The 456,396-nt window shown below is 50.0% G+C and carries 445 protein-coding genes, 10 tRNA genes and 4 riboswitches (1 of these 459 only partly in view); of the genes, 152 read left to right on the top strand and 303 right to left on the bottom strand.

The window, feature by feature from the left end:
* The 3 genes in view from rdgB to murI are tightly spaced (at most 47 nt apart) and all read right to left on the bottom strand, a layout consistent with a single transcriptional unit that may run on beyond the window.
* Positions 1 to 312: the 5' portion of an RdgB/HAM1 family non-canonical purine NTP pyrophosphatase gene (gene rdgB / locus AC8GDC_RS02275; protein WP_506558271.1), read on the bottom strand. 219 nt of this gene lie to the left of the window's left edge; the window shows 312 of its 531 coding nt (coding positions 1–312); the start codon lies at positions 310 to 312; its stop codon lies beyond the left edge, outside the window.
* A gap of 47 nt (positions 313 to 359) precedes the next feature.
* Positions 360 to 1,094 carry a ribonuclease PH gene (gene rph, locus AC8GDC_RS02270; RefSeq protein ID WP_506558270.1) on the bottom strand — a complete coding sequence of 245 codons (735 nt, stop codon included), beginning with the start codon at positions 1,092 to 1,094 and terminating at the stop codon, positions 360 to 362.
* 19 nt (positions 1,095 to 1,113) lie between these two features.
* Entirely contained in the window at positions 1,114 to 1,926 is an 813-nt protein-coding gene (gene murI / locus AC8GDC_RS02265) for a glutamate racemase (RefSeq protein ID WP_506558269.1), read from the bottom strand.
* A gap of 41 nt (positions 1,927 to 1,967) precedes the next feature.
* Here murI and AC8GDC_RS02260 point away from each other — a divergent pair, with 41 nt between their 5' ends.
* Complete coding sequence (locus AC8GDC_RS02260; RefSeq protein WP_506558268.1) at positions 1,968 to 3,263, top strand: nicotinate phosphoribosyltransferase; 1,296 nt, start codon at positions 1,968 to 1,970, stop codon at positions 3,261 to 3,263.
* Here AC8GDC_RS02260 and AC8GDC_RS02255 read toward each other — a convergent pair.
* The 3 genes from AC8GDC_RS02255 to AC8GDC_RS02245 all read right to left on the bottom strand — a co-directional run bounded on the left by AC8GDC_RS02255 (position 3,260) and on the right by AC8GDC_RS02245 (position 5,511).
* The gene (locus AC8GDC_RS02255; protein WP_506558452.1) at positions 3,260 to 3,526 is read right to left on the bottom strand and encodes a DUF3039 domain-containing protein; all 267 of its coding nucleotides are present in this window, start codon (positions 3,524 to 3,526) and stop codon (positions 3,260 to 3,262) included. The genes AC8GDC_RS02260 and AC8GDC_RS02255 overlap by 4 nt on opposite strands.
* Before the next feature lie 18 nt (positions 3,527 to 3,544).
* A complete protein-coding gene (locus AC8GDC_RS02250; RefSeq protein WP_506558267.1) occupies positions 3,545 to 4,783 on the bottom strand; it encodes a S1C family serine protease in 1,239 nt (412 codons plus the stop codon).
* 95 nt (positions 4,784 to 4,878) lie between these two features.
* The gene (locus AC8GDC_RS02245; protein ID WP_506558266.1) at positions 4,879 to 5,511 is read right to left on the bottom strand and encodes a hypothetical protein; all 633 of its coding nucleotides are present in this window, start codon (positions 5,509 to 5,511) and stop codon (positions 4,879 to 4,881) included.
* A gap of 40 nt (positions 5,512 to 5,551) precedes the next feature.
* On the opposite strand from AC8GDC_RS02245, the gene AC8GDC_RS02240 reads away from it, so the two are divergent.
* A complete protein-coding gene (locus tag AC8GDC_RS02240; RefSeq protein ID WP_506558265.1) occupies positions 5,552 to 5,848 on the top strand; it encodes a hypothetical protein in 297 nt (98 codons plus the stop codon).
* A gap of 99 nt (positions 5,849 to 5,947) precedes the next feature.
* Here the strand turns inward: AC8GDC_RS02240 and AC8GDC_RS02235 are convergent.
* The 3 genes from AC8GDC_RS02235 to AC8GDC_RS02225 form a co-directional block, all read right to left on the bottom strand.
* Positions 5,948 to 6,024: transfer RNA gene (locus tag AC8GDC_RS02235), tRNA-Met, on the bottom strand.
* Between the two features lie 45 nt (positions 6,025 to 6,069).
* A complete protein-coding gene (locus tag AC8GDC_RS02230; RefSeq protein ID WP_506558264.1) occupies positions 6,070 to 8,946 on the bottom strand; it encodes a UPF0182 family membrane protein in 2,877 nt (958 codons plus the stop codon).
* A gap of 14 nt (positions 8,947 to 8,960) precedes the next feature.
* Positions 8,961 to 10,082 carry a YlbL family protein gene (locus tag AC8GDC_RS02225; RefSeq protein WP_506558263.1) on the bottom strand — a complete coding sequence of 374 codons (1,122 nt, stop codon included), beginning with the start codon at positions 10,080 to 10,082 and terminating at the stop codon, positions 8,961 to 8,963.
* 137 nt (positions 10,083 to 10,219) lie between these two features.
* Between AC8GDC_RS02225 and AC8GDC_RS02220 the strand changes: the two genes are divergently transcribed.
* A complete protein-coding gene (locus tag AC8GDC_RS02220; RefSeq protein WP_506558262.1) occupies positions 10,220 to 11,512 on the top strand; it encodes a zinc-dependent metalloprotease in 1,293 nt (430 codons plus the stop codon).
* On the opposite strand, the gene AC8GDC_RS02215 is transcribed toward AC8GDC_RS02220, so the two are convergent.
* Both AC8GDC_RS02215 and nudC read right to left on the bottom strand, forming a co-directional pair.
* Positions 11,501 to 13,189, bottom strand: coding sequence for an ATP-dependent helicase (locus AC8GDC_RS02215; protein ID WP_506558261.1), 1,689 nt, complete (start codon positions 13,187 to 13,189; stop codon positions 11,501 to 11,503). The genes AC8GDC_RS02220 and AC8GDC_RS02215 overlap by 12 nt on opposite strands.
* A complete protein-coding gene (nudC, locus tag AC8GDC_RS02210; RefSeq protein ID WP_506558260.1) occupies positions 13,176 to 14,126 on the bottom strand; it encodes an NAD(+) diphosphatase in 951 nt (316 codons plus the stop codon). Before nudC ends, AC8GDC_RS02215 begins: the two co-directional genes overlap by 14 nt.
* A gap of 58 nt (positions 14,127 to 14,184) precedes the next feature.
* On the opposite strand from nudC, the gene AC8GDC_RS02205 reads away from it, so the two are divergent.
* Positions 14,185 to 15,201: a phosphotransferase gene (locus tag AC8GDC_RS02205; RefSeq protein WP_506558259.1), complete on the top strand. Its 1,017-nt coding sequence runs from the start codon at positions 14,185 to 14,187 to the stop codon at positions 15,199 to 15,201.
* Here AC8GDC_RS02205 and AC8GDC_RS02200 read toward each other — a convergent pair.
* Both AC8GDC_RS02200 and AC8GDC_RS02195 read right to left on the bottom strand, forming a co-directional pair.
* The gene (locus AC8GDC_RS02200; protein WP_506558258.1) at positions 15,198 to 18,320 is read right to left on the bottom strand and encodes an ATP-dependent helicase; all 3,123 of its coding nucleotides are present in this window, start codon (positions 18,318 to 18,320) and stop codon (positions 15,198 to 15,200) included. The genes AC8GDC_RS02205 and AC8GDC_RS02200 overlap by 4 nt on opposite strands.
* Entirely contained in the window at positions 18,310 to 21,429 is a 3,120-nt protein-coding gene (locus AC8GDC_RS02195) for a UvrD-helicase domain-containing protein (RefSeq protein WP_506558257.1), read from the bottom strand. The genes AC8GDC_RS02200 and AC8GDC_RS02195 overlap by 11 nt, the downstream gene beginning before the upstream one ends.
* Before the next feature lie 81 nt (positions 21,430 to 21,510).
* Here AC8GDC_RS02195 and AC8GDC_RS02190 point away from each other — a divergent pair, with 81 nt between their 5' ends.
* On the top strand, positions 21,511 to 21,735 hold the full coding sequence (locus AC8GDC_RS02190; RefSeq protein ID WP_506558256.1) for a DUF3107 domain-containing protein: 225 nt from the start codon (positions 21,511 to 21,513) through the stop codon (positions 21,733 to 21,735).
* Positions 21,735 to 22,019 (top strand): hypothetical protein, encoded by a 285-nt coding sequence (locus AC8GDC_RS02185; RefSeq protein WP_506558255.1) that lies wholly within the window; start codon positions 21,735 to 21,737, stop codon positions 22,017 to 22,019. The genes AC8GDC_RS02190 and AC8GDC_RS02185 overlap by 1 nt, the downstream gene beginning before the upstream one ends.
* On the opposite strand, the gene AC8GDC_RS02180 is transcribed toward AC8GDC_RS02185, so the two are convergent.
* Positions 22,009 to 22,782 (bottom strand): ferritin-like fold-containing protein, encoded by a 774-nt coding sequence (locus AC8GDC_RS02180; RefSeq protein WP_506558254.1) that lies wholly within the window; start codon positions 22,780 to 22,782, stop codon positions 22,009 to 22,011. The genes AC8GDC_RS02185 and AC8GDC_RS02180 overlap by 11 nt on opposite strands.
* Positions 22,783 to 22,846: 64 nt before the next feature.
* On the opposite strand from AC8GDC_RS02180, the gene AC8GDC_RS02175 reads away from it, so the two are divergent.
* Positions 22,847 to 24,235 carry a DEAD/DEAH box helicase gene (locus tag AC8GDC_RS02175; RefSeq protein WP_506558253.1) on the top strand — a complete coding sequence of 463 codons (1,389 nt, stop codon included), beginning with the start codon at positions 22,847 to 22,849 and terminating at the stop codon, positions 24,233 to 24,235.
* On the opposite strand, the gene AC8GDC_RS02170 is transcribed toward AC8GDC_RS02175, so the two are convergent.
* Positions 24,232 to 25,116, bottom strand: a complete 885-nt coding sequence (locus AC8GDC_RS02170) for a PHP domain-containing protein (RefSeq protein ID WP_506558252.1) — start codon at positions 25,114 to 25,116, stop codon at positions 24,232 to 24,234. The genes AC8GDC_RS02175 and AC8GDC_RS02170 overlap by 4 nt on opposite strands.
* 75 nt (positions 25,117 to 25,191) lie before the next feature.
* Between AC8GDC_RS02170 and AC8GDC_RS02165 the strand changes: the two genes are divergently transcribed.
* Entirely contained in the window at positions 25,192 to 26,574 is a 1,383-nt protein-coding gene (locus AC8GDC_RS02165; RefSeq protein WP_506558251.1) for an aminopeptidase P family protein, read from the top strand.
* On the opposite strand, the gene AC8GDC_RS02160 is transcribed toward AC8GDC_RS02165, so the two are convergent.
* Positions 26,567 to 27,067: a YflT domain-containing protein gene (locus AC8GDC_RS02160; protein WP_506558250.1), complete on the bottom strand. Its 501-nt coding sequence runs from the start codon at positions 27,065 to 27,067 to the stop codon at positions 26,567 to 26,569. The two genes, AC8GDC_RS02165 and AC8GDC_RS02160, sit on opposite strands and share 8 nt — an antisense overlap.
* Positions 27,068 to 27,111: 44 nt before the next feature.
* Here AC8GDC_RS02160 and AC8GDC_RS02155 point away from each other — a divergent pair, with 44 nt between their 5' ends.
* Together AC8GDC_RS02155 and AC8GDC_RS02150 are read left to right on the top strand one after the other, a co-directional pair.
* Complete coding sequence (locus tag AC8GDC_RS02155; protein ID WP_506558249.1) at positions 27,112 to 28,221, top strand: Mrp/NBP35 family ATP-binding protein; 1,110 nt, start codon at positions 27,112 to 27,114, stop codon at positions 28,219 to 28,221.
* A gap of 24 nt (positions 28,222 to 28,245) precedes the next feature.
* Complete coding sequence (locus AC8GDC_RS02150; RefSeq protein WP_506558248.1) at positions 28,246 to 29,766, top strand: succinic semialdehyde dehydrogenase; 1,521 nt, start codon at positions 28,246 to 28,248, stop codon at positions 29,764 to 29,766.
* On the opposite strand, the gene AC8GDC_RS02145 is transcribed toward AC8GDC_RS02150, so the two are convergent.
* The gene (locus tag AC8GDC_RS02145; RefSeq protein ID WP_506558247.1) at positions 29,763 to 30,107 is read right to left on the bottom strand and encodes a twin-arginine translocase TatA/TatE family subunit; all 345 of its coding nucleotides are present in this window, start codon (positions 30,105 to 30,107) and stop codon (positions 29,763 to 29,765) included. The two genes, AC8GDC_RS02150 and AC8GDC_RS02145, sit on opposite strands and share 4 nt — an antisense overlap.
* 79 nt (positions 30,108 to 30,186) lie before the next feature.
* Between AC8GDC_RS02145 and AC8GDC_RS02140 the strand changes: the two genes are divergently transcribed.
* Positions 30,187 to 30,828: an O-methyltransferase gene (locus tag AC8GDC_RS02140; RefSeq protein WP_506558246.1), complete on the top strand. Its 642-nt coding sequence runs from the start codon at positions 30,187 to 30,189 to the stop codon at positions 30,826 to 30,828.
* On the opposite strand, the gene AC8GDC_RS02135 is transcribed toward AC8GDC_RS02140, so the two are convergent.
* Positions 30,812 to 30,991 (bottom strand): DUF3117 domain-containing protein, encoded by a 180-nt coding sequence (locus AC8GDC_RS02135; protein WP_506558245.1) that lies wholly within the window; start codon positions 30,989 to 30,991, stop codon positions 30,812 to 30,814. The genes AC8GDC_RS02140 and AC8GDC_RS02135 overlap by 17 nt on opposite strands.
* Before the next feature lie 51 nt (positions 30,992 to 31,042).
* The gene (gene dapE / locus AC8GDC_RS02130; protein ID WP_506558244.1) at positions 31,043 to 32,119 is read right to left on the bottom strand and encodes a succinyl-diaminopimelate desuccinylase; all 1,077 of its coding nucleotides are present in this window, start codon (positions 32,117 to 32,119) and stop codon (positions 31,043 to 31,045) included.
* Positions 32,120 to 32,158: 39 nt separating this feature from the next.
* Here dapE and dapD point away from each other — a divergent pair, with 39 nt between their 5' ends.
* A complete protein-coding gene (gene dapD / locus AC8GDC_RS02125; RefSeq protein ID WP_506558243.1) occupies positions 32,159 to 33,100 on the top strand; it encodes a 2,3,4,5-tetrahydropyridine-2,6-dicarboxylate N-succinyltransferase in 942 nt (313 codons plus the stop codon).
* Here the strand turns inward: dapD and AC8GDC_RS02120 are convergent.
* Both AC8GDC_RS02120 and AC8GDC_RS02115 read right to left on the bottom strand, forming a co-directional pair.
* Positions 33,097 to 33,585, bottom strand: a complete 489-nt coding sequence (locus tag AC8GDC_RS02120) for a hypothetical protein (RefSeq protein ID WP_506558242.1) — start codon at positions 33,583 to 33,585, stop codon at positions 33,097 to 33,099. The two genes, dapD and AC8GDC_RS02120, sit on opposite strands and share 4 nt — an antisense overlap.
* Positions 33,582 to 34,571 (bottom strand): thiamine-phosphate kinase, encoded by a 990-nt coding sequence (locus AC8GDC_RS02115; RefSeq protein ID WP_506558241.1) that lies wholly within the window; start codon positions 34,569 to 34,571, stop codon positions 33,582 to 33,584. Before AC8GDC_RS02115 ends, AC8GDC_RS02120 begins: the two co-directional genes overlap by 4 nt.
* A 24-nt stretch (positions 34,572 to 34,595) precedes the next feature.
* Between AC8GDC_RS02115 and AC8GDC_RS02110 the strand changes: the two genes are divergently transcribed.
* Positions 34,596 to 35,054: a DUF3515 domain-containing protein gene (locus AC8GDC_RS02110; protein WP_506558240.1), complete on the top strand. Its 459-nt coding sequence runs from the start codon at positions 34,596 to 34,598 to the stop codon at positions 35,052 to 35,054.
* On the opposite strand, the gene AC8GDC_RS02105 is transcribed toward AC8GDC_RS02110, so the two are convergent.
* The 5 genes from AC8GDC_RS02105 to leuC are packed head-to-tail and all read right to left on the bottom strand — an operon-like array spanning position 35,051 to position 40,278.
* Positions 35,051 to 36,133: a D-alanine--D-alanine ligase family protein gene (locus AC8GDC_RS02105; RefSeq protein WP_506558239.1), complete on the bottom strand. Its 1,083-nt coding sequence runs from the start codon at positions 36,131 to 36,133 to the stop codon at positions 35,051 to 35,053. The genes AC8GDC_RS02110 and AC8GDC_RS02105 overlap by 4 nt on opposite strands.
* Positions 36,126 to 36,905, bottom strand: a complete 780-nt coding sequence (locus tag AC8GDC_RS02100) for a lysophospholipid acyltransferase family protein (protein WP_506558238.1) — start codon at positions 36,903 to 36,905, stop codon at positions 36,126 to 36,128. The genes AC8GDC_RS02105 and AC8GDC_RS02100 overlap by 8 nt, the downstream gene beginning before the upstream one ends.
* A 29-nt stretch (positions 36,906 to 36,934) precedes the next feature.
* Positions 36,935 to 38,248: a UDP-N-acetylglucosamine 1-carboxyvinyltransferase gene (gene murA, locus AC8GDC_RS02095; protein WP_506558237.1), complete on the bottom strand. Its 1,314-nt coding sequence runs from the start codon at positions 38,246 to 38,248 to the stop codon at positions 36,935 to 36,937.
* On the bottom strand, positions 38,248 to 38,850 hold the full coding sequence (leuD, locus tag AC8GDC_RS02090; protein WP_506558236.1) for a 3-isopropylmalate dehydratase small subunit: 603 nt from the start codon (positions 38,848 to 38,850) through the stop codon (positions 38,248 to 38,250). Before leuD ends, murA begins: the two co-directional genes overlap by 1 nt.
* Positions 38,851 to 40,278 carry a 3-isopropylmalate dehydratase large subunit gene (gene leuC, locus AC8GDC_RS02085; RefSeq protein ID WP_506558235.1) on the bottom strand — a complete coding sequence of 476 codons (1,428 nt, stop codon included), beginning with the start codon at positions 40,276 to 40,278 and terminating at the stop codon, positions 38,851 to 38,853. It lies immediately after the preceding gene.
* Positions 40,279 to 40,343: 65 nt separating this feature from the next.
* On the opposite strand from leuC, the gene AC8GDC_RS02080 reads away from it, so the two are divergent.
* Positions 40,344 to 41,618 carry an MFS transporter gene (locus tag AC8GDC_RS02080; RefSeq protein WP_506558234.1) on the top strand — a complete coding sequence of 425 codons (1,275 nt, stop codon included), beginning with the start codon at positions 40,344 to 40,346 and terminating at the stop codon, positions 41,616 to 41,618.
* Here the strand turns inward: AC8GDC_RS02080 and AC8GDC_RS02075 are convergent.
* From AC8GDC_RS02075 to AC8GDC_RS02065, 3 genes are all read right to left on the bottom strand, one after another.
* Positions 41,608 to 42,330 (bottom strand): DNA alkylation repair protein, encoded by a 723-nt coding sequence (locus AC8GDC_RS02075; RefSeq protein WP_506558233.1) that lies wholly within the window; start codon positions 42,328 to 42,330, stop codon positions 41,608 to 41,610. The two genes, AC8GDC_RS02080 and AC8GDC_RS02075, sit on opposite strands and share 11 nt — an antisense overlap.
* A 73-nt stretch (positions 42,331 to 42,403) precedes the next feature.
* Positions 42,404 to 42,476, bottom strand: a tRNA-Glu gene (locus AC8GDC_RS02070).
* A 48-nt stretch (positions 42,477 to 42,524) separates the two neighbouring features.
* Positions 42,525 to 43,421, bottom strand: coding sequence for a diacylglycerol/lipid kinase family protein (locus tag AC8GDC_RS02065; protein ID WP_506558232.1), 897 nt, complete (start codon positions 43,419 to 43,421; stop codon positions 42,525 to 42,527).
* Between the two features lie 53 nt (positions 43,422 to 43,474).
* Here AC8GDC_RS02065 and AC8GDC_RS02060 point away from each other — a divergent pair, with 53 nt between their 5' ends.
* Positions 43,475 to 44,110 carry an MBL fold metallo-hydrolase gene (locus AC8GDC_RS02060; RefSeq protein ID WP_506558231.1) on the top strand — a complete coding sequence of 212 codons (636 nt, stop codon included), beginning with the start codon at positions 43,475 to 43,477 and terminating at the stop codon, positions 44,108 to 44,110.
* Here the strand turns inward: AC8GDC_RS02060 and AC8GDC_RS02055 are convergent.
* The 9 genes from AC8GDC_RS02055 to AC8GDC_RS02015 form a co-directional block, all read right to left on the bottom strand.
* Positions 44,099 to 44,488, bottom strand: a complete 390-nt coding sequence (locus AC8GDC_RS02055; RefSeq protein WP_506558230.1) for a hypothetical protein — start codon at positions 44,486 to 44,488, stop codon at positions 44,099 to 44,101. The two genes, AC8GDC_RS02060 and AC8GDC_RS02055, sit on opposite strands and share 12 nt — an antisense overlap.
* A gap of 13 nt (positions 44,489 to 44,501) precedes the next feature.
* Positions 44,502 to 44,573: transfer RNA gene (locus AC8GDC_RS02050), tRNA-Gln, on the bottom strand.
* Positions 44,574 to 44,621: 48 nt separating this feature from the next.
* Positions 44,622 to 46,127 carry a glutamate--tRNA ligase gene (gltX, locus tag AC8GDC_RS02045; protein ID WP_506558229.1) on the bottom strand — a complete coding sequence of 502 codons (1,506 nt, stop codon included), beginning with the start codon at positions 46,125 to 46,127 and terminating at the stop codon, positions 44,622 to 44,624.
* Positions 46,128 to 46,151: 24 nt separating this feature from the next.
* A complete protein-coding gene (locus AC8GDC_RS02040) occupies positions 46,152 to 46,907 on the bottom strand; it encodes a fumarylacetoacetate hydrolase family protein (protein ID WP_506558228.1) in 756 nt (251 codons plus the stop codon).
* On the bottom strand, positions 46,904 to 47,995 hold the full coding sequence (locus AC8GDC_RS02035; RefSeq protein ID WP_506558227.1) for a branched-chain amino acid aminotransferase: 1,092 nt from the start codon (positions 47,993 to 47,995) through the stop codon (positions 46,904 to 46,906). The genes AC8GDC_RS02040 and AC8GDC_RS02035 overlap by 4 nt, the downstream gene beginning before the upstream one ends.
* Positions 47,996 to 48,010: 15 nt before the next feature.
* On the bottom strand, positions 48,011 to 49,039 hold the full coding sequence (locus AC8GDC_RS02030; protein ID WP_506558226.1) for a 3-isopropylmalate dehydrogenase: 1,029 nt from the start codon (positions 49,037 to 49,039) through the stop codon (positions 48,011 to 48,013).
* Between the two features lie 87 nt (positions 49,040 to 49,126).
* Entirely contained in the window at positions 49,127 to 49,390 is a 264-nt protein-coding gene (locus AC8GDC_RS02025) for a helix-hairpin-helix domain-containing protein (RefSeq protein ID WP_506558225.1), read from the bottom strand.
* Positions 49,391 to 49,408: 18 nt separating this feature from the next.
* Positions 49,409 to 50,017 carry a class I SAM-dependent methyltransferase gene (locus tag AC8GDC_RS02020; RefSeq protein ID WP_506558224.1) on the bottom strand — a complete coding sequence of 203 codons (609 nt, stop codon included), beginning with the start codon at positions 50,015 to 50,017 and terminating at the stop codon, positions 49,409 to 49,411.
* Positions 50,018 to 50,027: 10 nt separating this feature from the next.
* Positions 50,028 to 50,399 (bottom strand): rhodanese-like domain-containing protein, encoded by a 372-nt coding sequence (locus AC8GDC_RS02015; RefSeq protein WP_506558223.1) that lies wholly within the window; start codon positions 50,397 to 50,399, stop codon positions 50,028 to 50,030.
* Positions 50,400 to 50,474: 75 nt separating this feature from the next.
* Between AC8GDC_RS02015 and AC8GDC_RS02010 the strand changes: the two genes are divergently transcribed.
* Together AC8GDC_RS02010 and glpK are read left to right on the top strand one after the other, a co-directional pair.
* On the top strand, positions 50,475 to 50,732 hold the full coding sequence (locus AC8GDC_RS02010) for a metal-sensitive transcriptional regulator (RefSeq protein WP_506558222.1): 258 nt from the start codon (positions 50,475 to 50,477) through the stop codon (positions 50,730 to 50,732).
* 155 nt (positions 50,733 to 50,887) lie between these two features.
* Positions 50,888 to 52,390, top strand: coding sequence for a glycerol kinase GlpK (gene glpK, locus AC8GDC_RS02005; RefSeq protein WP_506558221.1), 1,503 nt, complete (start codon positions 50,888 to 50,890; stop codon positions 52,388 to 52,390).
* Positions 52,391 to 52,394: 4 nt separating this feature from the next.
* Here glpK and AC8GDC_RS02000 read toward each other — a convergent pair whose 3' ends face one another.
* From AC8GDC_RS02000 to AC8GDC_RS01965, 8 genes are all read right to left on the bottom strand, one after another.
* Positions 52,395 to 53,222, bottom strand: a complete 828-nt coding sequence (locus AC8GDC_RS02000; protein WP_506558220.1) for an aldo/keto reductase — start codon at positions 53,220 to 53,222, stop codon at positions 52,395 to 52,397.
* 84 nt (positions 53,223 to 53,306) lie between these two features.
* On the bottom strand, positions 53,307 to 55,064 hold the full coding sequence (locus AC8GDC_RS01995) for an ABC transporter substrate-binding protein (protein ID WP_506558219.1): 1,758 nt from the start codon (positions 55,062 to 55,064) through the stop codon (positions 53,307 to 53,309).
* Positions 55,065 to 55,177: 113 nt separating this feature from the next.
* The gene (locus AC8GDC_RS01990; protein WP_506558218.1) at positions 55,178 to 55,453 is read right to left on the bottom strand and encodes a DUF2160 family membrane protein; all 276 of its coding nucleotides are present in this window, start codon (positions 55,451 to 55,453) and stop codon (positions 55,178 to 55,180) included.
* Positions 55,454 to 56,305: a carbohydrate ABC transporter permease gene (locus tag AC8GDC_RS01985; RefSeq protein WP_506558217.1), complete on the bottom strand. Its 852-nt coding sequence runs from the start codon at positions 56,303 to 56,305 to the stop codon at positions 55,454 to 55,456.
* Positions 56,302 to 57,258, bottom strand: coding sequence for a carbohydrate ABC transporter permease (locus AC8GDC_RS01980; RefSeq protein WP_506558216.1), 957 nt, complete (start codon positions 57,256 to 57,258; stop codon positions 56,302 to 56,304). Before AC8GDC_RS01980 ends, AC8GDC_RS01985 begins: the two co-directional genes overlap by 4 nt.
* A gap of 2 nt (positions 57,259 to 57,260) precedes the next feature.
* Positions 57,261 to 58,343 carry an ABC transporter ATP-binding protein gene (locus tag AC8GDC_RS01975; RefSeq protein WP_506558215.1) on the bottom strand — a complete coding sequence of 361 codons (1,083 nt, stop codon included), beginning with the start codon at positions 58,341 to 58,343 and terminating at the stop codon, positions 57,261 to 57,263.
* Positions 58,344 to 59,438, bottom strand: a complete 1,095-nt coding sequence (locus AC8GDC_RS01970; RefSeq protein WP_506558214.1) for an ABC transporter ATP-binding protein — start codon at positions 59,436 to 59,438, stop codon at positions 58,344 to 58,346.
* Positions 59,435 to 61,114, bottom strand: a complete 1,680-nt coding sequence (locus AC8GDC_RS01965; RefSeq protein ID WP_506558213.1) for a glycerol-3-phosphate dehydrogenase/oxidase — start codon at positions 61,112 to 61,114, stop codon at positions 59,435 to 59,437. The genes AC8GDC_RS01970 and AC8GDC_RS01965 overlap by 4 nt, the downstream gene beginning before the upstream one ends.
* A gap of 112 nt (positions 61,115 to 61,226) precedes the next feature.
* Between AC8GDC_RS01965 and AC8GDC_RS01960 the strand changes: the two genes are divergently transcribed.
* Both AC8GDC_RS01960 and rbsK read left to right on the top strand, forming a co-directional pair.
* Positions 61,227 to 62,195, top strand: coding sequence for a sugar-binding transcriptional regulator (locus tag AC8GDC_RS01960; protein ID WP_506558212.1), 969 nt, complete (start codon positions 61,227 to 61,229; stop codon positions 62,193 to 62,195).
* A complete protein-coding gene (gene rbsK / locus AC8GDC_RS01955) occupies positions 62,196 to 63,128 on the top strand; it encodes a ribokinase (protein WP_506558211.1) in 933 nt (310 codons plus the stop codon). It begins immediately after the preceding gene.
* Here the strand turns inward: rbsK and AC8GDC_RS01950 are convergent.
* The 4 genes from AC8GDC_RS01950 to AC8GDC_RS01935 all read right to left on the bottom strand — a co-directional run bounded on the left by AC8GDC_RS01950 (position 63,125) and on the right by AC8GDC_RS01935 (position 67,809).
* Positions 63,125 to 63,508 (bottom strand): type II toxin-antitoxin system VapC family toxin, encoded by a 384-nt coding sequence (locus AC8GDC_RS01950; protein WP_506558210.1) that lies wholly within the window; start codon positions 63,506 to 63,508, stop codon positions 63,125 to 63,127. The two genes, rbsK and AC8GDC_RS01950, sit on opposite strands and share 4 nt — an antisense overlap.
* Entirely contained in the window at positions 63,508 to 63,786 is a 279-nt protein-coding gene (locus AC8GDC_RS01945; protein WP_506558209.1) for a type II toxin-antitoxin system Phd/YefM family antitoxin, read from the bottom strand. Before AC8GDC_RS01945 ends, AC8GDC_RS01950 begins: the two co-directional genes overlap by 1 nt.
* A 157-nt stretch (positions 63,787 to 63,943) precedes the next feature.
* Positions 63,944 to 65,536 carry a phosphoglycerate dehydrogenase gene (gene serA / locus AC8GDC_RS01940; RefSeq protein WP_506558208.1) on the bottom strand — a complete coding sequence of 531 codons (1,593 nt, stop codon included), beginning with the start codon at positions 65,534 to 65,536 and terminating at the stop codon, positions 63,944 to 63,946.
* Between the two features lie 80 nt (positions 65,537 to 65,616).
* The gene (locus tag AC8GDC_RS01935) at positions 65,617 to 67,809 is read right to left on the bottom strand and encodes a leucine-rich repeat protein (RefSeq protein ID WP_506558207.1); all 2,193 of its coding nucleotides are present in this window, start codon (positions 67,807 to 67,809) and stop codon (positions 65,617 to 65,619) included.
* A gap of 130 nt (positions 67,810 to 67,939) precedes the next feature.
* On the opposite strand from AC8GDC_RS01935, the gene AC8GDC_RS01930 reads away from it, so the two are divergent.
* Positions 67,940 to 68,572 (top strand): TetR/AcrR family transcriptional regulator, encoded by a 633-nt coding sequence (locus AC8GDC_RS01930; RefSeq protein ID WP_506558206.1) that lies wholly within the window; start codon positions 67,940 to 67,942, stop codon positions 68,570 to 68,572.
* An 80-nt stretch (positions 68,573 to 68,652) separates the two neighbouring features.
* Here AC8GDC_RS01930 and AC8GDC_RS01925 read toward each other — a convergent pair whose 3' ends face one another.
* Complete coding sequence (locus AC8GDC_RS01925; RefSeq protein ID WP_506558205.1) at positions 68,653 to 68,907, bottom strand: hypothetical protein; 255 nt, start codon at positions 68,905 to 68,907, stop codon at positions 68,653 to 68,655.
* A gap of 360 nt (positions 68,908 to 69,267) precedes the next feature.
* Here AC8GDC_RS01925 and AC8GDC_RS01920 point away from each other — a divergent pair, with 360 nt between their 5' ends.
* Complete coding sequence (locus AC8GDC_RS01920; RefSeq protein ID WP_506558204.1) at positions 69,268 to 70,668, top strand: cytochrome P450; 1,401 nt, start codon at positions 69,268 to 69,270, stop codon at positions 70,666 to 70,668.
* A gap of 32 nt (positions 70,669 to 70,700) precedes the next feature.
* Here the strand turns inward: AC8GDC_RS01920 and AC8GDC_RS01915 are convergent, their stop codons facing one another.
* The 3 genes from AC8GDC_RS01915 to AC8GDC_RS01905 all read right to left on the bottom strand — a co-directional run bounded on the left by AC8GDC_RS01915 (position 70,701) and on the right by AC8GDC_RS01905 (position 73,284).
* On the bottom strand, positions 70,701 to 70,820 hold the full coding sequence (locus AC8GDC_RS01915) for a DUF8730 family Cys-rich protein (protein WP_506558203.1): 120 nt from the start codon (positions 70,818 to 70,820) through the stop codon (positions 70,701 to 70,703).
* Between the two features lie 147 nt (positions 70,821 to 70,967).
* Positions 70,968 to 72,575, bottom strand: coding sequence for an Eco57I restriction-modification methylase domain-containing protein (locus AC8GDC_RS01910; RefSeq protein ID WP_506558202.1), 1,608 nt, complete (start codon positions 72,573 to 72,575; stop codon positions 70,968 to 70,970).
* Positions 72,568 to 73,284, bottom strand: coding sequence for a hypothetical protein (locus tag AC8GDC_RS01905; protein ID WP_506558201.1), 717 nt, complete (start codon positions 73,282 to 73,284; stop codon positions 72,568 to 72,570). The genes AC8GDC_RS01910 and AC8GDC_RS01905 overlap by 8 nt, the downstream gene beginning before the upstream one ends.
* A gap of 329 nt (positions 73,285 to 73,613) precedes the next feature.
* On the opposite strand from AC8GDC_RS01905, the gene AC8GDC_RS01900 reads away from it, so the two are divergent.
* Together AC8GDC_RS01900 and AC8GDC_RS01895 are read left to right on the top strand one after the other, a co-directional pair.
* Positions 73,614 to 74,402, top strand: coding sequence for a GIY-YIG nuclease family protein (locus AC8GDC_RS01900; protein WP_506558200.1), 789 nt, complete (start codon positions 73,614 to 73,616; stop codon positions 74,400 to 74,402).
* A 6-nt stretch (positions 74,403 to 74,408) separates the two neighbouring features.
* Complete coding sequence (locus tag AC8GDC_RS01895) at positions 74,409 to 75,338, top strand: endonuclease NucS domain-containing protein (RefSeq protein ID WP_506558199.1); 930 nt, start codon at positions 74,409 to 74,411, stop codon at positions 75,336 to 75,338.
* Between the two features lie 93 nt (positions 75,339 to 75,431).
* Positions 75,432 to 75,544: riboswitch (SAM riboswitch) on the top strand.
* 732 nt (positions 75,545 to 76,276) lie between these two features.
* Here AC8GDC_RS01895 and AC8GDC_RS01890 read toward each other — a convergent pair.
* Positions 76,277 to 77,074: a TspO-related membrane protein gene (locus AC8GDC_RS01890; protein ID WP_506558198.1), complete on the bottom strand. Its 798-nt coding sequence runs from the start codon at positions 77,072 to 77,074 to the stop codon at positions 76,277 to 76,279.
* A gap of 19 nt (positions 77,075 to 77,093) precedes the next feature.
* Here AC8GDC_RS01890 and AC8GDC_RS01885 point away from each other — a divergent pair, with 19 nt between their 5' ends.
* The 4 genes from AC8GDC_RS01885 (at position 77,094) to AC8GDC_RS01870 (ending at position 79,749) form a co-directional block, all read left to right on the top strand.
* A complete protein-coding gene (locus AC8GDC_RS01885; RefSeq protein ID WP_506558197.1) occupies positions 77,094 to 77,690 on the top strand; it encodes a hypothetical protein in 597 nt (198 codons plus the stop codon).
* Positions 77,691 to 77,720: 30 nt separating this feature from the next.
* The gene (locus AC8GDC_RS01880; RefSeq protein WP_506558196.1) at positions 77,721 to 78,773 is read left to right on the top strand and encodes a hypothetical protein; all 1,053 of its coding nucleotides are present in this window, start codon (positions 77,721 to 77,723) and stop codon (positions 78,771 to 78,773) included.
* A 180-nt stretch (positions 78,774 to 78,953) separates the two neighbouring features.
* Positions 78,954 to 79,421 (top strand): prevent-host-death protein, encoded by a 468-nt coding sequence (locus AC8GDC_RS01875; RefSeq protein ID WP_506558195.1) that lies wholly within the window; start codon positions 78,954 to 78,956, stop codon positions 79,419 to 79,421.
* The gene (locus tag AC8GDC_RS01870) at positions 79,408 to 79,749 is read left to right on the top strand and encodes a hypothetical protein (RefSeq protein ID WP_506558194.1); all 342 of its coding nucleotides are present in this window, start codon (positions 79,408 to 79,410) and stop codon (positions 79,747 to 79,749) included. The genes AC8GDC_RS01875 and AC8GDC_RS01870 overlap by 14 nt, the downstream gene beginning before the upstream one ends.
* A gap of 35 nt (positions 79,750 to 79,784) precedes the next feature.
* Here AC8GDC_RS01870 and iolD read toward each other — a convergent pair whose 3' ends face one another.
* From iolD to AC8GDC_RS01845, 5 genes are read right to left on the bottom strand one after another with little or no spacing between them, the layout of a single operon-like run.
* Entirely contained in the window at positions 79,785 to 81,635 is a 1,851-nt protein-coding gene (iolD, locus tag AC8GDC_RS01865; protein WP_506558193.1) for a 3D-(3,5/4)-trihydroxycyclohexane-1,2-dione acylhydrolase (decyclizing), read from the bottom strand.
* On the bottom strand, positions 81,635 to 82,810 hold the full coding sequence (locus tag AC8GDC_RS01860; protein WP_506558192.1) for a Gfo/Idh/MocA family protein: 1,176 nt from the start codon (positions 82,808 to 82,810) through the stop codon (positions 81,635 to 81,637). The genes iolD and AC8GDC_RS01860 overlap by 1 nt, the downstream gene beginning before the upstream one ends.
* Before the next feature lie 19 nt (positions 82,811 to 82,829).
* Complete coding sequence (locus tag AC8GDC_RS01855) at positions 82,830 to 83,744, bottom strand: Cgl0159 family (beta/alpha)8-fold protein (protein WP_506558191.1); 915 nt, start codon at positions 83,742 to 83,744, stop codon at positions 82,830 to 82,832.
* Entirely contained in the window at positions 83,741 to 84,676 is a 936-nt protein-coding gene (gene iolC / locus AC8GDC_RS01850; protein ID WP_506558190.1) for a 5-dehydro-2-deoxygluconokinase, read from the bottom strand. The genes AC8GDC_RS01855 and iolC (AC8GDC_RS01850) overlap by 4 nt, the downstream gene beginning before the upstream one ends.
* Before the next feature lie 12 nt (positions 84,677 to 84,688).
* Positions 84,689 to 85,591: a TIM barrel protein gene (locus AC8GDC_RS01845; protein ID WP_506558189.1), complete on the bottom strand. Its 903-nt coding sequence runs from the start codon at positions 85,589 to 85,591 to the stop codon at positions 84,689 to 84,691.
* 94 nt (positions 85,592 to 85,685) lie between these two features.
* On the opposite strand from AC8GDC_RS01845, the gene AC8GDC_RS01840 reads away from it, so the two are divergent.
* The gene (locus AC8GDC_RS01840) at positions 85,686 to 86,678 is read left to right on the top strand and encodes a Gfo/Idh/MocA family protein (RefSeq protein WP_506558188.1); all 993 of its coding nucleotides are present in this window, start codon (positions 85,686 to 85,688) and stop codon (positions 86,676 to 86,678) included.
* Between the two features lie 6 nt (positions 86,679 to 86,684).
* Positions 86,685 to 87,683, top strand: coding sequence for a LacI family DNA-binding transcriptional regulator (locus AC8GDC_RS01835; protein ID WP_506558187.1), 999 nt, complete (start codon positions 86,685 to 86,687; stop codon positions 87,681 to 87,683).
* On the opposite strand, the gene AC8GDC_RS01830 is transcribed toward AC8GDC_RS01835, so the two are convergent.
* From AC8GDC_RS01830 to ilvD, 5 genes are all read right to left on the bottom strand, one after another.
* Positions 87,676 to 89,541, bottom strand: coding sequence for an acetoacetate--CoA ligase (locus AC8GDC_RS01830; RefSeq protein WP_506558186.1), 1,866 nt, complete (start codon positions 89,539 to 89,541; stop codon positions 87,676 to 87,678). The two genes, AC8GDC_RS01835 and AC8GDC_RS01830, sit on opposite strands and share 8 nt — an antisense overlap.
* A 136-nt stretch (positions 89,542 to 89,677) precedes the next feature.
* Positions 89,678 to 90,703: a ketol-acid reductoisomerase gene (gene ilvC / locus AC8GDC_RS01825; protein ID WP_506558185.1), complete on the bottom strand. Its 1,026-nt coding sequence runs from the start codon at positions 90,701 to 90,703 to the stop codon at positions 89,678 to 89,680.
* A gap of 68 nt (positions 90,704 to 90,771) precedes the next feature.
* Entirely contained in the window at positions 90,772 to 91,278 is a 507-nt protein-coding gene (gene ilvN, locus AC8GDC_RS01820) for an acetolactate synthase small subunit (protein WP_506558184.1), read from the bottom strand.
* Between the two features lie 2 nt (positions 91,279 to 91,280).
* The gene (locus AC8GDC_RS01815) at positions 91,281 to 93,035 is read right to left on the bottom strand and encodes an acetolactate synthase large subunit (protein WP_506558183.1); all 1,755 of its coding nucleotides are present in this window, start codon (positions 93,033 to 93,035) and stop codon (positions 91,281 to 91,283) included.
* Between the two features lie 53 nt (positions 93,036 to 93,088).
* Positions 93,089 to 94,780 carry a dihydroxy-acid dehydratase gene (gene ilvD, locus AC8GDC_RS01810; RefSeq protein ID WP_506558182.1) on the bottom strand — a complete coding sequence of 564 codons (1,692 nt, stop codon included), beginning with the start codon at positions 94,778 to 94,780 and terminating at the stop codon, positions 93,089 to 93,091.
* 87 nt (positions 94,781 to 94,867) lie between these two features.
* On the opposite strand from ilvD, the gene AC8GDC_RS01805 reads away from it, so the two are divergent.
* Together AC8GDC_RS01805 and crtI are read left to right on the top strand one after the other, a co-directional pair.
* Positions 94,868 to 95,755, top strand: a complete 888-nt coding sequence (locus AC8GDC_RS01805; RefSeq protein WP_506558181.1) for a phytoene/squalene synthase family protein — start codon at positions 94,868 to 94,870, stop codon at positions 95,753 to 95,755.
* A complete protein-coding gene (gene crtI, locus AC8GDC_RS01800; protein WP_506558180.1) occupies positions 95,752 to 97,323 on the top strand; it encodes a phytoene desaturase family protein in 1,572 nt (523 codons plus the stop codon). The genes AC8GDC_RS01805 and crtI overlap by 4 nt, the downstream gene beginning before the upstream one ends.
* A gap of 10 nt (positions 97,324 to 97,333) precedes the next feature.
* Here the strand turns inward: crtI and AC8GDC_RS01795 are convergent, their stop codons facing one another.
* Positions 97,334 to 97,672 carry a TipAS antibiotic-recognition domain-containing protein gene (locus AC8GDC_RS01795; protein ID WP_506558179.1) on the bottom strand — a complete coding sequence of 113 codons (339 nt, stop codon included), beginning with the start codon at positions 97,670 to 97,672 and terminating at the stop codon, positions 97,334 to 97,336.
* 47 nt (positions 97,673 to 97,719) lie between these two features.
* Here AC8GDC_RS01795 and AC8GDC_RS01790 point away from each other — a divergent pair, with 47 nt between their 5' ends.
* Genes AC8GDC_RS01790 through AC8GDC_RS01780 form a run of 3 tightly spaced genes read left to right on the top strand, consistent with a single transcriptional unit; the run spans position 97,720 to position 99,206 of the window.
* Positions 97,720 to 98,034 (top strand): lycopene cyclase domain-containing protein, encoded by a 315-nt coding sequence (locus tag AC8GDC_RS01790; protein WP_506558178.1) that lies wholly within the window; start codon positions 97,720 to 97,722, stop codon positions 98,032 to 98,034.
* On the top strand, positions 98,031 to 98,339 hold the full coding sequence (locus AC8GDC_RS01785; RefSeq protein ID WP_506558177.1) for a lycopene cyclase domain-containing protein: 309 nt from the start codon (positions 98,031 to 98,033) through the stop codon (positions 98,337 to 98,339). The genes AC8GDC_RS01790 and AC8GDC_RS01785 overlap by 4 nt, the downstream gene beginning before the upstream one ends.
* On the top strand, positions 98,340 to 99,206 hold the full coding sequence (locus AC8GDC_RS01780; protein ID WP_506558176.1) for a prenyltransferase: 867 nt from the start codon (positions 98,340 to 98,342) through the stop codon (positions 99,204 to 99,206).
* Here AC8GDC_RS01780 and AC8GDC_RS01775 read toward each other — a convergent pair.
* A complete protein-coding gene (locus tag AC8GDC_RS01775; protein ID WP_506558175.1) occupies positions 99,203 to 99,868 on the bottom strand; it encodes a SprT-like domain-containing protein in 666 nt (221 codons plus the stop codon). The two genes, AC8GDC_RS01780 and AC8GDC_RS01775, sit on opposite strands and share 4 nt — an antisense overlap.
* Before the next feature lie 90 nt (positions 99,869 to 99,958).
* Here AC8GDC_RS01775 and AC8GDC_RS01770 point away from each other — a divergent pair, with 90 nt between their 5' ends.
* Positions 99,959 to 101,293: a cystathionine beta-synthase gene (locus tag AC8GDC_RS01770; RefSeq protein WP_506558174.1), complete on the top strand. Its 1,335-nt coding sequence runs from the start codon at positions 99,959 to 99,961 to the stop codon at positions 101,291 to 101,293.
* A 27-nt stretch (positions 101,294 to 101,320) separates the two neighbouring features.
* On the top strand, positions 101,321 to 102,457 hold the full coding sequence (locus AC8GDC_RS01765) for a cystathionine gamma-synthase (RefSeq protein ID WP_506558173.1): 1,137 nt from the start codon (positions 101,321 to 101,323) through the stop codon (positions 102,455 to 102,457).
* Here AC8GDC_RS01765 and AC8GDC_RS01760 read toward each other — a convergent pair.
* The 6 genes from AC8GDC_RS01760 to AC8GDC_RS01735 form a co-directional block, all read right to left on the bottom strand.
* A complete protein-coding gene (locus tag AC8GDC_RS01760) occupies positions 102,454 to 103,323 on the bottom strand; it encodes a sulfite exporter TauE/SafE family protein (protein WP_506558172.1) in 870 nt (289 codons plus the stop codon). The two genes, AC8GDC_RS01765 and AC8GDC_RS01760, sit on opposite strands and share 4 nt — an antisense overlap.
* A gap of 58 nt (positions 103,324 to 103,381) precedes the next feature.
* Complete coding sequence (locus tag AC8GDC_RS01755) at positions 103,382 to 104,857, bottom strand: cryptochrome/photolyase family protein (RefSeq protein WP_506558171.1); 1,476 nt, start codon at positions 104,855 to 104,857, stop codon at positions 103,382 to 103,384.
* Positions 104,857 to 104,991 (bottom strand): DUF2256 domain-containing protein, encoded by a 135-nt coding sequence (locus AC8GDC_RS01750; RefSeq protein WP_506558170.1) that lies wholly within the window; start codon positions 104,989 to 104,991, stop codon positions 104,857 to 104,859. Before AC8GDC_RS01750 ends, AC8GDC_RS01755 begins: the two co-directional genes overlap by 1 nt.
* A 31-nt stretch (positions 104,992 to 105,022) precedes the next feature.
* Positions 105,023 to 105,883 carry a sulfotransferase gene (locus AC8GDC_RS01745; protein WP_506558169.1) on the bottom strand — a complete coding sequence of 287 codons (861 nt, stop codon included), beginning with the start codon at positions 105,881 to 105,883 and terminating at the stop codon, positions 105,023 to 105,025.
* A 133-nt stretch (positions 105,884 to 106,016) separates the two neighbouring features.
* Positions 106,017 to 107,183 carry a cytidylyltransferase domain-containing protein gene (locus AC8GDC_RS01740; protein ID WP_506558168.1) on the bottom strand — a complete coding sequence of 389 codons (1,167 nt, stop codon included), beginning with the start codon at positions 107,181 to 107,183 and terminating at the stop codon, positions 106,017 to 106,019.
* A complete protein-coding gene (locus AC8GDC_RS01735) occupies positions 107,180 to 108,394 on the bottom strand; it encodes a polysialyltransferase family glycosyltransferase (protein ID WP_506558167.1) in 1,215 nt (404 codons plus the stop codon). Before AC8GDC_RS01735 ends, AC8GDC_RS01740 begins: the two co-directional genes overlap by 4 nt.
* A gap of 135 nt (positions 108,395 to 108,529) precedes the next feature.
* Here AC8GDC_RS01735 and AC8GDC_RS01730 point away from each other — a divergent pair, with 135 nt between their 5' ends.
* A complete protein-coding gene (locus AC8GDC_RS01730; RefSeq protein ID WP_506558166.1) occupies positions 108,530 to 109,735 on the top strand; it encodes a DUF6716 putative glycosyltransferase in 1,206 nt (401 codons plus the stop codon).
* Here AC8GDC_RS01730 and AC8GDC_RS01725 read toward each other — a convergent pair.
* Complete coding sequence (locus tag AC8GDC_RS01725; protein WP_506558165.1) at positions 109,709 to 110,782, bottom strand: hypothetical protein; 1,074 nt, start codon at positions 110,780 to 110,782, stop codon at positions 109,709 to 109,711. The two genes, AC8GDC_RS01730 and AC8GDC_RS01725, sit on opposite strands and share 27 nt — an antisense overlap.
* Positions 110,782 to 111,672: an N-acetylneuraminate synthase family protein gene (locus AC8GDC_RS01720; protein WP_506558164.1), complete on the bottom strand. Its 891-nt coding sequence runs from the start codon at positions 111,670 to 111,672 to the stop codon at positions 110,782 to 110,784. Before AC8GDC_RS01720 ends, AC8GDC_RS01725 begins: the two co-directional genes overlap by 1 nt.
* A gap of 192 nt (positions 111,673 to 111,864) precedes the next feature.
* On the opposite strand from AC8GDC_RS01720, the gene AC8GDC_RS01715 reads away from it, so the two are divergent.
* The 4 genes from AC8GDC_RS01715 (at position 111,865) to AC8GDC_RS01700 (ending at position 116,469) form a co-directional block, all read left to right on the top strand.
* Positions 111,865 to 112,143, top strand: a complete 279-nt coding sequence (locus AC8GDC_RS01715) for a hypothetical protein (RefSeq protein ID WP_506558163.1) — start codon at positions 111,865 to 111,867, stop codon at positions 112,141 to 112,143.
* Between the two features lie 105 nt (positions 112,144 to 112,248).
* A complete protein-coding gene (locus AC8GDC_RS01710) occupies positions 112,249 to 114,210 on the top strand; it encodes a CASTOR/POLLUX-related putative ion channel (protein ID WP_506558162.1) in 1,962 nt (653 codons plus the stop codon).
* 68 nt (positions 114,211 to 114,278) lie between these two features.
* Positions 114,279 to 115,208 carry an alpha/beta hydrolase gene (locus AC8GDC_RS01705; protein ID WP_506558161.1) on the top strand — a complete coding sequence of 310 codons (930 nt, stop codon included), beginning with the start codon at positions 114,279 to 114,281 and terminating at the stop codon, positions 115,206 to 115,208.
* A gap of 49 nt (positions 115,209 to 115,257) precedes the next feature.
* The gene (locus tag AC8GDC_RS01700; protein ID WP_506558160.1) at positions 115,258 to 116,469 is read left to right on the top strand and encodes a metallopeptidase domain-containing protein; all 1,212 of its coding nucleotides are present in this window, start codon (positions 115,258 to 115,260) and stop codon (positions 116,467 to 116,469) included.
* A gap of 98 nt (positions 116,470 to 116,567) precedes the next feature.
* Here AC8GDC_RS01700 and AC8GDC_RS01695 read toward each other — a convergent pair whose 3' ends face one another.
* The 5 genes from AC8GDC_RS01695 to AC8GDC_RS01675 form a co-directional block, all read right to left on the bottom strand.
* Positions 116,568 to 117,098 carry a phosphate-starvation-inducible PsiE family protein gene (locus AC8GDC_RS01695; RefSeq protein WP_506558159.1) on the bottom strand — a complete coding sequence of 177 codons (531 nt, stop codon included), beginning with the start codon at positions 117,096 to 117,098 and terminating at the stop codon, positions 116,568 to 116,570.
* 77 nt (positions 117,099 to 117,175) lie between these two features.
* Complete coding sequence (locus AC8GDC_RS01690) at positions 117,176 to 118,027, bottom strand: aldehyde dehydrogenase family protein (protein WP_506558158.1); 852 nt, start codon at positions 118,025 to 118,027, stop codon at positions 117,176 to 117,178.
* Complete coding sequence (locus AC8GDC_RS01685; protein ID WP_506558451.1) at positions 118,027 to 119,463, bottom strand: aldehyde dehydrogenase family protein; 1,437 nt, start codon at positions 119,461 to 119,463, stop codon at positions 118,027 to 118,029. Before AC8GDC_RS01685 ends, AC8GDC_RS01690 begins: the two co-directional genes overlap by 1 nt.
* 5 nt (positions 119,464 to 119,468) lie before the next feature.
* Entirely contained in the window at positions 119,469 to 120,434 is a 966-nt protein-coding gene (gene deoC / locus AC8GDC_RS01680) for a deoxyribose-phosphate aldolase (protein WP_506558157.1), read from the bottom strand.
* 59 nt (positions 120,435 to 120,493) lie between these two features.
* Positions 120,494 to 120,754, bottom strand: a complete 261-nt coding sequence (locus AC8GDC_RS01675; RefSeq protein WP_506558156.1) for a hypothetical protein — start codon at positions 120,752 to 120,754, stop codon at positions 120,494 to 120,496.
* A 176-nt stretch (positions 120,755 to 120,930) separates the two neighbouring features.
* Here AC8GDC_RS01675 and AC8GDC_RS01670 point away from each other — a divergent pair, with 176 nt between their 5' ends.
* Together AC8GDC_RS01670 and AC8GDC_RS01665 are read left to right on the top strand one after the other, a co-directional pair.
* Complete coding sequence (locus AC8GDC_RS01670; RefSeq protein WP_506558155.1) at positions 120,931 to 121,575, top strand: TetR/AcrR family transcriptional regulator; 645 nt, start codon at positions 120,931 to 120,933, stop codon at positions 121,573 to 121,575.
* Between the two features lie 42 nt (positions 121,576 to 121,617).
* Positions 121,618 to 122,349: a type 1 glutamine amidotransferase gene (locus AC8GDC_RS01665; protein WP_506558154.1), complete on the top strand. Its 732-nt coding sequence runs from the start codon at positions 121,618 to 121,620 to the stop codon at positions 122,347 to 122,349.
* 485 nt (positions 122,350 to 122,834) lie between these two features.
* On the opposite strand, the gene AC8GDC_RS01660 is transcribed toward AC8GDC_RS01665, so the two are convergent.
* Positions 122,835 to 124,184: a UDP-glucose dehydrogenase family protein gene (locus tag AC8GDC_RS01660; RefSeq protein ID WP_506558153.1), complete on the bottom strand. Its 1,350-nt coding sequence runs from the start codon at positions 124,182 to 124,184 to the stop codon at positions 122,835 to 122,837.
* 263 nt (positions 124,185 to 124,447) lie between these two features.
* Here AC8GDC_RS01660 and AC8GDC_RS01655 point away from each other — a divergent pair, with 263 nt between their 5' ends.
* Complete coding sequence (locus AC8GDC_RS01655; protein WP_506558152.1) at positions 124,448 to 125,539, top strand: glycosyltransferase family 4 protein; 1,092 nt, start codon at positions 124,448 to 124,450, stop codon at positions 125,537 to 125,539.
* Positions 125,526 to 126,158, top strand: coding sequence for a VTT domain-containing protein (locus AC8GDC_RS01650; protein ID WP_506558151.1), 633 nt, complete (start codon positions 125,526 to 125,528; stop codon positions 126,156 to 126,158). The genes AC8GDC_RS01655 and AC8GDC_RS01650 overlap by 14 nt, the downstream gene beginning before the upstream one ends.
* Here the strand turns inward: AC8GDC_RS01650 and AC8GDC_RS01645 are convergent.
* Complete coding sequence (locus tag AC8GDC_RS01645; RefSeq protein ID WP_506558150.1) at positions 126,144 to 126,962, bottom strand: SGNH/GDSL hydrolase family protein; 819 nt, start codon at positions 126,960 to 126,962, stop codon at positions 126,144 to 126,146. The two genes, AC8GDC_RS01650 and AC8GDC_RS01645, sit on opposite strands and share 15 nt — an antisense overlap.
* Before the next feature lie 319 nt (positions 126,963 to 127,281).
* On the opposite strand from AC8GDC_RS01645, the gene AC8GDC_RS01640 reads away from it, so the two are divergent.
* From AC8GDC_RS01640 to AC8GDC_RS01620, 5 genes are all read left to right on the top strand, one after another.
* The gene (locus AC8GDC_RS01640; protein ID WP_506558149.1) at positions 127,282 to 128,250 is read left to right on the top strand and encodes a phosphate/phosphite/phosphonate ABC transporter substrate-binding protein; all 969 of its coding nucleotides are present in this window, start codon (positions 127,282 to 127,284) and stop codon (positions 128,248 to 128,250) included.
* 75 nt (positions 128,251 to 128,325) lie between these two features.
* Positions 128,326 to 129,138: a phosphonate ABC transporter ATP-binding protein gene (phnC, locus tag AC8GDC_RS01635; RefSeq protein WP_506558148.1), complete on the top strand. Its 813-nt coding sequence runs from the start codon at positions 128,326 to 128,328 to the stop codon at positions 129,136 to 129,138.
* A 131-nt stretch (positions 129,139 to 129,269) separates the two neighbouring features.
* The gene (phnE, locus tag AC8GDC_RS01630; RefSeq protein ID WP_506558450.1) at positions 129,270 to 130,820 is read left to right on the top strand and encodes a phosphonate ABC transporter, permease protein PhnE; all 1,551 of its coding nucleotides are present in this window, start codon (positions 129,270 to 129,272) and stop codon (positions 130,818 to 130,820) included.
* Positions 130,820 to 131,941, top strand: a complete 1,122-nt coding sequence (locus AC8GDC_RS01625; RefSeq protein WP_506558147.1) for an FAD-dependent oxidoreductase — start codon at positions 130,820 to 130,822, stop codon at positions 131,939 to 131,941. The genes phnE and AC8GDC_RS01625 overlap by 1 nt, the downstream gene beginning before the upstream one ends.
* Entirely contained in the window at positions 131,934 to 132,593 is a 660-nt protein-coding gene (locus AC8GDC_RS01620) for an HAD-IA family hydrolase (RefSeq protein WP_506558146.1), read from the top strand. Before AC8GDC_RS01625 ends, AC8GDC_RS01620 begins: the two co-directional genes overlap by 8 nt.
* On the opposite strand, the gene AC8GDC_RS01615 is transcribed toward AC8GDC_RS01620, so the two are convergent.
* A complete protein-coding gene (locus tag AC8GDC_RS01615) occupies positions 132,590 to 133,336 on the bottom strand; it encodes a tyrosine-protein phosphatase (protein ID WP_506558145.1) in 747 nt (248 codons plus the stop codon). The genes AC8GDC_RS01620 and AC8GDC_RS01615 overlap by 4 nt on opposite strands.
* Before the next feature lie 99 nt (positions 133,337 to 133,435).
* Between AC8GDC_RS01615 and AC8GDC_RS01610 the strand changes: the two genes are divergently transcribed.
* Positions 133,436 to 134,650: an MFS transporter gene (locus AC8GDC_RS01610; RefSeq protein ID WP_506558144.1), complete on the top strand. Its 1,215-nt coding sequence runs from the start codon at positions 133,436 to 133,438 to the stop codon at positions 134,648 to 134,650.
* A 200-nt stretch (positions 134,651 to 134,850) separates the two neighbouring features.
* Here AC8GDC_RS01610 and AC8GDC_RS01605 read toward each other — a convergent pair.
* The 3 genes from AC8GDC_RS01605 to AC8GDC_RS01595 form a co-directional block, all read right to left on the bottom strand.
* Positions 134,851 to 134,923: transfer RNA gene (locus tag AC8GDC_RS01605), tRNA-Lys, on the bottom strand.
* Positions 134,924 to 134,984: 61 nt separating this feature from the next.
* Entirely contained in the window at positions 134,985 to 136,406 is a 1,422-nt protein-coding gene (locus AC8GDC_RS01600) for a phytoene desaturase family protein (RefSeq protein ID WP_506558143.1), read from the bottom strand.
* Positions 136,403 to 137,245: a UbiA family prenyltransferase gene (locus AC8GDC_RS01595; protein ID WP_506558142.1), complete on the bottom strand. Its 843-nt coding sequence runs from the start codon at positions 137,243 to 137,245 to the stop codon at positions 136,403 to 136,405. The genes AC8GDC_RS01600 and AC8GDC_RS01595 overlap by 4 nt, the downstream gene beginning before the upstream one ends.
* A gap of 99 nt (positions 137,246 to 137,344) precedes the next feature.
* Between AC8GDC_RS01595 and bcp the strand changes: the two genes are divergently transcribed.
* On the top strand, positions 137,345 to 137,818 hold the full coding sequence (gene bcp / locus AC8GDC_RS01590; protein ID WP_506558141.1) for a thioredoxin-dependent thiol peroxidase: 474 nt from the start codon (positions 137,345 to 137,347) through the stop codon (positions 137,816 to 137,818).
* 11 nt (positions 137,819 to 137,829) lie between these two features.
* Here the strand turns inward: bcp and AC8GDC_RS01585 are convergent, their stop codons facing one another.
* Positions 137,830 to 138,210, bottom strand: coding sequence for a hypothetical protein (locus AC8GDC_RS01585; protein WP_506558140.1), 381 nt, complete (start codon positions 138,208 to 138,210; stop codon positions 137,830 to 137,832).
* 211 nt (positions 138,211 to 138,421) lie between these two features.
* Between AC8GDC_RS01585 and AC8GDC_RS01580 the strand changes: the two genes are divergently transcribed.
* Positions 138,422 to 138,670, top strand: a complete 249-nt coding sequence (locus tag AC8GDC_RS01580) for a WhiB family transcriptional regulator (protein WP_506558139.1) — start codon at positions 138,422 to 138,424, stop codon at positions 138,668 to 138,670.
* Between the two features lie 15 nt (positions 138,671 to 138,685).
* Here the strand turns inward: AC8GDC_RS01580 and AC8GDC_RS01575 are convergent, their stop codons facing one another.
* The 4 genes from AC8GDC_RS01575 to AC8GDC_RS01560 all read right to left on the bottom strand — a co-directional run bounded on the left by AC8GDC_RS01575 (position 138,686) and on the right by AC8GDC_RS01560 (position 142,137).
* Entirely contained in the window at positions 138,686 to 140,152 is a 1,467-nt protein-coding gene (locus AC8GDC_RS01575; protein ID WP_506558138.1) for a sensor histidine kinase, read from the bottom strand.
* The gene (locus AC8GDC_RS01570; protein ID WP_506558137.1) at positions 140,153 to 141,010 is read right to left on the bottom strand and encodes a CpaE/TadZ family protein; all 858 of its coding nucleotides are present in this window, start codon (positions 141,008 to 141,010) and stop codon (positions 140,153 to 140,155) included.
* Positions 141,011 to 141,625 (bottom strand): SAF domain-containing protein, encoded by a 615-nt coding sequence (locus AC8GDC_RS01565; protein WP_506558136.1) that lies wholly within the window; start codon positions 141,623 to 141,625, stop codon positions 141,011 to 141,013.
* A 62-nt stretch (positions 141,626 to 141,687) separates the two neighbouring features.
* On the bottom strand, positions 141,688 to 142,137 hold the full coding sequence (locus tag AC8GDC_RS01560) for a hypothetical protein (RefSeq protein WP_506558135.1): 450 nt from the start codon (positions 142,135 to 142,137) through the stop codon (positions 141,688 to 141,690).
* Positions 142,138 to 142,353: 216 nt separating this feature from the next.
* On the opposite strand from AC8GDC_RS01560, the gene AC8GDC_RS01555 reads away from it, so the two are divergent.
* Positions 142,354 to 142,710, top strand: coding sequence for an Rv3235 family protein (locus tag AC8GDC_RS01555; RefSeq protein ID WP_506558134.1), 357 nt, complete (start codon positions 142,354 to 142,356; stop codon positions 142,708 to 142,710).
* Here the strand turns inward: AC8GDC_RS01555 and secA are convergent.
* The 7 genes from secA to AC8GDC_RS01520 form a co-directional block, all read right to left on the bottom strand.
* Complete coding sequence (gene secA, locus AC8GDC_RS01550; RefSeq protein ID WP_506558133.1) at positions 142,707 to 145,394, bottom strand: preprotein translocase subunit SecA; 2,688 nt, start codon at positions 145,392 to 145,394, stop codon at positions 142,707 to 142,709. The genes AC8GDC_RS01555 and secA overlap by 4 nt on opposite strands.
* An 88-nt stretch (positions 145,395 to 145,482) precedes the next feature.
* Positions 145,483 to 146,121, bottom strand: coding sequence for a ComF family protein (locus tag AC8GDC_RS01545; protein WP_506558132.1), 639 nt, complete (start codon positions 146,119 to 146,121; stop codon positions 145,483 to 145,485).
* A 72-nt stretch (positions 146,122 to 146,193) separates the two neighbouring features.
* The gene (locus AC8GDC_RS01540; protein WP_506558131.1) at positions 146,194 to 147,852 is read right to left on the bottom strand and encodes an LpqB family beta-propeller domain-containing protein; all 1,659 of its coding nucleotides are present in this window, start codon (positions 147,850 to 147,852) and stop codon (positions 146,194 to 146,196) included.
* Complete coding sequence (gene mtrB, locus AC8GDC_RS01535; protein WP_506558130.1) at positions 147,849 to 149,411, bottom strand: MtrAB system histidine kinase MtrB; 1,563 nt, start codon at positions 149,409 to 149,411, stop codon at positions 147,849 to 147,851. Before mtrB ends, AC8GDC_RS01540 begins: the two co-directional genes overlap by 4 nt.
* A gap of 6 nt (positions 149,412 to 149,417) precedes the next feature.
* A complete protein-coding gene (gene mtrA / locus AC8GDC_RS01530) occupies positions 149,418 to 150,086 on the bottom strand; it encodes an MtrAB system response regulator MtrA (RefSeq protein WP_506558129.1) in 669 nt (222 codons plus the stop codon).
* Between the two features lie 8 nt (positions 150,087 to 150,094).
* Positions 150,095 to 151,570, bottom strand: coding sequence for an adenosylhomocysteinase (gene ahcY, locus AC8GDC_RS01525; protein WP_506558128.1), 1,476 nt, complete (start codon positions 151,568 to 151,570; stop codon positions 150,095 to 150,097).
* A gap of 22 nt (positions 151,571 to 151,592) precedes the next feature.
* Positions 151,593 to 152,993 (bottom strand): phosphomannomutase/phosphoglucomutase, encoded by a 1,401-nt coding sequence (locus tag AC8GDC_RS01520; protein WP_506558127.1) that lies wholly within the window; start codon positions 152,991 to 152,993, stop codon positions 151,593 to 151,595.
* Positions 152,994 to 153,016: 23 nt separating this feature from the next.
* Here AC8GDC_RS01520 and AC8GDC_RS01515 point away from each other — a divergent pair, with 23 nt between their 5' ends.
* A complete protein-coding gene (locus tag AC8GDC_RS01515) occupies positions 153,017 to 153,439 on the top strand; it encodes a hypothetical protein (RefSeq protein WP_506558126.1) in 423 nt (140 codons plus the stop codon).
* Here AC8GDC_RS01515 and AC8GDC_RS01510 read toward each other — a convergent pair.
* The 3 genes from AC8GDC_RS01510 to AC8GDC_RS01500 are packed head-to-tail and all read right to left on the bottom strand — an operon-like array spanning position 153,436 to position 157,974.
* Positions 153,436 to 154,884 carry a DUF5719 family protein gene (locus tag AC8GDC_RS01510; protein ID WP_506558125.1) on the bottom strand — a complete coding sequence of 483 codons (1,449 nt, stop codon included), beginning with the start codon at positions 154,882 to 154,884 and terminating at the stop codon, positions 153,436 to 153,438. The genes AC8GDC_RS01515 and AC8GDC_RS01510 overlap by 4 nt on opposite strands.
* A complete protein-coding gene (locus AC8GDC_RS01505; RefSeq protein ID WP_506558124.1) occupies positions 154,884 to 157,640 on the bottom strand; it encodes a glycosyltransferase in 2,757 nt (918 codons plus the stop codon). Before AC8GDC_RS01505 ends, AC8GDC_RS01510 begins: the two co-directional genes overlap by 1 nt.
* Positions 157,641 to 157,668: 28 nt before the next feature.
* Positions 157,669 to 157,974, bottom strand: a complete 306-nt coding sequence (locus tag AC8GDC_RS01500; RefSeq protein ID WP_506558123.1) for a WhiB family transcriptional regulator — start codon at positions 157,972 to 157,974, stop codon at positions 157,669 to 157,671.
* 159 nt (positions 157,975 to 158,133) lie between these two features.
* Here AC8GDC_RS01500 and galE point away from each other — a divergent pair, with 159 nt between their 5' ends.
* Positions 158,134 to 159,093 carry a UDP-glucose 4-epimerase GalE gene (gene galE, locus AC8GDC_RS01495; RefSeq protein WP_506558122.1) on the top strand — a complete coding sequence of 320 codons (960 nt, stop codon included), beginning with the start codon at positions 158,134 to 158,136 and terminating at the stop codon, positions 159,091 to 159,093.
* Positions 159,094 to 159,100: 7 nt separating this feature from the next.
* Here the strand turns inward: galE and manA are convergent, their stop codons facing one another.
* From manA to AC8GDC_RS01435, 12 genes are read right to left on the bottom strand one after another with little or no spacing between them, the layout of a single operon-like run.
* Positions 159,101 to 160,225, bottom strand: a complete 1,125-nt coding sequence (manA, locus tag AC8GDC_RS01490) for a mannose-6-phosphate isomerase, class I (RefSeq protein WP_506558121.1) — start codon at positions 160,223 to 160,225, stop codon at positions 159,101 to 159,103.
* 12 nt (positions 160,226 to 160,237) lie between these two features.
* The gene (locus AC8GDC_RS01485; RefSeq protein WP_506558120.1) at positions 160,238 to 160,936 is read right to left on the bottom strand and encodes a phosphocholine cytidylyltransferase family protein; all 699 of its coding nucleotides are present in this window, start codon (positions 160,934 to 160,936) and stop codon (positions 160,238 to 160,240) included.
* 10 nt (positions 160,937 to 160,946) lie between these two features.
* Positions 160,947 to 163,577, bottom strand: a complete 2,631-nt coding sequence (locus AC8GDC_RS01480; RefSeq protein WP_506558119.1) for a LysM peptidoglycan-binding domain-containing protein — start codon at positions 163,575 to 163,577, stop codon at positions 160,947 to 160,949.
* A 41-nt stretch (positions 163,578 to 163,618) separates the two neighbouring features.
* The gene (locus tag AC8GDC_RS01475; protein ID WP_506558118.1) at positions 163,619 to 164,098 is read right to left on the bottom strand and encodes a hypothetical protein; all 480 of its coding nucleotides are present in this window, start codon (positions 164,096 to 164,098) and stop codon (positions 163,619 to 163,621) included.
* Positions 164,099 to 164,130: 32 nt separating this feature from the next.
* The gene (locus tag AC8GDC_RS01470; protein WP_506558117.1) at positions 164,131 to 165,306 is read right to left on the bottom strand and encodes a CDP-glycerol glycerophosphotransferase family protein; all 1,176 of its coding nucleotides are present in this window, start codon (positions 165,304 to 165,306) and stop codon (positions 164,131 to 164,133) included.
* Entirely contained in the window at positions 165,303 to 166,310 is a 1,008-nt protein-coding gene (locus AC8GDC_RS01465) for a glycosyltransferase family 2 protein (RefSeq protein ID WP_506558116.1), read from the bottom strand. The genes AC8GDC_RS01470 and AC8GDC_RS01465 overlap by 4 nt, the downstream gene beginning before the upstream one ends.
* Positions 166,311 to 167,072, bottom strand: a complete 762-nt coding sequence (locus AC8GDC_RS01460) for an ABC transporter ATP-binding protein (protein ID WP_506558115.1) — start codon at positions 167,070 to 167,072, stop codon at positions 166,311 to 166,313.
* Positions 167,059 to 167,904, bottom strand: coding sequence for an ABC transporter permease (locus AC8GDC_RS01455; RefSeq protein WP_506558114.1), 846 nt, complete (start codon positions 167,902 to 167,904; stop codon positions 167,059 to 167,061). Before AC8GDC_RS01455 ends, AC8GDC_RS01460 begins: the two co-directional genes overlap by 14 nt.
* Complete coding sequence (gene purE / locus AC8GDC_RS01450) at positions 167,901 to 168,410, bottom strand: 5-(carboxyamino)imidazole ribonucleotide mutase (RefSeq protein WP_506558113.1); 510 nt, start codon at positions 168,408 to 168,410, stop codon at positions 167,901 to 167,903. The genes AC8GDC_RS01455 and purE overlap by 4 nt, the downstream gene beginning before the upstream one ends.
* 59 nt (positions 168,411 to 168,469) lie before the next feature.
* The gene (locus AC8GDC_RS01445) at positions 168,470 to 169,609 is read right to left on the bottom strand and encodes a 5-(carboxyamino)imidazole ribonucleotide synthase (RefSeq protein WP_506558112.1); all 1,140 of its coding nucleotides are present in this window, start codon (positions 169,607 to 169,609) and stop codon (positions 168,470 to 168,472) included.
* A 19-nt stretch (positions 169,610 to 169,628) separates the two neighbouring features.
* Entirely contained in the window at positions 169,629 to 170,072 is a 444-nt protein-coding gene (locus tag AC8GDC_RS01440) for a PH domain-containing protein (RefSeq protein WP_506558111.1), read from the bottom strand.
* Positions 170,073 to 170,087: 15 nt separating this feature from the next.
* Positions 170,088 to 170,849, bottom strand: a complete 762-nt coding sequence (locus tag AC8GDC_RS01435; protein ID WP_506558110.1) for a biotin--[acetyl-CoA-carboxylase] ligase — start codon at positions 170,847 to 170,849, stop codon at positions 170,088 to 170,090.
* Between the two features lie 138 nt (positions 170,850 to 170,987).
* On the opposite strand from AC8GDC_RS01435, the gene AC8GDC_RS01430 reads away from it, so the two are divergent.
* The 3 genes from AC8GDC_RS01430 to AC8GDC_RS01420 are packed head-to-tail and all read left to right on the top strand — an operon-like array spanning position 170,988 to position 173,145.
* Positions 170,988 to 172,583, top strand: coding sequence for an acyl-CoA carboxylase subunit beta (locus AC8GDC_RS01430; RefSeq protein WP_506558109.1), 1,596 nt, complete (start codon positions 170,988 to 170,990; stop codon positions 172,581 to 172,583).
* Entirely contained in the window at positions 172,583 to 172,813 is a 231-nt protein-coding gene (locus AC8GDC_RS01425) for an acyl-CoA carboxylase subunit epsilon (RefSeq protein ID WP_506558108.1), read from the top strand. Before AC8GDC_RS01430 ends, AC8GDC_RS01425 begins: the two co-directional genes overlap by 1 nt.
* Entirely contained in the window at positions 172,783 to 173,145 is a 363-nt protein-coding gene (locus tag AC8GDC_RS01420; protein WP_506558107.1) for a hypothetical protein, read from the top strand. The genes AC8GDC_RS01425 and AC8GDC_RS01420 overlap by 31 nt, the downstream gene beginning before the upstream one ends.
* On the opposite strand, the gene AC8GDC_RS01415 is transcribed toward AC8GDC_RS01420, so the two are convergent.
* Positions 173,112 to 174,320, bottom strand: a complete 1,209-nt coding sequence (locus AC8GDC_RS01415; protein ID WP_506558106.1) for a class I SAM-dependent RNA methyltransferase — start codon at positions 174,318 to 174,320, stop codon at positions 173,112 to 173,114. The two genes, AC8GDC_RS01420 and AC8GDC_RS01415, sit on opposite strands and share 34 nt — an antisense overlap.
* 38 nt (positions 174,321 to 174,358) lie before the next feature.
* Here AC8GDC_RS01415 and AC8GDC_RS01410 point away from each other — a divergent pair, with 38 nt between their 5' ends.
* The 4 genes from AC8GDC_RS01410 (at position 174,359) to AC8GDC_RS01395 (ending at position 179,313) form a co-directional block, all read left to right on the top strand.
* Entirely contained in the window at positions 174,359 to 174,985 is a 627-nt protein-coding gene (locus tag AC8GDC_RS01410) for a Maf family protein (protein ID WP_506558105.1), read from the top strand.
* 74 nt (positions 174,986 to 175,059) lie between these two features.
* A complete protein-coding gene (locus AC8GDC_RS01405) occupies positions 175,060 to 176,832 on the top strand; it encodes an acetyl/propionyl/methylcrotonyl-CoA carboxylase subunit alpha (RefSeq protein ID WP_506558104.1) in 1,773 nt (590 codons plus the stop codon).
* Positions 176,833 to 176,866: 34 nt separating this feature from the next.
* Positions 176,867 to 177,688: a purine-nucleoside phosphorylase gene (locus AC8GDC_RS01400; protein WP_506558103.1), complete on the top strand. Its 822-nt coding sequence runs from the start codon at positions 176,867 to 176,869 to the stop codon at positions 177,686 to 177,688.
* Positions 177,685 to 179,313, top strand: a complete 1,629-nt coding sequence (locus AC8GDC_RS01395) for a phospho-sugar mutase (protein ID WP_506558102.1) — start codon at positions 177,685 to 177,687, stop codon at positions 179,311 to 179,313. Before AC8GDC_RS01400 ends, AC8GDC_RS01395 begins: the two co-directional genes overlap by 4 nt.
* On the opposite strand, the gene AC8GDC_RS01390 is transcribed toward AC8GDC_RS01395, so the two are convergent.
* The 11 genes from AC8GDC_RS01390 to AC8GDC_RS01340 all read right to left on the bottom strand — a co-directional run bounded on the left by AC8GDC_RS01390 (position 179,310) and on the right by AC8GDC_RS01340 (position 189,935).
* A complete protein-coding gene (locus AC8GDC_RS01390; protein ID WP_506558101.1) occupies positions 179,310 to 179,972 on the bottom strand; it encodes a pyridoxamine 5'-phosphate oxidase family protein in 663 nt (220 codons plus the stop codon). The two genes, AC8GDC_RS01395 and AC8GDC_RS01390, sit on opposite strands and share 4 nt — an antisense overlap.
* Positions 179,973 to 179,989: 17 nt before the next feature.
* The gene (locus tag AC8GDC_RS01385) at positions 179,990 to 180,262 is read right to left on the bottom strand and encodes a PTS sugar transporter subunit IIB (protein ID WP_506558100.1); all 273 of its coding nucleotides are present in this window, start codon (positions 180,260 to 180,262) and stop codon (positions 179,990 to 179,992) included.
* A 20-nt stretch (positions 180,263 to 180,282) separates the two neighbouring features.
* A complete protein-coding gene (locus AC8GDC_RS01380) occupies positions 180,283 to 180,726 on the bottom strand; it encodes a PTS sugar transporter subunit IIA (protein ID WP_506558099.1) in 444 nt (147 codons plus the stop codon).
* Positions 180,726 to 181,811 (bottom strand): adenosine deaminase, encoded by a 1,086-nt coding sequence (locus tag AC8GDC_RS01375; RefSeq protein ID WP_506558098.1) that lies wholly within the window; start codon positions 181,809 to 181,811, stop codon positions 180,726 to 180,728. Before AC8GDC_RS01375 ends, AC8GDC_RS01380 begins: the two co-directional genes overlap by 1 nt.
* A 25-nt stretch (positions 181,812 to 181,836) precedes the next feature.
* Positions 181,837 to 183,117, bottom strand: a complete 1,281-nt coding sequence (locus AC8GDC_RS01370) for a thymidine phosphorylase (RefSeq protein WP_506558097.1) — start codon at positions 183,115 to 183,117, stop codon at positions 181,837 to 181,839.
* Complete coding sequence (locus tag AC8GDC_RS01365; RefSeq protein WP_506558096.1) at positions 183,114 to 183,509, bottom strand: cytidine deaminase; 396 nt, start codon at positions 183,507 to 183,509, stop codon at positions 183,114 to 183,116. The genes AC8GDC_RS01370 and AC8GDC_RS01365 overlap by 4 nt, the downstream gene beginning before the upstream one ends.
* A 2-nt stretch (positions 183,510 to 183,511) precedes the next feature.
* Entirely contained in the window at positions 183,512 to 184,765 is a 1,254-nt protein-coding gene (locus AC8GDC_RS01360; protein ID WP_506558095.1) for an ABC transporter permease, read from the bottom strand.
* Positions 184,762 to 185,997 (bottom strand): ABC transporter permease, encoded by a 1,236-nt coding sequence (locus AC8GDC_RS01355; protein ID WP_506558094.1) that lies wholly within the window; start codon positions 185,995 to 185,997, stop codon positions 184,762 to 184,764. The genes AC8GDC_RS01360 and AC8GDC_RS01355 overlap by 4 nt, the downstream gene beginning before the upstream one ends.
* Positions 185,994 to 187,499 (bottom strand): ABC transporter ATP-binding protein, encoded by a 1,506-nt coding sequence (locus tag AC8GDC_RS01350; protein WP_506558093.1) that lies wholly within the window; start codon positions 187,497 to 187,499, stop codon positions 185,994 to 185,996. Before AC8GDC_RS01350 ends, AC8GDC_RS01355 begins: the two co-directional genes overlap by 4 nt.
* Before the next feature lie 108 nt (positions 187,500 to 187,607).
* Positions 187,608 to 188,672, bottom strand: coding sequence for a BMP family lipoprotein (locus AC8GDC_RS01345; protein ID WP_506558092.1), 1,065 nt, complete (start codon positions 188,670 to 188,672; stop codon positions 187,608 to 187,610).
* 144 nt (positions 188,673 to 188,816) lie between these two features.
* Positions 188,817 to 189,935, bottom strand: coding sequence for a mannose-1-phosphate guanylyltransferase (locus AC8GDC_RS01340; protein ID WP_506558091.1), 1,119 nt, complete (start codon positions 189,933 to 189,935; stop codon positions 188,817 to 188,819).
* A 100-nt stretch (positions 189,936 to 190,035) separates the two neighbouring features.
* Here AC8GDC_RS01340 and sdhC point away from each other — a divergent pair, with 100 nt between their 5' ends.
* The 16 genes from sdhC to AC8GDC_RS01260 all read left to right on the top strand — a co-directional run bounded on the left by sdhC (position 190,036) and on the right by AC8GDC_RS01260 (position 204,530).
* The gene (gene sdhC, locus AC8GDC_RS01335; protein ID WP_506558090.1) at positions 190,036 to 190,410 is read left to right on the top strand and encodes a succinate dehydrogenase, cytochrome b556 subunit; all 375 of its coding nucleotides are present in this window, start codon (positions 190,036 to 190,038) and stop codon (positions 190,408 to 190,410) included.
* A gap of 12 nt (positions 190,411 to 190,422) precedes the next feature.
* Positions 190,423 to 190,872 (top strand): succinate dehydrogenase hydrophobic membrane anchor subunit, encoded by a 450-nt coding sequence (locus tag AC8GDC_RS01330; RefSeq protein ID WP_506558089.1) that lies wholly within the window; start codon positions 190,423 to 190,425, stop codon positions 190,870 to 190,872.
* A gap of 11 nt (positions 190,873 to 190,883) precedes the next feature.
* On the top strand, positions 190,884 to 192,671 hold the full coding sequence (gene sdhA / locus AC8GDC_RS01325; RefSeq protein WP_506558088.1) for a succinate dehydrogenase flavoprotein subunit: 1,788 nt from the start codon (positions 190,884 to 190,886) through the stop codon (positions 192,669 to 192,671).
* Complete coding sequence (locus AC8GDC_RS01320) at positions 192,671 to 193,411, top strand: succinate dehydrogenase iron-sulfur subunit (RefSeq protein ID WP_506558087.1); 741 nt, start codon at positions 192,671 to 192,673, stop codon at positions 193,409 to 193,411. Before sdhA ends, AC8GDC_RS01320 begins: the two co-directional genes overlap by 1 nt.
* Positions 193,411 to 193,836, top strand: coding sequence for a Rieske (2Fe-2S) protein (locus AC8GDC_RS01315; RefSeq protein WP_506558086.1), 426 nt, complete (start codon positions 193,411 to 193,413; stop codon positions 193,834 to 193,836). Before AC8GDC_RS01320 ends, AC8GDC_RS01315 begins: the two co-directional genes overlap by 1 nt.
* Positions 193,836 to 194,669 (top strand): exodeoxyribonuclease III, encoded by an 834-nt coding sequence (locus tag AC8GDC_RS01310; RefSeq protein WP_506558085.1) that lies wholly within the window; start codon positions 193,836 to 193,838, stop codon positions 194,667 to 194,669. Before AC8GDC_RS01315 ends, AC8GDC_RS01310 begins: the two co-directional genes overlap by 1 nt.
* 34 nt (positions 194,670 to 194,703) lie before the next feature.
* Positions 194,704 to 195,678: a tryptophan--tRNA ligase gene (trpS, locus tag AC8GDC_RS01305; RefSeq protein WP_506558449.1), complete on the top strand. Its 975-nt coding sequence runs from the start codon at positions 194,704 to 194,706 to the stop codon at positions 195,676 to 195,678.
* Between the two features lie 61 nt (positions 195,679 to 195,739).
* Positions 195,740 to 195,876, top strand: a riboswitch (FMN riboswitch).
* A gap of 126 nt (positions 195,877 to 196,002) precedes the next feature.
* On the top strand, positions 196,003 to 197,007 hold the full coding sequence (ribD, locus tag AC8GDC_RS01300) for a bifunctional diaminohydroxyphosphoribosylaminopyrimidine deaminase/5-amino-6-(5-phosphoribosylamino)uracil reductase RibD (protein WP_506558448.1): 1,005 nt from the start codon (positions 196,003 to 196,005) through the stop codon (positions 197,005 to 197,007).
* Entirely contained in the window at positions 197,008 to 197,604 is a 597-nt protein-coding gene (locus tag AC8GDC_RS01295; protein WP_506558084.1) for a riboflavin synthase, read from the top strand.
* Complete coding sequence (gene ribA / locus AC8GDC_RS01290) at positions 197,604 to 198,848, top strand: GTP cyclohydrolase II (protein WP_506558083.1); 1,245 nt, start codon at positions 197,604 to 197,606, stop codon at positions 198,846 to 198,848. Before AC8GDC_RS01295 ends, ribA begins: the two co-directional genes overlap by 1 nt.
* The gene (gene ribH / locus AC8GDC_RS01285; protein WP_506558082.1) at positions 198,838 to 199,299 is read left to right on the top strand and encodes a 6,7-dimethyl-8-ribityllumazine synthase; all 462 of its coding nucleotides are present in this window, start codon (positions 198,838 to 198,840) and stop codon (positions 199,297 to 199,299) included. The genes ribA and ribH overlap by 11 nt, the downstream gene beginning before the upstream one ends.
* Before the next feature lie 19 nt (positions 199,300 to 199,318).
* Complete coding sequence (locus AC8GDC_RS01280) at positions 199,319 to 199,696, top strand: hypothetical protein (RefSeq protein WP_506558081.1); 378 nt, start codon at positions 199,319 to 199,321, stop codon at positions 199,694 to 199,696.
* A gap of 10 nt (positions 199,697 to 199,706) precedes the next feature.
* Entirely contained in the window at positions 199,707 to 200,555 is an 849-nt protein-coding gene (locus AC8GDC_RS01275) for a hypothetical protein (RefSeq protein WP_506558080.1), read from the top strand.
* Positions 200,552 to 202,339, top strand: coding sequence for an ABC transporter ATP-binding protein (locus AC8GDC_RS01270; protein ID WP_506558079.1), 1,788 nt, complete (start codon positions 200,552 to 200,554; stop codon positions 202,337 to 202,339). Before AC8GDC_RS01275 ends, AC8GDC_RS01270 begins: the two co-directional genes overlap by 4 nt.
* Positions 202,340 to 202,373: 34 nt before the next feature.
* Positions 202,374 to 203,696: a kynureninase gene (locus tag AC8GDC_RS01265; RefSeq protein WP_506558078.1), complete on the top strand. Its 1,323-nt coding sequence runs from the start codon at positions 202,374 to 202,376 to the stop codon at positions 203,694 to 203,696.
* Positions 203,697 to 204,530 carry a tryptophan 2,3-dioxygenase gene (locus tag AC8GDC_RS01260; protein ID WP_506558077.1) on the top strand — a complete coding sequence of 278 codons (834 nt, stop codon included), beginning with the start codon at positions 203,697 to 203,699 and terminating at the stop codon, positions 204,528 to 204,530. It abuts the gene before it with no gap.
* Here AC8GDC_RS01260 and AC8GDC_RS01255 read toward each other — a convergent pair.
* Complete coding sequence (locus AC8GDC_RS01255; protein WP_506558076.1) at positions 204,520 to 205,392, bottom strand: bifunctional methylenetetrahydrofolate dehydrogenase/methenyltetrahydrofolate cyclohydrolase; 873 nt, start codon at positions 205,390 to 205,392, stop codon at positions 204,520 to 204,522. The genes AC8GDC_RS01260 and AC8GDC_RS01255 overlap by 11 nt on opposite strands.
* Before the next feature lie 3 nt (positions 205,393 to 205,395).
* Positions 205,396 to 206,682 (bottom strand): serine hydroxymethyltransferase, encoded by a 1,287-nt coding sequence (gene glyA / locus AC8GDC_RS01250; RefSeq protein WP_506558075.1) that lies wholly within the window; start codon positions 206,680 to 206,682, stop codon positions 205,396 to 205,398.
* Positions 206,683 to 206,709: 27 nt separating this feature from the next.
* A riboswitch (ZMP/ZTP riboswitch) is annotated at positions 206,710 to 206,791 on the bottom strand.
* A 259-nt stretch (positions 206,792 to 207,050) separates the two neighbouring features.
* Between glyA and purU the strand changes: the two genes are divergently transcribed.
* A complete protein-coding gene (gene purU / locus AC8GDC_RS01245) occupies positions 207,051 to 207,911 on the top strand; it encodes a formyltetrahydrofolate deformylase (protein ID WP_506558074.1) in 861 nt (286 codons plus the stop codon).
* Here purU and AC8GDC_RS01240 read toward each other — a convergent pair.
* The 21 genes from AC8GDC_RS01240 to guaB all read right to left on the bottom strand — a co-directional run bounded on the left by AC8GDC_RS01240 (position 207,904) and on the right by guaB (position 232,573).
* Positions 207,904 to 209,349, bottom strand: coding sequence for a glycine-rich protein (locus AC8GDC_RS01240; protein ID WP_506558073.1), 1,446 nt, complete (start codon positions 209,347 to 209,349; stop codon positions 207,904 to 207,906). The two genes, purU and AC8GDC_RS01240, sit on opposite strands and share 8 nt — an antisense overlap.
* A gap of 55 nt (positions 209,350 to 209,404) precedes the next feature.
* The gene (locus tag AC8GDC_RS01235; RefSeq protein WP_506558072.1) at positions 209,405 to 210,619 is read right to left on the bottom strand and encodes an NADP-dependent isocitrate dehydrogenase; all 1,215 of its coding nucleotides are present in this window, start codon (positions 210,617 to 210,619) and stop codon (positions 209,405 to 209,407) included.
* Between the two features lie 88 nt (positions 210,620 to 210,707).
* Positions 210,708 to 212,507: an ABC transporter ATP-binding protein gene (locus AC8GDC_RS01230; RefSeq protein ID WP_506558447.1), complete on the bottom strand. Its 1,800-nt coding sequence runs from the start codon at positions 212,505 to 212,507 to the stop codon at positions 210,708 to 210,710.
* Positions 212,508 to 212,509: 2 nt separating this feature from the next.
* Positions 212,510 to 214,279 (bottom strand): ABC transporter ATP-binding protein, encoded by a 1,770-nt coding sequence (locus AC8GDC_RS01225; protein WP_506558071.1) that lies wholly within the window; start codon positions 214,277 to 214,279, stop codon positions 212,510 to 212,512.
* 80 nt (positions 214,280 to 214,359) lie between these two features.
* The gene (gene purH / locus AC8GDC_RS01220) at positions 214,360 to 216,006 is read right to left on the bottom strand and encodes a bifunctional phosphoribosylaminoimidazolecarboxamide formyltransferase/IMP cyclohydrolase (RefSeq protein WP_506558070.1); all 1,647 of its coding nucleotides are present in this window, start codon (positions 216,004 to 216,006) and stop codon (positions 214,360 to 214,362) included.
* A gap of 9 nt (positions 216,007 to 216,015) precedes the next feature.
* Complete coding sequence (gene purN / locus AC8GDC_RS01215) at positions 216,016 to 216,600, bottom strand: phosphoribosylglycinamide formyltransferase (protein WP_506558069.1); 585 nt, start codon at positions 216,598 to 216,600, stop codon at positions 216,016 to 216,018.
* A 4-nt stretch (positions 216,601 to 216,604) separates the two neighbouring features.
* On the bottom strand, positions 216,605 to 217,864 hold the full coding sequence (locus AC8GDC_RS01210) for a cell division protein PerM (RefSeq protein ID WP_506558068.1): 1,260 nt from the start codon (positions 217,862 to 217,864) through the stop codon (positions 216,605 to 216,607).
* 13 nt (positions 217,865 to 217,877) lie between these two features.
* The gene (sucD, locus tag AC8GDC_RS01205) at positions 217,878 to 218,765 is read right to left on the bottom strand and encodes a succinate--CoA ligase subunit alpha (protein ID WP_506558067.1); all 888 of its coding nucleotides are present in this window, start codon (positions 218,763 to 218,765) and stop codon (positions 217,878 to 217,880) included.
* A gap of 11 nt (positions 218,766 to 218,776) precedes the next feature.
* Positions 218,777 to 219,934 (bottom strand): ADP-forming succinate--CoA ligase subunit beta, encoded by a 1,158-nt coding sequence (gene sucC, locus AC8GDC_RS01200; RefSeq protein WP_506558066.1) that lies wholly within the window; start codon positions 219,932 to 219,934, stop codon positions 218,777 to 218,779.
* A gap of 54 nt (positions 219,935 to 219,988) precedes the next feature.
* Complete coding sequence (locus AC8GDC_RS01195; RefSeq protein WP_506558065.1) at positions 219,989 to 222,259, bottom strand: ATP-dependent helicase; 2,271 nt, start codon at positions 222,257 to 222,259, stop codon at positions 219,989 to 219,991.
* Positions 222,260 to 222,271: 12 nt separating this feature from the next.
* Positions 222,272 to 223,186 (bottom strand): glycerophosphodiester phosphodiesterase family protein, encoded by a 915-nt coding sequence (locus AC8GDC_RS01190; RefSeq protein ID WP_506558064.1) that lies wholly within the window; start codon positions 223,184 to 223,186, stop codon positions 222,272 to 222,274.
* Positions 223,187 to 223,190: 4 nt separating this feature from the next.
* Complete coding sequence (gene guaA / locus AC8GDC_RS01185; protein ID WP_506558446.1) at positions 223,191 to 224,747, bottom strand: glutamine-hydrolyzing GMP synthase; 1,557 nt, start codon at positions 224,745 to 224,747, stop codon at positions 223,191 to 223,193.
* On the bottom strand, positions 224,743 to 225,207 hold the full coding sequence (locus AC8GDC_RS01180) for a DUF3817 domain-containing protein (RefSeq protein ID WP_506558063.1): 465 nt from the start codon (positions 225,205 to 225,207) through the stop codon (positions 224,743 to 224,745). Before AC8GDC_RS01180 ends, guaA begins: the two co-directional genes overlap by 5 nt.
* A 9-nt stretch (positions 225,208 to 225,216) precedes the next feature.
* A complete protein-coding gene (locus AC8GDC_RS01175; RefSeq protein ID WP_506558062.1) occupies positions 225,217 to 226,263 on the bottom strand; it encodes a zinc-dependent dehydrogenase in 1,047 nt (348 codons plus the stop codon).
* 16 nt (positions 226,264 to 226,279) lie between these two features.
* A complete protein-coding gene (locus AC8GDC_RS01170; protein WP_506558061.1) occupies positions 226,280 to 226,723 on the bottom strand; it encodes a PTS mannitol transporter subunit IIA in 444 nt (147 codons plus the stop codon).
* Positions 226,698 to 227,012 carry a PTS lactose transporter subunit IIB gene (locus tag AC8GDC_RS01165; RefSeq protein WP_506558060.1) on the bottom strand — a complete coding sequence of 105 codons (315 nt, stop codon included), beginning with the start codon at positions 227,010 to 227,012 and terminating at the stop codon, positions 226,698 to 226,700. Before AC8GDC_RS01165 ends, AC8GDC_RS01170 begins: the two co-directional genes overlap by 26 nt.
* Positions 227,013 to 227,019: 7 nt before the next feature.
* Positions 227,020 to 228,126 carry a PTS transporter subunit EIIC gene (locus AC8GDC_RS01160; RefSeq protein ID WP_506558059.1) on the bottom strand — a complete coding sequence of 369 codons (1,107 nt, stop codon included), beginning with the start codon at positions 228,124 to 228,126 and terminating at the stop codon, positions 227,020 to 227,022.
* Positions 228,127 to 228,264: 138 nt separating this feature from the next.
* Positions 228,265 to 229,023, bottom strand: coding sequence for a DeoR/GlpR family DNA-binding transcription regulator (locus AC8GDC_RS01155; RefSeq protein ID WP_506558058.1), 759 nt, complete (start codon positions 229,021 to 229,023; stop codon positions 228,265 to 228,267).
* A 119-nt stretch (positions 229,024 to 229,142) separates the two neighbouring features.
* Entirely contained in the window at positions 229,143 to 229,937 is a 795-nt protein-coding gene (locus AC8GDC_RS01150) for an SURF1 family cytochrome oxidase biogenesis protein (protein ID WP_506558057.1), read from the bottom strand.
* Positions 229,937 to 231,058 (bottom strand): GuaB3 family IMP dehydrogenase-related protein, encoded by a 1,122-nt coding sequence (locus tag AC8GDC_RS01145; protein ID WP_506558056.1) that lies wholly within the window; start codon positions 231,056 to 231,058, stop codon positions 229,937 to 229,939. The genes AC8GDC_RS01150 and AC8GDC_RS01145 overlap by 1 nt, the downstream gene beginning before the upstream one ends.
* Before the next feature lie 9 nt (positions 231,059 to 231,067).
* Positions 231,068 to 232,573, bottom strand: coding sequence for an IMP dehydrogenase (gene guaB, locus AC8GDC_RS01140; protein WP_506558055.1), 1,506 nt, complete (start codon positions 232,571 to 232,573; stop codon positions 231,068 to 231,070).
* Between the two features lie 150 nt (positions 232,574 to 232,723).
* Here guaB and AC8GDC_RS01135 point away from each other — a divergent pair, with 150 nt between their 5' ends.
* Genes AC8GDC_RS01135 through AC8GDC_RS01120 form a run of 4 tightly spaced genes read left to right on the top strand, consistent with a single transcriptional unit; the run spans position 232,724 to position 236,642 of the window.
* Positions 232,724 to 234,031: a branched-chain amino acid ABC transporter permease gene (locus AC8GDC_RS01135; protein ID WP_506558054.1), complete on the top strand. Its 1,308-nt coding sequence runs from the start codon at positions 232,724 to 232,726 to the stop codon at positions 234,029 to 234,031.
* Between the two features lie 9 nt (positions 234,032 to 234,040).
* A complete protein-coding gene (locus AC8GDC_RS01130) occupies positions 234,041 to 235,021 on the top strand; it encodes a branched-chain amino acid ABC transporter permease (protein WP_506558053.1) in 981 nt (326 codons plus the stop codon).
* Positions 235,011 to 235,913, top strand: a complete 903-nt coding sequence (locus AC8GDC_RS01125) for an ABC transporter ATP-binding protein (protein ID WP_506558052.1) — start codon at positions 235,011 to 235,013, stop codon at positions 235,911 to 235,913. Before AC8GDC_RS01130 ends, AC8GDC_RS01125 begins: the two co-directional genes overlap by 11 nt.
* Before the next feature lie 3 nt (positions 235,914 to 235,916).
* Positions 235,917 to 236,642, top strand: coding sequence for an ABC transporter ATP-binding protein (locus AC8GDC_RS01120; RefSeq protein ID WP_506558051.1), 726 nt, complete (start codon positions 235,917 to 235,919; stop codon positions 236,640 to 236,642).
* A 61-nt stretch (positions 236,643 to 236,703) separates the two neighbouring features.
* Here the strand turns inward: AC8GDC_RS01120 and AC8GDC_RS01115 are convergent, their stop codons facing one another.
* From AC8GDC_RS01115 to groES, 3 genes are all read right to left on the bottom strand, one after another.
* On the bottom strand, positions 236,704 to 237,954 hold the full coding sequence (locus AC8GDC_RS01115) for an ABC transporter substrate-binding protein (RefSeq protein WP_506558050.1): 1,251 nt from the start codon (positions 237,952 to 237,954) through the stop codon (positions 236,704 to 236,706).
* Positions 237,955 to 238,221: 267 nt separating this feature from the next.
* On the bottom strand, positions 238,222 to 239,130 hold the full coding sequence (gene rarD, locus AC8GDC_RS01110; RefSeq protein WP_506558049.1) for an EamA family transporter RarD: 909 nt from the start codon (positions 239,128 to 239,130) through the stop codon (positions 238,222 to 238,224).
* A 67-nt stretch (positions 239,131 to 239,197) separates the two neighbouring features.
* Positions 239,198 to 239,497, bottom strand: coding sequence for a co-chaperone GroES (groES, locus tag AC8GDC_RS01105; RefSeq protein ID WP_506558048.1), 300 nt, complete (start codon positions 239,495 to 239,497; stop codon positions 239,198 to 239,200).
* Between the two features lie 120 nt (positions 239,498 to 239,617).
* Between groES and AC8GDC_RS01100 the strand changes: the two genes are divergently transcribed.
* Complete coding sequence (locus tag AC8GDC_RS01100) at positions 239,618 to 240,820, top strand: class I SAM-dependent methyltransferase (RefSeq protein ID WP_506558047.1); 1,203 nt, start codon at positions 239,618 to 239,620, stop codon at positions 240,818 to 240,820.
* A gap of 6 nt (positions 240,821 to 240,826) precedes the next feature.
* Here AC8GDC_RS01100 and AC8GDC_RS01095 read toward each other — a convergent pair whose 3' ends face one another.
* Positions 240,827 to 241,135, bottom strand: a complete 309-nt coding sequence (locus AC8GDC_RS01095) for a DUF4190 domain-containing protein (RefSeq protein ID WP_506558046.1) — start codon at positions 241,133 to 241,135, stop codon at positions 240,827 to 240,829.
* A gap of 178 nt (positions 241,136 to 241,313) precedes the next feature.
* Between AC8GDC_RS01095 and AC8GDC_RS01090 the strand changes: the two genes are divergently transcribed.
* The 3 genes from AC8GDC_RS01090 to AC8GDC_RS01080 are packed head-to-tail and all read left to right on the top strand — an operon-like array spanning position 241,314 to position 243,828.
* Complete coding sequence (locus AC8GDC_RS01090) at positions 241,314 to 241,586, top strand: HPr family phosphocarrier protein (protein ID WP_506558045.1); 273 nt, start codon at positions 241,314 to 241,316, stop codon at positions 241,584 to 241,586.
* A gap of 1 nt (position 241,587) precedes the next feature.
* A complete protein-coding gene (gene ptsP, locus AC8GDC_RS01085; RefSeq protein ID WP_506558044.1) occupies positions 241,588 to 243,213 on the top strand; it encodes a phosphoenolpyruvate--protein phosphotransferase in 1,626 nt (541 codons plus the stop codon).
* Between the two features lie 3 nt (positions 243,214 to 243,216).
* Positions 243,217 to 243,828, top strand: coding sequence for a LysE family translocator (locus AC8GDC_RS01080; protein ID WP_506558043.1), 612 nt, complete (start codon positions 243,217 to 243,219; stop codon positions 243,826 to 243,828).
* Here the strand turns inward: AC8GDC_RS01080 and tsaD are convergent.
* From tsaD to glmS, 6 genes are read right to left on the bottom strand one after another with little or no spacing between them, the layout of a single operon-like run.
* Positions 243,825 to 245,312: a tRNA (adenosine(37)-N6)-threonylcarbamoyltransferase complex transferase subunit TsaD gene (gene tsaD, locus AC8GDC_RS01075; protein WP_506558042.1), complete on the bottom strand. Its 1,488-nt coding sequence runs from the start codon at positions 245,310 to 245,312 to the stop codon at positions 243,825 to 243,827. The two genes, AC8GDC_RS01080 and tsaD, sit on opposite strands and share 4 nt — an antisense overlap.
* Entirely contained in the window at positions 245,309 to 245,938 is a 630-nt protein-coding gene (gene tsaB / locus AC8GDC_RS01070; RefSeq protein WP_506558041.1) for a tRNA (adenosine(37)-N6)-threonylcarbamoyltransferase complex dimerization subunit type 1 TsaB, read from the bottom strand. The genes tsaD and tsaB overlap by 4 nt, the downstream gene beginning before the upstream one ends.
* A complete protein-coding gene (gene tsaE / locus AC8GDC_RS01065) occupies positions 245,935 to 246,411 on the bottom strand; it encodes a tRNA (adenosine(37)-N6)-threonylcarbamoyltransferase complex ATPase subunit type 1 TsaE (protein WP_506558040.1) in 477 nt (158 codons plus the stop codon). The genes tsaB and tsaE overlap by 4 nt, the downstream gene beginning before the upstream one ends.
* A complete protein-coding gene (gene alr / locus AC8GDC_RS01060) occupies positions 246,408 to 247,505 on the bottom strand; it encodes an alanine racemase (protein WP_506558039.1) in 1,098 nt (365 codons plus the stop codon). Before alr ends, tsaE begins: the two co-directional genes overlap by 4 nt.
* The gene (locus AC8GDC_RS01055) at positions 247,505 to 247,858 is read right to left on the bottom strand and encodes a holo-ACP synthase (RefSeq protein ID WP_506558038.1); all 354 of its coding nucleotides are present in this window, start codon (positions 247,856 to 247,858) and stop codon (positions 247,505 to 247,507) included. The genes alr and AC8GDC_RS01055 overlap by 1 nt, the downstream gene beginning before the upstream one ends.
* Positions 247,858 to 249,705, bottom strand: coding sequence for a glutamine--fructose-6-phosphate transaminase (isomerizing) (glmS, locus tag AC8GDC_RS01050; RefSeq protein ID WP_506558037.1), 1,848 nt, complete (start codon positions 249,703 to 249,705; stop codon positions 247,858 to 247,860). Before glmS ends, AC8GDC_RS01055 begins: the two co-directional genes overlap by 1 nt.
* A 29-nt stretch (positions 249,706 to 249,734) precedes the next feature.
* Here glmS and coaA point away from each other — a divergent pair, with 29 nt between their 5' ends.
* Positions 249,735 to 250,694, top strand: coding sequence for a type I pantothenate kinase (gene coaA / locus AC8GDC_RS01045; RefSeq protein ID WP_506558036.1), 960 nt, complete (start codon positions 249,735 to 249,737; stop codon positions 250,692 to 250,694).
* On the opposite strand, the gene glmM is transcribed toward coaA, so the two are convergent.
* The 52 genes from glmM to AC8GDC_RS00785 all read right to left on the bottom strand — a co-directional run bounded on the left by glmM (position 250,680) and on the right by AC8GDC_RS00785 (position 293,167).
* On the bottom strand, positions 250,680 to 252,029 hold the full coding sequence (gene glmM / locus AC8GDC_RS01040; RefSeq protein WP_506558035.1) for a phosphoglucosamine mutase: 1,350 nt from the start codon (positions 252,027 to 252,029) through the stop codon (positions 250,680 to 250,682). The two genes, coaA and glmM, sit on opposite strands and share 15 nt — an antisense overlap.
* A 30-nt stretch (positions 252,030 to 252,059) precedes the next feature.
* Positions 252,060 to 252,548 (bottom strand): 30S ribosomal protein S9, encoded by a 489-nt coding sequence (gene rpsI, locus AC8GDC_RS01035; protein WP_506558034.1) that lies wholly within the window; start codon positions 252,546 to 252,548, stop codon positions 252,060 to 252,062.
* A gap of 34 nt (positions 252,549 to 252,582) precedes the next feature.
* The gene (rplM, locus tag AC8GDC_RS01030) at positions 252,583 to 253,026 is read right to left on the bottom strand and encodes a 50S ribosomal protein L13 (RefSeq protein ID WP_506558033.1); all 444 of its coding nucleotides are present in this window, start codon (positions 253,024 to 253,026) and stop codon (positions 252,583 to 252,585) included.
* A gap of 125 nt (positions 253,027 to 253,151) precedes the next feature.
* The gene (gene truA, locus AC8GDC_RS01025; protein WP_506558032.1) at positions 253,152 to 254,018 is read right to left on the bottom strand and encodes a tRNA pseudouridine(38-40) synthase TruA; all 867 of its coding nucleotides are present in this window, start codon (positions 254,016 to 254,018) and stop codon (positions 253,152 to 253,154) included.
* A gap of 9 nt (positions 254,019 to 254,027) precedes the next feature.
* Positions 254,028 to 254,666, bottom strand: a complete 639-nt coding sequence (gene rplQ, locus AC8GDC_RS01020) for a 50S ribosomal protein L17 (protein WP_506558031.1) — start codon at positions 254,664 to 254,666, stop codon at positions 254,028 to 254,030.
* Between the two features lie 36 nt (positions 254,667 to 254,702).
* Positions 254,703 to 255,698: a DNA-directed RNA polymerase subunit alpha gene (locus tag AC8GDC_RS01015; RefSeq protein ID WP_506558030.1), complete on the bottom strand. Its 996-nt coding sequence runs from the start codon at positions 255,696 to 255,698 to the stop codon at positions 254,703 to 254,705.
* Positions 255,699 to 255,806: 108 nt separating this feature from the next.
* Entirely contained in the window at positions 255,807 to 256,241 is a 435-nt protein-coding gene (gene rpsK / locus AC8GDC_RS01010; protein WP_506558029.1) for a 30S ribosomal protein S11, read from the bottom strand.
* Positions 256,242 to 256,271: 30 nt separating this feature from the next.
* Positions 256,272 to 256,649 (bottom strand): 30S ribosomal protein S13, encoded by a 378-nt coding sequence (rpsM, locus tag AC8GDC_RS01005; protein WP_506558028.1) that lies wholly within the window; start codon positions 256,647 to 256,649, stop codon positions 256,272 to 256,274.
* A gap of 143 nt (positions 256,650 to 256,792) precedes the next feature.
* Complete coding sequence (rpmJ, locus tag AC8GDC_RS01000) at positions 256,793 to 256,906, bottom strand: 50S ribosomal protein L36 (protein WP_506558027.1); 114 nt, start codon at positions 256,904 to 256,906, stop codon at positions 256,793 to 256,795.
* Positions 256,907 to 256,944: 38 nt separating this feature from the next.
* Positions 256,945 to 257,166 carry a translation initiation factor IF-1 gene (infA, locus tag AC8GDC_RS00995; protein WP_506558026.1) on the bottom strand — a complete coding sequence of 74 codons (222 nt, stop codon included), beginning with the start codon at positions 257,164 to 257,166 and terminating at the stop codon, positions 256,945 to 256,947.
* A gap of 128 nt (positions 257,167 to 257,294) precedes the next feature.
* A complete protein-coding gene (locus tag AC8GDC_RS00990; protein WP_506558025.1) occupies positions 257,295 to 258,050 on the bottom strand; it encodes a sulfite exporter TauE/SafE family protein in 756 nt (251 codons plus the stop codon).
* Positions 258,050 to 259,618, bottom strand: a complete 1,569-nt coding sequence (locus AC8GDC_RS00985) for a sulfatase-like hydrolase/transferase (protein WP_506558024.1) — start codon at positions 259,616 to 259,618, stop codon at positions 258,050 to 258,052. The genes AC8GDC_RS00990 and AC8GDC_RS00985 overlap by 1 nt, the downstream gene beginning before the upstream one ends.
* Positions 259,619 to 259,622: 4 nt before the next feature.
* Complete coding sequence (locus tag AC8GDC_RS00980; RefSeq protein ID WP_506558023.1) at positions 259,623 to 261,287, bottom strand: amidohydrolase; 1,665 nt, start codon at positions 261,285 to 261,287, stop codon at positions 259,623 to 259,625.
* Between the two features lies 1 nt (position 261,288).
* Positions 261,289 to 262,068, bottom strand: coding sequence for an ABC transporter ATP-binding protein (locus AC8GDC_RS00975; protein ID WP_506558022.1), 780 nt, complete (start codon positions 262,066 to 262,068; stop codon positions 261,289 to 261,291).
* A 10-nt stretch (positions 262,069 to 262,078) separates the two neighbouring features.
* On the bottom strand, positions 262,079 to 262,849 hold the full coding sequence (locus tag AC8GDC_RS00970; RefSeq protein ID WP_506558021.1) for an ABC transporter permease: 771 nt from the start codon (positions 262,847 to 262,849) through the stop codon (positions 262,079 to 262,081).
* The gene (locus tag AC8GDC_RS00965; protein WP_506558020.1) at positions 262,849 to 263,616 is read right to left on the bottom strand and encodes an ABC transporter permease; all 768 of its coding nucleotides are present in this window, start codon (positions 263,614 to 263,616) and stop codon (positions 262,849 to 262,851) included. The genes AC8GDC_RS00970 and AC8GDC_RS00965 overlap by 1 nt, the downstream gene beginning before the upstream one ends.
* A 13-nt stretch (positions 263,617 to 263,629) precedes the next feature.
* A complete protein-coding gene (locus AC8GDC_RS00960; protein ID WP_506558019.1) occupies positions 263,630 to 264,634 on the bottom strand; it encodes an ABC transporter substrate-binding protein in 1,005 nt (334 codons plus the stop codon).
* A 165-nt stretch (positions 264,635 to 264,799) separates the two neighbouring features.
* Positions 264,800 to 265,645, bottom strand: coding sequence for a type I methionyl aminopeptidase (map, locus tag AC8GDC_RS00955; protein ID WP_506558018.1), 846 nt, complete (start codon positions 265,643 to 265,645; stop codon positions 264,800 to 264,802).
* Between the two features lie 5 nt (positions 265,646 to 265,650).
* On the bottom strand, positions 265,651 to 266,229 hold the full coding sequence (locus AC8GDC_RS00950; RefSeq protein WP_506558017.1) for an adenylate kinase: 579 nt from the start codon (positions 266,227 to 266,229) through the stop codon (positions 265,651 to 265,653).
* Positions 266,226 to 267,539 (bottom strand): preprotein translocase subunit SecY, encoded by a 1,314-nt coding sequence (gene secY / locus AC8GDC_RS00945; RefSeq protein WP_506558016.1) that lies wholly within the window; start codon positions 267,537 to 267,539, stop codon positions 266,226 to 266,228. Before secY ends, AC8GDC_RS00950 begins: the two co-directional genes overlap by 4 nt.
* A 21-nt stretch (positions 267,540 to 267,560) precedes the next feature.
* Entirely contained in the window at positions 267,561 to 268,280 is a 720-nt protein-coding gene (gene rplO / locus AC8GDC_RS00940; protein ID WP_506558015.1) for a 50S ribosomal protein L15, read from the bottom strand.
* Entirely contained in the window at positions 268,280 to 268,465 is a 186-nt protein-coding gene (rpmD, locus tag AC8GDC_RS00935; RefSeq protein ID WP_506558014.1) for a 50S ribosomal protein L30, read from the bottom strand. The genes rplO and rpmD overlap by 1 nt, the downstream gene beginning before the upstream one ends.
* 5 nt (positions 268,466 to 268,470) lie before the next feature.
* A complete protein-coding gene (gene rpsE, locus AC8GDC_RS00930; RefSeq protein WP_506558013.1) occupies positions 268,471 to 269,136 on the bottom strand; it encodes a 30S ribosomal protein S5 in 666 nt (221 codons plus the stop codon).
* Entirely contained in the window at positions 269,133 to 269,510 is a 378-nt protein-coding gene (gene rplR / locus AC8GDC_RS00925) for a 50S ribosomal protein L18 (RefSeq protein WP_506558012.1), read from the bottom strand. The genes rpsE and rplR overlap by 4 nt, the downstream gene beginning before the upstream one ends.
* A gap of 2 nt (positions 269,511 to 269,512) precedes the next feature.
* Positions 269,513 to 270,049, bottom strand: coding sequence for a 50S ribosomal protein L6 (rplF, locus tag AC8GDC_RS00920; protein WP_506558011.1), 537 nt, complete (start codon positions 270,047 to 270,049; stop codon positions 269,513 to 269,515).
* Positions 270,050 to 270,448 carry a 30S ribosomal protein S8 gene (gene rpsH, locus AC8GDC_RS00915; RefSeq protein WP_506558010.1) on the bottom strand — a complete coding sequence of 133 codons (399 nt, stop codon included), beginning with the start codon at positions 270,446 to 270,448 and terminating at the stop codon, positions 270,050 to 270,052.
* A 47-nt stretch (positions 270,449 to 270,495) separates the two neighbouring features.
* Positions 270,496 to 271,182, bottom strand: a complete 687-nt coding sequence (gene rplE, locus AC8GDC_RS00910; RefSeq protein ID WP_506558009.1) for a 50S ribosomal protein L5 — start codon at positions 271,180 to 271,182, stop codon at positions 270,496 to 270,498.
* Positions 271,182 to 271,541, bottom strand: a complete 360-nt coding sequence (rplX, locus tag AC8GDC_RS00905) for a 50S ribosomal protein L24 (protein ID WP_506558008.1) — start codon at positions 271,539 to 271,541, stop codon at positions 271,182 to 271,184. The genes rplE and rplX overlap by 1 nt, the downstream gene beginning before the upstream one ends.
* Positions 271,542 to 271,543: 2 nt before the next feature.
* Positions 271,544 to 271,912 carry a 50S ribosomal protein L14 gene (gene rplN, locus AC8GDC_RS00900; protein ID WP_506558007.1) on the bottom strand — a complete coding sequence of 123 codons (369 nt, stop codon included), beginning with the start codon at positions 271,910 to 271,912 and terminating at the stop codon, positions 271,544 to 271,546.
* Positions 271,913 to 271,970: 58 nt separating this feature from the next.
* Positions 271,971 to 272,255: a 30S ribosomal protein S17 gene (gene rpsQ / locus AC8GDC_RS00895; RefSeq protein ID WP_506558006.1), complete on the bottom strand. Its 285-nt coding sequence runs from the start codon at positions 272,253 to 272,255 to the stop codon at positions 271,971 to 271,973.
* The gene (gene rpmC / locus AC8GDC_RS00890; protein ID WP_506558005.1) at positions 272,255 to 272,584 is read right to left on the bottom strand and encodes a 50S ribosomal protein L29; all 330 of its coding nucleotides are present in this window, start codon (positions 272,582 to 272,584) and stop codon (positions 272,255 to 272,257) included. Before rpmC ends, rpsQ begins: the two co-directional genes overlap by 1 nt.
* Positions 272,584 to 273,003 (bottom strand): 50S ribosomal protein L16, encoded by a 420-nt coding sequence (rplP, locus tag AC8GDC_RS00885; RefSeq protein ID WP_506558004.1) that lies wholly within the window; start codon positions 273,001 to 273,003, stop codon positions 272,584 to 272,586. The genes rpmC and rplP overlap by 1 nt, the downstream gene beginning before the upstream one ends.
* Positions 273,004 to 273,005: 2 nt before the next feature.
* Positions 273,006 to 273,800 carry a 30S ribosomal protein S3 gene (rpsC, locus tag AC8GDC_RS00880; RefSeq protein ID WP_506558003.1) on the bottom strand — a complete coding sequence of 265 codons (795 nt, stop codon included), beginning with the start codon at positions 273,798 to 273,800 and terminating at the stop codon, positions 273,006 to 273,008.
* On the bottom strand, positions 273,800 to 274,192 hold the full coding sequence (rplV, locus tag AC8GDC_RS00875; protein ID WP_506558002.1) for a 50S ribosomal protein L22: 393 nt from the start codon (positions 274,190 to 274,192) through the stop codon (positions 273,800 to 273,802). The genes rpsC and rplV overlap by 1 nt, the downstream gene beginning before the upstream one ends.
* Positions 274,193 to 274,225: 33 nt before the next feature.
* On the bottom strand, positions 274,226 to 274,507 hold the full coding sequence (gene rpsS / locus AC8GDC_RS00870) for a 30S ribosomal protein S19 (protein WP_506558001.1): 282 nt from the start codon (positions 274,505 to 274,507) through the stop codon (positions 274,226 to 274,228).
* 17 nt (positions 274,508 to 274,524) lie between these two features.
* Complete coding sequence (gene rplB, locus AC8GDC_RS00865) at positions 274,525 to 275,361, bottom strand: 50S ribosomal protein L2 (RefSeq protein ID WP_506558000.1); 837 nt, start codon at positions 275,359 to 275,361, stop codon at positions 274,525 to 274,527.
* Positions 275,362 to 275,375: 14 nt separating this feature from the next.
* Complete coding sequence (rplW, locus tag AC8GDC_RS00860; RefSeq protein ID WP_506557999.1) at positions 275,376 to 275,675, bottom strand: 50S ribosomal protein L23; 300 nt, start codon at positions 275,673 to 275,675, stop codon at positions 275,376 to 275,378.
* A 4-nt stretch (positions 275,676 to 275,679) separates the two neighbouring features.
* Positions 275,680 to 276,339, bottom strand: a complete 660-nt coding sequence (gene rplD, locus AC8GDC_RS00855) for a 50S ribosomal protein L4 (RefSeq protein ID WP_506557998.1) — start codon at positions 276,337 to 276,339, stop codon at positions 275,680 to 275,682.
* A gap of 5 nt (positions 276,340 to 276,344) precedes the next feature.
* Positions 276,345 to 276,998, bottom strand: coding sequence for a 50S ribosomal protein L3 (gene rplC / locus AC8GDC_RS00850; RefSeq protein ID WP_506557997.1), 654 nt, complete (start codon positions 276,996 to 276,998; stop codon positions 276,345 to 276,347).
* A gap of 10 nt (positions 276,999 to 277,008) precedes the next feature.
* On the bottom strand, positions 277,009 to 277,317 hold the full coding sequence (gene rpsJ, locus AC8GDC_RS00845; RefSeq protein ID WP_506557996.1) for a 30S ribosomal protein S10: 309 nt from the start codon (positions 277,315 to 277,317) through the stop codon (positions 277,009 to 277,011).
* 313 nt (positions 277,318 to 277,630) lie between these two features.
* The gene (locus AC8GDC_RS00840; RefSeq protein WP_506557995.1) at positions 277,631 to 278,023 is read right to left on the bottom strand and encodes a hypothetical protein; all 393 of its coding nucleotides are present in this window, start codon (positions 278,021 to 278,023) and stop codon (positions 277,631 to 277,633) included.
* A 42-nt stretch (positions 278,024 to 278,065) separates the two neighbouring features.
* Positions 278,066 to 279,049 carry an asparaginase gene (locus AC8GDC_RS00835; protein ID WP_506557994.1) on the bottom strand — a complete coding sequence of 328 codons (984 nt, stop codon included), beginning with the start codon at positions 279,047 to 279,049 and terminating at the stop codon, positions 278,066 to 278,068.
* 68 nt (positions 279,050 to 279,117) lie between these two features.
* A complete protein-coding gene (locus tag AC8GDC_RS00830) occupies positions 279,118 to 279,522 on the bottom strand; it encodes a hypothetical protein (RefSeq protein ID WP_506557993.1) in 405 nt (134 codons plus the stop codon).
* Positions 279,523 to 279,674: 152 nt separating this feature from the next.
* A complete protein-coding gene (gene tuf, locus AC8GDC_RS00825) occupies positions 279,675 to 280,865 on the bottom strand; it encodes an elongation factor Tu (RefSeq protein ID WP_506557992.1) in 1,191 nt (396 codons plus the stop codon).
* A 109-nt stretch (positions 280,866 to 280,974) separates the two neighbouring features.
* The gene (fusA, locus tag AC8GDC_RS00820) at positions 280,975 to 283,077 is read right to left on the bottom strand and encodes an elongation factor G (RefSeq protein WP_506557991.1); all 2,103 of its coding nucleotides are present in this window, start codon (positions 283,075 to 283,077) and stop codon (positions 280,975 to 280,977) included.
* Between the two features lie 67 nt (positions 283,078 to 283,144).
* Complete coding sequence (gene rpsG, locus AC8GDC_RS00815) at positions 283,145 to 283,615, bottom strand: 30S ribosomal protein S7 (RefSeq protein WP_506557990.1); 471 nt, start codon at positions 283,613 to 283,615, stop codon at positions 283,145 to 283,147.
* 2 nt (positions 283,616 to 283,617) lie between these two features.
* Positions 283,618 to 283,989 carry a 30S ribosomal protein S12 gene (gene rpsL / locus AC8GDC_RS00810; protein WP_506557989.1) on the bottom strand — a complete coding sequence of 124 codons (372 nt, stop codon included), beginning with the start codon at positions 283,987 to 283,989 and terminating at the stop codon, positions 283,618 to 283,620.
* Positions 283,990 to 284,149: 160 nt separating this feature from the next.
* Positions 284,150 to 288,385, bottom strand: a complete 4,236-nt coding sequence (rpoC, locus tag AC8GDC_RS00805) for a DNA-directed RNA polymerase subunit beta' (protein WP_506557988.1) — start codon at positions 288,383 to 288,385, stop codon at positions 284,150 to 284,152.
* 19 nt (positions 288,386 to 288,404) lie between these two features.
* Positions 288,405 to 292,007, bottom strand: coding sequence for a DNA-directed RNA polymerase subunit beta (gene rpoB, locus AC8GDC_RS00800; protein ID WP_506557987.1), 3,603 nt, complete (start codon positions 292,005 to 292,007; stop codon positions 288,405 to 288,407).
* Positions 292,008 to 292,211: 204 nt separating this feature from the next.
* Complete coding sequence (locus tag AC8GDC_RS00795; RefSeq protein WP_506557986.1) at positions 292,212 to 292,580, bottom strand: hypothetical protein; 369 nt, start codon at positions 292,578 to 292,580, stop codon at positions 292,212 to 292,214.
* A gap of 29 nt (positions 292,581 to 292,609) precedes the next feature.
* Positions 292,610 to 292,699 (bottom strand) — tRNA-Ser (locus tag AC8GDC_RS00790).
* An 18-nt stretch (positions 292,700 to 292,717) separates the two neighbouring features.
* Positions 292,718 to 293,167, bottom strand: coding sequence for a nucleoside deaminase (locus tag AC8GDC_RS00785; RefSeq protein ID WP_506557985.1), 450 nt, complete (start codon positions 293,165 to 293,167; stop codon positions 292,718 to 292,720).
* A 97-nt stretch (positions 293,168 to 293,264) separates the two neighbouring features.
* Between AC8GDC_RS00785 and upp the strand changes: the two genes are divergently transcribed.
* Positions 293,265 to 293,900: a uracil phosphoribosyltransferase gene (gene upp / locus AC8GDC_RS00780; RefSeq protein ID WP_506557984.1), complete on the top strand. Its 636-nt coding sequence runs from the start codon at positions 293,265 to 293,267 to the stop codon at positions 293,898 to 293,900.
* Positions 293,901 to 294,488 carry an AAA family ATPase gene (locus AC8GDC_RS00775; protein ID WP_506557983.1) on the top strand — a complete coding sequence of 196 codons (588 nt, stop codon included), beginning with the start codon at positions 293,901 to 293,903 and terminating at the stop codon, positions 294,486 to 294,488.
* A gap of 7 nt (positions 294,489 to 294,495) precedes the next feature.
* On the opposite strand, the gene AC8GDC_RS00770 is transcribed toward AC8GDC_RS00775, so the two are convergent.
* From AC8GDC_RS00770 to AC8GDC_RS00755, 4 genes are read right to left on the bottom strand one after another with little or no spacing between them, the layout of a single operon-like run.
* Complete coding sequence (locus AC8GDC_RS00770; RefSeq protein WP_506557982.1) at positions 294,496 to 295,143, bottom strand: DedA family protein; 648 nt, start codon at positions 295,141 to 295,143, stop codon at positions 294,496 to 294,498.
* 9 nt (positions 295,144 to 295,152) lie between these two features.
* On the bottom strand, positions 295,153 to 295,725 hold the full coding sequence (locus AC8GDC_RS00765; RefSeq protein WP_506557981.1) for a nitroreductase family protein: 573 nt from the start codon (positions 295,723 to 295,725) through the stop codon (positions 295,153 to 295,155).
* A gap of 43 nt (positions 295,726 to 295,768) precedes the next feature.
* Entirely contained in the window at positions 295,769 to 296,842 is a 1,074-nt protein-coding gene (locus AC8GDC_RS00760) for a threonine aldolase family protein (RefSeq protein ID WP_506557980.1), read from the bottom strand.
* A gap of 36 nt (positions 296,843 to 296,878) precedes the next feature.
* Positions 296,879 to 297,832, bottom strand: a complete 954-nt coding sequence (locus AC8GDC_RS00755) for a DMT family transporter (protein ID WP_506557979.1) — start codon at positions 297,830 to 297,832, stop codon at positions 296,879 to 296,881.
* A gap of 99 nt (positions 297,833 to 297,931) precedes the next feature.
* Between AC8GDC_RS00755 and AC8GDC_RS00750 the strand changes: the two genes are divergently transcribed.
* The gene (locus AC8GDC_RS00750; protein ID WP_506557978.1) at positions 297,932 to 298,585 is read left to right on the top strand and encodes a response regulator; all 654 of its coding nucleotides are present in this window, start codon (positions 297,932 to 297,934) and stop codon (positions 298,583 to 298,585) included.
* A 63-nt stretch (positions 298,586 to 298,648) separates the two neighbouring features.
* On the opposite strand, the gene AC8GDC_RS00745 is transcribed toward AC8GDC_RS00750, so the two are convergent.
* From AC8GDC_RS00745 to AC8GDC_RS00730, 4 genes are all read right to left on the bottom strand, one after another.
* Positions 298,649 to 299,608 (bottom strand): hypothetical protein, encoded by a 960-nt coding sequence (locus AC8GDC_RS00745; protein WP_506557977.1) that lies wholly within the window; start codon positions 299,606 to 299,608, stop codon positions 298,649 to 298,651.
* Positions 299,609 to 299,974: 366 nt separating this feature from the next.
* The gene (locus tag AC8GDC_RS00740; protein ID WP_506557976.1) at positions 299,975 to 301,486 is read right to left on the bottom strand and encodes a sigma-70 family RNA polymerase sigma factor; all 1,512 of its coding nucleotides are present in this window, start codon (positions 301,484 to 301,486) and stop codon (positions 299,975 to 299,977) included.
* Positions 301,487 to 301,604: 118 nt separating this feature from the next.
* Positions 301,605 to 302,048: a hypothetical protein gene (locus AC8GDC_RS00735; protein WP_506557975.1), complete on the bottom strand. Its 444-nt coding sequence runs from the start codon at positions 302,046 to 302,048 to the stop codon at positions 301,605 to 301,607.
* 35 nt (positions 302,049 to 302,083) lie between these two features.
* Positions 302,084 to 303,247, bottom strand: a complete 1,164-nt coding sequence (locus AC8GDC_RS00730; RefSeq protein ID WP_506557974.1) for a cytochrome b5-like heme/steroid binding domain-containing protein — start codon at positions 303,245 to 303,247, stop codon at positions 302,084 to 302,086.
* A 359-nt stretch (positions 303,248 to 303,606) separates the two neighbouring features.
* Here AC8GDC_RS00730 and nrdH point away from each other — a divergent pair, with 359 nt between their 5' ends.
* The 5 genes from nrdH (at position 303,607) to zupT (ending at position 308,368) form a co-directional block, all read left to right on the top strand.
* Positions 303,607 to 303,831: a glutaredoxin-like protein NrdH gene (gene nrdH / locus AC8GDC_RS00725; protein WP_506557973.1), complete on the top strand. Its 225-nt coding sequence runs from the start codon at positions 303,607 to 303,609 to the stop codon at positions 303,829 to 303,831.
* A gap of 23 nt (positions 303,832 to 303,854) precedes the next feature.
* Complete coding sequence (nrdI, locus tag AC8GDC_RS00720) at positions 303,855 to 304,262, top strand: class Ib ribonucleoside-diphosphate reductase assembly flavoprotein NrdI (protein WP_506557972.1); 408 nt, start codon at positions 303,855 to 303,857, stop codon at positions 304,260 to 304,262.
* Positions 304,263 to 304,339: 77 nt separating this feature from the next.
* On the top strand, positions 304,340 to 306,421 hold the full coding sequence (nrdE, locus tag AC8GDC_RS00715) for a class 1b ribonucleoside-diphosphate reductase subunit alpha (protein WP_506558445.1): 2,082 nt from the start codon (positions 304,340 to 304,342) through the stop codon (positions 306,419 to 306,421).
* 18 nt (positions 306,422 to 306,439) lie between these two features.
* Positions 306,440 to 307,408, top strand: a complete 969-nt coding sequence (gene nrdF / locus AC8GDC_RS00710) for a class 1b ribonucleoside-diphosphate reductase subunit beta (protein ID WP_506557971.1) — start codon at positions 306,440 to 306,442, stop codon at positions 307,406 to 307,408.
* Between the two features lie 132 nt (positions 307,409 to 307,540).
* Positions 307,541 to 308,368: a zinc transporter ZupT gene (gene zupT / locus AC8GDC_RS00705; RefSeq protein ID WP_506557970.1), complete on the top strand. Its 828-nt coding sequence runs from the start codon at positions 307,541 to 307,543 to the stop codon at positions 308,366 to 308,368.
* 70 nt (positions 308,369 to 308,438) lie between these two features.
* On the opposite strand, the gene heR is transcribed toward zupT, so the two are convergent.
* Positions 308,439 to 309,242 (bottom strand): heliorhodopsin HeR, encoded by an 804-nt coding sequence (gene heR / locus AC8GDC_RS00700; protein WP_506557969.1) that lies wholly within the window; start codon positions 309,240 to 309,242, stop codon positions 308,439 to 308,441.
* A 115-nt stretch (positions 309,243 to 309,357) separates the two neighbouring features.
* Between heR and AC8GDC_RS00695 the strand changes: the two genes are divergently transcribed.
* The 7 genes from AC8GDC_RS00695 (at position 309,358) to AC8GDC_RS00665 (ending at position 315,859) form a co-directional block, all read left to right on the top strand.
* Complete coding sequence (locus AC8GDC_RS00695; RefSeq protein WP_506557968.1) at positions 309,358 to 309,828, top strand: hypothetical protein; 471 nt, start codon at positions 309,358 to 309,360, stop codon at positions 309,826 to 309,828.
* Positions 309,829 to 309,942: 114 nt separating this feature from the next.
* Entirely contained in the window at positions 309,943 to 311,133 is a 1,191-nt protein-coding gene (locus tag AC8GDC_RS00690; RefSeq protein ID WP_506557967.1) for an MFS transporter, read from the top strand.
* Between the two features lie 8 nt (positions 311,134 to 311,141).
* Positions 311,142 to 311,927 carry a TIM barrel protein gene (locus AC8GDC_RS00685; RefSeq protein ID WP_506557966.1) on the top strand — a complete coding sequence of 262 codons (786 nt, stop codon included), beginning with the start codon at positions 311,142 to 311,144 and terminating at the stop codon, positions 311,925 to 311,927.
* 63 nt (positions 311,928 to 311,990) lie between these two features.
* Entirely contained in the window at positions 311,991 to 312,758 is a 768-nt protein-coding gene (locus AC8GDC_RS00680; RefSeq protein WP_506557965.1) for a GntR family transcriptional regulator, read from the top strand.
* Positions 312,759 to 312,971: 213 nt separating this feature from the next.
* Positions 312,972 to 313,943 carry a substrate-binding domain-containing protein gene (locus AC8GDC_RS00675; protein WP_506557964.1) on the top strand — a complete coding sequence of 324 codons (972 nt, stop codon included), beginning with the start codon at positions 312,972 to 312,974 and terminating at the stop codon, positions 313,941 to 313,943.
* Positions 313,944 to 314,036: 93 nt separating this feature from the next.
* Positions 314,037 to 315,080 carry an ABC transporter permease gene (locus tag AC8GDC_RS00670; protein ID WP_506557963.1) on the top strand — a complete coding sequence of 348 codons (1,044 nt, stop codon included), beginning with the start codon at positions 314,037 to 314,039 and terminating at the stop codon, positions 315,078 to 315,080.
* Positions 315,077 to 315,859, top strand: coding sequence for an ATP-binding cassette domain-containing protein (locus AC8GDC_RS00665; protein ID WP_506557962.1), 783 nt, complete (start codon positions 315,077 to 315,079; stop codon positions 315,857 to 315,859). Before AC8GDC_RS00670 ends, AC8GDC_RS00665 begins: the two co-directional genes overlap by 4 nt.
* Positions 315,860 to 315,926: 67 nt before the next feature.
* Here the strand turns inward: AC8GDC_RS00665 and AC8GDC_RS00660 are convergent, their stop codons facing one another.
* The 7 genes from AC8GDC_RS00660 to AC8GDC_RS00630 all read right to left on the bottom strand — a co-directional run bounded on the left by AC8GDC_RS00660 (position 315,927) and on the right by AC8GDC_RS00630 (position 323,713).
* Positions 315,927 to 316,814: a 5-deoxy-glucuronate isomerase gene (locus AC8GDC_RS00660; RefSeq protein WP_506557961.1), complete on the bottom strand. Its 888-nt coding sequence runs from the start codon at positions 316,812 to 316,814 to the stop codon at positions 315,927 to 315,929.
* A gap of 76 nt (positions 316,815 to 316,890) precedes the next feature.
* Complete coding sequence (locus AC8GDC_RS00655; RefSeq protein ID WP_506557960.1) at positions 316,891 to 317,841, bottom strand: SDR family oxidoreductase; 951 nt, start codon at positions 317,839 to 317,841, stop codon at positions 316,891 to 316,893.
* The gene (locus tag AC8GDC_RS00650; RefSeq protein WP_506557959.1) at positions 317,841 to 319,328 is read right to left on the bottom strand and encodes a CoA-acylating methylmalonate-semialdehyde dehydrogenase; all 1,488 of its coding nucleotides are present in this window, start codon (positions 319,326 to 319,328) and stop codon (positions 317,841 to 317,843) included. Before AC8GDC_RS00650 ends, AC8GDC_RS00655 begins: the two co-directional genes overlap by 1 nt.
* A gap of 30 nt (positions 319,329 to 319,358) precedes the next feature.
* A complete protein-coding gene (locus AC8GDC_RS00645; RefSeq protein ID WP_506557958.1) occupies positions 319,359 to 320,234 on the bottom strand; it encodes a Cgl0159 family (beta/alpha)8-fold protein in 876 nt (291 codons plus the stop codon).
* Positions 320,225 to 321,172, bottom strand: coding sequence for a 5-dehydro-2-deoxygluconokinase (gene iolC, locus AC8GDC_RS00640; RefSeq protein WP_506557957.1), 948 nt, complete (start codon positions 321,170 to 321,172; stop codon positions 320,225 to 320,227). The genes AC8GDC_RS00645 and iolC (AC8GDC_RS00640) overlap by 10 nt, the downstream gene beginning before the upstream one ends.
* Positions 321,173 to 321,227: 55 nt before the next feature.
* Positions 321,228 to 322,232 carry an inositol 2-dehydrogenase gene (gene iolG / locus AC8GDC_RS00635; RefSeq protein ID WP_506557956.1) on the bottom strand — a complete coding sequence of 335 codons (1,005 nt, stop codon included), beginning with the start codon at positions 322,230 to 322,232 and terminating at the stop codon, positions 321,228 to 321,230.
* Positions 322,233 to 322,354: 122 nt separating this feature from the next.
* Positions 322,355 to 323,713: an aspartate aminotransferase family protein gene (locus AC8GDC_RS00630; protein ID WP_506557955.1), complete on the bottom strand. Its 1,359-nt coding sequence runs from the start codon at positions 323,711 to 323,713 to the stop codon at positions 322,355 to 322,357.
* Between the two features lie 272 nt (positions 323,714 to 323,985).
* Here AC8GDC_RS00630 and AC8GDC_RS00625 point away from each other — a divergent pair, with 272 nt between their 5' ends.
* From AC8GDC_RS00625 to AC8GDC_RS00610, 4 genes are read left to right on the top strand one after another with little or no spacing between them, the layout of a single operon-like run.
* Positions 323,986 to 324,840, top strand: a complete 855-nt coding sequence (locus tag AC8GDC_RS00625) for a DMT family transporter (protein WP_506557954.1) — start codon at positions 323,986 to 323,988, stop codon at positions 324,838 to 324,840.
* 28 nt (positions 324,841 to 324,868) lie between these two features.
* Positions 324,869 to 325,795 carry a DUF368 domain-containing protein gene (locus tag AC8GDC_RS00620; RefSeq protein ID WP_506557953.1) on the top strand — a complete coding sequence of 309 codons (927 nt, stop codon included), beginning with the start codon at positions 324,869 to 324,871 and terminating at the stop codon, positions 325,793 to 325,795.
* A 36-nt stretch (positions 325,796 to 325,831) separates the two neighbouring features.
* Complete coding sequence (locus AC8GDC_RS00615; protein WP_506557952.1) at positions 325,832 to 326,746, top strand: DMT family transporter; 915 nt, start codon at positions 325,832 to 325,834, stop codon at positions 326,744 to 326,746.
* Positions 326,739 to 327,647: a DMT family transporter gene (locus tag AC8GDC_RS00610; RefSeq protein WP_506557951.1), complete on the top strand. Its 909-nt coding sequence runs from the start codon at positions 326,739 to 326,741 to the stop codon at positions 327,645 to 327,647. The genes AC8GDC_RS00615 and AC8GDC_RS00610 overlap by 8 nt, the downstream gene beginning before the upstream one ends.
* On the opposite strand, the gene AC8GDC_RS00605 is transcribed toward AC8GDC_RS00610, so the two are convergent.
* The 9 genes from AC8GDC_RS00605 to AC8GDC_RS00565 form a co-directional block, all read right to left on the bottom strand.
* A complete protein-coding gene (locus tag AC8GDC_RS00605) occupies positions 327,644 to 329,308 on the bottom strand; it encodes a GMC family oxidoreductase N-terminal domain-containing protein (RefSeq protein WP_506557950.1) in 1,665 nt (554 codons plus the stop codon). The genes AC8GDC_RS00610 and AC8GDC_RS00605 overlap by 4 nt on opposite strands.
* Positions 329,309 to 329,325: 17 nt before the next feature.
* Entirely contained in the window at positions 329,326 to 330,612 is a 1,287-nt protein-coding gene (locus tag AC8GDC_RS00600) for a saccharopine dehydrogenase family protein (protein ID WP_506557949.1), read from the bottom strand.
* 80 nt (positions 330,613 to 330,692) lie between these two features.
* Positions 330,693 to 331,931, bottom strand: coding sequence for an MFS transporter (locus AC8GDC_RS00595; RefSeq protein ID WP_506557948.1), 1,239 nt, complete (start codon positions 331,929 to 331,931; stop codon positions 330,693 to 330,695).
* Between the two features lie 113 nt (positions 331,932 to 332,044).
* Positions 332,045 to 332,428, bottom strand: a complete 384-nt coding sequence (gene rplL / locus AC8GDC_RS00590; RefSeq protein ID WP_506557947.1) for a 50S ribosomal protein L7/L12 — start codon at positions 332,426 to 332,428, stop codon at positions 332,045 to 332,047.
* A 21-nt stretch (positions 332,429 to 332,449) separates the two neighbouring features.
* The gene (rplJ, locus tag AC8GDC_RS00585; RefSeq protein ID WP_506557946.1) at positions 332,450 to 332,965 is read right to left on the bottom strand and encodes a 50S ribosomal protein L10; all 516 of its coding nucleotides are present in this window, start codon (positions 332,963 to 332,965) and stop codon (positions 332,450 to 332,452) included.
* 336 nt (positions 332,966 to 333,301) lie between these two features.
* On the bottom strand, positions 333,302 to 335,605 hold the full coding sequence (locus tag AC8GDC_RS00580) for a DEAD/DEAH box helicase (protein ID WP_506557945.1): 2,304 nt from the start codon (positions 335,603 to 335,605) through the stop codon (positions 333,302 to 333,304).
* 287 nt (positions 335,606 to 335,892) lie between these two features.
* A complete protein-coding gene (locus tag AC8GDC_RS00575; RefSeq protein WP_506557944.1) occupies positions 335,893 to 336,144 on the bottom strand; it encodes a glutaredoxin family protein in 252 nt (83 codons plus the stop codon).
* Between the two features lie 2 nt (positions 336,145 to 336,146).
* On the bottom strand, positions 336,147 to 336,791 hold the full coding sequence (locus AC8GDC_RS00570) for an HAD-IA family hydrolase (RefSeq protein ID WP_506557943.1): 645 nt from the start codon (positions 336,789 to 336,791) through the stop codon (positions 336,147 to 336,149).
* On the bottom strand, positions 336,792 to 337,934 hold the full coding sequence (locus AC8GDC_RS00565; protein WP_506557942.1) for a hypothetical protein: 1,143 nt from the start codon (positions 337,932 to 337,934) through the stop codon (positions 336,792 to 336,794).
* Between the two features lie 35 nt (positions 337,935 to 337,969).
* On the opposite strand from AC8GDC_RS00565, the gene AC8GDC_RS00560 reads away from it, so the two are divergent.
* Positions 337,970 to 338,950, top strand: coding sequence for a carbohydrate kinase family protein (locus AC8GDC_RS00560; RefSeq protein ID WP_506557941.1), 981 nt, complete (start codon positions 337,970 to 337,972; stop codon positions 338,948 to 338,950).
* Here the strand turns inward: AC8GDC_RS00560 and AC8GDC_RS00555 are convergent.
* Positions 338,933 to 340,678 (bottom strand): sensor histidine kinase, encoded by a 1,746-nt coding sequence (locus AC8GDC_RS00555; RefSeq protein WP_506557940.1) that lies wholly within the window; start codon positions 340,676 to 340,678, stop codon positions 338,933 to 338,935. The genes AC8GDC_RS00560 and AC8GDC_RS00555 overlap by 18 nt on opposite strands.
* On the bottom strand, positions 340,675 to 341,328 hold the full coding sequence (locus AC8GDC_RS00550; protein WP_506557939.1) for a response regulator: 654 nt from the start codon (positions 341,326 to 341,328) through the stop codon (positions 340,675 to 340,677). The genes AC8GDC_RS00555 and AC8GDC_RS00550 overlap by 4 nt, the downstream gene beginning before the upstream one ends.
* A gap of 132 nt (positions 341,329 to 341,460) precedes the next feature.
* On the opposite strand from AC8GDC_RS00550, the gene AC8GDC_RS00545 reads away from it, so the two are divergent.
* The 3 genes from AC8GDC_RS00545 to AC8GDC_RS00535 are packed head-to-tail and all read left to right on the top strand — an operon-like array spanning position 341,461 to position 347,019.
* Positions 341,461 to 344,994, top strand: coding sequence for a TM0106 family RecB-like putative nuclease (locus AC8GDC_RS00545; protein WP_506557938.1), 3,534 nt, complete (start codon positions 341,461 to 341,463; stop codon positions 344,992 to 344,994).
* 58 nt (positions 344,995 to 345,052) lie between these two features.
* Positions 345,053 to 345,589, top strand: coding sequence for a hypothetical protein (locus tag AC8GDC_RS00540; RefSeq protein ID WP_506557937.1), 537 nt, complete (start codon positions 345,053 to 345,055; stop codon positions 345,587 to 345,589).
* Positions 345,590 to 345,633: 44 nt separating this feature from the next.
* Complete coding sequence (locus AC8GDC_RS00535) at positions 345,634 to 347,019, top strand: GH1 family beta-glucosidase (RefSeq protein WP_506557936.1); 1,386 nt, start codon at positions 345,634 to 345,636, stop codon at positions 347,017 to 347,019.
* A 12-nt stretch (positions 347,020 to 347,031) separates the two neighbouring features.
* Here the strand turns inward: AC8GDC_RS00535 and AC8GDC_RS00530 are convergent, their stop codons facing one another.
* The 8 genes from AC8GDC_RS00530 to AC8GDC_RS00495 form a co-directional block, all read right to left on the bottom strand.
* Complete coding sequence (locus tag AC8GDC_RS00530) at positions 347,032 to 348,207, bottom strand: MFS transporter (RefSeq protein WP_506557935.1); 1,176 nt, start codon at positions 348,205 to 348,207, stop codon at positions 347,032 to 347,034.
* A 6-nt stretch (positions 348,208 to 348,213) separates the two neighbouring features.
* Entirely contained in the window at positions 348,214 to 349,656 is a 1,443-nt protein-coding gene (locus tag AC8GDC_RS00525) for a tripartite tricarboxylate transporter permease (RefSeq protein WP_506557934.1), read from the bottom strand.
* 47 nt (positions 349,657 to 349,703) lie between these two features.
* A complete protein-coding gene (locus AC8GDC_RS00520; RefSeq protein ID WP_506557933.1) occupies positions 349,704 to 350,228 on the bottom strand; it encodes a tripartite tricarboxylate transporter TctB family protein in 525 nt (174 codons plus the stop codon).
* A complete protein-coding gene (locus tag AC8GDC_RS00515) occupies positions 350,225 to 351,337 on the bottom strand; it encodes a Bug family tripartite tricarboxylate transporter substrate binding protein (protein WP_506557932.1) in 1,113 nt (370 codons plus the stop codon). Before AC8GDC_RS00515 ends, AC8GDC_RS00520 begins: the two co-directional genes overlap by 4 nt.
* A 317-nt stretch (positions 351,338 to 351,654) precedes the next feature.
* Positions 351,655 to 354,279 (bottom strand): aconitate hydratase AcnA, encoded by a 2,625-nt coding sequence (gene acnA, locus AC8GDC_RS00510; RefSeq protein ID WP_506557931.1) that lies wholly within the window; start codon positions 354,277 to 354,279, stop codon positions 351,655 to 351,657.
* Between the two features lie 34 nt (positions 354,280 to 354,313).
* On the bottom strand, positions 354,314 to 355,279 hold the full coding sequence (locus AC8GDC_RS00505; RefSeq protein ID WP_506557930.1) for a carbohydrate ABC transporter permease: 966 nt from the start codon (positions 355,277 to 355,279) through the stop codon (positions 354,314 to 354,316).
* A complete protein-coding gene (locus AC8GDC_RS00500) occupies positions 355,279 to 356,286 on the bottom strand; it encodes a carbohydrate ABC transporter permease (RefSeq protein WP_506557929.1) in 1,008 nt (335 codons plus the stop codon). Before AC8GDC_RS00500 ends, AC8GDC_RS00505 begins: the two co-directional genes overlap by 1 nt.
* Positions 356,287 to 356,442: 156 nt before the next feature.
* A complete protein-coding gene (locus AC8GDC_RS00495; RefSeq protein WP_506557928.1) occupies positions 356,443 to 357,792 on the bottom strand; it encodes an ABC transporter substrate-binding protein in 1,350 nt (449 codons plus the stop codon).
* Between the two features lie 228 nt (positions 357,793 to 358,020).
* Here AC8GDC_RS00495 and AC8GDC_RS00490 point away from each other — a divergent pair, with 228 nt between their 5' ends.
* On the top strand, positions 358,021 to 359,625 hold the full coding sequence (locus AC8GDC_RS00490) for a phytoene desaturase family protein (RefSeq protein WP_506557927.1): 1,605 nt from the start codon (positions 358,021 to 358,023) through the stop codon (positions 359,623 to 359,625).
* On the opposite strand, the gene AC8GDC_RS00485 is transcribed toward AC8GDC_RS00490, so the two are convergent.
* The 3 genes from AC8GDC_RS00485 to AC8GDC_RS00475 form a co-directional block, all read right to left on the bottom strand.
* The gene (locus AC8GDC_RS00485) at positions 359,622 to 360,761 is read right to left on the bottom strand and encodes an InlB B-repeat-containing protein (protein WP_506557926.1); all 1,140 of its coding nucleotides are present in this window, start codon (positions 360,759 to 360,761) and stop codon (positions 359,622 to 359,624) included. The genes AC8GDC_RS00490 and AC8GDC_RS00485 overlap by 4 nt on opposite strands.
* A 93-nt stretch (positions 360,762 to 360,854) precedes the next feature.
* Positions 360,855 to 362,528 carry a CDP-alcohol phosphatidyltransferase family protein gene (locus AC8GDC_RS00480; protein WP_506557925.1) on the bottom strand — a complete coding sequence of 558 codons (1,674 nt, stop codon included), beginning with the start codon at positions 362,526 to 362,528 and terminating at the stop codon, positions 360,855 to 360,857.
* Between the two features lie 96 nt (positions 362,529 to 362,624).
* A complete protein-coding gene (locus AC8GDC_RS00475) occupies positions 362,625 to 363,728 on the bottom strand; it encodes a sulfotransferase domain-containing protein (RefSeq protein ID WP_506557924.1) in 1,104 nt (367 codons plus the stop codon).
* Between the two features lie 91 nt (positions 363,729 to 363,819).
* On the opposite strand from AC8GDC_RS00475, the gene AC8GDC_RS00470 reads away from it, so the two are divergent.
* Complete coding sequence (locus AC8GDC_RS00470) at positions 363,820 to 364,584, top strand: glycosyltransferase family 2 protein (protein WP_506557923.1); 765 nt, start codon at positions 363,820 to 363,822, stop codon at positions 364,582 to 364,584.
* A 52-nt stretch (positions 364,585 to 364,636) separates the two neighbouring features.
* Here the strand turns inward: AC8GDC_RS00470 and rfbB are convergent, their stop codons facing one another.
* Positions 364,637 to 365,626 (bottom strand): dTDP-glucose 4,6-dehydratase, encoded by a 990-nt coding sequence (gene rfbB, locus AC8GDC_RS00465; RefSeq protein WP_506557922.1) that lies wholly within the window; start codon positions 365,624 to 365,626, stop codon positions 364,637 to 364,639.
* Positions 365,627 to 365,664: 38 nt separating this feature from the next.
* Between rfbB and rfbA the strand changes: the two genes are divergently transcribed.
* Complete coding sequence (rfbA, locus tag AC8GDC_RS00460) at positions 365,665 to 366,531, top strand: glucose-1-phosphate thymidylyltransferase RfbA (protein WP_506557921.1); 867 nt, start codon at positions 365,665 to 365,667, stop codon at positions 366,529 to 366,531.
* Here the strand turns inward: rfbA and rfbD are convergent.
* Entirely contained in the window at positions 366,508 to 367,365 is an 858-nt protein-coding gene (gene rfbD / locus AC8GDC_RS00455) for a dTDP-4-dehydrorhamnose reductase (protein ID WP_506557920.1), read from the bottom strand. The two genes, rfbA and rfbD, sit on opposite strands and share 24 nt — an antisense overlap.
* A 54-nt stretch (positions 367,366 to 367,419) precedes the next feature.
* Between rfbD and AC8GDC_RS00450 the strand changes: the two genes are divergently transcribed.
* Positions 367,420 to 367,974 (top strand): dTDP-4-dehydrorhamnose 3,5-epimerase family protein, encoded by a 555-nt coding sequence (locus AC8GDC_RS00450; RefSeq protein ID WP_506557919.1) that lies wholly within the window; start codon positions 367,420 to 367,422, stop codon positions 367,972 to 367,974.
* On the opposite strand, the gene AC8GDC_RS00445 is transcribed toward AC8GDC_RS00450, so the two are convergent.
* The gene (locus AC8GDC_RS00445; RefSeq protein ID WP_506557918.1) at positions 367,956 to 368,702 is read right to left on the bottom strand and encodes an ABC transporter ATP-binding protein; all 747 of its coding nucleotides are present in this window, start codon (positions 368,700 to 368,702) and stop codon (positions 367,956 to 367,958) included. The two genes, AC8GDC_RS00450 and AC8GDC_RS00445, sit on opposite strands and share 19 nt — an antisense overlap.
* Positions 368,703 to 368,709: 7 nt before the next feature.
* Positions 368,710 to 369,465: an ABC transporter permease gene (locus AC8GDC_RS00440; protein WP_506557917.1), complete on the bottom strand. Its 756-nt coding sequence runs from the start codon at positions 369,463 to 369,465 to the stop codon at positions 368,710 to 368,712.
* Between the two features lie 32 nt (positions 369,466 to 369,497).
* Between AC8GDC_RS00440 and AC8GDC_RS00435 the strand changes: the two genes are divergently transcribed.
* A complete protein-coding gene (locus tag AC8GDC_RS00435; RefSeq protein ID WP_506557916.1) occupies positions 369,498 to 370,400 on the top strand; it encodes a glycosyltransferase family 2 protein in 903 nt (300 codons plus the stop codon).
* Here the strand turns inward: AC8GDC_RS00435 and AC8GDC_RS00430 are convergent.
* The 5 genes from AC8GDC_RS00430 to AC8GDC_RS00410 all read right to left on the bottom strand — a co-directional run bounded on the left by AC8GDC_RS00430 (position 370,397) and on the right by AC8GDC_RS00410 (position 375,633).
* Positions 370,397 to 371,350 carry an NAD-dependent epimerase/dehydratase family protein gene (locus AC8GDC_RS00430; protein ID WP_506557915.1) on the bottom strand — a complete coding sequence of 318 codons (954 nt, stop codon included), beginning with the start codon at positions 371,348 to 371,350 and terminating at the stop codon, positions 370,397 to 370,399. The two genes, AC8GDC_RS00435 and AC8GDC_RS00430, sit on opposite strands and share 4 nt — an antisense overlap.
* Entirely contained in the window at positions 371,340 to 372,764 is a 1,425-nt protein-coding gene (locus AC8GDC_RS00425) for a glycosyltransferase (RefSeq protein WP_506557914.1), read from the bottom strand. The genes AC8GDC_RS00430 and AC8GDC_RS00425 overlap by 11 nt, the downstream gene beginning before the upstream one ends.
* A 28-nt stretch (positions 372,765 to 372,792) precedes the next feature.
* On the bottom strand, positions 372,793 to 373,866 hold the full coding sequence (locus AC8GDC_RS00420; protein WP_506557913.1) for a rhamnan synthesis F family protein: 1,074 nt from the start codon (positions 373,864 to 373,866) through the stop codon (positions 372,793 to 372,795).
* Positions 373,867 to 374,183: 317 nt separating this feature from the next.
* Positions 374,184 to 375,362, bottom strand: a complete 1,179-nt coding sequence (locus AC8GDC_RS00415; protein ID WP_506557912.1) for a hypothetical protein — start codon at positions 375,360 to 375,362, stop codon at positions 374,184 to 374,186.
* A gap of 198 nt (positions 375,363 to 375,560) precedes the next feature.
* A tRNA-Arg gene (locus tag AC8GDC_RS00410) sits at positions 375,561 to 375,633 on the bottom strand.
* 288 nt (positions 375,634 to 375,921) lie between these two features.
* On the opposite strand from AC8GDC_RS00410, the gene AC8GDC_RS00405 reads away from it, so the two are divergent.
* The 3 genes from AC8GDC_RS00405 (at position 375,922) to cysC (ending at position 380,894) form a co-directional block, all read left to right on the top strand.
* Positions 375,922 to 378,048 (top strand): FkbM family methyltransferase, encoded by a 2,127-nt coding sequence (locus AC8GDC_RS00405; protein WP_506557911.1) that lies wholly within the window; start codon positions 375,922 to 375,924, stop codon positions 378,046 to 378,048.
* Between the two features lie 117 nt (positions 378,049 to 378,165).
* Positions 378,166 to 379,071: a sulfate adenylyltransferase subunit CysD gene (gene cysD / locus AC8GDC_RS00400; protein ID WP_506557910.1), complete on the top strand. Its 906-nt coding sequence runs from the start codon at positions 378,166 to 378,168 to the stop codon at positions 379,069 to 379,071.
* The gene (cysC, locus tag AC8GDC_RS00395) at positions 379,071 to 380,894 is read left to right on the top strand and encodes an adenylyl-sulfate kinase (protein WP_506557909.1); all 1,824 of its coding nucleotides are present in this window, start codon (positions 379,071 to 379,073) and stop codon (positions 380,892 to 380,894) included. Before cysD ends, cysC begins: the two co-directional genes overlap by 1 nt.
* A 15-nt stretch (positions 380,895 to 380,909) precedes the next feature.
* Here the strand turns inward: cysC and AC8GDC_RS00390 are convergent.
* The 5 genes from AC8GDC_RS00390 to AC8GDC_RS00370 form a co-directional block, all read right to left on the bottom strand.
* Positions 380,910 to 381,001 (bottom strand) — tRNA-Ser (locus tag AC8GDC_RS00390).
* Between the two features lie 57 nt (positions 381,002 to 381,058).
* A complete protein-coding gene (locus AC8GDC_RS00385; protein WP_506557908.1) occupies positions 381,059 to 382,306 on the bottom strand; it encodes an LCP family protein in 1,248 nt (415 codons plus the stop codon).
* 90 nt (positions 382,307 to 382,396) lie between these two features.
* Positions 382,397 to 382,484, bottom strand: a tRNA-Ser gene (locus AC8GDC_RS00380).
* Positions 382,485 to 382,638: 154 nt separating this feature from the next.
* Positions 382,639 to 384,423: a hypothetical protein gene (locus AC8GDC_RS00375; protein WP_506557907.1), complete on the bottom strand. Its 1,785-nt coding sequence runs from the start codon at positions 384,421 to 384,423 to the stop codon at positions 382,639 to 382,641.
* A gap of 233 nt (positions 384,424 to 384,656) precedes the next feature.
* Entirely contained in the window at positions 384,657 to 385,400 is a 744-nt protein-coding gene (locus tag AC8GDC_RS00370) for a glycosyltransferase family 2 protein (RefSeq protein WP_506557906.1), read from the bottom strand.
* A 322-nt stretch (positions 385,401 to 385,722) separates the two neighbouring features.
* Here AC8GDC_RS00370 and AC8GDC_RS00365 point away from each other — a divergent pair, with 322 nt between their 5' ends.
* The 5 genes from AC8GDC_RS00365 to AC8GDC_RS00345 are packed head-to-tail and all read left to right on the top strand — an operon-like array spanning position 385,723 to position 388,803.
* Complete coding sequence (locus AC8GDC_RS00365) at positions 385,723 to 386,328, top strand: PI-PLC domain-containing protein (RefSeq protein WP_506557905.1); 606 nt, start codon at positions 385,723 to 385,725, stop codon at positions 386,326 to 386,328.
* On the top strand, positions 386,318 to 386,947 hold the full coding sequence (locus tag AC8GDC_RS00360; RefSeq protein WP_506557904.1) for an HAD family hydrolase: 630 nt from the start codon (positions 386,318 to 386,320) through the stop codon (positions 386,945 to 386,947). The genes AC8GDC_RS00365 and AC8GDC_RS00360 overlap by 11 nt, the downstream gene beginning before the upstream one ends.
* The gene (locus tag AC8GDC_RS00355; RefSeq protein ID WP_506557903.1) at positions 386,944 to 387,666 is read left to right on the top strand and encodes a sugar phosphate nucleotidyltransferase; all 723 of its coding nucleotides are present in this window, start codon (positions 386,944 to 386,946) and stop codon (positions 387,664 to 387,666) included. The genes AC8GDC_RS00360 and AC8GDC_RS00355 overlap by 4 nt, the downstream gene beginning before the upstream one ends.
* On the top strand, positions 387,663 to 388,016 hold the full coding sequence (locus AC8GDC_RS00350) for a hypothetical protein (protein WP_506557902.1): 354 nt from the start codon (positions 387,663 to 387,665) through the stop codon (positions 388,014 to 388,016). The genes AC8GDC_RS00355 and AC8GDC_RS00350 overlap by 4 nt, the downstream gene beginning before the upstream one ends.
* Complete coding sequence (locus AC8GDC_RS00345) at positions 388,009 to 388,803, top strand: sugar phosphate nucleotidyltransferase (protein WP_506557901.1); 795 nt, start codon at positions 388,009 to 388,011, stop codon at positions 388,801 to 388,803. The genes AC8GDC_RS00350 and AC8GDC_RS00345 overlap by 8 nt, the downstream gene beginning before the upstream one ends.
* A 145-nt stretch (positions 388,804 to 388,948) precedes the next feature.
* On the opposite strand, the gene AC8GDC_RS00340 is transcribed toward AC8GDC_RS00345, so the two are convergent.
* From AC8GDC_RS00340 to pheA, 7 genes are all read right to left on the bottom strand, one after another.
* Complete coding sequence (locus AC8GDC_RS00340) at positions 388,949 to 389,794, bottom strand: HAD family hydrolase (protein WP_506557900.1); 846 nt, start codon at positions 389,792 to 389,794, stop codon at positions 388,949 to 388,951.
* A gap of 26 nt (positions 389,795 to 389,820) precedes the next feature.
* On the bottom strand, positions 389,821 to 391,089 hold the full coding sequence (gene serS / locus AC8GDC_RS00335; RefSeq protein WP_506557899.1) for a serine--tRNA ligase: 1,269 nt from the start codon (positions 391,087 to 391,089) through the stop codon (positions 389,821 to 389,823).
* Positions 391,090 to 391,118: 29 nt separating this feature from the next.
* Positions 391,119 to 392,372, bottom strand: a complete 1,254-nt coding sequence (locus tag AC8GDC_RS00330; protein WP_506557898.1) for a glycosyltransferase family 39 protein — start codon at positions 392,370 to 392,372, stop codon at positions 391,119 to 391,121.
* 273 nt (positions 392,373 to 392,645) lie between these two features.
* A complete protein-coding gene (locus tag AC8GDC_RS00325) occupies positions 392,646 to 393,668 on the bottom strand; it encodes an NAD-dependent epimerase/dehydratase family protein (protein ID WP_506557897.1) in 1,023 nt (340 codons plus the stop codon).
* Positions 393,665 to 394,417, bottom strand: a complete 753-nt coding sequence (locus AC8GDC_RS00320; protein ID WP_506557896.1) for a glycosyltransferase family 2 protein — start codon at positions 394,415 to 394,417, stop codon at positions 393,665 to 393,667. The genes AC8GDC_RS00325 and AC8GDC_RS00320 overlap by 4 nt, the downstream gene beginning before the upstream one ends.
* Positions 394,414 to 395,610, bottom strand: coding sequence for a nucleotide sugar dehydrogenase (locus tag AC8GDC_RS00315; RefSeq protein ID WP_506557895.1), 1,197 nt, complete (start codon positions 395,608 to 395,610; stop codon positions 394,414 to 394,416). Before AC8GDC_RS00315 ends, AC8GDC_RS00320 begins: the two co-directional genes overlap by 4 nt.
* Positions 395,611 to 395,763: 153 nt before the next feature.
* Positions 395,764 to 396,711, bottom strand: coding sequence for a prephenate dehydratase (gene pheA, locus AC8GDC_RS00310; RefSeq protein WP_506557894.1), 948 nt, complete (start codon positions 396,709 to 396,711; stop codon positions 395,764 to 395,766).
* Positions 396,712 to 396,914: 203 nt separating this feature from the next.
* Between pheA and AC8GDC_RS00305 the strand changes: the two genes are divergently transcribed.
* Positions 396,915 to 397,598 carry a class I SAM-dependent methyltransferase gene (locus AC8GDC_RS00305; RefSeq protein WP_506557893.1) on the top strand — a complete coding sequence of 228 codons (684 nt, stop codon included), beginning with the start codon at positions 396,915 to 396,917 and terminating at the stop codon, positions 397,596 to 397,598.
* A 2-nt stretch (positions 397,599 to 397,600) separates the two neighbouring features.
* On the opposite strand, the gene AC8GDC_RS00300 is transcribed toward AC8GDC_RS00305, so the two are convergent.
* A complete protein-coding gene (locus tag AC8GDC_RS00300) occupies positions 397,601 to 398,410 on the bottom strand; it encodes a M15 family metallopeptidase (protein WP_506557892.1) in 810 nt (269 codons plus the stop codon).
* Positions 398,411 to 398,457: 47 nt separating this feature from the next.
* Positions 398,458 to 398,568: riboswitch (TPP riboswitch) on the top strand.
* A gap of 30 nt (positions 398,569 to 398,598) precedes the next feature.
* Here AC8GDC_RS00300 and AC8GDC_RS00295 point away from each other — a divergent pair.
* The 3 genes from AC8GDC_RS00295 to AC8GDC_RS00285 are packed head-to-tail and all read left to right on the top strand — an operon-like array spanning position 398,599 to position 401,952.
* Positions 398,599 to 399,561, top strand: coding sequence for a thiamine ABC transporter substrate-binding protein (locus AC8GDC_RS00295; RefSeq protein WP_506557891.1), 963 nt, complete (start codon positions 398,599 to 398,601; stop codon positions 399,559 to 399,561).
* The gene (locus AC8GDC_RS00290; RefSeq protein WP_506557890.1) at positions 399,521 to 401,140 is read left to right on the top strand and encodes an ABC transporter permease; all 1,620 of its coding nucleotides are present in this window, start codon (positions 399,521 to 399,523) and stop codon (positions 401,138 to 401,140) included. The genes AC8GDC_RS00295 and AC8GDC_RS00290 overlap by 41 nt, the downstream gene beginning before the upstream one ends.
* A 32-nt stretch (positions 401,141 to 401,172) precedes the next feature.
* Entirely contained in the window at positions 401,173 to 401,952 is a 780-nt protein-coding gene (locus AC8GDC_RS00285) for an FkbM family methyltransferase (RefSeq protein ID WP_506557889.1), read from the top strand.
* Here the strand turns inward: AC8GDC_RS00285 and AC8GDC_RS00280 are convergent.
* Complete coding sequence (locus tag AC8GDC_RS00280; protein WP_506557888.1) at positions 401,949 to 402,806, bottom strand: DNA-methyltransferase; 858 nt, start codon at positions 402,804 to 402,806, stop codon at positions 401,949 to 401,951. The two genes, AC8GDC_RS00285 and AC8GDC_RS00280, sit on opposite strands and share 4 nt — an antisense overlap.
* Positions 402,807 to 402,824: 18 nt before the next feature.
* Between AC8GDC_RS00280 and AC8GDC_RS00275 the strand changes: the two genes are divergently transcribed.
* Positions 402,825 to 403,157 carry a GNAT family N-acetyltransferase gene (locus AC8GDC_RS00275; protein WP_506557887.1) on the top strand — a complete coding sequence of 111 codons (333 nt, stop codon included), beginning with the start codon at positions 402,825 to 402,827 and terminating at the stop codon, positions 403,155 to 403,157.
* 3 nt (positions 403,158 to 403,160) lie between these two features.
* Here AC8GDC_RS00275 and AC8GDC_RS00270 read toward each other — a convergent pair whose 3' ends face one another.
* The 3 genes from AC8GDC_RS00270 to AC8GDC_RS00260 all read right to left on the bottom strand — a co-directional run bounded on the left by AC8GDC_RS00270 (position 403,161) and on the right by AC8GDC_RS00260 (position 406,626).
* The gene (locus AC8GDC_RS00270) at positions 403,161 to 404,024 is read right to left on the bottom strand and encodes an alpha/beta fold hydrolase (protein ID WP_506557886.1); all 864 of its coding nucleotides are present in this window, start codon (positions 404,022 to 404,024) and stop codon (positions 403,161 to 403,163) included.
* Between the two features lie 79 nt (positions 404,025 to 404,103).
* Complete coding sequence (locus tag AC8GDC_RS00265; protein WP_506557885.1) at positions 404,104 to 404,652, bottom strand: thioesterase family protein; 549 nt, start codon at positions 404,650 to 404,652, stop codon at positions 404,104 to 404,106.
* A complete protein-coding gene (locus AC8GDC_RS00260; protein WP_506557884.1) occupies positions 404,653 to 406,626 on the bottom strand; it encodes a M13 family metallopeptidase in 1,974 nt (657 codons plus the stop codon).
* 39 nt (positions 406,627 to 406,665) lie between these two features.
* Between AC8GDC_RS00260 and trhO the strand changes: the two genes are divergently transcribed.
* Complete coding sequence (gene trhO / locus AC8GDC_RS00255) at positions 406,666 to 407,577, top strand: oxygen-dependent tRNA uridine(34) hydroxylase TrhO (protein WP_506557883.1); 912 nt, start codon at positions 406,666 to 406,668, stop codon at positions 407,575 to 407,577.
* 43 nt (positions 407,578 to 407,620) lie between these two features.
* Positions 407,621 to 408,274 carry a pyridoxamine 5'-phosphate oxidase gene (gene pdxH / locus AC8GDC_RS00250; RefSeq protein ID WP_506557882.1) on the top strand — a complete coding sequence of 218 codons (654 nt, stop codon included), beginning with the start codon at positions 407,621 to 407,623 and terminating at the stop codon, positions 408,272 to 408,274.
* On the opposite strand, the gene AC8GDC_RS00245 is transcribed toward pdxH, so the two are convergent.
* A complete protein-coding gene (locus tag AC8GDC_RS00245; protein ID WP_506557881.1) occupies positions 408,271 to 408,765 on the bottom strand; it encodes a PIN domain-containing protein in 495 nt (164 codons plus the stop codon). The genes pdxH and AC8GDC_RS00245 overlap by 4 nt on opposite strands.
* Positions 408,762 to 409,007 carry a ribbon-helix-helix domain-containing protein gene (locus AC8GDC_RS00240; RefSeq protein WP_506557880.1) on the bottom strand — a complete coding sequence of 82 codons (246 nt, stop codon included), beginning with the start codon at positions 409,005 to 409,007 and terminating at the stop codon, positions 408,762 to 408,764. Before AC8GDC_RS00240 ends, AC8GDC_RS00245 begins: the two co-directional genes overlap by 4 nt.
* 120 nt (positions 409,008 to 409,127) lie before the next feature.
* Between AC8GDC_RS00240 and AC8GDC_RS00235 the strand changes: the two genes are divergently transcribed.
* From AC8GDC_RS00235 to pknB, 7 genes are read left to right on the top strand one after another with little or no spacing between them, the layout of a single operon-like run.
* Positions 409,128 to 409,796: an FHA domain-containing protein gene (locus AC8GDC_RS00235; RefSeq protein ID WP_506557879.1), complete on the top strand. Its 669-nt coding sequence runs from the start codon at positions 409,128 to 409,130 to the stop codon at positions 409,794 to 409,796.
* A complete protein-coding gene (locus tag AC8GDC_RS00230) occupies positions 409,793 to 410,281 on the top strand; it encodes an FHA domain-containing protein FhaB/FipA (protein ID WP_506557878.1) in 489 nt (162 codons plus the stop codon). The genes AC8GDC_RS00235 and AC8GDC_RS00230 overlap by 4 nt, the downstream gene beginning before the upstream one ends.
* A 5-nt stretch (positions 410,282 to 410,286) precedes the next feature.
* On the top strand, positions 410,287 to 411,531 hold the full coding sequence (locus tag AC8GDC_RS00225) for a PP2C family protein-serine/threonine phosphatase (protein ID WP_506557877.1): 1,245 nt from the start codon (positions 410,287 to 410,289) through the stop codon (positions 411,529 to 411,531).
* A gap of 2 nt (positions 411,532 to 411,533) precedes the next feature.
* Positions 411,534 to 412,910, top strand: coding sequence for an FtsW/RodA/SpoVE family cell cycle protein (locus AC8GDC_RS00220; RefSeq protein WP_506557876.1), 1,377 nt, complete (start codon positions 411,534 to 411,536; stop codon positions 412,908 to 412,910).
* Entirely contained in the window at positions 412,907 to 414,358 is a 1,452-nt protein-coding gene (locus tag AC8GDC_RS00215) for a peptidoglycan D,D-transpeptidase FtsI family protein (RefSeq protein ID WP_506557875.1), read from the top strand. Before AC8GDC_RS00220 ends, AC8GDC_RS00215 begins: the two co-directional genes overlap by 4 nt.
* Positions 414,355 to 415,779, top strand: coding sequence for a Stk1 family PASTA domain-containing Ser/Thr kinase (locus AC8GDC_RS00210; protein ID WP_506557874.1), 1,425 nt, complete (start codon positions 414,355 to 414,357; stop codon positions 415,777 to 415,779). The genes AC8GDC_RS00215 and AC8GDC_RS00210 overlap by 4 nt, the downstream gene beginning before the upstream one ends.
* 42 nt (positions 415,780 to 415,821) lie before the next feature.
* Complete coding sequence (gene pknB / locus AC8GDC_RS00205; RefSeq protein ID WP_506557873.1) at positions 415,822 to 417,603, top strand: Stk1 family PASTA domain-containing Ser/Thr kinase; 1,782 nt, start codon at positions 415,822 to 415,824, stop codon at positions 417,601 to 417,603.
* Here the strand turns inward: pknB and AC8GDC_RS00200 are convergent.
* Positions 417,600 to 418,235 (bottom strand): anthranilate synthase component II, encoded by a 636-nt coding sequence (locus AC8GDC_RS00200; RefSeq protein ID WP_506557872.1) that lies wholly within the window; start codon positions 418,233 to 418,235, stop codon positions 417,600 to 417,602. The two genes, pknB and AC8GDC_RS00200, sit on opposite strands and share 4 nt — an antisense overlap.
* 31 nt (positions 418,236 to 418,266) lie before the next feature.
* On the opposite strand from AC8GDC_RS00200, the gene AC8GDC_RS00195 reads away from it, so the two are divergent.
* Positions 418,267 to 418,530, top strand: a complete 264-nt coding sequence (locus tag AC8GDC_RS00195; protein WP_506557871.1) for a cell division protein CrgA — start codon at positions 418,267 to 418,269, stop codon at positions 418,528 to 418,530.
* Between the two features lie 5 nt (positions 418,531 to 418,535).
* Here AC8GDC_RS00195 and AC8GDC_RS00190 read toward each other — a convergent pair whose 3' ends face one another.
* Positions 418,536 to 419,186 (bottom strand): rhomboid family intramembrane serine protease, encoded by a 651-nt coding sequence (locus tag AC8GDC_RS00190; RefSeq protein WP_506557870.1) that lies wholly within the window; start codon positions 419,184 to 419,186, stop codon positions 418,536 to 418,538.
* Between the two features lie 13 nt (positions 419,187 to 419,199).
* Positions 419,200 to 419,730 (bottom strand): peptidylprolyl isomerase, encoded by a 531-nt coding sequence (locus AC8GDC_RS00185; RefSeq protein WP_506557869.1) that lies wholly within the window; start codon positions 419,728 to 419,730, stop codon positions 419,200 to 419,202.
* 15 nt (positions 419,731 to 419,745) lie between these two features.
* On the opposite strand from AC8GDC_RS00185, the gene AC8GDC_RS00180 reads away from it, so the two are divergent.
* Positions 419,746 to 420,792 carry an Eco57I restriction-modification methylase domain-containing protein gene (locus AC8GDC_RS00180; RefSeq protein WP_506557868.1) on the top strand — a complete coding sequence of 349 codons (1,047 nt, stop codon included), beginning with the start codon at positions 419,746 to 419,748 and terminating at the stop codon, positions 420,790 to 420,792.
* On the opposite strand, the gene AC8GDC_RS00175 is transcribed toward AC8GDC_RS00180, so the two are convergent.
* The 4 genes from AC8GDC_RS00175 to hutU form a co-directional block, all read right to left on the bottom strand.
* The gene (locus AC8GDC_RS00175) at positions 420,789 to 422,468 is read right to left on the bottom strand and encodes a sensor histidine kinase (RefSeq protein WP_506557867.1); all 1,680 of its coding nucleotides are present in this window, start codon (positions 422,466 to 422,468) and stop codon (positions 420,789 to 420,791) included. The two genes, AC8GDC_RS00180 and AC8GDC_RS00175, sit on opposite strands and share 4 nt — an antisense overlap.
* An 89-nt stretch (positions 422,469 to 422,557) precedes the next feature.
* Positions 422,558 to 424,048: a histidine ammonia-lyase gene (hutH, locus tag AC8GDC_RS00170; RefSeq protein ID WP_506557866.1), complete on the bottom strand. Its 1,491-nt coding sequence runs from the start codon at positions 424,046 to 424,048 to the stop codon at positions 422,558 to 422,560.
* Entirely contained in the window at positions 424,049 to 425,233 is a 1,185-nt protein-coding gene (hutI, locus tag AC8GDC_RS00165) for an imidazolonepropionase (protein ID WP_506557865.1), read from the bottom strand.
* A 4-nt stretch (positions 425,234 to 425,237) separates the two neighbouring features.
* A complete protein-coding gene (gene hutU / locus AC8GDC_RS00160; protein ID WP_506557864.1) occupies positions 425,238 to 426,902 on the bottom strand; it encodes a urocanate hydratase in 1,665 nt (554 codons plus the stop codon).
* A gap of 94 nt (positions 426,903 to 426,996) precedes the next feature.
* Between hutU and AC8GDC_RS00155 the strand changes: the two genes are divergently transcribed.
* Positions 426,997 to 427,881, top strand: a complete 885-nt coding sequence (locus AC8GDC_RS00155; RefSeq protein ID WP_506557863.1) for an arginase family protein — start codon at positions 426,997 to 426,999, stop codon at positions 427,879 to 427,881.
* 12 nt (positions 427,882 to 427,893) lie between these two features.
* Here the strand turns inward: AC8GDC_RS00155 and AC8GDC_RS00150 are convergent, their stop codons facing one another.
* From AC8GDC_RS00150 to AC8GDC_RS00140, 3 genes are all read right to left on the bottom strand, one after another.
* Positions 427,894 to 429,213: an aldehyde dehydrogenase family protein gene (locus AC8GDC_RS00150; RefSeq protein ID WP_506558476.1), complete on the bottom strand. Its 1,320-nt coding sequence runs from the start codon at positions 429,211 to 429,213 to the stop codon at positions 427,894 to 427,896.
* Positions 429,214 to 429,353: 140 nt separating this feature from the next.
* Complete coding sequence (locus AC8GDC_RS00145) at positions 429,354 to 429,605, bottom strand: hypothetical protein (protein WP_506557862.1); 252 nt, start codon at positions 429,603 to 429,605, stop codon at positions 429,354 to 429,356.
* 70 nt (positions 429,606 to 429,675) lie between these two features.
* The gene (locus AC8GDC_RS00140; protein ID WP_506557861.1) at positions 429,676 to 431,160 is read right to left on the bottom strand and encodes an APC family permease; all 1,485 of its coding nucleotides are present in this window, start codon (positions 431,158 to 431,160) and stop codon (positions 429,676 to 429,678) included.
* Between the two features lie 166 nt (positions 431,161 to 431,326).
* On the opposite strand from AC8GDC_RS00140, the gene AC8GDC_RS00135 reads away from it, so the two are divergent.
* Entirely contained in the window at positions 431,327 to 432,139 is an 813-nt protein-coding gene (locus AC8GDC_RS00135) for an acetoacetate decarboxylase family protein (RefSeq protein ID WP_506557860.1), read from the top strand.
* A gap of 12 nt (positions 432,140 to 432,151) precedes the next feature.
* On the opposite strand, the gene AC8GDC_RS00130 is transcribed toward AC8GDC_RS00135, so the two are convergent.
* The gene (locus AC8GDC_RS00130; protein WP_506557859.1) at positions 432,152 to 433,504 is read right to left on the bottom strand and encodes a glutamine synthetase family protein; all 1,353 of its coding nucleotides are present in this window, start codon (positions 433,502 to 433,504) and stop codon (positions 432,152 to 432,154) included.
* A gap of 123 nt (positions 433,505 to 433,627) precedes the next feature.
* Here AC8GDC_RS00130 and AC8GDC_RS00125 point away from each other — a divergent pair, with 123 nt between their 5' ends.
* Positions 433,628 to 434,335, top strand: a complete 708-nt coding sequence (locus AC8GDC_RS00125) for a type 1 glutamine amidotransferase (protein ID WP_506557858.1) — start codon at positions 433,628 to 433,630, stop codon at positions 434,333 to 434,335.
* Here the strand turns inward: AC8GDC_RS00125 and AC8GDC_RS00120 are convergent.
* On the bottom strand, positions 434,328 to 435,563 hold the full coding sequence (locus AC8GDC_RS00120; protein WP_506557857.1) for a cytochrome P450: 1,236 nt from the start codon (positions 435,561 to 435,563) through the stop codon (positions 434,328 to 434,330). The two genes, AC8GDC_RS00125 and AC8GDC_RS00120, sit on opposite strands and share 8 nt — an antisense overlap.
* A gap of 157 nt (positions 435,564 to 435,720) precedes the next feature.
* On the opposite strand from AC8GDC_RS00120, the gene AC8GDC_RS00115 reads away from it, so the two are divergent.
* The 6 genes from AC8GDC_RS00115 to AC8GDC_RS00090 all read left to right on the top strand — a co-directional run bounded on the left by AC8GDC_RS00115 (position 435,721) and on the right by AC8GDC_RS00090 (position 440,965).
* Entirely contained in the window at positions 435,721 to 436,221 is a 501-nt protein-coding gene (locus AC8GDC_RS00115; RefSeq protein WP_506557856.1) for a MarR family winged helix-turn-helix transcriptional regulator, read from the top strand.
* A 94-nt stretch (positions 436,222 to 436,315) separates the two neighbouring features.
* Positions 436,316 to 437,782, top strand: coding sequence for an aldehyde dehydrogenase (locus AC8GDC_RS00110; RefSeq protein ID WP_506557855.1), 1,467 nt, complete (start codon positions 436,316 to 436,318; stop codon positions 437,780 to 437,782).
* A 2-nt stretch (positions 437,783 to 437,784) separates the two neighbouring features.
* Positions 437,785 to 438,693 carry a DODA-type extradiol aromatic ring-opening family dioxygenase gene (locus tag AC8GDC_RS00105; RefSeq protein WP_506557854.1) on the top strand — a complete coding sequence of 303 codons (909 nt, stop codon included), beginning with the start codon at positions 437,785 to 437,787 and terminating at the stop codon, positions 438,691 to 438,693.
* Positions 438,686 to 439,561: a fumarylacetoacetate hydrolase family protein gene (locus AC8GDC_RS00100; protein ID WP_506557853.1), complete on the top strand. Its 876-nt coding sequence runs from the start codon at positions 438,686 to 438,688 to the stop codon at positions 439,559 to 439,561. Before AC8GDC_RS00105 ends, AC8GDC_RS00100 begins: the two co-directional genes overlap by 8 nt.
* Entirely contained in the window at positions 439,562 to 439,753 is a 192-nt protein-coding gene (locus tag AC8GDC_RS00095; protein ID WP_506557852.1) for a ferredoxin, read from the top strand. It abuts the gene before it with no gap.
* Between the two features lie 9 nt (positions 439,754 to 439,762).
* Positions 439,763 to 440,965, top strand: coding sequence for an NAD(P)/FAD-dependent oxidoreductase (locus tag AC8GDC_RS00090; RefSeq protein ID WP_506557851.1), 1,203 nt, complete (start codon positions 439,763 to 439,765; stop codon positions 440,963 to 440,965).
* 30 nt (positions 440,966 to 440,995) lie between these two features.
* On the opposite strand, the gene AC8GDC_RS00085 is transcribed toward AC8GDC_RS00090, so the two are convergent.
* Complete coding sequence (locus AC8GDC_RS00085) at positions 440,996 to 442,186, bottom strand: thiolase family protein (protein WP_506557850.1); 1,191 nt, start codon at positions 442,184 to 442,186, stop codon at positions 440,996 to 440,998.
* A gap of 71 nt (positions 442,187 to 442,257) precedes the next feature.
* Entirely contained in the window at positions 442,258 to 442,740 is a 483-nt protein-coding gene (locus AC8GDC_RS00080) for a glutathione peroxidase (protein WP_506557849.1), read from the bottom strand.
* Between the two features lie 74 nt (positions 442,741 to 442,814).
* Between AC8GDC_RS00080 and AC8GDC_RS00075 the strand changes: the two genes are divergently transcribed.
* Entirely contained in the window at positions 442,815 to 444,023 is a 1,209-nt protein-coding gene (locus AC8GDC_RS00075; RefSeq protein ID WP_506557848.1) for a glycosyltransferase, read from the top strand.
* Here the strand turns inward: AC8GDC_RS00075 and AC8GDC_RS00070 are convergent.
* From AC8GDC_RS00070 to AC8GDC_RS00055, 4 genes are all read right to left on the bottom strand, one after another.
* Positions 443,998 to 444,606, bottom strand: coding sequence for a hypothetical protein (locus tag AC8GDC_RS00070; RefSeq protein ID WP_506557847.1), 609 nt, complete (start codon positions 444,604 to 444,606; stop codon positions 443,998 to 444,000). The two genes, AC8GDC_RS00075 and AC8GDC_RS00070, sit on opposite strands and share 26 nt — an antisense overlap.
* 95 nt (positions 444,607 to 444,701) lie before the next feature.
* Positions 444,702 to 444,911, bottom strand: a complete 210-nt coding sequence (locus tag AC8GDC_RS00065; RefSeq protein ID WP_506557846.1) for a DUF4287 domain-containing protein — start codon at positions 444,909 to 444,911, stop codon at positions 444,702 to 444,704.
* Entirely contained in the window at positions 444,911 to 445,081 is a 171-nt protein-coding gene (locus tag AC8GDC_RS00060; protein WP_506557845.1) for a hypothetical protein, read from the bottom strand. The genes AC8GDC_RS00065 and AC8GDC_RS00060 overlap by 1 nt, the downstream gene beginning before the upstream one ends.
* Before the next feature lie 23 nt (positions 445,082 to 445,104).
* Positions 445,105 to 445,809, bottom strand: a complete 705-nt coding sequence (locus AC8GDC_RS00055) for an SOS response-associated peptidase (RefSeq protein WP_506557844.1) — start codon at positions 445,807 to 445,809, stop codon at positions 445,105 to 445,107.
* Positions 445,810 to 445,894: 85 nt separating this feature from the next.
* Between AC8GDC_RS00055 and AC8GDC_RS00050 the strand changes: the two genes are divergently transcribed.
* A complete protein-coding gene (locus tag AC8GDC_RS00050) occupies positions 445,895 to 446,419 on the top strand; it encodes a hypothetical protein (RefSeq protein ID WP_506557843.1) in 525 nt (174 codons plus the stop codon).
* Between the two features lie 53 nt (positions 446,420 to 446,472).
* Here the strand turns inward: AC8GDC_RS00050 and AC8GDC_RS00045 are convergent.
* The 9 genes from AC8GDC_RS00045 to dnaA all read right to left on the bottom strand — a co-directional run bounded on the left by AC8GDC_RS00045 (position 446,473) and on the right by dnaA (position 456,396).
* Positions 446,473 to 446,545: transfer RNA gene (locus tag AC8GDC_RS00045), tRNA-Ala, on the bottom strand.
* 32 nt (positions 446,546 to 446,577) lie between these two features.
* Positions 446,578 to 446,654: transfer RNA gene (locus AC8GDC_RS00040), tRNA-Ile, on the bottom strand.
* Positions 446,655 to 446,729: 75 nt separating this feature from the next.
* Entirely contained in the window at positions 446,730 to 447,140 is a 411-nt protein-coding gene (locus AC8GDC_RS00035; protein WP_506557842.1) for a DUF3566 domain-containing protein, read from the bottom strand.
* Positions 447,137 to 449,632 (bottom strand): DNA gyrase subunit A, encoded by a 2,496-nt coding sequence (gyrA, locus tag AC8GDC_RS00030; protein WP_506557841.1) that lies wholly within the window; start codon positions 449,630 to 449,632, stop codon positions 447,137 to 447,139. Before gyrA ends, AC8GDC_RS00035 begins: the two co-directional genes overlap by 4 nt.
* 16 nt (positions 449,633 to 449,648) lie before the next feature.
* Positions 449,649 to 451,727 carry a DNA topoisomerase (ATP-hydrolyzing) subunit B gene (gene gyrB / locus AC8GDC_RS00025; RefSeq protein WP_506557840.1) on the bottom strand — a complete coding sequence of 693 codons (2,079 nt, stop codon included), beginning with the start codon at positions 451,725 to 451,727 and terminating at the stop codon, positions 449,649 to 449,651.
* Positions 451,728 to 451,856: 129 nt separating this feature from the next.
* Positions 451,857 to 452,342, bottom strand: coding sequence for a DciA family protein (locus AC8GDC_RS00020; protein WP_506557839.1), 486 nt, complete (start codon positions 452,340 to 452,342; stop codon positions 451,857 to 451,859).
* The gene (gene recF / locus AC8GDC_RS00015) at positions 452,335 to 453,495 is read right to left on the bottom strand and encodes a DNA replication/repair protein RecF (RefSeq protein WP_506557838.1); all 1,161 of its coding nucleotides are present in this window, start codon (positions 453,493 to 453,495) and stop codon (positions 452,335 to 452,337) included. Before recF ends, AC8GDC_RS00020 begins: the two co-directional genes overlap by 8 nt.
* A 47-nt stretch (positions 453,496 to 453,542) precedes the next feature.
* Positions 453,543 to 454,679: a DNA polymerase III subunit beta gene (gene dnaN / locus AC8GDC_RS00010; RefSeq protein ID WP_506557837.1), complete on the bottom strand. Its 1,137-nt coding sequence runs from the start codon at positions 454,677 to 454,679 to the stop codon at positions 453,543 to 453,545.
* Between the two features lie 298 nt (positions 454,680 to 454,977).
* Positions 454,978 to 456,396, bottom strand: coding sequence for a chromosomal replication initiator protein DnaA (gene dnaA, locus AC8GDC_RS00005; RefSeq protein WP_506557836.1), 1,419 nt, complete (start codon positions 456,394 to 456,396; stop codon positions 454,978 to 454,980).

Below are 456,396 nucleotides of genomic sequence, written 5' to 3'. Positions count from 1 at the left end.
AATGGTGCAGATAAAACTTGCCTGACGATTACCTTCTGGAACATCAGCTAACTGCGCAAGCAGCAGCTGACGATTCTGCGCGTCGTTTTTTGAACCAGACCAACGCGCTGAAAAGATTCCAGGAGATCCGCCGAGAATCTCTACGGCAATGCCCGAGTCATCTGCAATTGACGCTTTGCCAGTGTGAGCAAAGGCAGCTCTTGCCTTAATCAAAGAGTTTTCGAGAAATGATGAACCGTCTTCAATTGGTTCTGGCCCGTCGTAGCCAAGCAAAGACAAACCCGGAACAATGGGCTCTAAAATTGCAGCCACTTCTTTTACTTTGTGGGCGTTATGGGTTGCTAGGACCAGCTCCAACTTCAAGGCCTCGGGCTAGCTAAAATCTGAGCCTGCAAAGCGGTTAGCTCTGCGGTTCCCTTTAGGGCGAGATCCAAAAGAGCGTTCAATTCAGCACGATCGAATGGAGCGGCTTCAGCGGTTCCCTGAACCTCAACGAATTTGCCAGACCCAGTGACAACAACGTTCATGTCAGTTTCTGCTCTAACGTCTTCGGTGTATGCCAAATCCAGCATCGGGACCTGATCTATGATTCCAACTGAGATAGCAGCGATGCTGTCTGAAAGTGGCTGCTTCTTGTCCGAGATGAACTTCTGAGTCTTACCCCACTCGATTGCATCAACTAGTGCGATGTATGAACCTGTTATGGCAGCGGTACGAGTTCCACCGTCGGCCTGCAAAACATCGCAGTCGATAACGATTGTGTTTTCACCTAAAGCTTTGAAATCAACTACCGAGCGAAGTGCTCGGCCAATCAGCCTTGAGATTTCGTGGGTGCGGCCGCCAATTTTTCCCTTTACGGCTTCGCGGTCTGATCTGTCGTGGGTTGCACGCGGAAGCATTGAATACTCAGCGGTGACCCAACCTTCACCCTTGCCAACTTTCCAGCGCGGGACACCATTGGTGAAAGATGCGGTGCAAAGCACCCGGGTCTCACCAAAGCTAATCAGAGCCGAGCCTTCAGCGTGTGTGGACCAGCCTCGCTCCACGGTGACTTTTCGAAGCTGATCGGGAGATCGTCCATCTACTCTTTGCAAGATGTTTTCCTTTTCTTTTCTAAAGCTTTTCGACTTTGGATACTTCAGGTCCTAAGAATCTCTTGGCCAGCTTCTCAAAGCTTGCAGCATCGCCGGTTGCTCTAAAGCTAAGACTTGGCGACGAGGCATCAATGCGAAGCAAATCATTATCAACTAAAACTTTGTAAAGATCCTTGGCTGTTTCTTCTGCGGATGAAACAAGGCTTACGCCATCTCCCATGACTAGAGATAGTGCACCTGTTAGCAGTGGGTAGTGAGTACAGCCCAAAACCAGAGTGTCCACGCCAGCTTGTTGTAGCGGAGCCAGATACTCCCTGGCAGCGGTGATGATCTCTGGTCCGCTCGTGATTCCCTTTTCAACAAATTCAACAAAACTTGGGCAGGCCGCGCTAAATAGCTCAACGTCGACAGCTGCGGCAAAAGCATCGTCGTAGGCCTTGGATGCGATAGTTGCCTGGGTTCCAATCACTCCAACTTTTCCGTTGGAAGTCGAGGCAACTGCTCTACGAACTGCAGGTTGAATAACTTCCACCACAGGAATCCCGCGGCCCTCGGTGTATCGCTCTCTAGCATCTCTAAGCACCGCAGCTGAAGCCGAGTTACATGCGATAACCAAAACTTTGACACCCTCGTCGACGAGCTTGTCCATGACGGCAAGGGCTAACTCTCTAACTTCAGAAAGCGCCTTTGGTCCGTAAGGGGTGTTGGCGGTATCGCCAACGTAGATGATGGATTCATTTGGAAGCTGGTCAATGATTGCCCGAGCTACCGTTAGCCCTCCAACGCCAGAGTCGAAGACTCCTATTGGTGCGCTGGCTTGAGGATCATTCACGCCCCAATTCTATTGCGGGCCCCTCGGGCTAGGCTTATCTTGTGCTTTCCACAACAGCCCTACTTACCGATCGCTACGAGCTAACCATGCTCCAGGCTGCACTAAAGTCTGGAAAAGCTCACCGCAAGGGTGTCTTCGAGGTTTTCTCAAGAACTCTTGCTGGCGGAAGGCGCTACGGCGTCTTTGCCGGAACAGGCAGGCTTTTAGAACTTATAAATCAGTTCCGATTCTCAAACGAAGAAATCAACTGGTTGTTGTCTGAAAAAATCATTGACCAACCAACCGCAGATTGGCTTTCAAACTACAAATTCTCGGGAGATATCCACGGCTACGCCGAAGGCGAGATTTACTTCCCTTACTCGCCAGTGCTAATCGTGGAAGCCACTTTCGCGGAAGCTGTAATCCTGGAAACCTTAATTCTCTCCACTTTGAACTACGACAGCGCAGTTGCCAGCGCTGCCGCCAGGATGGTCACGGCCGCTGGGTCTAGAAGCGTATCTGAAATGGGCTCCCGCAGAACCGGTGAATCTTCCGCTGTGGCAGCAGCTCGCGCTGCCTACATCGCAGGCTTTAGTTCGACTTCAAATCTTGAAGCAGGACGAAGCTTCGGGATACCGACGATGGGAACTGCATCCCACGCCTTTACCTTGCTTCATGACAGTGAGAAACAAGCTTTCAGTGCTCAACTGGATTCTTTTGGAGCAAACACTACTTTCCTAGTTGACACCTACAACATCGAAGCGGGAATCGAAAATGCCATCAGCGTGGCAGGGACAAATCTCGGCGGTGTTCGCATTGACTCCGGAGATTTACCAATCGAGGTAGCCAAGGCCAGACGCTTGCTAGACAAGCTTGGAGCTAGCCAGACCAAGATCACCGTCACTAATGATCTGGATGAATTTGCCATCGCTTCGCTAGCTGCGGCACCGGTTGACACCTACGGTGTTGGCACTTCCGTCGTGACAGGTTCTGGAGTTCCGGCTGCCGGGTTCGTTTACAAAATGGTAGCTTTCCAAAATGAATCTGGTGAATGGCATGCAGTTTCAAAACAATCGGCCAAAAAGACCAACCTCGGTGGAAAAAAGCATGCGGCTCGCTCTTTCGAGAACCAGATCGCAACTGCTGAAGTTATTTCCACAACCCATGAAGATTTGGCTGCAGGACAAAGGCAGCTTTTAGTAGATCTTGTTATTCAAGGTGAGATCCAAACAGGTCTGGTTGGAAAATCTGGTGTTGATGCAGCCAGGGCTCATCATGCAAAGGTAAAGGCAGAACTTCCAGCAAGTGCCCATCGCCTAACTAAAGGTGAGCCTGCGATTCCAACGAAATTCGTTTAGTTCTTATCCTCATCGCCAGGCTTTAGCTTGGAGTGTATTTCCTTGCAGGCTGGACAAATTGGAAAGTTCTTTGGATCTCTTCCCGGCACCCAAACTTTTCCGCAAAGCGCAATAACCGGTGTACCCATGACGGCCGACTCAACGATTTTTTCCTTTTTCACGTAGTGCGAAAATCTCTCATGATCGCCCGGTTCAATTAGCCTTGGGGCCGCAGTTGTGTCAGTACCAAACTCGCTGGTTTCGGTTGGTGCGATTTGATTCAAAGTGGTCACTTCCGGTGCTTATTCGTTGGCTTCTTGCAAAACAACATCAAATGTCAGTTTGATGTCGTTTCGAATAACTTCAATCTTAACCTTGGCACCGGCTGGCTCCTGCCTAACCGAAGCTGTTAGCTCGCTGGCGGTTGTTAGGGGTTTTCCGTTGATGCTGGTTATTACATCCCCGGCCAAAATTCCTGCCTTTTCTGCTGCTCCATCTGGCGTTAACTCAACAACCGTTACTCCGATGGCAAAGCCAGCGCCATCCTCAGATGAGAGTGCATCAGTAACCAATGCTCCAAGAAGGCCGTGGCTTACTTCTCCGGTAGTCATGATTTCATTGGCGATACGCTGTGCGACGTTAGCGGGAATTGCAAACCCCACTCCAATGTTTCCTGCCTGGCCAAAAGAGCCAGCGTTGCCGATTGCGACGTTCACGCCAATTAGTTCTCCTCTGTCATTTACCAAAGCACCGCCGGAGTTTCCAGGGTTGATGGCGGCATCGGTCTGAATAACACTTAGGTTGATAGGTCTTCCAGCATCTCCCGACCAGAACTCAAGACTGCTCTGATCTGGGGATTCAGATGATGCAACCTGAATGGTTCGGTTCAATGCAGAAACGATTCCGCGAGTCACTGTTGCCTCAAGTCCAAGGGGAGCACCAATGGCAACTACTTGGTCGCCAACATTCACAAGTGCTGAGTCAGCAAAGACAATTGGTGTAAGGGGCTTGGTGGGTTCAATCTTCACAACTGCTAAATCGTTAGTTGGATCAGCACCAACAAGCTTTGCCGAAAAGACTCCGCCATCGCTAGTTCTCACCGAAAGCCGAACATTCTCGGTGCTGCCGTTGATGCTAACCACGTGGGCATTTGTCAGGATATATCCATCGGCTGAAAGCACAATTCCAGAACCGTTTCCACCTTGAGAGTCACCGGCGACGCGAATTGTGACAACAGCTGGAGCTGCGGTTGCGGATGCGGCCGTGGCCCAATTGACGTTTTCTAGATCGTTGACAACAATCGCTGCTGGTCGAGATAGGTAATTGAAAGCAACCACACCTGCACCGGAACCAACCGCGGCACCAATGATTGCTCCCAAAACAGCAACAGAGGTGGCGGTAAAGAAGGTCAGGCGCTTTTCGCGGACTCGCTTCTTCTTTGCCTTAGCAGGCGTAAGTGCAACCGGAGGGTCAAACAAGAACTGATTGTTGTAGCTGTTCTTGCGACTGAGTGAGCTTTGCTCGGGTTCTAGCTTGGTCAATGAAGTGGCCTTTCGTCTGTTCCAATAATGACAAATTTGTCTGAACAGATACTGAGAGAAACCCTAGACCAAGCAGATAGATTCCCCAGAATTGCCTATATGTCGCAACCGAATGCCCCAGCTCGGCCCAAGCAATCGGCACCAACCAGCAAGACTCCCTGGGTGCTCTGATCGGCTTTGAAACCAAAGGCCCCAACCACTACTTCCAGCAAGTTACTTTCAATCAATAAGGTTCCATCAACTGCCTCCCAGGCACTTTCTCCCACGAGTCGATAACTAACCGAGTACTCCACAAAGGCTCGGATTTGATACTTACCCGAAGTTTTGAATTCCCGCTGGGTATCAGCGCCGGTCGCAAGCAATCCATCACTAAATGTCCATCTCGAACGAATCGGAACAAAGTGCACTTCAGCTTGCCTTCCTAAAACAATCCCAGAACCGTAGTGCGAACTTGGATTCGAGGAGAATTTTGCTAACTGTCCGCGGCCAATTACCTTGCCTGGATAAACCGATGCAATCAAAGGATTCGGTTCAAACTCGACAGCATCCGCTGCTGAATAGAACTCCCCTGGGATATCAATAGTTATGGTTTCGGTGATTGTCATGGTCTTTGTTTTTAGAACCGGCTTCGGTGTTGGCTTTGGGGCAGCGACCACTTTTGGTGCTGGTGAACACATCGACTCAACCCAACGCTGCGCAGCATCGGCAGATCTAGGCATTGATGCCATTTGAGCTGCGCTTGGGCAACTAACTACTTCAACTACAGGTTTGGGTGCGGTCGCGCTTGCAGGTTTGGCGACCGGTTTCGGTGCGGGTTTTGGTGCGGGCTTGGGCTTCGGTGGAACTGGAACCGTCACGGTCTTGGTGATGGTTTGCGTGGTGGATGACCCAGGTGAAGAAGACGATGAGCCAGCACAAACTGTGACTGACCCCGAACCTAATTTCGAACCATGGCTTAGGCCGGAACCAGAAGATCCAGAACTGCAAGCCATCGCCAAGGAATTATCAAAGTTCACTAAAGCTGCTGCGATAAGGACGCTTGTCAAAGCAAAACCTGCCCGCTGAATTTTTCTCATGTCGGAGAAGCTAAAACAGATTTTTGTTATTCGCAGAAGTTGTCCACAAAGCGAAAAACCCCATCTAAGAAGATGGGGTTTTTACAAGTGGTTGCGGGGGCAGGATTTGAACCTACGACCTCCGGGTTATGAGCCCGGCGAGCTACCGAACTGCTCCACCCCGCGGCGAAGTTCTAATCTACCACTTTTGAAGCTTGTGCTGCCAACTTCCTATTTGCCTGCATCCAGTGCTGCTTGGATTGCACGCTTTAGTTTCTCTTCAGCTTTACCAAATGCGGTCCAGTCTCCGATAGCCATGGCGGCTTCCTTTTCCTGGATTGCCTCTAGGGCCTGCTGCAAGGCAAGCTCTAGGTTTGGCGACACCGGAGCATCCGTTCCAGGTTCTGTTGGTTCGGCATCTGGATCGGTTGGAGTTGGAGTTGGAGTTGGGTTCATGCCGGAAGAACCAAACAGTGAAGTCAACGCTTGATCCAAAGTGTCTTCGAAGGCAATCTGGTCACCGAAGGCAACCAAGATCTTCTGAAGCAACGGGAAGCTAGTTTCACCAGTGGACTGGATGTAAACCGGTTGCACGTAGAGCAATCCACCTCCAACAGGTAAAGTCAACAAGTTTCCATTTAGAACCCTGGTTGATCCCTGTCGCAGAATGTTTAGAAGTTTTGAAACTTCGGAGTCAGCATTGAAGTTGTTTTGAACCTGACCAGGTCCTGGAACAATCGTGCTTTTTGGAAGGGTCAGCAGTGTGAGCCTTCCGTACTCTCCCGACTTCTTGCCATCTTCAGAACCTGCGTTAGCGTTTGCCACCAAGTATCCGGTTAGAACGTTTCTGGAGGATTCGCCAGTGGATCTTGGAATAAAGGTCGAGTAAATCGAGAACTCAGGAGACTCAGTGCCTGGAACCTGCATCGTCAAGTAGTAAGGAGGCTGCAGGGTACCGACGCCTTGACCGCCAACAGGATCGTTCGGAGTCATCCAAGCATCTTGCTGAGAGTAGAAGGCTCCGGCTTCGTCAACGTGGTAGCTACCAAGTAGTGCGCGCTGAACCTTGAATAGATCAGCTGGGTATCTAACGTGTGAAAGTAACTCTCCGGACATCGAAGAAAGCGGCTGAATGGTGTCTGGGAAAACCTTCATCCAGGTTTTTAGAATTGGATCTTTTTCGTCCCATTCATACAAAGTCACCTTGCCGTCATAGGCATTTACTGTTGCCTTGACGGAGTTGCGAATGTAGTTGACCTGGCCTCTAAGGAATACGCCTGGTGAGTTGCTGTCAGAAACAATCTGAGCCAGCTCCTCGGAGCGAGAATATGGGTAGTTGTTGGATGTTGTGTAGCCATCAACAATCCAAAGGAGTTTTCCATCAACAACTGCTGGATAAACATCTGAGTCCAGCTCCAAAAATGGTGCTACCGCTGCAACGCGCTGACGCGGGTCGCGGTCATAAAGAATCTGTGACTCGGAAGTGATTGCATCCGATAGCAAGATCTGTTCGCTCTGGAACTTCAACGCGTATGCCAGTCGTGGAATGATTCCAGAAATCATCGGGCCTCCATCACCAGTGAAGGTGTTGTAGGTCTGGTCGTTCTCGCCCTCGCCGGCTGGGAAGTCAAGCTCTAGAGGCTCTCCTCCTTCAGGCGCTCCAACAATTGAGTAAGCAGGTGAGTTCTCACCAAAGTAAACGCGTGGCTCATAGGTGCCAAGCTTTCCAGTGGTTGGAATACCTGATTGCATAAACACCGGCTGACCATCGACGGTTCTCTGGTTTCCGTAGGCTGCAACTACTCCATAGCCGTGGGTGTAAACGATGGTGTTGTTATACCAAGACTGTGAGTCTCCAAGACCTGCTTGGTTTAGTTCACGTACAGCCAACACAGTGTCCTGAACCACTCCATCGATGTTGTAGCGACCAACGTCAAGTAGGTTCGGGAAGTTGTAATACTGACGGAACTGCTCGAGCTGCCTAAATGAGGAGCTAACTAGAGCCGGGTCAATAATTCGAATCGAAGCAGTAGTCTCGGCATCTTCGCGCAAAGCGCCAGCAGTAGCATCTGTTGTTGCGTTGTACTCAACCTTCAAAACATCATCGATGCCGTAAGCCGCGCGGGTAGCTGATAGGTTGCGGTCGATGTATGGCGCTTCTAGTGTTCGCTCGTTTGGTACTACCTGGAAAGTCTGAATCGCCCAAGGAAACAATCCGCCCAAGATAAGCGAGCTAACAACCATCAAACCGGTTGCAATAACTGGAAGGCGCCACTTGCCAACAAAGGCTGCAACCAGGAACAACAGTGCAACCACACCAGAAATTAGTGCCAGAATCTGTAGCCCTGGAATTGCAGCGTAAACATCTGAGTAGGTAGCTCCGGTGAATAGTCCGCTTGAGCTAGTCATCGTTAGGTACTGATCTAACCAAAGCGATGCGCCTTGAATCAGTAGGTACAAAAACGCCAACAGGCCAATCTGGATGCGAGCAGCCTTAGACACAAAAGTCTCACGGCCATTGAACTTGATGCTGCCGTAAATGATGTGAACACCTGCAGTTAGAAGCAAGCTAATTAGGAATGCTCCGGACAGGAATCCAACCAGTCCAACCAGGAATGGAAGCTCGAAGATGTAGAAGGAGATATCCAAGCCAAACTGCGGGTCAGTTTCGCCAAACGGTGTTCTGTTCAGATAGCTAAGAACAATTCCCCACGACGGGGCAACAGCTAGTCCAGCCAACACACCAAGACCTAGAGGAACACCAATCATGACTACGCGACGAAGCTGCTCTAGTAGCTGGCGGTACTGCTCGAATGGAGAGCTCTCATCCGGGAAGCGGATGTAGACGGGCCTAAATCGGTAAGCAAGCCACAAGCTCACTCCCGTGATCAGTGCAAACGAAACAGCACCTGCTGCAAACAGTGCCGACTGAGCAAAAATCTGTGAAGTTAGAACACTTAAGAAACCAAGCTGGTCAAACCAAAGAACGTTGGTGTAAAGATCAGCCACGCTAAATAGAATCGCTCCGATTCCAACGAGAATTATTAGAGCGATAGTTGCCGGCGAGATTCTCGGTCGGCCCAAAGGTGCAGCGGTAGCTTGAGTCATGATTCTCCCGTTTTCTATTTGGTACAGCTAGGCAGGCTTGCCAAGTCTTGGTTCTTTGAAAGTTTTTCTAGTGCCGAAACGGCATCTGACAGTTTCTCTATTTTAACAACCCTTAGGCCATCTGGTTCATTTCCTGCAATTTCAGGACAATTGCCAGCCGGTGCCAAAAACACTGTAGCTCCAGCTGCTTTGGCCCCGTGAAGTTTCAACACCACTCCACCGATTGGCCCAACTACGCCAGATTGCTGAATTGTTCCGGTACCAGCAACGTGGAGTCCTCCAGTGATATCTCCCGGCGTTAGCCGGTCAATGATTCCCAGTGCAAACATCATCCCACCGGAAGGTCCGCCGACTTCCCCAAGCTGAAGTTCAATATCAACCGGGAAGTCATATTTATAGCCAACCAAAATGCCTAGTCGGTAGTTGCCTTCGGCATCCTTCACGGGAATGACTTCTTCGGTGATTTCAACTCCATTGCGGTTGACTGTGACTTCTACAGAAGCTTTCTCATCCCACGCTCCAACAATGGATCTAAGCTGCTCGATGCTAGTTAGCCTCTGGCCATCAACCGAAATCACAAAATCCGCAGCAACTAACTTCCCGCTGGATGGCGAATCAGCTGTTACCTGAGCGATGTAGATCTCTCTCGGGGTTTCATACTCTAGATACCCAAGCGCTGCGGCAACAGCATCCTGTTGCGAAACTTCCATCATGGCGCTGGATTCAGCTCGAATCTCTTCGCTGGTTCGATCTGGCGGGTATAAAGCCTCGACCGGAACAACCTTTTGCTTGGCATCCAACCACGCAAAACCAATTTCGATCCAGCTCGGAGTGCGCTCTGGTCGACCCACGATGCTCACGGTCAGAACATCCAGTTGACCTTCGGATTCGTAGCTTTGCTGATTGTTGATCTGGATTACCGGTTGACCATCAACTTCTCCCAGCACATCAAATGTTGGTCCTGGTCGCTCAATTAAATAAGGCGTTGGCAAAACCACCAGTGTCACAAGCCCTAAAAAGAAAGTCAACGCTACGAAGAATCCGAGGCCACGCTTGGCTGAAACCATAGCTTTCGATCCGCCCCGTTGTCTTTGGAAAAAGGTCATTACCGCCCTAAAAACTTTGATTGTCTTCAAGCCTAGGTCAGCCCATCTTTCAAATGAGCGTATTAGCTCACGCTCTCGGCGAACACCCAGAAAGCAACACCAAAGCACCCAGCCGATTCCCATTTTGAGCAAGTAACCTAATGCTGTAGCCAGCTAAGGAGCTTTTCGTGGACGAGCAAAAACCAGAGGATTTCGAAGCATTGCTTCGTCGCTTCCTCGCGGGCGAGCCACTAGATCCAGAACAGATCGCAAAAGCTGCAGGTCTTCCAGTTGATCCGGCTGCCCTGCAGCAACTTTTATCCAAGCTCACTTCGGCAATCGTTCCTGGAGAAACAACCGAAGGGTTGAACTGGTCACTGGTTGAAACCCAGGCCAAGCAAATTGCTAGCGCCAACTCTAGACCAGTTCCTGAATCAGTGGGCAAAGCTATCGATGCGGCAATGGCAACCGGAAGCCTTTGGTTAGATGAGGTCACCGAAGTTGCCTCCATCACCTCAGAGCCGAAACTACTCTCTCGAGAGTTATGGGTTGCAGACTCACTGGGTCTATTCAAAGATCTAGCAACACCGGTTGCCAACAGAATGTCAGAAGCGTTGACCGAAAACTTCAAAGAGAACCTGCCTGAGGAATTCTCAGGATTTATGTCTCAAGCTAGCGGTCTGATGAAATCAGCCGGTTCTGTGATGTTTGCGATGCAAATGGGTCAAGCCCTCGGTCGTATGGCAGAAGAGGTCCTAAGTGCGGGAGACATCGGACTTCCAATCTTTAAAGAACCTCGTCCGGCTTTTGTCGCCCAGAACTTAGCGCAACTCGTTGACTCACTCGAAGAAGATTCCGATCAGGTCTATTTCTACTTTGTCATTCGTGAACTTGCCCACGCCAGGCTTTTCAAGCAGAGCAAGTGGCTGCGCGATTACACAGTGAACCTCATAACTGCCTATGCCAGAGAGATCTCAATTGATAACACCCGCATCATTGAGATGTCAGAAAACTTTGACCCGGCAGATATCGGAAACATTCAAAAAGCCTTCGAATCAGGATCCCTAATTGCACCTAGAACCCCTTCGCAAACAATCGCACTAGAGCGTATCGAAACCGTTCTAGCCCTAATCGAAGGATGGGTTGATTGCGTGACTCAAGCAGCAACTACTCGTCTTCCACGTTCGGCAGCTATTGCCGAGGTGGTTAGAAGAAAGCGCTCCGCTGGTGGGCCGGCTGAAAAGACCTTCTTGACTCTCATCGGTCTTGAACTAAGACCTAGAAAACTTCGCGAAGCTTCGGCGATGTGGAATGAAATTACCGACAAAGTCGGAATCCAAAAGCGCGATGCAATCTGGTCTCATCCCGACCTTTTGCCTACCGATGCCGACATCCAAGATCCGACTGCTTTGATTGCAAAACTTTCCAATAGTGCGCCCGAAGACGATATGGACCAGGCCCTAAGAGATTTACTTAGCTGAGCCTGATTGCAACAGTGCTAAAAATCTCGATGGGGTTCGCTCCCTAGAGGCATCAAAGGTTGCAAACGAAAGCCTGAGCTCCCGCATAGCCCTAGTTATCCCTACATAAAGAAGTCGCTTTTCTTCTTGGATTGCAGCCGGGGTCTTGGCATAGGTAATAGGTAGGTAGCCCTCGTTGAGCCCCACGATGAACACAAGTGGCCACTCCAAACCTTTGGCCGCGTGAATGGTAGAAAGTGTTACTGCCTCAGTGGTTGGCTCGTGCTGTGAGTGAGCGCGATCTGCCAGCTCAAGTGCGAAATCATTAATGCCCGCACCTTCTGGTAATTCATCAAGCATCAATAGCAGTGAATTGAGCGCTTCCCACTTGCTTGCAACCACACCAACTTCGGTTGGCTTGTTTGCCTGCCAGCCCAGGGAACGCACAATGTCACTTACCGCCTGATGCAACGGCTTACCGGAAGGACTGAGCGACTCTGCTCGAATAAGCTGCACAGCGCTTTTTATCTCAGGACGTGCGAAGAAGCGCTCTCCCCCGCGAAGTTGATAGCTGATATCCAGCGCATCGAGTGCACGCTCCAAAACTTCCGACTGGTTGTTGATGCGATACAAAACCGCGATGTCGCTTCTTGGCACACCGGATTGGATAGCTTCAGCGATTGCTGAGGCAACCGCCTTGGCTTCAGCTTGGGATGATTCAAAGCTGGCAACTTGCGGTGCGGTGCCGGCAGGTCCTGCAGCCTCTAGTTCTCCGCCAAGAGCTGAATCGCTAGTTAGGCGATTAGCAAAAGCAACTATCTGCTTAGTGGAGCGGTAATTGGTTGTGAGATCAACAACACTCGCACCAGGGAACCGATCGGCAAAGTTTCTTAGAAACTCACTGCTTGCACCAGTAAAGGAGTAAATGGTCTGATTCGGATCTCCAACTACACAAAGCTCAGCGTGCTCCCCAAGCCATTGATCCAAAAGCGCATGCTGCAGCGGGGAAATGTCCTGGTACTCATCAACCGTGAAGAATCGGTACTGGCTCTGAACGTGCGCTAGAGCACGTGGTTCGGTTTTCAAAAGCCCAAGGGTTAGAACCAGAACGTCTTCCCAATCCAGTTTCTGAGCGCGAATCTTTTCTTGCTCATAAAGTTTCTGGACTTCGAGATTCTTCTGAAATGAAAGCCCAGCAACCTTTGGTCGTGTATCGGCAAGCTCCGAATACTCATCCATCGAAAGCATCGAGTACTTGCGCCACTCAATCTCACTTGCCATGTCCCGCAAAGCCGCGTTGTCCAAATTGATCGATAAAGACTTGGCTGCAATGCCAATCAGTTTTGCCTTGGACTCCAAAATCGATGGGGCTGGAACGCCGACTAACTGAGGCCAAAAGTATTCAAGCTGAGCAAGCGCTGCCGCGTGGAAGGTCCTAACCGAGACTGCTCCAACGCCGAGAGATCGAAGTCTTGAGCGAAGCTCTCCGGCTGCGCGGTTGGTATAGGTAAGCGCGAGAACGCGATTGGCCGCGAAGTGCCCGGTGGCAATTCCGTATGCAATGCGATGGGTGACTGTTCTGGTTTTTCCAGTTCCTGCTCCAGCAAGAATGCAAGTTGGCCCAACCAGCGCTTGGGCAGCGACCTGTTGCTTTTGGTCTAACCCGGCAAGGATGCTCTCGGCGTTAGCGTTTGCCATGGGCCGAATTTTCAGTTGCAGACACTAGTTCTTTACCAAACCAAAGTTCAATCATCGCGCGCGAGATGGATGCTCGACCGGGAAGCAATAGGTCCTTTGCCTCGGCGGCAAGTTCGTCACGACTGAACCACCGTAGTTTTGTGATCTCTTCACCGTCGGGACGAAGTGGCTGAGAAGAATTTGCTCTCGCGCTAAAGCCAAGCATCAATGAAGCAGGGTATGGCCAGCCCTGCGAGTAGGTGTAGGTCGCATCAAATACATCCAGACCTGACTCTTCTTTCATTTCTCTGACTACCGCTGCTTCCAGCGACTCTCCAGGTTCAACAAACCCAGCGAGAATTGACCACTTGTTCGATTCCCAGATTCCTTGAGAGCCAAGCAGGATTCGATCGTTTTCATCGAGGATAGAAACAATCACCGCAGGGTCAGTCCTTGGAAAAATCTCAAGTTCGTCCACCTGGCATTTTCTCACCCAACCGCCCTGCTCGATTGTTGTTGAGTTTCCGCAGCGCGGGCAATGAGTGTTGTTCTGGTGCCAGTTGGCTAGAGCAAGTGCTTGGGCGAAGATTCCAACATCAAGAGCCGATAGAGCGGCACCGCTTGCCCTAAGTGAAATCCACTTGCTCGAATCAGCCTCAATTGCATCGGCTTGTGCTTTATCTAGAACCACCAGACAGATTCCAGATCCTGCAGGACAGAAACTACTCGCCTCCAGAGTTTTTCCAAGGTAAACCACAACGCCTGATTTAGGAGCTGAAGAAAAAGGAACTAATGAAAGCGCGGAATCCTGGTTTAGTAACACCTTGCCCTGGTGCATCAATAGCGCCATCGAGGTTGACTGGCTTCCAAGAACAGTAAAAATCTCTGGATTGGCACGCAATAAGTAGTCTCTATCCAGCGCCGAGCGAGCCAGTGGTGGCAGCGGCTTCTGGATCACTTTATCCCTCGCGTGGCGAAACTGAATAGATCGGGCAAGATTGTCTAACCTTAAAAACATGGCTAGATCTCCCTTGATTTTAGCGGCCCTAGCGAAGGACGCCGTTCCCCAGTTTGACTTCGCCCAGGTGAAGAACCTTGATGGCGGATCTTCGGGTGCTTTCGACGCTGCCCTGCTAACAGCCAAAAGCGGAGAGCACTTCGTAGTTCGTATGGCTAACAGTGCCAGCGCCGGAACCGAACTAGAATCCGAGATTCGAGCTATCAAAACTTTCACTCCAGTTATTCGCCTAAACCTGCCTTTTGAACTAAGTGAACTAGTTGGTGACACTCAGGACTCCGAGGGTGCTCGCGCCATGGTGTTTAACTTCGTATACGGAAACCCAATTGAAATTAGTCGCGTGGAGCCACTTGCTGAACTAACCCTCAGCATCGCAACTTCAATCGCCGCAATTCACAAACTTCCTGTTGAGCTTGTCCAGAATGCTGGCTTCCCAGAACTTGACCCAGCATCAAACCTGAAGTACCGAGTTTCTGAACTAGACCGTGCAGCTCAAACCGGAAAAGTTCCACCGATTCTGCTCAACCGCTGGGAACAGGCCCTGGAAGACACCAGCTTGTTCCGCTACCAGCCAACTGTTATTCACGGCAGCCTAAATGGCCAGAGCGTTTTGGAGCTCGACGGAAAAGTATCTGGAGTACTTCACTGGTCTGGTCTTCGTATCGCCGACCCGGCAGAAGATCTGTCATGGATTCTCGGAGGGGCAGTCCCTGAGCTTTCTCGAAACCTAATCGCTCGCTACTTCGAAGCAAGACCTGGATCCGACAGCAACATTTGGCCTCGCGCACTTCTATACAGCGAACTAGAGCTAGCTAGATGGCTACTGCACGGTTACTCAACCGGAAACCAAGAAGTCATCGAAGATGCCGTGGGCATGCTTTTGGTTCTTACTGAAGAAGTCGAAACCGGCAAAGCAGAGCGTCTTCACGCAGCGCCGCTAGCAACTTCAATTGCCCTAGCCAAATTATCTTCTGAGCCTGCCGCACCGGCGGTCAAGAACGACGAGCTTTTCTAAACAAACAGCTCCTCCCACATCTTCAATAGCTGTTCAGGCCCAGGAACTTTCTCTGGCCGAAGTTCGATGTTGTCCCCGACGAAGTAGAAGCAGACATCAATTTGCTCGATGGGGATTTGCTTGAGTTCTGAATAGGCGAATCGGTACAGCGCCAGCTGAAGAATCATCTGCTGCTCGGTTTGCTTATCCTTTGGTGCAGAACCAGTTTTCCAATCAACAATTTCGAACCGGTCCCCGATTTGGAAAACCGCATCTAACTTGCAGACAAATGTGTTTTGACCACGCGTGAGATTAATCTCAATCTCAACATCTACTGGGCTCTGTCCGTGAAACCTTGAGTTCTTGAAGATTTCGGTGAGCTGACTGATTTCAGCAGGAGCGTCGTCAACCTCAGAGATTATGAAATCCTCAACCCACGAGTGGAATGCGGTTCCCATCTTGGTGGCGCGATAAGGCTCGGTTGGAACCGGCCTTTGATGCTTAGCCGCCTGGCTAGGCAGATCGCTAATGAATTCCTTGAACTTAGACGCTGGAATTCGAACTGGAAGATCAACTTTGCTTAGTCTTTGCAACCGGTCATCCTGCTCTTTGAGCAGCAAGTCAATTTCTTGGTGAATCGTTGAAGTGCTTAGATCTTCGGCGTTGATACGTGAAAGCCTTTCGGTGGCTTGCTCAACTTGCGAAGCAGAGTCGGCAACCACTTTCGCGTGGGTCTCACCAATTGGTTCTAGCGGCCAGATCTTTTCTCGAGGTGATAGATCAAGTGGATTTTCCGCAGATACAAGATCTGGGAACTGGTAAACACCTTGGGCTAACTCAGTCATGAAGCGAGATGGTTTTCTTGATCCTGCGTTTGCTGGCTTCCAATAAGAGCCAGATAGAAGCAGTGCTTCTCTCGTTCTAGTTATCGCCACATAGATCAACCGGAATTCTTCTCGCAGCTGGTGTTCTTTGTTATCGGCCTTGAACTGATCGGTGGCGGCTTTGATTTCAGTCTGGATAGTTGCACTCTCAAATTTGAATGCTGGAAGCGAAGCAGCATCCCCGCGCAGTGGATAAGGTAGCTCAGCACCTGATAGCCATGCCGCAGTTGATCTTGGCTTGGATGGAAAATCGTCCTCGACCAGGTTTGGAATGGCAACAAAATCCCACTCGAGCCCCTTGGCTGCATGAACCGTAAGTACCTGAACTACTCCAGCCCCTGGGGTCACCCTTGGAATTTCAAAACGTTCCTTCTTGGTTGCATACTCCAACCAATTCAAGAACTGACCCAGCAGAGCACTCGCCGAACCAGAACCGAATCCAGCGACAATTTCATAGAAAGACTGCAGCTGAGCCAACGGGTTGGCAAGCTTAGGGTTTGCTCGAAGCTCAATATCCAACCAATGCTCCTCGGCACAAAGCCTCACAAAATCAGTCAAAGGTAAGGCTGTTGCCGAACGCAGGTTCTGAAACAGCGTTGCTGCTTCTTGTAAACGGCTAAGTGATTCGTCTGAGAACTCTTTGAGCAATTCAAGTTTTGGATTGAGAACCAAATCAAGTGCTTCAACTATCGTGATTTCTTCGCGGAAGACGCCTTCTTGCCTAGGTCCAGAGAGTTTTCTAGCCATAACAAAGAGCCGGTCGATATCCTTGATTCCGATGCGCCACCTGGCTCCAGTAAGTAGTCGTATTAGCTCACTGCCCGAATCAGCTCGCTGAACCACCTTGAGAGCACAAATCAGATCAACGATCTCAGGTAATTCGAGTAGTCCCCCAAGACCTACAACCTCTACTTCGATTCCCTGAGATTGCAGCTTTTCAACAAACAGCGCCATTGAAGATCTCTTGCGCATCAATACTGCACACTTCTTCCCCGCGACAACCGCAGGCTTCAACCAACTGGCAACAGTAGTTGCCTCGTCCTCGATGGTTTGTTCAAAGGCAAAATCTGTAATTCCTTGAATGGCATCAGGCTTGGCAACGAGCTTCACGGGAAGCACGTGTTCAGCAGTTGCGGACCTACCTTCAAAACTTGCAGGTTCTTGCAACGGAAGGGAAATGCGGTTTGCCATCTCTAGAACCTTGATTGGGTTCCGCCAACTGGTTTGTAGCGAGAAGTGCCTAACGCTTCCAAAATCAAGACCGAAGTGATCCAGGTTTGATGCGCTTGCTCCACGCCAGCCATAGATTGACTGATTTGGATCTCCCACTGCAAAAACGGAACTGTTACCAAACAGCGTCGACAGTAGTTTGGTTTGCAGTACGGAAGTGTCCTGATACTCATCAAGCAAGACGGCCGTGTAGCTTTCCCTGATCAGCATCGCTGCATCAGCATTTTCAGAAACGGCCTTGTATGCCAGGGCAACTTGATCGGAGTAGTCAACTAAGGACCGGCGCTTTTTCTCCTGCTGGAATCTTTCCGCAAGTTCAGCAATCAACGGTGTTGGCTTTAGGCCCTCAACTAGTTCTTCGATGTATGCAAAGCGCGAGTCGACGTCCTGGCCAGCTTTTTTCGGCAGCTGGCCGATTTGATTGGCGGTTGTTTCAATGACATCTCTTACCTGTTCTGCGTCAGAGCCGTTGTCGCTCAGGGCTTGGGAAAGCTCCAGCACTTTTTGAACTATGGTGTCCAGATTTAGCTCAAGATCACTAAGGCTTCCCGAAACATCGGAGCCGTACCTAACGCACACCTCTCGAGCCAGCTGAAAAGCTGCAGCTTCACTCAATAGCGTTGATTCGCTCTCGTAGCCCAGCGATAAACAGTTATCCCTAAAGATCTGGTTCGAAAACGCGTTGTAGGTGGAAATGTTTGGAGCAACGAATTCATACTCCAGTTCTTCAGGCCAGTAGCTAGTCTCACGAAGTTTAAGCAGCGCTTCGAAGATTCTCTTGGATAACTCAGTGGCCGCTTTTCTAGTGAAGGTAAGTCCAAGAATTTGCTCGGGACGTGCAAATCCATTGGCCACTAACCAAAGCACCCTCACGGCCAATAGTTCCGTCTTTCCGCTTCCTGCACCGGCAACTACTAGAGCAGGTGAATCAAGTGGAGCATTTTCAATAGCGTCGATTTTCTCTGCAGCTAATTCAAAATCCTTGATTACCTTGAAAATTTCTGCCGCTGAGTATTTAGCCGACATAGCTCACCGCCGGAGTTAGGTGCAGCGAGCACGAGCCGTAAGAGCGCTCAGATTCGCAGTGGTTGGAAAGCTGAGCAACGAAGACCGACCGAGACATTCCCTCTGAGGAGTCAAGCAATAGCTTTTTGAATCTGGCCGATTCTTGATTGTCCATGACCGGTTGGTTGCGCTCCTGGAACTTAGCACCACCAACAATTAGTAGCTTCGCTCCCGCTAGCTGCTCCGGGCTAATTGATTCAAGTTCTTGGAATCCACCTTCCAGAACCGCCATCTGATACAAGGCAAGTTGTGGGTTTACTAATGTCTCGGCAGCGGTTGCAGCAACCTTGCCAGTTTTTAGATCAACAATCACAACGTTGCCGTCGGCAAGCTGCTCTATGCGGTCAACTTGTCCCCTGACCTGGATGTTGCCAAGCTCGAAGTTGAAGTTCTGCTCCTTCGCTAAGACACTTCCGCCATCAGATTCGAACTGCTTTAGGTAATCGGCAAGATTAGAAAGCATGCGCGCAGCTTGACGCTTACCTAACTGCTCTAGCCAGTCCGCTTCGAATTCAAGAGAGTTCCACCGGGAAACCTTTAGCTTTTCAAGCTCGGCAAGATCAGATGACTCGGAAACTTCTAACACCTCGTGAATCAATGAACCGAGCGAGGCTTGGAACGAACCGGCAGATCCCCCGTGGGTTTCGATGAACCAGTGCAGTGGACAGGTCAAGAAATTATCCAGCTGCGATGGTCGAATCTGTAGCTTTTCGTTGTCTAGATCGGTCAGTGGCTCGATTGTTGAAACCGGAAGTAGTCCATACCAACTTCTAGGCGATGCACCTGGAACTCCAGCTGCTGCTAATCGCGCAAGACCAAGAGCGGCTTGTTCTGGATTGGCGCTCTTGGTTGAGGCAAGATCTCTACGCAGCTCGCCAACAATTGATCGAAGTGTGTAGGTCTTTGAGGACTTAGATTCGGTTGGCGGGTAGCTGCCGTGAACTAGTGGAAGAAACTGCGAAAGCTGTTCTTCTTCCTTTTCGGTCGCGCTCATTATTAGTCGCTGACCACAAGCTCCGACAGCTTTGTTTAGCATCCGAAGTTCTCCTGGAAGCTCCGAACGTTTTAGCTCACGTGCCTGGGTTATCTCCCCTGCAACCAAGGCGTCCAGTACATTTGCTCCAAGCAAAGACGAGCGGGGTTTCAGGTTTGGCCAAACGCCTTCACTAAGACCTGGAATCACCACAGTGTCAAAGCGCTTTCCGATAAGTGCCGATGGAGTAAGAAGTAGCACCTGCTCACCGGATCGATTGTTTAGTGCCAGCGAATCTTCGGGAATTTCCCTTTCTAACTGATCTTCAATAAATTCGATTGCGCTAGCAGTGGGGTTTCGCTCTGCGAATCTGGCTGCTGCACCAAACAGCGAAAGAATGGAGTCCAGATTCTTTCCCGCCTGAATTGCTACCTCGGATACCCCGCGAGATAAGACAACCCAACGATTTAGCACTCCGGTTTCAGAAACCAAATTCCAAAGCACTGCCTCAGCTGTGGTTCCCGCAATTGCAGCCAAGTCTTTAGTGGACTGCAGAAGGCGAACAATCTTTTCCGCTTTTCGTGCCTCTGGGCTTCGAACTAAAGACAGAGTATTTGGATTATCAAAGGCTTCAACTAACAGCTGATCGGATGAGCCCTCAAACTCTTCCACTTGCTTTCTAAGCGAACGCTTGAGGCGCAAAATTCCAAGCTGGTCCAAACCTCCAAGCTCAGAGGTAAGAATCTCAACTGCTTGATCAAGTACTACTGGTACATCGCTCAAACTAACCCGAGCAAGTCTGAGCAGCTGTCCTGAAGAGTGATCATCGCGAAGCGAGTTCGAAGAGCCAATAACCTGCACGGGTACTGACTCCGCGCTTAGTGCAAGAGCGAGTTTTTCAAGTGCCGGTCGACTTCTTGCAACAACCGCCATCTTTGACCAGGGCACTTCATCAAATAGGTGTCTTCGACGAAGCTCTCCGGCAACAAAGGAAAGCTCCTCGCTTTCGGAGCGGAATACTCGAACCTGCAGACCTTCCCCGGAAGTGTCAACATCAGAAGGCGGATTAAGTCCTTTTCTCTGACGCCCAGCGCGGGCAACATCAATGAAGGAGCTGATCTTCGATAGCGCAGCAGAAATCTCGGGACGACGAATGGCGTGGGTGGGCTCAAGAAATATCGGCTCTACTTTTTGATTCACTCGCGCCGCAATCCGCTCAGCCAACTGCATCATGGCCTTCGGGTTCGCAACTCTAAATCCAAGAGTTGCAACATCCGGGTCACCAATCAGAGTTATTCCAGCTCCTAAACGTGTGAGCTGAAACAAAAGCTCAGAAGCAGCCGGGGTTAGCTCCTGAGCGTCGTCAACCAAGATTGCTTTCAGGTTTGTTATTTCCAAAGGAAATTCATCTTCAGATTCGAGCTGGTTCGCTGCTGTTCGAAGCAAAGACGCCGCGTCGTAGCGAGCTCGATCACTTTTGTTTAGTTTGTCCAAATAGCCTTCGTAGCACTTAGCCGAAGCAATCCACTGGTTTAAGCCCTGGGCTTTTCCGAGCTCTGCTAGTTGATTGGGTGAAATACCGTGCTCCAAGCAAGCCGCGAATAGATCTCTAAGCTCAGTTCGAAATCCAGTCAGGGATCGAACGGTGGAATCGAGATTCTTGGGCCAGGCGCTGGAATCGATTTCTGCCAGAACTTCTTTGAGCAGTTGGTCCTGTTCGCTACCGCTAACTAGCACTGGGGCTTTCTTGCCTTCGCGTTTGGCTTTGGCAGCAAGGATCGAGAAGGCAAGGCTGGTAAGAGTTTTGGCAAGCGGGCCAGCGCTAGCGCCTTGATACTCCAGCGCTAATTGATCGCGAAGAGTGTTTGCCGATTCACGGGTTGCAGCAATAACTGCAAGGTCGTCAGGCGAGCAACCGGCTGCAACAAGTTGCAGGAAGCGAGCCACTAACGCTGTGGTCTTGCCAGATCCTGGAGAGCCAAAGACTGGGACAATTGCCGAGGCTGAAAGATCCCGCACCTTTTGCTGAAGTGGGGCCAGCTCAAGAGTGTTGACCGAGTCAAAGCGTGTCTTGAGCACAAATTGCAGGTCGGTCATTTACCCAAGATACTAAAGCCCTCTGACAGCTGGTTCGAAGGCTTCTGAAATGGCCGTAATCTAGTAGCAGAAAGGTTGGTCATGGACATCAGAATCGGTATCAAGCACTCAGCTCGCGAGCTAAGTTTCGACACATCGGAGTCAGCAGCGGCAGTTGAGAAAAAGGTTGCTGAGGCAATCGAGTCCAACTCAAAGCTGATCAACCTAACCGACTCAAAAGGTAACGTCTTTTTGGTTCCAACCGAAGCACTTGCCTACCTAGAGATCGGCGCAGAGGAAGCAAGAAGGGTTGGGTTCATCGCCTAATGGAATTTCTATTTATTGTTTTTTACGCTTCAATTCTTGGCCTAGTTGCCCCTTACGTTCAGATCGGATCTGATCGCTATGGCTCTTTGGTCCCGCCTGTAATTGGTCTAGCAACCGGATCGGTTCTTTGGATTTTGCTGACCTGGCTTGGCTTTAGTTATACCGACGGCTGGATCTGGTCGATCGTGATGTTGGGTATGCCGGTAGCTATGTTCTTTGGAGCAAAGGCGCTAGATAACCAGCGCAAGAAGACAGACGAGCAAGCTCTAGCTGCTACGCGGTAAGTCCGACCGCATCCATTCGAAGCGAGTGGGCTGCAATCATTTCGGTCACTAGCGGCTCAATCTTTGAGTAAGACTCTAGATTTACCTTTCGCTCCTGATCAAGGGTCAACTTAGAAGTTTTATCAATTCCAGCAAGCTTGCGGTTATCAAACGCCGCTCTAACCTCTAAAAGAACATCGCCCATCAGGCGTCTTCCCCAAAGCGCTAGGCGGGATTCAAGTTGTGGGTTTCCGGCCATGCCTTCAACCAGGACTTTCTTGGCGAATTTCTCAAAGGTCTTATCGGATAGAGCCTTCTCGACCGCTTCGCGCAATTCTTTGTTTAGGCCAGCCGCAAGGCGTCCATAGAAATCATCCAGCAATCCTGAAACCAGGTAGATCTTGATTACCGACTCGTACCAGTCAATGCCGGCAGTTCTGGAATGGAAAGTGTCAACGCGCTCGGTGAAAGGATCCATCGAATCGGTCACATCAAAGCCCAGACCAACTAGCTTTTTGGAAATCGTGCGGTATTTTTCAAAACTCTTGGCCGCTGCTTCTGATAGCTCCGCTTTGTATTGAGTGGTTGGCGAATACTTGAGCTCATTGGTGAGAATTTCAAAGTTTGAAAGCAACAGATAAGCCAATTGACCTAGGTAAACCTTAGGTTCTGGAGTGTATGGCTTGAGATTTACCTTGCCCTGGTTGCGACTTGTTCGCTCTTCTCGATCAGGTAAAACGAGCTTTCCAACCTTTTTGCGAAATGCCTTCAGCCACTCGAACATCCTTCAAGCATATAGGGCTTTAGCAGGGGGCAAGTAGAGTAGGAAGAGCATATATAGGAGCATTTTGACTTTCAAAGATCTAGGTATCGACAGCGATATAACCGAGGCCCTAGAGGCCCGAGGAATTACCAGCCCATTTCCAATCCAGGAGCAGGCCATCCCGCTTGCCCTAACCGGACAAGACATCATCGGTCAGGCAAAAACTGGAACCGGAAAAACTCTCGGCTTTGGTCTACCTCTTATTCAGAGCTTGGGTAAAGATCCATCACACGGTGCAAAAGCACTGGTAGTTGTTCCAACTCGAGAACTAGCCATCCAAGTAGCAGAAGATCTAAAGCTTGCATGCAGTAATCGCTCAACAACAGTTGCTGCCATCTATGGTGGTAAAGCGTACGAAGGACAAGTTGCCGAGATTGACGCCGGAGCGCAAATCATTGTTGGTACCCCAGGACGACTTATTGATCTTTCCAAGCAGAAAAAGCTAGATCTAACAAACATTCAGTTCATGGTGCTCGACGAAGCCGATGAAATGCTAGATCTTGGATTCTTACCTGATGTTGAAAGACTCTTTGCCTACACACCGGAAAATCGCCAGACCATGCTGTTCTCGGCAACTATGCCAGGGGCCATTGTTTCTTTGGCTAGGAAGTACCAAAACAAGCCCGTACACATCCGAGTCAACGATCCGGACGAAGGACTGACCAAAGCCGACATCAAGCAGTTTGTTTACCGCGCACATTCACTAGACAAAGACGAAGTTGTCGGCCGCATCCTGCAGGCCGAAGGCCGCGGCAAGACCGTAATTTTCTGCCGGACCAAGCGCCAAGCTGCCAAGTTAGCCGATGAGCTAATTGACCGCGGCTTTAACGCAAGTGCCCTGCACGGAGACATGTCTCAAGAAGCCCGCGAAAAATCCATGATTGCTTTTAGAACTGGCAAAAAAGACATCTTGGTGGCAACCGAAGTTGCAGCTCGAGGCATCGACGTTGATGATGTGACCCACGTAATCAACTACTCAGTTCCAGAAGACGAGAAGGCTTACCTTCACCGCGTTGGTAGAACTGGCCGCGCCGGAAGATTGGGTACCGCCGTCACATTCGTGGACTGGGAAGATTTAGCTCGCTGGACACACATCGACAAAGAGCTTTCCTTCGGTCAGCCCGATCCGATGGAAACTTACTCAAGCTCTGAACATCTCTTTGCTGACCTGAGCATTCCAGCTGGAACCAAGGGAAGAATTAAGGCTTCAACAAGAGTCGAAGGAGCTAAGCCATCAGGTGACCGCGGAGGTCAGAGACCTGGTCAAAAGCGCTCTGCTCCACGAAGTGGATCAGCAAGGCCAAAAACTGATTCCAAGGACAGCAAGCAAGCTTCCAGGTCAGAAACTAAATCAGAACCGCGTCCGCCTAGAAGCTCAACAACTAGAAACCGCACTCGCGGAGGACAAAGCTAAAGCGAAGCTTTAGTTCCGGTTCCAAGCGAAACAATTCGATCCAGCATCTCCTGAGAAGTTGTGTTCTCGCCGAGCTGGTTCGGCTTTCCTGACACACCGTGGTAATCGCTAGAGCCAGTAATTATCAGATCGTGCTTAGCGGCTAGTTCGTGCAGCCACTTTCTGGCTGTTTCTGGAACGTCGCGGTGGTAAACCTCAACGCCTTGCAAACCGGTGGCAATCATTTCCTCGAAGTGATCAACCGGCAAATCTTCTGGATCGGTGTCAGGACCAACACCTTTCAATGGGTGTGCAATGACTGGAACTCCCCCGGCCTGCCTGATTAGACCAATTGCCTCAAGGGTTGAAACGGTGGAGTGTGAAACGTAGAAGGGCCCGTCGGTAGAAAGGTAATAGTCAAAGGCCGAACTTCTATCTGCCACTAACCCCATGGTCACCAGAGTGTCCGCGATGGCGGGGCGACCAATAGTCGCACCTTTATCCAAGTGATCTAAAACCATGTCCCAAGTAATTGGAATCTGCTCGGCTAGTTTTTCAACTATCGCTCGACCTCTTGCTTCACGGGTTGCAACTGTGTCGCCAAGGACAATTTCTAAAGCCTTGTGATCTGGATCCGGCAGGTATGCCAGAAGGTGAACCGAGATGCGAATAGTTCTTCCAAATCGCTCAATGTCGGATACAGAGGTGACTTCAATTCCAGGAACAAATCCAAGCCCTAACTCAAATGCCTTGCCTCGGGCTTCATCCCATCCCGAAACAGTGTCGTGATCGGTTAGGGCAATTACATCCAGGCCAGCTTTTTTGGCATTGATCATCAAGTCGGTTGGGCTATCAAGCCCGTCGGAGCGGGTTGAGTGGGTGTGTAGGTCGATCTTGACCATAAGTTATTGCCCTTATCTTGTTATTCCTAGACTACGCAAAACAAAATTCCCTGCGGGCAATGACACAATGGAGGGATGAATCAGGACGAAAATCCAGACAAGGGTGCAACTAGATCTCGCACTCCCCACAGCAAAGAGTTCCTTGACTACATCTCTAGTGGCTGGGCCGACAAAGCTGCGACTAACATCGCAACCGATAAAGTTGCCCCCTTTGCCAAGAAAAGAAGGCAAGCGGTAGCCAAAGCCTTCCCTGGCGAGCTTGTGGTTATTCAAGCAGGGGCTCCAAAGACCAGATCTAACGACACTGAGTATCGCTACCGCCCACACGCAGCCTTTGCGCATCTCACCGGTTGGGGCTCCAGGACAGTTGCCGACTCGGTTCTTGTCATCGACACAAAGCAAAACAAAGACATCCTTTTTCTTCGGCCCACCGCTGGCAAAGACTCCGATGAGTTTTTTGCTAACTCCGCTATTGGTGAATTCTGGGTTGGAGCTAGACCAACCCTTGAAGAGATTGCAAGCCTGCTGGATATCGAAACGAAAGATTTAGCGGAACTCGACAAATACCTTGAAGGCACAGACAAATTAGATCTTGAAAACCAAGAGCTAGCGCAGTTTGTCTCTGAGCTTCGTCTTGTAAAAGACTCTTACGAGATTGAACAAATGCGTATTGCCGTAGCTGCAAGCGTTTCAGGTTTTGAAGATATTGTGCGGGTGCTAACGAAATCTGTAGGAATTCCTAAAGGCGAGCGAGTAATCGAAACTGCCTTTTTTGCTAGGGCTAGACAAGAAGGTAACGATTTGGGCTACGACACCATTGCTGCCGCTGGTAAAAATGCCTGCGTGCTGCATTGGATTTCTAACGACGGAGAAGTAAAGCCAAATGAGCTAGTGCTAGTTGATGCAGGTGTGGAAGTTGATTCGCTATACACGGCGGACATTACAAGAACTTTGCCAGTGTCTGGCAAATTCACCTCAGCACAAAGAGAGATTTACCTGGCTGTTCTAGAGGCGGCCGATGCAGCGTTTGCTATTGCCAAGCCTGGTATCAAGTTCCGCGAGATCCACGCTGCAGCCATGAAGGTTATTGCTCAGAAAACATCTGCTTGGGGAATTCTTCCTGTAAGCGCTGAAGAATCGCTAGATGAGAACAAGCAGTTTCACCGCAGGTGGATGGTGCACGGCACCAGCCACCACCTAGGTATCGATGTGCACGACTGCGCTCAGGCCAGAAAAGAAATGTACCTAGACGCGGAGCTAAAAGAAGGCATGGTTTTCACAATTGAACCTGGGCTTTATTTCCACGAAGACGATCTGCTCGCGCCAAAGGAATTTCGAGGCATCGGAATCCGCATTGAAGACGATGTACTTGTCACCGCTAGCGGAGTTGAGAACTTATCGCGCGCTTTGCCTAGAGATCCGGACGAGATCGAAGCCTGGATGGCAAAATTCAGCTAGATTTTTTAGCTGGCTTGGCAGGCTTTGCTGCCGCAACTGCCTTTTTGGCAAGCTGAAGTTGCTCTCTGGGAACGACAACCTCATATTTTTTGGCAACCACCATTTGACCTGAGATAAAGCCACGACGGTTTTTCGTCACGCTAAATCGAATGACATTCAGAAGCATCCCAATTCCAGCTCCAATAACAACACCGGCTGCAACGTTATTCAGTAGCAAGGCTTCTGCTCCGGTGCCGGTTGCGCCAAACACTAGTCCAAAGAACATTCCTAGCCACGACCCAGTTAGTGCTCCGGAAAGTGCGACGCGACCGTAGCCGAGTTTTCCCTTGATGGATTCAACGCTCTTTAGATCGGTTCCGATGATTGAAACGAGCCTTGCTGGAAAATCATGTTCGATCATGGACTCAACGTATGAAACGGCAAGCTTGTAATCGGCGAAGGTTGCTAAGGTTTGACCCTCTGGGATGCTGGCACCGTTTTGCTTTGGACTCATATCTCTCATTCTCTCACGAAAGCGCCAACCCTTAGAGTTAAGGGGTGCAAGAAGCCATCCTCGAAGCCCTGTCAAAGGTAATCGACCCTGAGCTACGCATTCCCCTCACCGAATTGGATATGGTCGGGGCAATCTCGATCAGCCCAGATGGCATCGCAGATGTTGAGATCAAACTAACCATCACTGGCTGCCCAGCGGCACGAAGAATCGAATCAGAGTCTAAGCAGGCAATCGAAAAAGTCGCTGGAATTGCTTCAGTAAATATCACCCTAAGCGTCATGACCGCCGCTGAGCGCGATGCCCTCAAAGCCAAGCTTCGCGGAGGAAAGCCCCTCAAGCACAATCCATTCGATAAAGACACACTCACAAACATCTTTCTAATTGGCTCCGGCAAAGGCGGTGTTGGAAAATCCACCATCACCGCTAACCTCGCAGTTTCTTTGGCAGCTCAAGGTCTTCGCGTTGGACTAATTGACGCCGACATCTATGGCTTCTCAATTCCCAGTCAGCTCGGCATCACCGACAAACCCACCAGAGTAGACGAGCTGATCTTGCCTCCTGTTGCCCACGGTGTGAAGGTGATTTCGATTGGGATGTTTATAGAAGGTAATACTCCAGTTGCTTGGCGTGGACCCATGCTGCACCGTGCCATCGAGCAATTCTTATCCGATGTCTTCTGGGCGGATCTAGATATCCTGCTGGTGGACCTTCCTCCCGGAACAGGGGATATCGCAATCACACTCGGCCAGCTCCTTCCAACCGCAAAAACGATTGTTGTGACCACCCCACAGATTTCAGCCAGCGAGGTTGCCGAACGAAGTGGTGCAGTGGGTCTTCAAACCGGGCAAGCCATTTTCGGTGTAATTGAAAACATGAGCTATCTGGAAACCGGTGGCAACCGCATGGAACTCTTTGGTTCCGGTGGTGGGGAACTTGTTGCGAAGCACCTATCCGAACTATCGGGCACCACAGTTCCCCTCTTGGGTCAGATTCCAATTTCGGTTCCGCTTCGAGAAGGCTCGGATTCTGGTAATCCCCTACTTGGCCAAACGAGCAACGACTTAGCTGCCAAAGCCATTGAGCAAATCGCCCAAATCATCGCTGGTTCCGGGCGAAACCTAGCTGGCAGAAGGCTTCCACTTTCAACAAGCTAGCAATTGCTTCGTAGACTTATCTGCATGAGCGAATACAGCATCCCGACCCTTTTGGCCCACCTACCGGAATCTTTAGATCAGATGACGATTGTGAATCCGTCCACGGGCAAAAAAATCTATGACTTACCGCAGCTAAGTGTTGCCCAGGTAGCAAAGGCTGTTGCCGACGCGAGATTAGCTCAGCCGGCTTGGGCCAAAACTTCCGTCAAGGAAAGATCTCAGGCGCTGTTTCGCCTGCACGATCTGATCTTGAAAAATCAAGACAACCTTATGGATTTGCTTCAGCTCGAAACCGGCAAGGCACGCTCGCACGCCTTTGAAGAAATTGCTGGTTCTTTGGGCTCGGCTAGGTATTTCGCCAAGATTGCGCCTAAGACTCTAAAGACCCAAAAGACCATCTCGGGTGTCCCGCTTTTGACTCAGTCCTACGTTATGTATGCACCGGTTGGAGTAGTTGGAGTTATCACTCCTTGGAACTACCCACTTGCTCTACAGATGCTTGATGTGTTGCCAGCCATTGTTGCCGGAAACACAGTTATTCAAAAGGCTGACAACCAAACAGCACTAGTTTCTCTCTACGCTCGCAAACTTGCCGTAGAAGCAGGCATTCCTGAATCGGTTTGGACCATTCTGGTTGGCGATGGCGCAACAGTTGGAAATGCCATCACCGACTCAGTTGACTTTGTTGCCTTTACGGGTTCAACCAACACCGGTCGCCTAGTTGCCGAGCGTGCTTCCAAGAGATTGATTGGATACTCCCTCGAACTTGGAGGAAAGAACCCGATGATTGTTTTGCCAGGAGCAAAAGTTGGCGATGCAGCCGAAAAGGCAATGGGGGCAGCTTTTGGAAACTCCGGGCAGCTTTGCGTTGCAGTTGAGCGCGTCTATGTTCCAAACATCATGAAGGCCGCCTTCGAGAAGGAACTCGCGGAGCGAGTGACCTCAATGGCAATTGGCAAAAGTGGCGATTTCTCGATGGACATGGGAACCCTAACCGGAATCAACCAGCTAAATCGTGTTCAGGATTTTGTCTCTGACGCCGTAGGTAAAGGTGCCAAAGTTCTAGCCGGCGCGAAAGCACTTCCTGAATTTGGACCTTACTACTACGCACCAACGGTATTGACTGACATCACCGACGAAATGAGACTTGCTCGCCAAGAAGTATTTGGTCCGCTAATTGCGGTGATTGGCTATGACAACATCGATCAGGCAGTTGAGCTTGCTAACGACACCGAATACGGACTAAACGCCTCGGTGGTTGGGCCGACAAAGTTGGCCAAGGAAGTTGCTGGCAGAATCATGGCCGGATCTGTGAATGTGAACGAAGGCTTTAGGGCCTCGATGGCTTCTCTTGATTCCCCAATGGGTGGAATGAAGCAGTCAGGTGTTGGAAGACGAAACGGCAAGTTCGGAATCTTGCGCTTTACCGAGGCTAGAACCGTTGGAGTTTCAACTGGATTTTTGAAGTTCCCATCTCGGGCTAAGCAATACAACGCCATGGCGCCGATGATGAACGCCCTAGCAAAGGTTATGAAAAAGCTCTAGGTCGCTTCCGAATCAAATGGCGCTACTTCTCCCTTGGCAAGTCTTGGCTGAACCTGAGTCACCGGTCTAGTTAGAGCTGCAACCGGGTTTACTGGTTCAGTTTCAGCTAGTGCCTCACGGATGATTCTTCTCGGGTCATACTGACGAGGATCAAGTTGTTTCCAATTCACTTCTTCGCCGATTTCAGTTTGCAACTGACCTTTGGCACCTTCGGCCATGCGCTTTAGAGACTTCACGAATTTTGCCAATTGCGCGGCGTAGTGCGGGAGCTTGTCTGGGCCCAGCACAAATACCGCTATCAACCCGAGGATTAATAGCTTTTCGCCTGAGATTCCGAACACCTCAACAGGTTACCTCTAAAGCTGCGGGGATTTTAGCCCGCTGGACAATAGGCTTTGTGCTTGAGGAGAGAACTAACCAATGGTTGACAAGATATCGAGCTGGAAATACACCGAAGACTTTGTTTCGGAGTCGCCAGCCATTATCGAGGCAAGAGCCCGTGCCGAAGAACTCGGCATTGAATGCATTACTCCAAGTGCCGGCGCTCACCTAGCCGTTTTAGCCTCCGCCCTGGGAGCCAAAGCCATCGTCGAAGCTGGAACCGGAGCTGGAGTCTCGGCTTTGTGGATGCTCTCGGCTTCGGAAGATTCAGTTATTGCCACTATCGACTCCCAGCCGGAATTTCAGGTCGCTGCCAAGCTTGCCTTCAAAGACGCCAAGATCGCTCCGGGAAGAACCAGAGTGATTTCAGGAATGGCTACCGAGGTTATGTCCAACATGGCCGATGCCGCCTACGACTTAGCTTTGCTAGATGCTGACCGCTCCGACTTGGAAGCGCAACTGAGCCAAGCATCGAGACTGCTTAGACCAGGCGGGGTGGTTGTTATCGCCCACGCTCTGTGGAGAGATCGGGTACCAGATCCAGCTATGCGCGACGATGCCACGGTAATCTACCGCGATGTTTTGAGGTTCTTTTCTACCCAGCAGGATTTTGTCTCTGCTTTGTCTCCAGTTGGAGATGGCTTGCTGATTGCCAGCAAGCGAGTTACTTCTTCTTCTTGACGACGCCTTCTAGAACTGAATGCAAGTTCTTTGCTTCTTCTTCGTTGACTGAAACCACAAGACGGCCTCCGCCTTCCAATGGAACGCGCAAGATAATCAAGCCGCGTGGCTCTCGTTCTGCTTCCATTGGGCCATCACCAGTGCGTGGCTTCATCGCTGCCATAAAAAGTACTCCTTGGATTGCTGGGACTATTTCTCCCGAACCCCAAGTTTATCAAAGATTTGGAGCTAGAAAATTTCGTAATCCCGCTTCACAGGCGTAGATCTGGCTAGCTGGCACGTTTTCGTCATCCGCGTGGGCCTTGTTAGGGTCTCCAGGGCCATAATTCACAGCTGGAATGCCCATTTCACTAAATCTGGCAACATCGGTCCAGCCGTACTTTGGATTGACATTTGCTTTGACTGCCGCGACAAATGCCTCGGCTTCAGGTGAATTCATGCCCGGTCTTGCCCCAGAGGCACTATCAACAACAGTGAATTGGTTATCTGGAAACAAAGTTCGCAAATACTCAGTGGCAGCTTCAACACTTCTGGAAGGAGCAAATCGGTAGTTCAAGGTCACGGTGGCCGAATCTGGAATTACATTGCTGGCGATTCCACCGGATACCAAAACCGCGTTCAGGCTCTCTCTAAACACCATTCCGTCCACTTCGATTTCTTCTGGGGTGTAGGCATTCACCACGTTTAACACTCCGCCTAATTTGTGGATGGCGTTAGATCCCATCCAGGGCCTTGCCGAGTGGGCCTTGATGCCCGAAAGCTCAAGCTCAATCCGCATGGTGCCATTGCAGCCACCCTCGATGGTGGCAGCAGTTGGTTCGCACAAAATAGCAAAATTGCCCTTGATTAGCTCAGGATGGTTTCGAACCAGCCGGCCAAGACCGTTTTTGGAAGCTTCGATTTCTTCCTGGTCGTAGAACACCCAAACCACGTCAAAGACAGGTTCGGTAATCTCGGCCGCAAGCTTTAGCATTACGGCTACTCCGGCTTTCATATCCACGCTGCCGCGACCCCAGATGACCTGCTCGCGCTCAAAGCTCATTAGCTTTGATGGCAAGTTATCAGCTACCGGTACGGTGTCGATGTGACCGGCGATGACAACTTGTTTAGATCGACCAAGGCTAGTTTTGGCAACGATTGCATTGCCATCGCGGGTCAAGCTCAAGTGAGCTAGGGGCTTGAGTGCCTGCTCGATTGCATCGGCAATCTCGGCTTCATTTCCTGAAACACTCTGAATATCGACCAGCTGACGCGTCAGTTCCGCCACATCACCCAAGAGATTTAGTTTCATACTCGCCACAGCCAAGAGCCTAGCTTGTAATCTTGAGAGATGACTCAAACAACACTTGCCTGGGGCCACGGGCTAGCAACTTCCGACACTAGAGGCAATGTTCTAGATGTCTGGTTCCGCGAGCCAAAGCTTGGCCCTGCTCCGGTCACCGACGAGCTCTGGGTTGTGCCAAGAGAACTCGATGCTCTTGTTGGGGAAGATAAGCGAAGGCTTGTAAACACTCATGTGGTTCGAACCGAATCAGATCTGACCCAGCCGGTATCGTCCGTCGAGGATGCTTATCTTCGGCTGCACCTTTTATCTCACCTGCTGGTTGCCCCAAACAGCATCAACCTCGAAGGTCTGATTGGCCAGTTGCCAATTGTTGCCTTTAGCTCAATTGGCGCTATCGCCCTAGAAGATCTCGATCAACTAAGACCTCAGCTAATAAAAGCCGGTGTAGTTATCCACGCAGTGGATAAGTTCCCAAGAATGCTCGACTACGTAACCCCAGCCAAAGTTCGAATCGCCGATGCCTCAAGGGTTCGACTAGGTGCTCACCTCTCCCCTGGAACCACAATCATGCACGAGGGCTTTGTGAACTTCAATGCTGGAACCTTAGGTGCATCAATGGTTGAAGGAAGAATTTCTCAGGGAGTAGTTGTCGGCGATGGCGCAGACATCGGCGGCGGAGCTTCGATTATGGGAACACTTTCTGGTGGCGGAAAAGAAAAGATCACCATCGGTAAGCGTGCACTACTTGGTGCAAACTCTGGAATCGGCATCTCCATCGGAGATGACAGCGTTGTTGAGGCTGGGCTCTATGTCACCGCAGGAACCAAGTTGACCCTTATTAGCGATGAAGGCGAGAAGTCTTTGAAGGCAATCGAACTTTCAGGGGTTCCGAACTTGCTGTTTAGAAGAAACTCTCTAACTGGACGAGTTGAGGCACTTTCTCGCTCGGGTGCTGGAGTAATCCTGAATAAGGATCTGCACCCCTAGTAGTTGCCGAATTCTTTCCTAGCGAATTCGATGAAGTGTGGGTTGTGAAGCGGGGAACCCTTTTTGCGCTCTGATCGAATCAAATCAACTGCCTCATCGGTTTGGATTCCGTGCTTCTGCAAAATCAACAAGGTGATCAAACCAGAGCGATTCTCCCCCGCTGCGCAGCGAACCAACAACTTGGACCCCGACTGCCACTTTTGGTATCCCCAAATCGCTAGATCCAAAATCCGCTGACGATAATCTTCGCGCACACCTTCCGCTAAATCATCCGGAAAACCAAAGCGCAGCTCCTCAACTCCGTAGCCAGCTGGAAACGCCTTGGGAAACAAAGTGATGATGGCATCAAAAGGACGCGGGTCGTGATCGAACCCGCGCATCTTGTATTGCCTAGCTTCATCATCAACCCGAGTATCAAAGGGGGATCCACCCATGAACAAACCAGGCAGTATCTCGTGAGAGTCGTCGTAAGGAGTTGGCGTCATCGCCTTGCTCCGCCTGTTCCAGTGATTGAGTCCCAGCCGGTATCTGCTACCGGCTTTCCATCAAGTAAGACATCATGGTCGGATTTAGCAACCACCTTTCCAATCACCTTGAAGGAAATGGGCAAAGTGGCAGAAGCAGGGAAGGTTGCAAGCAAGCTGTGATCTTCGCCGCCCTGCAGCACCCAACCCAGGGTCTGCACTCCAAGGCTCTGGGCTGGAAGATCAAGCATGGCTTCATAGCCTGACAGTAGCGAGCGATCAATTTCTATGCTCACATTCGAAGCCTTTGAGATCCGACCAAGATCTTTTATCAGTCCATCGGAAACATCTAGCATCGCGGTTGCTCCAGCAAGATTTGCTGCAACTCCCTGGCTAATTGGTGGTTCAGGTCTTAACTGTGCGCCAACCCAGTCATCGTAGGAGCGAATCAAATCTTGCTGGCCTGATTCCAAAAGTGTCAATCCGCAGGCAGCTTTTCCAAGCGGGCCACAAACTGCCACCACATCGCCCACCGTGGCACCGGATCGAAGCACTGGCTTTTGTCCATCTAGCTTTCCGTGAACTGTGACCGAAATCACAATTTGTTCACCGGAGGCTAAGTCTCCGCCAACAACTGCAGACCCTGGGCTTAGCTGATCGCAGGCAGCCTGCAGGCCATCGGCAAAAGATTCAAGCCAAGAAATCTTGGTGGTTTTTGGAACCACCATTGCCACAACCAGCACCGTAGGGGTTGCTCCCATGGCGGCGATGTCAGCGAGATTAGATGCAACGGATTTGAAACCTAGATCAAATCCAGTTGACCACTCGAGCTTGAAGTCGTGGTTTTCAACCAGAGTGTCTGTCGAAACAAGAAAATTGTCGGTAGCGGTAACTACCGCTGCATCATCGCCTGAACCTACGATGGCGTGCTCGCCTGGCTTTAGCCTTGCGACGGTGCGCCTAAGGCTCTCTATTTCGCCTAGCTCGGCAAGACTTAGATCATCCACAAATCAAAGGTAGCCTTATTTCAGATGAGAAAAAGACACCTTCAACTTGGCGCTATGGCTTTTGCCCTGGTTTTTCTAACCGGCTGCGCCCCCATGGTCACACTAGAACCTGCCGAAGATGCCAATAACGCGGAATGTGCGGAAGTTATTGTTCGCCTGCCCGATGAGCTGGCAGGAGAGCAAAAGCGTCGCGTAAACGCCCAGTCCACGGCAGCCTGGGGTGAGCCAGTCTCCGTGATCTTGCGCTGCGGCCTAGAGCCGGTTGAAGTCTCTGCCCTTCCTTGCGTTAGCGCGGGAGATATTGACTGGCTGGTGGATGATGCCAACGCTCCAAGTTTTCGCTTTATTAGCTACGCGAGATTCCCAGCCACCGAGGTAATCATTGACTCCACTAAGTTAGCTGGAGTGACGGTACTTGAGCAGCTGAGCTCAACAATTGGCATACTGCCGGCAACTAAGCGCTGCACGGAAATAACGAACTAGTTCTCTAGCGCCAGTTCAATAAGTTCTGAAACCAGCTCAGTAAAACTGACGCCTGATTCGCCAAAGCAACGCGGGAACATCGAAATCGAAGTAAAGCCAGGCATGGTGTTGATTTCGTTCAACATAAAGCCATCCTTGGTCAAAAAGAAGTCAACGCGGGCAAGACCCTCGCAGCCGAGTGCGCGGAAGGCTTTTTTAGCCAGCTGCTGCATTTGCTTTAGCTCTTGATCTGAAATTTCTGCAGGGCAGGTGAGCTTGGCGGCATCCGAATCGACATACTTAGCCTCGAAGTCGTAGAACTCTCGTCCAGTGACAACAATTTCGCCAGCTACTGAAACCCGTTCTGGTTCGTCGCCCTTTCCTTCAAGCACAGCACATTCAATTTCGCGTCCAACCACTCCAACTTCAACAATTACTTTGTCGTCGTGGGTCAGCGCTTCGGCCACAGCATCAGCCAACTTATCTGCGCTTTTTACTTTTGTAATTCCAACTGATGAACCAGCCCGGGCAGGCTTTACAAAAACCGGAAGCTTTAGCTCGGAGAGCTTCTCCAGTGCGGACTCTGGATCATTGACCATTTGCTTTGCAGTGACAACCTTGAAATCAGGGGTAGGAATGCCGGCAGCTTTGAAAAGGGTCTTGCTGAACTCTTTGTCCATCGCGACGCTGGAAGCTAGTACGCCATTTCCAACATAAGGAATTCCAGCTAGTTCTAGATAGCCCTGGATGGTGCCATCTTCACCGAACCGACCGTGCAGCACCGGAAACACAACGTCAATTACTCCAAGGCTGGATTGTTTGCCCGCTTTATCGACTCCAAAGATTTCCCTTGAGCCATCCAGGGCAAATCGAATTGTTTCGCCCTTTGAAGCTACGGTCTTGAGGCCCTCAGATAGGGCAAGTTTTTTAGGATCAACTTCGTAAGGAACGAATTCGCCCTCTTTGGTTATGCCAACCGGAATTACCTCGTACTTTGAAGAATCAATTGCCCCAATAACTCCCCCGGCGGATGCAACCGAGATTGAGTGCTCGTTTGATTTGCCACCGAACAAAACTGCAACGCGAATCTTCTTAGGCATCGCCGCCCCCACTTACCTGAGCCTTCTTTATGAAGTTTCCTGTGGTGGCTTGACCGGCAGCAACTGGATCCCAGCGGCGATCAGGTGCCTTCTCGCCTCTTAGCTGCTCAACCAACTTGGTGATAGCCGACATGACAACTTCGGTTGCTTCGAGAACTTCAGCAGGAGTTGGATTCGGCTTCCTGAATCTTGCAAGATCAATTTCATCGCCCACCAGCACAGTGACTTTTTTCCAGAAACCTGGACGGAACTTGCTCGAATAGCGTGCCAGGATCTTTTCGCTGCCCCACTGACCGACCGGATAAACCGGAACTCCGCTATCCAGGGCAAGCCTGATAGCGCCAGTTTTTCCACGCATCGGCCAAGAATCTGGATCGCGAGTTAGGGTTCCTTCCGGAAACACGCAGACAGAGTGACCGGCTTTTAGGTAAGCGTGTGCGGCTCTTAGGGAATCGTCGTTTCGCTGTCCGCCGGTTCTAAAAACCGGAATCTGACCAGCGGCCAACAAGATCTTGCCAACCAGTGGAATGCTAAAGAGTCTTTCCTTAGTCAAAAAGTGTGGGGCACGCTTGGTCTTGATGTAGATAAAGTACGCAACCGCTAGAGCGTCGATGTTGGTGGCGTGATTCGGGGCCAATATGTAAGTGCCGGATTTTGGAAGCTTGTCGAGGTTTATAACTTCAACCTTGAACATCATGCGAGCTATTGGGGCCAAAATCCCAGCAACAATTCGAACCGCCAGTGTCATCTCGTTAGAGGTGATCTTCGGCATTGGTACCACTTTAGGTTGTTTCGCCATTGCTACTCAGAATAACTAAAGTCGGCCCCAAGATTACCTAGCTTGTCCAAGAAGTGCTCATAGCCTCTGGAAATCAGCTGAACATTGCTCACGTTTGAAGTTCCTTTGGCAGCAAGGGCAGCAACCATGTGGCTGAAGCCACCGCGAAGATCTGGAACTTCGATGTCGGCTCCAGTCAAAGGTGTCGGTCCTGAGATAACCGCAGAGTGATAGAAGTTTCGCTGTCCAAAGCGGCAAGGGTTTCCACCCAAGCACTCACGGTAAATCTGGATTTGTGCACCCATCTTGACCAGTGCATCAGTGAAACCAAAACGGTTTTCGTAAACAGTCTCGTGAACAATCGATAGACCCTTGGCCTGGGTAAGGGCAACAACCAGTGGCTGCTGCCAGTCGGTCATAAATCCTGGGTGAACATCGGTTTCAATTACCACCGGGTGCAGATCAGCACCTGCTTGATAGAACCGAATGCCATCATCTTCGATGTCAAAGGCACCGCCAACTTTTCTAAACACGTTTAGGAAAGTTGTCATTTCAAGCTGCTTGGCTCCCCCAACAAAAATGTTTCCGCCGGTTGTTAGAGCAGCTGCTGCCCAAGAGGCAGCTTCGTTGCGATCAAAGAGTGCGCGGTGGGTGTAGCCATTTAGTGTTTCAACGCCTTCGATGCGAATCACTCGGTCAGTGTCAACGGAGATGATGGCACCCATCTTCTGCAAGATGGCAATTAGGTCCATGATCTCTGGCTCAATGGCGGCACCGGATAGCTCGGTGATTCCCTTGGCTCGAACTGAGGTTAGAAGTACCTGCTCTGTTGCTCCAACGCTCGGATAAGGAAGTGTGACTTTGGCTCCGTGCAGACCGTTAGGTGCACTCATCCTGGTTCCGTTTGGGCTCTTTTCAATAACGGCACCGAAGTTGCGAAGAACATCTAGGTGGAAATCAACTGGTCGATCTCCAATGTGGCAGCCGCCCAAATCAGGGATAAAGGCTTCGCCGAGCTGGTGAAGCAGCGGTCCGCAGAAAAGAATTGGAATTCTGGAAGATCCGGCATGGGCATCGATATCGACCATGCGAGCTTGCTTGACCCCACGAGGGTCAAGCTTCATTTCTCCGTTGTCGGCAAAATCAATGGTGACACCATGTAGCTCTAGAAGCCTTGAAACAACTTCTACGTCGCTGATCTTTGGAACATCCTTTAGTACCGAAGGAGTGTCTGCAAGTAGGGCAGCAACCATGGCTTTAGTAACTAGGTTTTTTGCACCCTTTAGATCAACGCGACCAGTTAGCGGCTTTCCGCCGTTGACTTTGATTTGACTCATTAGATTCCCTTAGCTGGAAGCGTCTGGGGTCTCCAAGACTCGCGGTTTGATTCGAAAGAGGTAATTGCAGGCTCATCTCTTAGGGTTAGTCCGATATCGTCCAACCCCTCCATCAAGCGCCACTTGGTATAGGCATCGATTTCAAAGCTGACAGTCATCTCACCCAAAGATAGTGTCTGGTTCGGCAAATCTACGGTTGCTTTGGTACCTGGGTTGGCATCAATCAATTCCCAAAGCGCCTTGGTCTCATCTTCGGTGATAACACCGGTGATAAAACCCTGCTTGCCGGAGTTGCCTCGGAAGATGTCAGCAAACTTCGCCGAGAACACAGCCTTGAATCCCCAATCGCGAAGTGCCCAAACGGCGTGCTCGCGAGAAGAGCCAGTTCCAAAATCAGGCCCGGCAATTAGTACTTCACCGTTAGCAAACACGGGCTGATTCAAGACAAAGTCAGGCTCTGCTTTCCAGGAAGCAAAAAGTGCATCTTCAAAACCAGTTTTTGTAATTCGCTTTAGATAAACCGCAGGAATGATCTGATCGGTGTCAACATTCGAGCGCTTTAGTGGAACGGCAACACCTGAAAACTTTTCAATCTTTTCCATCTAGCTCACCGACTCAAGATCAGATGGTGCCGATAGGGTTCCGCGAATTGCGGTGGCTGCGGCTACCAGTGGCGAAACAAGGTGAGTTCTGGCTCCCTTGCCCTGACGACCTTCAAAGTTTCGGTTCGAAGTCGATGCGGCTCGCTCGCCTGATGCAAGTTGGTCTGGGTTCATACCCAAACACATCGAACAGCCGGCAAAGCGCCACTCAGCACCGAACTCCTTGAAGATCTTGTCTAGACCTTCTTCTTCGGCTTGGATGCGAACTTTCTGAGAACCAGGAACAACCATCATGCGAACTCCGTCCGCTTTCTTTTGGCCCTTCACAATCGCAGCTGCTGCTCGAAGATCCTCAATTCTTGAATTGGTGCAGGATCCAAGAAATACCGTGTTGACGGCAATTTCCTTCATAGGAGTTCCGGCTTTTAGATCCATGTATTCCAGTGCGCGCTCGGCAGCAGCGCGCTCGTTTGGATCTTTCATATCCGCTGGGTTTGGAACAGAGTCAAAAAGCGAAACACCCTGGCCTGGGTTGGTTCCCCAAGTCACAAAAGGATCAAGTTTGTCTGCGTCGATGAACACTTCAGCATCAAACACTGCACCTTCATCGGTTGGAAGTGTTTTCCAGTAAGCAAGGGCTGCATCCCAGTCGGCACCCTCTGGTGCGTGTGGGCGACCCTTTAGGTACGCGTAGGTAATCTCATCGGGAGCAACCATTCCGGCACGAGCTCCCGCTTCGATGGACATGTTGCAGATGGTCATGCGACCTTCCATCGACAAAGACCTAATTGCACTGCCGCGGTATTCCAGAGCGTAACCCTGGCCGCCTCCGGTAGAGATCTTGGCGATAACGGCCAAGATGATGTCTTTAGCGGTGACTCCTGGACGCAGGGTTCCCTCAACGTTGATGGCCATGGTCTTGAAGGGCTTCAAAGGAAGAGTCTGGGTGGCAAGTACGTGCTCAACCTCGCTGGTTCCAATTCCCATAGCTAGAGCTCCGAAGGCTCCATGGGTAGAAGTATGTGAGTCGCCACACACCACAGTGATACCCGGCATGGTCAGTCCAAGCTGTGGACCAACCACGTGAACGATTCCTTGGTTTTTATCGCCCAGGGAGTGAAGGCGAATGCCAAATTCAGCGGCGTTTTTGCGAAGTGCTTCAATCTGGGTTCTTGAGGTCAGGTCAGCAATTGGCTTATCGATATCAACAGTAGGAGTGTTGTGATCTTCGGTAGCAATAGTTAGGTCGGGACGACGGACCTTGCGGCCAGCAAGGCGCAGACCATCAAAGGCCTGAGGGCTGGTGACTTCATGAACTAGATGAAGGTCGATATACAAAAGGTCGGGTGCGCCATCTTTACCCTCGGCAACCAAGTGGCTGGCCCAGAGCTTTTCCGCCAGAGTTAGTGGCTTTGATGGATTAGACATTAGCTTTTTTGACACCTCAAATTTGCTGAAATCCCAGTTTACCAATCGAGGGGTAGATTGGGCAGGTGAGTGAAAACGGCCTTGAATTCCTGCAGAAAAGAACCGTAAGGACCCTAGCCCTAGGCCAAATCCTCGGAGGCTTTGGCCTCGGATCTACTCTTTCCATCGGTGCCCTACTAGCCGCTGAGCTTTCTGGAACAGTTGCCTGGTCAGGAGCTGCCGCAACCTTCTCAACTCTTGGAACTGCCGTTTGGGCAATCCCGCTTGCCAGACTTGCCTTCGCAAAAGGAAGACGAGTTGCACTGGCTCTTGGTGCCGCTCTTGCAATTTCTGGAGCAACACTGGTTATAACTGCAGCATCAGTTAGATTCTTCCCACTTCTACTTCTTGCGCTTTTCATGCTCGGTGCCGGTTCGGCAGCTAGCTTGCAAGCTCGCTTTGCAGCAACCGATATTCCAACAAACAGAAAAGTCGGTAAGGATTTATCCCTTGTAGTTTGGGCAACCACCATCGGAGCGGTCACAGGACCTAACCTTTTTGGCCCCGGTGAAGTAGTTGGAAACTGGCTGGGACTTCCCGAGCTAACAGGACCATTTGTTTTCACTATCGCAGCTCAGCTTTTGGCAACAGCTGTTTTTTGGTTTGGGCTTCGCCCAGACCCATTATTGGTTGCCCAACAAATTGCAGCTGACAAGCTTCAAACCAAACCAAAGGTTTCCCTGCGGTCAGCTTTTAGCACCCTGAGGCAGTACCCGGTTGCCGCTTACGCCATAGTGTCAATTGCGCTATCTCACATGGTTATGGTTGCCGTGATGAGCATGACCCCGGTCCATGTCACAAGCCATGGAGGCTCGCTAGTTGTAGTCGGATTTGTAATCAGCCTTCACATCCTTGGAATGTATGCCTTTGCGCCGTTGTTTGGAATACTCAGCGACAAAATCGGCCCAGTCAAGACCATCTTGACTGGCCAGCTGATATTCGTAGCCGCACTTTTGATTGCAGGTCTGGGATCAGAAACCCACGAGACTGTGACACTAGGTCTATTCCTACTTGGCCTTGGCTGGTCGGCAGCCACGGTCTCAGGCTCGGCACTTCTAACAGTTAGCGTTCCAGCTGATCAAAAGACCAACGTTCAAGGTCTTAGCGACTCACTTATGAATCTCTCTGGTGCTTTTGGTGGAGCCATCGCAGGATCTTTGGTAGCGCTATTCATGTTCACCGGATTGAACCTAATCACCCTGGTTCCAGTGACAGCAATTATTGTGCTCTCGGTGCTGGTGAGAAACTACCGAAAGAGTCACCCTCCGGTTGGAATCCAAGACCTGCCACTTAGCTCTTAGCTTTTCCTAGCCACTTGGCTCGCTCGGTTTCGGTCATCTTCTCAATGGCGTAGCGAAGCATCACCCTCGGCATGATTGCCGCATGAGAATCTAAAAAGCTTCGAAGTAGCTTTAGATCTCTTTTCCCAACCTCTCGAAGCATCCAACCTGCTGCTTTGTGGATCAGATCGTGTGGGTGATCTAGAAACAGTTCTACCTGCTTGGTTGAGACTTTGAGCTGGCCTGCTCGGATGTGTGCCCAGGTGAACATGATGGAAGCTCGCTGCTCCCAAAGGTTCTTTGACTTAGCAAGCTTGGCAAGTAGCGCTGAAGCTCCCGCGTAGTCCAACAGGTATACACCAAGGTATGGAGCACTTACATCTACCAGATCCCAGTTGTTTACCCGGTTGGCTTTGAGTAGCTCTAGGTAGGTATCGAAAAGCTGTTTTTTAGTATCAGCTACCTTGGCTTTTTTGAACTGCAAGACAATGATCGCCAAGGCAATGAATCTCTCCTCGTGATACTTGGATGCAGCTAACTTCTTGATTTGATCAAGGGCCAGCCCTTGGTGCCTTTTTGCTACCTCGCGGATTGCTGGGACTTCAATTCCAAGGAATACATCACCGTAGCCGTATTCGCCTTTACCGGTTTTGAAAAACCAGGATCGTGACTGAGCAATTTCTTTGTTCGCAAGAGCCCGAAGTTCTGCCGAAACAATTGAAGCGGTGCTCATTCGAACCTCCTTGGCAGTTTCTCCAGTAAAGAGGAATTCGCTCCCGAGATTTATGGTCATCGAGAGCGAATAGTGACCCCAGCGGGATTCGAACCCGCGCCGCTGCCGTGAGAGGGCAGTGTCCTAGGCCGCTAAACGATGGGGCCGTATAGCAACCTTGCCATTATGCCACACCAACCAAAGACTAACTAGCCCTAGATTGCAGGGGCAATAATCGTTAGCGCTCCTGGAACAACTTCTGCCTCAAATGGTGCCTGGCCAACGTATTCACCGTCTGAGTAGATCGGCATACCGCTAGCTGTTATCGAAATCTTCGACGCTTTGAATATCTCAACATCTTTATCGGTGATGTGAGTTCCTTTGTAAACCCTCGGGAAAATCGTCACAAACTTCAATCTGCTCATCTTTTTCACGAGCAAAACATCAAGCTTTGCGTCGGTAACTGATGCACCAGGAACAACCAGCATTCCCCCACCGTAAATACCGGTGTTGCTAACCACACAAAGCATCGCTTCAAAATCTCGTGGAGTGCCATCAACCACGCTCTGGTACTTGATCGGCTTGAACTTAGCAAGCTCCAGCAGCATCGCCACGTAGTAGCGCATCGGACCCTTAGGCCAGCTAATGGCGTTAGCCCTGGCAGCAGCCAGGGCATCGAATCCAGCAGAAGCTGAACCAAGTGCCCAAGTCACTTTGCCACCATGGGAAACCTTGATGGCGTCGACTTTCTTTGGTGAGCTAAGACCTGCAAGAACTACGCGCACTGATTCGGCGGTATTGGTAAGTGGCATGCCAAACATCGCCGCTGCATCGTTGCCGGTGCCGGCAGGAATAATCGCCATCACGATGTTTTTTCCGGCGCAAAGGTTGGTTCCAAGATGGGCAATGCCATCTCCACCGACAACCACCAGAGCATCTATTGAGTTGGCTCCAATTGCCGCTTCAGCATTGGCTCTAGCTTCAAGTAGGTTGCCTCCGCTGAGGTTTACAACTGAGTGCTCACTTTGCGAAAACAAGGAAAGTACTTCCACACCAACTTGGGCACCACGATTGCCCCCGGCAACCGGGTTCACAACAAGTCCAATGCGCATTGCTAGACAATAGCATCGCAGCGGTGCTTTGGCCCAAAGCTAGACTCAAGAACATGAAGATCACTAAGCGCGGCCATGCCTGCCTCGAGCTAGAACACGATGGCAAAAAAGCCCTGATTGATCCTGGCTTTTATACCGAGGATGTTTCGGGGCTGAAGGGTGTAGTGGCGCTGGTTATCACGCACTCCCACGATGATCACTGCTCCGAAACCCAAGTGTCTGAGATTGTAAAGTCCAACCCCGGCATCAAAATCTTTGGAACCAGCGAGGTAGCTGCCAAGCTTTCAGGCTTTGATGTCACAACCGTTTATCACGGGGATTTCTATCTGGAGCAAGGCTTTAGCTTTGAGTTTTTTGGGGACATGCACCAGATCATTCACGAAAGCATCCCGCTGATTCAAAACACCGCCGTGTTGGTAAACAACCAGTTGTATTACCCGGGCGATAGCTACACCACACCCGAAGCGCCAGTTGAAATACTTGCCTGCCCGACCAGTGCTCCGTGGCTCAAAATCGGCGACGTTATGGATTTTGTTGCAGCTGTAAAGCCGAAGCAAAGCTTTGCAACGCATAACGCTCTGCTAAGTGATTTAGGCCATGATCTAAACAACGGAAGAGTAAAACTAGTGACCGAGCAATTCGGTGGGGAATTTACGTATCTAAAAGTCGGCGATTCCCTAGAGGCTTAAGGCCACTAGCAACGCAGCAATAAACATCAAAATCGTGGGAATTGCCCACACAGCCCGTTCCTTTTTAGAGCGAGTGATGTTGTTTGCAATGGCTGCGAGCCCGGTGAAGCCAACCAGAACCCAGTTCACGACATTGTTCCCGGCGGGATCAAGTAATGGTTCAAAAACTCCGAGCTGCGCTAGGTAGTGCCCTGTCTGGGCAAGCATGACGAAGGTCGAGACCACGGAATTGATCCGGAAGCCAACAGGAAGTTTTCCGACTCTTGCTCCCCCGTAGGCATACTCGCCCCAAGGCGCGCCTAAGGCAAGTGCGATTTGAAAGAGCGCAACTAGAGCAGTAGTTGCCACAAGAAAACCAGCAGCGATTGTGGTTAGCATTTTTCCTTTATTGCTGGGGTACCTGGACTCGAACCAAGAACAAATGAACCAGAATCATCCGTGTTGCCAATTACACCATACCCCAAGGGATTTTTACTGGGCCCTGGCCCAGCTTCCAATCCTAGCTTGCGAGCTAGCTGCGGGCAAACAGCTCTAATCGAGCTAGAGTTTCGGCCTTACCAAGAATTTCCATCGACTCAAACAGTGGCGGAGAAACTCTGCGACCGGAGATCGCTGTGCGCAGTGGTCCGAAGGCATTCTTTGGCTTTTCACCCATTTGCTCAACAAGCACCTTGTTTAGTAAATCGCGCAAAGCGTCGGTTGTGAAATCATTCAGATCAGAAATTGCAGCAGTAGCTGCAGCAACTATCTGCTTGGCATTTTCCGGCAATCCCTTTCGGGCATCCTCTTCGATTGTGATCTTGGAAGAATCAGTAAACAAAAAGCCCAGCATGTCTTTGGCTTCACCCAGCACAGTAATACGCTCTTGAATCAGCGGTGCGCCTTTGCCTAGTATCTCCAGCTGCGCAGGCGTTGGCGGGGTTGAGAGCACTTCACCTCTTTGTAGGTAAGGGATCAGACGATTAGCAAAGTCCTCGGCGGCAAGGGATCTGATGTGGGTGGCGTTGATAGCATCGGCTTTTTTCAGATCGAATCTGGCAGGATTTGGATTCACATCGTGAACATCAAAGGCCTTTGCCATTTCCTGCAAAGTAAAGATGTCCTGGTCGGCACTTAGTCCCCAGCCAAGTAGAGCTAGGTAGTTCAAGAGGCCTTCTGGAATAAAGCCGCGGTCGCGGTGGTGAAATAAGTTGCTTTCCGGGTCTCGCTTGGAAAGCTTCTTGTTGCCCTCACCCATTACGTATGGCAGATGACCAAACTGCGGGATGAAAGTTGTAATTCCTGCTTGAACCATCGAGTTATACAAAGCGATCTGTCTAGGAGTAGAAGAAAGCAGGTCTTCTCCACGAAGCACATGGGTCACACCCATCAGGGCATCATCGACTGGGTTTACCAGCGTGTACAAAGGGTGACCGTTAGGACGAACCACAACAAAATCCGGGAAAGAACCAGCCGGGAATGTAATTTCTCCGCGCACGAGGTCAGTAAAGGAAATGTCCGAATCTGGAACCCGAAGCCTAAGAGCTGGAGTTCTTCCTTCAGCCAAGTACTTATCTTTTGTGGCCTGATCCAAGTCTCTTTCTGAGTTGTCGTAGCCAAGCTGCTTAGCTCTTCCCGCTGCTTCGTTTCTGGCATCGATTTCTTCGCCGGTTAGAAAGCTTTCGTACAGGTGCCCTGCGGCCTTTAGCTTCTCGACTACTTCTTTGTATATGTCCATGCGCTGTGATTGGCGGTAAGGCTCATTGGGTCCACCAACGTTGATTCCCTCGTCCCAATCAAGTCCAAGCCAAGAAAGGGCTTCGATTATCTGCTCGTAAGATTCTTCGCTGTCGCGCTCTTGGTCGGTGTCTTCAATGCGGAAGATAAAAGTTCCTCCGGTGTGACGAGCGTAGGCCCAGTTGAACAAAGCGGTGCGCACCAATCCAACGTGAGGGGTTCCGGTCGGGCTAGGGCAAAAGCGCACCCGGATATCTTTTCCGGTGGCAGTTGAGAATTCAGCGGTGATCTGGTTTGTCATTATGGGATAAGTCTAGAAGACCAATCAGATAACAGGGTTTGCCAGAATGCCAATTCCCTCAATCTCACACTCAATCAAATCTCCTGATTTGATTTGGCTGATTCCAGCAGGAGAGCCAGTCAAAATGATGTCCCCAGGAACCAGTGTCATGTTCTTTGAAACGTAGGACACAATTGAGCGGATGTTGTGGGTCATCTTTGAAATCGCCGCGTTTTGCTTTATGTCGCCATTTATGCGGGATTCGATTACTTGTTCCTCTGGCAAGAACTCTGTCTCAACCCAAGGGCCCAGTGGGCAGAAAGTATCAAAGCCTTTGGATCTGGCCCACTGGCCATCGCCAAACTGCAAATCCCTTGCGGTGACATCGTTTGCGATGGTGTATCCCCAGACATAATCCAAAGCATCAGCTTCAGAAACGTTCTTGGCCAGTTTCCCAATAACTAAAGTCAGTTCTGCCTCAAGCTCGACCTGTTTGGACTGCGGCGGAATAACAATTGCTTCGCCGTGGCCGATGATGGCACTCGAAGGCTTGAAGAAAATCAATGGTTCAACAGTGACTTCTTCGCCGATCTCGGCTGCGTGATCGGCGAAGTTCTTGCCGATACAAATCACCTTGGAGGGAATGGTTGGGGCTAGTAGCTTCACGTCTTTAAGTGGGATGCGCTCACCGGTTGTGTCGTAGCCAACAGCTAGCGGGTGACCTTTTAGAACGACAAGTTCTGGGCCATCGACAATTCCGAATCTCGGGTCAGCGCCATTGCTGAATCTAGCTATCTTCATACTGAGAGTCTATGCATCCATCCGTGCTTATCTTCCAGGCGACCGTACTGAATGGAAGTTAGCTCTTCGCGAAGTGAAACAGTTAGCTTGCCAGGGGCAGCATCAGGGGAACCGATTTGTTCCACCTTTGATTTGAGCATGCCAACCGGAGTGATAACGGCTGCTGTGCCACAGGCAAAGATCTCGGTGATTTCGCCCGAGTTGAATCCTTTTCGAACCTCATCGAGCGTGATCTTGCGCTCTGATACTTCGTGTCCACGATCTTTCAAAAGTGTGATGATCGAATCCCTGGTGATTCCGCGCAGGATTGTTCCATCAAATGATGGAGTTGAAACTTTGCCATCGGCGTGAACAAAGAATAGGTTCATGCCACCGAGTTCTTCGATGTAGGTAGCAGTTTCGGCATCCAAGAACATCACTTGCGAGCAACCCTGCTCGTAGCCTTCGTTTTGGGCCAACAAAGACGCTGCGTAGTTTCCACCGGTTTTTGCTTCCCCTGTTCCATGCTTTCCAGCACGCGATGAATCAAGGGCAATCCAGATCGATACTGGCTTTACTCCCCCAGTGAAATACGGTCCAACAGGGGATGCAATAACGCGATACTCAGCTCGGTGAGCAGCCCGCACGCCAAGGAAGTTCTCAGCTGCAATTTCAAAAGGTCTGAAGTACAAAGTCTTTTCGTTCTCAGGCTTTGGAACCCACGCTCCATCAACGGCAATTAGCTGCTTTAGGGACTCAAGGAAGATCTCTTCTGGAAGCTCTGGAAGCGCCATGCGCTTCGCACTCTTCTGAATTCGTGCAGCGTTCATCTTGGGCCTAAAGGTCCAAATCGATCCATCGTCGTGGCGGTAAGCCTTGATGCCCTCAAAGATTTCTTGGCCGTAGTGAAGCACAGCACTGGATGGATACATCAGCATTGGGCCGTAGGGAATAACTTGTGCTGAGTGCCAGCCCTTGTCCTTTTCCCACACCACAACCACCTGGTGGTCAGTGAAGTGAGTTCCAAAGGTTGGGTTGGCGATGATCGCTTCGCGATCAGCGTCTGAAACCGGGTTTGGGTTTCTGGTCACCTCAAAAGATACGCTCATGATTTTCCTAAAGTCTTATAGCCCCGCAAAGATTGCATCAGCAATCTCTGATGTTGATTTACCCGACTGGCCATTAGCCAGTGCAGTTGCAATTGCGGCTTCTAGCCGATTTGCAGCATCTACTTCTCCGATGTGACGTAAAAGCATTGCAGCCGATTGAATGGCTGCGGTTGGGTTGGCCTTGTTTTGGCCTGCAATATCTGGAGCGGAGCCGTGTACTGGCTCAAACATCGATGGGAACTTACCCGTTGGGTTTAGATTTCCACTTGCCGCAAGCCCTATGCCTCCGCTTATGGCAGCTGCTAGGTCAGTAATGATGTCTCCGAATAGATTATCGGTCACAATCACATCAAAGCGAGCCGGGTTTGTGACCATAAAGATAGTCGCTGCATCGATGTGCAAATAGTCGTGCGAAACACCCGGAAACTCCTTGGCAATCCGGTTCACGGTGTCCTGATACAAGCTTCCGGCACGAACTAGCACGTTGTGCTTATGAACCAAGGTCAGCTTCTTGCGAGCGCGGGTGGAGGCTAATTCAAAGGCATATCGAACAATACGTTCGACCCCGGAGGCGGTATTGATCGAGTACTCGGTGGCTATTTCTTTAGGGGTTCCCTTATCGGTTGTTTCCCCTTGGCCCAAGTACAACCCTTCGGTACCCTCTCGCACAACAACAAAGTCAATCACGCCAGGATTTGCCAAAGGAGAAACTACCCCTGGAAGAAGCTTGGTTGGACGCAGATTCACAAAGTGATCAAAGCCAAAGCGAAGCTTTAGTAAGAACCCTCGCTCCAAGATTCCAGAGGGAACACTTGGGTCTCCAATGGCACCAAGAAGAAGTACATCTTCCTTAGCTAGATTTTCTAGGTCTGCCTCGGTAAGTGCCTCGCCGGTTGCGTTATAGCGCTTTGCTCCAAAGTCATACTCGGTAGTTATAAAGGTAACGTTTGGAGCTGCAAGCTCAAGGGCACGAACGGCGTGCTTGGTCACCTCAGGACCGATGCCATCACCTGGAATTACCCCAAGCTTTATCGTTGTTGCCACTTACTTACTCCCAAAACCAGTCAATGACTCAACTTTACTGGCTTTGGTCAAGACCCCAGCTGGCCTGGCTACAGCGGTAATAAGGCTTTAGAGGCGAAACTGAATCTTCTTGCCGTGCATGATGACCTTGATGCGAGCTATCGAGGATTTACCCATTCCGTGCAGCTGATCTAGTTCAGCTGAAGTTATCTTCCGCAAATCCGAGACCTTATAGAGCTTGGCATTTACCAGAGCCCTTCTTGCAGGTCCCGATAAGCCAATCGCTCGCCACTCACCATCAAAGGCGTCATAGCTTGATGGATCGTCAGGGTTTGGCGCTAGTGGCTTGGGGTTCTTAGAAGGTTTGGCCATACCCCTAAGTGTATTTAGCTATTGCTTGGTTGCCATGGCGGTCAGAGTAATCGAGGGCTTTAGCCCTTCCTTGGTCTGAACCTGTCCATCGCGGTTAGTCACAAACTTTATCTCCATCGGCAATGTAGACAGCAATGCAGTCATGGATTCTTCTGAAGGAAGAAAGTCGGGGTTCTGTGGTCCCCCGAAGCCATCTTTCAGATTCTCGAGTGCATGCCACACTCCAAAGAACACTCCTCCTGGTTTAAGGTTTTCAACCAGGCGAGTAATTGCAATCGTTAGCTCCGCTTGCGGAATCTGAAGATAGGCAACAACGCCTAGATCAACCGGTGCCAGTTTGGAGTCAAAATCCAGTGCTGAGGCGTTGGTTGTAAAGACTCGGTCTGAGACGTTTTTCTCGGCAGCAAGTTTCTGACACTTTTCTAACCCGACCGAGGATAGATCGACGTTCTCTGCCTGCCAACCTCTTTCGGCGAAAAAGACAGTGTTACGACCTTCGCCTCCGGCAAGATCAATCATCTTGCCAGAGGCGAGGTCAGAACAACTTTCTTTGACAAAGCGGTTTACATCTTTGGTATAGACGTACTCATCAACCGAGTACTTGCTATCCCAAAACGCTTTGTCCATAAAACTAAAACTACTTCACTACGGTCAAGCCAGTTTGGTTAGCCGCGTTCTCCAAAGAACCACCATTAACCAATTCACCGGTGAAGCCAGACTGTTGCATTATTTCTATAGCTTGTCCTGCGCGGTTACCGGAGCGGCAGTAGATGTAGTAATCAGCTGCTCGATCCAAAGTTGAAAGCATGTCCATGAAGGTTGGGTTCTGGATATCGAACAGCTGTGCACCTTCTAGGTAGCCCAAAGAAGTTTCTTCAGGTGTTCTAACGTCAAGGACAGCTGCGTACTGACTCATGTCCATTGGCTCCTGGTTCGTGCAGCCGGTTAGGCCTGCAACTGCGAATACTGCAATAAAACTAGCTGCAAGAACTTTGAAAACCTTGGTCAATTGGTTATTCCTTTCTTATACCCCCTAGGGTATACTAGTTGTTACACCGCAGCAACCAAGCAAAGGACAACCTCGATGCAGATCGCTTCTCAAGAACTCAAAAGTGCCCGCGACCGCCTAGTACGTGCCAACGGTCAGCTAGCCGGTGTAATCAAGATGCTCGATGAAGGAAGAGACTGCACCGACATCTTGAACCAGCTCTCAGCTGCCAACTCTGCTTTGACCAAAGCAGGCTTTGCGATCATCGCTACCGGTATGGCCAAGTGCGGAAATGATGCCAAAGGAAATGCCAATCGAGCTGAGCTTGAAAAAGCTTTCATGTCGCTTGCCTAGAGCCACTTGAGCCCTTGAGAATTCGTGCAAGAAAATTCTTGCTCGCTGAACATACAAGCGCCTTTTTGTTGCCCACTAACCCATTAGAGTCAAAGCACACTCTGCAGTATTCTTGAGCAAGCGGAACCTACCTAAGGAAGTTAGAGCCCAACGCCATGGAAAAGTTTGTAATCTCTGTTGACCAGGGAACCACCAGCACCCGAGCCATCATCTTCAACGAGGCCGGGGAGGCTCTAGCCTCCGGACAGCTCGAGCACAAACAAATCATGACCCAACCGGGCTGGGTCGAGCACGACGCCATGGAGATCTGGGATAACGCGCGTGCAGTTGTAGGTCAAGCGCTCGGTAGCTTAAACATCACTCGTCACTCAATTTCCGCGGTTGGAATAACTAACCAGCGCGAAACTACCGTTATCTGGAACAAGCACACCGGAGTTCCCGTTTACAACGCGCTGGTATGGCAAGACACCAGAACTCAGCCGATTGTTGACCGCCTCGCTCAAAAAGGTGGAGTAAACCGCTTCAGAGAGATTTCGGGCCTTCCGCTAGCAACCTTCTTTTCTGGTACCAAGATCACCTGGATTCTAGAAAACGTTGCCGGTGTAAAGGAGGCCGCCGAAGCCGGCGACCTACTGTTTGGAACAATGGACACCTGGCTACTGTGGAATTTCACCGGTGGGCCTGAAGGCGGAGTGCACAAAACCGATGTGACTAACGCCAGTAGAACAATGCTGATGAATCTTCGAACCCTGGCTTGGGATGAGGATGTTGCGGCCGAGTTCGGTGTACCGCTGAAGATGCTGCCTGAAATTTGTTCTTCTTCGGAAATCTACGGGATCGTGAGCGAGTCCAGCTTGCTTCGCGATGTTCCAATCTCAGGAATCCTTGGAGATCAGCAGGCGGCAACTTTCGGTCAGGCAGCTTTCAATAAGGGTGAATCAAAAAACACCTACGGAACCGGAAACTTCCTTATTTTCAACACCGGCGAAGAAGTGGTCTTGTCTAAAAACGGTCTGCTAACCACCCTGGCTTACCAGCTAGGAAAAGCCAAGCCGGTCTATGCCCTTGAAGGCTCCATTGCCGTGACGGGTTCCTTGATCCAGTGGCTGAGAGATAACTTGAACTTCTTCCAGAACGCACCTGAGGTTGAGGCCATGGCCAACACCGTTGCCGATAACGGTGGTTGCTACTTCGTGCCAGCCTTCAGCGGTCTATTCGCCCCACACTGGAGACCAGATGCCAGAGGTGCACTAGTTGGACTAACACGCTTTATCAACAAGGGACACATCGCAAGAGCAGCGCTAGAAGCTACTGCCTTCCAGACCCTTGAAGTACTGGATGCACTCAATGCTGACTCAGGAGTAGACCTAACTGAGCTCAAGGTTGATGGTGGAATGACCAAGAACAACACCTTGATGCAGTTCCAGGCCGACATTCTTGGTGTTCCAGTTATCAGCCCAGTAATCACTGAAACCACCGCTTTGGGTGCTGCCTATGCAGCAGGCCTTGCAGTTGGCTTCTGGTCAGATCTTGATCAGCTAAGAAGTCGTTGGAAAGAAGGCAAGCGCTGGATTCCAAACATGGATGATGCTGAGCGCCAGCGCCAAATCAAGCTTTGGAAAAAGGCAGTGACCAAGACACTGGACTGGGTCGAGTAAGAAACTAGTTGCGATCCTCTGGATCAACACCGGTCCGGAAATTGGTATTCAACGCAGTTATTGCTGAAACTTCTTCCAAAGACAACTCAAAATCAAACACGTTCATGTTCTCGATGATTCTTTCTTTGGAATTGGACTTCGGGATTACCGCCACTCCCCTTTGGATGTGCCAGCGAAGAACTACTTGAGCTACCGACTTACCGTGCTTTTTTGCCATGGTTTCAAGCATCGGCTCTTCAAGAATTTTGCCTCTAGCCAAAGGTGACCAGGCCTGGGTGACGATCTTGTGAGAGGTGTCGTATTCCAAGACTTTTTCTTGGGTAAGCCAGGGGTGAAGCTCGATCTGGTTCAAAACAGGCACGTGCTCGGCAACCTTGAGGATTTCATCGATGTGGTGGGTGTGAAAATTACAAACTCCGATGGAGCGAATAACTCCATCGTTCTTGAGCTTTTCCATGGCCTTCCAAGAGTCCACATACAACAGCCCTCGCTTAGGAGCAGGCCAGTGAATAAGGTACAAATCCAAGTAGTCAAGCTTTAGAGCCTTTAGGCTCTTGTCGAATTCTTTGAGTGTGTTTTCGAAACCTAGGCCATCCATCCAAAACTTGGTGGCAACTATGACTTCTTCGCGGGGCAAACCTGAGGCCCTGATTCCTTCGCCCACTCCAACTTCGTTTTCATACATCGAAGCGGTGTCGATTAGGCGGTAGCCATTTTCTAAGGCGTGGGCAACCAAGGGAGCAGCAAGCTCGTTTTCGACCTTGTATACGCCAAGTCCCAGCTGCGGGATGGTGTTGCCATCTACCAGCGGCATCAGAGGGGAAGTTATCAATTGATTTTCAATTCTTTGTCAAAAGTAAATGTTGGCCGGCAACTTTCGTTGCCGGCCAACACTTGCGGTTACTCTACAACCGTATTAGTTTGCTGCAGCCCAGCGCTTGACTAGTTCGTCATAGTTCTGGGTTTCACCCTTAGGCTTCTCGTTTGCTAGCTTCGCAACCGGTGCACCTGGCTGATCGATCCAGTACTGCTCGTCCTGCTCTGGGTTCATCTTGACCGCACAGTTAGCATCAGGGTTCGATGCTTCTAGACGGATCATGACGTCATCCTGAGCAGCTGCAAGCTCGTTCATAGCCTCTTGAGGAGTGAACTCACCTGATGCAGCCTTGGAAATTGACTGCCACCATAGGTTAGAAATGGTTGGGTAGTCAGGAACGTTGGTACCAGTAGGAGACCATGAAACACGGTCTGGTGAACGGTAGAACTCAATGAGTCCTCCATACTTGAACGCGTTCTCTGTGAAGTACTCAAGGTCAAGGGTTGACTGACGAATGAATGTCAGAGCCTTGGCCGACTTAGCAGCGTCAACGGTCTTTGAGGTAACGAACTGTGCGTAAAGCCATGCAGCAGCGCGTCGGTTCTCGTCAGCGTGGTTCATGAATGTCCATGATCCTACGTCCTGGTAGCCAAGCTTCTGGCCATCCTTCCAGTAGGAACCGTGTGGGCTTGGAGCCATACGCCACTTCGGTGATCCATCTTCATTCATAACAGGTAGTGATGGGTCGGTAGCAGAAGCAGTGAAAACTGTGTACCAGAAAATCTGCTGCGCAATTTCACCCTGTCCTACTACACCTCCAGCCTCGCTGAAGTCCATTCCCTTTGCTGTCTCAGGTGCGTACTCGAACCAGTCCAAGAACTTGGTTAGAGCGTAAACCGAAGCAGGACCGTTTAGGTCTCCACCGCGGGCCACTGTAGAACCAGCTGGGTTACAGCCTTCAACACGGATACCCCACTCATCAACAGGTAGACCGTTAGGGCCACCTCCGGTGCCGTCACCGTTACCGGCCATTGATAGCCAAGCGTCAGTAAAGCGCCACTGTAGTGAAGGACCTGGCTGAGCGTAGTCCATGTGACCATAGACCTTCTTGCCATCGATGGTTCCATCGCCATTTACTTCGGTTGAGAAGAACTTAGCGATGTCCTCGTAAGCAGACCAGTTAACTGGAACGCCTAGGTCGTAACCGTAGATGTCCTTGAACTGCTTCTGGATGTCAGCGTCGCTGAACCAGTCGTAGCGGAACCAGTAAAGGTTCGCGAACTGCTGGTCAGGTAGCTGGTAGATAACGCCATCAGAACCAGTGGTGAAGCTGATACCAATGTAGTCTTCGATGTCCAAACCTGGGTTTGTAATCGCAGAGTCTGCCATTAGGTCAGCTACTGGGTAGATGTAGTCTCCACGCTGGTGAGTACCGATTAGGTCGGAGTCATTAACGTAGCCATCGTAGATCGAGGTACGGGTCTTGATTTCGGTCTGGATTCTTTCGATAACGTCACCCTCACCAATGAGGTCGTGAGTTACTGAGATTCCAGTTAGTTCCTTGAATGCCTGAGTCAAAACTTCTGACTCATACACGTGCGGGTCGATGGTCTCAGAAACAACGCTGATCTCGGAAACTCCAAGACCGGCAGCCGCTTCAGCGAACCACTTCATTTCAGCAATTTTCTCATCGCGGGTCAATGCGCTGAGTGCAAACTCACCATCGGCCCACTTTGCAGCAACTGCATCCACGTCAGAAGGTGTTGCCCCACCTGAGGCACAACCTGTGACTAGTAGTACCGCGGCGGCCGACATGGCCAAACCAGCGATGCTACCTTTGCGAACATTTCTATTCATTTTTACCTTTCGCATTGCCGTTGAGGAGGCCGATCTGGTCTTCTCAACATTTCTAGAACCCGAGGAATCCCCCGTGCTCCAAAACGATGAACAAAGCCTGCTCATCGAATTCTTTATCCCCATATCAGGATCACCACTGACATTGCTAGCGCTGATATGGCCCATATAACGGTGTCACTGTCCACAATCGCGAACGAGATCACCATAACTAGTGCAAACGAAACAATCGCGATGTAAACGCGCTCTGTTCGATCTGTAACTATCCCCAAAAATCCTTTGCGCCTTACCGGTGGGCGGTAGTGACCCCATATGGTTAGACCGGTGATCATAAGTGCCACTCCGATAAACACGATGGCAACCGGTGTGGTCCAAGGAATCCAATCGAACATTTACACACGTCCTAACGCAAAGCCCTTGGCGATGTAGTTTCGAACGAACCAGATCACAATCACTCCAGGAATGATGGTCATAACACCAGCAGCCGAGAGCAATGACCAGTCAATACCGGAAGCTGAAATTGTTCGAGTCATTTGGGCTGCGATCGGCTTGGCGGAGGTTGCAGTGATGGTTCTGGCAATAAGCAGCTCAACCCAGCTGAACATGAACAGGAAGAACGCTGTTACGCCGATACCTGAGCGAATCATCGGAATAAAGATGGTCAAGAAGAACCTAGGGAACTTGTAGCCATCGATCTCTGCTATCTCGTCCAGTTGCTTTGGAACTCCGGACATAAAGCCCTCGAGGATCCAAACCGCCAGCGGAACGTTGAAGAGCATGTGTGCAAGAGCTACACCCAAAGGAGTATCGAACAGATCCACTGCCTGGTAAAGCTGGAAGAAAGGAAGCAAGAACACAGCAGCCGGGGCCATGCGGTTAGTTAGCAGCCAGAAGAACAGGTGCTTATCTCCCGAGAAGGTAAAACGGCTAAATGCATACGCTGCAGGTAAAGCGACGATCAACGACAGCACAGTGTTCATAAGTGTGTAGGTGATCGAGTTCATGTAGGAACCGATCCAACTTGAATCCTCAAAGAACTGGGTGTAGCCGTTCAAGGAAATCTCGGTCGGGATCACCTCAAACTTGGACAGGATGTCAGCGTTGTCACGGAACGACATCGAGATCAACCAAATAAGCGGAAGGGACCAAACGGCCATGATCAGCCAGAACAACCAGCTTCTAAGGTCAATGCGGAACCTTGAGGTCTTCTTACCGGCAGCGGAAGTCGCCATCATTGTCGTCATTTTTGCACCTTCTCAAGTTTCGAACGCACTTGCTTTGGTTTCTTATCGAGCTTCGCTGCTTTCTTGTCTTTGAGCGTGACCTTGGTAGCACCTGGGCGCTCATCCAAAGTCAGTACTGTGAAGAAGATGAAGGAGAAGATCTGAATGAACAAGAAGTACATCAGCGAGAAGGCTCCGGCAACACCTAGGTCGAACTGACCAATAGCAATCGTGGTGAGCAAAATACTCAAGGTCTGAGTCGATGATCCAGGACCTCCACCGGTGACCACAAATGGCTCGGTGTACATCATGAATGAGTCCATGAAGCGAAGCAATAGGGCAATCATCAGCACTCGTCTTAGCTTTGGAAGCTCAACGAAGCGGAATACCGCCATGCGGGATGCGCCATCGATGGCAGCTGCCTGGTAGTAAGCCTGCGGAATAGAACGAAGTCCCGCATAGACCAGCAAGGTCACCAGAGGTGTCCAGTGCCAGGTGTCCATTACCAAGATCGTGGCCCAAGCATCGGTGGTGTCTTCGCTCAGGTTGTAGTCGAAGAACTGGTTTACGAGCACTCCACCCAAACCGATGTCGCTACGGGTGAAGATTCTCCAGGTGGTTCCAACTACGTTCCAGGGAATAATCAGTGGTATTGCAACAACCACTAGAGCAGCAGATGCCTTCCAACCGGAGCGAGGCATGAGCCTGGCTAGGAAGATTCCAAGTGGAATCTGAATAAGAAGTATCTGAGCTGAAAGAGTCAGGTTCCTGGTGAAGGCATCCTGGATGTTTGGATCGGTAGCTACTCGCTTGAAGAAATCAAGCCCCACGAACAAGCGGTTGGAGGCGCCCTGAATATCCTGCAGTGAATAGTTGGCAACTGCCATCAGAGGGATGATCGCGGTGAAAGCAACAACAAACACCACTGGCAATACTAGGAACCAAGCCCTGTTGTTTTTCTTCTTGCCATCCATGATTAGTTACCCCCTGCACTGCTCGGTGAAACAGTTGACACGGCCTTTTTGTTCATGTCGTAGACAAAAGCTCGCTTGGCATCAAAGCTGAAATTCGCCTTGGCGCCAACCTTGGCGTCGTAGCTTTCTTCTGTCTTTGCAATGAACTTGAAATCGTCCTTGCTCAGATGCACCAGCTTGAAAACACCGCGGTCTTCGACGCGGTCGATCTTGAACTCAAGACCGGATTTGCTAGGAACCAAGAACTCCGGCCTTACCCCAAAGCGGTGAGAGCCATTTAGGCCAGCCTTGGCAGCTTTACCAATTGGCTTGCCGTTGTGAGTTAGAACTGATGAGCTTGCCTCAACATCTAGGAAGTTCATACCCGGTGATCCAATGAAGTAGCCAACGAATTCATGCTGTGGCTCCAAGAACAACGACTCGGAAGTTCCAGCCTGAACCAAGGAACCCTGGTCCATAACCAAAACCTCATCGGCAAATGTCAGTGCCTCGGTCTGGTCGTGGGTCACATACACAACAGTGACACCGGTAGCCAAATGCAATCTTTTTAGACGGTTGCGAAGTGTCCACTTGAAGTTCTGGTCGATAACGGTAAGTGGCTCATCGAACAAGATCGCCGATACGTCTTCGCGAACGAGTCCTCGACCCAGGCTCACAATCTGCTGAAGATCAGAGCGAAGCTTTGATGGCTTGCGGTCAAGGTCTTTTTCGATGCCCAATAGGGCTGCAATTTCGTTGACTCGCTCTGCAACCTTGGCTCTTGGAACCTTGCGGTTCTTTAGAGGGAACTCGAGGTTTTTTCTAACTGTCATGGTGTCGTACAAGACCGGGAACTGGAAAACCTGAGCGATGTTTCGATCGTCAGTGACAACATCGGTGACGTCCTTGCCATCGATGAACACTTTTCCTTCCGATGGCTTGAGTAGTCCCGAAATGATGTTCAAAAGAGTGGTCTTGCCACAACCCGAAGGACCTAGCAAGGCGTAAGCCTTGCCGTCTTTCCAGGTCATGGTGATTGGGTTCAGGGCGTAAGTCTTTCCTCCGTCGTAGGAGTGAGCAACACCTTCTAAGCGAATCTCAGCCATTTACTTACCTCCTGAAATTGGAGCAAAAATTGCCTTGCCCGAGGTTGGCTCAAAGCCATAAAGATCTGCAGGCTCGAAGTAAGCGGTGATCTTCTTATCCAGAGCAAAATTCTGGGTGCCTTCAACTTCGATAACGATCTGCTCGCCTGATTCGAGCTTGACGTGAACGAATGTTGAGCTACCGGTCACCTCAGCTAGCTGGACCTGGCACTTGATAGCAACCGACTTAGAAGATGCTGCCTCAAGGGTGATCTTGCCTGGCTGGATACCCATGGTGATCGCCTTGGCTGAATCTGATAGCTCAGGACGAGAGAACTTGAAGCTCTCTGGTCCGAAGTTAGCTGTTTTGCCATCCACGGTTGAGGCCAGAAGGTTGATCGGTGGATCGGCCATAGCGATAGCTGCGGCAACGGATTTTGGAGCCTGGTAGATGTCCAGCGCCTTACCGGTTTGGATTAGGCGACCTTCGTCCATAACAAAGGTGTCGGTGGCAAATTCCAGTGCCTCGGAAGGCTCAGCGGTTGAGTAGATAACAATCGATGACTCGTCAGAGAAGATGCTCTGAAGCTCGGCTCGAAGCTGCTCGCGCAGCTTGTAGTCGAGGTTTGCAAGAGGCTCATCCAAAAGCACAATGTCGGCTGGTCTGGCCAGTGCTCGAGCGATAGCAACTCTTTGCTGCTGACCACCGGAAAGCTCAGAAGGCTTGCGCTTTAGGAATGGGGTAAGGCCCAGAAGCTTTGCCATCTCCTCGACTCGGGCTGCAACTACTTCCTTGGCTGGCTTTTTCTTGGCAGCCAACAAAGGAGAAGCGATGTTGTCAAAGACAGAAAGTGATGGGTAGTTGATGAACTGCTGATACACAAAAGAAACCGAACGTTGCTGGACTGGAATCTTGGTGATATCCACCCCGTCCAGGGTCACAGTTCCAGTTGTTGGCTTGACCAGACCCGCGATGATTCTCATCAGGGTGGTCTTTCCAGCTGTAGTTGGGCCAATAAGTAAGTTGATGCCGCTTTTGAAAGTGGCTGAAAGATCGTAGATGATCTCCTCTGAGTCTTGGCTCAGGGAAATATCCTTTAGGACCATCTTGGTCATACTCGAGACCCCGCTTCAATGTGGACGCCGGAAACTTCTGAGGAACTCTTGCCGGAATCCCAGCCTAGAGGTTTTTGCATGATGCTCGCCAACTCCTGTAACAGTGCGGTATTCATAGATCCAGTGAAGGCTAGGTTGCTGCGGCGGTTGACTAGGTCTTCTAGGCGATAAACGCTCTCGTTTTTGACCAAGTACTCGATTTCGGAGTCCGAAAAGCTTGGGGCGTGCTTCAGCATGGTCTCAGGCGTTACCGAAATGTAATCAAGAACGTGCTTTGCCCTGGTTCCGTAGCGAAGAAGTAGCTGCAGAGCGCGCTCTGCCGAAACTGACCCCTTGTTCTCTAGCGCCCACTGCTTCTGGGATGCATCGGTAGTTGGGTAATCTTTTCCGCCACCGATGGACATCTTTGCTGTGGACTGAACGCGGGATTTGCCCAAAAGCTTCAAAACATCAGAAGAAAGGTGCTCACCCAGTGCTCTAAAGGTTGTCCACTTGCCTCCAACCAGGCTCAAAACCGGAATCTCATTCTCAGCCGAGGTTCTAACAATTCGGTAGTCGCGAGAGATAACTCCCGGGTTGATATCTCCACTTGCTGCCAGGGGTCTAACCCCTGAGTACTTGAAGACGATCTGGTCTTTGTCTATTTGAATCTGTGGAAACACGTAAGAAACCAACTTGAAGAAGTAGTCGACTTCCTCGTCGGTGCAAACCGCAGGCTCTTTCATGTCGTGAGGAATATCGGTTGTTCCAACTAGAACCTTGCCCAAGATTGGATACATCAACACGATGCGTCCATCGCGGTTTTCGAAGAAGATTTCACGGTTATCGCAAGCATCGAATAGCTCTTGGTTATCCAAGACGATGTGTGAGCCCTTGGTGCCTGCCATGTAGCCGGTATTGAATCCAAGGCTCTGGTTTGTCATATCGGTCCAAGGACCTGAGGTGTTAACAATCACATCGGCAGTGAAGGAAATTTCTTCACCGGTGAGCTGATCTTTCAAAACTGTCTTGCCATCTTTGTGGGCGCTTGCTGCTAAGTAGTTGAAGGCACGTGCATTGCTGCCTGCAGATAGGCCATCAAACAAAACATCGAGAGCTAGTCTTTCGGGATTGTCCATTGCTGCGTCGTAGTAGGTGGCGGTGAATTTAACGTCTTTGTTTAGTGAAGGCATTTCTGCCATGGATTTTTTCTTGCCTAAGAATCGATGCCTCGGCATTGTTCCACCGTTGCGTCCAAAGGTGTCATAAAGAAGTAGTCCAACTTTGATCAAGATTGCGCCGCGCTCTTTTGGCTTACCCGATGAATGAGTGAACAAACGAATCGGAGCGCTGATAAGGCCAGAGAAAATCGAGAAGATCGGCATTGTGGTTTTTAGTGGCTTCACATAATGAGGAGCTGCCTTCAAGAGGCGATTTCTTTCTTCGAGAGATTCTTTAACCAAACGAATCTCGCCGTTCTCTAGATAACGAACACCACCGTGAATCATGTGTGAGGAAGCAGCAGAAGCTCCGGAGCAGTAATCGTTTTTTTCAACTAGAACGACATCGATGCCCTGATAGGCCAAGTCGCGGAAAGTGGCGAGGCCATTGATGCCGCCGCCGATAATGAGCACCTGAGCTTTGGGGTTTTCCCGGAGCGCGTTTAGTCGAGAAGATTCGACTGTGCTCTGGTTCATAAACTCTGCCGCTTTCTTCTTTGAAAATGCCTGAATACCAGCAATCTATTGACCCTTTGGGCCCCCTGACATAAATTTCAGCCAACTTGCACATATGTGCAATACTTTCGTTATGTTGGACGAGGTCAATGAGAAATCCAGGGTTCGCCTGGCCCTCAAGGCCGCCCAGCTTTACTACCTGCAGGATCTGACCATGGACGCCATCGGCGATGAGCTGAAGGTCTCGAGATCTTCGGTTTCACGACTATTGCAGATGGCCAAAGACCGAGGCATCGTCGAATTCAAGATTCACTCCCCCGAAGATGCCCCAAGGCGCATGGCAACCGAGATCAAAAAGCGCTACGGAGTCAACGCACATCTTGTTCCGGTTGCCGAATCAGCTTCCCCGATTGATCGCTTGGACCGTGTGGCTCTTACGGCCGCACGAATGCTCACCAACTTTTTCTTCTCCGGCATGACAATGGGTGTTGCCTGGGGATCAACTACCGCAGCGGTGAGTAGAAACTTGGCTCCGAGACCTTTGAGGGATTCAAGGGTGGTCCAGCTCAATGGAGCTGGAAACACCTTTACCACCGGTGTGACATACAGTGGTGAAATCCTTCGGCGCTTCGGTGAAGCATATGGTGCAACTGTGGAGCAGTTTCCAGTCCCTGCCTTTTTTGATGATCCTTCTGCCAAAGAAACTCTCTGGAGAGAAAGAAGTACCAAGCGAATTTTGGACATACAGTCCTCGATGGATGTTGCCCTGTTTGGCCTTGGCGCCAGTAACTCAGAAGTTCCAAGCCAGGTTTACACAGCCGGCTATCTAAGCCCCGATGATCAAAAGAGCCTGAACGAAGGAGGCATCGTGGGAGATATCGCAACGGTGTTCTACCGCGCCGATGGCTCATCAGATGGCATAGCGCTAAATAACCGCTCCACAGGTCCTAGCCTTGATGTTATTCGAGCGGTTCCAAGAAAGATCTGCGTGATCGCAGGTCCTTCAAGACTTCCAAGTCTCAAGGGTGCCCTTGCTGGCAAATACATTTCGGATTTGATCATCGACGATGGCACCGCAGCGGCCTTGCTAGAGGAGAACTAAATGGCAAATCAAGAAAACCAAACAGGTGGCGTCATTGTCGTGGGAGGTATCTCGATTGACCTGGTGGCCTTTGCGGACAAACTTCCTGCCCCAGGTGAATCCATTCTTGGGAGTGATTTCAAGATCATCCTGGGCGGTAAAGGCTCAAACCAGGCTGTTGCGGCAGCCCTAGCAGGAACTACCAGCACCCTGGTTAGCTGCGTTGGAACCGATGTTTTCACTGATTTTGCAACCGACGCCCTTGAGGATTTTGGGGTTGATACAGCGTTTGTGAGACAAGTTGAGGGACCTACCGGCATCGCTCACATCAGAGTTGCCGCCTCCTCCCAGAACAACATCGTGGTCATCCCGCTGGCGAATTTCAAGATCACCAAGGCTCAGGTGGATGATGCCTTCGAAAAACGCCCAAATGCCAAAGTACTTCTTACTCAGCTCGAGATTCCGTGGGAAGTAAATCGTCACGCCATTAGCCTTGCCAAATCCCAAGGACTAACAGTTGTTCTGGACCCAGCACCTGCTTCCAACCCCGAGCCAACTGCCTGGGATCTAATTGATATCGTGACCCCTAACGAGTCAGAGGCTCACTCACTAACGGGTATAGAAGTAACAGATGAGCAATCGGCCAAACAAGCCGGCCACTGGTTTCTAGACAAAGGCGTTGAAAACGCCATCATCACCATGGGTGGCCAAGGAGTTGTGTTGGTCAACAAAAAAGAAACTAGATTGTTTGCAGCTCCCAAGGTTCAAGCAGTGGACACCACTGCTGCAGGCGATGCATTTGCTGGTTGTCTTGGAGCGCTGCTTAGCGAGGGAGCTTCCCTAGAGGAAGCTATTGAGGTGGCCGTGAAGGCAGCATCGATCTCAGTCACAAAACTAGGGGCATCGTCTAGCTTGCCTACCAGGACCCAAGTTGATGGGTTTCAAGTTTCTTAGGCAGCCGAGTCCAAGATCCAATCGAAACCCAAATCCAACATACGCCTGTCTGATGTGACCAGCGTTGCACCTCTAGATTTAGCTGTTGCCAGTATGAGGCGATCAAAGGGGTCATGCCTTACGAGGCTGGGTAGGAAATAGGTTTCCAAAGCATCCTCTACTCGCAAAGGTAAACTTCCCAATTCGTGTTCTTTCAATAGAGCACCAAGTGGATGGGAAAGCTTGATTTTTCCGAGCATGTCCTTGATTGCGATTTCAAAAACTGAAACCGGTGAGAAATAAACTTTGCTCGCCCGCGCTAGAAGTCTCTGAGTCTTTTTTCCAAACTGGTTGGGATTGCTAAGAAGCGAAAACAGTGCGTTGGTGTCCAGGACCAGCACTAGTCCATGTACCCAAACTTGCGCCAAATCTCATTCATGTCCTCATCCAGCCGGTCCCAAGCTTCCCAGTCAAAGCCTTCAAAGTACTTGGCAGTAACCCAGAGGTCTCTGGGGAGCGTCCTGGCTTGGGCAGCCTGCTTTTCATCCGGCGTTAGGGCAACCAACTTCATAAGCGGTTTACCAGAGCGCGAGACGATGACTTCTTCACCCTGGGCAACATCGTCCCCGAGCTTAGACAGGTTGGCCTTGGCGTCGCTTATGTTCACTGTCCTAGTCATGACTTCAGCATAACTCTGCGCGTTTGAAGCTGACAAGAGCGAAAGAGGCGGTGTTTTGGAATTTGCAGAAATTGAATTCATGTCAAACAAGCTAGAACAAGTCTCGTTGCAATTTGTCGCACTTGGAAAGTTGTGGATAACTTACCTGAGGCTCCAACTAGCCAACAGAGATAGTGATGGCCTTCATAGTCGAAGCATCAATGTCCTTCTTGAGCTTTTCAAGAAGAGCTGGCTCAACCGGTGAGTCAACAGTGATAACCGATAGCGCCTTGCCACCTTTTTGCTGCCTTGCAATCTGCATGGCAGCAATGTTGATCTTGGCATCGGCAAAGGCCTTGCCGTATACGGCAACAATGCCTGGGCGGTCCGAGTAAACCATGAGCACCATGTGCTCAGCAAAGGCCAGCTCAACGTCGTAGCCGTTGATGCCAATGATCTTCTCGTGACGCTTAGGACCAATAACAGTTCCCGATACCGACACCACAGACCCATCGGATAGCACCGCCCGAAGGGTGGTCATGTTCCGATACTCTTCCGAGATCTTGTTTACGGTGAGCTTGACCTCAACACCGCGGGCTTCAGCTAGTAGCGGCGCATTTACGTAGCTCACCTGATCATCAACCGCCGCCATGAAGATACCCTTCAGGGCAGCAAGCTTCAAAACCGACACGTCGTGAACCGCAATCTCGCCACGAACTTCAACCTCAACAGAAACCAAGGAAGCATCGGCCATGCCGAAGAGCACTTGGCCCAACTTCTCAGCCATAGAAATACCCGGCTTCACAGACTCATCGATCTGTCCGCCGGCAACGTTAACGGCATCAGGAACCAGATCCCCAGAAAGAGCAAGCCTTACCGACTTAGCAACCGAGATACCAGCTTTTTCCTGAGCCTCGTCAGTTGAGGCTCCAAGGTGAGGGGTAACGAGGATGTTAGGCAAAGACAGCAAAGGAGATCCCTTAGGAGGCTCGTTGTTGAAAACATCGAGCCCAGCCCCAGCAATGCGGTTGGTTTTTAGCGCCTCAAGTAAAGCGTCCTCGTCGATGATTCCACCGCGCGAGCAATTAACAATACGAAGCTCTTTTTTAGCCTTAGCAAACTGGGAAGAACCAATCAGCCCCGTGGTCTCAGGGGTTTTAGGAATATGGATTGTAATGAAATCACTTTGCTCCATCACTTCATCCAGGGAAACCAAAGTCACATCCATCTGCTCAGCCCTGGCAGGAGTGACATAAGGGTCAAAACCTATAAGCCTTGCCCCAAAGCCAGCAAGTCTTTCAGCAACCAAAGAACCAATTCGACCTAAACCTACGATTCCGATGGTCTTGTCGTATAGCTCAACGCCAGTAAATTTGCTTCTTTCCCACTTGTCTTGCTTTAGGGAAGCATTAGCATCCGGGATGTGACGGGCTAAAGAGAGCAAGTGCCCAATTGCAAGCTCAGCAGCCGAGATAACGTTCGAGGTTGGAGCATTCACAACCATCACACCAGCAGCAGTTGCTGCCTTTATATCTACGTTGTCGAGTCCCACACCAGCTCTAGCAATAACCTTCAGCTGCTTAGCAGCTGAGATTGCTTCGGCATCCAACTGGGTTGCGGAGCGAACCAGAATCGCACTTGCCGTAGCAAGCTCAGCCAACAACACGGCACGGTCAGTGCCGTCAATAGTTTTGATCTCGAAATCAGGACCAAGGGCAGAAACCGTGGCAGGCGAAAGCTCTTCGGCGATTAGGACGATTGGCTTAGGCAAAAGGTGTTCCTCAAGAGGGCTAGAAAAAGGGGGAATGCTTCAACTGTGAAGCATTGGGCTCAAGTCTAGCTAAAAGCCCACTATTTCAGGATTCTGATTTCAACTCTTCGGGGTTGTGGCCCTGGGAATGAAAGCCCCTCGGGGCCAGAAAGACCCTTGTAATAAATCCAGCTTTCAACTCCCCGCTTGCGCAGGAACTCTGAAACCGTGAGCGCTCTTTGCGTGGCCACGTAGCGCTCAAAGATGGATCCAAGCCCTGAGACGGCAGCAAATCCAGTGACAGCTATGCGAGCATTCTCGGATTTTGCTACCACCGCTGCTTCCCGAAGCTGTTTTCTCACCTCTGGTGAAAGAGTCCACGAATTAGGAGTGAAACCAAAGTTTCCTGAAATCCGGATTCCCTTCAGGCGCTTTGCCTGAGAGATCTTCGAAACCTTAATGGTTTGGGCTTTGACGATCTCTGGGACCAGACTCTTAGAGACACCGGAGACTACAGCGTTGCTGGTAGCTGCTGTTGCACTGAAGGCACCAATAGCTTTCTTCACAGGAACCTCTATATAAGACGTATTGGAATTCACTGGAACCTTTAGCTCCTGGATTAGATTGCCATCTAGGTCAAGTAGCCGAACTGTCACAGACATCTGCTCCCCCATAGACGGTGGCTTGTTGAGCTTGATTCGAACTACCGAAGAATTCCCGGTGCCAGATGCCCTAATACTCACTGCAGAAACTTCAGCCGAAGGTGGTGCAGAAGAATTGTTAGAAGTCGGCGGAGCTGGAGCTGGAGCTGGAGTTCCGGCAACAATATTGGACCATGATCCTGCATTGACCGAGTTTCTTGCTCGAATCGCTACCGGATAAGAAGTGCCATTTGTTAGGCCTGTAATAACTAGCGGGCTGGAGCGCGAAACAGTGGTGCTCCAGTTTGCGCCACCGTTTGTTGAGTATTCGTACTCGGAAATAGCAGCACCACCAATACACCTTGGCGAAGTAAAGGACACCGACAGCTGAGAATCCCCTGCAGTAACAGCCGAGATAGTTGGAGCTCCTGGGGCCGTGGCCGATCCGTATCTGAAACATGGATTAGCGCTTCCCAGGTTTGTGACCACCCTGACTCGATTTTCGCCCTCAGCTGCAGCGGGAGTAGTGAATTTTAGAGAGGTGGCGGTGTTATTGGTCACCGCGACCTCAACTCCGTCAACATAAACCTTTGCATTCGAGAGATTAGCGCCTTGCACTGTGACAAGATCGCCACCGGCCGTAGGACCCCGTAACGGGTTTAGATTCGAAATCGTGGGTACGTTAGCCGAGGAACTGCAATAGATATTCGCGTCTGGCCAATTTTCCGCAATAAACGAGTCAAGTAACACATTACTCAAGGCCGGGTCAATCAGCCCACAGTATTGGACACTTTCGATGGCTGTACTGCCACCAAACGCGCTTGATGAAATTGATGTAATGCCTGGTTTGCCAGTGCCAAACAAAACTGATTTCAAATAGGGGTTGTTGGCAAATGCGTCGCCGCCAATTGTGGTCAGTCCAGGGGGAATATTGACACTAGTAAATGACCTACTGTCTTCCATAGCGAAGAAGGCCCTCTCTCCAATAGATTTGACATTAGGGCCAAGTGTTAGCGATGTCAGCACTGATCCATTGCTAAAGTTCGCACCAAAATTCACGTATCCGTTTCCAATTGTCAGTGCCGTCACTGTTTCATTAAAGACGTATTGATTCAGCGTCAATGTGTTCACACCGCTTGCCGGACCTTGAATATTTGCCGACGTCAACGAGCTTAGCGACTGAAAGGATTGGGGCGAGATTGAGGTCACCGAACTTGGGATGTCGAGAGTGGTTAGTCCGCGCAGATTTATCAGACCATAGTTGATAGTCGTGACGGTTGTTGGCCAGACGATCGATGTCAAGTAAGGATTCGACATTGGAGTGTTATCGGATACACGCCAAGGCACAAAAGCACCATTTCCAATCGTGATGATTCCTTCAGGGATAATTGCTTCACCGGCACACTGATGCGCCCCCCTACCAAGTTCCGTTCCGGTTATGGACAATCTGAACGTTGTATCGGTAACTTCAGTGGCTTCCGCAGTTGCAGTTGCATTAGAAGTCTTGGAACAGATCAGCTCATAGGTTGCTGCCTGTCCGGGAGTTGGCAGATTCGAAAGCCCTGTGGCAACAAGGGAGAATGCCACTACGATTCCAACCACTGACAGGGTTGGAAGTTTTGGGCTGACTTTGACTTCCCAAGGTAGGCGCATGTTGAGCTTTTCTCCCCTAACTTGGCAGTTCTCAGACTGGGTCTGTAATTTGGTATGAGATTACAATATTGATAAGCCGTTATCAAATACAAAAGGTGTGTCTAAACAGGCAACTTGGTAAAATGAACAGATGGCAGCAGCTAAGGAGCCAACCACCCCTGTTTCAGGGGGGTATTCAGCGCACAACGACCGCAGCAGAGCAGCTTTTCTTCTGGACGGTGTCCAAGTCCTGAAAACTTTCGGGCCTTTTGCCACAACCGCCCAGATCCAGTCAGTCACTGGGGTTTCTCCTACAACCCTCTACCGGTACTTCAAGAATCGCGAAGCATTCTTATCCGAGTCCTTTGGTAGCGTCTGGGTACCGTGGATCCAAAAATCTCTCGACCAGGCATCAAAATTCGATGATGGGCTAATTGCCTTGGTTCTCCCAATGAGAATGATTTTGGGTCTAAAACAAACGAATCCAACCCTTGCGGCAATAATGGGGCACAAAGACTGGCAAGTGGAAAGTGCCTTTCCGGAATTCCAAAACGACTGGGTTCAGCACTACAAATCACTTGTTAAAACCGGAGTCCTGCCCGACGAGCAAGCGGACGCTAGGATCCTTCCTTTTTCGGGGGCGATGTTGGCTCTAGTAAAAGGTGCCTTTCAAGGCTTGGATCCAGTACGAGCAAACGAAGGGTTTAGGGTGGCCCTTTCCATGCTTAACCTAAGCAACGCCCAGATAAAGAAGGTTATGCAGGTGCCGCTTCCGCTGGAATAAGAAGAAAAAAAGTCACAGCGCGGCATTAGAGAAACCCGAAGAAAAATCTAGCTCTGGCCTGAGGTAAATTCAGGATGCAATCAACCCTTGTTCCTGCGCCTAGAGTTCCAGAAGCTAAAAACCCCGAGGCAAACAGGCACCAAGGCAATGGCTATCCCATTGCCATCAATCAAGACCCAGCCCACCCAGACCCCGGCGGCTATCGATACCGTGGCCAAGACATAGGTAAGCACTTTGGCCACAGGAGATCTAAACCAGGAAAGCACGAATGCTCCTAGGCCAAAGCTCAATATTGCAAGCAGGATTAGAGCCACCGTTAGTGCGAGACTTTCCATTTCTTACCCTTCCTTTGCTAGCTAGGCTTTAGGTTTTCTCACTATAGCTACAATCCAAAAAACCAGCCCAACAAAGCTCACCAAGAACCCCAAGGGAATTGCTGATATCAGGTACCAAAGATAAACAGCCCCAGCGCAAGTGCTCTCATCAAAGGCGTTATAACAGCCAATAGAGAAAACCAGCCACAGAACAACTGGAGCAAAGGCAATAACTGGCCCGGCAACCATAATCCTGGTCGCCCAAACTCTCATTCTTGACTTTGGCACCATGGCTACAAGCTACTCCCAAAACTGTCTTTAGCCCCTAGGCCAATTCCTATTACACTCAAGCTCAACGAAAGCTCAATGAGGAGGCCCCAAATGGCAAGACCATATACCTCCGAGCGCCCAGTCGAATACCCGGCTAAACCCAAGGCCATTCGCTCCAAAAAAGGGCTAGCTAATCTCCCCAAGGGCCCAAATGCCCTTGGAGGACTACTGACCCTAAAGTTTCTAAGCGATACCCCCAAGTTCTTGCTTGATCTTCAGAACAAGTACGGGGACACTGCCTCCTTTTTTCTAGGAGGCGAGCTGTTCATTGCCTTCTTTTCACCAGAGGGCGTCACCGACGTCCTGGTGAAAAAGCAGCACTCCTTTGTCAAGGGAGTGGGCTTTGAAAGAATGCATAAGGTCCTAGGCAAAGGACTACTCACAAACGAAGAGCCGGTGCATCTTCGGCACCGCCGAATGATGCAACCGCCCTTTCACCACGGGCAACTAAACGACTACGCCAAGAACATGAGCGCAATAACCAAAAACCACCTGGCGAACTGGCAACTGGGCCAGCAGGTATCAGCCAACGAGGAAATGATGCGGCTGACCTTCCAGATCGTCGCACAGCTTCTATTTTCAACAGATATAGATAAGTACGCCGAAGGCGTCCAACACCACATGGGAGTTGCGATCGATCGCATCGAGCGCACCATGCTTCCAGGCCTAGACAAATTTGATGAAAGCCCGATTCCATATTTCAAAAAGTTCAAGGAATCGGCCGAATACCTAGCCGATGTTGCCGAAGACATCATCTCAGAGCGGGTAGCAAGCGGCAGCCACGGAACTGATTTACTCGGCCTATTACTAGATGCCAGGGACGATGAGAACCAAGCCCTAAGCCACGACGATGTTAGAGATGAAACCCTAACCCTGATTCTTTCCGGCCACGAAACAACAGCCAACGTCATGACCTGGGCGCTTTCCTACCTTAGAGACCGCGACGATCTCTGGGAAAAACTAAGACAGGAAGCTAATCAGTATCTACCGGATGATCAACCACCGGAGATAAGACAGGTTCTTTCAGCACCAACAGCCAAAGCCATCTTCCAAGAAGCACTAAGACTTGCTCCCCCGGTATGGGTATCGCCAAGACGAGCCATAGAAGATATAGAGGTAGCAGGAGTAGCCGTTCCCAAGGGAGCACACGTTCTAGTTAGCCAATACGCCAGCCACCGATCAGCCAAGTTCTTTGAAGATCCAGCTAAGTTCTCACCCGAGAGATGGTCAAACGACTACGAAGATAGCCTTCCCCGCGGCGCATACTTCCCTTTTCTAGCAGGAACCAGAAAGTGCCTGGGAGATCAGTTTGCATTACTGGAAGCACACATCATCTTGCTAGAGATGGCAAGAACCAAAAGACCTAAACCAATAGCTAAAGATCTCCCCACAGCAGAACCAAGAGCAACCTTTAGGCCCAAGGGTGGGGTTCCATCCATTGTTGTTGGCTAAAGCCAACAACAAGCTAAAAAAACTAAAAAGAGCTAGTTATTGCAGGTACAAAGCTGCTCTTCTGGCACTCCAGCTAGAGCCTCTTCAATATGCTCCCCACAACCAGACCAAGTGATCTTGTTACAGGTCGAGCAGTTAACTGGTGAACACATGGGTTCCTCCTATAGAAATGTTTACCTGGGATAAGTGTGTGCCCTGGGGGGGTATGTTACCCAAATCCGTGCAAACCCGAAAAGGAAAAGGGTGAGGGTACCTTTCATCGGAAGGACTAGCACCTGATGAGCTCTGGCATTAGCGGCCTAGATCTCGAATTGGTTTGATAGCTCTACCAATTCGGGATCTGAACGCTTAAATTCCCGTCCGCTCCTCGCTTCAGCAACTAGTTCCTTCATCCGTCTTACTACACCCTGTTTAACTGAATCTGAAATCCAACTTGGATAAGGCAATCTTTCGACATCTTTTCCTTGAATGTTCCGAGTGTGGTTAATCACACCCTTAAGAATCTCTGTCGCAAGATCGGACAAGCACCAGCCGAATATAAACCACAGTTCATTTTCGGGTACACCATCTCGCAGAAATGCGCATGGCGCACCGCTGTCAAGTATCTGGCCCTCATCGAGAATTTTCATGTTGATGGTTGAAGAAACTAAGGACCAAGTCAGCCCAGCTCGCCCAAAGTACTTGCCCCCACCCACACCATGCAAGTACCAGCTTCCGTTTCGTTTGAAAGTAAGGACCGCATCTCCCTCATCTTTCCAATAAACAACAAACTTTGGTGGACGGTAAATGATTCCAGACATTGCCTTGTTATACGGCAAGTAGTCTTCGTTTGGAATAGAAATCCTTCTAGGAATATTCAGTGGCATGACTTTTACATTTCTTCGAGTCTGGCCCGAGGCTTCAATGTCCTTAAACTTTGACTGCATCTGTTGGGATAGCTTGTTTAATCGGGCTCTCTCTAGCTCTCTGCGAAGAGTAATTTTTTCCTCAAAGAAGATAAACTCTGTTGGCTCAATAATGTGACCGTCAACAATTTCTCGGACGAACATTTTGTTGTCGCCAATAGTCATGCCGGATGTGCAAACCACGTAATCTCCTACGGTGGCACCTGTAAAGTACTTTGCAAATCTGTCGTCAATCTTCCAGGAAAAATTGCCAGTAAGTTGCATCTGTCTTCTATGGATTGCTTTACCGTCCAGAGATATTGAATCGGTGGACATACTTCGTGTTGCATCAATCACCAGGACTGTTTGGTCTGTTTCGTCAGAAAAGTATTGAAGGTGGCGAATTTCGCAGGTGGCTTGATCGAGTAGTCTGTGTCGAAGTCCTGCCATAGTGTTAATCGTCAGAAACGTGTCCGAGGAGAGAAACAAGAGCTTGCCCCCCTCGACGAGCATCTCTAAAGCGGCCGCAATAAAAAATGAATAGGTTTCCTTCTTTAGCTTGTGCGACTTCCAGCTTCCAAACTTTCGATCAAGCTGATCTTCAATATCTGGGTTGAAGGTACCGCCAAAGGGTGGGTTGCCTGCAATTAAGTCGAAGTGATTGTTTAGGAATGGAACTAGAAAGAAGTCTTCGTTAACTAAATTGTGCTTCTTTATTTTTCCATAAGAACTCTCGAGCCTCGAAATAGTTCCTGCGTACAACTGCGGGTCCAATTCGACCCCGAAGATTTGATTGCCAAAAATGTAGTCCAGGGTAGTCTGATCACGATTTCCGTAATACTCAATCAATTCTTCAATCATTGCAACCAGAAAGGAACCCTCACCGAAACTCGGCTCTAAGTACCTTCCTGATTTCGACCAATCTACCTTTGCCTCTGCCAGAACCTGATCCGCTAACTTTTGAGGAGTCATGTATTGGCCAAGTTGCCGTTTTTTGATTCTCGATGCCTTAGCCTCAACCAATATTCATATCCCGCTGGTCTAGATTCAGTTGTGAGGACTCCTCGTACTCCCTCTTGAGTTCTTTAAGCTTCTTACTTCGGGTGAGTCTGTTTGCAATCAATGTTTCGTCGCCTTTTTCCTTGAGCTCAATCAGCTTCTCGATTTTATTCGCAAGGCTGAGAGTCTTGGATTTGTCCTCCGAACTCATTTTCAAGTAAAACTGTTTTTCCTTGAGCATCAGCTGTCCAGGACCAGAATCGAAGCTCACTACATCGAGATGATCTAACATATCAACAAGATAGACCCTAGGTACGACACTTTCGAGACCTTCTTGATCTGTCACCTGCATTTTGATAATGAGAAGATAGTATGAGTCTATTTTGCGCTCTAGTAATGCTTTTAGTACTTTGTTGAGAGCAACAAGATTAGGGTTTCCTCCTTGGTCTGAATATTCACCGGCCTTAACGTTAAGCGGATGAAAAACACCGTTGGACTTTATCCAAACGTCACCCATCGATCGATCTGCCAGTTTGCCATTTTTGTCGCGCAGGTAGCCAGTATCCATTTCTCGACTCAAGAGTTCAGTCGTCTTTTCGTCGACGTAGTCCGCGATTCTATGACCTTTTTCTTTGCCTCCAAAAATTGAACGAAACGCGATTGACCCAACCTCGTCATTCCAGAAATCTGTTGCTAACTGTTTGATTTTTCTTTGATCTGCAGAGTTAAGCATTTGCCTCCTACTGTAATCTCAAGATACGTCCACTAATGGCAGCGCGCTCTTGAATCTATGATTTAACTCTTGATTGAAGATTGATTATTGGGACTCCAGGGGGAATCTGGCCTTGTTCTCATACTTAAGATCCTGAGGCACGTGCCACAAAAGTGATCATGGTTATCAAGGACTCCTAGTCGTTTTGGGGCTTGGCCCTGGTTTACTGATTGATCTTGAACGAGTTAGAAAGCAAAGCCTGCTTATTTAGGGCTGCTAGTCTAAGCAGCCCCTACTTCTGTCGCAAGATGTGGCTAGTCTATAGAGACAGAGTCGAATCAGGGGGAACAGTGATTCCAGTACCTAAGCCAGCAGTCCTTGAGGAAATTAGCCGTGCGCTTGAGGAAAATGACGGAGTCTTAGGAAAAGTGGCTCGTGTTATGTCTGAAGGTGTTACTTCTCCTACAGTCATGGCTCAAATGGGCGCTGGGGCTAATGCAGGCGCTGCAGCAAACCTTGCTCGCGTAGTCCGTTATGTGAAAGAAGGTGTTCCACCGAGAGCGCCGTCTGTAGCAGCTAGCACGGCTCGATCACTCGGTGGTGTACTTAGGGACAATCCGGGACTTTCCGCAGAAGCAATCAGCTACCTTCAAGCGCTTCGTGATCTAGCCGACGCTGTCGAAAAAGATGATGAAGCTGTTATTGGAGAGCAGGCAAGGCTGAAGGAGGCGTCAGAGGAGCTAACTGACAAAGTTGAAAAGCTTGGTGGAGTTTATGTCTACACATTCCCCACATACTTAAAGATTCCTGCCAAGTATGACCCTGAAAGGTTCTGGCTAAAGATAGGCCAGACCGGCCGCGTTGTAAACAAGCGAGTTTCAGAGCAGCTTCGGTCAACCGCGATGCCAGAGGACCCTGTGATCCTAAGGGTTTACACAGACCCTACGGGTGAGTCGGTAGGTTCTGATGTTGACTACGTTGCTTTGGAAAAGAAGTTTCACAAACTCTTGATGTCGGCCGGGCACTCCAAGACATCTGCTAAATCTGGTGGAACAGAGTGGTTTGCAACAACCCTTGAGTTTCTAGATGAAATTGCAGAGACGCTAAAGCTGGACATCGAAACTAGAGACGCTGAGTAGGTCGAGATGACTCGCTACTACAAATGCGCGCTAGGACAAGGCGCGGCTCACTTCCCTCAGGCTTCTGGGGAGTCCTGGGTTGGAACTGGATGGCTTGAAAATCTTGATCTTTCCGGAAAATTCCATGACAACTGGAAGGACTTCAACAAGGAGTTCATTCCTATTGCTATGACCGAGTATGGGATGAATTCAAAGGTTTCGGCAGGTTTGGCTTGTGGGCAAACATGGACTCTGTGTTTTGGACTTGGTAGGAATGATCTGATTGTTAGCCCAAATGGGCAAGGTCAGTACCAAATTGGGCGGATAACAGGCGACTACTACTTCCAGGCGGGTGGTCCACTTCCCCACCGCAGACCGGTGGATTGGGTCTCAGGTCTAATCGATAAAAACGTATTGTCAGATGGACTTAGAAGATCGCTAGCCACTCAAGGAACTGTTACTCGCCTGGAGGAGCACGCCCAAGAAATAGAAAGCCTGCTTGGGCCTACTAACAGACCAGAGCTAATAGCTTCTAACCCGGACGTTGAAAACGCGTCCTCCTTTGCACTAGAAAAACACCTCGAGGAGTTTCTGGTTGCCAACTGGGCCAACACTGAGCTTGCCAAGAATTACGACATCTTTGAGGAGAACGGTGTGCTGATTGGGCAGCAATATAGCACCGATACCGGAAACCTAGACATTCTTGCAATCAGCAAGGACAAGAAAGAGCTGTTGGTCATTGAACTAAAGCGTGGCCGCGTTTCTGATGTTGTCGTTGGTCAGATCCAGCGCTACATGGGATTTGTCAAAGATGAGCTCTGTGAATCGGGTCAAACAGTGCGGGGAATCATTATCGGGCTTGATGATGACCTCAGGGTTCGACGTGCACTCTCTGTTACACAAGGAATTGAGTTCTATAAATATGAGGTCAGCTTTAAGCTGACAGCCAGCAACTAATCTCACATTTGCCGCTCTTGAAACGAAAAACGGACTCGAATTTTCTGTGCTTCTGTAGCATATTTTTATTGGTTCGTGCTAGCGTCAAAGAGGCATCAAGAGTTCAGCACTAAGCCTTCCGGCTAGCTGAACGGCAACCCTTCCATCATTGGGTGCCCCCGGAAGAAGATGCGGTCAATGCCATAAGGCATTGGCAAGGTGGGGCTTTTAGCCCCGAAGCTATCGGGGCTTTTTTCTTGCCCTGAGAAAAGAGGCATCAAATGCATTACGTAGAAACAGCAATTGGAGTTGCAAGCCAAGCATTCGATGGAAAGTGCAGAAGTTACGACCCGGGGCACGCTCCTCACTACATACAGTTACGCAAGGCCTTCGAGTCGACTCGAATCCCTGCTACGTGGATTGGTATTGAGTCGCCAAACACAGTTGTGCTTTCAATAGAAGGAGTTGTTAGATCCTTCTGGAATCATCACGCGGAGACAATTCAGGATCTAATTACTATCCATTCGGATAGCAATTTAGCTTGGTCTGAGGACTTCCGAGTTCTGATTGTGGGAACTGCAGACTCCGAGGGTTTTGCGTTCAGCTTTTCGAGGCAGCCTATAGAAGCATGCGCTCAATAACACCTCAGCTCAAGTCAGAATCTCAACCCCTGTTGTTTGAGAAAGGTAAATACAGGGACCGACGTTAAGGTTCGAGGTAAAAGAAAAGCCCCGGGGAGGATAAAACCCGGGGCTTTTCTACTGACTAGAGAGAGAAACGTCAGTACACGGAGCAACCATGTATTTACACAACTAGGCACTAGACCTAAGGCCAGAAGGAGAATGACAAACCCCTGACTTACTTTCAAGATAGAGGTAGCCACCGACATTCCTGAGTTCAAGCTGTAGGGCGGAAGTCAGGGTCCCTCTAAACCCGAGCAAAAGCCCACATTAAGCGGGTTATTTGGGCTGCTGTCTTGTATTTGCGCTATTTGGCTCCCTCAACCACCTAACCCCCGCCCCCACACTCACAACCACCAGCAAGGCCATCAAGACCTGGGTGGCAAGGATGATGCTTGGGTATTGGAAGTTCCATTCGAATGGTGAGGTGTGCCGGGAGTAGATACCAAAGAAAGCCCATACCAATACAAGTGAGTATGCCGGTGAGGAATTCACCAGGGCGGTTGCTGTGCCAATGAGGGTTGCAACCACCAGTATTGCTATGGTCCAGCTCTCAGCGCTAAGCAGGTATCCATCTTGAAAGCCAAGCTGGACCAAGAAAGATGAGATGTTGGCGATGGTTGCAACCGTGACCCAGCCGAAGTAAATCTCGAATGGGAGCCTTACCGAGATGGTTTGCTCGAAGGTGGTTCTTTTGGCAGTTGTCACCTTGTTGATTTTGTATAGGCAGATAAGTAGCCCTATAAGAATCAAAGATGATAGCCAGAGCAGCTCTAAGCGCCAGGCAATGATCCAGGATCCGTTGAAGATGTTGGCTGCTATAAACCAAGGGGTGATCTTGGTTATTACCTCATTGTCTTGAAACAGCTGGGTGAAGGAATAGATGGTAAGGCCCAGGTATATAAGCCCCCAGATACCGAAGGTGAAATCAATGGGTGCAAACAAGGTGGTGTATTTATCGGATACTCCCCCAACAGATAGCCCACTCAAGGGAAGTGCTGAGGCAACCACGTTCATCACCAGCACGAAGCCAAAGCTTGCAAGGGCTGCGATGCGTGCTGGTAAGGAAGAGGTCATACCTAGAGCCTAACTTTCTATGGACTTGCTAACAGCTCCACTACTGCTGTTCAAAAACCCATTGTTCTGCGCTTACTATCAATTCATGCCCTCAAACCCCAACCAATTGATTGAGCTCAAGGTAGCTGGCCGCTACCGGATGCTCCCGGTTTGGGCAACAAAGCTTTCCTTTGAGGTAAGGCCAGGACTGAAATTTGACTCTCGTGCCTGGAAGCTATGGAAGCCTTGTTTGCTGTTATTGGAAGAGATCGTAAAGAAAGAAAAGCTCAAGGTTTCTTGGGTGAGGATTCATTCACACTTTGGCCTCAAGGGAGATATTCCCCATGCCATGGGTTGGTGGGACCATGAGCAAAAGGCTATGTTCCTATGCCACTTCGACAAAGAGACTCTGCTGCATGAGGTAGGACATGCACTAACCAGCGGTTACCACGGAGATCCTTGGGCTAAGGCAACAGCAAGACTGTATAAGAAGTATCTAAAAGGCAAGATCTATTCAGCTGCAATGATCCAGCTAGCTCACTACCTGTCGGGTAGAAGGGTATACAAAGCCCTCTTTGGCGAAAGAGCCCCTAAGGCTCCGGAGATTCGCAGTATGTGGAAAGGGCTTGTACCTTAGGCCAACTGGGAAACAGGTAGCATTTTTTTAATGAGAACTTTGGGAGTAATCGGGCTGTCTTTGGCGATCATAGTCTCGACCTCGACTGTTTCAGCAAGCTCTGCCGATGAGGTAGGCACCGATTCCTCGATGATCTCGAAGCCGGTCTCCATCGTTGCTTCGGAAATCTCTCCCCAGTCAATCTGGTCAGACGGTTTGTACGCGAAGGTTTCTTGGGAGAACTTAGATCCAAAACTAGTAAGAGAAAGTGCTTATAGGCAGGTTCTTGCTCGCTTGCGCGCATCTAAGCCCATGGGTGATAGCTGGATACATATCCACACTAAGAACGCAGATCCAAAACTCTCCGCAAATACTCGGGCTGACCTGAAGAAGATGATTGGTTTTTACTCCAACATCAAGTACGTGAAGGATTACACCGTCATTTGGGCCCACCCCAAGGATTTCAAAACTCTCCCCAAACTGCTCTGTGACAAGTTTCAATTCTGCGAGAAGCTCAAGCCCAAAGATTACTGCGAGGTCAACTACAGGGCGGACTTTGAAGTTAACTGCTATCCAAAGACCGATACAAGTCATCTTCTGCAGATGTTCAACCATCATGGGTTTACGCACTTTATTCAAGAAAGAGCATCTCAGCCCGGCGTACCTTATGGACCAAACTGGTTCATAGAAGGTACGGCGTCTTACCTTGGACTTTTCTTTGGAAAACTTCCTCAAAACGGAGCGGCGGATGTGGGAGCTTATTTGTCATGGGCCAAGGATTCGATCTACGAAGACCAAACTGCCGTAAGGTTTGCTAAACCCGCAACCCGTAAAAATTTCATTGACGGAATGATCCAGAGCGCAAAACACGGTGAGAAGGACGCAGAATCCTCCTACATACTGGGCTACTACTTAGGCTCTCTGGCGACTGAAGTTCTCATTGCTGTCTACGGTTACGACAAGTTCGTGGAATTCTTCAAGTCGCTAGAAAGGGAGGAGTTCTATAAGTCTTTTGAACGCCACTTTGGGCTAGACCACCTTGCTTTCTACGACAAAATGGCTTCTTATGCGGTCTATAGGTTCAAAACTGACAATCCGTTCTAGTCGTGATTAATGGAATTTGGATGATCCTCCCCGGAAACAGAGTACGTCGTTAGTGAAAGAGCTCCCAAGGCTCCAGAGATAAACAGTATCTGGAAGGGCTCGAAGCCTAAGGGCCGATAACTTTTCCACAGATTGCCCTAGTTGCTGTATTCAGAATACATTCTGAACTATACTGCTGGCATGAGCAAAGCAATTTATGAAGTTCAGTCTTCGGAGCTAAGTCGCAATCCCCTGAAGGTGTTTTCGGCTGCCGAACTAAATCCCGTCACCGTCACAAGAAGAGACGGTGAGGATCTGTTGATTATGGCCAAGGCCAGAGCCGAGGATAGCTCTGATTTCATGGTTCATGCATCCCGCGTGATGTCAGCTTTGGCTGACGAGCAGGGAACCATAGTCGAGCGAATGATGAAGCAGTACCCGTGGATTCATCCGTTGGATGATCACTGGCGCGCTGTCTGTGTCGATGACCTAATCAAAACAACTATTTCTTCGGTGTCTATGAACGCACCGGATGCCGCTATGCGCAAGCTTTCTTCCTGGAGAGAGACGGCTTACGCAACCTCAATGGGCTGGGGCGAAGAACCCAAGGAATGGCTTGAAAAGCCAGTCCGGGTGAAGCGACCTAGACGCCTAATTGAGAAACCGTAGACCAGTACCAAGGCCGTATCGAAAATCAGACTTCGAAATCTTTTTCACCTCACCAAAAACTGAGAAAAAGTGGAATGATCTTTTTGCCACTAGGCGAAGCGACCTAACTTCCGCTTGGGAGTTTCTAACAAACAACCCAACGCTCGAAACACCACTGTTTTCCGAATTGGAAGGAAAACTTGCAACCGTTGAATTCGAAGGAATGCTGTACCGGCGCTACCAGCTAAAACTGAGCCTGACCCATGGCTCGAGAATTTGGTACTTTATCATTGGCAACCAAGTCCTAATTGATGAGGTTTTTACTTCTCACCCAAACCAGACCAAGTAAGGCCAAATGCTACTTGGCTGCCATGATCCAGTTAGCTAGACGCCAGGCCTCTGGTTTTCGAGTCCCTGATCCATCTTCGCTCTTGCTGCTTGAACTCCAGCTCGTTCGGAGACTTCTGGAACACCGACCTGCCAGAAGGCTCCGCCTTCTGTGAAGTCTTTGGCTCTTACCTTGGTCACAATCACTGCCGTTCTGTCAGCGGCGCGGGCTTTGACCAAAGCTTCCGAGAATTCGCTAAGCCTTGAAACCTCAAAGGTCACAGCTCCCATTGATTCGGCGTGAGCTTTGAAGTTCACTCTTATATCTGTTCCGGTTCCGGTGGAATCGGAAAGCATGTTGTTATAAGAGGCGCCGCCCTGGCTGACCTGTAGTCGCTCGATGACGGCGTAGCCTTCGTTGTCACAAACCACCAGAATCATTTTGTGTCCAGAAAGAAGCGAGCCGTAAATATCTGAGTTCATCATCATATACGAGCCATCCCCCACCATCGCGTAGACCTCGCCTTTTTCTCTGGCCATGGCAGCTCCCCAGGCACCGGAAATTTCGTAGCCCATGCAGGAAAAGCCATACTCGCAGTCGAAGGAGGCTACGGCCTTACTCATCCAGTTGATATTCAGCTCTCCGGGCAATCCACCGGCTGCGGTCAAGACATAATCTTCTGCCGTTGCACTCTCATGAACTAGACCAACCAGTTGGGCATAACTTGGTGGCCAGATGTTGTCGTCGGCTACCCGTGAATCAACAAAAGCCTGCAGCTCAGATTTGAAGGACCTGGACTCGGTAGTCCAGGCTGAATCGGCAACCCAAGAGCCTAGTTCCTTAGTTAGTTCGCTAAGAGATTCTCTGGCGTCGGCAACCAGCGGTAGCGCCTGATGCTTCACGGCATCAAAGCGAGCCGCGTTGATGCCGATGAATTTTGCATCATCGGCAAACAAAGTCCAAGAACCGGTTGTGAAATCCTCGAGCCTGGTTCCAACTGCCAAAACCAGATCGGCCTTGGAAACTACCTTGTTGGCAGCTTCGGCTCCGGTGACTCCAAGCGGGCCTGCGTAGGCTACGTGGCTTGCCACCAGGGATGATTTTCCAGCTACGGTTTCAACAACCGGGATGCCAAACTTCTCGGCGAAGTCAGCAAGCGCTTTCTCGGCGAGTGAGTAGTGCACGCCACCGCCGGCGATGATTACTGGCTTCTTGGCTGCCTTGATCTGGGCTACCGCCTTGGCCAACTGGCCAAGGTCGGGCCTTGGCCTGGCAATTTCGCGCAAGTTAGTCTCAAAGAAAGAAACCGGGAAATCGTAAGCATCGGCAGCAACGTCCTGGGGCAAACCAATAAAGGCAGGTCCGCAATCGGCTGGATCCAGCATGGTCGCAACCGCCTGCGGTAGCGAGCTTAGAATCTGGGCCGGGTGAGTGATGCGGTCCCAGTATCTGGAGACCGAACGGAATGAATCGTTGACGGTAATCGATGGGGTGCCAAAGTGCTCGACCTGCTGCAGTACTGGATCCGGTAGTCGCGATGCAAAGGTTTCACCGGCAATAAACAAAACCGGCAAACGATTGGCCATGGCAACTCCCGAAGCGGTCACCATGTTGGTGGCTCCCGGTCCAATCGAAGAAGTGGCAACCAATATTTGCTGGCGACGCTTGGCTTTGGCGAAGGCTGCTGCGGCAAGGCCCATGCCTTGTTCGTTCTGGCCACGCCAAACCGGAAGCTCTTTTCTATGCATCTCTAGTGAGTGACCGAGGCTGGTGACGTTGCCGTGACCGAAGATTCCCATCACACCTGGAAACAGTGGCAGGTTCTGACCATCAATTTCGATGCGCTGGGCGATCAAGTATCGAACAATTGCCTCAGCGGTTGTTAGCTTGACTGTTTTAATGCTCATTAGATGGCACTCCCAAGGTCACGGACTTTCTCCCAGGATCGTGATTCCCAAGAGTTGATAAGGGCCTGCTGAACGCTAACGACGTCAACAGCTTCCTTGAAGCTCGGAGAAAAAGGCTTGCCGGTTGCCAGCGATTCGAGGAAGCTGTAATCCTCGATAGCAACAAAATCCTCCAAGCCAATTGCGTTGGCTTGACCTGGAACGAAGTTGGCGTGGAACGGGAACCGATCGCCACCGTAGATGGTCTTGTAGCCTGAGTTCTTATCTTCGATTAGCTCGTAGTACTGCAATTCGTTGAGTTTTTCTAGGTTCCAGGAGATCGCTCCCTTGGTTCCATAGACCTCAAAGGCGTTCTGGCTCTCAGGTCCAACCATGGTCCTGGAAACCTCAAAGGTTCCGGTGGCGCCGTTTTTGAAGGTGCAGAGCATTGAGGCAAAATCCTCGTTTTCAACATTTCCCTTTGGATCTTCTGGTTTACCTCTGCCGTAGTGACCTGCGGCTCCGGTTGGAATCGGACGCTTAGGAATTGTGGTGTTTTTCATACCTATTACCTCGGTGATATCCCCGATTAGGTACTGGGCCATAGATACCGAGTGCGAAAGGATATCGCTGGTGACACCGTAGCCAGCCTGATCCATGATGAAGCGCCAGGTTAGAAGTCCCAGCTCATCGCTTCCATACATCGACAAGAACCTGCCGCGGTAATGGGTGATTTCACCCAGTGCTCCAGAATCAATCAGGTTCTTGGCGTGAATAACAAGCGGTGCCCAGATGTAGTTATAGCCAACACCGGTTGCAACACCAGCTTTTTTGGCAGCAGCTAGAGCTGCAACGGTTTGCTCAGGCTTTCCACCGATTGGCTTTTCGCTGAAGATCGCCTTGCCGGCTGCAGCAGCTGCCTCAATCATCGGAACGTGAAGCATGTTTGGTGCGGTGACCCAAACGGCATCAACGTCGTCGGAATTAATCGCCTCGCGCCAGTCTTCAACCGCTCGCTCAAATCCAAAGTCACTGACTGCTCTTTCGCGCCTGGATGGTTCGGTGTCAGCGCAAACAACCAGCTTCGGGTCAAAGGAGCGTTTTGGGAACAGTGAGGGAATTCGAAGCACCGAGCGAGAGTGAGCCTCGCCCATCCAGCCCAAACCAAGAACAGCGATACCGATGCGTTTGTTCATTTGCCGTGTTTTCCTTTTTCTATTTTGAGCCGTCGCGATTTGCGAGCGCTTTGTGAACCAAGTCTGCGGCGCGGGACACCGCTCCAAAAGTATCCGAATTCGCAGGGTACAAAAGCGACCTTCCGGCCACCAGCCCACGAACATTTGGAATTCTCATGCCAGCTTCCCAGCGACCAAACAATTCACTGTCATCTTGGGTTGGTTCCCCACCCAGCATCAAAACAGGAAGGCTAGTTGCCCCGGCAACCAGCGCCATTTGCTTGCTGGCTGGAACCTTCAGCCAAGAGTATGCCGAGGAGGAGCCAAGCCCTGAAGCTATGGCCACCACCTTGGTTAGGGCCTCATCGGATGGATCCAGCACGGCGGTGCCCTTTTTGTCTTTTCTGTACGGCAGCGGCTCAATCAGGGAAAGCAGCTTCCTGTCGGCAAGCTTGGTGGAAAGGGCGGCAACGGTTTCGATTGTTCTGGCAACCCCGGGGTCTGAGTAATCAATGCGAATCAGGGTCTTTCCCCCATCGAGCCCCATGGACTCGATGTGTTCGGCGTCATAGGAAGTAAGCCGGTCATCTAATTCCCAGCTGGCACCAATGATGCCGCCGCGGTTCATGGTTCCAATTGCCAGCTTGTCATTTAGTGCTCCAAGAAAGGCCAGCTCCTCGAGAATATCGGCACTTGCCAATACCCCGTCAACTGCCGGATTGGCAAGGCCTGAAACTAGTCGCTCCAGAAGCGTGAAGCGATCTGACATCGCTACTGGATTGTTACCAATTGAAATCTTGCCCCGAGCGGTGTGATCGGCGGCCAGGATAAGTAAATTACCGTCCGGGCTCAGTGCCTTTCGACGACGTCTTGCCTTTAGTGCATCAACCAAACTGTGCGGTTCAAAAACCCTCGCATCTAGAAGTGCTTGGTAGTGCTCTCTTTCAAGTTTCACGCTGCCCCCGCTAACATTTTCTCTAGCTCTGATACGGTTGGCATCGCATCGGCGCAGGTCAATCGTGTTGCAACAAGTGCTCCGGCGGCATTGGCAAAGGTGCCAATTCTTCCTAAGTCCCAGTCATTGATTAATCCGTAGCAAACCGCTCCGCCAAATGCGTCGCCGGCTCCAAGGCCACAGACAACCTCGACCGGATGAGCTGGGATCACTATTTGCTCACTAGCTGATTTGATGAGTACTCCCTCGGCTCCAAGCTTGATTATCGCAAGTTTTACACCTGCTGCAAGCAGAGCATCGGCGGCTTCGATTGGGTCAGTTGTGCCAAGAGCCACCTCGCACTCTTCCAAGTTTCCAACCACGATGCTCGCTAATGCGATTGCGGAAGTAGCCATGGCACGAGCGTCTTGCTTAGAAGCCCAAAGCTGCGGCCGGTAGTCAAGATCCAAGATGGTGTGAGAATCAGATGCGCGAAGCCCCATCCAGCTAAGGCAAGTCTCGGCAGTTGTGCCTTGAGATAAAGAGGTCTGGCTAATCCAAAGAATCTTGGTTTCCCGGACCAGCGAGGCGGGCACGCTGAGGCTATCGAGTTGGGTATCTGGCGCCGCTACCCCACGGTAGAAAACCACCGTTGGGGTTTCAGGCGGTGTCAGGGCTGCAAAAGCCAGCGGGGTCTGGGCGTTTTCGACTGTTCCAACAAAGCTGGTGTCCACGCCAAAGGATTTGAGTTTGTTGATCACATACTGCCCAAAGGAGTCGTCTCCGACCTTGGTTGCAAGTGCTGATGCAAGCCCCAGCTGGGCGCAGGCAACTGCAACATTGGTCGGGCTTCCGCCAACCGATTTGGTGAAGCTTTGCTGGGAGTCAAATCCGGCGTTGGCTTCTTTGGCGTAAAGATCTACGCTCACTCGGCCAACACTTAGAACATCCACGATTTGTTTTCTCTACTTCGAAACCAAAGTTGGTGCAACGGTGTTTCTTAGGTAGTCCATTGAAGTTGCTACCTGATGAACCGGACCTTCACCTTCGGCTGGAAAACCAGAAGTGAGTGCGGTGTCTTGCTCGATTACATACCAGCCTTGGTATCCAGCATTTTCTAGAGTTTGGATTACTCCCATGATGTCAACATCGCCCTGGCCAAGCGGTGTAAACAAACCAGCCTGAGTCGCGGCCATCAAAGTGACCTCTCTGCTCAGAACTTTTGGAACCATTGAAAGCTGAACGTCTTTGAGATGAACGTGACCGACTCGTTCCATAGCGTCCTTGGCAAACTGCACTGGGTCTTGTCCACCGATGGCCGTGTGTCCGGTGTCCAAGCACCACTTCACGTCGCAAGAATCCAAGAATCGATGCATGTCCGCTTTTGTTTCCACAATGGTTTGAACGTGTGGGTGGAGCACTTGATCAAGACCGTGCTCTTGGCAGATCTCATCAATAATTCCAAACATCTCAACTGCATGTTTTTGCTCATCAACTGACAACGCTCTAGGAAGGGACCAGTCCCAATCCTGAACGGCAGCCGAAACAAACTTGGTGGCTCCGGCGATTTGGAAGAGCTTTGCTGTGGCTGTGGCGCTATCGATGGTTGCCTGACGCTGAGATTTATCGTGCACCACCACTGGAGTAAATCCACCAAGCAATTGCATCCCGTAATTGGCTAACTCATCTTTCACCGACGCTGGATCGGATGGTAAAAATCCAGGGGCGCCAAGTTCCGTGGCGGTAAAACCAAGCCCCTTCATCTCACTGAGAACACGCTCAGTGGGAAGCATCTCGCCCCAGCCGGGAACCTCGCAAATACCCCAGGAAATTGGTGCTGAGGCAACACGGGATAAAAAGTCAGACAATTGGGACCCTTTCGTTGGAACGTTCCAAAAGTATGCCAGAATAAAGGCACTTTCCGCAACACCACAGCAAGCGAAGCCAAAAGGGGGTCAGATCTTGAAGGTCTTGGTCATAGGTTCAGGTCGCATGGGCGCCATCCGCGCCGAGGACCTAAGCGAAAACCCAAAGGTTAGCAAGGTGCTGATCACAAACCGAAACCCCGATCACGGTATGGCACTGGCTCAGAAGTTTTCAGCCCAGTTTGTGCCCTGGGACTTACTTGGTTCGATTGAGGCGGATGCCTTCGTGGTTGCCGTTGGAACGGCCGCCCACGAGCAGGTGCTTTCCAAAGTACTCCCCCACGGCAAGCCTGTGCTTTGCGAAAAGCCAATTGCCGCAAGTCTTTCTGGAACCCGAGCCGCCATCGAGTCAGCAGCAAAATACGGAGCCCCGATGCAGATTGGTTTTCAGCGCCGCTTTGATGAAAACATTCAAAAAATGAAACAGCAAATTCACTCCGGTGAAATTGGCACTTTGTATTCGCTGACCATGACCGCACACGATTTCACTCCCAGCGCCAGGGAGTTCATTGAAGGCAGTGGCGGTATCTTCCGCGACATGCACGTTCATGATTTTGATCTGATTCGCTGGCTCACCGACACCGAAGTCGAAACCGTTTTTGCCACCAAGTCTGTTTTAGAACACCAGGACTATGCCGACTTTGGCGATGCCGACACTTCGGCGGTGGTTGCTAAAACCACTTCTGGCGTACCCGTGATAATTTCTGGCACCCGTCACAATGGACTCGGACAAGATGTCAGGCTGGAAGCCTTTGGTTCTAAGAATTCAATTTCAGCTGGACTGAATACTCGAACCCCGCTTCATGATCTGGAGCAGCAACTAAAGCTAAATGTGAATCCGTATCTGGGATTTGTCGATCGCTTTCGAGATGCCTTTCGAAATGAAACCAATGCCTTTGTTTCATTCGCCAGCGGTGAAATAGCTAACCCCTGCCCAGCTGATTCCGCGCTTGAGAGCCTGCGGATTGCCGAGGCCTGTGAGTTATCGGCATCAAGTGGCAAATCAGTGCGCGTAGCTGAGGTTTTGTAGCCAACAATGTCCACAAGCAAACCAACTATTCACGACGTGGCCTCATTGGCCGGAGTGTCCAAGTCGCTGGTGTCGCTGGCTCTTTCAGGGTCAAAAAAAGTCAGTGAGAAAAGCCGAGAGCGGATTCTGGCAGCCTCGGAAAGCCTGGGCTACCGCCGAAACGCAGCCGCTAGGTCCCTGGCAGTCCAGCGCAGCCAAACCATGGGGGTTTTGATTCTTGACCTGCACAACCCCGTCTTTGCTGAGATCTTGGATGGGGTTCAGTCCGAGCTTCGAGACTACGGATACTCCACCATGCTGGTGACCGGAGGTAAAGACCCCGTTCTTGAAAAAACCGAGATTGACTCTCTGCTGCAGTTTCAAATCGAGGGTCTGATTCTGATTTCTCATCGACTAAGTTCCAGGGAACTCACGAAAATTGCCAATGAGGTGCCAACGGTGACTGTGACCCGGGAGGATGTGATCTCTTCGGCCCTAGATACCGTTTGCAATGACGATGTTGCCGGAGCCAGGCTGGCAGTTGATCACCTAGTTTCACTTGGTCACTCAAAGATTGTTTGCCTGAGCGGTGGCGACAATCCGGTTTCTCATTCCAGGGTCCAGGGATATCGTCTGGCTATGCAGCAACATGGTAGGCAAGCTTTTTCCAGTGTTGTTTCCGGAGGACTCACCGATGCCACCGGATACCAAGCAGCGATTCAAGCACTCAGTCAAAAACCAACTGCGCTGTTTGTTGCCAATGACATCGCAGCCATGGGTGCTATCGCGGCCATTGAAGAAGCCGGTCTATCAGTTCCAGCAGATGTCTCGGTTGTTGGCTATGACGGAATAAGTCTGGGAGCGCTTCGAAGTGTGAATCTGACTACCATCGCCCAGCCCCTTGATGAGCTTGGTCGACTTGCAGCAAAAGCTCTTGTGCAAAGAATCAAAAACCCCGGGAGTAAATCTCAACACATCCGAGTTTCATCAAAGCTTGTGGTGCGCGGCACCTCCGCTGCTATCTAGCTTCTTCCTTGAAGCTTTTGGCCCAATCCCGAAACCACTCAAGGCATTCAGGGTTCGCCAGCGTTGAGCTATCTCGCTCTGGCCTGCCAGAGATGATATCGGCCAGCGCTAATTCGTTTAGCTTGCCATTTCGAGTTCTTGGCAAATCCGGCACCGAGACAATAAGAGAAGGAACGTGGCGGGGGCTGGCGTTATCTCTCAGGCTGGATTTGATCATCTGGATAAGGCCTTGATCCAGCTGATCTTCGGTCACAACGAACAGCACGATCCTGGTGTCGCCATCAAAAGGCTGAGCTACCGCCAGTGCACCGGCTATTTGGGGCAGATTCATCACCACCCGATAAATCTCGGCGGTGCCAATTCGTACTCCCCTGGAGTTCAAGGTGGCATCCACCCGACCAAGAATCTCAAACCCGCCAGAGCTGGTGGTTCTGGCAAAATCCCCGTGTGCCCAGACCCCTTCAAATCTCTCGAAGTAAGCAGCGCGCATCCTTGCGCCAGAATCATCACCCCAGAATTTCAGCGGGACGGTTGGGAAATCATTTCTACACACCAGCTCGCCATCTTCGCCCGGGGCAACTTCTTTTCCATTCTGATCAAAGATTGCGATATCTAACCCGAGAGCTGGTCCTTGAATCTCTCCCCTGACCACCTTTTCTGTTGGCACCCCGAGCACCAAGCAACCGCAGACATCCGTCCCACCGGCAATCGAAGCTAGAGCCACCGAATCCGAAACTGATTCGGCAACCCAATCAAAGCCGCTTGGTGAAAGCGGGGATCCGGTGGAGGCTATGGTTTTCAAGTTTTTGAGGTCGAATTTTGATTTAGGAACCAGAGCCCGTTTTCTCCAGCTGTCTATCAAGGCAGCCGATACTCCAAGAAATGACACTTTTTCTTCTTCTGCTACCGACCAAAGCTTTGTTATTTCCGGATAGCTAGGACTACCGTCAACCAACACGATGGTTGCTTGACGCCCAAGACCCATTACCAGCCAGTTCCACATCATCCAGCCGCAGGTGGTTGAGTAAAAGATACGATCTCCTGGATTGATATCCAGGTGATAGCCCTGCTCGCTGAGAACCTTTAGGAGCACACCGGCAGCCGAGTGCACTATGCACTTAGGTTTGCCGGTTGTGCCACTGGAAAACAATATGAATCCCGGATGAGCAAAATCTAGTTTTTCAAACTCCAGCTCGGCACCGCGGTGGGGCGCTAGAAATTCTTCCCAGCTTTGGTGGGTGCCAGAGCCCCCTACAACCACAACCTGTTTGATAGTTGGCAGCTCCGAAACAACTTGGTCAATTTTGTCTAGCAGACTGAACTTTTTTCCCCCGTACTGATATTCAGCGGTGGTAAGCAAAAACACTGGCTCAATCTGGCCGAAGCGATCAATAAGTGCTGCTGGACCAAAATCTGTCGAGGCGGTGCTTACTACCGCGCCTAGGCTCAAAGCTCCAAGTGCCAAAACCACAGCTTCTTGAACATTTGGCATCCACGCCACAACCCGGTCACCCTTTTTCATACCGCTGGCCAAAAGGCCCGCTGCGCAGGCCGCCACCTCAGATCGGAGTTGACCTCGGGTTAGGCAACGTCTTGGGGCATGCTCGCTTAGCTCTACCAATACCTCTTGATCGAAATCTCCGGCGAGCAGGGTTTCAACAATGTTGAGTCTGGCCTCTTCAAACCATTTAGTTCCGGTGAAATTTGCTCCACTTCGAACCAAGCTGCCTTTTTGTCCAATGATGCTCAAGTCATCCCAAGCCTGCGACCAAAACAGTTCGGTGTGTTTCACCGACCAAGCGTGAAGCTCTCGGAAATTTTCCATCCCGTTTCGTTCAATAAGAGATTTGAGCAACATGCTCCAAAGCGTAGCTGGTTTGGTTCCCTTTGCTCAAAAGCATTCGGGTAAAACTATTAGCTAACCTGAAAGATAAAGAAAACCCCCGCCGAAGCGAGGGCTTTGCTTTATTTGAATCCTTGTTGGGATGGTAAGGCTATCTTGCAGCCGAACCCTCCTTGTAATCATCTGAGTTCTTGATCCAGGAGAACAGTTTTCTTAGTGTTCTACCAACAGCTTCGATTGGGTGGGCCTCGCCCTTAGCGCGTAGCGCTAGGAACTCAGGTCCTCCGGCATCCTGGTCGGCAACGAATCGCTTAGCAAAAGCACCGTTTTGGATATCGGTTAGAACTTCCTTCATGCGGACCTTTACCTCAGGTCCAATAACGCGTGGGCCTGAGATGTAGTCACCGTACTCAGCTGTGTCAGAAACTGACCAGCGCTGCTTGGCAATTCCACCTTCGTACATCAAATCAACAATGAGCTTTAGCTCGTGAAGTACCTCGAAGTAAGCAACCTCTGGCTGGTAGCCAGCTTCAGTCAAAGTCTCGAAGCCGTACTGAACCAATTGGCTAGCTCCACCACAAAGAACAGCCTGCTCGCCGAACAAGTCAGTCTCAGTTTCCTCAGCGAAAGTGGTCTTGATGGTTCCGGCGCGGGTTCCACCAATTGCCTTGGAGTAGCTAAGCGCTAGCTCCATTGCCTTGCCGGTGGCATCCTGCTCAACGGCAATAAGGTTTGGTACTCCTCTTCCGTCAACATACTCGCGACGAACGATGTGTCCAGGTCCCTTAGGCGCAACTAGGAAAACATCGATGCCAGCTGGTGGCTTGATGTAACCAAAGCGAATTGAGAATCCGTGACCAAAAACCAGTGCGTTTCCGGCTTCTAGGTTTGGCTCGATTGACTCGGTGTATAGATCGCGCTGACGAGGGTCCGGAGCAAGCACCACGATGACATCTGCCCACTTGGCAGCATCTGCAGTGGAAAGAACTTTTAGACCCTGCTCTTCGGCCTTGGCCTTGGACTTTGAGTCTGCCTTTAGACCAACGACAACGTCAACGCCTGAGTCTTTGAGGTTTAGCGAGTGAGCGTGACCTTGAGAACCAAATCCAATAACGGCAACTTTCTTACCCTGGATGATTGAGAGGTCGGCGTCCTTGTCGTAGAAAATTTCTGCCATTTGTCTTTTTCTTTCTCCTTGTGTGTCTCAACCCACGACAACCGAGGGTCAAAGTGTTCTTTTATTACTTACTTAGAAATCTTTTCGCTCATTGACTTTGATCCTCGGCCCATAGCCAAGACACCTGATTGAACCAGTTCCTTGATGCCAAATGGCTCTAGGACCTTCACAAAAGCTTGGCACTTAGAGGCTTCTCCGGTGATCTCGATGATTAGCGCGTCTGAAACCACGTCTATAACTCGGCCCCTAAACAGGTCCACCGCTTCCAGCACCTGGGAGCGGTTGGTTGCATCGGTCTTTACCTTTACTAGGAAATGATCACGCTGAACAGCCATTTCTGGCTCTAGTTCGACGATCTTGATCACGTTGATCAGCTTGTTTAGCTGCTTGGTGATCTGCTCAAGGGCAAGGCCTTCTACCTGAACCACAACTGTGATTCGGGACAGGCCTTCAACCTCAGAAGCTCCCACAGCCAAAGACTCAATGTTGAAAGCACGACGGGCAAACAGACCCGCTACGCGGGTCAATAGACCTGGCTTGTCTTCAACCAGCAGTGAAAGTACGTGTCTAGACATCTTTACTCCTGCCCATCCCAAACTGGAGCTGCGTCTTTAGCGAACTGCACCTCGTCGTTTGATAGACCCGCTGGAACCATTGGCCAAACCATGGCATCTTTTCCAACTACGAAGTCGATAACAACCGGCTTGTCGTTGGTTTCCATGGCTAGCTTGATAGCCGCGTCGACTTCTTCCTTCTTAGTGACTCGGATGCCAAGGCATCCGTAGGCATCGGCAAGCTTTAGGAAGTCCGGAATCATGATTGAGTCCTGACCGGTGTGCAGGTCGGTGTTTGAGTAGCGGCCGTTGTAGAACAGCGACTGCCACTGCCTAACCATTCCCAAAGAAGAGTTGTTGATGATGGCAACCTTGATTGGAATGTCATTGATCGTGCAGGTAGCAAGCTCCTGGTTGGTCATCTGGAAACAGCCATCGCCATCGATTGCCCAAACCAGTCGCTCAGGCTGTGCAACCTTGGCACCCATAGCTGCAGGAACCGAGTAGCCCATGGTTCCAGCTCCACCTGAGTTCAGCCAGGAGTTAGGTCTTTCGTACTTGATGAACTGAGCCGACCACATCTGATGCTGACCAACACCGGCGGCAAAGATTGCCTCAGGGCCAGAGAGTTCACCAATTCGTTCGATTACGTATTGGGGGGAAAGCATGCCATCTTCTGGCCAGTCGTAGCCAAGTGGGTAGCGCTTTTTGAGTCCATCAATAAACACCCACCATTCCTTTAGGTCTGGCTTTTTGCCTTTGGTCTTGGCCTCTAGTTCTGCGTTTAGCTCCTGAAGAACTTCTTTTAGGTCTCCAACGATTGGAACATCAGCGTGACGGATCTTGCCGATCTCAGCTGGGTCAATGTCGATGTGGATGACCTTCGCACCCTTTGCAAAGCTCTTGGCATCTCCGGTGACTCGGTCATCAAAGCGAGCGCCAAGTGTAATAAGAAGGTCTGATTTTTGCAGCGCAGTCACAGCAGGCACGGTTCCGTGCATACCCGGCATACCAAGGTTCTGCGGGTGAGTATCAGGAAGTGCGCCTCTTGCCATCAATGTTGTCACTGCAGGAGCTCCAGTTAGTTCGGCAATCTTGAGTAGCTCCTTGTGAGCTCCGGCACGGATAGATCCACCACCGATATACAAAACCGGCTTACTCGAGGAAAGAATCAGATCAGCTGCAGCAGCGATCTGCTTGCCGTGGGCCTTGGTTGTTGGCTTGAAGCCAGGAAGATCGATCTTCGGCGGCCAAACAAACTCAGCCTTCTGGTTCTGAGCATCCTTGGCAACATCAACCAAAACAGGTCCAGGTCTACCGGTAGTTGCAATCTGAACTGCAGCTGCGATAACTCCTGGGATATCTTCTGCCTTTGTAACTAGGAAGCTGTGCTTGGTGATCGGCATGGTGATACCGACGATGTCAGCTTCCTGGAAGGCGTCGGTTCCAATGTGAGTGGAAGGAACCTGACCGGTGATCGCGAGCATTGGAACCGAGTCCATGTGGGCATCGGCAATTGCGGTCACTAAGTTTGTGGCACCAGGGCCAGAGGTAGCAATACAAACGCCTAGTTTTCCAGAAGCCGAGGCGTAGCCTTCGGCAGCGTGACCGGCACCTTGTTCGTGGCGAACCAGAATATGCCTGATCTTCTTCGAATCCATCAGTGGATCGTAGGTGGGCAAGATTGCACCACCGGGCAGACCAAAGATGGTGTCAATGCCTAGTAGCTCAAGCGATCTAACGATTGCTTGAGCACCGGTTAGGACCTCATTTGGCATTTAAGTTCTTTCTCGTTGTCTTCTCTAGAAATACTGGTTTTGGGTCTGCTGGGTTATCCACAGTAGGCACCCTCGGAAGCCGAGCGCACCACCTTGGTGAATTTAGCGAGCACACCTTTTGTATAGCGTGGTGGAAGTGGAACCCATGTTTTCCTGCGGGTTTCCAGCTCTTGCGCATCAACGAGTAGTTCGAGCGAACGAGCTGCGATGTCGACCCGAATAAGGTCTCCATCGCGAACCAGAGAAATCGGACCACCTTCGGTCGCCTCTGGAGCAATGTGTCCGATACAAAGGCCGGTTGTGCCGCCTGAGAATCGTCCGTCTGTCAATAGTAGAACATCCTTGCCCAGTCCTGCACCCTTGATTGCGCCGGTAAGGGCCAGCATCTCGCGCATTCCAGGGCCTCCCTTTGGGCCTTCGTAGCGGATAACCACCACATCCCCCTTCTGGATTTTGCCTTCTGTCAGAGCCTCCATGGCTGATGCCTCGCGGTCAAATACCCGAGCTGGTCCTTCAAAAGTCTCGAGGTCAAAGCCAGCTGTTTTAACAACCGCTCCTTCAGGAGCCATTGAGCCCTTCAACACTGCAATGCCTCCGGTTTTGTGGATTGGGTCATTCATCGCTCTGATGATCTTGCCGTCTGGATCTGGTGGGTTAATGCCCTCTAGGTTTTCGGCCATGGTCTTACCTGTCACGGTCATAACATCACCGTGGAGAAGTCCCGCATCAAGCAGTGCCTTCATCAAAACTGGAACTCCGCCAACGCGGTCTACGTCGTTCATTACAAACTCACCGAATGGCTTTAGATCTCCTAGGTGTGGAACCTTGTCAGAGATGCGGTTGAAATCTTCTAGCTGAAGATCAACTTCTGCCTCGCGTGCGATAGCTAGAAGGTGCAACACAGCGTTAGTTGAACCGCCGAAGGCAACAACCACTGCAATTGCGTTCTCAAATGCCTTCTTAGTCAAGATCTGTCGAGCGGTAATTCCCTTATCGATTAGGTTCACAACCGCTTCACCGCTTCGCTCAGCCCAGGTGTCACGTCTTCGATCTACCGAAGGAGGCGCAGCCGAGCCTGGAAGGCTCATGCCGAGAGCTTCTGCAGCACTTGCCATGGTGTTAGCGGTATACATTCCGCCACAAGCACCTTCGCCAGGGCAAATTGCTCGCTCGATGCGATCAAGATCTTCTTCGCTCATCTTGCCGGCCTTGCAAGCACCAACGGCTTCGAAGGCATCAATGATGGTCACTGGCTTTTCGGTGCCATCGGTTAGCTTGACCCAACCAGGAGCAATCGAACCGGCATAGAGAAACACTGATGCAAGATCCAATCTTGCTGCTGCCATCAACATGCCAGGCAGAGACTTATCGCAACCAGCTAGAAGCACGCTTCCGTCAAGGCGCTCGGCCTGCATAACAACCTCGACGGAGTCAGCAATTACTTCGCGGGACACTAGTGAGAAGTGCATACCCTCGTGGCCCATGGAGATTCCATCGGACATCGATATGGTTCCAAACTGCATCGGGAAACCATTGGCTCGCTCAACGCCAACCTTGGCGGCTTTGGCTAGACGGTCCAAAGAAAGGTTGCAGGGGGTTAGTTCGTTCCAGCTAGATCCGATGCCGATTTGTGGCTTTACCCAGTCGGCATCGCCCATTCCAACAGCCCGAAGCATTCCGCGGGCTGGAGCCCGCTCAATTCCGTCGGTAACGGCAAAGCTTCGAGGTTTCATGTGGTTGGTCATGCCCTTAAGTCTAACTTGCTACTTGAAGCCTTGGCATGGGGAATATTTGGGCAGGAAGGTCCGAAATAGCCTGAATAATAGGTCTTGATGTCAAACAAAACCCAGCCAAGCTCGTTGGAGCTTTATACCCTTGCCGCCGAGAGGTCCTCGAACGCGGTTATTGACTCTTACTCGACTTCCTTCGGGGTTGCCACCAAGCTATTGGCTCCCGAAATCCGCCAGCACGTTAGAAACATCTACGCTCTGGTTCGAGTCGCCGACGAGATCGTAGATGGCGCTGCCGCAGAGGCAAGAGTTGGCGGCGGAAACGTTGAGCCATCGGTAGCTCTAGATACCCTCGAAGCCGAAATCTACAAAACCCTAAGGTCTCACTTTTCAACCAACTTGGTAGTTCACGCTTTTGCAAAAACCGCCAACGAAACTGGTTTTGCCCGAGGCATCATCGAACCATTCTTTGCTTCGATGCGCATGGACCTGTGGCCACGCAAGCACACCCCTGAGTCGTTCAATAAGTATGTCTACGGTTCAGCAGAGGTAGTAGGCCTTATGTGCCTGCACGCCTTCATCAAAGAATCAGATTTCTCGATGCAGGACTACGCCAAGATCGTAAAAAGCGCTCGAGCACTTGGAGCTGCCTTCCAGAAGGTGAATTTCCTAAGGGATCTCTCCGCTGATTTTGAAAAGCTCGGCCGAAGCTACTTCCCAGATGTCAATCCAGCAAGCTTCAATGAATCTCAAAAAGCTGAATTGCTAGCAGATATCCGAGCTGACCTAAGTACCTCGAGCCAAGCTCTGAAGTTCTTACCTACTAGCTCCCGCAAGGCGGTATCGGCAGCTCAGATGCTGTTCACCGAATTAGCCAATCGAATTGAGAAGACCCCTGCTGAGCAGATGCTTCGCGCAAGAATCTCTGTTCCCAACGCAACCAAATTGTTCATTGTTCTAAAAGCCCTAATTGGAGTGGTCCCTAAATGACTCAGAAAACCGCTGTTGTTGTAGGCGGCGGTATCGCAGGTCTTGCTAGCGCCGCTCTTCTAGCCAAAGCCGGCATGAAGGTGACACTTTTAGAAGCCCGCGAAAAAGTTGGCGGACGTGCCTACATCTGGGAAAAAGATGGCTTCGTTTTCGACATGGGACCTTCTTGGTACCTGATGCCAGATGCTTTTGACCAGTTCTTTAAGCTGATGGGAACAACCGCTGACAAGGAACTAAAGCTGGTAAAGCTTGAGCCTGCCTATCAGACTAGAAATGAAGGCCGCGACGAGAAGCTAATGATCGTCCAGGATCTGGACAAAAACAAAGCGCTTTTCGATTCGATTGAGCCAGGAGCTGGAGTAAAGCTTCAGCAGTACTTGGATTCAGCCAAGGAAACTTACGACTTGTCGATGAAGCACTTTCTATACACAAACTTTGAGAACACTAAGAGCTTTACCAATAAAGAAGTACTCGGTAAAGCACCTAGGTTCCTATCTCACCTGGTGACTTCTTTGTATGCCTTCTCTGGCAAGTACGTCAAAGATGAGCGACTAAAGAAAATCTTGAACTTCCCTGCGGTTTTTCTTGGCGCATCTCCTTATGACACCCCGAGCATGTATCACTTGATGACCCACGTTGATCTAAACGTTGGAGTGTTCTACCCGATGGGTGGTTTCTACACCTTGATTGAGGCCATCGAACGCATCGCCAAACAGCACGGGGTTGAAATCAAGACCAACTCCCCTGTGTCCAAGATCGAAGTAAACGATAAGGGAATCGCAACCAGTGTCACAGTTGGCGGAGTCTTCATCGAAGCTGACGTTGTTGTTGGAACAGCGGATATGCACCACGTTGAAACCAAGTTGCTTGAGCCTAAGCACCAAACCTTCCCTGAGAAGTTCTGGGCTAACAAGGTTCCAGGTCCCTCCGCGATGCTGTTGTATTTAGGTGTAAAAGGTCGCGTCCCGCAGCTAAATCACCACACGCTTTTGTACACCGAGAACTGGAGCAAGAACTTTGCTGAGGTATTCCACAAAGCAGACGGTAGGCGCAAGATTCCAAACCCAGCTTCTTTGTACATCTGTGCACCGAGTGTGACTGACCCATCGGTTGCCCCTGAGGGCTACGAGAACCTATTCGTGCTTGTTCCAATCGCAGCTGATCCTTCAATTGGTGGCGAAGGCGATGAACTGTTTGAGCAGAGTGTTGACCGCATCATCGATCAAATTGCCGACTGGTGTGAGATTCCAGATCTCAAAGAGCGCATCGTGGTTAGAAAGTCCATGGGACCAAGAGATTTCGTCCAGCAACTCAACGCCTGGAACGGTACAGCTCTAGGTATGGCACACACCTTGCGCCAGAGTGCTTTCTTTAGACCAAAAAACCGCAGCAAGAAGGTAAAGAACCTTTTCTACGCAGGACACAACACCATTCCTGGAATTGGCTTGCCGATGTGTCTTATCGGTGCAGAGCTTGTCTACAAATACCTCGTTGACGACAAATCAACTGGTCCAATCGCCGGTGAGCTAAAGCCAGTTCCAACCGGTGGTTGGAAGGGACTCAAGTAGTTTCTAGAATCTAAAGATTCTCGTCGGCGAACAAAACGATGGCGTCGTAGTGGTACTTCCCTAACCCTTTGGCAACAGCCTCATAGGTTTCTTGATACGGCGATGGGATTATGTAGCTCATCGCAAGGGCTTTGTAGCTTTCCCGATTCGGCTTCCAGAACTTCAGACAGAACTCATAGTGTCTTCGAACAAGATCTTGCACTGCCTCGTCACTTACCTCTAGCCCCTGCTCCATAGAAGCCTTGAAACCTTGAGTTATCTCATCAAAAGCAACCGTAAATTGCTTGTTCTCGGCCTCAGAAAAATTGTTGACGTATTGACCGCTGTGGTGACCAAAAGGATCGCTCATGTCTCAATTCTGGCTGAAGAATTTTACAAAACGGCTATTCTCGAATTATGTACGGAAGCTACCTGCTCATTCTGATTTTGTCGCTGGTTGGCCTGTACCTTCTGGATCGAACCCACAAGCTTGCCTTCACAGCCAGCCCCAAGCGTGCCTTCTGGTCTATGGTTCCAGCCTTCGTGGTTTTTGTGATTTGGGACATCGCAGGTATTGCGCTGGGTATTTTCTTTAGGGGCAACAACACGTTGTTGACCGGCATTCAGATATTTCCTGAGTTCCCAATCGAGGAGATCTTCTTCCTTGCCCTGCTTTGCTACAGCACCCTGATTGCCCTCACCTGGATTTCTAAGGTGTTGAACAAGAAATGACTTACGCCGAACTGAACCTCTTGTTTTTGCTTCCCGTCGCAGCGCTGCTGTTGTTCTTCCGCTATCTCGTTAGATGGAGAAAGCTGTGCTGGACCGTGAGCGCACTGGTGTTGATGACTGCAATCTTTGACAACTTCATTGTTGGTAGCGGAATCGTTGCCTACAACCCAGAGACTTTATCTGGAGCCTTTATTGGCTTCGCACCAATAGAGGATTTCGCCTATACGCTGGTGGCTGCAGTGCTAGTTCCACTAACTTGGTGGTGGCTAGGCTCAAGACAATCCAAGTCCAGGAAGGGTAAGTAGTTGAAAGCTCTAACCTCGCTGGTCTTATCTTCCAGACCTATCTCCTGGGTGAACACCGCATTTCCATTCTTTGCGGCTTACTGGTTTGTGAACCAAAGAATTGATCTTCCGCTGATTATCGGAACAATCTTCTTTTTGATCCCCTATAACTTTCTGATGTATGGCATCAACGATGTCTTTGACTATGAGAGCGACCTTCGAAACCCCCGCAAGGGCGGTATCGAAGGAGCCCTGCTTGATCCAAAGCTTCACAAGCTCACTATCTTTTCTTCGATGGGGCTATCGCTTGGTTTTGTTATTTACCTGCTCTGGATTGGCTCGGACACTGCTGATTTCTGGCTGCTTGTCACCTTGTTTGCAGTCCTGGCATACAGCGTTCCGAAGCTTCGATTCAAAGAGATCCCGTTCTTGGACTCTTTTGCCTCTGCTATGCACTTCATCGGACCGATGCTGTTTGCTTTGGCGATATCAAATGTCGACATCTTTGAATTCAAGCTGTTCTCAATGATCTTGGCCTTTTTGGGCTGGGGTATGGCAAGCCATGCCTTTGGTGCGGTGCAGGATGTTCGAGCAGACCGCGAAGCTGGCATCAAATCGGTGGCTACCGCAATCGGTGCCCGTAACACAGTGCGCTTTGCTTTCTTGCTTTATTTCTTAGCTGGAATTTCAATTATGAACGCAGGCCCTCACGGAATGGTGGCAGCTTTGGCTGCCATTCCATACCTTGTCATTATTTCCCCGTACCTGAACATCACCGATGAGGATTGTGAGAGAGCTAACCGGGGATGGAGAAAATTCATCTGGTTGAATTTTGCTGGTGGTGCGCTGATTAGCCTTTTGCTAATCAACTACATCCAAGCTATTTAGGCTGCTCTTTCGGTCCAAGAGATCAAAAACTTTCTGTTGAAACCCTTGCCGCAGTAGCCGCAGGCAAGTTGCGCTCTTGGGGATTTGTATCGGTAGTGACGGTGACCGTTTTTGCACTCACCAATCCATTTGGCTGTTTGCTCGGCAATTTCTTTACCGGTGAACTTTTCTCCTCGATAGCCAATTGATTTGGCTATCTGTTTCCAGTTCGGTCCATGGCCGGCATCTTTTCCTGCGAGCGCGTGAGCGACTTCATGCAAGATAACTTGTTCTGATTGATCCAGCGAGTGGTACTGAACCAGGTATTTGGAAAGCGAAATCTGGTAGTCGGTGTAGTTGCAAAGACCTGCCCTTTGCTTGGCTGAGTCAAAGATGAATTCCCAAGGAGCTTGGAGTCCGTGCTCTTGCATTTTTTGCTTGGCCAGAAAGGCTATGTATTCGAAGCGATCAAGCCTTAGCCTCTGGAAGCGGTTTTTGCCCTTGGAAAACTGCCTTCCGGTTTCAAAGCCAAGGGCTTCGAGCTGGAAGATCAGCTGATGGTTGGTCAGGGGCACGAAAGTTCGAAGTTCTCCGAATTCGTCGTGGGAGAACACCTCGTGAATAAACTCCCGATCTATCAGATCGGGAGCTGGGACCTCAAGGACTTGGGTTTTTTCGGACATCTGTTTGTCAAGGATAACTGTCACCCCTGTCAATTCAATGTCTATGGGGAGGGTTTTGCCCCTTAGCTATCTATCCCTAGGCTTAAGGGTATGAAGTATGTAAACCACGTCTCTGAGCTAATCGGAAACACACCTCTTATAAAGCTCAATTCGGTGACCGAAGGCATCAAGGCCACAGTTCTAGCCAAGGTGGAATACTTCAACCCCGGTGGTTCAATCAAGGACCGCATTGCCGAAAAGCTCATTGATGCAGCCGAAGCATCCGGTCAACTAAGACCCGGTGGCACCATCGTTGAGCCAACCTCGGGAAACACCGGTATCGGTCTTGCTCTAATTGCTCAGCAGCGCGGCTACCGCTGCATCTTTACTGTTCCCGACAAAGTTGCCGAGGATAAGCGCAACACCTTGAAGGCCTATGGTGCTGAAGTGATCGTTTGCCCTACCGCCGTAGCTCACGAGGACCCTCGCTCTTACTACTCGGTAAGTGATCGCCTAGCCAAAGAGATTCCTGGTGGCTTCAAACCTGATCAGTACTCGAACCTGAATGGTCCTGCTTCTCACTACGCCTCAACTGGGCCTGAGATCTGGAAGGACACCGAAGGCAAGGTCACTCACGTTGTCATTGGTGTTGGAACCGGTGGAACCATTTCAGGAACTGGAAAGTACCTCAAGGAAGTAAGCGGCGGCAAGGTTCAGGTAATTGGTTGTGATCCGAAAGGTTCAATCTATTCCAAGACCGAAACCAACTCGATGCCTTACCTGGTTGAAGGTGTTGGCCGCGGCGATGACTTCTTGCCTGCTGCTTACAACTCAGATGTAGTTGATGAAGTGATTCCGGTGCCTGATGCCGAGAGTTTTGAAATGACCAGAAGGCTAGCTCGCGAAGAAGGCCTTATGGTGGGTCCTAGTTGTGGAATGGCTGCAGCTGCTGCGCTAAAGGTAGCCAAAGATCTTCCTGCCGATGCAGTGGTGGTTGTGATCTTGCCTGATGGTGGACGCGGGTATCTCGCCAAGGTATTCAACGATGGTTGGATGCAAACCCACGGATTCCTAGGCGATGACGCTTCAGTGAAGCTTGCCGATAAGGTCGCATTCGAGCCTGCCGGTGTTCCATTTGTTCTAGAAAATGACTCTCTAGTTAGCGCTAGGCAGTCGATCGAGGATGCAGGCCTTACTTCACTTCCGGTTATGGTCAAAACTCCCCCCGTTCGAATCGGTCACGTTATTGGCACCATTTCTTTGGCGCAAATTGACGCTGCCGCTCCAACCGCGACAGTCAAGGACATCCTTGGAGCAAAGCCGGCTCTAGTTGGCTCGGGCCAAGGTGTTGATGTTGCCAAGAAGCTATTGGCCTCGAACGATTTTGCTCTGCTGCTACACGATGGTGAAGTGCAAGCCCTTATAAAGCCAGGGCAGCTGAGCTAACCTAGTAAAAATAAGAAAAGGCAAATAATGACCGAGTTTGAAACCAGAGCCATCCACGTCTCCCAAGATCCGGATGCCAACAATGGATCGGTTATTCCGCCTATCTATATGTCTTCAACCCACAAGCAAGACGGTGTTGGTGGACTTCGCGGTGGCTACGAATACAACCGAGCTGCTAACCCGTCAAGAACTGCCCTGCAGGAAGTTCTTGCCAGCCTGGAAGGCGGCAAGTTTGGACTTAGCTTCGCCTCTGGTCTTGCCGGTGAAGATGCCGTAATTCGTGCCACTTGCGCACCTGGCGATCACGTAATTCTTAGCGATGATTTGTATGGCGGAACCTTCAGGCTCGTGAACCGCATTCACCGTGCCGCGGGAATCGATTCCGAGGTAGTGGACATGCGAGACCTCGCTGCCCTAAAGGCTGCCATCAAGCCAGGCAAGACAAAGTTGATTTGGGTTGAGACACCAACTAACCCAATGCTGGGGATTTTAGATATTGCCGCCATCGCCAAAGTTGCCAAAGAAAATGGCGTCTTGAGTGTGATGGATAACACCTTCGCGACGCCGTATTTGCAGCGACCTCTTGAGCTTGGAGCTGACATTGTCACTCACTCAACAACTAAGTACATCGGTGGTCACTCGGACCTTCTAGGTGGCGCAGTTATCGTCAACGATGAGGAGCTTTACGAAAAGATCCGATTCTTGCAGTTTGCAGCCGGTGCAGTTTCTAGCCCATTTGATGCCTGGCTTACTCACCGCTCAATCAAGACCCTTGCTGTTCGTATGGAAAAGCACTGCTCCAATGCTCAGGTAGTAGCGGAATTTCTAGACGGACACAAAAACGTAGAGCAGGTTTACTACCCCGGCCTCCCAGCTCACCCTGGCCATAACCTAGCTAAAAAGCAGATGTCCGGATTTGGTGGAATCGTTAGCTTGCGCTTTGCTACTGAAAAAGCCGCCAAGGACTTCTGCAACAAGACAAAGCTGTTCACTTTGGCCGAGAGCCTGGGAGGGGTTGAATCACTTGTGAATCACCCAGCTGAGATGACTCACGCTTCGGTGAAGGGCACCCCACTAGAAGTTGGCCCAGAGATTGTTCGTCTGTCAGTTGGAATCGAAAACCCTAAGGATCTAATCAACGATCTGGCGCAAGCACTTAGCTAGTCAGACTTTGGAAGACGGTCAGTCTTCAATAACTTGATGCCGTAAATCAAAGATCCTACAAACAGTGCAGCAACAGCGCTGAATCCAGCTATTGCTGCTACCTCGGGTAGTTCAAACGAGATGATCAGCTGTCGGGCGTTCAAAAAGATGATTAGGTTTCCAACCAGAATTCCCAAAATTCTCTGTGGGGCCTTGCTTACAAGCCAAGCTGCAATTGGGGCTGCAAGTGCTCCACCAATTCCAAGGGCTATAACAGCATCCCAAGGAATCTGCTCGGCACCAAGGCCGATAAGGAATCCGATGCTAGCTGCAACTGCGATTACAAACTCAGCCGTGTTGGTCGTTCCAATTGCCTTGCGAGGTTCAAGCGCGTTGGATGCGGTCAATGAGGTGGTGACTACCGGTCCCCAACCGCCACCGCCAGTTGCATCGATGAACCCACCAGCAAGGCCGAGTGGGGCAAGCCACCTTGCGCGTGCACGTCGTTTCTTTCCCAAAATGATTGGTCTGGTGAAGCGGTACAAAACCAGCGCGCCAAGAATAAACAGCACGCTGGCTGTCCATGGCCTGGAAGCTGAAAGGTCGATGTTGCTCAGGAGCATCGCACCAACAAATGCACCGATTCCTCCTGGAACTGCCACCTTTACAAGTGCATGCCAGTCAACGTTCTTGAATCGAATGTGTGCCGCTCCAGAAATTGAAGACGTGACAATTTCAACCAGATGCACAATGGCAGATGCCGCAGCCGGGTTGTAAGCCAAGAGAAGTAGCAGGGTTGTTGATGTAACTCCAAATGCCATACCCATGGCACCATCAACAAGTTGAGCTAAAAAGCCCGCAACAGAAACAAGTAGTAATACCCACATGATTTCAAACCTATTGGACTAGAACATCTAACTGCCGCTATTGAACCTGTGAGTTTGCCTAGATTTCACCTTTATCTAGACCCTTGAGCACTTGCTGTGCTCGCTTTCTTACCTCAGGCAAATCGGAAAGTCTTTTTAGTCCATTGTTTTGCTGGAACATTCGGTGGTTTTTTGCAAAGGCTGCAGAGTTGCGATCCAAAAAATCCCAATACAAAGTCGTGAATGGACAGGCGGTATCACCTGTCCTTTCCTTCGGGTTATAAGCGCAGCCCTTGCAGTAATTTGTCATTCGAGAAATGTAGGCACCGCCTGCAGCATATGGCTTAGTCATCATCTGGCCCCCGTCAGCATGAACACCCATACCAATAACGTTTGGAACCATTACCCACTCCGAGGCATCAACAAACTGCTCCCGCATCCAATCCAAAAACTCTTGCGGGTTGGTGCCGGTAATCAGAGCAAGATTGCTCAAGATCATCAGTCTTGGGATGTGGTGAGTCCAGCCACGGTTGTGGATTGCTTCTACCTCGCTTGCTACGCAGTTCATCTTGGTTTTTGAGGGCTCAACGAACAGCGGCAAAAGCTTGCGCTTGGCGTTCAGGCCGTTTTTGTGTTTGTAGTCTTCTCCGAGAAACCAATACATGCCGTTGATGTATTCGCGCCAGCCAATGACCTGACGGACAAAGCCCTCAACAGAGTTCAGTGGCACTCCGCCTCTTTTGTGCTTTGCGATAACTGCTGCAACTACTTCGCCTGGGTGCAGCAAACCGTTGTTGATGTATGGGCTGATCACCGAATGGTGCAGGGTCCAGCTCTCAGTTGTCACGGCATCTTCGTAGGGACCGAATTCCGCCAGGTGCTTATCAACAAAGAGCTTGAGTCTCTTGAGAGCACCGGCACGGGTGGTTTCCCAATAGGCCGAAGGCTCCATGCCAAGTTCCTTGGCTACCTCTTTATCTATTTTGTCTGGAGATGTTTCTGGGTACTTATCCCAGCTGTAGTTCTTCGGTGGTGGAAGTCTGTTGTCCTCATCAAAGTTCCAAGCATCGCCCTCCGGCTTGCCGTCTTTGACCAGTACCCCCAGACGTACTCTTTGCTTGCGATAGAAGTTTTCCATGACGAAAGTCTTTTGAATTTCTGCCCAGGCGGTAAATAACGTCCTAGAGGTGAGAAAGAAGTCATTCTCAATAAACTCAGCACCTAAGTCTTTGAGCTGACGGTATTGAACAAAGCTGGATGGCTCGGCACAAACCAGCTGCTTGATGCCCGTTTCTTTCATGATGGCCTTGAGCCCCGTTGGGGTATCTGCAGCTTTCTTGTAGTGAACTTCGAAGCCTGCTGCTTGTAGTTCTTGGGCAAAGTGTCTGGCTGAGGAGATAAGAAAGTACAGGCGCTGTTTGTTCCAGGGTCTGCCGGTAGTCATCCGCTTGGATTCCACGATGGCAATCGCATCTGTTTTTGGATTGGCGTTTTTTAGCGCACCGAAGTCTTTATTCAGATGATCGAAGGGGATGAAAATCAGTTTGGTCTTCATTAGCCCTTGCACTTTTTGGAGCAGTACTTGACTGTCTCCCAGTCTTTGGCCCACTTCTTGCGCCACTCAAACTTCAAACCACAGCGCTCACAGGTTCGAGGCTCGAAGCCATTTTTAGTCTTTGGGGTGGGCACATCTCAAATCTATTAGAAAACAGTTGTCCAATCAGCTACTAGGTTCCAACTTATTCTTGTGCCAGAGCCTGTCAATTACATCTTGCCCGAACTTAGATCCAACGGAGTCGTAAACCTGTTGGTAGTAGGTCCTAATCTCCATTCGCAAAGGTCTAGGTATCTCACTTTTCACCTTGGCACCATTAACTACCTCAGCGTAGTTAGCCTCCCTAAAAGGCAGATCAAGGAACTCGCACAAACGCGCAACTGCTGAATCGGAGAATAACTCTTCGTAAAAAGCATAAAAAATGTCTTCTCTGGGAAAAACAGCTTCGAGATTTGCGATGGTCAGGTCGTATCTGGTCCTGATAGCAAATCTTGGCTTCATGTAGTTCTGGGACAATATTTCAGCTTCCACATTAGGGTTTTCGGGTTGTTCTCTAACTTTGTGTCTGGCGTACATGCGGTTGGCCGAGATGCACCGCTCGACAGGGTCCCGCATAAGAAAAATCACTTTGACTCTAAATCCAGCTCGTTGCAGCAATCCGCTTATGCGAGCCAGTTCCGAGGCGGGCAGTGCGGCGTATGAGGGGGTGATGTCGCCCGTAATTCTTACGCGTGTTCCTTCGATAACTAAAGACTTGAAGTAGTCCACATACTTTGAGTTGTCTCTGCGAAATTGCAGCTGACGCTCTTCATCGTTTTTAGGAAAAAAGCTGCTGAACCAATTGGGAATTCTTTTTCGAAGCGGTGGTGTCTTGTCGGCCACGAATTTTTGATCAAAAACGTGGTATTCCTTCATGAAGCCTAAATCAGCTTCGGGAAGTCTACTTAAGTAGGCATGCAGCCAGGAGGTTCCAGCCTTTTGCGCACCAACGCCGAGGACAAAAGTTGGGGTTGACGGTTTGTTCACATTCAAAACCCTAATTCACGAACGCCCGGTATCTGTGAGCCTGTGGGGACTGTTCCCGATGCGTTAACGCACTAGTCACCCCAGGTACAAAAACTTCGGTATTGGACTAGGCCGGAGGCTAAATCAATTGGTCCTATGAGGATTTGAGAATCAAATCTGCAAATTCCCTTATTGCCCCTGCTCCACCCCGTTTTGATAGGACAATCTTTGCTAAGTGACGAATACTTGGATTGCAATCCGATGGCACTACCGGCCAACCAACGAGTTTTAGGCACTCAGAGTCATTGATGTCATTTCCGATGTAGGCAACATCTGCTAGCTCTACAGCTTGTTCTTTGCACCACTTCTGAAGTGCCGGAACCTTATCGTCTAGAGAGTTGAAGGCCGCTATCCCAAGTTTCTTAGCTCTTGCCAGCACGACCCCGTTTTTATCCTTTGAGAGAATCACCATCGGTATTCCGGCCTTTTTTAGCAACTCAATACCCATGCCATCGGAACGGCTCACTGAAACGCTCTCCTGGCCATCTTCCGTAACAGTCACAAGGTCATTCGTATGCACACCATCAAAGTCCATCACGACTGCTCGAATGGCACTCTGGGGGATATCGATGCTCTTGAAAAATGGTGCCAGACGCTCTGCGCTCTCGAGTTGCTCTGGAGTATCGATTTCTATTGCATAACTTTCTGGGACTTTGGCAATTCCTACTTTTCCAAAAAAGCGGTGGCCTGAGGCTCTAAATCCGGAAACATCCATTACATAGAATGCTCCCGTTTCCATGAAGTGCGGCTCTCGGTCTTGACGCCTAGGTCGGTACTTTAGATCGTGGTTGACTCCCGTTGCACCCTCAGTGTCCTCCTGCCACAAGAAACCATAGGTTTCGTAGGCTGAGAAAACCGATGAGTATCCTTGTTCGGTTACCATTGCCACAGCTTTACCAAGAGCCTCGCTATCAATAAATGGTGAGGTGGTTTGCACAAAAACCAATACCTCTGGGTCCTGGCCAGATTCAGCTAAATCATCAAGACCGTGCAAAAGGGCAGATTCTGAGCTGGCCTTATCACCTGATAATTCTTGAGGTCGATCAATTACTTGTGCACCAAAACTTCGGGCGACCGTAGCGATCTCTTCATCGTCGGTTGATACCCAAACTTGATCGATCTCGGCTACTTGTTTGCAAGTTTGAATAGCCCTTGCTACCAGAGGCAGCCCTCCAACTAACCTGAGGTTCTTTCGGGGAATCCCCTTAGATCCACCCCGAGCCGGGATGATCGCTACCACCTTAGATTTTTCGGTTTTCAAGTTGTGGCCTTTCCTGGATCAATTTGGATGTGAGGGAAAAACTCCAAGACGGCTCGGTCAGCCGCCAGAATTGTTCGGGTGCGACGGTCGGCTCGAGTACTAGAGGCATCTAACAAGCTAATAGCCAAATCGGCTAAGGAGATGCAGGAGCAAGCGGGGTGGACCTGATTGGCATAGGTTAGAGCGCTGGAGGTCAGGCTCAAAACAAGATTGGGACGAAGTTGGTAGATGTCATATTCCGCAGGGTTATTGTTCTCCAAAAACAACAAGCGATTTGAGCCCGTGAGACTCACGGCTTCTAGGAACACCTGCCGCCCATCTGGAGTAAGCCTGGGATGGGGTTTAATCCAAATATTGCCAGGGGTTATTTCAAGTGCCCGCTCGAGAATTGCTTTCAGCTGAAGCGAGCTCAAAGGATAAGTCTGACCCAGAAAGAGGCTGTCCTTAGTATCCAAAGTCGAAACACTTTGTGACTTATTACCGGTTTCAGTTGCTCGTAACATTACTAAGCCGAATGGGGTGAATTTGACCTTGGCGTTAGGAAAGACTTTTTTGGCCAAATCCGGAAACGAACTATGGAAAGTCTTGAACTCACGGAAACCGGAAGTGATTTCATTTTTGTTGGCAACAGGCTCACCAAAAATACCCCAATAAACCTCCCGAACCGCACGTTGGAATATTGCAGAAATGGAAGTACTGGGGTCCCGGTTGATTATTGGACCCAAAAACCCTTTTGCCGCCTGGAATAGAGTACCTCCAAGATTCGGCACCGAGATCCTTCGATTGTCAAATGAGTGGACGTAGGTTCCAAGCCCCTCCTCAATTAGGGTCAGGGATACTCCCGCGGTGTTTAGGATTCTTGCCATAACGGCATAGTGACCTTCGTAAGACATTAGGTATGCCTTTTCTAGATCAGGGTTGTCAGTAACAATCTTTTCGTAAATGGTACTGAAATCTCGAAACCTGAGCCGTGTAAATACTTGGGTCGCGTTCGGCAGCGTCACGCGCTGAATCGGGGCATCGCCTAAAGTTTTTGATAATTCATTAATTTCGTCGGGTATAGGTGCAGTCGAATCTCCCCAATCCAGGTAAAGCACCAGGGTCGAGAGCTGAATTTTCTCACGAATGCGACGACCAGCTTCGCTGTCGCTTAGAAAAAGGCGCAAACGCAGGGCTTGGTTCTTTTGCGAAACCACAGTTAGAAACTTCAAAGGTTGCCCTACCTACTCCTGGGTCTAAGTCTAACCTCGAGCGCTCTTGCCAGATAAGTGCTTACGGCTAGCTGTTAACCTCTAGGTAAACATTCATTCACCTGATACACCGAGAACTGCCCTAGCATCTCAAGGGTGAACTGGTTACCGAACGTAATGTTCGTTGCTACCACAGACTCTTACCTCAAGTGGGCTGTAGGGCTTAATGACCTTATCCCTCAAAGCTGGCGAACCTCACTTGTTCTGGTAAAAAGCTTGCAGAACCCTTCTCTTAGACAAATTGAACTAGCCGTAGGCGAGAAAAATTCGGATTCAATTGTTCGCGAACACGTTTTTGCAACTGTTCGAAGAGTTATGCGCACCAAGCCCGACATTATTGTCGTTGCCGCTACTGGGCCATTTCTCGTGCTGTTTCGATGGCTGTTGGATATGACCCCTCAAGGCAGTCAAGTTAAGTTGGTGTCAGGATCCCCAGGGATTGCTTATCACCTGGTTGGAGCGCCTTTGAGAGCACGTACAAGCGCAGACCTATTACTGATGGCAGGTAAGGCAGAGCTTGAAAGAATTGCCGGAGCGCTCAAGGCAATGTCAGTAAATACGAAACTGGCCTTGGCTACTTTGCCCTTTCTGAATGCTGCATCTTCAAAACCAAAGCACCCAGGCCCTGAAGTTTTGATATTTGCACCACAGCCAGATATGCCCAAAACTCTGGAAGATCGCCAGAAAGTCTTGATTGAACTTTCTCGCCTTCGTAAAGAATTCCCTGCGCTAAGAATTATCGTCAAGCTTCGCGCAATCGAAGGTGAAGCCCAGACTCACTTCGAGGCGCATCCTTACCCTCGGCTAGCGGAGGAACTAGCTGAGCTAGGCCTTATTTCTGCCGGGGACTTCGAATTCGAAGTTGGTTCCATCTCCGAGTTTCTAAAAAACTCCAACGCGACTCTGGTCACATTGTCCTCGACAGCTGCCCTGGAGTCACTGGCTATGGGAAATCCCACTCAGATCATCTCTGATTTTGGAGTTGAGGATGCCTTGGCAAATGCGGTTTTTGAAGATTCGGGGCTGGTCTGGAACATCCGTGATTACGGCTTGGCCAGACTGCAGAAGCCAAACCAGGTGTGGCTAGAGAAAAACTACTTTCACAAAAAATCAGAAGATAACTGGGTCCAAGCTTTATCCCAGCTCACTGAATCGAAGCGGGTAAGCCCCAAGCGGATCTTCCCAACAAACATTGGTAAGTCACTTCTATTCGGAGAGCTTCTAAGGGTAATCTTCCCTAATGCTCTAGGAATAGCGCTGATCAAGTACTTGAAGCTAGTTCTTGGGAAAAATTCCTCTTAGACGTCGCAGAACTCGGTACCAAATCTCTCTGGCCATTTCGCGAACTGAAGCCTGACGCAGGTGATGGTCTGGTCGAACCGCTGCAATTGCTCGAGCGACGGTGTCGATGTGAATAGACGTTGGCAATGGTTGAGTTGATGCCTTATCCGCCTTTTCAACTTCCATAACTTGGCCATGGATGTTGATTCCCAACTGGCCAATCTCACTTTGCACTTGCTTTGAAATCTGTTCAAATTGGGACTTAAGATTTGAGTCCAGACTTAGTTTGCGTGGACTTGGGTTACTTGAGGGTCTCGATGCAATCTCCGCAATCATTTTGTCTCTAAAGATCAGTTTCCACTCTTTAGCAATCCGCTCTGGCGGGAGCAAAGACAGAAGAGTCTTTACAAAGGTGATCTCTTCTAAATCCAGCGATCGGTTCATTCTGCCTTGGGCGTTCTCATGCAGAGTTTGTGGCTCCAGCCCCAAGAATGTTTCAAACCAACTTGTTAAATAATCTGGGTTGAGTCTGTCTACATTGACTAAGTGAACGTTCTTCGCACCAAATGCGTTTGCCCAATCATCAAGTATTCGTGAAACAGCGTGGCGACGCCAAAACAATTTGGCCTCGTGATGGGATTGGTCGCGCTCAAGGATCGCTTTGGAGAAGGTTGCTAGATCCTCACCATAGCCAGTTCGAATGAACTGCTGATACTGGGAAGGAACGATTTCTTCAATTCTGCGGTAGCTAAATACAACTTCAACGTTTACCCCTGGACCTAATGCCGACTTTAGGGTACTGATGTCCTGCGCATTTTGTTCGCTGAAAAATTCGCTTGCCAACAGCACGGTTTCGTGTCTTTTTGTAAGACGCTTGATTGCTCGAAATCTTTTCTCTTGGGTGTTTGCAGCGCTAATCTTCGCCAAGATGTGCTGGGCGTGCTTGCCAAAGCCCGAAGGGTAATAGATGCCAATGGCTTGCAATGCTGGAGCCTGCTTGCGGAAAGCAGCCTGAATTGCACTTGTCCCGGTTTTATGAAAACCGGCATAGATTATGAGGCGGGCCACTAGGCGCCGATACGACGCAGCTTACTCAACGGTGCTAATTCGCCTGGGTAAATTCGTTTCACACCATCTCCAAGTGCTGTCTCAACGATTCGAATGTCTCGAACCAATGATACAAAGCCCTTGGGCTCTAGGGATGCTCCGTGGTCGCTTCCCCACATGGACCTGTCCATTGTGATGTGCCTTTCGACGCTTACTGCCCCAAGGGCAACCGCTGCGATCGAAATCTGAAGACCGGTTTCGTGGCCTGAGTATCCAACTGGAACTTCGTATCTTTCCTTCAGGGTGGTGATCATACGAATGTTGGCCTCTTCTGGAGGCAGTGGGTAAGTAGAGGTAGCGTGCATCAAAGAGAGGTTTTCTTTACCGAGGGTTTCTACTGCCTTGTCAATCTGTTCGATAGTTGACATTCCGGTGGAGAGGATAACTGGCTTGCCAGTTTCTTTGATCTTGCTGAGCAGAGATAGGTCCGTGACCGACGCCGAGGCGATCTTGTAAGCAACTACATTTAGGTCTTCTAGAAAGTCAACGGACGGTTCATCCCAGGGTGATGCAAACCAATCAATTCCCTTGGATTTGCAATACTCGTCAATCTCGAGGTACTGCTCCTTCTCAAATTCAACACGGTAGCGGTACTCAAGGTAGGTCATAGTGCCCCAAGGAGTTTCACGAGGGGTGTCCTTCATGTGCTCTGGAGTAGAAATATCTGGAGTTCTCTTCTGGAACTTGACAGCCTGGGCACCTGCTTCAACGGCAACATCGATTAGCTGCTTTGCAATATCGACTGAACCGTTATGGTTAAGCCCGATTTCACCAATCACATATACTGGCTGGTCATTGCCAATTGAGTTTTTACCTATTGTTTGAAAGTGGTCCATTTGAGTGTTTGTCATGACCCCAATCTCTCCCCTAATGATTAACTAAAAGCAAACTCAGGGCTACGATGCCCCGAACGATTAGCGTCAATATGGCTAACTTGAGACCTTGAAGGCAAGAGCTTCTTGGGCCCATCCAAATATCTGGGGACTGAAACTCAAAGTCGAGAAAAGGTTGGGTCAATAACGCTAACCAATAGGCTGGAGAGCATGACTTGCAAAAACTGCGGCGAAGCCGTCCCAAAAAACGAACTCAACTGTCTATCTTGCGGAACCGTTGCGGCCAAAACCAAAGCTGATCTTCAAAAAACCGACCCTGCGATGACAAAGGGCATCGCTTGGGCTCTGATCGCCATGGGCGTCTTTGGACTGATCTTCGTAATCGCCAATGCCTGGACCGACTGGTACTCAGGTCTTGATTACGTGGGTCCGATAGGACTTTTGCTTCTCGGTGGCGTGACACTGTTTACTGCCTCCCGCAAGAAATAGCCCAATCATTCACTGGCTTTAGCTGCCATGTGACCTAAAGCGAACTAACTGTGGCTTAGATACATCCCGGCCAACTTGGTGAGTGACTTCAGTAAAATATCGCCTATGTCTAAATTGAATGAATCCAGATCCTACGGTCAAGGCGCCCAAGGCGAACCTGACGCCCCAAAAGCTAGCAAGGTAAGTTTCTTTACTCGCCTTCGATACAACTTTGACAATTCATTGTCTAAGCCAGGTGCCTTCGTAGGTTACGTCTTCATCGCAATCATCTTCCTAGCCATCATCATGTCGGCGGTTCAGCGCGGTATTGCCGCCGTGGTTGCTCTCAATGAGCCGCTTGACCCTGCGACATACTTTTTTAGCTTCTGGGAAGCATTCACCAAGATTCTAGGAATCGGATCCACTGCTGCCTGGGGCACGCAGTTGATCAACACTCTTTACTGGGCGATCGGTATCGCCATCTCTGGTGCAGTGATCGGTTTTATCTCAGCCCAGATCATTCGCGCTGTTGCCAAGCTTCAGGAAGGTAAAAGCGCCGTTATCGAATCCGGTCACACCCTTATCCTTGGCTGGTCCAACCGCGTGTTCCCGATTCTTTCCGAGCTAGCTATTGCTAACGAAAATGTTCGCAAACCCCGAGTTGTAATCTTTGCCCCAACCGCCAGAGCCGTCATGGACGCCGAGATTCGCTCGAGAGTTCCAAACCTTGGAAAGCTAAAGGTCATCACCAGAACCGGTGATGTCACAAACCCCGAGGACCTAAAGCGCGCCAACGTCTCTAGCGCGAAATCAATCATCATCCTGGATGCCGACGAGTCAGGAGATGCCAACATCGTCTCCACCGTGCTTGCAGTGAAGTCCGTGAATTCAAACACAGCCACTCGAATCATCGCCGAGCTGGATGATGAGAACACAGCTGAGGCAATCAGCACAGCTACCAACGGCCAGGTAATCGCCGTTAGGTCCCAAAACGTGATTGCTCGCGTGACTGCCCAGGCTTCAAGACAGCCTGGCCTTGCTGCTGTCACCCTGGACCTGCTGGATTTTGCTGGGGATGAGATCTACATCACGGCAGTTAGAGAATTGGTTGGCAAAACCTATGGTGATGCGCTGCTGGCTTTCAACGAAGCTTCAGTAATTGGACTGGTCGACTCTAAGGGTGTAGCCCAGATTAACCCACCAGCAACCACGAAGATTCCAGCCGGAACCAAGGTCATTGCTATCGCACTTGATGACGACAAGATCATTTACTCCGGAATCCGCAAGGATTTGGTTGCCAAAAAGATCGCCAAGAAAGCTTCCGGCAAATCTAAGCCAGAGCACCTGCTGTTTATTGGCTGGTCATCGATGGGACGCGCTGTTGTTAGTGAGCTGGCACAGTTTCTACCAACTGGCTCAACCGTTCATATCGTTGCCGAGGCACGTCACGTTGCAGCTGAAGAGCTAAAGGGTCTGAAGTTTGGAAAGAACATCAAAGTCACCCATGCTTCGGTTTCTGGAGACATTGATGATCTGATCAAGGCAGCTTCTGCGAAGAAATACAACGAAGTTGTAATTCTTGGCTACCGCGAGGCAATCAGCGAAGCTGAAGCAGATTCGCAGACCATGCTCACTATGCTTCAGATGAACCAGCTATTTGAAGCTAAGGGCAACGGTGTTGAGCCAACCAGACTGGTGGCCGAGATTCTAGATAGCCGCAAGGCCGAGCTTGCTCGCGTTGCAGCCGTTGATGACATGGTTGTCAGCGATAACCTCGCAGCTTTGCTGATTGCTCAGGTTTCTGAAAACCCTGCCCTGGCTCCAGTCTTCGACGACTTGTTCGATGCTGATGGCGCATCACTAAGCGTGAACGCGATTGAAACCTACGCGCCAGTTGGTAAGTCAATTGAATTTGCCGAGCTTGTAGCTATTGGTAAAGCTCACGGCGAATCCGTTATTGGCTACCGCACCCTGGCCGGCTCTAAGCAGCAAGCATCTTCCGGTGTGAAGCTAAACCCAGCAAAGACAGCCAAGTTCACACCAGCCAAGGGCGATGGGTTGATTGTTGTAGGGGATCTTAGGAAGTAGAAACCAGCGCGAGAGTGATAATCTCGGTCCACTAGATCTTTCTACCTATGGCAGCTAAGGAGATTCAAATGGACATCAACCTAATTCACCCAGAGCTTAGAAAAGCAACCGCATCATTCCCGAAACTTCCGGTCACCAGCGGTTTTGGAAGGGCAGTCACCAGAGCCTTACTGCCATTGATGCTCCCCAAGGTTAAATCCTCAACTGGCGTAACTATTGAATCGGCCAAGACCCCTAGTGGAGTAAAGCTGCGTGTTTACACTCCTGCTGGAAACAAGACTCGCGCTGCGATGCTTTACATCCACGGTGGCGGAATGATGATCGGTTCCCCCGCTATGGATGATGCTTTGCTATCAACCGCCGCCTCGGAACTAGATATCGTGATTGTCTCTCCGGACTACAAGTTAGCTCCAGAAAACCCATACCCTGCCGCTGTAGATGATTGCCACAGCGCCTGGACATGGCTACTAGAAAATGCTTCGGCAAGACAAATTGACCGCCAGCGAATGGCAGTTGGTGGCGAGAGCGCCGGAGGCGGGCTTGCCGCTGGTTTGGTGCTTCGGCTTCACGATGAGGGCGGAGTGCAGCCATTGGCCCAGTGGCTATTTTGCCCAATGCTCGATGATCGAACAGCGCTGAATAGATCGCTGGATGCTGTCGATCATTTTGTCTGGAACAACAAAATGAATCTTGTTGGTTGGAAATCTTACTTGGGTAACAAACTAGGAACCGATGAGGTTGCCGACTATGCAGCCCCTGCCCGCAGGAGCGTTTTCCACGGCTTGCCGAAGACCTGGATTGGCGTTGGTGATGTTGAGCTCTTTTTCGAAGAAGACAAGGCCTACGCTGACAAGCTCTCTTCAGCTGGAGTTGCCTGCAAGTTGGAGATAGTCCACGGGGCTCCGCACGCTTTTGAAGGGCTAGCGCCCGATTCTCAACTTGCTAAGGATTATCTAGCTTCAGCAAAGAGTTGGCTTAGAACTGCATTGGTGGCCTAGGCCTTCAAGACTCCTTCTAAAAAGTCAGCATGAGGTCTAGATTAAGCACATGACTAAATCAACAACCGTGTTGTGTGCCGCGTCAATCGCCGTCTCACTGCTTCTTTCTTCCTGCACAGCCGCAGATCCCGCGACTAACCTTGAGCAGCCCAGCGCTTTACCAGCGACGCAACCAACAGTTTATTTGTCCGATGCAGCTCTATTTGCTGAGCACGAAAAATGTCGCATCATCGACGGAGACCCCGCACTGACAAACATGACCATTGGATTCCCTATTCCCAAGGGAAGAATTGACCTCCGAAAAGGTGCGAACGTCCACATTGTTGGTGTGGATTTTCCAGACAAGCCGGGAGGCAAAGGCTCACCCCAGTCTCAAAATGAGATATACACAGAGGCCATTCAATCGTTTTACGAAGCTCAATCATCTGTTCCTCTGAATTTCACTTGGAACTGGGCGCCTGATTGGATAACTATGCCTAAATCCATCAAGGATTATGGATTAGGTGGCTCCTTCTTTGAGGGAAGGTTCAACGGATCTGCCTACTCGAGCCTCGCTCGCACAGTGATAAAAGAGGTTGACGCAAAGATTGACTTCACTGGTGCAAACTTTCTGTTCATTGTCTTTCCCCCAGGTCTGACTAGCGAGGAAATTGGAACATTCCTGGTGGATACGCAAAACAACTTCGGCACCGATGAAGGCGAAATCCTGAACCTGATTATGGCTGGTGGTGATTACGTAGATACAGACACCTACATTCATGAATTTGCTCATGGTCTTGGTCTAACCGACATACGTGACACAACAGACTTAGGCAACCAGAATTCCGACGGGATGTTCTACGACATGATGAACAACCCGACCTACCCAGAGTTGCTGGTTTGGCATCGTTTTCTTCTGGGATTTCTAGAGAACAACCAGCTCCATTGCAAGACAAATTCTGAGGCATCCACTCATTGGTTGGTGCCGGTTGCCAGTGAATCAGAAGGCACCAAGGGAGTTGTAGTCCCTATAAATGAAACAGAGGCCTTAATTGTGGAGTCTCGTCAACCTATCGGTTACGACAATCGCCTAGCGGGAGCAGACAACCTCATTGGAAGCGTGGTTTACACGCTGGATTCTAAAGTGCCCTATAGAAGGACCCCAGTGAAGGTAGTTGAGGTTCTCAAGACGGGCGAGTCTGTGGAAGTTATGGGATACCGATTCAGCCTCGTTGAATCAGGAACTTATGGAGATGTTGTCAAGATTGAAAAGCTTGGGTGACTTCCAGTCGGCTTCTGAAGGTTTATTCCAACAATCCTGCACCTAGATTTTCTATGCACTCCATCTTGTGTTGAGAAGGTCTGGGAATTTGAAATATCTTAACCCTTTGCAGCTTTCTTTCGATTGCTGCCACTACCTTCAGGTTGCCTTTCGGCTACTCGCGTCATAAAGATAGCTAGCACCAAAGCCACGGCTATTCCGCCATTGACAAGTAGTTCGATGATTCCGCGCTCAAATGCTTCTGGGGTTTTGCCAATAGAAAGCGTCAGGGAAGAACCAACTGACAGGATGTGTCGAACGGATGCGATGACACCGATTACTAGGAATCGACTGAGCTGGTAGAAACCGCTGTTGAATCTTGCAATTACGGTGCGGGCAATCTCGAGGATGATTACAACAAACAAGATGTCGTTGATGGCCTGAAGCATACCGTTTGGATAAAAAGGTTCGGTGTTGAACAATCTGATCACAGTGAAGATAACTGCTCCCAGAGCCACCAGGAACAAAAGGACGGTTAGTACAACATGAAAGACGTCTTCAACAGCGTCTAGAAGCTTGGTAGGAACCATGGAGGGCTGAGCCTCAAGGTCTTCAGTGTTTCTTGTCTTTGCGCTTAGTTTTCTCGCCATAGCCAAGTTTGTCGCACATTAGCTTGAGCCATCAATCTTGTAGCGGGGTGTGTCTAACAAAGCCGCTTGAGCGCTAGCTAATGCCCTTTGGGGTGCCAGACGGTCTTTACTTCCATAAAGGCCAAGATTTGCTGAAGTGAACCCTTGGATGCGGACCGTGCAAAAGCCCCTGGCCGAACCACTCGCTTTAGGGTTTCGGCGGCACGAATTTCTAGATCAACTGGGTCAGAAGTTCCTTCTAGGTCTACCGCGTTCACGTCCTGGTGTGAGGCAAGCCATGGAGACAAGTCCTTTTCTTTACCGGTTAGCACGTTTACTACTCCACCCGGCAAATCACTAGTTGCCAAAACTTCGGTCAGGGTGATTGCCGAAAGGGGAAGTGATTCGCTGGCAACTACGACAACTGCGTTTCCAGTGACGATAATCGGCGCGATGGTGTTCACCAGTCCAACCAGACTGCTTTTTTGTGGAGCGAATGCAGCGACAACACCAGTTGGCTGATTTGTTGAGATGTTGAAGAAAGGCCCAGCCACCGGATTCATTGAACCTGCAACAGAATCAACTTTGTCCGACCAGCCAGCGTGCCAAACCCAAGAATCAATCGCTGCATCCACTTCGCTGTTGGCTTGCTTTTCGGTTGCTCCGGTTAGCTCACGGATTTCGGCCACGAACTGCTCGCGTCTTCCTTCGAGCATCTCGGCGATGCGGTAAAGAACCTGACCGCGGTTATAGGCGGTTGCGCCTTCCCAGCCAGACTGAGCAGCTCTTGCGGCAACAACGGCGTCTCTGGCATCTTTTCTAGATGCCAGAACAACGTTGGCAACAAACTCGCCCTTGGGGTTTGTTAGTTCGTAGGTGTGACCGGATTCGCTTCGAGGGAATTTGCCACCGATGAAAAGCTTGTAGGTTTTCTTCACATCAAGACGCATTAGTTATCTCCCTTCAGGTAAGCAAGCAATCCGTGCCTGCCTCCCTCGCGGCCGTAGCCAGATTCTTTGAAGCCACCAAACGGGCTAGCTGGATCAAACTGATTGAAGGTGTTTGCCCAAATAACTCCAGCATTCAGCTGATCGGCAACCTTTAGGATTCTCGAGCCCTTCTCACTCCAGATTCCAGCGCTTAGACCAAATGGGGTGTTGTTAGCCTTGGCTACCGCCTCGGCTGGGGTTCTAAAGGTAAGTACCGATAGCACTGGACCGAAGATTTCCTCGCGGGCAACAGTGTTTGTAGCGGCAACGCCGGTGATAACTGTCGGTGCGTACCAGAAGCCCTTCTTCGGGATCTCGCAGTTCGGAGCCCAGGCCTCGCCGCCTTCTTTGACACCAAGTTTGACCAGCTTGGTTATCTTGTCGAGTTGGACTTTGGAGTTGATGGCTCCGATGTCAGTGTTTTTATCAAGTGGGTCGCCAAGCTTAAGTGTTTCCATGCGGCGCTTGAGCTTTTTCATCAGCTCATCTTGAATGGATTCTTGAACTAGCAATCTAGATCCGGCGCAGCAAACGTGGCCTTGGTTGAAGAAGATTCCGTTGATGATTCCTTCGACCGCCTGATCAAGCGGGGCATCATCAAAGACGATGTTGGCGGCCTTGCCGCCAAGTTCCAACGTGACTTTTTTGTTTGTTCCAGCAACCTGCTTGGCGATTAGTCTTCCAACGCCTGTGGAACCAGTGAAGGCAACCTTGTTGACATCCTTGTGAGCAATCAGATCTGCTCCAGTTTGGCCAAAGCCGGTGATGATATTCACAACACCATCTGGCAAACCAGCCTGCTGGCAAATCTCGGCAAATAGCAATGCGGTAAGCGGAGTTGTTTCGGCGGGTTTTAGAACCACAGTGTTTCCAGCAGCAAGGGCAGGCGCTATTTTCCAAGCCAGCATCATCAGTGGAAAATTCCACGGGATCACCTGAGCTGCAACACCGTGGGCTTTCGGGTTGACACCAAATCCTGCGTAGTCGAGCTTGTCGGCCCAACCGGCGTAGTAGAAAAACCATGCTGCAACTAGTGGAATATCAGCGTCCCTGGTTTCCTTGATTGGCTTGCCGTTGTTGAGAGTTTCGGCAATTGCTAGCTCGCGAGCGCGCTCTTGAATGATTCTTGCAATTCGGTATAGGTACTTTCCTCGCTCAGCACCGGAGAGCTTGGACCAGACCTTTTCGTAGGCGCTTCTTGCTGCCTTGACTGCTAGATCTACATCCTTGGCACTGGCGGTTGAGATCTCGGCTAGGACCTGCTCGGTGGAAGGGGAAATGGTTTGGTAAGTGTTTGATGGCTTGGTGAACTTACCTCCGATGAAGTGGCCGTAGCTACTCTGGAAGGTAACCAGTGCCCTTGATTCAGGGGCGGGTGCGTATTCGAACATCTTTATACCTCTTAGTCCACGGTCACATAGTCGGGACCGGAGTAGTTTCCGGTCTTTAGTTTTTGCCTTTGCATCAAAACATCATTAAGCAAGCTAGAGGCTCCAAATCTAAACAAATCTGGGGTAAGCCACTTCTCTCCCGCTACTTCCTTGACTACCACCAGATACTTGATGGCATCCTTAGCAGTTCTTATGCCTCCGGCAGGCTTAACACCAATTAGTACACCAGTTTGGTCGTACCAGTCCCGAACTGCCTGGAGCATCAAAAGAGTAATAGGTATGGTCGCATTTACTGTGACCTTGCCAGTTGAAGTCTTGATGAAATCCCCACCGGCCAGCATGGCAAGGTAGCTTGCCCTTCGGATGTTGTCATAGGTTTGCAGCTCCCCTGTTTCCAAGATCACCTTTAGGTGAGCTCTGGAACCATCTGCTCTGGTGCAGGCGTTTTTGACAGCTTGAATCTGCTTATAGACCTCTAGGTAGTTGCCCGATAGAAATGCTCCACGATCGATAACCATGTCAATCTCATCGGCACCGGCCTTGACGGCATCTTTGGTGTCTTGCAGCTTTACAGCTACCGATGCTCTTCCGGATGGAAAGGCTGTTGCTACCGCTGCTACGTAGATCCCAGATTTGCCAAGAGTTTGTTTGGCAACTGAGACCATGTCGCCGTATACACAAATTGCAGCAGGTCTTGGGCAATCAGGATCGGTTGGGTCAGGAGTTAGTGCCTTTAAACAAAGTGAACGCACCCGATCAGGGGTGTCCATTCCCTCGAGGGTAGTTAGATCCATCATCTTGATGGCGGCATCGAGTGCCCAGGCTTTGGAAGTTGTTTTGATTGATCTAGTTCCAAGTCCAGCGGCACGAGCTTCCAAACCGACCTTGTCGACTCCTGGAAGGGAGTGTAACCAGCGCCGAAGGCTTGAGTTGGTGATCTTGCCGCCAACTATTGCAACTGGATCGTTCTTGGTCAACTTTTTGCTCCTTGGAAGTCTCCTCCGAGTCTAAAGCAAAGAGCTAAATCAGCCGAGAATCAGTATTTTGCCCTATTTCTTGCAGCCATTGATCGGTACTTCACTCGTAATCTCCTTGACACCATGTTCTTCTTGGCCTGCTTGAAGACATAGATGATAAACAGCAGAACAATGTTGTTAATCTGCCTTCTTTTCCTTGAGCGCTTTGGCTGCTCTAGAGGTTCGACTCTTGGAATAGCCCACCGGGAAGTGAATTTTGAGGCTCTTTCGACAGGAAGGCTCGAAGATTCCTCCACTGCCAAGTAGTTGCTTGTACTCATGCTTTCCTCTAACTTCGCCTCTAAGGATTGTGGCCATCCGGAGTGGCCAGGGGTATCTAACGCTTTATTTTGGTAAATCATGCCATATTTGGCATGGTATTCCAAATATGGAACCTATTCCGAACCATGAACGTTTCCGAAACATGAGAGTCACCGTTAGTTAATACAATGGTGGGATGGCGGACAAACAGTCTCTAAAAGATCCAGGTCAAGGGTTAACCCCAGCTGCCAAGCGCAATCGATTGGCCCTGATCAAATCTGCGCAGGAAGTGCTCGCAGAAATCGGTCCCGACGCCACCGTTGAGCAGTTTGTGGCATACGCCCAGGTCTCGCCCACGACGATCTACAACCACTTCTACAACAAGGAAGCGCTGTTCAAAGAAGCCCTAGCAGAAGCATGGCGAGAATGGATTGACTGGGCCCACGGCGGCATTCCTGCCGACGAAAGCCTAGAGGTCGCGATAGACGTCTGTCGAAGATTATTCCGAGTCACGAAGACGCATCCAGAATTCGCAAGACTTATCAGTAAAGCCCTCGTTAATCCTAGATTTTTCATCGAGGCAGTGCAGGCGGATGCGATGCCTGCAGCGAAACGCTTTGCGCGCTCGGGCCAGATCAGTAAAGCAGAGTTCGATAAGCGAATGCGGATGTTCGGCTACTGCGTTACAGGAATCTTGAACGGTGTCCACACAACAAACGAACTTTCGCCGCTAGATGCTGATGCCTCCTTAGGAATTGCTCTAGCGATTTTGGGTGTTAGTCCGGCGAAGGCAAAATCAATAGTTGCTCGTCCCTTAGAAAAGTGGCCTTCCGCTGATTGAGGCCCCGCTGGGCACTAGAATTCTTACAAACGAAAGGGCCCCGTGACTAGTCAGCCGAAGATCCTTGTTGTCGTTCACGACATCGATGACCACCTCAATGAGATGGCCAACCCGATTGCCGAGGCTGGCATTCTCATGGATACCTGGGATGTACAAAATGACAGTGTCGGCAAACCTGATCTAGAAACCCTTGAGCAGTACTCGGGGGTGATTTCACTTGGTGCGCACGCTGGCGTTCTCGAAGAGGCCAAGCACGATTGGATGAGCCACGAGCGCAAGATTATGCAGTGGGCTTTAGATACCGAGACCCCTCTGCTTGGGTTGTGCTTTGGTTCGCAACTACTCGCCTCGGCTGCTGGCAGTCGGGTCTATAAGGCAGAGGTCGGTGAGTTCGGATGGACAAAAGTCGACATGTTGCCAGAAGCCGCCAGCGATCCAGTAATCGGTGCTTTGGATGATAATGCCGACGCCTTTCAGTTTCACTATGACAGTTTTGATTTGCCGGAAAACGCAGTCCTGCTAGGCGAAAGCAATGGAATGATCGAGGCTTTCAGAGTCGGCTCAAGTGCCTGGGCAACTCAGTTTCACCCCGAGGTCGGTCTTTCTCAGCAGTTGGCTTGGCTAAGCACCTACCGCGGTGCTTTCATTCGCGAGGGCATCGACATCGATGAACAGATTGCTAAATCCCATGAGCTTGCAGCCAGCTACCGCAAGCAAGCTTGGGACCTATCCGCAGCTTTTGCAAAACAGGTTCTGGTCTTCCATAGCCGGTAGCTAGAGGTTTCGTTGCACTCGACCCCGTCAGAAGAGAAAATCCAGATCAGATGAGAAGAAAGTGGATTTTCAAGTGGGCATCTGGAACTTGAAACCGGCTACAAGCCGTTGCAGGCAGACTATGTGGTTCAATCCAGTTATGATATTGCAACAATAAAAGAACGACTTCTTGGGGAGCAAAAGACTGTGAAAAAGCTATGGGAACAAATTGACTGGAAGGCCTTACAAGCCTTTATCGCAGTTTTGACTCTGCCTGCGATGGTAGTTTTTGGAAGTATTACGATTTTGCTGTTTAATCCGTAAGTGTTGTCGGTGCCCCTGACGCCAAAATGAATAAAATCCAGCTCTCGTGAGAAGAAACTGGATTTTAAGTGCACCCCCTCCGGGGACTTGAACCCGGAACTTACTTGTCTATTAACTTTGATCTAGTCGGGTTGTTTGACCTAAGTAAATCTAAGCAACCGCTTTGTTTGACCTAAGTAAATCTAAGCAACCGCTTTGTTTGACGCTGATGTACTAACAGGCTGGCTAAGGCCATTTCCAAGCCCGACAACGGACCATCCAGCTGAAGCCCACTTGCCTAGGTCCAGACAATTTCGACCATCTATTAGCAAACTTGTTCTGCGGATGGTCGATAACTCGGTTGGGTCTATGCTCTTGTATTCGGGCCATTCCGTCCCAAGGACCACAACGTCTTTGTCTTCAAAAGCCACTTTTATGTCACTCTGGGTTCGTAGGGTTGGATAATTACTGGCAACCTTTGATAACGCGAGGGGATCGTGGATAGTGACAATTGCCCCTTCCTGATAAAACAGTTCGGCAACTTCAAGGGAAGGACTGTCACGAATGTCATCCGTGTCTGGTTTGAAAGATGCGCCAAGTACTAAGACTTTCTTTCCAAACAAAGAACCATAATGCTGTTTAGCAATTTCTATCGGTCTACTTCGGCGCCTATTATTCACAGCTTCAACCTGCTCAAAGAGTTTGACGGAATCTCCCAGTCCGAGTTCCTTTGCTCGGGCCACAAGCGAACGTAGATCCTTTGGAAGACAGCCGCCTCCATAACCAATTCCGTTTTTTAGGAATTTTGAGCCAATTCTGTCGTCGAATCCGATTGCCGTGGCCAGCTGTGACGTGTCCGCTCCTGCAACTTCGGCAACTTCGGCCATCAGGTTAATAAAGGAAATTTTGGTTGCGAGGAAAGCATTTGCCGCTACTTTCACTAATTCAGCGGTCCTCAAATCAGTTTCGACATATGGTATTTCCTCGTCAATTTGTGCCTTGTAGAACTCCTTCAGCACTTCAGCAGCATATTGGTTTGAGGATCCAATGACGATTCGGTTCGGATACAGGGAATCCTCCAGAGCTTTGCCCTCTTGCAAGAACTCAGGGTTCCAAACTAAATTTGGAGCCTTCCCGGTGAGATTCTTCACATGCTCGATGATGCTGTCAGCGGTTCCAACCGGAACAGTTGACTTGCCGGCAATTACAGACTCACTTGACATGAATGGCAAAAGTTCATCGATTGCTTGGAAGAGGTAGCCCGTATCAGCCGACAGGCCTACTTTTGATTGAGGAGTGCCAACGCACAAAAAGTGAATTTGAGAATCAAGACTTTCCTGGATGTGCCCCACAGAGAACTGAACATTGCCTGCTGCCAAGGCTTCAGTGAGTGCTGACTGCAGACCAGGTTCGTAAATTGGAATAGAACCAGCACGCAACGCTTTTACTTTGGATTCGTCAGGGTCGATTCCAATAACCTGATGTCCCAGCTTTGCGAAAGCAACTGCAGTAGTCGCACCGAGGTACCCCAAGCCAATTACTGTTATTTTCATTCCCACAACTCGAAAGTAAACTCAAAAATCATGTCTTGTTTTCAAGCCATACCCGTTTTGCAGCAGATTCACCAAAAATTAATGGCCCCTTAAGGTATCTATTTTTCAGCCGTTCCAAGGCAAAACTGTTTTGGACTGTTGTAAATAGCTTCACCAGACATTTAGCTTTATCTATCCGAATCTTTACCTGCTGTTCTTATTCTGGAAGAGTGAAAAGAAGAATCGCCATAGTAACAGAATCGTTTCTTCCACAGATTAATGGAGTGACGAACTCTGTCCTAAGAGTCCTAGAAACCCTGAAGCAGCGGGAGTTTGAGGCGATGGTTATCGCTCCAACTAGGGCCTCCTCCCACCACCTAGGTTTTCCCGTCCACACGGTACCGTCGATTGAAGTACGGAGCTTTCCAGTTGGAATTCCTTCACCCTCCGTTGCAAAACTCCTAGACAGTTTCCAGCCTGACCTAGTTCACCTAGCTGCTCCGTTTTGGCTTGGGGCGCATGCAATTGATTGGTCCACAAGAAATTCAGTACCCTCAGTCGCTGTTTACCAAACTGATATCGCGGGTTATTGCAGCCGATACGGATTGGGCTTCGCCAGACCTTTCATCGACAACCTGACCGCCAGAATCCACTCTCCGGCAACTTTGTCAGTAGCACCGACAAGCGAATCGGCTAATCAGCTGAAAGCACTGGGGGTAAAGAATGTTTCCATTTGGGGCCGTGGCATCGATACTGATCTGTTCACCCCGGAAATCAAACGAACAGCTGAAGTGCAACTTCTGAAAAAGCGAATAGCGCCAAACTCTGAGCTCATAATCGGATTCGTTGGAAGACTTGCAGCCGAAAAACAGGTTATGCGTTTGCTTGAATTAGCAGATGTACCGAACATCAAATTTCTAATAGTGGGTGATGGACCAGATCGTAACCGACTTGAAGCAGCGTTCGCTCCTTTTGGCGCCCATTTTGCTGGTATGCAGACTGGCATTAACCTTGCCAATCACTATGCGGCAATTGATGTATTTGTTCACTGTGGAACTGAGGAAACTTTTGGCCAAACCATTCAGGAGGCTAAGGCAACTGGTATCGCCGTTGTCGCTCCAGATCAGGGTGGCCCAAAGCACCTCATTGAGAGTGGAACTACTGGAATTCTCGTGAATCCCTCCGATGAAGGAGCATATCGCCGCGCTGTAGTTGAGTTAATGGATGATTCACTGAGGGCTCAAATGTCTCAAAACGCCCGAATCAGTGTTCTGGAGAATACCTGGGCCAAGAACAACAATGCTCTTCTCGAGATTTATGAACAGGCCATTCAGGACAGTAGCACCTCGCGGAAGTCAGTTCTTGAACTGGCTTGACGCCCAAGAGATTATTGCCTCATTCGGAAACTACGCGGTTGCCGCTGTGACAGTAATTCTCTTTCTCGAAACTGCATTCATCCCGGCATCCTTTCTTCCCGGAGACTCATTGCTATTTTTGATCGGACTTACCCTCGCTAACTCGGCCTCCGCTATCCCGGTTTGGCTTGGCTTTGCGATGATCTGGCTTGCCGCTTTCAGTGGCCCCCTAGTGAGCTACTTCCTTGGTAAGAAATTTGGGACGAAGCTATTTTCTTCTAATCGAGTATGGCTACTGAATGAGAAAACGCTCTACCGAACAAACAGATTCTTTCACCAGTATGGGGGGAGAGCAATAATTCTGGCTAGATTTGTTCCGATTTTGAGAGCCGTTGTTCCTGTTATGGCCGGAGCATCAAGCATGGCCAGCGAGAGATTCGTTCGCCTGAACTTTGTTGGGGCAACTCTTTGGCTGCTGGCCTTTATGGTTCCTGGTTATTGGCTCGGCGGCATTGATGTAATCAAGCAAAACCTCGAGATTACGGTATTGGCCGTGATTGTGTTGTCAGCCCTACCTCTGCCAATAGAGCTGCTTAGAGAGTGGTACAACCAAAGAAAAGTTAGGTCAGCGAGGAATTAGTTCCCAATTTGGATGGGAGCTGGTGCTTGGAACGTACTGATCTAAAGTCATGTGTTTGGGAAGCATGCGGTCACCAGCTGTAATTCCTTTAAGCCTTCTTTGAATAAACGGTGAAACATCGCGAATAAGCCACTCGACGGTTTCAACAATTCCTCGACTAAAAACTGATAATTCCTGTGGATCCATTTCAGGATATCGATACTTTAGACCCAGCATTGACGCAGCCTGATTAGCAACTGCAATGTGGCCGTGACCGGAGAAGTGAACCATGTCTTCCGCCCAAAACATGAGGTGCCTAAAGTTTTCAATTCCGTGCACGTCTATCACCGGAACATCAAGCTCCAGTGCTACATCTTCAATCATTTCTGAAAATGACTTGGCTCGATGAAGCAAGGGGCGGAAAATCCTTAAGTGAAGAGGGTTTATGGTGTTAGCTACAACCACATGGCATCCGGAGTCTTGCAGATCTATAAGTCCTTGCCGAAAGATTCTGCGAAGGTTTTCGCGATTTGACTTGCTCCCAAACAAGTCGTTAGAGCCCGCCATAACAGTCACAAGAGAAGGCCTGAGTTTTACTGCTTGAGGTACTTGAACTTTAACGATTTTTTCAAGACCAGCCCCCCTAATTGACAGGTTTGCGTACTTGAAAGAGATCTCTTGTTCCTTAGCCTCTCGGGCCAAAATGGCTGCTAGTCGATCGGTCCAGCCATTGTGGTCACGGTAGTGCTTGAATGTGAAGTCCCCGAGGCCCTCGGAAAGGGAGTCCCCCATAGCTATGTAGGATTCATAGGGTTTTCTATTCACGCCATAACTTAACTATTAGTGCTTTGACTAGCTAGTAAATGACACTAAAGTTTTGGTGTCGGTTGGGTAAACATTTTGCTGAGTCTCGGAGAACAAAAGTTGACATGTATCTGGCACTAAGCACAAAGTCTCCTTGGAAAAGTATTTTTAGTGTTCGTTCCCCTGTCCCGGATTTTAGAAACAAACAAAAAATGTTTTTACTGTTACTCATCCATTAATAAATAATTCAATGCTTAATATCTTTCCGTCTCTACTTTGAGAAGTGCGTGGGGACCCCGCGAGCAAAAACTGAACTCAATCCGAAACGGAGAATAAATAAGTGACTAACATTTCAAAATTGGCAGCAATCGGTTCTGCTGTCCTACTCACGGTGGGACTTTCTGGCTGCGCCGCTGAATCTGAAGAGGCAGAGCTAGCGGCAACATCCCCTGCTGGGGTTAGCACAGAAGGCTGGCCAGCAAAGCTGGTCTTTGGTGCAGTTCCATCTGAAGAGTCGAGCTCACTCATTCAGAGCTACGAAAAAATTCTTCAAGTACTGGAAGCAGAACTCGGAATTGAAATCGAGTTCTTTGAAGCGACTGAATACGCTGGAATCATTGAAGGCCAAGTATCCGGTCGAGTAGATCTAGCCCAGTACGGACCATTCTCTTATGTTCTAGCTGGAACCCGCGGAGCAAGTCTTGAGGTGGCTGGTGTAATGACAGATGGACCGGATATCGAACCTGGATACCAGTCCTATGGGATTGCACTTTCCTCAAATAAATCAATTAATTCCATCGAGGACTTTGCCGGTAAAACTGTCTGCTTCGTAGACCCTGCCTCGACCTCTGGTTTCCTTTACCCTTCAGAAGGTCTTTTATCTGCAGGAATTGATCCAGAATCCGATGTGACTCCAGTATTTGCAGGTGGTCACGATGCATCCGTTCTGTCTGTAGCTAGCGGGGATTGTGACGCAGGCTTCGCATTTGACGCCATGGTTGACAAAAACCTCATTGAATCGGGTGACATCAAAGAAGGTCAAATAAAGACTGTTTGGAAATCTGCAGTTATTGCAGGTTCACCACTTGCAATGCAGGCTGGTCTTCCACAGACTTTGAAGGATGAAATTCGTAGAATTATCACCCAAGAGGCAAATGTCGACGCTCTTGTTGCAAGAGGAATTTGTGACTCAGTAGAAAACTGTGGGCTGACAGATGAGAAGGTATGGGGCTACGTGATAAAGGACGATAGCTTCTACGACGGTGTGCGCAAGGTTTGCGAGGTCACTGGTTCTTCTAACTGCAAGTAGTTCTACCCTTCTAGTCAACAACCTGCCAAAGCCAGGCTGGATTACCAGCCTGGCTTTGGTCCAAAAGGAGAGATCTTGTCTGAACCAGTCATTAAAGTGCTTGATCTAGTTAAGGTTTTTGAAACCGGCACCAAGGCATTGGATTCGATAAGTCTGTCAGTTCCCAAGGGGCAGATGCTTGCTCTTATCGGGCTCTCCGGAAGTGGCAAATCAACATTTCTTCGCCACCTAAACGGTTTGGCCAGGCCCACAAGTGGGGAGATTGAAGTCCTTGGTGTGAACCTAAAGACGGCAGACAGAAAAGAGCTCCGCTCTTTGAGAACTAAAGTTGGCTTCATATTCCAACAGTTTGGATTGGTTGGGCGAATCACAGCTATCGAGAACGTCCTGTCCGGTTCTCTTGGGGCAATCCGCGGTCCCCGTTTTGGTGTGGGTAGCTATCCCCTAGCCCTCAGGAAGCAGGCGCTAGAACACCTAGATCGGGTTGGCCTCGCGGATTACGCCTTTCAAAGAGCTGACACGATGAGTGGAGGGCAAATGCAACGAACCGCAATTGCAAGGACACTAATGCAGCAGCCCTCAATAATGCTGGCGGATGAGCCTGTTGCTTCTCTTGACCCCGAATCTTCGATGCAGGTCATGGACATCATGCTCCGCGTAGCAAAAGAGGAGAACCTCACCGTTTTAGTGACGCTTCATCAAGTCGAATATGCCATGGGTTGGGCAGACCGAATTGTGGGTCTAAGGGATGGAAAAATTGTTTTGGATGACGAACCAAAGAAGTTGGACAAGGACGAGGTAATGAAGGTTTACCAGCGAGTTGCAACTGCAGGAGTTGACGCCTCCCAACTTGCCGATGAGTCAATCCGCAACCTTAGGAATTTCTAATGGCAATAAAAGCAGTACAGCCCGGTGGCACCGCTAAACTCAAGCCTAAAATAAGCAAATCGGGAATCGTAACTCGGAGTACTCTATTCGGGTTTCTAATGCTGTTCACCTGGGCTTGGATTCTGGTGGAAATGAATCTAGTGTCTGTTTTTGGCGGTCTGGAAGACATTGGAAACCTGCTGGATTACATGCTTCCAGTGAGCTTTGCAGAATTAGATAGGGCAATTGAGTTAACTCTCGAGACTCTGTGGATGGCTGTCTTGGGCACATTTCTCGCCATGTTGTTATCAATCCCCCTAGCGTTCTTGGCTGCTTCCAACACAACACCCCACCCGACCGCCTATGCCATCGCAAGGGGAATCATAGTTTTCTGTAGGGCAGTACCAGACCTGCTGTTCGCTCTAATTTTTGTTCGAGCTCTAAGCATCGGTCCCTTGCCTGGCATTCTTGCCCTAGCTTTTCACTCGATCGGAATGATTGGAAAGCTACTTGCGGATGCTATCGAACAGACCGATAAGCAGCCCCGCGAGGCCGTGAATTCGGTGGGAGCCAGTCGCCTCCAGTCAATTGTCACGACCATAATTCCCCAGATCACACCCACCATAATTTCTGTCGGACTCTTTCGACTCGACATAAACCTCCGATCTTCAACCGTTCTTGGCCTAGTGGGTGCTGGTGGTGTGGGATTACTTCTAAAGGAGACCTTGGGCCAACTTGCCTACAGCGAGGCCCTGGGTGTTGTCGTGGTGATTTTCCTATTCATTCTGGCTATGGAAGCACTTGCTGCAGCAGTCCGTGCAACGGTCCTAAAGGGCGAACTGGAAGATTCTCAAAGTAGTCAAGCAACCGTGATAGATAAAGCTTCTGCGTTAATAAAGCCAGGCCAGCAGAGGGTCAACTCTCGAGTGTTGCCGCCGTGGACCAAAGAGCGAATCGCTAAAACGGGCTATGCAGCGCTGTTTCTATCTCTGCTGATAATCGGTTATTTGTCTGTAGAGGTTGATTTGTTCAAACTCGTAGTGAGTTTCTTCGATATTTTTGTCTTTACTTTCCGAATGTTTCCTCCAGATTTTGTCACCGCTTGGCCGCAGATTGTGGATGGAATGGTTGAGACATTGGCCATTGCGGCAGTTTCTACTGTCCTCGGATCCCTCAGTTCAATACCGTTAGGTTTCCTAGCAGCTAGAAACGTGACGGTAAACAAAATTGTCCTTTACATCAGCCGAGTAATACTAGTGATAGTGCGAGGAATTCCAGAGCTGATACTAGCAATCATCTTTGTCGCGGCCTTGGGACTGGGGCCAGTTGCGGGAATTTTTGCCCTGTCGATTGGCACTGCCGGTTTTCTAGCAAAGCTAATTGCCGACTCAATAGAAGAAATAGATCCGGCTCCGCGCGAAGCTGTCAGGGCTACGGGGGCGAATCGTATCCAGGAATTGTTCGTGGCAGTAATACCCCAAGTTATGCCCGCTCTGATTTCCCAGCTGCTATACACGTTCGACATAAACATTCGGTCATCTGCAATTCTTGGAATTGTAGGTGGTGGAGGTATCGGATTCTTACTTTTCAATTCCATGAAAGTACTAGCTCTTGATACCACCGCCGCCATTGTTATATCGATATTTGTTTTGGTTTACGCGGTGGAGTTATTAGCTGGTTATGTGAGAAGGCAGGTAATCTGATGAACCATTTGGCAATTGTTGGGTCAGGAATATTCGGAACGATGCATGCATATTTTGCACTCAAAATGGGTTTTCGGGTGACATTGATTGAACGGGACCCAGTCCCACTTGGAGCCTCGGTTCGGAACTTTGGAATGATTGCCGTTGGCGGAAGGGCCCCGGGAGTCGAACTTACTGCCGCAGTTAGGGCACGCGAACTATGGGGAGAGATTTCTCGAGAAAATGACGGGCTCACTTTCAGAGCCAGCGGATCTATGGTGGTGGCCTTAAACGACAATCATCTGTCAGTGATGAGTGAGGTTGCGAATTATCCCGATGCCGAGCTACGTGGCTGGATGGTGGTTGACCGGTCGGAAGCCAAAGACATCAATCCAGGTCTTCGAGGGGACATTGCTGGCGGTCTTTACTGCTCGATGGATGCTGTGGTCGAACCAAATCTTGTTCTTTCTGAGCTACGAACATTCCTCCTTCGAAGCAGCAATTTTGAATTCCTTTCTGGCCAAGAAGCGGTGGCCGTAAGGGAAACTCAAAAACATGTTGAAGTTGAACTCAGAAACGGTGACATAGTAGCCGCAGATCAAGTTATCGTTGTGCCCGGCGCCGACCACAAGACTCTATTTGGACCCGAATTAGCAAAGATGCCCCTGCGTCGAGTATTTCTCCAGATGGCAAGACTTGAGAACCCAGGCTTTGAGCTCTCAACCTCAGTCGCAAGCTTTGACTCCTTGCGCTTCTACCCAGGATATCAAGGCCCCGCTATCGAAAAACTAGAGACCGTAAGACCCCTCGTGAAGGAAATGGTAATGCAGCTCTTGTTGCAACAGAGAGTAGATGGGACCTTGACTATGGGAGATACCCACATCTACGAGGAGCCGTTCCCTCACGAAATGAGAGAGGACTGTTACGACTTACTTCTTGACGATGTTGAATCCATTATTGGAGTGAGGCCACGGATACTGACCCGGTGGCAAGGTATTTACAGCCAGAACACAACAGGTGAGGTCTGCATCCGATTAAGACCTGGCGAGAGAGTGCGTGTAGTAACTGGTCCCGGTGGCAGAGGAAACACTCTCTCGCCCGCTATAGCCGAAGAGACAATTAGGGAGTTAATAAATGATTAAGTTAGCCGTATTTGACATAGCAGGAACCATAGTTTCAGATGATGGAGTGGTGCTTGATTGCTTCAGTAAGGCGTTTGAGGAAGTAGTGCCTGAGATTTGGTCAGAAAGAAACAAGGAATTTGTTGCACACGCGAAAAAGACTATGGGTCAATCAAAAATCGAAGTATTTAGAGAGCTTTTGAAGTCTGACGAATTAGCCGAACGTGCCTCCGATTCGTTTCAGGAGCATTATCTGCAGCGCCTGCCTGACGTAAAGCTATTCAAAGGAATCCCCACCATGTTTGACACCCTAAGAAAAAGAGGTGTAAAAGTTGCCCTGAATACTGGATTTAACCGCGGTACTCTCGACGTTCTTCTTGACGAGCTAGGACTGAAATCTTTGGTTGATGCCACTGCCACTCAAAGTGAAGCTCTAGAGGGTAGGCCCTCTCCTGCCATGATTCAGCTTGTGGCCGACAGACTAGGAGTATCTGATTCTTCTCAAGTGGCAGTTATCGGAGATACCAAGAGTGACATTGAGGCCGGTAAGAGGTTTGGAGCGGGGATTAAGATTGGGGTCCTGACTGGAGAACATAGTTTAGAGGAGCTAGAGGTTGCGGGTGCTGATTACGTCGTCGAACACGTACTACAAGTAGATCACATACTAATTTAGGGCGCGGCTAAGCGTTCCCTTAGTTCTTTCTGGACGCTGGCACCGAGCCCCGCTTTATTTAGGTTCTCGACAATTTCTTGCTCTGATCCAATGCTATCGAGCATAATTTCCATCGCTTCTTGGTCCGCACGCATCAGCGCTCCAGATTTAACTATTAATTCCTCGCTCCAGTATGGCTGGAGCACTGAGAATCGAGCCAGTACTTTCGCGATGTTCTCGTTAGTTCTCGTGTAATCCTGAACAATTGTTTTCCTATCTGCTCCGAGCACAGCTAGTAAGCTCGCGGCAAAAATACCAGTTCTGTCTTTACCGAGAGCGCAGTGAAACAGCACTGGGCCTTTGGCTGAAGCAACCAGCTCCAGCCCAGTTCTAATTCGTTCCAACCCGTCCATAAAAACCTTTGAATACCAGAGTCCGAGGTCGTGATTTGTGAATTCTCTGTCTAGGAGTTCTTCTGTCTGAATGCCTGATAGTTCCGGTCTAAGCAGTGAAACATTTTCGTATCGTATGTCTGATGCAGCTAATGGTCCCCTACCGACGGTTTCGACTTCATCGCTAGACCTGAGGTCAATAATGAGAGAAATTCCAATGTCAGTGAGCCTTTCGGCCTCTAGGTCGTCTATGTGAGCAAGGTCGTCAGATCTAAAAACTTGACCTGGCCTAATTTTTCCACTCGCGCTCTGAAGACTTCCAAGATCGCGGAAATTTGCAAGCTTTCCGATTGGATGACTTCTATCTATCACACCCTGAATCTAGGTGACCAAGGTTAACGGTGCTGGAACTTTACGAAAAGTTGGAAAGGATTTTTGAACTCAAATTCCGGTTATCGGGATAATTATGGGATGCCCAAGACAAAACTTAGATTATCTCTGCAGCTTGGAGTTACTCAAACAATCGGATATGCTTCCTCGTTTTATCTCCCCGCAATTTTGGCGATGCCAATGTCAAGGGACCTTGGGATTAATTATGAATTCATCTTCCTTTTCTCAGCTGCTGCATCGATTCTTGCGGGGTTGATTGGACCCCTGGTGGGGTCTCTGATAGACAAGTACGGAGGCAGACTGATTCTCCCGGGAGGCTCACTCGGCTTTGCCTTAGGACTCGTCCTCATGGCTCAATCGACTGGGCCAGTGAGTTTCTTATTTTCCTGGGTTGTGATGGGTATAGGTGCAGCACTGGCACTTTACGATGCAGCTTTTGCGACTGTAGTGGAAGTTCTGGGCACTGAGTCCCGGAGAACCATTGCAACTATTACGTTAATCGCAGGCTTCGCTTCCAGTATTGGGTGGCCAATCACCTCCGCTATCGAACAGTCTTTCTCTTGGCGGGAATCATTAATATTCTGGGCACTGATGAACATCATGATTTGTCTCCCTTTGCACGCCTTCCTCCCTGGCTACAACAAAACAGCCAGACGAACACGAAGGCTCAAAAGAATTGCTAATGACGTTGAGATGGTGCACTCAGGAAAGAACTTGCCGCGATATGCAGTCTTAGTTGCAGCTGTGCTTTTTCTGCTTGGGGGATCTGTCCAAGTTGTTATGGGTTACCACCTTCCAAGCGTTTTGGAACTGGTTTCCTCGGGTTCTGAATATGTATTACTGGCTGCAACTCTTCTCGGACCGGGGCAAGTTTTTGCTCGGCTTTTACAGGTTTTGTTCCCCAAAACTTTTTCTACCCAATTAGTGGCGTTTTTGGCACTTTCCTTACATCCGATTTCTGTCTTGACCCTACTAATGGGCAATGATTTGTCACTCTTTACCTTTGCTTTCATTCACGGCATGGGGTCAGGTTTCCTTACAGTTGCCGCAGGCACACTTCCCCTTTTAGTATTTGGATCAAGGGATTACGGTAAGCGTCAGGGCTACATAATGGCTTCCTCGGATATACTTCTGGGGTTCGCACCCTTCTTCTTTGGAGTATTTCTAGTCACACTGGGAAGCACAGCACTCGTGCTAACGTCAGGCTTTTCACTTAGCGCACTATTCTTCCTTTGGTGGCTGCTAAGGCTGGCGGAAAGCCCTGGAGGGTCCACGGAAAAGAAAACTCTGATTTAATTTCCCTAAATCCTAAGAGAGAAATCCAGCAGGCTAAGGCTGCCAACAAAAAGAACTACCAGCGGCTTGATTCTAATTGCGACAAGGGTAAATGATTCAGTATCAGTAGGTCACTACTGAAATTGGAGACTTGATCTCTATGTGGAAAGGCCCAATAATGAAGAAAATCCAGCTCTCGTGAGAAGAAACTGGATTTTCAGTGCACCCCCCGGGACTTGAACCCGGAACCCACTGATTAAGAGTCAGTTGCTCTGCCGATTGAGCTAGAGGTGCATTTGTTGCTCTATACAAGCAACAGCTCTAAAGAATACCACTTGGGCTAGGCCCATCCAAACTAGCGAGCGAGCCTTCTAATCAGCTTTTCAGTGGCAATCAGACTGCCACCTAGCACTGCTGGAATTCCCCCTCCGGGGTGTGTGGAGGCTCCAACTCGCCATAGCCAAGGTCTCAAAACTGATGAGTGCCTTGGGGTGTGAAGCGGACCTGACTGCCAAATCTTTCGAGCTTCTCCGTAGAGCGCTCCACCGGTTGCTCCCCAACCTGAGAAATACTCCGGATCCAAAACCTCAAAGGAACCAAAGTAATCTTTGATGTTATTCGGTAAGCCCATAACCAAAGACACTCTTTCAAGCTCTTGCTTAGCGAAGTCGCTGTCAATGCCGTAGTGCTTGCCATCGGCAGGAGCTGTGATCAATACCGCAACAGTTGACTTACTGTTTGGGTAGATGTGCCCTGCTTTGTAGTAGTTGACAAAAACCATTGATTCTTTTGGTAGCTGCTTATTACCTAAGGACTTATGCAGGGCAGATGGGTCATCAGGCATGATCACCGAGTGGGTCTTAGTTCCTGCAGGTAGGTCTTGATCTAGCACCGCGTAAATGGCAACGCCTGAGCAGGACATCTTGCGGCCTGATTCGTTTGTGGTCTTGCCTAACAGGCGATCAGTCACCTTGGCATCCAAGCTCGAAATCACAAGATCTGCTTGGTATTCGCCCTTTGCGGTTGTGACCTTGTTCTTAGAAATGGCCGTGACCTTCTCATTCAAAGAGATTTCAACCCCGGCATGACGAGCGAGCTTTTCAAGTGTCAACGGAATCTCGTTGACACCGCCAACTGGAACCAAAACCTTTTGGGTGGCCATAACCGCAGGCATGGTTGCAAACAGTGCCAGTGTGCTCTCTGGTGCAACGCCGGCATTCAAGGTGTGAATCGAGATGACCTCTTTGAGCCCTTCCGGAAGCCACTTCAATCCATCGAGGTAGCTCTTGGTTGTTAGGCGTATTCCGTAGTTTGAAACCAGCTTGCTAACAGCCGGCACAGCCTTTGGGCTCATTGAGGTGTTTGTTAGCAGCGTGGTGATCTCGTTATCGAGCTTGCCGTGCATGGCTTCAAACCTGGCCCATGGCTCGTGCCACTTGTTTCCTGGCTCAACAGGAAGCAAGCACTTATCGCCCCGGTAAAAGTACTCCCCGACTTCGGAAAGTGGTTCAAAAACAATCGGTGCAATCTCGCTTGCCTTTGGGCCGGATCCTAAGTTGTCATACCTACGAATGAACTCTTCCCACACTCCTGGGAAAGTTACGAGAGCGGGACCGGTATCCATACGCTGGCCATCAACAACGATGCGCTTTGATTTGCCGCCAATCCAGCTCGCGCCTTCAATGACTTTTACTTTGTGCCCAGCTTTAGCAAGAAGTGAGGCTGTTGCAAGTCCCGAGATGCCGGCACCTAGAACAATGATGTTTCTAGATTTCACGGATAGATACCTAGCACCATCGCAGAAACTAGTTGAACACCGGCTACCGCGCCAGCGATGTATGGAAAGGCAATTGATAATCGGTAAAGCTTGCGACCGGTCTCAGGAACTGGATTCTTGAAGATCGCAGATGTTAGGTATCCGGCGATAGCAAAGTTCACAATTGCAACAGGAATGTTAACCATGGCAAAAAGCCCAGTTGAAATCAGCCACCAGAAGCCAACCCAGTAAGCGCTGCCTTTGGTGCCAAGCCAAACTGCTGTGGTCTTGATGCCAACAAAGCTATCCTGCGGAATATCCTGCACTGCATCAAAGGTGTGCTTTGCCATCGACCAAACCATTAGACCAATTGCTGCAAACCAGATTGGTTCGTTGCCGAAGGCTAGCGGAATGAAAACCAACGGGAAGGCGTAGTCGGTGTTTGAGACAGAATCCCACACGGGACGAGCCTTGAATCTAAATGGCGGGGATGAGTAGAAGTAGAAAAAGAGCGAATAGGCCAGAATCCAGCCCATGGCGGCAATTGGAACTGTGAAGGCGAAGTAGATCAAAAATGGGATGTTGGTTAGCACTACCCCGATAAAGATTGGTCTTACTTCCGAGGGGCTGATCTTGGCACCTTCCATGCCGCCTTTTCGGGCGTTGATGTTGTCAGTTTCCTGATCGAAGATGTCGTTGATGCCGTAGATCAAAAGGTTGAAGGGAAATGTCACCCAGATAAGAAATGGGATGATGTCCCATCGCCAGAGGTCTCCGCCTAGCCACATTGCCATCACGGTGGTTCCGATGGTGTTAACCCATAGAACAGGGCGGGAGATTTCCACCAGGCGCTTTAACATGATTCAAGCTTAGACGGGCACTAAAGGAGCCTAAAACCAGACAAAAAGCTGGCTTAGACTAGAAACACACAGATAGAAACCTTTACCCAGGAGCGAAAAATGGCTGCGCTAAAGAAACTAGAAACCGGCGACAAGGCTCCTGATTTCACGCTCACAAACCATGACTGCACCAAGGTCAAGCTCTCTGGCTTCAAGGGCCAGAAGGTCATCGTCTACTTCTTCCCGGCAGCCCTAACTCCTGGATGCACCAAAGAGGCTGAGGATTTCAATTCCAACCTCAAAGCCCTAAACAAAGCAGGCTACGAAGTGCTTGGCATCTCCCCTGACACTCAAGCCAAGATGGCCAAGTTCCAGGTTGCCCACAAGCTCAAGTTCGCACTTTTGGCCGATGAGGACCTAGCCGTACACAAAAAGTATGGCGCCTATGGAACCAAGAGCATGTATGGCAGAACCTACGAAGGTGTCCTTCGATCAACGTTTGTAGTTGATGAAAAAGGAAAGCTTGAGCTAGCCCTGTACAACGTCAAGGCCACCGGTCACGTTGATAGCCTGCGCAAGCAGCTCGGTATCTAACGCCTCAGTTTTTAACTAAGAGCGCCGTCGTTTTCACGGTTGGTATCGGCAATAAATTTCTTGTTGAACAGCAAAATCGCAACCACAGCTGAAAGTAATGCCAGGAATATTCCAATGTTTCTGTTGCTGCCCGCTTCAGCTAGCGCGCCGGCTCCAACTACACCTTGAAGTAGCTGCCAGAAAAATGCAGCGCTTCTGGCCCAGCGTTTTCCTTGCAAAATTCCACGTGAAAAATGCAACACCCAAGCAACCGATCCGGCAGCTAAAACAATCAGGAAAATTTGAGTGTAAATGTTTAGCACGTTTCCGGACAATAATTCAAGTAAAAGTGCGAAAAAAACTAAGGAAATTATCAGGGCCTCAATAAACAACAGTGAAACTACAAGTTTCACTAATTGAGGAGCTTGTCTAAAGGCTTTCATGAGTCCTTACAAATTTGGGTATTTACAAAAGCCTACGGCTATGGAATTATATGAGTAGAACATGTGTAGCGCTTCAAGCGTAAATCACAAGATTCGCACCAAACCGACAAGTTTGAAGAATTTTTCAGTGCCCATCGTATTGGCCCTAAGGGGCCAAGAATCAGGATAAAACCATATGGATATGCAGTGGCTAAATCAGGCACGTTGCCTAAACGAAGACCCAGAATTGTTCTTTCCGGTTGGAAACACCGGTCCTGCGGTTGACCAGATCGAGCAAGCCAAAGCTGTTTGCCGCGAATGTAACGTGACTAGCCAGTGCCTTGAGTATGCAATCAAGGAAAACCAGGACACCGGAGTTTGGGGTGGACTGACTGAAGACGAGCGCAAGTCACTAAAGCGCAAGTACGCCAGGGCTCGCAGAGCCAGCTAATTCCTTAGTACCTCTTTATAGAGGTATGTTGATGGCCACCTTGGTGCCACCCTCTTTAGGCGAGAACCAGCTGATCTTTCCGCGAAGTTCTCCCTCAATCAAAGTCTTGATGATCTGAGTTCCAAGACCTTTTCCAATCGAGTCTTTTTTGAGACCCACACCGTTATCTTCAACCTCAATCGTGAGCTGCTTGGCAGTTCTTTTGGTGTTTAGAGAGATTAGTCCACCGTGGGAACCCAGTCCATGGGTTGCAGCGTTTGTGACCAACTCGGTAAGCGCAACTGCCAGCGGGGTGGCCTGATCGCTGTTTAGCTTTCCAAACTTGCCATCGATGCGAAGCCTTAGGGTCTTTGAGTTTTCTGAAGCTAACTCGCCGACAAGTCTCATGCTATCTGCAAAGACTTCATCGAAGTTCACCTCTTCGGTGAATCCCTCAGCCAGAGTGTTGTGCACAAGTGCAATTGCGGATACGCGCCTGATAGCTTGCTCAAGTGCGTCCTTGACTTCTGGGTTATCAGATCTTCTGGTTTGAATCCTCATCACCGAGGCTACGGTTTGTAGGTTGTTTTTTACTCGATGGTGAATCTCTCGAATAATGGCATCTTTTGTAAGCAGCTCTTGTTCTTGACGACGAAGTTCAGTGATCTCTCGACACAGCACAATCGCTCCGGTGCGTGCTCCTGCTTTGAGGAGTGGAATGGCTCGAATCGACAAAGTCAAGTTGGTGGATTCAAGGTCTGCTCGCCAGGGGGCTTTTCCGGTTAGAACAAGTGGCAGTGACTCGTCGACGGTTGATTGTTTTTTGACAATTTTGGTTGCAGCTTCGGCCAGTGATTTTCCTTCTAGCTCCCCCGCAATTCCCAGACGGTTGAATGCAGAGAGTCCATTGGGACTTGCGAAGCTGACAATTCCGTCGACATCAAGACGAAGCAGTCCGTCGTTGGCACGAGGTGCTCCACGCCTTGGACCGGTTGGGGTCGAAAAGTCAGGAAAGCTTCCTTCGGAAACCATGCCGAGTAATTCATTGCCGCAGTTAACGTAGTTGATGTGTAGCTTGTTTGGAGTCCTGCTATCGGCGATGTTGGTGTGACGGGTGATAAGCGCTATCGGCGCAGCTGCCTCATTTGAACTAGAACCCCTGCGAACTGGAATTGCACTCAGCTTGGTTGGAAGCCCAGCAGTGGAATCAGAGGTCTTCAGGATTGCAATCTCACCGGATTCGAAGGCTTGCTTGGCAAGAGCCAGCCACTCCTTCTTTATGGTTTCACCGGTTATGTCGCGAAAGAAGATGGTCGCTGCGCTTGATGGTCTTGCGTGACCAACTGCGATGAAATCGCCCTGCTTGGAAGGAACCCAGAGAACTAAGTCGGCGAACAGAAGGTCAGCTACCAGCTGCCACTCCGAGAGCAACAGAGTCAACCACTCGATGTTGGCTTTGTTCGGCTCGCCATGTTTGGCAATTAGCTCGGAAAGGGTCGACACTCACCCAAGTTTAGCCACCCTTGAATCCAGGGCTCCCTTGCGGCCCAGAAGCTCAGCTCTAACAAAGCCAGTGAGGGCTTGCCTGAAGGTACCGGTGCGCGATAAGGAAGTGGCTGGAACTCCCGTGCGAACAGCTTGGTCAATGTGTTGCGGGTCATCGGGAAGATAGGCCTTGGGCTCCAAAGCACTTAGGCGCTGAAGTGTGATTGCAATTTCTCTTCGTGCCGAAGCTATCACCGAGTTTCGTACCCTGTTCATAACCAGATCCACAGGTTGGCTAGTTGCAGCAATCAAGTTTTCGATTCCGAGCAATCTGAAGATTCCTATTGGATCGGCTAGGCAAACCATTACCGTTCGATCGGCCAACGAGATGATGGTGTTGGTTAGCTCTGCTTGCGTTCCGCTTCCATCAACACTCAAACTGCCAAGATCGACAACTGTGAATTCGTACCCTGAGCGAGCAGTTTCCAAAAGATTAGCTATGGCGCTTTGGTCGATTGGTTGGCTAGGAAAGTTTTGGCTTCCGGGCATAATCCGCAGAGTTGATTTTTGGAATTGAAAGCTCAATCGTTCAAGTTGCTCAAGGTCGAATCTTTGCTGACCAGCTATTCGAAGGGCAGCTTGAAGGCCAGCTGGCTGCTGCGTCAAAGCAAAGAGATTAGCAACTGCCGGGCCTTGAATATCTCCATCAATCAGCAGCACTCTGGCTTTTTCATACGCAAGTTCAAGGGCGATGTTTATAGCAACGGTTGTTTTGCCGGTTGAACCATAAGGGCTAGTCACGGCTATAACAACCGGGGACGAGTTTGTTCTTGGCGAAACCCGAGAGGTAATTGATCTTGTAATTCGATCAAGCATCTAGTTCCCGACACTGACACTTGAAGCCGTTAGGGCTATAGCGTCCCGATTAGCTATGGCACGAAGTATTGATTGGATAGAAGCGATTGGAACTCTTAGCTCTACTGATTTGGCGGCCGATGCGAAGCTAGTTTCCGGCTCCCTTACTTGAACCACCTCAACATCCAGGGCGGCAATGGTGGGTTCACCAAAGCTTTGGTAATCAAGGGCTGGGCTGGCCCAGACCGAGACTTTGGATCCTGGGGTTATCGCACTGCTTATCTCAACAGAGGGAGTAAGCACGATATTTGAATAGTCATCGAGCTGCTGCGTTGTCACAGCAGAGATTGGAATTACCTCCCCTGCAGAAATTGTTCGGGTTAGATAGGCACCCGTGGGAAGCTGACCTACCCGAAGATACTGATTCCCCAATGAAAATAAGGCTAGGTCAGTTGTTTCAAGATTTTGCTCAGTCAAAGCTGTGCCGGAAGCAAGGTCGCTTCTTGTCACTAGGTAGACCTCGGTGATCTTTGAGCTTTCAATTACAAACCAGGCACCAACCACTGAGCCCGCAATTACTGCAGCGGATACGAGCAATTGAATAGGGCTTTTTCTAAACGACTTGTTTCGAATCATTTTTCCTCCGACGCACAGGGCTCAAATTATTGCTAAGGCCGGGCTGTCTTGCAGAAAGTTATTCACAGCTTGAGTTCAATCGAACCAAGAGCTGCAATCGGGATTGCTGGGTTTTGCAAATAGTCAGTAAAGAGAAATCCTCGGGATATTCCAATAAGCCTTAGCTGCTGTGGCTTCGTCCTTGGCTCCAGATAACTAACTTGCGCTAGGGCGGGAAATTGCCGGCTAGCCAATAGCTCTCCGATTGCCTTGCGGGTGTATTCCAAGGTTCTAGTCACCACACCTACTTGGGTCTCAAACTGCACGCTTCGAAGGATGCTTCGTCGAAAAACACCCCGTGTCTTTTCATCTTCTAGGTTTCCCGCGAGGAACTCTCTTCCGAGAGTTGGGCTAGTTAGCTCTCTGGAGCTGCCATCAAGAAGCTGCAACCGAACCAAGTTGCAGTTGGTGATTAAGGAACGTAGATCTCTAAAAGAATTTTCTTGTAATTCCATTGCTGTTATCGAATTCATCTGGCGATTGTCTAGCAAAGCAGGTTCCTTTTGGAATCTTTTCCACAGCTTCGCCCGACTCAACAATTTGCCGATTAAAGGTTCTATCCTCAAACAATCTCAATTGGGGGATTTCATATTGAAAGGGGCACCATGCGAAGGCAAATTGTAAGAATCGAAGGCTCCATCCATTCACGAGGTTTTGAGAGCCAAAGACATTTAGAGTTCGGACCGGATATGCCAAGAGCCGAACCTCTAAAAACCCCGAATGTATTTCTAGCCAGCATGGCAAGAGCAATTCATGAAGTGTTGGCAGGGGTTAGATCAGTTGATCAGCTATCTCGGGTTGTTAGTGAGCAGGTGTATGAACTGCTGCGATCAAGGGCAGCAGCCGGAGCGCAAGCAAGATTGAAAGCTGGCCGAAAGCCTTTGATTCAACCAACGGACGTTCTGAAAGTTAGATACCAATCCCCCGCCGAGGACGTAATTGAATCGGTTGTTTTGCTTTCTAATCGGCAACGGGCAAAGGCAGTGACAATAAGACTGGAGAGTCAAAACGGTAGCTGGAGAGCTACCAACATCGGTTTTCTCTAATCCTTGAAGAAGGAACTGCCTTTTTCTTTCTTTCCAGCAGCCTTACGATTTGCCTGCTCTTGCTTCCTGGCAGCAGCTCGGTTAACCGGTGCCTGGTTTAGTACTGGCTTCGCTTCATCTGCTGGTGCTCCAGGAGCGCTGTAGGTCAGGTTTGCCTGAGGCTTGATCTGATCAACCGGTGACTGGTCCAGCTTTACCTCAACGTTGAATAGGTAAGTGATGGCCTCTTCACGGATTGAGCCCATCATCTGCTGGAACATTTCGAAACCTTCACGCTGGTACTCGACCAGTGGGTCACGCTGTGCCATGGCACGAAGACCAATTCCCTCTTTGAGGTAATCCATTTCGTAAAGGTGGTCTCTCCACTTGCGATCAATCACTGACAAAACAACTCTTCTTTCAAGCTCGCGCATCGCATCCACGCCTAGTGACTCTGTTCTTCTGGCGTACTGAATCTTGGCATCGCTGATGATTTCGTTTGCCAGGAACGAAGCGGTTAGCTTGGTTCGCCTTCCAGCCTCTGCAAGAACCTCGTCGATTTCAATAGAAACTGGGTAAATAGCCTTTAGCTCAGTCCAAAGACCCTGCAGCATCGAATCGGTGTCCTCTTTGGATTCCATAGCAGAAGTGGCTAGGTACTTGAAAGTGTCCTCTAGGAAAGTCTGAACGCGACCTGCGATGTCATCGCCTTCGAGGATGTGACGGCGGTCGCCATAGATAGCCTCGCGCTGACGGTTTAGAACATCGTCATACTTCAAAACGTTCTTACGAATCTCCGCGTTTCTTCCTTCAACCTGAGACTGCGCACTGGCGATTGCGCGAGAAACAACCTTTGATTCGATTGCGGTGTCATCAGGAACGCTGGCGCGGTTCATCAAAGCAGATGCAGCACCCGAGTTGAATAGGCGCATTAGATCATCGGTTAGTGATAGGTAGAACCTGGATTCACCAACATCTCCCTGACGACCGGAACGACCTCGTAGCTGGTTGTCAATACGACGAGACTCGTGACGCTCGGTACCAAGAACATAGAGTCCTCCAACAGATAGAACCTTCTTGGCTTCAACTGCAACTTCTTGCTTGATGCGCTCAAATTCCGCAGCCCAGGCAGCTTCATACTCTTCTGGCTGCTCCTCGGGGTTTAGACCTTTGGAGCGCAGTGAATCAACAGTTAAGAACTCAGCGTTACCACCGAGCATGATGTCGGTACCACGGCCAGCCATGTTGGTGGCAACTGTGATTGAGCCAAACCGTCCCGCCAGAGCGATGATGGCCGCTTCGCGGGCATTGTTCTTGGCGTTTAGAACTTCGTGGCGAACTCCGCGCTTGGCAAGAAGCACCGAAAGGTACTCGCTCTTTTCGACGCTGGTGGTACCGATCAGAACTGGCTGACCTTTAGCGTGACGCTCAACGATGTCCTCAACAACCATGTTGAACTTGGCCTCTTCGTTTTTATAGATGAGGTCAGACTGGTCCCATCGAATCATTGGTTTATTGGTAGGAATTGGAATAACACCGAGTCTGTAGGTAGCCATGAACTCGGCTGCCTCGGTCTCGGCGGTACCAGTCATACCGGCAAGCTTTGAGTAAAGACGGAAGAAGTTCTGCAGTGTCACGGTAGCTAGAGTCTGGTTCTCAGCCTTTACCTCAACACCCTCTTTGGCTTCAATTGCCTGGTGGATACCTTCGTTGTATCTACGGCCAGAAAGAATACGGCCGGTGTGCTCATCGACGATTAGAACTTCGCCCTTGATAACGACGTAGTCCTTGTCCTTCTTGAAAAGAGCCTTGGCGCGAATGGAGTTATTCAGAAATGAAATCAGTGGGGTGTTGGTGGACTCGTATAGGTTTTCAATTCCTAGGTAGTCTTCAACCTTTTGGATTCCTGGCTCCAGGATTCCAATAGTGCGCTTTTTCTCATCTACTTCGTAGTCGATAACCGGCTGCAGACGCTCGGCGATCTTGGAGAACTCAGTGAACCAGCGGTTGGCCTCACCTGAAGAAGGACCAGAAATAATCAGAGGAGTTCTTGCCTCATCGATAAGAATCGAGTCAACCTCATCGACGATTGCAAAGAAGTGCCCGCGCTGAACTAGGTCAGCCTTTTGCCACGCCATGTTGTCGCGAAGGTAGTCAAAACCAAACTCGTTGTTGGTTCCATATGTAATATCCGCAAGGTACTGCTCTCTGCGCTCAGCTGGCTCCTGGCCCGAAAGAATGCAACCGGTGGTCATACCAAGAGCTCTAAACACACGGCTCATAAGTTCTGACTGGTAGCCGGCTAGGTAGTCGTTGGTTGTAACAACGTGAACTCCGCGTCCAGCAATTGCGTTTAGGTAGGCAGGCAAGGTAGCAACAAGAGTCTTACCTTCACCGGTTTTCATTTCGGCGATGTTGCCAAGGTGCAGTGCAGCTCCACCCATTATCTGAACATCGAATGGTCTAAGACCAATAGTTCTGGTGGCGGCTTCACGCACGGCTGCGAAAGCTTCTGGCAAAAGGTCATCTAGGGATTCGCCGTTGGCGAATCGATCTCTTAGAGTCTTGGTTTCGTTCTTGAGCTCTTCGTCGGAAAGCTGCTGGAACTCGCTTTCGAGGGAGTTCACTGCCTTGGTTAGGGCCTTGAGTTTGGCAAGGACCTTGCCCTCTCCTGCACGAAGAATCTTGTCAAAAATAGACGCCAAAATGCGCTCCAAATCAAATGGGAAGTTATTACCTCAATCTTAGACGCTGGCCCTTTAGAGCACCTAGCGGGGGGTAAATTCAGCAAATTCACAGGGCCGCAGCTGGTTTTGACTCGCTGATTACCAGCGCTCCAAGAACTTTAGCTCCGCCCACCGATAGCGCCCTCCAGGCTTCAATCAGTGTGGCTCCGGTGGTGCAAATATCGTCCACCACAAAGCAGGGCCTGCCCGCAACTTTCTGATTTAAGGACATACTGCCTGCAAGGTTTGCTTGGCGCTGGGAACTTGTTAGCCCCACTTGATCTTTGACATCTTTTGCTAACACTAAGCAGTTCAACACGTGCGCATTCGAAACCTGATTGGAAAGCGCTCGAGCAAGAACGACACTGGGAGTAAATCCGCGTCGTGCGAAATTCTCTACGCGACTCGGTGCTGGCACTAAATAGACACCTTCAGTAAAGACCGCTAAGTCGGCTGCTAAGGGTGCAATCAGTTCCGTCAAATCACTAACTAGTGCCGACTGACCTCGATCTTTGAACGAAACCAACAACTTAGAAACTTCAGGCCAAAGATAAGTTGCGGCTCGACCATGTACTGGGCCACGTTCAAATGCGTGAGGTGAGGGCCGAAGAACTTGACGGCAATCTTCACAGAGGTTTGGTCCTAGTGCATCACACACCGCACACCTAGAAGGAAAGACAAAATCGAGTAAACGCAAATTCTTCATGCAACTATTTGAGCCGATTGCATCAGCTCACACTTACCCCTAGGAGTAAGTTGTTGAAAACAAATTTGTTGGCTAGTTGACCAAAGCCAATGCTCGAATGGATTGACGAAGCGGTGTCCATGCCGATCCACGATAAGAAAACAGTTCACCAGATTCAGTCAAAAGATAAAGCTGGGAACTAGTTCCTGCCGCGACAATCTTTCGGGTGCCTGGAAGCGCGGGTAGTTGCCTCGAGGTGCCACCGATAGTGCTAACTAGCGCAGTGGTGGCACCGTTCGCGGTGTTGACAGTTGCAATCGTGATTTGGTCAATCCAACTAATCGATGATGGATTAGATAGTTCCCCTGCCACCTCAATTGGTTCGGCAAGCTCTATTGGGGTGCCGGTGAGATTTCTAACGACTGCACTAACTAGCACCCGAGTCCGGCTAGGTCCTTGAACCAGCAGGGTAATCTTTGAACCCCCAGGAGCAATTGCAAAGGCCCGAACTGATTGGCCATTTAGCCAAGGCGCTGAAACGATGCTTTGCTCAAGGCTTGGGGATGTTGCGATGATATCGGAACCAATAACTCGACTCATACTCCACAGATACTCCTGACTATCAAACTGGATATCGGCAATAGCAGCTCTGGAGTTAATTTGCTCAACATCGGCGCCCGGTCTATCCCCTCGAGTTCTAAACACTCCGCTATCGGTCAAGGTTGCAATCCAACCCGATTGGCCAGAAAGAGCAATTTCCGTAAGCTCTGATTGTTCAAAGAAGTTTTTGCCAGCTTCGAAAACTGATTCCTGTGATGACGCTAAAAGTTCTAGACCTTCTTCTCCAACTATCGCAAGAGCTCTAGGGCCAAGCACTCCAGTGCTGTTATCGGCATCAACGATTTCCTGCATTGCTCTTTCAATTGAAATTGCCACTTCGGAAACATTTGGTAGCTGAGATAAAGTCGCCTCCAGCTGAGCCTTTATCAAATATCTATCCGTACGCGAAGCAATCAAGGCACGAGCGGTTAGATCCACCAGAGCAACGCCGTTTTCAATGGTGACCGCATCGATGGATAATCTTGTGCCGGTGGGTATCGCCGATACAACCGCTGGTTTCAACCAGCTGCTCGCTCCTCCAAGTAGTGCGTTTGCCAACCTGGTTCCAGTTGCTGGCGTTGTTGGAAACCAACGCAGCTCAGGAACCAAGAAACGTTTTTGTCTGTCTAGAAAAAAGACCGAGTAGCCACTAAAGACCACATCAAAAACTGGCCGAATCAAAACCGTTGCATCCGGAACACGACTTAGTCGCCACTCTGCATTCTCGAGAACAAAGCTGAACTCAAGCACGCGGCCGGTTCCTAATGGAGTCACCTGGTATTTTCCGTCGGCATCTACGGTTGCCGCCACATCAATTACTAACTCAGCGGTGTCCTGATCTGAGATAACAACCTGTGGGCTTGATCTTTGAATTAGAACTTCTTGGTTGGGGTTCCAGCTCGAGCGAATGGATTCACTCAAATATTCTCTGGCAACCGCGTAGTCGTTTTGTGGGCCGGTTCCAGCAGCAATAAATCCGTTCAGAATCTCGGTTTGACTAGCACCGTCAAAAGGGGAAGAAGGTGAATAGTAAAAAGAGTCCCCGTCAGTTGTTGGAACAAGATCTGGACCAATGCGAACCGGGCCCGCAATCGGCAATGAGGCACAGCCAGTCAGGGTCATAACCACTGCCAGAGCTATCAGCCGCTTCAAGATTGGTCTCCAGGTGCTTGATCGTTCGGCAAAGCTAATGGCGACTCGGTGATTTCCGAGCCTTGAACTTTCGGCAGTGTGAGTCTAAAAGTAGCTCCGGCATCGGGAGCTGCCCAAACATCAAGCATTCCTCCGTGAAGCATGGTGTCCTCCAGGGAAATTGCTAGCCCTAGACCGGTGCCACCGGAAGTTCGCTTTCTTGCCGGGTCTGCTCTCCAGAATCTGTCGAAGACGCGCTCTAGTTGTGCTTTAGTCATTCCAATTCCGTTATCACTTACATTCACCGCTACCGCGTGGGCGTTTGCTCCAACCTCAACTCGAATTGGTTTTCCTTCGCCGTGTTCAATTGCATTCGCGAGCAAGTTTCGAAGCAGTCGTTCAATTCGGCGGGAATCAAACTCGGCCAGTATTTCACCGGTTGGAGCAACAACTTCTATCTGGCTACCGCGGTTTTTCGCAAGGGGATCAATTGAAGCAATTGCCATTCCAACTACTTGATTCAAATCGTGAATCTCAAGCTCTGCCCTAACAGCTCCAGCGTCGTAGCGGGAAATTTCAAGTAGGTCATTTAGCAAAACTTCGAAACGAACAATCTGCCCGTGCAACAGCTCAGCTGATCGACGAAGGGTTGGATCCAGTGTGTCTCGGGCTTCAAAGAGCAGATCACCTGCGAGTTTGATGGTGGTCAGTGGGGTTCTAAGTTCGTGAGAGACGTCGGAAACAAATCGCTGCTGCATTTTTGAAACGCTTGCAAGTTTTGTAATTTGTCGCTGCAAGCTATCGGCCATTTTGTTGAAGGAGCGAGCAAGAACCGCGATGACGTCCTCGCCTTTTTCAAGTAGTCGAACATCTAGTGCTCCGTCGGCAATCTCCTCTGAAACTTCAGCAGCGATCTTGACTGGACGAACCAACCAGCTGGTAACCAGGAAAGAAACTCCACCGATGATAAAGATAAGTACTAGTCCGCCAATCAAAAGTGTCTGCTGAACGAAATCAAGAGTTTGTTGAGCACTGGAAAGATCAAACACGAGGTATAGCTCGTACTTACCGGCCAGTGGAATTTCAACTGGGGATCCAACAACCATTCCGGGGCTAAGGCGGGTAAGCCCTTCCTCAGCAAAGGAAAGCTGAATCGATTGGTAAAGCAATCGCCCTGCGCTGTTTCGTACCTCTTCCCTAAAGCTCTGGCCAATCAACTGGGTATCGAGTCCCGAAGAGATCGGGCTCTGAAGAAGCTGAATTCCAGGCTGTCCCGGGGTTCGAAGCAGCGCCACGCGTCTGGTGTCGGCAACTCCAGTTGCCTCAAGCTTTGGAACCACTGAGTTCAAAAGAATCTGCAGAGCCACTTCGTCGTTGACGCTGGAGGCGGCAAAAGTGTTCTGGACATCTATAACTGCAGCTTCGGACTCAGCAAGGATCTGGCTCAGCCTTGCCTCGAACAAACCATTTCCGATTGAGAAAGAAAGGAATCCGCCAAGGGCAGCAATCAACACTCCACTTAGCGCAACCGTGGTGGCGACCGCTCTGGCTTGAACCGAGCGTCTTAGAAGCTTCAGCATCTTTGCCTAGCCAGCCCTATAGCCGATGCCTCGAACCGTAGTGACGATCTTTGGATTGTCTGGATCTTCTTCGATCTTGGAGCGCAGTCTTTGCACATGAACGTTCACTAGCCTGGTGTCAGCTTTGTAGTGATAGCCCCAAACTTTTTCGAGCAGCATCTCGCGCGTGAATACCTGCTTCGGTTTTTGTGCAAGGGTCAAAAGCAAATTGAATTCGAGCGGTGTAAGAGAAATTTGGCTTCCGTTTTTTAGCACCTGGTGTCCAACTACATCCAAAGTGAGGGGTCCAATGGTTACTGCCTCTTCGAGGCTGGTCATCGGTCTAAGTCTTGCCTTGATTCGAGCGGTTAGAACGCTTGGCTCAAATGGTTTCACGATGTAGTCATCGGCCCCTGCTTCAAGCCCCAACACCACATCCGTGGTTTCAGTCTTTGCGGTGAGCATGATAATTGGTGTTCCGGCAATGTTTCGAATCTCGCGACAAACAGCGATTCCGTCTTTGCCCGGAAGCATTACATCCAGCAGAACAAGATCTGGCTCAAACTGTTTGAATTTTTCTAGGGCATGATCACCATCGGGACAGTACTCGGGAGTAAAGCCCGCAGCCGAAAGAACAATTCCAACCATTTCCCGAAGCGCATTGTCATCATCGATGACAAGGATCTTTGGGTTCATGTCAGTTCCTAGTAGCGGTAGTGATCTACCTTGAATGGTCCAGTGGCTGGTACCCCAATATAGCGTGCCTGCTCTCCAGTAAGTTCAGTCAGTTCCACACCCAAAGGAGCTAGGTGCAGTCTTGCAACCTTCTCGTCCAAGTACTTAGGAATGAAGTGAACGCCCAGTGGGTAAGCATCGATGTTGGTGAACAACTCAATCTGAGCCAGAACCTGGTTTGAGAACGAGGTGCTCATAACAAAGCTTGGGTGACCGGTTGCGTTTCCAAGGTTCATTAGTCGACCTTCGGAAAGGATTAGAACGCTTCTGCCGTTTGGAAGAACCCACTCGTGAACCTGTGGCTTGATCTCGATCTTGCTAACACCGGCAATCTTGCCGATGCCCAGCATGTCAATCTCGTCATCGAAGTGACCGATGTTTGCAATCACTGCGTAGTTCTTCATCTTCATTACATGCTCAGGAGTAATCACGCGAGTGTTACCGGTTGCAGTTACAAAAATGTCTACTTCTTCTAGAACTGTTTCAAGCTTGGCAACCTGGTAGCCATCCATTACTGCCTGCAGAGCACAGATTGGATCGATCTCGGAAACGATAACTCTCGCACCCTGTCCGGCCATGGCCTCAACTGCACCCTTACCGACATCGCCGTAGCCGCCGACCCAAACAGTCTTGCCTCCGATTAGAACGTCGGTTGCGCGGTTTAGACCATCTGGAAGTGAGTGTCTGATTCCATACTTGTTGTCAAACTTTGTCTTGGTCACAGCATCGTTCACGTTGATAGCTGGGAACAATAGTTCGCCGCGCTTGAAGAACTCGTAGAGTCTGTGAACACCGGTTGTGGTTTCTTCTGTCACACCGATGATGTCTTTTGCAATCTTGGTGAAGCGGTCCTTTGACTCCTTCAGTGAATCGCGAAGCAACTCAAGAATCACACCGTACTCTTCGCTGTCATCTGCACCGGTTGGAGGAACTGAACCGGCAAGTTCGAACTCGCGTCCCTTGTGAACTAGCAATGTGGCATCGCCACCATCATCCAAAATCATGTTTGGTCCGGTGTAATCCAAACCTTCTGCTTCTGCCTCTGTTGACCAATCAAAAATTCTTGAAGTTGCCCACCAATACTCAGGAAGAGTTTCACCCTTCCAGGCGAACACAGGAACTCCCGAAGGCTGAGCTGTTGTTCCAGTTGGACCAACAGCAACAGCAGCTGCTGCTTCGTCCTGGGTTGAGAAGATGTTGCAACTTGCCCAACGAACTTGAGCACCGAGTGCTACCAAAGTTTCAATTAGTACGGCAGTTTGAACTGTCATGTGGAGTGAGCCGGCGACGCGGGCACCCTTTAGTGGCTGGCTAGCAGCGAACTCTGCACGTAGGGCCATAAGTCCAGGCATCTCGTTTTCCGCAAGGCGGATCTGGTGTCTTCCAGACTCGGCTAGGGAAAGATCGGCAACTTTGAATTCGATTTGGGTTTTAGGTTTCAGCATCTACCTATTATCCCCCGAAAATCTAGCTTCTGATGATCCCCAGAACCTTGTCGGTTATGGCTTTGCAGGCCGCCTGGTCGCTAGATTCAACATTTAGCCTCAACAGTGGCTCAGTATTGGAGCTTCTTACGTTGAACCACCACCAAGGGCTCTCGCCTTCGGCCGAAGCGATAGTTATCCCATCTAATTCGTCTACTGAATGCCCTGAATACTCAGCCCTGATTTGCGCGATTTTTGAAGCGGCATCAGTGACCGTGGAATTGATCTCTCCGCTTGCAAAGTACGGATCGAAGCGAGAAGTGAATTCCGACAGCGGCTTGTCCTGAAGCCCAAATTCTCGAAGCACATGCATCGCAGCTAACATTCCGCTGTCAGCTCCATAGAAATCTTTGAAGTAGTAGTGAGCCGAGTGCTCTCCTCCGAAGATTGCTCCAGTTTTTGCCATCTCGTCTTTGATTAGCGAGTGACCGACTCGAGTTCTAACAGGCTTAGCTCCAGCGGTTTCGATGAATTCAGCAACTGCCTTTGAGGTAAGCAAGTTATGCAAAACAGAAACGTTAGTTTTGCCCTTGGCTTTAGCTCTGGCGATTTCGCTAAGAGAAACAATTGCTGCAATTGCCGAAGGTGTGACAGGTTGACCTTTTTCATCGATGACGAACACTCGATCAGCATCACCATCAAAAGCCAGGCCAACATCGGCTTTGTGCTGGAGAACTGCTTTTTGCAAATCAACTAGGTTTTTGGGATCTAGTGGATTGGCTTCGTGGTTCGGGAATGAGCCATCAAGTTCAAAATACAAGGGAACTATTTCAAGCAGAAGCTTTGAAAGGCTTGCGCTAGTACCTAGCACCGAAGGAGCGGTAAGGCCGCCCATGCCATTTGCCGCATCGATAACAATCTTCAACGGGCGAATTGAAGATAGGTCAACAAGCTGCCTTAGGTAGCTTGCGTACTCGACCATGATTTCGTGTTCGCTTGAAAAACCTGGCTCTTCAACTTCTTCTATGCCAGAAGCTAGATACTTTTCAGCTCTTGCCAAAATCGCAGAGAGCCCGGTGTCCATCGAAATTCCTCTCGCGCCAGCGCGCGAGAGCTTGATGCCGTTGTAGGTGGCGGGGTTGTGGCTTGCGGTAAACATCGCAGCTGCCGCATCTAGATAGCCGGAGGCGAAGTAGCACTCGTCGGTTGAGCAAAGACCTAAGTTGATTGCATCAGCGCCTCGAGCATTAGCGCCTTCAATGAATGCCTCAACGAACTCAACTGAGGAATCTCGCATGTCGTGCCCGACCACGAGCGATTTGCCAGCAAGCTCAAGCTCGTCTGCGAAGGCAGCTCCGATAGCTTTGACGCCATCAAGTGTCATCTCGGAGCCAACCAGGCCACGGATGTCATACATCTTGAAGATTTTCTGAAGTGAGCTCATTTGCTCAAGAATACAATGGGGCCATGGCAAAAACCCCCCGCTCCCGCGATGGCTATCGCGATAGGCACGAGCGCGGCATCCGAAGACCAATACTTTCCAAGCTATTCAAGTTCGGTCAAACACGCTCGCACGGATTTGAGCAGTATGTCGAGACAGCGGTTGATTACCTCAAGGGCATTTGGGAAGAAGATCTAGCTGGACTCACCTGGAAAGTTTTGGATGCGCCACCGGTTACCGATTACACAACCGAGATCCCTAGGTGGCGAGTAGATCGTGACACCAACATCGTTGTGATCTATCGAATTCCAACCGAGCGTTTTGGCACTCACTCAAGACAGGGTGTTATCGAAGAGCGCCTAAAAGTTGAAGAACAAGTCTTTGAAGCAATTGCGGAACTCTTGGATATAGATCCTTGGGATCTAGTTCCCGAGTATTACAACCGCTAGCGGAATCTAACCTTTACTTCAGAGCCTAAGTTTTTAGGATCTCGAACATCCAAATCAGAAATCTGTCCCTCAATCAAAACCGCCACGGTTGCAAACACGCCAGCCGATTTTGGAATAGATACCGGTCCCGAAAGATCAACCGTTGCAGTTCCCAAAGCAGGAATCGAAACACTCACTCCCGCTCCGGATCTAAGGTTCTGTACCAACACAGTTGCGGGAGAAGTCCCGCTGTTAGCAAGCACCAAGATTGAATCTCCATCCGGACCAATCGCAACTGCTCGATCAGAAACTAGTTCTTCGGCGGGACTCACCCACGCAAAATCAAGCCTTGGTGTTCCGCCAGGGTTTCCTCGAGCTACCCGAAGAGCAGAGTAAACCGGTTTGTCGGATGAGACAAACACCGAGTAGTCGCCATCTTTTAGCTCAGCAATCGGAAAGTCAGAAACTGTACCCGGCTCGATGATTCCGGTAAAGACCGCACCAAAAGTATCGGCTTTGGAAGAAACCACCTGCACGGTGACGTTTGCACCCTCTGGAGCAAAGATGCGCAGCGCATGACCTGCATCGGAGTTCTCTTCGGCACCAAGTGCATCATTGATGACCTTTGTGCCGCGAATCACAAGTCCTGGCAAAACCATCTGCTCTGAAGCCTTAGGGTTTGGACTGATCCAATCCACTCCCCTTGCTTGTGTTCCTGAAACTGCACGGGCCTGAATCCATCCGGCAAGTTTTGCTCCCTGCGATAAAACCTGAACCGCAAGGGAAGGTACCGTTGGGGCAAAGCTTGCGAGGGATATGGTTGTAGTGCTTTCTGCTGGAACAGAGATTCCCGATAAACCAGAAACTGTAACTTCACCCAGGTCAGTAAAGACTCGAAGATCAGCTGTTGCGTCAATTGGGCTTGGGTTAGTTAGCACCATCAATGCTTCCCGACCGGCCAGGGTTGAACCACCAACGATTGTGAAGTCATTGCTTGGCTGCTGGCAAGAAGCTGCTGCTAGACCACGCATTGATGAGATAGCCGATAGCTGTGTTGAGCTTCCAGCAATAACAAGCGCTCCTTGGTTAGCACCTTGATCGGCATTCAGGTTTGTTAGCGAAGCAGCCTCACCCAATGACGAAGAACCAAACACTCGGCTTCCGCCTAATTCAATAGCAGAAACAGAAGTTTCAGAGATGCTTCTTTGCTCGAGCTCGCCGGTTCCATCCGCTGTGTAGAAAAGATCCGCTGAGCCCCAGCGCTCAATCACACTTAGGTTCGTGCCGGAATCGCCACCGCTTCTAAATAGCGGTCCTGGGCAAACCAGCTGCATGTCTGCCGGCTTCACGCTGAAGCTACCGCTGGCCGAATCAAAGCTAACCGTGAGATCTACTTTCGGCGCAAACACTAAACCTGCCGCTAGCACTGCTGCCACCGATACAAAAGACACGATTCGGAAGATCACTAGTTGTTCTCCTCCACATCAACAAAGATTGCGCTTTCATTTCCGTTGCGCTTTCTAATTGAGCTGGTTGGAAGGGCAAGCAAGAAATAAAGAACTAGCGCGCCAAGACTTATCGCTTTAGTCAAACCGAAATCAAGCTCCGCGGTTTTTGGCTCTGACACCACAGACTGAACTTTCCAGAGTTGACCGAAATCGGTTTCTCCGATTGATTCAAGTCCCCTGGTTGAATCAAGTGCCATCTGCAGATCGCGATCGGCTGGGAAGACAAGAATGTAGCTGATTCCAAATTCTTCTAGCGGGGTCAAAACATCCGCGCCGTTGGCCGAAACAAGATTGGCTACCAGCTGGCCCAAGACCTGGTACTGCGGATTCTCATTTGAAAGTCCGGAGTTAGCAATCTGGAAAGCGGTTGAGAGTTTCTCAAACTTCACACCCGAACCTTCAAACAATTCAGCCGAAACCGAATCCTCGCCTGCGCCAAGCTTTAGTGTTCTAACAAACATCCCTGCATCACTATCGGCCTGGATAATCGATGGCACGCTCCTGCCATCGGAGTAAGAAACAGCTGGTGGGTTTGTAGCCTGAGCAAAAGCTGCCGGCCCAATTCCAACAACTGCAAGCACGGCTATAGCAATTGCCCTAAGGGCTGAGCTAGCGGTCGCAAGTTGCGCAAAGGCAGCAATGGCGGCCAGGCCAAACAACGCCAGCAATGAGGTTAGTTCAAGACCAATAGAGGAAATCTCCCCAAAGTCGAATTTCACACCGGCTCCAACAAAAGCCAAGGCCAGTGCGAAAAGGGCAACTATCCAAAGCGCGAGTGAAGCCTTGGCTCCCGGGGTAAGAAGTGTAATCAGAGCCAGTACCAAAACCGGGACAGTAATAAAGAGTCCAAATGAAAGAGCGTCAAAACCGAAGCCAAAAAACGGCAGTGTCCAGTTCGCGTCCAATGCCCTTGGGGCTCCAATTCCTGGGCTAAGCAATATAGACAGCGGCTGGGAAGTCGCCAACCTCTCCAGGACAAGAGGTACAAACCAAACAACAGTCAGGCCAGTTGTGAAAAGCAGAGGCATTAGCTTTCTAGGCCTAATAACTGCCAGACCCACAATCAAAACCAACAGTGCCAGACCCAGCACCGGAGAGCTTGCAGCCACCAATGCCAGCAAGACTCCAGACAGGCCTACCTGCGACCAGGTTGAAACAAAAGAACCCGGATTGGAAATTCCAAGAGATGCGACCTTGGCTACAGAGAGAACCAGAAATGGCAGGAGCGTGATTGCAACAACTTGAGCAAATGCAGTTTCGGCAATTGATGCAGTCAGCGCTGGCCACAGCGCGTAAGCAAGGGATGCTGTGATGCGCATCGGGTTACTTCTTGTGATGAGTCCAGAAAGGTAGAAAAAGCCCGTGAAGGCAATTGCGGTTGCAAGAAACAGCACGAGGGTGAGTGCCAGGCTTGGCGCAAAAAACAGTGGTGCGCTAAGAATAGCTAGCACCCAGCTAAAGGGATCGGCTGCACCATCAAATCCAAGACCCAGGCTTTGGTTTGTAGAGCCAGCCTGAGAAAAGATTTCTAACCAGTTGCTAGAAAGCGGAATTACCCCGGAACCTGAAACGGCGAGATTAGTTGGAAACCACAAAACGTTTAGGGCAACGAGTCCTAGAGCAAACCAAATCGCACCCGAGGACAAAAAGCCCGAGTTGGGACTCAACGCAACTTCGTCGTTATCTCCCCTGGCGTGGGCGGCAAGAAGCTGCTTTGAAACTTCCTGATCTTTGGCTCTTTGGTTGGAGCTTTTTAGCTCCTGCCTGGTGGCTCGAAGGGTAGCAAGCGACCGCAGCTTTGCTGAAGTGGTGCGGCGGATCCGAGAGCGGGAGCTAAGAATCCTTGCAAACTGCATAAAGGTAGTAGCGGCGGCGGCTAATTCAGCCGGGATTGAGCCAGCACGCTTTCGAACCAGGAGAACGAGCGAATTGGCAATTGCGAATGGAATAAGTAGTAACCAGCTCAAGACAAAGCCGATAAAGCTCGCGTAGCTAAGCGCCAGATAAAACTCCGCATGCCGAATGGCTTTGGCTGGGGTTCCGCCCAGCCATCCCATGGAGCGCTTGCCGTTCATAGAAAGCATCTGGTGGGCGATCTTGGAATCCGGGGCTATTGCCACCCGCCCGCCGCTTAGGCGAGCACGTATGGAAAAATCAACATCTGCCGCCAGCGGCGGAGCCTTGGGGTCGAACCCGCCGAGCTGTTTGTACTTCTCTAAATTGACCAGTGCGCCGGCAGTGCCAACGGCCATCACATCTTCTAGGTGGTCGTGCTGGCCCTGGTCGAATTCTCCCCGCACTCGGCTAAACAATCTGCCGCCACGGGTAAGAGTAAGCCCCATTTGCTTGATTAGCTTTGAATCATCCCAGTCGACCTGCTTGGGTCCAACAACTGCCAAAGAAGGGCTGAGCTCTACTTCCATTAGAAGTTTCTCTAGTGCATCAGCATCGGGTGCACTGTCATCGTGCAAGATCCAAAGATAGCCATCGGTAGCTAGGTGCTTCACGGCAGCTTCAATGCTCAAAGCAAATGAAGTTTTGTGATTTAGCTTGAGAGTTTCAAATCCGGCGGTTGGGCCTGGTTCATTTCTTGAAGTGTCAACAACAAGAATTCTTGAAGGAGGAGAAGTTTGTTTTGAAAGTTGGTCTAGAACTCGAGTTAGAGATGCTGGCTGATCGTGCGATAGCACTACGGCAGAAACGTTAACTTTCATTGTTGTGCTTTCCTAAAAGTTGGACGCACTAAGCACGTTTTTTAAGCTTGCGTCTTTCTCTTTCGGAAAGGCCGCCCCAGATTCCAAATCTTTCATCGTTAGCAAGTGCATACTCGAGGCACTGTGCCTTCACGTTGCAACCGGTGCAAATTCTCTTGGCGTCTCTTGTCGAGCCACCCTTTTCTGGAAAGAAAGCCTCTGGGTCGGTCTGTGCACAAAGTGCATCTGCCTGCCAGGAGAGTGGATCTTCTTCAAAGTCTGAGTAGGCACCCGCGACTCCCAAAAGAATCGGGTCGATAAACCAGTTATCTGGAACTTGTCCGCGACTGTCCATGTGTTGCAATTCCGTTCACTAAGTTGCCACTTCCCCGAAAGGATCTAAGGCAAAACTTTCACTCGTGTAATTACACTGTTGTTATTCACCTGTTGTCAAGTTCAAATCCACAATCTGTGGGGTCCCCTCCCCACTGAATCCGCCAGTATCCTTGACGTTATGAGCACTTTGGTGACCGGCGGAGCTGGGTATATCGGGTCCCATGTGGCCCGTATTTTGAGTCAAAATGGCACCCCCGTCGTAGTGGTCGATGACCTCTCCACAGGCTTAGATTCAAGGGTTTTGGGCCTTCCAACGACCCGTATGGAGCTTTCAGCACCCAATGCCATAGGCGCCTTGGAACAGCTAATAGCGGAGCATAAAGTCACCTCCGTGGTGCACCTGGCAGCCCTAAAACAAGTCGGGGAATCAGTTGAAAAACCCGAAGATTATTTCTTAAAAAACCTTGGTGGACAGGCCAATTTGCTCACCGCCATGAAAAACACCGGGGTCAGAAAATTCGTGTTTTCTTCCAGTGCCGCAAGCTACGGGGTGCCTGATGTGGACTTGGTATCTGAAGATCAAACCCCGCAGCCGATCAATCCCTACGGTCAGACCAAACTCATTGGTGAATGGATGGCGCAAAATGCGCAAACGGCTTGGGGGCTATCTCACTCCAGCCTTCGCTACTTCAACGTTGCCGGCGCCGGCTGGCCAGATCTTGCCGACACCCAGTTGTTGAACCTAATTCCAATTGTTTTTGCAGCTCTTAGGTCAAACACCAAGCCAAAGGTATTTGGCAGCGACTACCCAACCCCTGATGGAAGTTGCATTCGCGACTACGTTCACGTGATGGATCTAGCAAATGCCCATGTTGCAGCCCTTGACTACTTGAACCAAGAGTCAAGGCCTTACTCAGTATTCAATGTTGGAACCGGAGCCGGCTCCTCAGTTCTCGAGGTTATGGACCAGATCAAAAAAACCACCGGTATTGATTTCGAGTACGAGCTAGTTGCCAGAAGAGCTGGCGATCCACCAAGACTTATTGCCGATGTTTCAAGAATCAACAAGGTCATGAACTGGAAATCAGAGAACTCACTAGCTGAGATCGTGGATAGCGCCTGGAAGGCATTGAACTAACTAGGCTCTAGGTACCCAGAACAACAAAAGCATCGCCGCTGCCGCTAAGGCTAAACTTCTTAGCTTCGCTCACAAAGACAACCTCGCCCTTTTTCAAAACTTCGCGCTCTTCGAGGCTCGTGCCAACGGCTATTTCTCCACTGACGCAAACAATCACGGCGGCCGCAGGAAGATCTATGTCAGCCAACAAATTAGAGCCGGTGATTTGGGCCCGATAAACCCGAAACTCGGAGGCTGAAACCGGGTACTCAACCAACCCCTCGGCCAGCTTCTTGGTTGCAACGACCGGTTTGGAAAGCTCGGAAAAGTCAGTGATGTTTCTAAGTTCTGCTTTGTCGATGTGTTTTGAAGTCAAGCCTCCGCGCAGGACGTTGTCGCTGGAAGCCATTACCTCTACTCCAAGACCTGACAGGTAAGCGTGCAAGTTGCCGGCCGGCAGAAAAATCGCTTCACCGGGTGCTAGTCGAACGAAGTTTAAAAGCAGCGAAACTAAAGCACCGGTATCCCCTGGGTACTTATCCAACAGGTCAACAACTAAGGCCCGTGCCCGCTCTGAGATTGAATCCGAATCTAGGCTTGCCACAGAGCTGGCAAAGCGCCCAGCAAGTTGGCTATCTTCCAGAAGCTCACTAAAGATTTCCTCGAGGCTTGCATCTGTTGCCGCCAGAGCTGAAAGCTCGCCGAAGCGGGCTTCCGATTCCGAAAAGGCTAGGAAGATTTCTAGAATCTCAGCTCTAGGTCTAAACCCACACAACGCCTCGAAGGCGCTTAGTGCAATCAAGATCTCGGGTTTATGGGAATCATCTTTGTAGTTTCGCTTTGGATCAGCTAGGTCAATTCCGTCGGCATTTTCTTTCGCAAAGCCCGCCTTGGCCTGAAGGGCATTTGGGTGAACTTGTATCGACAGGGGTGAATCGGCTGCTAAGAACTTCACTAGAAAAGAAAGCTTTGAGCCAATCGCCTCAGAAAGATTCTGGCCAGAGGTAAGAAGTTTTGACTGGCCACCAGCGTGGGTTCCAAACCAAACTTCCGCTACCTCTTGGTTGGTTGGTCCCAGACCTAGCTGGTCCTGAATTAGATGCTTTGAGCCCCAGGAAAAGTTTTTTACTTCACCGCTGATTCGAACTAACAAGCTGGCTTTTTCCTAGCTCTTGAAATACTCGTTGGCTCGCTCGAGGTCCTCGGCAAAATCCACCTCGACGGCATATAAATCGCTGATATCAACAGCTTGGAATCTAAGGCCATCGGATTCAATGCCTACCTCTATGCCTTTCTCGAAGTAGTCCTGGTCATCAACCCCAGCAAGGCGCTTAATCAAGGCTTGCTTGTCTTTGGAGGAAACAAAGTTGATGCCAACGGCTTCTCCAAGACCGTTAACGACCTGCTTGGAAAGCTCGGCGATAAAGCCATCGGCCGAGAGGGTGTATTTGACCTCTTCGTCGCTGACCTTGGCGGTGTTGACAACAACGAACGACTTATCCGACTCAATAAGAGGTAGCACTCGGTTTAGTACTTCAGGGTCAAACACCACATCGCCATTTAGCCATAGGGCTCCGCCATCGCTGGAGGCCCGAAGGGCCTTCAAGAGGGATTTGGATGTATTGGTCTGGTCGTAAAGCTCGTTATAGACAAAGATTGCCTCAGGAAATCTTTCAATGATGGCCTCGAGCTTGAATCCGACCACAATCATCGCCCGGAAATTATCCCCAAAGGCGTGGGCCAAGTTATCCATCTGCTGCTTCATGATGGAGCGACCATCACGCAACTCAGCGAGTGGCTTTGGAAGAGGACGGGCAAGCCGTGTTCCCATCCCGGCAGCCAGGATGATTACCTGTTCAGACATAACCCCAAGTTTAGGGAAGTTTGAGGATTTGACCGATTTTGATCAGGTTCGCGTTAGTAATTGAGTTCAAATCCATAAGAATCTTCGAGGTTGTTCCAAACCGTGAAGCGATTCCAGTCAGAGTCTCGCCTGGTTTGACCTTGTACTCCTTAACTGGAGACGGTTTTGGCTTTGGAGTAGCCGAAGCACTTGGCTTAGGAGTTGGCGAAGCTGAGGCACTTGGCTTAGGAGTTGGCGAAGCTGAAGCACTTGGGCTCGGTGTTGGTTTTGGAGTCACGGTCGGAGTCGGTGTTGGTTTGACCGGTGTCGGGGTTGCCACAGGAGTCGGGGCAACAGCAACGCTGTCGCTAACAACAGCTGTTTCAGCGCCAACTTTTGAACCGGTTGGCACTCTAGCGGCGAATACCGCATCAACAGCAATCGCGCTTGGACCTGAGCCCTTTAGGGCAACGTAGCGAGCTTTGCTCGCGATTGGTCTTTTCTCGCCAGCTTCAACTAGGAAGTATTGACCTGATGAGGTTCGGATAAATCTTGAGCCTGGCGAATCAGAGATCGACAGTGCAGCGCAGGTTCCAGGATCTAGTTCGTTCGCTGTGGTTGGGTACTGTGAGAAAGTTGCTTCGCTAACGCGAACTAGTTTTCCAGCAACAACCAAATGCGGTTGTGCGCTGCAAGTGACCTTTATGCCCGACAGGCTCCCGGCTCTCTCGTAAGAAGAAACAGCGGACTTCTTGACTGTCCTGGCTGAGCTAAGCCCAAGTGCTCGAGCCTGTTCGGTGCTTGGAATCTTATACAGCCGGCTTAGGCCATCGACTAGGAAGTTTGTGCTGCCAACTCGAACCAAAGCGCCGGGAGGAATAACCTGACTGCCCTTGCGCATCTGGCTTAGCGCCGAAGGCGAGATGCGGTGCACGGTGTCTTCTTCAAGACTTGCTCGAACTGCCTTGCGGTCAGAGGTTTGAATTGGACGAAGTTCACCGTCGTTTACCAAAAACAAAGTGTCGTTGGCGGTGGAACGTACCACCGCAGGAGTCACAAGTTCTTCAGCAACGGTAGGGATTAGATCCAGAACTGATGCAGGTAGCACGGTTGGTTTCTCAATCCAGTTCTCGGTGTCTTGAATCAGGCGTTTTCCAGCAGGTGTCAATAGGTACTGCGCTCCCGCACCATTGGCAACGATTGATTGGATAACTGGTCCCACGCTAAGGGCTTGAATACTTTGGGTGCTCAGAGTTGAACCGGCTCCCTTAAACCAAACTCCAAAGTTGACATCGGCGGCTGTAGCTGCATCAATTCCAAAGAAGCTGCCGTCGGCAACAACTCCAAGGGCACCGGTCTCACGGTTGCCAACGAGGGAACCGTTGCTGGCGATCGGCGCTCCAATTGGAAGATAGTTCAAAGCCTCTCGCCTAATTGGCGATGAGGCAGTCAGCGGCAAGCTTGCTTCAGCAGCGGAAGCATCATTCAAAATTTCGCGTAGCTGACCGGCTTCAACGAAGTAGCGGTCATTGCTTGCACCAACTACCACGTTGGTCACTTCTCCACCAGTAGCTAAGGCAGTGAACTGGGTGCTGGTCAAAGTCACAGCAGAGCCACAGTTCAAACCAAATGAGGCAACTTGCTCACAAGTTGCAAAACTCATGCGCTTACCATTATCTACAAACCAGTAACGATCGGCGGTTGAATTTTTAATCAGTGGGGTCATATCCCCCACGGTGACAAAGCTGTCTAGGTAGTCTTTGGAAATTTCACCAATCGGGCCAAGTGGTGCCAGCGATGAAAGTAGCACTGAGTCTGGAACACGGTATTTGACCTCATCGACAATTAGGAAGGTTTCGCTCTTAGCAGCCTTCAACAAGAAGCCTCCGCCAATTGGAGAGCCGAACCAGTCAGAGAAGTATCTCCAGAAGTTTCTGTTTCCGTATGAGCTACAGCTATCCCCGGTTGAGTAGAGGTTGGTCAGTGCAGCCTGGTTAGGAACATACGGGGTGTAGTAGTAAAGGGCAGCGGTTGCCTTGTTCTGCAGAGTGAAGGACTGCGATCCACAACTTGGGCGGTTTGGATAATACTCCCTTGAGATAACAGAACCTGGTCTGAGCCAGGTAAAGGAACCGGCTGGGTTGCTGTACCAGTTGAGTTGCCCGACACCTTTATACAGCTGCCAGAAAAATCCTGCTGACGCGGCACTACAACCACTTGGACTATCGGGGCAGTCCATTCCCAGTGCAAAATCATATGCTCTAGGGCTCGGATCAGTTGAGGTGATTAGACCTTGCTCTTTTTGTAGTTTTACCAAAATCACTCGGGGATTAATTCCACACGCACGTGCGATGTCATAAATCAGTTCCGCTGCAGTGATGTTGGATTTTGCTGGAACAGATTCGCATCGACCCGGAGACCCGGTAGCTCCAGGAGTACTCAGGCGATAGTCCTTTATGCAACCCGGACGATCGGCAGCCGCGCGACAGGCAGCAACTCTTCCATCTAGAAATCTTTGAATGTCCGCTACCGACATTGTTCCAAAATCGTAAAAGACGCTGTCGCTGATGATTAGGCCCGGATCAAACATGGATCCGTTTAGGGCGGCAGCCGGTTCTTGCTCAGAAGGTATGGCAACTAGACCGAAAACGGTAACTGTCATTACCGTTACGGCAGCCCAAAACTTCCGAAGAGATTTAAACATTAAGGAATAATCACCTGGAACTTTTCAGATTCCCCTGCGTACTTAGCAGACTCGTAGCCGATCACCACATCGACCATTCCCTTTGGAAGTCTGGAGAGTGCAGTTGTTAATGGATAGCACTGCGTGGTGCTCACGTTGTGCTCAGCTGGAACTCGCTCCATGACAATTGGGGTATTGCCGGAGTAAAACGTGATTACGCACTCTCCGCCATCTTCAGCAAAGTTAACAACTTCACCGATGATCTGAAGGTTAGTTCCGACGATCTCATAGAACAAAACCCGGGGCTTTGCCAGCTCCTTTGGAGCAGCAGTTGGAGTTTCGGATGCGGTCGGGGTTGGAGTGGTCTCGGAGGCGGTAGGGGTTGGATTCATCGGATCGCTTGGAGTCTCGTTACTTCCAAGATTTGGATAAAACAGGGCGCAACCAGCCAGGGTTGCAACAGCAACCAGTGTTGTGGTGATTAAAAGGGTCCGCTTCATGGCTCAACTCCTAGACACTCTAAAGTCTAGGTTTAATGTTCTGAAAATAGGCTGTGAAACGCGGTGAGTGTTGCATCCACCACACGCTTCGAAGCAAGACCGTCCTCTAGTTTGTTGAACTTCATTTGCCAAGCCAAATAGCGCTGCGCATACTCAATTTTTTGGCTATCAATGCTCTCTAAGGATTTTCTCAGGAATGAAGAATCTCTCAAGATCGGTCCTGGAGCAAGTTGCTCGAAGTCGAAATAGAAACCTCTTTTGGCAACGTAGTCATCAAAGTCAGGAGCCAAGAAAATCATTGGCTTTCCGGTGACGGAAAAATCAAACATGGAAGATGAGTAATCGGTCACTAGAACATCGGCAGCCAAATACAGTTCCGCAACATTCTTGTAATCAGTCACATCAATAGCATCCTTTGCCACTGCCTCGCTATGCGCAGAGTGGGTGTTTGTGTGACCTCGGAACAACACTGTTACATTTTGCCCAAGCGAATCGTTCAAGAAATTTACCGGCTTCCAGTTTCCGGTTGCAGTTCGTTTTGAATCTCGCCAAGTAGGGGCATAGAGAACCACTAACTGGTTTTCATTCAGTATCCCGAGAGATTTGCGGACAAGGTCACGTTTGTCTCTACCGTTGATCAAGACATCATTTCTTGGATATCCCGTTTCCAAGACCTGACCAGAGTAACCAAAGGTTTTTCCCAAAATCTCAGTGCAGTAAGGATTCGGTGAGATTAGGTAGTCCCAAAACGAAGCCTCACGGTCCATCATCTTCAAGTAGCTTCCGGTTGGCACAACGTCCACAATGTCTCTACCAAGGCGCTTTAGCGGGGTTCCGTGCCAGGTTTGGATATATGTCTGACCTGCACGCTTTCGAAAATAGCTGGGGAAGTTTGTGTTGTTCACTAACACTTTTGCTGTGGCAAGCGCCTTGAGCCAGGCTAGCGAGCCATGTTTGACTCCCCTTGCTCCGCTAGGGGCTTCGGTTGAAGAGTTGACAGTAAAAAGTAGTTCTGCTCTAGGATTTCGAGATTTGATCTCAGAAAAGATTGCTAGAGGATTATCCCCAATGACTTTTCCTTGAAAGGACTCAAATAAGAATGTGTTAGTCAGTGGAGCCTTGCTGAATGCTCGATAAACAGCCCCTCGAAACCAATCCAGTTCTCTTCGTCTTAGTGCACCCAGGATGCGAGTTGGTGAGTACTTCACTTTTTATCCCCAGCATCAATTGTCTTTTTGGCTCCGAATACAAATCCAATCCAAAATCCAAATGCCCAACTCAAATGCATAACTGGCAAAGCTACAAACACCGCAAGGCGATCAACCAATGATAGGGACTTTGCAGTGGCAGCTGCGAAGGTAACTACCAACAAATAAAATGCAATAGGAATAATCAAATCCAATTCCCCGACAATTCCAAAGCTTGCTGAAACCACGAGGCCCGCCAAAACCAATAGTGCCAGTGGTGGAAGGAAGTATCTCAGCGACGCTTTAGCTGGAGCTCGACGAGTGAGTTCTCCTCGCCATACTCCGGTCGAGTAAAACTGCCAAGCCAAGGCTTTGATGTTTGATCTTGGCCAATAGTTCACAACAAGTTCTGGACTAAACCAAACCCTGCCGCCTTGAGCCTTGAGCCGTTGAGCTAGGTCCCAGTCTTCCCCGCGAATCGTGTTTTCGTCATAACCACCAACCGCCTTTAAGGCTTCAGAATCAAAAATTCCAAGGTATGCGGACTCAGCTTCGCCAGCCTTGCCACCCAAGTGGTACCTGCCTCCGCCAAGACCGAACCTTGATCCATAGCCGAAGGCCACTGCTTTTTGAAGGGCGGTTTTTCCCTGAGCCTTCATGATTCCGCCAACTAAGACAGACTTTGAATCCTCTAGGATTTCAACTCCGCGTTTCAAGTAGTTTTCACCAAGCTCACTGTGCGCGTCCACCCGAATAATGACTTCGCTTTTGGATGACTCAATAGCTAAGTTCAAGCCCGATGTTGTAAGACCTTTGGGGTTTGTGACTATTCTCACGCTTGAATGCTTGGAAGCCAGATCGTTAGCCACTTTCTCAGTTTGGTCGACCGAAGGACCGATTGCCAAAACGATTTCCAGCTGGCCCGGGTAATTCTGCTTGAGGACACTCTCAACCGCCGAAACTAAGTGTTGCTGTTCGTTTCTAACCGGCATCATCACCATGACGCTTGGGTAAGGGGTTTTCATCTAGTCGGTGTCGCCTTTTTCCATTGCTGCAATGTAAGCGTCGCAAACTTCTTTCGGGTTGCCATCCATCAAGAGCACGCCTTTTTCAAGCCAGATAACTCGGTTACAAGTGTCCTGAATGGATTTCATATTGTGACTAACTAATAAAACAGTTCCAGCTTCTTGACGCATCTGCCTGATTCTAGATTCAGCCTTTAGTCGAAACTGTCTGTCACCAACAGCCAGTGCCTCGTCGATTATCAGAATGTCGTGCTTCTTGGTAGCTGCGATCGAGAAGCGAAGTCTTGCTGACATGCCCTGAGAGTAGGTGCGCATCGGCAAGTCGATGAACTCCCTAAGCCCCGAAAAATCAATGATTGATTCACTGGCTTGAGTAATTTCCTTCTTGCTGTAGCCCATGGCTAGTCCACCGAGAAGAATGTTCTTGTCACCACTGAGGTTTGGCAGCAAAGCGGCTCCAACGCCAAGCATCATGGGTTTTCCTAACGCGTAAACAGAACCCCCGGTTGCCGGGAACAACCCGGCTATTGCGCGCATTAGAGAGGACTTACCAGAACCGTTAGACCCTACAATTCCTAGGGTTTCGCCTTCGTGAATAACCAGAGACACACCCTTAACTGCATGGACTTCTCTCATTCGAGTTCGGCTTCGTAACTTACCCTTGACCTTATTTGCCTTCTTGCCAGTTCCAAAGACTTGATAGGTCACGTGAACGTCATCCAGAACAATCACTGGTTTCTTACTATTTTCAGTCGCGACCATAGCGGGCCTCGGCTCTCCAGAAGTAAAAAACGCCAAACAGGAAAGTTCCAACTGACCAAGCAGTGGCCACTATCCAAAGCACAGGACTCATTTGCAAGTCATTCACTAAAGCTCCTCTGGCCAGGCTAATAAATGCATGCACTGGATTTAGCGTTGCTATCGCAAGTAGCTCTGGGTAGTCGGCAAATATTCTTTCTACCTCGAAGAAGATTCCGCTGGAATAGAACATCAATCGAGTAATGAATGGGACAAGTTTGTTCAAGTCTTGAATTCGAACAGTTAGCCTGGCCGAGATCATGGCTAGTCCTGTGCTGAAAAGAAACATCAAAAAAGTGATCGGGATCAGATACAACCAGTCCCAGGAAATCTCCTGGCCGAAAACCAACATAACGAGCGCAAGAATAGCTAGTTGCGGAATGAAGTTGATGAACTCACGAATCACGGCAGATAATGGCAAAAGAATTCTTGGGAAGCTCAAAGTTTTTAGTAGACCCGAGTTCGAAGTGATTGCTTTAGCTCCAGCAGAAAATGATCCTGAGAAAAAGGAGAAGAGAAAAACTCCAGTAATCAAGAAAGGTATGAAGTTTGCTGGACGCAAACTTCCGAGAATCAAACCAAATATGAGTCCATAGGTGAAGGCTTGAAGCGAGGGCACTAAGACCAGCCACCAACCTCCTAGCCTGCTGCGAGCGTTGGCTGACTCGGATGCATAGAGAGACATAATGAAGGCAAAATCGCGCCTTTGCCAAACTTGCTTTATGTACTCGCCGAACTTTGGTCGAACCCCAACCTGCGTTAGTCCATTCGCGGTTGCATAGTCAGCTAGATTCATTTTCCGCCTCTAGAAATTTCAGCTTTTAGCTGCTCGTTCTTTTCGGCAACTAAAGACGCCAATGAATGGCCGTATTCGATTAGCTTTTTTTCCAGAGCCGAATCGTTTGTTCCAAGGATTCGAGCTGCCAGAATTCCAGCATTTTTTGCTCCGCCAATTGAGACAGTGGCAACTGGAATACCGGCTGGCATTTGCACGATTGAAAGCAGTGAGTCCATGCCATCGAGTTTGCTAAGCGATACCGGAACACCAATAACCGGAAGGGTTGTGACCGAAGCAAGCATGCCGGGTAGATGAGCAGCTCCGCCAGCGCCGGCGATGATTACCTTAACCCCGCGAGAGGAAGCAGCTTTGCCCCACTCGATCATTTTTTCTGGAGTGCGGTGAGCTGAGAGAACCTCAACTTCGTATTCAATTCCAAATTGCTTGAGAGCCTCCGCGGCGTCGGACATAACGGACCAGTCTGAGTCTGAGCCCATGACAACGCCGACCAATGGATTGGTCATTAGGGACTCCCGTCGAATTGAATCAAGCTCGCTTGACCAATTTTAGCCAAGATTGGGCTTTAGCGGACACCCAGAATCAAAGCTCGGGCCTTGAGAGCGGTATCGAGTGCGGATTCTTGGGTTCCACCGACAACAGTGATGTGCCCGAGCTTTCGCCCGATTCGAGGGCTCTTTCCGTAGGAGTGGAGCTTGGCAGATGCGAATTGCTTCATAAGCTCCGGGTAGTTTTCAACGAAATCAACCTCATTGGATACGCCCAGTAGATTCACCATGACGGAGGCTTCAGCAACGGTAGTTTCCCCAAGTGGTTGATCTAGCACAGCACGAAGGTGCTGCTCGAATTGAGAGGTAGTTGATCCTTCGATACTGAAATGCCCTGAGTTGTGCGGGCGCATTGCAAGCTCATTGACAAGAAGTTTTCCATCAGTAGTTTCAAACATCTCTACCGCAAGATTTCCTGTGACGCCAAGAGAGGAGGAAATTAACTCTGCAATTTGTTTTGCTTTTTCTGCCAAATCTTCTGAAAGATTTGGTGCAGGTGCTAACACCTCTGAGCAGACGCCATTTTTTTGCCTGGTCTCAACAACCGGCCACGCCCTAAACTCACCGCTTGGATTTCTCGCAGAGAGCTGCGCAAGTTCACGAGTGAAAGACACTTTTTCTTCGGCAAGCAATTGTCCTCCAAGAGATGAAAGTGTCGCTTGCTCAAACCAGTCACTTACTTGGCTAGACGAACTAACTACCCGAACTCCCTTACCGTCATAACCACCGATAGGAGTTTTGACAATTATTTCTGGTCCAAATTCAGTGATAAACGCATCAAGCTCACTAGCGCTCGACACTGCCAGCCAGCGTGGATTTGGAGCGCCAATTTCCTCCAGTGCCTGTCTCATGACGAGTTTGTTCTGAGCGTGAGCCAGGGCTTTGGAAGGGGGTTGCACAGAGGTGCCGGCTGCTTCTAACGCTTCAAGAATATGAAGAGGAACATGCTCGTGATCAAAAGTGATTACATCTACACCCTTGGCAAAATCCATAACAGTTTTCAGATCCGTGTAATCACCGACAACTGTGGTAGCCAGATTTGCCGAAGAGTTTGCCGTTTCGGCAAGCACTTTTAGTTCAATTCCAAGATTGATGGCGGGCACGGTCATCATGCGCGCTAACTGCCCACCGCCGATTACTCCAACCCGATACTTCAACTACTTCAACTTCCTTCGCCTAGCTTGCTGCCTTGGCCCAGGCCTCTACTTCGGCTGCCAAGTACTTGTTCTTAGCGTATCCGCCAATACGGTACTCGGTTCCGTCGACCGAGAGTATGGAGATCACCTGCCTACCCAGGCGGCCCTCCTTCTGGATTTCAATTGATGAAAGCTCCGATAGCAGTAGCTGTCTTTTTCTAAACCCTAAAAATCCAAACCGAAAAGTAAGACGAGCACTTGTTAGCTCAAGATAACAAGTCAGATAACTCAGCAACGGAAACAGCCAGAACAAAACCACGATTGTTCCTCCGGCTATCAAGGCGTAGTTGTAATCGGAAGCAGAAATCTGCTCAACGATAAATGCCAGGGCAAAGCTCACCGCCGCTAACACCAGCGTGGGGGTAAATAGCCTGCGCGCTTTTGGCTTCAGGCGGAAAACTAAGTATTCAGAATTAGTAGTCACCGGATAATCTTCCCGCTAAGCCTTACGAAGGTGCAGCACATCGCCCGCTGAAACCGAAAGTGTCTCGTTTTGAGTTGAAACCACCAGGCGACCCGTGTCGTCAATGTCCTTGGCAAGACCGAAGGCTTTTTTGCCATCTGGAAACTCAACCGAAACCTGGGAACCAACGGTTGCCGAGAATTCCAGAACTGCCTGCCTTAGACCACTGGCTGTTGCATCGCCGCCGGCACTAGATAGCTCAAGATAAAGAGCCCGGATGTTTTCAATTACTGCTGCCAGCAGCTGATCGCGATCGACCGCAGTGTCAGTTTCTACAAATAAAGAAGTAGCGGTATCAACCGGTAGCTGCTGTGCGGATTGATTGACGTTGATGCCAAAGCCAATCACCACGCAGGATAAATCTGTGGCGACCTCGGCCAATATCCCGCTGACTTTCTTTTCAGCAATTAGTACATCGTTTGGCCATTTGATTTTTGGCTCTAGGCCAAGATCGGAAATTGCACGTGTTATTGCGAGCGCGGTGAGCAATGACAGCCAGCCAATGCCCGAGCTTTGGGTAAATTGCGGCCGTAGCAAAATCGATGCCATTACTGAAGAGCCTGGATTAGCTTCCCAGCTGCGATCCATCCGGCCTTTGCCTGCGGTCTGAAAATCGGTGGCCAGAACGTAAAACTCGGGCAATCCCTCTGACCTAGCTAGTAGGTCTTTGTTGGTGGAGCCGGTTTGCTCCAGGTATTCAAAGCCAGCCGCCGCCTGCGCAGATAAGAGGTATTCCATGCCTCAAGCCTAGGCCAGAGCTAATTTGTAGGAATCCTCAGCAATTGGGCTCGATGCTGTGTCAGAACCTGCAATAGCATCGGGTAGGGCCTTGGATAAAGTTGGTCCTTTAGAGCCTTATGAGCAATTGGAGAGATCTTGACCGACAAGCCAAAAGCTGACCTATCTACTACTGCTGGCAAAATCGAAGACCTTCGCGACCGCTACTACCAGGCAGTTCACGCCAGTGGCGATGCAGCGATTGAAAAGCAGCACGCCAAGGGTAAGAAAACTGCCCGTGAGCGCATTGAGCTTCTGCTAGATCCAGGCTCCTTTGTTGAGGTTGACGAGTTCGTTCGTCATCGCTCAACTGCTTTTGGCATGGAAGCTAACCGTCCTTACGGCGACTCGGTGGTCACAGGTTTTGGAACCATTCACGGTCGTCAAATTGCTCTGTTCTCTCAGGACTTCACAATCTTCGGTGGCTCCCTTGGAGAAGCAGCCGGAAACAAAATCATCAAGATTATGGACCTGGCAATTTCCACCGGCGTTCCACTGGTTGGAATTTTGGACTCGGGCGGCGCCCGCATTCAAGAAGGTGTCATAGCTCTTGGAAAATACGGCGAGATCTTCAAGCGCAACACCATGGCATCTGGAGTAATCCCGCAGATCTCAATCATCATGGGCCCTGCTGCCGGAGGAGCTGTTTACTCCCCTGCCCTAACTGATTTTGTGATCATGGTGGATAAGACCTCGAACATGTTTGTCACCGGACCAGATGTTATCAAGACCGTAACCGGTGAAGACGTCGGGATGGAAGAACTTGGTGGGGCAAGAGCACACAACCAAACTTCCGGTGTTGCTCACTACCTAGCAAGCGATGAAGAAGATGCGCTGGACTATGCCAGAACACTTTTGAGCTTCCTGCCGGAAAACAATCTTTCAGAGAGTGTGGTCTACGACTCAAGTTCAGAATTAGAAGTCACCGAGTCCGATCGCAAGCTAAACACTCTGGTTCCAGATTCTCCGAACCAGCCCTACGACATGCACACCGTGATTGAGCACATCGTTGACAATGGACACTTCCTAGAGGTGCAGCCACTATTTGCTCCGAACATCCTGATTGGTTTTGCTCGCATCGACGGAAGAAGCGTTGGAATTGTCGCCAACCAGCCTTCGGCAATGGCAGGAACTTTGAACATCGATGCTGGTGAAAAAGCAGCTAGGTTCGTCAGGTTCTGTGACGCGTTCTCGATTCCAATTCTTACCCTGGTGGATGTTCCGGGCTATCTTCCTGGCACCGACCAGGAGTGGGCTGGGGTTATCCGCCGAGGAGCTAAGTTGCTCTATGCCTATGCCGAGGCCACTGTTCCACTGGTCACGGTCATTACCCGCAAGGCCTATGGAGGCGCATACATCGTTATGGGTTCCAAGCAGCTTGGAGCCGATATCAACCTGGCGTGGCCAACAGCCGAGATTGCGGTTATGGGCGGTCAAGGAGCGGTGAACATTTTGTTCCGCGACAAGATCAAGGAAGCCGAAGCTGCCGGAAAGAACATTGCCGAAGTCAGAGCGCAACTAGCGGCTGAGTACACCTACAACGTTGCCTCTCCTTTCTTAGCCGCAGAGCGCGGAGAGCTCGATGGCATCATCGAGCCAGCACTTACTCGAGTTTCGGTTATCAAAGCACTTCGAGCACTTCGCACCAAGCGGGCTAGCCAGCCTCCGAAAAAGCACGGAAACATTCCGCTCTAATGACTAGACCAGACGATTCTGAATTTGCTGACGCCATCGAGGTTGTTTCAGGTGAGCCAACTCCCGAGGAGCTTGCAGCTGTCGTAGCTGTTCTGCTCGAGGCAAGCAAGCAGCAGTCAAGTACTAAATCAACGCAACGATCCACCTGGGCAAAAAATGACAGCATCCTAAGAACTGGCATAGTTGTAGGCAACGGTCAGTGGGGGTCGCAGTACAAGCAAGGTTTGTAGGTCCTGATTTCAAGGGAGTCAAGCACTACCTAACAGTTCACCGATTGACCAAATTTCTAGCCGCTGAGTCCTTTGCAGGCTTGGTTTGGATTCTTTTCGCATCTCAAGAGCGAGATAATCTTCGTATAAACGAAGGTTTGAAAATTGGCATCAATGCATTTGGTTTCGCGAACCAATACGGGGCTAAGGTCATACATAACTACCTAATAGTGCTCTCAGGGGAAAGCCTAGGTAGCGTGGGGGGAGGTCCGGGAGTTATTCACTCGGACCTCACACGTTTTCTTGAGTTTTTAGATTTCTACAAAACCAAACTAGCAATGCTCTCAAAGTGATGAGTGTGTGGGAATAGGTCGTAGGCCTTTAGCTGCTCAAGGCGATAGCCACCTGAGATCAAGACCTTCAAATCCCTAGCCAACGACACCGGGTCGCAAGCCACATAAACAATTTTGGCAGGGCGCAAAAACAATAGTTGATCAATCACTGCTTTGCCTGCTCCAGCGCGGGGTGGATCAATCACGACGGTGGCGCCTTCAAGCACAAGTCCTTGTTTGATTTGGGCCTTTAGGAATCCCTCCACTGGAGCAGAGACTGCCTTGTGCTTTGCAAGGTCAACCAAGTTTGCTCCAGCATCTGCAGTTGCAACTTTTGAAGATTCGACGGTTGTGATATTCAGTGATTTACCAAACTTGGTTGCCAGCGCGCCGGAAAACAAGCCAACTCCCCCGTAGAGATCTAAGTTATTTGCTGCAGGATCTAGACCTTCGGCCATTTGGATTACTTCCTGAGCAAGTAGCTCGGCTGCGCCGCGGTGCACCTGCCAGAATCCTCCGCTGGAGATTCGGAAAGATCTTCCAAGAGCGCGCTCAACGAGTTTTTTGTCACCCTTGACCTTCTTGTCAATAAACCACTGAACTCCACCGGTTGATGCGGTGGAGATCTCAATGCGCTTTACGTCCTGCCAATTCTTTAGATGAATGCCGAGCTCGTTGATTTCAGAAACGGCTAAAGGTAAGGACTTAACAGGAACCACTTCATGGGTTCGCTCTTTGTAAGGGCCGGCTATTCCTTCTTCGGAAACGTGAAGTTGAATTCGAGTTCGGTAGCCCAGCCCATTAGTTATCTCATCGCCTGGCACTGGTTCAACTGGAACTTCTCGCTCGATACCGCCCATGCGCGAAAGTGACTCGGTCAAAACTTCAGATTTTAGTTTGCGTTGGTACTCAAGTTTTAGATGACCAAACTCCGCGCCGCCGGCACCTAGGAGGTCGGCTTCTTTCCAGATGTGGGGAACGCGTGAGCCAGAAGGTTCAATAACTTGAACAGTCTCTGCCCGACAAAAAGAGCCGCCCTTGTCCTCGAATACTCGCGCTCTTACTTTTTCACCAGAAGCTGTATGAGAGACGAAAACTACTCGTGACTGGTGCCTGGCCACAAAGATTCCACCGTGGGCCACCTTCTCGATGTCCAGTTCAATTTCGGTGTCTTGCCAGTTTTCAGTTTTTGTCATCTGACAAGTGTTTCACAGCTACAAAGTAGTCTTGTCAGGTGACCCGATTAGTCCTAGCTTCCAGCTCTCCGGCCAGACTTGCCTTGCTTAGATCAGCCGGCATTGAGCCTGAGATCGTCCTTCCCGAAACGGACGAACCGGCGCTGGCTGCACAAGCGAAGCTTGAAAACCCGAACCTGAGCGCGCAGGAGCTAGTTGGACTGCTGGCCAAAGCCAAGGCTGAATCGGTGCTGCATGATCTTTCAACTAGAGGGGCTCTAATTCTCGGAGGAGACTCAGCACTTGAGTTTCAGGGTGAAATTCTTGGAAAACCCCATGAACCAGAAGTTGCGCTTGAGCGCTGGGCGAAACTGAGTGGAAATGTCGGTGTTTTGCACAGCGGACACTATCTAATTGACAATCGCGATCCAGCCAATCCAGTTGGTGCTCAAATGGTTAGCTCAACCAAGGTTTTTTTCTCAAAGCTTTCCAATCAGGAGATTGCCGACTACGTAGCAACGGGTGAACCGCTAAAGGTCGCCGGGGCTTTCACGATCGATGGTCTGGGTGGTGCTTTCATTGATCGAATTGAGGGTGATTCTCACACCGTGGTTGGGCTGTCACTAAAGGTGCTCCGTGAGTTAGCAGCTGGCTTTGGGGTCCATTACCCAAGCTTTTGGCGCTAATCACAATGATATCCAAGTCTTTTTGTAGCTAAGCGCCAATAGCGCATCCCCTTATGCCAATAGGCTTTTGTCTTATGACCAAACCAATCCGCAAGGTCCTCATCGCTAACCGCGGTGAGATTGCCGTTCGAATCGCTCGAGCAGCCAAAGACAGCGGAAGAAGATCAGTAGCCGTTTACGCCGATCAAGATCGTGACGCACTTCACGTGAAGGTGGCCGATGAGGCCTATGCCCTAAATGGCATCACCTCAGCCGAAACATACCTGGTCATCGAAAAGCTTCTCTCAATCGCCAAACGAAGCAACTGCGATTCAGTTCACCCAGGCTACGGATTCTTGGCCGAGAACGCCGAGTTCGCCAGGGCCGTTATCAAAGCCGGACTTACCTGGATTGGGCCCTCCCCTGAAGCGATCGAGAAACTGGGAGATAAAGTCTCCGCTCGACATGTTGCCGAAAAAGTCGGTGCTCCCCTAGCTCCTGGAACACTCGATCCGGTTTCAAATGCCAAAGAAGTTCTGGATTTTGTCGCCAAGCACGGATTGCCAGTAGCGATTAAGGCAGCATACGGCGGAGGTGGCCGAGGCATCAAAGTTGCCTACCAAGAATCCGAAGTCGAAGAAATGTTTGAATCCGCAACCCGCGAGGCCATCGCTGCTTTCGGACGTGGAGAGTGCTTTGTAGAAAAGTACCTAGAAAAACCAAGGCACGTTGAGACTCAGTGTCTGGCCGATTCAAAAGGAAACGTAGTTGTAGTTTCCACTCGCGACTGCTCGCTACAGCGCAGACACCAAAAACTAGTTGAAGAAGCCCCAGCTCCGTTTTTGACTCCTGATCAAAACAAGAAACTCTACGAAGCCTCAAAAGCAATCTTGAAAGAAGTTGGTTACCTCGGAGCTGGAACTTGTGAGTTCCTAGTTGCCCAGGACGGAACAATTTCATTCCTCGAAGTCAACACTCGCCTGCAGGTTGAGCACCCAGTCTCTGAAGAAGTCACTGGTCTTGATTTAGTTCGTGAACAATTCCGAATTGCCGAAGGTGGCATTTTGGATTATGGCGACCCAGAAGTTTCCGGTCACAGCTTCGAATTTAGAATCAACGGTGAAGACCCGGGTCGAAACTTTATGCCGGCTCCAGGATCCGTTCACGTCTTCAAAGCACCGAGTGGCCCTGGAGTTCGAGTAGACAGCGGTGTCGAATCAGGCGATGAGATTTCTGGAAACTTTGACTCGATGATTGCAAAGTTGATTGTCACAGGCAAGGACCGCACTGAAGCTCTAGAGCGTTCTAGAAGAGCTCTTGCCGAAATGGAGGTGCTAGGGCTTCCAACAGTTCTGCCCTTCCACAGAAAAATTGTTGACGATCCGGCATTTATTGGTTCCGGCGGAAAATTCGGTATTTACACCCGCTGGATTGAAACTGAATGGGTGAACGATCTAGAGCCATGGGGTGGCCTAGCAGACCAGCTTGATTTTGCACCGTCGGCCAAAAACTCAGTAGTTGTTGAAGTTGAAGGAAAGCGCATCGAGGTGAGCATTCCGGCTCGCTTCCTACACACCGGAACTGGCTCTCCAACAGCAGGACGAGCACCAAAGCGAAAAGTCTCTGCCCATCACGCATCTGCTGGAGCATCGGAATCGGTAATCAAAGCTCCTATGCAGTCAACGGTTGTAAAGATTGCAGTTTCGGTCGGAGACAAGATTGTCGAGGGTGACCAGGTGCTAGTTCTTGAGGCTATGAAGATGGAACAATCCATCACCTCTCCACGAAACGGCATCATCAAGCAAATCAAGGTCGCCGTTGGCGACACCATTGCCTCCGGTACTGCCCTGGTGGAGTTTGAGGACTAGTTGAGCCAACGCGCGTGGAGCTAGACTCAAATCCATGACTAATCCCCTAGAAACAATGACCAACAGCCCATTCGAAATTGCTAAACAGGCCGCCGAGCAAATCAGGCAAGCAACGGGTGTTGAAAAACACGAAATCGCACTAACCCTTGGGTCAGGTTGGGCTAAGGCCGCAGATCTGATTGGTGAAACTGTTGCGAGCGTTCCTGCCAAGGACATCATTGGATTTTCCGCTCCTGTTGTTGAAGGTCACGTAGCTTCAATTCGCTCCATCAAGCTTCCAAGTGGAAAGCATGCTCTGGTGCTGGGTGCAAGAACTCACTACTACGAAGGTCACGGAGTTCGTCGAGTAGTCCACGGAGTCAGAACTGCAGCTGCAACCGGTGCCAAGGTAATGATTTTAACTAATGGTTGTGGTGGCATCAAGGAGAGCTGGAAGCCAGGTACGCCGGTTCTAATCAGCGACCACATCAACTTAACTGCGGACAGCCCTCTTGAAGGTGCGACATTTATCGACCTGACTGACCTCTACTCCAAGAGACTTCGTGAGGTTGCAAGAACCGTGGATGCATCACTTGATGAAGGTATCTATGCCCAGTTCCGCGGACCACACTACGAAACCCCGGCTGAAGTCCAAATGGTAAAGCACATGGGCGGTCAACTGGTTGGTATGTCAACTGCACTAGAAGCAATCGCCGCCCGTGAAGCTGGCATGGAAATCCTAGGCTTTTCTCTAATGACAAACCTGGCCGCTGGAGTTCAAAAAACTCCGCTTTCTCACGCAGAAGTGCTGGAAGCCGGGCGCGAAGCCGAGCCAAGAATTAGCGCACTACTGGCAGCTATCATCAACAAGATATGAGCTCACTAGAAACACTTATTGCTAAGGCAAGAAGCTGGCAATCCCAAGATCCTGATGCCGAAACCAAGGCTGAACTTGAAGCACTGATTCTCGCAAGCGACGAGCAAGGCCTTGCTTCACGATTCGGTGGGCGCTTGGGATTTGGAACTGCAGGTCTTCGAGGAGAGCTTGGCGCAGGTCCAAACCGGATGAATCGTGTTTTGGTAGCACAGGCAGCAGTTGGAATCGCTAGATACCTAAAAGCAAACTTTGATGATCCAAGTTGCGTGATCGGTTTTGACGCCAGAAAAAACTCCGATGTCTTTGCCAGGGACTCAGCTGAAATTCTTGTTGGACTTGGAGTCCGCGCCTATCTTTACGATTCGCTTGTTGCAACCCCGATGGTTGCATTTGCCGTACGGGAGTTGGGCTGCTCGGCAGGAATCATGGTGACCGCCTCTCACAATCCCCCAGCCGATAACGGCTACAAAGTTTTTGACTTTACAGGCTCGCAGATCATTCCCCCCATGGATGCACTCATATCTTCAGAAATTGGCAAGTTTGCCGAAAACGAATCAGTTAGTGATCTAGTTAGATCCAGCGACTACTCGAGTGTGCCGGCCAGCATCTCAGTGGACTACCTGCAGGGTGTCAGTGGCTTGATGAACCGCCACTCAGATCGAAAGAGTCTGAAGATTGTTTACTCGGCAATGCACGGGGTAGGCGCTGAGTTCATCGAGAAGATTTTTGGTCTTGCTGGTATGGATCCGTTGATTCCAGTTGCCTCCCAACACAAACCAGATGGAACATTCCCTACTGTGGCTTTCCCTAACCCCGAAGAGCCAGGCGCGATGGATAAGTCAATTGAAACAGCAAAGGCAAATGGAGCTGACCTAGTGCTTGCAAATGATCCAGATGCAGACAGACTTTGCGTGGCGTACAAGGACTCAACTGGAAACTACATCCAACTTTCAGGAGATGACTTAGGTTTATTGCTAGCCGAGGAGCTAGCCGGTCGAGCAAAAAGAGAAGGGGTTTCTGGAACCCTTGCCTGCTCGATTGTTTCGAGTTCTGCGATTGAAAAAGTTGCCGAACACTACGGTTTAGATTTTGCTCAAACACTCACAGGGTTCAAATGGGTTGGCAGAGTGCCAAACCTTATCTTTGGCTACGAAGAAGCTCTTGGCTACTGCGTTGATTCGAGGCGAGTAAAAGACAAAGACGGTCTATCCGCAGCCCTCGTGGTTGCAGACATCGCAACTACCTTGGCTGCCTCGGGCTACACCATCGGTGATCAGCTAGAAAAACTCGGGGCCCGAGATGGCTACTTCGCTACCGATCAGATTTCCATTAGGGTGAAAGATTTATTAATTATTGAAAATCTGATGAAAAAACTTAGAGCTAATCCGATCCTGGAACTGGATGGGCAAGTAGTTGTATTCACCGACTATTTGAACGGTTGGGGAAATCTCCCTGGAACCGATGCCATCCAACTTGATTTAGCCGATGGCAGAAGAGTAATTGTTCGGCCTTCTGGAACTGAGCCCAAGCTCAAGTGTTACTTGTTGGCCGTTGCCGAGGAGAGCAATAGATCCCAAAGCATGCTCGCCTCTCTGAAAGCTGCCATGCAGAAGGTTCTGGACTAAGCCTTCGGGTTTTTGATAAAAGCCTTTACGCTTTCAGGAACACTCAAAGCTTCTGATTCTTTATCGCTCGGGATAGCCTCGTCAGCCACCACTCGAATAGGGATAACACCTGACCAGACGCCGGTTCCTGATCCTTCGCCATCCTCAGGCATGCCGGTTCGAACCTTCACCGAAGCCTCTTCAAGAGACAGCGAGAGCAATGTGGTGGCAGCCAGTTCCTTAGGTGTTGACGTTCTTATCTCAGATACACGACCGGGGATTAGACCGTTACTTACCTTTTCAAGCAGTGCGTTTTTCTCTGGACCGGTGATTTCTTCGGCGGCTCCAAGGATTACTACCGAGCGGTAGTTCATGCTGGAATCGTAGGTGGTGCGGGCAACAACCATGCCATCAAGTTTGGTCACTGTTACACAAGTTGGAATTCCTTTGGCAAGTTCTCTCATGAAGCGTGCTCCAGAAGATCCGTGGATCAGGATGCGATCGCCGTCGCGAACAAAGCCATAGGGCAAAACAAATGGCTGGCCGTTTTCAACATAGCCAACGTGGCAAAGAATTGTTGAGTCCAAAATCTCATACATCTCGTCGCGGTCTTCGACGGAGCGCTTTTTCAGGCGGTTAATCGCCGTTCTATCGGTTTGGCCCGGATTTGGTAAGGACATGGCTAGAGCTTATAGCTTTAGAGCAAAGCCTTGGAAAGCTTGGTGTTTAGCTCTTCGAGATCAAAGAAGTGGTCGATAGAAATAATCTCCGCGTTTAGACCCTTTAGGGATTCCACTAACTCTGGCGTGGTTAGGACAATCTGAGCATCGAAGGCTGCGCCTCTTGCTGTTGCCATGTCGGCGGCTTCAACGGTTGCGTCAACACCGATCATCTTGAGCACTTTTTCGGCGTTAATTTTTAGTAGTACCGAGGTCCCAATACCCATTCCGCAAACTGCAATTATCTTCACTTGGCTATTGTCCCAACAAGTTAGCCAAGAACCATAAGGATTTGCGCGAAATCGGAACAAGTTAGCAAAGAGTTCACCCGTTCCTGATCTGAAAGAACCTCAGCTAGCTGTGCCATGGTTTCGATGTGTGATTCGTGATCAGTAGCTGCAAGCCCAAAAACAAGCTGAACTGGGTCATTTTGCAAATGCTGAAACTCAATAGCTTGCTTCAGCACCAGCAAGCTAAGGCCCGTTTCGATGACATCCTCGCTGGGCTTGCCGTGGGCAAGAGCTATTCCAGGTGCAATAACGATGTAGGGGCCAAAGCGCTCAACTGCCTCAAGCATTGAGGCTATATAGGAATGCTTGGCTTTTCCACTTTGAACCAGAAGTTCTCCGGCTAATTTGATTGCAGCGCTGCGGTTATCAACCGAGTCTTTGATGAGAATTGAACCCTCACCAAAAGCATCAGCAAGCAAACCCATTAGACGTTAGCGAATCCGTCGCTAATCATGTCGATTAGCTCTTCGCGATCATCCAACGCTTGGAAAGCTGACTCAGCAGCGTTTAGCTGGAACTGCTCCAGATCGGCAAGGCTGTAGCCAAAGTTTGACATCAAAAGTTCAAGCTCGCGAGTAAGCGAGGTTCTGGACATCAGTCGGTTGTCAGTGTTTACAGTCACCTTGAATCCAAGCCCATAAAGAATATCAAACGGGTGATCAGAGAACTGGTCTCCGAGCATGGAAATAGCACCGGTCTGTAAGTTTGAAGACGGTGATAGCTCTAAGGCAATCTGACGATCGTGCACCCACTCTGCTACTTCGCCAAGGACCACTAGATCAGTATCGCCTTCGGTGCGAGAGAACATAACGTCCTCGATGATTCTTACTCCGTGGCCGATTCGAAGAGCGCGACCGGAAATAATCGCATCCCTGATGCTCTCTACTCCATCGCCTTCTCCGGCATGCACGGTGACAGGGAAGAAATGCTCTGCTAGATAATCGAAGGCTGCTTTGTGCCGAACCGGCAAAAAGCCCTTTTCGGCTCCGGCAATGTCAAAACCTACAACTCCGTTTTCACGGTGCCTAACGGCAAGCTCGGCAATTTCCATGCCGCGATCTGCGTGACGCATTGCTGTGACTAGTTGTCCGGTTCGGATAAAGCCGCCTTTGGCTTCGACATCAGACATGCCTTGTTCGAGTCCGTCCTGGACCGCTTCGACTGTTTCATCAAGTGATAATCCTGAGCGAAGATGCTGTTCTGGAGCCCAACGGATTTCTCCATAGATAACTCCGTCATCGTGTAGATCTAGCACGAATTCCTTGGCCACGCGAGCAAGACCTTCTTTGGTCTGCATAACTGCAGTGGTGTGATCAAATGTTTCTAGATATCTCTCAAGAGAACCTGAGTCAGCAGCGCTGAAAAACCAGTCTCCAAGTTCCTTAGCTTCAGTTGCTGGAAGCTTGTGCCCAATCGCATCGGCGAGCTCAATAATGGTCTGCGGCCTAAGTCCACCATCAAGATGATCGTGAAGAGAAATCTTGGGCAGCGCTTTGATTTTTGAGTCCATGAGTTATTTGTTCCTTTTGAGAAAATTAGCTGATTCGGTCGAGAATCAACTTTCTAGCAACCACTGCTTGAGCCTCAATGCTATAAGCATTCTCGATTGTCTCGGATGCGCGCTGGAAACGAGCCGGTTCATCGGTGTAAAGCGTGTAAAGCGGATCTCCCTCCTTTACAGTGTCGCCCAGCTGAGCATGCAAAGTGACCCCGGCACCAAACTGAATTGGGTCTTCTTTTCTGGCACGCCCGGCTCCCAATCTCCAAGAAGCAAGTCCCACGGAAAGTGCGTCAAGTTTTGTGATTACGCCATCAGAAGTTGCCTTTACGGTTTGCGATTCTTTGGCGATAGGGAGTTTGGCATCAGGGTCTCCGCCTTGAGCGCTAATCATCGCGCGCCACTTATCCATTGCGCGACCATCCTTTAGTGCTCCTGCAACATCCGCATCGGGTTTGCCAGCAAGAATGAGCATTTCGGTTGCCAAAGCGATGGTGATTTCAACCACATCGGCAGGTCCGCCGCCTGCAAGAACCTCGACCGACTCCTCAACCTCCAGAGCATTTCCAACCTTTAGGCCAAGAGGTGTTGACATGTCAGTAAGAAGTGCAGAAGTTTTCACTCCTGCGTCTTTACCAAGCTGCACTAATACTTCAGCTAGCTCGCGAGCCTTGGAAAGCTCCTTCATAAAGGCACCGGAGCCGACCTTCACATCCAGCACTAGAGACCCGGTTCCTTCGGCAATTTTCTTGCTCATGATTGAGCTTGCAATAAGTGGAATTGCCTCAACGGTTCCGGTGACATCACGAAGGGCGTAGAGCTTCTTGTCCGCTGGCGCAAGGCCGGAGCCTGCCGCGCAAATAACTGCACCAACTTCCTGCAGCTGTTTTTTCATTTCGTCATTCGATAAATTCGCTCGCCAACCTGGAATTGATTCGAGCTTGTCTAGTGTTCCTCCGGTGTGTCCAAGACCACGGCCAGAAAGCTGAGGAACTGCAACTCCAAATACTGCAACCAGTGGTGCTAATGGAAGTGTGATTTTGTCACCGACTCCGCCGGTTGAGTGCTTATCCGCTGTTGGGACGCCGAGCGATTCAAAGTTCAGTGTCTCCCCCGAGGCAATCATCGCCAGAGTGAGATCTTTGATTTCACGACGGTTCATACCGTTCAAAAGAATTGCCATCGCCATTGCCGACATTTGCTCGTCGGCTACTTTGCCGGATGTGTAGTTTTCAATCAGCCAGTCGATGGCTTCTTTCGAAAGCTCCTGCTGACTGCGCTTGGCGATGATCAGATCAACCGCGTCGAAATTGCTCACGAACGCTCGTTCAGTTCTCGGGGCCCAAAGGCATCAGGCAGCACTTCTTCGATGGTTTTGATGCCCGAAACAGTTTCAAGTAGCATGCCAGGGGCCGAGTGTTCGAACAGTAGCTGACGGCATCTGCCGCACGGCATCAGGATGTTCTCGCGCTTGTCGACGCAGTAAAAGGCAACTAACTTGCCAGGGCCAGTTCGAAACAGGTCAGACACCAACGAGCACTCAGCGCAGAGCGTCACACCGTAAGAAGCGTTTTCAATGTTGCATCCTGAAACAATGCGGCCATCGTCTGTAAGGGCAGCGGCTCCCACTGGAAACTTTGAGTAAGGCACGTATGCTTTTTTCATTGCGGTGATGGCCTCTTGCTTGAGAGCGTTCCAATCAATGTTCATTTCTAGCCCTTCACATATGGAATACCGTCGGCAGCCGGTGGTCTGGAACGACCAACGAAACCAACCACGGCAATGATTGTCACGATGTAAGGAACCATTGTGATGAAATTTGTAGGGATTCCAGGACTTACCTGGTTTGCCCAAACTCTCAAGATGATCGAGAAGCCAAACAGCAATGCAGCTGCAGTTGCATATCCAGGGTGCCAGCGTCCCAGGATAACAACAGCAAGAGCGATGAATCCAAGACCACCGGACATCTCTCGTCCGAACGATCCAGAGCTACCGATTGTTAGTGCTGCTCCACCTAAACCTGCAAGAAGCCCTCCAAGAGTCACCCACCAAAAACGAGTGCGGCCAACGTTGATTCCAACTGTGTCAGCAGCTAGTGGATTTTCTCCAACGGCTCGAGCTCGAAGACCTAACTTGGTCTTGAATAACACAAACCACAAAACGATAACTATCGCGATTGCAAGCCAAACCGTAATTCGGTTCTGGAATAGCACTGGCCCAATAACTGGGATATCTCCGAGGAAAGGAATGTGAATAATCGGTAGCGTTCCAGGGCTGTTGGTTGCTGACTCATCCTCGGTTACCCACTGCTGGTAAAGGAAGTTTGTAATTCCAATGGCCAGCACGTTCAAAACAACACCGACGATAATCTGCTGCGCCAAGAAGCGAACTGCGAATACCGCTAGCACAGCCGAGAAAAGTGCGGCTGTGATCATCGCTGAGATGATTCCAATGATCTGATTTCCAGTCAAAGTGCTAACAACCGATGCCATAAATGCACCGGTAAGCAGCTGTCCCTCAATTGCGATGTTTACAACACCGACTCGCTCGCTCATAACTCCAGCCATAGCGCCAAGCATGATTGGGACCGCGAGGACCAGTGCAGAGCCCAGAATAAATGCCACCGGCACCACTTGGCCGCCAGCAAGCCATCCAAGAAGAGCAACCAGAGCAATAGCCCCAAAGACTATAGAAAACCAAATTGAAGAGCGGATGTTCTTAGCTACCTGCCAAGCCACAAAACCTGCTATCGCCAGCAACAAGATACCCGATGCGATTCCAAGCACGTTCGAGGGAACATCGATGTTAGGTAGCTGAACAGCTTCTCTAACTCCGGTCAATTCAAAAGCGACTGACTCTGGTTTTCCGAGGATTCCAAAAAAGACTAAGACAACGGCAGCAAGTGAGCCCATAACGGTTGGGGTTTTCCACGATTCACGGGTCTCTTTTTTAGTCTCAGTGCTCATTTCTTACCTCCTCGACTAAATAGCTTGGATCTCAAAGCACTAAGCACACTAGTTGTCTGCGGAGGCGGGAGTCTAAAGATTGCCCTGATTAGAGGAGGAGCTGCGATGAACAAAACAATTGCTCCTTGAACAATTCCTAGAACATCAGGTGAAATTCCCACAATCTGAATTGCTGATGACCCGGCCTTGAATGCACCAAAGAGCAAGCCTGCTAGCAGCACTCCAGATGCAGACGAGCCGCCCAAAAGTGCAACGGTGATTGCGTCAAATCCAATACCTGCGTGGCTGGTTGGAGTAACACCACCTGTTGAAGAAAGAGCTTGATTCGCTGCAGCAATTCCAACAAAGGCTGCAGAAAGACCAAGAGCAAGAACAAATGTTCTTTCCACATTGATTCCAGCAGTTTTGGCAGCCGATGGATTAAACCCAACCGCTCTAAGTCTGAAACCAATTGTTGATCTTTCCATGAGCCACCAGTAAACAACAACAGCTGCGATCGAAAGAACGAACCCTAAGTTCAATGCGTAGCTCTCGCCAAGTAGGTAAGGAAGGCGTGCGGTCTCGAAGGCTGGGTCGGACTTTGTATAGCCGCCTGCAGTTTCACCCTGTAGCAAGGCGTTATCAGTCAACAAGAAGTTAAATAAGGAGACGATGATGTAGTTGAGCATGATGGTGGTGATAACTTCATTGGCTCCAGTTCTTGCCTTTAGGAATCCAACGAAGGCACCGACCAGGGCAGCTCCTATAATCGCCGCAACTATTGCGACCACGAAGTGAATAACCGGTGGAAGCTCCATGCGGGTTGCCACAAAAGTTGCCCAGATCAGTCCAGAAACTAGTTGGCCTGTGCCACCAATGTTGAATAGCCCGACTCGAAAACCAAGCCCGATTCCAAGACCAGCGGCAATCAGCGGTCCCGCTAGTCGAAGTGTTTCCGTAAGGGGTCTAATTGCCCCTTCAAAAGTTGCAGCGTTTGGGTTGTAAATCGAACCCTGAATCAAAGCACCGTAGCCAGCGCCCACTACATCGACTGCAGCTCTAAGGCTCGCAAGCGGGTCGGCAAAAAAGTAACCCATGCTCTGGAGAAATTCCCTATTGGAAATGATCATGAAAAATGCGCCAACAGCAAAACCCAGAATTACAGAAACAACGGTCCTGGTCACTCCCCCGGAGAGAATCTCTTTGAATGCTGCATTCCAGTCAATCGGCTCTTTGTTTACAGACTTACTCATGCTGAAACTCCCGCCATCATCTGGCCGAGTTTTGCACGATCGGTTTTGTTATCAACGATGCCGACAATGCGACCGCGGTACATAACCGCTATCCGATCGGCCAAAGCCAACACTTCATCTAGTTCGGTAGAAATCAGAAGCACAGCTTTGCCAGCGTTTCTCTCTTCCACCAGACGCTCATGAATGAATTCGATTGAACCAACATCAACACCTCGAGTTGGTTGAGAAACAATTAGCAAGTCAACTTCTCTTGATAACTCTCTTGCCAAAACAACTTTTTGTTGATTTCCTCCAGAAAGTTTTCCAGCTGGAGTCAGCGCAGAGGTGGTTCTAACATCAAACTCTTTGACTCTTTCTTCAGCTAGACGCGCTCTGGTTGCAAATGCAATCCCAAAGCCATTGGCGTAAGGCTTTGTGAAAGACCCGTTCAGCATTAGATTCTCAGCGATAGAAAATTCAGAGATGAGACCGTTTTTCTGGCGGTCTTCAGGAACGTATCCGACACCTTTTTCTAGAATGCTTCTAACCGACTTACCCCGAACACTCGAGCCGGCAATTGAAATATCTCCCTCGTTGGAGTGAATAGACCTAAGACCCAGAATTGCTTCTGCAAGTTCGGTTTGGCCATTTCCTTGCACGCCTGCGATTGCAAGAATTTCTCCGGCTCTTACTTCAAAACTTACGTGATCCACCGCTCGCTGGTCGCGATCATCAAGTACTGAAAGGTCTGAAACATTGAGCACGACTTTGCCCGGATCAGCAATTTTCTTGTCAACTGTCAAGCCAACATCACGGCCAACCATCATGCTCGCAAGCTCAGCAGTTTCGGTGCTCGGCTTAGCCTCGCCAACTACTCGGCCTTGGCGAATAACGGTGATCTTGTCCGCAACGGCCTTTACTTCGCGAAGTTTGTGAGTGATGAAAACAATTGAGGTTCCGGACTTTGCCAGCCCACGCATGATCTCCATCAGCTCGTCAGTTTCCTGAGGAGTTAGAACAGCGGTTGGCTCATCAAGGACTAAAACCTTGGCGTCCCGGGCAAGTGATTTGATGATCTCGACTCGCTGCTGAACACCAACTGGAAGATCTTCAACGAGTGCATCGGGGTCCACATCAAATCCGAATCGATCGGAAATCTTGCGAACCAAAGCTCTAGCGGCATCCAAATCCAGCACACCGCCGCGTTTTGTTGGTTCGTGGCCTAGGGCAACATTCTCGGCGACAGTAAAGACCGGAATAAGCATGAAGTGCTGATGGACCATTCCGATTCCGGCGGCCATTGCATCACCGGGACCTGCAAATTCCACCGGTTTGCCATTGAGGAGAATCTGACCAGCATCTGCTTTATAAAGCCCGTAGAGCACGTTCATCAAAGTAGATTTTCCGGCTCCGTTTTCGCCGAGCAAGCTGTGTATCTGTCCAGATTCAACAACTAGATCAATTGCGTCATTAGCTACGAGGGTCCCAAATCGCTTGGTGATGCCCTTTAGCTCGAGTCTCATGCCGCACTCCTATGTGCAAATTGTTTTGGTCTGGAGATATTCTCTCACAGAAAAATTGAAGACCGGATGCCCCAAAGGGACACCCGGTCTTCAAGAGTGATTTAGCTACTAGCCCTTTGGCTTGTAGGTTCCGTCAATGATTCCAGCCTCTAGCTCGACTAGCTTGTCAGCTAAACCGGAGCTTACCTTTGAGGAGAAGTCAGTGAAGGCAGAGATTCCAACACCCTTGTTAGCAAGAGTTCCAATGTAAGGAGTTGCATCGAATGCAGCTCCGTCAACTAGGCCCTTGATTACATCGAATGTAGCGATGGTCATTCTCTTCTCGATTGAGGTAAGAATGTACTTCGCTAGATCTGGGTTCTGTGCTGCGATGTCAACGTCAACACCAAGCATTGCTGCTTCTGGGTTTAGCTCGTCGATTGCAGACTGAACAGAAGTGAACTGGTTTCCTCCAACAGGAAGGATAACGTCAGCACCTGCCTGGATCTGAGTCTTTGCAATAGCTAGACCTTCTGGGTTGTTTGGAGCGAATCCACCCATGAAGTCTCCACCGTCTGGGTTAGCTGGGTCCCAGCCAAGAACGGTAACTTCTGCATCGTTGTCCATACCCCACTGCATTGCACCGTAGTAGTAACCGGTCATGAAGTCAGTAACTGAAGGGAAAGGAAGTCCTCCGAAGGTACCGAGTGTCTTTGAGGTTGAGAAGTCAGCCGAAGCGTAACCTGCTAGGAAACCTGCCTCAGCAGTTTCGAATAGCAATGGCTTTACGTTGGTGCTCTCAGAAGTTGAGTCAACTAGAGCAAAGTTAAGCTCTGGGTTCTCTGCTGAGATCTTGGTGATTGCATCGCCTAGTGCGAATCCAACACCGATGATGATGTCACAGCCAGCGTCAACGCTTGCCTGTAGGTTTGGCTCGAAGTCCTCAGGAGTTGCGGACTCTAGAGCGTTAATCTGAACGCCTAGCTCTGCTTCAGCCTGTAGTAGACCGGTGTAAACAGCCTCGTTGAAGGACTTGTCGTTCCAGTTTCCTTCGTCAGAAACTGCGCAAGCTAGAAAATCAATTGGCTCTGCAGTTGTTTCTTCTGGTGCAGCTGCACAACCAGAAAGTACTAGAGCTGAAACAGCTGCTAGTGAAAGTGCCTTTGCAGCACTTGAACGTGAAATTAGCTTCACTTAGGTTCCTCCTATTAAGACGCCAGTTATGTCTTTCACAGCTGGCTTGTATCCCTAAAGGTTATCCGACACGCTGAGGCAAATCCGACGCAACGCCCAAGCGTTCGCCATTTCGAGATGAAAACGATACAAAGCCCCCTCGGGCTACAAAATCTCGTCGTGCCCGGTGGCCTTCAAAGAGTCAACCAAAGCTTTAACCTTTTGGGCATTTTCCTTATTGGTCACCAGCAGGGCATCTGGGGTGTCCACGATGATCACGTCCTCAAGTCCAATAACCGCGATCATTCGCTTGGTATCGCTCACCAAAATTCCGCTCGAGGAATCAGATAGCACTCTGGCTGAACCCAAAACTGCCAAATTGTTCTTTCGGCCCTGAGACTGCAATTCGGCTATAGCTGCAAAGTCCCCAACATCGTGCCAGCTGAAGGTTCCAGGAATCACCGCAACCAATCCTGCCTCGGCTGCAGGCTCAGCGATTGAGTAATCAATCGCTACCTTCTTTAAGGTCGGCCATACCTTCTTTATAACTGCAGCTTTTTGGTCGGTATCCCAGGCAGCGGCCAGCTCCAAGATGCCGGCGTGAAGCTGCGGCTCTGACTTTGAGAGTTGGCGAAGCAGCAGCGACGCCGGTGCAATGAACATTCCAGCGTTCCAAAGGTATTTGCCTGACTCGACATACTTTTTGGCACGATCAAGCTTTGGCTTTTCGACAAACTTGTCCACCGTTAGAGCTGACGGTGCCCCTGGGACGGAAATGGCTTCACCGGTTTTGATGTATCCAAAGCCAACCGAGGGTTCGGTTGGTTGGATACCTATTACTACGATTCGATCGGTGGCTGCAAGCTCAATTCCCTCGGCAACAGCTGCTCTAAAGGCTGGGCCATCTTGAATAACGTGGTCGGCAGCAAATGAGCCAATGATTACATCAGGCTCACGCCTAGCCAAAATTGCTGCCGCGAGCGCAATGGCGGCAGTCGAATCCTTCGGGCTGTCCTCAATTACTAGATTTGCACTCGAAAGCTTAGGCAGCTGGGCCTTCACGGCCTCCTCGTGGGCTGATCCGGTGACAATCATGGTTCGGTCCACGGTAGTAATAGGTGTCACGCGATCCCAGGTGTCTTGCAATAAGGTCTGGCCAGAGCCGGTTAGGTCATGCAAAAACTTAGGAGCCGAGGCTCGAGAAAGTGGCCAAAGCCTGCTTCCCACGCCCCCGGCAGGGATAATTGCGTGAAAGCGGTCGATAGGTTTTCTGGGATTATTCATGACAGTAAAAACCCTAGCCCACCCTCGATGCTTGAGCGAGCCCCCAATATTTGGGGGTTAGACTTTATTTCAAAGCGAATTCGTTCCCGAGGAGGGTTCAGTGCCAACAATTCCAGCAGGGACTCTGTACCGCGGAAAAGTCGGCATGTGGTCCTGGGTTTTGCACCGAATCACCGGTGTTGCCATCTTTTTCTTCCTGCTAGTTCACGTTCTCGACACCGCTTTGGTTCGAGTTAGCCCTGCGGCCTACAACGTGGTTATTGCCACCTATAAGACACCTCTTATTGGGTTGGCAGAGCTGGGACTCGTTGCGGCGATTTTGTACCACGGCCTAAACGGAATTCGCATTACCTTGATTGATTTTTGGAGCAAGGGTGCCAAGTACCAGAACCAGATGTTCTGGGTCGTCATGGCAATCACCATCGTGCTGTTTGTAGCTTTTGCCCCCCGTCACCTTATGAACGTTTTTGGTTAGGAGGAGAAGAAAATGTCAGTGACTATTGAGATTCCTAACTCCCCTAGGTCTCGTAAGGCCGCCAACTGGGAAAAGTATGGCTGGATTTACATGCGCGTTTCCGGCCCGCTACTTATTGTTCTGATCTTTGTTCACTTGATCTCTAACCTCGTTGTTCCAGACGGTGGCGTCAAGGCAATCGACTTTGCTTTCGTTGCCGGCAAGTGGGCCACGCCGTTCTGGCAGTGGTGGGATCTTGCGATGCTATGGCTGGCTCTGCTTCACGGAACCAACGGCATGAGGACAGTTATAAATGACTACACCGAACGGGAAGGAGTTAGGAAAACTTTGGTTGTATCCCTGTGGGGAGTGTGCTCAGCCCTGATTCTTCTCGGAACTTTGGTTATCTTCACCTTTGACCCATGCCCAGTGGGATCTCCAGTAGATCTCTTGCCTTCATTTTGTCCAGCAGCAGTTCAGTAAGGGATTCCTAATTGCCTCAGAACGAACACGGAACTAACACGCACTATCACCAGCACGACATAGTCATTGTTGGGGCCGGTGGCGCAGGCATGCGTGCAGCAATTGAAGCAGGGCCTCACCTAAAAACTGCCGTGATCTCGAAGCTGTTCCCAACTCGCTCTCATACCGGAGCTGCTCAAGGTGGAATGGCTGCAGCGCTTGCAAACGTTGAAGAAGATAACTGGGAATGGCACACCTTCGACACCGTCAAGGGTGGCGACTACCTGGTTGACCAGGACGCAGCCGAGATTCTTGCCAAAGAATCGGTTCAGGCCGTTATCGATCTTGAGAACATGGGACTTCCCTTTAACAGAACCCCAGATGGCAAGATCGATCAGCGCCGCTTCGGTGGTCACACCAGAGATCATGGAAAAGCTCCGGTTCGACGTTCTTGCTACGCAGCCGACCGCACCGGACATATGATTTTGCAGACTCTTTACCAAACCTGTGTAAAGCTCGGCATTGAGTTTTTCAACGAGTTCTATGTTCTAGATCTAGTGATGACCGAATACAACGGTGAGCAGCGCCCATCCGCGGTAGTTGCTTTTGAACTAGCTACCGGAGACATTCACGTTTTCCAGGGCAAGTCAATTGTGTTTGCAACCGGTGGTTTTGGAAAGATCTACAAGACCACCTCTAACGCACACACTCTTACTGGAGATGGTGTTGGAATCATTTGGCGCAAGGGCTTGCCACTTGAGGACATGGAGTTCTACCAGTTCCACCCAACCGGTCTTGCAGGCCTTGGCATCTTGCTTTCTGAAGCTGCTCGAGGTGAGGGAGGAATCCTTCGCAACGCATCGGGTGAGAGATTCATGGAGCGCTACGCGCCAACCATTAAGGACCTAGCTCCTAGAGACATGGTTGCTCGCGCGATGGCGAACGAAGTTCGCGAAGGAAGAGGAGCGGGACCTAACAAGGACTACGTTCTTTTGGACCTCACTCACTTACCTCCAGAGGTAATCGACGCCAAGCTTCCAGACATCACTGAGTTTGCAAGAACCTACCTTGGTGTTGAGCCTTACACCGAACCAGTTCCAGTTTTCCCAACCGCTCACTACGCTATGGGTGGAATTCCTACCAACATCAAAACTGAAGTTCTATCCGACAACGACACCGTAGTTCGCGGACTATTTGCTGCTGGTGAGTGTGCCTGTGTTTCGGTGCACGGTGCCAACCGTCTTGGAACCAACTCACTGCTTGACATTAACGTCTTCGGTAAGCGCGCTGGAATTTACGCGGTTGAATACGCACGCGAGGCTGATTTTGTTCCAGTTCCAGAAAACGCCATCAGTGATGTCGAGAAGTTGCTGGCGATTGCCCGCAACTCAACCGGAACCGAGAAGGTAGCTGTACTTCGCAAGGAGCTACAGGACTCCATGGACAAAAACGCCCAGGTTTACCGAACCGAAGAGTCGCTAAATGAGGCGCTGGATAAGATCGCGGAGCTTCGCACCCGCTACCAGAACATTCAGGTTCAGGACCGCGGAAAGCGCTTCAACACTGACCTGCTGGAGGCAATCGAGCTTGGTTTCTTGTTCGATCTTTCTGAAGTTTTGGTAATGACCGCTCGCGAGAGAAGAGAATCCCGTGGTGGTCACTTCCGTGAGGATTACGAGACTAGAAACGACGAGAAGTTCATGGTTCACTCCATGGCCTACAAGCTTGATAAGACCCCGGCAAAGCCTGGAGAAGACATTCGCGTGGACTGGAAGCCAGTGACCGTAACCAACTACCCAGCGATGGAGCGTAAGTACTAATGGCTGATGACATCAAGGTAATTGCTGAAGTTCCTAGCTTCACTGTGACTCTCATGGTTCGCCGCTACGACCCAGAGGTAAGCGAAGAAGTGAAGTGGGTCGACTACGACGTCACCGTTTACGGTACCGATCGCGTTCTAGATGCGCTTCACAAGATCAAGTGGGAAATCGATGGATCGCTTACCTTCCGCAGATCTTGTGCTCACGGTGTTTGTGGTTCTGACGCAATGCGCATCAACGGTAGAAACCGTCTTGCCTGCAAAACCCTTATCAAGGATCTAGATATCACTCAGCCAATTTACGTTGAGCCAATCAAGGGTCTTCCGGTTGAGAAGGACCTAGTTGTAAACATGGAGCCTTTCTACAAGGCCTATCGCGACATCAATCCTTTCCTGGTTGCAAGCGACAAGCCAGAAAAAGAAAGACTGCAGTCACCAGAAGACCGCGCACGTTTTGATGACACCACTAAGTGCATCTTGTGTGCAGCTTGCACCACTAGCTGCCCAGTGTTCTGGACTGACGGACAGTACTTCGGTCCTGCAGCAATTGTGAACGCACACCGCTTTATCTTTGACTCTCGCGATGAGGGTGCTGAGGTAAGACTTGATATCCTGAACGATAAAGAAGGTGTGTGGCGCTGCCGCACCACCTTCAACTGCACCGAGGCTTGCCCTCGTGGAATCCAGGTAACCAAGGCAATTGCGGAAGTAAAGCAGGCCATCCTAAAAGGTCGCGCCTGATGATCAGCCGCCGCGGAGTAATCGCCTCGGCAGTTGGCGTTTCCGCCGTTGCAGCACTGAGTGCTTGCTCCCCTGAAGTTACCGATCTGACTAGCACCCCTGAACCGGAAGCCCCAGCAACATCGACGCCGGTTGCCGTTGCAAAGACGAGTGACATCCCAATTGGTTCTGGAAAGAAGTTCGACGTTGAAAGTGTTCCGATTTTGATTACTCAACCAAAAGCAGGGGAATTCCGAGGCTTTAGTGCTGTTTGCACACACGCAGGTTTTGTGATGAGCAATGTGGCAAATTCCGAGATCAAGTGCGATAACCACGGCGCTGTTTACAGCGCTGATGATGGGTCGGTTCTTTCGGGTCCAGCACCTCTAGCTTTGGGTAAGGTCACCGTCGCAGTTGAAGGTGACGACATCCTGGTGAGTTTTTAGTGCCGGCTAAATCCGGAATTGAAATAGCTTCAATCAACGTAAACGGTGTTCGTGCCGCATTTCGAAACGGTATGGGAGATTGGCTAAAGACTTCTAATTCACATATCCTCGCCCTTCAAGAAGTTCGTGCCAGCTACCAAGATTTAGCGGAGCAGTTTGAAGCAAACGGTGGTCTTGCAGAATCAGGAGGTAAGTGGCACATCTTGCACGATGAGGCTTCTGCCAAGGGCCGAGCAGGAGTTGCGCTGGTTAGCACTATTCCTTTTGTTTCATCGAGCGTGAAGCTTGGCGCAACTGATTTTGATTCGGCTGGACGATGGCTCGAGGGAACATATCAAGTTGGCAGTAAAAAGCTGACGGTGGTGAGCACCTATGTTCACGCAGGAGAAGCTGACACTCCTAAGCAAATCGAGAAGTACAAGTTCCTAGATGCGATGCAAGCGCGAATGGCGAAGCTACAAAAATCCGAAGACTACGCAGTTGTAGTTGGCGATCTAAACGTTGGTCATACCGAGCTTGATATCAAAAACTGGAAAGGCAATCTCAAAAACGCTGGCTTTCTTCCTGAGGAGCGAGCTTACTTCGACACTCTTTTGGAAAAGCACGGTTGGGTGGATGTTGGAAGAGCAGCTCACCCTGATGTGCCAGGCCCTTATACCTGGTGGTCATTTAGAGGTCAGGCCTTTGATACCGACACCGGTTGGCGAATCGATTACCACCTGGCCAGTCCGAAACTGGCAGCGGGTGCAAAAAACTACACAGTCCACCGTGCCAAGAGCTATGACTCGCGTTGGAGCGACCATTCTCCAGTGACTGTGGTTTACGCTATCTAGGGTGAGCACACAAAAGCCCAATCTTCTAAGCGGAATGCAGCCCTCGGCTGATTCGCTGCATCTGGGTAACTACCTTGGAGCATTGACCAACTGGGTCAAGATGCAAGATGATTTCAACGCTTATTACATGCTGGCGGATTTGCACGCCATCACAGTCCCCCAGGATCCCAAGGAACTTCGTGACAACACCCGAAGGACAGCAGCCCAGTATTTAGCTGCCGGCATCGATCCAGAAAAATCAGCATTGTTTATGCAGTCCCAAGTTCCAGCTCACGCACAGCTTGCTTGGGTTTTGAACTGCATCGCGGGTTTTGGTGAAGCATCCCGCATGACTCAGTTCAAAGACAAGTCGCAAAAAGCCGGTGCTGACACCGCTTCGGTGGGACTGTTTACTTACCCAATTCTTCAAGCGGCCGATATCTTGCTGTACCAACCAAAGAAAGTTCCAGTTGGCGAAGACCAGAGACAGCATCTCGAGCTAACGCGTGATTTGGCAGAGCGATTCAACTCTCGTTTTGGAAAGACATTCACTGTTCCCGAGGCGCACATCCTCAAAGAGACTGCGAAGATTTATGACCTACAAAACCCTGAATCAAAAATGTCAAAATCCAATGAGCCCAAGGGCACAATCAACATCATGGATGACTCGGCAGTCACTCTCAAAAAGATTAAGGGTGCGGTCACAGACTTGGATAATGAGATTCGTTTTGATGTTCAGAACAAGCCTGGGGTATCAAACCTGCTTGGCATCTATTCGGCAGTATCCGGTAAGTCGGTTGATCAACTAGTTTCTGAACTATCCGGCAAGGGCTACGGAGATCTAAAAACTGAAGTTGCCGACGCCGTTCTAGCAGTTATTGAACCAATTCGCGACCGCGCCAATGAGTTGTTAGCCAATCACGATGAGCTTGACCGACTCCTAGGCCTTGGAGCAGACCGCGCCAACGCTCTAGCCGAGCAAACTTTGGCTGCTGTCTACGAGAAAATCGGCTTTATTCCTAGGAAATAGCTGGGAGCCTGGGAAATAATAAGGCGCCCTTTTGGGTTTTCTGTAAGGATAGAAAAGCAACAACGTTCTTCGGGGTCAGTGAAAATCTGAGCCGGCGGTATAGCCCGCGACCCGAATCAAGTGTCCTAGATACTTTTTTCGGTTGATTTGGTGAAATTCCAGAGCCGACGGTTAAAGTCCGGATGGGAGAAGAACCACAGGGCTAGTCCTTGGCATTTTTTGCCAACTGGGTTAGCCCTAGCTCCCGTTAGCTGTGCCCCGCAAGTTCGTAGAACGAACTTTATTGGATAGGGCACATTGAACAAGCTAAGTATTGAAGACGCGATGATTCGCGCGCTCGAGCTTGCCCTAAAGGGTCCGATCAAGGGAGTAAACCCGCAGGTAGGGGCAGTGATTTTGGATTCCACTGGCGCAGTAATCGGCGAAGGATTCCACAATGGATCGGGTACTCCCCACGCTGAGGTAATCGCCCTTCAAGCAGCTTTGTCCGGTGCGCAAAAACTATCCTCCGGCTGCGTAGCGGTAGTCACTCTCGAACCTTGCAATCACACCGGCAAAACTGGCCCGTGTGCCCAAGCTTTGATTGAAGCAGGGATTTCAAAAGTTGTGTTCGCATCCACTGACCCAGGTGAAAATTCAGGTGGCGGAGCAAACACTCTTCGCGAAGCTGGCATCGAAGTACACAGCGGTGTGCTGCAAGAAAAAGCCGACCAGCAATCGCGAGTGTGGCTAAGCGCTTCAAAAAACCAAAGACCTTTTGTTACCCTCAAGTGGGCCAGTAGCTTAGATGGCCGAGCGGCTGCTGAAGATGGAACAAGCAAGTGGATCAGCGGAGAAGCATCCAGAGCGGATGCTCATCGTCGCCGATCTGAAGTTGATGCAATCGTGGTTGGCACAGGAACAGCCTTGATTGATGATCCAGAACTCACCGCTAGAAAAACTGATGGTAGCTTGCATGAAAGCCAGCCGCTTCGCGTGGTCCTTGGAACAAGAGATTTGCCTTCGAATCTTCGGGTATTCAACTCCGACGCTGAAACAGTTACTATCAAGACCCAATCAATTCACGGCGCTCTTGGAGAGCTGTACCAGCGCGGTGTAAAGCACGTTCTTGTCGAAGGCGGCCCGACTCTTGCCAGCAGATTTGTGCAAATGGATCTGGTGGATGAATTTGTGGTTTACCTGGCTCCAAAACTACTCGGTGGCGAAAAGCTTGCAATCGGATCTATTGATGTTCCATCAATAGATCAGGCCAAGGGTCTTGCATTTCAAGAAGTGCGCAAACTCGGCGAAGATGTGCTGATTGTGGCAAGACCAGTAAGGGAGAACTAAATGTTTACCGGAATCATTGAGGAACTTGGCACTGTGGCATCAGTTGAGGTTCTTCCAGACAGTATCCGCTTAGCCATCAAGGGAGATCTTGTAAGACAAGACCTTTCTCAAGGCGAGTCGATCTCTGTGAACGGAGTGTGCCTAACAGCTGCTGAAATCACCTCCGATGGCTTTATCGCCGACGTGATGCTGGAAACCCTTAATCGTTCAAGTTTGAGCGGTATTACCCAGGGTGAGAGCGTAAACCTCGAGCGAGCGATGTCGGGAGCTGGAAGATTTGGTGGACACGTGGTTCAAGGCCACGTCGACGGAGTTGCTGAAATCATCTCTCGCGAACCAAGTGCGAACTGGGAAGTAGTAAAGGTCAAAATCCCAGCTGAGTTGTCAAAGTATGTAGTTCACAAGGGATCAATCACTTTTGACGGGGTTTCACTTACCGTCAATGACATTTCCGATAACACTGTCTCACTGAGTTTGATACCGGAAACTTTGAGGCTGACAACCTTGGGAACAAAACAAGTCGGCGACAAACTAAACGTCGAGGCCGACATCTTGGCCAAGCACATCGAGAAACTAATAGAGGCAAGGAGTCAGTAATGGAACTGGCAACCGTAGAACAAGCGCTCGAAACACTCAAAGCCGGCAAGCCGGTTTTGGTGGTAGATCACCGCAACCGTGAGAACGAAGGCGATGCCATCATGGCCGCTCAGTTTGCCTCGCCTGAATGGATTTCTTGGATGGTTAAGCACACCTCCGGTTTCATTTGTGCTCCTATGGCTGAGTCTTTAGCCAACCGTCTTGAGCTTCCACTGATGACCAACAACAACCAGGATCGCTACCGCACCCAGTACACCGTCTCGGTTGATGCAGCAGCTGGGGTCACAACCGGAATCAGCGCAGCTGATCGAGCCACAACGCTAAGGATTCTGGCTTCGCCAGATTCTCAGCCAGAGCATTTGATTAGACCTGGCCACGTAATTCCACTTCGCGCGCATCCAGATGGTGTGTTTGGAAGGCCCGGCCACACCGAAGCAACCGTTGACCTACTAAAGCTTGCCGGCCTAGTTCCGGTGGGAGTTATCGCCGAAATGGTCTCTGAAAACGGCGAAATGATGCGCCTTCCTGAGCTTCTTACCGTTGGTGAAAAAGAGAAGCTGCCGGTTATCAGCATCGAGCAAATATTCGATTACCGCGAGCTAGCGGAGGTTATCCCCCGAGATGACACCGTTGAGCGCATCCGTTTTGAGGCAGAAGCGATGATGCCATCAACCCACGGAAGCTTCAAGCTTCGCGGCTACTACGACACCAGAACCACCGCTGATCACGTTGCCATTATTGCCGGCAATCCAACTGGTGAAAATGTTCTGGTGCGCATGCACAGCGAGTGCATTACCGGTGAGGCGTTTGGTTCGAAAAAGTGTGAGTGTGGACCACAGTTGGACTACGCCCTCGACCGCATTGCAACCGACCCAGCCGGTGGAGTTGTGATTTACCTTCGAGGTCAAGAAGGCCGAGGTATTGGGCTTCTAAACAAGCTCAAGGCCTACGCTTTACAAGATGAAGGAATGGACACCGTCGAAGCAAACCTAGCCTTGGGTCTTCCTAGCGAAGCGCGCGAGTACGGTGCAGCCGTTTCGATCCTGCGCGATCTTGGAATCAAGAGCGTTCGTCTAATGAGTAATAACCCAGCCAAGATCGATGCTCTGGAGATGGCAGGCATTTCAGTAACTGAGTATGTGCCAATCATCGTCGGACAAGAAAACGAAAACATCGGCTACCTAGAAACAAAAAGAGAAAAGATGGGCCACATTCTTCCGGAAGGTGAAAAAAGTGAGCGGTAGCGGAGCACCGAAAATGGTTATTGACGCATCGGGTCTGAAAGTGACAATCGTCGCCACCAGTTGGCACACGGTTATTACCGATGGTCTTTTGGCCGGCGCAGAGAAAGCATTGAAAGAAGCTGGGAACAGCGACTACAAAGTGGTTCGGGTACCAGGAGCTTTTGAGCTTCCGCTAGCTGCATCACTTGCTATTAAAAATGGTGCTGAAGTGGTTATTGCCCTGGGTGTAGTCATCCAGGGAGAAACGCCTCACTTTGATTACGTATGCGATGCCGCAACTTCAGGGCTCACTCGTGTTCAGTTGGATACCTCGGTTCCTATTGGCTTTGGTTTGCTTACTGTCTCCAATGAGCAACAGGCTCTGGATCGAGCTGGCCTTGCCGGTTCCAAGGAAGACAAGGGTGCCGAGGCGGTTGAGGCCGCAATCATGATGAAGAGGTTATCCTTTTAGATAAAGAAGGAGAAATCTCATGCTCGAACTTGCCGGAATTCTAAAAATGTTTCTTGTTGTGCTTCACCTAGTTGGAATGGCTGCTCTGCTGGGTGGATTCCTTGTTCAGATTAAGGCTCTAAGGGCAAAGACCGCTGAGATTCTTCCAGCCATGGTTCACGGAGCATGGACTTCACTTCTCACGGGAATACTCCTAGTTTCAGTTCACTATTGGGAACTTACCCTGGGAAGCACTGAGGAACTGGACAACAGCAAGATTGCAATTAAGTCTGTGGTCGTGGCAGTCATTGTCACGCTAGCTATGATTCACCGCAAGAAAAAACCTGTTTCAGGAAACGTGCTGGGAAGTATTGGAGCCCTTACCTTCCTGAACGTCGTTCTCGCTGTTTTCTGGTAGTTCTGGTGTGTTGACGGCAAAACTCGGCAACACCAGGGTCACGGGCAAAGAGCAGTTTTACACTCCCCTTGAACTAGCGCACAGCCTTATTACAGACGTTGAAGCAGTCCTAGGTTCCCTACAGGGAAAGATTGTGCTCGAGCCAGCTGGCGGAACCGGATCATTTGTTGAGGCAGCTTTTGCCAAAGGTGCCAAAGAAGTAATCAGCTTTGATATTGAGCCGCTTCACGAGAAGGTAGTTCTCGGAAGTTTCCTGGAGCAAGAACTTACTCAACGAAACTTGATAACTATTTCCAATCCCCCATTCGGAAGAAACAATTCACTCAGCATTCCATTTTTCAATCATGCAGCGCGCGTGAGCGATGCCATTTGCTTTATCGTCCCGAGGTCTTGGCGAAAGTGGTCGGTGACTAATCGACTGGATCTGAATTTCGAATTGATCTCCGACCAGGACATAGACATTGACTACGTGGACTCAAGTGGCGAACTGATCTCCGACAAATCCAGGCTGGCAACCTGTTTTCAGATCTGGAAGAAAACTGCAACTCCTCGAGTTCCAGTGAAGATAACCGATATGGGAGTAATCGAGAAAGTCTCCCCTGAACTTGCTGATGTCTCCATGACAATCTTCGGTTACGGTTGCGGAAACATAAAAGAGGACTTTGAACGTGTACCGAACACAACTCAGCTATTCTTGAAACTAAACCACCCGCAGGCCCTTTCTGCTCTGCGGAGTGTTGATTTCTCTAGGTTCTACAAAAGCACCGCTTATACCGAAGCCTTGTCTATTCAGGAGATTAACTACCTTCTGAACGAACAGATTTATGGCGACCCAATGATTGAAGGTAGTTCCAAATGAGCATGGCAGGCCGCGGCAGACAACTAGGACCCAAAGACACCGGACCCAAAGCAAAGTTCAGCCAACTCACTCCGTACCTACTTGAGCACAGGCCCGCGCTTATCGTTGCAGTGATTCTTTCGCTAATTGGAGCGGTCGTCAGCTTGGCTCAGCCACTGGTTGTGGGGCAGGTAATCACTGCCGTTCAAGAAGGAAAAGACGTAGGTCAACTAGCCGCATTTCTGGTCGTGATCATTTTCGGCGCTGGAATTACTTCAGGATTTATGTACTACGTGCTTGCCAAAGCAGGCGAAGGCGTGGTTCTATCGGCCCGAAACAAGCTTGCTGTTCGACTGCTAAAGCTTCCAATCTTGGAGTACGACCTAAGACGAACCGGTGACCTGGTGTCCCGGGTTGGATCAGATACGACCTTGCTTCGAGCAGTCCTCACCCAGGGCCTGATTGATGCAGCCGGTGGTGTTCTGATCTTTGTTGGCGCAATCATCGCCATGGCATTTATTGACCCGTTCCTATTGCTACTTACCCTCGCAATGATCTCGGTAGCGGTAGTTGCAATTGTGATCTCAGCACGTCAGATTCGTTCGGCAACTACTAAGGCTCAGCAGCGAGTTGGAGAAATGGCGGCTGCCGTTGAGAGGGCGTTATCTGCGGTTAGAACTATTCGCGCAGCACGTGCTGAATCACGCGAAACCGCAAGCATCAGCAACGACGCCAACGAGGCTTATGTTCAAGGTGTAAAGATTGCAAAAATCAACGCCTTAATATCGCCGATTGCAGGTGTTGCATCAAACGCTGCCTTCATTGTTGTTATTGGTGTGGGCGGATACCGAGTAGCTGCAGGAGAAACGGAAGTTGCAGATCTAGTTACTTTTATCCTTTTGATGTTTTTGATGATTAGACCGCTTGGACAGGCTTTTGGTGCATATAGCTCAGTGATGAGCGCCTTGGGTGCGCTGGCCCGTATTGAAGAGATACTTGTGCTTCCGTTGGAAGAAACAGCAAAAGAGTCGGCCCAGGTTAGTAAGCCTAGAAAGACACAAAACGCCATCGAATTCAAAAATGTCAACTTCGGCTATCCATCCACTGAAGATTTTCGAGATGGTAAACCCGTTATTAACAACGTTAGCTTCAAGATTAAAACAGGTGACCGCGTTGCACTGGTTGGACCTTCCGGATCTGGTAAGTCAACCATCTTGTCCTTGATTGAAAGGTTCTACGAACCGGACTCCGGCGAGATTCTGCTCGAAGGGGTTCCGGTTCGCGAGTTATCGCGGGATACCCTGAGGTCTCAGATTGGCTACGTTGAGCAGGAAGCGCCGGTTCTGGCTGGAACAATCCGAAACAACTTGCTGATTGGCTCACCGGATGCAACCGATGCGCAGCTCAAGAAGGTGTTAGGTCAGGTCAACATGACCTCAGTTCTCAAGCGAGACAAGCGTGGACTAGACGCTGAGGTGGGCGAAGCTGGAATTATGCTCTCCGGAGGAGAGCGCCAAAGGTTAGCTATTGCCCGTGCGCTTTTGGAGGCTCCCCCGATTTTGCTTCTAGATGAGTCAACTTCGGCCCTCGATGGACTAAACGAGCAGCGCATGCGTGAGGCTATTGACGCTGTAGCTGAAGGAAGAACCATGATTGTCATCGCCCACAGATTGTCCACAGTCGTTGATAGTGATCAGATTATTGTTCTTGACCAAGGCAAGGTAGTCGGCATAGGAACCCATAGCCAGCTGGTCAAATCGACTCCTCTATACAAGCAACTGGCTAAGCAGCAGCTACTAGTTTGATTTGCTGCCGAAGCTTAGAGCTAGGCTGATTTTTATGAACTATCCACTACTTCAAGGACTCGGCGATCCGCTGAGTCGAGACACCGCCCTAGCACTTGATAAGGCAGATGAGCTTGCCTCATTCCGCAAAGAGTTCTTCATCAAAGATGAAAACATTTGCTATCTCGATGGAAACTCATTGGGCCGGTTGCCGCTAAAAACTATCGAGCGCGTGAATAGTTTCTTGACCGATGAGTGGGGAACCGAACTTGTTGATGGCTGGAGTCATTGGATTGACGAAGCTCAACCTGCCGGTGATTTACTGGGACGCGCTACCCTCGGTGCAAAAGCTGGACAGGTCCTGGTCTGCGATACAACAAGTGTGAACTTGTATCAGCTATGTGTAGCTGCCATCAAGGCAAGACCAAATCGCAAGACAATAATTGTTGACTCCGCAAATTTCCCAACCGATCGATATGTAGTTCAGGGAATCGCCGAGCAGTTTGGCCTCAAGCTAATCACCATAGATAACGATGGCTCGGGTGGCCCTGGCGCAATCAAGATTGCTTCAGAAAATGAACTGATCACCGCCGAACTTCTAGCACCACTGCTAAGCGACGATGTTTCTCTTGTGACACTGCAAGCGGTGAACTACCGCTCTGGTGCAAGACCGAACATCAAAGCCATCACCGATCTGGTTCGCTCTTTTGGTGGGTTGGTGGTTTGGGATGCCTCCCACGCCGGCGGATCAGTCGAGCTTGATTTTGATGCCAACGGTGTTGACTTGGCTGTTGGCTGTACCTATAAATACGGAAATGCTGGCCCGGGGTCCCCCGCTTGGCTCTATGTAAAGAAGGAACTGCAGTCAGAACTTCAGGTTCCGATCCAGGGCTGGTTTGCTCAGGATGACCAGTTTGCGATGGGGCCGGTGTTTGACAAAAACACCGCTATCCGCGGATTCCAAATTGCAAGCCCTTCAATTATTGGTATCCGCGGCGTTCAAGTGAGCTACGAAATGATTGAACGGGCCGGAATTGCCAAGATAGCCAAGAAAGCTTCCCTTGGAACCGAGCTGATGATTGCTCTATTTGACGCCTGGCTAGCCCCGCTGGGCTTTACTCTGTTGACTCCTAGAGATGCCAAGTCGCGTGGTGGGCACATCACCATTGGACACCCCGAGGCCAAGCGCATAGCGGCTGGCTTGAGACAGTTCGCTCAAGTAGTTCCTGATTACCGAATGCCTAACTCGATTCGGTTAGCTATTTCTCCACTACCAACTAGTTTTATTGAGGTCTACGACGGTTTCGAAAGAATCAGAGAATCAGTAATGCGAAAAGACTATGAGAAAATCCAAGACAGCGGAAACAGGGTCACATAAATGAGTCAAGAACACGACAAGGCAGTCACCTACACCAGCTACCTAAAAGTTGATGAGCTACTTGGACTTCAGCAACCACTTTCTGATGGCCCAGAACACGACGAGCTATTGTTCATCACCATTCACCAGGTTTACGAGCTTTGGTTCAAGCAAGTACTTCACGAATGCTCCGCTCTTCAGGCAACACTAGAATCAGGCAACACCCATCGCTCACTTGCATTACTTGGTCGAGTAAGAACCATTATGAAAACTTGTGTGGCGCAGCTCGACATCTTAGAAACAATGACCCCACTTCAGTTCAACTCTTTCCGCGGGCGACTTAGTTCCGCTTCTGGATTTCAATCAGCTCAGTTCCGCGAACTGGAAGCAGTACTTGGAAGACGCGATCAAGCCGGTGCCGATGCAACCCCTGGAACCGGAATGGCAATGGCAGCTCACTTGGTTCCTGGTTCTACTCCAAGACTTAGGGTTGAGGCCGCCATGACAAGGCCGAGCTTGTACGACTCTGCACTGAAATACTTTTCATCGCGCGGACATAAAATTCCTGCCGATGTCTTGAACCGCGACGTCACCATCGGCTACGAAGCAAATGAAAAAGTGCAGGACGCACTGCTGGATGCCCATCGAAACGACCCAGAATCCAATATGGTTGGCGAAGCACTCGTGGATCTAGATGAGGGATTGCAGGAATGGCGCTACCGTCACGTGAAAATGGTGGAGCGAACCATTGGAGCCAAGATGGGATCTGGTGGGTCCTCTGGAGCTGGCTACTTATCCAGCACCCTATTTCGCCCCGTGTTTGCTGACCTTTGGGCTATTCGTTCTAGATTCTAGAAGCGGCGCGATCAACCACGTTTTTAACCAACATGGCCCGAGTCATCGGACCAACCCCGCCAGGATTAGGCGATAGCCAGCCCGCTACCTCCACAACCGCTGGATCAACATCTCCGACAAGCGAGACAATTCCGTTTGCTTCAGTTCTTGTAATACCAACGTCCAAAACTACGGCCTGTGATTTGATCCATTCAGCTTTGACAAAGTGCTTTACTCCAACAGCTGCTACGACCACGTCTGCTCGCTTAACTGCTTCAGGAATGTTTTTGCTTCCCGAATGAAGTAGCGTCACAGTTGCATCGATACTCTTTCGAGAAAGCAATAGCCCTAAGGGTCTTCCAACCGTCACACCTCGACCAATAACTGCAACTTCTTTTCCTGCAAAATCGTAGCCGTAGCGACGAAGTAGTTCCAAGATTCCCATCGGGGTGCACGGAAGTGGGGATGTAATCTCACCCGAAACATTCAAAACTAGTTTTCCAAGGTTGATTGGATGTAGTCCATCGGCGTCTTTGGCTGGATCGATGGCTTCCAGTAGCTCGTTGGTATTGATTCCCACCGGAAGGGGAAGTTGAACAATGTATCCTGTGACTTCCGGTGCATTGTTTAGTTCAGATACGGCTTTGAAGATATCGGCCTTTGATGCACTAGCGGGCAAATCAATTCGAATTGATTGAACTCCGACTTCAGCGCAGTCGCGATGCTTGCCTGCAACATAAGAGTGCGATCCGGCGTCATCGCCAACCAGCAACGTTCCAAGCCCTGGGTGAGATCCTGCCTGCTTGAGCTTTACAACTGCATCAGTAAGTTCTAACTTGATGGTTTTGGCAGTTGCCCGACCATCAAGAATTATCGCGCTCAAGTGTTACCAGTTCTCAAGACCCGAATAGAGCGGGAACTGATCGGTTAGCTTACGAACTCGAGCCTGCAACGCTGTAACGTCTGGGTTAGGTAGCAATGTTTGAGCAATGATCTCAGCAACCTCAGTGAATTCGGTAGCCCCAAAGCCTCTGGTTGCCAGTGCTGGCGTGCCAATGCGGACCCCGGAGGTGACCATTGGCGGGCGAGGGTCATTTGGCACCGAGTTGCGGTTGACGGTAATTCCAACATCGTGGAGCAGATTCTCGGTGGTAATTCCATCAATCGGAGCGTTTCGAAGATCCACCAGAACTAGGTGAACATCAGTTCCACCGGTCAGAATCGAAACCCCGTTGGCCTTTAGGTCTGCTGCCACTAGGCGATCGGCAATAATTCTTGCGCCTTCGATGGTGCGCGCTTGGCGCTCTTTGAATTCGTCGCCCATGGCAGCTTTGAAGGCAACGGCTTTGGCAGCGATGACGTGCATAAGCGGTCCACCCTGCTGACCTGGGAAAACACCCATGTCAATCTTTTTGGCAATTTCAGCTTTGCAAAGAATTAGACCTGATCTTGGACCAGCGAGAGTTTTGTGAACGGTTGTTGAAACAACGTCAGCGTATGGAACAGGTGAAGGATGAACACCGGCTGCAACCAATCCTGCAAAGTGAGCCATGTCTACCCAGAGCTTTGCACCAACCTCATCGGCAATTGATCTAAAGGCTGCAAAATCTAGGTGACGTGAGTAAGCAGACCAACCGGCAATCAAAACAGCCGGCTTGGTTTCAATTGCTCTGGCGCGAACGATGTCCATGTCAACCAAGTTTGTGTCTGGGTTTAGCTCGTACGAGTGCGCGTCATACATCTGACCTGAGAAGTTCAATCGCATGCCGTGAGTTAGGTGTCCACCGTGGGCAAGTTCAAGACCAAGAATTCGATCTCCTGGTTTTGCAAGAGCCATCATCAGTGCAGCGTTTGCAGTTGCACCAGAGTGTGGCTGAACGTTTGCGTGCTCAGCACCGAATAATTCTTTGGCGCGATCGCGCGCTAAGTTCTCTGCAATGTCTACCGCTTCACAACCGCCGTAGTAGCGCTTGCCAGGATATCCTTCTGCATACTTATTGGTTAGAACCGAACCCTGAGCTTCTAGTACTCCGCGTGAAACAAAGTTCTCGCTAGCGATCATCTCGAGGGTGTGGCGCTGACGGTCTAGTTCTTGGGCAAGAACAGCGGCAATTTCTGGGTCAGTTTCGCTAAGTGGCTTGCTAAAGCTGGAAGGTAGCTTGCTTTGGGTCATTCGGGGCTCCTATAGGTCTAGATAGCTGAGATTGGCCCAGGCGCTCGACCAATTGACTCTTCGCTCCCCGATGGAAACCCATCTTTTAGCGCCAGTTGCGATATTGAGAGCTTATCAGCCCAGTAAATCAGGCAAATTGCAACACGTTCGCAAAAAGGCATTCGCTCCAGCGAAGCTCTAGCTTAGAATTGGGAAACTGCCAAAATTACGAGAAGTGAGCTTTCCCAGCATGTCCGAACTACCGCTAGCTGTCCTAATCGGGGCAGGAATGATCCTTTTGGGCACTGCCGTAGCGGTCTGGATTGTGTTCAGCATAGTAAGACAGAACCGCAAGGACCAATCCTTTCCCGATTAAGCTAGGGAGTCTTATGAAAAAGACTGGCCTGACTCACTTTGTTCTGACTTTGGTCTGCGAAGACCGGCCAGGCATAGTCCATGCCATTTCCGGAGCGATAGTTCAGGCTCAGGGAAACATCACCGAATCCCACCAGTTCACCTCGGAAGACACCGGTCGCTTCTTCATGAGACTGCAGATCGAATCCCCTTCCAACCAGGCCGAGTTTGAAGCAAAAATTGCCCCTGTCACCAAAGAGTTTTCAATGATTTGGCAGTTAGACGTAGTTGGCCGAAAAATGAAGACGCTAGTTTTGGCATCGAGAGCTGCTCACTGCCTCAATGACATGCTTTTTCGCCAGCGTTCTGGTCAACTGCCAATTGTCATTTCAAAAGTTTTGGCAAATCACGACAATCTCTCCGAGTTGGCTGCTTTCTATGGGATTGGATTTGAGTCACACTCTGTAGCCTCTGAAGTCGAGCGGAAAACTTTTGAGGACAACCTTCGGAAAGTGATTGCAACAGAGGGTGTTGAGCTAATAGTGCTAGCTCGCTTCATGCAGATTCTAAGCCCTGAGTTTTGTAAGGAATTTTCTGGCAAGATCATCAACATCCACCATTCATTTCTTCCAGGATTTAAAGGCGCCGACCCTTACGCTCAAGCTCATGCTCGCGGTGTAAAGCTCATCGGTGCCACCGCCCACTTCGTCACTAGCGATCTTGATGAAGGTCCAATCATCGAACAGAACGTTGTTCGAGTAGAACACGGCGATTCCAGGAACCACTTGGTCGCTATTGGCCAAGATATTGAGTCCAAGACTCTCAGTCAAGCGGTTCGGTGGTTCGCAGAACACCGCGTCTTACTCGATGGTGCTAGAACCATCATTTTTAGCTAGCTATAGCCCCAGGCACTCCTCGCCTAGCCACAACCAACCCGGCAATTAGCGCAAATACTCCAAGCCCAATTAGTCCAGCGAATAAGCTGTTCGAGTTCCAGGGCGACTGCTTGTTTTGAACCGGAACCACAACACTTTGTGCGGCCTGAGACAAGTTGGAAGGCTGCTGCACAATTTCATCCTGCGCTACTGGATATTGCGAAGTCACTAATTCATCTGGAGCTGATCGAGTTTCCTCAAAGCCGTTTGCTTCAGGCTCGCTCGGAATTTCCTCAGTGACAATTGGTGCGACCAACTCTTCAACTGGCTCGGGAGCCAACACCACTTCTATAGGTGCAGGCTCTTGGGTAGGAGCCTGGGGTGGTTCCGGTTGCGAAGTGACCTGCTGCTCAGGTTCTGAAGGAGCCGAGTTCACTGATTCAGGTTCAGGCTGATTAGGAACTGATGGCTCCGTGGTTGGTGGCTCTTCAGTTGTCGGTGGAGTTGTTGGCTCTTCGACCGGTGGGGCTGTTGTTTCTTCCGCGGGCGGTGCAGCTGACTCTTCAGCTGGTGGTGCCGTTGTTTCTTCCGTCGGTGGAGCAGGCGGGTTTTCGACAAAGAGTTGGTAACTGAAAGTGATCTGTCCTGCTCCTGGCCTAACGCCCAGGGTGTGAACCACGTTGGTTATCAAACTTGGGTCGGTGTAGGAAGATCCACCACCGCCGCCTCCGGCGTCGGTGCAGCATGAGTCAGCGTCTGCGCCACCACCGCCACCGCCGTAGTAACCGCCACCGCCACCGCCACCTCCGTGCAGTGGGCCATAGCCTCCAGTACCTCCGACTCCCCAATCACCTGCAGTGCCAGAAGTGCCATCGCCATATGTTGCACCGCCCAAACCTCCGGCGGACTGAGATCCCCCGAGGCCGCCAGATCCCTGGCCGGTTTTTCCGTTGGCACCAACCAAGCCTCCTCCTGCTCCGCCTCCTGATCCAAGACCAGAGCCGCGACCGCCGCCGCCTCCGGCAACAACAATCCTGGAGCTAAGCGAATAACCGATTCTGATATCACTTGCTCCACCACCGGAGCCTTCCACTCCCGCAGATCCACCGGCAGCACCACCGCCGTTGAAGCCGCCGGGTTCGGCAGCATTCGAGCCTCCAGCACCTCCGACTGTGATGTAGAGAATTTCAGGTACTTGGGTGAATTCGCCGGTGACGCGACCGCCGCCACCTCCGGATTTACCACCTTGCGCACCGAGGGCTTCGAAGCGAATGTTTGTGGCATTAGGAGGAAAGGTAAGAGGTTCAATTTGACCGGTGTACCCGAAGGTAATGGTGCATTGATTGTCGAAACATTCCTCGACGATGCTTGCACTTGCTGGCATTGGAGCTAATACTCCAAAAGTTAGTGCCAGAGCAGGAAGTAGCTTTACTGTTTTGTTTGGTTGCCATTTTTTCATGGCGCAAATGTAAAACCCCTGACTATTTTCGGTCAGGGGTTTTACACAAGGTGGATTACTTTAGGCGCGCTGTCAGATTTTCTGCTAGCGAAGCCATGAATTCTTCGGTGCTCTGATAGGCCTGGCCGCTGCCAATAAGCGAGGACAAGTCCTTGGTCATTTTGCCTGACTCAACAGTCTTGATTACGACGTCCTCTAGGGCTTCGGCAAATTTAGCTACCTCTGGAGTTCCATCTAGCTTGGCGCGGTGCATTAGGGCACGAGTCCAGGCATAGATTGAAGCAATTGGGTTGGTCGATGTTTTCTTGCCAGCCTGGTGCTCGCGGTAGTGACGGGTCACAGTTCCGTGAGCAGCTTCTGCCAAAGCAGTCTTGCCATCTGGGGTGGTTAGAACAGATGTCATTAGGCCCAATGATCCAAAGCCCTGAGCTACGGTGTCTGACTGAACGTCGCCGTCGTAGTTCTTACATGCCCAAACGTAGCCACCTTCCCACTTCAAAGAAGCGGCAACCATGTCATCGATAAGGCGGTGTTCGTAAGTGATTCCGGCTGCCTTGAATCGGTCAGCGTACTCAGCGTCGAATACTTCCTGGAAGGCATCCTTGAATGCGCCATCATATGCCTTCAAGATGGTGTTCTTGGTTGATAGGTAAACCGGGTAGTTTCTAGCAAGTCCGTAGTTAAACGATGCTCTTGCAAAATCGCGAATGGAATCCATGTAGTTGTACATGCCCATGGCGACTCCACCGGCTGCCGGGTAATCAGCGATGGTCCAAGTCTGTGGCTCACCGGTTTCTGGGGTGTAGGTCATGGTGACGGTTCCCTTGCCAGGGATCTTTATGTCGGTTGCCTTGTACTGGTCTCCGTGAGCATGTCGGCCGATAACAATCGGCTTGGTCCAACCCGGAACTAGACGAGGAACGTTAGAGATGATGATCGGCTCGCGGAAAACTACTCCGTCAAGAATGTTTCGGATAGTTCCGTTCGGGGATTTCCACATCTTCTTTAGACCAAACTCAACGACTCGAGCCTCATCCGGAGTAATGGTTGCGCACTTTACTCCAACTCCGTGGGCCTTGATGGCGTGAGCTGCGTCAATAGTCACCTGGTCATCAGTTGCGTCTCTGTTTTGAACTGAGAGGTCGTAGTACTCAAGGTCAACATCTAGAAAAGGCAAAATCAAAGAATCCTTGATGTTCTGCCAGATGATGCGAGTCATTTCATCGCCGTCAAGTTCTACAACTTTGCCAACAACCTTGATTTTTGCCATGTTTGTATCTCTCTTTTTTAGTGTTTCTAAGCCTTGACTAGACTACTGAAGAAATTTAGGACCTCTGGAGTCCTGGCTTCAGGCCTGCTCAAACCAAGGATTCCCGCCAGGCCTTATGCATTTTGGAGAATTTGCCAGAGCCCGAGATCAAGTTCTTTGGAGTGTCGTCCTCGATGATTTTGCCGTGCTCCATGACCAGAACGCGGTCGGCTATCGAGACAGTAGAGAGCCGGTGGGCGATGATTATGGCCGTTCTATTGGCCAGCAGGGTCTTGAGTCCATACTGGACCAGCCGCTCGGATGGCACATCCAGTGAGCTAGTTGCCTCATCCAGAATCAACACAGCGGGATCTGCAATGAAGGCCCTGGCAAAAGAAATCAACTGGCGCTGGCCCGAGCTAACCCGGCCACCGCGCTTATTTACATCCGTGGAGTAGCCATCAGGCAGACTCAAAATGAAATCATGGGCGCCAACGGATATTGCCGCCTGTTCTATTTCCTCGGCGGTGGCGTCGGGTTTACCAAGTGCGATGTTATCCGCCACCGATCCTGAGAAAAGGTATGCCTCCTGGGTGACCATAACTATCGACTGCCGAAGATCCTTGCTTGAAACGCATTTTAGGTCGACGCCATCCAGCAGCACACTGCCTTTAGTTGGGTCGTAGAACCTAGAAATCAACTTGGCAATTGTTGATTTGCCAGCACCGGTTGTTCCAACAAGTGCAACTGTTTGCCCAGCTGGAATCTTCAGCTCAAGATTGTCCAGCACTGCAACGTCGTTTGAATAATGGAAAGAAACGGAATCGAAAGTAATCTCGCCCTTCACGTTTTCTAGCTTTGTAGCTGATTTTGGTTCTGGGACAGTTGGCTTTTCCTCTAGCACTCCCGAGATTTTCTCGAGCGAGGAATTTGCCGATTGGTAGGAGTTGTAGAACATCGCAAGGTTTTCCATCGGGTCAAAGAATCTCTTGGCATAGATGATTGCCGCAGTTAGGACTCCTACTCCAATTTCACCGGCTAGAACTCGAGTACCGCCAAAAAGCAGGATGGTGGCTACCGTCAGGTTTCCGATAAGCAATAGCCCTGGACCGAAGTAACCAAAAAGCTGGATTACCTTCACTGTCAAATCACGGTAGTCCTCGCTGAGTTGCTCATAAAGACTCTGGTTTGCCTTCTCCTTGCGGAAAGCCTTAACTGCTCTGATGCCGGTCATGGTCTCAACGAAATTCACAATCAACTTCGCAGAGGCCACCCTGGAGGCTCGAAATTTGATCTTGGAATTGACCTGAAACCATTTGGTGAGCAAGAAAAGCGGCAGCCAGCTAACTACCAAAATGGCAAAACTGGATGGATCCAATAACACCAGCGCGGTGGCAGTAAATAGCATGTAGAGCAAGCCGGCAATTGCCTCATTGCCTCCCGAAGCCAAAAGTTCCTTGATGGCGTCCAGATCGCTGGTTTGACGAGCAATCACTCGCCCAGAGGTGTACTTCTCATGAAACTCAATGGAAAGTCTCTGGGTCTGCTTGAAAATTCGCTGCCTCAAATCGAGCAGCACATCTTGATTCACCATTGCAGCAAATCGCAAGAACCAACTAATCAGCGATGCGGTGGCAAGGGCTGCAAACAAATAGCCACCCACCACCAAAAACAGCGGAGTCGTATCTTCCTTGATGGCAGCCGGCAAAGCCCAGTCGATTCCAAGAGCAATCAGGGCCGGTCCTGCAACTCGAAGCATCTGTGAAACCACAACTACTAACAAGCTAAGCAGTAAGCGATTTCTCACCGGATGAATAAGTGAGATTAGCAGCGCTCTTGATCTAAGCTTCAAAGCTTTAGCTTCTTGCTTGTCGAGAATTATCTTGTCCTCGCCTGTGACACCTTGCATGCTCACGCAATCACCTCCCCGGGTTTTGGCTCAAGAGAAGAAACCACATAGCGATAGTGATCGCTGGTTTGCAGTAGCTGCGAATGTGTTCCAAAAGCGACAATCTTGCCATCTTGCAGCAATGCCACTCGATCGGCCAATTGAACTGTTGATGGTCGGTGAGCAACGATCAGGGCTGTGGTCTTGGTTAAAACTTTGCGCAGCGCACTCTCAACCAATGCCTCGGTGTCAACATCCAACGCCGAAAGTGGATCATCTAAAACCAAAATCGCCGGCTTGGCAGCAACCGCTCGCGCTAGAGCTAAACGCTGGCGTTGACCACCGGAAAGCGAAAGTCCCTCTTCACCAATTTTTGTATCCACGCCGTCAGGCAGGTCATAAGCAAAACCTGCCTGGGCTATTTCTAGTGCTTCTCTAAGTGCTTGATCGCTGGTGTCCAATGCTCCAAGGAGAACGTTGTCTCTGACCGAAGCTGAAAACAATGTTGCGTCTTCGAAAGCCATGGCTATGTGAGTTCGAAGCTCAGATCTTGAAAGTTTTCGAATATCAATACCGTCTAGCTCAATAGATCCGCTGCTTACCTCAAGCAATCTAGTGGTTAGGGCAGTCAGGGTGGTTTTGCCTGAGCCAGTCACTCCAATTAGTGCAACCGATTCACCAGGGTTCAAAACCAGGTCAATACCTCGAAGTAGCCCCTTGGATCCAGGGGTTTGGTCCAGGTAGCTGAAGTGAACATCCTTGAATTCAAGCTTTCCTTGCGGATTGGTAATCGTCTCTGGCGAGATTGGATCTTGAATCAAGATCGGCTCATCCATCACATCGAAGTGGCGTTGGATAGCGGTTTTTGCATCGAGGGTTAGTGCAAGCAAAAAACCGATCGATTCGGTGGGCCATCTAAGCACCGTGGCGGTTGCAAAAAACGCCACCAGTGCTCCCACAGTGAGATCTCCTTCAGCAACCAGTAGCACCCCGGCAAACATTGAAAGAGCCAGCGCTGATTCTGGAAGGAACAATAGGTAAGCCCAGACGTTCGCGATCAGGCTAGCCTTTTTTAATTCAGTGGAACGAAGATCGGCAGCACCTCGAGCGAATTTCTCAGCCGAGAAATCCCCCCGGCCAAACGCTTTCAACACTCGAATTCCGTGAACTGATTCTTCAACCGCTGTGGCCAAATCGCCGGCTTGATCCTGCGATTGCCGGGCAATTTTTCCATAGCCGGATTCGAATCGGAATCCCTTAATCCAAATTGGCACTGAAACAACAAAGAAGATCAGGCCAAGTATCCAGCTAAAGCTAAATAGCACCGTGAGGCCAATAACAATTGTGACGGCATTGGCAATTAGTAGCACGAGCCCAAACGATAGCCAGCGCCGAATAAGTCCAAGGTCCTGGGTCGCCCGCGAAAGAAGCTGACCCGATGGCCATCGATCGTGAAAGCTGACCGGAAGGTCCTGCAGTTTGCGATAAAGATTGGTCCGCATATCGGATTCCACACCAGTGACCGGTGTCAAAACTAACCACCGCCTAAGCAGCACAAGTAATACTTCCAACAGGCCTAATGCAAATACCACCAGCACTAGAGAATGCAGGGTTTCGATTGTCCCAGAAGTGGAAAAGGAGTTTATAAGCTCCCTTAGAACCTGCGGTATCGAAAGGGCAACCGCGGCAGCTGATATTGCAGCTACTACTCCGAGGATTAGTCTTGGGATTGCTTTTCTTGCGTAGGGCAAAATCCTCAGCAGGATCGGCAGTGTGCCGGTTGGATTACTCAAATGCCCGTGAAACCTCTCGCCAGACCGCTATGGTCAGCCTTTTAGGATAACACGGCCAACTACCCTGAAAGTTTCCGAACTTAGTGGAAGAAGTGACGCTCCGAAGTGAAATACATTGTTATGCCCGCTGCTGTTGCCGCCGCAATAACTTCGTCGTCGCGAACGGAACCACCAGGTTGGACAACTGCCTTCACCCCGGCGCGAATCAAAAGCTCTAGTCCATCAGCGAATGGGAAAAATGCGTCGCTGGCAGCAACCGTTCCCCTAACTCGAGCACCAGCTCGGGAAACTGCTAACTCGCAAGAATCCACTCGGTTTACCTGTCCCATTCCAATTCCAATAGATGCGCCATCTTTCGCGAGCAAGATTGCATTAGATTTCACTGAGCGGACTGCACGCCATGCAAACTCAAGATCGGATCTGGTTTGAGGATCAGCGTTTACCCCCAAAACCAACTTCCAGTTCTTGCTTGAGAAGTTATCAAAACTATCGGTTTCCTGTAATAGCAATCCGCCGGATACTTGTTTTATTTCAAAAGTTTCTCTTGAATAGTTTGGTGGTAGCTGGAGCACTCGAAGGTTTTTCTTGGTCAGAAGAAGCTGTAAAGCTTCGAAGTCGTAGCCAGGTGCGATTATTACTTCGGTGAATACGTCTGCGACTTGTTTGGCCATTTCCAAGCTCACAGTTCGGTTCGCTGCAATTACTCCTCCGTAAGCAGAAATCGAATCACAAAAGTGAGCCTTGGCGTGAGCTTCCGCAATTGGGTCTGGAGAATTAGCTGGCCCAATTGCAATACCGCACGGGTTGGCATGCTTAATGATGGCAACTGCCGGTTCATTGAAATCGTAGGCTGCACGAAGGGCTGCGTCGGCATCGACGTAATTGTTATAAGACATTTCCTTGCCACCGAATTGCTTTGCTTGGGCAATTCCAAGAGATGCTTCTAGGCCAGCAATTTTGTATAGCGCGGCAGACTGATGTGAGTTTTCCCCGTAGCGAAGTACCGAATCTAAAGAAGCCTGAATCTCAAGAGTCTTCGCAAATCCCGGGTTCTTGCTTGGTTCCTCGTTGGATCTTCCAGCCTCCAGCTTCCAAGCTTCGTCGGCGGCAGTGGACATCCAGTTTGAAACTGCAGTGTCGTATTTGGCGGTGTGGGAAAAAGCTAGCAGCGCTAGTTCTTTACGGAGCTTAAGAGTCGTCCCGCCATCCTCCAAGGCGTTAATGATTTCCGGGTACCTGCTGGGATCCACCACAATGGCCACATTGGCGTGGTTTTTTGCGGATGCCCTAACCATTGCGGGCCCGCCGATGTCAATTTGGTCAATGGCTGCCTCTCCGGTTGCCCCGGCGGTAATTGCCTCCACGAACGGATACAGGTTCACAACTACCAACTGAAATGGCTCAACGTTCAAATCCTTTAGTTGGTTTTGGTGTGAAACCAGGCGAAGATCAGCAAGTAAACCAGCGTGTATTGAAGGGTGCAAAGTCTTTACTCGACCATCCAAAGTTTCTTCAAATCCTGTAACCTTTGAAACTTCGGTGACTTTGATTCCAGCATCGGCAATGGTTTTTGCCGTGGAACCGGTGGAGACAATTTCCACGCCAGCTGTAGCTAGCGATTTGGCAAGCTCGAGCAATCCCCTCTTGTCTGACACGGAAATAAGTGCGCGCTTGATTGGGATCTTGTCGTAGTGACGGTAGTCAGCGGCTAGGTATTTGCTTTCCATGACGTTGCTCTAAATGCTCGCTAGATCAATGCGCTTTTCAGCAACACCGATGATTGTTTGAATTAGCATGTCGCGCTCATGCACTTTGATTCGCTCGTGAAGAGTTGCGATATCATCCCCGGGCATCACTGGAACTTTCCTTTGCTCAATGATTGGTCCCGTATCCATACCCGCATCAACAACATGAATAGTTGCACCGGTTTCGGTAACCCCTGCTGCTAATGTGTCGCGGACAGCGTTAGCTCCAGGAAAAAGAGGAAGCATTGAGGCATGAATGTTAATAATGTTTGGGCTGAAACGGTCAATGAACTGTGGAGGAAGAATCTTCATGAATCCAGCCAAGGCAATAAGGTCTGGGTTGTAAGACTCGACTGTTTCCTGCAGTCTTCGTCCCCAGCTTTCACGGTTGGGAAATTTTCCGCGCTCAACCACGAAAGTTGGTATTCCGTATAAGTCAGCATGCGCTAAGCCAGGAGCTGCGCCATCCGAACCAACCGCGAGCACGCGAACTGGTACTAGGGGATTCTCGATTGCTTTCAATAAGGCAAGTAGGTTCGATCCAGTACCTGAAATCAAGACCACGACCGACAACATGCGGCTAGCTTACTGGTCTGGGTTTTGGGGCGCTTGCCTCAGCTGGGCGGGCGCTAAAGAAAGCTGCGAGTGTGGCAACAACGAAAACTTCAATAAAGCTAATCAACATCAGAAGCCACGGGTTTATCCCGATTTGGCTAAGCCTGCCAGGCCCCGCCCCTCCAGAGGCAAGCACCGCAAGAATCCCAAGCTGAACCGAGGTCACTAGTGCAATTGAAAGCCCTAAGGAAATAGCAGCTGACCACGCAGTGGCAAATTCAAATCTGATCTCATCTGCAGAACGACGAATCGACAAAGTCGCGATGAAGGCTGCAAGCAGAACCACCACAATTGCAATCATTCCAAAATCCAGTCTTCCTACCGGAAGTGCTCCAAGAAGTGGCACTGCAGGAAGCGGTCCAACTTGAGAACCAAGTGGAGAGATCAACGAACCGGTTCCAATTGAGAAACCAACACCGGTAAACCAAGCCGCACCAAAGATAACTAGGTTCGGAAGCAGTGCCAACTGCCCCGCTGTCAGAACAACCGCTCCAAGTACGCTCACCTGGACACTTTCATACAGCCTTGTGATATCAATCCAACTAAAGCCAATCAGGATTGCAATCACAAAAGCTGACACCATCAGCAGCATCACGGTGATTGAAGTTCCTGCGCGAAGCGCAGGCGCAATTAGCGAACGAATGCTCCAGTGCATTCTGAGGCGGAAATCATTTAGTGCCCTTCGGATTCGATCACGCTCGGGGGCTTGGTCAATAACATCGCCATCAAAGAGCTCATCAGGCTTACCAAAAACCGAACCTAGAAATTGAAAGAAGAAAAATAGGGCGGTTGGAAAAACCACGCCTTGCCAAGTCACTGGATAAATTGCTGGGTCAAAAGCCAGAGTGCTTATACCAAGCGATGCGATTCCCATAACCAAAGTTCCACCAAGCCACCCAGGCCAAAGTGCTGAAGAGGCAAGGAATCTTTTTCCAGCGGTGTAGTAAAGCCTGGCGAACCAAATGGTCATTCCAAGGGGAATCAGTGCAACAACAAAAGTTGGAACTGCAACTCCGAGGATTTCACCGGCTGGAACTACCAGCCTGGTGCCGTGGGAAAGTAGCCAAAAATCTGATGCAGCCCGAAAGGCTACAAGCCAATCAACTTGTGCGTCATTTTCGAAAAGCCAAACTATGGTCAGTGGACCTAGCAACACACCCAGCCCAAGCAACACTCGAATCGCAGCATCGAATGCTGCGAGTAAGAAGGTCTGTGGCTTATTCACTTACAAGAGTTCTTTATAAAGAACTGATTACCTCGCGCATAAGCGCCGCGGTCTCGCTCGGGGTTTTGCCAACCTTGACGCCGACGGCTTCGAAGGCTTCCTTTTTGGCTTGGGCAGTTCCGGCAGAGCCAGAAACAATAGCTCCAGCGTGACCCATGGTCTTACCCTCGGGTGCTGTGAATCCGGCAACGTAGGCCACCACTGGCTTGGTGATGTGGTCTTTGATGTAGGCGGCGGCTTTTTCTTCCGAGTCGCCACCGATTTCACCGATCAAAACAATTGCCTTGGTCTCTGGGTCATTTTGGAAAGCTTCGAGTGCATCGATGTGGGTGGTTCCAATAACTGGGTCTCCACCAATTCCAATAGCGGTTGACATTCCGATATCGCGTAGCTCAAACATCATTTGATAAGTAAGTGTTCCAGATTTGGAAACAAGTCCAATAGGACCAGGCCCTGTGATATCGCTCGGGGTGATTCCAGCATTGGACTTTCCTGGGCTGATGATTCCAGGGCAGTTAGGACCAATAATTCTGGTCTTGAGTCCTTTGGATACGTTGTATGCCCAAGCCTCTGCTGAGTCGTGAACTGGAATGCCTTCGGTGATTGCAACTGCAAGTTTTATCTCGGCATCGATTGCCTCGATCATGGCGGCCTTTGCAAAAGCAGGAGGAACAAACATCACGGTGACATTCGCGCCGGTTTCCTTCATAGCCTCAGCAACGGAGCCAAAGATTGGAAGGGTCTTGCCATCAACTTCAACGGTTTCGCCAGCCTTGCGAGGGTTTACTCCACCAACGATGTTGGAACCGCCCTTGAGCATGCGCTGGGTGTGCTTCATACCCTCTGATCCAGTCATACCCTGGACGATGATTTTTGAATTCTGGTCTAGAAAAATTGCCATTAAGTTCTTCCCTACTTGCTTGCTAGCTCAGCTGCTTTATCGGCAGCCTCGTCCATGGTCTCGACAACGGTGACAAGCGGGTGATTTGCATCCGCCAGAATTTTTCTTCCCTCAACAACGTTGTTGCCATCGAGGCGCACAACCAAAGGTTTGGATGCTTTTGAGCCAAGCTTCGCCAAAGCTCCAACGATTCCGTTGGCAACTGCGTCACAAGCAGTGATTCCACCAAAGACGTTTACAAACACGCTCTTGACCTGTGGGTCATTCAAGATCACATCTAGTCCCGCAGCCATAACTTCAGCTGACGCTCCTCCGCCGATGTCCAGGAAGTTAGCCGGCTTTACTCCCCCGTGACGCGCTCCCGCATAGGCAACTACGTCCAGAGTGGACATAACCAGTCCTGCACCGTTTCCGATGATTCCAACTTCGCCATCAAGTTTTACGTAGTTCAAATCCATGGCCTTGGCCTTGGCTTCGAGTGGGTCAAGTGCGTCGCGCTCTAAGTCCTCGCGCTCGTGGCGGAACTCGGCATTGTCATCGAATGACACCTTGCCATCCAGCGCCAGAATCTTTCCGTCTTCGGTTAGCACCAATGGGTTTACTTCCACCAATGTGGTGTCTTCTTTCTTGAAAACTTCATAGAGCTTTACAAAAATCGGTGCGACCTTTGCGGAAAGTTCGTCGTCAAAGCCTCCGGCTTTGGCAATCTCAAGTGCCTTTGCAAGATCAATTCCCTTGACTGCGTCGATGGCAATCTTTGCGAGCGCCTCAGGGCGCTCCTCGGCTAGCTGTTCAATGTCCATTCCGCCTTCGACGGAGCAAAGGGACAAAAAGGTTCGGTTTGATCTATCTAGCAAAACCGAGAAGTAAAACTCTTTGGCGATCTTTGCGCCTTCGGCAATCATGACGCGCTTGACAACGTGTCCCTTGATATCAAGTCCGAGGATCTTGGATGCTGCCTCTTTAGCTTCTGCGGGTGAGTGAGCGACCTTGACGCCTCCAGCTTTGCCTCGACCACCGGTTTTCACCTGGGCCTTGACTACAACGGTGCCGCCAATCTTGGCAGCTGCTGCTTCGGCTTGTTCTGGGGTGTCCGCGATTAGGCCCTGAAGGACAGGAACCTGATACTTCTCGAAAAGATCGCGTGCTTGATACTCATATAAATCCAACTTTTATCCCGCTTCGAATTAGAAGAAATGGCCAATGGCCTTATTCCCCTAAGTTTAGAGCTTTTCGATAGGGGCTATTTTTACCACCAGAGACTTAGTTGAACCCTCATCAAATTTGACCTCTGCGACCTGTTTGGGTCCTTCACCCCTTACAGAGCTAACGGTTCCCTGCCCATAATCAGCGTGGTTGATGCGATCGCCAAGAACCAACTGCAAGGAACTGTTGTCCCTTACCTCTCTTATAGCACCGGCAATCTGAGTCTTTGGTTTCATCGAAGGCGTAGGGGTTGATCCGCCCATTCCTTTGAACCCTCCAGTAATAAAGCCGCTGGATGCCCTCTGGGCTCCTTCGGTTTGCAGTAGTTCCGGTGGGATATCCCCCAGGAAACTGCTGGGTAAAAAGGCAGTAGTTGAGCCAAACAGTGTTCGTTGCAGGGCGGAGGTCAAATAGAGCCTGTCTCTAGCCCTAGTCATACCCACATAAAGAAGTCTTCGCTCTTCGGCTACCCCGCCTGGCTCATCGAAGGAGCGCACGTGCGGAAGGGTTCCTTGTTCAAGTCCGACAAGGAAAATCACTTCGTATTCCAAACCCTTGGCGGTGTGAAGCGTCATCAGTGAAACGCTTCCCGAGTCATCGTCAATTTCGTCGGCAGCTGCTGCCAGAGTGATATCCGCCAGGTACTCAGCGATGGTGGCATCCGGGTTTTGCCTCTGGTACTCAAAGACTTGTCCAATCAACGCATCGAGGTTATCCACTCGTGCTTCGTCCTGAGGATCGCGACTATCTTCTAGTGCTGCGCGATAGCCGGAAAGATTCAACGCAGCCGATAAGACATCAGCGATCTTGGATTCAACAGCCATAGCATCAAGGTCATTTAGCAGTCTTGAAAAAGCCGTCAGCGAATTCGTGAGCTTTGGACCAAGACCAAGGGTGTCGGTTCGACCAAGACCCTGTCGGAATGAGATCTCTTCTCGTCTTGCAAGTTCAGCAATTTTGAGTTCTGTTTTCTCACCGATACCCCTAGAGGGTTCGTTCAGAATTCTTCGAATGGCTTCATCATCTCTCGGGTTTGCTATCGCAGTTAGATAAGCAAGGGCGTCCTTGATTTCTTTGCGCTCGTAGAACTTGAGTCCTCCAATAACCGCGTATGGCACCCGCTGGTTTTTTAGCTCCGCTTCCAAAGAAGGCGATAGGGCATTTGTGCGATACAAAATCGCCATGTCTCTATAACCAACCGAAGACTGCCGAAGCTCAGATATCTGATCAACAACGTAGGCCGCCTCTGATCTTTCATCAAGACCGGTGAAGGATATGATCTTTTCTCCATCGCCCGCGTCGGTCCAGAGGTTTTTTTCGGGACGATCAAAATTCTTAGAAATCACTGCGTTGGCAGCAGAAAGGATGTTCTGGGTGGAGCGGTAGTTTTGCTCAAGCAAGATCGTGGTTGAGCCCGGGAAATCCTTGGCAAATTCTGCGATGTTTCTCATATCCGCTCCGCGGAAGGCATAGATCGACTGATCAGAGTCACCCACCACTGTGATCGCAGAGGGGCCAGGTAGCTCTCCCGTCGAAGGATCGGGCTCGTTGTGGGCATCGGCGATGGGTTTAGTGAGCTCACGAATCAGTGAGTATTGAGCGTGGTTGGTGTCCTGATACTCATCAACCAGGATGTGCCTAAAGCGCCGCTGGTACTGAGCTGCGATGTTGGGAAATGAGCGGAAGAGGTAAACCGTCTCTGCGATTAGATCGTCGAAGTCAAAGGCATTGTTTTTGCGAAGTTCCGCCGCATACTGAGTGAAGATTTCGGCGATGGCACGATCTTTTGGATTTGTCGAATCAATCATGGAGTAGAAATCCTGCGAATCTTTTAGCTCGTTCTTAGCGTTTGATATTCTCGCGGCAACGCTCTGGGGCTTTAGCCCCTCTATGTCGCTGCCTGATTCGCGAATCAGTCGCTTTATTAGTGCCCTGGTGTCTCCGGTGTCATAGACGGTGAAGTTTGAGTCGTGACCGAGTAGCCCTGCCTCCCGGCGAAGAATCTGCAAGCAGGCGGAGTGAAAGGTCTTGATCCACATTCCATCTGCAACGCTTCCAAGCAGCGCGTGAACGCGCTCCTTCATTTCGTTGGCGGCTTTGTTTGTGAAAGTAATCGCAAGAATCTGCGAAGGCCAGGCTTCCTTGTTATCCAACAGGTGCGCGATGCGGTGAGTTAGAACTTTTGTCTTGCCCGAGCCAGCACCGGCGACGATTAGAAGACCAGGGCCACGGTGAGTCACCGCAGCAACTTGCTGCGGGTTTAGCCCTTCAAGGAGATTCTGGTTCATGACCTGCCTAGCCTAGGCGGTGCCATCGACAATGCTGCGTAAAAGATCGGGTTGATCAACGAAGATGCCATCCAGTCCAGAAAGCGCAACTTTTGCAAAGTAGTCATCAACACTTTCAGTTGCGTCTTCAGCCTTGAGAGTCCAGCCAAACACGTCTAGCCCAACTTCTTTGGCTAGCTCAATCGAACCATTCGAGACTGTGTAATTGCCCAATTCGTCCTCATCAAACAAGAGTTCAAAATCAAGACTGACGCCATCAAAGTCGTTCGTAATCTGCTCGAGATACCTTCTAGTCAGAGTTGTTTCGTCATTTGGAAGTCTGGCCTTCTCGGTTAGAAAGACATACTTTTTATCCGCACCGCATGCTTGCTTTAGAAGCAGCATCATCTCGTAGTCGAAGCTTTCAAGGACAACCTTGATCCCCCGCTCTTTCCAGTTGGACTCGTTCAGCTTGCGGCTCACTGCCCCCGCTATGTCCATGCCTTTTCTGGTGAAATGCATGCCGTGCTTTACCTCTATAACTAGGGTTTTTCCATCCATGAAGCTAGCTGCCAAAAGCTGATCGAGAGTTGGAATCTTGAATTCGCCATTGAATTTGGCACTGCCGGGCCTAACTTCCGGCAGGCGTTCTATGGCCCGAACCGTCTCCAGTTCAGCTAAATCGAAGTCTTCGCTAAAGAAACCGTTCTCGGTCATGCCGTCGGAGTAGCCAGCGCGGGAGCGCTCGGCAAACTGCGCATGGGATTCGATGTCGGTTGTTCCATTGAGCCAGTTTTCATGTCTGAGAATAAGTTCGCCATCTCTGGTTGGTACTAGATCGCACTCGACGCCATCTGCTCCTTGAGCAATAGCCAGCTCGAAAGCTTCCATGGTGTTTTCAGGACGGTAGCCACACGCACCGCGGTGACCTAGAACAAGCGGGAGCAAAAAGCTACTCCCATTCAATGGTGCCGGGAGGCTTTGATGTCACATCGAGTACAACTCGGTTGACACCCTCTACCTCATTTGTGATTCTGTTAGAAATTCTTGCCAGCACGTCGTAGTCGAGTCTGGTCCAGTCCGCAGTCATCGCATCTTCACTAGAAACTGGACGCAGAACAATTGGGTGTCCGTAGCTTCGACCATCACCCTGCACACCAACGGATCGAACATCGGCCAAAAGCACAACTGGGCACTGCCAAATCTGCGCATCTAAACCAGCAGCAGAAAGTTCTTCTCGAGCGATGGCATCGGCTTTACGAAGAAGATCAAGTCGTTCCTTGGTGATTTCACCAACAATTCGAATTCCAAGACCAGGCCCTGGAAATGGCTGACGCTGAACTATTTCTGCAGGTAAGCCGAGCTCTTTACCAATTGCGCGAACTTCGTCCTTGAATAGCGTGCGAAGCGGTTCAACAAGTTCGAACTGCAAATCCTCCGGAAGGCCACCTACGTTGTGGTGAGATTTAATTCCTGCGGTGACACCCCCGCCGGATTCAACAACATCCGGGTACAAAGTTCCCTGAACCAGGAACTTGATTGGACGGTTATCGGCCTTAGCCTCGGCAATGAGCTCAGCCTGGGCCTGTTCGAAGGTTCTAATAAACTCTCGGCCAATTATTTTCCGCTTGGTTTCAGGATCGGAAACACCTGCAAGGGCGGAAAGGAACTTCTCTTCGGCGTTCACGGTCACCAAACGAATACCGGTTGCTGCAACGTAATCACGCTGCACCTGCTGAGCTTCACCCTCGCGCAGCAAGCCGTGATCCACAAACACTGCAACTAACTGATCCCCCACGGCCTTATGTACCAGTGCTGCCGCAACAGCAGAATCTACTCCGCCGGAGAGCCCACAAATTACCCGATCGGAGCCAACCTGAGCTTTGATCTTGGCTACCTGTTCAGCAATAACGTTTCCGGAATTCCAATCGGCTGGAATGCCCGCTGCCTTGTGCAAGAAATTTTCCAGAACGTTCTGACCGAACTGGGAGTGCTTTACCTCTGGGTGCCACTGCACCCCGTAAATCTTTTTATTCGCAGATGCAAAAGCTGCCACAGGCGTTGTTTCGGTTGAAGCTAATACTTCAAATCCAGCAGGGGCTTTCATTACTTGGTCGCCGTGGCTCATCCAGCAAGTTTGCGAAGCTGGCTGACCGGCAAGAATTTCTCCAGCTGCAGAAACTTTCAAGTCAGTTGCTCCATACTCGCGCTTGCCGGTTTTATCTACTTGGCCGCCAAGCAAGGATGCAAGCATTTGAAATCCATAACAAATTCCAAGGACTGGAATTCCAAGTTCAAGAATCTTTGCATCTAGCTGTGGTGAACCCTCTTCGTAAACACTTGATGGTCCCCCGGAAAGAATGATTGCCAGGGGATCTTTGGCTTTGATTTGTTCGGCGGTTAGTGTGTGGTGAACGATTTCGGAGTACACGCCAGCTTCGCGCACGCGGCGAGCAATCAACTGTGCATATTGTGCACCGAAGTCAACTACCAGTACTGGACGGTTAATTTGCTACTCCCCATCCTGCGGCTCGCATTTCATCGGCTGCTATCTTGGCGTAGCGTCGCTCGGTGTAGAAGGAAAGAAATGGCACGATGCCGCCGGCTGCAATAAACAGGAACCTTGAGAAACTCCAACGCATCAAAGTCCACATTCTAAAATCGGCAAACAGGTAAAGAACGTATAGCCAGCCGTGAACGACCAAGATGCCAACAGTTAGATTAAGTCCGGTTTCTGGAAGTCCCTGGCCTTCGTTGACGTAGGGCTCCAAAGTGATAACGCCGTTTGGGCCAAAGGCCCAAAGTTCGAATCCAGTGAAAGCCCCTAAGGTCACATTCTCCAGGCGACGAAGTCCCCAGGTGAGCATAAGAAGAAGTAAGAAACCGCCGGTGATAAAGGAGGAAGCCTTGAAAAGCTTTAGCGCCTTGGCAATCGCGGGCAAAGAAGCGGGATCTAAAGGCTTGGGCATGCCCCAAGTTTACTGGCTTGGGAGGACGACAACTTTGATGGCCTCACCCGACAGAACAGCCTCGATGCCCTTTTGGACATCAGCTAAGCCAACCCGAGTGGTGATCAAATCTGCGACCTTGACCTTACCTGAGGCAATCAGAGCAAGAGCCTGACGGTTGTGAGAAGGCGACGAACCATTAGCACCCATCAGCATTAGTTCTTTGTAGTGCACCAAGTTCGAGTCGGCAGAAATCATCGGCTTGTCTTTTGGCAATCCTCCAAAAAAGCTAATCCTTCCACCGGGACGTGCCATCTCGATGGCCTGCTCTTGAGCCTGGCCGGAGGGCGCTGCGGTAATGATTACCGAAGGTCCCTTGCCGTCGGTTTCGGCTTTGATAATCTCCGCAAGATTTTCTGTCGACATATCTATCGCACGATCTGGCTTGACTACATCTGCTGAAAGCTTCAATCTTCCGCCGTTGATATCTGCAAGGAAAACCTTCTTGGCTCCAAGCGCACGAGCTAGACGAACGTGTAGGCAACCGATTGGACCTGCTCCCATCACAAGAACTTCATCGCCTTCACCGACGCGAACTAGTTCCTGCGCATTTAGCACACAGGCCAATGGCTCAACTACCGATGCTTCTTCGTAAGTGACGCCTTCAGGAATATGGTTTAACCCGTCAACGCGAATAACTTCGTGAGGAACAATCATGTACTCGGCAAAACCACCTGGGAATTGATATCCCATCGAAAGCTGGTTGGGGCAAATTGTCATCTTGCCAGCAAGGCAAGCCCAACAGGTTCCGCAAGGAATAGCAGCGATAACTTGAACGCGATCTCCTACCTTCACCGAATTGACTCCAGCACCAACTGAAACTACTTCTCCCGCGATCTCGTGGCCGATGATTTGTGGTGGGGTAAGTCTTGGGTGTCCGTGGTTGTAAATCTTGGCATCAGTACCGCAGGTAGCGCAGGCGTGGATGCGGAGCTTTACTTCATTAGCTCCAGCTTCTGGTTCTGGGACCTCTTCAACTTTTAGGTCCTGTGCCCCGCGGTAGATTGCTGCCTTCACGTGTGTTGTTGCCTTTCTAAAGATTGATTAGTTCAAGTAGTTCTGTAGTTGAAGCACTCTCCATGAGGGATTTATACGAGCTTGGTTCCAGCAGCTTTTCGGCAAGATTGCCCAGTAGCTCCCCATGCTCGTCCCCCTTGGCGGCAATGCCAATACAAAGCTTTACTTCCTCGCCATCCCACTCCACTGGCTCTGAAAAACGAACGAATACCAGTTGAGCAAAGTTGACGTATTTCCTTGAAGCGTCGGTGCCGTGGGGTAAAGATACCCCTTCACCCATGTAGGAAGAGATGATGTTCTCTCGCTCCCACATTGCATCGATGTATCCACTTTCCACAGCCCCGAGGCTGTGAAGTAGTTCTCCGCACAGACGTACGGCCTCCTCTCGCGAGGAGGCCGTAGCGCCTAAGCGAATTCCGGCCAACTGTAAAAAGTTAGTCATCCGAAATGGTGTCGCCATTCAAGATGGCGTCTACAACACCTTGGATGCGTGGATCACCCAGAAACATGTCAAAAACCACAACCGGGGTTTTTGGCATGGCCTGTTTGGCGCGCTGACCTAAACCGCGGTGACAAAGCACCACGTCTGGGTCGGCATCATCCAACTGGTTCACCGGTGAATGTGTAACGTCTACGCCATGAGCTTTAAGCTGCTTTGCCAATTGCTTGGCAATCATCACGCTTGAGCCCATGCCGGCTTCACACGCCACCACTAACTTTTTTACTTTTGCTCCGGAAATTGAAGACATGGCTTTATTAGCCCCTCTTCATCTTCTTTGATGCAGCTTTTGCTCCGGCTAGGTCAGCGTAGTCATCCTGAGCGCCGGTCTTTAGTAGTAGCCATCCAACTGCGAATGAAGCGCTAGCTGAAAGAACAATACCTAGCAGAACCCCAACGTGGTTTCCTGGAGGGGTAACTGCAAGCCAAGCAAAGATCGAACCTGGTGATGGTGTTGCTACCAGTCCCGCTCCGGTGACCATGAAGGTTCCAACACCGGTGGCTCCACCAGCGATTGCAGCCAAGATCATCTTTGGCTTTAGCAGTACGTATGGGAAGTAGATCTCGTGGATTCCACCAAGGAAGTGAATCACGATTGATCCCGGTACAGAACCGCGAAGAACCTTTGGACCAGCTAGCCAGAAGGCAAGCAAGATACCAAGACCAGGACCTGGGTTGGTCTCGATCATGAACGCGATTGACTTGCCGGTTTCTGCAGCTTCTGCAACACCCAAAGGAGCCAAAACTCCGAAGTTAATAGCGTTGTTTAGGAACAGTACCTTTGCAGGCTCAACGAGGATTGAAACCAGTGGCAATAGCGAGCTATCCACTAGGAACTTCACTCCCGCGCCCAAGGTGTCTGAGATTACGGTCACGGCTGGGCCGATTCCGTAGTAGCCACCAATAGCCAGTAGCATTCCGGAGATTCCAAGGCTGAAGTTTCCAATCAGCATCTCGAAACCAGCAGGGGTTACTGGGTCTAGGACGTCGTCAATCTTCTTTAGAACCCATGCCGCCAATGGACCCATAATCATGGCGCCAAGGAACATAGGGATGGTGGATCCAACGATTACACCTACGGTTGCAACTGCACCGATAACGGCACCGCGCTGACCGTGAACCATACGACCACCGGTGTAGGCAATCAGAATTGGTAGCAGGTTGATAATCATTGGGCCAACCATGGAGGAAAGCTGCTCGTTAGGCAACCATCCGGTTGGGATAAATAGGGCTGTTAGCAAACCCCAGGCGATGAATGCTCCAATGTTTGGAATCACCATACCTGCAAGGTTTCCACCCAGCTTCTGGACTGCTGCACGCCACCCGGTGTGGGTGCCAGCTCCGCTTGGAATGAAACTACTCATTTAGTCGACTACCTCTCTGTAGCTATTTAGGTTGAGTTGCACTCATAACAAAGATCTCGACCGGAACAAATACTCTTCCGGCTTCTACCTTTGTTCCCTCGAATGCAGCTGCACTCGAAGCTTTTTTGATGGTTGTAATCATGCGAGTACAACCTCAATTCCTTTTTCAGTCAGCACATCAACATGTGCTGGGTCAGCATCGACATCTGTGACCAAACGGTCAATGCTTTCAAAACCGGCGAATATGGCCGAGTAGCTGGAGCCAAACTTTGAGTTATCTGCAAGCACGATTGTCTCGGTTGCGTTCTTAATCATCTTTCGCTTAACAGCTGCTTCATCTGGATCGACAGTTGAAAAACCAGATTCCAAATCAATTCCGTTTGCACCCAAGAATGCAATTTGCGCTTTGTAAGTTCTAAGGTCTTCAACTGTTTTCGAACCAACCGCGCTGAGTGTTGTTGGTCGCACTCGTCCACTCAAAAAGAAAACCGGTGTAGTTGATTCTCCGATTCGACTGGCGAGAGTAATTGAGTTTGTCACAACCATCAGCTGCGGACGGTTCCGAAGAAACTCTCCAAGAAATTCTGTTGTGGTTCCACCATCGACGAAGATGCAACCTTCTTCAGGAATGTATTGCGAAGCAATTTGTGCGATGCGAAGTTTTTGCTCAGGGTTTCTACCCTGGCGCTCTGGAAAAGTGAACTCGTGTGAATAACGACTGGCAGCGATTGCTCCACCGTGGACTCGACGAAGCAAGCCTCTGCGCTGAAGAACATCTAGATCGCGCCTGACAGTTTCCACAGCAACGTGCAGTTTTCCGGCAGCGGCGAGCGCATCAATTCGCCCATCGAGTTTTGACCACTCGATTAGCTGCATGCGACGTTCTTCTGCGAGCATCTGCATCCTGTCCGAATCTGCCTGTTTCTGTTGCTTTATGACTGATTTCCAGACAAATTAGCAGACTTTTCGGTCTTTTTTTGCCAAACAGGCTATTTCGGGCGAAAAAGGCCGAAAAATTAGTCGGTTGTTTTTGTGGATTCCCGCAGTCTCTGGTCCTGAACCAGCCGCCACCACAAAAACACTGCAAAAGCCCCGAAAAGAACCCATTCCACGGCGTAGAACAGGGTCAGCCAGTTCACGCTTGTTCCCACCTGCTGGGCAGGTAAGTTGATCGGATCTAGCCCCAATCCAGGTTCGGCATCAAGGGCCAAAAAGCCAGCAAAGCTTTCTACCGGGTCCGAGGAGTAAAGGTTCACCAGCTGGGCCAATGACAATGACCCCAGCAGGTATGGCTTTGAGCTATCTGGCGATTGCAATGGAGCCTCGGTCTGTAAATACCTACCGGTGGATTCTAAAAATGCCTGCGCCAACATCGAGGATTGCAGTTCTTCTCTTGCCGCTTCGATTGTTTCCAGGCTTTCGGAAAAACCTATGGCAACAGTAAGTGATCCGGTTGTGTCGTTATCGGCCATCAGTGCTCCGGAATTTGCAATCAACCAGTAACCAGAAACAATTTCGCCGCCAGATTGCTGCAACCGATTAGAAACTATGTAAACGTTTGATTGATCAACCATGATGTTGGCAGAAACCAATACGTTCGCAGCTTCAACCGTGAGGGCAGCGCCCGGGGTAGCTATTTGATTTAGAACAAAGACCTGTTCGTTTTGGGCGGCGGGTTCCACAACCGTAAAAGTGCGATCTAGTTGCCACTGTCCAAGTAGCGCAAACACTGCCGCCGAAGCTAAAGCAAAAAGTAAACCGAAAATCCACTTAGGTCTTTTTGCTACCGAAAAGAAAGTTGGCTTAGTCATTAGCTCTTGTGATATGGAGCCAGCACAACTTCAACCCGCTGGAATTCCTTCAGGTCTGAGTAGCCGGTGGTTGCCATCGAACGAGCTAGTGCTCCGACGATGTTTGTCACACCGTCAGCAGAAGTTGATGGGCCGGTAAGGATCTGCTCGAGGCTTCCGTTGTGGCCAACCTGAACTCGGTTACCGCGCGGGAGCTCCTGGTGGTAAGCCTCTGCTCCCCAGTGCCAACCGCGACCGGGTGCGTCTTTAGACCTGGAAAGAATCGAACCGATCATCACAGCGTCTGCTCCGCAGGCAATTGCCTTGACGATATCCCCTGAGGTTCCCAATCCACCATCGGCAATTACGTGGACGTAGCGGCCACCGGACTCGTCCATGTAGTCGCGCCTAGCTCCGGCCACATCCGCCACGGCAGTGGCCATAGGGGCGTGGATGCCAAGTACGGCGCGGGTTGTGGTTGCTGCCCCGCCTCCAAAACCAACCAATACACCGGCGGCTCCGGTTCTCATCAGGTGCAAGGCGGCGGTGTAGTTAGCTACCCCTCCGACGATTACTGGAACATCTAGCTCGTAGATGAACTTCTTCAAATTCAGCGGTTCGGATTCTTTTGCAACGTGCTCGGCAGAAACTGTTGTTCCGCGAATCACAAAGATATCTACTCCGGCCTTTAGAACAATGTCTGCAAACTGCGCGGTGCGCTGCGGAGAAAGTGCTCCCGCAACTACTCCTCCGCCAGCGCGAATCTGCGCGATGCGATCACGGATAAGTTCAGGCTTGATTGGCTCTGAGTAGATTTGCTGCATGCGAGTGGTTGCATCAACATCTGAAAGTTTTGAGATTTCATCTAGCAGTTTTTCTGGGTCGTCGTATCTGGTCCAAAGCCCCTCGAGATCTAGAACACCAAGTCCTCCAAGCTTGCCCATTTCAATTGCGGTGGCAGGAGAGACAACCGAGTCCATCGGAGCTGCCAGGATTGGCATCTTGAATTCGTAGGCATCGATTGACCAAGCGGTCGATACGTCTTTAGGGTCACGGGTTCTTCGGGTTGGAACAATTGCAACGTCATCAAAGGCGTAGGCCCTCTTGGCGCGCTTGTTTCTTCCAATTTCAATTTCAGTCATGGCTTTTTCCTAGCGAGTGCCGTAGTTGGGAGCCTCGATGGTCATTTGAACATCGTGAGGGTGAGACTCCTTGAGTCCTGCTGCTGTGATGCGAACAAACTTGCCCTTGAGCTGTAACTCAGCAATGGTTTCGCCTCCGACGTAGCCCATCGAAGCACGAAGGCCCCCAATGAGCTGATGAGTGACAGATGCTACCGATCCGCGGTAAGGAACTCTTCCTTCGATTCCTTCAGGAACTAGCTTGTCTTCGCGCAGCACATCGTCCTGGAAGTAGCGGTCCTTGGAGTAGCTTTTGGCCTCGCCGCGGGACTGCATAGCTCCAAGGGAGCCCATGCCTCGGTAGGTCTTGTACTGCTTGCCGCCTACGAAAGTGATCTCCCCTGGAGCTTCGTCGGTGCCGGCCAATAGCGAGCCAAGCATCACGGCGTTGGCACCGGCAACTAGGGCCTTTGGAATATCTCCCGAGTACTGCAATCCGCCGTCGGCGATGATTGGAACCCCGGCTGGTTTGCAAGCAAGGCTTGCCTGGTAGACAGCGGTGATTTGTGGAACGCCGACACCTGCTACAACTCGAGTGGTGCAAATAGACCCAGGACCTACTCCAACCTTCACGCCATCTGCTCCAGCATCAACTAGTGCTTGGGCACCTTCGCGAGTTGCGATGTTGCCGCCGATGACATCGACGTTTTTTGCGAATGGTTCTGCCTTTAGCTTTGCAACCATTTCCAAAACTGCTTTGTTGTGACCGTGAGCGGTGTCAACCACCAAGATATCTACGCCAGCATCTACCAGAGCCATCGATCTTTCCCAAGCGTCTTGGCCAACGCCAACTGCAGCTGCAACAAGTAGGCGACCGCTGGAATCTTTCGATGCCAGCGGATACTTCTCGCTCTTGTCAAAATCCTTCACGGTGATTAGTCCGCGAAGTTTTCCTGCATCATCAACTAGTGGAAGTTTTTCAATTCGGTGCTGAGCAAAAATGGCAATTGCGTTTTCGGGTCTGATGCCAACCGGTGCTGTGATCAGCGGCATCGGGGTCATAACGTCTTTGACCAGGGTGGTGGTTCTTTGAACATCGAGAACAAACCGCATATCGCGGTTTGTCACAATTCCAAGAAGCAGTCCATCTTCATCAATAACCGGAAGACCCGAGACTCGGAAGGTTCGACATAGATCGTCGACTTCTTGAATGGTGGCAAGGGGTCCGATGGTTACCGGGTGGGTGATCATTCCAGCCTCAGACCTCTTTACTAGGTCAACCTGGGCAGCCTGATTCTCCAGGGAGAGGTTTCTGTGAAGGACTCCGATACCGCCCTGGCGAGCCATGGCGATGGCCAATCTGGCCTCGGTGACGGTATCCATGGCTGAAGACAGCAGTGGGATGTTGATTTCTACCCTTTTTGTGAGCTTTGTGCGGGTTGAAACCTGAGATGGGACCACATTGGATTCCCCTGGCAAAAGCAGGACATCGTCGTAGGTCAGGCCCACTAGTCCAAAGGGGTCGGTCTGAGCCATGATTTGAGCCTGCCTTGATGCTTATAAAGAGGTAAAGACTAAGTCTAGGTTTTTAAGACTACTAAAGACAGTGGTAATGTTGGAAAAACCTTGGAAAGACAAGGTTTGCAAGCGATGGGCACCGATGCCTAGAAATGACCTGGAGGCACTGTGACCCTCTCAAAAAGCCAAACCGGTTCCAAGTACTGGATTCAAATTGGTCTTCTGACGACCGTTTTGACCCTTATCTTTGGCGGCCTGTTCTCAACCAGTGCTCTAGCCGACGAGGTAGGCGCAGATCTTCCTTACAAAGTCGTGGGAAACGTTAAGAACGAGGGAGAGCCTCTTGAAGGCGTTCGCATAGTTGTTGCCGGAGGCGGCTACACAGCCGAAACAGTAACCGACGCTGACGGTAAGTGGCTTATTGGTGTTCCAGAAAAAGCTGCCTACAGCGTGACCCTGGACCAGACCACCTTGCCTTCCGGCATTGCGGTTATGGAAGAAGGCGGAGCTGAGCAGTCAGTAGAAGTTGGTCAGTCGGGATCGGTTACCAAAAACTTCTTCATCGGCGAAGGTGAGCGAATCGTAGTTAGCCTGTTTGATCAGGTGGTGGCTCGAGTCATTTACGGTCTCAACTTCGGTCTAATGTTGGGTCTTGCCGCCGTGGGGCTATCCCTGGTATTTGGAACAACTGGACTATCAAACTTTGCCCACGCCGAAATGGTGACCTTCGGTGCGATCGCAGCATTTTTCTTGGGTGGCGTTCTTGGACTTCCAATCTGGATTGCAATCCCGGCGGCGGTCTTGGTAAGTAGCCTCATGGGCTGGGGTCTGGACTCTGGTTTGTGGCGACCGCTTCGAAGAAGAGGCTTGGGACTAGTCCAGCTGATGATCGTATCGATTGGTCTATCTCTGGCAGTTAGATACATTTTCCAATTCTTGGTTGGTGGAGGAACTACTCAGCTACCAGGGTTTGATTCTCCAAAGATCAAACTTTTTGGAGCAACCTCTCTGAGCATTATCGACATGGCCAGCATGGTGCTGAGCCTGGTAGTTATCATCGGCTTTGCTTGGTGGCTCATGAACACCCAAACTGGTAAAGCAACCCGCGCGATCTCAGACAATCCTGATCTAGCAGCAGCTTCTGGAATCGACGTGGATGGAGTTATCCGAACTGTTTGGATCGTAGCCGCCGGTCTTGCAGGTCTTGCCGGAGTGCTCTGGGCGTACTTCCGACCAGGCATCAAGTGGGATATGGGCGCCCAGATTCTGCTACTTATCTTTGCCGCGGTGACCCTAGGAGGCCTGGGAACCGCATTCGGAGCTCTTCTTGGCTCACTAGTGGTTGGCCTGCTGGTTGAAGTTTCCAGCCTTGTGATCCCAGCGGATCTAAAGTACGTAGGAGCCCTGGTCGTTTTGATCGTGATCCTGCTTGTCAGACCACAGGGAATCCTGGGTCGAAAAGAACGAATAGGTTAGGGGAGAGCTATGGATTGGTTAGCAATTCTCAACAACACCGCTCAGGGTATTTTGAGCCCTGCGACGATGGCGTTTGCACTTGCAGCTCTAGGACTTGCGATGCACTTCGGATTCGCGGGTCTGTTGAACTTTGGTATCGCCGGATTTATGGCAGTTGGTGCCTACGGCTACGCAATTTCTATCCTCACCTTCGGTTTTGAGTGGTGGCAGGGAATTCTGGTAAGCCTCTCGGCCTCGGTGGTGTTTGCGTTGATCCTTGGTATCCCGACTCTTAGACTTCGCGGTGACTACCTGGCGATTGTGACAATTGCCGCAGCCGAGATTCTGAGGCTGCTGTTCCTAACCACTGCTTTCGATGACATCACTGGAAGCGCTGATGGTCTATCCGGTTACCACAACAGCTTCCGTGCATCTAACCCGTTCCCGGAAGGCGACTACGGATTTGGTCCATGGACATACAACAACGTTGAGCTTTGGGTTCTTATCCTGGGGCTCATCACTTTGATTGTCTGTGCTGGAATTTTGTACCTGTTGATGAAGAGCCCTTGGGGTCGAGTCATCAAGGGTATCCGCGAGGACGAGGACGCAGTTCGAGCTTTAGGTAAGAACGTCTTCGCATACAAGATGCAGGCTCTGATCATCGGAGGAGTATTTGGTGCGCTGGGAGGCGTTGTCTACGCTCTTCCATCATCGATCAACCCTGGTGTCTATGTCACCTCGTTGACTTTCTTCGTATGGACCGCGCTGCTACTTGGTGGCGCAGCGACCATCTTTGGTCCGGTTCTTGGAGCGATCATCTTCTGGGTGCTGCAGGCATTCTTATCAAACGTCTTGCCACAGCTTGTCTCGAGTGGACTACTGCCATTTATTAGCAGCATCCAGGCTTCAACCATCAGGTTCATCCTGGTGGGAGTGGGTCTGATGCTGCTGGTTATCTACCGCCCCCAGGGAATCCTTGGAGACAAGAAGGAGCTGACCTTTGTCAAGTAGCGAAAAGGCATCGGGCAACACCCCGACCAAATCAACCGGTCTACACATAGGCGAGATTCGTCCAGGTGTAGCCAAGGTCGATCCAATTGTCACGATGGACGGGATTTCCCGTCGCTTCGGAGGACTAACCGCAGTTGATGTTGAGCACCTAGAGATTCCAAGAGGCGCTATCACCGCTCTTATTGGTCCAAACGGTGCTGGTAAGACAACTTTGTTCAACTTGCTAACTGGCTTTGACAAGCCAGACACTGGGAACTGGAGCTTCGCTGGCAAATCCCTTGCCGGCATTCCAGCATTCAAAGTTGCCCAGATGGGTCAGGTCCGCACTTTCCAGCTGACCAAAGCCCTTAGCCTGCTAACCGTTTTAGAGAACATGAAGCTTGGCTCTAAGGAGCAAAAGGGCGAGAGCCTTTTGTATGCGGTGTTCCCTTTCCTTTGGAAGGCCAAGGAAGTCGAAATCGAAGCTAAGGCTATGGAGCTACTAAAGCGCTTCAAGCTAGATGCCAAAAGAGATGACTTTGCAGCCAGCCTTTCTGGTGGACAAAGAAAGCTTCTTGAAATGGCCAGGGCTTTGATGACTGATCCAGTTCTTGTGATGCTCGATGAGCCAATGGCTGGAGTAAACCCAGCACTTACCCAATCTCTGCTCGAGCACGTGCTTGGGCTAAAGAAAGAGGGCATGACGGTGTTGTTCGTAGAGCACGACATGCACATGGTTAGACACATCGCCGACTGGGTGGTCGTAATGGCCGAAGGTAAGGTCGTTGCTGAAGGTCCACCGGAGCAGGTTATGAAAAACCCCGCCGTGATCGACGCTTACTTGGGATCCCACCAGGACACCGATCTTGGAACCGTCACCGGTCGAATCACAATTCCAAAGGGAAAGAAGTAAGCCATGGCCAGCACACCAGTTATTGAAACCAAGGACTTGGTTGCCGGCTACCTGCCGGGAGTCAACATCTTGAACGGTGCCAACTTCTTTGCCAACCAGGGCGAGCTTGTGGGAATCATCGGACCTAACGGTGCCGGTAAGTCCACACTTTTGAAAGCAATCTTTGGACTTGTAAAGGTGCGCGAGGGCAACATCATGTTGAACGGCGAATCGATCTCTAACCTAAAGGCCAACCAGTTGGTTGCCCGCGGAATCGGTTTTGTTCCTCAGAACAACAACGTCTTTCCTTCTCTAACAATCGAAGAGAACCTGCAAATGGGGCTATTCCAGAACCCAAAGAGCTACCCAGAGCGTCTTGAGTTTGTCACCAGCATCTTTGCTGAATTGGGCAAGCGTCTCAAGCAGCGCGCTGGATCGCTTTCCGGTGGTGAGCGCCAAATGGTTGCAATGAGCCGAGCTCTAATGATGGATCCAAAAGTATTGCTACTCGATGAGCCATCGGCTGGTCTATCCCCAGTTCGTCAGGACGAGGCATTTATTCGAGTATCTGAGATCAACAAGTCCGGTGTGACCACCATCATGGTCGAGCAAAACGCTCGCCGTTGCCTTCAGATCTCAGACCGCGCCTATGTCTTGGATCAAGGTAAGGATGCCGTTGTTGGAACCGGACGCGAATTACTAAATGACCCGAAGGTCATCGGCCTATACCTAGGAACCTTGGGCGAATAGAAAAATCAAGCCATAAAAAACCCCCGGGATTGCTCCCGGGGGTTTTTCTATCAGTTATGAATTACTTAACTGCGGTGTATGTGTTGTCGTCACCGTAGATAGAGATAAGGATGTTACCCTGTGTTGGGTCTCCGAACTCATCGAAAGTAACTGGGCTTGAAACACCATCGTAGTCAGCGACGCCGCCGCCGTTGATGATGTCAGCACACTCAGCAAAGCTGGTGCACTTGGTGCCCGAACCGGAACCTCCAGAAACTTCCTGAAGCTTTCCAGCCATGTCAGCTCCTTCTACTGATCCAGCAGCTAGAGCTGCAAGAGCTAGTAGAACAACAGCGTCGTATGACTCAGGACCGTATAGGAATACGTCATCAAGTGACGCGTTTCCTTCGGCAACCCAGTTCTCTTCCATTCTGTTTAGGAAGTCACGGATTGTGTCTGGGTCAAGACCTGGAGCAGTACCCTTAGCACCGGCTAGGGTGCCTGGCTCGAAGTCCTCAGAGTAGTTGGCTAGGTTTCCGTCAACCATGTATAGGTTCTCTGCAGGGAACTGGCTAACTAGCGCAGGAATGATTGTCTTGGCTTCGTCGAAGCTGATAAGAACAATCGCGTCTGGGCTGGTTGCTAGAACTTCCGAGATCTGCGCGCTGAAGTTAGTGTCTCCAGCGTTGAATGTCGGTGCAGCTAGAACTTCTCCACCGGCAGCTTCGAATGAAGCCTGGGTAGCGTCGCGAAGACCAGTTCCGTATGCATCGTTAAGAACGATCATTGCGATCTTCTCGTGACCGTCAGCAGCCATTAGGTTACCAAGAACCTCGCCCTGTAGAAGGTCAGAAGGTGCTGTACGGAAGTAAAGTCCCTTGTCGTCGTAAGTTGTCAAGGTAGGTGAGGTGTTTGCTGGTGAGAACTGTAGTACTCCAGCGCCAACAACCTGGTCGATAAACGCAAGTGAGGTACCGGATGATGCAGCTCCAACAATCGCCTTCACTCCAGCGTTTAGTAGACGAGGAATCTCAGTTTCGTAGGCCTTGTTGTCAAGGTCTCCTGAGTCTCCCCACTCAACTTCAACCTGGATTCCCTTGTTAGCTTCGTTGATGTCCTTGATAGCAAGGGCAACACCAGCTTCTTCAGGTGGGCCAAGGAAGGCGAGGCTACCGGTCTGCGGAAGTGCAGTACCGATCTTTAGTGTCAAGTCGCCACCTGCAGAGCCACCATCGGTGGCTGCGCAGCCAGAAAGAACTAGAGCAGCAGCAGCTAGTGTTGCAACTGCAGCAGCGGTCTTTCTGTTACGACGAGAGAATGAAAATGAGCTCATTTTTCTCCTTAATTAATGGATTTGGAGACCATGCCAAAAATCACAGGTCTCACACCCTCAACTATAGTTTGAAGGTTTCCAAATGCACCCTGTAGACTCGGGGACCGTAGGCCCACAGCCAAGGCAAGGGCAAGGAATTCGCACTTTTTATCCAAAAAGAGGCCCTATTTCGCAGTAAATAGGTCCATTTTTCGCGGATTCCGAAGATAAACGGCCTAGTTCCTTCCATGGTAACAATTGGGTTTCGGAATTGGCATGTGTCGGGCCTTAGGCCACCGGGGCCACCAACCGGGATCGATTCCTAAGCTGCCTCAAGGCATCAAAGGAAAGTATCGACAGCGCAAACCAGACCATGGCAAAACCGAGCCATCTGGCCGCTGGCATTGGCTCCTGGAAAACAAGCAGCCCGAGCAGGAACTGCAAAGTCGGGGTCAGGTACTGCATGAAGCCAATGTAACTAAGCGGGACACGCTTCGCGGCTGCTCCAAAGAGCAATAGAGGTATCGCGGTTAGCACTCCGTAGGCAGCAAGTCCAAGAGATGGAGCTAGACCTGCGTAGCCAAACTGGATCTGCATCATTCCGGCCAAAACCACCAGCTGAACTATTCCTAGTGGAAGCAGCAGTGTGGTCTCAACTGTGAAGCTACTCAGCGCAGAAACGTTTCCGCCCAGTCGGTTTTTAGCAAGTCCGTAGATTCCAAAAGAAAGAGCGAGTGTGAGTGCAATCACTGGCGGCTGACCGTAATTGAAAGTGAGAATCAAAACCGCTACCCCGCCGAGTCCAACTGCAACCCACTGCAGCACATTTAGTTTCTCTTTTAGGAAAATGGTTGCGAGCGCAATTGTCACAAGCGGGTTTATAAAGTAGCCAAGCGATGCTTCAAGCACATGATTATCTGCAACAGCATAAACGTAAACTTGCCAGTTGATATAAATCACAACAGCAGCAAGTGAAATCCAAAGCAGTTGCTTGGGCTGTTTGAAAACCGAGAGATACTCGGAAAACTTTCTAGTCACTAAAATCACTGCGAGTCCAAATGCGAATCCAAAGATTACTCGCCACACCACAATCTCAAATGGGTCGGCAAAAGAAAGCATCGCAATGACCAGTGGGAAGCTACCCCAGATCAGGTAGGCCGAAAGACCGTAGCCAATTCCTTTAGTCTTTTCGTTCACAAACCCAATCTAGGGGTTAAAGCTAAAACCCCAAGCCGGTTAGGGCTTGGGGGTTATCAAAGCTGATTTATTTCTTGGTGACGATAGCTAGTACATCGCGAGCTGAAAGTACTAGGTACTCCTCGCCGTTGTACTTAAGCTCGGTGCCGCCATACTTCGAGAAGATAACCATGTCGCCAACTGATACGTCAACCGGGATGCGGGTTCCTTTGTCGTCAACGCGACCTGGACCAACAGCGATAACCTCGGCCTCCTGAGGCTTCTCCTGAGCGGTGTCAGGAATTACAAGACCTGAGGATGTAACCTGCTCGGCAGCCATTGGACGGACAACAATACGATCTTCAAGCGGCTTGATTGAAACCGACATTATGACCTCTTCTTTAGATAAGTTTTGGATGATTAGCAATCTCGAGGTGAGAGTGCTAACTAGAACATTAGCACGGCCTACGGCCTCTAGCCAAGGGGCCCTGGTTGGTAGCCTCTAACAATGGAGCGCGAAGACTTTGTAAAGCTGGCAGGAAGCGCCGGTCAGGCGCTTTTGGCCCAGATTGACTACTCCTCAACCACCGATGTTTTGGCCCTGGTGGCTAAGCTCCGATCCGATGGCCACGACCCAGCCACTGTGGCTGCGGTGCTAACCCAGGCCAAACTGCGCAAGCGGGGCCAGTCCAAATTCGGAGAATTTGCCTCCCAAATGCTCTTTACCGAGGCAGGGCTTGAGCAAGCCTCCAGGCTGAAAGTTGCCGCCTTACACGCTGGCCGCTTCCGAGCTGCCGGCATCAAAGAAGTTGCCGACCTTGGCTGTGGCATCGGGGCCGAGTCGATGGCCATGGCTTCGTTAGGGATCAACGTCCACGCCTTCGAAGTTGATGAGGTCACGGCCGCTGTAGCAACGTACAACTTGGCCCCATTTGAAAATGCAACGGTCGAAATCGCAAATGTTGAGCAACTTGATCTGTCAAAGTTTGAAGCCTTGTTTTTTGACCCGGCAAGGAGAGAGCTTCACGGAGCCAAAAAATCCAGTACCCAGCGACATTTTGATCCCGCTAACTATTCCCCTAACTACAACTTCTGCATCGAGCAAGCCAAGACCAAACCAACGGGAATCAAACTCGGACCCGGTCACGACAGAAAACAAATCCCAGAAGGCGCCGAGGCGCAGTGGGTGTCGGTTGATGGCGATCTAGTTGAGATGAGTTTGTGGTTTGGAAAACTAGCTCGCGAAAATATCGCGCGCTCTGCACTTCTAATTGATGCCAAGGGCCAACATGAAATCACTTCAAGTGAAATTGATAGCCCAAATGCGGAACTTGGTGAACTAGGTGCTTACGTTTACGAGCCAGATAACTCTCTGATTCGATCAAGACTGATTTCAGATTTCGCGCTGCCTTTGGGCCTTACGCTAATTGCTCCTGAGATTGCATACCTGAGCTCAAACAATTTGATTTCGTCCCCGTGGCTCAAGGGATACAAGGTAATCGATAACTTGGTTTTTGATCGCAAGAAGCTAAAGGCTTACGTTCGCGAAAACAACATCGGCATTCTTGAAATCAAAAAACGTGGAAGTGATATTTCGCCTGAAGAGCTGCGGAAGCAATTGGCCCCCAAGGGTGAAGGCGCCGCCACTCTGATTGTTACCAGAGTGGGCGACGCCCACCGAGTGCTAGTTGCTCAACCTATTAGCAACTAAACGTTTTTAGTCCATCCAACCCATGCGGTACATGCCCATGTCATCCATGCCGTACTTACCTCTTAGGTAGGCTCCGGCAACTGCCAGGGCGATGCTTCCCAAAACCCAAAGTGCGATAGTGACGTAGCCGATGATGGTTCCGGCCAGAGCTAGTCCACGACCTGATTCCCCAGATTTCTTGATCTGGGTTAGGGCCACGTGACCTGTGATGATTGCTGCAACTGCTCCGATGGAAGTTAGCGCCGAGGCGATTGAAACAACCGCCAGGGTGTTCAGGGAGGTGAAATCGAACTTTTTGGTCTTGTTATCTGCCATTTTCGGCTCCTTCTTATTGGAATTACCTAGCTTTAGTTGACCACGGCTGGCTGTGTAAACAGTGAGCTGAACCTGCTAGCTAGCTGTGAAAGCCAATCGCCAAGCTTGGGGCGGGAAACAAAGGAAAACGAGCATAATTAGAGCTTCAAGACCCCAACCTAAGTTCCAGGAGAAGCGTTTGTCTTCGATTCAAGGCCAAGTCCAAGTTCTAGACCCAATCGGGCTTCACGCTCGCCCTGCCAGCCAGATAGTAAAGCTGGTCAAAGAATCCGGGCTTGAAATAACCATTGGAAGATCAGGCCAGGAGTTCGCCAAGGCCAATTCGGCCCTTCGCCTGATGGCCCTGAAGATTTCAACCGGTGAAACCCTAACCGTTGAGATTCCAACCACTGACCAGGCTTTGGCCGATGGCCTGATTTCTCAAATTCAAGAATTTCTAAAGGGCGAATAACTTGCCTTCGCAGCCGGGCGCAATTCTCAAAGGACTTGGGGTCGGATTAGTCTCCGCCGTAGGCGATGTGTTGGTTGTAAAGCAATCCAAGCCACTTCCGGAATGGACACGCTCCACCAAATCAAAAGACGCAGAGATTGCCGAGCTGAAATCAGCGATTGAATTTGTTAGCAACCATCTCGATGAGCTTGGCCAAAAAGCTGGCGGGACTTCGGCAGAAATCTTCGAAGCGCTAAAAATGCTTATCGAAGACGAAGAGCTGATGGAAGTTGCAACCGCAAACATCAACAATGGCTGGGGTGCTGCAGCGGCCATTGGCAAAGCAGTCGATGAGTTTGCAGAACTTTTGGGGGGCGATCCAACATTCGATGAACGAGTTGCAGATTTCCAAGATCTTTCCAAAAGAGTTCAGGCAAGAATTGCCGGAATTGAAATGGCGTTATCGATTCCTGAAAAAGGGAGAATCGTCTTAGTCGGTGAGGATTTCTCACCAGCCGATACCGCACAGTTCACCGAGGCGGTTGTTGGCGTCATAACTCTCAAGGGTGGACCTACTTCTCACACCGCAATCATCTGCAGATCAAAATCAATTGCGGCTGTGGTGTCTTGTCCCGATGCAGCTTCTCTTGAAACAGGCGACCGAGTTCTAGTTGACCCAGTGGGCGATCGAGTTTTGGTAAGCGACGATCAATCTCTTGCCACCAAGTCACTTGAGTTTGTGGCGATAAACTCCGAGCCACTGATTCCCGTTCGGGCAAACATCGGAACACTAGAAGATGCCAAGGCAGCTAGCGAAACTAGGGCCAACGGAGTTGGCCTATTTCGAACTGAGCTTTTATATCTTTCGGCGAAGACCCAGCCGACGCTTGAGCAGCAGGTTGCCAGCTACACCGAGATCCTAAAAGCTGCCCCCGCCGGCCCGATTGTGGTTCGCACCATCGACGCCGGCAGTGATAAGCCGGTGCCGTTCTTGAATATGCCTTCCGAGGAGAACCCTTCTCTTGGAGTGCGCGGCTACCGCCTGATAACCGAGCACCGCGACTTTATTGAAGGCCAGCTCAAAGCCCTGGAAAGTGCCAGGGTTGCCTCCGGTCGCGAAGTTTGGGTGATGGCCCCGATGATTGCAACGGCTGAAGAGGCCAAAGCCTTTGCCGATCTAGCCCGCTCAATTGGCGGCTACAAAGTCGGAATCATGGTCGAAACCCCTTCTATCGCCCTGATCGTTGACCAGCTTGAAGGGGTGCTGGATTTTGTCTCGGTTGGCACCAATGACCTTTCTCAGTACCTGTTTGCCGCCGATCGCATGAACCCTGCGCTGGGTGCTCTTCTAAACCACTGGCAGCCAGCACTTATCAAATCCCTAGCCCGAATTGCATCGGGTGCCAAGGCAGCCGGAATTTCTTCTGGGGTCTGTGGCGAAAGCGCTTCCGATCCAGCATTTGCTGTGGTGCTTGCAGGTCTTGGAATGGATTCGGTCAGCGTTTCAAAATCTCAGGTCACTGCAGTTCACAATGCATTGTCATCACTCTCACTTGCCGACGCCAAAGAAGTTGCGAATGCTGTCCTAAAAGAAACCACTGCCGAGGCTGCTAAGGCAACCGCGCTACGTGAAATCGCAAACAGGTAACTTATGGAATTATCCAACTGGTTAATTTACTTTCTGGCAGTTCTTGGTCTTACCTTTACTCCTGGCCCTAATGGATTACTTGCCCTAACCCACGGTGCGATTTACGGAACTAGAAAAACCATCGCAACTATTGTTGGTGGCTCGGTTGGATTTGCAACCGTGATCGGTTTATCACTTTTTGGAATCGGTGCGCTGCTTGCAGCCTCAGCGCAACTATTGATTGTTATGAAATTTGTCGGTGGAGCATATCTAATTTGGTTGGGTATCCAGGTTTGGAGATCTCCTTCAATCGGAGAAACTAAAGCGGCTGTGCCCAAAGATGTTTCTAGTCTTTTGCTTTTTCGACAGGGACTACTTGCAGCTCTTACCAACCCGAAGGGCATTTTGTTTTTCGTGGCTTTCTTGCCACAATTTATTGACCCGAAGATTTCACTGCTCACTCAGTTTGTTTGGATGGCGCTGACTTTTGTTGTGATTGAGTTTTTGTATGAGCTGGCGGTAGCTTCTGCCGCAAATAAGATCAAGCCATTTTTGGCCAAGTTTGGAAAGAAAGTAAACCGCGTCTTTGGCGGCATCTTTATTGCAATCGGTATAGCGCTACCGCTAAGGGGCTAAACCGGAAGGGTTGAATAAACCCCGAAATCCAACATGCTTGGGGCTTCCCCGGCCATAATCTTCTGGGCTCCCAGGGACGCAATCATCGCCCCGTTATCGGTGCACAGGCTAAAAGCTGGAATTCGTAGCTCGATGCCAGCTTCTTGGCACCTGGCTTTTGCCACCTCCCGAAGCCTTGAATTGGCAACCACTCCACCGCCCAGAATTAGCCTTGGAACGTTGTTGTCCTGGCAGGCGTTGATGGCCTTGGTTACTAGGACATCGACCACGGCCTCCCGGAAGGACGCTGCAACATCGGTAATGGAGACCTGCTCGCCCTTGGATTCGGCAAGTTCAACGTGTCTGGCAACGGCTGTTTTTAGTCCAGAGAAGCTGAAGTTGTAGCGATGCTTTTCCTGATCTTTTGGCAAAGTAAGTCCCCTTGGGAACCTGATGGCTTTGGCATCGCCATTTTGGGCGGCCTTGTCGATTTCTGGTCCGCCTGGATAGCTCAGCCCTAGCACTCGAGCAATTTTGTCGAAAGCTTCGCCAGCAGCGTCGTCGATTGTTTCTCCAAGTAATTCAACATCGTTTAGTAGATCGCGAACCAAAAGCAACGAGGTATGTCCACCGCTTACCAAAAGTGCCACGGTCGGAGTTTCCAATTTGCCGCGCTCGAGAATATCTACTGCAACGTGTGCCACGAGGTGGTTCACTGCATAGATTGGTTTGTCAATCGCCACCGCTAGTGCCTTAGCTGCACCAACACCAACCATTAGAGCACCGGCAAGACCTGGTCCATTCGTGACTGCAACTGCGTCAATTTCTTTAACTGAAATTCCAGCCGTATCAAGAGCTTTTTGCAAAGTGGCCTCGAGTGCCTCAAGATGTGCCCTGGCGGCAATCTCTGGAACCACACCTCCGAATCTGGCATGCTGATCCATTGAAGAAGAAATCACATTAGCTAGCAGTGTTGTGCCACGGACAATTCCAATTCCGGTTTCATCGCAACTTGTTTCAATTCCTAAAACAACTGGCTCACTTTTCACATCTGTCGGAATTGTAAGACGCATCACAATTGCTGCAACCCCATCGGGCTGGTAGTACGTCTCGCGTCTATCAATTTTTTCAAAGCCCAGCTGCTCATAAAGTTTTCGCGGGGCTGGCTTATCTTCGCGAACCTCTAGGTAGATTTCCGTAGCTGTTAGCTTGGAGGCTTGTTCGATAAGTGCCTGCATAAGCTGCCGACCAATTCCGGCTCGGCGATGCGAATCACTTACCGCGATGGTTTGAACATCCGCCGATGACGAGCTTGCCACCTTGCTCAAGCCGGCGTAGCCCAGGATTTTCTCGTCTTGGTGGGCAACCAAATAATAGGTATGCGGGGCCATAAGCTCAGCCCGCATCGTCGGTCTTGACCACGAATCGTTGCCGAAACTGGCCTTTTCAAGCTCCATAATCGCCGCCAAGTCAGCCTCGGTAGCCAGGCGTATTAGATGGCTCATCCGCTTACCTTCTTACCCTTGGCAGGAACAGCGTCTGGGGCACGCAAGTAGTTGGCAACCACCGAGGTGTTTGCGGTGCCTTCTGCTAGCTGGGCTAAGCCTAAAAGACCCAGGTTCGCGGCACTGACCTGAGTGTTTGCAAGCAGGTAGCTATGCCCTTCTGCCTTTAGCTGCACTTCTAGCTCAGCCTGCTTTTTTACTCCTGGGCCCAAAAGGGTCTTTGGAACACCTGCTGGAGTTTTGCCCTTGTAAAGACCAAAGAAAACTTCTGATCGTCTGGCGTCGGTCAAAACTAACGTTGGCTCATCTAGAGAATTAGCAAACGCAATTGCGTCCAAAGATCCGACTCCATAAATTGGTGCGGAGATACCCTCGGCAAACATCTTGGCAGCAGCAATTCCAACTCGAAGACCAGTGAATGGCCCTGGTCCAACACCAACCGCAACTGCTGTCACATCAGAAGATTTCTTCTTTGCAGCTTCAAGGCCTTGTTGAATTTGAATTCCGATTTGCTCGGCGTGCTGCATGGAATTGGCATCGTACGATTCGCTAGCAACCACCCCATCAACCAAAACGGCAACTGCAGTTCCGGCGCTTGTGTCAATTGCAAGTAGCACCTGAGTCATTTAGTCTCCCCCAAAAATTGCGCGGGGTTTGCGAATCTTCCAGAACCGGTAATGCTCAAAGTGCGAAGGTCAGTTTCCAAATCGCGCTCGATGTTTATCTCCAGCAACGACTCACTCAAGCCCTCGGCAAAGCCGCGTCCCCATTCGATTACCGAAATGCTTCCGGCGTAGTCAATATCTAAATCGTCTAACTCTGCAGCTGAAGATAATCTGTAGGCATCGATGTGATGAAAAGGTGCTCCAGATTTAGTCGTGTGAGTGCGCGCAATCAAAAAAGTCGGCGATGAGACATTGCCCTCGGCCATAACGCCTTCACCGATGCCTCGAGTAAGGGTAGTCTTTCCTGCTCCAAGCGGGCCATTGAGGGACAGCAAGTCTCCTGCAATCAGCAATGATCCGAGGCGAAGCCCCAACTCGTGCATCTGGTCTTCGGTCGGAATCTCAATTACTAGCGGGGCGGTTTGACCGCTCACTTGAATACCCGCTTAGCCCGTCCGCCAATTCGAGTGACAATCTCGTAATTAATAGTCTCGGCCGCAAGTGCCAGCTCCTCAGCGGTTGGCTCCCCCTTGGCCCCGTTGCCAAAGATTACCACCTCGTCGCCTACTTTGACTGGGTCACTTCCAACATCCAGGATGAACTGGTCCATCGCGATGCGGGCAAGAATTGGGTACCTTTTTCCATTTAGCAAGACGCTGGCTCGACCGGTAGCGATTCGAGGCATGCCTTCGGCGTAGCCAAATGGCACAAGTGCCAAAGTGCTCGGGCCTGATGTTTTGTGAAGGTAGCCATAACTAACTCCATGACCTGCCGGCACTTGTTTTACCGAAACTACTTCTGAGCTCACTCTCATGGCAGGCACAAGTGAATAATCTGCTGCCTTGAGATGAGGTGTTGGATCTAAACCGTAGAGCGCAATACCCACGCGTACCATATCCAGGTGTGCTTGGCTTTGATTCAAAGTTGCGGCTGATGCGGCTAAGTGGCGCAGCTGAAATTGTGCTCCGAGAGATTCGGCCTGGGATACGGCTTGTTCGAAAACTGCAAGTTGATCGGCGTCATCTTTTGCACTGGTTCCCGAAAGGTGACTAAAGACGCCAACTAGTTCAACTAGGCCTTCGTTTTTTAGCTCTACCGCTTTTGCAACAACGGTTGGCCAATCACTTAGCGCTGCACCGTTTCGACCAAGTCCGGTGTCAACTTTTAGGTGAACTTTGGCCGTTCCAGAAACTTGACGCGCCGAAACTGCAACCGCTTCTAAGCCTGCAACGGTGGATAGGCCAATCTGGATATCGTTTTTGATGGCTGCTGCAAAATCAGTTTCTGAACCATGTAGCCAAGCAAGAATCGGGGACTTGATTCCAGCAGCACGCATTTCCTGCGCCTCTTCTAGATCTGCGGTTGCCAGCATGTCAACGCCAATCGATTCCAACTTTTTTGAAACTTCGATGATGCCGTGTCCGAATGCGTCGGCTTTAACAATTGCCATAACCTTGGCGCTGGTTAGGGACTTTAGGGTTTTGTAATTCGAAGCGATTACTTCAAGATCCACCGAGATATTGCGCATTAGCTACCCTCGGCAATCACGTAGGCGATAGCCATCTGACCGTCGTGGCTCAAAGACAGGTGCAAATTGGCAATTCCCTTGCCAGAAACTGTTTGCTCGCTCTGGCCAGAAAGCACAAAGCTAGGCTTTCCGAATTCGTCTTTTACAATCTGAACTTCCTGGAAAGACAAGCCCTGGGCTTTGCCGACAGCTTTCATTAGAGCTTCTTTAGCTGCAAAGCGTGCAGCCAGTGAATAGCTGTTGAGTGATTTCTCACCCTCGGTGAAAAGTCTGTCTTTGAGCTTTGGAGTGTTTGCAATCGCCGTTTCGAATCTGGCGACATCGACTAAGTCGACCCCGATTCCAACAATCATTACTCGACCGTGACCGACTTAGCCAAGTTGCGAGGCTGATCAACATCCAAGCCCTTAGCGTTGGCAAGTTCCATGGCAAATGCCTGCAATGGAATAACGGTTAGCACCGGTGCCATCAGCCAGTTGGTTGCAGGAACAAACCAAACGTTCTCGGCATACTTCGAGGCCTCTTTGTCGCCAACTTCGGCAATTGCAATAACTGTTGCTCCACGAGCCTTGATCTCTTGAATGTTGGAGATAACTTTCGGGTGTAGTGGGTCATTTGGCGAAGGCAAGATGACGATCACCGGCTGGTCTTGTTCGATTAGAGCAATTGGTCCATGCTTTAGCTCTCCAGCTGCGAAACCTTCGGCGTGGATGTACGCAAGCTCTTTGAGCTTGAGTGCACCCTCCATTGCAACCGGGAACCCAACGTTTCTTCCCAGGAACAAAACGGTCTTGGCATTCGACATCTTCTTTGCCAGTGCACTCACCTGATCTAAGGAAGCAAGTACTTCGGTGACCTTGGCCGGGAGCTTGAGTAGCTCTTTACCAAGTTCAGATAGTTCAGAAGCTGGCATGGATTTTCTGCCCGTTGCGAGAAATAGTGCCAGCAGATAAACGGCAGTCATTTGAGCAGTGAGTGCCTTGGTGGATGCAACCGCAACTTCAGGACCGGCGTGGGTGTAAACAACGGCATCAGATTCGCGAGCCAGTGTCGCACCCTGGGTGTTGCAGATGGCCATTACTTTGGCACCTTGTTCTTTGGCGTAGCGAGTGGCCATAAGAGTGTCCATGGTTTCACCGGACTGGCTGATGGCAACAATCAAAGTGTTGGGGGTCAGAATTGGATCCCGATAACGGAACTCATGAGCTAGCTCAACCGAGACCGGAATCTTTGCCCACTTCTCGATGGCATACTTGGCAATTTCACCTGCGTAGCTTGCGGTGCCACATGCCACCACAATAATTCGGTCGATTGCCATTAGCTCTTTGGCGTCGAGTCCATCAATTTCGGGAAGGGTCACCCTTCCTTCGGAGTTGATGCGTCCCATGAGTGTGTCGGCAACAGCTTGCGGCTGATCGGAAATTTCTTTAGCCATAAATGATGGCCAGCCGCCCTTGGAGGCTTGAGATGCGTCCCAGTCGATTGTGAATTCCTTGGAGTCAACTTTGTGTCCATCAAAACCTTGAATCTCAACACCGCTTGGGCGAAGAATTACAATCTCGTCTTGACCGACAGAAATTGCTCTTTTGGTGTGCTCAACAAAAGCCGCGACGTCAGAGCCGAGGAAGTTCTCTCCCTCACCGAGTCCAATAACTAAAGGTGCGTTCTTGCGAGCAGCCAGAATCAGATCCGGGAAGTCTTCGTGAATTACAAGAATGGTAAATGCTCCGTGCAAGCGGTTTACAACCTTGCCGAAGGCGGACACTAGATCTTTAGACGCTTCATACTCTTTAGCAATCAGGTGAGCTGCAACTTCGGAGTCAGTTTCGCTGGCAAATGAGGTTCCGGCATCCAGTAGTTCCTGCTTGAGCTCGGAGAAGTTCTCGATGATGCCGTTATGAATAAGGGCAAGTTTGCTTGATGGTCCACCAAGATGAGGGTGGGCGTTTTGATCGGTCGGCGCACCGTGGGTTGCCCAACGGGTGTGACCAATTCCGATTCTTGAATCGGCTATTGGGTGAGCTTTGATGTCGGCAACTAGGTTGTCGAGTTTTCCGGCTTTTTTACGTGTGGCCAGCTGGCCTTGACTGATAACTGAGATGCCCGCTGAGTCGTAGCCTCGATACTCTAGACGACGCAAACCACCCAAGAGAACTTCCTGGGTTGATTTAGGTCCTACGTAGCCAACGATTCCGCACACCCTACTAATTTACGGCAGAATGGCTAGTTGTGAACTCTTCCGGCTCCGCTGCCAGCAAACAAAGCGTTAACCCCACGCCTTTTGTTGAGATTTCGCGTGCCGACTGGGCCGAACTCGGCAACGCAACCGAAGCCCCCCTCACCGAAGCTGAGATATCTCAGATTCGAGGTCTAGGAGATTTTCTGGACATAAAAGAGGTCAAAGAGGTCTACCTTCCTCTCTCACGTTTTCTAAACATCTACGTATCTGAGTATTCAAAACTGCACCGAGCCACCAGCGACTTCCTGGGAGAACGAAGTGCCAAGGTGCCGTTCATTATTGGAATTGCTGGCTCGGTCGCCGTTGGTAAATCAACAGTTTCCAGATTGCTTCGTGAACTACTTGCCCGCTGGGAGGGAACTCCAAAGGTAGCTCTGATTACTACCGATGGTTTCTTGTACCCAAATGCTGAATTAGAAAAACGCTCTCTTATGCACCGCAAAGGTTTTCCGGAATCCTATGACCGTCTCGCCCTGCTGAACTTTGTGGCGGATATCAAAAGTGGGAAAGAAAATGTCAAAGCCCCGGTCTATTCGCATCTGACCTACGACCTTGTACCTGGAAAATTCGAGAACGTTAGCTCACCGGATGTTGTGATCATCGAGGGGCTCAATGTGCTGCAGTCCCCGGGAGCCGATCAAGAAACAACACTGAGCGATTACTTTGACTTCAAAATCTACGTGGATGCCGAAACCAAGAACATCTCTAAGTGGTTTCTAAACCGCTTTTATGAGCTTCGGGAATCGGCATTCACAAACCCAGAAAGCTACTTCCACCGCTATGCCGAGATGCCAATTGAAAAAGCTCTTGAGCGAGCCAATGAAATCTGGGACACCATCAACTTGCCAAATCTGATCGAAAACATTTTGCCGACTCGTTCCAGGGCAACCCTGGTATTGCGAAAGGGCGATCAGCACGCCGTCGAAAGCGTTTTGCTAAGAAAGCTTTAGTTCGCGCTCAACCACACGTGCAATGCGCTCGGCCCAGCTCTGAGCAGCGCCTGACTCTGAAGCTTCAACCATTACCCTCACCAGGGCCTCAGTTCCAGAAGCCCTGAGAAGAACTCGACCGTTATCGCCAAGCTCGCTCTCGGCTTCCTTCACTACTTTTTGTAATTCGGGGTTTGAATCAACGCCGTCTTTGTTGACGCCTGAAACGTTGATTAGTACCTGCGGATAAACCTTCATCGCCGAAGCCAGTTCTTTCAAGCTCTTGCCGGTGGAAGCCATTTGGGCTCCAAGTTGCAGGCCAGTCAAGATTCCATCGCCGGTGGTAGCAAAGCGGGAGAAGATCAGGTGTCCAGATTGCTCGCCGCCGAGGGTGTAGCCACCCTCACGAATTTGCTCGAGTACGTAGCGGTCGCCAACTTTGGTTTCGATCATTTCGATACCGGCTTGCTTCATCGCAATACGAAGACCTAAATTGCTCATCACGGTTGCAACCAGTGTGTTGCGTGCAAGATCACCGCGGTCTTTGGCAGCCAGTGCCAAAATTGCCATGATCTGATCGCCATCGACAATTGCGCCGGTGTGATCAACAGCAAGGGTTCGATCGGCATCGCCATCGTGGGCAATTCCCATATCAGCCTTGTGTTCTAGAACTGCAGCCTGCAGCGCGCTTAGATGAGTCGATCCGCAACCAAGGTTGATGTTGTGTCCATCTGGATCGTTTCCGATGACAATCACGTTGGCACCGGCATCCTTGAAAGCGGCCGGAGAAACTGCACTGGCTGCGCCGTTGGCGCAGTCAACAACAACGCTTAGACCCTTTAGTGTGTTTGGAAGTGTTCCGAGTAAGTGAACTAGGTAGCGATCCTCGGCATCGGCAAAGCGCTGCACGTGACCGATTTCAGCTCCAACTGGTGAAAGCGGAGACACATCGAGCGAAGCTTCGATTTGATCTTCGGTCTGGTCGGGAAGTTTGTGTCCACCGCGAGAGAAGAACTTAATGCCGTTATCTGGTGCGGGGTTGTGGGATGCAGAAATCATTACGCCAAAATCAGCATCGAGATCGGCGGTCAGGAATGCAACGGCTGGGGTTGGAAGTACTCCGGCATCGAATACATCTACACCGCTTGAGGAAAGCCCTGCGGAAATTGCAGCGCAAAGAAATTCACCAGAGATTCTAGGATCCCGGCCAATAACTGCTTTCGGCTTTTGTCCGCGGCTTCGGGCGTCTTCGCCTAAAACGATGGCAGCAGCTTGAGCGAGTTTGAGAGCAGATTCAGCAGTAATGTCTCGGTTAGCGAGACCTCTTACTCCGTCGGTGCCGAATAGGCGAGCCATGATAAAAAGGTTAGCGAAATCTTAGAAAGATTAACGCTTGGAGAACTGAGAAGCCTTTCGAGCCTTCTTAAGTCCAGCCTTCTTACGCTCCTTGATGCGAGAGTCGCGAGAAAGGAAACCATTCTTTTTTAGAGTCGCGCGGTTGTTGTCTTCGTCGATTAGGTTCAACGCGCGAGCGATACCTAGTCGAAGTGCGCCGGCCTGTCCTGCAGAGCCACCGCCTGAAATCTTTGCGATTACGTCGTATGCGCCAGAAAGATCTAGAACTGTGAAAGGGTCCTTCACTAGCTGCTGGTGCAACTTGTTTGGGAAGTACTCAGCTAGCTCGCGACCGTTGACTTTGATAACACCGGTACCTGGAACCATGCGAACACGCGCGATAGCTTCCTTGCGACGACCAAGTCCTGCACCAGGAACGGTCAGGGGCTTGCGAACCTTCTTGGCCTCAGTCTTTACTGAGTCAGCTGGAGATTCGGTCGAGTAGCTAGAAACTGCTGCTTCGGTTTCGGTCTTTGGCAAGGTATTCCTCTAGTTTCTTTATTTGCGCCAGTTGTTACTGGGCTACCTGATCAATTACAAATTTGGTTGGCTTCTGGCTTGCGTGTGGGTGTTCTGCACCCTTGTATACCTTTAGCTTTGCAAGCTGGTCGCGACCTAGAGAATTCTTTGGAATCATTCCGCGGATGGCTTTTTCAACTGCCTTCTCTGGGGACTTCTCTAGTAGCTCTGCGTAAGTAGTAGCGGTTAGTCCACCTGGGTAACCGGAGTGACGGTAAGCCTTCTTCTGCAAAAGCTTTGAACCGGTAAGTGCAACCTTCTCAGCGTTGACGATAATCACGAAGTCACCGTTGTCCATGTGAGGAGCAAAGGTTGGCTTGTGCTTGCCGCGTAGCAGCGTTGCTGCCTGGGTTGCCAAACGGCCTAGGACTACATCGGTGGCGTCAATGACTAACCACTTGTTATCTAGCTCGTGAGCCTTTGGTGAATACGTACGCACGCTAATTTGCCTTACTTTTTCTTTAGTCGAATGTGTTCAACCAGAATCTGAACCCTGGAATCTAGGGGCCCTAGGACCCGCAACAGATTCCAAGTTTAGCCCCTGCCAGGCGGTACGGTCAAACCCTAATTTTCGTCCAGAGACCGCAATTTACGGGCTTTTTCGGCCTGTTCGGCCAGCTTTGAATCCCTCGGATAGCCCACCTCAATCAAGCTCAAGCCACGCCCCCCAAGGACCTTGAATGACCCTGTCCGGTTAGCAGAAATAAGTCGATCTTTGACGTCCTGAATACTGGCTCGACCCCTAGCCACGGCAACTAGTGCTCCGGTTAGAGAGCGGACCATGTTGTGGCAAAAGGCATCGCCCTTCAGTTCAATCTCGACGATGTTGCCTGCCTTGCGGTTTCTTGTAATTCGGATGTATCTCAAGTTTCGAATGGTAGTTGCTCCGGCTCGAGGTTTGCAGAAAGCCCCAAAATCATGCAAGCCCACCATTTGCTTGGCAGCTTGACGCATCAGCTTTAGATCAAGATCGACTTTGAGCTTCAATACGTACCGAACTTCCAGCGGATCCAAAAAGCTAGCGTGATCGGCGATTTTGTAGCGATAGCGGCGGTAAATAGCCGAGTACCTGGCATCAAAACCGGCTGGGGCTTTTTCAAAGCTGAACAGTCGAATATCCTGAGGAAGCGCGGTATTGACTCGGCTGGCAACATCCGGGTTTCTGCCGATGCGCTTTAGCTGGGTTGGAGATAAATCAATGTGAACCACCTGGTGCTGGGCGTGAACACCCGCATCGGTTCGACCGGCAACCCGCATCGCAAAGTCCTTATTGTCCTTGCCGAAGATAACCTCTAAGGCTTTTACTAGCTCGGACTGAACAGTTCGAAGGCCAGGCTGTTTGGCAAAGCCCGCGAAGTCGGTTCCGTCGTAGCCGAAGTCGATCCGGTAACGACTAAACCCGTCGACCTTTTGGTCAACGGGCTTTGTCATTGCTCGGTACTACTTGCTCTCTTCTTCAGAAGCAGGTGCTTCTTCGGCGACAGCAACAGCCTCAGGAGCCTCTTCGGCTGCTGGTGCTTCTGCTACTGCCTCGGTTGCTTCAGCTTCGGCAACTGGTGCCTCAGCCGGTGCTTCGACAACAGCTTCAGGTGCTGCAGTTTCAACTGCAACTTCTTCAACCGGTGTCTCTACTACTGCTTCCTCGAGCGGAGCTGCAGCCTTAGGCGCTGCCTTAACAGCGTTTTCGAGCTTTGGCTTTTTGTTCATCTTCTTGGCCTGGACTGGGTCCAACACCAATTCGACAACCGCCATTGGAGCGTTGTCACCCTTGCGGAAACCAAGCTTGGTTATGCGGGTATACCCGCCCTGGCGTTCTGCTACTAAGGGTGCGATGTTCACGAAAAGCTCGTGAACTACGTTTTTGTCAGTAATCGACTGCATTACTCGACGACGAGAGTGCAGGTCACCGCGCTTTGCGAAGGTTACTAGACGCTCGGCAACTGGACGAAGGCGCTTTGCCTTGGTCTCGGTTGTGGTGATCGACTTGTTGATGAACAGCGAACGAGCCATGTTGTTAAGCAGCATGCGCTCATGGGCTGGTCCGCCACCGAGACGTGGGCCCTTGGTTGGGGTAGGCATTTTGTTTCTCCTCTAGTATTTCTTGGGACTCAGGTACTAGACCTGGTCGTCCTCTTCTTCGTAAGTTGAGCTGAAGTAAGCTGCGTCAAAGCCAGGTGCTGACTCCTTGAAGCTCAAGCCCATGGAAACCAACTTGTCGCGAACTTCGTCGACTGACTTGGATCCGAAGTTTCTGATGTTCATAAGCTGCTCTTCGGTTAGCCCGATTAGCTCGGCAACAGTGTTGATGCCTTCGCGCTTTAGGCAGTTGTAAGAACGGACGGTTAGGTCTAGCTCCTCGATTGGAAGTGCTAGCTCTGGAGAAAGTGCAGCCTCAACAGGGGCTGGGCCAATCTCGATACCCTCGGCTGCTTCGTTTAGCTCGCGAGCTAGACCGAATAGTTCAACCAGGGTTGAACCAGCTGATGCAACTGCATCGCGCGGGCTCATTGAAGACTTGGTCTCAACATCAACAATTAGCTTGTCGAAGTTGGTGAACTCTCCCGCACGGGTAGCCTCAACGCGGTAAGACACCTTTAGTACTGGTGAGTAGATTGAGTCGATTGGGATAACACCTGGGTCGGAGTCTGGGTTTCTGTTCTGGGAAGCCTGAACGTAGCCACGGCCACGCTCAATGATTAGCTCAACTTCGAACTTGCCCTTACCGGTAAGTGTTGCAATCACTAGCTCTGGGTTGTGGATCTGAACACCGGCAGGAGCCTGGATGTCAGCTGCTGTGACCACTCCGGCGGTTGCCTTCTTTAGGTGAGCAACAACTGGAGCGTCGTTCTCAGACGAGACAACTAGTTCCTTGATGTTCAAGATGATCTCGGTTACGTCTTCCTTGACTGCATCAACAGTTGAGAACTCATGGCTAACGCCATCAATTCTGATGTTGGTAACAGCTGCTCCCGGGATAGATGAGAGCAAGGTGCGACGTAGTGAGTTTCCAAGGGTGTAACCGAAACCTGGCTCTAGGGGCTCAAGAGCAAACCTGGAGCGGCTCGGAGAAAGCACTTCTTCGTTTAGTGTGGGGCGCTGAGCAATTAGCACTTGCGTTGGTTCCTTTCAGCTGAGCATCCGCTATTTGACGCTCATTTGTTTAGGCTGCCAAGTGGCCACTTGGCAGTTTGTTGCTATGGAAGTAAAGCTTTTGAATAATTAGACGCGGCGGCGCTTTGGAGGGCGGCAACCGTTGTGAGCTTGTGGGGTCACATCGGAAATTGAGCCAACCTCTAGTCCTGCTGCCTGAAGTGAACGGATTGCTGTCTCGCGACCAGAACCTGGTCCCTTAACGAATACGTCAACTTTCTTAAGTCCGTGCTCCTGAGCCTTCTTGGCTGCAGATTCTGCTGCCAGCTGAGCTGCGAAAGGAGTTGACTTACGTGAACCCTTGAAACCAACATCACCTGATGATGACCAGGAGATAACTGCACCAGATGGGTCAGTGATCGAGATGATGGTGTTGTTGAAAGTCGACTTGATGTGAGCTTGTCCAACTGGAACGCTCTTTTTCTCTTTACGACGAGGCTTACGGGCTGCGCCCTTTGCCGGGGTCTTGGTTGCGGTCTTTGCCGCGGTCTTCGCTGCTGCCATGATTTTCTCCTAAGTCCTAATCCGACCCGCTTAGCGAGCGGCCTTCTTCTTGCCGGCTACGGTGCGCTTTGGACCCTTACGAGTACGAGCGTTAGTCTTGGTTCTTTGACCGTGGACTGGAAGTCCCTTACGGTGACGGATTCCCTGGTAGCTACCAATCTCAACCTTGCGGCGGATATCTGCGGCTACGTCACGACGTAGCTCACCTTCGGTTTTGTAGGTACCTTCGATGTGATCACGAAGTGCAACAAGCTGCTCGTCAGATAGATCCTTGACGCGGATGTTCTTGTCGATCTTGGTGTCTTCTAGTGTCTTGATCGAACGAGTGCGACCAATTCCGTAGATGTAGGTTAGGGCGATTTCAACACGCTTGTCGCGTGGAATGTCAACGCCGGCAATTCTTGCCATTTGGATTACTCCTGTTTGTTTAGAAGGTCTGTAGCTTCCCGCCCTAAGTTTCTTTAGGCTCCGGCCTTCTCCGGAGGTACCAGCTATTTCTAACTGTTTGGAAAACTATTGAAGATATTCAGTTGTGGTGTTGCGGGTGGTGCTTAGCCCTGGCGCTGTTTGTGGCGCGGGTTATCGCAGATGATCATGACGCGACCGTGGCGACGAATAACCTTGCACTTGTCGCAGATCTTCTTGACGCTTGGGTTAACCTTCATGTCTCTTACTTTTCTTCAGGGCTTTTTACAAAACCGATTTACTTGTAGCGATAAATGATTCGACCTCTGGTGAGGTCGTAAGTGCTTAGTTCAACAATGACCTTGTCCTCAGGAAGAATACGAATGTAGTGCTGTCGCATTTTTCCGGAGATGTGCGCTAAGACTTTGTGTCCGTTGGTCAACTCGACTCGAAACATTGCGTTCGGTAGAGCTTCAACCACCGAGCCCTCAATCTCAATGACGCCGTCTTTGTTGGCCATAGCCTCACTTATCTAATTCGTTGGATTGGTAGCGCTCCAAATCAGGTCATTTTGTTGACCAGGATTTTGGAGGAAACACCAGTCTCCGAGTCTATCCAAAACCCATCTACTTGGCTAGTCCAGTATTTCTAGCCCGAAAAGGCCCTGATTATCAAGGCGGCGGCGAGCCCAAACAGCAGAATCGAGAATATCCGCTGTACCACTGACCTGTTCATTAGCGTGCTGAAGTGCGATCCAAGGAGGCTTCCCACTAGTGCTGAGGCAACGATGACCCCGGTTCCGACCCATTGATCGGTGGAAAAATCCACTCCCTGGGCTACCCGGAACAGGATCGAGGCTAGGGCATTGAAAACAACCACAATCAGTGACGTGGTGACTGCCTTGGTGAATCCCATCCCGTATATCAGTATCAGGCTGGGAACCAGCAGGTAGCCGCCGCCAATACCGGTAAGGCCAGTCATAAAGCCCACAAAAACAAAAGCAATTGCTCCAAGCCACTGTTGATTCCGGACTGCGACTTTCATTCCCGTCCCGCCAAAGCCATTCCAGGCCAGAAATCCAGCCCCCACCAACAAGCAGGCCAGAAATATCTTGGCTTGCTCGTTGGAAATTGCGTGACTAGTGAATACCCCTAGAGGTGTGCCAAGAGTGCCAAGGGCAACAGCCCAGACAATCAACCTGAGTGATACATCTTTTTTATCCCGCAGTACCAGCGCCCCTATAGAAGAAGTCAAAACAATAAACAAAGCGCTGGTGGACGCATCATAGAAGCTGAATCCGCCAACAAGGATCAACAGTGGGGTTCCTAGAAGTGAACCTCCTGAACCAACCAAACCCAAAAGAATTCCAATTAGCACACCAATGGGGATAGCAATAAGTAGCATCAAGCACCCGCTATTGGGGCAATACCCTCTTCGGTCAGATTAATCAGTTCGTGAGTAAGTCTTTCGTAAGCTTCGCTGCGCTCGGTTGTGGCATCTGCATAAATGTTTGCGAGGTCGCCTTGATCTTGACTTCGATCGTAAAGTTCGGCCTGATCAGTGCCTCCGTAAACGGTAAACCGGTAATCTTCCGTCACCAGTGTTCGAATCTTTACCGGTCCAGGAAGTCCCTCAATTCCAAAAGGCTGATCTTCTTCAATCACTAGGGCAGTTCGCCAGCTGGTGTGGTCAGAAAGCAAATCTCGTCCCTGGATGCCTCGATACTTTTCCGCCGAAGCCAACTCAATAACAGTCGGAGCGATATCCACACTGGAAACCAATCTGGTGTCCTTCTGAGGTTCAATGCCAGGGCCCGTGATAATCAGAGGCACACGTGTCACTGCATCAAAATGAACGAAGTGCTTGAGCATGAGACCGTGCTCGCCCATTAGATCGCCATGATCACCCGAGAAAATCACGTAGGTGTCATCACCTTTCCCAGAAGCCTCAAGGGAGGAGAGTATCTCTCCGAGCGCATTGTCCATGAACTCGATTTGAGCAAATTGAGCCTTCAAGACATCTTCCATCTGATTCTGGGTTGGGGCCCAGGTCATAGTCGAATCAATGTTCTGCTTACCTGATGCGCCATACATCGCCTCGATGTGAGCTGGGGAGTTTGAAGCGTGACTGAAGAAATTGGCAGGAATTTCCACATCGCTCTGCCGCCATTTGTCGAACCAGCTCTTTGGCGGAGCAAAAGGATGGTGAGGGTCAGGAAATGAAATGAAGAACAAAAATGGATCAGTTTCGTTCTTTAGCTCAGTAAGTCGTTCGCGGAACTTTTCTACGATGAATGCATTCGGGTGAAGCTCTGCTGGTACTTCGCTGATGTAAACATCTTCAACCGTTTCACTGCGCTCAGTGGAATTTTTCCAACCGGCAAGATCATCTAAGCTGACGCCTTTGGACCTGGCCCAATGGTGAAAATGTCCCGACGGATTATCGCCATGACCGACAACTAGGTCAACGTGGTCGTAGCCGTAATAGTCCTTAGGCATTGATAAGTATTCTTTGCGATGCCTGGCGGCATCTTCCCATGATTGCCAATCCCCTTCACCTCGGGTAATAGAATCTCGAATCTTTTCAAGAACCTCGGGATTTCTCAATCGCATTTCATCGATTTGGTAATCTTCCCAAGCCCAACCCATGCTTTGGTGGTGGAGCTTTCCGATGGCGTAGTTTTTGTATCCACTTCGACGCAGTGTTCGCATGAAGGTTTCGGCATTCTGATCAAAGGTGACTCCATTGGTTCTAGTTCCGTGAACAGAAGGCCAACGTCCGGTGGCAATTGATGCTCGGTTTGGCATACAGGTCGGATTAGCGGAGTAGGCGTTTGTAAACATCACGCCTTTTTTTGCTAGCTTGTCGATGTTAGGAGTATTGACCTTGAATGGACCATCAGCGTACGAGAACATGTCATGCCTGAATTGATCAGCGATGATGACAATGATGTTAGGTCTTTTCTCAGCCATGATCTCAAATACCTCCGTGCACTAGCTTGCCACCAACAAACACTGCCCGTGGCTTTGCTTTTGTGACCTGCCAGGGGTCGCCATCCCAGTCCACCAAACGGTCTAAAACTACAAAATCGGCTACCTTCCCAGGTGTCATTGATCCCCTCCACTGTTCGGAGTGGCTTTGATAAGCAGCGGTGGTGGTCAGCGCATGCATCGCTTCCAGCGCACTCAAGCCCTGGCCATCATCAAAATCAGGCTCGGTGATGAATCCTCTATCTACCGCAGATGCGAAAATCACTCTCCAATCAGCTGGAGTTACCGGAGCATCGCTAGATAGGGCCAGATTGATTCCAGCCTCTTTCATTTCTCTTAGTCGAAGCCTTCGCATAGTTCTTTCTCGGCCAATTATTGGCTCGACAGCCCGTCCAACCATGCGACGGATACCTGGTTGAACGTTGACACAAACCCCAGAATTTCCAAGTCGAATCATATCCTCAGACTTCACTAGATCTGCATGAATCACGTAGTTTCTAAGCTTGCTTGCTGCAGGGTTTTGCTCAGCTGCATCGGCTATGGCAGAGATGGTCTCATCCCCCGTTGCGTGGATGCCTACCTGCCAACCCTGGGTTGTGGCGTGAGCGTAAATAGAGTTCAGAGTTTCAACCTGCTCTTTCTCGTCACTGCCTGCCAGGGTAAGAGATCCATGGGTGTGGGTATCGTAGGGTTCACTCATCCAAGAAGTCCGGCTCCTTGGTATACCGTCTGCAAAAACTTTGAGCTGAGAGACGGTGACTTGATAACCCCTTGACCGTATCTCTGGTGGACCAAACGCCTTTAGGCCTGCTGCGACATCTGCTAACGAGGTTCCGCCAAGCCCGCCAAAAAGCAACATGACCTCAATCCTCATATTCAATTCCGAATCTTTGGCTAATTGCTTATAGACATCAATTACCTCGAGTGATGCGGTTCCATCATCAAGCGATGCTGCCCCAGGACCAAGGCCTGGGTCTGTATAAGAGGTAATGCCATTTGCTAGCAAGATATCCCTTGCCCGAATCACAGCATTTGTCAGCTCGCTACGAGAGGGCCGAGGCATAACTTGAGTGACTAGTTTTACTGCTGACTCGAGCAGTAAGCCAGTTGGTTCTCCGAGACTGTTTCGAACAATTTGACCCCCGGTAGGGTCTTCGGTGTTGGCGGTAATGCCAGCGGCATCTAAAGCTTTCTTGTTGCACCAAGCCTGATGGCCACTGAAGTCGGTCAAGATTATTGGTTCATTGATTTGAGCGCCTTCAAGTTCGGTATAGGTCAAGGTAGCTTTTGGACCTGTTCCCTCAATAAGTCCACTAACCCAGCCAAAACCTCTTACCCAGCCTGGGTTCAAACTTGCATGTTCTTTAAGTTTGCGATGAATGGTAGCCAGGTCAGCACAGTGTTCAGGGGATATGTTTGCACCCGAAAGCTGCCGTCCAAGCATGTACCCGTGCAGGTGTGAGTCCTCAATACCGGGAATAACTGTTGCGCCCTTGCAGTCAATAACTTGCGATTGGCTTGTGACAAGATTTTGTAATTCCGACCAGCTGCCAACGGCAGTTATGTCTTGCCCGTCAATGGCAAAGGCATCGGAGTGCTGGTCGAAAGGTTTTAGTGAAGCGTTTTTGAAGACTTTGATTTCGGCGCTCATCCTATTGAAGGCCTCTTACCTGAGCGTAAATCTTGGTCCGAAGTTCAGCGAACTCCTCCCTTCCTCTACTCGCGACTTGATTGCGAGGATAAGGAAGGTCTACTTTGACGATTTCCTTCACGTTTGCTGGCGAACCGTATAACACGACCACTTTGTCGCTGAGATAAACGGCTTCATCAATATCGTGGGTGACCATTGCTGTGGTGATCTTGAAATCATCTCGAACCTTCAAAACCAAATCCTCGAGGTCAAAGCGGGTTTGTGCATCTACGGAAGCAAAGGGCTCATCCATAATCAATAGCTGCGGCCGAACTGCAATTGCTCGCGCAATTGCAACTCGCTGCTGCATTCCACCAGATAGCTGCCACGGGTAATTCTTCTGGTTTCCACTAAGTCCAACTTCATTCAGAACCGACTCGATGGTTTCAGAAATCTCTGCTTTAGTTAGCCCAAGCCTTTTTAGGGGTAGAGAGATATTCTTCTCCACGCTTAGCCAAGGCATCAATGACCTGGTGTAATCCTGCAGCACCACAGCCAAGCCAGGGGGCGGAGAAGTAACTACTTCTCCATTAATACGGATCACGCCCGAGGTAGGTTTCATCAGCCCGGTGAGAAGTCTCAGCAAAGTAGTCTTGCCAACTCCAGATGGGCCAACGATAGAAGCAAATTCACCCTCTAGTAGAGAGAAGCTAATGTCGTTTAGAACGTGCTTGATTCCCGTAGGGGTCTGGTAGTCCATTACTACCGATTCCGCTGAGACAATTACTTTTCCTGTTGACACTTGTGACTCCCTAACTAAGTTTCTTTGAAGCCAAATACCATCGAAGAGCACGGCGCTCCACGAGATTGAAAACCAAGTTCACCAAATAGCCCAGAATTCCCATGAGAATAACGCCTGTCCAAGCATCGGTGATCATGAATGTATCTGTAGCGATAAGAGTAAAAGCACCAATGCCGAATCCTGAGCCCAGTAGCTCTGATGCGATTGTGACCACGAAGGCTACCTGCAGGGAAACCTGTATGCCCGAGAAGATGATTGGTCCTGCCGCGGGAATCCTTACCCGCACAAGGGTCTGAAATGGAGTCAACCTAAAAACTTTGGCAGTATCAAGCAGAGTTGGGTTGTTGGAATGCATACCTTGAATCACCGCGAGCATGGTTGGGAAAATAGCCGAAAAGGCAATGGCAGCCATTCGCATTTCATAATTGAGTCCAAAAATCATTATGAAAATAGGTACGGTTGCCACTGGAGGAATCGACCGAATAAAGTCCACGGAAGGCTCGATATAGCGCGCAAGCCCTTGGTTGGTCCCGATTATGACACCGCCAACAAGTCCAATAAGCACCCCAACAGAAAAGCCAGAGAAAAGGTTTATCAGACTCGGTACAACATGAATGGGTACGTTATCGAAAACCCACAGAAAAACAAACTGATCCCAAATCACACTCAGCGGTGGAAAGAACGGGTCTTCGGAATTGGTGCTAAACACCCACCAGGCTGCAACTAATGAGATAGGTAGCCAAAGGGACTGGATGGCATTGATTGATAGTTTTTTGATCATCAGTCAGTCCAAAAAACTATTTTGCGCTGTAGTCGAGAATAAATCCTTGCAAGACCTAGTCCTAGGACCCCAAAGATAATCACAATGGCGAAGGTCTGATTCGGTTGCCCGGATGATTGATAAAGCAGCATCTGCTGTCCAAGACTTGGTGCCCCACCGATCAGTCCTGCAACCACTGCCACAATCATTGAAGCCGCTACTGCGATTCGAACTCCAACGGCAATAAATGGCAGGGCTCCGGGAATTCGCGCATGCCAAATTTCATCCCATTTGGTCATCCCGTAGCACCGAAGGGTGTCCAGTAGCACAGTGTCTAGATCTCGCACTCCATAGGCTGATTGAAACACCAGCATGAAAAAGTTTGCAAAGACAACTAGAAAGATTCCCATTTCGGTAGTTGGCCCAAAAACCAAGATAACGATTGGGATGATAACAATCGGGGGGATGACCTTGAAAAAATCTAAAACAGGCTTGAGGGACCTGTAAGCAAAAGGACTAAGTCCCACCAGTACTCCAGCTGGAATACCGAGCACAACAGATATTAGAAGCCCGGTAAGTGCGATGAACAGAGTTTGGCCAATCGCTAACCAGATTTCGGGAAGAACAAACAACGCCCCTAAGGCAGATATTGCATTGATCGCTGAGGGAAGGGAGCCGCCAGAAAGCGGTCCGAAGCTAGTTCCTAGCTGCCATAGCAGCATAAAACCAAGCATGGAAACCACACCAGGTAGGAATCTTCGGATAACGCTAATGGTGGCTCCCTTCACTCATCGTGATCGATTACCTAGAGAGGATCAACCCAGTTACTTTGAACTTCTTCTTCAAGAAGCCAAGTGTCTGCATCTTGTCTGCAACGCTCTGAATCTCAGCAGTTAGCACATTCGAAGGATAGTAAGTAGGGTTGGCTGCCTTTGCAACGGCGAAGGTTTGCTTCGTTAGCTTCATAGACGCCCGAACAACTGTGTTTAGAGTTTTGGCTTCCATGCCTGCTTTGTTAGCAGCGTAGATTGAAGTCTGGAAGGCCTTCACAGCAGCAGGGTTAGCCTTTGCAAACTTTTCAGTGGTTACCCAAACGCCAACTGCTCCACCCTCGGTGAAGAACTGAGTTCCAGGACCTTTCAAAGCAGCCTCTGCTGTAGCACATTCTGTGGTGAACGGTTCAACGACGAAGCCTGCAGCTATTGTTCCGTTGGATACCGATTTCTGAACTTCAGGGAAACCTAGTACTACAAAGTTGATAGTAGAAGGGTCGCCTCCAGCTTTCTTTACAGCAGCTGCGATTGTAACTTCACCCTGAGCACCTCGGGCTGGGACAGAAACTGTCTTGCCTGCAAGATCCTTCCAGGTTTTTACTGTTCCGCTTTTTGCGATACAGACACCGGTGTCATCTAGTCGCGCAGCAAATGCTTCGTCCTTCAAGGCTTCCTTGACATCAGTCTTGCGGTAACCGTCAGCAGCAGCAACAATCTTCAGCTTCATTCCACCGTTAGCAACGGAGTTAATAACTGGAATGCTCGGTGAATACATGAACTGAACAGCACCGCTGTTTAGGGCAGCTAGTCCTGGAGGTGGAGCTGGGAAGGTCACAAACTCACTTACATTAAGCGAATTAGCTTTGAAGATGCCACTGTCCTGTGCATACTGCACCGCACCCATTGAGTTAATGGCAATTATTCCCACTTTGATGTCGGTGGCTTTCGCGTGTGCTGGTCCAGCAATGGCTCCAACAAGTAGCGCACCGACAAACACAGAGGCAACGGCGGCTCTTATGTTTCTCTTGTTCATTAGTTCTCCTCATCTAGAAAGGCCGGTCGGCCTTGGGTAAGAGTATAGGTCCTTTGGTCCCTAACAAAACGGGCGGTCTGAGTTAGGCAGCTGTGCTACCAAAAGAGCTGTTCTGCGCTTGTTATGTGATTCAAGGGGCACATTTAGAGCCCTAATGCTGAAGGTCTAGCCGAGGGCGACTGGTGAAATTCCAAAGGGCTTTAGCTTCTCGAGGCCGCCATCAATCTCAGTCAAAACCCAGATGCCCGTTTCGTGAACTGCAACACTGTGCTCCCAATGTGAAGCGTCTGATGAATCCTTGCTCACAACAGTCCAACCATCGGCCAAAATCTTGGTTTTGTTGGATCCGGCTGTCACCATCGGCTCGATAGCCACCGCAAGGCCGGGTGTGACCTTTGGACCTAGATCCTTGGTCCGGAAGTGATAAACCGGTGGCTCTTCGTGCATGTTTCGACCGATGCCGTGGCCAACATAGTCTTCCAGAATCCCGTACTTTCCATTGGCATCGATGTAATCCTCGATTGCTGCACCAACTTCATTCAGGCGCTCAGCTTTTGCTAGAGCAGCAATACCTGCCCAAAGCGAACCTTCGGTAACACGAGAGAGTTCAATTCTTTGCTTCACCTTGTCAGTTTCAGGAACTGAACCATCGGCATTTGGAACGATGATGGTGATGGCGCTATCGCCATTCCACCCATCGATTTCAGCACCGCAATCAACCGAGAGAATATCTCCCGCTTCAAGGATTCTCGCCTCAGCTGGAATTCCGTGAACAACCTCGTGATTGATGGATGCGCAGATGGTGTGGTTATAGCCAGCAACAAGTTGGAAGTTGGAATGAGCGCCGAACGATTCAATTGTCTCGTTGGCAATTCGATCAAGTTCTAATGTGGACACTCCAGCAACGCAGGCAACGCGCACTGCCTGCAAAGCCCTGGCTGTGATTAGGCCAGCTTTACGCATGGCAATAAATTGCTCAGGGGTTTTAAGTTCAAAATCAGAACGGGACATTTTTATTAGCTCTGGTTCTTGGCGTTGAGGGCCTCCACGATTCTGGAAGTCACCTCATCAATTTCGCCAAGGCCATCAACCATGATCAATAGACCACGCGCTGCATACAAACTAATTAGCGGCGCGGTCTGATCTTCATAGATAGCCATGCGGTTTCTTATGACATCTTCGGTATCATCAGATCTGCCCTGATCAATTGCGCGCTTGGCCAAACGCCTAACAACCTCATCGGTGTCAGCGGTTAGCTGAATCACTGCATCAAGGGATGAATTTGTTTCTCTCAAGATGTCTTCTAGTTCGTTTACCTGATCTGCTGTTCTTGGGTAGCCATCGAGTAGGAATCCATTTACGCAGTCTGGGTTTTGCAGACGGTCGCGAACCAGCTTGTTGGTTAGATCATCTGGCACGTAAGCACCGCGGTCCATGTATGACTTAGCCTCAAGGCCAAGTGGGGTTTCGTTTTTGACGTTCGCGCGAAAGATATCCCCGGTTGAGATTGCTGGGATACCAAAGACTTCTGAAAGTTTTGAAGCCTGAGTTCCCTTGCCGGCCCCAGGTGGGCCAATCAAGAGAAGCTTCATCATTTCAGGAGACCGTCGTAGTTGCGCTGCTGCATCTGAGCGCTGATCTGCTTCACTGTCTCAAGTCCAACACCAACGATGATCAAGATAGAAGTTCCACCGAATGGGAAGTTCTGGTTGGCGCCAACAAGAGAGAAGGCAATTAGTGGAATCAAAGCAATCAAACCTAGGTAAATCGAACCTGGGAATGTCACACGAGAAATCACAAACTCCAAGAATTCAGTGGTTGGTCGTCCGGCACGAATACCAGGGATAAAGCCACCGTACTTTTTCATGTTGTCTGATACTTCTTCAGGGTTGAAGGTAATCGCTACATAGAAGTATGTGAAACCAATAATCAATAAGAAGTAAAGCGCCATGTAAAGCGGGTGATCTCCCTGAGTTAGGTAGTTAGAAACCCACTGCACCCAAGGATCAACTCTTCCTTCAGCATCTGGCTGGTTGAACTGGGCAATCAAAGCTGGAAGGTATAGCAAGCTCGAAGCAAAGATAACCGGGATAACTCCAGCCATGTTTACCTTGATTGGGATGTAGGTGGCCTGGCCACCGTAAGTTCTTCTTCCGACCATGCGCTTTGCATACTGAACCGGAACACGTCTTTGAGACTGCTCAACTAGAACAACCAAACCAACGATTCCAACTCCAACCACGATTACAACCAACAAAGTCTCGATTGAGCGAGTCTCAGCAATTGCCAAAAGTGAAGCTGGGAATGAAGATGCGATGGAAGCAAAAATCAGAAGCGACATACCGTTTCCAACACCGCGCTCGGTGATTAGCTCACCCATCCACATGATCAAACCGGTTCCGGCAGTCATGGTGATAACCATCATGGTGATTGCCAGTGGAGACGAATCAGTCAAAATCGGAAGCACACAATCTGCTCCAAACAAGGCTCCCTGACGGGCAACGGCAATCAAGGTAGTTGACTGAAGAAGACCAAGAGCGATTGTTAGGTAGCGGGTGTACTGGGTCAAAATTGCCTGACCAGACTGACCTTCTTTGTGCAGAGCCTCAAAGCGAGGGATAACAACGCGAAGTAGCTGGGTGATGATCGATGCCGTGATGTAAGGCATGATTCCAAGAGCAAAGATCGAAAGCTGAAGCAGCGCTCCACCGGAGAACAGGTTCACCAGTTCGTACAAACCAGAAGTGTTGTTGGTTTGTGCCAAACACTGCTGCACGTTGCCATAGTCAACGTAAGGAGCAGGGATGAAAGAGCCCAAGCGGAAAACAGCGACGATAGCCAGGGTGAAAAACAGCTTGCGTCTTAGATCCGGTGTGCGAAACGCACGAATCACGGCATTAATCAACTTGGGCCTCCTGGCTAAGTGCTATTTGCTAACGGAACCGCCGGCAGCCAAAATCTTTGATTTTGCCTGCTCGGAGACCTTGTCAACCTTTATATCTAGCTTAACTGAGATGTCTCCTGAGCCCAGAACCTTCACAGGCTCGTTGCTTCGTACTAGACCCTTGTTCACAAGATCAGCGATTGTTACAGCGCCACCCTGTGGGAAGTGCTCAACAAGCTTGTCTAGGTTTACAACCTGGTACTCGACTCTGAATGGGTTCTTGAAACCACGAAGCTTTGGAGTTCTCATTACTAGACGAACACCTCCACCTTCGAAGCCTGGACGAACCTGGTATCTAGCCTTAGTTCCCTTGGTTCCACGACCGGAAGTCTTACCCTTAGACGCTTCACCACGACCAACACGAATGCGGTCTTTCTTCGAGCCAGGGGCTGGACGAAGGTGGTGCAACTTCAGAATTGGAGACTTGTCTGCTGGCTCAGCCTTTTTCTTCTTTGACTTTGCCTGACGCTCAAGCTTTACAACCTTCTCGACCTTTGGCGCAGCCGCAGGCTTCTCAGTTGCTAGCTCGGTAGCTTTAGCTGCTGGCTTTTCAGCAGCAGCTTTTGCAGCAGCAGGCTTCTTCTCAGCAGCAGGCTTAGCGGCAGTCTTGGCAGCAGGCTTTTTCTCAGCAGCAGGCTTCTTCGCAGCAGCAGGCTTTGCGGCCGCTGGCTTCTTTGCTGCTGGCTTTTTTTCTTCAGCCATTAGTTGATCTCCTCGACTACTACTAGGTGGGCAACGGTCTTAACCATGCCGCGAACTACCGGTGAATCTTCTTTGACGACAATGTCGCCAATTCGCTTCAGTCCAAGACTGCGAAGAGTGTGGACCTGGTTAGGTCTCTCACTGATCTTTGACTTGATCTGGGTGACTTTTAGACGGGCAGCCATTTTCTCTAGACAGCCTTTCTTTGCTCGCGAAGTAGTCCCGCAGGAACAACTTCCTCAACCGACAAACCACGGCGAGCTGCAACTGCGGCTGGCTCTTCGAGCTGACGCAGTGCTGCAACGGTGGCGTGAACGATGTTTAGGGTGTTTGAAGATCCGAGTGACTTTGAAAGTACATCGTGGATTCCAGCACACTCCAAAACTGCGCGAACTGGACCACCGGCGATAACACCGGTACCAGCGGATGCTGGGCGAAGTAGTACTACACCGGCAGCTGCCTCACCCTGAACTGGGTGAGGAATGGTGTTTCCAACGCGAGGAACGCGGAAGAAGCTCTTCTTAGCTTCTTCAACTCCCTTAGCGATAGCTGCTGGAACTTCCTTAGCCTTGCCGTAGCCAACTCCGACCATGCCGTTGCCGTCGCCGACAACTACAAGTGCGGTGAAGCTAAAGCGGCGTCCACCCTTTACAACCTTCGAAACGCGGTTGATTGTTACAACGCGCTCCAAGAACTGGCTCTTGGTTTCTTCGCGGTCGCGACGCTCTCCACGTGGTGCACGATCTCTCGATCCACGACGAGCTTCACGCTCTGCTGGCTCAACGGCTACAGCGGTAGCAGTTGCGACACTAGCATCGGTTGTTTCCAAGTTAGTCTCCTTGTTTTCTTCGCTCATAGCTTCAGGCCTCCCTCGCGGGCTGCATCAGCAACTGCCTGAATGCGACCGGCATACTTGTTTCCTCCGCGGTCAAAGACCACTTCGGCGATACCGGCCTTCTTGGCGCGATCTGCGATGGCGGCACCAATCTTGGCTGCCTTCTCAGTCTTGTCACCCTTCAGGGTTCTGAAATCTTTTTCCATGGTTGAAGCTGACGCCAGGGTTACACCCTTGGTGTCATCAACTAGCTGGACAAGCATGTGACGAGCGGAGCGAGTGACAACCATGCGTGGACGCATCGCGTCTCCCGAGATCTTCTTGCGAATTCTTAGGTGACGACGGACACGAGCTGCTGTTGCGCTCTTTCCGCGGAGTTTAGGAATTAGACCCATGATTATTTACCACTCTTTCCGGCCTTGCGACGAACAACTTCGCCGGCGTATCGAACACCCTTGCCCTTGTATGGCTCTGGCTTACGAAGCTTGCGGATGTTGGCTGCAACTTCTCCAACGGCCTGCTTGTCAATTCCCGAAACAACAATCTTGGTGTTTCCCTCAACAGCGAATGAGATTCCTGCCGGTGGGTTCACGGTGATTGAGTGCGAGTAGCCAAGTGCAAATTCAAGTGCTTGTCCCTTAGCTGCAACACGGAAACCGGTACCAACAATCTCAAGTGCCTTTGTGTACCCCTGGGTCACTCCAATGATCTGGTTAGCAATTAGTGTGCGGGTAAGTCCGTGCAGTGAGCGAGATACTCTCTCGTCGTCTGGACGGGTCACGATTACCTGACCATCGGTCATGGCAACTGTGATTGGAGAGGCAACGGTTAGCTGCAGCTGACCCTTCGGGCCCTTTACAGATACGTCTGCTCCAGAAATGTTAACTTCGACGCCGGCTGGAACCGGGATCGGTGATTTTCCAATACGTGACATTTAGTAAACGTAGGCGATGACTTCTCCGCCTACTCCCTCCTTGGCCGCCTGACGGTCTGTAAGCAGACCTGAGGATGTTGACAAAATGGCGATACCCAATCCACCAAGAACACGAGGCAGCTCGGTTGACTTGGCGTAAACGCGAAGACCAGGCTTAGACACTCTCTTGATACCGGCGATTGATCGCTCGCGGTTAGGTCCGTACTTCAGGTCGATAGTTAGCGTCTTGCCAACTTCGGCATCAGCGACTGTGTAATTTTTGATGTAACCCTCTTTCTTGAGGATTTCAGCAATCTGACCCTTTAGCTTGCTGTACGGCAAGCTAGCACTCTCGTGGTGGGCAGAGTTTGCATTACGCAGCCGGGTCAGAAAATCTGCGACCGGATCTGTCATTGTCATAGTGTTTGTGCCTTCCTCGGTGGTTTCCCTTTATGGGACCTATCCGATTAGTTGTTTGGTTTCTTGAATGGGAAGCCAAGCGCTGTTAGTAGCGCAAGGCCCTCTTCGTTGGTTCTAGCGGTTGTAACGATGGTGATGTCCATGCCGCGTACGCGATCGATGTCATCCTGAGAAATTTCGTGGAACACGTTCTGCTCAGTTAGTCCGAAGGTGTAGTTTCCCTTGCCATCGAACTGCTTTGAGCTAAGACCGCGGAAGTCACGAATACGAGGAAGAGCTAGGTTTAGCAATCTGTCTAGAAACTCCCACATGCGATCGCCGCGAAGGGTCACGTGACAACCAATTGCCTGTCCCTCACGAAGCTTGAACTGCGCGATTGACTTGGTGGCTAGGTTGATCTTTGGCTTCTGACCGGTGATTGCAGTCATTTCCTTTACTGCACCATCGATTAGCTTGCCATCCTTGGCAGCTTCACCAACACCCATGTTCACAACGATCTTGGTAAGACCTGGAACCTGGTGGATGTTCTTGAAACCAAAGTCCTTCATAAGCTCGGCCTTGATCTCGGCGCGGTAGCGCTTCTGAAGCCTTGGCACGATACGCACGTATGGCTTCTTCTCAGCCTTTGCCTTCTCGGCCTTAGCTGGCTTCTCTGCAGCTACCTCTGCAACAACTTCAGTTGCTACTGCTTCGGTAGTTTCTGCATCCACTGCTGTGTCTTTTTCGTCAGCCATTAGATTTCCTTACCTGACTTAACCGCAATGCGGGTACGAACGGTCTTGGACTTGCCACCCTTGGTGACTGTCTCGATCTTCGTTCCGATGCGAGTTGGCTTCTTGGTGCTTGGGTCAATTAGAGCCACGTTCGATAGGTGAACTGAAGCTTCTTGGGTCTCGATACCACCGGTACGGGCACCCTTATCGGTCTGACCGACTTTGTTGTGACGCTTGATCATGTTGATGCCCTCAACGATGACGCGGTTTTTCTCAAAGTCAACTGCCAATACCTTGCCCTGCTTGCCGCGGTCTCCGCCGCGTTCCTGCTTGGCTCCGGTAATGACCTGAACGGTGTCGCCCTTTTTGATTCTCGGCATGATTAGATAACCTCCGGTGCAAGTGAAATGATCTTCATGAACTTCTTGTCGCGAAGCTCACGACCAACTGGGCCAAAGATACGGGTTCCGCGAGGCTCGCCATCGGCCTTTACGATCACCGCTGCGTTCTCATCGAACTTGATGTAGGAACCGTCTGCACGACGGGTCTCCTTCACGGTACGAACGATAACCGCCTTGACTACTTCACCCTTCTTGACGTTTCCGCCAGGGATCGCGTCTTTCACGGATGCCACAATCAAGTCGCCGATACCTGCATAACGACGGCCTGAGCCACCGAGGATGCGGATTGCTAGCAACTCCTTGGCACCCGAGTTGTCGGCCACCTTGAGTCTAGATTCCTGCTGAATCACTTCATACTCCTTGTTAGTTGGTCAAAACCTTCCATAGGAAGGTCTTGCCCGTTGGGCGTTACTTAGCTTTTTCGACGATCTCTACGAGACGCCAATTCTTGGTAGCTGACAGAGGACGGGTCTCGCTGATAACAACGAGGTCTCCAATGCCGGCTGAGTTTGACTCATCGTGAGCCTTAACCTTCTTTGACTGGGTGACAACCTTGCCGTAAAGCGGGTGCTTTACGCGGTCCTCAAGCAGTACAACGATGGTCTTGTTCATCTTGTCGCTGACTACGTAGCCACGACGAGACTTGCGGTAACCGCGAGCTTCAGTATCAGCAGCGTTCTTGGTCTCAGCCATTACTTGCTCTCCTTAGTTTTGGTCTTTGCAACTGGTGCGTCAGCTTCTGCTACGGCTGGCTTCTCAGCTTTTTTTGCCTTCACAGGAGCTGGTGCACTAACGGCTGGGATAGCCCTGATGCCAAGCTCACGCTCACGAATGATGGTGTAGATGCGGGCGATGTCGCGCTTTACTGCGCGCAATCTTCCGTGTGATTCAAGCTGACCGGTTGCGGACTGGAAGCGAAGGTTGAATAGTTCTTCCTTAGCCTTCTTTAGTTCTTCAACTAGAAGCGAGTCCTCAATCTTGTCGAGGTTGTCAACGATTAGTTCCTTAGATCCGATTGGCATTATGCGTCACCCTCCACACGCTTGATGATGCGAGCCTTTAGTGGCAACTTGTGGATCGCACGATTCATGGCTTCCTTGGCAAGAGCTTCGGTCACACCAGAAACTTCGAACATCACGCGACCTGGCTTGACGTTTGCTACCCACCACTCAGGAGAACCCTTACCGGAACCCATACGAGTTTCAGCAGGCTTCTTGGTTAGTGGACGGTCTGGGAAGATGTTGATCCAAACTTTTCCACCACGCTTGATGTGACGAGTCATCGCGATACGAGCTGCCTCGATCTGACGGTTAGTCACGTACGCAGGAGTTAGAGCCTGGATACCGTATTCACCAAAGCTCACAGTGGTACCACCGGATGCAGCGCCTGAACGCTTCGGGTGGTGCTGCTTGCGGTGCTTTACTTTTCTAGGAATTAACATCTCTATGCCTCCACAGTCTCAGTTGGAGCAACTGGTGCAGCAGCAACTGGTGCAGCTGCCGGTGCTGAAGCTGATGATGGAGCTGAATCTCTAGGTCCACCCTCGCGGCGAGGACGTGCCTGCTTAGGAGCAGCTGCAGTTTCGCGAGCTAGTTCCTTAGCTGTTAGGTCACCCTTGTAGATCCAAACCTTTACACCGATGCGACCGAATGTGGTCTTAGCCTCGTAGAAACCGTAGTCGATGTTTGCGCGAAGTGTGTGTAGAGGAACTCGACCTTCACGGTAGAACTCGCTGCGGCTCATTTCTGCTCCACCCAAACGGCCGGAACACTGAACACGAATACCCTTAGCTCCCTGACGAAGCGCACCCTGCATTCCCTTGCGCATCGCGCGACGGAAAGCAACACGGCTTGCAAGCTGCTCGGCAACTCCTTGAGCAACCAGCTGGGCGTCCATTTCAGCGTTCTTGACTTCAAGAATGTTGAGCTGGATCTGCTTGTTGGTTAGCTTCTCTAGCGAAGAACGAATTGCTTCAGCTTCCTGACCACGACGACCAATAACTAGACCTGGACGAGCGGTGTGGATGTCAACGCGAACACGGTCACGAGTTCTTTCGATCTCGATGTGTGAAACACCTGCGCGGTCAAGCTTCTCAGTTAGCAGCTGACGAATACGGATGTCCTCGGTGACGTAGTCCTGGTAGCGCTGACCCTTTTTAGTGGAGTCGGCGAACCAACGTGAACGGTGGTCGGTGGTGATACCGAGTCTGAAACCGTATGGGTTTACTTTCTGACCCATTAGTTGCTCCTTGTTCCCGCGCTGGCCTTGGCACCGGCTAGCTCGTCTGGGGTGGCAACCACAATGGTGATGTGGCTGGTGCGCTTAAAGATCTTGAATGCACGGCCCTGAGCACGAGGCATAAACCTCTTCAGAGTTGTACCTTCGTCAACGAAAGCGCGGGATACGAATAGATCGTCCTCGTCAATGCTTAGGTTCTGCTTGTCAGCGATAACCTTCGCGTTTGCAACAGCTGACTGAACCAACTTGAAGATTGGGTCGGAAGCCTGCTGAGGTGCGAACTTCAAAATTGCCATTGCCTCTGATGCCTGCTTGCCGCGGATTAGGTTGACGACACGACGAGCTTTCATCGGGGTGACACGGATGTGACGCACACGTGCGACTGCTTCCATTTGTCTTACCTCTCTTTTCTCTCTAGGCGCCGCTTAAACGCGACGGCCTTTCTTGTCGTCCTTCACGTGTCCACGGAAGGTGCGGGTTGGAGCAAATTCGCCAAGCTTGTGACCAACCATGGTCTCGGTGACGAAAACTGGGATGTGCTTGCGACCATCGTGAACCGCAATGGTGTGTCCCAGCATGGCTGGAACAATCATCGAGCGGCGCGACCAGGTCTTGATCACTGTCTTGGTGCTGGCCTCGTTCTGCTTTGCAACCTTCTGGAACAGGTGCTCATCAACGAAGGGACCCTTCTTCAAACTTCTAGGCATAGTCTTTTCTTTCCCTACTAGCGCTTCTTGCCAACGGTGCGGCGACGGACGATCATCTTGTCGGATTCAAGCTTCGGCTTACGAGTTCTACCTTCTTTTTGTCCCCAAGGAGTTACTGGGTGACGTCCACCGGAAGTCTTACCTTCTCCACCACCGTGAGGGTGATCGACTGGGTTCATAACAACACCACGAACGGTTGGGCGAACACCCTTCCAACGAAGGCGACCCGCCTTACCCCAGTTGATGTTTGACTGCTCGGCGTTACCAACTTCACCAATGGAAGCGCGGCAGCGAGCATCCACGTTTCTGATTTCACCAGATGGAAGTCGAAGCTGCGCGTATGGTCCATCCTTAGCAACCAAGCGAACAGATGCTCCAGCTGAACGAGCCATCTTGGCTCCTCCGCCTGGCTTTAGCTCGATTGCGTGGATTACGGTACCAACCGGGATGTTCTTTAGCGGCAGTGCGTTACCTGGCTTGATGTCGGCTGATGGTCCCTGCTCAATGCGGTCACCCTGCTTTAGCTTGTTCGGAGCAATGATGTAGCGCTTTTCTCCGTCTGCATAGTGAAGCAGTGCAATATTCGCGGTACGGTTCGGGTCGTACTCAATGTGAGCTACCTTGGCCGGAATGCCGTCCTTGTCGTGACGACGGAAGTCGATCACGCGGTACTGGCGCTTGTGGCCTCCACCGATGTGGCGGGTAGTGATGCGCCCTGCGCTGTTACGACCACCAGTTTTGTTCAGTGGACGAAGCAAGCTCTTCTCAGGGGTGCCGCGAGTGATTTCTGCAAAGTCAGAAACCGATGCCCCACGACGACCTGGGGTGGTTGGCTTAAATTTACGAATTCCCATTTGTTTTCCTACCCCTAACCAATGCTCGAGAAGATGTCGATGGTGCCGGACTTTAGAGTGATGATGGCGCGCTTGGTGTCTTTGCGCTTACCGATTCCATATTTAGTCTTCTTCTCTTTGCCAGTACGGTTTAGCGTGTTGACGGAAGATACCTTCACTTTGAAGATGTGCTCAATGGCCTGCTTGATCTCGGTCTTGTTTGAGGCAGGGTCAACCTCGAAGGTGTACTTACCTTCGTCAATTAGGTTGTAGCTCTTCTCAGACACGATCGGACGCAAGATGACGTCGCGAGGGTTCTTGTTTAGGGCAGACATTTACTTAGCCCTCCTTCTGTGAACTAGAGGAGCGGTCCTGAGAAGCAATAAAGACCTCAAGGGCTGCCTTGGTGAACACAACATCGTCGCTTAGAAGAACGTCGTATGCGTTTACCTGGTCAACTGGAAGAACGTGGACGTCCTTCAAGTTGCGAAGTGACTTGTAGCTCAGGTCATCGCTTCTATCTAGTACTACTAGAGCGTTGCGTCCCTTGGTTAGGGTTGCGATGATTCCTGCAGCGGACTTGGTGGATGGCTTGCCATCCTTGAATAGCTCTGCAACTACGTGCAGACGACCATTGCGAGCGCGGTCAGAAAGTGCACCCTTGATCGCAGCAGCAATCATCTTCTTAGGTGTTCTCTGCTCGTAAGTTCTTGGCTTTGGACCGTGAGTGATGTAACCACCGCGCATCTGAGGAGCACGAAGTGATCCCTGACGAGCGTTTCCGGTTCCCTTCTGCTTGAAAGGCTTCTTACCGGTTCCGGAAACTTCACCGTGCTTAAGTGTTGACTGAGTTCCCTGGCGAGCAGCTGCCTGTTGGGCAACTACAACCTGGTGCATCAGTGGCACGTTGGTCTGTACGTCGAAGATTGCAGCTGGAAGTTCGGCAGAGCCTGACTTCTTACCTGCAACGTCAACGATGTCGATTGTGTTTTCAGCCATGATCCTTAGGCTCCCTTCACAGCGTTGCGAACGAAAACCAGCTGACCCTTAGGACCAGGAACTGCACCCTTGATCAAAAGAAGACCCTTTTCGGCGTCTACGGAGTGAAGCTTTAGGTTCAATGTGGTGACGCGGTCAGTACCCATGCGTCCAGCCATACGAGTTCCCTTGAATACGCGACCTGGGGTCGAGCTTGCACCAATGGAACCTGGCTTGCGGTGGTTTCTGTGCTGACCGTGAGAAGCACCAACACCATGGAAACCATGACGCTTCATATGTCCTGCGAAACCCTTGCCCTTTGAGGTTCCAACTACGTCAAGCATCTGACCTACTTCGAATACCTCAACACCAAGTTCTTGACCAACTGAGTAAGTGTCAGCATCGTTGGTGCGGATCTCAGCGATGTAACGGCGAGGAGCAACTGAAGCCTTAACAAACTGACCAGCGTCAGGCTTGTTTACCTTGCGAGGCTCGATTGCTCCGTAAGCAACCTGAACGGCGGTGTAGCCGTCGGTCTCAAGATTTTTAATCTGGGTGACAACGTTTGAGCCGGCTTCAACAACGGTGACCGGAATCATTTTGTTGTTCTCGTCCCAAACCTGAGTCATGCCAAGCTTCTTGCCTAGCAGGCCCTTAACAGTTCTATTAGCGTTAGACATCTTCTTTTCCTTAGAGCTTGATCTCGATGTTGACGTCGGCAGGAAGATCAAGACGCATCAGTGAGTCAACCGCTTTAGGGGTTGGGTCAATGATGTCGATGACGCGCTTGTGTGTGCGCATCTCGAAGTGCTCGCGGCTGTCCTTGTACTTGTGAGGAGAGCGGATTACACAAACCACGTTCTTCTCGGTTGGAAGTGGTACTGGTCCAACAACAGTTGCGCCTGCACGGGTAACCGTGTCAACGATCTTGCGCGCCGACGAATCAATGACCTCGTGGTCATACGACTTCAGTCGAATGCGGATCTTCTGTGCCGCCATCTGGACTCACTTCCGTTTCGTAAATGGTTGGTTCTAAAGCTTTTATTTCCTGCATCCCACACCCGCGCTCGGGCGTGTCGAATAACGACAAACCTAAAAAACGAGTGAAGTTTTTAAGTTCTTGTTCGGTCTTCCGGGGGTCTAGTTTCCAAGTGAAACAAGGGCTCTAGACACGTTGCCGGAAGTGGATTGAGCTAGATGAGCCCAACTACTTGTGAACTTGTCAATCCTGCCACAGTGGGGCGTTTCAATGCAAGTTAAAGATCCAGGCTGGGTCTATATTTTGGCCCCCGGAGGGGCGCTTACCGGACCCCTAGAAAAACAGGGCTAAACGAGCCCGAACCAGCTTGGCAAACCTATCGACATTGCCATCTACCATTCGAAGCTCTTGCCGGTCTAAGAACATCCCCAGGCTGCCATCGGGATATTCGGCCAAAACACAGGGCTCCCTGCCAGCCGAAGCCTTGTTTTCAGCATCGGAGCGCTCGTTTAGGTGCTCTAGGGCAAAATCCAGCCCATATTCGGCCTTTAGCTCTGAGGCCAGGCGATCCCAGCTGGCTTTTCGCCGAATCGGCGAATGGGTGATATCGCACAGCTCACACTTGGCAATGCCGATCAGGTGCCCGAAGAAATACTTCAATTCACCGATAACTCCCCCGTCGGCGTTATAAACCCCGATCAGGCGAATTGGCTTTTGCTGGTCCATAAATGCTCTCAACCTAACTAGCGGGCTATTTCTTCCAGAAAACTAGAAGGCAACTTCCAGCTGGCCAAGCTTCTCGGCTCCGCCGAGGCTTGAAAAAGTCAACTTCGCAAAAAGCTCTTCGTAGACCTTTTTATCTAGCAAGTCGTTGTTCAAAAGCATCTTGATTGCTGCAAGTCCTGCCGGTCGCATGCTGCCATCGGCAACCTTGACCGCTACCCCGTGGCCAGAGGCAAGTCCGATTACGAAGACTCCCTCAGCACCGATCTTGGCAAGCATGCCCTTTTCCATTACGAGAGTGTCCGAGGCGCCATGGTCGTCAACTACCCAAGGGTTGGCAAGCATCGCATCGCGGATCTGGGTTTCGGTCTCGGCGAATTTGCCGATGGCTCTGGAAAGGCCCTGCAGGCTCATCAGGTGAAGTGGCGCTCCGCAACCATCGAAGGTAGAAAGTGGGATCTTCTCACCCGAGAATTCTTCGATTACCTCAACGATGAGTTTCTGCAGTGGGTGCTCTGGCTGAAGGTAAGTTTTGGTGTCCCAACCGTTTTTCACACAGGCTGCCAAAAATGCAGCGTGCTTGCCAGAGCAGTTAAAAGCAGCCCTGGTTTCAGCTGCTGCTTCTGCGCGAGCCTTCAAGTTTCCAGGCCATGCCACCGGACACATCAAATCTGATTCTGTAAGTCCTGCATCTTCAAGAATAGAAAGAACAATCGCGGTGTGCCCGGGAGTTCCCTGGTGTGAAGCGCTAGACATCGCAAGCTGCACACCCGAAAGATTCAAACCTGCACGTCTCATGGCCAGTGCCTGTAAGGGCTTTACCGCTGATCGCGGGTAGATAAGTTTTCTGGAGTTTCCAAGTTCTTGGATTAGCTTGCCATCAGGTCCCGTTAGGCAAACTAACCCGTGATGACGAGATTCAATGATTCCAGCCCTTGTTAGGTAAGCAAGCTGAACTGTGTCAGCTACTTGATAACCCCAGTTGGAATCGACCAATTGATTTGCTCCTAAAGAATTTGGACTGAACAAGGCACGAGTCTAAAGCAAAAACCCCAGGCCATTGGCCTGGGGTTTTACTCAAAGGGGAACGCAGTAATTTACTTCTTTTTCTTTCTTGGAGCAGCTTTTTTAGCAACCTTCTTGGCTACCTTGGTGGCTACCTTCTTGGTGGCCTTACGGACCTTGGTTGCAACTTTCTTGGTTGCCTTCACGGCAGCTTTCTTTGAAGGGGACTTAGGAGTTACCTTTTTCGCAACTTTCTTAGCAACCTTCTTTGCAACCTTAGATACCTTCTTGGTGGTCTTAGCTGCTGCCTTCTTTACAACCTTCTTAGCTACCTTTACAGATGCCTTCTTGGTTGCCTTGGCTGCTGCCTGTGCTGGAGTCATTGGCTTCTTAGCCTTTGTAGTCTTTTTCTTGGTTGAAGCCTTCTCAGCCGCTGTTTTTTTAGCTGCTGGTTTTTTTGCCGCTGGCTTCTTGGCGACGCGAGTTATAAGTGTCATCCTAAAACTCTGCCAAAGATTAGAAGGCCAAAATACCAAAAAGGGTTGTTAACAAGTGAATTCTTTTTTTACTTGGTTAACAACTTTTCATCCCTAGTTAAAGTTCAAACCCCCAAGGATTTCTCCCTGGGGGTTTGAAGTAAGTAATGAAATTACTTGGTGATCTTGGTCACAGTTCCTGCACCTACGGTACGGCCACCCTCACGGATAGCGAAACGTAGTCCCTCTTCCATGGCGATTGGCTGGATTAGCTCAACCGACATTTCAGTGGTGTCACCAGGCATAACCATTTCGGTTCCTGATGGCAGGGTGATAACACCGGTCACGTCAGTGGTACGGAAGTAGAACTGAGGACGGTAGTTAGCGTAGAACGGGTTGTGACGGCCACCCTCATCCTTGGAAAGGATGTAGACGTTGGCGTCAAAGTTGGTGTGAGGTGTGATCGAACCAGGCTTGCAAACAACCTGTCCGCGCTCTACATCTTCACGCTTGGTTCCACGTAGAAGTAGTCCAACGTTCTCGCCGGCCTCTGCGTAGTCAAGTAGCTTACGGAACATTTCGATACCGGTCACGGTGGTCTTCTGCTTGTCGCGGATACCAACGATCTCAACTTCGTCGTTCACGTTAACTGTTCCACGCTCGATCTTGCCGGTGATAACGGTTCCACGACCAGTGATGGTGAAAACGTCTTCTACAGGCATTAGGAACGGCTTGTCAGTTTCGCGCTTTGGCTCTGGGATTGACTCGTCGCAGGCGTTCATTAGGTCTAGAACCTTTGCGCCCCATGTTGCGTCACCCTCAAGTGCCTTTAGAGCTGAAACCTGGATTACAGGAGCCTTGTCGCCATCGAAATCGTAGCGTGAAAGAAGCTCGCGAACCTCAACCTCAACTAGCTCAAGGATCTCAGCGTCGTCAACCATGTCGGACTTGTTTAGAGCAACAACGATGTAAGGAACTCCAACCTGCTTTGCAAGAAGAACGTGCTCCTTGGTCTGAGGCATAGGACCGTCGGTTGCTGCAACTACAAGAATCGCACCATCCATCTGGGCTGCTCCGGTGATCATGTTCTTGATGTAGTCAGCGTGGCCCGGTGCGTCTACGTGTGCGTAGTGGCGCTTCTCGGTCTGATACTCAACGTGAGAGATGTTGATTGTAATTCCGCGCTGCTTCTCCTCAGGGGAGTTGTCGATCTGGTCGAACGCAGATGCGGTGTTTAGATCTGGGAACTTGTCGTGAAGCACCTTTGTGATAGCTGCAGTCAGAGTGGTCTTACCGTGGTCAACGTGACCGATAGTACCGATGTTGACGTGCGGCTTGGTGCGCTCAAATTTCGCCTTAGCCATTTTGGTCCTCCTCAGGACAGTTGTAAATCTTTAGACCTTGAGGGCCAAAGGATTTGGGGTTTACGTATTTCTTATCTTACAAGATTGGTGGGTCCCTTAACCAAGGACTTTATTCGCCCTTGTTCTTCTGGACGATCTCGTCAGCAACGGCTCTTGGGACCTCAGAATAGGCCTCAAAAGTCATCGAATAGACCGCACGGCCCGAAGTCTTCGAGCGTAGGTCACCGACGTAACCGAACATTTCAGACAGTGGAACCATGGCCGAAACCACCTTGACGCCAGAGGCATCTTCCATCGACTGAATTTGACCACGACGAGAGTTCAAGTCACCGATTACATCCCCCATGTATTCCTCTGGGGTACGTACTTCGACGGCCATCAACGGCTCGAGTAGTACAGGGTTCGCCATTCGGGAGGCCTCTCTATAGGCCATCGAACCGGCAATCTTAAACGCCATTTCTGACGAGTCAACATCGTGGTAAGCACCATCCATCAGGGTGGCCTTTACTCCAACAACCGGGTAGCCAGCCAAGGTGCCAACAAGCATGGCGTCCTTGATTCCAGCATCTACGGATGGGATGTATTCGCGAGGAATACGGCCTCCGGTGACCTCGTTGACGAATTCGTAAACCTTGTCGCCCTCGACCTCCATTGGCTCAAGCTTGATCTGGATCTTCGCGAACTGACCCGATCCACCGGTCTGCTTCTTGTGGGTGTAGTCGTAGCGCTCAACAACCTTGCGGATGGTCTCGCGGTAGGCAACCTGAGGCTTACCAACGTTTGCCTCAACCTTGAACTCGCGACGCATACGGTCAACCAGGATGTCAAGGTGAAGCTCACCCATACCGGAGATAACAGTCTGACCAGTTTCCTGATCCTGCTCTACGCGGAAGGTTGGGTCTTCTTCAGCTAGCTTCTGAATAGCAAGACCTAGCTTTTCCTGGTCGCCCTTGGTCTTTGGCTCAATAGCAACCGAGATAACAGGCTCTGGGAAAGTCATCGACTCGAGTACCACTGGGTTAGCTGGGTCACAAAGTGTGTCACCGGTTGTGGTGTCCTTTAGACCAATAGCTGCGTAGATGTGACCTGCGGTCACGCTATCTACTGGGTTTTCCTTGTTGGCGTGCATCTGGAAAAGCTTTCCGATGCGCTCTTTCTTGTCCTTGGTGGAGTTCAGTACCTGATCACCGGAAGCTGCTTTTCCTGAGTAAACGCGGATGTAAGTTAGGCGACCAAAGAATGGATGGGACATCACCTTGAATGCAAGAGCAGAAAACGGTGCGTCTGACTTAGCTTCGCGCTTGATTTCCTTGGTCTCGTCGCGGATGTCTAGACCAACAACAGCCTCAACGTCCAATGGAGTTGGCAGGTAGTCAATAACGGCATCCAGCATTGGCTGAACACCCTTGTTCTTGAATGCAGAACCACAAAGGATTGGGTAGATCTGGCTGGAAACAGTTAGCTTGCGAATTGCCTTCTTGATCTCAGCAACGCTGATCTCTTCGCCGGCGAAGAACTTCTCCATTAGAGCATCGTCAGTCTCGGCAACGGTTTCCAACAACATGTTGCGGTACTCGTCAGCCTTAGCCTGCATGTCAGCTGGAATAGCTTCGATCTCGTACTTAGCTCCAAGCTCAACTTCTCCGCGCCATACCAGTGCACGCATTTCAACTAGATCTATAACACCTTCGAAGGTGCTCTCGGCACCGATTGGAAGCTGGATAACTAGAGGTCTTGCTCCAAGGCGCTTAATGATGGTGTCTACGGTGAAGTAAAAGTCAGCACCTAGTTTGTCCATTTTATTTACAAAGCAAATGCGAGGAACGTCGTACTTGTCAGCCTGGCGCCAAACAGTTTCAGACTGTGGCTCCACACCTTCTTTACCGTCGAATACTGCAACGGCACCGTCTAGTACTCGAAGGGAACGCTCTACCTCAACGGTGAAATCAACGTGGCCCGGGGTGTCAATGATGTTGATCTGGTTGTCGTTCCAGAAACAGGTGGTCGCAGCGGAGGTAATGGTGATTCCGCGCTCCTGCTCCTGCTCCATCCAGTCCATGGTGGCTGCACCATCGTGCACCTCACCAATCTTGTGAGTGATACCGGTGTAGTACAAGATGCGCTCAGTGGTAGTTGTCTTACCAGCGTCAATGTGAGCCATGATGCCGATGTTGCGAACCTTATTCAGGTCGGTAAGCACGTCTTGTGCCACGGTTATCCTCCGAAAGTTTTATTGCTTGAAAAGCCGAGAAATTCTCTCAGCAAGGGTGCTGTATTTTCTACCAGCGGTAGTGTGCGAATGCCTTGTTGGACTCTGCCATCTTGTGAGTGTCTTCGCGACGCTTCACTGCAGCACCCAAACCATTTGAGGCATCCAAGATTTCGTTCTGTAGACGCTCTGTCATGGTCTTTTCGCGACGAGCCTTGGCGTAAGAAACCAACCAGCGCATAGCCAAAGTGTTGGCACGGTGTGCCTTTACTTCGATTGGAACCTGGTAGGTAGATCCACCAACACGACGTGAGCGAACCTCAACGGTTGGACGTACGTTATCTAGTGCCTTCTTTAGTAGCACTACTGCTTCGGTACCGGACTTCTCGTTAGCACCGTGCAATGCACCGTACACGATTGACTCGGCGATGGACTTTTTGCCATCAAGCAAAATCTTGTTTACAAGCTGAGATACAACAGGAGATCCGTAGACCGGGTCTGCAACTACTGGCTTTTTGGTAACTGGGCCTTTACGAGGCATCTTTACTTACCTTTCTTTGCGCCGTAGTGGCTGCGAGCCTGCTGGCGGTTCTTAACTGCCTGAGTATCCAAGGCACCGCGAACAATCTTGTAGCGAACACCAGGAAGATCCTTTACACGGCCACCGCGAACAAGCACCATTGAGTGCTCCTGTAGGTTGTGACCTTCGCCCGGGATGTAGGCGGTTACTTCAATACCGTTGGAGAGCTTCACACGAGCTACCTTACGAAGAGCCGAGTTCGGCTTCTTTGGAGTGGTTGTGTAAACACGAGTACACACACCGCGGCGCTGTGGGCTGGCCTTAAGCGCAGGCGTCTTGGTCTTTGAAACCTTTGCGCTGCGTCCCTTACGGACCAACTGCTGAATTGTTGGCACTACATTCTCCTTTTTGGCTTTCTCGCAAGGAAATCTCCTGCAAGAAATATTCTTTAGTTTGCTCTTTTGGCCAAAAAATGGCCTGTTGGCAAGACAAAGCGTGCCTGAAGCACGCTTCGCCCAGCCTAGCTGATTAGGCTCCTAGCGGTCAAATGGTTATTTAGACCTGCTGGGAGTCTGAATCTGCTGAATTTTCAACGGTTTCCGAAGCCAAAGCATCGTCTTCCATCGAGAAGCTAAGTGCTACTGCCGGGGCGGTTTCTGGAACCAATGCTTCGGCTCCCCACATACGGTTCGGGTAGCGCTCTTCCTTGGCCTTTTCGGTACCGTCTACCTCGATGTTGCGGTAGCCCGATAGTCCGGTTCCAGCTGGGATTAGCTTTCCAATGATGACGTTTTCCTTTAGTCCAACTAGTGGGTCAGACCTTCTATCGAGAGCAGCCTGGGTTAGAACCCTGGTTGTCTCCTGGAAGGAAGCAGCCGATAGCCATGACTGAGCAGCCAAGGAAGCACGGGTCATACCCATTACTTCCTGACGAGCTGAGGCAGGCTTCTTACCCTCGGCAACCGCTGCGCGGTTGATCTGGGTGAAGCGGTTGCGGTCGATGATTTCACCAGGAAGCATGTCAGTGTCACCGGAATCGATAACGGTGACCTTTCCAAGCATCTGACGAACAATAACCTCGAGGTGCTTATCGTGAAGAGGCACACCCTGGGATCCATAGATCGCCTGAACACCACGGATGATTTCGGCAGCAGCTTCGCGGCTTCCCTTAACCATTAGAACCTCGTGAGGAATTGGAGTTCCATCAACTAGGTAATCTCCGGCCTTGACGGCATCGCCCTTTTCGACCAGTAGGTCGTCTGGGGAAGTCACCGAGGTAATAGGTGTGTAAGGAGATAGCTTCTTGAAGGTCTTAGAAGTTGTTCTAGAGAACGAGTACTGCAAAGCAAGCGCTTCGGCTTCCTTCTCAGCAGCTTCGCCGGTTGGGCGAACGTAAACGTCGAACTTCTTAGCTCCAGATGCCGAGGCAACCTCAACGATGTCAACGGTTCCTGGCCAGAATGCCATAACGGCAACCTTTCCAGCCTGACGCCATCCAACACGAGCTTCTAGCAAGTCAGTCACACCATTTAGACCCTGGGTGATGTCGTAAGAAATCAATCGCTCAACGCGAACCTTACGTCCACCGATGGACTTCAAGATGGTCTGCTTCTTAGCACTCGATGCGGCACCTCCAGTGTGGAAGGTTCGCATTGTTAGCTGAGTACCAGGCTCACCGATTGACTGGGCGGCAATAATTCCAATTGCCTCTCCAAGCTCAACTGGGTCACCGGTAGCAAGGCTTGTTCCGTAGCACTTGGCACAAACACCGTGTACTGATTCACAAGTTAGAACAGAGCGAACTGCAACGGTCTCAAGACCTGCAGCCTTCATGGTCTCAACCAGCTTGGAATCAATTGGAGTTCCCGCCTTGACGATGGTCTTGCCATCAGCCTTGACATCGGTTGCGGTGGTACGAGCCAAGATCGATAGTTCAACTTGGTCGTCATCAAGAAGGTCCTTATCCAGTCCCTTTGTTGTTCCACAATCAAACTCGCGAACGATAACGTCCTGAGCTACGTCAACCAACCTACGGGTTAGATATCCTGCAGCAGCAGTCTTCATAGCGGTATCGGCGTTACCCTTACGAGCACCGGTTGCGTTGATGAAGTACTCGTTGGCAGTTAGTCCAAGCAAGTAGTTACCCTTGACAGGCATCGGTGCGAAGTCACCGGAAGATGTTGCAACCGGTCCTCGCATACCCATGATGGATCTAATCTGCAGCAAGTTTCCACGAGCTCCGGAAGTTACCATCTTGTAGATGGCGTTGTCTTCTGGAAGGGACTCTTCTAGCAAGGCACCGATTTCGTTGGTGCGCTTGAACCAAAGTGCTCCAAGCTCATCGCGACGCTCAAGGTCGGATTTGAGACCGTTGTCGAAAGCTTCCTGAATCTTGGTGTGCTCTTTCTCACCGTCAAGAAGGATCTTGGCGCGGGCCTTGTCGAAGGAACCAGAGGTGTCGAAGTTTGCATCAGAGATTGACATCGATACTCCCGAGCGAGTAGCCCAGTAGAAACCAAGGTCCTTGATGCGGTCAAGTGACTGTGCAACTTCAACGCGACTAACGGTGTCAACAAGGTCGGTCACAATGCGACCGATTTCCTTTTTGCCAACGCGCTTTTCCTGGTACGGGAACTCCTGAGGAAGGCTCTCGTTGAAAAGCGCTCTTCCCATGGTGGTCTCGCGAATAACTGATTCACCCTCGACGGCCTTCAATGGCAGACGAATCTTCACCTTGGCGTTTAGATCTAGGAATCCAGCATCGAAAGCAAGCTGAGCTTCGGCGATTGAACCGTAAGCAGAGCCTTCTCCCTTAGCTCCCTCTTTCAAGGTAGTCATGTGAAATAGTCCAATGATCATGTCCTGGGTTGGGGTTGCAACTGGACGACCATCGGAAGGCTTCAAGATGTTGTTTGATGCAAGCATCAAAACACGAGCTTCTGCCTGAGCCTCTACAGATAGAGGTAGGTGGACAGCCATCTGGTCACCATCGAAGTCAGCGTTGAAAGCAGCACAAACTAGCGGGTGCAGCTGGATGGCCTTACCTTCTACTAGCAGTGGCTCAAAGGCCTGGATTCCAAGGCGGTGAAGGGTCGGTGCACGGTTCAATAGAACCGGACGCTCCTTGATTACCTCTTCTAGAACTCCCCAAACCTGCGGACGAGATCTTTCAACCATGCGCTTTGCAGACTTGATGTTCTGAGCTAGACCTAGATCTACCAAGCGCTTCATTACGTAAGGCTTGAATAGTTCAAGTGCCATTAGCTTTGGTAATCCGGTCTGGTGAAGCTTTAGCTGAGGACCAACAACGATTACTGAACGACCTGAGTAGTCAACACGCTTACCCAAAAGGTTCTGACGGAAACGACCCTGCTTACCCTTCAGAAGATCTGAAAGGGATTTCAGAGCACGGTTACCGGTACCGGTAACTGCACGTCCACGACGACCGTTATCAAATAGCGCGTCAACAGCTTCCTGAAGCATGCGCTTTTCGTTGTTAAGAATTGTCTTTGGAACAGCTCCTAGGTCAACGAATCTCTTCAGGCGGTTGTTACGGTTGATAACCCTGCGGTAAAGATCATTTAGATCAGAGGTCGCAAAGCGTCCTCCATCTAGCTGAACCATTGGGCGAATCTCCGGTGGAAGTACAGGTAGCACGTCCAAAACCATTGAGGTTGGAGGAGTGTTTGACTGCATGAAGGAGTTAACAACCTTCAGACGCTTAATGGCCTGAGTCTGCTTTGAACCCTTGGTGGTTGCAATCTGCTCGCGAAGTTCAGCTGCTGCTGCAACCAGGTCAAATTCGGAAAGCACTCGCTGAACAGCCTCGGCACCAATAGATGTGTCGAAGAACTCTCCATATGAGTAGTCGAAGTGATCGAAGATCACGTCGTTCTGGATTAGGTCCCCAGCCTTTACGGTTAGGTACATTCTCCAGGCCATCTGCTCCTTCTGAAGGTTCGCAGGACGCTCGATGCGAGCGAACTCGCGAACAATCTTGTCGGTCTTCTTCTTGAACTCAGAGATCAGCTGCTTGATCTGCTTCTCTTCCGCGGCTGGGCGAACTACCGGTGAGATTTCCTCATCGTTAGCCTCTTCAGCTTCGGCCATGGCCTTCTTGTTCCAGAAACCTTCAGGGTTCTTTTCTTCCTGATCGATTAGCTGCTCAAGGCTTTTTGCGAACTGAGCATCAACCCAGGTCGGGGCTTCCCACAACTTGATCGCGTGCTGCAGGGCTAGACCCAAACCATTCAGTGCGTCGTACTCACCCTGAGCTACCGAAAGCATTTCCTGCAATCTCTCGTCAGAAAGAGTACGCATACGAGCTACGTAGTCTTCCTTAGTTAGAGCTGCGTCAAGAGTTCTGTCCTCGTGGTGAATGGACATGATTCTGTAAGCGGCAAAGTAAATGATCTTCTCAAGATCTTTTGGAGCCATGTTCAACAGGTAGCCAAGGCGGGAAGGAACACCCTTGAAGTACCAGATGTGAGTTACAGGAGCGGCAAGCTCGATGTGACCCATGCGCTCACGACGAACGGAGGACTTGGTAACTTCTACTCCACAACGCTCACAAACAATTCCCTTGAAGCGAACGCGCTTGTACTTTCCACAAGAGCATTCCCAGTCCTTGGTAGGACCGAAGATCTTCTCGCAGAACAGACCGTCCTTCTCAGGCTTGAGAGTTCTGTAGTTGATGGTCTCAGGCTTCTTAACTTCACCGTGTGACCAAGAGCGGATATCGTCAGCGTTGGCTAGGCCAATTCTGAGGGCGTCGAATGATTCAACTTCCATTATTTTTCCCTAATCTTTCTTAGTAACCGGTGAATTCGTTGTCAATTGTGAGGCTCTCATTACGAGAGAGGTTGATGCCTAGCTCTTCAGCTGCGCGATCAAACTCGAAGTCGTCGTCCTTCATCTGAACGGCAACGCCCTGGGCGTTTAGTACTTCTACGTTCAGAGCAAGAGACTGCATCTCCTTGGCCAAAACCCTGAAGGATTCTGGAATACCTGGGGCCTGGATGTTGTCGCCCTTCACGATCGCCTCGTAGGTGCGAACACGTCCGGTGATGTCGTCCGACTTGATAGTCAAAAGCTCCTGAAGGGTGTGTGCAGCACCGTATGCCTGCAATGCCCAAACTTCCATCTCTCCAAAGCGCTGTCCACCGAACTGAGCTTTTCCACCAAGTGGCTGCTGAGTAATCATGGAGTAAGGACCAGTGGAACGAGCGTGAATCTTGTCATCCACCAAGTGGTGAAGTTTCAAGATGTACATGTATCCAACTGAAACTGGAGCCGGGAACGGCTCACCGCTTCTTCCATCAAACAACTTGGCTTTACCGGTGCGATCAACAAGTCTCTGTCCATCGCGGTTAGGAAGTGTTGAATCCAACAAACCAATTATTTCGTCCTTAGAAGCACCGTCGAAGATCGGGGTTGCAACCTTGGTGCCTGGCTTACCTTCGCGCATTTCATTCACGATGGCATCGGCCCACTTAGCAACTCCCTCAACCTTCCAACCCTGCTTGGCAATCCAGCCAAGGTGAGTTTCAAGTACCTGACCGAAGTTCATTCGACCTGGGATACCCAGTGGGTTCAAGATCACATCAACTGGCGTTCCATCTTCCATAAACGGCATATCTTCTACCGGAAGGATCTTGGAAATAACACCCTTGTTTCCGTGGCGACCAGCAAGCTTGTCACCTTCGGTGATCTTTCTGCGCTGCGCGATGTGAACAACAACGCGCTGGTTGATACCAGCACCTAGCTCTTCATCTCCGGCTTCAACGTCAAATACCTTTACGCCGATAACAGTTCCGCCCTCACCGTGAGGAACCTTCAGGGAAGTGTCGCGAACTTCGCGGCTCTTCTCGTTGAAGATTGCTCTTAGTAGCCGCTCTTCAGCTGAAAGCTCGGTTTCACCCTTAGGTGTTACCTTTCCAACCAAGATATCTCCTGGGCGAACTTCAGCACCGATGCGGATGATTCCGTTCTCATCTAGCTGAGCTAGGGCTTCCATTGAAACGTTCGGAAGATCTGCTGTGATCTCTTCTTTTCCAAGCTTGGTATCACGAGCATCGACTTCGTACTCTTCGATGTGGATTGAGGACAAAGTGTCTTCCTTGACCAGGTTCTGGCTCAGGATGATGGCGTCCTCGAAGTTGTGACCTTCCCAAGGCATGAATGCAACAAGCAAGTTCTTACCCAAAGCCAATTCACCGGAGTCGGTGGATGGACCATCGGCTAGAACTTCGCCAGCTTCAATCTTCTGACCGATAGAAACCAGCGGCTGCTGGTTGATAGCGGTTCCCTGGTTGGAGCGGTCGAACTTGCGAAGCTTGTATTCCTTCTTGCGACCGTTCTCCTGCTTGATAACAATCAGGTCGGCTGCAACTTCTTCGATGACACCAGCGGTCTCAGCGATAACAAGTGCTCCGGAGTCAAAGGCTGCAGTTCTTTCCATTCCGGTACCAACGAGTGGTGCCTCGGAGCGAACCAGTGGAACAGCCTGACGCTGCATGTTCGCACCCATAAGCGCACGAGATGAATCGTCGTGCTCAAGGAATGGAATCAACGAAGTTGATACTGAAGCTAGCTGACGAGGAGATACGTCAACGAAATCAACATCTTCCTTGTCGAACTCAACAACGTCTCCGCGGAAACGAGCAAATACCTTCTTGTTGGCAAAGGTCTTGTCGGCGTTCAAAGGAGTGTCGGCTCCAGCAATGGCCTTGCCATCTTCTGCTGCTGCGTCTAGGTATTCGATCTTTCCCGAGACTTTTCCGTTGGTGACCTTAAGGTAAGGGGTCTCGATGAAACCGAATGGGTTGATGCGAGCATAAGCAGTTAGAGATCCGATCAGACCAATGTTCGGGCCTTCTGGAGTTTCAACCGGACACATTCTTCCGTAATGGGAAGGGTGAACGTCACGAACCTCCATCTGGGCACGCTCACGTGCGATACCACCCGGACCAAGCGCGGACAAACGACGCTTGTGGGCAAGGCCTGCAAGTGGGTTGTTCTGATCCATGAACTGAGACAACTGGGAAGCTCCGAAGAACTCCTTGATTGCGGAAACTACCGGTCTCAAGTTGATCAGGGTCTGAGGAGTAATTGCCTCGATGTCTTGGGTCGACATACGCTCACGAACCACACGCTCCATACGAGATAGTCCAATACGAACCTGGTTCTGGATTAGCTCGCCTACTGAACGGATACGGCGGTTAGAGAAATCGTCGATGTCGTCGGCAGAAACAGCAATCTTGACGCTCTTGCCGTTCATCTTTACTGGGAACTCCATGCGGGCATTCGACAGGGATGACTGGTTGGCGATTGACTGGTCAAACAATAGAAGGTACTTGAGGGTGCCAACTACGTCTGAGCGAGTAAGAGTGTTTACCTCTAGTGGCTCATCGATACCTAGCTTGCGGTTTAGCTTGTGACGACCAACCTTTGCTAGGTTGTAGCGCTTTGACTCAAAGTAAGTTGAGTTAAGCCAAGCAGCAGCAACTTCGCTACCGGCGGCTTCGCTTCTGACCTTGCGGTAAAGCTCACGAAGAGCATCTTCCTTGGTCAAAATTGGGCTGGCAAAAACCTTTGACTCGTCGTAAGCCAAGGTGTTTGCAATAAGGTCAACATCGAACTTCCAAGTTGGAGCTGCTGCTCCAACTGCCTTTTCGATGTCAGAAAACTCTGCAATGATTTCTTCTTTTGAGAATCCAAGTGCCTTCAGGAAGATTGTCGCTGAGACTTTAGTCTTGCGATCAACTTGCACCTGAACAATTGGCTGGCCGAATCTTGCAATTGGCTTACGGTCATCGCGTACCCACTCGGTCAAAAACTCCAAATACGATCCGCGGGAAGGAATGATCTGCGCTTTGTTGTTTCTAACGTCTAGGTTTCCAGTGGTGTTAGTTGAAACAGAGAAGTAAACACCAGGGGAACGAACGAGCTGGGACACAACTACTCGCTCAGTTCCGTTGATGATGAAGGTACCCTTTTCAGTCATCACTGGGAAATCCCCCATGAATACTGTCTGGGACTTGATTTCACCGGTTAGGTAGTTGGTGAATTCAGCCTTGATATAGAGAGGCTGGGTGTAGCTCTTGCCCTTTGTCTTGCACTCGTCAGGAGTGTAGGTCGGGTCGTACAAAACTGGCTCGCCGAAAACAAGACCCATCTTTGGATCTTGTGAAGAGTTAGCGGAATCCTCAATTGGAGAGATCTCTTCGAATACTTCGTCAAGACCGGTCTTGGCCTTGTTACCTTCTTTAGCTCTCCACGCTGGTCCTCCGATGAGCTGTTCAAAGCTCTCGGTCTGCAAGGAAAGAAGATCAGGTAGATCGATCTGTTCTTGTACCTTTGCAAATGATGGGCGTGATGCTAGACGGGTGTTTTTTGCGTTTTTCGCAGCCAAGGGAGTCCCTCCAGGGCAATAGTTAGTAACCGGTCAGATTTAGGGCTGTCCCGTAACCATTTGTCGCCGAAATATGCGTACAGAGCGCGCCACAATATGCACACTGGTTTTTTGGGGTCAAGTTGACATCTTATAACGATTTAGCCACGTTTGTAAACACCCTCCTTTAATCCCAATTCGGGACCGGTTTTGGGTGTAAAAGCTCTATTTGCCGGCGATACGACCGACCCGCTGCAGATAGGCCAAAAAGCCAAACAGCGGAAAGGCCAAAGACAAAACCCCTAGGTAAATCCAGAGCAAAACCACATTCGAGGAAGAGGCCTCAAAGCCTCCGAAGTTCTCTTCGGGAACTAGGAACCTGATGGATACACCAATTGAGACCAAAACAAAGAAGATTGCCCACAGCGAGCGTCTTGGCTGAGCTGGGCCATCACTATTTGCCTGGCGAGCGCCGAAGTAAGCGCCGATAGCTGGCAAGAAGATAACGGCCCCGATCTGAGGGGCAAACCAGAAGATGATGAAACCGATCAAGGCGATAGCCCCAAGCACGGTCATGTGTTTGCTGTAGTTCACTTACTCGACCTCTTATCTAGTGCATGTAGTGGCGGTGACGGTGGGATTTGAACCCACGGTGCGCTTTCACGCACACAACTTTTCGAGAGTTGCACCTTCGGCCGCTCGGACACGTCACCGTGAATCAGCCTAGTGGCTTAGCGCTTAGCCTCGAAAAAATCCTTTAGCAGCTTCGAACACTCTGCCTCGCGGACCCCGGCAATAACCTCAACCGGGTTGCCAAGTCTCGAATCCCTAAGCAAGTCGTAGCGTGAACCCGCTGCCCCAACTTTCTCATCGAAGGCTCCGAAGATAACCTTTGGTATTCGGGCTGCAACAATTGCCCCGGCACACATCGAACAAGGCTCGAGGGTAACAACAAGTGTTAGATCCTCAAGTCTCCAATCCCCCTTGGCTTTACCAACTCTTTGGATAGCCAATAGCTCAGCATGAGCTGTTGGATCTCCGGTTAGCTCTCGCTCGTTGTGAGCTGAAGCGACTACTTGACCCGAAGGGTCCAAAAGCACAGCGCCTACGGGAACATCAAGACCAGAAAGCATGGCCTGGCCAAGGGCCAGCTCCATTGCTTGATCAGGGCTTTGATCCATTGGGGTTTTTCCGTTCCTAAGTTAGCTACTTCTAACTTTAGAACCTGTTGCGGCAGCTGTTGCTGGGGTGGGATTGGGGACCTGTAGATTTGGTGTCATGCGAGTCCATGTTGCCAACCACCCACTGATTACCCACAAAATCACCGTGCTTCGGGATAAGAACACCCCTTCCCCAACCTTTAGGTTGCTGGTGGAAGAGCTTGTGACACTGCTTGCCTATGAGGCAACAAGAGACGTAAAGGTTCAAGAAGTTGACGTTGAGACACCACTGACTAAGACCAAAGGTGTGAAGCTTTCTAACCCCCAGCCAATCATCGTTCCAGTTCTTCGAGCAGGCCTTGGCATGCTTGAGGGAATGATGAAACTTCTGCCTACGGCAGAAGTTGGTTTTCTTGGAATCAAGCGCAACGAAGAAACTCTCGAGCCATTTACTTATGCCGAAAGACTGCCGGATGATCTAACCGGAAGACAAGTTTTCATCATCGACCCGATGCTCGCTACCGGTGGCACACTAATTGACTCGATCAATTACGTCTTCGAGCGCGGGGCAACCGATGTCACAGCAGTGTGTCTACTCGGAGCTCCCGAAGGACTCAAAGCAGTTGAGTCTGCCGTTGGCAACAAAAACGTCACTGTTGTTTTGGGAGCCCTTGATGAAAAGCTCAACGACATCGGCTACATCGTTCCAGGTCTTGGAGATGCTGGCGATCGCCTCTACGGCCTAGCTGAATAAATGTCGGAAGGCTCCGACCAGACAACTAAAGATCAGCTCGCGCTGATCGAAAAAATCAGCTCGCAAGTTCTTGAGCTAATTGACCGCGGCAATCAAACGCCAGTAGTTCTCATCGATGGTCGAGCAGGCTCGGGCAAATCCACCTTTGCGGAAAGCCTTCAGCAGCAACTTTTCCGAGATGGCGAATCAGCACCACGAGTTATACACATGGACAACATCTTCGAGGGCTGGGATGGACTAGCCCTGGGCTCTGACTACATGGTGCGATTTATCCTGCAGCCTTTGGCCAGGCGAGAAACTGCTTCTTGGCAGGACTGGTCCTGGGTCAAGAATCAAAGATCTTCTTGGCGAGAATTCTCCGGCGGGACGCCTTTGATTGTTGAGGGGTGTGGTTCCCTTACCGAACGAAGCAAAGAACATGCCGACATTTCTATTTGGCTAGAAGCCAGCGAGGAAACTAGGCGCGAGCGTTGGATCCAAAGAGAGCGGCACCTGGAGAAGTTTGATTTCTGGGCTGCCCAAGAGCTTGATTTCTACGCTCGGGAGAAATCTCAGTCCCTAGCGGATCTGGTTATAAAGACCGACTGAGGAGCCTTTAGAGCTTGGTTGAAAGCGGTGCCATTTTGGCACTCTTGTTGTTTTTATACCAAGCTCTAATGCCTGCAACCAGCGAGGCTGCGATAAAGAACACCGCAAGGAAGTAGCTGATGTTTTTAACCAGCGGAATGCTGGCTGCGAAGTAGCCGGCCATGGAAAGACCAAAACCCCAAAGAACTGCTCCAACCAAGTTCGCCGAGAAGAACTTGTAGTAGTTCATCTTTCCAATTCCTGCAATTACTGGAACAAGCACCCTTGCAAAAGGAACGAACCTTGCTACAACGACAGCCCACCAACCCCAGGCTAGGTAAAACTTCTCGGCGTTGGCGATAGCTTTGGTAAGAACGACGCCTGTGCGCTTATCAAGATATGGCCTGCCGTAATGCCGACCGAGGGTATAACCAACTTGATCTCCGAGCCAAGCGAATATTCCAATGCCTATTGCCAACACCCAGATGTTGATTACCTCTGGGAAGTTGGCAGCAACGATACCCGCGGCAAAAATCAACGAATCGCCGGTGATAAAAGGGATGAAGGCGCCGATTAACAAACCGGTTCCGGCAAAAACCAATCCCCAAACAACTGTAACAAATAGCACTGGCCCAAACTGGGCATACCAGGACGCTAATTCAGCTGCGAAGGACATGTGTCAAGCCTACGGCTTGCCGTGCAGCACGATTTCAGACAGATCGAGTCTGGTTCTAGGGGCAGTCTCGCGTTCAAGAGCTGGTCCTTCTAGTTTCTCTGGAGCAGCTTTCTTACCAACTGTGATCACAACCCCGACCTCTAGATCAGAAGAAAGACCGAGTGACTTGTGTAGGTCATCGTGCAAGATTCCACCCATCTGATGGGTGTATAGATCCAGCGCCTGAGCCTGAATGCTCATCTGGGCAACAGCAAGCCCCGCGTCATAGAAGTTTCCCTTGTGGGAAACACCATCATCTGATTTTTTGATTGAAACAACAATCAAAACTGAAGCAGCTGGTGCCCAGCCTTGATTAAAGCCAATAAGCCCTCCAACTACCTTCTCGTGCAGCTGAGTTCCGCGCTTGGCAACGGAGAATCGCCAAGGCTGGCCGTTGTTGGAAGAAGCGGCCCAGCGGCCGGCTTCCAAAATGGAAAGGAGTTCTTGATCAGAGATCTCATGGGTTTGATCGTATGAGCGCGGGCTCCAACGAGAAGCCAAGAGCGCGGTCAAAGTGGCAGAGGTTTCAGGGGTTTTAGACATGTTGTATCCAACTAACTTGCTTGTGGTTTTGTTCCCGAAGGGATTACTTTAGGGCTTTTCTTAGAGCGTCCAGTAGGCCATCAACATCGGAAGTGCTGGTGTCCCACGCACACATCCAACGAACCTGGCCGGTGGCCTGGTTCCAAACATAGAAGCGGTAATCCTTCTGCAGCTTCGCAGTGACTTTAGGAGGCAAGATCGGAAACACGGCGTTGGCTTCGGTTGGGTTTGGAACCTTTACCTCTTTGTGCTTTTTCGCTATCTGCACAACCCCTTCATAAAGCCTCTTTGCCATTGCGTTGGCGTGCCTAGCGTTAGCCAGGGCAACCCTTGCATCGTCTTCGAACAGTGCAAGTAGCTGAGCTGAAACAAAGCGCATCTTCGATGGCAGCTGCATTGATGTCTTTCGCAAGAACGGCATTGCGTTGGCAAGCTCTCTACCGCGGGCTGATTTCGAATCAGTGACGATAACTGCCTCGGCAGCTAGGGCACCAATCTTGGTGGCACCTAGTGAAACCAAATCAACGCCAACGTCCGTGGTGAACTGCTTGAAAGAAAGACCTAGCGCTGCAGCGGCATTGGAAAGTCTTGCCCCGTCCATGTGAAGAAGTAGTCCGTGCTTGTGAGCGCGGTCGGCGAGTTTCTTGATTTCTTTTGCTGTGTAAACCGTTCCCATTTCGGTGGTCTGAGTGATTGAGACAACCCCTGGCTGAGCCCTATGAACAAAGCCCATGTCAAATACTTGAGTATCGATTAGCTCTGGGGTGAGCTTGCCGTTAGGTGAAGCAACAGTCCAGAGCTTAATGCCGCCCATCTTCTCAGGGGCTCCACCTTCGTCGGCGTGGATGTGTGCTGACTCAACACAGATAACCGCTTCCCAGCGCTTTAGCCCTGCTTGCAGAGCAACAACGTTTGCACCGGTGCCATTGAAAACCGGAAAGCCAACTGCCTTAGAACCAAAGAGTTGTTTGACTAGCTTGTTGAATTCAGCGGTGACGGTGTCATCGCCGTAGGCGATTTCATGGCCTTGATTGACAAGCACCATACGCTTGATAACTTCTGAATCAATGCCTGCGTAGTTATCTGAGGCAAAGCCGCGCCAAACCTCTTTAGCCATGACTGATCACTTCCTTAGACCAAGAAAATACTTGGATTAGCCCTTAGGCAAAACATTGAGTTCTGTGGTGTCTGTTGAAACAGCAGTGCTTAGCTTGGAGCCTTTGTTTTTCTTGGGCTTCACCTCATGGCGCTTCCCGGCGAACCAGCTACCTACCAAGATCAGCGGGAAGCCAATGAGCAATCCGGTTGTGATCGGCTCGTTCAAGAACACCACTCCCAGAACCAGGGCAACCAGAGTGTTCAGGTAGGTAAGAAGTGTTGCTCTTGCTGCTCCAACTTCTTTAATCAGGGCAAAGAAGATGATGAATGCAACGGCTGAGCAGATAACACCAAGAACCAGCAAGGCAATCCAAGATTCGATGGCAGGTCCGGCAGCTATCTCTGCTGGAAGCGTGAAAGCTGCCGGAACAACATAGATAAGTCCAACAATCACCATCGACAAGCTGATAACCCCAGCGGTTGGAACAAAGCCAATCTTGCTGGCAATTAGTGCAGGTGCTAACGCGTAGCCAACCGCTGCCAGAATCACAGCCCCCACCCAGAGCGGATCAATAAGGCCTCCGAAGGAGTCCACTCCCACCAGGGCAACTACCCCGGCAAAGCCCATGAGCAATCCCATGATGGTCTTGGGGTGCCGAACGGATTTATCTCCCATGAAGTTTGCAAACAAAACAGCAAAGAAAGGAACTGTTGCGATCAATAGGCCAATAAGTCCTGAGGAAAGGTGTCTACCGGATTCGGTAATCAACCACCAAGGTCCTGCCATCTCAAGCAAGGCAAATACCAGAACCCAAGGCCAATGCTTCAGGGCTAGCTTTAGTGCCCCCTGCTTCAAAGCCAGGGGAACCAAAACCATGGCCCCGATCAGGACTCGAAAAAGCACAATCGAATAGGTCGAGAAATCCTCAACCGCTATTCGGATGAAAAAGTATGGGATACCCCAAGCCAGGCCGGCAGCAAGAAAGAGCAAAAGGGCTTTACGGGACATGATTACTAGCCTAGGGGCTAAAAACCAGACGTTTCTGAGGTGTTCGCTCTAGCGAATCAAGGGTGGAAACCCGAACATAATTCTGGTTTGATTCTGTCTATGGCTCAGACCCCAGTGAAGGTACTCGTCGTCGAAGACGAACCACTAGTTAGAGCGCTACTTACTTCCCTACTGGAAGCCGACGGCTTCCAGATCAAATCCGCTTCCAACGCAGCAGAAGCAAGAAGCGCAACAAAAGACTTTGACCCAAGGGTAGCCATCCTTGATATCGAACTAGGCGATGGCCCATCGGGAATCGATCTCGCTCACATCCTCAGACTTCAGTTCCCCCAGATCGGACTGGTCTTTCTAACTCACATCCCCGAACCAAGAGTTGTTGGAGTTGAAAACAGGAACATCCCTAAAAACGCTGCCTACTTGAGAAAAGACCGCATGGCCGATACCGGAGTCCTCAAGCAAGCCATCGAAGCTGCCTCCCGAGACCGCGTCGGCAAACAATTCAGAGATGACAAGAGCGTCAGTCACGAACTAACCAACGTATCCCGCAGCCAACTAGATGTTCTTCGACTGGTTGCCATGGGACTTAGCAATCACGAGATTGCAGCCCAAAGAGGAACCACAGTTCGAGCAGTTGAGCACCTAGTAAAGCGTGCCTTCTCAGCAGCCGGCGTTGACACCGAAGCCCCAGGCAACGCAAGAGTGGTTGCTGCGAGGCAGTTCATTACTGTTGCTGGAATGCCCTTCGGTAGATAAAGAGCTATGTAAAAACCCCCGGGATTGCTCCCGGGGGTTTTTATTAGCTATTTAGAGAAAGGATTACTTTAGAGCAATCTTCTTCTTAGGAGCTGTCTTTGAAGCAACACGCTTGTTCCACTTCACAGCTAGTGCGTTATACGCAGTAACTAAAGCTGCTACCTGTGCGGTGAGGGTGGTGACCTGTGTCACAGCAGTGGCGTTGTTGACAACGAAAAGCTGGTTGTCTACTGTGCTCGAACCTAGACCAGCGTTTGCCGGTCCGTCAGAGGATGTTCCACCGTTTCCGTCAAGTGTTACAACAAATGGTCTTGTGTTAGATGGAGCAGTGACTTTTCCAACCCATAGCTTACGTGAAACGCTGTAAGTTGCAGCACCGCTGTCTATACCTGCGCTACCAGTAGCTGAATATGTTGGGTCAGCTGTTCTAGTGGTTGCATCTAGCTCGTTACCGAAAACGTCTGTGACCTTGAAGGTAAATTCTCCAGCAGTTGAAGCTGCAAGAGAAGCTGGGGCCGATAGATCTTTTACGGTGTGAGAAGGACCAGTAGTCGCTTCAAATGTCTTGGTGCTGGTTGTGGTCGACTTAGTTCCAGAATCGGTCTCTGAGACAGTTACGGTGATTGTGGAAGCTGAATCTGCTGTTGTGTTGAATACGTAGAAGTTAAGTGTGCTGGCACTGGTTGCAGTCTTTGTCAGTGTGGCTGCACCCATAGTTCTAACGTCAATGAGTGTTGAAGCGGCGATTGTGTCACCAACAACCTTTGCAGAGCCAGTGGTAGCAACTGTTACTACGTCCCCAGCTGCAATGCTTCCAGAGATAGCGACATTTACAGTGTTAGTACCTGAGGTAATTGCGTTGGTGTGAGGAACAGCAGCTGTGTATGGAGCTGCAGATGTACCAGAACCGCCAGCAGCGGTAAAGGTGATTGTAGCCGCGGTTGCATTCGCCGGAGCAATGCCAACTAGTGCGGTTAGAGCTAGTGCAGCTGCTGAAGCAACTGCGATTAGTTTCTTAGACATTTAGTCTCTTTCTTTTACTTGGTTACACACTGAATCGTCGATCCAATGGGAGCTAGTCCTCAATCTGGCCAACCAAGTAGGCCAGCCCAAAGATGTCGCTCATAGAAGGTTACCGTAAATTAGTCCGGACTATTACGGTAACTGACCAGACTTTTTCAGTGAGGTTTAAGGCCAATACGCGGCTAGAACCCTCTAAATCACTGAGTTCTGAACCCAGGAACTCTCAAAAAGTACGGGATTGTGGCCAAATAGTCATTCAGGCGAAGAAAATGGCCGTTTGGCCAGAAACTAGCCAAATTGGCTGGTTTTTAGGGGTTTTGGAGCTGGGTGTCTGGGCCGCAGGCCCAGGCGTGGTTTATTGGTCAGCTAGTTAGCTGAATTAAGCGAAAGAGTGATCTCTTTCACATCAACACCGTTGCGCTGCATGATCACCTGGATGATGAAGCGGGCGTTGGTGGAGGCTGTTTCTGACCATTTCTTGCCTGTTGAGTCAAATAGGTAAGAGGCTTGGCCAGAGAAAACAAAAAAGTCAAGGCCATCGTTGGTCTTGCCGTTTAGAAAACCAGGATTGGTTGGAGCAAAGGTGAAAACCATATCCTCGAGCTTGATCTCGGCACGAACAGATCTAAACGGGTCATCGGCAGAGGGGTTGAAAGTGAACTTGGCTGTTAGGCCATTGTCCCCAACTGCTGTGTAGTCCTGGTCTAGGACAAACACCTTAGATCTTGAGTCAGAGTTCATGACTCCACCAAGACCAGGTTCGGTTAGAACCTTTTCGATGGCTGCTTCGGAAGGCTTAGGAGTTTTTGAACCAGAGTCATTTGGACCTGAAACCTTAGAACCGGATCCTGTTGAACCAGTACCAGCAGTTCCTGCGGCACCGTCAGTTGCACTCGAGTCTTCGTTGTCAACGATGCCGTTATCTGGTGTTGGCAAAATATCAATTGAACCATTGGCTGAACTTGATTGTTCACTGCCGGTGTTGGCTTCTTGGCTAGAACCAGAAGTTGTTCCTTCTGCCATTTGGTCAGTTTGTGCACGGTTTAGTCCTGGGAAGGCTGTGAGGGACATAACAACCAGTGCAATCAGGGTTAGGGCTGCAGCTCCAACCTTCTTGCCTTCTGATGCTGCCTTGCGAGCAGCAACAGAAAGAATTGCTGCTGCGGACATTCCGGTTGTGTCGATGTCTCCGATAAGGGCTTTCTTGAAAGCTGCTCTTGCTCGGAAGATAAGTTGTCTGGTGGCATTCTCTGAAAGTCCAACCTGGGAAGCGATCTCCTCGGTGCTCTTTTCCTCGTACATCGAGGCAATTAGTACTTCTCGGTGCCTTGGGTTCAGTTTCGATAGGGCAAGCCTTACAACCGCTGCATCGTCTTGCTGCTCAAGGTGGGAGTAAACCTCAGGATCGTTGGATTCTGGCTCCTGAACATCGTCGATTGAGTTGACGTATGCGCGGCCTGATGCTCTGATGACATCGAGGGCAAGGAGTCTGGTCTTCCACTTCAAGAACCTTAGAACTCCGATCTCGGAGTCTAGTTCTGGAAGGGAAACCATTAGATAAAGGAATGCGTCCTGAACCACCTCATCCACCTGGGATGGGTTTCTAAGGAAACGTCTTGCGTGACGCTCTAGGTGAGGACGAAAGCGAAGGTATATAGAGGAAAAGTCCTGAGCGCTCCATTCGGCTAGCTTTACAGGCTTGCCGGAGCGCTCTTTGAGCTCTAGATCTCCGAAGTCTTCATCTGACTGCTCATCGAGCAGGACCTCTAGAGGGTCCTCGGTGAAAAGCTGGCTAGCTTCTAGCTCCGAAAGAGCTTCAGGCGCAGAAGATAGAGCTGCCTTGGCAGCTTTTTCCTTGCCTTTTTTGCTAAACGCCATGCTTCACCTATATCTAGTTTGCCAGATACTTCTTATAACGCTAGGGGGCGCCTGATTGTTATGGTTTCAGGGCTAGAGCCTTGGCTCAGCTAGCCAGGCTCAACCCAAGGCCCTCGGGCTAGCCAAGTTTGAGGGTGAGCATGTACTGACCCCCTCCGGATTTGATTTCGGTGGCTAGATCAAGCTCCGGAGCAAGGCGTGCCAGCCGATCCAACAGCCATTCCGAGGCCTCGTTGGCCTCTTGCTCGCCAGGGCAGCGCGCAATGATCTCCCTGCCGCCTTTTTTGCGAAGGCGCTCAACGGTTTCAAAGATTGGTGATGGGTCAACTACGAATACGTCTTTGGACCAGGGGACAACTGGAGAGATCTTGCCCTTCTGGGTGTTGCACTGCCTGTGAGCTAGGCGCTCGATGGCTAACGCTCCCTTTTTAACTCTCGTTGCAGCAAAGCTGTCTGTGCTTGGGCCGAGATCTGAATTCACGGAAGCATCTGGGTCAACCGGCTTATCGCAAAGCCAACAGATCCAGTTGTCTTGTTCGCCTACGGAGTTGAGATCGCTCATGGCCTCAAGGTTACAACTTTATGTTGTGAGCACGACTAGTCGTCGTCGCCCTCTTCGTCCTCTTCTTCGTCGCCCTCTTCATCACCGCGGACAGTGGCTTCAGGAAGTGTGCTCCCTGCAACTAGAGGTCCTAATGCGAAGGCAGCCAGAATGTTCTTCGGTGTCGCAGCACCAGCGTGCTGGCTAGCAAACGAGGTCGAACCATCCTTGCCGCAAATTGCCTTGATCAAAGCTGCGCCACCCGGGTGGTCTTTGACATACGAAGTGAGGTCGTAGACCTCTCCTTTGATTACGCTCCAACAATCAGTGCCGGTTGAGTGCTTGAGAACTTCTGCTGCAGTCAAGGCAACTGTTGTGACAAGGCCTGGAGTAGTTCCGGTAGTGCCCGATTCTGAACTTGTCCCGCCACTTGAACTTGAAGTTGCAAGTGCTCCAACTAGTAGCGATGAAAGATCAGCGTTTGGTTTTGTAGCTCCCGCGTGCTGACCCGAGAAAGACTTAGTTCCATCTTTCCCACAGATAGCTTTGATAACTGCTTCGCCACCTTTGTGTTGTGAGACGTAAGAAGTTAGGTTATAAACATTTCCGTTTACAACGCTCCAGCAATCTGTCGCGGTGTTGTGCTTTAGAACTTCAGCAACGGTGATTCCCCCGTTGGAGGTGCCGCCTGTTGTGCCACCTGTTGATCCATCCGTTGCACCAGGAACAGGTTCGGTTGGGGCAACCAGTTCCTCAACTGGATTTGCAGTTAGACGATTTCCCCAGGTTGCTTCCGCTCCTGAGTGACCAACCAAAACAGAAAGAACAACAACTCCAGCTACGGCTGCCGTTGATAGACCCCCTGCTAGCTGAAGTGTCCACTTCGGAGTTTTTGTCTCTGTCTTTGTAAAAAAGTAAAAGGCAAGACCCAAGGCAAACAGGCCAATCGAAGCTGGAAATAGTAAGTCACCGAGCTCCTGGTGATCGGCCGGGTTTCCAACTCTTGCAGCTAGTGCTTCGCCGGACTGCTTGGCAGCAAATGCCAAACCAACTGAAACCGCAAGAGATCCGATTGTGAGCGGAAGGTAAGCCTTTCGCCACTTAGGAACAAACACCAGAAGCACTAGGGCTATGGCTGAGAGCGGAATCAGTACCGATGCTGCATGGACTGTGAGTGGGTGAAGCGGCAATCCGCCGATTGTGTCAAAGAATTGATTCATAACTTTGAACCTAGCCCTCCAACCTGTGTGCCAGCTGTTCGTAGCCTGCCAGCCGGCTGGCTGTTTGGCTTGAGGTGCCAATGTCGGAGGTTCCCACAAGAATTGGGCTTCCGGAAGCTCCAGTTTTGGAGATATCGATCAATTCCTACGACACGCCTGAGAATGAGCTGATAGAACCCTCAACTTAAGGTTTAGTCTTCGGATTACAACTAAAAAACAACTAAATAAGTGAAGATTTTCCCGTGTCGGTACTACATCTAGTGGTTTAGTGCTAATGTTGGGAATCCGAACTTCGAGAGATTTTCACAAATTTAGCTCAAAATAGGGGTTTTTCGACCCCGTAAGCAGAAGGAAACACCATGGCAGTAACCGTTTACACGCTCCCAGCTTGCGTGCAGTGCGATAGCACCAAGCGCATGCTCAAGAGCATCGATGTTGACTACGAAGAAGTCGATATGAGCCAAGATCCGGTTGCTTTAGAAATGGTGAAGACCCTGGGCTATACCGCAGCTCCTGTAGTTGTATCAGGCGATGACCACTGGAGTGGTTTCCGCATGGAAAAAATTCAAGCTCTAAGCGCCTAGATAAAAGGGCTGGAGTTGTTGAGATGTTCGATGTTGTTTACTTCTCGAGCGTCTCAGAGAACACAAAAAGGTTTGTAGACAAACTAGGCACCAACGCAATTCGGATTCCCCTAAAGTCCGAGGATGCAGCAGAGTTTGTTTACGAGAGGGACAACGTTTTAGTTGTACCTACTTATGGGGGCGGAAACGACGGATCTACTGTTCCTAAGCAGGTCATAAAGTTTCTGAACAATCCTGAGAACCGCAAGCACATCAAAGCGGTGATCGGCGGAGGAAACACCAATTTTGGTAGCCACTTCTGCAAAGCCGGCGACATTGTCGCCACTAAATTAGGTGTTCCATTGATTTATAAGTTTGAAATCACCGGTACACCAGAAGACGTAATCGAAGTTAAAGAAAGGCTGGCCCAGCTGTGGCAAACCAACTCGTAGAGATCGCTGATGATCAAGGCAACCTAGTCGGTAAGTCTGGGGTTGAATCTGCTCTGAGCTATCAAGACCTCAACGCCATGATCAACCTCTGGGGTGAAGATCAAAAACTACAGTTGGAAAAAGATAAGCTGGCAGTTCGCAAATACTTCCTAGAGCACGTGAACCAGAACACCGTGTTCTTCCACAGCCTCAAAGAGCGCCTGGACTACCTAGTTGAGCACGAGTACTACGAGAAGGAAATCCTCGACCAGTACTCCTTCGAATTCATCAAGGCTCTAGAAGAGCTTGCCTACTCAAAGAAGTTCCGCTTTGAAGCATTCATGGGTGCCTTCAAGTTCTACACCGGCTACGCACTAAAGACCTTCGATGGCACTCGCTACCTAGAGCGCTTCGAAGACCGCGTAGTAATGGTTGCACTTACGCTTGCAGCCGGCAACGAAGCAGTTGCTACCGACCTGGTTGAAGAAATGATCTCTGGTCGTTTCCAGCCGGCAACGCCTACCTTCTTGAACTGCGGAAAGAAACAGCGCGGCGAGTTCGTATCTTGCTTCCTTCTTCGCATTGAAGACAACATGGAGTCAATCTCTCGTGGAATCAACTCAGCTCTGCAGCTATCAAAGCGCGGTGGCGGTGTTGCCCTTTCACTTTCTAACATCCGTGAGTACGGCGCTCCAATCAAGAAGATCGAAGGCCAGTCCTCTGGAATCATTCCAGTGATGAAGCTTCTAGAAGACAGCTTCTCTTACGCCAACCAGCTGGGTGCTCGTCAGGGTGCAGGAGCCGTTTACCTAAACGCTCACCACCCAGACATCCTGCGATTCCTGGACACCAAGCGTGAGAACGCTGACGAGAAGACTCGTATCAAGACACTTTCTATTGGTGTTGTTGTACCGGACGTCACAATGGAGCTAGCTAAGAACAACGAGGACATGTACCTGTTTAGCCCATACGACGTCGAGAAGGTTTACGGCATTCCATTTGGAGATATCTCAGTCACAGAGAAGTACAACGAAATGGTTGATGACCCAAGAATCAAGAAGTCGAAGATCAAGGCCCGTGAGCTATTCGAGCGCATCGCTGAGCTTCAGTTCGAATCTGGCTACCCATACGTGATGTACGAAGACACTGTGAACCGCGCCAACCCAATCGAAGGCCGCATCAACATGTCTAACCTTTGCTCTGAGATCCTTCAGGTCAACACCCCAACCACCTACAACGCAGATCTTTCCTACGATCAAATAGGTAAAGACATCTCCTGCAACCTGGGATCCATGAACATTGCCATGGCAATGGATGGACCTGACTTTGCCAAAACAGTTGAGGCGTCTATCCGTGCTCTAACTGCCGTTAGCGACATGTCAGACATCGAATCTGTAAGGTCTATCTCCGATGGAAACCACAAGAGCCACGCCATTGGTCTAGGTCAGATGAACCTGCACGGTTACCTTGCCCGCGAGCACATCCACTACGGATCTGAAGAAGCGTTGGACTTTACGAACATGTACTTCTATACAGTGGTCTACAACGCCATCAAGGCATCCAACAAGATTGCCATCGAGCGCGGAAGCTCCTTCCACAACTTCGAGAACTCGAAGTATGCAACCGGTGAGTACTTCCAGAAGTACACCGACCAGGTGTGGGCTCCGGCCACAGCCAAGGTCAAGGAACTGTTTGACAAGAGCAACATCACTATTCCTTCTCAGGATGACTGGAAGGCTCTAAAAGAGTCAGTGATGAAGCACGGTATCTACAACCAGAACCTGCAGGCAGTTCCACCAACTGGATCTATCTCCTACATCAACAACTCAACTAGCTCCATCCACCCAATCGCATCTCGCATCGAGGTTCGCAAGGAAGGAAAGCTAGGAAGGGTTTACTACCCAGCCCCATTCCTAGATCAGGACAACTGGGACTACTACGAGGACGCCTACGAGGTAGGTCCTGAGAAGATCATCGACACCTACGCCGTTGCCACCCAGCACGTCGACCAGGGTCTGTCACTGACATTGTTCTTCAAGGACACTGCCACCACCCGTGATGTCAACAGAAGCCAGATCTACGCTTGGCGCAAGGGCATCAAAACCATTTACTATATCCGTATTCGTCAGGCGGCCCTAGAGGGTACCGAAGTCGAAAACTGCGTCAGCTGCATGCTCTAGGAAGAGGGACAATAAATCATGAAACTAGAATCCAAACTCATCACCCGTCCAATCAACTGGAACAAGATTGAAGACTCAGTTGACCTAGATGTATGGAACCGCCTGACCCAGAACTTCTGGCTGCCTGAGAAGGTCCCAATTTCCAACGACATCCAGTCCTGGGGAACCCTGCGCGACCACGAGAAGAAACTAACCATGCACGTCTTCACTGGATTGACAATGCTCGACACCATCCAGGGAACCGTAGGCTCGATGAGCTTGATGCCGGATGCTCGTACTCAGCACGAAGAGGCAGTTATCACCAACATCGCATTCATGGAGTCAGTGCACGCTAAGAGTTACTCGAGTGTGTTCTCAACTCTTTGCTCAACAGCTGACATCGACGAGGCTTTCCGCTGGTCAGAAGATAACCCATACCTTCAGAAAAAAGCCGAGATCATCCTTGGCTACTACAACGGAGATGACCCGCTAAAGCGCAAGGTTGCCTCCACGCTGTTGGAGTCATTCTTGTTCTACTCCGGTTTCTACCTGCCGATGTATTGGTCATCAAGAGCGAAGCTAACAAACACAGCTGACCTAATCAGACTGATCATCCGCGACGAAGCTATCCACGGCTACTACATCGGATACAAGTTCCAGCTTGGCTACAACGAGTCAACTACCGCTCGTCAGGAAGAGCTAAAGGCTTACACCTACGACCTTCTGTTGGAGCTATACGCCAACGAGGTTAAGTACACAGCTGACCTGTATGACGAGATTGGTCTAACTCACGATGTGAAGCAGTTCCTTCACTACAACGGCAACAAAGCCCTTATGAACCTGGGCTTTGAGCCATTGTTCCCGAAGGATGACTGCCAGGTCTCCCCTGCCATCTTGAGCGCACTATCCCCATCCAGCGACGAGAATCACGACTTCTTCTCGGGCTCTGGTTCCTCCTACGTGATCGGTAAGCACGAAGCTACAACCGATGACGACTGGGACTTCTAAGAAAGGAAATCTCATGGATTGCAACTGCAATAAAGACACCTGCGGGTGCGGCAACAAGAGCTAATAGCATTACTTGAAACAGCCGGCTAACGCTGTTAGCCGGTTTTTTCATCTCCTAAAGAAAGGCACAAAGTGGACAGCGCAATCGTTTTGGCATTTGCCGTGACGCTGTTCGCAGGCCTTGCTACCGGTATCGGTTCTGCAATTGCCTTTCTAAGCAAAACCACCAACAAAGCCTTCTTTGCTTTGTCGATGGGCTTTTCAGCCGGTGTGATGATCTACCTCAGCTTTGCTGAGATCTTGCCCAAGGCATCCAAATACATCGCCTCCGAAGTAGACACCTCTCAGAGCGCAGCCATCGCAGCAGCAGCGCTAATTGGCGGAATGATCTTGATGGCGCTGATCGATGCCGTTGTTCCATCGGGTGCTAACCCACACGAGAACACCCGAGTCGAGCTGATGAGCGAGAGCGTTGAAACAGACGACGGTGTTGGCATTGAGCAAAAGCGCCTTCTTCAGATGGGAGTCTTTGTTGCACTGGCCATCGCCATCCACAACTTCCCAGAAGGTCTTGCCACATTCTTACTTGTTCTAGATGATCCAGAAGTCGGCATCGCACTTGCCATCGCCGTTGCAATGCATAACATCCCCGAAGGAATTGCCGTCTCGGTTCCGGTTTACTACGCAACCAAGAGCAAGATCAAGGCCTTCCGCTTGAGCTTCCTCTCCGGTCTTGCCGAGCCAGCCGGTGCGGTGATTGGGTATTTGATCTTGGCGCCTTTCCTGAATGATTTTGTCTTAGGCGTGATTTTTGCAATGGTTGCTGGCGTAATGGTCTTTCTTGCAATTGACACTTTGCTTCCAACAGCAAGAAACTCCTCGCGCGGTCACCTGACGGTCTATGGCCTAATCGGCGGCATGGCTGTAATGGCAGCCAGCTTGGTGTTGTTGGGGCTCTAGAGAATCTCTTAGAAATGAACAAAGCCCCAGCCCCGTAAAGCGGAACTGGGGCTTTGAACTTTTTGTTTAGCTAGCCAACAATTGCCGGAATGATTGCTCCGGAGAAGACCTGCCAAGCAAGGATGGTCTTTGCTACCAAGCTGAGGGTGATGTAAGTAGCTTCACCGAAGAGGTAGTTTTTCCAAGGACCAATCTTCTTATATTGGAACGCCTGGTTGAAGGCGAAGGTGTTGAAGAAGATAAACAGGGCAACGATGATTCCATAGACGAATCCAGGAATCTCAGCAGCGTTTTCGCCACCGGGCTGAATCGTATAAACGATGATGATTAGCCAAGGAACGATTCCGGTCATGGAGCCGAAGATAAATGGCAAGCCCTGGCCATTGCCTGGGCTTTCATACTTCTCCTGCAGCGCACCGAAGAAGATCATCGATGCGTTGACCGAGAAGATTCCAACCAGTGCTGCGAAATCCGATACTCCAGTTAGCTGAGCGATCAACCAAATCATCACCGATGAGGAGAGTGAATACTCAACCCAGCGGAAGTAGTTGTGGTTTAGCTTTAGCCCTGCCTTGTAGCGAGGGAAGAACTTATTTGAGGAGATTAGGAAATGGAAAAAAGCTGACAGCAGCAAGAATCCAACTACTCCCGCACCGATGTTGACATCGAATAGCTCAACGCGCTCTGGCGGAACTGGAACTCCCGGAGGGCCAGTTGGGTAGTCGATTGTGGTCGGGAACAGAATCTGGTTATCAAGCAGAGTTAGAACATATCCCAGTCCTACTGCCTGCCCTAAATGCAAAAAGCCTGCAACGACGTTGTACTTGCGCAAACCATCAATTCTTTGGTTTGGTGTGAGTTTTTTCTTGGCCAAGTGGTGCCTCCTTGTTTTTAGCCTTAGTCCTAACCCTAGGGCGGAGCCCTAGCAAAGCCTCTGATTGCTGGCGTATCATCTTCCTATCGGCTGATTTTCAACAAGAAGGTTTCCAATGCCAACCAAAACCATCGCAAAGACCACTACTAAGAAGCCAGCAAAAGCTGCGACCAAGAGTGGGATGTCGGCTGCCGAAAAGCTAGCAATCAAAGAACGAGCTGCGGAACTAAAGGCCCAAGCACTGGGCCTCAAAGGCGAAGCCGAGGTTGAGGCTAAGTGGAAACTGATGAAGCCAGAAAACCGCGCGATTGCAAAGGCGCTTCACACGCTAATCAAAGATGTTGATAAGTCAATCGAATCGAAGACTTGGTATTCGATGCCTGCCTATTACAAAGATGGAAAACTAATCTGCTTTTTCCAAAGCGCTGATAAGTGGGGAACCAGATACAGCACCCTAGGATTTGACGCTAACGCCAAGCTAGATGATGGATCGATGTGGGCGACATCTTTTGCCCTTACAAAGCTGACTCCAGCTAACTCCAAAGCAATTGCTGCTCTTGTGAAAAAGGCCATCGGCAAGAAGTAGTAGCGGGCCAGGGCGAGTATTACAAATACCCACTCACCCTGCGCCTCGTCAAGAGCTAGAGCGTGCAAGCTGTATCTTGGAACTTCCAAGAAAATGAATAGGTGGCTTCACTAATTGTCTAGTAGAAAAACTTCAATAGTTGTTTGGTCCACTGCCTCGGCAGGTCTTTTTTTTGCACGAGCTTTTCTGTTTTCCACTTGGGTCAGTCGTGGTCCAGAAGTTCAGGCACTTCTAAATCTCAGCACAGCTGAGATGGGTGTTTTCACCATGCTCTACGCAGTTGGTGGGCTTGCGGGAATCTTTTTTGCCAGCATGCTGGTGAAAAAGTACGGCTCAAGAATGATTGCGGTTTTAGGTTTTGCAATAGCTGTGGCGGCCATGATGGGAATCGGATTCTCTATTGAACTTGGCTTCCTGTTGGTCTCCAGCCTGCTGTTGATGTCTATTGGAATGCCGATGGCAATCGAGGACTTCGTTGGAAACTACGAAGGTAACGCAGCTGACCGCAAATCCAAGCACTCCATCTTTCCCGCCATACACGGTGCCTACGGTCTTGGAATGCTCGGTGGTGCGGCATTTTCTAGCTGGGCGATTGGCGCGGGTGTTGCTTTACCGCTGCACTACTTTGTTGCCGCGATTTTAGTAGGCGTTGTCTCTGTGACCGCAGGTCTGGTGCTACCCGATCGAAGAGGCGAAATAGATTCCGGAGCTTCTGCCAAGAAGGGTCAAGCCAAGCTGGTATGGAGCGAGAAGCGCAGTCTGTTAATTGCAGTGGTTGGCTTTTCATTCATCATGGCTGAAATGTCCGCCGGAACCTGGGTTCCGATTGCTCTTACCCAAGCCGGCTATTCGGGTTCTGACGCAGCTTTATTGTTCGGTGTTTTCTGGATCGTCATTACCGTGGGGCGCTTGCTCGGAGGTTTTGTCGTGGACGCGATCGGAAGATCAAACACCATTTTGATCTCGGCGTTGATTGGCTCAAGTGGTGTTGCGGTATTCATCGCCCAGGATCTAATCAACCAGCCGCTGCTGGGTCTGGTGCTTTGGGGCTTGGGAATCTCAATGGGCTTTCCAATGTCGATTGCAGCCATGGGCGACGATGAGCGCATGGCGCCTGCCAGAATCAACATGATTATCACCGTGGTCTACATCTCTTCCATTACCGTCGGTCCAGCACTTGGTAGCGTGGGGCAGGTTTACGGTTTGTTTGTAGCTTTCGTGATCCCTTTATTGTTCTTACTTGTTGCAGCAATACTGAGCCCGATTACCAAACCCGAAACTTCTAAAACTGCGGCCAACGGTTAGTTCGTAAAGTGCAAACCCAACCCTTCTTACTGGCTGCTTCGGCAGAAATGCTTTACCTGGAACTGGATTTTGTTGATCGAGTAAATCGCATACACGAGCAGGGGTTCCTGGTAGAAATCTGGAACTGGAAGAACAAAGACCTATCTAAGCTGGCAGCTACTGAGGCAACATTTCAGTCAATGACTGGATACCTAGAAGGTGATTTGGTCGACGCAAGCGGTATCGATCGCCTTTTGGCCACCGCGCTTGAGAGCATCGAGGCATCCAAGGAAATCAACTGCCAGAACCTAAATCTTCACGGCACCGGGCTTGATGCCAATGGCCAAGCCATAAACAAGCGGCTCTCGGTAAGCGAGAGTGATTGGTCAACCGCTCTTGACACTCTGGCGAGGATAGCTGAGCTTGGGGTTAGGCATGACCGCGTTTTCACTTTGGAAAACTTGAATCTAAAAGTTGATCATCCAGGTACCCCGTTCGCGAGTTCAAAGGACACCCTTCGGCTGGTATCTATGGTCAATAGCCCAGGGCTCAGAATGAATCTGGATTTGTACCACGCTCAAGTTGACGAGGGGAATCTAAGCGAGATAGTTCAGGTGTGCCTTCCCTGGGTTGGCGAGATACAGGTGGCTGATGTGCCAGGTCGCATGGAGCCGGGAACCGGCGAGATCAACTATCCGTTTGTGGCAAGAAAACTTGCAGAGCTTGGCTATCGAGGCGTTGTCGGCTTGGAGGGTTGGGCAAGCTCCGACTCAGATTCAGCACTTGAGGCATTCCGTGGGGCATTCACCCTCTAGCTAACAAGCTTTGCCCGATGAGCTATTGTTCTAACATAGTCGGGCCAGTAGAAGGGATGCGGCGTGAAAAAAACTGAAATGATTCTTCCCCTCCAGGCTTTCTCTTCTTTGGATCGCAATTCTCCGGTGCCGCTGTATTTTCAACTATCAAAAATAATTGAGCAGGCAATTTTGTCAGGTCAATTATCCCCGGGCGACCGACTTGAGAACGAAGTTTCAATTTGCGCACGGTTATCACTTTCACGACCAACAGTTCGTCGTGCAATTGAAGAACTTGTGAATCAGGGTTTGTTAGTTCGACGTCGCGGTCTAGGTACTCAAGTAGTGCACGGTCAAGTCACAAGAGGCATAGAGCTAACATCGCTCTACGATGATCTGCTTCGATCGGGTAAGAAACCAACTACGAAAATTCTGGAGCTAAGAAAACAAAAAGCGAGCCCTTCGGTTGCAGCGAGCTTGGGAGTGTCAATTAATGAGGAGGTGATCTTCCTGCACCGAGTTCGTGGGGCAGGTAAGACACCGGTGGCAGTTATGCAAAATTGGATTCACCCCCGCTACGAAAACTTACTTAGTAGCCAAACAGAATTGGCCGGCACTGGTTTGTATCAGTGGCTTAGAAGCCAAGGCGCCGCCATTCAGGTTGCAAAGCAAAAGATTGCGGCCCGACGTGCCAGCCCTGAAGAAGCGAGTCTTTTAGAAATCGATAAGAACTCGCCGGTTCTGACCATGGATCGAACTGTTTTTGACAACACCGGTGAGGCTCTCGAATACGGTCAGCACTGCTACCGGACTGACCTTTACTCTTTTGAATTCACGATTGTGGAGCGCTAGCAAAGGGCTTGTCTGTTGTGACAAGCCCTAGGGTTTGTAAGCTACCTCCGCGACTCCGCTAGCCACTGGCCCCTCGATAGCTGGCCTATGTTTCTGTTTGGTAACGGCTCCGGAGACATAGGCATCTATGTCCTTACAAAGGGCCATAATGGGGGGAGTCGGGAGAATTCCCGATTGTATGTATACATATCAAAAAAACGAGAGGTTACCTCAATGAACATCAAGAAGCTAGCTGCTCTTGTTGCCGTATCCGCGTTAGTACTAACTGGATGTGCAACAACCGCAGCAGAAACTGAAACAGAAACAGCAGCACCAACTAGCGACTTCAAGATCTGTGTTTACACTCACGGTGACGGTGGAGGCTTCTGGTCTGTAGCACAAAAGGGTGCCGAGCAGGCTGGAACAGACCTAGGTGTCACAGTTGACTACCAGGGCTCAACCAACGACTCTGCAAAGCAGGCTCAGACAATCGAAGCTGGTATCGCAGGTGGCTGTGACGCAATCGCAGCTTCAGCACCAGACCCAGATGCAATCAAGGACGCAATGTTGGCAGCAGCAGCAGCTGGCATTCCTACTGTAACCATGAACTCCGGATCGTCAGTATTCAGAGACCTTGGCGCAATCACACATGTTGGTCAGGATGAATTCATCGCAGGTCAGGAAGCTGGACTTCGCTTCAAGGCTGCCGGAATCAAGAAGATTCTTTGCCCACTTCAGGAAGCAGCAAACATTGGTCTTGAGGAGCGTTGTGCAGGAGCACAGGACACTCACGGAAATGTTGTTAACTTCAACCTAGATGGCGGTCTTGCTGACCTAACAGCTGCATCTGCAAAGATCAAGGCTGCTCTAGAAGCTGACCCAACCTACGATGGTGTGTTCGCATTGAACGCTGACATCGCAGCCAAGGCTGTTTTGCCAGCCGTGACTGACCTAGGCGTAGAGATGATGATTGGAACAGTTGACATGTCAGCTGAGGCTCTTGATGCAATCAAGGCTGGAACAATCTCATTCGCGATTGACCAGCAGCAGTACGCACAGGGTTACCTATCGGTTGCCTTGCTGTACCTAAACCTAACCAACGGTCACACCCTTGGTGGAGGTCTACCTATGTACACCGGTCCTGGCTTTGTTGACTCAACAAACGTCGAGAAGGTTATTGCACTAGTTGGAAACGGTACTCGCTAGTCGTATCATAGAAACATAAAGACAGGTGGGCTAGAAGATTTTCTAGCCCACCTGTTTTCTAGGTGAAACAAATAGAAAACCGAGGACTCAGCTATGGCAAACGCAGTCAAAGACGAACGCGTACAAAAAACTTCTCTCTTGACAACTGTCTTGAGGCGGCCAGAATTCGGTGCCCTAATGGGTGCTCTGGCAATTTTCGCTCTGTTTTCAGCAGTTGATACAACAACAAACTTTGGACAGCTTGGCGGTATCTCCGGCTGGACCGACATCGCAGCCCCAATCGGAATCGTTGCTGTATTCGTCGCACTTTTAATGATCGGTGGCGAGTTTGACCTTTCCACCGGTGTGATGGTTGGAACCACAGGCCTACTGACCGGAATGCTGGTCACGGAACTCGGTCTAGATATTTGGACCTCGATTTTTATCGTGCTTGTCTTTGCCGCAGGAGTCGGGCTTCTAAACGGCTGGTTGGTAGTGACAACCGGGTTGCCTTCATTTATCGTGACCCTGGCTACATTCTTCGTTCTTCGCGGAGCTAACCTAGCCGTCACCAAGCAGTTCACTGGAACGGTTCGAGTTAGCGGTACCGATGAGGCTGCAAACTTCGAACAGGCAGAAGCGTTGTTTGCCAGCAAGATTGAATTTGGTGGAGCTAACTTTCAGGTCTCAATCATTTGGTGGATTTTCTTCACCATCTTGGCAACCTGGATTCTGACTAGAACCAAGTTCGGTAACTGGATTTTTGCTTCCGGTGGCGATGCAAATGCTGCTCGTAACGCCGGAGTGCCGGTGATTAGAACCAAGATCATCTTGTTCATGATGACCTCTGTCGCCGCAGCTTTTGTTGGCATCATGTTCGTTCTTCGCCTAAAGGGCATGCAGGCCGGCCAGGGTGTTGGAATTGAGTTTTTCTACATCATCGCAGCCGCTGTTGGAGGCACATTGCTCACTGGTGGTATGGGTTCTGCAATTGGAGCCACACTGGGTGCAGCAATCATGGGAATGGCCTACATCGGTATTCCTTACGCACTTTGGGACTCAGACTGGACATTCACCTTCCTAGGTTTGATTTTGTTCACCGCTGTTTTGATCAACAGCGTTGTTAGTAAGAGAGCGATGAAGGGACGAAAGAAATGACCGCTGCTCTAGAGCTAAGAAACGTCACCAAGCAGTTCGGAAGCGTAATTGCTATGGCCGACGTGAGTATGGAGGTCACTGCTGGATCTGTCACCTGCGTGCTAGGTGACAACGGAGCTGGTAAGTCCACTCTTATCAAGACCCTTTCTGGAGTTCACAAAGCAACAGCTGGTGAATTCTTGATGGATGGTCAGCCGGTTGACTTTGGTTCCCCACGTGATGCAATCGCCAAGGGAATTGCTACCGTTTACCAGGACCTAGCGACTATTCCGATGATGTCGGTATGGAGAAACTTCTTCTTGGGTAACGAAATAACCAAAGGCTGGGGTCCATTCCGCATGCTGAACGTCAAGAAGATGAAGCAGCTTGCCAAGCAGCAACTTCTTGAGATGGGAATCGATCTTCGAGACACCGAGCAGCCAATTGGAACGCTTTCCGGTGGTGAGCGTCAGGCAGTTGCAATTGCTAGAGCCGTTTACTTCGGTGCCAAGGTGCTAATCCTGGACGAGCCAACATCCGCTCTGGGTGTTCGTCAGTCAGGAATTGTTCTAAAGTATGTTCTCGCAGCGAAGGAAAGAGGTGTGGCTGTAGTGTTCATTACTCACAACCCTCACCACGCCTACTTGGTGGGAGATCGTTTCTACCTTCTAAACCGAGGCAAGATGACCAATGACTTTATGCGCAGCAACGTCAAGCTTGATGAGCTAACAGTTGCCATGGCCGGTGGTGCTGAACTTGAGGCACTGACTCACGAAATTCAGCAGGTCAAAAACTCCTAAGATTCGTCTAATCAAAAAAACCGGTCCCGATTTCTTGGGGCCGGTCTTTTTGTTTAAAGCATTGAGCCTAGGCCCGGTATGGAAGTCGATCATCGGGCTTCAGTGAGTCCCAGCTCGATCGAAAGAATGCGTGGTTGGGGTCGTCCACAATGTTCCAGCTGCGGTCAGGATCGGGCCCAGCCATGACGTTCATGAAGTACATGTCATATGGTGGGATAGCCGATGCAGGGCCATGGTAACCGTAAGGCACTAGAGCCACGTCACCACTGCGAATTTCTAAAGTTAGATCAATTGGTCTTTCGTCAGAGGCATAAACCCGAAAGAACCCAACCGGGTCAGACTGCTTTGGAGTTGGCAAAAGCCTACTGACAGCCATCTCAAAGTAATAGATTTCCTCGAGATTAGATTCCACCCCGGCCACGTACTTATCGTGACGGTGAGGTGGGATGCCGGAGTGATTTCCTGATGGCACATTGACCTCAACTACCACCATGGCGCTGGCATCCAGCAGGTCAACTCCTCCATAGTCATGGATTTGTCGAGTGGCTCCATCCACCCCTCGAATCAAAACTGAGACATCTTCCTTCTTGGTTAGCTGTACGGCCTTGTCTGACTTAGCTAGGGCTTCGGCCACGGCAAATCGACCAGACCCGGTGATTCTTGCTTTGGTGGCTCTTGGTAGAAATAAGAAATCAGCTGGTCCCTGGAACACCGACTGCCGACCGCGTAGGGTGATCGAACCAGTTTCAGCACCCTCGTATTCAACCGTTACCGACTCTCCCTCAAGCGGCAAAATGGCTCGCTCCCAACCATCGGCCGGGATCTCAAATGCGAGCTGCTTAGTGAAGTCTCCAACCTTTAAGCCGGTGTATTTCCAGTTGGGAGTTGAGTCATTTACCTCAACCTCCCAGGCTGAAGAAGTTAGCTCTCCCTTTGGGTAAAACCACTTTGACAAGTTGATCTCCTAAAAATGCTCAAACACTTGAATGATGTATGAAGTCTACGCTCAACCTGTAGCTAGGCAGGTTCGCCTATGAGAGGGTCACCGGTGAGGGTGTGCCCGATTCGTACTCTTTCCTGAGGGCCATAAGTAAAGATCTAAGGCTGGTGGGGCCCACGCCTAAAGCTTGTTTAGTTGCAGCATTTGAAAGCGAGGTGTCCACTGGCACCGGTGCAGGGAAAAGTTCCGCTACGGGAGGATCGGTTTCAATCAGCAAATTGGCATCTAGTTCAAAAACTTCACAAACCAACCTGGCAAGATCCATTCTCGAAACAGCGTCATCGCCAACTAGGTGGAAAGTTCCCACCGCGTTTTGCTCCGCAATCAACGACACTTGCGCGCCAATTTCTGCAGCTAGGGACGGTGTTGCAATCTTGTTCACTTGGGGCCCACCCCAGACGGCAAACTGCTTTTTAGCGGTGAGCTCCCTAACCAAAGTGGTCACGAAATAGCCAAAGCCAACATCTTGGTTTCTTGGACCCTCATCCTTGAGCTGATGAAAGCCCATAACACCACCGATTCGACAGGTTCCTCCAGTATCAGGTGCGAGATCGCGAAGCACCTGCTCCCCCATGGCCTTTAGAAAGCCATAGATGTTAATTGGATTACCGGGATCGGTTTCCGGGGTTAAGTGCGAGGTTCCATCCATCACCCAATCACTTGAAATAAATATCGGCTTGCTGCCACTTGCCACGCCAGCCCGGACCACTCTAGAGGTCATGCCCACATAAGCATCAAAGGCGTAGGGCCTATCCTGCATCAACCTGTTGAAATCATTTGCGATGGCGCAGTGCACCACGGCATCAGTGTTTTCTAGCGCTACCTGAATCGAGTCTTGGTTTTGGAAATCAACTAACCGAGTTTCCCAGGGCAACGAAGCGTTAGTTCGAACCAGACCGAGAACTTCATGGCCCCTCGACTGCAACACCTTTGCGATGTTGCTGCCCACGAAGCCGGTGGAACCAGTTAGCGCTATCCTCATTAGTTTTGAGGGAAGCCCAGGTTCAATCCCCCGTGACTTGGGTCAAGCCATCTCGAAGTGATGACCTTGGTTTGAGTGAAGAACCTAAAGCCTTCTTCACCGTGCGCGCGGCTGTCACCAAAGAGTGAGTGCTTCCAACCACCGAAGCTAAAGTGAGCCACCGGAACAGGAATAGGAACATTGATTCCAATCATGCCAACCTGTACCTGGTTCTGGAACTTTCGAGCTGCACCACCGTCGTTTGTAAATATTGCTGTTCCGTTTCCAAAGGCTCCGGAGTTAATTAGATCTAGTCCTTCGTCATAGCTTTGTACGCGCACTACCGATAGCACCGGCCCGAAGATTTCTTCCTTGTAGACCTTGGAAGATGTCGGCACCTTATCAATCAGGGTTGGACCAAGCCAGAAACCACCAGGGGCTCCGTCGGCAACAACTCCGCGCCCGTCGACCACGACCGTAGCACCATCTTGTTCGGCTATCTCAATGTATGAGGCGACCTTGTCGCGGTGCTGCTTTGTAACAAGTGGTCCCATGTCGCAGTTTCGACGTCCGTCGCCAACCTTGATAGTGGCCATTCGTTCCTTGACTTTTGCTATGAGGGAATCGGCCACCGGTTCAACGGCAACGATTACCGAGATTGCCATACAGCGCTCACCGGCGGAACCGAAGCCCGCGTTGACCGCTGAGTCGGCTACCAGGTCAAGATCTGCATCGGGTAGAACGAGCATGTGGTTCTTTGCTCCACCAAGAGCTTGAACGCGCTTGCCGTTCTTGGCCGAGGTCTCATAGATGTACTGAGCGATTGGGGTTGAACCCACAAATGAAATGGAGGCAACATCAGGATGGTTGAGCAGACCATCCACCGCTTCCTTGTCGCCGTTTAGCACGTTGAAAACACCATCAGGCAAACCGGCTTCTTTCCAAAGCTCCGCCATCCAGATGGCGGCGGTTGGATCTTTTTCGCTTGGCTTCAAGATGACTGTGTTTCCAGCGGCAATCGCTACCGGGAAAAACCACATTGGCACCATCGCCGGGAAGTTGAATGGGCTAATGATTCCAGCTACTCCAATTGGCTGCTTTATTGAGTAAACGTCGACGCTGGTGGAAGCATTCTCTGAGAACTCGCCTTTTAGAAGATGAGGCAGTCCACAGGCAAACTCAACTACTTCTTGACCACGAGTGATTTCACCGAGGGCATCAGATAAGACCTTGCCGTGTTCCGCTGTGATGATTGCCGCTAACTCGGGCTTCTTGGCCTCTAGTAGCTCGCGGAAGCGGAACATGATTGCTTGGCGCCTAGCAGTTGATAGGTCTCTCCAGTCTGGAAAGGCGGCCTTAGCTGCCGCCACAGTGGCATTGATTTCGTCCTGGTTGGCAAAGCCAACCTGCTTGGTGGCCTCACCAAGAGCCGGGTCAAAGACATCACCGAACCGGCCGGATTTACTCTGGACTGCCTTACCGTTGATCCACATCGGAATTACACTCATGATTGTTTTCCTATCCTCGTTTGATAAAAACTACTTGTGAACCAGATTCGCGGCCAGCGACACAGCGGCGGACACATCATCATCTTTTGGATAAAGAAGTGTTCTTCCAACCACCAGACCCTTGACCCCGGGTAGAGCCAGCGCTTGAGCCCAAGACTGGAAAGCTTGGTCTTGATCGTTCCCGCCTTCGCCTCCCAGTAGCAAGGTTGGGAGTGTGGTGGCATCCATAACGCGTTCCATTTCCCTAACAACTGGCAGCTTGAGCCAAGAGTAAGCGCTGGTAGAACCAAGCCCGGAAGAAATAGCCACAGATAGCTCAACGGCTTCGGCAGTAAGCTCGTTGACCGCCTTGCCATCAACCCACTTACTCATAAACGGCTCTAACATAATTGGAATCTGGAGGGCCGCACACTGATCAATAACCTCTGCTGATTTTTCCAGTGTTCTAACCGTAGCTGGATCTTCTAGGTTGATGCGCATCAGGTTTTTGCCAAAATCAATTCCCGCACTCTTAATTGCTGCGGCTGTGTAAGAGGTGTAGCGATCGTCAAATTCAAAAACTGAGTTTCTAAGGCCACCGCGATTCATGGAGCCAACCGTAATCTTGCCCTCTAGTAATCCCATGAGAGCAAGGTCCTCGAGTACATCGGGAGTGCCAAGCACTCCGTCAACCTTTGGGTTCTGCAGAGCTTCTGCGAATCTCGCTAGCAGCTCCCGACGGGACCCCATTGCGGTTGGGTTACCGTTTACGGCAAGGGCACCTCGGGCGGGGTGGTCGGCCGCGAGAATGAAGAGGTTTCCATCGCCCTCAATGATTTTGCGACGCTTACGGTTAGCTAGCGCCTTACCCACTGCGGCTGGATCTGTTGCACGCAGGTGCTTAATTTGCTCGAAGCTTAGGCCCATTGCTTGGCCTCCATGATTTCCGAGACTTCTTCGAAAGTTGGCATAGCGGTAGAGCACTCAAGCCTGGAGGCAACTATTGCTCCCGCGATGTTAGCAAAACGCAAAATCTTCTCGAGTGGCCACTGCTGAAGCAATCCAAAGCACAATGCTCCACCAAAAGAGTCGCCGGCACCAAGACCGTTCACAACTTCCACAAAGTGAGGTGGAACCTCAACGGACTCGTTTTTGGTCTTTGCAAATACACCCTTTGGCCCCTGCTTCACAATTGCAAGTTCTACCCCACGCTCAAGCAATGCATCCGCTGCCCTAGCCGGTTCAGTTTCCCCGACGGCAACCTGGCATTCTTCTTTGTTACCGATAGCAACGGTCACAAGCGGAAGAGCCTTGGCAATTTCGGCAGTAGCAAGCTCCGGGGTAGCCCAAAAAACAGAACGGTAATCGAGATCCAAAATGGTGTGCGCTTTTTTGGCCCTTGCCCTAAGAGCGGCAAGGTTGGCGGAGCGGGAAGGTTCCTGGCTAAGGCCTGTGACGGTGGACCAAAAGATCTTTGCTTCGGATATTGCCATAAGGTCCAAGTCGGCTTCGGAGACTTCCATGTCCGGGGCTTTAGGCTCTCGGTAAAAATAGATTGGGAAATCATCCGGAGGGAAGATTTCACAAAACACCACCGGGGTTTTGTAGTTCTGATCACGCCCAACAAAAGAAGTGTCGACTTTCAGGCGCTCGAGTTCTTCAATTAGAAAGTTGCCAAATGGATCATTGCCAACCTTGGTTATAACTGCCGAATTGAGTCCGTACTTGGCTGCAGCTACTGCAACGTTGGTGGCAGAGCCACCAAGGAATTTTCCAAAGGTTTCTACCTGCTCAAGCCCCACGCCGGTCTGGAGCGGGTAGATGTCGACTCCAATACGACCAGTAGTGATCACATCGAACGACATCTTGAACCTCCACCCCAATTCTGCCACACAGGACAGACTTTGTCATAACAAACTTTTAGACCTCAACCGCCACGGTTTTGCCTGTTTGAGCAGACTCAAGCGCTGCATTAGCTAGCACTAGGGCTGATCTGCCGTCTTCAAAGCTAGGGCTATTGGAAGGCTGTCCGTTTACCTTCTTTATGAACTCCGCAAGCTCCAGACGGTACGAATCCATGTATCTTTCGAGGAAGAAGTTTTGATACGGCTCTTTGACCTCTGCGTTGTGCTCGGTGTAGAGGCGAACATTGGTGTTTGTAAGGTTTTCAACCCGAAGCATTCCCTTGTCTCCAAAGGCTTCCATTCTCTGATCAAAGCCATAGATGGCGTGCCTGGAGTTGGTGATAAGCACCAGCTCGTCACCTGCCCCACGAAGGTAGATTGAGGTGGCGTCGTAGTCGCCCATTTGCTTGATGTCTTCGGAAAACTGGTTGAAGCCAGTTGCTGTGACCGAGACGATTTTGGGGACAAAGAATCGTGCCATGTCAAAGTCGTGAATCGTCATGTCCCTGAATATGCCGCCCGAAACCGATAGGTAATCGTTCGAAGCAGGGGCTGGGTCACGGGAGATAAGTATCAACTGCTCCAAGCGACCGATTTCGCCTGCCTGGACTCTTTTGTGGACCGAGTTGAAGTGGGGATCAAATCTTCTGTTGAAGCCAAGAACAATCGGAATGCTGGCACCGGCGGCTTTTTCCCGAAGCTTGTCTACTCGGGTGATGTCCAGGTCAATTGGCTTCTCGCAAAGCACCGGCATGCCAGCATCAATGGCCGCATCGATAAGGTCAACGTGAGTGGAGGTTGGCGATGCCACAATGACAGCATCGATTTTGCTTCTATCGAACAGCTGCATCGGATCATCTGTTGCCACCGCGCCATACTTCTCGGCTGCCTTCTTGGCGCCTTCAATGAAGACATCCGCCACCATCGCAAGCTGCGCACCTTCTGTTGTGGCAACGCTCTGAGCATGGACCTGACCGATTCGGCCGGCTCCAATTACACCGAATCTAAGAGGTGCAGACATAAGATCTCCCTTTGTTCCAATTTGTCAATACAAAGCCTAGGGGTATCGGAGTCAAGATTTTTCAGTCCCAGACAAAGGTAAAACCCGCCAGCTTCGCCGGCGGGTTTTACAAGTTTCTGACCTTAGTTTCTTAGCGCCTTAGCCAATTCTCTAAAGCTCTCAACCATTTTGTTCATATCTTTCTGGGTGTGAGAGAAAGAAACCAGCCACTGCTCATCAAGTCCCGGAGGGGTAATGATGCCGCGGTTGATTCCCCATAGCCAGCTCAGCTCTGCAATTCCAAAGTCAGTTGCCTTGAAATCGCGGTAGTTGCGAACCGGGGTAGGTGACCAGATAACTGCACCCTTAACACCAAAACCTACGGTGTGTGCTGGAAGTGCATACTCATCGATAATGGCATCCATTTGATCCAAGGTGTCATTGTTGATTTTCTCTGCTGCATCTAAGGCTTCAACTGTTGCAATTTCGTCAACTGCAATAACTGCTGCCATAACTAGAGGGTTGCCGTTGTAGGTACCAAAGTGGGCCATCCGACCGTCAACTACGGTTTGCATGTATTCCTTTTTGCCTGCGAAGGCTGCAACTGGCAGACCTCCACCGATGCTCTTGGCCAAAGTGATTAGATCTGGCTTTACCCCAACACGCTTTGCAGCTCCTGCAACTCCGGCGGTTAGTCCTGATTTCACTTCATCGAAGATAAGTGCGACTTTGTACTTATCGCACAGTGCACGAACTCCCTGAAGGTAGCCCTCGTCAGGCAAGATGATTGAAAGGTTCTCGATGATCGGCTCAACCATAAAGCAGGCAATCTTCTTGGAATCTTTCTTCAGAACTGCTTCCAGACGAGCTAGGTCGTTATATGGAACAACAAATACATCTCCACCTTCGACCTCTTGCGGGTAGTAAGGCTTAGGAGCACTTGCTGGGCCAATCTTTGAAAGCGGTGCCTTCACAGATACCAGTAGAGGGTCATAACCTCCGTGGTAGCCACCTTCGACCTTGATGATGGCTTTCTTTCCGGTGGCAGCTCTCGCTGCTCGGATGGCATACATCGTTGACTCGGTGCCCGAGTTGGTGAAGCGAAGCATGTCGACATCGAAGCGCCTCTGGAAGCGCTCAGCTGCCTCGGTTGCAATCGGTGACGGAGTCACAAATAGGGTTCCCGTTGAACGCATGGCCTTCTTAACAGCCCGGACAACGTGCTTGTTGAGGTGTCCAACCAACATCGCTCCAAAGCCCATCGATAGGTCAAGTAGCTTTCGACCGTCGACGTCTTTGAAGTAAGCGCCCTTAGCGGACGCAATTGATAGTGGATATGGATCCCAATGCTGGAAACTCGAGGTGACTCCAAGCGGCAGCACCTTTGAAGCTCGCTTGTTGTGTTCACCTGAAGCTGTGGTGAGTGAACGGAATTTCTTCCATTCTTCAGCAGTTAGTTTTTTTACCCGAGATTCATTTATCGGGGTGTATCTTGTTGGCACTCGCCGTCTACCGGCTGAATCGTGTTTTACGCTCGAAATTTTCGACACGTGTATCACTCCTTCGTGTCCTTCCATTCTCTCCTAGGAATGAAAGAAACGCTAATCCGCGAAGATACTGGCGAGTTTGGGGTATTTTTTGAAAAACTTTCACAAAAACTTTTTCTTTTTTGCGACTTTCTTTGTTAAAAGTCCACAACCCCCTTGCTTTTTCTCAAAAGCGCTACTCAACTTTTCAGCTTTTTTTGAATGATGATTCCAATAGGATTTTGGACATGAGGGCAGATCTTTTTGCAATTGGCGCGATTGTGCTTTGGGCATCACTTGCCACCCTCGCAACTTTGCTTTCAGACATTCCGCCATTTCTTCTAACCGGAATTGGACTAGTTATTGGATCCCTGATCTCACTTCCGCTTTCTGGATTCAAACTTTCCGCCTGGAAGGTGCCTGCAAAGACTTTGGGCGTTGGGGTTTACGGATTATTTGGCTATCACCTGATGCTCTTCATTGCTTTGCAAACGGCTCCAGCTGTTGAAGCCAATCTGGTGAACTATCTCTGGCCACTACTGATTGTGGTTCTATCCCCCCTGTTCACAAGATCGTTGAAGCTTGGGGCCAGAAACATAATTGCCGCCAGCGCGGGCTTCACTGGAGCCGCCATCGCCATCTCCTCGGCAGGAGAGGGAGCTGGCCCTCTGGGCTTTGAGATTGGCTACCTGTTCGCTTTCGCGGCAGCTGTCATATGGGCCACGTATTCGCTCTTGACCACAAAGCTGCGCACTTTCCCAACCTCAGCTATCGGGCTGTTTGGTTTGGTCTCGGGTGTGCTGGCACTTGTTGCCCACTTCATTTTGGAAGAGCCAGCAGTTATTACTTCAAGTGATTGGTTGCTGCTTGTGGTTCTCGGGCTTGGACCTCTGGGAGGTGCCTTCTACTTCTGGGATGCAGCACTCAAGATTGGGGATCCGAGAAGAATTGGTCTGTTGGCATTTTTGACACCACTTTTATCAACAACGTTGCTGTTGGTAGTTAGTGGTCGTGAACTAAGTTGGCAATTGCTAGTGGCAACGGCATTGATAGTCGGTGGAGCTATTTTGGGATCTCAAAGTGCTAGAGGCACCTCCCGCTAATCAAATGCCTGGATGGGACAATATCTAAATGAGTTCTTCTCCCTCAAAATCCTCAATCGCAAAAAGATTCGGTCAGTTTCTTTTCGATGTTTTCCGCGGATTGCTCATGGGGGTCGCTGAGGTTCTGCCAGGTATATCCGGGGGAACTGTTGCCCTAATAATTGGTATCTACGAACGGGTGGTCTTTTCAGCTTCTCAAGCCGTCAAGGGTTTCCTACTTTTGCTTTCCTTTTCGAAAGCTAATTGGCAAAAGGCTAGGGAGAGATTTCAGGGTATTGATTGGAAACTACTAATTCCGCTGCTAATTGGAATGGTACTTGCAATTCTTGGTTCTAGCGCCGCTGTATACCCGCTGATTATTGCCTATCCAACAATTACTTCCGCAGCCTTCGCAGGGCTAATCCTGGCATCACTGATTGTGCCTGTAAAACTGTCCGGTGGAAACTGGCAGGCAAAGCATTTCCTTATTGCAGCAGTTGCCGCGGGTTTTGCAATCACGCTGACTTCGATTCCTAGATCTGCAGACGCGGAACCGAGTGAACTACTAATCTTCCTTTCCGCCGTCTTGGCTATATGTGCACTGTCTCTTCCAGGAGTATCTGGATCAAATGTGCTGATTGCCATGGGTATGTTTACACCTGTCCTGCTGGCAGTAAACACTCTCGATTTTCGTTATCTAGGTATCTTCATGCTTGGAGCAATAGTTGGATTTGCCAGCTTTGTTGGGCTGCTCCAGTGGCTACTTGAAAATCGTCGCAAGGCGACCTTTGTAGTGATGGCGGGGTTGATGTTTGGATCCGTCAGAGCACTCTGGCCTTGGCAAACCGAATCAGGTGGCTTGCTTCCTGCTTCAAGCTCTTATCTTCCGGAGCTCGTCGCGTTTTTCGCCTGCGCTTTATTTGTGCTAGCAATGACTTGGGTCGAGTCTCGATTCTCTAGCAAAAAGCCAATCTAGATTGCTTGAGCGTTACGCAGTTCCTGAAAGGCAAAATTGAATACTTCGCCAAAGCGGCCATGGGTTGCCATGTATACGGTGGCAGGGCTCATCTGGGGCGCATCTTTTCTATTCATCGAATATGCCCTCACTGCGCTAACCCCGATCGGAGTTGCGTTCTGGCGCACCACCTTCGGTGCTCTTGCGATGCTAATTGCAATACTCATCTACCGCTCCAAGCTCCCAACCAGCTTTGATGTTTGGAAGAAGATGACTATCGCAGGGCTATTCATGAGCTCGGTACCCTTTACTTTGATCGCTTACGCCCAAACCTATGTCTCAAGTGCCTTGGCCAGCATTCTCAATGCCGTCACACCAATAGCTACGGTAATTGTGATGCTGATTGCTTTTCGCAGCGAGAAAGTCAAGGCTCACGTTGTGGTCGGGCTTTTTGTAGGACTTGCTGGAGTGCTTGTAATTCTGGGGGTTTGGCAGGGCTTTGGCGATAACGAACCATTGGCTATTTTGGCAATTCTGGTGGCGATTTTTTGCTACGGCATAGGAACCCCCTACGTTAGAAAAAACATCGCTCCTCTTGGCTACGCAACAGAAGTTTCAGTGTTTGGACAAATTGGAACAGCTTCTCTTACCCTGCTTCCCGTTTACCTGCTTTCCGGACCACTTATAACCTCCAGCCCCACAGTGATGGCAATCGTCTCGATTGTGATTCTTGGGGCTTTGGGAAGTGGCGTTGCATACCTCTTGTTTTACAAAGTCCTCGATGTCGTTGGAAGCGCAATCGCTGCATCAGTGACCTACATCACACCGATCATTGCAGTGGTGCTTGGGGTAGTGCTTCTGAACGAGCAGCTGCACTGGTACGAACCGGTGGGTGGAATAATTGTGATTCTCGGCGCTGCCATCTCTCAAGGCAGCATCCTTTCCCTATTCAGAGGAAAACAGAATGCTTAAGGCAATTAGGGCTTCCAAAGTTGACCTAGTGCTACTAGCTGTTGCAGCGGTTTGGGGAGCAAGCTATCTATCGGCCAAGGCGATAACTCCTTTTGCCAGTGTTCCAGCAATGCTCTCTGTTCGCTTTGCCATAGCAACCCTTGCGATGGTTGCCATCTGGCTTATTCGAAGAAGGGCCTTTACCAAAACCGATCTATTGCTTGGAACACTCTTTGGTCTGACTCAGTCTTCAATCATGAGCGTTGAAACCTATGGGTTGAAGATCACTTCAGCTACTAACGCAGGGCTGTTGATCTCTCTAACCATAATCTTCACCCCAATCATGGAATCAGCTTGGAACAAACGTTGGCTTCCTAGATCGTTCTTCCTAGCAGCGGTTGGGGCAATTGTTGGGGTTGCCTTACTGGTCACCGGAAACGGCATTCAGGAGCCAAACTTTGGAGACTTTTTGTTGTTTGCGGCAGCTATTGTTAGGGCGGTTCACGTCACAGCTCAAGGAGTTCTAACTCGCAACCGCGAAGCATCGAGTTTCAATCTGATCTTGATGCAGTGCCTAACGGCCACCGTGGTGTTCTTTGTTTTTGATATTCAAGGCGCCTTTGATGCCATCGCAACCTTTGGTCCGGCCCAGTGGGCTGGAACATTGTTCCTGGCACTGTTTTGTTCGGTCTTTGCTTTTGTGGCTCAGCTGTGGGCAATCAGGCAAACCTCTGCCTCGAGATCAACACTGTTGTTGGCGACCGAACCTATCTGGGCTGTGTTCATAGCAGTTTGGTTCGGCGGTGAAACGCTAGCTCTAGTTGGAATTCTTGGAGCGATAGTGATTATCGTAAGCACTTACATCGGCCAGGGAATTGAATCTCGCCATCGCGAGAAAATTCAAGCCGAAACTAAAAGCTAAATAGGCCTAATCGGCAGTCGCAAAGCTCCGCTTGCAGAAAGCGGAACGGCAGGATGCGCCGGTGCAACCGGCTCAATAATTTCAAAGGCTTCTCCAAGAGCAGGTCTCTTATCCGTCTCACCCTTGTTAGGCCAGTGAGCCATCGCCCATTCAGCTAGAGCTGCAATTGAAAGCGATGGGTTCACACCTGGGTTGGCAGATAGCGCAGAGCCATCAACGATGTGAAGTCCTGGTTGGCCAAAGGCGCGAAGATATCCATCCACCACACCGTGATTGGCATCTTGGGCAATAACTGCGCCTCCAAGAAAGTGTGCGGTGAGTGGGATACCAAATGGCTCACCGATAACTGCACCGGGTGTTCCATTGACGTTCTTGGCGATTTCTCTGGCAACGGTGTGACCCATCGGAACCCAAGCAGGGTTTTTCTCGCCATGACCCTGTTTGGAGGTAACTCCTCTTCTCCAGAAGGTGGTGAGTGAATTGTCTCTTGACTGCATCACAAGCAGAATAAGAGTTCGCTCCGGCCAGGTGCGGAGGTTATAGAAGTTTGGAAGTCTCAAGAGATTTTTGAGAGTCACCCAAATCAATCTAAAAATGTTTGGATCTTGTCCCTTGGGACCACTGGCAACAACAGACTGCAGCAGTCCCATAAAGCCTGATCCCCTGCCGTATCGAACCGGTTCAATGTGAGTATCTTCATCAGGGAACACAGAAGATGTAATTGCAGACCCTGAGCTAAAGTCAGTTTCTTTGCCCTTGGCAACAACGCCAAGAAGTGACTCGCTATTAGTTCTACTTAGCTCCCCAAGCTTTGATGAAATTCCAAGCAGGTTTCCTTTAGCGCGAACCGAGTGCAAAAGCTTTGCAGATCCCAAGGCCCCTGCTGCAACAACTACTTCAGGAACAATAAGGGATTCAGTTTTGGCAAAAAACTTATCGCTTCGAACCAGGGTGAGCTTGTATCCACCAGACACCTGCTCAATGTTGACTACCTTGGTTAGCGGCATGATTTCGGTTCCGAGTTTTTCAGCAAGGTAAAGATAGTTTTTCACCAGCGTATTTTTCGCTCCGTGCCTGCAACCTGTCATACACTCGCCGCAGTTGGTGCAACCAGTTCTGCTAGGTCCCACTCCGCCAAAGTATGGATCTTCTACCGTCTTACCCGCATCACCGAAGTGAATGCCAAGCGGGGCCATTTGGAAAGTGTTTCCGAAACCCAGGCTGTCGCTGGCTTTTTTTAGAGCCTCGTCGGCAGGAGAGAAGAACTTGTTTACTTCCACCCCGAGCATGCGCTCGGCCTGGTCGTAGTAAGGCTCCAGCAATGCTTGCCAGTTAGCCATGTCTTTCCAGCTGCCGGTTGAGAAAAACTTCTGTGGGGGTCTGTAAAGCGTGTTCGCATAGACAAGTGATCCGCCGCCAACACCAGCACCGCTCATGACAAGAACGTTCTTTAGAAGGTCAACTCGCTGGATACCCTTGAGACCAAGCTTTGGAAAGAACAAGAACTTCTTTAGATCAAAAGAGCTTTTGGCAAAGTCGTTGTCTTCGAATCTGGCACCAGATTCGATGACTAGGACTTTGTAGCCTTTTTCACTTAGACGTAAAGCAGCTACCGATCCGCCGAAACCAGATCCGATTACTGCAACGTCAAACTGTGACAAGGCAGCCTTTCTTTTGCCTAAGGAAGAGCTAACGGATTAGCCGGCAATCTTTCCTGGGCAAACCATCTCTGGTGATACCCCGTTGAAGATGACATTAGCTCTAGAAAGGGCTTCGGTGCAAACTGCTCAGGAGCACGAACACCAACGCCTGACCACTTGCCTTCGGCAATTAGTTCAAGAGCAATAACTGGGTTAAAGGCGGTTTGCATAACCACACACTGTGCGTCGTACTCGGCCATAGTCTCGGCGTTATCGGCTACGTGATAAATGTAAGTAGCGCGATCTTTTCCTGCCTTGTCTTTACCGGTGATGAGTACTCCCGCACAAGCCTTACCGGTCATGCGAGGACCAATGCTGGCTGGGTCTGGAAGAACAGCAACCAACACATCTCGCGGTGAGACATCAACTGGGCCAGATGCGGAGCGAACTCGAACCGGCTTGGTGGCGTCAATGCCTAGGTGGTGAAGGGTCTTTAGTACGTCAATAAAGTCTGAACCAAGTCCATACTTGAATGTCACTTTTCCAACGTCCATAGTTCTTGGAAGCATTGGGATCTCTTCGTGCTCAACGTTCACACACTCAACAGCACCTATTCCCTCTGGGAATTCAAAGATTTCTGGTTCACTGAATGGACGGGTGGTGTACCAACCCTTTTCCTTTTCGTAGATCACCGGTGGGTTTAGGCACTCTTCGATTACTGTCCAGATGGAAAAAGAAGGAGCGAAGATTTCTTCGCCAGCTTCGTTTTTTACCACTAGGTTCGAACCGTCCTTGATGCTGACTTCGTCAACAACGCTAAACAATTCGTCGTAAGCATACTTGGCAAAAATGTTTGACATGCCAGGCTCAACACCCATACCAATCAGAGCTAGCTTGCCGGCTTTTTCCCATTGCTCGTTCAATGCATACTGAGCATCACCGAGCTTGATACCGGGCTTGTTGAACGGATCGGTCTCGTGCGGCTCAGATAGCGACATCGCCATATCGACATAGCCAACGCCGGCTGTGAAGGCGGCGGAGAAAACCGTTGGCACAAACTTTGGCTCAACAGCGTTGATCACATATGTGATGTTGTGCTCTCGGCACATCTCGACCATGTTGGCGGCATTCGATGCATCGATTTTGGCTGGTATGAACTTGGCTGCGACCTCGTCACCGTGGCGCTTTCTAATCCATTCGATTGATTTTTCGGCTCTTGAAAGGTCATAGTCGGAAACGACCATAACCTCGAAGAAGGATCTTTCTGCTGCGACTTTGGCGATACCGTCTCCGACGCCGCCCGCGCCAATAAGCAAAATCCTCATTGATTTTTCACATCCCTTAGAAAAGTCGCCACCCCATCTAAGGGCCTATGCGGCGACTTGGTTATTTCTAGGATACCCGACTACTCTTTGGCCATTGCTGGGACACTACTTGGCCTAACCACAAAGAAGAAAACCCCAATGGCTGCAAGGTGAGCAAGCGCCACAGTAATTCCAAGACCGGTTGTTGTGGCGCTACCAATTAATGGATAAAGCGGAGCGGAAAGGGCTGCGGTCACAGAGTTCATAACCCCGAGTACCGAAGCGGCAGTTCCGGCTTCGGAACCGTGGCCCTGCAGGGCCATGGTTTGAATAGGAGTGATTGTCATTCCAAAAGAAACTAAGAACATTGCCATTAGCGGAACGACAGTTTCAATTCCAACATCCATTGAACCTATTAGATACAAACCCGTTCCTGCCACTACAGCTAGCACCAATGCTCCAAAGACCACCCAGTGAGCTTTAAACATGCGGCCAAGCTTTGCTCCCACTTGAATTCCAATGAACCAGCAAAAAGCGGTGGTGGAAAAAGCTAGCGAGAATTCCACCGGAGTAAGCCCGAGGCTGTCCTGATACAAAAACGGAATGATGTTCAGATAGCTAAACAAGCCGACGGTTTGAACCATGCCAATTAAAACCAGTCCAACCAGAATCCGGTCCTTGAACACGGCAATAAATCTCTTGGCAACGCCATCAAAGCCCTTGGCTCGACGGTTGTCTTTGTGCAGTGTTTCAACCAGAGAGCGTGAGGCAAAGACAAAGATTGCAACACCCAGGATCGCAAGTGCCAGCGGAATGATTCTCCAGTCCGGAGCAACAAGCATCAAATTAGCTGCTATGACGGGGCTGATAATCGGAGCAATGCCGGAAATTAGCCAGGCCCGAGAAAGCATCTTCAGCATCGCGTTGCCAACGAATAGATCCCTGATGATCGCTTGGGCGATAACCGCGGTTGCCGCTCCTGCTAGACCTTGCAGGAAGCGAAGTACAACAAAAGCCTCAATGCCGGGGGCAACATAAAGCGCTGCTGAGGCGAAGGTGAAGATACCAAGAGCCAATAGCACTGGGCTTTTACGGCCCATCGAATCCGAGAGTGGCCCAGCCACAAAAAAGCCGATTGCGGCACCCAGGGTGACGGCAGAAAGCGAATACTGCACAAATGCATCCGGGACCTCAAAGAAGGTTGCAATTAGGGGATGCGCTGGCAAAAACATGTCAGTGACAAGAGTTTGAACCATCAACAAAAAACCGATTACGAAGATATACATCAAGCGCTGTCTTTGGGAAATTGCCTGGCTTACTGACTGCGGCTTTGAGCTCAAGAGGTTTTTGTCTTTTCTTTTGTTGCGAACATCCCGAGCTTACTTCACCAAAAATGCCAAAAGCCCCAACCTCACTTGCGCGGTGTTGGGGCTTTTGAAACTGAGGTGGGTTGTTACTTAAGTCCAACCTTTGCGCCAGCTGCTTCTAGAGCTGCCTTTGCCTTCTCAGCGGTGTCCTTGTTAGCGCCCTCAAGGATTGTTGAAGGAGCACCATCAACTAGAGCCTTGGCTTCGCCAAGACCTAGGTTGGTTAGTCCGCGAACTTCCTTAATAACCTGGATCTTCTGGTCTCCTGCAGACTCAAGAACAACATCGAATGAGTCCTTCTCTTCAGCTGCGTCGCCGCCGCCGCCTGCTGGTGCTGCTGCTGCAACTGCCATTGGAGCTGCAGCTGTAACCTCGAACACCTCTTCAAACTTCTTTACGAACTCAGAAAGCTCGATTAGTGATAGCTCCTTGAAGCCATCGATTAGCTGATCGGTTGATAGCTTTGCCATTTGTTTTTCTCCTTATTTTCTTTAAGCGTTTGTCTCTTGCTTGGCGCGAAGCGCGTCCACGGTGCGGACGGCCTGGGCCAGCGGAGCCTGGAACATGTAAGCAGCCTTGAACATTGAAGCCTTGAATAGTCCTGCGGCCTGAGCCAATAGAACTTCGCGGGATTCAAGATCAGCAAGCTTCTTAACCTCTGCCTGTGACAAGACAACGCCATCCATGATGCCGGTCTTGACTACTAGTAGAGGATTTGCCTTGGCAAAGTCACGCATTGCCTTGGCCACGGCGACTGTGTCTCCGTGAACAAATGCCATTGCAGTTGGTCCAACCAATTGACCCTCAAATGCGGTCACTCCGGCGTTCTTCGCTGCGATGTTTAGTAGCGTGTTCTTCGCCACGGCGTAGGTTGCATTCGCACTGATGGAACGGCGCAGCTCCTTGAGCTGTCCAACAGTGAGTCCGCGGTACTCGGTTAGCAACACTGCAGCTGAGCTCTGGAACTTGTCCGTGAGCTCGGCAACTGTAGCTTCCTTGTTCGCCATGGCACTCCTTGATTATCTGTATTTTGTCGGCAGCCCAGAAACAAAAAAATGCTCCCCACATAAGTGGAGAGCAAAAGAAAATAGAGAAATCTCTAACCTTTTAATCTTCACCTACGTGGGTAAACACTTATGTGTCTCTTAGTCAAAACAAGCCAAACCTCAAGAAATCTTGTGATTTGATTTGCCTTAAACCGACGGTCTTTGGCTTCCCCCAGTTTAGAGCCTTCTGGGGTTGGCTGTAAAGCTCGGGTTTTTGCCCGGATAGAAGTAAACCCCGCCCCCCAAGGGGCGGGGTTTAAGCGCTGTCTCGAGTCGCTTTTACTCCTCGAACTATTTCTAGTTCGAATACTTCTTTGCCCTCGGGCGCTTATCGCCTGATGGCTTGTCTGCCCAGCGGCCCTTACCAGAACCCTGGTAGTTGCCCTTTTTCTTAGGCCTTGAATCGCGGTCACGGTCACGTCCGCGGTGGTTTGAACCGCCGCCGCGTGAGTCACCGAAGTCCAGGATGTCTGGAGCTGCCGGTGGTGGAGCGATAGGTCCTGCTAGTTCTTCGATCAGTTCTGAACCTGGGCGAACATCGGTGATCTTCGCGTCTCTTTCAGCCCTGCGAAGAAGGTCTTCAACCTTGCGGCGCTTCGAGCGTGGGATCAAGGTGATAACAACACCTTCCTTGCCAGCGCGGCCGGTACGGCCGGAACGGTGAAGGTAAGTCTTGTATTCCTCTGGTGGGTCAACCTGAATAACCAGGGCAACATCATCAACGTGGATTCCACGAGCTGCAACGTCAGTGGCAACTAGAACGCGGACTGCACCTTTAACAAAGCGCTCTAGGTTGCGAGTTCTCTGGTTCTGGTTTAGGTCTCCATGAAGCCTGGCTGCTGGAACACCGTTGTTGGTCAGGGATTCACTTAGACGCTCAGCTGTCATCTTGGTACGGGTGAAGATAAGTGACTTACCTTCTCCTTGCACGAGGCGAAGTAGAACCTGTGAGCGATCGTCTGGGTCAACAACCAAGACGCGGTGCTCAATGGTTGATGTTTCCTGAGTCTCGTTAGGTACCTCGTAGACGTAAGGGCTTGGCATGAACTCTTTAACAAGAGCGTCAACTTCACGATCTAGTGTTGCTGAGAACAGTAGCTTCTGGGATTCACCGGTAGCGCGTAGAACTCGTCTTACGCCCTCGATGAAACCAAGATCACACATGTGGTCGGCCTCGTCAATAACCATGGTCTCAACTTCAGACAGGTCAATGATTCTTTGCGCCATTAGGTCTTCTAGGCGACCAGGGGTAGCAACGAGGATGTCAACACCGCGGCTAAGAGCGATCTCTTGTCTGCGCTGAGGAACACCACCGTAAACACAAGCTGTGTAGAAACCAACAGATCGAGCAAGAGCCGACATTGTTCTGTCGATCTGATCTGCAAGCTCACGAGTTGGAGCTAGAACTAGCGCTCTTGGCTTGTTTGGCTTTCTTGGAACAGAGCCGGCTGCAACCATCTTGGAAATGATTGGAACAGCAAAGGCAATGGTCTTTCCAGATCCAGTTTTTCCTCTACCCAAAACATCTCTACCCTCAAGGGCAGCAGGAATAGTTGACTGCTGAATCGGGAATGGGGTTTCTGCTCCCATGCCACGAAGAGCAACAACGAGCTTTGGGTGAAGACCCATCTCTTCGAAGCTGCCCTGAATGATTACCTCAGATGCATCCGCGCTAACAAGCTTGTCTAGAACCTTGTCCTCGAAGAAAGCCTTCTTGTTTGGGTTCTTATCGCGAGCGCCAACAAAGGTTTCATCTCTTGAGCGATCGCGTGATACGCGGTCCTCGCGGAACGGGTTGCGGTCGCGGTCAAACTCGCGAGAGTTTGAACGAGGCGCGAAACCACGTGAGTCCCCTGAGCGCTCTGAGCGATCAGTTCTTGGTGCGCGAGATTCCCAAGGACGGTCTGAGTTTGATCGTGCTGGACGATCTGAACGGTCGTAGCTTCTTGCTCCTGATGATCTGTCTGAGTAGTTACGGTCAGAAGATGGTCTGTCAGTTCTTGGTGCGCGTGATTCCCAAGGACGATCTGAGTTTGATCGTGCTGGGCGATCCGATGGACGCTCTGAACGGTCATAGCTTCTTGCACCGCGGTCAGATGAGTTTCGCTCTGAGTAAGGTCTGTCAGAAGATGGTCGATCTGTTCTTGGAGCACGAGATTCCCAAGGACGGTCAGAGCGGGCAGCTGGCTTACGCTCGCCTCTTGAATCAGAATTGCGGTCGTTATAAGAAGGTCTGTCTGACCAGCTCTTTTTTTCCTGGCGGTCGTAAGTTGGTCCTCCGGTGCGTGGCTTATCAGTCCACTCGCGCTTTGGAGCGCGGTCATCTGATCGGGGAGCATCGAAGAAGCTTCTGGTGCCGCGCGCAGCGCGATCGTCTGCTGTGTGACGAGGCTTGCGACCGGCTTCGGTTCTAGGAGCCTTTGGCTCCCAGTTGTTGCCACGGTCTGGCTTGCGACCACTCATCTCGCGAGGGTCGACAGCCCCCTTGCGGTGGGTCTTTTTAGGAGCAGCTGATCCGTAGCCGGAACCCGAAGCGCGCTTCGGGGCTGATTTTGATGCGCCGGTTTTTGGACGCGGGCTTGCTTTGCCGAAATTAGGCATAGTTTTACTTATTCCTCTTTATGTAAACGAGCACGGCCAAAGCAAGCCTCAAAAATAGAGGCATTTGCAATAACTAATGTTCGTCGTTGCGGTCTAGTCGAACTGCGCTAGACCTTTAGCTGATCTGGTTCTTGCCAGGGCTAATAAGAGGTAAAGACTGATGCACGCTTAGTGCACTGCAAACGACTACTGCTGGGATGTTCCCAACTTCTCTAGCCTAGGGCTAGAGCCTCAATAAAGCTAGGAAAAGTTTCTAGAGGATTTATCCTCTAGAGCCCCTTATTTGCTTAGGAAACTAGCCCGCGGAGCTTTAGCTCTGCGTGTAGCTCAGCGTCAGAGGGCTCAACAAGGAACTTGCCATCGGCGAACTGAATTACTGGAATGTTGGTGCGACCAGAGATAGCTCTGGCTTCCTCGGTGAATTCTTCGCTGTTCTCGACATCTTTCATCTCGAACTCGACGCCAGTGGTGTTCAAAAGAGCTTTGGATCTGCGGCAATCGCCACACCAGTCAGCTCCATACATTGTCACTTCAGCCATTGCTATCTCCTTAGAATTTTGTGCTCTGGTATTTCCAACTTGAAACCATCAAAGCGGATTCCCGCCAAATCTTCAATAACGATATCGGCCTCCGTGATTAGTGCAAACTCCGATACCCCGATAACCATGGCAACCCCGGCTGCCTTGGCTGCCAACGCTCCGGCCTGAGCATCTTCAAACACCACACAGTCACTGGCACTAAAGCCCAAACGGCTTGCTCCAAGTAGATACGGATCTGGCGCTGGCTTGCCGCGCTCAACATCGTCTCCAGTGACTAGGTGCTTAGGGATTGGAAGACCCGCACCTTCTAATCTTGCTCGACCAAGTCTTGCGTTGGCGGATGTGCAAATTGTCCAGCGATCAACTGGAAGCGATGGAAGTAACTCTCTTGCTCCTGGCATCGCAAGAGTTTCGTGAGCTGATTCTTGCTCGAGTTCGTTGATGCGGTTGTTGGCCTCTTCGAATCTTTCAGGACCAACCAGGGAAAGAACTGTGTCCTGGGCACGGGTGCCATGGAAATTGGCAATGTTTAATCCCTTGATGCCAAATTCCTCGGCCCACTGTGCCCAGCACTTCTCGACATTGGCGTGTGAATCCACCAGCACTCCGTCGTTATCAAACAGCAGTGCTTTGATTTCAATAATCATCTAGTTTTTGGCCTTTAGGCGCTTAGCCGTTGTGGTTTTGGTCTTTGAGCCAGCTGCCTTCTTAGCTGGCACCTTGGCTAGCTTCTTTGAGGAAGAAGAGCTCGGCTTTTTTGCAACTAGCGCAACTTTGTTGCGCTCAGTAATTGAAAGGTAAGTGCCTAAGGCTGCAAGAACCAAAAGCACAATCGCAGGAAGCATTTGTTCGATGAACCAAGAAACCGACAGTGGTGAAACGGTCCAGCTCCAAACGGCAGTGAACTCTTCTCCCGGGGCTGGTTCTTCGTATGGCGGGTAAACCCTTAGCTTCTCGATACCTGCAGCACCGAAAGCAAAGGACATAATCGAAACAGTCACACCAAAGACAATTGAAAGCACGAAGTTCAAATTGGCAGCTCCTGCTGCCAAAGTTGCCCTGGTGCGAGGAGGCGCTGCCTTAGCTGATTTTGCTTTTGTGGAAAATCTGGTTCCAAGCAAGATACCTGAGACGATAATGACCTGAATGATTACCCAGACCCAGACTTCCAGGTCAGTTCTTGTCACGTCATAGACGGCTAGGCCAAAGATGATTGCGATAGCGGTAGCAATAATTGGAACCGCGTAGCCAAGGCCGAGGGCTTTCTCGGATTCAGACATGCGCTCTTTTTTGGCACCCTTGACTACTTGCTTCCTGAACACAAATGCGCGAAGCAGGATGTAAACAACTAGACCGGTTGCAAGCAAGATTGGAATGTAAACATCAAACAGGCGGACCGTTAGGTTTTCTTCTCGGTCGATGTAAGTGTTGAAAGCTCCAAGGAAATTTCCTATGGCAAAAAACGCACCAGTGGCAAGAGCAACAATAACTGTGAAGTTTGTGAAGCGGTGCGCGGCCCTTGCCAGGGAGTCATCGACTCCGGCTAGAGATCGGGCTCGAAGAGCTAGGCGCTGGCCATAAAGAGCCAGCAGTCCAAAGACGACGATTCCGCTTAGGAAAAGATATGTGGAAGGACGGATGATTTGCTCATCCCCCTGATACATCCCCTGGGCGTCATAGATCGGGTAAACAAAGAGCCCCGCATAGATCGCGAACATGAAGAACTTCCAGCCCCCGATTAGGCCAACTAGCGGAGCGAGGATGGCTAACTTTGAGAGTTTGTTTTCCATGTTCTTAGCCTAGAGGTGAGGCATAAACTTGCCCCATGATTGTTGTTATCGGCGAGGCTCTTATTGACCTGATTGAGGACAAATCAACTGCCGGCAGGTACCAAGCGGTGGTTGGTGGAGCCAACGCCAATGTTGCTATTGCCCTAGCTCGCGCCGGAACCAAGCAGCAACTTCTTGCCCGCATTTCTAGTGATGCCTTCGGACAAAAAATCCGTCAGCGACTTGTCGACAACAAAGTAGGGCTCGACTACGCAATTGCGGCCAAAGAACCAACCAGCGTTGCAATAGCTTCAATTGGATCATCCGGTGGCGCCAGCTACTCCTTCTATGTTGAAAACACAGCGGACTGGGGCTGGACCAATACCGAGCTTCCAACCCAGCAGACAATGAATGCAATTGGCACAACTGCTTTGCAGTTTGGCTGTTTGACGATGGCGATGCCGCCAGGCAATGCCGTAGTTGAAGCTTGGGCCAGAGATTACTTCGATAAAGACCTGCTTACCCTTTCGCACGATGTGAATGTGCGGCCCGCCCTTGGATTCGATCGTGATTCGGAGCGAGTCCGCGTTCAGCGCGTGAATTCGTTCTCGCATTTGATCAAAGCTTCCGATGACGACATCAACTGGCTTTATGGATTAGAGCCAGGAACAAATGTGGACCAAATTGCCTGGGACTGGATTGGCGATAGCGCAAAGATTGTTTTTGTCACCCGCGGTGGCGATGGCGCAAGCATCTATCGAAGAAACAAAACCAAACTAGATGTTGCTTCCCGAAAAGTGAAGGTTCAAGATTCGGTTGGTGCCGGGGATACCTTCTGCGCAAACACCCTCGCACAGCTTCAGCAAATCGGTGCTTTAGGATCTGGTGCCTTTGAAAGACTTGCCGCACTTTCAGATAAGCAGCTGATCGCAATTGCTAAGGTTTCTAGCGTTGCCGCCAGTATGGCTTGTGAGAAAACCGGGGCTGAGCCGCCAACTGATTCTGAGCTAGCTGATCTGCTAGTTCTCTTGGCCTAGAACAATCTCGGCGTAAGAAAGGGTTGAATCCCCTTCGCGGGTCTGAGACCAAACCAAACTAAGTTCCGAAAGCAGTTTCGAGCCAAAGCCAGGTTTTGCTCCTGGGGGTAAACCTTGGCCGTCATCGACTACCTTGATTGCAATTCGCAAATCATCGAGTCTGGAAACCGCTAGCGAAACCTTGCTTGCCTTACCGTGCTTGATGGCGTTGGTTATGAATTCTCTCGAGATTTCAATCAGAGCTTCGCTGGCTAGTGGCTGCCTGGCAATGGCAGCTTCCAGATCGTCTGGAATCTCAATTGTGATTTCTGCAGCATCAGACCAGATCTCAATGATCTGGTTTAGAAGATCTGAGATGTCTTCGCCTTCTAGGTTGCTTGGGTTATTGAGTTTTTCAATGGCTGCTGCAATATCTCTTTCCACCTCAGCAACCAGTTCTGGTGTTGGCTTTTGTTCTTGAGAAAGTTTCATAGCCGATGCGAATAGTGCTGCCTGAACTGGGCCGTGTAATACCGATGCTGTGCGGCGACGGTTTAGCCAGAGTTCTTGGCGCAAAGCTGCGTTTAAGATTTCAAGCTGCTGGTTGACACCAACTAGTTTCTCGGTTGTTGCCTTGCGTTGGAGCTGAGCAAATTGCGCCGCGAAGGTAGTGATTCCAACAGAAACACCAAAGAGCAATAGGGCATTGACTTGACTTACTGTGACGTTCCACTGAAGGTAATCAGCTGCGAAGTAGATCGGAATCAGGGAAATTGCAGAAAAGCTCGGGACAACAATTGCGGCCAGGTATGGATGAACTGGCATCTTGATGGTTAGCAACTGAAAAAGCCCCAGGCCTAGAAACATCGACAAGAATGCTGTTAGCAAAATACTTAGTGAACCTAATAGTTCCTCTAACAAAAATGCTGTGGGGACCAAACCGATGGAAAGAATCAGTGTTGCCCAAAGCGGAACAATGAATTCTCCGAGCATGATTCGAGAAGGTTTTGGCGCTTTTTCTCGAAGAACAGCTTTGCCAGATTCAGCCTCTAGTTCGTCGCTGGCTTCGGCAACCTCTAGGCTCAGTGGCCGAACAACCTCGTCAACGGTTGAGCGAAGCGAATCGATAGCTTCGATTGAGGATTTTCCAGTGAGGTTGGCTTGAATCTTGGCGATGGCAGGATCGAGCAGGCTGCGCACCTTTGACAAAAGCTCTTCACGCTGAATTTGAACCTTCGCCCTAATTCCAGCGGAGCGAATCTGAAGGCGGTAGCGCTCATCAGCGAGCGCCGTTAGTGACTCGCGGTGCCGTTGGTAATTCGAGGCCAGTACGGCGGCAACCGTGAGAGTCACGAAGGTGAAGATTGGGCCGCCGAGTAAGCGGAACAGCTCCTGGCCGGGTTCGTGCTGTCCGGTGAGAATATCCAATATCAAGATCACAACGCCTCTGGCAAAGCCCGAAAGCAAAAATGCGCCAAGAACAAAAGCCGGTCGGCTCTTTACTTCTTTACCGGTTAGCAGCCACCTGGCCGCCAATAACACTGCAACTGTTGCTAGGTAGCCTGCGGTTGCAACTAAGAATCTTTCAAGCAAGTTCGTCTCTAGTCGCAGCGATTCAAAGATCAAGCCTGTGCCGTAGGAGGGAAGCAAAAACAACAGCAATACCTGATTGGAAAGCGCGTAGCGTGATCCAATTTGGTTTAGTAGTCGATTAGCTGTTGGGCGGTGAGGTTTGTAAGCGTCGCTCATTCTTCGACCGTGACGGCTCCAGCTGCGCTCAAATACATTCTGGTGGCTTCCACGCGAGCGTTACCTAGTCCCTGGGCTTCAACTCCGAGAGCTTGGAAAATTCTAGAGACCATTCCCTCAACGGCACGAACTGTTGTTCCGCGCTCTTCGGCAATTTGGTTGTTTGAGTAACCTTCGGCAACAAGTTTTAGAACCGAAATTTGTCTACGAGATAACTCGGCAAGCGGTCGCTCTAAATTCTGATCGTGTCGGAACTTGTCAACGTCTTGTTCTTTGAGAACTGCGTTGACAGCTTCGATAAGTTCTTTGGAATCAACCAGTTGGGATTTTCTAAGGTAGGCCTGGTTCTGAGTAATGACCTTTACGTCGCGATTAGCAAATCTTGGGTCTGGCAAGTTGGTGAGAAAAACTACGCCAACGTCATTGGCTTCACGGCTTAGGTATTCTGCGAAATCAAATCCATTGGGACCAGGTCCCAGTTCAATATCCACCACGCACACATCCGGATCGGCTGCCTTGACGGCTCTCTTGGCATCGGCGGCGTTGGCTGCGGTTGAAACATCGAAGCCGGCAGTTTCCAAGCTTCGGGCAATTAGGTCTCTAAGCAACGACTCGTTCTCAACCACAACTATGGTTCTGCGAAGAGGCATTGAAAGTCCTAGCTAGTGATTACCGAAGATTTGATACTTCATTATCGCGGGTTAGCCCTAGGCCAACAAGGTAGATATAGTGCTGGCACCCTGTTCCAGCCATTGTCAGTAGCTGCTGACAGACTTGAGGCAATGAAAAAACACGATACCGGCCTCTGGTCCTTCAACACCCGCGATCTGATGCGATCAAGCGGCTGCCAGCACTGCTCGCAGCTGGCTATTGCCAGAGAACTAGATGTTGCTGGAGTAAGAGATCTAGTCGAGCAGTATTTCGTTGAACCAGAGAGTCTGTCCATCACCTACGGAATGGCCTACGAAGAAGCTTTAGAGCAAGAACTGCTAGCTCACTTAGGTCCAGAAGGTTTTCAAAGACCATCAGACGAAGACACTTTTGGTGCAACAGTTACTTTGATGCGCGAGCAAGTTCCTGTGATTTACCAGGGCTATCTAAAACATCAAGTTGGCAATCTAACCTTCAATGGCAAGCCAGATTTTCTAGTTCGCGGCGACTACCAACTTGAATTTATCAAGGGCAAGCTAATCGCTAACCAGAAATCAACTGGCGAGAAGGAAAAGTACGTTGCTTGGGATGCCAAACTCGCATCAACCGCGAAGCCAAATTATCTTTTGCAAATCGCCCTCTATGCCGATGCACTGAAGGCTCTAGGCATGAAAGCAGTCGGTGAACCTGGAATCATTTTGGGCTCGCGCACTCTTGAAACATTTGAAGAGTCAGAAATTGTGCCAGCTATGCAGCAGGCCCGAAAAGAACTCGAAGATGCCATCAAGTCCTTTGACGAAAAAACCAAACTGGCCGACCTAACGCTTTACTGTGACACCAAAGACTCCTGCAGCGTCTGCGAGTATCCAGCCCTTTGCGAACAAGCCAGATTCGATGTTGACCACCTGGTGCAAGTTGCTGGTATCAACCGCAATCAAATAGAAAAACTCTCAACTGTTGGAATCACAACTATGGCCTCGCTTGCAAAAGCAACCGATGATCAAAGACCGGGTGAGATTACAGCTTCCAGCTTTGAAAAGATTCGTCTGCAGGCAAAGCTACAGACTGATTACAGAAAAACCAATAAGGTCAGCTACATCGTTCTACCTGATCCAGAAATCGCAGTTTTGCCACCGGCATCGCAAAACGATGTCTTTTTCGACATGGAAGGTTTTCCTTACTTCCCAGAAAAAGGCGGCCTTGAATACCTGTTTGGAAACACGCTACGGAGCGGCGAATTCGTGCCGTTTTTTGCCCATGACCGGAAACAAGAAAAACAAGCCTTTATCGACTTCATGGAGTTTTTGAACAAAAAGCTCGAAGCAGATAAGTCAGCACATGTCTATCACTACGCCAGCTACGAGGTCACGGCGTTGAACCGCCTTGCTGCAAGGCACGGAGTCATGGAAGCCCAAGTTGCGGAGTTGGTTTCTTCGGGCCGGATGGTTGATCTATACAAAGTGGTCAAAGGCTCCATCATGGTTTCTCAGCCGAGCTACTCGATCAAGAAACTAGAAGCTTTTTACGAATTCGATCGCAAGAGCAAAGTTCTTGATGCTGGCGCATCGATTGACGAGTATGACTACTATCGCCAGCAAGTGGAGCTCGGTGAAGAAGGCGCCGAAGAAACACTGAAGCAGATCACCGATTACAACGAAGACGATTGTGTTTCAACCATGGCGCTTTACAACTGGTTGAGCACAATGCCAGGAGCTCATTCCAGGTATCAAGAATTCGAGCGGGCCAAAGATATAAAAAAAGCCCGCGAGGCTAGAAGCCAAGCGGAGAAAGAAGACTCCCCCGAATCAGCCAGAGCTCGCAAAGCCGAGTTCGAACTAGAAAAGCTAAACAAGAAAACAACCATCATGCAAAAAGCCCTCGATGGTTGGGCCTGGGGTAAAGATGTGGATGCTGACTATCGCGCAAAGATTTGGCTAGCACTTACTCACTCGATGCTCTATTACAACCGTGAGGATGTAATTCGCTGGCGTGACTGGGCCATCCGTAAGGATGCAACTTTTGATCAGCTGCATCGAGACCGTAAGGCTCTGGTGGTTCAAGGCTGCACCACAGAATCCAACACAGCGGACTTTTTTGGCGTCGACCCAGAATCAAAAGTGAAGCTGGTTTATCGGTACGTTTTGGAACCTGGTCAAACTAGTTTTTTGAAAATGGACCAAAAGATATTTGTTCGCTACAGCTTGGGTGCTAACCAGCAGGACACCGACTACGGAAAGGTTTTATCGGTAGTTGGCGATGAGCTGATTTTCGAGCGCGACGCCACTTACGGAAATATGTCTTTGGTCCCAAACGCCATCTTTGAATACGAGTGGGTGCCTCCTGGCCAAAAACCTGAAGTGGTGGGCGATCTAGTCCAAAAGCTAGTTGGACTTTGGGGTTCACCCGTTCAGGAGCCACAAATCAAGCATCCAGCTATGGATCTGCTGATGCGAAATACCCCAAGGCTGAAATCATTTCCGGGATTGCCTGTGCCATTGGCAGGGGATTCCTTGTCGGCAATAACCGAAGCGGTGATGGATCTAGACACTTCAGTGCTTGCAATTCAAGGTCCCCCTGGATCAGGTAAGACCTTTGTTGGCTCGAGGGTTATCAAGGAATTGGTTGATAAAGGAATGAAGGTGGGAGTTGTTGCCAACTCCCACTCCGCTATCGAGAACCTGATGTGGGCCTGCTTAGAAGCTGGTGTATCGCCTGACGCGATGGCCAAGAAAACTCAAGCTGGAGACAAGGAAGCAAAAGGTTGGCTAACCCCAACAACAAACAAGGTTGTCGGTTCTTGGCGTGCTGGAAACTCCGGCTACGTTTTCGGAGGGACCTCTTGGAGTTTCTGTGCGAAAGAAATGTTTGAAGATCAGTTTGACTACATCTTCATTGACGAGGCTGCCCAGTTCTCACTGGTTGATGCAATTGCGGTTAGTGCCAATACCAAAAACCTTGTTTTGCTTGGTGATCCAAGACAGCTTACGCAAGTGGTTCAAGCCATTCACCCAGGTGGTGTTGATAACTCTGCCCTTGGTCACTACATGGGGGATACTGCAATCCTAGAAAGCTCCTCCGGCTACTTCTTGGATGTGACAAGAAGAATGCACCCTGCTATCAATGCACCGGTTAGCAACTTGAGCTACCAAAACAAACTTCACTCCCACCCTGATACCCATGCCCATGTTGTTGCAGGCATAGAGCCAGGACTGGTTGTGGTCCCGGTTGATCACAGAGCGAATGTCTCAAGTTCGGTTGAGGAAGCAAAAGTGGTTTTGGAAATTGCTCAGGCGCAGGTAGCAAAACTTGGTACCTCCGAGGTGCTGGTTGTTGCTCCCTACAACGCCCAGATGGATCTGATTCGAGCAATGCTGGATAAGGCGGGTTTGAACGAGGTGGCGGTTGGAACAGTGGATAAATTCCAGGGCCGTGAGGCGATGGTGGTTATCGTCAGCCTTGCAGCTTCCAGCGCACTGGATGCGCCAAGGGGACTTGATTTCTTGTTGGATAGAAATCGATTGAATGTTGCTCTTTCAAGAGCCAAAGCCAATTGCTATCTCGTATATTCGCCTTCGCTGACAAAATCTCGCTTCAGAAACATTGAGGAGCTCAAATCAGTTTCGCGACTAAATGGCTTGATCGAGCAAGCAAGTTTCACCAATTAGCCTCTGGCTGAGGCCAATCCCTGTTCTGGAAGTTTTTGAGTGCTAGCTTGGAAAGCAAATGGGGATTGAATACTTACTAATTGCAGCTGGCATTGTGATTTTGATTGCGGTGCTAGCCCAACGTCGTATGCTCCAAAAGCGCTTGATTGAAAACAAAGAAGCGCTAGCCGGTATCAAATTGCAGGATGGCATCACCTTTGAAGTTGGGCAGGTTCTTAAAAAAACCCCAAGGCTCAAAGGCGATGGAACATTTAAGTTCAAGACCTTGGGTTGTATTCCCTTCGTAAACAACTTTGAAGCAGTGCGGCTTGCAAGGCGCATTTACTTTGTTGATCCAACAGTTGTTGAAGTTTTGCTACTTCCTGACCCATCTAATCTTGAGCGCAAGTTAGCTGTTGCTGTGACGCTGGATTCGAAGGTGCTCGGATATGTTCCAACCCAAGAAGCAGGAGAAATGCACAAATACCTCCTTGCTCACTCAAGCGGGGTTCGCGCGATGGCCAAGATTTATCTTGGCTCAAGACCGGAATACAACGGCGTGATGTTGGATTTTGCTAAGCCTTTGAGGCTCGAGCCAAAAAGAAAGTCAAAGTAAAGCTCTTGGGTTTGCCTGAACTTAGTGACAACTAGGCTTGAGCAATGACTAATTGGTTCGATAGATCAGAGGAAATCACCTCTCGTATTCCAAAGGGCTTCATCTTTGGAGCCGCCACTTCCTCTTGGCAGATTGAAGGATCTAGTCACACCCGAGGTAGATCTATCTGGGAAGACTTCTGTGATGTTCCAGGAAAAATTCTTGATGGTGCTGGAGCAGACCCTGCAACCGATCACATCAATCGCCTAGAAGGTGATTTAGATCTACTTGCACGCCTAGGTGTCGACTCGTACCGTTTTTCTGTTTCATGGCCACGTGTTTTGCACCAAGGTCATGGCGCAGTTGACCCAAAGGGTCTTGAGTTTTACGACAGATTGATTGATGGTCTGCTCGAGAGAAGTATCAAACCAGCATTGACTTTGTATCACTGGGATTTACCGAGTGCTCTTCAAGCTGAAGGTGGCTGGGCCAACAAGGAAATCTACGAGCACTTCGAAAACTATGCAGATGTGCTTTCATCAAAGTTTGCCGATCGGGTCTTTAGCTGGGCAACTCTGAACGAGCCTTGGGTAGTTGCTTACCTTGGTAATGCCGCCGGCATTCACGCTCCGGGCCTAAAAGACCCAGCAGTAGCTTTTGAAGTCTCATACAACCTGATGGTGGCAAGCGGTCGAGCAATGGAAGTTCTTCGCTCAAACAAAGCCAATAACCCAGGGATTGTTTTGAACCTGACCACGATTATCGGAGACGATGACAAGATCTCAGATGCCGTAACCCACATCGATAACCTGCAGAACCGCTTCTGGTTGGATCTTTTAGCAGGCCGAGGAATTGCATCCGAGATCATGGACGCTACCGCCGCTTATACCGACTGGAGCTTCGTTGAAGACTCAGGGCTTAAGGCTGCAGCTAACAAGATTGACTGGATGGGTCTGAACTACTACTCCCCGATGAGAGTTGCCTCCAAGGCAGCTAAGGGCCCAGATCACGTGGTTGGACAAACCCCAGCTCTGTTCCCAGGTTGTCCTCCGGTGCACTTTGTGCCGCGTGAGCCACAAACCGACATGGGCTGGGAGATGCACGCACCATCTTTGACTACAACCTTGACCCGCATTGCTAAAGATCTTCCAGGGGTGCCGCTTTACATCACAGAAAACGGTGGGGCATTCCCAGACAAGCTAATTGACGGTGTCGTAAACGACACCGACCGCATTGATTACTTCGCTAAGCATTTGCTAGCAGCTCTAGATGCCATGGTCCAAGGCGTTGATCTTCGCGGATACTACGCCTGGTCGCTGATGGATAACTTGGAGTGGGCCGAGGGTTGGACAAAGAGATTTGGAATTGTTCGAGTTTCAGAACATGACCTAACTCGAATTCCTAAGCAAAGCTTTGAGTTTCTCAAGAAAGTATTTGGCGAAAGAAACTAACCAAACTTCTTGCTATTCGCCTTTTTTCAATGAGGTGACTGTTGCAACAATCGAGGCAGCTTGCAAAGCTGCCAGCATGTAGAAAACACCAGCGGTCGATGCTCCCGCAACTAATCCTGCAAGGGCAGGCATAGCAACTTGACCCAAGCGGTTAGCACTCAGGCGAACTGCAATTGCCAATCCTCTGCTATCAGGAGAAGAAATTCTGGATACCCATGCCATGGTTGCTGGTTGACCAATTCCCATCGCAAAACCGGATACGGCCATGATCAATGCAATCCACCAGAAATTAGCTGTCAGCCCTAGGGCGACCATGGAAGCTAACGTCACTATCGATCCCCAGGTCAGGATTGTTCGAAGGCCCAATCGGTTAGAGATCTGGCCAAGAACTAGACGAACCGCCAAAGATGCAACTGATCTAATCGCCAGCAAGATACCGATGTCTGTGACGCTAAGGCCGATTTCTCGACCGTAAAGCGGCAAGAAGATCAACACCACATCAACTACAGCTGTTGTTGCACTTGCAACAAACATTGCTGATTTGAAGGTTGGAATTGCAAGCACTTGCCTGACCTTGGCTTTTTCAAGAGCTTTGTTGGGCTTTGGGTTTTCCTTTTTGGTACTTAGAGCGACGGTTCCAATCACTGCCGCAACAAATAACGCCAGGGCAAACAAGAACGCTGCGTTGGCATTGACCGTCACCTCGCCTGAGTCAGCAAGCCATCCACCAACAAATGGTCCAACGGCATGTCCTGCAGATGCGTAGAAGGTAAGCAGACCAAAGTTCTTTTCATACTCCGCAGAAGCGGATCGATTAGCTATCAAGGTTTGACCGCCGACCATAATCAACAAGTGGCCCATTCCAAGCGATGGCATTGCCAGCATGAGAAGTGGAATTGAGTTGATGAACAACAGGGCCGCCGTGGTCCCAACAAGAAGAAGCGATCCCAACATCATCGCCAGTCCAGCACGCCCCTTATCAACGAATCTTCCCACCTGAATAGCGAGCACCAAGGGGGCAAGTGCGAAAGTGGCACCAATCAAACCAACCAGGGCTGCATCCGCCCCGAGCTCGACGGATTTGTAGGTGATGATTGGTCGGACGACATATATTCCGGCTTGAATCAAAAGGGAGTTAAGTAAAACAAGTGGCAACCAACGGCTGCCACTTGTTTTTGCTTTACTCATTTGGCTCTATTTTAGTGCCATTCGCTTTTTGATCATTGGCCACAACTTCGGAACTACTAGCCCAAGAATTAGGACTGTGTATATGAATACACTGAAGGGTTTTTCAATAAGTGTCATGAAATCGCCGTTAGCAATTTGCACCGCTCTGCGGAGTTCGAGTTCGGCTAAAGGACCAATAACAACACCAAGGATTAATGGGGTTATTGGGTAGCCATATCGCCTAAACAATAGCCCGAGTACTCCTACAGCTAAAGCCACAGTCATTCCGAAGGTGTTTTGTGCAACAGCAAAAGCACCAAGCATCGCAAGCGTTAGAACTCCTGCATACAGATAGTAAGGGGGAATCTTTAGCAGCTTCACCCACATGCCAATTAGCGGAAGGTTAATAAACAGCAATAGAAAGTTACCGATGAATAATGCACCAATCAGAGTCCAAATGATCTCAGGGCGTTCACTAAAGAGCAATGGTCCGGCCTGGATGTTGAACTGATCAAACGATGCCAACATGACAGCCGCAGTTGCTGAAGTTGGGATTCCCAGTGCAAGAAGTGGAACCAAAGAACCCGCAGCGTTAGCGTTGTTTGCAGCCTCCGGCCCTGCTACACCTTCGATGGCCCCCTTGCCGAATTCACTCTTGGCTTTCCTGCTAGCTAAACGCTTCTCCAGGTTGTAGCTCAAGAAAGTTGGAAGCTCAGATCCACCAGCAGGCAAAACGCCAAGTGGGAAACCAATTGCAGTTCCTCTAACCCAAGGTCTCCAGGATCTACTCCAGTCGTCCTTGGTCATCCAAGCTCGGCCCTTGAACTTGATTACTTGAGCTTCTCCAAATCGCCCCTTGAAGGCAACGTAAAGTGACTCCCCGACAGCAAATAGAGAAACGATCACGATAACTGTTGAAATGCCATCCAGTGCGTAAAGGTTTCCGAAGGTTAATCGCTGAGCTCCTGTGAGAATGTCTAGGCCTACAAAACCGATAGCTAAGCCCACCGAAAGCGAGATAAGGCCGCGCACAACAGACTGGCCCATTACCGCACTGATTGTTCCAAGAGCCAAAACCATTAGGGCGAAGTAGTCGGCGGGGGTAAGGCGTAGTCCCAAGTCAGCGATGAAAGGGGCTCCAACAGCAAGCAAACCGGTTGCAACAGCTCCTGCAAAAAACGAACCAATGGCGGCGGTAGCTAAGGCCGCACCCGCACGACCGGCCCTGGCCATCTTGTTACCTTCGATCGTGGTCATTACCGAGCCTGATTCTCCAGGGGCGTTGAGCAAAATCGATGTAGTCGAGCCTCCGTACATGGCTCCGTAATAGATGGCCGCAAACATAATCAGTGCAGAGGTAGGTTCAACGGTAAAAGTTATCGGCAACAGCAGGGTAATGGCCAGGGCTGGGCCGATGCCAGGAAGCACTCCTACAAGAGTTCCAAGAAGGCTTCCTATCAAACCAAACATTAGGTTTGTCAAAGTTAGTGAGGCTACAAGCCCCTCAATAAATCCCATCACCACTCCGCATCTGTTGGCTCAACGCTGGTTAGGAAATCAAATCCCAAAGGAAGGGCCAGCTGAAGACCTTGGGTAAACGCGAAGAACATGATGGAGGAAAATGCGAAAGCTATCAGCACCATTCGGATTTTGTTCTTGGCACCAAGTGCCCATGAGAGCCCTGAGAACAAAACTCCTGCCGAAAGGATGAAGCCAAGCAACTGAATAAACAATACATAAAAAAGCAGTGATCCTAAGGCGACACTAAGGGCCAACCAGTTAGAGGTTTGAGATAGCTCTCCACCCTCAATGCCATCGGGTGTTCCAAGTTTCCCTCTAAAAACCTGAACAATTTGAAACAGAGAGAGGCCTGCCAGCATAAATCCAACTGTGAAAGCAAATACCTTAGGGCTTACGTAGGTGTCGGACAGCATGTCCGGCAGCATGGCAGTGTCCGCTATCACAATTACCCCAGCAAGAAAGAGGAAGCTGGTGAAAACCAGCTCCCCCTTTGCTGCGGATGTTAGTCCGATTCGACTCATAGTCCTAGTTTGGTAAACGCTGCAGAAACTGCGCGCTCCTGTCCCTTAACCCATGAGTTGAAACGGTCACCTGACATGAATGCGTCGATGTAGTTTCGGCTTGCGATAACTGACTTCCAAGAGTTTGAAACTCTCATTACGCTGATTGCGCGAATGAACTTGTCACGGTTCTCTTTTGAAGTCGCGGCTGGAAGGGCAAGGCCTCTCCAGTTGGCAACAACAACAGGCATGCCTTGCTCGCTCAGGGTCTTGGCGTCGATGCCAGGAACTCTTTTGCTGAAGCTGATACCGAGTACGCGTAGTTTGCCGGCCTTGATCTGGGCAGAGAACTCGTCGTAGCCTGAAACCGCAGCTGCAAACTGAGCGTCTGACATGATGCCACCAAGAGCACCGCCACCACCTGCGTATGCAATGTAGTTCATGTTCTTAGCAGCACCAAGCTTCTGGTAAATGCTCGCGACCATGAACTGGTCCTGAGTTCCAGTGGAACCTCCGGCGATTGCAATCTTCTTGCTCTTCATGTCAGCAAGTAGGTCGCTTAGCTTCTTGTACTTGGAGTCAGCGCGAACAACCAATGCAATTGGGTCTTCGGTCATTTTTGCCGCTGGAACCAGCTGAGAAACCTTTACCGGACCCTTGTTTACGTGAACGCCACCAACAGATGCCCAGCCTACAACTACTGCCTTGTTGGCTGTTCCGCTGTCGTTGTTATAAAAGCTTGTCAGTCCAACGGTCTGACCTGCACCTGAAATGTTGCGCTTGGTTGGCTCAGCTGTTACAAGACCTTCTGCCTTCAGTGCCTTGTTGATTTCAGTTCCAAAAGTGTCAAATCCACCAGGTCCTGTAGTGATCAACATGTCTAGTCCTGCAAGAATTGGGTCTTCTGCATATAGCCACTGTCTAACTCCCTTGGAAGTTCCAATGGCTGCCACACGGCAAACTAGGTCAGAGCCGTCGGCGCCTTTGGCCTTAGCCACTGTGCCTACTACAGCACACTCTGCACCAACGGTGGCGCGAGATGCTGAAACAGATGCTGCGTTAGCTGGTGCAACAGTTACTCCAGAAGCGATCAGCGCGATGGCTGATGCTGCGATTACGATTTTTTTCACTATGTTGTGTCCTCCAGATTTTGAATCGAGGACTCTCCGGCGGAAAGTCCGCTTCAGATAACGTTGGGGTTTTCAGTCTTCACCGCCAACCCCATTGTTGACTAAAGACTGAGTCTCTCCATCACTATTTCCAGTGACCGAATGCCCGGGCTTTTCAGCCGGGAATGGCGATGCATTCGCTTTGGGATACTCCCCCAGTGCATTCCAGATTAGTACTTTTGGACACCCCTTGTTTACCAAGTATCCAACTTCTCCAATATCTGGCTTCTAGCCTGCATTCAGGGCAATCCAGCCCCTTTATAGCTTTTGGTTGGTGCCTAGGCCGACTTGGCCTTCCCAATCAACTTGCGAAGAACGTACTGTAAAACACCACCATGGTTCAGATAATCTCTCTCCCTCTGCGTTTCGATGCGGACCTCGACCTCAAACTTCTTTTCCCCAGCAGCTATTTTCATGGTCTTTCCTTTAATTGCTTGGTGCAGATTTAATAGCTCGAAGATCTCGTCTCCTTTGAGACCGAGGGTCTGGGCCGACTGCCCTGGAAGATACTGCAACGGGAGAATGCCCATGCAAATCAAATTTGACCGATGGATGCGTTCAAATGACTCGGCGATAACTGCCTTGACCCCAAGCAGTGCTGGGCCTTTGGCAGCCCAATCTCGAGATGAGCCTGCACCGTAAAGTTTTCCACCAAGAACCACAAGGGGAACTGACTGACTTTGATAACTCATGGCGGCATCAAAAATGCTCTTCACGTTGCCATCCAGAAAGTCGATTGTGAAGTTTCCTTCCTTTTCAGGAACAAGCTGGTTACGTAATCGGATGTTAGCGAAAGTTCCACGCATCATCACCTCAAGATTGCCTCTTCTTGAAGCGTATGTATTTAGATCTGTCCTAGCTACTCCAAGTTTCGCGAGATAAGTCCCTGCAATAGAGCTTGCAGGGATCGCACCAGCGGGACAAATGTGGTCGGTGGTGATTTGATCACCCAATTTCACGAGAACTCGTGCTCCAAAAATATCTTTTATCCCCGCGGCCTCATGGGTCATGGAATTCATGAAAGTTGGGCGACGAAGATAGCTTGATTCGGTTTCCCAGATGTAATTAGTCCCCTCGATGGCGGGTAGGGTTTGCCAGAGATCATTACCTTCAAAAACGTGCTGGTATCTATTGGTGAACATCGAAGCTTGAAGATTTAGATCTACGACGGCGTCTATCTCCTCGGTCTCGGGCCAAATATCAAATAGGTATACATCTTTCCCAGATGAGTCTTTGCCCAATGGGGTGGACTTGAAATCCCAGTCCATGTTTCCGGCTAACGCGTAGGCCACAACCAAGGGGGGTGAGGCTAAGTAGTTAAGGCGAACATCCGGATTAATGCGGCCATCAAAGTTTCGGTTGCCCGATAAAACCGCGGCGGCAGTTAGCCCAGATTCACGAACCAGATTCTCAACCTCAGGAACTAGATCGCCGGATGCTCCAATACAAGTCATGCATCCGTAGCCTGCCAAGAAAAAACCCTGGGACTCGAGGCTTTGGGTGAGACCTGATTTGTCTAGGTAATCGGTAACCACTTTGGAACCTGGAGACAATGTGGTCTTCACCCAAGGCTTAGTGAACAATCCTTTTTCGGCAGCTTTTTTGGCAAGCAATCCAGACGCGACCATTACTCTCGGGTTAGAAGTGTTCGTGCAAGAAGTGATTGCAGCAATGGCAACAAGGCCGTCGGAAACGACGTGTGCGTTATCCGAAATTCGCAGTTGATATTGGTTCTGAGCTTTTTCGGACTTTAGCTCCGCAATCACCTGATCGAAATTTTCCTTGGCTTCGCTAAGTGAAACTCGATCCTGGGGTCTTCTAGGTCCGGCTATTGAACTGACAACTTTGGAAAGATCAATCTCGATAATCTGCTGATACTCAGGGGTCTCTGACGGTTCGTGCCAAAGTAGCTGCGCCTTACTGTAAGCCTCGACTAATTCCACATGCTTATCGGTTCGTCCAGTAAGCGCTAGGTAGGTAAGAGTTTGATTGTCTATTGGAAAATAGGCGCAGGTGCTTCCAAATTCCGGTGCCATATTGGCAATTGTGGTTCGGTCAGCAACTGATGTGTTGGCAAGTCCAGGTCCAAAAAACTCAACAAACTTTCCAACTACTCCAACCTTTCGTAGGCGCTCAGTTATTGTCAGGACTAAATCAGTGGCGTTTGCAAGTTTGGACAATGACCCAATTAGCCGGACGCCCACTACTTCGGGAACAACCATCGAGAATGGTTCCCCGAGCATTACAGCCTCTGCTTCAATTCCACCTATTCCCCAAGCTAGAACGCCTACGCCGTTGACCATAGTTGTGTGTGAGTCAGTACCTAAACACAAATCAGGAAATGCGGCGCCTTCTCTTTGTTCAATCACTCGAGCTAAATACTCACAGTTGATCTGATGCATAATTCCGTTACCTGGGGGAACTACCTTTAGGTTTTCGAAGTTCTTTTGTCCCCACTTCAGAAAGCGGTAGCGCTCATTATTTCTTTCAAACTCGATTTCGGCATTCTTTCTTGCCGAGTCCTCAGCGCCGAAAACGTCGGCAATAACAGAGTGATCGATTGTGAGTTCCGAAGGTATAAGTGGATTGACAATTGCTGGATCAAGCCCGAGATCGCTGACGGCATCCCGCATTGCTGCTAAGTCAGTTAATACCGGTACGCCGTTGGTGTCGTGCAAAAATGCCCTGGTTGCATAAACGTCAATTGCGATGCCATTCTCGGCTGACGCCTTCCAGCCAAGAAGGCTCTGAACCGCTTCACTATCAGCGCCGTGATTTCTTAGGGCATTTTCTAAAAGAATTCGAATTGAGTAAGGCATCACCTTGGGGACGAGATCTCGAATCGAGCTGAAAGATAAATTGGAGGCGGCTAAGCGCGCCGAGTCCGAGACTGCCTGATTCATGGCTCAAGATTACGAGGAATCAGAGCCTGACGGGTTAGCCCTTTACGGAGCCTGCCAGTAGGCCTCGAACGAAGTAGCGCTGAAGGGCAAAAAAGACAATCAGCGGGACAATCATCGAGATAAAGGCTCCTGCTGTCAGGACCTCCCAGTTCGATCCTCGGGTACCAACCATCTCGGCCAGGCGGACAGTCAGTGGCGCAATGTCTTTGACCCCTCCTCCGAAAGTAAGTCCCACCAGAAGGTCATTCCATACCCAGAGGAACTGGAAGATCGCAAAAGATGCAATTGCAGGAACGCTCAGCGGGAAAACAATCTGACGGAACAAAGTGAACCATCCGGCTCCATCAACACGCGCTGCCTCGATTAGCTCTCTTGGTATTTGGCTCAAGAAGTTATGCATCAGGAAGATAGCCAGCGGAAGAGCAAAGATGGTGTGGGCAATCCAGATTGGAATGTAGGTTCCGGTTATTCCAAGCGGTGGAATGATCACGTCTTCGCCGATCATCAGACCCTTGGCAAAAAGCTGGAGCAGTGGAACAAGGGACATCTGAAGCGGGATTACCTGAAGAGCAAAGATGCTAAAGAAGATGAAGTTCTTAGCTCTGAAATCAAACCAGGCCAAAGCGTAAGCAGCGAAGACTGCCAGTGTCAGCGGGAAGATTGCTGCTGGCAAAGTAATGGCAAAGCTGTTAAAGAAGTATTGGCTAAGAGGTGGGGTGACGGCTGTTCCCTGGAACAGCGCGCTCTCGTAGTTCTCGAGTGTGAAATTCGGCTGAGCAAAGAACGTCCACCAACCGGTTGCGTTAATGTCCTTTTCTGGTCTGAATGAAGTAACCAATAGTCCAAACGTTGGGATAGTCCAAAGCATTGCGATGATGATCGCTGCGGCCGATGCCCAAGGAGAGCTGAAGGCGTCTTTCATCTTCTTGCGACCTTCTGGGGTGGAGATAGGGACTTTGGTTTTTTTGACCTTGGCTGGCTTAGCGTTTTGAATGCTCATCAGCGTTCCGTCCTCTCAAGGCGCAGTTGGCGGATGTTGTACCAAATGATTGGAACCACTCCTAGGAACAAGATGATGGCCAGGGCGGAGCCTGTTCCATAGTTCAGTGATCTAAAGGTCTGGGAATACATTTCGTTGGCAATGACGTTCGTGGAGAAGTTTCCACCGGTCATGGTTCGAACTATGTCGAACACCTTCAGTGTTCCAATGGTGATGGTGGTTAGCACCACCACAATCGAAGATCTGATCATTGGAACTGTGATCTGCACGAATCTCTTTAGCTGCGAGGCCCCATCGAGCATCGAGGCTTCAACGACCTCATCGGGGATGTTCTTCATGGCGGCTGATAAAACCACCATCGCAAATCCAGTCTGAATCCAGATCATTACAACAATCAACAAGAAGGTATTCAGTGGGTTCTCAAGCAGCCAGTTCGGTGGGTCTATGCCGACGGCTTTGCTCAGGGAGCTAAGAAGGCCGATGTCTACTTTCTTGAGGTTTGGTTCGAAATCGTAGACGAACTTCCAGATGATCGAAGCTCCAACCATGGAAATGGCCATGGGCATAAAGATTAGGGATTTTACAACTGCAGCAGTTTTCATGCGGTCGGTCAGATATGCAATGACAAGACCAATAAAGGTAGAGACCGTTGGAACCACGAACACCCAGATGGCGGTGTTGGTTAGCACCTGAAGAATTTCGGGTCTGGTGAAAGCCCAGACGTAGTTATCCATTCCAACAAATTCATCGCTGTCGGCATTCATAAACGAGAGGATCAGGGTTCGAATTGCTGGATAGATAAGTCCAATGATTAGCAGCGCTACCGCCGGAACCAAGAAGATCAGGTACTTAGCCCACTCTTGAGCTTTGACTGAGGTTCGTTCGGCAAGTATGAAAAGTAAAACGACAATTGCGGCAAATGCCACAAGTCCAATAACCAACGTGATCAAGTTCGGGGCAATAATCTCCCAGCCAGTTTTCCTGGTGACCAAGTCAATCGCGTGCATTGGTGCTCCCCTTGACGAATATTGCTAAAGCTTTTGTGTTTTGATGCTAGTTGCTTTTTGAGTCTGGCTCCAAATCAAGTTGGGAGCTTAGGACTGAAGATAAAAGTGTGGGCCCAGATTGCTCTGGGCCCACACGTTTAATCAGTTCTTACTTGACTAGTTAGCTGGCCAAGATGCCTGGATGGCGTCTAGTACGGCCTTGTCTGACTTGTCCTCAGCAACCCATGCGGTCATTTCTTTCCAGAATGAACCTGCACCAACAGCAGCTGGCATAACGTCAGATGCGTCGAAGCGGAAGGTTGTTGCGTTCTGAAGGATCTCAACAGCTACAGCGTTTACTGGGTCAGCAACGTTTGCAGTGTCTAGTCCTAGGTGAGCAGAGAACCAAGTACCAAGAGCGGCCTTCTTGTTGTTCCACTCAGCAGTGGTTAGGTAAAGCTGAACAGCCTGTACTTCTGGACGGTCAGAGAAAGCTCCTACGAACTCTCCACCACCAAGAGCTGGCTTGTTGTCAGCAGAAACACCTGGGAAGTAGAAGGTTGTGATTCCACCCTCTACGTCGGTGTCAGCAGGAGTCACGATTGTAGCTCCGTAGTCACCAGCAAGGATTCCACCGATGAATGACGCCTGACGATGCATTGCACATGAACCGTCAACGATGCCAGCTCCACCATCCTGGAAGGTGGTGGTAGCGATCGAAGCAACGTCGCCAACGTAGTCAGCGTTCTTTAGGATCTTTCCAGCTTCTGATAGAACTTCAGCAACCTTAGGGTCGTTGAACTTCATCTCGTTGGAAACCCACTTGTCGTAGGTAGCTGCATCCTGGAAGCGAAGCATTAGGTCTTCCATCCAGTCAGTTCCAACCCAACCGGTAGCTTCACCGGAGCCGAAACCAACACACCATGGCTGAACGTCAGTTGCAGCAACAGTGTCAGAAAGAGCTAGTAGCTCGTCCCAAGTGGTTGGGATTGACCAGCCATTGTCAGCGAAAGTCTTTGGTGAGTACCATACGAATGACTTCACGTTAGCTCCTAGAGGAGCAGCGTAGAAGGTTCCGTCAACGGTTCCATAGTTCTTCCAGTCTGGGGTGTAGTTAGCATCTACTGACGCAGATAGGTCAGCTGAAGCTGCAACCATTGAACCGGTTGCTGCCATCTTTGCTAGAAGACCTGGCTGTGGGAAAATTGCTAGGTCAGGTGCAGTTCCACCCTCAACACGAACAGGTAGCTGAGCTTCGAACTCCTGGCTTCCGTTCCAATTGATGGTGATGCCGGTGCACTCTTCGAAGTCAAGGAATGACTCCTGGAATAGGTCAGCTTCTGGGCTAACGATGGTTGTGTAGATCTCAACCTCGGTGCCTTCGTTGCCTAGGTATGCCTCAAATGGTGCACAGTCAACGCCAGAAGCTGAATCTTCTTCGGTAGCTGCACAACCTGATAGTGCTAGCGCTGCAACTGCAAGAGTTGCAACAGCCAGTGTTGAACGACGGCGTAGAGTAGCCCTCATTTGTTCTCCTTATTTGTCGGTTGTATTAAGAGAAACGGGGTAGAACCCCCGTTCCCACTAACTTCAATAGGTTACCCCACCAAAATCTGGCCCTTTGGAGTGTGGGGTTTCGATTGGATAACAATCCAATTACCCCTAGAAAAAACCCCTTTAGGGCCGTTCTAGCCCCAAATAAGAGAAGTAATTGCCCCATCAAAGTCCCTCTTTTGCCATGCCTAGACTGTTGGGATGGACAAGCAGGTGGATGTTGTCATTGTGGGCGGTGGCCATAATGGCCTAACCGCCGCTGCTTATTTAGCCAAAGCTGAATTGAATGTGACGGTACTTGAGCGGCTATCAACCTTTGGCGGGGCAGCGGTATCTGAAAAGAGCTTTGCTGGGGTTGATGCCAAGTTATCTAGGTATTCGTACCTGGTTTCACTTCTTCCAAAGCAGATCATCGAGGATCTGGATCTGGATATCAAACTTGCCCCAAGGCGTTACTCCTCTTATACACCGCTACCAGAATCAGACAAAGGTCTGCTGGTTGATAACCACGACCAGGCAAACACCCAAAGCTCGTTTGAGTCCATCGGCGCAAGCGCCGACGCCAAAGCCTGGCAAGCGTTTTACCGAAAGACCACACTGCTAGCTCAGGCCCTGTTTCCAACTGTTTTGTCTCCGTTGATGACCAGATCTGAAGCTAAGGCCAAGCTCAAAGAGCTTGCAGGGACAGATCAGATCTGGAACGAATTCATTGAGAAACCTGTTGGCGAAGTGATTGAGAAATCCTTTGAGTCAGATTTGGTTCGAGGGGTAGTTCTAACCGACGGAATGATTGGAACCTTCGGTTCCAACCTGGATCCCAACTTGGATGTAAACAAATGCTTTTTGTATCACGTGATTGGCAATGAAACCGGTGAGTGGAACATACCAATTGGCGGTATGGGGCAAGTATCTGACGGCCTTAGAAAAGCAGCATTGGCTGCGGGGGCAACACTCATGGCTGATTGTGATGTCAGGGCAATTGCAACTGATGGGACGGTTTCTTACACCGCACACAGCCCAGGATATGCCGATGAGGTTTTAGAGGCAGAACACATCAAAGCCAAATTTGTCTTGGCGAATGTTTCTCCTATTGAGCTGGAGAAGCTAACTGGAATCAAAGATGTTGTTCCAACCGCTACTAAGGCTGATGGTGCACAGGTAAAAGTGAATCTCTTGTTGAAGAGATTGCCCAAGCTCAAGGATGAAACTTTGGATCCGGTTGCCGCCTTCGGCGGCACCTTTCATATCAACGAAGGGTACGCCCAGCTGCAAACAGCTTTTGAACAGGCAAGCAAAGGTGAAATTCCAAGCCCTCTGCCATGCGAGATTTATTGTCACAGCCTGACTGATCCGACGATTCTTTCAAAGGAACTGCAGGGGCAGGGAGCTCAGACCTTGACGGTCTTCGCCCTACACACACCACATAGTTTGTTAAGCGGAAAGAGTAACGACGAGATGCGTGAGTTACTAACCCGCGCAGTTCTAGATTCACTCAACTCTGTGCTGGCCGAGCCGATTGAAGATCTGCTGATGCTAGATGAGAACGGCAAGTCTTGCATTGAGGCTAAGACCACACTAGACCTGCAAGATGCTCTTCGTCTTCCCGGTGGCAACATTTTCCACGGAGCACTGGAATGGCCGTTTGTTGAAGACGGTGATGATCTAAGTTCGCCTGCAAAGCGCTGGGGTGTTTCAACCAAACAAGAGAATGTATTGGTTTGTGGATCAGGAGCACGAAGAGGCGGTGCCGTAAGCGGCATTGCAGGTCACAATGCTGCTCAAGCAGTTCTAGAGCTTCTTAGCTAGTTCGTCCAAGAAGCGCTAAGGGTCACTCGGTTGTTCTTCTGAGCGGTTGTCGAAGCCGTGCCAGCACTGTTGGTTCTGGTAAATGTTGCCTCCACACCAAGTGTGCGTAGGTAAGCTACAACGGCATCGTTACGTTTTTTACCCAAGGATGCGGCTGCACTCCGAGGCCTTGTTGCAGCGGCGGTGATCTTGATGGCGGTTCCCTTATCCACAGTGTCAACTAGGTCGCGGAGAATTAGTTTCTGTCCCGCGCGAAGGGTTGCACTACCTGGGTTGAAGAACACGCGAGCGATTGCCTTGGTGCTCTGGATTTTCCAAATTGCAAATAGAGAGCGCTGAGCGACAATCGGCACATAAGAATCCGGATTTGAAGCAACTGTTCCAGTTGGGCTAGTTGACCAACCCATGAACTGATAGCCAGGTCTGCGAAGGGTCATCTCCGAGATCACTGGAAGTTTCAGTCTTGTGCCACCAGCGAAGTAAGTAAGGGAAGTTGGGATAGTTCCAACGGTTGCACCGTTTGGAAAGAAGGAAACTGTCTTGATCCAGGCTGCGTAGAGTGTTCTATCCCCGGTTTCGGTGGTGCCGGCAACATAAGAAGTAAGCCTGGTTGTTGAGCTAGTTGTTGTTAGCCAGCCACCAAAGGCAAAGCCAGCTTTGACTGCAGTTCCCTCGGTTGGCAAAGTGAGAGTTTGACCAAAGCGGTAAGTGTCGCTGGTCTTGGCCGCTGCCAAAGAACCAAAGTCGGAGCCGTTTAGGTTATAGGTCAAAGTTGTGTTCCACACCGCGTGAAGATTTAGGCGGCTGTTGTCGGTTGCTGCATCTCCGGTGTAGGTAAATGGGTTAGCAACGGCCGGACCACCTGCGGTTAGTGACCAACCACCGAATGCGTAGCCGTTTCTAGCTCCAGTGACTGCGGAAGCAGTTGGCAGAGTGAAGGCAACGCCTCTGGTTTGGGTCTGAGTAGTTGGCACAGCGGTACCAATTGTGTTGCCGTTGTAGGTGACTTCAAAAGGGGTTGAGGCATTTGCTGGGCTTGAAACGCCGGTTAGTCCAACTAGTGTCAGAGCAGCTGTTACAAAAATCGCGATTAGTTTTTTTGAAGTGGCAAATTCTTTTGAGATTAGACCAAACACGATTGCTCCTTGGATTAGCTTCCAGTACTACTTCTAATTCCAACCCTAGCCCTCAGACAATAAAGGGCTTGGGAACTTTGGGCTGTGGAGAACTTAAGTCTTGGTTTTTACCCGGCGGGAAACTACCCACTGGATTGAGCTAACAATCAAGAACCAAACAAAGAAATAGCCTGCAAACAGGTCAAGATTTACCCCAAGGTACAAAGCGGCTCCAATTAGCGCTATTCGGCCAAAGACCGTGTATCCCAGAATGCTTAGCCACTCAGGCTTTTGCTCGCCCTGCATTGCTCTATAAAGATTGTCATAGTGATTAAATGCAATCGAGAACAAGATCACAAAGCTCGAAACCCCTAGGTTTCCGGTTATGGCAAACAAGACAATCAGAACACCAAGCTCTAGCGCTCGAAGAAGCGAAGGCTCTAGCCAGTCAAGACGTTTGAAGAAAGTCTTGACTGGAAAGCCAAGATCTAACTGAAGCGAAATCACTGGAGAGGCGATTCGGGTTTTTGCCATGTCGATCGTTTTGTAAAGCCTTACCCGGTAAACCCAGATCATTGAGAACAGCGCCAAAAGGGGCAACAGCGTGAAGGTGAACATTGCACCACCAACAGCGGCGGTGAAGCTAATAGCTAGCCAGCGTTCACCGATTGGGAAGATGATGATTTTGCCAAGCCAGTAGCGAATGCGCTTTTTTGCAAGGCTTGGCTCGTCAGCTTCTGAGTCAACTTGCTCTAGCTGAGCAGTTATGCCATCCCACTCCGACATGAAATCAACTGGGACGGGCTCGGTCTCAACGGCTCTTGCCTTAACAACCTGAGAGAAGTTGTAGTCCGATAAGTGTCTAAAGGTTTGGATGGCCATCAGCACTGCTGCCAACAACCAAAGGTTTTGGCCGTGCTGAACAAAAGCTCCGTAGGCCAGGCCAAGAAACACTGCGTATTCCTTGACGCGATCCGTGATCGCGTCAAGCCAAGCTCCAAGTTCAGAAAACTTCCTGGTGTATCTTGCTAGCTCTCCATCAACGCAGTCCACGATGATGCTCACTTGTAGCAAGATAGCTCCACCGATAAGCGACCAAGTATCCCCTAGTGCAAACAAATAAGCCGCGTATAGGCCAATAGCGAAAGAAGCCAGGGTCACCTGGTTTGGGGTGGCACCAATCTTCACTGCCGCCCAGGTCAATAGCTTGCTAAAGCGCCTAAGCACAAATACCGAAAAGAAACCATCGTTGGCACGATTAGCAAGCTTCAGACGAAGCCTTGGAATCTTGATCTTGGCTATATCTTTGGCTACTGCTTCTCGAATGCTGGCATCGGTTGTTCTTGCAAAAGGCGCATCAACCAGCTCAGCAGCGTCGACCTTGATGGTGGCTCGAATAAGGGCAACCAACAAAAGGTCCAGGGCGTTGCCCTGGGCACCCCTGCTTGCTGCTTGTTCCAGCGCCCGAGTTATTTCGGGTGCTTGTTTTTTGGAGAGCCTGATAGCGCCGGTGAAGACCCGATTAGTCTCGGTTGGTTTGTGGCTGGCGCTGGAGGCGGAAACAACTTGGGTAGCGCGTACCAGGGTGTCTGAAAAATCAGTCTGTTTTCCAACTAAGGCAGCTGATGCTGAGCGGGGGAAGTCTGTAAGGAGTTCAAGGTGAGGCGCTGTGATAACCGAGTTTTCGTCAACTAGCACCACATCGTCATCAGCAGAAACAAAAATCTCTAGCAGGTCGGCTAGGGAGCTGGTTTGCTTCACCCGGATGATGGGCTTGGATGTGCTCATTTGCTCAAGTATAGATTGCGCTCATTGCTGGGCCCTTGAGGCAAAGGCGTTTGGCCATAGGTTGATTGCTGTGTATTTGCTGAGTGTTGATTGTTTCTAGCGCCCTAGAAATCTAAGTTGATCTCTTACTCTTTTTTTGAGTGCGGAAAGAATCCACCTGACTGGAACTCTTCTAGCAAGATTCCTATCAAATCCCAGCATTGCGGCTGAAACTGTGGCGATATCAATTGAGGTTGGATAGCTCGGTTCACCTTCGGCAACGCTTGCCGAATCAAGCGACTGCAGATCTCCAATAACTTTCACTCTCAAGGAAGCAATTGTGTTCTTGGAGTCTGCAGCAATGGAGTTTGCTTTATCAATTGCCCATCTTGGGGTGGAGAGCTTGGCAGAGTCTTCCTTGATTGGAACGCGGTCGGTTAGCTGTCGAACATAACCGTTTCGAATAAAGGTCAGGTACTCAGACCATTCTCGCTCTTTGGGGAAGGTTCTATTCAGTTCAAGCAGTAAAGCAATCTCCTCTAGAGAAAGAGAGCGGTTGGTTCCGGTTCCTTGATCCTTCAAAAACCCTGTGGACAGACCCAAGTATTGGCTCAAGCTATCAAACAAAAACTCTGGTCTTGACTCATCGGCGATCAAGACAGTTACCGCATCTGATCCAAATACCTTGGCCCAGGTACTAACAACATCGCCGTGCAGGTGCCTTTTCCAAAAGGTTGGGTTGACCTTGGACACCCCTGGCTCATCAAGCACAGAGTGTAGCCACTGAACGTAGTCGACCTTGGTTCCATACTTTAGGTACTGCTGGTAAGAAGAAGACAAAACCTTCACAAGTGGCCTAAGCGTAAACAAGATCTTGATGTCGCGGTTTTTCACCGCTTCAGCTATTTTTTGAATCTGATCGATGGTGAGTTCTGAAAAGAACTCACTGCTCAAAAGCACCTTCTGGTGTTTTGAGCCGTTGATCTTTCGAACCAGAGAAGTGAAGTGCCTAAAGGGCGTGATCTGACCACCACGGGTTTTCCAACCCCAGGGCTTTTGAGTTAGCGCCCAAGCAATCCTGTGGTGAGCTTTTCTTCCAATGTCTGGATACCAAATACCCAAAGCTTTCAGCTCGGCTCTTTGAGCCGAGAATGATTCCTGCAGGGCAGAGGTGCCTGACTTATGAAAGCCAACGTGCAGGATTAGCTCTTTTTCGGGCATGGCTTTAGTATTCCAGAGCCATGCCAATACCAGCCGGCTTGAGTTAGCTCCAATCAAAATAGACTTGGTGAACATTAGGAAAACGGGGCTCATGACTGAAATTGGAATCGTTGTCCCAACCATTGGACAAAGACCCGAGTACTTGCCCCTGGCCCTTAGGTCCATCAGGGAAGCAGGATCTGCTTACATCCTGCTGGTAGGCAACAAAGGCTTTGATGCCGAGCCACTTCTAGCTGCTGGTCTAATCGATAAATACCTAGACGAGCAAGACCCCGCTCTTGCAGCCAAGATCAACTTTGGCTTTCGATCGCTTCCAGAAAACATCAAATACATCAACTGGCTTGGCGATGATGATTTGCTCACTCCAGGCTCACTTGATGTTGTCCTAACCAGAATCGAGCAACCAGATAGCCCGGTGCTGATTTATGGCGGTTGCGAATACATTGACCCTGAAGGAAAGAAGATCTTCGTTAATCGCTCCGGTAGCTGGGCAGTTCCACTACTTCGATTTGGTCCGCAACTTATCCCACAACCAGGCTCGCTTTATAGGCGGGATGCATTTGAGAAGGTTGGGGGCTTAAGCCAGAAGTTTGGCTGGGCTTTTGACTTTGAGCTTTTTCTATCGCTTAGCAAGATTGGGAAGGCCGTTTTTGTGCCGCAGGTTCTTGCTAAGTTCCGCTGGCACCCAGGCTCCCTTTCTGTCTCAAGACGAGCTGAGTCAGTCAAGGAAGCAAGTCAGGTGAGAGTTTCCCACCTGCCAAAGATCTTTAGGCCGATTAGTTTTTTGTGGGAGTACCCGGTTCGAGTTGCAACCTATTTGGCGGGTATGAGAGTAAGCAAGTCTCTCAAGCACTAAGGCGCTGTAGCTTTTCGTGGGTGCCGAGCTAAAGCAAGAGCCAGGACTCTAACTACTTGCTGGATTTGTTGGAAAGCCCTGAGTGTGAGATCGAATCTAGGTTGATCTCTAGCTTGCTGTAGAAGTCAATAACTTCTGGAAGCTTGTCTTCAAAGGAGTTTTCTTTAGGTGTCCAACCAAGTTCTGAAATGGTCTTGGATGCATCAATCGCATAGCGAAGATCGTGCCCTGGTCGATCTTCAACAAAGTCAATAAAGTCTTCAGGCTTGCCCATGGCGGTAAGTATTGAGCGAACCACCTCAAGGTTGCTTCTTTGGTTGTCTGACCCAAGAAGGTAGGTCTGGCCGATCTGACCTTTGTTAATAACCGCCCAGACGCCGTCGGTGTGATCGTCAACAAAGATCCAGTCCCGAACATTTGCTCCGGAGCCATAGACCTTGGGCTTGATTCCAGCGGAAACCAAAAGAATTGTTCGTGGAATTAGCTTTTCTTCGTGCTGATACGGCCCGTAATTGTTAGAGCAGTTAGAAATTGTTGCTTTTAGGCCAAAGGACCTAACCCAAGCCCGAACTATATGATCACTTGCCGCCTTAGAAGCTGAGTACGGGCTGGAGGGGTTATAAGAAGTATCGGGGGTAAAGCGCTCGGTTCCCTCGAGAGGTAAATCACCAAAGACCTCATCGGTTGACACATGGTGGAATCTTTTGCCGTGCTTTGTAGCAGCCTGAATCAAAACAAAGGTTCCGTTGATGTTGGTTTGAATAAATGGCTCTGGGTCCGACAAAGAGTTGTCGTTATGGCTTTCAGCTGCGAAGTGAACAACCAAGTCAGCATCTTTTACCAGCTTGTCAACCAGTGGTTTATCAAGAATGTTTCCCTCGACAAAGGTGATTTTTTCCATCAGACCTTCGAGGTTCGACATGCGTCCCGCGTAAGTTAGGCAATCCAAGACGGTGATTTCTAGATCAGGCCTTAGAGCCAAGGACCGGCGCACAAAATTAGAGCCAATAAAGCCTGCTGCGCCGGTAACCAGAATCTTCATTTATTGAGGGGCCCTTCTTCGGCATTAGGCTATCAAACATGAAAGGCATCGTTCTGGCTGGGGGCTCGGGAACTAGGCTGCACCCTCTTACCCTGGCCACCTCTAAGCAACTAATGCCTGTCTATGACAAGCCCATGATTTACTACCCCCTCAGCACTCTGATGCTGGCTGGAATCACAGACATCCTTGTGATCACAACTCCTCACGAACAGGAGCAGTTCAAAAGACTCTTGGGTGATGGTTCGCAGTGGGGTATCAAACTCTCGTTTGAAACTCAGGAAAAACCCAATGGACTTGCTGAGGCTTTCATAATTGGCGAACAGCACATCCGAGGCAGCCAAAGCGCCTTAATCCTTGGGGACAACATCTTCCACGGCAGTGGTATGGGTAAGACTCTCTCCCGCATGGCAGGTAGGTCTGGAGCAACAATATTTGCCCAGAAGGTGTCTGACCCTGAGAGATACGGTGTTGTTGAATTTGATTCAGCTGGCAAGGTTCTCAGCATTGAAGAAAAGCCAGCTAAGCCAAAGAGCAAATACGTGGTTCCTGGTCTTTACTTCTATGACGAGAAAGTCTCAGAGCTGGCTAGATCCCTAAAGCCATCAAATAGAGGTGAGATTGAGATCTCTGATCTCAATGCCCTTTACTTGGCCAAGGGCGAACTAACTGTGGAGAAGCTTGAGCGCGGAACCGCGTGGCTTGACACCGGAACAATCGATTCACTTTTGTCAGCAGGAGAGTTTGTGAGAACAGTTGAGCAGCGCCAAGGATCCAAGATTGGATCTCCCGAGGAGATTGCTTGGCGAATGGGACTAATTGACGATAAGCAACTAGAAGCTCAAGCTAAGAAATATGAAAAGTCCGGATACGGACTTTACCTACTAGAGATACTCGGCGAGAACTAGCGGAGCGGCTTCTTTCCATCTGTTTCGCCAATCACCAATCACTAATCCAGTTTCATTCTGGTTGTCCAAAACGCTATAAGCAGGGCGTTTGGCTGGTGTTGGATACTCAGCAGTTGTTATTGGAATGATTACCTGATCTGGGATGTAGCCAAGGCTCGCGGCAATCTCACAAGCAAATTCATACCAGCTGCAGCTGCCGGATGCAGTTGCATGCACAATCCTCGGATGCACGCTGGCTTCGAGATTTTGGTGAGCGATGATTAGCTCAGCTAAATCCTTTGTCCAAGTTGGCTGTCCAACTTGGTCGTTCACAACTTTCATTTGTCCGGCTTGCTTGAGGACCCTGGCGACGGTCTTCGGGAAGCAGTTTCCATTGGCTCCATAAAGCCACGCTGTTCTGAAGATTTGGTAGTCAGCACCAGATTCCTGCACCGCAATTTCCCCAGCAAGCTTTGATTGGCCGTACACCGATTGGGGGTTGGGGGTGTCTGTGATTTTGTAAGGAAGAGTGGAGGTTCCATCAAACACATAATCGGTTGAAATGTGTATGAACCGAAATCCCAAATCTTTGGCTGCTAATGCCAGCTTTGCTGGATAGACAGCGTTTACTAAATTGGCTTGGTCCTGTTCGGATTCGGCCCTATCCACTGCTGTAAAGCCGGTCGCATTTACTAAGGAATCGCTCCCAGCTAGCTTTGAAGTGATTACATCTATAGATGCAGCAGCCTCTAATTCACGCCTATCGATCGATCGAACTGAACTAATTAGGTCTGCTAGGGCCGCCGAGATATCAGCTCCTAGCATTCCGCTTGAACCAAGCAGTGCATACCCCATAAAGTGTCCTTGCTCAGCTACCCTAGTGATGACATAAAACTACCAGAGGACCAAATGAGTTTTACACCATTGAAAATTGCGGGTGCTTGGCTGCACACTCCCACAATCTTTCCCGATGACAGAGGTGACTTTCACGAGGTATTCAAGGCATCCGAGATAGCAGAAGCTCTTGGTAGAACATTTCCTGTTCTTCAGGTGAACCAAAGTGTCTCCAAGAAGGGCGTTGTCAGGGGAATTCACTGGACAGCGAGCGACCGAGGCCAAGCTAAATATGTTTCATGCCCCAGAGGAGCTATTTGGGATTTCGTTGTGGATATTCGACCCGACTCTCCAACTTTCGGCAAATGGGATGCTGTGGTTCTATCCCAACGTAATGCTCTAGCGGTTTTGGTATCGGAAGGTATTGGTCATGGTTTTCTTGCACTTGAGGACGAAAGTGTAACTAGGTACCTCTGCACGACGGAATTTGATCCAGCGAATGAGAAAACGATTAACCCTTTCGATCCGGAGATAGCCCTGTCCTTCAGTGAAATAGGTGAGGGTTTTGGGATTACTGAATTCACTGCGAGTTCGAAGGACTCGGCTGCGGGTTATTTGGGGCTGAAGTAGGACTTTGCGACCTGGTCCACTGGGCCGTCCATCAGAACTCTACCTCGCTCCAGCCAGATTGCTCGGTTACAGACCCTCCTTAGAAGATCTTCTGAGTGGGTTGCCAACACAAGTATCTCTGTAGCCTCAACCAGGTTTGCCAGCCTGCCCTCTGCCTTGTGAACAAAGCCCTCATCACCCACAGCTAACCACTCGTCCATTAGCAGAATTTCCGGAACGACTGAAGTGGCAACCGAAAAAGCCAGCCGCAGATGCATACCCGAGGAATAAGTCCTGACTGGCATTTCTATGAAGTCTCCTAGTTCCGAGAAAGAAACAATTTGATCAAATTTATTGGTTATCTCTGATTTAGAAAGCCCAAGTAAGGCACCTCGAATGTAGATGTTCTCCCGGCCTGTGGCCTCTGGATTGATTCCCAGCGAAATGTCAATTAGAGAGCCAACCCTGCCAATTACCCGAGCTGAGCCGGTTGTTGGTTTGTACACGCGACTCATCGCACGCAATAGCGTTGACTTACCAGCCCCATTGTGTCCAATCACTCCAACACGTTCTCCGGGTTGAATTTCTATTGAAAAGTTCTCTAGGGCTCTCACGAGAACTCGTCCGCCTGCGTCTGCATCGAGTCTTCCCCCTGTTGCAACCTGAAGGATTCGTGACGTCAGAGATCGTCCGGTCGCATTGAAAATTGGAAATTCAATTGACACATCTTCAAACTTGATTAGTGACATTATTCACCTAAACCCAAAACGCGACACGGCTGCGAAACCTACCGAACGAGAGCAAAGTTATGGCCCAGCCTGCGATTGCCAGGAGTACTGACAAATACCAATTCTCTAGGGTCGGTAATTCGCCGAGAATTGGCAAGCGGACAATTTGAAGCAAGTGGTAAAGCGGATTCAGTCCCAAGAGTAAGTGGGCGGTACCCCCTGGCAGCAGAGACGGGTACCACATAACAGGCGTCACGTAAAAAGCAACAGTCATGAGTGAGTTCACAATTGGAGGGGTGTCTCGAAATCTTGCACTAAGTAGCGCCAAGATCATTGAAATCCAACTCAGGTTCAATATGAGAAGAGCGAATGCGGGTACGAATAGGAAAATACTTGAGCCCATTGAAAAACCAACGATTAGGAAGGCGATGGGGATTATGACAAGATTGTGTGCGAAGTTAAGGGTGTTTTTCCAAAGAACGCGAAAAACATGGACGTGTAGTGGGACATCGAGCTGCTTGATGATGCCTTCAGCGGATATAAACGAAAGACAACTGTCGTTGATTGACGCTGCCATGAACATCCAAAGAATTATGCTTACCGCCAAAAATGGAACGTACTCTTGGGGTTGAGTTTGAAAGATCAAACTGAAGACAACCCCCATAGTGGCAATCTGGATGCCCATTCCCGCAGTGATCCAAAAGGGCCCTAGGGCAGATCGACGATAAGCCTGGCGCAAATCATGCCAGCCCAGCATTCCCCAAACATAAGTTGAATTCTTCATTTACGATAAGTCTAGAAGGCTAGGGTATTGAGATGTTGCTGATTCAAGTGCTTAGGTATGTTTTGCGAAGGTTCTATTCGCCAGAACTCTTTTTCAGCCAAAGCGAGCCCCCCGCCACTAACGAGCAGATACTGAGTGTCCGCGATTCGGGACCAAAAGTCACAATCATTATTCCCACGCGAGATCGCGTGGATCTTCTGAAACGGTGCATAGGGTCTGTTAGGAGCATCACGCTATATGCGAATTATGAAGTTTTGGTCGTCAACAATGGTTCGGTGGAGCCGGAGACTCTCTCCTACTTGCGAGAGCTCAACCAAATTGGAATTACCTCAATCGACTTCCCTGGTGAGTTCAACTTTGCCGCCATATGTAATTTCGCAACCCGTGAAGCGAGCGGGCAAGTTCTTTGCTTCCTAAACAATGATGCGCTCATTGTTCAACCCGAGTGGCTTGATTGGCTAGTAAGTAAGGCGCTCTGGGTCAACGCAGGAGTGGTTGGCCCCGTTCTTCTAGAGAACGAGCATCTAATCTCAGATGCGGGTATCGCTCTTGGCCACCGCGGTATCGCAGGAAGCATGCTCCGTGGTCAGATTCTTTCGGATCCGATTGTTTCGGGAACACTCGCTCGGGACCGACCAGTATCGGCGATTTCTTTTGCTTGTGCCGTGGTTTCCAAGCAAAAGTATCTTGATGTTGGTGGAATGGACGAAACCTTCGCAGTGGGATTAAACGATGTTGACTTTGGTATGCGCTCGTTAGCGGAAGGTTGGACCAACTATGTTGTATCCAGTTCGCGCGTGATTCATAAAGGCTATGGAAGCAGGAACAGAATGACCGATTTCAAGGGGGGCTTCCGGGCCGCCAAAGAGGTGCTCAGGTTTCTAAGAAAGTACCGTTTGTTCTCATTCCGTGACGGTTTTGCAGTTAGAGGCTAGCTCCATAGAGAGGTGTTGTTTTCCAGCCAGTTTTTTGTTCTAGCGATGCCCTGCTGCAGTGAAATGGTAGGTTCCCAATCGAGTTCGCTCTGGGCTCGAGAAATGTCCAAAATGCTCTTTTGAACGTCCTGACTCCTGCCTTCTTTATAAATCCTCTCCAGAGGATGGTCTAGGAATTCATCACAAACATCCAGAACTTCATTCACTGATAGCCCTTGACCGCTTCCTAAGTTAAACTCCCTGAACATTGAATCGCTGACTGTTGCTTGGACAATTCCATCCACTAAATCGTCAATGTATACAAAATCTCGAACTACGGTACCGTCGCCCCAAATTTCAAATGGGCGTCGATCTAGTCCGGCTATGAGTGCTGAGCCAATCAGGCCCTGCTTATTCTTGCCAACTTGGTAAGCCCCGTAGGGATTCGATGCTCGAATTGCTACGTAATCTAGGCCATGATCAAGCCTGTATGTGGCGAGCAACTTCTCGATAGCCAACTTCTTTTGCCCATAAGGCGATATAGGGTTCGTAGGTGAAGTTTCGGGTGTGGGGATGTTCGCGGTATTTCCATAGACGCTTCCCCCCGATGATAAGAAAACGAATCGATCGACCCTGCTGGAAACACAAGCATCCAAGATTCGGGTTGTCGAATTTAGGATGTCTTCAAATCTGAGCCCTGATTCCTGGATGCTGCTGCCAGGGTTAGATGAATCAACAAGGTGAAACACCACATCTGACTGCCTAATTAGGGGCTCAATAGAAGCAGTGTCTGCGATATCCCCTTCCTCCCAATCAATTGTGGATTGTGTCAAGGCACCGCTTCTTGGTGCACGTCCAAATCCTCTCAGTTCACCGACGCTCCCCGAAAACCTGAGGGATAAATTGCGCCCAATAAATCCATTTGCCCCCAAAATTAACACGCGACTGTCTGCAAGAGTTCTAGCGGACATCTTTCGCTAACTCTTCCAAGGCATTTGCATATTTTGCAAAATTGAAGTGGGTTTCAAACTCAGCCTTGACTAGCGCCTTATTGGCGGATCTTTCAGTTAGGCTGCGATTCTTGAAAAAAGAAGTGATGCCCGAAGCCATTTTCTCCACATCAAGATACGGCGCTATTAAGGGGCGAAGCGCTTCATTGGTTAGGGCAAATTCGGAGAACCCTGATGCCCCTTCAAAACAGGCGACCGGTATTCCTTCTCGAAGCGCATCAATAGCGACATTGGGGAAAGGGTCTAGGCGCGAAGTCAAAGCAAGGCAGTCCGCATTACCCAAGGCAAAACTGTAGTCGTGATTAGCTGGAAGAATCGATAGCCTGCCTTCCAAATTGGAGCGCGTCATCTGGTCCGTCAAAAAAGCACCGTACGTAATGTCATTGGCGTCATAGCCGTCACCAATCCAAAGAAATCGAGAGTTTTCAAAGCCTGGAGTCTGGATTATGCGCGAAGCAAGACTGATGAAGAGGTCCACACCCTTGCGGTATTGAACCAATCCAGCTCCGATAACCCTCAACGGCACATCGGGATCTTCAGGTCTGATTGCTTCTTCAATCTGGCGCCTAAACTCAAGATCGACCTTGGTTTTTGATCCAAAGCTCTCTGGAACTTGGCAGGCTCCTTGATGTCTTACGACCGCATTTGAATCTACTGCAAGAAGTCCAGCCTCCTTAAACGATCTCATCGTTGCATTTGACGAAAAAACCAGTTTCGATACGCTCCTTAGCCCATTCAGAATTGAAGCACGGAGAACAGAATAAGAAGAAAACTCGTGGACTAAAGCAACTGTTGGAATAGCGCGTTTTGTGAGTGCTTCCGTGACCCATAACGACTCTATTGAGTTAACTAATGCAAAGACAAACTTATGATCCTTGATTATTTTCGACATGCGCTCATCGAATCGTTGGGTATTGGAATCCCGACCATGGTTCTGATAATAAGCATCAGATGCACCTATAAAATTAGGCTTTAGCTCTCCGGGTCCCAGTGAGAGAGTGGCCACGTTGTATTTTTTGGAGAATCCCAAAACGAGATTAAGTGCAAGAACCGGAGCGCCAGTCCTACTCGTATCGTGCGTTACAATTAAAATCCAGTCTTTTGAAGAGCTGTTAGATTGCGACGCTCCAATTTCAAAGGTTTTTCTTAGGCCAAGAAGCCTGTCCCTTAGTCCAAATGTTGCGGCGTGAATGACTGGGTTCACCCCCGAAGCGATAAGGCCCCCTTGCCAGACGGAATAAGCTATTGGGTTGAACTCTCGACCTTTTAGTCCCACTCGTAGAACGGCCCACGCAATCGCTTCCAGTGTCGCTGATTTGGATCTAAGTAATCGGTCAAAAATAGACAATTCGCGCAGGTTTCCTTTCGCTGTCAATTCCTAAAGTGTCGTTCCGCTTTTGACCTTATCTGTAAAGACTACTGACATAGGTTACGGCCGTCTCGAAACCCGCCTGCCTTGGAACAATTCCAATCAAGCGCTCCAGCGCGTGCAAGGTGGTTCCGTCATAAGGTATTGGTTCGACTGGATAGTTTTCATCCCTCAACTCCAGTTTTAACAAAGGTTCTAAGGCCCTAGGTCGAACTAAAAAGAAACTCCCTATTGGGAAATCAAACATCTCGGATTCGTCGGGTAGGTGCTCTCCGCCGACAAGTTCAACCGCGTGTTTGTAGTTAGCGCTCCAGCCAATTATGTGAGGATCGTCAGGATAAACGATTCCTAGTTTTTGATTAGAGGCAAAAGCGCTGAGCGTGTGATCAAGCATTCCAGGGGACGACTTTGTTCCAAGCAGGTTTCCTACACAGAATTCGAACCAACCCTTAACCCCTTCCATTTGCCTATGGTCTTCAGATTTTTTCGTGTGAAGATGCCCTACGACTTCGTAGTCCGAAAAAAAAGATTCTGGCAAGTGCGTAAAGAAAGGTCCTAGATCTCGGCCAATGTTTGTCTTTAGGATTATGCTTTTTGCTACCCCCGAATAAGCAGAAATAGCTTGCTCCACCTGAGATTGATTAGTTCCTCCGAAATGTGTTAAAAACAGATCCGGTCTAGCCCGATTTGTGTTTAGAGCTTGAAGAATTGGAGATAGCAACTCTGGATAGTACACATGTATGTGCAAGGCAACTCTCAACTTGGATTCGGTGCTGTTTAAATCCTGTTTCGATGTAATGACTCGCTTCATCCATGGGCCATCAGGCTTGCTGTTTCTTAGAAAGTGCAATGTTGGATCCTGATGTGGTTCTAGCCCCATAAATTTAATGTAAACATTGGGTGCAAAACCAGGGATGGCTTTTCTAAAGGCCTGTCCAGATTTCCAAAACGGCCTGAATATCAAGTTCGACAGAGCTATTTCTCTTCTTGAGGCGTCAAAACTATTTTGAAAACTTTCAGCTTTCTTAAGTCCGAGTAAATATGCAAGCAAATAGCATACATATCCAAGCGAAAGAACTAAGGCGCGGACGTTGCCAAAAATCTGCAATTCAATACCTCTCTGCCGTAAATGGAAAGACAAAACTTTAGTCCCTGGCTTCTCCCATCCACTCCTTTTTGCCTGGTGGTGGTGGTTAACCAAATCCTAGCCATTCGTGGCTTAGGAATTGACTGTCTCCTAGAAGGCAACCGACTGTAAAAACCCCATTGCCAGCAGGTAGATTCTTTTGTGCCGACCAGTGCAAACTAAAGCCAAAAATTTCATTTATCGAGACATATCCAATCTGATTATCCGCTCCAGTGTTCGGTTGTTGACAAATAATTTATTCAGTCAAGAGAAAATAGGGCTTCGGGAGAGCGCTGCATTTACCGGCACAAACTTTGTTTCACGGAATAATCCCATACATCTTTTGCGGATCCAATGTAGTGGACGTAAATTTCATAGGTCTCATTAGTTGATTGCGAACACTTGAGAATCTGATTCCCCCATGCTAGATCATCGTGGTGCCTGTCCCACGCTTGCAAAGTGCCGAACTGACTTGAAAGTAATGAAATAATGATAAAAACTTTGGTCGCCCTGGAATGCGAAACTGCAAGCTGAAAAACTAAAAAGATAGAAAGAATTTGAAAAGAGAAAAAGAAGTATCTCGGTCCAATATCCAAAGGATTGGTCCCTATGCCTCCTGCAATAGCAGCCAATGCCAACGAAACAGCGAGGGCGGCGGAAATGGAAATGTTTGTTATGACGATGTCATTGACTGGTAGACCTGTCTTGAAATAGAGCACTGTATCTTTGATTGTTTTCAAGGCAATAATGCTTATTACAGTTAGCCCAACCAAAATGATAAGGGGCAAAGGTTCCTTAAAGATTCCAAATGTGAAGTACATTCCAACTGCATTTGCCATTTGTCCTGCAAGCGGCACTAGGTTGGTGGAAATTCCAAGGCGCCCTGATGAGACAACAAAAAAGAACTGGGCCAGTGTGATCAAGGATGGGAGGAAGAAAGCTCGTAGTGAAATTGCCTCTCGGAGTGCAATTCTTTTGGACAAGTAGATAGCCGAAAGAATGCAGCCTACTGGCCCACTAAGGCAGGCGATAACCATAATCACTTGCGAATGGAGTGGTTTGGCTTTATCCCAAAAAAACATCGGTATGACAAATAACTGCATCCACCAAAACGTGTAAAGACCAACTCCAAACGTCTCGGGGTCTGTTGGAATCAAGGCAGTCAATAGCATTATTAGGGCCCTGCTTGCTGGCTTTAATTTAGAAGCAGGGATGGACCAAAGTGCTAGATAAAACACGAATACAAACACAGCGAACCAGTACAAAAGTACATTTGCTTGGGCTAAGTTGAGCGTTCCCGCAATGACTACCGCCAAGTTTGTTGGAGCGTTTAGTGTGCCAGCGAATGGGAAAAATACTGTCGCAAGAATTCCTTGTTCCGAAAGAGATTGCAGCAGAAGCCCCTCTTCATTCCAAATCTGGGGGTTTAGAAATTGATCAGGTCGGCGCAGAACATATATCAGAACGGATATCGTCATTGCTCCCGCCAAAAGAACTGTGGCTATGGGCACTCTTTGTCTTTTTTTCAATTTAGCTACCTTTAATCAATTAGGTGCAGAAGACTCCGGCTGCCAATTATGGCAGACCTGTGGGTTATGGAGCCTTCAATTTTTGGTTGTCCTTAGTGAGTTTCGTTTTTGACTCGTGACATTCCTCAGAAGTAAGATTTGGACTCGTGCGCTTGGAGGGACTCGAACCCCCAACCTTCTGATCCGTAGTCAGATGCTCTATCCGTTGAGCTACAAGCGCTTGTGCCCGAATTCCCAGGCAATTTATAACTTTACAGTCAATTGGCCAGAGCTGGAGTAAATTTGAATAATGTATTCAAATTTTCCTAACAACAACGGCTTTGACTTGCGAAGTGTTGGGTCGTGGTTCTTATCTGCCCTAAGGCAAAATTGACTGGTGCTCCGTGAAATTTCCCCCTACGTTCAATCACTAGTTTCTGAGCCGCAAGGGCTCCCCAAGGAGCCCGCGCATAGGTTGCGTTGCTTTGTGCACTTCTAGAGAAACGCTCAATAATGTAGAATTTGATTCGTGTTGAAAATAGCGGTTAACTTGCTCCGGAGGATCTTTGGTCCTCGCAACAAAATGGTATCGATCCACCCCTTCACCAATCCTTATGTGTCTAAACGGATATCCCAGTTTCCTCAAGTGAAATTTCCCGACTTAGAGGTCCCCTTGACAGAGCATTACGGGCAACGGGGAGAGGACCTGATAGTACATTCCCTGATCGAAGCGTTATTGCTACAAAAGAAGTTGGACTACAGCCATGTGTCTTACTTGGAGATAGGTGCGAACCACCCGATCTCCACTAGCTCAACTTATCTTTTGTATAGAAAGGGGGCTGAAGGGGTACTAGTTGAAGCAAATCCAAGATTAATACCATCCCTGAAGAGAGTCCGCGATCGGGACAAGATTTTGAACGCGGCGGTCGTTGCTAAAGGGGCGGGGAAAGTTCAGTTGTTCGTTAGTGCTGCGGATGAGCTTTCCACTCTCGTACCGGCTAACCTGAATCACTGGCCCGACTATCCTGTGGAAAGGGTAGTTAATGTAGACAGCTTAGAGATATCCAAACTCTTGGAAGATTTTTACTCCCCTAAAGATGTGAGCTTTCTTTCGATTGATGTGGAAGGCCCGGATTTTGAAATTCTTGAACGAATCGACCTTGTTAGGTATCCATTTGACTTAATTCAAATTGAGCCGAGCGACCACATACATCGTAATTCGACTGCGAGAATCTCGAATTACCTGCACCTAAAGGGTTATTCGCTGGCCGCTGCCACCAACGTTAACTTAATATTTCTTAGGTCCCGAAGTGTCATTGAAGAAACCCCCTCCCAAACAATGCCCTTCCCATCTCACAGGTTAAGTTTTGATGTTTTTGACACACTCATTGCAAGACGCTTTGGGGAACCTGGGAGTGTGCTTAGTGCTTTTTGCCACAAGTTCGGGGTCGACTTCGACAGTCGCATTCGCGCCGATAACGGTGAAAGAAGCCTTGAAGAAATATATGAGGAAGCAGGAATTCCGCTCCACCTGATGGACCAGGAATTGAAAGAAGAGTTAGAGAACCTAATACCAATTAGGGAAAATCTTGAACTTGTTCGCCTCGGCGATGTGCTTGTCTCGGACATGTACTTTAGCAAACCTCAAATGCGTGCCCTCCTGAGAAAGTTTGACCTAGGTAACAATCCCATACATGTTTCCAACTCAGACAAGGCTTCTGGAAAGTACTGGGCGGAATTAGAATCCAAGGACCTACCCCTTCTTCATTTTGGAGACAACGACATCTCGGACTACGGAAATGCTTTGGAGGTGGGTGTCGGGGCAATCCTAACTAAGAGTGCGGACTTCACATCCTACGAACGGAACGTGAGAAAGCATAATGAAAATCTGTCCTGGCTACTTCGAGAGCTCAGGCTCGTTACCACTCGGTCAAGTGCTGACATCGTAGATCGCGTCTCGGTGTCAATTAATGTAGGCCTTCTGTTTGCCTATTGCGAGCTTTTACAAAAAACAGGACGAGATTTGGTTTTTCTCGGAAGGGACTGCTTTTTGCTTTCAGAGATTTACCGCGCATATTTTGGAGAATGTGAATACATGCAGTTCTCCCGCGACTTACTGACGAACCTAGACCTCGCCGCTTCAAAACTGAGATCAGCAAGTTCACCTGACCCTCTGTTCGTTGATTTAGTGTCTACTGGTACGACATGGACAGCTCTGGGAGACGAATTTGAGGTAATGGTTCTGATTCGCATCGTTGATTGGGCATGGGGTAGTTCAGCCCCCAATTTGAAGCGCCTTCATTCGATTTTCACAAGTGACGAGGTGAGTCATTCAATTGTTCTAGAACTTTTGAATACCGCTCCGGAGGGAAGGTTGCTATCCATTGACCCAATAACTTTTAGACCCGTTGAGTTTGGAAAACATGAAATTGAAAGCAGTCGTAGGGCGCGACTGCTTGAAGTGGCAATAAACACCGTCAAGCTTTCCAAATACCACCCAAATGTCGCTGGCCGGACCGAGGATCCTCGAGCTCTAGCCCTTAAATCATTGCGCGAGATTTGGGCTTTAGATCGAAACTTGCGGAGCGAGTTTGCGAACTCCATTTCAATGGAAGATGAGAATCTAGTCAGGCTTACAAGCGCGGAGGCCAATTAGGGGACACTGTCTCGAAGCAGAGTGGGGATCATTTGCTTTTCTAATTCCGCCGTTCCTTAGTCAAAACAGCAAGGGAAGCTGGGTTGTGGAGTCGTCCATGGTGGGATAATGGATTCCGTGACTTCATCGAAATCAGTTCTGACCTCCCTAGAAAACGAATCCATCGAGATTTTCAGGGAAACAGCTGCTGCTTTCCGCAAACCAGTAATGCTCTATTCAATTGGCAAAGACTCATCTGTTTTGCTTCATCTTGCCCGCAAGGCTTTTGCCCCAGGCCCAATCCCTTTCCCTCTAATGCATATAGACACCACCTGGAAGTTCAAAGAAATGATCTCCTTTCGGGATTCAACGGCCAGAGAAGTGGGGTTTGAACTCTTAGTTCAAACTAACCACGATGGCATCAAAGATGGCGTAACGCCTTTTACTATGGGGGCTTCTGAATACACCAGAATCATGAAAACCGTTGCCCTTCGGGCGGGTCTTGATAAGCACGGCTTTGATGCAGCCATCGGCGGCTCCCGAAGAGATGAAGAACGAAGCCGTGCCAAAGAGAGAATTCTTTCAGTTCGTGAACCAGGTCACCGTTGGGACCCGAGAAGCCAACGGCCAGAGCTATGGAGAACCTACAACCCAAAGCTTGCCCCAGATCAAACCATGAGGGTTTTTCCAATCTCGGATTGGACAGAGCTTGATATCTGGAACTACATCCTTCAAGAGAACATCAAGGTAAGCCCGCTTTACTTCGCCAAGGAACGCCCTATTGTTTGGCACGGAGATCAGATGATCATGGTTGACGATGAGCGCTATCCGCTAAAAGACGGCGAAACTCCCGAGATGCGAAAGATTCGCTTCAGGACCCTCGGTTGCTACCCACTAACTGCCGGGGTGGACTCAGACGCCACAACGATGGAAGAAGTTGTAAAAGAAGTCACCGAGCTAAAGCTCTCCGAGCGAGCGACAAGGCTAATTGATGGCGACAAAGAGGATTCCATGGAGAAGAAAAAGACCGAGGGGTATTTCTAGTGGAAAAACCCATAATCAGACTTGTGACTTGTGGGTCGGTCGACGACGGAAAGTCGACGTTAATTGGTCGACTGCTTGTTGAAACAGACAGTGTTCCTGATGACACTGTTGATGCCGCAAAGTCTGTTCGTCGCTCGGGTTCAACAATCAAGGCCGGCGAGATTGACTTCAGTCTTCTAACTGATGGACTTGAGGCTGAGCGAGAGCAAGGCATCACTATCGATGTTGCATACCGTTCAATGAATCTTCTAAACGGCAGAAGACTAATAATTGCTGACGCACCAGGTCACGAGCAATACACCAGGAACATGGCAGTTGCAGCCTCCAGGGCTGACATTGCCCTAGTGCTTGTTGATGCCACCCGTGGAATCAGAACTCAAACTCTCCGACACCTCACCATTTGCTCCCTCATGGGGGTCACAAAGATTGCAGTTGTTATCAACAAGCTAGACGGTGTTGGTTATAGCGAGCAGGTATACAAGGACATCCAAGAAGTTCTAAAAGAAACAATCGAACGCCTCGAGATCACCAATATCGAGTTTGTTCCAGTTAGCGCACTGGCTGGGGACAACGTGGTCTATGGAACAGAGAACATGCCTTGGTACCAAGGTCCAACCCTGTTGGAGTACATCCAACAGTGGGACGTTGAGGATGCAGGTGAAAACCTACCTCGCCTTGGAGTACAGATGATTTCCCGGGCAGAAAACTTCAGGGGTCTAGCCGGGACAATTGTTGGCGGAAAGTTTGCAGTTGGCGATGAGGTGGCCGTCTTGCCTTCGAAAAAAACCGCAAAGATTTCTCAAATATCGACTTTCGATTGCGATCTGCAAACCGCCGAAGACAGGCAAGCGGTGACGCTTGTTCTTGAGCCGGATGTTGATGCAACGCGAGGAGACGTTATTGAGCTAGCCGAGAAGGCCTCTTCACCAGCAGATCGTTTTGCTGCAACGGTTGTCTGGCTTGGAGAATCAGACCTGATTCGCTCCAAGAGCTACTACTTGATATCCGGTTCCACTCAGGTCCCGGCAATTGTCACCAACATCAGGCATGTTCTGAACATCAACAATGGAGAGCATGACGCCGCTAGGACTCTAAAGACCAATGAGATTGGTGTTGTTGAGTTAGCAACCGATGCCCCGATTGCCTTGACTCCATATAAACAAAACCGATTCAAGGGAAATTTCATCCTGGTTGACCGGGCGACCATGAACACTGTTGGTGCTGGCATGGTTATCCACGCCCTTCGAAGGAGTGCAAACGTCTCAGAGCATCACTACGAGATTGACCGGGACTCAAGGGCTGCCCAGAAGAACCAAAGGGCACAGGTGATTTGGCTAACTGGTCTTTCTGGCTCGGGCAAATCAACAATCGCAAATGCTCTTGAGAAGAAGTTGTTCTCCCTCGGGATGCACGCCTATGTTCTCGATGGCGACAACATGAGACTAGGTCTCAACAAAGACCTTGGCTTTACAAGGGAAGATAGGGCAGAGAATGTACGCCGAGTTTCGGAAGTCGCCCATTCTCTTTATGACGCAGGGCTGATCGTGATTGTTGCTCTAGTTAGTCCATACTCGGAGGATCGGGCGCAAGCGAAGGCGCTGTTCCCCGAGGGTGATTTTGCTGAGGTTTGGGTCAAGACCCCGGCTGAGGTTTGTGCTGAGCGTGATCCGAAAGGGCTATACAAAAAGGCTGCTGCCGGTGAGCTTCCTAACCTAACCGGAGTGGGCCAAGAGTATGAGGCGCCCGAAGGGGCAGAGTTGGTGCTGGACGGAACTGTACCCATCGAGGAAAACCTAGAGACGCTTCTAAACAAAGTTTTCTAGTGGATGGTTTTTGAGCGGAGACGAGAGGATTTGAACCTCCGAGGGGCTTTTAAAACCCCTACCTCATTAGCAGTGAGGCGCACTCGACCGGGCTATGCGACGTCTCCGAGAACTCTTGAAGTTTAGCTCAAAACCTTATTGGGTTGGGACCGGCTTCTTCCTCACTAATCCGAGCAAAGCTCGGTAGCAGCATTGGCTCCTCTTGCCCATTCTGGCAAGACATCTTCTTCTGGTTCGGTTGTGGCCGAAGGGTCTGCTTCAGGAGTTGCTGTTTCCTCCTTAACGCTTGCACCGTTACCGGTGTTGGCTTTCTTGATAACAATCGGTTGATCGTTGGCTATTCGGTCAAAGATTAACTGTGCCTGGTCATAAATGGGCTCAACTCTTCCAGCTTCTGAGCCACGCAATCCTCCGCGAGATGGAACCTGCAAGAAGGTCATCTTATCGAGGTCAACGTTTCTCAGGGCTCCGGCAAGGGCCACCATGGTGCCAAGGTCAGTCATACTATCTGAAAGCTTCATGTTTCTAGCGGCGGCGTTAGCCAAGCTATACATGTATATCGGGTTTGTTAGAACTCCCTCGTTCTTTACTTTTCTAAGTAGGGAGGTAAGGAAAACCTGTTGGTTTGAAATACGAGCTAAGTCAGATCCGTCTCCAACACCGTGTCTCGTTCTTAGGAAAGCCAGGGCTTCCTTGCCTTGAAGTGTGTGAAGGCCAGCTTCAAGCTGGAGCTTAGAATACTTGTCATCGATTGGACTTGCTACACAAACTTCAACTCCGCCAATAGCGTTTGACATCTCTATAACACCGCGGAAGTCAATCATCGCCAGGTATGGAATCTTGACACCAGTTAGGTTCTGAATGGTCAGGAGCGTGCAGACAGGTCCGCCGTATGCAATCGAGGAGTTTATTTGCTGCCTACTCATCGCTGAGAAGGAACCGCCCTCGGGATCCGGGCAAGCCGGAATTGGAACTAGAAGATCTCGGGGGAAGGAAAGAGCAACTGCGTTCTGACGGTCGGCGGAGATGTGTAGAAGCATGATGACGTCAGCTAGTTCCGAGGTGTCATCGCCGTACCCTTTTCCCTGGCCTTTTCGGGTGTCTGATCCAACGAGAAGTATGTTTACTGGACCGTTTAGGTCTTCAACGCTTGGTTGGGCAAAGGCGTTGCCTTCGGCATCAACCAGCTGAATGTTGTTTTCTTTCAAAGTGTTTGAAAGCTGGAAGACCGAGATGCCTGTCACGGCAAGCAGCGCTCCCATTCCAACAGCTAGGCCCTTGAATCCCCAGCGAACATACTTACGCCAAGGAGCTGGAGATTTTTGATTGCCGTGTCTAGGTATTTCTCTGCGAGGGCCCGAGGGTGGTCGAACCACTCTTCTAGTTGCAAAATTAGGCAGTTGATCTGACAAGTTCTACTTTTCTCCTATAAACCCGTTCCCAAGTCTATTTGAGGGTCAGGATTTAGCCCCTGCAAGCACAGCGAATTGACAGATAGAAAGTGGCGGAGGCCGTGGGATTCGAACCCACGAAACATTTCTGTTCACTGGTTTTCAAGACCAGCTCCATCGGCCGCTCGGACAGACCTCCGTATAGGAGTTTATAGGAAAGCTAGGCAGCTAGCGATGCCCAGAGAACAAGATGCCCTCAAATCTAGCGATGCATCCGGTCTCCCAAAGTTGGCTTTAGCATGGCCCTAAACAGCGCATCCGCTTCCCCAGGAAAAATAGGTAGGCTAGTCGGTTTAAGGGGTACCACTCTGCAGATTAGCTGCTAGAGAGTTCCGAACTAGAAACCGTGCGATAAATTCATCTTTGGCAAAAATTGTAACTGGCGTATAGTGCAGAAGAAGCTTATTGGGATCGCCCGCTCTAAATCTTGTGATGATGGAATTCAAAAGAGAATTCCATTGCTCAACATCATCATCCGCAGATGGATTTGATCCTGAGCAGTCGGCACCTTCAAAGAGATATATGGCATCTGACTTGTCCTCGTAGATCAAATCATGGTTGGCGCGTCTATGGAAAACATCTCCCGCTGCGAGTGGTGATGGTGGCATCCGAGCAATTCTTGGGTCTACTATTCCAATCAAGTCCGTCAAACTAGCTCTTGCAAAAAAAGCTACAGTATTTACTTCTGCTGAAGCCACTGATGAGATTTGAGGGAATGTTTTTTTCAATGCAAATCCGGCCTTTGCGAGGCAAACAACTCTTTCGGTGTAACTGTTTGCCGAATTGTCTATGTGAAGTCTGGATCCTAAATTGTAGCTTGTGCTAGGTAGGACTAAAAGTAAAGCGCTAACGGTGGCAATTGTTTTTGTTGCTGTGTTGATCCTTTTGGCTTCCAGCGAGGGACTTGGGGTCTTAATGATTACGGCAATAGAAAGCAATGATGCCGCAAGGATGGACGGGGCCGTGTACCTAGCCCAATCCAGTGGGAACCAATCACCTCCAGCAGGAATAGAGAAAAAACTCGGGACAAAAACCCAAAAAACGACGTAAAGATATGCGGCTCGTTCTTCTTGGGGTTTTCGGAAGAATGCGAGTACCACCAGGACCAAGACCGGCAATAGCCAAAATGATTGCAGCAATGTACTATTTAGGTAGTCAAATCCCTTACTCAGGTACCCTGGATCTAAACCGACAGACTTACCTGTAAGGCCAGAAGGGGCCAGACTTCCAAAAGTCAAAACTCTCCACAAAGACATAAGCCCCAAAACGCCCACTGGGATAATGACCGACCACTGGCCTTTCCATGGGTTGAGCTCTTGTGGCCGGCCTTTTGAAGCGAGATAGGTGTGTGCAGTCAAAATCAAAATTGCGGCTATTGCAACTGCGCCTAGGTCCCACCTCACGGTGAGTAAAGCAACTGAGCTAGCTGATGCAATGATCATGTTTCTGCGCATCAGAGACGAGTACAGGGTCAAGGAGAAAAATGACCACGCCAAGATGGCAAGACCTGTTGGCATAAGCGCTATAAGCGGGAGTAGCCAAACTGGGAAGAAAAATACAAATAGCCAGGCGATAAAACTCTGTTTGGTGGAGAGCTGCATCGTTCTACTCAAAACGAGAAAGATCATAATGATTGTGAACGCCGACAACCCTAGCCCGGAGACAATAACCGCTGAGTCTGCGGCTACTTTAGGAAAAAGAAAAATCATCAGGCCGGCAACCAATATGACTAGTAAATCAACTGAGCTTTCAGAAATCAAACTTCCACCGCTGATTTCTACCCCGGGAATTCCATTCTTGGAAAAGTTTTCTGCTGCCGATGCGAAAAGATATAGCTCATCCCAAAACCTTTCGCCGGATCGACTGATTGCTCCGAGGGAAGCAATTGAAGCACCGAAAGTGAATAGGGCAGCAACTCTGGCAGGGCCCACGAAAGGTAAACGAATAGATTTGGACATGAGAATTGTGGCCCCAGAAATCGACACAACAATTAGTCCGATGCCAACAGCAAATAGCAACCCCTGGTTTAGGCTTGCAAGTTGATTAAAGGGCCCATCGAATCCATCGTCCCAGGACATCCCTAGCCTCACTGAGGCAATATCCTTTCCTAATAAAGCCACTTCTGGGCTAACCAGAGCTTTGTAAATTGAAGTCGCATGCTCTGTGTCGGGATTCTCAGGTGTCAAAGACTTTAACCCGGAAAACGCTCGGGCAAGCAGCGGGACAAGAATGTAAGAAGCGAAGAATAGCGAAACTCCCACGGATACTTGGGTGACCAACGAGGGCCTCGAGCGGAAAGGCATAAAGAGCCTCATTTAGACCTCGAGATTACACTTGATTTCAATATTCGTCTAAACCTTATCAATGTCACTAAGGTCGTGAGGTAAGTTCTTACTCTCTTTCCAGCCCAAGAGCTGATTCCATTTGCTCGGTCGCTGAACTGGACACCTACCTCAATGATCTGGTCCTCATTTATGCCTGCTATGGAAAGAATTTGAGCGTCAAGAAAAAACTGTGGACTCAAATAAGGGCCCAATTGTCTTATGTAGGATTTTGGAAAAATTTTGGGTAGGGCATTGATGTCCTTAGACGCAATGCCCAACAATTGTCTGGCCAACCTGCTGTACACGGCGGAAACAACACGGCCGCTCCAAGAGTCCGAACGCACAACTCTGTTTCCCTTCACCACAAAACTAGTTAACCCTGAAATCTTGAGTTGCTCGAATCTTGTGATGAGTTGAATTAAGTCATCGGCCGAGTATTGTCGATCTGCCGAGAAAAAACATAGAAACTCTGTTTTCGCATGTTCTGCAGCAGTTGCAAGACCGCCCCCATAGCCAACATTTTGGTCTATGCAAACTACCTCTACTTTGGATGCATTTTCGGATGCAAACTCCAGCAGAGTTTGACGACTTGTATCAGAGCTTCCGTTTTCTGCAAAAACTAGGGAAAGTTCTGGGAACGAACTTAGTGCCTTGTCGATGTCCTCGAAAAGACCAGGTAGATTCTCTTCTTCGTTGAAGACGGTTATGCACAGGGTTAGCAACTTGGACATAATTTTGATCCTAAGCCCCTTTGTGCTCATCGAGGCTTACATTACTTGTGACTCCGCAGCTGACTATCGGGCAGGGGTCCTCCTGCAATAACCGAGTTGACCGCTTACCCGGATAGGCGCTTATTTGTCCTAAAGTCATTGTCCAAAGCCGGGGCCATAGTTCGTGTTACAAAAATCAATGAGAATTAGGCAACCCACGATACAAATCAACTAAATGGGCTAAGGAACGGAAAGGGTCTGGACTAAATTGGGATGAGTGAATGTGTCCAAGAGCTGGTCAAAATCCATGGTGCTATGCCACCGTGGAATTTGGAGTTCGATTTTGGAACAGAATAGTCAAAATTCTTTCAAACTCGCAGCTCTGCAGGGTATGGGTATAGAGCTTGATATCAGGGACTATCGCGCAGAGCTCGTGGTTTCTCACAATGTACCGCTTGGGAATGAGCCAAAATTGGCAGAAGTGCTGGCGGAACTTGTGGAGTTGAATTACAAAGGCTACTTAGCTCTAAACGTAAAGTCAGACGGGTTATTGGATCTGATTCAAAAAATCAAGAACCTGGATCAAATCCAGCACTTTTTCTTTGACATGGCCGCTCCCGAAGCCGTGCAATACAGATCCCGAGGATTGGCATGCGCCACTCGATTAAGTGAAATCGAAGAACCGCGGGAATCATCAAAGGTAGAAGCAGAAGCCGGAATATACTGGATGGATTCTTTTTTTGGTGATTGGTGGCTCAACATAGAGTGGGATGATTTTTTTCCAAAGGGGGCAAGAGTCTTTGTAGTCTCTCCTGAGCTGCATGGCAGGGACCATAACCCTGCTTGGGAGAAAGTCCTGACTTGGATCCAAGAGGGTAAAGATGTGGGCGTCTGCACCGATTACCCTAAAGAGTTTCTCGAGAGAATGGCGCAAATAAATGACAATTAAGGCGATTGTTTTCGATATGGATGGGACCTTGGTGGATGCTAAAGAGTGGCACTTCCATGCACTCAACGACGCCTTGTCAATTTTTGGTTTAGAAATCTCTGCACAGGACCACGAGTCGCGTTTCGACGGCCTGCCCACCCGAAAGAAACTCGAGATACTTTCTGAAGAAATGGGGTTACCTAAGAGTCTCCACAACATCATCTCCTCAATAAAACAGGATAGGACACTTAGGTTCGTTGCGAACGAGTGTTTTCCAAAGATGGAGCAGCTCCTCATGTTCCAGTGGATTAGAAGTAAGGGCCTTTTGTTGGCGGTGGCCACAAATTCAATACGAAGAACTGCTGAGCAGATGTTATCTAGCGCGGGTCTACTGGGTCAATTGGATGTTCTATTGACAAACGAGGATGTGAGTTTGCCGAAGCCCGACCCAGAAATTTACTTACGGGCGGCTTTTGAGCTTGGTGTTCTTCCACATGAATGCCTGGTCGTTGAAGATAATGAGTATGGAATTACTTCCGCCACAACCGCTGGGTGCCAAGTGGTGCGAGTATCGAAAGTAGAGCAAACCAGAATCTCACTAATAGAGACGGCTCTTTCGAATGAGGGACTCATCAAGTGAAGATTCAGACAATAGTGACAGCGGCCGGTGACAGCCGGGTTCGATTTCTGGATGCAGGGTTCCTGACCCCCAAGAGTCTCGTCAACGTTGGGGGGGGGAATGTGATTGAGGCTGCCATAAATAGCTACGTCGTTGACAAATCCAATTTTCTTGTGGCTGTAAACCGAGAAGAGGCTAATGAGTGGGGTGTTGATTCTTCAATTGTGAGTCTTTTCCCAACCGCAAAAATAGTTAAAGTGCCCACTCGAGCGCGTGGTGCCCTTGCCTCCGCATTAATGTGCGCTGACATGCTAAGTGGCGATGATCCACTTGTTATTGCAGCCGGGGATTCGATGATTTTAGGAGGTGTGGAGCAATTTGTGCGCACTTTTCACCAAAAAAACCTTGATGCAGGGACTATTGTATTTGAATCGAGCGGGTCTAGATGGTCGTACATTGCAACGGATGGCAAAGGGCAAGTTGTAGAAGTATCCGAAAAGCTACAAGTTGGCAACTTAGCGACAACGGGCGTCTTCTACTTTAGACAAGCCAAAACTTTTCTGCTGGGGGCAGAGTGGGTTCTCTTGAATAACGCCCATCTGAGCGGTAACTTTTACGTTTCCTCCGTAATGAACTTCCTAATTAAGGAGGAGTGCTCGGTGGGTTATTCGCTGATCCAGCCTGACCAGTACAAATCTTGGTCCAGGCCCATTGATTTTGCCAGTGGGAATCCCCGTTGAAGAACGAAGTTATTCGTCGGAGAATCGAAGAGTTTCCTGGAGGCTGGCTAGCAGGCGATTTTTCGCCTGCCCTTTTGAGGTCCAAGGAGTTGGAAGTCAGCATAAAACACTTCGAGGCTGGCAGTTCAGAGCCGGAGCACTATCAGCGAAGTGTGACTGAGATCACGATTGTTTTGATAGGAAGGTGTCTTCTTGCAGGTGAGGTATTGACTACCGGTGATATTCTTATAATCCCTCCCCTCCTGTCAGCCAGTTTTCATGCGGAAACGGAGGTCTTGCTGTTAGTGCTAAAGAGCCCAAGCGCCCCCGAAGACAAAGTAGTTGGTCAAGTAGGGCAAGATAATGAGTGAAGGGGTGCAGCTCGTAATACCAATGGCCGGTGAAGGTAGGAGGTTCCTCAATGCAGGTGTGCAGACTCCGAAACCACTAATAGACGTTGGCGGCATAAGAATGTTCGAGCTCGTTATTGCCAATCTCATCAGTGCGGAGGTTTCTCAGATCGTCCTAATTGTGCGCGCTGAGTTTGAATTGGAATCCATCGCGCTTCAAATGGAGCAAAAACTTGGAGTTCCGATAAAACTAGTTTCAGTTGAACAAACAACTTTGGGTCCGGCCAAGTCAGTAGCCCTCACAGAGGATCTCCTTCAAGCAAACGCTCCAGTAGTTGTAGCGAATAGCGATCAGTATGTAAGGTTTGACCCCAAATACTTTTATGAAACATTGGTCAAGGGAATCAGCTGTTCAGGTGTGATTTTGACAATGGAAGACGATGACCCCCAGTGGTCATATGCAGACCTCACGGCAGACAACGATGTTATACGCGTAGTAGAGAAACAAGTTGTCTCTCCCTACGCAACGGTTGGAATCTATGGTTTTCGTAGGGCTTCAGAAATGTTTCGTGCATTCGAGGAGATGGAGCGGATGGGAGACAAGGTAGGGGGTGAGTTCTATGTTGGACCTGCCTATAACTATCTTTCAAAATTAGAGGGTCCGGTGAAGTCGATGAACCTAGGGCCTGTTGGGCTCATCATGCACGGACTCGGTACGCCTGATGATTTGAAGCGTTTCCTAGCAACGTCAGACAGTGCCGCTGCAATTCGCAGAGCACGCGCAATCTTGGCCCCCACAATTTCTTGACCGGCATGCAAAACCACCCTTCAAAAATTGTCCTCGGATGAACTCGGGCTCATCCTCACGAAGGGTTGTGACACCCACATAAATTCAAGGCATTACTGGCCTCATCTGCGGCAGACTACGAATCAAGAAAGCTGAGTTCGCAGGGTTAGTTCTTCCTCGAGAACAAGATGCCCTCAAAGCCGGCCAGAACCCTAGCAACCCCATCATCGGTGACCGATGATGTGACATCGGTTGCTGCTAGCTGAACCTCTTCGGGTGCCTGGCCCATGGCAAAAGCTAGTCCCCCGTTGGTTTTGGCCCACTGAAACATTTCTATGTCGTTTCGGCCATCACCCATAACTAGGACTTGCCCATTGGATATACCAAGACGCTGCCTTTGGACTTCCAGAGCACTTGCCTTAGATACTCCTTGGGGGGAGATATCTAGCCAAGCTGTGTATCCAATTGCGTAGCTAACTGAAGCAAGACCAATCTTTGAGATAAGTCCAAGAAACTCATCCACATCGTGCTCTGGGGAAAGCACCACAACACGGCTAACCGGTTGGTGCATCAGCTCCTCCAGGGGAGTCTCGAAGTTTTGATCTCCTAGGGCGTAGGTGGGAAATGGTCGATGGAATCGGTAGCTTCCATCAAGATCTTCCACTGCGAAGTGTGCCTCGGGAAGATGCTCAATCAACTGAGCTAAGACTTCAGCTGGGTCAAATGTCACAACATCGGTCATCTTGAATCCCCTTGGGTGATCAAGATCTAGTTCAACTGTCACAGCTCCGTTGGAGCTGACGACAAAGCCTTGTTCTATTCCAAGGTCACGAACAACAGGGACCGCATTGGCCGCTGCGCGGCCGGTGGCAACAATAACCTCGTGGCCTAGGTCTTTGACTCTTTGGACTTCTTTGACTACCTCAGGAGATAGGTAGCCATCGTCGTGAACAAGGGTTCCGTCGATATCCAGCCCAATCAACCAGCGATCACTTGGGGAAATGCTACGCATAGCTGATTAGTTCTCTAATACTTCTTTTATGCACTCTTGGGCATAATGAATTCTTCGCCGCTAAGGTATGGGCGAAGAGCAGCTGGAATCTTGACCGAACCATTAGCTTGCTGATGGTTCTCCAAGATGGCTACCAGCCATCTGGTTGTTGCCAAGGTGCCGTTCAACGTTGCGACGGTTGCGGTCTTGCCATCAGAGGTGCGATAGCGAACGTTTAGCCTTCTAGCCTGATAGGTCGTGCAGTTAGAAGTTGAAGTTAGCTCTCGGTAATTTCCTTGCGTTGGAACCCAGGCTTCGACGTCGTATTTTCTTGCAGCAGAGGAGCCTAGATCTCCGGCTGCTGTTTCAACCACTCGATACGGCAGCTCACAAGCCTGAAGCATCTCTTCTTGGAAGGCCAGAAGCTTTTGGTGTTCTGCTTCTGCTTGTTCTGGAGCGATGTAGCTAAACATTTCTAGCTTGTTGAACTGGTGAACCCTGAGGATTCCTCGGGTATCTTTTCCGTGGCTTCCGGCTTCTCTGCGGTAGCAAGTGGACCAGCCTGCGTAGCGAAGGGGTCCATCTGTCAGTTCGATGATCTCGTCACTGTGGTAACCAGCGAGGGCGACCTCGCTGGTTCCAGTTAGATAAAGATCATCTGCTGGCAGATAGTAAATCTCGTCGGCATGCTCACCCAGGAATCCGGTTCCTGCCATTACATCTGGTCGGACTAAAGTCGGGGTGATCAGTGCTGTGAATCCAGCCTTTGTTGCCTTATCGAGAGCTAGGTTCATAAGTGCTAGCTCGAGGCGAGCACCCATTCCTTTAAGGAAGTAAAAACGAGAACCTGAGATCTTGGCTCCCCGCTCAATATCTATAACGTCTAGGGATTCACCAAGGGCAACGTGATCTTTGGGTTCGAATGAGAAGTTTGATTTGGTGCCGACTTCTTTTACAACGACAAAGTCGTTTTCACCTCCGGCAGGGACACCATGAAGAACTACATTCTCTATCTTCCAGATGATCACATCGAGCTCTTCGGCTGCAATATTGGCTGCCTCGTTAGCCGCCTTCACTTTGCCAGCTAGCTCTTGGGCTGCAGCAACAAGAGCTGCCTTTTCCTCCTTGGGCGCAGTTGAAACAAGTTTGGAGTGAGCGTTTTGTTCTGCTCGAAGGGTTTCAAACTCGGCGAGCGCCTTGCGGCGCTTGGCATCTGCTTCTGCTGCCTGATCGACTAGTTTCTCATCGCGCCCACGGGCGCGCTGAGAAGCCTTTATGGCTTCTGGGTTTTCCCTAAGGAGATTGAGGTCGATCACCCTTCAAGAATACAAGGCAACCGCCAGTTCTACTTCAGAATCAAAAACAGGAATCCTGGGGATACCTCTCTGAGCCTGAGGGCTGAAAGCGCTCCGATGTCGCTGACTTTTGCTTCTCCACAAGTTGCCAAATGGCTGTAGGAGCTAAGGTCTTCAAACTTCCATAATTCGTCATTGAATTTGTACCAGCCCGGAATCATAAGCCCAGTTCTTTCCGCGTGATAAAAAAGTGTGGGGTCCCAATCACAGCCAAGTGCCAAGACTTTTGAAGTGGGGTCTGTGTTATCCCGCAGGGCCGACACTTCCTTAGTTTGTTGGGGCTTTGAAAACGAATCCCATTGAGCTCTTGGCCCGGCCGGGCCAAACCAGGTGCTGGCAAGGGTAAGGATTGTGAGGGCAGCAACTACTCGCCTATCGCCTTGAAGAAACAGCGCCGCCCTTGACACAGCCCAACCGGCGAGCGTGGCAAGGGCAGGATAAATTGCCATGAAGTAATACTCGTGGACAAAATAGAGGTTGATGAATAGAGAAATGTTGATCAGGGCCACCAATGACATTGCAAGAAGTTCCTTCCATTCGAAGCTGCGTCTTGTCAGATGCAATGCCGGAACAAATAGCAACATTGAAGCCCCGAGAATGAGGAGTATTGGAGTGGTTGCCAACTGTAGGTAAACACCTGGATCTAATCTTTGGTCAAGTGTCCCAAAGGTCCAACTCCTAAGGCTTGAACTAGTGAGTTGATTCGTAATTGGATGAAGTGCTTTAACTTCGTCAGCAATCTCACTCCAACCCACTCCGGAGATTAGCCCTAACAAGCCCGTTAGGGTCATAGGTCCAAACTTCTTTACTAGGCTGAGCGGTTGCCAAACAATTCTCTCTGTCATTGCCAAATAAGCGAGGTAACCAGCAAACCAACCTATAGGTGTAGTGATTTTCACCAAGAAAGCCAAGATTGCTAAGAACGCTGCCAACGGGAGGAGTTTGCCCATCCCTCTTCGGCGTGCAACCTCTAGGGTGATTATGGCGCTCAAAGTGAAAGTGAGTGCAGTCGATTCGATGAGGAAAGCTGCGCCCCAGACCATTCCAAAAGGAGAGAACTCGAAAATAATGAGACTGACGTTTGCCACTGTCAGCCCGAAGAGGTGCCGAGCTAGGACCCATGTAAGGATAGCCGACACCTGAAACATGAGAAATGAAACAAATCTTCCAGAAAAGGCTTCGGTTACGCCGAGTGAAGAAACTTGAGCCGCCATAATTTGAAAAATCGGGAACTCAAAAGGCACTTGGTTTGCCTGTCCAAAAACCGGCAAGTAAGAAAACAGTGGGCTCCCCTCACCTTGAACTAAACCCCGAACGGCAAATGCAGTTTGGGTTTGTCTGAATTCGTAAGGACCAGATACAGGGAAGCCGAGTTGGATGGCTCGAGAAACAGTCCCTAGAAATAGAATCACGGCGAGAAATCCGTAGCCTGCGAGCCAGGACCGAATATTTCTCGGACCTAAATTAGAGGTGCCGGGAAGTTTTGATTCCGACGAGGGGCTCACTTCAGCCTTACCTTAAATTGTCCCATTCTGGATGGCCGAGCGAATCCAAGGGATCACTTCATCTAGCATATCCGACAGGTTGGTGTCGGCTGAAAAATCCAAAACGGACTTTGCTTTGGTTGTATCAGGTATGCGCCTCTTCACATCAAACTCGAAGCCATCACTTTGAAGAATTTCGAGCGTAGCCGTGTCCCCATGGATTTTTGTCCAGATTAACTCGAGCAGATCCAAAACCGTATGTCCGGTGCTTGTTGACAGATTAAAGTCCTCGTTCATGGCCCCGGGATGCTCGAGGGACAAAACAATACCCTTAGCTAGATCCCCGCCGTATGTATAGTGTCTCACCTGACTTCCGTCGCCAAGAATCGTTACCGGATTCTGTCCGCGAAGTACTTTTTGGACCAGATCCGGCACTACATGGCTCATCGCGAGCTTCACGTTTCCGGACTCTATCTCCACATCCCCTAAGGCACGGGATTCACCGATTCCTACACAGTTAAATGGTCGAATGATTGTGTAAGGAAGTTTGTACTGATCCCAAGCAGCACGGGCAAAGTACTCCACGGCTAGCTTTTGAAATCCATAAGACGAAAGTGGGGGTGGGACTAGACGCTCGTCGCCCTCTTTACTAGGCCATCTATCTGTGGATTCGAAGACCATGGATGAACTCATGTACGTGACTTTTTTTAAAGTGCCGTCCTTGATTGCTTCGATTGCAGCGTCGCAAGCGGCGGCGGTGATTCTCTCGTTTTTTGCAAGTAGATCGTAAGCATAGGTATGAAAGTAGGAGATTCCTCCGATAAGGGCAGCTCCAGCAATAAAGTGGTCACAGCCCCTAAGAGCTTGTCTCATAAATGCGGCATCCGAAGCATCCCCTTCGATCAAGGTGTAATGCGGATGCGAGTCGTAGCTTTTCTCAATTCGCCCATACTTTGAGAAGTTGTCGACTCCAACAACTTCGTATCCTTGACTAAGCAATTCCTCGACGATGTACCCGCCGATAAAACCGTTGGAGCCAGAAACTAGAACCTTCAAGACTTACCCCTTATTGTTTTTAGAGTTTTTGCTGCCTCACTATGAATTTTCTCGAAGCCCAAACCAAATAAGTACCACTTGAGATAGCTGGGCAACCACTTCGTGAGTTGAAAATTTGACTTACCAAACGACCTGTCAATCCAGGTAGTTGGTATCTCCGCCACTGGCTCGTTTAACCTTCTGGCTTTTGCAACGAGTTCAATTCCAATTTCGAACCCGTCCTTGCTGTGGATTTTCACTGATTCGACAAATAAGCGATTGTAAGCCTTGAACGAGTTTGTTACATCTCGTGTTCCAACTCCTGTTAGAAAAGCAAAGGTTCTACCCGCTAACTTTGAGAGAGTCCTTTTCAACCTTGGGCCACCTACTTGCTGACCCCCTGGCATGTATCTAGACGCTGAAGCTATAACAACGCCTCTTTCCACAAGTCGAGTAAGTTCATCAATTTGGGATGCGTCATCGCAGCCATCAGCCATGCTCACAATTACTGTCGCAGCTCTAGAGTTCTGAATACCAAATCGGATCGCATTTGCAGGACCTGGTCCGTAGGTGTTGATTAATAGCTTGATACTTGGAATTTCCTTTGATAGTTCTCTAACGGATGGGGCCGTAGTATCACTTTCGTTGTCTACAACAACGAGGATCTCATTGCTGGTTGCGACCAAGTTATGAATTCCTCTCAGGCCCGGTATTGCTTTGTCTCCTTCGTTGTAAGCAGGAATAACAATTGAGACGCTAGGGGTGGTCAAACGCGGACCCCTTTACCAGTTAGGCCCCAAACATCCACTAGCAACTTCTCGGACTGAAGCGAGGCATATTCCTTGTGGGGGGTAGCGATTATTAAGATGTCCGATTGTGAAACAACTGTTTCTAAGGGCAGAAGATTGGGGTCCGTCTCTTTGGTGACCATCGGGTCCGTGCAGATTACAGTTTTGGCCTTAAACTCCAAAACTCGCTTGAGTTTGTAAGACAGCGAACTGCGTATATCATCTGAGCCTGCTTTAAAGCTCATGCCTAGGATTCCAACGGTCATCGACCTCAAATCATGCTTTTCTTCCAGCTTTGAAACCACATAAAGAGGTAAGCCCTCATTCACGAGCATTGCCGAGTGGCCCAGTTGGAATTTGTTGTCGGAGAACGCTGCCAGTTGCATGGTGTCCTTGAAAAGACAAGGTCCGGCTGCAAATCCAGGGCCCGCCATATCGGCTGCTCGCGGGTAGTTGTGCTGCATTGCAGACCGGATAACTTCAAAATCTAGGCCCCGTTCGTTTGCCATCATGAAGAATTGATTTGCCATGGCAAATTTCACATAGCGCCAAGAGTTTGTGAACAGCTTGGCTAGCTCCGCCTCTTCCGGACTGAGTCTGATTACTTCTTGGGTGAGACTGAGAAATAGGTCCCTGGTTCTTTCAAATCCTCGATCAGATCGAGATGCCACAATCTGAGGCAACGAAACTAGCTCTTCGACGGCTTTGTGCTCCGCAATTCTTTCGGGGGCGAATGAGACGTCAATGTCTAGCCCCCACCTTGCCACGAGGTCTTCAATCTGACGAGTCACTCCGGGGAAGATTGTTGACCTAAGCACCAACAGTTGCCCACCCTTGAAGTGGCTCTTGCTGACCTCTAGAGCTTTGCTCAAAGCGTTTGGGTCCGGATTTAAGTGCTCGTCTACCGGAGTACCAATAACAACAACTACTATCTCGCCCTCAGAAATAGCGCTTGGGTCAGTGGATGCGGTCAGGTTTCCATTTGCCAAAGCTTTTGTTAGGAGAGCATGGGCTCCTGGCTCCCAAAAGGGCATTTCTCCTGACAAAATCTTGGCGACTGTTGCCTCTGAAGTGTCGTAGATTGCTACCTTAAGCCCAGAATCTGCCAACATGATTGAAAGTGGCAGCCCGACGTGCCCGCCACCGCCAATTACTACTACGCTAATGAGGCCCATCCCTATTGATCCAAGAATTCATTAAACAACAGCCTACCCAAGGCGGGCGCGCCCTCAAAAGGGCTTTGAATCTAAATCACCCTGTACATGGTTCAATTTGAGCGACTTGCGCATGATTTTGTGGTCATCGGATTTGACTTATGGCTCTAGGGGCTAGCGGCGCCTAATACCTTCTAGCCATTTACTCGCATCCGCATACTGGCCATTTGAGTTATTGCCTGACGGAGTAGTTTGTTGCTTATCTGCTCTTGGGTATGAACCAAGAAAGCTCACCTTGGGGCTGAATCTGTGAAGCCCCGCAAGGGCTTCTCCCACTGACTCATCCGAGACATGGCCTTCGGCGTCAATGTTGAATCGGTACCTTCCGAGTTTGTCCCCGATTGGTCGTGACTCGATTCTTGTTAGGTTCACGCCTCTGGTTGAGAACTGCTCGAGCATGGCAAGCAGTGCTCCAGGCTGATCGGATGGAAGTTCAACAATCACAGAGGTCTTGTCGGCTCCAGTTGGTTTAGGTAAATCTCCTGCCAAACCAATCTGGATGAATCTTGTCTGAGCCTGCTTGTTCTCACCAATGTGCTTAGCCAGTGTGATGAGTTTGTGGTGGTTGGTAATGGTTGGTGCAGCGATAGCTGCATCAGCTTGTTCTGAAGTCAACAAGGCAGCAGCTGCCGCTGCTGTTGAGGTTGCAGGAAGATGAACGTGCTTAGGAAGTTTTTCAAGTAGCCATTTGCGGCTCTGGGCGTAGGCAACCGGGTGGGTTGCAATTGTCTTGATATCTGAAAGTTTTGTGCCGGGTCTTGCAACCAGGTTGAAGCTAACAGGAACGAGGTACTCTCCGTAGATTCTGATCTTGTCTGTTCCGGCTAGGGCATCCAGAGTTGCTGATACTCCACCTTCTATTGAGTTCTCAACAGGAATGATTGCTCTTTTGGCTTTGCCTGAAATCACAAGTTCGATTGCCTCCGCCACATGGTTCACTGCAATCTTCTTGGCGTTCTTCGACTCTTTGACTTGAGCAAGGGCAAGTTCAGTGAAAGTTCCAACTGGACCTAAGAATGCGAAGGTTAGGTTGGTCGTGGGCTTTGAAGTCTTGGCAGGCATAAAGACAAGGTTAGAGGAAAATTTCCGATTTCTTGGGGCTGCCCTCCTGTTTTTAGAGAAATTGGTTTGGGTTGCGAACCTAAAGTTGACCAGGCATCGATTCCGAATGTTCTGAATCTGTGCCTGACACTCAATTCCCGTAACCGTTTCTTGGGGCCACCGCCGAAAGGATAGTTAACACCTTCTTCAGATAGCATAAGGTTATGGACGATAAGAGCGCTTTGTCGAAGCTGTACATTCGCAGGTTCCCAGCTTCCAAGAGAGAAAATAAGAAGAAAATCTGGAAGGTACTAATTGACGGGTACTTTCAAAAGGAAGTTGATTCTGCGGGTGGGGGTAAAGTCCTCGAGATTGCTTCAGGCTATGGTGAGTTCATTTCTCAAATAAATGGTCGGGAGAAGTTTGCCGTCGACCTGAATCCCGACGCTGCGGCCTTTGTAGGTGAGGAGGTGTCTTTTTTTTGCCAAAGCTCGAGAAATCTTGATTCGCTTGGCCTAAAGGATCTCAACGTAGTTTTTATCAGTAATTTCTTAGAGCACCTAGAGAGCAAATCGGACTTGGAAGAATTACTAGACAGTATTCATAGTTGCCTAGTATCAGGCGGCAAACTAATAATCCTTGGCCCAAACCTTCGTTATTTGCCCGGCGAATACTGGGATTTTTACGACCACCGCCTTGGGTTGACGCATTTATCTCTTTCCGAAATTCTTGAGCTAAAAGGCTTTGCGCTGGATCGCGTGATTCCAAAATTTCTGCCATATTCCGTGAATGGGCGACTTCCCTCTCACCCTCTGCTAGTCCGCTTGTACCTTTGGTTTCCACTTGCGTGGAGGATTCTGGGTAGACAATTTCTTGTTATAGCTTCTAAAGAAATTGTCGCGAATTGACACTAATAGCTTTGGGCAAACTCTAGGCCCCAAAACTCTTCCAAAGTACTTACTCCCCTTGTCTTCATCTCCCCAGCTAGCTCAACACCCACATACCTAAAATGCCAAGGCTCGTATTGGAAACCTGTAATCGGTTTGTATCCCTTGGGGTATCTCAAGATGAAGCCATACTCATGGGCATTTCCTGCAAGCCATTTGCCTGCTTCGGTGTTGCCAAAACAAACCATAATCACGCAGCCCTGACCCCTAACTGAGAAATCGGCTGCGAGCCCCAGTTGGTGTTCCGAGTGTCCAGGTCTAGCCGAGAGTTTTTCGGCGACAGCAAGCCCTCGGGTGTCTCTAGTTCTGTTGTATAGACCCTGCTGATTTTTGTAGGTTCTAAATCCACTGTTCAGGATCAAGGTGCCGATGCCCTCTTCAGCCATGGCTGAAGCCATCTCTTCTGTTGCTAGGGCTGCTTCTTCTCGCAGCTGCAGACTAAAGGGGTTTTGAACTTTTGGCTTCGCAAAGGCTGGAAAGACTAGATTGCCCGGCTGGTACTTAAGTGGCGATATCTGTCTTTGTTTGTTCACAACCACCCAGATCGAATCTGCTTCGTCAATCGAGTATTTCGGTGGGTCAAAAATGGTCGCAGGTTTGGCTTGGACTTGGTCAGCGATGGTCTGGATTGACTCGGGAAGGTTGGCTACCTGATCGGAAAACATCTTTGGCAAGCCAAGAGCTCCGGCTGCGCCAACTAGCAAGGCCCCAACAACTGAGAGAGTAATCAAGCGCCGAAGGCGCATTGATACCCGTCCGTTGTTTTGAGGCATATGGTCAGCCTAACTTTGCTTGCAAAGATTGCCTTGGAGCTTAGACTTATAGATAACACGGGAGTTTGGGTAAACCAGACTGAGAGGAAGACTAAAGTCTTCGACCGTCGAACCTGATCTGGGTAATGCCAGCGCAGGGAGGACACTCTTGATACATCCCGTGCCTACCGAAACTAAAGGGGCACGAAATGAACAAACTGATTTCACTACTTGCTGGATCCAGCTTGCTACTCGCAGGCTGCGCACCAGCTGACCAAGTAGCCACCAAGGTCACCTTGGTTGCTCACGATTCCTTCGCTATCTCAGACGAGTCAATAGCTGAATTTCAGGAAGCTTCCGGCTTTGAGCTGGAAATCATTCGAGCTGGCGATGCCGGAAGCCTTACCAACCGTTTAGTTCTCACCAAAGACTCGCCGATTGCTGATGTGGTGTTTGGTATCGACAACACCTTCCGAGGTATCGCTGATGAGAACGGCATCATCGAAGGTGACTTGGTTGCAGTCGACTACGCAGACGTTTGTTTCAACTACGACAGGCTTTGGTTTGAAAAACGCGGCATGAAACCTCCTGCATCCTGGAGAGATTTGACCAAGCCTGCTTACAACAGCCTTACTGTTGTCACGAACCCTCTCTCTTCTTCCCCGGGTTTAGCTTTTCTAGCCACCACGGTTGCTGCCTTTGGTGAGCAAAGTTTTGAGCAGTACTGGAAAGAGCTTAGAGATAACGGGGTGATGGTTGCAGCCGGTTGGGAAGAGGCTTACTTCACTTACTTCTCTGGCTCCTCAGGTAATGGTGAATATCCAATTGTTTTGAGCTATAGCTCCTCCCCTGCGGCCGAGATCCGAGAGGACGGTAAGTCACAAACAGCTGCGCTGATGGATGAGTGCTTCAGACAAACCGAGTTTGTTGGAACCCTTGCAGGAGCTTCTAACCCAGAAGGTGCAAAGGCTCTGGTTGAGTTCTTGCTTTCAGAATCTTTCCAGAACACCATGCCTGGGTTGATGTATGTGTATCCGGTAAACGAGAAGGCAGTCATTCCTGCCGCGTGGTCCGAGTTTGGCCCTGCAGCTACATCAACCATTGGTGAAGACTTGAGAATCTCTTCCCACCGTGAGAAGTGGCAAACCAAGTGGTCAGCAATCTTTGATTAGAAAACTGCTCTGGGCGATACCGCTAACCTTCGCAGCGGTCTTGTTCTATTGGCCAATCGCCAAGATAACCTCCTTAGGATTCTCTGGCGATTGGCTAGCCACGCTTTCAGAACCAAAGACTCTCGAGGTTATTTGGTTCACCCTGTGGCAGGCGGCTGTTTCAACTCTTGTGACGCTTGTTATTGCGATTCCCGGCGCATACCTCTTATACAGAAAATCATTCCCAGGGCAAAGGCTAGTCAAGGCTCTAATCACTGTTCCCTTTGTTCTTCCCAGCATCGTGGTGGCCGTTGGTTTCACTGTCTTTAGAAACGTCCACGATTTCTGGATAGAAATAGGTCTTACCTTCTTATCTGACCCGATTTATTGGATCATCGCTGCCCATGTGTTCGTCAACTACTCGATTGCAGTTAGAACCATTGGCGGTGTCTGGGCTGGCCTCGACACTGAAATAGATGAGGCAGCTGAGCTGGATGGTGCCGGAAGGCTCCGCACCCTGCTGGCCGTTTCTTTACCCCAGCTTCGACCTGCGATCTTTTCAGCCGCTGCTCTGGTGTTTCTATTTTCTGCAACCAGCTTTGGAATTGTCTTGGTACTTGGCGGCGGCAAGGTGCAAACAATAGAGACGGCCATTTACTTTTCAGCTGCCCAGTTTCTGGATCTTGAGGCAGCTGCCGCACTGGTTTTTGTCCAGACCCTGATCACAGCAGCCGCTTTTCTAGTTGGGTCGTCCCTTGCCAAAGGAACAGTCGGTCTTGAGCAAGTCTTTGAGGGCACGCGCAAACCTCGGGTGGACAAGCGTGACTGGCCGGCTTCGGCACTCACAGCTGGCATTGTTGTGGGTCTTTTGGTTATGCCAATGCTGTTGGTATTGGTCGAAGCTTTCAAGGTAGGTGATGGCTGGGGTTTCACCAACTTTGCAAACTTGGGAACTCGCGGTGCAAGAGACCTCCTTAACATTTCAGTTTTGGATGCTGCTGCAAACTCGCTTAGAAACATGGTTGTTGCCGCAGCAATCGCCTTTGTCCTTGGAACGCTGATTTCCTGGCTGCTGGTTAGAACCAAACAAAAGCTTTGGGACTTGGTGTTTCTGGTTCCTTTAGGAGTATCTAGCGTTGTGCTCGGGTTTGGATTCCTGGTTTCATTTAATGTTGCCTGGTTCCCACTTAGATCCTCCTGGTTGATTGTTCCGCTAGCGCAAGCATTGATTGCACTTCCTATGGTCATCAGGCTGGTTTATCCAGCGCTTATTTCGATTGGCAAAGAGCCAATCGAACAGGCAGCTCTTGATGGGGCTTCCTCTTGGCAAATCTGGAGATTTGTTGAATCAGGAATGATCAAGGGGGTTTTGCTTACTGCTGCAGGCTACGCAGTGATTATTTCTGTTGGCGAGTTTGGTGCAAGTAGTTTCCTTGCCTACGGATCAGAAGGAACCATCCCAACATTGTTGTTTCGTTTGATTGCTAGACCTGGTGAGCAAAACTATGGAATGGCGATGGCTGTCTCAGCCATCTTGATTATTTTTGTGTTGTTAGTGATGCTGCTACTCAGCAGATACTCAAGGAACAAGCAGGCTTAGAGCCAGTTGTTGCTAACTGGTAGCCTTGACCAATGCCCCGCCTAAAGAACTTTGTTTCCAGCATTCTGTTGGCTTTTGGGTATTCAATCAACTCCAAGTCCAAGAAGAAGCTTCTTGGAGATTTGATTCGCCTTCCCCAAGGGGTGGGTATTTCCCCAGTTGAAGCACGCCAAGCTTACAAATCGTCCAAAAGTCAGCTAGGCCAGGATCTTCTTGCCCTAATTGGTTCAGGTATAAAGAAGCCTGGCTTCTTTGTCGAGTTTGGTGCTGCTGATGGTGTTGCTCTCAGCAATAGCTACCTACTGGAAAAGGAATTTGGCTGGTCAGGTGTTCTTTGTGAGCCAAGTAGAAGTTGGCATGAGGATCTAAAAAGAAACCGCTCCTGCATCGTTGATACTCGGTGCGTTTACTCAAGAACCGGTGAGCAGATCAGCTTCTCAGAGAACTACATCGGTGAGCTCTCGGGCATAACTGAGTTCACGGGCGGTGATAATCACGGGATTCTAGACAGAACAACTGCCTCGTATCAGGTGGAGACCATTTCCCTACTTGATCTCCTAAAGAGCCACAAAGCCCCCAAGCACATCGAATTTCTCTCTGTAGACACTGAAGGTAGTGAGTTCGAGATTTTGAACGCCTTTGATTTTTCCCTGCACTCTTTTGGAGCAATCTGCGTTGAGCACAACTACCTAGAGAACAGGCCTAAGGTAAAACAGCTTCTCGAAGCCAATGGCTACCGTCAGGTCTACCCTGAGCTATCTGAATTTGATGACTGGTTTGTTTTGAAAACAAACCAGAACATTCCTGGCTAAGCCCTAACCAACTCGTACTCGACACCTTCAAGCCGCTGCTGAATAACTTCTAGCGCCTCTGGGTTTTGATCGACCAAAACGAATCTTCTGCCCAACATGTTGGCAACAACTCCTGTTGTTCCAGATCCAGCAAAGAAGTCCAAAACGACGTCTCCTTTTTTGCTACTTGCCTGAATGATTCGGCGCAGGATTCCAATTGGCTTTTGGGTTGGATACCCTGTCTTTTCCTTGCCAGTTGGGGAAACGATGGTGTGCCACCAGACATCGGTTGGAAGCTTGCCTTTGGCAACCTTCTCTTCTGTGACTAGTCCTGGTGCCATGTATGGTTCGCGGTCAACTGTTTCTGAATCGAAGTAGTACTGCTTAGGATCTTTGACAAAAACCAAGATGGTGTCGTGCTTGGCTGGCCAGCGCGATTTGGATTTGCCTCCGTAGTCATAGGCCCAGATGATCTCGTTCAAGAAGTTATCTGGTCCAAAGAGGGAATCAAGAAGCACCTTGGCGTAGTGAGACTCTCGGTAGTCGAGGTGTAGATAAAGGGTTCCTGTTGGTTTCAAAAGTCGGTGTGCTTCTTGGAGCCTTGGCTCCAAGAAGGCCCAGTAATCAACGAACTGGTCATCATAGGAAAGTACTTGGGATTTGACCGTCTCGTACCTTTTACCCTTGAACCCGACTCGGTCACCCTCGTCGTTTCGACGGGTGGTTTCCTTGGATCGTTGCTGGGAGCGGCCAGTGTTGAACGGTGGGTCGATATAGATAAGGTCAATGGATTCAGTCGGAATAGACTGCAAAATGGCAAGGTTATCCCCGAGATAGACGGTGTTCTTTAGAACAGTGTTCTTAGGGTCACTCACAAGGGAAAGATTAACACCATGGAACCAAAAGTGATTCACAACCAAGAAGCTCACAGATACGAGTTGTGGTTGGAAGATAAGCGCATAGGTCTAGCTGACTACTCTTTGATGCCAGGAGAACGCCACTTTGTCCACACCGAGGTTGATCCAGATCAGCAAAACAAAGGCTATGCCGCTGATCTAATGCGTGAGGCTTTGGCGGATGTTAGGGCTAACTCGAATGACAAGGTTGTTCCGGTTTGTTCATACGTAGTTATGTATATGAAAAGGCACCCAGAAACCCATGACCTTCTCAAAGGCTCCATTGAAGACGCTATTGCTGCTTGCCGTTGGCCGGGAGCTAGGGGCTAGTTTCTAGCTAACTCTCTGATTGACCCAAGTCACAAGGTCATCAATGATGGCTTCTTTGTTGAGCTCGTTATAGATCTCGTGTCTGCACTCGTGGTAAACGTACAGTTCAATGTCGTCAATGCCAGCGTTTTTCCTATAAGCCTCAACAAGAGCCTTGTTGGAATACTCTCCACCGATTGGGTCAGCTTCGCCGACCTGCACCAAGATCGGCAGATCACGCCTTACGTCCTTGGAAGGTTTTCCAAACATCTCCAGCGAGTTCTTGATTCCAAGCACCTGGGCTGCAGCAGCTAGGAAGGTCAGCGGGTCTGCAACGAACTTGTTCTGAATTTCAACATCTCTTGAGAGCCACTCGTAGCCAGTTGATCCAGGAAGTTTCTTCCAGACCTTGTTGAAATCCCCTGTTGCAAGATAGCCAGGCATGGTCAAAGCGGAACCCGAAAGTATGACTGCGTCGTACATATCTGAATACTTGTTGATTACCTTCTGAGCGATGAATGATCCCCAACTGTGTCCAAGAAGAACAAGTGGTCGGTTGGGGTTTTCGGCCTTGATTAGTTTTGAAAAGTCGGCCACTTGCTTGTAAGTGGCTTTCATTCCTCCAGGACCTAGGTTTCCCAATCGCTTGATTTGTTTGTTCTCAAGCTGTTTGACACCAGTTTGACCGTGACCTCTGTGGTCATCGGCATAGACGCTAAAGCCAGCCTTGTTCAGCGTTGCTGCCATTGCGTCGTATCTTCTGGCGTGCTCGCCTAGACCGTGAGCTATCTGGATCACAGCTTTAGGTTCTGCAACCGGCCACTCGTAGAACATGATCTCGACTCCAAAGTCATCTTTGAAGGATCTCTTGATTGGTAGATCTGTCATTGTTCGTAGCCTTTTCTCTTCTAGTTAGTTCTGATCAAAGTCTGTCGCAAAAAGCTTTGCGTTGGTTGTTCTCTGTTGTTTAGTCCCAGTTGCTTGGTGCTGGTTCTTTGCCCTTGGGCAAAGAAGATGATTTGGACCAGGCAGCTACCCACTCGGGAAGCTTGGGAACAGGGCCTGTCCAAGGGGTCACTTCAAGCAGTTCTTGTGGTGTGACGATACCTCTGGAGCGCTTTAGGAAGCGTATGCGAACTACTGCCCTGGCATAGATTTGATGCTTGACAACGAATCTTTGTTCAAAATAGAAAGCCTCATCGGTCCAGCCGATGACCTTGCTTTCTAGTGTGAATTCTTGCCAAAGCTCTAGGGACTTTCTAAAAGTGATGTTCTCGGCAACAACGACCGGATACCAACCGAGCTTTTTCCACTTGTTCCAGATGCCTGTGCGTTTTCCGTGGTCGTATCTTGCAAGGTCAAGGATGGTTAGAAAAACACCGTTATTCATATGGGCGTAGATATCTAGATCGGTTGGCCAGACACGAAACTTTCTTTTGGCAACTTCGTGAATCTGAAGGGGTGATCTTGTTCTCCAGCTAACTAGCTGAACAATAAGTCTTAGCCAAAGCTTCATTTACCAGATGCTCACTCGCTGCGACTGATCTAGCCAGAGCGCATCTTCAGGGGATAAATCAAACGCTTCGTAGAACGCATCAATGTTTCGAACGATCTGGTTACAACGGAACTCCGGTGGTGAGTGTGGATCGGTAGCAAGTCTCTGCAGCACCATTTCATCTCTTCCCTTGGTTCTCCAAGCCTGAGCCCAGGAAAGAAACAGTCTCTGCTTTGCGGAAAGTCCATCAATTGGTGCTGGCTCTGATCCGCCGTTGTCCTTTAGTGAAATAAGGTATGCGCGGTAAGCAATTCCAAGACCGCCGAGATCTCCAATGTTTTCTCCAATGGTTAATTCACCGTTGACCTTGTTCTCATCCGGCAATTGAGCTGGGGAAAGTTCATTGAACTGGGAGATCAGACTTGCAGTTCGCTCCTCGAATGCTTTGCGGTCAGCATCTGACCACCAGCTAATTAGTGCTCCGTCTCCGTCGTACTTTGAACCTTGGTCATCAAAGCCGTGACCGATCTCGTGACCAATAACGGCGCCGATTGCTCCAAAGTTCACAGCATCATCTGACTCGAGTGAGAAAAATGGCGGCTGCAAAATTGCTGCTGGGAACACAATCTCGTTGAAGCCTGGGTTGTAATAGGCGTTCACTGTTTGAGGGGTCATGAACCACTCTTCGCGGTCAATCGGAGAGCCGATCTTTTTCATCTCTCGATCTAGTCCCCAAGAGGTCACTCGCTTGACGTTGCCTACAAGATCGTTTCGGTCAATAGCAATGCTTGAGTAGTCTTTCCACTTCGTCGGGTAACCGATCTTTGGTGTGAACTTTGTTAGCTTCACAAGTGCCTTCTTTTTGGTCTCATCGCTCATCCACTCCAATTCCTGGATGCTCTCGCGGTAAGCCTGAATCAAATACTCAACAAGTTGATCCATCTTGGCTTTAGCTTCAGGCGGGTAATACTTCTCAACGTAGATCTTTCCTACCGCTTCACCAAGTGATCCTTCAACAAGAGAGACTGCTCGCTTCCAGCGAGCGCGGTTGACCGGTGCGCCGGTCAACTTGGTTCCATAGAAGGCAAATCTTTCATCCACGAACTCTTGAGACAGGTAAGCAGCCTTCGAAGAAATTACGTTCCAGCTCAGCCAGGTCTTTAGATTCTCTAGCTTGCTCTCGGAGTAAACAGCGCTCAGACCTTCAAAGAAGGAAGGCATCATCACGATGGACTCAGCAAGGACCTTCGGGTCGATGCCCGCTCCTTCGAACCAGAGGTTCCAGTCGAAGGTGGGTGTGAGCTTTTGTAGGTCAGCGAACTTGGTTGGGTTGTTGGTCTTGTCGGCATCGCGAGTAGCAACGTTGTCCCAGTGCTTTGAGGCAAGTGTTGTTTCAAGCTCAACAACTGTTTTTGCAGCAGCTTCTGCCTTGTCTTTGTCCCAGCCTGCGAGCGCGAACATCTTGCCAACATGAACCTGGTAAGCCTCAAGGATTTCTTTGTGCTTGTCTTCGCGGTAGTAAGCCTCATCAGGAAGACCAAGTCCACCTTGGTAAAGGTTGACCTGGTACCTGGTTGGGTCGTTTGGGTCGTTATCGACATACATCCCGAAGGTGCCGCTGGTTCCGGTTCTTTCGAACTCTCCTAGCAACCTGGTTGCTTCTCCAATGGTCTTTAGCTGCGCAACTTGGCGAAGATCTGCCTTGATGGGTTCTGCGCCAAGCTCGTTTGCCTTTGCTTCGTCTAGGAAGCAGGCGTAGAGATCTCCGATTTGCTGGCTGACGCCTGGTTTTGGGTTAGCTGCTGCTTCTTCCAGGATTAGCTTGACGGCTTCTTCAGAAGCGTCGGCAAGCATATGAAAGCTTCCGTAGATGGCCTTATCTTCGGGGATAGCGGTGTTATCGAGCCAGGTGCCATTGACGTGTCTAAATAGGTCGTCTTGGGCTCTTGTTTGCTTGTCTAACGAGGAGGCGTCAATGCCTGGGAGAAGTTTCATCCCTTTATCCTAGAAGACCCTGAGGGATAGAATTTTGCTGTGGACCTGCAGAAAATCATTCTTTACTACGGCTTTGCTCCGGTTCCGGACCCCGAAGCCATGAAGCTTTGGCAACGCACCCTGTGTGAATCACTGGGACTAAAAGGTCGCATTCTTATCTCCAAGCACGGCATCAATGGAACCCTTGGAGGAGATATGGAAGCTCTAAAGAAGTATGCCCGCGCCACCAAGGAGTACCCAGGTTTCAACAAGATCGATTTCAAGTGGTCCGATGGAACCGGCAATGATTTTCCCCGACTAAAAGTTCGCTCTCGCAGCGAACTGGTTGCATTCGGTGCTACCGAAGAGCTAAAGGTTGGACCTAAGGGAATCATCGGTGGCGGCAAGCACCTAAAGCCCGAAGAAGTAAACCAACTGGTTTCCGAGCGCGGCGATGAGGTTGTGTTCTTTGATGGACGCAATGCTTTTGAGGCCAAGATTGGCAAGTTCAAAAACGCAGTTGTTCCTGATGTTGAAACAACTCATGACTTTGTCAAAGAGATTGAATCTGGAAAGTATGACCACCTAAAGGACAAGCCAGTGGTGACTTACTGCACCGGTGGTATCCGCTGTGAGGTTTTGTCAGTTGCCATGAAAAACCGCGGCTTCCAAGAGGTTTACCAAATCAAGGGCGGCATCGTTCGCTACGGCGAGAAGTATGGCGATAAGGGTCTTTGGGAGGGTTCCCTATACGTCTTTGATGACCGTATGAAGATGGACTTTTCATCCGAGGTTAAAACAATTGGTGAGTGCGAAGCCTGCGGTGGCAAAACCAGTAACTTCCACGACTGCTCTTCCCTTGCTTGTAGAGATCTAGTGCTGCTGTGTGATGAGTGTGTGGCAAAGCCTGAAAACCTAGCTTGCAAGCCAGAGCACACCAGAGGCAAGCGCATTGGCGCTACCGTCGGTTAATTCGTTTCTTTCTTAGAAAACTCAAAAAAGAATTGGTATCCAAATGGATTCGCTAAATCGCCACGAAGACTACGGTCAAGAGTCCCTCGAAGAAGGGCACCTTCTTGATGACCCAATCGCGCAGTTCCAGGCCTGGCTAATCGATGCTGAGCAAGCGCAGATTTACGAACCAAACGCTTTTGTTCTTGGAACAGTTGATTCGCAGAATCAGCCTCGCTCTCGCACAGTTTTGCTAAAAGGCGTCGACGACAAAGGTTTCTTTTTCGCGAGCAACTATTTATCGCGCAAGGGCGAAGCCCTTGAGGTTAACAACAGGGTAAGTGCGGTGTTTGGTTGGTACTCGATGTATCGGCAGGTTTTGATTCAAGGTACCGCTGAAAAAGTTGAGCCTCACGAATCCGATCAGTACCACGCATCAAGACCGCACGATTCCCAAGTTGCTGCCTGGTCGAGCAAGCAATCAAGTCCTATCGAATCTAGATCAGCGCTTGATGCCCAATACGATCAAGCTCTGAAGCGTTTTGAGGGCACTGATGTTCCACGTCCTGATTTTTGGGGTGGATATCGAATTGTTCCTACCAGAATTGAATTCTGGAAGGGTAGATCTAATCGAATGCACGACCGGATTGAATTTGTTCGAACCGTTGGCCCAGATGGCTCCTTTGGTGCCTGGAGCACTTCTAGGTTGCAGCCTTAACTGCGTTGTGATCGTGAGCGGATAATTTGCTCAACAAAACGTCGGGGACTAAGAATCAATCTGCCATTCCAAGGATTTTGCTGAAGCAGTTCTTGATCACTGGTCACGAGAATTAGCGACTCGGTGTGCCTTACAAGATCAAGAATTATGTTGTCCTCAAAATCTTTTTGGTCATGGTTTTGTCGCGCCGGGTCAATAATGGCTCCGCCTGTACTGTGCACTATTTCGGTGAACCCGGTCAAGATGGAACCTACTGTTTTCGAATTGATTCCCATTTCATCGCGAAGCACCCTTGCGGTGTTCAAGAGAATGTGGGGCGAGACAAATAGCTCAAAGTCTTCCCCGTCTAATGCCAAGGACAGACAGTCCGCTGCGGCGTTGGAAGTTTTCGGCGGGACTGAGCTCAGTAAAGGAAAGGTCGAGTCCGAGTGTGTAATTGCGTCAACGTAAACGTTGATGTCGAATACAACCCGGAGCCTGCCAGAGCTCAAGAAGCCAAGACCTTTTTTATTAGGGCTTGAGTCTCCTCCGTTGTGTAGACCTTGCCGCCCATGTCCTCGCGCGCTTCCTGCTGCAACTTGGACATCCGCTCTGCTAGTCGATCCCGGGCAATCTTTTTCATCGCGTAGCGAAGAAATTCAGATCTGTTGCCACCCCCGTATTCGGTGACTAAATCTTCCAAAAGCGCCCGATCTTCATCGGCTATCGCGAATCCCACGGTCTTAGCTCTCATGATTTCTCCTTCGTATGCAACTCATGTGCAACTTTACCCTAGAGCACAGACAATTCCTAGCCGTGGATTGGGATATGTGGAGAAGTAAACTTGTATTTCGCCACCAAACAAGGGAAACGCTTGGGCTTCATAGACAAAATCGAGAAGACTCTAGAAAAGAAGGTCTCTGGCCTTTTTTCCAAGACCTTCAAATCTGGCCTAGAGCCAGTCGAGATAGCCTCAGCCATCAAGCAGGAGATGGATGCCAAGGCATCCATTCTTAGCCGCGACCGAATCCTGGTTCCAAACTCCTACCTGGTATCCCTAAGCCCACAAGATCACCAGAAGCTAGCAAACCTTGGCGAACCACTTCTTGATGAGCTCAAAGCTTTAGCTTCTGAGCATGCTCGAAAGCAAGGATTCCAGTTCGGCGAGTTTCTTGAGATCAAACTCACTTCTTTACCTTCTTTAGTGCTGGGCCAGCTTGAAGTTTCCTCAGAAGCTAAAAAACTAGATGTTGCCTGGATACCGGTGCTGCAAGTTGGAGGGGTAACCCACGAGCTAACTCGTTCGAGAACAACTGTTGGCAGAGATTCCACGGCAGATCTTCAAATCGGGGACAATGGCTTGAGTAGAAAGCACTTTGAGATCCTCTGGGATGGCTCAAGGGCAGCTGTTAGAGACCTTGGCTCCACCAATGGCACCACGGTGGCTGGCAAGAAGATCGACCAGCTGACTATCTCCTCCGGCACGGTGTTTTCAGCCGGTCGAACTGACTTCTTATTCAATGTGATTGCGAGGGCTAAATGAGTGAGCTAGCGCTATTTCTAGTCCGCACCGGATTCCTGGTTTTACTATGGATCTTCATCTTCAGCATCATCTCGGTAATCCGTGCTGACCTATTTGGCCAAAAGGTAGTCTCTCGCGTTACCCAAGCCAATGTCCCAGCTGTCTTTTCTAGCCCAGGGGTTGCCGGAGCTGTTCCTACGCAGCAACTCGATCAAAAGGCCACCAAGCTAGTTGTCACCGGAGGTGACAAGGTCGGAACTGAGATCGCACTTTCCGGAAGGCAGCTATCGATCGGTCGAGCTGGAGATAGCGACCTAATTGTTGATGACGAGTACGCATCAACCCACCACGCCAAGTTGGTATTTATCAACGGCGAGTGGCTAATTCAAGATCTTGATTCCACCAATGGAACTTTTCTGGATGGTCAGAAAGTTTCCACACCACAGCCAGTTGCCATGAACGCCCAGGTTCGAATCGGCCAAACCACCTTTGAGTTGAGGGCGTAGCCACCTTGGGAATCAAAACCGTTTCCTACGCAGCAAGCGATGTTGGGAAAGTTAGATCTTCCAACCAGGACTCCGGCTACGCCGGAGTCAACTTGTTCTTTGTTGCTGACGGTATGGGTGGTCACGCCGGAGGAGACATTGCATCGGCAATCACCGCGCAGCATGTTGCAACCGCCGATGAGCCGGTGGAAAACTCCCAGCAGGCCGAGCAAAAACTAATTGACTATATCTGGCAGGCAAATCAGAAACTAAGCGCATCAGTACAAGCGCACTCGGACCTTGCGGGAATGGGAACAACTTTTTCTGGAATGTTGGTTCACGGAACCAGTGTTTCCATCGGTCACATCGGGGATTCCAGAATCTATCTTGCCCGTGATGGTGTTGTGAAGCAGATCACAACAGATCACACCTTCGTGCAGCGCCTTGTTGACACCGGTCGTATCTCGGAAGAAGAGGCACTAGTTCATCCAAGACGAAGCGTGCTCATGCGCGTGCTTGGAGATGTTGAGCAGTTCCCAGAAGTTGATCTTGAAACCTTTGAAACTAAACCAGGCGATCGCTGGATGGTTTGCAGTGATGGTCTATCCGGTGTTATCCCAGAAGGCCTGATGCACCGCATCATGCTTTCTAAATCCAATGTTCAAGAAGCAACCGATTTGCTAGTTGGTGAAGCGCTGGAATTTGGTGCGCCGGATAACGTGACAGTTGTTTTGGTTGATGTTTTGGATGACAAGGAAGAGATAGCAGCAACGCCTTCTCGAAACTTCGTTGGCTCTGCTGCCAGCGAAGTTGTTATTGAAGAGCGCAAGGGCCGAAGAATCCTGCGGATTCTGAACCCAATGACGCTGATCGAGATGTTGCAAAAGCCAGAGGACCCAACTAGTTTTGCTCCAGAATCCGAAGAGCTTCTAGAAAAGATTCTCAAGGACACCAAAGGTCGAATCCGTGCTCGAAGGCTCCGCCAGTTAGCTACCTATGTATTGCTTATTGCAATAGCAATCTATGGCTTGTTCCTGGCGTATGAGTACACCCAGACCAGGTTCTTTGTTGGAACCAACGATGGAGTAGTTGTTATTTACAAGGGCATCAGGGAAGATCTTGGCCCATTTAGATTCTCAACCGTTTATGAAGTTTCCAGCATCTCAGTCGATTCGCTTACTGACTTCCAGCGCGAAGCGCTGGAGCGCTCAATTGCCACCGAGAACCTTGAAGAAGCCAGAAGAGTTTTGGATCAGCTAGGGGGCAACTAGCGATGAACGCGCTTACCGAAGCCCTCCAGATCTCAAAGCTAATCAAGGTAGTTCCAAGATCTAGAAACCTAGAAGCACTCTTGCTGTTTTTTGCGGCAGGGCTAAACGCCTTTGAAATAGCGCAGATCCAGCTTTCCATTCTGGAAAAGATCACAACCGACTTGTTCACCTATTGGCTACCACCGATTGCCTTTGCTTTTGTTTTGCACCTAATTCTTCGCCGCCGTGCCTCCGAAGCTGACCCGCTGATACTTCCGATTGCTGTTGTGCTCAACGGTCTTGGTATCGCGATGATTTACCGTCTTGATCTTGCAACTATTGCCTCCGGTGGGGCTGAGTTATTTGGAGTGCGGCAGGTGATGTGGACTGGTGTTGCTATGGCAATTGCCGCATTGGTGATTTTGTTTGTTCCTAGCCAGCTGTTTTTACGCAGGTATGTCTATGTTTCTATGGCCGTTGGTATCGCGCTGCTGCTACTGCCCCTTGTCCCAATTATCGGAACGACGATTAATGGCGCAACCCTATGGATTTCCATTTTCGGCATTACTTTTCAGCCTGGTGAAATAGCCAAGATTGCGCTGATCATTTTCTTTGCAGGTTACCTGGTGAACCGAAAAGATTCGTTAGCCGTTGTAGGAAGAAAGATCCTTGGAGTTCGAATTCCAAGGGGCCGTGAGCTTGGGCCTATCTTGGTGATCTGGCTGGCAAGCATTGGTGTTCTAGTTTTGCAGCGCGATCTTGGAACCAGCATTTTGTATTTCGGACTATTCCTGGTGATGATCTACGTTGCAACTGGACGAGCTTTCTATGCCGGCATTGGTGTTGCCATGTTGGTCACAGGCGGACTTGTTGCTTCGCGCGTTTTGGATTATGTATCGCGCCGGTTTGATGCCTGGCTAAACCCGTTCGATCAAGAAAACTACGATGCCGTTGGTGGTAGCTACCAGATTGTGCAAGGCGTCTTTGGAATGGCTAACGGTGGATTGTTTGGAACCGGTCTTGGTGGCGGTGTGCCGCAACTTGTTCCACTGGCCGAAAGCGATTTCATCGTCGCGAGCCTGGCAGAAGAATTGGGTCTTATTGGATTCTTTGCAATTATTGCTTTGTACTTCTTGCTGGTTGCCCGCGGACTAAAAGTTGGCTTTAGGCACAACGACGAGTTTGCCAAGTTGATGGCGGTTGGTTTTGCGTTTGTGATTGCCCTTCAAGTATTTGTTGTTATCGGTGGCGTGACCAGAATTCTTCCTCTGACCGGCCTAACCACACCTCTACTGGCAGCAGGTGGTTCATCGCTTCTTGCCAACTGGATCATCATCGCCATGCTGCTTAGGCTTTCGGACTCAGCAGCTGATCGACAAAGCGAGGTGTCGATTCGATGACTAAAGAACTTAGAAGAGTCTCGCTGGTAGTTGCGGCGATGTTTATAAGTTTGTTTTTCGCTGGAACACTTTTGCAGGCAGTAAACACCGAAGCTGTTGCAAATGATCCAAGGAACGTTCGAAACATCTACGAAAGCTATAAGACTCAGCGCGGACCTATTTTGGTCGATGGCAAACCAATCGCCGAATCTGTTGCGGTGGACAGCGCCTATCGATACCTCAGAACTTATGACAATGAGATTTACTCGGGAGTCACCGGATACTTCTCTGTTTTCCGTGGCGCCACCGGAATCGAATCAGCTGCCAACTCTTACCTCTCTGGTCAAAGCTCCTCCCAGTTTTTCGAACAGGTCAATGCTGTCTTGTCCGGTAACCCCATCACTGGAGCTGCCGTTGAGCTAACCCTCGATCCAAAGCTTCAGCAAGCCGCCTGGGACGCCCTTGGTGACTACCGTGGCGCTTTGATTGCCATTGATCCAGTGACGGGCAACATCCTTGCGATGGTTTCAAAGCCTGGCTTCAACGCCAACCGAATTGCCGGTCACGAAAGCGAGAAGGTCCGCGAGAACTACGCCGAACTTGAAGCTGACGCTGCTAATCCATTGATAAACAAAACTATCGGTGGAGATCTCTATCACCCGGGATCGGTATTCAAGCTGGTGGTGGCTGCTGCCGCCCTGGAATCAGGCGAATACAACAACGCCAGCACTTTCCCAAACCCAGTCTCGGTCAAGCTTCCAGGCTCTTCGTCCGAGGTTTTTAACTCCTCCAGAAGAGCCTGTGGTTCTGATTCGACGGTGTCACTTATTTATGCAATGCGTTACAGCTGCAACGTGCCCTTTGTTGAGTTGGGTCTTGCCTTAGGGCAAGACCGCCTTCGTGCCCAGGCTGAGCTATTTGGCTTCGGTAAGGAAATTCGAGTTCCGATGCTCGCAACCCCGAGTGTTTTCCCAGAAGAAATGGATGAGGCTCAGCTTGGCCTTTCTTCCTTCGGGCAGTTCGATGTTCGGGTAAGCCCGCTGCAAATGGCTCTGATTTCTTCAGCGATTTCCAACGGCGGGCTGATGATGCAACCGAACCTTATTGAGAGCGTGATTAGCCCCAACCTTTCTGTGATCCAGTCCCCACAACCAGAAGTTCTAGCTCAGCCGATAACTGCAGCAACCGCTGAAGCGTTGAAAAAGATGATGGTGCAGTCAGTCTCTAAGGGCGTTGCTAGCAACGCCTCGATTTCCGGAGTGAAGGTGGCTGGAAAAACTGGAACTGCCGAAAACGGTGACAACGAAAGAGTGACTCTTTGGTTCACAGGCTTTGCGCCTTCTGTAAACCCCAAGGTTGCCATCGCACTAGTTATTGAAGATGGCGGCGGAAGAGATTCTGGAGCTAGCGGTAACGGAACCGCCGCACCGGTCGCGAGGTCGTTTTTCAAGGCGGTGTTTGGCCAATGAAGCCAGAAGCCGGACAGATCTATGGAAACCGCTATCGACTAGTTGATCGCATCGCCATCGGCGGTATGGGAGAGGTATGGCGTGCGCACGATGAAGTAATTCTTCGCGACGTTGCAATCAAGATCCTGAAGCCCGAGTTCATGGGTGACCCTGGTTTTCTTGAGCGTTTCCGTGTTGAGGCTCGTCACGCTGCTCGCGTTGATCATGTCGGAATTGCGGATGTTTACGACTACGGCGAAGGATCTGGTTCTGCCTATCTGGTCATGGAACTAGTTTCTGGTGATTCACTAGCTCGCATAATTGAAAAACGCATTCGGCTAACCTCTGTTGAGGTTCTGAGCATCATGGAACAAACTGCACGTGCGCTGCACGCAGCGCACGAGGATGGCCTGGTGCATCGCGATGTAAAGCCAGGAAACTTGCTTATTACCCCCGGCGGGAAAGTAAAGATTACTGACTTTGGTATTGCAAGAGTTGCCGACCAAGTTGCTCTTACTGCTACCGGTCAAGTTATGGGAACGGTTCAGTACTTAGCCCCTGAACAGGCAACCGGTAAACAAGCAACTCCATCGACGGATATTTACTCACTCGGAATTGTTGCCTACGAGGCACTAACTGGAAGAAGGCCGTTCACCGGCGAATCTCAGATGGTGATTGCAATGGCACAGATCAACGACAAGCCCCCTGCCATGGGTCAAGACATCGATCAGCGCGTTCAGGATTTGGTTTTAGCTTGCCTTGCTAAAAAGCCAAACCAGCGACCAGGTTCTGCACTTGATCTTTCAAACCGTGCCAGAGCGCTAAGACTCCAACTTGAGGGAGTTTCTCCAACCGAGATTTTCAATCAGGATCAAACCCCGACGGTAAGAACCAGGGTGATAGAGCCCGATCCGAAAACCGAACCTTCGGAGAAGCCGCCGATTATTTGGCCTTGGCTTGCACTCATTGGACTGCTGTTTGCAGCAGCAGCCGGTGTGATGATCGCAATTGTTTTGAGTTTGATGAGCGAGCAGCAAAGTGAAGTGCCGGTTCCAACTTTTGAGCCAACTGTTGCCCCTTCAGAAACTCCAACTGAAGATTTGACGCCAACGGTGGTTGTTTTGCTTACCGATGTAATCGGTAAGAACGTCGCGGATGCATCTATTTTCTTGAAAGAGCGCGGACTGGTAGTTGATGCGGTTCCAGGGGAACCGCTTGGTCTAGAGGATCCTCGTATCTTGACTGTCTATAAAGCTGATGGCTTAGGCCAGGTGAAAGTTGGAGCAACGGTGAAGATTTACTACTACATCCAACAAACAACGATTCCCGCACCAACTGAGTCAACCCCTGGCTCAGAACCAACAGATGGTTCTATCCCTTTGCCGAGTTCCTCGGTTTCACCCTTTCCTTCCCCGAGTCCTACTGGCGGAAGTGGCAACTGATGGGCTGGGTAATATTGAAGTGTAAGAACGGGGTAGGACGAATTGTCTGATCAAGAGCGCGTATTAGCTGGTCGCTACCAGGTGGGCGAGATCATCGGCCGCGGCGGTATGGCTGATGTATTTGAGGGAGTCGATCTTCGCCTAGGGCGAAAGATTGCCATCAAACTACTCAAGTCCGACCTCGCCAATGACGAGAACTTCGAATCCCGCTTTGCTCAGGAAGCTCAGGCTTCAGCGAAGATGGCTCACCCGACCATTGTTCGCATCTATGACGCCGGCGAAGAAATCACTACCGACTCCAACGGCAACGTTCGAAAGACACCGTTTATTGTCATGGAATACGTCAAGGGCAAACTCCTTAGAGATTTGATGCACGAGCGCAAGCTAACTTCTAGTGAAGCGGTTGGCTACGCCAAGGGCGTGCTTACCGCCCTTGAGTATTCACACAAGGCTGGAATCATCCACCGCGACATCAAAGCCTCAAACATCATGGTCACCGAAGATGGCCAAGTCAAAGTCATGGACTTTGGCATTGCCCGCGCAATCTCTGATTCTTCCGCAACCCAGGCTCACACCTCGGGCATTGTTGGAACCGCCCAGTACTTCTCCCCTGAACAAGCAAGAGGCGAAGCAGTCGATGCCAGAACGGATCTTTACTCAACCGGTGTTGTGCTGTACGAAATGCTGGCAGGCCGTCCTCCGTTTAAGGGAGATACTGCAGTATCCGTTGCCTACCAACACGTCAGTGAAAAAGTCACTCCACCGTCGGCACACAACGCTGACATAACACCTGAAATGGACCAGGTTGTTCTAAACGCCCTTGCCAAAGATCGCGGCGAGAGATTCCAGACTGCCGAAGAATTCAGAGATCACTTGCTAGCTGCCGCCAATGGCCAGGCCTTGCAGAAAAAAGCACCTTTGAATAAAACAGTTCCAGTTGCTGCGCAACCGACACAGGTTATTGAGTCAACTCAGACTGAAGTTATCGGCGAGATTCAACCGGAAGATTTCTTCAAGGAATTGGGTGTTGATGTAAATTCCAATACCGAAACCAGTGCAATCAGAATTCAAAACGCTTCTAGAAGTGAAAGGCCTGCGGCTGGTGTGCTGTGGGGTGTTGGATCTGGTGCGTCAGTAGTACTTATTGGTTTGATCATTTGGCTACTTACCTTAGGCGGAACCTTCCAACCTCTTCTTCCGCCAGCAAATTCAGGTATTCCTGTGGCTGATGTTTCAGGCGCTCTGTTTGACGATGGAGCACAAGCTCTTCGTGATCAGGGACTACTTGTTCTAAGAATCACTGAAGCAAGTGATGAGATCGCAGCCGGAGTAATCATTCGAACCGATCCCCCAGCTGGAACCAAAGTTCCAGAGCGAACCACAATCGAAATTGTGGTGTCTTCAGGAAAACTTGAAGTTGCAGTGCCGCTTTTGACCAATCTCACTGAAGAAGCCGCCAGAGCAGCTCTCGAGAGTGCCGGATTGGTACTTGGTGTTATCTCGCCTGCGAACTCAGCGAGCGTTGTTAAGGGTTCGGTAATCGAATCTGTTCCTGCAGCCAACGAGCGAGTGCCTGGAGGTTCAACCGTGAACTTGCTGGTTTCCGATGGTCAAGTCCAAGTTCCGAACGTTGAGAACTTGACCATTTCCGAAGCTCAGCGAATCATGCAGGCGCCTGAAGTTGGTTTCAGTGTTGTTATTGCTCAGCCAACGGCTTGCTCGGGAACAGTTGGAACACTAGTTGCGACTCAGTCGATTCCAGCAGGTCTTGCGCCTCAGCGCTCGAGTATTACCTTGACGCTGAACTGTGTGGCTACTGGCTAGAGATTTACCATCGGGGAAAGTGACTTGGCTTTTTCTGCTGCGCCTTTAAGTCCGATTGATTCCAACCAGTTGCCTAGCATCTGATAGCCGCCTTGAGTCATTACGGACTCCGGGTGAAACTGAACTCCGTAAATTGGTTTGGTTGCGTGCTGCAAACCCATGATCACGCCTCCCTTGGTGCGGGAGGTGACGATTAGATCTTCAGGAACGGTCCCATCCAGCACAGCAAGTGAGTGATAGCGGGTAGCGCGGAAAGATTTTGGAACATCTTTGAAAATCAAACTGTTGTCGTGCTCGATATCTGAAGTCTTGCCGTGCATTAGTTCTTCTGCTGACTGCACTGTTGCACCCATTGCCTCTGCAATGGCCTGGTGGCCCAGGCAAACACCGAATACCGGTTGGTTGGTTTGAAGTGCTTCTTTGACCACTGGAATGCTAAGGCCTGCATCGGCCGGGGTACCGGGACCTGGGGAGATAAGGACGCCATCGTATTTGGCCATTAGGGCGGGTAGCTCGGATGCTTCGATGGCGTCGTTTCTGATCACGTCTGTCTCGGCACCCAACTGCTGCAGGTAGCCATTTAGCGTGTATACGAAGCTGTCGTAGTTATCCAGCACGAGAATCTTGGTCATTTGTGTAAAGCCTAGTTGTAGAATTGAGCTCATGTCTGAACTAAATAACCTACCGAATTCAAAGCCATCTAAAAAATCTCAGGGCGATTCCGGGGAGTCACTGAACCCAGTTTGGTTCAAGCCCGTGATGTTTGGCTTCATGATTGTTGGGCTTATCTGGATCATCACTTACTACGTGACCAGCGCTCAGTTCCCGCTTGGAGCAGCAACTCCTCTAAACGTTGGAAACTGGAACATCCTTATTGGTTTTGGAATTGCAATGGTGGGCTTCATGATGACCACCCGTTGGAAGTAATTCCTCTAGAAACCAAAAGGCAGTCGGAAGATAACTCCCGCTACCGTTGCAACAGCAATCAATCCAATAACACCCAGCACTTGTATCTTTTGGCTTAGGCCTGATTTATATCTAGTGCGTGCGTAAACAGCAGTCACTGCCATTCCTGCCAGCAGTCCACCTAAGTGACCTTGCCAAGAAATTCCTGGCACCAAGAATCCAAAAGCCAAGTTCACGGCGATTAGTCCAACTAGCAATCCTGAATTATCGCCAATTGCTCTAAGCATGATCAGGTAAGCACCCATAAGCCCAAAGAAAGCACCGGAGGCGCCAACTACCGGAACAACCGGTTCGCTAAGCCACAGCACCATCGCTGATCCGCCGAAAATAGAAACTAGGTAAAGAACCAAAAACCGAACGGGTCCGAGCATCGGTTCGATAACTCGGCCGAAGATATAGATCGAGTAGATGTTTAGCAGGATGTGCCAGAAACTATCAGTTGAGTGAACAAACCCTGCAGTGATCATTCGCCACGGTTCGATGACCGTTAGAAGTGGTGCGTAGAAAAGTGTCGTGGTTAGGGTGGATCCCGGAATCACCTGCAAAAGCCAAATGACCAGATTGATCATTATCAGCGAGATGGTAACTCTCGGCTGATCCGATTTCAATCTGGCCATTTGGTTTTAGAAACTAAAGTGTTTCTGCAGAAATTGACTCGATTACAACATCGTCGATTGGCTTGTCCTGAGCACCGGTTTCAACAGCCTGAATCTTGTCAACAACCCTGCGGCTGTCTTCATCAACAACATCACCGAAGACAGTGTGCTTGCCAAATAGCCAGGTGGTTGGAACAGTGGTGATAAACCATTGAGAACCGTTGGTGCCAGGTCCTGCGTTGGCCATGGCTAGCTTGTAAGGCTCGTTGAAGGTTAGTTCCGGGTGAATCTCATCACCGAAGTTATAACCTGGGCCTCCCATACCGGTACCGGTTGGGTCACCGCCTTGAATCATGAAATCAGGAATGATGCGGTGGAAGATCACGCCGTTGTAAAGGGGAGTTCCCTTTGGCTGTGGTCCGCGTTTTGGATGGGTCCATTCAATGGATCCATCTGCAAGGCCGATGAAGTTCTCAACGGTCTTGGGTGCGTGTAGAGCAAAAAGGTTGACCTTGATGCTTCCTAGGTTGGTTTTGATTGTTGCTACATGGGTATGTGAAGTCATGGTTACTATTGTGCCATGAGTTCAAATCGGCCGCTTGGCCGCATGCTGGTTTCCAAGGCCAAGAACCGAACCGTTGAGGTAGATATCGACAAAGTCTCCTTAGGTTCTTTCTACACAACCAAATCCGGCTGGCTCACCGATCAAGTTAGACAATTCCTAGAAAAAGCGCTGTCTGAATCCAAAGGAAACCTTCTGGATCCCTTTGCAGGCGATGGTCACCTGCTAGAAGCAATTAAGTCCGATTCAGTTCTTGGGGCCCAAGTAAAACTAGCAACTGGCTTCGATATTCAAGGAGACCTGTTTCCAGTAAACGATTCACTGATTGCAATCCCAAATCCACAACGTGCGGTGATTGTCACAAATCCGCCGTATCTGGCAAATCACTCAGCAAAGCGCAAGGGCGTCGATCAGCTAGTTGCCAAATACTTCGCCGGTTCAACTCAGAAGAACCTCTACCGAATTGCGCTTGAGAAAGCTCTGGAGTCAGCCGATTACGTTGTTGCAATTATCCCTGAGACGTTCCTTCTTTCTACCTTTCCAAAGCACCGACTAGAGCTTGCAGTAGTTATTCAAGATTCACTTTTTGGCGATACCGATGCACCGGCTTTGGTTGCATGCTTTACAAAAGAGAGTTGCGCTGACGCGCACATCTTTACTGGCAACCAAAGCATCGGAAACCTAAGGGCCATTCTTGCTCTTCGAGAATCAACTGCCCCAAAGCACCCGATAGTTTTCAATGATCCGAATGGTCGCATTGGATTGCGGGCGGTGGATGGTAGCGATGGGAAGACACCGATTGCTTTTGTTGCTGCTCGTGACTTTGGTTATCCGAGTGATTCGGTTGCCGTCTCTTCGCGACTTATGACTTACCTGGAAGTTCCAGGTGTAGCGGATGAAGACATACCTGAATTGATTTCAAAGGCTAATGGCATGCTTGCTTCAATAAGAATGCGTTCTGGCGATCTTGTGCTGGCGCCATTCAAGGGAAACAACAAAGCAGGGAAAAGGCGCAGGAGATTAGATTATGCGCTGGCCAGAAGGATCTTGAACAAGTGCATTTAGATGTTGCTGCTCTTTGCCTTTCCTACCGGTATCTGTGCTCGAAGAACTGTCCCTGAATTAGGTTGCTTAGTTAATGACCACGGATAAGCAATTTCGTCGAGTAGCTGGCTGCCCAGTCCACTTGATCTGGATTTGCTCAAGGCCTTGCCTTGGTTGGAAATTTCGATTGTGACAAAGCCTGGTTTCTCGCTTTGGAATCTCACTACTGCTTTCTTGGCAGAGCCGTGCCTAAAGGCGTTGCTAAGGCCTTCCTTGATGATCTCGTTGGCACAAAAGCCCGCCCAAAGATCAGCCGATAGGTTTTCAAACTCAGGACCTTTTGTATCCACCTGGACATTCATGATTCCATCCCAAGTTTTCTTCTGCTGTTTGATTGCAAGTTTTAGATCAAAAGATTTGGCCTTCGGGCCACTAAGGCCCTTTTTAGCTTGCACCACGTGCTTGGAAATCTTGTCTAGGTCTGCCGCGCTTAGATCCCCTGCTTTTAGTCTCGCAAGCGCTGCGGTTAGAGACGCTTGCACGGTTCCGTGAATTGTTAGTGCCCAGCGGCGTTTTTCAACCCAGACCCTTTGATTGAGCAGTCCAAGCTCTCTTTCAATGCGCGTGTTGTTCTTGGCAATTTCTGTCAAGAAGTCACTGCGGTTGGTCTCTTGAACTGCTTCAAGTCCAACGGCGAAAATTGTGAAGGTCAGGGTTATAAGTGTCATCAACACGACAAACTGTGCTGATTGCTCTGGGTAACCCACGAACAGAAGAATTGCGTAGTTGATAAGTACAAGCTGAACTATTAGATATAGGTACTGACGTATTGCGGTTTGAAATGAAACCAGTTTTTGTCTGCAAAGTGAGATTCTCACAATAGATATCAGAGCGTAATTAATCAGCGAGATTAGGGCGCCAAGCGGAGCCCAATCAGCGTTTTCGAAGATGTATAGCGAGAACGGCAGTACGCCAAGCAAAAGTATAAGAATCCAGAATGGACTAATCGCAAGATCGGCCTGAACGCCTGGTGGAATTCTAAACAGGGTTGTTCGACTCACACCTGGTTGCAGGTTCGCACTGTCAATTGATTTGCTGAACGACCTCAAGCTTTTGTTGAGAGGTCGCACCTGATTTTCAAGAATGTCGCTTAGATCCCGCGTGACGGAGTTTCGAAGTCTCAGACTTAGTTTTTGGCCTCTGAGTAGTCGGGTGATTTCACTAAGTCTTGGCTCTACAACTTTCCTTGTGTCGGCGGCTAACTTGGAGTGAATTTGAGTCACTTCCCTGCGAGTTGCTCTTCGCAGCTGGTTTAGCTGATTCTGGGTTCTCAGCAATCCTCGTAGGGCATTTGAGTATCCTTTGTTGATTTCGAGGATGTTCGTTAGGGCAACAAATAGCAGTACTCCCAGCACCACACCGGAGCCGATGCGCGCTTCAATGTCAAACTCTGAAACCAAGCCTTCGCCAAAGGAAATCTCGCCTACCCAAACAACTCGAACAATTCCTGCGAGGCCGGCGAGTATCACGTTTGCTAAAGCCGAAGGATGTTTGGCTTGGAAGCGGTCAAACCCAAAGAGTTTGACAATAATGACAAGACCGGTGGCAATTAAGTGAGCACTTGTCCAAATTGGCAACCAAAGCCAGCTTGCCGAATCATAGGCAACAACGTCGAACAGAATCTGCGGAATGAACAAAAGTAGATACGACCACCAGAAAAGTCGCCAGTTGAATAGGTTTGGGCCAGCAAGTCTTCTATAGGTGGCCGATTGCCTCCAAGACAGATTCAATCCTTAAGTAACCTCTCCGCAGCTTCAAGTTCCGGAGCTAGGAAACGATCTGGTCCAACCCCAGGAACTTCTTTACGAAGTTTAGCCAGAAGTGCTCCGGTGATTGGGGCTGGCTTTAGAGGAGCTCGCATATCCAGTGCACGAGCAGCGGTGACTAGCTCGATTGCAACAACTCTTCTTAGGTTGTCAACGACTTTGCGCAGTTTTCTTCCTGCGTGCCAACCCATAGACACATGATCTTCCTGCATCGCGGAAGAAGGAATCGAGTCCACGCTTGCAGGAACAGATAATCTCTTGTTCTCGGAAACCAATCCAGCTTGGGTGTATTGCGCAATCATCAAGCCAGAATCAACTCCGGCATCTCCTGCCAAAAACGGAGTCAAGCCATTTGAGCGGTAGCGATCGAGCATTCGATCTGTTCTTCTTTCCGAAATGGAAGAAAGGTCAGTTGCAGCGATTGCTAGAAAGTCCAGCACATAACCGACCGGTGCACCGTGGAAGTTACCGTTTGATGTAACTTCGCCGGATTCCAAAACAACCGGGTTATCAATTGTTGCTGCTAGCTCACGGGTTGCAACCAAGGTTGCATGTGTGATCGTGTCACGCACCGCACCTGCAACCTGTGGTGCACAGCGAAGTGAATAGGCATCTTGCACTCGATCGTCGCCCTCGCGGTGTGATGCAACAACCTCAGAGCCTGCAAGTGCTGCAAACATATTTGCTGCACTTTTTGCCTGACCTGGATGTGGGCGAAGTGGTTCGTGTAGTTCAGGTCTGTAGACCTGGTCTGTTCCCATTTGAGCCTCAACGCTCATCGCCGCTACAACATCAGCTTGATCGCAAATTTTGTTTAGATCATGCAACGCAAGCACCAGCATGCCGAGCATGCCATCTGTTCCATTGATAAGTGCAAGGCCTTCTTTTTCACGGAGTTCAATTGGTTTGATCCCCGCTGCTGCAAGAAGTTCAGGAACTGGCTTTTCGATGCCGTCTGGACCAACTGCACGTCCTTCGCCCATCAGGACAAGTGCGCAATGTGCAAGTGGTGCTAGATCGCCACTGCAGCCTAAAGATCCGTACTCGTGAACAATCGGTGTTATCTGGGCATTTATCAAATCTGCATAAGTGGTTGCAAGTTCTGGACGAACACCGGTTCGACCGCTAACAAGAGTCTTTAGGCGAAGCAGCATCAGGGCTCTAACAACTTCCTTTTCAACCGGGTCCCCCATGCCTGCGGCATGGGATCGAATCAAAGACTTTTGCAACTGAACGCGGTCCTCTGGTGCGATGTGTCTATTTGCTAGCGCGCCAAAGCCAGTTGAGATGCCATAGACCGGAACGTCGGCTTGAGCCAAGGTCTCGATGTGAGCACGGGTGGCTGCCATCTTCGTAAGCGCTTCCTTGGAGATTTCGATCTTGGCGCCGTTTCTGGAAACCTCAACCACCTGCTCCATGGTCAGTCCAGATGAGTTCAGTGTGATGGTCATTTAGTTTCCGTCCTGGTGCCTATAAATGGTTTTGCCGCTTTTGATTACTTGTGAGATCTGATCCACCCCTGGGCGATAGCCAAGGTGTCTAAAACTAGGTGCCGAAAGAACAGATAGGTCTGCACTCATGCCAACAGTCAGTGCCCCGACATCACTTCGTCTTAGCGCTTTCGCGCCACCCATGGTCGCGGACCAAATAGCCTGCTCGGGACTAAAGCCCATGTCCCTGATTGCTACCGCGATACAAAAACTCATTGATGTTGTGTAGCTAGAGCCTGGGTTGCAGTCCGTAGCAAGGGCAACTGTGACACCTGCAGCAAAGAGTTTCTTAGCGTCTGGGTAGGTAGCTCTGGTTGAAAACTCAGCTCCTGGAAGCAAGGTGGCAACGGTGTTGGAGCTAGAGAGTGCTTCGATATCTTTGCCAGACAGGTATGTGCAGTGGTCGGCCGATGCGCAATCAAGCTCAACTGCCAGCTGCACACCGCCGCCTTGAGCTAGCTGATTGGCGTGAATTCTAGGCTTTAGGCCCTTGGCGATTCCTGCCTGCAGAATCGCACGCGACTGATCAACATCGAATGCTCCAACATCGCAAAACACATCTATCCACTTGGCGTGCGGTGCGCAAGCCTCTAGCATCTCGCCAGTCACTAGTGACACGTACTCATCTGCTTTACCTGCGTAGTCTTCTGGAACAACGTGGGCCCCAAGAAAGGTTGTTTCGCTGGTGTGCTTTGCGGCTATTGCAAGTGAGCGAGCTTCGTCCTTGACTGTAAGTCCATAGCCTGATTTAGATTCAAAAGTAGTGATCCCGGAGCGAATCATTTCGTTTCGGAGGCTAACAAAGTTAGCTTCTAGTTCGGCATCGCTTGCTGCTCTTGTTTTTGCAACAGTTAATTTGATTCCGCCAGCTGAGTACTTTTCACCGTTCATGCGAGCTTCAAACTCTTTTGCTCTATCTCCTGCAAAAACCATGTGTGCATGGGAATCAACAAAGCCTGGGATCACGCCCATACCTTGCGCATCAATAACTTGATCGGCAGCGGGTGCTAATCCGGAATTTCCGACCCAAGCTACTTGTCCGTTTTCAATTACCAGTGATGCATTTTCAAGTTCGCCGAGTATGCCGGATCCAAGATTTGGATCATTGGTAACAAGTGAACCAATGTTGGTAATTGCAACAGACATGTTTTTATTCGGTGTCGAGCATTGGCACGTGAACGTGCTTGGCTCTTGCGACGCCTTCTGCTTCCTTGTATCCGGCATCTACGTGACGAATCACTCCCATGCCAGGGTCGTTAGTCAAAACGCGATTTAGTTTCTCGGCTGCAAGATCAGTTCCGTCTGCAACGGACACTTGACCGGCGTGAATGGACCTTCCGATTCCAACACCACCACCGTGGTGAATTGAAACCCAAGAAGCACCGCTTGCGATGTTGATCATCGCGTTTAGTAGTGGCCAGTCGGCGATTGCATCAGAGCCATCGAGCATCGCTTCGGATTCGCGATAAGGAGAAGCAACCGAACCACAATCCAAATGATCGCGTCCAATAACAATCGGAGCTGACACTTCGCCTTTTTTGACTAGGTCATTGAACACAGCTCCTGCTTTGTCACGCTCGCCGTAACCGAGCCAACAAATTCTTGCAGGAAGGCCTTGGAACTGCACGCGGTCTTGAGCCATCTTGATCCAGCGGTGCAAGTGAGCGTTGTCTGGGAACAGATCAAGAATTGCCTGATCGGTGCGATAGATATCTTTCTTATCCCCCGATAGTGCAACCCAGCGGAAGGGGCCCTTACCTTCGCAAAACAAAGGTCTTATGTATGCCGGGATAAATCCTGGGAACTTGAAGGCGTCTTTGTATCCGCCCTTGCGAGCTTCATCACGAATTGAGTTTCCATAGTCGAATACTTCGGCGCCTTTAGCCATGAAGCCAACCATGGCTTCGACATGCTTAGCCATTGCGGCTTCCGCGCGGATTGTGAAATCTGCTGGGTCTTTCTCAGCCATTTCTCTGGCGTCCTCAACAGATACGCCTTCAGGGATGTAATAAAGCGGATCGTGAGCCGAAGTTTGATCGGTGACGATATCGATTGGAACATCGCGCTTTAGAAGTTCCGCGAAAATAGTTGCTGCATTGCCAGCAAGTCCAACTGAGATTGCTTTCTTTTCTGCCTTGTATTTGAGAACTCGATCGATCGCATCATCAAGATTGTCGGCTAGTTCATCGAGGTAGCGATCTTGAATACGCCTGCGAAGACGAGATTCGTCGACGTCAATAATCAAGCAGGTTCCCTCGTTCATAGTCACAGCTAGTGGCTGAGCTCCACCCATACCTCCGCAACCACCGGTCAGAGTTAGTGTTCCGGCCAGCGTTCCACCAAAGCGCTTGGCAGCTACCGCTGCAAATGTTTCGTAGGTTCCCTGCAGGATTCCCTGAGTTCCGATATAGATCCAAGAACCTGCAGTCATCTGCCCATACATAGTCAGGCCAAGTTGCTCGAGGCGCCTGAATTCTGGCCAGTTGGCCCAGTCGCCAACCAAGTTGGAGTTGGCAAGTATTACTCGAGGAGCCCATTCGTGGGTGCGGAATACGCCAACTGGCTTTCCGGATTGGACCAGCATGGTCTCGTCGTTTTCTAGGTTTGTGAGGGTATTTACCATCGCGTCAAAGCTTGCCCAGTTGCGAGCTGCTTTACCGCTGCCGCCGTAAACAATAAGTTCTTCTGGATGCTCGGCAACTGCTGGATCTAGGTTGTTATGCAGCATGCGAAGTGCTGCTTCTTGACCCCAGCCCTTGGCGGTGAGAGTTGAACCGGTGGCTGCGTGCAGATCCCCGCGGGTATAAGTGGTCATGTTTTTCTCCATCAACATCGATGTTTATAAAGCCCTGCTAACAGGGTAATCTCAAATCACTTACCCTTTAGCACTAATTCTGATTGGACCAAAAGTGAGCGAAGACGCTCTATGGCCTAGAGCCGCCAGCTGGCTAACGCCTGCAGGATCAGGCCAATACGACCTTGGACTATTTGGGGTTTTGGCATCCGAGACTTCCATTTCCGCAACCGGTGCCGATTCCACCCCGGCAGAAATCCGCGTAGCCCTGGGTAGGTATTCAACTTATAGCTGGAGCCAAAACAAGGACCTTCGGGATTTATCCTTTGCAGACTTCGGGGATTCCGAAACACCGGATTCTCCCGATGGTGAAACCCAGACTATGCAGCTTGCAAAAAGGGTCACACAAACCTCAAAACTTTCAATTGCCCTTGGAGGCGATAACTCAATCACCTATGCCGTGATGCGCGGTGTCTTTGGTGAAGAACTTTCAGATGCAGGTCTGATTACCTTCGATGCCCATCACGATCTTCGTGATGGAGTTTCCAACGGATCTCCCGTTCGACGTTTGATCGAAGCAGGACTTCCTGGAACCAGCGTTGTTCAAATTGGAATCAACGACTTTTCTAATTCGCCGCAGTATGCAGCCCGTGCCAAAGAATACGGTGTTCATGTTATTTCACGCTCGGCACTAAGAAACAGAACTGCTGAATCTGTTATAGATGAGGCGCTATCAAAGCTTGGAAGCAAAAAGTTACATGTCGATATCGACATGGATGTTTGTGACAGAGCCTTCGTACCGGCTTGTCCTGCGGCAGCACCGGGTGGAATTTCCGCTGATGAACTTCGTCAGTTTGCGTTCTTGGTTGGAAAGGCAAATCAGGTTCGCTCTGTTGACATCACCGAGATTGACGCGATGGCTGATAGCGCCGACGGCAGAACAGTTCGTCTTGGTGCTCTGGCGGTTTTGGAAATAGCCAGCGGCTATCAGAGTCGTTAGCGCTTATTAGCACTAGCTATCTGAGTTAAAGAAAACTACCTTTTCTTCTGTGAAGTGAAGCGGTGCGTCTGGTCCTAGTTCTCGACCCATTCCCGACTGCTTCATTCCGCCAAATGGTGTTGTATACCTCAGGGACGAATGAGAATTCACAGAAAGATTTCCGCTTTGAACCGCTCTTGAAACTCGGATGCCGCGACCCATATCTCTCGTCCAAATCGATCCAGATAGTCCGTACTCTGTTCCATTGGCAAGTTCGATTGCCTCGGCTTCTGTCTCGAATGGATAAACGGTCACAACCGGACCAAAGATTTCCTCCGCCATGCATTTATCGCTTGGGCTTTTTGCCACAACAACAGTTGGAGCAAACCAGAAGCCTTTTCCAGTTGGCGCACTGCCGCGAAATGCCACGTCGGCTCCATCGAGGAAACTGCTGACGTTCTCGTGGTGCGCTTTACTAACCAAAGGCCCAACCTCTGTTCCGCTAAGGCTTGGGTCTCCCACCTTCACTGCTTTGACCACCGGCTCTAAAGCTTCCATGAATTTTTCGTAGACCGACTTCTGAACCAAAATTCGGGATCTCGCGCAGCAGTCCTGCCCAGCATTTTCAAAGACCGCATATGGCGCGGTGGTGGCTGCCTTCACTACATCTGCATCTTCAAAGACGATGTTGGCGCTCTTGCCGCCGAGTTCTAAAGTCACACGCTTGATTTGATCGGCGGCGCCACGCATGATGTGCTTTCCAACCGAAGTGGAGCCAGTGAAAACAATCTTCCCGACTTTTTCATTGGTCACTAAGCGCTCTCCTACAACAGTTCCTTTTCCATTGAGAACCTGGAACAAGTTCTCAGGTAATCCTGCCTCTAATCCCAGCTCGGCCAAACGCATCGAGGTAAGTGGTGTCCACTCGGCAGGCTTTAGAACAACTGCGTTACCCGCTGCAAGAGCAGGAGCTAGGCCCCAACCTGCAATTGGCATTGGATAGTTCCACGGGGTGATCATCCCGACCACACCGATTGGTTCGTGGAAGGTCACTGCTATTCCACCCGCCACCGGTATTTGTCTACCGATTAGTCGCTCTGGTGCGCCAGCGTAGTAGTTCAAAACATCTCGAACATTCTTGGCTTCGTAGTGCGCCTGATCAATTGGATGGCCAGAATTTCTAACTTCCAATTGAGCTAAGTTTTCGATGTCGGAATCAACTGCTGTCGCGAATCGCCTCAGCAGCATCGCGCGATCGGCAGGGGCTAGTGCTGCCCATTTTTCCTGGGCCTTGACCGCTTTGTTGATTGCTTCATCGGTTTGTTTAGCGTCGAGGTGCTCAATGGTTTCCATCGACTCTTCGGTTGCCGGGTTGATAAGGGTGTAGCTCACTTTGGGCTCTCAGACTGTAAGGGTGGGTTTGTAGCTAAAGATTGCAAATGTCTCAAATGGTCAGTTGAAATCCAATTGGACAAATTTGTTGCCTGTTCAATTTAGTTTTGGGACTCGCTAATAATTAGCTTTGCGCGATGAACGGCTCTAACGAGCTCCTGCTGCCTGATGCCGAGCGCCTGCGAGACATCGGAATAAGTCTTGTGCTCGATAAGAACTCCTGTTGCAGCAGCTACTAAGTCCGCAGGAAGATTCTGAATGTGTTTAGACAATTGCTCAGGGCTCAGCGAAGCAATAAGTTTCTCGTCTGCTTGCTGCTCAAATGTGACATCAAGGTCAAATTCTTTGTCCACAATCATCCTTCCTGGAATTAACTGAGGGCCAAACTAAGTTGGCCCTCAGTTAATTGTTTTCAGATTATTCCTAAGCGAAGTCCTTGATCAGTGCAGCGTTCTTGGACTTATTGGTGGAGGAAACCACAAAACCAATAGCCATTGCAATGAATGGGGATAGCACTAGGAACCAGCCAAGGCCGCTCAATGCCCAACCGGATTCTGGTAGCGATGGGTCGACTCCATCGGCAGAAGTTCCAGCTAGCAAGTTGAAGCGGGCCATAAGCATGTAAAGCCCTGCGATAAGAAGCACGATGGATAGTCCAGGTGCGATCTTTGAGTTCCACAGGTTACCGCTTCCGTTCTTCTGGAAGAAGGCGATTACTGCAATGGAAACCAGAATCTCAACGGCCACCACAGCGATAACTGCAACACCACTCATCCAGCTAAACAGGTTCAGGAATGGATCAAGCCCAGCAGCCGCAAATGCAATGATCACTGCAGCTGCGATTACAGAGGTCAGGATTGCTCCATTTTGTGGGGCGCCAGCAGCGTTGGTGTTACCCAACGATGAAGGCATAACGCCACCGCGGCCCATAGCAAAGAAGTACCTTGCAGCAGCATTCTGGAACGCCAATAGTCCGGCGAACAAGCTGGTGACAACAAGCAGTGCCATTACCACAACGATTTCAGGTGAAACATACTCAGCTGCCAAGCTGAACAAAACAGCTGAAGGATCAGCTAGTCCGCTTGAGCGCTCAACAACCTGGTCGATGATTGCGCCTGCACCCATACCGGTAACCATTGCGAAGGAAACAACAGCGAACAATCCGCTGATGATTCCAATTGCCCAGTAGGTAGCTCTAGGGACATCGCGCTTAGGGTTTTTGGACTCTTCACCGTAGATTGCTGTTGCTTCGAATCCGATGAAGGATGCGAATGCAAATGCCAAAGCAATTCCAGCAGTTCCGGCAAAGCCACCTGCAAACACCAGGCCTAGGTCAAACGAAGCTCCGACGTTAGCGCCCTCTGGTCCACCGTTGATCAAAATTGCAACAGCGGTCACCATTAGCGAAAGCAGTTCAACTGCTAGCAGAACACCAAGAATTTTTGCTCCGATGTCAACGCTTAGAAGTGAAAGACCGGTGACTAGTAGCCAGGCGATAAGTGCCCAGACCCACCAAGCTAGATCCACACCGAACTGCGCCATGGTCAAGCCCATAGTCAATCCGAAGAATCCGTAGATTGCCAGCTGGATAGTGACGTATCCAACAATCGATGCATAAGCAGAAGCGACTCCGGCGTTTACGCCAAGACCTTTTCCGACGTAGGCAAAGAATGCTCCGGCGTTAGTTACCTTGTGGCTCATAGCTGCATAACCGACTGAGAAAATCAGAAGTGTTATTCCAACTGCCAGATAGGCACCTGGGGTGGCTGCTCCATTACCTAGGAGCATGGCTACCGGAACAGCTCCGGTCATTCCTACCAGCGGGGCACTAGCTGCCACCACGAAAAATACGATTCCCGCTACGCCAAGACGGCCTTTGCGCAGCGAGGTGCTTGATTCTTTGGCCATGAATATGGCTCCCTTCTTCATTGAATGGAGAATCGTTTGTGTCAAAACGATATGACTAATCTTGCCCTAATCGCCCGCCTGGTCAAGTCGCTAAGGGGATATTTCATCAAGAAAAATACCCAAAAATGCCTCGTTTGTACCCAAATGACTCTGTACCCTATTGTCCATGAGCAAATTACGTGGATTTCTAGCCCCTAAAACCCCGACGGGCAAAAGCGCAATCATCCCCGAGATGCCCTGGCTTTACTCGGGCACCCTTCTGACGGTTGAGTACCTAACCGATCCCAAAAACATTGCTGCCCTGCTTCCTGAGGGCGTGGAATTAGCGGACGATCAGCCAGGGGGCGTCGCAATCATTTGGGCCGACTGGCAATCCTGTTCGACATCAAAGGCAGAACTGCTAGATCCAGTTCGATCGCAGTATCTCGAAACTTTCGTTGTGATTCGCTGCAAGTACAAGGATGTTACATATTCACGCTGTGTTGCTATTTGGGTCACCAAAGATTTCGCAATTGCACGAGGTTGGTTCCAGGGCTATCCAAAGAAGCTTGGAAGCATTGCAGTCACAAGAGTTTTCAACAACGGTCAAGCAACACCAAAGCTTGAGCCCGGCGCGAAGCTAGGTGCGAGTGTGTCAGCCTACGATCACAGACTTGCTAGTGCGATTGTTACATTGCGTCAGCCCTCTGACAGCAATGGTTTTGTGAACGGTCACAAGATGCTGCACAGTCGTTGGATGCCTTCGATTACTCCAGGAAAAGGTAACTCGTTAGACCAACTTGTTTCACTTGGTTCCAGCGATGCAGAAATTGGTGTGACCTGGAGTGGTGACGCCGAAATTGTTCTTGGAGATTCGCAGTGGGACGAGTTGGGTTCAATTCTTCCAGTAGAAAAAGTACTCGGAGGTTACTACCGCGAACTAGGAGTCACCTTTGCAGGTGGAACTTTGGTTGCGGACTTTTCCGATCCAACTGTCTAAAGTCTTTTGACTTTAGAAATCTGACATGTACTCCTTGACTTCCCAGTCGGTAGTGTCTCGAGTGTTCGGATCAGAAACAGCTTCTTTGTAGCGCTTTACTTCATCGCGCTTCAAGATTTGGAAGACATCAACAATAGGCCCAGCTAGCAAATCACGAAGTACGGTGTCAGCTTCGAGTTCATCCAGCGCAGCTTCCAAGCTCATCGGAAGTACCGGGGCCGATTCGTTTTCATAAGACAGTCCAACAACTGGCTCTGGTGCCTTTAGCTTGCTTTGGATCCCATCCAAACCAGCAGCCAAAATTGCAGCAATCATCAGATATGGGTTTGCAGCTCCATCAGCAACTCGAACTTCGAGCCTGGTTCCGGCTCCGTGCTCTGGCGGGATGCGAACCATTGCTGAACGGTTATCGAATCCCCAGTTCGCGCGGTAAGGCGCGAGCGTGTCAGGGCCGAGTCTCTTGAAGGCGTTGATTGTTGGGTTACAGATGGCTGTCAGTGCAGCAGCGTGCTTGGTGATACCAGCGATTATCTGGAGACCAACTTCGCTAAGTCCAGTGCCGCCATCGTGCATTAGGTTCTTGCCCTTACCATCTTCTACCGAGAAGTGAAGGTGGAATCCGCTTCCACCCTCATCGCTCCATGGCTTACCGCAGAAGGTTGCGTGCTGACCGGCCCTCGCAACAACTTCTTTCACTGCAGTTTTGAAAAGAAGTGTTCGATCAGCGGCATCTACTGCTGGACCATGCCAAAAGTTAATCTCGTACTGGGATGGGCTGAATTCATGGTTACCGGCAAATACGCCGATGTCCATTTGGTCAACCATACGAAGAAGATTTAGGAAAGTACCCTTAGGGTCAACTACAGATCCAGAAGTGTAAACCTGTCCCTTGTGTTCGATAGCCCTGCGGTACTTTCCGTTCTCGTCCTGTTCTGCGATGTAAAACTCGAGCTCTGGTCCAACAATTGGGTGAAGTCCCAGTGCCTGGTACTTTGCAACAACAGATTCCAAAACGTTTCGCGGTGAGAGTAGGTTCTTGCTTCCGTCTGGGTTGTTTGCTCCTGCAACGGCGTATGCCACTCCAGGTTCCCAGGGAAGTGGGCGCCATGACTCGGGCACCACTTGAGATACGAAATCTTCAAGTCCGTCAGTGACGAGATTGTTGCCATCTAGAACGTCACCGCCTGTTGTGGTCACCCACACGCCCTGACAAAAGCCTGGGCCGCCGTGATTGATGCGACCTAGCTGGGATACCAGCATGTCTTTTGCTCTGATGACGCCGAGAATATCCAAGTAAATGACTCTAAGCACGTCAATGTTCTTGGACTTGAGTTCTTTCTGAAGAGACTCTAGTGAGCTACCCATTTGCTACTCCTTTGTGGCAATGAATGCGGTGTTGAATCGTTTGGTATCTAATGAGATATACTAAAGCCATCCGGCATCGACTCGGAACCTTTTTTCTAGGCCTAATTCCTGGGGAGTGTGATTGTGAAAGCGCTATTTATTCAGCATGATCACGTCAGCCCCGTGGGCCCAGTTGGTCAAAGACTGGCCCATCATGGCTTTGAAATTGAGACCCAGCTAGTGGTACCCGAAGAAAACTTTGAATCTCCCAATGTGGCATTCGAATTTCCAAACATAGATAACTACGACCTAATCATTCCCCTAGGGGCACCTTGGGGCGCCTGGGATGATGACTGCATCGGGAACTGGCTTCAGCCGGAATTGGCATGGATCAAAAATGCCGTCGATTCTGGAAAACCCGTGCTTGGCATTTGCTTCGGTGGTCAGCTAATTGCCAGAGCTCTTGGTGGATCGGTAACTAGATCGCCTAAGGCCGAAATTGGTTGGACTTACATTTGGTCGGAAGAACCAGAACTAGTTTCAAATGGCCCGTGGTTCCAATTTCACTACGACCAATGGGTATTACCTGGTGGCGTCAAAGAAATCGCACGCAATCCCGTTTCCTCACAAGCGTTTGTTATCAATAAATCCCTCGGTGTTCAATTCCACCCCGAACTTGATTCGGCTGGACTAAAAGGTTGGCTTGACTGGGGCGGGGACAAAAAAGTCCAACAAGACGGTCAAGATCCGATTGTCATGATGAGACAGACGGTCGCTGAAGAAGAAGCCGCCAAGCAAAGAACGTTTCAATTGGTTGACAACTATCTATCGAAAGTTGCCAAACTTATCTGAGGTGAACTTTAACCGGCATTCTTTTTATGCCGTGCACAAAGTTTGACCTTAGGTAATCGATGCTTCCGGTTCGCTCCACGCGGTCGATTCGAGAAATCAAATCCTCAAACATCACTCGCATCTCAATTCGAGCTAGGGCGTTTCCCAGGCACATGTGTGGCCCTCCGCGGCCAAATGTCATGTGTTCGTTTGGATTTCTGGTTACATCCATTTTGTTTGGATCTTTGAACATTTCTGGGTCTCTGTTTCCCGAAGCAAACCAAGGCAAGACCTTCTGGCCTTCCTTGATTTTCACGCCATTGATTTCGACATCTTTGGTGGTTGTCCTTCTGAAGTGATAAACCGGTGATGCAAATCTCAAAAACTCCTCCACCGCCCAGGGGATAAGTGAAGGGTCTTCTTGTAGAAGAGCTAACTGGTCTGGGTTGTTAATCAAATTGTTCATGGTGTGAGAGATGGTGTGGCGGGTAGTTTCGTTTCCAGCAACGACTAACAAAAGGAAGTTTGTGTTGAAGTCTCGCTCTGATAGTGGAATTCCATCCGATGGGACGCCATCTGCCAAAACTGAGACTAGGTCCTTTTTTCCCTTGCCTCGACGCTGAGCTGCTAGTGCCTGACCATACTCAAATACTTCAAGTGCTGCAGGGGATCTAAATGGAACCAGGCGATACTTTTCTGATTCTGGATCTTCCATCAAAACATCGGCATGTTCAGGATCGGTGTTACCAATCATTCGGTTACCCCAGTCGATTAGTTGACCGGTGTCTTCGTCGGGAACATCCAGAATTCGAGCTAGAACTCGAATTGGAAAATCTGCGCTGACGTCTTCAACGAAATCAAATTCGCCTTTGGCAAACGCGTTGTCTAGTGTGGTGGCGGTTAAACCTCTTAGGAAAGTTTCGTATTTGCTAACCGCCTGCGGGGTGAATTCTCCTTGAAGCATTCGCCTGAGTGCTCGGTGACGCAGTCCGTCTGTTTCAAGAAGTGATCTACGAGCTTGCTCTTGCTCGGCATCAACTTCTTCAAGATTTGTGAAGCGTTCTGAGGTAAAAGTCTCTGAGTCTCGAAGGACTTTAACAATGTCGCTGTATCCCATGATCGACCAAAAGCCATGGTTGGGTGCTGCTTCTTCAGAAAAGTGTGGTTTGCCAGTGGCTCTTACTTCGGCGAATGCTTGCCAAGGGGCGCCCTTTTCGAACAGGTCTAAGTCTGCAAAGTTATAACTCATCGTTGAGCTCTCTCTTTTTTGGAGATTGTTTGGACGCTAATAATCTACACATTCCACTGGGCCTTTAGGACAAATATCTTGAAAGTCAGGGGGGAATAGTTCCTGAGGCTCGGCTATTGTCATTGTTAGGTGCCTTACAAACGAATCGGAGAAGCTGATGTCTGGAGCTCATACCCTCAGTGAGACCGAGCGACAGGTTGAAAACAAGCTCTCTGGCATGACCCTGGATTTTGACTCCATGGCTGCGATCAGCAATATCTTCCGCGCCGCCAATGCCACGAGAAACTATCTTGAACGAACTGTCCTTGGACCCCACGAGCTTTCCTGGACTGGATTTGTGGTGCTCTGGGTGTCTTGGATCTGGGAGCCTATCGAGACCAGGGTTATCGCGGAAGAGGGGGGCTTTTCTAAGGCAACCCTCACCGGCGTACTTCAAACCCTCGAGGGTAAGGGTTACCTGAAACGGGATCCTGGCACCGGGGACAAGCGCCTGGTGATCGTGACCCTGACCCCCAAGGGCAGGGCCCTTATGAAGAAGCTGTTCCCTGATTTCAACACCCACGAACAACAGGTCTTGAGCGGGTTCAGCAAGGCCGAAAAGCGCGAGCTGACTGTTGCCCTGAGGAAGATAACCGCCTTTACCGAGGCCCAGGACTAGGTTCTTTTTCGATCGTCAAAACTTCCTGTTGGCCCAAGGGCCGCGGGTGCCTTATTGTATTGTTAGTATCCGAACGAATTGCGAAGGGGCAATTGTGACTGACACCGTTGCACTAGCGGGCCTTACCGTAGACACCCGTCACTTCATCGGTGGCCAACGCGTTTCCTCATCTGAAACCTTCGACAATTTTTCTCCAATTGATGGCGCCCTGCTCGCAAAGATTTCAAAAGGAGGTCAGCGCGAAGCTGATCTAGCCGTTGCGGCAGCTCGCAAAGCTTTCCCCGAGTGGTCCAAGCTGGGACCCAAGGGCCGCGGTGAATTACTTCATCGACTAGCAGCACTAGTCGAAGAAAATCTAGAGCAGCTAGCAAATCTCGAAACGCTGGATAACGGATCATTGCTCAGGTCTCATATTCGAGGCGTCATGCCCCGAGTGGCGCTAAATCTTCGCTTCTTTGCCGATTGGGCAATCAACGATCTTCACCACGAAAGCTGGGAAACTCGCGGTCACACCAACAACATCTCCTGGGATCCTTCCGGAGTTGCAGTTTTGGTCACTCCCTGGAATGCACCGCTGATGCTTGCAACCTGGAAGATTGGTCCAGCTCTTGCCGCCGGAGACACTGTGATTTTAAAACCTGCTGAGTGGACTCCGCTTTCAGCCTCCTTCTTTGCTGACCTAACAGTGAAGGCTGGAATTCCAGCGGGAGTATTCAACGTTGTGCAAGGTTTCGGTGCTGAAGTAGGAAACGCACTAGTTTCCCACCCGGATATTTCAAGAATTTCATTCACGGGTTCGGTTCCTACGGCAAAGAAGATAGCTCACGCCGCGGCCGATAACCTAACCCCGGTTTCTTTTGAGCTGGGTGGTAAGTCTCCGACGATTGTTTTGGAAGATGCCGACTTAGATTTGGCCGCCGAACTAGCAGTTGAGCAATACGACAACGCAGGTCAGGTATGCCTTTCTGGAACTCGTTTGTTGGTGCACGAATCGGTTGCCGATGAGTTTTCCAAAAAGTTCCAAGAAAGAGCCGCGAAGCTCAAGCAGGGCGATCCAAGAGATCCTGAAACCGACATTGGGCCGCAAATCCATCCTGTTCACTTCGAGCGCATCAAAGGATTCGTAGATCGCGCAAAGAAAGACGGCATCAAGGTGGTTATGGGCGGTGAGCCCAACAGTGAGCTGGGGGGTCTGTTCTTTAGACCAACACTGATTGTCAACCCTCCGGTCGGTTCCGAAATTGTCACCTCCGAAATCTTTGGCCCGGTACTAACCATGCAGACCTTCTCAACCGATCAAGAGTTGCTCGAAATGGCCAACGGCACCGAGTTTGGTTTGGCGGCAGTGATTGTTTCGGGTAATCGTGAACATGCCAAGCGGATTGCTTCAGAGGTAGTTGCTGGAACAATATGGATCAACTGCTTCTTTGTTCGTGACCTGAAGGCTCCCTTCGGTGGTTCCAAGAAATCTGGAATCGGGCGCGAGGGTGGCAATTGGTCTTTTGATTTCTACGCAGATGTAAAGAACACAGTTATTTCACCAAATGGATGGAAGGAATAGAAATGGGAAAAGTAGTTGGAGCCGCAATTTTGGCCCACGTGCCAACAATCATGCTGCCCGAAAAGGTTCGCTATGACCTAAACGAGGGCAAGGAGATTTCGCTAGTTCCAGGACTAAAAAGATTCCGCAAGGAAGTCATGGAGACTCTGGACTACGACACAGTAGTTGTTCTTGACAGCCACTGGGCCACCACAGTCGAATTTGTGATTACCGCTCAAGCAGAACGCTCTGGACTATTCACTTCCGAAGAGCTTCCTCGAGGCATGTCTCAGGTTCCCTACGCATTCAAGGGTGACCCAGAACTTGCCATGGCAGCTGCGAAATACGATGAGAAAAACGGAACCTGGATAACTCCAATTAGCGATCCGCATCTTCCAATCTTCTATGCCACTGTGAACCTTTGGCACTACCTGGGTCGCGGCTTGGATAAGAAGTGGGTTTCTATTTCTGTTTGCCAAACTGCAACAGCAGAGGATTTCTTGCGTGCCGGTCGTGCCCTTGGCGAAGCAATTCGCGACACCGATCGCAAGGTTCTACTGCTAGCTTCCGGTGCCCTGTCACACACTTTCTACAAGCTTCGCGACCTTCGTAAGCACGAGTCTTCTGACCCAAGTCACATATATTCAGAAGGTGCGCGCCTTGCAGATCTAGAGCGCATTGAGTGGATGAAGCAGGGCGATCACGCCCGAATCCTGGACACCATGGATGAGTTCAAGCAGTTCAAGCCAGAGGCTAACTTCAGCCACTGGTTGACCATGGCCGGTGCAACCGGTGAGGGAGACAACACCGCCAAGGGCGTTATGTACTCCGACTATGAAAACTCCATTGGTACAGGACAGGTTCACGTTTACTTCCCTGAGCCTGCAGCTGGCTTCCCAAGACCAAAGGACTTGGTTCTTTCGCGTGATTGAGTATCGTCGGATTCTGCTAGAAGGGGCACCGGTTCAGGTGCTTCGAGTTGGCAATGAATTAGTAGCTGCTGATGGCAGAAAAGTTGCCATAGACGATGCCATTCACCTTGCTCCAAGTGAGCCAACCAAAATCTTGGCTGTTCACTTGAACTACCAGTCCCGCACCGATGAATTCATGACCAAGTTGCCATCTGCGCCAACTTACTTTCACAAACCAATCACAGCTTTGAATTCACACCACGGACACGTCGTTCGACCGGACCGTTGCAAGTGGTTGAACTACGAGGGTGAGATCGTGATCATCATCGGCAAAACCTGCAAGAACATTTCACCTGATGAAGCAGGTAAATACATTGCTGGATACTCAGTCGGTAACGATTACGGTCTGCACGATTTCAGAGACACCGATGCCGGTTCTATGCTTCGAGTAAAAGGTGCTGACACCTTGGCTCCGGTTGGACCTGGAATGGTGACCGACTGGGACTTTCGCAACAAGTACATTCGCACATATGTCAACGGTGAGCTAAAACAAGACGACAACACCAAAAACATGGAATGGGATATGAACTACCTTGTTGCAGACCTAGCGCGCACCATCACGCTAGTTCCTGGGGATATGATCTTCTCCGGCACACCAGCAAACTCAAGGCCGGTGCAGCCAGGAGATGTTGTTGAAGTTGAAGTTGAGGGGCTTGGACGCCTAAGCAACAAAATTGTTCACGGTCCTGCTCCAATCCGATCTGATGTGGGAGCCCAGCCAACCGAGAGCGAAGAAGTGATTTCAACCGCTATGGGTGGCGACTGGGAATTCCGCGGCATAAGAACTCCATCTAAAGACCTTTATCCGTCACGAATCGAGGAAAAGTAAATGATCAAAGTCGAAGTCGACATGACCAAGTGTCAGCACTACGGACAGTGCGTATTCGAAGCTCCAACAGTGTTCAAGTTGAATGCCGAGGACAAGTTGGAGTACGTGGCCGAAGTTGACGACAGCGAATTGGACAACGTCGAGGCAGCAGTTGATATTTGCCCGATGCAGGCTATTCGCATCGCCCAGTAGTTTACGATTTTGTCTGCTCCGGTTGTAATTGTTGGTGGCTCACTAGCTGGCCTTCGTTCCGCTGAAGGTCTTCGCAAAGCCGGGTACTCAGGCCCCATCAAAGTAATCGGCAATGAGCCATACCTTCCATACAACAGACCTCCGCTTTCAAAAGACTTACTCAGCGGAACCGGTGAGATTGACGAGATTTACTTTCCCATCAAAGAATCGGTGGCTGACATCGAATGGGTGCTGGGACAAGCCGCTACATCGTTAGATACGAACGCACAAAAAGTCACCGACCTATCCGGTACCAGTCATTCATACAACGCGCTAGTTATTGCAACTGGCCTTCGACCAAAACCACTTCCAGTTGATGCCAATGGCATCACGGGTGTTCATGTCTTGAGAACTTTTGATGATGCTGTCGCACTTCGAAAGCAACTCCTTCCCGGGGTGAAGGTATTGATTCTTGGCGCAGGATTTATCGGGTGTGAGGTTGCCGCCACCGCCATCAAAGCCGGTTGCCAGGTCAGAGTCGTTTCAAGAACTCATGAACCGATGCAAGAAGCTCTTGGGAAAACTCTAGGTAAAGAAGTTAAGCGTCGCCACGAGCTAAAAGGCGTTGAGTTTGTCAAAGGTGCCTCGGTGTTCGGCTTGATTGGAGATGGCCACGTCGAAAGAGTCATCCTTGACTCGGGTGTTATCTATGATGCAGATCTGGTTGTAGTTGCCATTGGTTCTTTGCCCAATACCGAATGGCTTGAAGGCAGCGGAATAGATATTTCTAATGGTGTTTTAGTTGATGGTGGACTACGTGCGCTTTCTTCTGATGGCACGGTGGTTGAAAACATTTTTGCCGTTGGCGATGTTGCCCGCTACGTCAACCCGCTGTTTGATCAGATCCCTCGTCGCGTGGAGCACTGGAACCTGCCAACAGAAACTGGAAAAAGAGCAGGACAAGTTCTTGGCAAGCACCTGAACGGTGAATCAGTTTCGGATCTGCTAGCGGAGCCGTTTGCTCCGCTGCCTTCTTTTTGGTCTGACCAATACGAGATGAACATCCTTGCCTTCGGCATGACGTACCTGGCCGACCGAAGTGAGTTGGTTGCAGGTGAGCTATCTGGTGAATGCGTCTTTGAGTACTTCAGGAACGACAAATTGGTGGGGGTTTGTGGCATTGGGATGCGGCCAACTATTCAGAGCTACCGAACCAGGTTTTCCTTAGCCTAAAGTCGCCTGTGGCTATAGATACTCATAGCTTTACTTCTTTTTGCCATCAAAGAACTCGTTTTCCCAGATAACAGTTCCGCCCATGCCCAAACCAATACACATAGTGGTAATTCCATACTGCACATCAGGTCGCATTTCGAACTGGCGGGATAGTTGATTCATCAGGCGAACACCTGAAGAAGCAAGCGGGTGACCAAATGCAATTGCTCCACCCCAGGGGTTAACCCGAGCATCGTCATCTGCGATGTTGAAGTGCTCTAGGAATGAAAGGACTTGGACGGCAAATGCTTCGTTGATTTCGAAGATTCCAATATCAGAAATGGTAAGTCCCGCTTTTTTCAAGGCTTTCTCCGTCGCGGGGATTGGGCCAGTGCCCATGATCTCTGGCTCAACTCCAGCAAAGGCAAAGCCAACCATCCGCATTCTTGGGTTTAGTCCATGCTGTTTCACTGCTTGATTGCCGGCAAGTAGAGAAATGGTTGCGCCATCTGTCAAAGGGGAAGCGTTTCCTGCAGTAACTCTGCCATTAGCTCGAAAGGGAGTCTTTAGATCTATTAATCCCTCAACGGTTGAATCAGGTCTTAGGAGTTCATCGCGATCAACTACTCGTACACCTTCTGGTGTGGTTATAGAAACCGGCACTAGATCCTGCTGAATGTAGCCGCTGTCATAGGCAGCGGCAGCGCGCTGCTGGCTTCTAACGGCGAAGGCATCTGCGCGCTCCTTGGTTAGCGAGGGGAAGCGGTCGTGAATGTTCTCAGCGGTGCAGCCCATATTCAAAGCGTCTTGGGCAAGCAGTTTTTCAGCTAGGAGTCTGGGGTTTGGATCTGCCCATTCACTCATTGGGTGATGCCCCATGTGCTCCACACCTCCGGCAAGAACGACGTCGTACGAACCAACGCCAATCGCAGATCCGGTAAGTGTCACAGCGGTCATGGCTCCTGCACACATCCGATCAATTGCAAAGCCGGGAACCGATTTCGGAAGACCAGCAAGTAAAGCCGAGGTCCTTCCGATGGTTAGACCCTGGTCACCGGTTTGAACGGTGGCGGCGATAGCAACATCGTCAATTGCGTTCTTGGGAAGATTCGGATGGCGATCTAGTAGCCCGGTGATTGCCTTGACCATCAGGTCATCTGCTCGAGTGTTCCAGTAAACACCCTTTTCTCCGGCTTTCCCGAAGGGAGTGCGAACGCCGTCAACAAAGTAAGTGTTTTGCATTAACTTAGCCGCCCATGAAGCAGATAATTCTGTTGCTCAACAAGAATCTTTGCTTCGCTCATTCGGATAGCTTAGCGAGGAAGATTTGCTTCGATTATCGCGATGATATCTGGTGAGTCTGGTTTTACGGTTGGTCGGAAGCGGTGAATAGTTCCGTTTGGTAAAACTAAAAACTTTTCAAAGTTCCAAGCAACAGGGCCGGCAAGTCCAACGCCGTCCTTGGTCTTGGTTAGTTCTTTGTAAAGGTCGTGTGCGTTTTTTCCGTTGACCTTTACCTTTTCAGTCATTGGGAAAGTCACTCCCCAAGTAGTTGAGCAATACTCGGCAATCTTTTCTGATTTGCTCAGTTCCTGAAGGAACTGGTTTGATGGCATGCCCAGAACTGTGAAGCCGCGGGCGGCATACTTTTTGTGCATGGCCTCGAGCGCTTCATACTGCGGAGAAAGCCCGCAGCGGGATGCAACATTGACGACCAAAACAACCTTGTCAGTGAAATCGCCGAAGCTAGCCTTGTCGCCATTGAGCATTGTCAGTTCTAAGTCTTTGATTGTCATAACCTGATTCTAAGTCGCATCAGGAGTAGATTTGTTTAGCTATCGACTCGCCGCCAACAAGAAAAAGGCCCTTTTTGCATATCGCACTATTCATGGATCAGCATCCGCATTCCCTAGGCGGGGTCCAAACCTCGGTCATGCTTCAAAAGAAGTACCTGAACCGCAATGGGGTTCAGGTCACAATTTTCGCCCCTAAGTCCAAGCGAATGGTCCAGGACCCAGATATCAAAGTCATACCTTCGAGCTATCCGACCATCGGTCGGGAGTATTCGGTGGTTTGGTCACTTCGCAAAGCGTCGAAGTTTTGCCAGAGCCAGTACGAGGCACAACATTTTGATCTGGTTCACCTACAGGGAGATTTTGCTGCAGCCAGCCTGGCGATCGAACTTGCTAAGTCGAGAAACTTACCTATTGTCTACACCTCTCATACCAACGTCGATGTGATGGCTAACAAGCTAATTGGCAAGCCACTGAAGATTGTTCTGCTGAGATTCTTCACCTGGCAGCACGCACACTTTTTGAAAATAGCCAACTACCCAAAGGTCTTTACAGCCTTTGAGTACATGGCCTTTGTTCACCGAAACATGGACAAGGTTCTGGCCCCTTCATCGCACTACGCCAAGCTGCTGAAAGATAAAGGTGTTGCTAAAGAGGTTGAAGTAGTAATCAACGGAGTCGATGATGAACTTCTAACCAATCTCAAGCGCAACACCCCGATACCGCAAAAGCCAGTTCACTTCGTTTGGGCAGGACGCATGCAGCCCGAGAAGAGGCTTCTTCAAACCCTAGAAGCATTCGCCAGGGCCAAGGGCAAGGCAACTTTAGATGTTTATGGTTTTGGTCCGCTGGAGCGGGCGGCCAAGAACTTGGCTAGAGCCAGGAGATTGTCGAAGCGAGTGAAGTTCCACGGCAAGCTTCCACACCGTGAAATTCTTCAGGTCTTTGCTGACGCAGATGTTGTGATGCAAACCAGCATTGGCTTTGAAACCCAGGGGCTCACTGTTTATGAGGCAGCCGCGACCGGCACGCCGACAATACTTTGTGATTCCAAGATTTCGGCAGAAATGCCTAAGGGAAGCAACTGGCTAGACGACACCGGAACCATCAAGGGTCTGGCAAAAACAATCAAGAAAGCCAACAAGGAAATTTCAGAGGGTGCAACAAGACGCGAAACCCTGGCAGATAACAAGTGGCTGTATCAGAGTGAAATCAGCAAGAAAACAATTGCCCTTTACAAGCAAATGATTGAGCAAAAAACTACTCCAGCGACTCCACGAATTTGATTAGCGCCTGAACCTTTATATCTGCAGTTTCAATAAGAGTTGGGACTGAGACCAGTAATTCAGGCTTCTCCGAAAACGCCTGCAAGCTCCACTGGTCGAAGTTCTCACCCATGTCTACCAAAGTGTTTCCAAAATCTTCCATTAAGAAGCTAAATGTGGCATCGTCGCAGGTTTTTGCGGTAAGAACTCTCTCGGCAAGTGCTAGGTAAGTCGGTGCAGATTCTTGAATACTGCTGATTGTTTTAGTTTTCTCAGCTTCGTCTTCGGTAAAAGATGCATATCCGATTGCACCGATAGTTGAGTCAATTAGTGCCTCGGCTTCGTTAAAAACAGCGAGAGCGTTCTCTTGGTCAATCGCAGAAATAGAACCAGTCAGACAAAACGGATCTTTCGAAGTGTCTTTCTCAGCCTGTAGAGACGCAACTGTGCTGTTGATGAAGTTCATGCCGGTTGTTATCCAGTTGTTGCCACCGAAAACCACGTTGCCGAGCAAGCTCACGATTGCAAAGGTCCCAACAAACCAAACCCAGGTGGGTAGGCCTTTGGATTTCTTCTTTGGTTCTTGTGGGGGTTGCTCGGTCATCGGTTATCTCTTTCTTGGGTTATTCCCAAGTCTAATAAAGAAGAAGAATGTGAGTCGGTCATCAACGTCGCAGGAACGCTAGGTCTTGAGGCTTTTTACTTTGCTGCTTTGGCCTTAACGTAGGCCACAATCGCGTTGGCATGCCCGTGACCCATTGCGTGTTCGGTCTTTAGAAAAGCAACTTGTTCCATGTGGGTTTTGGTTTTGACTTTGTTTAGCTGCTTGAACCAGTAATCCATCGGCTTGCCATACTTTTCCTCGATAGATGGAAAGTAGCTTGCTGGTCCCTTTACTTTTTCGGCCATTAGTCTTCCTTCTTGGGTTGAACCGACCAGACCCAGGCGATCAATCCGGCAATCAAAATGATAGCGGCGGCAAAGATAACCAGAAGGGTGTTGTCCTTAAAACTGTCGTAGATAGACACCACGCCGAAAAACAGAACAAGGTATCCAATCAGTATCCAGCGGTTGCGCATGTCCAAATGCTAGTCGTTTGGAACTAAAACAATGTCTCAGGCATTACATCCACGGGTTCAATCAATCCCGGGCCACTGTTCTTTATTGAGTTGACCGCGTCCGATACAGTCCAAAACCTCAAGTGGGCATCGGGCTGGAAGTTATCAAACAGCGAACGCACTTTGTCTACATCCTGCAACGCTGGATCCATCCAGGCTTCCCAACGGTCGCGGGGTAGAAACATCGGCATGCGGTGATGGGCTTTCGCTAATTCGCCAACTGCTTCCCTAGTGAGAATTGCAACACTGCTTCGAATTTCTCCCTCTGGAGAAACCCACTGGTCCTGAATACCTGCAAATGCCAACATCTTGTCGTCATCACGAGAAACATAGATTGGTTGTCTTGGTTTGTAGCGGCCTAGTTCGGTGGCCCATTCGAAATAACCACTTGCTGGAACTAAGCACCTAGATTTTCTAAAAGCGTTTCTAAACGTTGGCTTCTCGTGAACTGTTTCTGATCTAGCGTTGATTGCAATTGATTGGCTTTTCAGGGCTTCGGCATTCGTCTTACTCCACGGAGCAATTAGTCCCCAGGATGAAATCTCTAGAGTTTCGTTCTTGATGACGTAGATGTCCTGTGTGGGCTTGATGTTCCAATCCAGTGGCAGTTCTCTATTTGGAAGACCTTTTAGGCCAAACTCCGCGACCATGTCGTTGAGCATTTCTTCCATAGCAAAGCGGCCGCACATGTTTCTAATCTAAGGCTTTGATGAGAATATTGTTTCGGCGGGTTTCGCACCCGCTTACCAAGAACTTTGATTCAAAGGGGGAATCATGCCGAAACTAAAAGACGTTCTTTCTGGTGGAACCAGAACTTCAGTGGGAGATGCGGATCAAGTAATCGCTAAGTTGCTCAAAGCTCCTGCTGGTTTGACTGAAGTTTACAAACTATTCCTCGACGAGGATCCGGTTGTTGCCATGAGGGCAAGTTACGTTGCTATGCGGGTAGCTGAGCAGAAGCCAGAATCGGTGAAGCCTTTTGCTAAGGACCTATTGAAAAATCTTGAGCTCTATACGCAACAGGAAGTCCGCTGGCATATCCCCCAGCTATTAGTTCATTTGGATCTAACTAAAGCCCAGAGAAAAAGGGCCTACGAAGTAATCATGAATTGGGCCGAAACCGACAAGAGCAAGATTGTTGGGTATTACGGCTTTCAAGCAGCGGCGGATTTTGCCGAAACTGATGCTGATCTGCTTCAGGATTTCATCCCGAGGATTAGAAAAGCCAATAAGACCGGTGCTAAGTCGATTCAGAATCGTTGCAAGAAGATTGCCAAGCAATTAGACATCGCTCTTTGATGTGAGCTTAAAGAAGAAACCTCCCCCCATCAAATGGAGGGAGATTTTCTCTGTGGAGACTAGGGGGGTCGAACCCCTGACCCCCTGCTTGCAAAGCAGGTGCTCTACCAACTGAGCTAAGTCCCCGTTTAGGAATCCTCAGATGTTTCGAGGCTTCCTGGTGGGCCTAGGAGGACTTGAACCTCCGACCTCTTCATTATCAGTGAAGCGCTCTAACCACCTGAGCTATAGGCCCCTAGAGCTTCATTGAGTCTAATGCATCCGAATTGGATGCTCAAACCCCGCTTGGGCCCAGGTGAATCTTGACTATTTAGTTGTTTGTGAAACGAATTGCGATGCCGCCTGTGATCTTGCCGATCACGTTGAAGATCATCGCGTACAACCCAGTTAGGGCCGTTCCGAGAATCACATTCACAATCGCCAGTGTTGTAGCGAAAGACATAACTCGAGGCAGAGATAGCTCTTGCTCGATATCAACTCCGCCATCTCCAAACACTCCAGAAAGCAGAGAGTTCAAAGAAGCGAAAAGACCAATTTGACCAACTACAAACCAGAGGGCAAAAAAGCCAACAACGGTTGCAATTCCGGCTGCGACGGTCACGAAGAAACCTGCCTTAATGGCGGACCAAACTTCGATCTTGACTAGCTTTAGTGCAACCTGCTTCTGCGCAGGGGCCGGACGGTATCCAAACCTAGATTTTCTTGCCGGGGCATCGCTCATTCTTCCGTTGCTCCTTCCAAGTTGCGCTCTGAGTTCTTCGCTAGTCCAATAACTGAGTCAGCTTCATCGAATCTGGCAAAAACCACACCCATGGTGTCCCGGCCCTTGGCTGGAACCTCACTGACGGCTGACCTGACAACTTTACCGCTAGCAAGCACAACTAGCACTTCGTCAGATTCGCTACAGATAATAGCTCCCACCAAATCACCGCGTTTTTCTTCGAGTTTGGCCACCTTTATGCCCAAACCACCCCTATTTTGAGGTCGGTATTGATCCACGGCAGTTCGCTTGGCATAGCCACCTTCGGTGGCTATAAAGACGTAAGAATCAGCGATGTCGTTGATCACGGTTGCAGAAAGAAGGAAGTCTCCCTTGCGGAAATTCATACCGATGTTTCCGGATGTGTCACGACCCATAGCGCGAAGTGATTTCTCTGACGCCGAGAACCTAATCGACATTCCCTTACGAGACACCAGCAGTAGATCGTCGGAATTTGAAACCAGCATTGCAGCTACCACTTCGTCATCGCCCTTTAGCTTGATGGCAATGATTCCGCCGGAGCGTGGAGTGTCGTAAGCCTCGAGTGCTGTCTTCTTCACAAGACCGCTCTTGGTTGCAAGCACCAGGTATGGCGCCTTGCTGTAATCCTTGATGTCCAACACCGATGCAATCTTTTCGTCCGATTGCATCGAAAGCAGGTTGGCCACGTGCTGGCCCTTGGCGTCTCTTCCTGCTTCTTGAACCTCATAGGCCTTCGCGCGATAGACGCGACCCTTATTGGTAAAGAACAACAACCAGTGGTGAGTTGTGGTCACAAAGAAGTGAGAGACAACATCGTCTGCTCGAAGCGATGCGCCTTTGACTCCCTTACCACCGCGGTGCTGGCTGCGGTAATTGGTGCTCTTGGTTCGCTTGATGTAACCACCGCGGGTGACGGTGATAACCATCTCTTCTTCGGGAATTAGATCCTCGGTTGAGACATCATCATCGCCGCCGACCTGTAGAGCAGTTCTGCGCTCGTCGCCGTGGCGAGACACAACTTCTTCTAGTTCCGACTTGATGATCTCGCGCTGCTTCTTAGGGGAGGCAATGATCGACTTGTATTCCTTGATCTCAAGTTCAAGTGCTGCTGCCTCATCAATGATCTTCTGGCGCTCAAGGGCAGCAAGCTGTCTTAGCTGCATGTTCAAGATGGCACGAGCTTGCAGCTCGTCAATCTTGAGCATTGTCATCAGGCCGTCTTTGGCGTCATCCGCTGTTGCGCTCTTGCGGATAAGGGCAATTACCTTATCTAGGGCATCGAGGGCCTTTAGATATCCGCGAAGAATGTGGGCGCGCTCTTCGGCTTTTTTGAGTCTGAAGTTTGTTCGGCGAACAATAACATTTACCTGGTGCTCAACCCAGTTGGAAATAAAGCCATCCAGAGAAAGTGTTCTTGGAACGCCATCAACAAGTGCCAGCATGTTCGCGCTGAAGTTCTCACGCAGCTGGGTGTACTTATACAAGTTGTTTAGAACAACTCTTGCGACGGCGTCTTTCTTCAGAACAACAACTAGACGCTGCCCGGTGCGACCAGAAGTTTCATCTCTGATGTCAGCAATTCCAGTTAGCTTGCCTTCTTTGACAAGCTCTGCTATCTTCTGAGCCAAGTTGTCAGGATTTACCTGGTAAGGAAGCTCGGTGACAACAAGGCAAGTTCTTCCCTGCAGTTCTTCAACACTTACGATTGCTCGCATCGTGATTGAACCGCGGCCAGTTCGGTAGGCATCTTCGATGCCGCGCTTGCCAATAATTTCAGCACCGGTTGGAAAATCCGGTCCCTTGATGCGCTGCATCAAAGCAGCAAGCAATTCTTCTTGGGTTGCTTCTGGATTCTCTAGTGCCCAGATCGCACCGTCAGCAACTTCACGAAGGTTGTGCGGTGGAATGTTTGTTGCCATTCCAACTGCGATACCGATTGATCCGTTGATTAGAAGATTTGGAATTCTTGATGGAAGAATTGTCGGTTCTTGAGTTCTGCCGTCGTAGTTGTCTTGGAAATCGACGGTGTCCTCGTCGATGTCGCGAACCATTTCCATTGCAAGTGGTGCCATCTTGCATTCGGTATAGCGAGGTGCAGCAGCTGGATCATTTCCGGGTGAACCAAAGTTTCCTTGGCCAAGCACTAACGGGTAGCGAAGGTTCCAAGACTGAACGAGTCTTACCAAAGTGTCATAGATTGCAGTGTCACCGTGCGGGTGGTACTGACCCATGACATCGCCAACTACACGAGAACACTTTGAGAACTGTTTGTCTGGGCGGTAGCCGCCGTCATACATCGCATACAAAACCCTGCGGTGAACTGGCTTTAATCCATCCCTTACATCAGGAAGTGCGCGGCCGACGATAACGCTCATTGCGTAATCCAAATAGCTGCGCTGCATTTCGACCTGTAGGTCGACCTGCTCTACGTGGTCCATCCGTGGCTCTGGTGTAGGTGTCTTATCTGCCATAAGTAATTTCTCGCTCCTAGATATCTAGGAAGCGAACATCCTTTGCGTTCTTTTGGATAAATGATCTTCTTGCCTCAACGTCTTCACCCATCAGGGTTGAGAAAACCTCATCGGCGAGCGCTGCATCATCAAGAGTTACCTGAAGCAGGGTTCTTCGGGCTGGGTCCATGGTGGTTGACCAAAGCTCGTCGTAGTCCATTTCTCCAAGACCCTTGTAGCGCTGGATGGAGTTTTCCTTAGGGATCTTTCTTCCGGCCTTCGCGCCTTCTTTGAGCTTTATGTCTCGCTCCGCGTCTGAGTAAACGTACTCGTGCTCAGCGTTAGTCCACTTGATTCGGTAAAGCGGTGGCTGAGCTAGGTAAACGTAGCCGTGCTCAATAAGAGGTCTCATGTACCTAAATAGAAGGGTTAGTAGCAGGGTGCGGATGTGCTGGCCATCAACATCAGCATCGGCCATCAAGATGCACTTGTGATACCTAATCTTCGAAACATCAAACTCTTCGCCGATACCGGTTCCAAAAGCTGCGATAAGCGCCTGAACTTCAGTGTTGGCAAGGGCTCTATCAAGTCTTGCCTTTTCAACGTTCAGAATCTTTCCGCGCAGCGGCAAGATTGCCTGGTGCTCAGGATCGCGACCGCTAACTGCTGAACCACCGGCCGAGTCACCCTCAACGATATAGATTTCGGAAAGTGCTGGGTCGCGGGAAGAGCAGTCGCGAAGCTTTCCTGGCATTCCGCCAGATTCCAAAAGACCTTTTCTTCTGGTTGCTTCGCGGGCTTTTCGAGCAGCCATTCTGGCAGCTGCTGCCTGAATGGCCTTTCTTACAATTTCCTTAGCCGCTGGCGGGTTGCGCTCTAGCCAGTCACCTAGTTTGTCATTCACGATTTTCTGGGTGAAGGTCTTGGCTTCGGTGTTTCCAAGCTTGGTTTTGGTTTGGCCTTCAAACTGAGGCTCGGAAAGCTTGATTGAGACAACGGCGGTTAGGCCCTCGCGGACATCGTCACCGGAGAGGTTTTCGTCCTTTTCTTTCAGCAAGTTATTGGCCCTGGCGTACTTGTTTAGTAGCGAGGTAATGGCTGTTCTAAAGCCCTCTTCGTGGGTTCCACCCTCGTGGGTGTTGATGGTGTTGGCGTAGGTGTGGACAGACTCGGTATAGGCGTTGGTCCACTGCATCGCAACCTCGATGGACATGTCCTTCTTGGACGTTTCTGCCTCAAGGGAAATGATCTCGTTGTGAACTAGCTCAATTTTCTTAGATGCGTTTAGAAATTCAACGTAGTCAACTAGTCCGCGAGTGTACTTATAGGTTTCGGTCTTGCCGTTTCGCTCGTCGGTAATTGTGATTCCAAGACCCTTGTTCAAAAAGGCCATCTGCTGGAAGCGTGCACGAAGAGTTTCGTAGTCAAACTCGACTGTTTCAAAGATCGAACCATCTGGTTTGAACTCGATTGTGGTTCCAGTGTGATCAACTTTCTTTCCCTTAGCTAGTGGCTTTTGGGGAACACCGATCTTGTATTCCTGGGTCCACAAGAAGCCTTCTCTTGCCACCTCTACCTTCAAATCGGTAGAGAGCGCGTTCACAACAGAAGCACCAACACCATGCAAACCACCGGAAACTGCGTAGCCACCGCCGCCGAATTTTCCTCCGGCGTGAAGAACAGTTAGAACAACTTCAACCGCAGGTTTTTTCTCAACCGGGTGCATATCCACTGGAATTCCGCGGCCATTGTCGGTTACTTTGATCCAACCCTTGGGGGTGATGTAAACGTTGATGTCGTCGCAGTGACCAGCAAGAGCTTCGTCGACAGAGTTGTCGACGATTTCATAAACCAGGTGGTGAAGGCCTCTTGGACCAGTTGATCCGATATACATACCCGGGCGTTTGCGAACAGCTTCGAGTCCTTCAAGAACTTGAATGCTGCCGGCGTCATAACCGGATTTGTTTTTTGGTGTTGATGAAGTTTCTTTTTTTGCAGGGGTTTTAGCTGCGGCGGGAGCGGGTTTGGAAGTTTTGGTGGCGGGCTTTGTAGTTGGTTTAGCAACTGCCTTTACTGAAGAAGGCTTTGATTTCGGTGAATCTTTTTTAGCCGGCATGTTCTATTTGTGCTCCTTGTATTTCGCCTAGTTAGTTCCACATAACAGCGACTAGTCGACTTACATTGGGGTTTGCTAACTGGTTTTATTTTACCCCACGCGAAGCACTTAAAGTTTCAGGCTGTGCAGTTACCCGTAAGTGTCTCTGGGTCCTCGACCCGGCACAGACCTAGGGCCTTTTTTCCAAGACGGCGCGTCGGGTCCCAGAAACGAAATGGTCTTAATTTCAAGCTCTGGAAAAGAGCTCCCAATTTTGTCCAAAATCTGGTTTTGCATTAAACGCAATTCTGTGGCCCAAGCGGTTGATTTGCATCGGATCGTAAGTTTGCCATTTGCGAGATTTTCGGGCTGGGTATTTTTGGCGTTTAAGTCACCCACGATTTCTGTCCATCTAACAAAAAGCTCGGCTTCTTCCATTTGCGACTGCCAGCGAAAATCTTGCATCAAAGAATCAATTGAGTTTGATGCCGAAATTGGATCGCGCCCGGCATCAAAGGGTTTTGAGCGATTTTTCTTCTTTTCGGTGATTCGCTTCTGGTCTTTAGAAACGCGGCCGGTGACCGCTTGTTTCATGGCGTAGTAAAAATCAACAGCAAAGTTTTTCTCATCAGCCATTTGTTATCTCACCCGCAACAACACTAAACCTTTTCGCGCTCAGCGCCTCCGGCACATCTTCAATTACTGCAGCGGTGATGATTACCTGCTCGTTGCCCAGGACAAGCTCGGCGAGCTTGGCTCTTCTATCTGAATCGAGCTCGGCAAAGACATCATCGAGAATCAAAATCGGATCGCCGAGCCTCGATTCGGCCTTTAGAATCTCAAGCGATGCAAGGCGAAGCGCCAGCGCGTAAGACCAGCTCTCGCCATGCGATGCGTAGCCTTTTGCCGGCAAACTTCCAAGAATCAGGACCAAATCATCGCGGTGCGGCCCAACCAGCGTTATCCCTCGCTCAAGTTCTTTGGGTCTTGTTTTCTCGAGAGTTTCGCGGAACAGCTCGGCTATTTGTTCGCGGTCGGTAGTTTCTAGGTGCTCGGTGCTATCTGAGTCTTCGGCTTCAACAACGGCCCCTTTAATTGAAGATTTGATAAACATCTTCGGCTCGTTGTTGCTTTTGGCAATTGCTTTGTAGTTAGCAATTAGCCCAGGCTCAAGCTTTTGGGCAATGCTCACGCGAGCCGCAATTATTTCTGAGCCCAGTGAAACAAGGGATTCATCCCAAGCGGAAAGGGTGGAAAGGGCGCTGCCCTTGGTTCCTGTTGCCCTGGCTGATTTGAGCAAAGTATTGCGCTGCTTTAGAACTCGCTCGTAGTCGGAATAAACACCTAGCATTCGAGGTGTGAACTGGATGATTAACTGATCTATAAAGGCCCTGCGATTGGTCGGGTCGCGTTTGACGATATCTAGGTCTTCAGGGGCGAAAATCACGGAATTCAGATAACCCAGAATGTCTTTAGTTTTGGCAACTGGTGACTTGTTTAGTCGGGCCCGGTTGGATGAATCGGAATTTAGCTCAAATTCCAGAAGGAGTTCGCGCTCGTCGTGCGCTAGCTCAAGCGAAATGATGGCGGTTTCTTCGCCTTGTTTGATTAGGGGGGTAAGGCCTGCCAGTCGGTGAGAGCTTAGGCTTCCAAAAAAGTTGATTGCTTCGACCAAGTTGGTTTTTCCTTGGCCGTTCGAGCCGTGCAGCAGGTTGATGCCTGGATAAAGCTCAAGGTCTGCGGTTTTATAGTTTCGAAAGTTAGTTAGGCGGACCCTTTTCACATACACAGCGCTGTCGCTATCTCGCGGGGGTTTCTTTTGTCTCGGCGGCGAATTTAGCGGCCAAGAAGATTTGGCTGCAGAAGATACATGTAGCTATCGCTAGATTCTTTTTCTTTTGTCGAGTGGTTAGTGATCAAAACCGGTGATGGGCGGTTTGGGTTGTCGCTGTTGGTAAAGCCAATCTTCACGTACTCGGTCTTTACCCCCGCTAATCCATCGATCAGGAACTGTGGCTTGAGGGAAACAACCACTTCCCCGCCGGTTAGCTGAACATCAATTGATTCGGATGCTTGCGCGGTTTCGCCACCTGCTGCCTCAAGATTTAGTGAGGCGGAAGTAAAGGTGAATTTGATCGGGCTTTCGCGCTCAAGAACTAGAGACACGCGCTTAGTTGAATCAAGAAGATCTTGGGTGTTTAGAACTGCGAAGTTTTCAATCTTTTCTGGAAAGAGTGTTTTGACCGCCGGAAAGTTTCCTTTGATTAGGCGGGAAGTAACGGAGCGGTTATTCGCTTTGAACGCAATCAAGTCTTTTTCATCGGAAGGATTAATTGAGATTGCAATCTCGCCTTGGTTGGCGAATGTCTTTGCAATTTCTTGAAGTGTCTTTGCTGGGATAAGTGCGCTGGCTTCGCCGGCGTTTGATTTCCAGGCGATGTCTCGAACGGCAACGCGGTAGCGGTCTGTTGCAACAAGGGAAATGCTGTCTTTGGTGGTTTCTAGAAGCACTGTTGTTAAAACTGGTGTGACGTCTTCGCGAGATGCAGCGACGGCGATTTGTGAAATGGCGGCTGAGAAATCTTCACCGGAAACAGATCCGGTGGTGGCTGGAATTTCTGGAAGCGACGGGTATTCATCAATTGGCATTGTCAGCAGGGAAAATTTCGCTGATCCGCAATTCACTTGAACCTTCGAACCGTCTGTTGAAAAATCAACTGCTGCGTTTGGAAGCTTGCTTACGATTTCTGCCATTAGGCGACCCGAAACAAGTACTCGACCGGATTCTTCTACTTTTGCTGCAATTTCAACCTGGGCAGAGGTGTCGTAGTCAAAAACCGAAAGTCTCAAAGCGTTGGCGTCAGCTTCGATCAAGATTCCGCTGAGAATAGGCAATGTGGTTCTTTGAGGAAGTAATCTCACAGCAAATGAGACCGCTTCATTTAGAACGTCTTTATTTACTTGAAACTTCACTTTTTACCTGTCTGTTTGGATTTCAATCTTGGCATAACTTCAGATCTGTTTTTACATAAAGGTTTTCCCTAAAGAGTTATAGCCCCTTAGAAAACTAATCAAGTAATAACAACAGTAACCGCTGTGGAAACTGTTGATAACCGGCAGCTTGCCAACAAACACTCTGAAACTACAATCGTGAAAGTTGTTTACACAGCTGTGTATAACTTTGTGTATAACCCTGGGTGTTGTGAGTGGAAATGGGCCTGTGGACTAGTTGCTAGCTGTGGTTCCACAGAAAACAGCAGTTATCCACAACTTATCCACGGGACTTTTGTTTGACCCTGTTCAGGATCTCGGTGACCTGGTTATAGAGGCTTCTGCGCTCTTTCATCAAATCGGTGACCTTCTTGTTGGCATACATAACCGTGGTGTGGTCCCGGTTGCCAAAAAGCTGCCCGATCTTAGGAAGGGACAGGTTGGTCTGCTCCCGGATCAGATACATTGCGATCTGCCTGGCCTGGGCCACAGCCTGCTGGCGAGAGGACCCAAATAGGTCATCGGCGCTGATCGAGTAGTACTTGGAAACCTCCCCGATTATGTCGTTCGGAACGATGATGGTCTCATCGCCCAGCGGAACGATATCCTTCAAAACCGCGGTCACCAAGCTCATGTCCACCGGGGTGCGGTTTAGGGCGGCAAAGGCTGTGACTCGAATCAGGGTTCCCTCGAGCTCGCGGATGTTGGAGGCCACACGGGCAGCCATATACTCCAGGATTTCGTCCGGGACCTTTATCTTTTCGTTCTCAGCCTTTTTCCTCAAAATAGCGATTCGGGTCTCAAGCTCTGGAGCCTGGATGTCTGTGATCAGACCCCACTCAAAACGGGAGAGCATGCGCTCCTCGAAGCCGGTTAGTTCCTTAGGGGGCAAATCGGAGGTAATGACCACCTGCTTGTTGTGATCGTGGAGGGTGTTAAAGGTGTGAAAGAAGGCCTCTTGGGTCTGGTCTTTACCCTGCAGGAACTGGATGTCGTCAATTAGAAGAACGTCGATATCCCGATACTCGGCCTGGAAAAAAGAAGTTCGGTTGTTCTGAATGGCATTAATAAAGTCATTGGTGAATTCTTCCGAGGAAACGTAGCGAACCTTAATCTTTGGATAAAGATTCAGAGCGTAGTGACCGATGGCGTGCAAAAGGTGGGTCTTGCCAAGCCCCGAACCACCATAAATAAACAGTGGGTTATAGGCCTTAGCTGGAGTTTCGGAAACAGCAAAAGCGGCCGCGTGGGCAAATCGGTTAGACCCTCCGGTCACGAAATTATCGAAGTTGTATTTTGGGTTCAATCGGGTATCAAACAAGACCCCAACGGCACCGGTTTTCCGAGGGTATTCCTCACCCTGCAAGGAGGGGGCGGATCCGATCGGATAGACGTTTTCGGGGGTCTCTGTGATCGATGCATCGGCCTCGATATCGGGGTTGACCACAACGGCAAAGTTGGTGGGACCCCCCATTAGGGCGTTTTCTTGCAAAACTTCGAGGATGTCGCCGCGTACTCGCTGCTCGAGCATGCCTCTAGTTAGGTCGTTTGGGACCTCAAGATAGAGGGTGTCCGCCAGGACACCTTTGGGCTCGACCAGGGTCAAAAAGCCCATTAGCTGGGGGCTTAGGGTTCCCTTTTCGGCAAGACGATCGACGACCGCACCCCACTGCTGGGTGATCTCATCGAGCTCGTTCAT

Origin of the sequence: Rhodoluna miladensis (SeqCode) (assembly GCF_965234705.1) — a bacterium.
Lineage (GTDB): Bacteria > Actinomycetota > Actinomycetes > Actinomycetales > Microbacteriaceae > Rhodoluna > Rhodoluna miladensis.
Note: the sequence above shows the minus strand (reverse complement) of the source record. Positions and strands in the feature narration are given on the sequence as shown.

Excerpts from the sequence above, each read along its gene's own strand:
- ilvD (WP_506558182.1), bottom strand. The coding sequence starts at position 94,780 with ATGACCAACCACATGAAACCTCGAAGCTTTGCCGTTACCGACGGAATT.
- AC8GDC_RS02230 (WP_506558264.1), bottom strand. The coding sequence starts at position 8,946 with ATGACTCAAGCTACCGCTGCACCTTTGGGCCGACCGAGAATCTCGCCG.
- AC8GDC_RS01505 (WP_506558124.1), bottom strand. The coding sequence starts at position 157,640 with ATGAAAGTTAACGTTTCTGCCGTAGTGCTATCGCACGATCAGCCAGCA.
- AC8GDC_RS01710 (WP_506558162.1), top strand. The coding sequence starts at position 112,249 with ATGTCTAAATTGAATGAATCCAGATCCTACGGTCAAGGCGCCCAAGGC.
- hutU (WP_506557864.1), bottom strand. The coding sequence starts at position 426,902 with ATGACCACTTATACCCGCGGGGATCTGCACGCAGCCACCGGTTCAACT.
- AC8GDC_RS01760 (WP_506558172.1), bottom strand. The coding sequence starts at position 103,323 with ATGTGGGTATTACTACTTGTTTCTGTTGCGGGCTTTTTAGCTCAACTT.
- AC8GDC_RS00265 (WP_506557885.1), bottom strand. The coding sequence starts at position 404,652 with ATGAAGCTTTGGCTAAGACTTATTGTTCAGCTAGTTAGCTGGAGAACA.
- rpoC (WP_506557988.1), bottom strand. The coding sequence starts at position 288,385 with ATGGAAGTTGAATCATTCGACGCCCTCAGAATTGGCCTAGCCAACGCT.
- AC8GDC_RS00220 (WP_506557876.1), top strand. The coding sequence starts at position 411,534 with ATGAACGCGCTTACCGAAGCCCTCCAGATCTCAAAGCTAATCAAGGTA.
- AC8GDC_RS00215 (WP_506557875.1), top strand. The coding sequence starts at position 412,907 with ATGACTAAAGAACTTAGAAGAGTCTCGCTGGTAGTTGCGGCGATGTTT.
- AC8GDC_RS01170 (WP_506558061.1), bottom strand. The coding sequence starts at position 226,723 with ATGGCGACACCATTTCGGATGACTAACTTTTTACAGTTGGCCGGAATT.
- AC8GDC_RS02065 (WP_506558232.1), bottom strand. The coding sequence starts at position 43,421 with ATGCGCATTGGACTTGTTGTGAACCCGGTTGCCGGGGGCAATCGTGGT.
- gyrA (WP_506557841.1), bottom strand. The coding sequence starts at position 449,632 with ATGGCAGATAAGACACCTACACCAGAGCCACGGATGGACCACGTAGAG.
- AC8GDC_RS01150 (WP_506558057.1), bottom strand. The coding sequence starts at position 229,937 with ATGACTAAGCCAACTTTCTTTTCGGTAGCAAAAAGACCTAAGTGGATT.
- AC8GDC_RS00625 (WP_506557954.1), top strand. The coding sequence starts at position 323,986 with ATGAGGGCAGATCTTTTTGCAATTGGCGCGATTGTGCTTTGGGCATCA.
- AC8GDC_RS01985 (WP_506558217.1), bottom strand. The coding sequence starts at position 56,305 with ATGACGACAATGATGGCGACTTCCGCTGCCGGTAAGAAGACCTCAAGG.
- AC8GDC_RS00035 (WP_506557842.1), bottom strand. The coding sequence starts at position 447,140 with ATGAGCGATGCCCCGGCAAGAAAATCTAGGTTTGGATACCGTCCGGCC.
- rplO (WP_506558015.1), bottom strand. The coding sequence starts at position 268,280 with ATGGCTGAAGAAAAAAAGCCAGCAGCAAAGAAGCCAGCGGCCGCAAAG.
- AC8GDC_RS01165 (WP_506558060.1), bottom strand. The coding sequence starts at position 227,012 with ATGTCTTCAATTTCCGGAGCAAAAGTAAAAAAGTTAGTGGTGGCGTGT.
- rplQ (WP_506558031.1), bottom strand. The coding sequence starts at position 254,666 with ATGCCTACCCCAACCAAGGGCCCACGTCTCGGTGGCGGACCAGCCCAT.
- rplF (WP_506558011.1), bottom strand. The coding sequence starts at position 270,049 with ATGTCACGTATTGGAAAATCACCGATCCCGGTTCCAGCCGGCGTCGAA.
- AC8GDC_RS00085 (WP_506557850.1), bottom strand. The coding sequence starts at position 442,186 with ATGCAAAACACTTACTTTGTTGACGGCGTTCGCACTCCCTTCGGGAAA.
- crtI (WP_506558180.1), top strand. The coding sequence starts at position 95,752 with ATGACTCAGAAAACCGCTGTTGTTGTAGGCGGCGGTATCGCAGGTCTT.
- AC8GDC_RS01705 (WP_506558161.1), top strand. The coding sequence starts at position 114,279 with ATGGACATCAACCTAATTCACCCAGAGCTTAGAAAAGCAACCGCATCA.
- AC8GDC_RS01570 (WP_506558137.1), bottom strand. The coding sequence starts at position 141,010 with ATGCTTGATCGAATTACAAGATCAATTACCTCTCGGGTTTCGCCAAGA.
- AC8GDC_RS01415 (WP_506558106.1), bottom strand. The coding sequence starts at position 174,320 with ATGACAAAAACTGAAAACTGGCAAGACACCGAAATTGAACTGGACATC.
- AC8GDC_RS01095 (WP_506558046.1), bottom strand. The coding sequence starts at position 241,135 with ATGGCAGATAACAAGACCAAAAAGTTCGATTTCACCTCCCTGAACACC.
- AC8GDC_RS01355 (WP_506558094.1), bottom strand. The coding sequence starts at position 185,997 with ATGAGTAAGTCTGTAAACAAAGAGCCGATTGACTGGAATGCAGCATTC.
- AC8GDC_RS01720 (WP_506558164.1), bottom strand. The coding sequence starts at position 111,672 with ATGACAAACACTCAAATGGACCACTTTCAAACAATAGGTAAAAACTCA.
- AC8GDC_RS00600 (WP_506557949.1), bottom strand. The coding sequence starts at position 330,612 with ATGAGGATTTTGCTTATTGGCGCGGGCGGCGTCGGAGACGGTATCGCC.
- phnE (WP_506558450.1), top strand. The coding sequence starts at position 129,270 with ATGAATCTAGTGTCTGTTTTTGGCGGTCTGGAAGACATTGGAAACCTG.
- glpK (WP_506558221.1), top strand. The coding sequence starts at position 50,888 with ATGGAAAAGTTTGTAATCTCTGTTGACCAGGGAACCACCAGCACCCGA.
- AC8GDC_RS00765 (WP_506557981.1), bottom strand. The coding sequence starts at position 295,725 with ATGTCTAAAACCCCTGAAACCTCTGCCACTTTGACCGCGCTCTTGGCT.
- AC8GDC_RS00060 (WP_506557845.1), bottom strand. The coding sequence starts at position 445,081 with ATGCGCAACCGCTGGATACTGATTGGATACCTTGTTCTGTTTTTCGGC.
- AC8GDC_RS01080 (WP_506558043.1), top strand. The coding sequence starts at position 243,217 with ATGGAATTATCCAACTGGTTAATTTACTTTCTGGCAGTTCTTGGTCTT.
- AC8GDC_RS01925 (WP_506558205.1), bottom strand. The coding sequence starts at position 68,907 with ATGGAAAGTCTCGCACTAACGGTGGCTCTAATCCTGCTTGCAATATTG.
- purE (WP_506558113.1), bottom strand. The coding sequence starts at position 168,410 with ATGACCAATCCATTGGTCGGCGTTGTCATGGGCTCAGACTCAGACTGG.
- AC8GDC_RS00555 (WP_506557940.1), bottom strand. The coding sequence starts at position 340,678 with ATGAGCGACGCTTACAAACCTCACCGCCCAACAGCTAATCGACTACTA.
- mtrB (WP_506558130.1), bottom strand. The coding sequence starts at position 149,411 with ATGCTGAAGCTTCTAAGACGCTCGGTTCAAGCCAGAGCGGTCGCCACC.
- AC8GDC_RS01715 (WP_506558163.1), top strand. The coding sequence starts at position 111,865 with ATGACTTGCAAAAACTGCGGCGAAGCCGTCCCAAAAAACGAACTCAAC.
- AC8GDC_RS01785 (WP_506558177.1), top strand. The coding sequence starts at position 98,031 with ATGACTTACGCCGAACTGAACCTCTTGTTTTTGCTTCCCGTCGCAGCG.
- AC8GDC_RS00185 (WP_506557869.1), bottom strand. The coding sequence starts at position 419,730 with ATGACTTCACATACCCATGTAGCAACAATCAAAACCAACCTAGGAAGC.
- AC8GDC_RS00315 (WP_506557895.1), bottom strand. The coding sequence starts at position 395,610 with ATGGGCCTCATTAGCGTAGTAGTAATTGGCGGTGGCGGGCACGTCGGG.
- AC8GDC_RS01595 (WP_506558142.1), bottom strand. The coding sequence starts at position 137,245 with ATGTTAAAGCGCCTGGTGGAAATCTCCCGCCCTGTTCTATGGGTTAAC.
- AC8GDC_RS01915 (WP_506558203.1), bottom strand. The coding sequence starts at position 70,820 with ATGTGTTCACCAGTTAACTGCTCGACCTGTAACAAGATCACTTGGTCT.
- AC8GDC_RS01690 (WP_506558158.1), bottom strand. The coding sequence starts at position 118,027 with ATGCGTCTTGATGTGAAGAAAACCTACAAGCTTTTCATCGGTGGCAAA.
- rpsS (WP_506558001.1), bottom strand. The coding sequence starts at position 274,507 with ATGCCTAGAAGTTTGAAGAAGGGTCCCTTCGTTGATGAGCACCTGTTC.
- AC8GDC_RS01400 (WP_506558103.1), top strand. The coding sequence starts at position 176,867 with ATGACTAATCCCCTAGAAACAATGACCAACAGCCCATTCGAAATTGCT.
- AC8GDC_RS00270 (WP_506557886.1), bottom strand. The coding sequence starts at position 404,024 with ATGACAGATCTACCAATCAAGAGATCCTTCAAAGATGACTTTGGAGTC.
- AC8GDC_RS01145 (WP_506558056.1), bottom strand. The coding sequence starts at position 231,058 with ATGACTGAAATTGAAATTGGAAGAAACAAGCGCGCCAAGAGGGCCTAC.
- glmM (WP_506558035.1), bottom strand. The coding sequence starts at position 252,029 with ATGGCTCGCCTATTCGGCACCGACGGAGTAAGAGGTCTCGCTAACCGA.
- AC8GDC_RS00210 (WP_506557874.1), top strand. The coding sequence starts at position 414,355 with ATGAAGCCAGAAGCCGGACAGATCTATGGAAACCGCTATCGACTAGTT.
- AC8GDC_RS02010 (WP_506558222.1), top strand. The coding sequence starts at position 50,475 with ATGCAGATCGCTTCTCAAGAACTCAAAAGTGCCCGCGACCGCCTAGTA.
- rplR (WP_506558012.1), bottom strand. The coding sequence starts at position 269,510 with ATGGGTCTAATTCCTAAACTCCGCGGAAAGAGCGCAACAGCAGCTCGT.
- gyrB (WP_506557840.1), bottom strand. The coding sequence starts at position 451,727 with ATGCCGGCTAAAAAAGATTCACCGAAATCAAAGCCTTCTTCAGTAAAG.
- nrdF (WP_506557971.1), top strand. The coding sequence starts at position 306,440 with ATGAAACTAGAATCCAAACTCATCACCCGTCCAATCAACTGGAACAAG.
- rplW (WP_506557999.1), bottom strand. The coding sequence starts at position 275,675 with ATGTCTGCCCTAAACAAGAACCCTCGCGACGTCATCTTGCGTCCGATC.
- AC8GDC_RS00980 (WP_506558023.1), bottom strand. The coding sequence starts at position 261,287 with ATGAGCGCCGAAATCAAAGTCTTCAAAAACGCTTCACTAAAACCTTTC.
- nrdE (WP_506558445.1), top strand. The coding sequence starts at position 304,340 with ATGATCAACCTCTGGGGTGAAGATCAAAAACTACAGTTGGAAAAAGAT.
- hutH (WP_506557866.1), bottom strand. The coding sequence starts at position 424,048 with ATGACCATCACACTGAACTCATCTGGACTGACCATGGAGCAGGTGGTT.
- AC8GDC_RS00080 (WP_506557849.1), bottom strand. The coding sequence starts at position 442,740 with ATGACAATCAAAGACTTAGAACTGACAATGCTCAATGGCGACAAGGCT.
- AC8GDC_RS01405 (WP_506558104.1), top strand. The coding sequence starts at position 175,060 with ATGACCAAACCAATCCGCAAGGTCCTCATCGCTAACCGCGGTGAGATT.
- iolG (WP_506557956.1), bottom strand. The coding sequence starts at position 322,232 with ATGTCTGCACCTCTTAGATTCGGTGTAATTGGAGCCGGCCGAATCGGT.
- AC8GDC_RS01260 (WP_506558077.1), top strand. The coding sequence starts at position 203,697 with ATGAGTCAAGAACACGACAAGGCAGTCACCTACACCAGCTACCTAAAA.
- iolD (WP_506558193.1), bottom strand. The coding sequence starts at position 81,635 with ATGAGCATTAAAACAGTCAAGCTAACAACCGCTGAGGCAATTGTTCGA.
- AC8GDC_RS00540 (WP_506557937.1), top strand. The coding sequence starts at position 345,053 with ATGGGGATTGAATACTTACTAATTGCAGCTGGCATTGTGATTTTGATT.
- AC8GDC_RS00505 (WP_506557930.1), bottom strand. The coding sequence starts at position 355,279 with ATGAGCATTCAAAACGCTAAGCCAGCCAAGGTCAAAAAAACCAAAGTC.
- AC8GDC_RS00985 (WP_506558024.1), bottom strand. The coding sequence starts at position 259,618 with ATGGCTGAGAAAAGACCTAACATCATTGTCATCATCGCTGATCAATTC.
- AC8GDC_RS02150 (WP_506558248.1), top strand. The coding sequence starts at position 28,246 with ATGAGCGAATACAGCATCCCGACCCTTTTGGCCCACCTACCGGAATCT.
- AC8GDC_RS00295 (WP_506557891.1), top strand. The coding sequence starts at position 398,599 with ATGAACAAACTGATTTCACTACTTGCTGGATCCAGCTTGCTACTCGCA.
- nrdI (WP_506557972.1), top strand. The coding sequence starts at position 303,855 with ATGTTCGATGTTGTTTACTTCTCGAGCGTCTCAGAGAACACAAAAAGG.
- AC8GDC_RS00305 (WP_506557893.1), top strand. The coding sequence starts at position 396,915 with ATGGACGATAAGAGCGCTTTGTCGAAGCTGTACATTCGCAGGTTCCCA.
- AC8GDC_RS01485 (WP_506558120.1), bottom strand. The coding sequence starts at position 160,936 with ATGTCTGAACAGGTAATCATCCTGGCTGCCGGGATGGGAACACGGCTT.
- AC8GDC_RS01775 (WP_506558175.1), bottom strand. The coding sequence starts at position 99,868 with ATGTCCGAAAAAACCCAAGTCCTTGAGGTCCCAGCTCCCGATCTGATA.
- AC8GDC_RS00480 (WP_506557925.1), bottom strand. The coding sequence starts at position 362,528 with ATGAGCACATCCAAGCCCATCATCCGGGTGAAGCAAACCAGCTCCCTA.
- AC8GDC_RS01455 (WP_506558114.1), bottom strand. The coding sequence starts at position 167,904 with ATGAATCTAGCTGACTATGCAACCGCGAATGGACTAACGCAGGTTGGG.
- AC8GDC_RS00340 (WP_506557900.1), bottom strand. The coding sequence starts at position 389,794 with ATGCGTAGCATTTCCCCAAGTGATCGCTGGTTGATTGGGCTGGATATC.
- AC8GDC_RS02160 (WP_506558250.1), bottom strand. The coding sequence starts at position 27,067 with ATGAGTCCAAAGCAAAACGGTGCCAGCATCCCAGAGGGTCAAACCTTA.
- AC8GDC_RS00495 (WP_506557928.1), bottom strand. The coding sequence starts at position 357,792 with ATGAGGGCTACTCTACGCCGTCGTTCAACACTGGCTGTTGCAACTCTT.
- AC8GDC_RS01670 (WP_506558155.1), top strand. The coding sequence starts at position 120,931 with ATGGCGGACAAACAGTCTCTAAAAGATCCAGGTCAAGGGTTAACCCCA.
- tsaB (WP_506558041.1), bottom strand. The coding sequence starts at position 245,938 with ATGACTCAGGTGCTACTTGCAATTGACACAAGCGCCGGAACTGCAGTT.
- rplC (WP_506557997.1), bottom strand. The coding sequence starts at position 276,998 with ATGTCTAACGCTAATAGAACTGTTAAGGGCCTGCTAGGCAAGAAGCTT.
- purU (WP_506558074.1), top strand. The coding sequence starts at position 207,051 with ATGAAAAAGACTGGCCTGACTCACTTTGTTCTGACTTTGGTCTGCGAA.
- hutI (WP_506557865.1), bottom strand. The coding sequence starts at position 425,233 with ATGTCTGTTGCAATTACCAACATTGGTTCACTTGTTACCAATGATCCA.
- AC8GDC_RS01130 (WP_506558053.1), top strand. The coding sequence starts at position 234,041 with ATGGATTGGTTAGCAATTCTCAACAACACCGCTCAGGGTATTTTGAGC.
- groES (WP_506558048.1), bottom strand. The coding sequence starts at position 239,497 with ATGTCGGTTTCAATCAAGCCGCTTGAAGATCGTATTGTTGTCCGTCCA.
- truA (WP_506558032.1), bottom strand. The coding sequence starts at position 254,018 with ATGACAAAGCCCGTTGACCAAAAGGTCGACGGGTTTAGTCGTTACCGG.
- AC8GDC_RS00535 (WP_506557936.1), top strand. The coding sequence starts at position 345,634 with ATGACTAATTGGTTCGATAGATCAGAGGAAATCACCTCTCGTATTCCA.
- bcp (WP_506558141.1), top strand. The coding sequence starts at position 137,345 with ATGGCTGCGCTAAAGAAACTAGAAACCGGCGACAAGGCTCCTGATTTC.
- AC8GDC_RS01555 (WP_506558134.1), top strand. The coding sequence starts at position 142,354 with ATGCCAAGAGCCGAACCTCTAAAAACCCCGAATGTATTTCTAGCCAGC.
- AC8GDC_RS01395 (WP_506558102.1), top strand. The coding sequence starts at position 177,685 with ATGAGCTCACTAGAAACACTTATTGCTAAGGCAAGAAGCTGGCAATCC.
- AC8GDC_RS00530 (WP_506557935.1), bottom strand. The coding sequence starts at position 348,207 with ATGAGTAAAGCAAAAACAAGTGGCAGCCGTTGGTTGCCACTTGTTTTA.
- AC8GDC_RS01675 (WP_506558156.1), bottom strand. The coding sequence starts at position 120,754 with ATGAGTACAAGCAACTACTTGGCAGTGGAGGAATCTTCGAGCCTTCCT.
- AC8GDC_RS00130 (WP_506557859.1), bottom strand. The coding sequence starts at position 433,504 with ATGGGTAGCTCACTAGAGTCTCTTCAGAAAGAACTCAAGTCCAAGAAC.
- AC8GDC_RS00370 (WP_506557906.1), bottom strand. The coding sequence starts at position 385,400 with ATGTCCAAGTTGCTAACCCTGTGCATAACCGTCTTCAACGAAGAAGAG.
- gltX (WP_506558229.1), bottom strand. The coding sequence starts at position 46,127 with ATGACAAACCAGATCACCGCTGAATTCTCAACTGCCACCGGAAAAGAT.
- AC8GDC_RS00140 (WP_506557861.1), bottom strand. The coding sequence starts at position 431,160 with ATGGCCAAAGAATCAAGCACCTCGCTGCGCAAAGGCCGTCTTGGCGTA.
- AC8GDC_RS01580 (WP_506558139.1), top strand. The coding sequence starts at position 138,422 with ATGCAGTGGCTAAATCAGGCACGTTGCCTAAACGAAGACCCAGAATTG.
- AC8GDC_RS00065 (WP_506557846.1), bottom strand. The coding sequence starts at position 444,911 with ATGGCCGAAAAAGTAAAGGGACCAGCAAGCTACTTTCCATCTATCGAG.
- AC8GDC_RS01465 (WP_506558116.1), bottom strand. The coding sequence starts at position 166,310 with ATGAAAACCCCTTACCCAAGCGTCATGGTGATGATGCCGGTTAGAAAC.
- AC8GDC_RS02215 (WP_506558261.1), bottom strand. The coding sequence starts at position 13,189 with ATGGCAAACGCTAACGCCGAGAGCATCCTTGCCGGGTTAGACCAAAAG.
- AC8GDC_RS01935 (WP_506558207.1), bottom strand. The coding sequence starts at position 67,809 with ATGCGCCTACCTTGGGAAGTCAAAGTCAGCCCAAAACTTCCAACCCTG.
- AC8GDC_RS02200 (WP_506558258.1), bottom strand. The coding sequence starts at position 18,320 with ATGTCGGCTAAATACTCAGCGGCAGAAATTTTCAAGGTAATCAAGGAT.
- AC8GDC_RS00655 (WP_506557960.1), bottom strand. The coding sequence starts at position 317,841 with ATGAGGATAGCGCTAACTGGTTCCACCGGCTTCGTGGGCAGCAACATC.
- ahcY (WP_506558128.1), bottom strand. The coding sequence starts at position 151,570 with ATGCTGAAACCTAAAACCCAAATCGAATTCAAAGTTGCCGATCTTTCC.
- AC8GDC_RS00070 (WP_506557847.1), bottom strand. The coding sequence starts at position 444,606 with ATGACCGAGCAACCCCCACAAGAACCAAAGAAGAAATCCAAAGGCCTA.
- AC8GDC_RS01695 (WP_506558159.1), bottom strand. The coding sequence starts at position 117,098 with ATGGCGAGAAAACTAAGCGCAAAGACAAGAAACACTGAAGACCTTGAG.
- AC8GDC_RS00695 (WP_506557968.1), top strand. The coding sequence starts at position 309,358 with ATGCCAACCAAAACCATCGCAAAGACCACTACTAAGAAGCCAGCAAAA.
- AC8GDC_RS01805 (WP_506558181.1), top strand. The coding sequence starts at position 94,868 with ATGTCAAACAAAACCCAGCCAAGCTCGTTGGAGCTTTATACCCTTGCC.
- AC8GDC_RS01885 (WP_506558197.1), top strand. The coding sequence starts at position 77,094 with ATGGACTTGCTAACAGCTCCACTACTGCTGTTCAAAAACCCATTGTTC.
- AC8GDC_RS00560 (WP_506557941.1), top strand. The coding sequence starts at position 337,970 with ATGATTGTTGTTATCGGCGAGGCTCTTATTGACCTGATTGAGGACAAA.
- AC8GDC_RS01195 (WP_506558065.1), bottom strand. The coding sequence starts at position 222,259 with ATGAACCAGAATCTCCTTGAAGGGCTAAACCCGCAGCAAGTTGCTGCG.
- AC8GDC_RS01795 (WP_506558179.1), bottom strand. The coding sequence starts at position 97,672 with ATGAGCGATCCTTTTGGTCACCACAGCGGTCAATACGTCAACAATTTT.
- AC8GDC_RS00470 (WP_506557923.1), top strand. The coding sequence starts at position 363,820 with ATGACTGAAATTGGAATCGTTGTCCCAACCATTGGACAAAGACCCGAG.
- AC8GDC_RS01755 (WP_506558171.1), bottom strand. The coding sequence starts at position 104,857 with ATGAAGACCAAACTGATTTTCATCCCCTTCGATCATCTGAATAAAGAC.
- rbsK (WP_506558211.1), top strand. The coding sequence starts at position 62,196 with ATGGCAAATCAAGAAAACCAAACAGGTGGCGTCATTGTCGTGGGAGGT.
- AC8GDC_RS02120 (WP_506558242.1), bottom strand. The coding sequence starts at position 33,585 with ATGACGCCAACTCCTTACGACGACTCTCACGAGATACTGCCTGGTTTG.
- AC8GDC_RS00675 (WP_506557964.1), top strand. The coding sequence starts at position 312,972 with ATGAACATCAAGAAGCTAGCTGCTCTTGTTGCCGTATCCGCGTTAGTA.
- AC8GDC_RS00275 (WP_506557887.1), top strand. The coding sequence starts at position 402,825 with ATGGAACCAAAAGTGATTCACAACCAAGAAGCTCACAGATACGAGTTG.
- AC8GDC_RS01765 (WP_506558173.1), top strand. The coding sequence starts at position 101,321 with ATGACCGAGTTTGAAACCAGAGCCATCCACGTCTCCCAAGATCCGGAT.
- iolC (WP_506557957.1), bottom strand. The coding sequence starts at position 321,172 with ATGTCGTTCGATGTGATCACTACTGGTCGTATTGGAGTCGACATCTAC.
- AC8GDC_RS00575 (WP_506557944.1), bottom strand. The coding sequence starts at position 336,144 with ATGGCTGAAGTGACAATGTATGGAGCTGACTGGTGTGGCGATTGCCGC.
- rpsM (WP_506558028.1), bottom strand. The coding sequence starts at position 256,649 with ATGGCAAGAATTGCCGGCGTTGACATTCCACGCGACAAGCGTGTTGAA.
- AC8GDC_RS01905 (WP_506558201.1), bottom strand. The coding sequence starts at position 73,284 with ATGCTTAACTCTGCAGATCAAAGAAAAATCAAACAGTTAGCAACAGAT.
- AC8GDC_RS00300 (WP_506557892.1), bottom strand. The coding sequence starts at position 398,410 with ATGCCTCAAAACAACGGACGGGTATCAATGCGCCTTCGGCGCTTGATT.
- AC8GDC_RS01375 (WP_506558098.1), bottom strand. The coding sequence starts at position 181,811 with ATGGACTCAAAAATCAAAGCGCTGCCCAAGATTTCTCTTCACGATCAT.
- AC8GDC_RS02075 (WP_506558233.1), bottom strand. The coding sequence starts at position 42,330 with ATGAGCACCGCTTCAATTGTTTCGGCAGAACTTCGGGCTCTTGCGAAC.
- mtrA (WP_506558129.1), bottom strand. The coding sequence starts at position 150,086 with ATGAACCCAAAGATCCTTGTCATCGATGATGACAATGCGCTTCGGGAA.
- AC8GDC_RS01315 (WP_506558086.1), top strand. The coding sequence starts at position 193,411 with ATGATCAGCCGCCGCGGAGTAATCGCCTCGGCAGTTGGCGTTTCCGCC.
- AC8GDC_RS02025 (WP_506558225.1), bottom strand. The coding sequence starts at position 49,390 with ATGGCCAAACCTTCTAAGAACCCCAAGCCACTAGCGCCAAACCCTGAC.
- AC8GDC_RS00580 (WP_506557945.1), bottom strand. The coding sequence starts at position 335,605 with ATGCCTAATTTCGGCAAAGCAAGCCCGCGTCCAAAAACCGGCGCATCA.
- AC8GDC_RS02185 (WP_506558255.1), top strand. The coding sequence starts at position 21,735 with ATGGAATTTCTATTTATTGTTTTTTACGCTTCAATTCTTGGCCTAGTT.
- AC8GDC_RS01960 (WP_506558212.1), top strand. The coding sequence starts at position 61,227 with ATGTTGGACGAGGTCAATGAGAAATCCAGGGTTCGCCTGGCCCTCAAG.
- AC8GDC_RS00730 (WP_506557974.1), bottom strand. The coding sequence starts at position 303,247 with ATGAATCAATTCTTTGACACAATCGGCGGATTGCCGCTTCACCCACTC.
- guaB (WP_506558055.1), bottom strand. The coding sequence starts at position 232,573 with ATGGCTCAGACCGACCCCTTTGGACTAGTGGGCCTGACCTACGACGAT.
- AC8GDC_RS02180 (WP_506558254.1), bottom strand. The coding sequence starts at position 22,782 with ATGTTCGAGTGGCTGAAGGCATTTCGCAAAAAGGTTGGAAAGCTCGTT.
- AC8GDC_RS00475 (WP_506557924.1), bottom strand. The coding sequence starts at position 363,728 with ATGCCCGAAAAAGAGCTAATCCTGCACGTTGGCTTTCATAAGTCAGGC.
- rplB (WP_506558000.1), bottom strand. The coding sequence starts at position 275,361 with ATGGGAATTCGTAAATTTAAGCCAACCACCCCAGGTCGTCGTGGGGCA.
- AC8GDC_RS01860 (WP_506558192.1), bottom strand. The coding sequence starts at position 82,810 with ATGAACAAACGCATCGGTATCGCTGTTCTTGGTTTGGGCTGGATGGGC.
- rpmJ (WP_506558027.1), bottom strand. The coding sequence starts at position 256,906 with ATGAAGGTTAACCCAAGCGTCAAGAAGATCTGCGACAAGTGCAAGGTT.
- AC8GDC_RS00745 (WP_506557977.1), bottom strand. The coding sequence starts at position 299,608 with ATGTCTAAGAAACTAATCGCAGTTGCTTCAGCAGCTGCACTAGCTCTA.
- AC8GDC_RS01610 (WP_506558144.1), top strand. The coding sequence starts at position 133,436 with ATGCCCAAGACAAAACTTAGATTATCTCTGCAGCTTGGAGTTACTCAA.
- AC8GDC_RS01380 (WP_506558099.1), bottom strand. The coding sequence starts at position 180,726 with ATGGGTTTGCTTGCTGATGCTTTTGGTGAGGGTTCAATTCTCATCAAA.
- AC8GDC_RS01500 (WP_506558123.1), bottom strand. The coding sequence starts at position 157,974 with ATGGACAGTCGCGGACAAGTTCCAGATAACTGGTTTATCGACCCGATT.
- ilvC (WP_506558185.1), bottom strand. The coding sequence starts at position 90,703 with ATGGCAGAAATTTTCTACGACAAGGACGCCGACCTCTCAATCATCCAG.
- AC8GDC_RS00735 (WP_506557975.1), bottom strand. The coding sequence starts at position 302,048 with ATGAGCGATCTCAACTCCGTAGGCGAACAAGACAACTGGATCTGTTGG.
- AC8GDC_RS00775 (WP_506557983.1), top strand. The coding sequence starts at position 293,901 with ATGTCGGAAGGCTCCGACCAGACAACTAAAGATCAGCTCGCGCTGATC.
- AC8GDC_RS01230 (WP_506558447.1), bottom strand. The coding sequence starts at position 212,507 with ATGCAAGGTGTCACAGGCGAGGACAAGATAATTCTCGACAAGCAAGAA.
- AC8GDC_RS01280 (WP_506558081.1), top strand. The coding sequence starts at position 199,319 with ATGCTCGAACTTGCCGGAATTCTAAAAATGTTTCTTGTTGTGCTTCAC.
- dnaA (WP_506557836.1), bottom strand. The coding sequence starts at position 456,396 with ATGAACGAGCTCGATGAGATCACCCAGCAGTGGGGTGCGGTCGTCGAT.
- AC8GDC_RS02060 (WP_506558231.1), top strand. The coding sequence starts at position 43,475 with ATGAAGATCACTAAGCGCGGCCATGCCTGCCTCGAGCTAGAACACGAT.
- AC8GDC_RS01270 (WP_506558079.1), top strand. The coding sequence starts at position 200,552 with ATGAGCATGGCAGGCCGCGGCAGACAACTAGGACCCAAAGACACCGGA.
- AC8GDC_RS00055 (WP_506557844.1), bottom strand. The coding sequence starts at position 445,809 with ATGTGCGGCCGCTTTGCTATGGAAGAAATGCTCAACGACATGGTCGCG.
- AC8GDC_RS02040 (WP_506558228.1), bottom strand. The coding sequence starts at position 46,907 with ATGAAGATAGCTAGATTCAGCAATGGCGCTGACCCGAGATTCGGAATT.
- AC8GDC_RS00830 (WP_506557993.1), bottom strand. The coding sequence starts at position 279,522 with ATGACACTTATAACTCGCGTCGCCAAGAAGCCAGCGGCAAAAAAACCA.
- nrdH (WP_506557973.1), top strand. The coding sequence starts at position 303,607 with ATGGCAGTAACCGTTTACACGCTCCCAGCTTGCGTGCAGTGCGATAGC.
- AC8GDC_RS01945 (WP_506558209.1), bottom strand. The coding sequence starts at position 63,786 with ATGACTAGGACAGTGAACATAAGCGACGCCAAGGCCAACCTGTCTAAG.
- AC8GDC_RS00135 (WP_506557860.1), top strand. The coding sequence starts at position 431,327 with ATGAGCAAATTACGTGGATTTCTAGCCCCTAAAACCCCGACGGGCAAA.
- dapD (WP_506558243.1), top strand. The coding sequence starts at position 32,159 with ATGACTCAAACAACACTTGCCTGGGGCCACGGGCTAGCAACTTCCGAC.
- AC8GDC_RS01975 (WP_506558215.1), bottom strand. The coding sequence starts at position 58,343 with ATGGCTGAGATTCGCTTAGAAGGTGTTGCTCACTCCTACGACGGAGGA.
- ilvN (WP_506558184.1), bottom strand. The coding sequence starts at position 91,278 with ATGTCTAGACACGTACTTTCACTGCTGGTTGAAGACAAGCCAGGTCTA.
- rpmC (WP_506558005.1), bottom strand. The coding sequence starts at position 272,584 with ATGCCAATCGGATCTAAGGAACTAATCGTTGACAACCTCGACAAGATT.
- AC8GDC_RS00120 (WP_506557857.1), bottom strand. The coding sequence starts at position 435,563 with ATGAGTTATAACTTTGCAGACTTAGACCTGTTCGAAAAGGGCGCCCCT.
- AC8GDC_RS02135 (WP_506558245.1), bottom strand. The coding sequence starts at position 30,991 with ATGGCAGCGATGAAGCCACGCACTGGTGATGGCCCAATGGAAGCAGAA.
- rplX (WP_506558008.1), bottom strand. The coding sequence starts at position 271,541 with ATGCCGAGAATCAAAAAGGGCGACACCGTTCAGGTCATTACCGGAGCC.
- AC8GDC_RS02035 (WP_506558227.1), bottom strand. The coding sequence starts at position 47,995 with ATGAGCGTATCTTTTGAGGTGACCAGAAACCCAAACCCGGTTTCAGAC.
- AC8GDC_RS01340 (WP_506558091.1), bottom strand. The coding sequence starts at position 189,935 with ATGAATAATCCCAGAAAACCTATCGACCGCTTTCACGCAATTATCCCT.
- AC8GDC_RS00760 (WP_506557980.1), bottom strand. The coding sequence starts at position 296,842 with ATGGCTAAAGAGGTTTGGCGCGGCTTTGCCTCAGATAACTACGCAGGC.
- AC8GDC_RS01965 (WP_506558213.1), bottom strand. The coding sequence starts at position 61,114 with ATGAACCAGAGCACAGTCGAATCTTCTCGACTAAACGCGCTCCGGGAA.
- AC8GDC_RS01660 (WP_506558153.1), bottom strand. The coding sequence starts at position 124,184 with ATGAAAATAACAGTAATTGGCTTGGGGTACCTCGGTGCGACTACTGCA.
- AC8GDC_RS01425 (WP_506558108.1), top strand. The coding sequence starts at position 172,583 with ATGACTAGACCAGACGATTCTGAATTTGCTGACGCCATCGAGGTTGTT.
- AC8GDC_RS00645 (WP_506557958.1), bottom strand. The coding sequence starts at position 320,234 with ATGGGCCTAAGCTTCGAGCAAATTAAGCACCTGCGTGCAACAGATCCA.
- AC8GDC_RS01625 (WP_506558147.1), top strand. The coding sequence starts at position 130,820 with ATGAACCATTTGGCAATTGTTGGGTCAGGAATATTCGGAACGATGCAT.
- AC8GDC_RS00440 (WP_506557917.1), bottom strand. The coding sequence starts at position 369,465 with ATGAAGAATTCAACTTATGTTTGGGGAATGCTGGGCTGGCATGATTTG.
- rpsG (WP_506557990.1), bottom strand. The coding sequence starts at position 283,615 with ATGCCTCGTAAAGGCCCAGTTACCAAAAAGCCAGTAGTTGCAGACCCG.
- AC8GDC_RS02105 (WP_506558239.1), bottom strand. The coding sequence starts at position 36,133 with ATGCCTAAGAAGATTCGCGTTGCAGTTTTGTTCGGTGGCAAATCAAAC.
- AC8GDC_RS01930 (WP_506558206.1), top strand. The coding sequence starts at position 67,940 with ATGGCAGCAGCTAAGGAGCCAACCACCCCTGTTTCAGGGGGGTATTCA.
- AC8GDC_RS01365 (WP_506558096.1), bottom strand. The coding sequence starts at position 183,509 with ATGAACATTGATTGGAACGCTCTCAAGCAAGAGGCCATCACCGCAATG.
- AC8GDC_RS01700 (WP_506558160.1), top strand. The coding sequence starts at position 115,258 with ATGACTAAATCAACAACCGTGTTGTGTGCCGCGTCAATCGCCGTCTCA.
- AC8GDC_RS01990 (WP_506558218.1), bottom strand. The coding sequence starts at position 55,453 with ATGTTCGATTGGATTCCTTGGACCACACCGGTTGCCATCGTGTTTATC.
- AC8GDC_RS01620 (WP_506558146.1), top strand. The coding sequence starts at position 131,934 with ATGATTAAGTTAGCCGTATTTGACATAGCAGGAACCATAGTTTCAGAT.
- AC8GDC_RS01835 (WP_506558187.1), top strand. The coding sequence starts at position 86,685 with ATGTCCACAAGCAAACCAACTATTCACGACGTGGCCTCATTGGCCGGA.
- rfbA (WP_506557921.1), top strand. The coding sequence starts at position 365,665 with ATGAAAGGCATCGTTCTGGCTGGGGGCTCGGGAACTAGGCTGCACCCT.
- AC8GDC_RS00260 (WP_506557884.1), bottom strand. The coding sequence starts at position 406,626 with ATGAAACTTCTCCCAGGCATTGACGCCTCCTCGTTAGACAAGCAAACA.
- AC8GDC_RS01790 (WP_506558178.1), top strand. The coding sequence starts at position 97,720 with ATGTACGGAAGCTACCTGCTCATTCTGATTTTGTCGCTGGTTGGCCTG.
- ribA (WP_506558083.1), top strand. The coding sequence starts at position 197,604 with ATGGAACTGGCAACCGTAGAACAAGCGCTCGAAACACTCAAAGCCGGC.
- AC8GDC_RS01970 (WP_506558214.1), bottom strand. The coding sequence starts at position 59,438 with ATGACCAAGATGGTCCTAAAGGATATTTCCCTGAGCCAAGACTCAGAG.
- pdxH (WP_506557882.1), top strand. The coding sequence starts at position 407,621 with ATGGATTCGCTAAATCGCCACGAAGACTACGGTCAAGAGTCCCTCGAA.
- murA (WP_506558237.1), bottom strand. The coding sequence starts at position 38,248 with ATGAGTCAAATCAAAGTCAACGGCGGAAAGCCGCTAACTGGTCGCGTT.
- rpsQ (WP_506558006.1), bottom strand. The coding sequence starts at position 272,255 with ATGGCTGAGACCAAGAACGCTGCTGATACTGAAGCTCGCGGTTACCGC.
- AC8GDC_RS01235 (WP_506558072.1), bottom strand. The coding sequence starts at position 210,619 with ATGGCAAAAATCAAGGTTGTTGGCAAAGTTGTAGAACTTGACGGCGAT.
- AC8GDC_RS00490 (WP_506557927.1), top strand. The coding sequence starts at position 358,021 with ATGGACAAGCAGGTGGATGTTGTCATTGTGGGCGGTGGCCATAATGGC.
- rplE (WP_506558009.1), bottom strand. The coding sequence starts at position 271,182 with ATGGCTGACGAAAAAGACACAGCAGTGGATGCAGAAACTACCGAAGCA.
- AC8GDC_RS01115 (WP_506558050.1), bottom strand. The coding sequence starts at position 237,954 with ATGAGCTCATTTTCATTCTCTCGTCGTAACAGAAAGACCGCTGCTGCA.
- AC8GDC_RS01830 (WP_506558186.1), bottom strand. The coding sequence starts at position 89,541 with ATGTTGCTCAAATCTCTTATTGAACGAAACGGGATGGAAAATTTCCGA.
- ribD (WP_506558448.1), top strand. The coding sequence starts at position 196,003 with ATGATTCGCGCGCTCGAGCTTGCCCTAAAGGGTCCGATCAAGGGAGTA.
- AC8GDC_RS00345 (WP_506557901.1), top strand. The coding sequence starts at position 388,009 with ATGAGTGAAGGGGTGCAGCTCGTAATACCAATGGCCGGTGAAGGTAGG.
- rpsH (WP_506558010.1), bottom strand. The coding sequence starts at position 270,448 with ATGACAATGACAGATCCGGTCGCAGATTTTCTGACCCGGCTGCGTAAT.
- rplV (WP_506558002.1), bottom strand. The coding sequence starts at position 274,192 with ATGGAAGCAGTCGCACGTGTGCGTCACATCCGTGTCACCCCGATGAAA.
- AC8GDC_RS00360 (WP_506557904.1), top strand. The coding sequence starts at position 386,318 with ATGACAATTAAGGCGATTGTTTTCGATATGGATGGGACCTTGGTGGAT.
- AC8GDC_RS01350 (WP_506558093.1), bottom strand. The coding sequence starts at position 187,499 with ATGAGACTCGAGCTAAAGGGCATCACCAAGCGATTTGGGACCCTCGTA.
- AC8GDC_RS01100 (WP_506558047.1), top strand. The coding sequence starts at position 239,618 with ATGGAGCGCGAAGACTTTGTAAAGCTGGCAGGAAGCGCCGGTCAGGCG.
- AC8GDC_RS00450 (WP_506557919.1), top strand. The coding sequence starts at position 367,420 with ATGAGTTTTACACCATTGAAAATTGCGGGTGCTTGGCTGCACACTCCC.
- AC8GDC_RS02245 (WP_506558266.1), bottom strand. The coding sequence starts at position 5,511 with ATGGCATCAATGCCTAGATCTGCCGATGCTGCGCAGCGTTGGGTTGAG.
- AC8GDC_RS02100 (WP_506558238.1), bottom strand. The coding sequence starts at position 36,905 with ATGCCGAAGATCACCTCTAACGAGATGACACTGGCGGTTCGAATTGTT.
- rplL (WP_506557947.1), bottom strand. The coding sequence starts at position 332,428 with ATGGCAAAGCTATCAACCGATCAGCTAATCGATGGCTTCAAGGAGCTA.
- map (WP_506558018.1), bottom strand. The coding sequence starts at position 265,645 with ATGTCCCGTTCTGATTTTGAACTTAAAACCCCTGAGCAATTTATTGCC.
- AC8GDC_RS00990 (WP_506558025.1), bottom strand. The coding sequence starts at position 258,050 with ATGCTACTTATTGCTATCCCCATTGGTGTGCTAATTGGAATTCTTTTG.
- AC8GDC_RS01890 (WP_506558198.1), bottom strand. The coding sequence starts at position 77,074 with ATGACCTCTTCCTTACCAGCACGCATCGCAGCCCTTGCAAGCTTTGGC.
- purN (WP_506558069.1), bottom strand. The coding sequence starts at position 216,600 with ATGTTGTCGGTCGTGGTCTTGATTTCAGGTACTGGATCGAACCTACTT.
- AC8GDC_RS01295 (WP_506558084.1), top strand. The coding sequence starts at position 197,008 with ATGTTTACCGGAATCATTGAGGAACTTGGCACTGTGGCATCAGTTGAG.
- AC8GDC_RS01895 (WP_506558199.1), top strand. The coding sequence starts at position 74,409 with ATGACTCGCTACTACAAATGCGCGCTAGGACAAGGCGCGGCTCACTTC.
- AC8GDC_RS01435 (WP_506558110.1), bottom strand. The coding sequence starts at position 170,849 with ATGGAATACCTCTTATCTGCGCAGGCGGCGGCTGGCTTTGAATACCTG.
- glyA (WP_506558075.1), bottom strand. The coding sequence starts at position 206,682 with ATGACCCAAAGCAAGCTACCTTCCAGCTTTAGCAAGCCACTTAGCGAA.
- AC8GDC_RS01995 (WP_506558219.1), bottom strand. The coding sequence starts at position 55,064 with ATGAATAGAAATGTTCGCAAAGGTAGCATCGCTGGTTTGGCCATGTCG.
- rplP (WP_506558004.1), bottom strand. The coding sequence starts at position 273,003 with ATGTTAATTCCTAGAAAAGTAAAGCACCGCAAGCAGCACCACCCGAAG.
- infA (WP_506558026.1), bottom strand. The coding sequence starts at position 257,166 with ATGGCCAACAAAGACGGCGTCATTGAGATTGAGGGCTCGGTGGTTGAA.
- AC8GDC_RS01565 (WP_506558136.1), bottom strand. The coding sequence starts at position 141,625 with ATGATTCGAAACAAGTCGTTTAGAAAAAGCCCTATTCAATTGCTCGTA.
- AC8GDC_RS02205 (WP_506558259.1), top strand. The coding sequence starts at position 14,185 with ATGGCTAGATCTCCCTTGATTTTAGCGGCCCTAGCGAAGGACGCCGTT.
- AC8GDC_RS02170 (WP_506558252.1), bottom strand. The coding sequence starts at position 25,116 with ATGGTCAAGATCGACCTACACACCCACTCAACCCGCTCCGACGGGCTT.
- AC8GDC_RS00620 (WP_506557953.1), top strand. The coding sequence starts at position 324,869 with ATGAGTTCTTCTCCCTCAAAATCCTCAATCGCAAAAAGATTCGGTCAG.
- AC8GDC_RS02195 (WP_506558257.1), bottom strand. The coding sequence starts at position 21,429 with ATGACCGACCTGCAATTTGTGCTCAAGACACGCTTTGACTCGGTCAAC.
- sucD (WP_506558067.1), bottom strand. The coding sequence starts at position 218,765 with ATGGCAATTTTTCTAGACCAGAATTCAAAAATCATCGTCCAGGGTATG.
- AC8GDC_RS01875 (WP_506558195.1), top strand. The coding sequence starts at position 78,954 with ATGAGCAAAGCAATTTATGAAGTTCAGTCTTCGGAGCTAAGTCGCAAT.
- AC8GDC_RS00565 (WP_506557942.1), bottom strand. The coding sequence starts at position 337,934 with ATGGAAAACAAACTCTCAAAGTTAGCCATCCTCGCTCCGCTAGTTGGC.
- AC8GDC_RS01180 (WP_506558063.1), bottom strand. The coding sequence starts at position 225,207 with ATGCCCAAGCCTTTAGATCCCGCTTCTTTGCCCGCGATTGCCAAGGCG.
- AC8GDC_RS01980 (WP_506558216.1), bottom strand. The coding sequence starts at position 57,258 with ATGGATGGCAAGAAGAAAAACAACAGGGCTTGGTTCCTAGTATTGCCA.
- AC8GDC_RS00200 (WP_506557872.1), bottom strand. The coding sequence starts at position 418,235 with ATGACCAAGATTCTCGTGCTGGATAACTACGACAGCTTCGTATACACG.
- AC8GDC_RS02110 (WP_506558240.1), top strand. The coding sequence starts at position 34,596 with ATGAGAAAAAGACACCTTCAACTTGGCGCTATGGCTTTTGCCCTGGTT.
- AC8GDC_RS00115 (WP_506557856.1), top strand. The coding sequence starts at position 435,721 with ATGTCTGGAGCTCATACCCTCAGTGAGACCGAGCGACAGGTTGAAAAC.
- AC8GDC_RS00570 (WP_506557943.1), bottom strand. The coding sequence starts at position 336,791 with ATGATTATTGAAATCAAAGCACTGCTGTTTGATAACGACGGAGTGCTG.
- AC8GDC_RS00415 (WP_506557912.1), bottom strand. The coding sequence starts at position 375,362 with ATGACGATATCCGTTCTGATATATGTTCTGCGCCGACCTGATCAATTT.
- AC8GDC_RS01515 (WP_506558126.1), top strand. The coding sequence starts at position 153,017 with ATGGCAAAAACCCCCCGCTCCCGCGATGGCTATCGCGATAGGCACGAG.
- dapE (WP_506558244.1), bottom strand. The coding sequence starts at position 32,119 with ATGAAACTAAATCTCTTGGGTGATGTGGCGGAACTGACGCGTCAGCTG.
- AC8GDC_RS01560 (WP_506558135.1), bottom strand. The coding sequence starts at position 142,137 with ATGAATTCGATAACAGCAATGGAATTACAAGAAAATTCTTTTAGAGAT.
- AC8GDC_RS01815 (WP_506558183.1), bottom strand. The coding sequence starts at position 93,035 with ATGCCAAATGAGGTCCTAACCGGTGCTCAAGCAATCGTTAGATCGCTT.
- pheA (WP_506557894.1), bottom strand. The coding sequence starts at position 396,711 with ATGCCTGCCAAGACTTCAAAGCCCACGACCAACCTAACCTTCGCATTC.
- AC8GDC_RS00755 (WP_506557979.1), bottom strand. The coding sequence starts at position 297,832 with ATGTCCCGTAAAGCCCTTTTGCTCTTTCTTGCTGCCGGCCTGGCTTGG.
- AC8GDC_RS01545 (WP_506558132.1), bottom strand. The coding sequence starts at position 146,121 with ATGAAGAATTTGCGTTTACTCGATTTTGTCTTTCCTTCTAGGTGTGCG.
- AC8GDC_RS02140 (WP_506558246.1), top strand. The coding sequence starts at position 30,187 with ATGGTTGACAAGATATCGAGCTGGAAATACACCGAAGACTTTGTTTCG.
- AC8GDC_RS00240 (WP_506557880.1), bottom strand. The coding sequence starts at position 409,007 with ATGAGAGCTAAGACCGTGGGATTCGCGATAGCCGATGAAGATCGGGCG.
- leuD (WP_506558236.1), bottom strand. The coding sequence starts at position 38,850 with ATGGAAAAGATTGAAAAGTTTTCAGGTGTTGCCGTTCCACTAAAGCGC.
- acnA (WP_506557931.1), bottom strand. The coding sequence starts at position 354,279 with ATGAATCAGGCAGTCTCGGACTCGGCGCGCTTAGCCGCCTCCAATTTA.
- rpsC (WP_506558003.1), bottom strand. The coding sequence starts at position 273,800 with ATGGGTCAGAAAGTAAACCCATACGGTTTCAGACTCGGTATCACCACC.
- AC8GDC_RS00960 (WP_506558019.1), bottom strand. The coding sequence starts at position 264,634 with ATGAACAAGAGAAACATAAGAGCCGCCGTTGCCTCTGTGTTTGTCGGT.
- AC8GDC_RS00670 (WP_506557963.1), top strand. The coding sequence starts at position 314,037 with ATGGCAAACGCAGTCAAAGACGAACGCGTACAAAAAACTTCTCTCTTG.
- rpsE (WP_506558013.1), bottom strand. The coding sequence starts at position 269,136 with ATGAGCGAAGAAAACAAGGAGACTAACTTGGAAACAACCGATGCTAGT.
- purH (WP_506558070.1), bottom strand. The coding sequence starts at position 216,006 with ATGGAAAGCAAATACCTAGCCGCTGACTACCGTCACTACGACAAGATC.
- AC8GDC_RS00150 (WP_506558476.1), bottom strand. The coding sequence starts at position 429,213 with ATGGAAACCATTGAGCACCTCGACGCTAAACAAACCGATGAAGCAATC.
- rplJ (WP_506557946.1), bottom strand. The coding sequence starts at position 332,965 with ATGGCGAACAAGGAAGCTACAGTTGCCGAGCTCACGGACAAGTTCCAG.
- tsaD (WP_506558042.1), bottom strand. The coding sequence starts at position 245,312 with ATGAGCCATCTAATACGCCTGGCTACCGAGGCTGACTTGGCGGCGATT.
- AC8GDC_RS00230 (WP_506557878.1), top strand. The coding sequence starts at position 409,793 with ATGAGTGAGCTAGCGCTATTTCTAGTCCGCACCGGATTCCTGGTTTTA.
- rfbB (WP_506557922.1), bottom strand. The coding sequence starts at position 365,626 with ATGAAGATTCTGGTTACCGGCGCAGCAGGCTTTATTGGCTCTAATTTT.
- rpsK (WP_506558029.1), bottom strand. The coding sequence starts at position 256,241 with ATGGCAGCAGCGAAGACCGCGGCAAAGACCGCAACCAAGACCCCGGCA.
- AC8GDC_RS00095 (WP_506557852.1), top strand. The coding sequence starts at position 439,562 with ATGATCAAAGTCGAAGTCGACATGACCAAGTGTCAGCACTACGGACAG.
- AC8GDC_RS02165 (WP_506558251.1), top strand. The coding sequence starts at position 25,192 with ATGAATCAGGACGAAAATCCAGACAAGGGTGCAACTAGATCTCGCACT.
- AC8GDC_RS00105 (WP_506557854.1), top strand. The coding sequence starts at position 437,785 with ATGGGAAAAGTAGTTGGAGCCGCAATTTTGGCCCACGTGCCAACAATC.
- AC8GDC_RS02190 (WP_506558256.1), top strand. The coding sequence starts at position 21,511 with ATGGACATCAGAATCGGTATCAAGCACTCAGCTCGCGAGCTAAGTTTC.
- alr (WP_506558039.1), bottom strand. The coding sequence starts at position 247,505 with ATGCGCAATATCTCGGTGGATCTTGAAGTAATCGCTTCGAATTACAAA.
- AC8GDC_RS00500 (WP_506557929.1), bottom strand. The coding sequence starts at position 356,286 with ATGCACGCGATTGACTTGGTCACCAGGAAAACTGGCTGGGAGATTATT.
- AC8GDC_RS01320 (WP_506558087.1), top strand. The coding sequence starts at position 192,671 with ATGGCTGATGACATCAAGGTAATTGCTGAAGTTCCTAGCTTCACTGTG.
- AC8GDC_RS00770 (WP_506557982.1), bottom strand. The coding sequence starts at position 295,143 with ATGTCCTTCGCAGCTGAATTAGCGTCCTGGTATGCCCAGTTTGGGCCA.
- AC8GDC_RS01155 (WP_506558058.1), bottom strand. The coding sequence starts at position 229,023 with ATGCTCGCAGAAGAACGTCGCATGCAGCTAATCGAGTGGTCAAAACTC.
- AC8GDC_RS01360 (WP_506558095.1), bottom strand. The coding sequence starts at position 184,765 with ATGAGCACTGAGACTAAAAAAGAGACCCGTGAATCGTGGAAAACCCCA.
- AC8GDC_RS01160 (WP_506558059.1), bottom strand. The coding sequence starts at position 228,126 with ATGAGTAGTTTCATTCCAAGCGGAGCTGGCACCCACACCGGGTGGCGT.
- AC8GDC_RS01920 (WP_506558204.1), top strand. The coding sequence starts at position 69,268 with ATGGCAAGACCATATACCTCCGAGCGCCCAGTCGAATACCCGGCTAAA.
- rplD (WP_506557998.1), bottom strand. The coding sequence starts at position 276,339 with ATGGCTGAAAACACAATCGACATCGTTGACGTTGCAGGTAAGAAGTCA.
- AC8GDC_RS01265 (WP_506558078.1), top strand. The coding sequence starts at position 202,374 with ATGAACTATCCACTACTTCAAGGACTCGGCGATCCGCTGAGTCGAGAC.
- AC8GDC_RS01120 (WP_506558051.1), top strand. The coding sequence starts at position 235,917 with ATGGCCAGCACACCAGTTATTGAAACCAAGGACTTGGTTGCCGGCTAC.
- AC8GDC_RS00785 (WP_506557985.1), bottom strand. The coding sequence starts at position 293,167 with ATGGATCAAAGCCCTGATCAAGCAATGGAGCTGGCCCTTGGCCAGGCC.
- AC8GDC_RS01880 (WP_506558196.1), top strand. The coding sequence starts at position 77,721 with ATGAGAACTTTGGGAGTAATCGGGCTGTCTTTGGCGATCATAGTCTCG.
- AC8GDC_RS00750 (WP_506557978.1), top strand. The coding sequence starts at position 297,932 with ATGGCTCAGACCCCAGTGAAGGTACTCGTCGTCGAAGACGAACCACTA.
- AC8GDC_RS00545 (WP_506557938.1), top strand. The coding sequence starts at position 341,461 with ATGAAAAAACACGATACCGGCCTCTGGTCCTTCAACACCCGCGATCTG.
- rfbD (WP_506557920.1), bottom strand. The coding sequence starts at position 367,365 with ATGGGGTATGCACTGCTTGGTTCAAGCGGAATGCTAGGAGCTGATATC.
- galE (WP_506558122.1), top strand. The coding sequence starts at position 158,134 with ATGAGCACTTTGGTGACCGGCGGAGCTGGGTATATCGGGTCCCATGTG.
- AC8GDC_RS01770 (WP_506558174.1), top strand. The coding sequence starts at position 99,959 with ATGAAGTATGTAAACCACGTCTCTGAGCTAATCGGAAACACACCTCTT.
- AC8GDC_RS02055 (WP_506558230.1), bottom strand. The coding sequence starts at position 44,488 with ATGCTAACCACAATCGCTGCTGGTTTTCTTGTGGCAACTACTGCTCTA.
- upp (WP_506557984.1), top strand. The coding sequence starts at position 293,265 with ATGCGAGTCCATGTTGCCAACCACCCACTGATTACCCACAAAATCACC.
- AC8GDC_RS00445 (WP_506557918.1), bottom strand. The coding sequence starts at position 368,702 with ATGTCACTAATCAAGTTTGAAGATGTGTCAATTGAATTTCCAATTTTC.
- AC8GDC_RS00190 (WP_506557870.1), bottom strand. The coding sequence starts at position 419,186 with ATGGCCAGATTGAAATCGGATCAGCCGAGAGTTACCATCTCGCTGATA.
- AC8GDC_RS00840 (WP_506557995.1), bottom strand. The coding sequence starts at position 278,023 with ATGGACCAGCAAAAGCCAATTCGCCTGATCGGGGTTTATAACGCCGAC.
- tuf (WP_506557992.1), bottom strand. The coding sequence starts at position 280,865 with ATGGCTAAGGCGAAATTTGAGCGCACCAAGCCGCACGTCAACATCGGT.
- AC8GDC_RS00970 (WP_506558021.1), bottom strand. The coding sequence starts at position 262,849 with ATGATCAAAAAACTATCAATCAATGCCATCCAGTCCCTTTGGCTACCT.
- AC8GDC_RS00950 (WP_506558017.1), bottom strand. The coding sequence starts at position 266,229 with ATGATGAAGCTTCTCTTGATTGGCCCACCTGGGGCCGGCAAGGGAACT.
- trpS (WP_506558449.1), top strand. The coding sequence starts at position 194,704 with ATGCAGCCCTCGGCTGATTCGCTGCATCTGGGTAACTACCTTGGAGCA.
- AC8GDC_RS01240 (WP_506558073.1), bottom strand. The coding sequence starts at position 209,349 with ATGAAAAAATGGCAACCAAACAAAACAGTAAAGCTACTTCCTGCTCTG.
- AC8GDC_RS00180 (WP_506557868.1), top strand. The coding sequence starts at position 419,746 with ATGAGTTCAAATCGGCCGCTTGGCCGCATGCTGGTTTCCAAGGCCAAG.
- AC8GDC_RS01475 (WP_506558118.1), bottom strand. The coding sequence starts at position 164,098 with ATGAAGCGGACCCTTTTAATCACCACAACACTGGTTGCTGTTGCAACC.
- rpmD (WP_506558014.1), bottom strand. The coding sequence starts at position 268,465 with ATGGCTGCCCGTCTAAAAGTCACCCAGATCAAGTCAAAGATCAGTGAG.
- rpsJ (WP_506557996.1), bottom strand. The coding sequence starts at position 277,317 with ATGGCGGCACAGAAGATCCGCATTCGACTGAAGTCGTATGACCACGAG.
- AC8GDC_RS00430 (WP_506557915.1), bottom strand. The coding sequence starts at position 371,350 with ATGTCCGCTAGAACTCTTGCAGACAGTCGCGTGTTAATTTTGGGGGCA.
- AC8GDC_RS00435 (WP_506557916.1), top strand. The coding sequence starts at position 369,498 with ATGTTGCTGATTCAAGTGCTTAGGTATGTTTTGCGAAGGTTCTATTCG.
- AC8GDC_RS00050 (WP_506557843.1), top strand. The coding sequence starts at position 445,895 with ATGCCGAAACTAAAAGACGTTCTTTCTGGTGGAACCAGAACTTCAGTG.
- AC8GDC_RS01460 (WP_506558115.1), bottom strand. The coding sequence starts at position 167,072 with ATGGTCGCGACTGAAAATAGTAAGAAACCAGTGATTGTTCTGGATGAC.
- AC8GDC_RS00525 (WP_506557934.1), bottom strand. The coding sequence starts at position 349,656 with ATGTTTGGTTTGATAGGAAGCCTTCTTGGAACTCTTGTAGGAGTGCTT.
- AC8GDC_RS00610 (WP_506557951.1), top strand. The coding sequence starts at position 326,739 with ATGCTTAAGGCAATTAGGGCTTCCAAAGTTGACCTAGTGCTACTAGCT.
- AC8GDC_RS00740 (WP_506557976.1), bottom strand. The coding sequence starts at position 301,486 with ATGGCGTTTAGCAAAAAAGGCAAGGAAAAAGCTGCCAAGGCAGCTCTA.
- AC8GDC_RS00375 (WP_506557907.1), bottom strand. The coding sequence starts at position 384,423 with ATGTCCTGGGACGATGGATTCGATGGGCCCTTTAATCAACTTGCAAGC.
- AC8GDC_RS01480 (WP_506558119.1), bottom strand. The coding sequence starts at position 163,577 with ATGACAGTTACCGTTTTCGGTCTAGTTGCCATACCTTCTGAGCAAGAA.
- AC8GDC_RS00020 (WP_506557839.1), bottom strand. The coding sequence starts at position 452,342 with ATGGCTGATGAGAAAAACTTTGCTGTTGATTTTTACTACGCCATGAAA.
- AC8GDC_RS00665 (WP_506557962.1), top strand. The coding sequence starts at position 315,077 with ATGACCGCTGCTCTAGAGCTAAGAAACGTCACCAAGCAGTTCGGAAGC.
- AC8GDC_RS00650 (WP_506557959.1), bottom strand. The coding sequence starts at position 319,328 with ATGAGTGTAATTCCGATGTGGATCAACGGTAAGGCAGTCCAGAGTAAA.
- AC8GDC_RS00285 (WP_506557889.1), top strand. The coding sequence starts at position 401,173 with ATGCCCCGCCTAAAGAACTTTGTTTCCAGCATTCTGTTGGCTTTTGGG.
- leuC (WP_506558235.1), bottom strand. The coding sequence starts at position 40,278 with ATGTCTAATCCATCAAAGCCACTAACTCTGGCGGAAAAGCTCTGGGCC.
- AC8GDC_RS00195 (WP_506557871.1), top strand. The coding sequence starts at position 418,267 with ATGTCTGAACTAAATAACCTACCGAATTCAAAGCCATCTAAAAAATCT.
- AC8GDC_RS00520 (WP_506557933.1), bottom strand. The coding sequence starts at position 350,228 with ATGAGTCGAATCGGACTAACATCCGCAGCAAAGGGGGAGCTGGTTTTC.
- AC8GDC_RS00550 (WP_506557939.1), bottom strand. The coding sequence starts at position 341,328 with ATGCCTCTTCGCAGAACCATAGTTGTGGTTGAGAACGAGTCGTTGCTT.
- AC8GDC_RS01520 (WP_506558127.1), bottom strand. The coding sequence starts at position 152,993 with ATGAGCTCACTTCAGAAAATCTTCAAGATGTATGACATCCGTGGCCTG.
- AC8GDC_RS02020 (WP_506558224.1), bottom strand. The coding sequence starts at position 50,017 with ATGGACAAAGCGTTTTGGGATAGCAAGTACTCGGTTGATGAGTACGTC.
- AC8GDC_RS01330 (WP_506558089.1), top strand. The coding sequence starts at position 190,423 with ATGTCAGTGACTATTGAGATTCCTAACTCCCCTAGGTCTCGTAAGGCC.
- AC8GDC_RS01055 (WP_506558038.1), bottom strand. The coding sequence starts at position 247,858 with ATGATTGTTGGAATCGGGGTCGACTTAGTCGATGTCGCCAGATTCGAA.
- AC8GDC_RS01390 (WP_506558101.1), bottom strand. The coding sequence starts at position 179,972 with ATGTCCTTACCAAATCCGGGCCAAACCGATAGAACGGCGATTAACCGC.